Below are 461,373 nucleotides of genomic sequence, written 5' to 3'. Positions count from 1 at the left end.
CTCCGCGCTGGCAGCAATCCGCATTTGGCAAAACGGCGGAATTCCCTTTTATTTTTCCACGCCAGTCCTCTGCGACGGGACAGCCCAAAGCAATTACGGGATGAGTTATTCCCTGCAAAGCCGGAATGCCGTGGCGCAAATGGTGGTGAATCAACTGGAAGCCCACAGCTATCACGGAGCTTTTGTGATTCAGGGATGCGACAAACAGCCGCTCGGTGTCGTCAGCGCCCTGGCCCATATCGACCGCCTCCGTCGTAATCGCGGGGAAGCGCCGTTTTTTGCCACTTTTGCTCCGGCCCATGTCTTGAAAGGCGGGACGATTCCGGACGATTTGCGGACGGAGCTGGAGCGGTTGACAGAAGATGCCGAGAAAGCGGGGGCCCGGGATATTGCCGATGATTTGCGCGATACGATGGCTTATATATTGCAATGTACCACCAATACGGCGTTTCAGGGGATTTTTTTGCGAGCGAGGGAGAAGGGGATCATCTCGGAAGCGAAGCATAAGGAGTTTGAGAAACGACTCGCTGTGAACACCTGTGACAGCAAAGGGGGCATCTGTGCCTTCAACGGTACGGGAAACAGTTCACGCCACCTCGTCGCCGGGCTGGGACTAGTCCATCCGGCGGTCGAGCAATTGACGGGACCGCCCGGGCAGGACAAGATCAATCAGGCGATTGACGCGTTGGCTCTCATGATCAATCAGCCGGCTTTCGGGGTGGCTAACCTCGTGGGAGCCAATATCCGCAATGCGATTCGTATTCACAGCGCCTCCGGAGGTTCAACCAACCTGATGATGCATTTGGTTGCGGCCATGCTTTACGGAGGCTATCGTTTCAGTTTATGGGATCTCAATCACATTCACCAGGAAGTGCCGGTTCCCGATTTATTCGACTACAGCCTGACCGAAGGCAGAGACATTTTCGCGCTGGCGATGCAGTGTTGCAGCGGACGCATCCGCGGGATGGAAACGCTGTTTTATGAACTGGTGCAAAACGGGGTTCCGATGGATCTGGACGCCCCCACGGTTACCGGAACAAGCTGGAGAGAGCGTTTGAAAGACAATGATCGCCTCCCCGCGGCAAATGTCAGCGACAATCCCGTCATCCTTTCCAAACCGCGCCGTTCTTTCAGCGGGGTCGATGTTCTGAAAGGAAACTTTTTTGAAAGCGCTGTAGTGAAAATCAGCGGGATGACCGGCAGCCAATTGGATGAATTTGACTGCAAAGCGGCCTTTGTTCTCTATTATGAAAATGAAGACGATGCCAACCGCAGTTTGCTCGACCCCCGGTTGCTGGAGCGGATTTGCGAGGGACGGCTGTTTTCCCGTGAGCGGCTGCTGGCGGTATTGAAACAGAATGCACCGGGCGAGTACGATGGCTGCGCGGAGCTTGACTATGATCAGCTGTTTGCGCGCATGGTTGATAAAGCGATTCTGAAAATCGCCATCGTCATAGCCGGGCAGGGTCCGGTCGCCTTTGGTATGCCGGAGATGTTTACCCCGATGCAGCACATAAACGCCAACCGCCGGTTGAAAAAGCTGGTCACGCTGATCAGCGACGGCCGGTACTCCGGGGTTACCTATGGTGCAGCCATCGGTCACATGACACCGGAAGCGCTTGAAGGAGGTGGGATTCTTTACCTGCAAACCGGCGACCTTCTCTACCTTGATTTACGTGGAAGGCAGATTCAATTTATCGATCCGGACGCGTTGATGGAGGGACGAATTTCGTTCGCTTTCGATTCTGTTCCAAAGGAGCGCCGGCAATTGGGGGAAGAAAGACGGGTGAGACTCAGGCAACGACAGCGTTTGGTGGCCACCAGCAACCGGATGTCCGCGCATACCGATGCCGCGTATGGAGTCGTCCCCGTCTCCGTAGCAGAAGAAGCTGAACACGACTACCGGACGGATGTCCTGTTTCTTTCAAAAAAACTGAACAATTGATTTGGATGTGAATGTGCTTATGCCCATCATTCAGGCTGTGGATCGCGCATTGCAAATTTTGGATCTCTTTGATGAATACGAAACCGAATTGAAAATCACTGAAATCAGCAGGCGCCTCGGTCTTCATAAAAGCACGGTTCATTCTTTGCTCAAAACGCTTCAGTCGCGCGGATACATCATTCAAGACCCGGACAGCGGAAAATACAGGCTTGGCCTTAAATTGATGGAGCGGGGAAATCTCGTTTCGCAAGGGATGGATCTCCGCAATATCGCCAAGAAATTTCTGATGGAATTATCGCTGAAAACGGGACTCACCGTTCATCTGGTCATTCTGGACGGGAAGGAAGGGGTTTATATTGACAAAGTCGAAGGGGCATCGGGAGTGATCATGTACTCCCGCATCGGCCGCCGCGTTCCCATTCATTCCAGCGCGGTCGGGAAGGTTCTGGTCGCCTTCAAGCAAGAGCAGGAATTGGCGGAAATTCTCAACGGCTATGTTTATACCCGGCAAACGCCCAATACCATTACCTGTGAAGCGGAATTTCTGAATGAGCTGGCCGCTGTCCGCAAAAAAGGGTACGCCGTGGATGATCAGGAAAATGAGCGCGGGGTAAGATGCATGGCCGTGCCCGTCCGGGATCACACCAGACAGGTGATCGCGGCAATCAGCGTCTCCACTCCGGTTTCGGCCCACGATGACGGAACGGACGAACAAATCGTGGATTGCTTGAAAAGCGCAGCCGGCAAGATTTCCGAACAAATGGGTTACGGATTTTGCTGAACGGAAAATTTCATGTCTTATTGTCATACCCCCGGAATGAAAGTGTGAAGCAAAACAGGAGGGAGTGGAGTCCCTCAGAGGGGAAAAGGGGCTCCGCGGCCCGTCCTGTGACGACCATTGACAGCAATGCCATCACCTGTCCAAGGAGTTGTGCACCATGAGAGTGATTCGATTTTTGGAGAATTCCCTTCCTGTCCTCGCTGCAGTAACCGAGGAAGACAGCGTTTATCCGCTTCCCTTTGCCGGATTTCTCGAGCTGGTCAATCAAGCGGAAGCAAAGCAAACCACTCCGCTGCGTCTGATTTTGAACTCGATTGAAAAAGCTGCTCCCTTGCCCCGGGATCTGGAAAGCCTCCAGTTGATCACGCCGCTGGATGCGCCGGAAGTCTGGGCGGCAGGGGTAACCTATGAGCGGAGCAAAGAAGCCCGCAACTATGAAGCAACCGGCGGAAAAATGGATCAGACCACCTTTTACGATAAAGTGTACGATGCAGTCCGGCCGGAAATCTTCTTCAAGTCGACCGCCAGGCGCACGGTGGGGCCGAATCAGCCGGTTTATCTGCGGGGAGATTCCAACTGGCAAATTCCTGAACCGGAACTGGGTCTCGTCCTTAACCATAAAGGAGAGATTCTTGGCTATACAATCGGCAACGATATGAGCTGCCGGGATATTGAAGGCGAAAATCCGCTCTATCTCCCTCAGGCGAAGATCTGGCGCCATTCCTGTTCCCTGGGCCCCGCTGTTTTGTTGGCTGAAGCGGTTGAGGATCCTTACCGGATGGAAATTACCTGCCGCATTTACCGGAACGGGCAAAAAGTGGTCGAAGGGTCAGCCAATACGAGCCAATTGAAACGGAAATTTGCCGAGCTGGTCGATTATTTGAAAAGGGATAATGAAATCTTTGACGGAACGGTTCTGCTGACGGGAACCAGCATTGTCCCGCCCGATGATTTTACCTTGGCGGACGGGGACCGGATTGAGATTGAAATCTCCGGGATCGGCGTACTTTCCAATCCGGTGAAGAGATCAGCCGGTTAAAAAGGAGGCGTGGCGATGGGAACGGCTTACAAAACCGTCATGATGAAGCCTCAGGATAATGTTGCCGTTGCATTGAGCAACATTCCCAAAGGAACGGTGATTCAGGTGCAATGCTGGGATTGGAGCGTCACGGTAAAGCTCGTGAGCGATATCGAGTTTGGCCACAAATTTGCCGTCAGGGCGATTCCGGCCGGCGGAGATGTGATCAAATACGGCGAAGTGATCGGAGCGGCCGTAACGGAGATTGCCGTCGGGGAGCATGTGCATGTTCACAATGTGGAAGGAAAAAGAGGGAGAGGGGATCGGATGGGCCATGCAAACTGAATTTTGGGGCTATCGGCGTCCGGACGGAAAAGCAGGCGTGCGCAATCATGTGTTGATCCTCCCGACGATTACATGTGCCACCCAGACGGCTTACCGGATCACGGAGCTGGTTCAGGGAACGGTGACGTTTATCCACCAGCACGGTTGTGCCCAGGTGGGAGCCGATTATGAACAAACCTTTCGCACTTATGCTGGTTTGGGAAAAAATCCAAATGTCTACGGAGTGGTCGTGTTGGGGCTCGGCTGTGAAACCCATCAGGCACGGAAAATTGCCCAGGATATCGCCAAAAGCGGAAAACCGGTTGAAGTCGTTTCTATCCAGGATCACGGCAGCACTTTGGATGCAATCGCGCAGGGAGCAAAAATCGCCGCAAAAATGGTGCAGGATGCGTCTGCTTTGCATCGGGAACCCCTCCGATTAAGTGAATTGATTGTCGGGACGGAGTGCGGGGGATCGGATGCCTGTTCCGGAATTTCGGCCAACCCGGCGGTGGGCGTTGTCAGCGATTTGATCGCCGATCACGGGGGAACGGCCATTTTGGCGGAAACGACGGAGTTGATCGGGGCCGAACACCTGCTGGCGGAGCGGGCCGCTGACGACAAAGTGAAGAAACGCGTTTACGAAGTGATCCAGGCGATGGAAAGCCGTGCTTTTGCGATGGGGGTGGACATTCGGACGGGAAACCCCAGCCCGGGCAATATCAGGGGAGGACTTACCACCCTGGAGGAAAAATCGCTCGGGGCCGCTGCCAAAGCAGGTTCGAGAACATTGCAGCAACTGGTTGATTATGCGGAGATTCCAAGCAAAAAAGGGTTGGTCTGGATGGATACACCGGGCCATGATATTGAGCAGCTGACCGGGATGGTGGCCGGCGGCGCACAAATCGTCCTGTTCACCAGCGGCAGGGGCACACCCACCGGCTCCCCGATTGCGCCCGTGATCAAAATCGCCACCAACACCCCGATATTTGAACAGATGAGCGACAACATGGACCTGAACGCCGGAACGATCATCGATGGCACGGAAACGATTGAATCCGTGGGAAATCGCATCTTTGACGAAATGATCCGAGTCGCTTCCGGAAAATTGACGAAAGCGGAAATTTTGAAACAACACGACTTTGGAATTTGGCGGATCGGACCCACATTCTGAAAACGGATGCCCGCAGGGAGGAAAGAAAACATGGTGGATCAAAAAAACGCACGCACGTACCTAAACTATGTAAACGGAGAATGGCGGTCTGCGTCGACCGGTGAGGTGGAAAAAAGCATTAATCCGGCCAATATTGAAGAAGTTGTCGGCTATGTGCAAAAATCGGGGATTGAAGATTTGAACCGGGCGGTGGCCGCGGCCAGATCGGCGCAGAAAACCTGGCGCAAATTGTCCGGGGCCACCCGGGGAAACTATCTGTACAAAACGGCGGACATATTGGAAAAACGCCTGGATGAGATCGCGGAAACGATGACGCGGGAGATGGGCAAAACACTGCCGGAAGCCAAGGGAGAAACCACCAGAGGTGTAGCCATCCTGCGCTATTATGCCGGGGAGGGAATGAGAAAAACGGGGGATGTGATTCCATCTTCCGAAGCAAATGCCTTCATGTTTACAAAGCGGTTCCCGCTCGGGGTAGTCGGTGTGATCACGCCGTGGAACTTTCCGGTTGCCATCCCGATCTGGAAGATAGCGCCGGCGCTGATTTACGGCAATACTGTGGTCTTTAAGCCGGCTCCGGAAACAGCGGTCACGGCGGCTAAAGTGGTCGAGTGTTTTGCTGAAGCGGGCCTGCCGGCAGGCGTGGTGAATCTCGTGATTGGCGACGGAACGGTTGGACAGGGGATCGCCGAACATCCGCAGGTCGACGGAGTTACTTTTACCGGTTCGGGACAGGTGGGAAAACTGGTCGGTCAGATTGCTCTGGCGCGCGGGGCGAAGTACCAGCTGGAGATGGGCGGCAAAAATCCGGTGATTGTCCTGAAAGATGCCGATCTCGATCTGGCGGTTGAAGCGACGGTCAGCGGAGGCTTGCGTTCGACCGGTCAAAAATGCACGGCCACCAGCCGGGTGATTGTTGAAAGCGCCGTTTACGACCAGTTCAAGGAGAAACTGCTGGCGAGAGTGAGCGAGTTAAAGGTGGGAAACGGCCTGGAGGATGGCACATGGATGGGGCCGTGCGCCAATAAAAAGCAACAGGAGAAATTCCAATATTATGTGCAAAAAGGGCTGGAAGAAGGAGCTGTTTTGCTCTGCGGAGGGAAAGTGCCGCAGGGAGACCGTTTCCGCAAAGGCTTTTACGTGGAACCGACTGTTTTTGAAAATGTGAACCCCCATTCGCTTCTGGCTCAGGAAGAAATTTTCGGTCCGGTTTTGGCCCTGATGAAAGTGGACAGTTTGGAAGAAGCGATTGAGATCGCCAATAACTCCGACTATGGCCTGAGCGCTTCGATCTTTACCAAGGACGTATCCAATGCCTTCACCTTTATCGAGGAGATGGAAGCCGGTCTGGTGCGGGTGAACGCGGAGTCGGCCGGTGTTGAACTCCAGGCGCCGTTTGGCGGCATGAAGCAGTCGAGCTCCCACTCCAGAGAGCAGGGAGAGGCGGCAAAAGAATTTTTTACCGCAGTGAAAACGGTGTTTATTAAACCGTAAAAAATCAACCTTGGAGGCAGACACAGCGTGAGTATGACCCTCACGCTCCGTCTTTGCCTCGTGAGCGGGGGAGAGGGATGAACATTCGGGAAAAAAATCAAAAGTTGGGAGAGATCTTGCGCGGGATGGATCAGGTGATCGTCGCTTTTTCGGCGGGCATCGATTCCACCTTTGTCCTGGCAAGGGCGGTCGAGGAACTGGGGGAGCGGGTGCTGGCAGTCACCGCCGCTTCGGAAACGTTTCCGGAGAGGGAAATGCAGGAAGCGGTTGCCCTGGCGAAACTGCTCGGCGTAAAACATGAAATCATTCAGATCGCCGAAATGGAAAACCCTCACTTTGTCGCCAACAATCCCGATCGCTGCTACCATTGCAAGGCGGGGTTGTACGGGAGTTTGACCCGTCTGGCCAAAGAGCGCAATATTCCCTGGATACTCGACGGGGCCAATATGGATGATCTGGGGGATTACCGGCCGGGAAGAAAAGCGGCGAAAGAATATGAAGTGCGCAGTGTGCTGCAAGAAGCGGAAATCTATAAAAAAGAGCTGCGCGAACTGGCGCGGGAAATGGGCTTGCCAAACTGGGACAAACCATCTTTTGCCTGTCTGTCCTCCCGCATTCCCTACGGTGATCCGATTACGCTGGAAAAGGTGCGGCAGCTGGACCGGGGGGAACAAGCCCTGCGCGAGATGGGTTTTCGCACCTTGCGGCTTCGCCATCATGATACGATCGCCCGGATCGAGGTTCCGCCCGGGGAATTCGCCAAAGTTCTGGCCCTTTCCGAGCGGATTACCGCGGTTTTGAAAGCGGAGGGGTTCACTTACGTAACCCTGGATTTGCAAGGATACCGCTCCGGCTCAATGAATGAAACCCTGAAAACGGCAAAATGATCCTTGGGGGACAGGTCATGGACACTTTTAAGGATATCGGTTTTTGCAAGCTCGATATTGACCGTGAAAAGAGAACGGGTTATCCGGAAGTGATCTTCGGGCAAGGAAAAACGGAGAAGCAGGTTGCCGCGATCTTTGCCGAGTTGATGAAGGCACACAACCGGGCGATGGCCACACGGGCGACGAAAGCGATGGCAGCGCTTGTCAAAGATCAGTTTCCCGAGGCGGTGTATGATCCTGTTTCACGCCTGCTGACATGCGGGGAGTCGCCTCGGCGTTATGCAGGCACGGTGGCCGTAGTCTGCGCGGGGACGTCGGATTTGCCGGTCGCGGAAGAAGCGGCGGGAACAGCACAATGGATGGGGTGCGAAGTGGAGCGGATCTATGATGTGGGAGTAGCCGGCATCGACCGTTTGCTCGCCTTCAGGGAACAACTGAGAGAGGCCCGGGTCGTTATTGTGGTCGCCGGAATGGAAGGGGCACTGGCAAGCGTCGTCGGCGGGCTGACCAGACGCCCGGTCATTGCCGTTCCCACCTCGGTAGGCTACGGGGCGCATTTTTCCGGGTTGACCCCGCTGTTCTCCATGCTGACTTCCTGCACCGCCGGAGTAACAGTGGTGAATATCGATAATGGATTCGGTGCGGGTTATGCCGCGGTGATGATTCAACAATTGGTGCAGGAGGCTGTCGGCAAATGAGCACATTATATCTCGATTGTATATCCGGCATTGCGGGTGATATGACATTGGCCGCCCTGATCGATTTGGGGGCCGACCCCGGTTATATCGAAAAACATTTGAAAAAACTTCCGCTCGATCCTTTTTTCATGCAGATCAAACAGGTGGTAAAACGGGGCATTTCAGCCAAACAACTCTGCCTCCACGTTGAACCGCAACCTCATCATTCCCGTCATCACGCCCATCGCCATGCTGCCGATATTCTGGCGATGATCGAGCAAAGTGAGCTGCCGTCCCGCGTTAAAGAAAGGAGCCGCTCGATTTTTTCGCTGATCGCTGAAGCCGAAGGGAAAATTCACGGGATTTCGCCGGAGAAAGTGCATTTTCACGAAGTAGGGGCGATGGATTCGATCATCGATATCATCGGAACTTGTTTAGCTTTGGAAAACCTGGGGATTGAACAAATTTTCGCCTCTGAAGTGCCGGTCGGAAGCGGAAAAGTGCAGATGGCCCATGGTTTGTATCCGATTCCGGCACCGGCCACAGCGGAGCTTTTGACAGGGATCCCGCTGGCTTCTCTCCATGTGAATGGAGAATTGACGACCCCGACGGGCGCCGGGATTTTGAAAGCGCTCGTCAGCGAGTTCAGGCCGATTGGAGGCTTTACCATAGAGAAGATCGGGTACGGTGCAGGGGAGAAGGATTTCGATCATCCGAATGTGTTACGGGCGCTTCTCATAAAAGATGGTGAAGAAAAAAAGGAGTATGACAGGCAAAGGGAAACGATCGCCGTTCTGGAAACCCAAGTGGATGACATGAGCGGTGAAGCCCTTGGTTATGCGATGGACCAACTGTTTCGCGCCGGGGCGCTCGATGTGTTTTATACGCCGGTTTATATGAAAAAAAATCGTCCAGGAACGTTGATTACTGTTTTGGCGCCGGAGCATTTGGCCGAACGTTGTGAAGACGTCCTGCTCAGGGAAACGACAACTCTCGGCGTGCGGCGAACGAGGTGGACGAGATCGATTCTCAGGCGGGAGACCGACAGGGTGGAGACCCCCTATGGAACGATTGCCGTCAAGCGGGCATACCGGGATGGAACGGCCATTCGGCAGATGCCGGAATACGAAGAGGTGGCCCGAATCGCGCGGGAAAAAGGGGTTCCGTTCCAGGAGGTGTACGAAACGGTGATCCGCTGCGTGCACGAAAAGGAGCGGACATAGCGGAATATAAATGGGAGAGCTTTGCAAGAGCCGCAGGATTTCAATGATCGGAGGAAACCTGTGGCTCTTTACATGAAGCTTGACATTAAAGTGTATAATTTAAGGTAACTATAAAAAAATTAGTATGTCCACCGCCATCTTCAGGGATGACGGATGATTAGAGGTGAACTTCGTTGATTAAACTGAGCGTGTTGGACCAATCCCCGATTCCGGAAGGAAAAACGGCAGAAGAGGCCTTGGCGGACACGGCCCGTTTGGCGCAGGAAACAGAAAAGCTGGGATTTCACCGTTTTTGGGTATCCGAGCATCATTTCACCCGCAGCCTGGCAGGTTCCAGTCCGGAAGTGCTCATCAGCCATCTTGCGGCCAAAACGGAGAAAATGAGGATCGGCTCCGGCGGTGTGATGCTCCCCCACTACAGCGCTTATAAAGTGGCTGAAAACTTTAAGGTGCTGGAAGCATTGTACCCGAACCGGATCGACCTGGGCCTGGGAAGGGCACCGGGAGGAATGCCGCTGGCGACCAAAGCGCTCCAAGAAGGAAAAATCTCTTATGCAGACCATTATCCGCAGCAAATAGCGGATCTGATTTCCTTTCTCCATGATCATGAGCACCCTGAGTACCCGGGATTGCGTGCGACTCCGCTGATCGGAACTGCACCGGAGATCTGGTTGCTCGGTTCCAGCGGCGGCAGTGCCTTGCTCGCTGCCCAACAGGGAGCGGGGTATGCATTTGCGCAATTTATCAACGGAGAAGGCGGAGCCGATGTGGTTCGGTTTTATCGGGAACATTTTCGCCCGTCGCAATTGAATCAGCAGCCGCAAACCATTCTCGCTATTTTCGTCGTCTGCGCGGAAACGGATGATGAGGCGGAGCATTTGGCCGCGAGCCTGGATTTATCCCTGCTCTTGATTGAAAAGGGGGGTGCAGCCAACGGGATTCCTTCCGTTGAAACGGCGCTCCGTTATCCTTATTCTGCCTATGACCGCTATCGCATAAAAGAGAACCGCAAACGGATGATCGTCGGGTCAAAAGAACGGGTGAAAGAGCGAATTCTTCAACTCGGCGAAGAATATGGTACAGAAGAATTTATGATAGTAACCCTGATGCATGACTTTGCCTCCAAACTGAAATCATACCGCCTGTTGGCGGAGGCGTTTGCTTTGAAAAAAGACTGCTGACCAACGCATGGTCGGCAGTTTCCATCCCGTCATCCCTGAATTCCGAACAGATCGAATTTTTTGTCCGAATGCTGAAAGGGGGAAAGAAATGAAAGCAAAATGTTTACAACCGGGCGACACGATTGGCATTATCGCCCCGGCGAGCCCGACTGATCCGGTGGAACTGGAAATGTCACTTGAAATTTTGGCGGGCTTTGGTTATCGGGTGAAGCCCGGTCGTTCGCTGGGAGAGCGCTACGGTTATCTGGCTGGAAGGGATGAGATTCGGGCGGAGGATATCAACCGGATGTTTGCCGATCCCGAAGTGGATGCTGTTTTTTGTCTGAGAGGAGGGTACGGAACCCCTCGTCTGCTGGATCTGATCGATTATGAAATCATCCGGGCCAATCCGAAAATTTTTGCCGGCTATAGCGATATTACCGCATTGCATGTGGCGATTTATCAGCGGACGGGATTGGTTACCTTTCACGGCCCGATGGTGTTTGAACTGGCAAAGCGCTTCGATGCCCTTTCCTGGCATACGCTTTTTACGCACCTGTCCCGGCCTTGTCCAGTTGGCGGATACCTCTCCTCAGCGGAAAGCTGTCCGTTCACCATTGTCCAAGGTGAAGCGGAAGGGAAGTTGGTCGGCGGAAATTTGTCCCTCCTGGCGGCTTTGCTCGGTACGCCGTATGAAGTGGATACCAGGGGACACATTCTCTTCATCGAAGAGATTGAGGAAGAGCCATACCGGATTGACCGCATGCTCACCCAGCTGAGACTGGCCGGAAAGTTGCAGCAGGCAAGCGGGATTGTTATAACGGAATGTACCGACTGTGAAGCAGCGGATGATGCGAAGAGTTTAACCGTGAGACAGGTTTTGGAAGATATTTTGAAGCCCCTTGGCATCCCCGCTTTTTATGGATTGAAAGCGGGACATACCAATGTCAACTTGACACTGCCGGTCGGGGTCCGGGCAAAAATGGATGCAGGCGGGCGATGGCTGCAATTTCAGGAAGCCGGCGTAACCTGCTGAAAAAAAACTGCCCCAGTTCCCTGAGGCAGTTTGCTCTAACCTTTATCTTCCAGATCCCAAACAGGCACGATCATGACATTATCCTTGTTGACTTCTTCATGCACCTGAGCTTTTTCAGCGTGTTCATCGACCATTTCAATCCAGACCGGGCGTCCCCGGTAGGTGACTTCGATGTGTTCCGGAGACTTTAAAATCTCTTTTGCACGTTCCAGATCCATGCGCAATCCCTCCTCATCTATCCATAGGGTTACGTATTGTGGCCGGAGTTATACGTTGTACGCAGCGCACCGAACCCGTTTTTTCCGAAGAAACCCGGGCCCTTTCCCTGATTGGGGCTGTTGGCAAAATTCAACGAGAGGGACGGCGAAGGAACTGGAGCAAAAAAGCACCCGGTCCGACGGACATTTCCGTTTCGGGAGTTTGCCGTAAGCGGAAAACCCGGGGCCATTCCCGTCCTATCCGCTTTTTCATCAAAATTTGAAATGATCGGGATGCTGGCCGAAACGGTGGTTCTGGTTCATTGCATCGATCTGGTCCATTTCTGCGGGGGAGAGTTCAAAATCAAAGATATCTGCATTTTCCTTGATGCGGTGTTCGCGCACGGATTTGGGAATCGTGACGACTCCGTGCTGCAAGTCCCAGCGCAAAATGATTTGAGCCGGAGTCTTGCCGTGTTTTTCGGCAAGGGCTGTCAGTGTCGGGTGATCGAGGTTATTTCCTCTCATAAGCGGACTCCAGGCTTCCAGCTGGATCCCTTCCTGTTTGCAGTATTGAAGCAGTTCCTTTTGCGTCAGCAGGGGATGGTATTCCACTTGATTTACCATCGGCAGCAGATCACTGTGTTTTTTCAATTCCTCGATATGATGGATTTGAAAGTTGCTGACACCGATCGCCCGAACCTGTCCTTCCCGGTATAATGTTTCGAGTGCTTTCCATGTGTCGATAAATTTCTCTTTTACCGGCCAATGGATAAGATAGAGGTCAATATAATCCACCCCCAATTTTCGGCGGCTCTCGTTAAATGCCTTCAGGGTGGTGTCATAACCTTGATCGGTATTCCATACTTTGGTGGTCAGGAAGATCTCTTCCCGGGGAATCCCGGATTCTTTGATTGCCCGGCCGACACCTTCTTCATTTTCATAGAGCGCGGCGGTATCGATGCTTCGATATCCCGTGTTCAGCGCCGCCTTGACTGCGTTGATGACTTCAGTTCCCTCCCGGGCTTTGTAAACGCCGAGACCGAGCCAAGGCATCTTCACACCATTACGTAACGTGGTCGTGCTGGTAAGATCCAGAGCCATGTGATCGCTCCCTTTTTGTGAAAATATGTTTCTGGGCAAGACATGTTGCCGTCGGGCAGTGGTGTCCCTAAATTTCCCGATGGCCGTTCAGGGGAGAGCCACTTCCCTCCCCGGTTTGTTTCCCGGGGTAAAAGAAAAGTTGTTTTTGTTGGATAACGTTCTCCTTTTCATAGTAGTACGTAACCGGGGCGGCTTCAAGGCAGAGCCAACGTTGACCGCCATCTCCCGGCAAAGCCGAAACCGAGGCTCGCATGCTCTGTTGGTAGGGAGAACAACTCGGTTGACGTATATGATTTTTTTCGAACTGTCACCTGTCACTCCGTGCAAAGAGATACACGTTTATGATTATTTGATATATTATAAATTCGATAAATATAGTGTATACTTCTGCATAAACTCATTTAAAATGAAATTATTAACGAACAAGGAGGCCGTTCACATGAAAAACATGACAAATCAAACCGTACAAACATATAAGGGTGTGACATCCTCTTATCTGTAAATGATGTACCCCTTATATGTGTTTATTTAAATAACACAAAAAGGGGTAAATCATGCGTTTTCCGGTAAAAAAATTTTTCTCATATTACAAACCGTATTTAATGCCGTTTCTTTCGGTATTGGCATGCGACTTGATCGTTTCTGCTGTGAGTTTGGTGTTTCCATTGCTCGTTCGGTATATAACGAAAGATGTTCTGGAAGGAGACTTATCCACTGCGTTAGATGAAGTGTACCAGATCGGCGGGCTGATGCTTGTTTTGGTCGTGATCCAGAATGTCGGAAACTATTTTGTAGACTACAAAGGTCATGAGATTGGTGCCCGTATGGAAAGGGATATGCGCGGTGAGTTGTTCGCGCATATGCAGAAGCTTTCCTTAAGCTTTTACGCAAGGAAAAGACAGGTCAGCTCATGTCTCGGATAACGAACGACCTGCTACTGCTTTCCGAGCTCTGCCATCACGGCCCGGAAGACTACGCCAAATATCTCGCCCGTTTTATTGGAGCATTTGTCATTTTGTTCTTCATTAACGCCCCTTTAACAATCGCTGTGTTCTGCTTTTTGCCATTCTTTGGTGTCTTCACATTGTATTTTAATAAGAAGTTGAACAAGGCATTAAGAAGAAACAAAGAGCGAATCGGGGACGTAAACGCACAGGTGGAGGACAGTCTGTCGGGAATCCGCGTGGTAAAATCGTTTGCCAACGAGCACGTGGAGATTGAGAAGTTTAACCGGGAAAATAATTGTTTCCTCGATAGCCGGAAAAAAACTTACAAGGCGGAAGCGTATTTTTTCAATGGTGTTGAAGCGTTTATCCAACTGATTATGATCACGGTGATTATCTTTGGCAGTGTCAGTATTGTGAATAATACTTTAGAGTTAGCTGATTTAATTACTTTCCTACTGTATATCGGCTTTATGATTGAACCCATTCAACAGTTGACTCATATGAGCACGCAGTTTCAAGAAGGGATCACGGGCTTCCAGCGCTTTATGGAAATCATGAATCTGAAGCCGGCAATCGAAAACAAACCGAATGCCATAACCTTGCCACAGGTACATGGAGAGATTGAGTTCAAGAAGGTTTCCTTCCGTTACGAAGACCATTTGGACAATGTATTGGTAAATCTGTCGCTTCGTATACAACCCGGGGAGTACGTTGCGTTGGTTGGTCCGTCCGGTGCGGGAAAAACTACATTATGCTCGCTCATCCCCCGTTCATCCCCCGTTTTTATGACGTGACAGAGGGGGAGGTGTTGCTGGACGGAATCAACGTCCGCGATCTTGACCTGCGATCATTAAGAAATAACATCGGTATTGTACAGCAAGATGTTTACCTTTTTGCGGGAACAGTGTTGGAAAATATCCGCTACGGAAATCCAGCGGCGAGCGATGCAGAAATTATCAGGGCAGCCAAGCATGCCAATGCACATGACTTTATTATGAGCTTGCCAAACGGCTATCACTCCAAGATCGGACAAAGAGGTGTCAAATTGTCTGGTGGGCAAAAGCAGCGGCTGAGTATTGCCCGCGTATTCTTGAAAAATCCACCCGTTCTGATTTTGGATGAGGCAACGAGCGCGCTGGATAACGAGAGTGAATGTCAAGGAATCACTGGAATCATTGGCCCAAGGACGTACAACCCTCGTGATTGCCCATCGCCTTTCCACAATCCGCAATGCCCGACGAATTATTGTACTGACGGAGGGTGGTATTGTGGAACAAGGTACGCACGATGAGTTACTTGCACGAGATGGGGTATATGCACACCTGTATTCCAAGCAGTTTGATTAGAGTTGGAAACCGCTTCAGAAAAGGGACCCCGCGCTCTTTATTCGCCCTTTCTGTCATGCATCAGCCAAAGCGCGAGACAAAAAACATGCAGCCCGCCGTGAGCTGCATGTTTTCAAATAACCGTTTATTTTCCGATGAATTCTTGTACCCAGTAATTTCCGTCTTTTACATAACCGACACCGATGTAATTGAAATCTTTATTCAAGATATTTTCACGGTGTCCTTTGCTGTTCATCCAGTCTATCACAACCTCTTGCGGAGTGGGTTGCCCCATGGCAATATTTTCTCCGGCGCTGTTGTATTGGATGCCATACTTATTCATCATGTCAAATGGGGAGCCGTAAGTCGGGCTGTTGTGGTCAAAATAGTGTTTGTCATGCATGTCTTGTGCTTTGTCCCGTGCCATCCGGCTCAATTTCGAATCGATTTTCAGGGCAGGCAACCCGTATTTGGCCCGTTCCTGATTGACAAGGTCAACCACTTGTTTCTCGTATTCGCTCAGCGTATAGCCGGTTTGTTGTTGTCCGGAAGAAGACGGTGGGGTCGATGCCGGTTTTGTCGTCTGGTTGGTTGCAGGTTGCTTTTTGACCGGAGCCGGTTGCTGTTGGATCTGCTTGGGCTGTACCGGAACGGATTGCGGCCGGTTTTGGATGATTTCCAGCGAGTCCACTTTGATGCCGTATTGTTTGAGAAGCTGATCGAGATGCAACTCTTTCAAGGTTTCTTGAATATAGTGACAATAAGAGGAATTGGCGGAATCAGCTTCTGTACCGGGATCTTGTTTGCCGGCAGCAAAAGTTGTAAGCGGGCTGGTGACAGCCAATGCTCCTGCAATTGCCAATGAAGTCAAAATACGACGATTTTTCACAGAATAACCCTCCTGTTCATTTCCTGGCTCAACAGTGAAGCTGAGCGTTTCTCTATTAGAGGATAACATAGGTTTTGACGATATTTAGTAGAAATAGTTGGAAGTGGGATTGGTTTCCTTTCAAAGGTGGGGGTTAAAGCAAATGGAGAGAAAAGGCATCCGCCGACCGGATGTTAGCCAGCAGGTGAGGGGGGACACCGTGGCATTAGCCGGTAACGAACTTTCACAGAAAAACACCTTCCCCCCATGGCTATTGCCGGAGAAAGGTGTTTTGCCTTCAATTGAGTGAACTTGCTTGTGTATTTACTGTTGGCTTTTCTGCAAAGCCTGATCGAGATCTTCAAGAATATCGTCGATCGACTCAATGCCTACGGACAGGCGGACGAGTTCAGGCGTTACACCGGCACTGCGCTGTTCCGCTTCCGACAGTTGCTGGTGGGTCGTGCTCGCCGGATGGATGACCAATGATTTGGCATCACCGACATTGGCGAGATGAGAAAAGAGCTTCACATTTTGGATAAATTTCTTGCCGGCTTCCAAACCTCCCTTAATGCCGAAGGTGAAAACGGCTCCCTGGCCTTTGGGGAGGTATTTTTGCGCCAGCTCATAGGTGCGGTGGGTTGGCAAGCCGGGATGGTTTACCCATTCCACTGCTTCATGCTCTGCCAGATATTTCGCTGTTTTCAGGGCATTTTCACTGTGCCGTTCCATTCTCAGATGCAAGGTTTCCAGTCCCTGCAAGAGAAGGAAAGCATTAAAGGGAGAAATGGCGGCGCCGGTGTCGCGCAGCAGTTGAACGCGGGCTTTGATTATGTAGGCCAATGGGCCGACCGCTTCGGTATATCGGACGCCATGGTAGCTGGGATCAGGCTCGGTAAGATCCGGGAATTTCCCGTTCGTCCAGTCAAAACGGCCGGAGTCGACGATTACCCCGCCAATGCTGTTGCCATGACCGCCGATAAATTTCGTTGCGGAGTGGACGACGATATCAGCCCCGAATTCAAAGGGACGGCATAAATATGGCGTGGCAAACGTATTGTCGACGATGAGAGGAACACCGTGATCATGGGCAACGTTCGCGACTGCCTCGATGTCCAGGATATCGGTTTGCGGATTGCCGATGGTTTCGGCGAAGACTGCTTTGGTTTTATCAGTGAAGGCTTTGCGGAAATTTTCCGGATCGGACTGATCGACGAAAATCACTGTGATCCCCAGTTTGGCCAGTGTATGCCTGAAGAGGTTGAACGTGCCGCCGTAAAGATGGCTTGAAGCGACAATTTCATCTCCGGAATTGGCGATATTAAGAATGGAATAAGTGATCGCTGCCTGTCCGGAACTGGTCGCCAGCGCCCCGACGCCTCCTTCCAGTTCGGCCACCCTTTTTTCAAATACGTCCTGGGTCGGGTTCATAATGCGGGTATAGATATTGCCGAATTCCTTTAACGCAAACAAATCCGCCGCATGCTGGGGATCATTGAACACATAGGAAGTCGTTTGGTAAATCGGTACGGCCCGGGCATTGGTTGTCGGATCAGGTACCTGTCCGCCGTGGACGGCAATCGTTTCAAGCTGGTGCTTTTTTTGTTCGCTCATGTTTTTCCTCCTTCTCAGTAAAAAGCCTCTTCCCTGATCCAGAGAAGAGGCTTTGTGATCCATTTTCCTCTCCTATCTCTTAGAAACTGATGCTCAGTCTCTACAGGAATTGGCACCTTCCGGTTCGTCTCACCGGGGTTGCCGGGCTTCATCGGGCCAGTCCCTCCGCCGCTCTGGATAAGAGTATAAAACGTGAAAATATATGTTTTTTTATCGATTTACTACATTATAATAAATTGTGATTTTTTTTGCAATGTATTTTGCAAGGGAATTTGTTTGGGATCCAAAAACGATGAAGGAGATTTTTGCGTTCCGGACTCTGGTGAAAAGTCATGATCTTTTCCGAAGGGTCCCGCAGCGATGGTGAGCCTTGGGAAAATTTATTTTAAAATAAAAAACAAACAGAGAGACAGGTGAATAAATATTGTCTGTTTTTTTAAAATTGGTATAATAAGCAGGAGAAGTGGAATATAAGCATTGAGGTGGACGCCGATGAACGGAATCCCGCGCCCGCTGGTACGTGCCAACCAATGGTTTCAGGTACTGTCGGTTGTTTTTGCCCTGATCACAGGTCAATACTGGATTTTGCTGCTCCCGTTGCTCACCGGGCTGTACAGTCTGATCGTGGGCCAAAATCCGGTATTTTGGGTTGTTCGCCCGTTTTTAAGAAAACCGCATTCGCACTATGCGATGGAAGATCCTGACCAGCAGAGATTTAACCAGATGATCGCAGCTGTCTGCCTGGTACTCAGCCTGATCGGATTTTATGCCGGAGTGCCGGCGGTTGGGTATGTATTTGCCATTCTGTTGGGAATCGCGGCCTTTGTGGCCATTCTCGGTTTTTGCATCGGATGCTTTATCCGTTACCAATATCTCCGCTACAAGCAGCGGAAAGCTTGAACCCGCCTCGTTGCGGGTTTTTTTTGCGGTTCATTCGGTGTAGAATAAGGGGAGGTTTTGCAAGAACGTTAAATGAGGTAGGTTTATATGAAAATCGTACTATCGACGTTAAACGCCAAATATATTCACACCTCGCTTGCTTTGCGCTATTTGAAAGCATTTTGTGAGCGTGAATTTGCTGTGGAAATCGCGGAGTACACCATTAAGGATCCGGAGATGAACATCGTTTCCGACCTGTTTAACCGCGCTCCCGACGTGGTCGGTTTCTCTTGTTATATCTGGAATATCGAAGAGACGATCACCGTGATTGACATGCTGAAGAAAGTAAAACCGGATGTGAAAATCGTCCTGGGAGGGCCGGAGGTGTCCTATGACACAAAAGAATGGATGGAGCGGTTGCCCCAAGTCGATTTTATTGTGATGGGTGAAGGGGAAGAGACATTTCATCACTTGCTGACCGAGTTGAGCGGTGAACAAAAGTTCCATTTTGTGTTTGGACTTGCTTGGCGCAAAGGTGATGAAATCATCATCAATCCGCCGCGCCCCAAATTGGATCTGAACAAAATTCCCTCACCGCACCGGTTTGAGGAAGACCTTCCCCATCTGCCCAATCGCGTTGTTTACTTTGAGACCAGCCGCGGCTGCCCGTTCAGCTGCCAGTTTTGTTTATCCAGCATCGAAGTGGGGGTCCGTTATTTTGACATCGAGCGGACGAAGCAGGATTTGCTCTACCTCATCCGCAACGGTGCAAAGCTGATCAAATTTGTCGATCGCACCTTCAACATTAAGCGGGATTATGCACTGGAGATTTTTCAGTTTTTGATTGATCACCATGGGGGCTGTACATTTCAGTTCGAGATTACTGCGGATATTATGCGCCCGGAAGTGCTGGATTTTCTGGCGGAAAAGGCCCCGCCCGGCATTTTCCGCTTTGAGATCGGCGTGCAATCGACCAACGACCCGACAAACGAAGCGGTCAAACGGCGGCAGAACTTTGCCAAGCTGAGCCGCACCGTGACCAAAATCAAGGAGTCCGGAAAAATCGCGCAGCATCTCGACTTGATTGCCGGGTTGCCGCTGGAGGATTACAACACTTTCAAGAAAACATTCAATGATGTGTTTGCATTGAGGCCGGAAGAGTTGCAGCTCGGCTTTCTGAAAATGCTGCGGGGAACCGGGATGCGGCTGGAAGCGGAGAAGTACGGCTATGTATTTATGGAGAAAGCGCCTTATGAAATCCTGGGGAACGAGATTCTCCCGTTTTCCGACATTGTCCGCATCAAGCGCGTCGAGGATGTTTTGGAAAAGTACTGGAATGCCCATCGCATGGATCATACCATTTCCTATCTGGTGGAGCGGGAGTTTCCGTCTCCCTTTGATTTCTTCCAGGATTTCGGGAATTTTTGGGAACGCAAGGGCTGGCAAAAGATCGGTCATCAGCTGGAAGATTTGTTCACCCGCTTGCATGCTTTTTTGTTGGAACGGGCTACCAGGCATCTTGACCTGATTCTCGGCTTGATGAAATACGACTACTACCTCGGACACAAACACCGCCCGCGCAAGGTTTGGTGGGAGCTGAGTTTGAGCAAGGAAGAGCAGGCTGCTCTGTTGCGACAGGCTGCGGAACAACCGGAACTTCTTTCAGGCGATTTCGCAAACCTTGAGCTTTCCGAGCGCGATCTGTTCAAACATGCGGTTGTCGATATGTTGCCTTTCGATTTGGACGTTTATCTGCGAACAGGCGAAATTCTTCGGCGGGACGTCGCTCTGTTTGCCGTTTACCGGCCTGATCAAGGAATGTCGGCCAGATGTTACACGATGCCGGTGAACGACCGCCAAGTTCCGCCGCCCGATGTGCGTAAAGTCGTTTGAACGTTCGTTCCGGGGCAAGCGAAAAAGCGGAAAGGCTTTGTTTTCACATTCGCATTAAGACGAAACCTCCTCCGGATGGGGGAGGTTTTCTCGTAATATTGATCGTTTTCCGGATCATGGAGCCTCCTCCCTTCCATTTCTGCCACACATGTCAACGAAATGAGTGAACGGGGAATGGAGCGGGAAAACATTGACAATGAATGGTGTTTTTCAATACGATTAAATTATTAGATAATAGGAATATTTTTGTATATGGAGAATTGTCTTTGTTGCCCGCGGTCAGTGAACCAGCTCAAGAAGGGGGTTGACCAGTTTGTCTGCATCACAAAATCAAGCTGTGAAAGAGAATCATGGTGCGAAAAAAGTGAGACAAATGAATTTTCGCTGGTGGTTTGCCGTTTGCTTATGGGTTTTGCTCTTAATCTCCTACATCGACCGGACCAATATTTCCATCGCCGGTCCCGAGATGGTCAAGGACGGAGTGGTCACGGAGAGTGCACTCGCTCTTGCCAATAGCCTGTTTCTCTTTATGTACGGATTGTCCAATCTGTTCGGCGGTTACCTGGGTGATCGCTTCGGGCCGAGAAAAGTCGCCTTGTTCGCGCTGATCTGGTGGTCGCTCATGACCTTGTTCACCGGTTTTGTCTGGAGTTCATTGGCGCTCGTTTTTTCACGGGTTCTCCTGGGGTTGGGGGAAGGGATGCACTGGCCGCTCAACTCAAAGTGGGTCAAAGAGTGGTTCCCGTCCCATGAACGGGCTCGCGCAAACATGTTCTGGGAATTCGGGCTGACGATGGGGCCGATTATCACCGGGCCGTTTGTGACCTGGCTCATCCTGTCAACTGGCACATGGAAAACCCCGTTTATCGTGATGGCTGTCATCGGGATCATCATCATGGCCCCGATTCTTTGGAGTATTGCGAAGGACCGGCCGGAGGAAAGCCGTTTTGTTTCCGCGGAGGAGCTCGCCTATATTCAAAAGGGGCGCAAGGATGAAAGCACCTCCAGCGTGGGTGTCGGCGATGTTTTAAGAAAAGCGGATTTTTGGCTGCTTTTGATCAACTGGTCGGGGATGGCGACGGTCTTTTACGGAATTTTATTCTGGCTTCCCTCCTATCTGATGAAGGTGCGCCATCTTTCCCTTCATATGACCGGATTTTGGTACATGCTGCCCTATATCTTGATGACAATTGCCATTATTTTGACCGCTGTTGCCAGCGACCGCCTGATGAAACGTTCCATCTTTGCCGGGATTGGAACCATCATTGCCGGTGTGGGGCTCTTTTTGGGAACGCATACGGATAATCTCGTGCTGGCGATGCTGCTCATCTCCGTATCGGCCGCGATGAACGGCGTGGTTTTACCCACGATTTGGAGTTCGCTGCAACGCATGTTTCCCAGCCAAAATGTCGGAATCGGCGCAGGGCTGTTAAACGGGTTGGAAAACATCATCGCTGCGGTGGGGACGTATATTCTCGGCCTTTCGTTTAATGTCGGTTTTTCCTACCTGATCATCTTCGCCCTGATCGGCGGCATCAGCGGGCTGATTCTGGCGAAACGCGGGTATTGAGAAAAAATCGTTGACAGGCATGGTCTTTTCGGTTATAAACAATTCTATATAATGGATCGGTTGACGCAATGATGGAGTGAGTAAGCTTGGTTCCGGCGCCCAGAGAGCAGATTTCAGAGGCTGGAAGAATCTGCCGCCGCCCGGGCTGAACCCCGCCTCCTGAGCTTCCCGTGAAAAGCGGGACGGTTACCGCCGTTATCGGTTCGAGTGGGCGATCCGCTGCTGCTGGGCGGATTTGCCAATGAAGGTGGTACCGCGAAAGAACCTTTCGTCCTTCTGGGGATGAGGGGTTCTTTTCTTTTTTACTGTGAAAGTTTCCGATTTGACTGAGTTTCATCCGGGGTTTGCCGCAAAAGAGAGGAATATTTTCGATAAAAATGGTTGAAGGTGGTGGTATCCTTGCAGGGAAAACGCATGGTCATAAAGGTGGGATCGAGCAGCATAACGGAAGCCGGCGGAAAAATATCACAAGAGAAAATGAAAAGCTTGACAGCGCAAATGGCAAGTCTGATCCGGCAGGGGATGGAATTGATCCTGGTTTCATCCGGAGCCGTCGCTGCCGGATTGGAAAGACTGGGCTGGTCGCGTGCACAGATTACCATTCCCGAAAAACAAGCCGCTGCTGCAGTGGGACAAGGCATTTTAATCGGGATGTACCAGCAGCTCTTCGCGGCCGAACAGATTCAGATCGCCCAGCTTTTGCTGACACGTGCGGATGTGGAGGATCGCAAGCGGTACATCCATATTCGGAATACGGTTGAAACCTTGCTGCGCCGGGGCATTTTGCCCATTGTCAATGAGAATGACACCGTGGCAGTGGATGAAATCCGCTTTGGCGATAACGATACGCTGGGCAGCCTTGTTGCGTTGGTGGCGGAGGCGGATGCGCTTGTGATGCTGACAGACATCGACGGATTGTATACATCCAATCCGGCCCGGGACCCGAATGCGCGGCGGATTTCTGAAGTGACGGAGATTACGCCCGGTTTAAAAGCGATGGCGGGTCAAAGCATCAGCCGGGTTGGAACCGGCGGCATGCAGACCAAGCTGGCAGCAGCCGAAATTGCCACGCAGTCGGGGATTGAGACCTTTATCGCATCAAGTCAGGAGCCGGACGTATTAACGAAAATCGTTTCCCGGCAACAGGTGGGGACGCGGTTTTTTCCCCACCACCGTCTCTCGGGAAAAAAGTCCTGGCTCGCCTACGGCACGAGAGTGGAAGGAAGTGTCACCGTCGATGCAGGTGCTGCTGAGGCTTTGATCGATGGTTATGGCAGCCTCCTCCTCGCGGGGGTGGAAAAGGTGAGTGGGGAGTTTTTGGAAGGTGCGGCTGTTGCGATCAGGAAAGCAGACGGAGAGGAGATCGGCAAGGGAATCGTCCATTTCTCCAGCTTTGATTTGCGGTTGCTTCTGGAGAGAAAAAAAGTGGAGAAAAAGCAAAGCCACTATCCGGTCGTCATCCATCGGGATGCACTGGTGATTCTTGTGAAAGAGGGGAATCAGTGATGACACAAAATGAATTGCAGCGTTATGTGATTGAAAAGACGGAGAGAGCTAAACAGGCCTCCCGAAAGCTGGTTCTTTGCACCACCGAGGAGAAAAATGAGGCACTCCTTGAGATGGCAGATACACTGTGGCGGGAACGGGAGAGAATCCTTATGGCAAACCAAAAAGATATCCAGGCGGCCAGAGCAGCAGGAACGCCGGAGGGTAAGCTGGATCGGTTACGCTTGAACGAATCCCGTTTGCTGGAGATGATCGAAGGTCTCAGGCAGATTGTCGAACTGGATGATCCGGTGGGAGAGGTGCTGGAAACCTTCCAGCGGCCAAACGGGCTGAAAGTGGAGAAGGTGCGCGTTCCTTTCGGGGTCATTGCCATGGTGTATGAATCGAGGCCCAACGTTACCGTCGATGCGGCCGGGCTGGCCCTGAAAACGGGAAATGCCGTGGTTTTGCGCGGGGGAAAAGAAGCGCTTCGCTCCAATCATGCCCTGATCGAAGCATTGACAAAAGGGTTGCGCCAGTCGAACGTGCCCCCGGAGGCGATTCAGTTTATTGACCGCCCGGAACGGGAGACGGTCGATTTTCTCATTCGCGCCAAAAATACGGTCGACTTGGCCATTCCGCGCGGGGGAGCCGGATTGATTCAGCGCGTCATCCAAAATGCGCTGGTTCCCGTGATTGAGACGGGAGTGGGCAACTGCCACGTCTATGTCCATCAGGCGGCTGATCCGGAGCGGGCCACCCGAATTGTTGTCAATGCCAAAACCGGAAGGCCATCGGTGTGCAACAGCATCGAGACCGTATTGGTCGACGAAGCGATCGCTCCTGTCTGGCTCCCGCAAGCAAGCAGGGATCTGGCTGAAAAAGGCGTTGAACTGCGTGGATGCGAAAAGACATGCGAAATTCTGCGCCACACTCCGGGATTAAAACTGGTGCCCGCTTCGGAGGCGGATTATGCGACCGAATTTCTCGATCTGACGCTGGCGGTGAAAGTGGTATCCGGACTGGAAGAAGCAGTTGCGCACATAGAAAAGTTTGGCACCCGCCATTCGGAAGCGATTGTGACCGAAGACAACGAAGCGGCGAAAGCGTTTCTGGCACAGGTGGATGCTGCTGCGGTGTACCATAATGCATCCACCCGCTTTACCGACGGCTTTGAGTTTGGCTATGGAGCGGAAATCGGCATTTCCACGCAAAAGTTGCATGCGCGGGGACCGATGGGACTGAAGGAATTAACCAGTTATAAATACCGGATCCGCGGAACCGGGCAAGTGAGAGAGTAGCTGAGCAGCGGAATTCCGTCGCAAAGAAGCGGCGGAATTTTTTCTGTGACACATACGGCCGGACTGAGACCGGATTGTGAACATCAAGTGTGATTGTTTTTAAAATAAATATATAATAGGATTAGTCTGTCGATTTTTCCGGGAATGTTGATGAGACAAATACCGGGCTGATCTCCGATGACGCGCTTGTACTTTCTCCGTTAAAACCAAAGATGAGGGGAATCCTCTTCTATGAAAATCGCTTTTGTCAGCTGCTCGAAAATGAAAAGGGAGATTCGCTGCCCCGCCTGCGAAATGTTTACTTCCGCGCTGTTTCGCAAAGCTTTTTCCTATTGCAAAGATCATTATGACCAAGTCTATATTCTTTCCGCCCACTACGGGTTGTTGCATGAAAAGCAGATGATTGCCCCTTTTGACCGGGCGATGCGCCAGTTAAGTGCGTCACAGCGCCGGGATTGGGCAGTGCGCGTTCATATTCAACTGCTCGATCAACTGCGCAAACAGTCGATCGCCTGGGAAGAGATCGAGTTGGTTGCTTTTTATGCCGGGGAGGATTATCGCACTTTTTTAATTGAGTTGTTTCCTGAAACGATTCCTGTGGTGGTTCCGCTCGCAGGATTGCCCATCGGAAAGCAGCTGCGGTTTTTTAAGGAGCAGGGTTATTGAGTAGTGTTTTTCCGCCGTGTTGTAAACATGACAAAGGGAGTCTCCCGAAGCGCGGGAGACCCCCTTTTTTCTGTGTCAGTGTTTTCCTTTTGGATAACTGACCATGTTGACAAACATCCGGTAAGCACCGGGTACCTGATTCTGGATTTCCCGATACCAGACCATGGAGGTGTACAGATAGGTGCCTTTCCCGTAATCGGCCACTAACAGCCCGCTGTCGAACGGTTTTTCCCCGGGATCGGCCATCGAGAAGAGGGGAACATAGTGCTGCCGGTCCCAGTCAGAGGGAAAATAGACTGCCCTCTCTTGCACCCAGCCGTCAAAATCGGCGGAAGTGATGGGATTGGGCCATTGCAACAAGGGATGATCCGGTTTTAAAAAGGTGACCGGTGCCGTTTCATCGGTGACCCGCCAGTTGATTGGCGGATCGCCGGGTGTGAGCGGATAGGGAGCGAGCTCCGGTTTCCAGCGGTCGGTCGGCTTATGGTATTGCATGACCACATGGCCGCCGTTTTTTACGTAATCGAGAAGACGCTGATTGTTGGCCAGCAGGTCATCCCGCGACAGATAAGCGCGAATCCCGACGACGATTGTATCATATACGCTTAAATCCCCGTTTTTCAGGTCATCCTCAGTCAGCATTGTCACGTGCAACCCGGCTTGCCGCAAATGTTCGGCAACATCGTCAAAGCCGCTGTCCACATAGCCGATGTTTAAGGACGGGTCAAGTTTGAGAGGAAAGGCATTCAACTTGATGGCTGCATCGGTGATGTAGTAGCTGGTGCCGATGTGAGGGTAGGAGATGCGTTCCACCTGGGCATGGAACTTGTGGTTGCCGACGGCGGCGGTGACCGGAATCTGGTATTGCTGAGCTTTTAACGGCCCGGTGGCCTGAATGCGGACGGTAAAGTTTTTGGTTTCATCCGCTTTGGCAAATTGCACGTTCCATTTTGCCGGAGTTGCCTTGAAGCCTTTTGGCAAGTCCAGAGAGATCGTTCCCTGGCTGGGGCCGTTTTTATAATTGGTCACTTTAATCGCAATCGTTTGCTCAGGTTGTGTCGCTTCCGTATTCAGAATGCTCGCTTCGGGGGTGAGTGTGATCCCCCAATCCGGCAGCAGGGCGGGTGTAAAGGTCAGCGGATCGGCGGTAATTTGCTCGGTCACTTTTTGTCCTCCGATCAGGTAAGACAGATCCACTTGCAGAACCGGAGGATGATAGGGATGGAAATACGATTCGGGATTGGCGGGAGCGGTCATCGCAAAGGAAACAGTCATTTCTCCTTTGGAAGGGAGAAAGGTTCGATAAGGCTTCATTGCGAATTTCCATCCGCCTGCGGGTTGCAGGGGGTGGATCCGGACCTGATGAATGGCGTTGTTTCCGGTATTGTTCAGCTGTAGTTTGACAGTGGAGGTGGAGCCTGGGGTCCAGACGTCGCGGTCGAGGGTCACACGGGTTTGGATGCCTGCGGCGATGGTGATCACATGTTGCAGTTGCTGTTCTTTGATGTTCAGGCGGTACAAGAGGTCATCTTTTTGTTCGTGATTTAACGGGGCGTGGGCAGCCAATTCCTTGGCCATTCGCGTCATGCTTAATGCCTTGACAGCGGCGGCAGTCACCTCAGGCCTGTTCGGATAGGCGTTCTGGGTTCGTTCGTACTGGGTTTGCAGATGAGTTAACGTCGTTTTCAGGGCCGGGTCTTTTACCTGGCTGGCGTAACTTTTAAAATCATAGGGCAGTGAATCGAACAGGGACGTCTCCGGTCCGGTTGCGCTGACGGAAGAACGGATCAATTCCAGGGAGATATACTGGTCAGCCACGGGCAGGTCGCGCCCCATCCCCTGGCTTTTGTGTTTTTTGCGTGATTCCTCTCCCAATTGGGGATAGGTGAGTCCGTATACCGGATCGACTTTTCCGCCGACATTAAAGCGCAGCGTTTCGTGCCCGTCTGTTCCCGGCAGATAAAGTTTTTTCACTTGCCAGGGTTTCAGCCCGGCTTTGATCTGTTCGGGAAAAACACTGGGATCGGCGGCATCTTTAAAGGCGCGCACCGTCAGTTCGCTGATCGCCCGATGATGGCCGTGTTCGGTCGGGACATCGCGGAAAGAGGGCATGATAATATCCGGGCGCTCTTGGCGGATCCGGCGGATCAACCGTTCGTACGTCAGGGTTTCACCCCATTTTTTCAAGGTTTCTTCGGGTGATTTGGAAAAACCGAAGTCATAGATCGGGTCATTTAAGTCTTCACTCAGCATGAACAGATGAACATCCAGCACTTTGGCGGCTTCCTGCAATTCGCGGCTGCGAATAATTCCCAGTGCATTTCCGAGTTCGGGTCCGATCTCGTTTTGACCGCCTTCGCCGCGGTTGGCCAGGACACTGATCGTCCGTACCCCTTTACCCAATGACAGATAAGCGAGCAGAGCGCTGTTCTCATCATCGGGGTGAGCGCCGGTGTTCATAAAGTTGACGATGGTGTCGAGCGGACGCAGTGCTTTCCACAGTTCCTGATCCGGTTCGGATGCAGTGGAAAACGCGACGGAGCGTGAGGGGGAGGCCAAGGGGAATAACAGAACGAAAACGAGCAGCAGAGCGATCAAAACCCGCTTGCGTGACATTTTCATGCTTTTTCCTCCTCGGATTAAAATTGGTTGCCTGACCCGGGATGTTGTGAAAGCAGTTTTCTTGATCTTTATTTTGTGAAATGGAATGAAAGTTTATTTTTATCTGTATATTTATTTAACCAGAAGCCGGTTTTCGTTTTCAAATTCGGGAATCGAAGAAATGAAGAGAAAGAAAGAGAATGGAAATCGATCATAAAGGCGATTGAGCCAACACGACAATTGATTGACTAGTATTTTATTTCATAATTATCGTATTTTTGTGTAATATAAGTAGAGAGGAAGTTTTTGGCGGATGATGAAGGAGGAAAAAGGAGGGGTTTGATGAAGAAAAGATGGCGCTGTTGGCTGAGCGGTGCCCTCGTTTTTCTGTTTGTGACCGGTTGTTTGGCCACCACGCCTCCGTCCGCCGACAAAGGCGGTTTGGAAGAAAAGGTTGTCGTCTACTCTCCCCACGGCAAAGAGATCTTGCAGGAGTTTGAAAAACGGTTTGAACAAGCGCATCCCCATGTCGATGTAGAGTGGCTGGATATCGGTTCGCAGGAGATTTTGGACCGCGTTCGGTCGGAAAGGGAAAATCCACAAGCGGACGTGTGGTGGGGAGCGCCGTCGGTCATGTTTGAAAAGGCAAGGGAGGAAGGATTGCTTCAACCCTATCATCCCTCTTACAGCAAGGCGTTGCCCAGGCAATTCCGTGCTGTGGATGACAGTTGGACAGGAACCAGTCAAACCCCGGAAGTGATCATGTACAATTCACAGAAGGTTTCTCCTTCCGAAGCTCCGAAGGACTGGGATGACCTGCTCGACCCCAAGTGGAAAGGGAAAATCATTATCCGCTATCCGCTTGCCTCAGGGACGATGCGCACCATTTTCAGTGCGATGATTTATCGTTTCGAGCAACAGGATCACAGCCCGCAAAAGGGCTATGAATGGCTGAGAAAACTCGATGCCAATACCCATTCCTATGCGGCCAATCCGGAAATTATGTACAACCAGATCGCACGCGGTGAGGGAGTCATTACGGTGTGGGATATGCCGGATACCGTGATGCTGAAGGAAAAGAAACATTACCCGTTTGATTACGTGATTCCCAAAAGCGGAACCCCTGTTCTGACTGAAGGAATCGCCATTATAAAGGGAGCAAAACATCCAAAGGCCGCTGAGGCTTTTTATGAATTTGTCAATACGCAGGAGTCGATGAGATACTTGGCGGAACAATATTATCGCATTCCGACACGCACGGACGTGACCGGATTGCCGGAGTGGATCAAGGATAGCAAGATTACGCCGATGGATCTTGATTTCAAACTTGTGCAGGCAAAAGAACAAGAGTGGATGAATTACTGGGAACAGAATATCAAAAACAAATCAAAATAACAGTGCCGAAATCCGGATGGGAGGCAGCCATGAGCAGTGTTCGCTTTGAAGCGATTACCAAGCGCTTTCAGGATGTCATCGGAGTGGCAAACTTGAATCTGGAGATCAGGAACGGAGAATTTTTTACTTTGCTCGGTCCCAGTGGCTGCGGGAAAACAACGACCCTGCGCATGATTGCCGGTTTTACCTTCCCGAGTGAAGGGAGGATTTTTCTGGGAGAACGGGAGATCACTTCCGTCCCGCCGCATAAGCGCAATACGGGAATGGTTTTTCAAAATTACGCTTTGTTTCCACATATGACGGTGATGGAAAATGTGGCCTTTGGGCTTACTGTCCGCAAACTTTCCAAACCGGAACGAACAAAACGGGTGAAAGACATTTTGCAGCGCGTACGCTTGGAGGGTTTTGAAGATCGCAAAATATCCGAACTCAGCGGCGGGCAGCAGCAACGGGTGGCGCTGGCCCGTGCCCTGGTGATTCGGCCGAGCATCCTGCTGCTGGATGAACCCTTGAGCAATTTGGATGCACGTTTGCGGGAGGAGATGCGGTCGGAGATTTTGGCGCTGCACCGCTCGTTCGGCATCACGACCGTCTATGTGACTCATGATCAGACAGAAGCGCTCACGATGAGCGACCGCATTGCCGTTTTTCAGAGAGGAACATGTCAACAGGTAGGAACCCCGGAGGAAATTTACCAATCCCCGAAGAATGCGTTTGTCGCTTCTTTCGTCGGTGAGACCAATCTCTTGCCTGCGACTGTGCTCAAACGGGAAGGTGATTCGGTTTTGGTTTGCGCTGCCTCCGCCCTGTTTGAAGTGCCCGTAACGGCGGTGGAAGGGGAGGCGGCGGTCGGGGAAACCATGTGGCTGTCGATTCGCCCGGAAGCGGTGGAAATCGTAACCGGGCCCGGGAGCAATACGATTTCCGTAACGACGGAGCTGATTCAGTTTATGGGTTTTTCCATTCACTGCACGGCGAAAGCGGAGGATGGAACCCGCTTGCGTTCGTTGATCCTCAATCACCGCTTTCAGGGAATGAAAGAAGGGGAGGCGCTGTTCTTTCACTTTCCCGCAGAACGATTGCGACTGTTTGCCCAAAGGGGAGAGGAGGAATGAGGAGAAAAGCGGAGATTGTGCTGCGGCATGTTTGGCGGAATCGAACCACCTGGATTTTATTGCTGCCGGTTCTGTTTGTGCTGATCGGTTATGTACTCTATCCGACATGGCAAACTTTTGTGAACAGCATCCGGTTTAACGGTCACTGGGGATTTGAGTTATACCGCCGTTTTTTCACCGGCGACAGCCTGTCCAATTTGGAAGCGTTGTGGAACAGCGTCTATCTGTCTCTGCTAAGCGTGATTTTCAGCGCATTGATCGGGGTTCCTCTGGCGCTGATCTTCCACCGGTACGATTTTCCCGGGAGGCGCCTGTTTCAGATGGCGGCCGTGATGCCCATGGTTTTGCCGTCTTTGGTGGGGGTAATGTCTTTTCTTTTTCTGTATGGGGAATCAGGTCTGGTGACACGGACCGTGCAGCATTTGCTCGGGCTCAGCACACCGCCGTTTACGCTGTCGGGTGTGCCGGGAATCTTGCTTGTTCACACTTACACCATGTATGTTTATTTTTATCTGACGGTTTCATCGGCGCTTCAGGGGTTGAATCCGTCTGTTGAAGAGGCTGCCGTCAATCTGGGGGCCGGGCCGTGGACCGTGTTTCGCAAGATCACCCTGCCGCTGCTCACCCCGTCGCTGATTGCCGCGTCCCTGCTCGTGTTTATGACCTCGATGGCTTCCTTTTCCGCCCCTTTTCTGCTGGCTGGTGGATACCGCGTGCTCAGCCTGCAGATCTATTTTTCCAAATTGAACGGGGATATGCAGATGGCGGCTGTCCAGTCGGTGATCTTGTCCGTCGTCTCGATTTCCTTTTTGCTGTTTATGCGGTGGCATCAGGGACGGCGGGATTATCATATATCGGAAAAAGGGGTGAGCGGGCGGCGGAGGGAAGTGCGCAATCCTTATGTCAAATGGCTGCTGGTCTTTTTGGGCATCCTCATGGTGGCGGTGCTGTTGCTGCCGCATTTCACCCTGATCCTGCTGTCATTTGTGCCGGAAGGGACGTGGACATATCAGACATATCCGACGGAATTCAGCTTGGAAAATTACATTCTGCTCATGAAAGATCCCTCGATTTGGGAACCGATCCGCAACAGTTTGTGGATGGCCGCTCTGGCCACGGCCGGCAATCTCCTGTTCGGCGTTTTGACGGCGTACCTGTTGGTGAAACGGAAATTTCGCGGCAAAAACCTGCTGGATATTCTCGTGATGCTGCCTTGGGCATTGCCGGCGACGGTCGTGGCGATGAACCTGATTTTTGCCTTTAATGTCCCTGCTTTTTTCGGATTTGGCCATGTTTTGGTCGGGACTTTTTGGATTTTGCCGCTCGCTTATTTTATCCGTCATATTCCCTTGGTCGTGCGGCCGACCAGTGCGGCGTTTGCCCAACTGGACGACTCGCTGGAGGAGGCGGCCCGAAATCTCGGGGCTGGATGGTTTACCGCTTTTCGCCGCGTGATCTTGCCGCTGGTGCTTCCCGGGATGATGGCCGGTGCATTGCTGGCTTTTGTGACGGCTGTCGGTGAATTTGTTTCTTCCGTTCTTCTCTATACCATCGATAATCGGCCGATCTCGATCGAGATCATGAATCAGTTGCGCATGTTTAACCTGGGTCAGGCTTCCGCTTATGCGGTATATCAGATTTTGTTGATCGCGCTGGTCATGTTTGTCTCCAATCGGTTCTTAGGCGTCAAGAGCGTTTGTCGCTGCCAAGGCATCTTCGTCCCAACTCGGGCTCGCTCAGGTTCCGGTGGGGTGGGTGAACGATGCAGCGCTTAAGGTGACGGGGAAAGCACTGCATTTGGATGAGAAAATGTGGGGCAAAATCGCCGATCCTGAGTATTTTGTCAATAGGAGAGATCGCACTGGCGGGCCTGCACCCCAAGTGGTGACGGAAATGATCAGGAAGCGCGAGCGGATTTGGGAGTCGGAGAAAGCGAAATTGATGCAGGAGCGGCAGAGGCTGGCGAAAGCCGAAGCGGATCTCGACGCCAAGGTGAAGGAGTGCTGTCAGGGGGAATCGTAGAAAAAACTCTTGTCATTTCGGTTGCCCCCGGAAGCGGGAAGGTGAGGGAAACCTCGGGAGCCTGGTCCGGGGTTTTCTGTATTTTTCGGTTTCAAATGAAGGAAATGTGAAAGAACAAGCGAAAAGAAAACAGGGCAATATGACAGAAGGAGACGAAAAAGATGTTTGGGAAGATATTAGCCAGTTTGAACATCGGCGGAACCATTGTCGACACCATATTGGAGAAAAAAGAATTGCGCCAGGGGGAAAAGGTAGGCGGACAACTCCGTCTCGTCGGCGGGAAAAGCGAGCAGAAAATCAATAATGCCACATTAACCCTGGTGTGCGAATATCGCTATGACCATAAAAAATCGGTTAAACATACATGGAAACAGGTGAAAATCGGACCGATCGGAACGATCCGGCCGCAGGAAGAAAAAGTGATCCCCTTTCAGCTTGAAGTGCCGGAGACGATGCCTTGTACTTTTCACGATTATCTCCGGGAAGGATTTTGTACCAATTTAATCACCGATTTGGACATTCCCTTTGCCATCAATCCGCACGATAATGACGAGGTCACGATTCTGCCCCATCGCGATTTGCAATTATTGCTCGATATTCTGGAATCCTTGGGCATGAAAGTGGTCAAAATGAGCGGGCCGATGGTTCCCTTTGGTTCGACTGCGCCCGCTTTTCCATATTACCAATCGATTTCGCTTGAATCAGGCGGGCTGGTTTCGGCCACGGTGTCACTCCTGTGGAAAGGGAACGGTGAAATCAAATGCTTCCTCGGCCGGAACAGCCGGATGCTTAACATCTCAGCGAGTGATCACGAGGAAGGCGGAGAAAGGATGAAAGCGCTTTTTGAGAAGGAACTGGGGGTGGCAGAGAGGAAATTGGTGAACGAGGTTCTGGAACGCCTGGGCATTGATCGCGACCCGGCCCGTTTTTACCGTTTGCGCATTCCGGAACGTTACCGCCCTTATTGCACCGAATTTTCGCTCGAATATTTGCATAAAAACCTTTTTGAACTTGAATTGGATCAGAAAAGGAAGGGACTTAAAAGTATGGTCGACGATATGCTCGACCTGGATGAGCGCAAGATCCGCTTCCGGGTAAATGAAGAGGATTTGCGCGATCGGGGAAAACGAATTGAAGCACTCATCATCGACTCTTTTGAACAGTTGAAACCAAACGGGACAGAAAAAAATACCTAATAATGAAAAACCGCTTCTGGATCCGCATTTTCAGAAGCGGTTTTTCATTTCCTTCCTGAACAGCTTCACAAGCCGGGAGAAGGGTCTTTTTGGTTGTTCAGGGCCCCGTTCCCCTGCAAACCTCGCAATTTTTCCAAAGGCATCTTTACTGAAGCATGTGGTTTAGCTTGTGTACATATTCCGGGCTTCCGCTGATGATCAAGCGGTCCCCGACCTGCAGCAAAGTGTCCCCGTGAGGGATGATCGCCTCATTTCCGCGAAAGATGCGGATGATGAGGGTGTCTCCGAGAAAGGGCAGATCGCGGACGCGCGTCAGATGGTATCGCTGGTTGGCCAGGGGGATTTCCATCAAATATCCCGCATCATCCGTTACCAGGCGGAACAGGGACGGATACTCGATCATCGCTTTGACCAGGGTTGTGTTGGAGAAGAAGGCGGAGGTGAACTGAATGCGCGAATCCTTCGCCGGCTGTTGCAATTTCGGGTCTTCCACGCGTGCGATCACTTGTTTGACGCCCTTTTTCTCCGCTGCCATCGCAATATCGACGTTTCGCCGGTCATCTGAAGTAAAAGCGATCACAATGTCTTTATCAAACACTTTTTGCTCATCGAGATGCTCGGGATCGGCAACCGGCATTTCGCAGATTTTAAACGGCCGGTCATTCATATGTTCCAAATTGGATTTGTCTGGTCCGTACAGCGTCACATCATAACCGTCTTCATGAAGATCGTGGGACAGTTTCAGGGTGACGGCATTAATGCCGACCAATGCGACCGAGGCTGTCTGTTTCTCTTCTGCATCCGGGATGATCCGCTGAAAGAGAATGGGGGACAAAATCGCTGTGACGACCGCGGCCAGAACCAATGCCGTATTCATGGTATTGGTGATGATCTGGAGGTCCATCCCGACTGCCGCTCCGGCGATAACCAGGCTTAAGGTGGATGTCAGCAAAAAGCCGGAGCCGATGGAGCTGTGCCAATCAAACCAGCGGCGGAAGATAAACACGACCAGCACTTTGGACAGGTAAAAGGATAACAGAAGAAGCGGAAACGTAATCAGGGCTTTCGGATCTTTAATCAGACTGATTAAATCGAGTTTGGCCCCTACCATCACAAAAAAGATGGGAATTAAAAAACCAAATCCAAAGGCCGTTAATTGGTTGACAAAAGATTTTTTGGGAGATAACAGGGAGACGATCATCCCGGCCAAAAAAGCGCCGAGAATGTTTTCGGCTCCAACGGTTTCCGAAAGAGCGACAAAAAACAGAATGAGGGCAAAAACGCCCCGCGTTCCGATGGAAATCGTTTCTTTTGAGATTTTTTCTGTCAGGTTGGCCGGTTTCAAGGTGTGGATCAAACGGTAGACCACAAAAAAGATGACGAAGAGCGACATCAGCAACAGGATGCTTTTAAATCCGGACGGAGATCGAAGCGATACATAAACAGCCAGCAAGATCATCGTTAAAAAATCAGCGATCACGGCAGTGACCAGAATGGATTGCCCCAGGGTGTTGCGGGCAATTCCCTTATCTTTGATGACCGGCAGGGTTACGCTGAGCGAAATGGTGGAGATGATGAGAGTCATAAAAAAGGGTGCCTTGACCAGCCCGAACACGTAAAAACTGATCGATAACCCAAATGCCAGCAGCATGATGCTCAAAAAACTGATGAATCCGATTGCCAGCGGATTGGGTGCTCCTTTTTCCTTTTTTCTTGACTGGAAGATCATATTGAAATCGATCTCCAGGCCGCTGAGAAACATCAGATAAATAATCCCCAGCATTGATAATAATTCCAGCCAGTTATCCTGATTGATTATGGAAAATCCGCTTTTGCCCAAAACGAGACCGACCACGATTTCCGCGACAACCACAGGGATAAAATTCCATTTGAGGCGGTGCAACACGATCGGGACGATAAAGGCGGCGATGACTACAATCATGAGGGAAATAAGTGAATGATGACCTTCCATAAATGCCTCCACAGCCAATTTTTATCCTGACACGAGGAAAGGTTTGAACAAAGTATTCCACAAGTTTGAAGGAAATAAGCGCAAAACAACCGATCTCAATGATAAAATAAATAAGGGGGAAAATCCCCTTTTTTAAGGGACGAAAAAGGAAGCGCAAAAGTTGCAGCATCCTTTTTTTGTGAAATGGTCATGGGATGTCGGGTTATGCCCCGCCAACAAATCAGGATGGTTTTGTGTTTCGATGGCGAAAGGATGTAAATTGAACGGTGAACGGAGGTTAAAAAAATGGCTCTGGATCCGCAGGTAAAGCAATTGCTTGAGCAATTGGGAAAGATGGAAGGGCCTGCCATTCATGAACTGGCTCCTGAAGAAAGCCGAAATTTGTTTCGCAACAGCGTGAAGCATTTTGCTGCACCTCCGGAAGCGGTCGCCAAGGTGGAGGATCGCCGGATTCCGGTAAAGGGCGGCGAAATCGACATCCGCATCTATACCCCCTCGGGTGAGGGACCTTTTCCGGTTTTTGTCTATTTCCACGGAGGGGGATGGGTATTGGGGGATCTGGACACGCTTGATTCTCCCCTTCGCACCATTACCAACCGGGCGAACTGCGTGGTCGTCTCTGTCGATTATCGACTCGCTCCGGAACATAAATTTCCGACGGCGGTGGAAGATGGTTACCTTGCGACCAAGTGGGTTGCCGAAAATGCTGCCTCTTTCAGCGGGGACCCGCGGAGAATCGCGGTTGGCGGAGACAGTGCCGGGGGCAATATCGCGGCTGTCGTCGCGCTCATGGCCCGCGAAAAGAAAGAACCGGCGTTGTGTTTTCAGGTTTTGATCTATCCGGTCACCGATGTGTCGAAAAACTATCCGTCCTATTATGAGTTTGGAAAAGGCCTTTTCCTTACGGAAGAAGATATGTTGTATTTTGGCCGTCAATATCTGCGGACAGAGGCAGATCGATTCGATATCCATGTCTCACCCATGCTGGCCGAAGATTTAAGCGGCCTGCCTCCAGCCCTGGTGGTGACTGCGGAATACGATCCGCTTCGCGACGAAGGAGAAGCGTATGCCAGCCGGTTGGAGGAAGCCGGGGTACCTGTGGAGCTTTGCCGGTACGAAGGGATGATTCACGGATTTTTCAACATGACGAAAGTGCTTGATCAGGCCAATCATTTGGTGCAAAAAGTGGCTGACGTATTGAAGCGGGCATTTTGATCCCGCCAAACCCGGTGTGCCTTCCCTGTCAGTTGCCTTCCATCCGAATACTTATGCGATCAACCGGCCATAACTAGCCAAAAAAGAGAAAGGTGATGGGGAAGGACAATGAAAGATACGATCGAAGGCACGATGATCCCGGCAACGTCCATCAGAAGCGGAGTGAGTCAGGAGGTGGCTCCTAGTCTGTACTGTCAGACTCTGCAAATGGTAAATGTTTGTTTGATCGGCTCCGATGATCAACCGGGGAAATGGATTCTGGCAGATGCAGGGATGCCGGGGTCGGCGGATGAGATTGTTTCTGCCGCGAAGAAGTGGTTTGGCGACGATTGCAAGCCTGAAGCAATTGTGCTGACACACGGGCATTTCGACCATGTCGGGGCTGTTGTCGATCTGGTGGAAAAATGGGATGTACCGGTTTATGCGCATGAATTGGAATTGCCCTATTTAACGGGAAAGTCCAAATACCCCAAACCTGACCCCGCGGTGGAGGGAGGAATGGTGGCCAAACTATCCGCGCTCTTTCCGGTCGACCCTGTTGATTTGGGAAATCATGTGCGGAAACTCCCGTCAGACGGCAGGATACCGGGACTGTCCGGTTGGAAGTGGATTCATACACCGGGGCATACCCCCGGACATGTTTCCCTCTTCCGCGAAGCAGACCGCTCCCTTATTGCCGGTGATGCATTTTTGACGGTGAAACAGGATTCGCTGTTTAAAATGATCATGCAGGAGCCGGAAATCTGCGGACCACCGCGATACTGGACCACGGATTGGCAGGCCGCCCGTGAATCTGTCAGGCGTCTTGAAGCATTGAAGCCGTTACGGGTCGTGGCCGGACATGGCATGCCGATGAAAGGAGAGGCGCTCCGGCAAGGACTGGAGAAGCTGGCGAAAGAGTTTGACCGCATCGCCATCCCTGACTACGGCCGTTATGTGGATGGAGAGAACGGAGGAGGATAATCAGTGAATATATCCGGCAATACCATTTTGATTACCGGCGGGGCATCGGGAATCGGCCTCGCCTTTGCTGAACGGTTCTTGCAGGCCGGAAATGAAGTGATCATCGTCGGCCGCCGGGAAGCAAAGCTGAAAGAAGCAAAAGAAAAGTTTCCAAAGCTGCATACAAGGGTTTGTGATGTTGCCAATGTGGAGGATCGCCTTTCCTTGTTTCAATGGGTCAAGAGCGAATTTCCCGAACTGAATGTCCTGGTGAATAATGCGGGGATTCAGCAGCGGGTCAATCTTTTGCGGGCGGACAAAGAGTGGGATTATTACCGCCAAGAAATCGCGATCAATCTGGATGGCCCCATTCATCTCTGTATGCTGTTCATCCCGCATCTGGTGAAAAAACAGAACGCAGCCATAATCAATGTCTCTTCCGGGCTGTCGCTGGCACCGGGAGTCTGGGTTCCCGTTTACAGTGCGACCAAAGCAGCCCTTCACTCCTTCACGATCTCGCTGCGGCATCAATTGGCCGACACGGATGTAAAAGTAATTGAAGTCCTGCCCCCGGCAGTAAATACGGACTTGGGCGGCGTCGGCTTACATACTTTCGGGGCACCGGTGGATCAATTCGCGGATGCGATCTTTCAAGGGCTTTCCAACGGGGATCTTGAAATCGGCTACGGGGATGCGGAAAAGAGACTCCACGCTTCAAGGGATGAACTCAACCAGAGCACAAAACGGGCATGGGAGAATTTCCTGCAAAACAATCCCGGGTTTCTTGAGTAGGATAAGTTCTTAAAACATGAGAAAAAGCCAAGCCTGGACCTTTTCCGTTTTTCGGAATCGATCCAGGCTTTTTTTACCAGTGACCGTTGCTCACCGGCACAGGCCAGCCTCTGGGATAGATCAGATATGCCGTGCCATTGGAGTGTTTCAGAAAGACGCTTTCAAACTGGGTGCGGTCATAGGTGATGCGGACCTGATCATCACTCGGAGCCGCCGGGTCATTGGTGAGGACATTGCCGTTTTGGTCAAACCCGCGAATGACGAGAAGGTGACCGTTTGAGCTGGGGATCGGGGTATGATCCAACTCACCCGGTTTGTAGGCGATACTGACGATGACCGGAACGCCGGCAGTTGTCCAGCGCTCCAGCTCAGCCAGACTGCTCACCCGGATCACTTTTCCCTCCAGGCCGAGTGAAGCGGCATAAGCGGTGTTAAATGGCCAGTTGCCGGCCCCGTCGTAAACATAGTCCCATACGCCGTTCACTACGTCAGGGACGGTCCGGTTCCATTCAGGACGGTTCATCACCCTGGCCCAGTAAGCCATGACCATGGATGTGGAGGTTGGCGAACACCAGGCTTCACCGCCGTCGGGAAAAACCATCTGCGACCGCAACGGTACATCGAGATCGCTGACCAGGCCGGTGCCAGGCACGATTCCGGGACGGTCCGATCCGTTGGCAAAGGTGATGCCGAGAGAGCGAAAGTCAGGTGTAAGCATCGGATCGGTCGTAAACAGCGTGATGCGCGCTTGGACGGCCGTAGCTGTTTTCTTAAGGATGAGCGTGTCGGTGGCCACAGTGCCGTTTGCATCTCCCTGCCCGTTGACGGAGTGGCGTTTAAAAGGGGTGTCTCCTTGCAGCCATACGCCCATGCTGTACCATTTCGTCCATTTTCCGTCGACCCGGCTGCGCAACTCCACTTCGCTCCATGTGCCGGTCGGGGTGTTGGCCTGCCATGAGGCGATCGCCTCGAGAAATGTTTTCTTTATCACGGGTGAGGTCCATTGCCCGTAATAATAGGAGCTTTGGTTATATTTTCCGGCAGTGTCGGTGCCGGATTTTAATGCGAGCGGGTTCAGCCGGAGAGCTTTGCCGGAAAATCGGGTTCCTGCATGAGCGCCGATGCCAAAATTGCGAAATTCGCTGTAAGCCTTTGTGCGGGTTATTTTGTCTTTCATCTGCTCCTTTGCGCTTGCGGCAGGGATTGTGAAACTGAAGGATAAAACCAGAACCAACAATACACGCCAAACAGGCAAGCGCATAAACAAGCTCCTTTCTTTTTTGGGCTTTCTTCTCTTCCTAATTCGATAATACTACAAAAACCTTTATATTCTGAATTTATATTTCTGTTGAAATAAAATAAAAGAGATGTTATGATACCGACACAAATTTACAGATAGAAAACGGATTCACATATGTGAATAAGGAGGTCCCATGTCCGTTAAATCGGCTGTTCGTGTACTGGAGATTTTTGAATTATTGCGGGATCACCCGCAAGGTTTGAATATAAAGGAAATTGCAAGCGCTTTATCCTTTCCGCAAAGCAGCACGTTTAATCTGGTGAAAACCCTTTATGAACACGGATATCTGTCGGCGACGGAAACAAAAAAGTACCGGCTCGGGCCGAAGTTGATCCAGCTGGGAACGAGCAGCATGGAATCGATGGATGTGTACCGGGAGGCAAAATGGCCGCTGGAACGGCTGGCCGAGCAAGTGGAGGAAACTGTTTTTATGGCGATTTTGTCGGGCGATGAAATGGTTTATGTCGCCAAAGAAGACAGCAACCGCTCCATTAAGACCAGTGCGCAGATCGGATCGCGCAAGCCGATGTATTGCACCGGTCTGGGCAAAGTGCTGTTGGCATATTTGCCGGAGGAAGAGCGAAACCGGATCCTGGACAAATCCGCGCTTCACCCCATTACGGAGAACACGGTGACCGACCGGGATGAACTGGACCGGCTGTTGATTCAGTATCGGGAGCAGGGTTACGCCGTTGACAATGAGGAGAATGAAGAGGGATTGTATTGCATCGCGGCCCCGGTTTTTGATGTCGCCGGACTGGTTTTTGCCGCAGTCAGTGTGGCCGGGCCGAAAGATCGCATTCGGAAGCGACATGATTTTATCGTGTTTCATTTGCTGAGCACGACCAGGGTGATTTCAAGAAATATGGGATATATCCCTTAAAGGGAGGTTGTGCAGTGGATGTTGTCACGATTGGGGAGACGATGGTTTTGTTCACTCCCCAAAATACCGGTTTGCTCCGTTATGCCAAGGATTTTTCGCTCAGTTTTGCCGGCGCGGAAAGCAATCTGGCCGTAGGGTTGGCCCGGCTCGGTCACCGGGTCGGCTGGATGAGCCAGGTCGGTCAGGATGAGTTTGGGGAGGCGATCCTTTCCTTTCTGCGCGGCGAGGGGGTGGATACCACACAGGTGAAAAAGCATCCGGCGGCACCCACGGGCCTGATGGTGAAGGAACCTCTGCACAGAAGGGAGTTGCGGGTCTATTATTACCGCAGCAACAGTGCAGCCAGCAAGATGGATGAATCGTTTTTAAACGAAGATTATCTCGCCGGAGCCAAATATCTGCACCTGACCGGCATCACGCCGGCGCTGAGCGGGAGTTGCCGGGCCATGGCGTTAAAAGCGGTTGAACTGGCGAAAAAACATGGTGTCAAGGTCGTGTTTGACCCCAATTACCGTTCCAAGTTGTGGGGAGAAGCAGAGGCGAAGGCCGCGTTGGGAGAGATCGCGGCTCAGGCGGATATCGTGTTGCCGGGGATAGAAGAAGGCGTCCTGCTGACCGGTGAATCCGGGCCGGAACGGATGGCCAGCCGCTTGCTGGAACGGGGAGCCGGGCTGGTGGTGGTAAAACTGGGGGCCAAAGGTGCGTTTTACGCATCCGCGGCCAATTCCGGTTATGTTGAGGGTTTTCCTGTCAAAGAAGTGGCCGATCCGGTTGGGGCGGGTGATGCCTTTGCTGCCGGTTTGCTGTCGGGTTTATTGGACGGTCTTTCTCTCGCGGAGGCGGTTCGCCGAGCTTGTGCGGTTGCGGCGCTGGCCGTTGAGGTAAGAGGGGATTTCGAGGGATTGCCACTGCGGGAGACGCTGATGCGGTTCATGAACCAATCCGGTCAGGATGTGCTGAGATAGGGGGGAGAATATGATTCTGAAGCAAATTGAGGAAAGCGGCATTATCGCCATTGTGCGCGGCCACCAACCGCAGGATGTTGAGTTGATCATCGGGGCATTGCGGGACGGCGGCATTCGCACGATTGAAATTACCATGGATACGCCGGGCGTATGTGAAGTGATCGAACGGGCGGCGAAGAAGTTTGCCGGTGAAATGCTGATTGGTGCCGGAACAGTGTTGGATCCCGAGTCGGCCCGGATGGCGCTTGCTGCGGGGGCCAGGTTTATCTTTTCCCCGTCCCTCAACCTGGAAACCATTCGCATGACAAAACGCTACGGGGCCATCAGCATCCCCGGGGTTTTCACCCCGACGGAAATGCTGACCGCGTTTGAACACGGGGCAGATGCTGTCAAAATTTTCCCTGCCAATGTGCTGGGACCGGCATACATCAAAGCAGTGCGTGATCCGCTGCCGCAAATTCCCGTCATTCCGACAGGCGGGGTGAATGAAGAAAATCTGTCTGCTTACATCAAAAGCGGTGCAATCGCTGTGGGGATTGGTGGCGCCTTGGTGAGGAAGACGCAAAAAGTGGATCGGGAGTACTTGGAAGAACTGACGCAAAAAGCGGCTCGTCTGGTTGAAAAGGGAAGAAGCGCGAGAGGGTAAAGCGGGGAGATGGAGGAGTGGGAATTTGAGAATTACCGGATATCAAACGTATTTGGTTCCGCCGCGCTGGCTTTTTTTAAAAATTGTAACCGATGAGGGAATCAGCGGATGGGGAGAGCCCGTGATCGAAGGGCGGGCCAGGACCGTCAAAGCGGCTGTCGACGAGCTTATGGGGTATTTGCTCGGCAAGGATCCCCTGAAAATCGAGGATCATTGGAACGTGATGTACCGCGGCGGATTTTATCGCGGAGGCCCGATTCTCATGAGTGCCATTGCCGGCATTGATCAAGCGTTATGGGATATCAAAGGCAAGTTTTACAATGCTCCGATCCATGAACTGATGGGCGGAGCCTGCCGGGAATCGATCCGTGTCTATTCCTGGATTGGCGGAGACCGCCCTGCCGATGTGGCCCGCGCTGCAAAGAAAGTGGTTGAGCGCGGTTTTACAGCCGTCAAGATGAACGCGACCGAGGAATTGCACTATATCGATTCATACGCGAAGGTGGAGCAAGTGATTGAACGGGTGGCCGGGGTTCGTGAAGAGGTGGGCAACGAAATCGGTATCGGGATCGATTTTCACGGTCGGGTGCACAAACCGATGGCCAAGCTTTTGGCCAAGGAACTGGAGCCGTTTCATCCGATGTTTATCGAGGAACCGGTTCTGCCAGAGAACAATGAGGCATTGAGGGAGATCACAGCCATTACCTCGATCCCGATTGCCACGGGCGAGCGGATGTTTTCCCGTTGGGATTTTAAAACAGTGCTGGCGAATGGTTATTGTGACATCATCCAGCCGGATCTCTCCCATGCCGGCGGAATCACTGAATGCAAAAAAATCGCCGCAATGGCCGAAGCATACGATGTGGCGCTTGCCCCCCATTGCCCGCTCGGCCCGATTGCACTGTCCGCTTGTCTGCAAGTGGACGCAACATCACATAATGCTTTTATTCAGGAACAAAGCCTGGGCATTCACTACAATCAAGGGAGTGACCTGTTGGATTATCTTGTTGACCAATCTGTTTTCGACTATAAAAACGGGTATGTCAAAATTCCGACAGGGGCTGGACTCGGCATTGAGATTAATGAGGAACAAGTGCGGAAAATGGCTGAAACCGGACATGATTGGAAAAATCCGGTTTGGCGCCACGATGATGGCAGTGTGGCCGAGTGGTAAAATTTTCGGGCAAACCAAAACAACATGTTCCATCCGGGGAAACATAACCTTATGGCGAGGAAAACCATAAGGTTTTTTTGTTTGCATGATTTTATTTAAAAATGAGATTGACAGAGTTGATTTATGTGATTAATATTTATCTGTGCTAATATTTAATGCACTTAAATAACGGCATCGGGGGAGTGAGTATGAAAATATCCGATGAGGAAACAATCACCCGTTTACAAATGCTGTTCCAATCGATCTTTAAGAAAATAGGAGCCGATGTCGCAGAGCAGTTATCCAAGACCGGATTGACCAAACCTCAGTTTATGATAATGAAATTTATCGGTCAACGGGAACATTGCCGGGTAACCGATATTGCCAACATCATGGAGGTGAAACCGAGCGCAATCACCCTGATGATCGACCGGTTGGTCTCGGCCGGCTGGGTGAACCGGAGAGAAGATCCGTCTGACAGGCGCGCGGTCGTAATTGAACTGACTGATGAAGGTAAAGACATTTTAGCGGAAGCGAAACAGAAATGCGATCGGTTAACCGCCGACTATCTGGCTTGTTTCAGCCGAGAGGAACTGGATTTGCTCATTCGGCTTTATGAGAAATTGGAACAAAGCGTATATGGAAGAGAAAGAAAGGATGTGAACGATGATGGAACATAAGCAAACGGAAAAACGAAAGACCTTGATCACCGGCCTGATCATTGCCATGTTGTTTGCTGCGTTGGATGGTACGATCGTGGGTACGGCAATGCCCCGGATCGTGGGTGAACTGGGCGGGCTTGATAAAATGGCCTGGCTGACGACCGCTTACTTGCTTACTTCGACCACGATTGTCCCGATTGCCGGAAAACTGGCCGATTTGATCGGGCGCAAAATCATCTACGTGACAGGATTGGTCATTTTTATCATCGGATCGGCGCTTTGCGGAACTGCAAATGATATGACCGGTCTGATCATCTACCGCGCCGTGCAGGGAATCGGCGGCGGTATTATGATGCCGATGGCGATGATTATTATCGGGGATTTGTTTACCGGAAAAGAGCGGGCCAAATGGCAGGGGGTTTTCGGTGCCCTGTACGGTTTGTCCTCTGTGATCGGACCTCAGGTGGGCGGATGGATTGTCGATTCGCTCAACTGGCGCTGGGTATTCTACATTAATCTGCCGGTGGGTTTGCTGGCCGTCCTGTTTATCTGGATGGGCTTGAAAGGGAAAAAAGTTTCCGGTCCGGTTCGGATTGACATCTGGGGGATGTTTACGATGGTCGTGGGCATCGTCAGCCTGTTGCTGGCTTTGTCCATCGGAGGAAAAAACTACGCCTGGGATTCGTGGCAAATTATCGGTCTCTTTGTCCTGGCGGTTGTAGCGCTTGGTGCTTTTGTATTGGTTGAGCGAAAAGCGGAGGAGCCGATCGTCCCCCTCTATCTGTTCAAAAACCGTACCTTTACCTTGCTGAATGCAGTTGGTTTCTTTATGGCAGTGGGGATGTTTGGCGCACTCACATTCATTCCCTTCTTCATGCAAGGGGTGATCGGTGTCAGTGCAACCACATCGGGAACAATCATGACTCCGATGATGATCACCATGATTATCTCCAGCATTATCGGCGGACGCCTTGTGCTGAAAATCGGGGTAAAACCGCAGTTGATCATCGGCATGGCCGTTATGGCTGCCGGATTTGTGATGATGACCTTCTTTGACCAGCATACGACAAAATTGTATGTAACGGGAGTGATGCTGGTTTCCGGTCTGGGACTGGGGCTTGTGATGCCGACGCTGACGCTGGCTTTGCAAGAGAGTTTCAGTAAGGAAGAGCTCGGAGTGGTGACCTCATCCAGCCAGTTCTTCCGTCAGATCGGAGGAACGATCGGGATTACCGTTCTCAATGCGGTCATGATCCAACGGGCCGGCGGGTTGCTCACAGACCGGTTGCTGCCTGCGATGCAAAAAATGCCTCAGCAGCTGGGACCGGTGCTGGGAAAATTTAAGGATATGATTGAGAACGATCCGAATGCGCTGCTTTCGATGCTGTTGAATCCGGATGCGTTGAAAAAATTGCCCGCATTTTTAACGGAATCCATGGTGCCGGTACTGAGAAGCACTCTGGTGGATTCCCTGCACAGCACGTTTGTCTGGGGATTGGTTCTGGTTCTTGCCGGTGGGCTGTTTGCCCTCTTTTTGAAACCGATTCGCCTGAGTGACCGTTCAAAAAAAGAGATCAAAAACGAACAAGTCGCTTGAGGAACGAATACGGCCCTGCCTGTGGAAAAAGGCAGGGCCGTTTTGTCATGTCCGGTTTAGCCATCTGTGCAAAAGTTTTACCACTTGGCAAAGGAGAGGATGTTTTTACGAATCCAAAAGCATAAATATCAACAAAACCATCAAATTGCACAACGCAATCAAAACAGCCGGAAACAATTCCGATTGAGAATCTAGATATCAATATTTGGAATGTTTTTGGAAATGGTCCGGTTTTTCTTTTTCTTCTTTATCCTGTCGGGAATTTCACCTAATTCCTGTTTATTCCAAAGTCGTGTCGAAGCTGAAAAGAAAAAAGCACAACTTTTTGTTTTTCCTCCTTTTTCATAGCAGCTTAATCTTCCGGTGATTTATAATTTTGCTAAATAAACTGATTTATAGCCAAATGTTAAAATCGATTATTTATAACGAATACATAGTGGAAAAGGATGATTTCCATGAATTTATTACCTAAGTGGCTGCAGGAATGGATTCATGATGTACGCTGGCATAAAACGGGATTTAGGTTATTGGATGAAACAACGTTGGATATGGAAATAGAGCGCTTTATCAATCGCGAAACAGATACGATTGCCTTTGCGCGTGCCGATGGATTCGTGGCGGGAGGAAACATCACCATTGCCTATAAGCCGTTGGATGAACACTGGATTTATGCCTCGTTTGATCTTTACCGGCCTGTGGCGATCCCGATTGAAGCACGATTGGAGCAGCTTCTCCTTTTTTCCGAATTTTATGTGAAGCCGGGCCTGCTCCTCAAACAATCCCATGTATACCAGGACGTGATGACACGGGTTTTCGCCATGCGCCACAAACGGAAAATGACCGAGCTGCGTGAAGAACGGGCCAAAGTTTTTTCCTTGTTTGTCGGCTCCGGCCATTATGACGAGACCATGGTTTCATTGGAAAATTCATCGGTGTTTAATCCGTTTTTAGACCCGGAACTCATTACGATGGCTTCCGCGAGCGGCGGGGAAATTTCCCAATTTTATACCAAATACTCCGCATCCATCTTTTCTTTTTACCGCGTTCCGGCAGGGGAAAATAAAGGGAAGTTTTACGTGGTGATCAACTACCTTCCCTGTCCGTATACGGAAAATAAACAGTCTTATTTGGATGATTTGTATATTGAATCGAATCCTGCCTGCATATGCCCGACAGATGTGCCGGTCGACTGTCTCGCTGCTTTGGCTCACTTTCAATTCGGACGGTTAATGAGGCTGGAGGATTTGAAAAAAGAGGCGTTGCGTGGAGATTATCCTTTATTTATCGACTTTTTGCATTATTTAAGTTGTCCGTTTGCGCGAAAGGATTATCCTGATTTGGAAGAAGTGTTTCTCGATTTTGCCGGCTGCGGCCATCCGATGATCGAACAGGAAGTCCTGGAGTTGGCCAGGGTGAATGGATGGCGAAAATTGCTGAAAGCCAGCGGCAAGAGTTAAGTTGGCGAAATTGGCGAAATCCCCGGGCAGGCTCGTTGGCGCCGGGGATTATTGTTTATTTTGTGCGCAGAAACTCCGGCAAGTCAAAACAGGAGCGTAAAATCGATTCGTTGACGTACTTGGTCTCTTTATCAAAGTTCTTCACGACGAGATCCTTGTATTTCTTTGAACCGATGGTAAAGCTCCAAAAACCGCCGGGATAGGTTGGCACGGTTGCGATGTAGATTTTGCTGATCGGGAAAAGCTCTTCAATATGATGAACGGTCTGCTTCATCACTTCGCGGTGAAAGAGCGGGGACTGGCTTTGGCAGACCATGAGTCCGTCTTCCTTGAGTGCTTCACGGATATTTTCGTAAAAGCTGCGCTCAAATAATTGCTTGGCCGGGCCGATTGGGTCGGACGAGTCGACGATAATCACATCGTACGCGTTTTTGTGTTGTTTAATGTATTCAATCCCGTCGTTGTAGATAAAATGAACACGGGGATCAGAAAGATTTCCGGATACGTCCTGGAGGTGTTCTTTGCAGACGCGGACCACCATTTCATCGATTTCGACCATATCAATTCGTTCCACTCCGCTGTATTTAGCCGCTTCACGTGCCGCTCCGCAATCTCCGCCGCCGATAATCAGTACGCGTTTGGGATCGGGATGAATGGAGAGCGGCACATGGGTAATCATTTCATTGTAAATATGACCGTCAAGCGAGGTGGTTTGAACCACACCGTCCAGGACGAGCATTCGTCCAAAATCGTATGAGTCCAGAATCATCACGTGTTGGAAATCGGATGGTGCTGCAAATATAATATCTTTGATCCGGTAACTGATTTTCATGTTTTCCCGTTCATCTTCAACCAGCCACCAGTCTTGCCCGATCTTTTGCAAGAATTTCGGCATCTCGTTCATGTGGAGACCTCCTTTATCACATAGAAGTGGGTGGTACCCTGCTACGAGAAACCATTTTATCAAAAGAGAAAGTCTGCTGACAAATCAGATGAACGGAAACACCTCTTTGAAAAGGGTTTATTTTCTATCGGCCTCGTGATTTGCTATAATGTAACGTAGCGATGTCTATGCAGGAAGGACTCAGTCGTCGAGGAAGAACTCATTTTTTCCCATCGTGATTCTTAATGTAAAGGTTAAAGGAGAGCTTCATGAATAAACATCAGTCCTTATCACCCGAGATTGTGAGTGAAATCGAATACCTTTTGCGTGAAATCAGTCAAATTGTCAAAAGAAAAGGCCGGGATATCCTGAATCATTTTCCCATCACCCCTCCTCAATTCACGGCGTTGATTTGGCTGAAAGATGAAGGAGACTTGACGATCGGTGAATTGAGCCAAAAGATGTTTCTGGCGTGCAGCACCATGACCGATTTGATCGACCGGATGGAGAAAAACGGCATGGTGGAACGGGTGCGGGATGACCGGGATCGCCGGGTCGTACGTATTCATCTCCTCGACAAAGGGCGGAAGATCATCGAGGAGGTGCTGGAAACGCGCCGCCAGTATCTGTCTGAAATTTTGTCGCATTTGAGTGATGACGAGGCGCTTGAAATTCAAAAACATTTATCCATTCTGCATGAGGAAATGAAAAAAGCTTAATCTTCCCCCCTCTCCTTGACTGGGAGAGGGGAGTCTTCGTTTTGTCCAGTGCATGGATGATTTTTTTACATATGATATGATGTTGAAGTTGATGCCATTTAAACAGAGAGGATGGCCGGAATTGATGAGAAGTGGAGAGGGAGAAACCATGAGCCGAGAGACAGAGGGGCGGGTAATCGGGATTCTGGATTCGGGTGTGGGCGGATTGACCGTGGCCCGGGAAGTGATGCGCCAGTTGCCCAGAGAAACGGTTTATTACCTCGGGGATACGAAGCGTTGTCCTTATGGCCCGCGTTCGGAGGACGAAGTGCGCCAGTTCACCATGGAAATCATCCAATTTTTGCTGCAGTTTCCGCTGAAAGCAATCTTAATCGCCTGCAATACGGCGACCGCCGCGGCATTGCGGATGGTTAAACAACATGTGAGCCTTCCCGTGCTGGGGGTGATCGAACCGGGAGCGCGCGCGGCCATCAAAGCGACCAAGACGGGGCGAATCGGAGTGATCGGAACCCAGGGGACGATTCAAAGCGGCGCTTACGAACAGACCCTGAAACGGATTCACCCGGGTTTGGAGGTTCACAGTTTGGCCTGTCCAACCCTGGCTCCGCTGGTGGAAAGCGGGTTGCACCAATCTGAAATGGCGGAACAGATTGTCGGTGAATCTTTGAAGCCCCTCAAAGGAACGGGGATTGACACCTTGATCTTGGGATGTACGCATTATCCCTTATTGACCGATGCGATTGGCAAAGTGATGGGGGATCAGGTGGAAATCATCAGTTCGGCGGAAGAGACTGCCGCGGAGCTGAGCACCATATTGCACCATCAGCAGTTGTTGTCGGAGAGGGAACATCCTTCCCATCGTTTTTTTACCACCGGGTCGCCGGAGACATTTGCTGAAATCGCCGCGGGTTGGTTCGGTTTTCCGGTTCCGGTGGAAACGGCGGAACTGGTACCGGTGGCCAACCCGTAATACCATCACACACCCGGAAGAGAATGACAAAAAAGATGTGCTAAATCCCTCCAATGCTCGTATACATGATAGTAGATGACTTGTCCTTGGAGGGATTTGCATGTTGAACAAGATGTTTCGCGCATCCGTCGTCTTGTTGCTGTTGCCGCTGGCCGTTACCGGTTGCACGTTCGGACCGGAAAAACACACATCCAGGCCGATCGACCCTCCGCCCGCAAACGCGAACCCCGTTGCGGCAAAACAAGCGGAAAGCCCGAAGGAAACGAGCAAGACCGAACTCTATTTTTTATCTGATTCCGGTTATGTCGTCCCTTATGCCTTAAATATTCCTTTATCGAAGGGGAGGGCGATCGCCCGGGATGCCTTGAGCCTCATGGTCAAGGGAGGGGCCGGGGAATCGATGATCCCGGACGGTTTTTCCCCGATCCTGCCAAAGGGGACACAGCTGAAAGGATTAAATATCCAGGATGGAACGGCGACCGTCGATTTTTCCAAAGAGTTTTTAAACTATGATCCCGGTCAGGAAGAAAAAATGTTGGAGGCGGTTACTTGGACGTTGACCGGTTTTCCGCAAGTAAAAGAAGTAAATATCTGGGTCGAGGGCAAACCCATCGCGGTAATGCCGAAGAAAAAGACACCGGCCCAGGGATTGACCAGGGAAAATCTTGGGATCAATCTGGAAGTGGCGGAAGGAACCGAGATGAATCGAAGCATGCCGGTCACCCTTTATTTCCTCGGCCAAACCCCTGATAACAAGGTTTATTACGTCCCGGTCACAAGAATGGTCAATGAGACGTCAAATGCAGCGGAGGTCACCATCAAAGAACTGATCAAGGGACCGCGGCAGGATGCCGATTTGAGCGGAGCTTTGGACTCCGATACCGAGGTAAACAAAATACAGGTAAAAGGGGACACGGTCTTTGCCGATTTTGGCGAGCAATTGCTCGAATATGGGAACCGGTCGGCTTCTAAAGACGCGCTGCAAACCATTGTTCTTTCATTAACGGAAAATACCGGTTATAAAAAGGTAAAACTGAGTGTAAACGGAAAGCAAAACATCATGGCGGCCGGTGAAAAAGATTTGCTTGATCAGCCGGTCACACGTCCGAAATTCGTAAACCCTCAGTCACTTTAAATAAGAAAAAACGGCAAACGATAAGTGTTGAGGGACGGATGCAATTCATCTCTTGACGGTTCGTTTGCGGGCAACTCCGGGATGATCACGTAATCATCCTTTTTTCTTTTCTTTATTCGGAAATTGAACCAAGGGTATGCTATACTTAAGGGACTTGGCACAGGAGGGTGACATCATTGAGAGTAGATGGTCGCGCATATGATGAATTGAGAAAAGTATCGATGGAAAAAGATTTTATTAAAACAGCGGAAGGTTCTGTTTACATAACTGTGGGGGACACGCGCGTCATTTGTACTGCCACTTTGGAAGACCGGGTTCCCCCGTTTTTGCGAAACTCCGGCAAGGGCTGGATCACGGCCGAGTATTCGATGTTGCCCCGCGCGACGCAGACACGGACCATTCGTGAAGCGAGCAAGGGGAAATTGAGCGGGCGCACGATGGAGATTCAACGTTTAATCGGGCGCGCTCTTCGTTCGGTCGTCGATCTTGAAGCACTCGGCGAACGGACGTTGTGGCTGGATTGCGATGTGATTCAAGCCGATGGAGGGACGCGGACTGCTTCGATCACCGGCGCTTTTGTCGCCATGGTTTCGGCCCTTGCCCCACTGGTGAGAAACGGGACGTTGAAATCCCTGCCGGTCAAAGACTTTTTGGCTGCTACAAGCGTCGGCGTGATCGGGGAACATGCCTGCCTCGACTTGTGCTATGAGGAAGATTCGTCTGCGATTGTCGATATGAATATCGTGATGACGGGCTCCGGTCAGTATGTGGAAATTCAGGGAACAGGTGAAGAAACGCCGTTTTCCGCCGAGCAGCTTGCCGAATTGCTCTCCCTCGGCCAAAAAGGAACGTCGGAACTGATCCGCCTGCAAAAAGAGATTTTGGGAGAAGATGCCGAGCTGGTCGGAGCAGCCCAAGTCAAAAAAGAGGCTTCGGAAAAAGCGTAAAAATGGCGTACAGCAACTGCCGCTTGCCCATGACGAACCCGTTCATGGGCATTTCCATGTTTGATGCGGGAGGAAACAACATGAAAAAACGCTGGGTTTATCCTCACATTACCATCGCCACCGGAAATAAAAATAAGCTGAAACAATTTGCCGAACTGTTTGCCAAACATCTCGGGCTTGAGGTTAAAGGTTTGGCCGATTATCCTGATATGCCGGAGATTGTGGAAGATTGCGACACGTTTGAAGGAAACGCGATCAAAAAAGCGGAGACCATATCCCGAATGTTAAATATTCCGGTAGTGTCCGATGATTCCGGGCTGGTCGTTCCCGCCTTGGGAGGGGAGCCGGGTGTTTACTCGGCACGTTACTCCGGACCGGGAGCGACGGATGAACAGAACAACCTCAAGCTCCTGGGCAAGATCCAAGCCATACCGCCCGAGCGAAGAGAAGGGTTTTATGTCTGCGCGATGGCCCTGGCCGTTCCGGGAGAAAAGACCGAAGTGGTCCGCGGGGAATGCCGGGGAATAATCACAGACCAACCGCGCGGAGAATGGGGTTTCGGTTATGATCCTCTGTTTTACTTCCCCGAAAAAGGGAAAACGATGGCGGAACTGACAAATGAAGAGAAATTTGCATTCAGCCACAGGGCCAGGGCGACTGAAAAATTGATCGCCTTATTGAAAGAGCGTTATCTTTTTTCATGAACATTGCCGACAGGAGGTTGATGTCCGGATGAAAGTCCTCATTGTCAGCGACTCCCACGGGAAAGGAAAATTGCTGAATCAGATTGTGGAGCGCGTCAAGGCGGATCATGTGATCCATTGCGGCGATTTTTGCACAGACGAGAAACAGCTGCCCGCTTGCTCGTTAACCGTGGTTCGTGGAAATTGCGATTGGGAACAGGTTCCCATGGAACAGATCTGGAAGCGGGACAGCCTCACGTTTTTTGTGACACACGGGCATCGTTATCAGGTGAAAACCACTCCGCTGCCTGTTCGCTACCGGGCACAAGAGCTTGGAGCGCAGATCGCCTGTTTTGGTCATTCTCACTTTCCCTTTTGCGAAAAGGTGGGAGACGTATTGCTGATTAACCCGGGAAGCATTACCCTTCCGCGCGGTTTTCCCTTTCCGACCTATGCTGTGCTCACAAAAGAAAAAGATCTGTTGACTGTCACTTATTACAAGACGGACGGCACACCGACCCGCCAGCGCGGCTTTAAGGGACGTCTGGACTGAATAAAAACGAGGAGCAGGGCAAATCCTGCTCCGCCTCTCTAACGGTAATGACTTCGTTTCGATTTTTTGCAATAACTGGTTTGATTGCCTGTAAAAATTAAAAAATGGGTCTTGACGAAATGTATTGGTTTGGTATATGATAATTTTGCTATCGCAATCAACAAGTTGTGTCCCAGTAGCTCAGCTGGATAGAGCAGCGGCCTTCTAAGCCGTCGGTCGGGAGTTCGAATCTCTCCTGGGACGCCAACCAGTATTTAAGCGGTATTACAACGTTATAGACCGTTATTTTACACGTAGGAAACACGGTAAATTAACGGATGAACGTGTGACCCACACAAGGGACACGCAGGAAAGACGCTAGCCTTTACCGTCTGCAATGGACGGAAAGGATGGCGTCTTTTTCTTATGTCTGAAAAACCTCGTAAAGCCCCCGTAAGAGAACGAAAAGGAAAAAGCCTTATCAAATCGCGAAATGCGGCTACCTCCTCTGCCGCTAATATTTTCATCAAATTAACGTTTAAAGAAGCGTTAGAGCTGTTTGTAAACGCTAAGAAAGCCGAAGGAATGCGGCCACGCACGATTAGCGACTATTACAAACATATGGAGTGGTTTCAGCGGTTCCTCTCGGAATTTTACCCGGATGTAAAAACAATTCAGCAGTTAACCGCCGATATTATCCGGCGCTATATCAACTATTTGAGGGATGAGCGCAACCCTTACGCGGGCAATCAAGCCCGTGAGAAAGACACGAAAGGGCTGGCCATCAACACAATTAATATCCGACTTCGCACCTTACGCGCTATGTGTCGGTTTTGGACGGAAGAAGATTATTTAGTCGAGAACCCAATGGCGAAGATTAAACCGCTACGCAAGGACACTATCGACGACATGACCGGATTTACGGAAAAGGAATTAAAAGCGCTTTTTAGCGTGCTGGACACCCGACAATACAGCAATTTTCGCGACAAAGTAATCATGCTGCTGCTCCTTGATACCGGAATTCGCATTAACGAGCTAGTAAACGTGCAAATCTCGCATTTGGACGTTAAGCGCTTGACGCTGACTATTCCGGCTGAGATAGCGAAGAATCGCAAGAGCCGGACTATACCCGTTAGTCGTAAGGTTATGAAATTACTTTTAGAACTGCATGAGGAGAACAAACAGTACTTCGAGCCTACGGAGTTCCTGTTTCTTACCGCTTACGGTGACCAAATGTTAGCCGATACATTCCGCCGCCGACTGTGGAAGTACGCGGAAGAGGCTGGTATAGAACGAGCTACACCGCACATGTTCCGGCACACGTTCGCACGCGACTATTTGCTTGCAGGCGGTGACGTTTTCACACTTCAACTGATACTCGACCACGCGGATATAGCTACCACGCGCCGCTACGTGCAAATGGACGAGAACCACGTAAAGGAACAGCACCAGCGTTTTAGTCCCGCTTCTAAATACCTGAAATAAGCAGACAACGGTTTTTAGGCATAAAAAGAGCGTCCCGGAAAGGTGGGACGCACGCCAATAAAGCGAATATGAAAAAGAAACTGTACGACTAGTCTAGTACATATTCGCGGCGTGTGTCATTTCCTTTCCGGCGTTCACCGGGGAGAGAACAGCATGAGCATTAACGTAGAATATGTACGACTTGCGAAACGATTCGCTAACTTTAAGGATATAGATTCTTTGAACGGCGCAATTAGAGCGCACCTATATAACAAGAAACACCTGCTGACGCCTTCCGCAGTCGCGGTATTCAAGCTATTGGCTCGCTATGGCGCTAAATACTGCGGTTGCGCGTTTCTCAAAATCGATAATATCGCAGAGTTAACAGGATATTCCCGCCGTACCGTTTGCCGCGCGTTGAAACTACTGGAAGATTTGAAGATGGTTTTACGTCGTCATATGATGCGCCCCGTAAGCGGGGGTAACGGTGCGAATTTATACGTTATTCAGAAGTACCGCAAAGATGCGGACGTCACCCCGGAAGAGGCACCCCGCACAGAACCGGAAAAGCTGCAAGAGACAAGCTCGGAGCCGGACAAACCGGGGGCCGAAACTGAGATTATTCAAAGCAGTATTAATAAAAGAGTATTAAAACGTATTGGGAGCGTTTATGACAACTTTAAGTCTGTTGTTTACTCCTATATACCGGAAAAGAAACTGCTATACCGATTGTACGGCGTCTATTTACACCAAACACGCTATTTAAAGAACGCATACAGCGAACAGGAACTGTTAGACACGGCTATTTATGCGCTTAGAACGGCATTTAACCGATATAAGAAGGGTGGATTACGGAACCTGCCCGGATATTTTAACGGCGTTCTATCAAAATGCTTAGACCGTCTTTACTACTCGTACTTGAACGAGGCCGAATATCATCAATACGCCTAAGAGCGGCATACAGGAGGAGATAAATACATGCGCGGACTCAATGTATTCTCAGCCTTGTTAGTTCTCGGATGCGCTGTTTATATCAGTGTTGGACATACCCACAACCTTTTTATGAGCGTCGGTTTTAATTCGGAGGACGCGTGGGTAGCGACGCTACTATCTGAAACAATGTTTATGACCGGAGGCCTAAACCTAGCAAAAGCCCGTCTCAGCGGATATAAACCGTCGGTACCGTCATACCTAGGCTTCATCCAAGGCGTCGCGCTCGTGGGATGGAGTAATATAGCCGCCACCTTTAAATACGGTATTTCGGGCTGGCTGTTAGGCGGTTCTATCGTAACAGCAGTTCTTATAATGGAAAGCATCATGACGGCAGAAACAGGTAAGAAGAAACCGAAACAGGAGACAGAGGAGCGGGAAAGCATCGACCGTCAACCAGAACGATTCACCCACCGTTTCGCCCACGTCACCCACTCGGAGGAGATTCAACCGGATGACTTCGACCGTTTCAACCAGTTCACCCAGTCTTTCAACCAATCTTTCGCCCAGCCGGTTGAAAAAGCGGATGAAACGGATGAATTCGCCCAACCCTTCGCCCACTTCGACCAACCAATCACCCAACCGGATGAATTCGACCAACCAAATGAAACGGATTCAACCGACCGCATCAACCAACCAGCAGGCGGGATGGACGATGTAGCGGGTGAAGCGGATGACGTAGCGGATGAAACGGGCGACCAGCCGACCGCCCACGTCACCCAAGAAGCCAACCAGTCAGATGAATCAACCACCCAACCGGATGAAATCACCCAACTAGCCGACCAACCGACCAACCAGCCGGACGAGTCAACCGCCCAACTGGATGAACAAACGGATGAAGTGGATGAAATCGCCCAGCAGGATGAAGAAGTGGGCGAACAAGTGGATGAAATGGGTGATGAAACGGTCGAACCGGAACCGAAGACACCGCGTGAATGGGCGATGATGGAATACGAGAAAAACGGTGACCTCCCAAGCCGGCGCGGTTTGGCGAGGTTAGCGGGTTGTTCCGAGTATAAAGCCGGCAACGTGTTGAAGGAGCTAAGAGCGGAATTAGGGTTAGCGAGCTAAAGGCAGGCGCACATTGCGCCTCCTATAAATTCATTCCCTTTACAGAAAGGACGATTTAAATGTTAACGGAGAAGCAATCGGAGATTTTCCGTAACGCACAAGATGATATTAAAAAGGTTGCCCGCGCAGTGTATCTGATGTGCCCAGAACTAAGCATAGAAGATTTAGAAACGTACTTTTACGTAAAACTGCGCAAGTCATGTGCGATGTTAAATACGGATATACTCGACGATGACGGGACAGCAGAACGGTTTGTAAATCTATCGCTAAAAATAGATGCACGTAACCTTACCGTCTGCCGCGACCCGAAAATACTGATTAATAGCGCTAAGGACGAATATAACCGCTTAATTACAGTCTAACGGAGTCATTAACGGGCAGGGCTGGGAGGGTATTTTACGGTATTCCGATGACAACACGGAATAAATTTAACTTTTTTCGTTTTACCCCTTATAAAACCCCTTTTTTTGTGTATGTGAGGGTGAAGGGGTTTTTCTCCGGCGAGCTAAACCCGGAAAAAGGCGCAACGCTGACCGTCGAAACGGTGATTACACTAACGGCGCAAATGTCTTTTGTATTAGTGAAGAGGGTTTTTTAGGTGAGCGGGTATTAACCCGTATCACAAATAATCTTTTATTATGCGCATTAGCACAATCTTTTTCTTTAATCCAGCGTTCCATTTACGGATTCTTGCTTGAGTATGAACACGAAATGACGGCAGGGTAACCGTTTGGGAAGTGTCAATAAGGTATTTCATACGTTATGAAGGCGTAGGCTACGCGGCCTGCGTCTTTTATTTTTGCCAGTTTATTAAAGTAAATTGCTGTTTTATCTAAAAAAAAAATTTCGCTCAGAGTGTGCGACGGGGGTTTCTCGCCGGTACTGTATAGTAGATAGTTTTTTTAAATCCGATTACATGACGAAGGAGCGATAAATCATGAGTAAATTCAAAGTGAAAACAACGTATTATAACTGTCCATATTGCGAGCGCCCGCACGACGTATTACAGACGGTAGACCGTTCCGGCGAAGCTAAGGCGCTGTTTTGCCCGCACAAAAAAGACATTATTAAGGTTTTAAGCTACGAATGGAACGGCCTTAACATTGAAAAGTTAGTCCGCAACTATATTATGATTTGCATCGACTTAAACGGAATCGAAGATATGAGTCTACGAAACATCGGACGGCTCGCGTTTAAGATAGCTAAGAGCCTACAGCGGGAAAGCCCCGTTATCAAAAAGGCAAGCGTTAATCTCTTTTACGTTAAGCGTATAGCCGAAATGCTACTGCTTTCATTTCAGAATAACAGTTTAGAGCGCACATATAAGTAACGGCGTAGCTAGCGCCGCTTAAATCCCGAGTAACTATAAATCCCGGAGGTATCGAATATGAGCAAATATGATGTTATATTCGGCGCGGAACCGAAAGCAACCAACGAAGCAGTAAGTGAAGCCTTTAAGGAGTACAACAAGCGAAAGTCATACGCGCAAGAAATCGAAGAGGAAATAGACCGTTGCATGGGCGCGCCTGCCGATTGGTACGAATACGAGTTGAAAAAGCTAATCTATCCACTCGACATGCGGGACAATGTTAATTTTGAAACCGGTAAGACTAAGACGAAGCTAGCGGCGGCGATTATGTCGAAAGTCCGGACATTCGTTAAAGAGAACACAGATTTATATTACGGTAACTCTCTAGGTTCCGATATGTACCACTTAGCAGTCGAAGACGTGGGAAGCCGCGTAGCCGCGAAAGTCGGTATGATTATCCACAACATTTATGAAGGTAAATTTAGCCCCGACGCATACCGGAAAGGCTTAACTTATTTCTATCTGGAAAGAGCGATTAGAAACGAATTCACCGAGATAACCCGTGAGATTATCCGCAAGAACGGCGGCAAAGTGGAGCGGGGTATTAAATCCGAGGAATTGACCGAGGGAGAGCGGGAAGAGTTAACGCGCATCCGCCGGGAACGGAAAGAGAAACGCAGACACGCCGAGGAAGTGTATAAGGAGCAGGAAAGAGCGCGGCGTGAGCGGGAAAACGATGTCGAAACACAAGTTATTAATAAGATTACCGTCGAAAACATGATAGCCGACCAGGTATTAACAGATGAGGAACGCGCGGTATTGGTTTATATGTACCGTAACCCCGGTGCTAGTCACCAAGAAATAGGCGACGAGTTAGGAATTAACCGCCGAACGGTTAGCAGAATTATCCAACGGTTAGGTAAAAAGTTAGCTCACCATATAGAAGAATAAAAACAGAGTGTAAGGGGCATAGCCCCTGCAAGCAAAGCTTGCTATCTCTCTATCTCTATTACTAGTTATTACTGTTATTAAGGTATACACGGTATTAAGCGGAGGGGGCGGTATATACGGTATTAATCGTTACCTTCCGGGGCGCGTTGCACCCCGTAAGAGACGGTCAAAATAAAAATTTGGGACACCTTTTCGGAAAAAAATCGAAAAAATTTTTGGAGGTGCTTATGATGTATCGTAAACCGACTATCCGACTGACTAAACGTGATTTAGACGTTTTATGTAGCTTAAAAGGCATTACCCGGCGAGAACTAGCAAAACAGCTAGGATATAGCGAAAGTTACTTATCCCACGCTAGGAGGAACGAAATACCGTTCCGCATGTCGCAGAAGATTTGTATGCAATTAGGGATTGACGATGATTTCGTATTGGAACTGCGGGAGCTACAACGGCTTTACGACAGCATTACCGGTAACAGCGATACAACGATTAGTGATTAGTTAAACGCCACGGCAAATAACACGTATAGCCACGGCGTTTTTAATTTGCATAAATACACGAATACACCGCAGGAGGTGGCCGAGCGGTGAACACGCATCCGGAACCGGAAGAAAAGCTATTCACGCAAGCCGAGCTAGACGAAATAATCAAGCGACGTCTTAAGCGGGAGCGCAGAAAGCGGGCAGACCTGCTTAATTACATTGCTTGGCTGGAAGAGAAGGTAAAAGAGAATAAAGAGGCGATGAGCGATGAGTAAATACGTTATAGACCTACGACTCGTTAAGGATAAAGAACTACACGCCGTCGCGCTAATCGAAGCGCCTAACGGTGAAGAAATTGACGTGATAGATTTTAGTTCACCCTACATGACGAAATCAGGCGTAGCCCACAGCACGCTAGACAAGGCGGCGAAGGTTGTAGCGGAACACGGCGGAAAACACATTCACCTTCGCACAAATTTCCTGCCACTACACCGCGATTTTGCGCGAAGGCGGAATAACTTTCCGTTAACCCGCGTTACGTTGGGACGCTTGAAAGAGTACGGCGTAAAAATTGACAGCGTAGAACTGATTGAAGATAGCGAAAGCGATATTATTCTTTAACCAATCAGGAGGATGATAACATGAAAAGCACGATTATTCACGTTAACCCGGAAACCGGAGAGAAAATGGTTGAGCAATCCGTTTTCGTAACGGAAAGCACGACGGCACAAGATGGAAGCAGATACGAAAAAGGGAACATTTACACGGTTCCGCAAAACCGAGCCGAAGCGCTGATTAAGGAAGGCAAAGCGTCTAGCGTTTCCTTCCCTGCACTCGAGGCAATCTCGGTGACAATAGATAACCGCCTTAACCAGTTCAAGAAACAGTATGACGAAGTAAAACACCATGAACGGTACAACGATAACGAATCGGAAAGACGCTTTCAGCTTCAAATGCTGGAAATGAATCTTGAGGCGGATATGCAGGCGCTGAAACAGAAGTACGCGGAAGAACTAGAGAATTTGCAACGCGAAATCGCGCGGGAGAGTCTCTCCGTAGAATTCACCACGTCCGAAACCGTTAACGCATACGCCGATAACCTCATCGCGGAAGCGGAATATACCGACGACAAAGAAGGATTAGCGGATTTGCTCGCTATTAAGGTATCCGCAATGGACGACAACGAGCGGTTAACCCTTCTGCGCCGCTTAGGTCAGATTGCCGCCGCATTGTCGGAAGGTGCGCAAGGGAGCGGAAAGACACGGATTAAAGAGAAGCTCGGTAAAATCCATGCGGCATTGAAATCCGCGCATAAGCAAAATGAATACGATTTGAAATTACGGCAATTGGCGGCGATTAAACAGAATGACCCGCTTACCAACTACCGCTTATATAAGATGGCCGTAAGACGTAACGACGCAAGCCGCTTTAACTTCTAATCGGAGGTGCTAACGGATGGAAAACCGGAATAATAACGCGGAGCGCGGCGGGTTTGTTGACGCGGAACAGTATGCCGCATTGCGGAAAGAGCATATGAACGCGCAGATAGAAATTGAGAAGCTACGGGGCGAGTTAGAGCGGCTCGCTCCGTATAAAACGAAATGGCTAGACAAGGTAAAGACCGATTTATTATCCGAGTATCAAATACCGGACGAACAACGGGAATATTGGGCGGAACGAATCACGGGAGACAGCGAAGATGAGTTAAAAGCGTCGGTAGAGCGGTTACACAACGAATTAAAGCTATCGGCCAAACCGCCTTACGTCGACCCCTCGCTTATTAATCCACGGTCTAACCGTCCTACTAGCAACGTTAAGAAGGCATTGTACGAGACAGGGCGGAAAGCGGCAGAGAAGGTATTAGGCGTTAATAACGGCGCTACTCGTGTAATAGACCGCAACTATGGTATTGGCGCTAAGCGTTCAGCGGCTCCGGTACCGAAACCGCAGTATAGACACGGTAGCACCCCGAGCCGGAGCGAAAAACACCGCAGGGAAAGCATCTTACAACAGTTTAGACGGTTCCTAGCGGGCAAGTAACGACATTAACAGGCGCAAATACAAGAGGCGCAGGAGAGATGATAAATGGAGGTTATCTTAACGTCGGGCGGTATTATGCTGTTCGGTACATTAACGATTACTACTGGAGGCGTTAAGCGTGGAAGAAAAACAACTGCGCGAAAGTACTGTCTTAAACGGTATTCCTACAAACACCGATTTATTAAATAGAATAACGATTCCAGAGAAGGGTTTACACCCAAATAGTAAACCCGTATCATTCGACGTTATGGAATACGGATGTTGGCGCCCAACCTGTCATATACCAGCACACGGACTAGCACAGGTGCGGCGGAACGGAAAGCCCGTATATGTGCGTCGGTTGGTATACGAACACTTTAACGGGAGTGTTCCAGACGGCCATAGACTTGTTAATACGTGTGAAAACCGTTGGTGCTGTAATCCCGAGCATTTAGAGGCGAAATTACCTGTAGACATTTCGGATGTGCTAGGGAAAGTGTTTACACGGCAGAATTGCGAAGATTAAAGCGCCAAACCATTAAGGGGCGGCGCTGATTTAAATATAAAACATCAAATCATATGGAGGTAATGCTTTATGAAATTTACTGTTATTAACAAAATCGAGAAACTTGGTGCTGGTGTGTTGTTCGTCAAATCCGATATCTTCGACGATGCGGGCGTATTCGTTTCTACCGTCGATAACAAAGTAGTATCCGACAATGAGAAGGCGGCAGTATTGGCACACTTGGACGCGGTTAAAACGGCGCTTGTTACCGCTACTGCAACGGAGTGCCACTTCGCGACTAATTCGGGTATCGTATTCAACAAGTTGCAAGCTGTTTACTCTCAATTGTCGACTAAGGATGCGGACTATGCCGCTAAATGGGACGAATTCGAGGCGGCGGGCGTTCCGATTACGGGACTGAGTAAAGTTAGCGCTTATTAATGTGGGGGGATTAACGGCGGGGCTATCGTAATAACCCCGCTTTTTCTATTTTGATAAACACGACAAAGGATGCGGTATTATGGTGGTTTATCTCGCTAGGAACAAAAAGAATAACATGGTATACGTTGGGGCGACTATCCGGACACTTGTGGAGAGGAAGCGGGAACACGAGCGAAAAGCGCGGAACGGTAGTTTCAGCGCATTCCATAACGCTATTAGAGAGTACGGAGCGGATAACTTCGATTGGTCGATTATTGATACCGCTAGTACTGCAACGGAACTAAACGAAAAAGAAAAACGCTGGATTGCGCACTATAGCGCTACAGACGGAGTTTATAACAAGTTAGAAGGCGGGAATGCCGCGTATGATGAAGAAACGCGGCAAAGAATCAGTAATTCACTTAAAGGAAAATTCGCAGGGGAGAATAACCCTATGTACGGAAGAGTAGGAGAAATGAACCCTTTCTACGGAAAAACGCACACGGAAGAAGCTAGACGCAAGATGGCAGAAGCAAATACAGGCGCAAATAATCCTAGTGCGAAAATAAACGATATGCAAGCGGCTTTTATACGAATGCTAACCCCGGCGATAAAGACGAGGGAAAATCGCGATGCGGATTTTTCGCAAGGTGAAATAAGCGAATGGTTCGGGGTATCTAGCAGGCAAGTGCGCGGCATCTTAAACGGCAAATCATGGCTGCATCTCGGTAAATTCGAAGAACTACGCGATGAATTCCGCAGGTTATACGAAGAAAGCAGGCGGGGACGTTAATACCCCCTCTTCTCTACTGTTATCATTCGTTATCAGACCGGAAGAGAGAGGAAGATATCGGTAGGGGATGACTATAAACGGTTTGTATTGCAAACTAACATAACACCAATTATTTGACCCGTCGGCCAGTTATTACCGTTAAAGCAAACACAGTAACGATACGGTAAACTGTAAGTTATTAGAAAACGCTATATTTCGGTATCTTTCGTGAGCTAACGTTATGTTTTCGTGAATTCTAGGGGTTTACGGTTGTATTCCGTCTTATTGTTCGGGTTTAAAGCATTGGGCAATGGGTGCTTGGCTAAAAATCGTTCGGGTTATCGGTAAGCTATCAGTAAGATACGGCTATGATACCGATATAGACAGCGATAAACAACGTTAGGATACCGTCAGATGATACCGACTAACGACGTAAATACCAGCCTCGGGCACCCGGCGGATGGACGGCCGGAAATCCTAGGGGTTTGTAAATTTCGGATGTCCAGCGCTATATAAACTCGAATATACGCCTTTCTAAGCGTTGTTTATATGCGGGGATACCTACGGTACCTACCCGGAAAATAAGACGGCTTAGAAGCGAAATTAGAAGGGTTAATAAAATAGCGGTGTCGAAACCCCGCGTAAAATAAGGTTTCTACACCGCCTAATAACTGGTGATTTTAAAGGGTATATGGTTGCTCAACCGAATACTTTAGCAACGGCGTTTTCTAAATCGTTCATATCCGGTTTAGCGTACCGTCTAGTAACGTTAATGTCAGTGTGCCCCATTAATTCCGCTACCGTGGCGATATCGGTACCGGCTTCTACTAACCGTCTGGCATAGGTGTGCCTTATTGCGTGGGGATGTGTGCCTAATTTGTCTATTACACGTTGAATAGAGCGTACAGACATACGGCGCTTATAGTTAGATACGAATAATGCCGGCTCATCATCGGTTCTAGTCGCTAAATATTGCCGGATATGATGCCGCGCTTCTGCCGGCAGGGGAACAGTGCGCGCTACTTGTCCTTTACCGTTTCTAACGGTGACGGAACCGGAGCGCTCGCCTAATTTAACATCATCAATGTTTAGCGCTACAAGCTCGCTAACCCTTAACCCGGTATAGAGCAACGTATAAACGATAGCGGCGGTTCTAGCTCCTTCCCGTTCCGCTTCTCTTAATAACCGGTTATATTCGTTCCTAGCTAACGATTTAGGCGCAATGTTGCGGTTTTGTCTGGCTTCAGGACGGCGGATATTTTCGATAATATCCGAGCGATTGATATACCGTGCATAAGTGGTGATAGCGATATACTTCACCTTGATAGTAGCCGCTTTGTTCCCGATATTCTCTAAGTATTTCATGTATTGCTGTACGTCGTGACGTGTTAGGGTGTCGATATCTCCGCCTTGCTCGGTTAGCCACGCCGCAAAGTTATTCACATGACGTTTATAATCAGCGATAGTCTTCGCGCTTTTACCTTGTTCTTCTAAGTAACGAGTAAAGCCGTTGAGTTCTACGACACTTTTTTTCACCGTTAAACAACGTCCTTTCGCTATGTGTTTAGCTTCATTATAGCGGAAAGTGACGTATAACACAAGTTATATGACGTTTTTTGATAAACGATTTTTAGACCGGGGGGCGTCCCTCCGTGGATATACGGCGCCTGACCCGCCCGAAATTCCGGCAAATTTTTCAAACCGAGTGTTTGTTTTCTTCGATTTCCCTGTGGTTCGGAACCGAAACCTCCGTATCCTCATCCTCCGTATCCTCATCCTCTCTCCAATCCTCTTCCAGACTAATTTCGAATTTAAGTATATTCTCAAAGTAACTTTCAAAATCCGTTAACGATAATAGTTCTTCATTTATTGTGTCAATTTCTAATTCTGCTAGTAATAGTTGTTTTATACGAAATAGATTTTTGTATAAATTGACGTCTACTTCTGTAAAGTTTATTCGGTCATTATAAGTAATTTTTTTTAGTTGTTTTTGTAAATCAAGCATTGCTTTCTTAAGAAGAGGAGTATACAAGTAAAAGTTTCTTATGAAAAATATATCAAGCTTTTTACTATAATTGTTTATTTGGTTTGTAATTTCTTTCTCATTCGTTGGCTCATTTTTTAATCTCTTTTCAGCCACATAATTTATTTTTTCAACTATGAAATCATACATTTCATCAAACAATTCGTATAGTTCAGGGTATATTTCAATCTTTTTTTCAAATAATTTATCTCTAAGGCTGCTATTTGTCTGTTTTAATGCGGCTTGTACCGTTTTATTGCTGAAATAAACGGTTACCCCAACAGTTAAAAACACAAAAAAGCCGTTTATTATTGCGGCATCGACTTCGGGGCTTGTTAAGTTATGTGGCCAAAACGGTTTCCAGACATAAAGTAAAAACCATTTAACAAGCGGAAAAAACATAAATAGGCCTATTAATCCAATGAGAAAAAGAAACAACCATTTAGTTATATTCCAGAATCGTTTTAACTTTAGTATCATGGTATCGTCACCTTATATAGTATTTTTTAGATAAAAAATGCGTTTGAGCCTAGAATCTCAACAATTAATATAATTTTATATTCTCTTTATCTATCCTTCTAGACTAGTATTACGGTTAAAAACTTGCCGAAAATTTTCTAAAGTCGGGAGTTATCGTTGCTTTAACGTTCACTTTTACCGGTTGTTAGCGCCGTGGGAATCGTGGTATAATAAACAAGCATCACTCAATAATCTTAAACGTTTGCGGACGGTAAAGGTGCCGGATATTTTACCGTTAGGAAAACGTAGTAAATTAGCGTGTTTATAGCGCTTTACATACCGTTAAATGGCGTCTAAACGGCCTTCTAAGCCGTCGGTCGGGAGTTCGAATCTCTCCTGGGACGCCAAAACATGTCGCTTAAAAACGCCTGTCTTGATCGATTCGGTTAAGGGAGGCGTTTTTTCGTGCTGGTGTTATTTCCGGTTTTCACTCAAAGATCCGGGTTACTGGCCTGCGATGCATTCTTTCAGCTGATTTGGGCAAACGTTATATTATTTATGGTCTGAAAATAAAATCAAATCGAATGAGGGTGAATCGTGTGGCGGTGATTGCCGCGATGTTGGTGCTTGGTTCCGGTTTGGTCCATTCTCTGTGGAATCTCTTTGCGAAAAAGAGTATCAATAAGAATGCTTTTCTGTGGTACTGTCAGTGGGTGGCGATCGTTCTCTTTTTTCCATGGGCGATTTTGGACAACGGCGGTTTGCCGGACCAGAAGACGGCGTATCTCTTTCTTTTGATGTCCATGTTATTGCACGGGCTGTATGTCGTATTGCTGGCAAAAACCTATACCATCGGGGATTTGTCCCTGGCTTACCCTGTTATGAGGGGAACAAGCCCTTTATTGGTCCCCGTCATCGGTACTCTTTTTTTGCATGAAAGCCTCTCTGCCGGGAGCTGGATCGGTTTGGGGTTTATTCTGTTTGGGATCATGTTCCTCGGTGGCAGAGGAGGGAAAAAGAATTCGGATCATCCGCTGAAGGCAATATTGCTGTCTTTGGGAGTCGGTGTCTGCATTGCTGCTTACATCATTGTCGACAAGCTGACTTTAACTTATCTTTCACCTGTATTTTTAAATATGGCGACGAATGTCGGGAATATGCTTGCGCTGTCCCCGGTGATCATCAGACCTGACGAACTGAAAAAGGAATGGGTTTTCAACCGGAAGACGATTTTGCTGGGAGGAATCTTGGCTCCGGGAGGATATCTCCTGTTTTTGTTTGCCTTGTCCCTGGCGGAGGTGGCACAACTGGCCCCGATGAGAGAAATCGGCACGGTTTTCGGCACGGTTCTCGGGATCCTCGTTCTCCGTGAACGGCATGGTTTGCGGCGGATGGCAGGGTCGGCCATGATTACCCTGGGAGTGATCATGCTCGGGGTCTGGGGATAAATCTGATTTTGGGAGTTGTTGGTGCTTTACACCTGGGTGTGCATGGTTTAACATAGAAGCAGTTGCTTTCATACATAGTGAGTGAAGCATGGTCCCCCGGGCGGGATTTTTTCCTGTGGCAGGGCTCTTTCTTGCAAAGTGTTATCGCTGTGTTATAATGAAAGGGTTATTGCGGGAATAGCTTAGAATCGGACTGATTCATCTTAATTTATAGATTGACGCAGGAGGTTACCGTTGATGAAGGCAAGTTGGGAAAAAACTGAAAAAAATCAGGGTGTTTTGACTGTAGAAACCGATGAAAAAACAGTTGCGGAAGCATTGGATCAGGCATTTAAAAAAGTAGTGAAAAAAGTAAGTGTGCCAGGATTCCGGAAAGGAAAAGTTCCCCGTCCCATTTTCGAAAAGCGTTTCGGTGTGGAAGCTCTTTACCAGGATGCGCTCGACATCCTGCTCCCGGAAGCTTATGAAGCTGCGGTAAAAGAAACGGGAATCGAGCCGGTGGATCGTCCGGAAATCGACATTGAGCAATTGGAAAAAGGGAAATCTTTGATTTTCAAGGCGACCGTTACGGTAAAACCCGAAGTCAAACTGGGTGAATACAAAGGATTGGAAGTCGAAGAAAAAGACTTCTCCGTAAAACCGGAAGATGTGGATGCCGAACTGGAACGCATGCAAAAACAGCAAGGCCAGCTTGAAGCGATTGAAGACGGTGCGGTGGAAAAAGGCGACCGGGTGATCATCGATTTCGAAGGCTTTGTTGACGGAGAAGCTTTTGAAGGCGGAAAAGCGGAAAAATACACGCTCGAAGTGGGTTCCGGCACGTTTATCCCCGGTTTCGAAGATCAGCTGATCGGCATGAAGCCCGGTGAAGAAAAAGATGTGGAAGTAACATTCCCGGAAGATTACCACGCCAAAGAACTGGCCGGCAAACCGGCGGTATTCAAAGTGAAACTGCATGAGATCAAACGCCTTAACCTTCCGGAACTGGATGATGAATTCGCACAGGATGTAAGCGAATTTGATACATTGGCAGAATTGAAAGCCGATATCGAGAAAAACCTGAACGAAAAAGCGCAACAAGAGAAAGAAAATTACATTCGCAACGAACTCGTGGAATTGGCGGCCAAAAATGCCGAAATCGAGATTCCGCAAGTGATGATTGACCATGAAGTGGAGCATATGCTTCGCGACTTTGAGCAACGTTTGATGTACCAAGGTCTCAATCTGGAAATGTACGCCCAATTCACCGGACAGGATCAGGATGCCTTAAAAGAACAGTTCAAGGAAGATGCTGAAAAACGGGTTCGTGCCAACCTCGTGCTGGAAGCGATTGCCGCAGCTGAAAAAATCGAAGTGACGGAAGATGAGATCGAACAGGAAATCAAAACGATGGCCGAGCAAATGGGTCGCGAGTTGGAAGAGGTTCGCAAACTCGTCGAACAACAAGGCGTCATTGATTCCGTGAAAGAACAACTTCGCGTGAAGAAAACGATCGATCTACTTGTATCTAACAGTAAAAATAAGGCATAATGGTTATAGGAGAGCAAAAAACGGGGCACGTGAAAAACGTGCCTTGTTTTTAAAATAAGAAGCTCCGAAATGAGGTGTTTTCGATGCCTTTGGTGCCAATGGTCGTGGAACAAACGAACCGTGGAGAACGGGCATATGATATCTATTCCCGTTTGCTGAAAGACCGGATCATCTTTCTGGGAGGCCCGATTGACGACAACATTGCCAATTTGGTAGTTGCGCAAATGCTCTTTTTGAGTGCGGAAGACCCAGAGAAAGACATTCATTTGTACATAAATTCTCCCGGCGGATCTGTAACGGCTGGAATGGCGATTTTTGACACGATGAACCATATCGGCCCCGATGTTTCCACCATTTGTGTCGGGCTTGCCGCCAGCATGGGCGCTTTTCTTCTCGCCGCCGGTACGAAAGGGAAACGTTTTGCCCTGCCCAACAGCGAAGTGATGATTCACCAGCCGCTGGGTGGTGCGCGCGGGCAGGCATCGGACATAAAAATCCACGCTGACTGGATTTTGCGGACCAAAGATCAGATCAACCGCATTTTGGCGGAGCGCACAGGACAACCACTGGAAAAGATCGCCCGGGATACCGATCGCGATTTCTTCATGACCGCACAGCAAGCAAAGGAGTACGGGATTGTCGACAAGGTGATGACGACCAGTGGAAAGGGGTGAGAGAGTTGTTCAAATTTAACGAAGAAAAAGGACAACTAAAATGCTCGTTTTGCGGAAAATCTCAGGACCAGGTGAGAAAATTGGTCGCCGGTCCGGGTGTATATATCTGCGATGAATGTATTGAACTGTGCAATGAGATCGTGGAGGAAGAATTGGGCAACGAAGAGGAAATCGATCTGCAAAATCTGCCCAAGCCACAAGAAATCTGCAACATTCTCGATCAGTATGTGATCGGGCAGGATAAGGCCAAAAAGGCGCTTTCCGTAGCCGTTTACAATCATTACAAACGGATTAACTCTTCTCAGAAGGCCGATGATGTGGAACTTTCCAAAAGCAACATCCTGATGGTCGGTCCGACGGGGAGCGGGAAAACTCTATTGGCGCAAACCCTTGCCCGCATCTTGAATGTTCCGTTTGCGATTGCCGATGCCACTTCGCTTACCGAAGCGGGTTATGTCGGTGAAGATGTGGAGAATATCCTGCTCAAGCTGATCCAAGCTGCCGACTATGACATCGAAAAAGCGGAGCGCGGGATCATCTACATCGACGAGATTGACAAAGTGGCCCGCAAGTCGGAGAATCCGTCAATCACCCGTGACGTTTCCGGCGAAGGAGTTCAACAGGCTCTGCTCAAAATTCTGGAAGGCACGGTGGCCAGCGTTCCCCCGCAAGGCGGGCGCAAACATCCGCATCAGGAATTTATCCAAATCGACACCAGCAACATTTTGTTTATCTGTGGCGGAGCATTTGATGGTCTGGAAACGATCATCAAGCGCCGGATCGGCAAAAAGGTAATCGGCTTTGGCATGGATCATCAGAGCGTCAACATGAAACCGGGCGAATTCTTGAAATTGGTATTGCCTGAAGACTTGCTGAAGTTCGGTTTGATTCCGGAGTTCGTCGGACGGCTGCCGGTGATCTCCGCACTGGAACCGCTTGATGAGACGGCGTTGGTTCGCATTTTGACCGAACCGAAAAACGCGCTTGTGAAACAGTACCAAAAACTTCTCGAAATGGACAACGTCGAGTTGAAATTTGAGACGGAAGCGCTGGAAGCAATCGCTCAGGAAGCGATCAAAAGGAAAACAGGTGCGCGCGGATTGCGGGCCATCATCGAGACCATTATGCTTGATGTCATGTTTGAGCTTCCTTCCCGCGAAGATGTTCTTCAGTGCCAAATTACCAAAGATACCGTCTTGCATGGTGTGCCGCCCAAATTGATGACAAAGGAAGGCCGCGTCATCAACAGCAAAAAAGAAGAGACGGCGTAACGAAATTGTTGGCATCTGCCGGGATTGGGCGGATGCTTTTTTCTTTCGTTCATGGTATGTTAAAATGTAGTGGTTTCAGGTCAAATCATGAGCAGTTCTCCGGCAAAGCGGCAGAGCTGCTCTTTCGGTTAACAAAGAGGTGGAATTTTGCATGCTACAAGTATCGGTTATTGATCGAGACCATTATTTAAATTTTGTGGAGACAGAGCCTTATAGAAACTTTCTGCAATATCCCTCATGGGCCGATTTGAAGGCAGAATGGAAATGGGCCAGCGAGTTGTTGGGATGGTTTACCGGGGACGGACAGATGGTTGGCGGAGCGCTTGTCCTTTATCGGAAAGTGCCGGGATTAAACAAATATTTGGCATACATACCGCGGGGACCGATGATCGATTGGTTCTCCAATCGCAAATTGAGCGAATGGTTTGAGCCTCTTCTCAGCCATTTAAAACAGCGCCATGTTTTTACTGTGAAGATGGACCCGCCGCTCGTGCGAAAGAAGTGGTCCAGCCAAACGATCATGCAAGCGATTCAGGAGTTTCAGTCACATGGATTAAAAAACCGAAAATTGACCGATATTCGACCTGATCAGATCTTTAATGATGTGGAATATGTACAGCAGGAATTGGCCGAACTCGGCTGGAGAAAAAATGAAGGACAGGACAGTTTTGATACGGTTCAGCCGCAATTTGTCTTTCGTTTAAACATGAGGGGAAAATCCTTGGAACAAGTCTATTCCGGATTTTATCCCGCATGGCAAAACAAGATTCATCAAGCGGAACAGGAAGGAATTCATGTTTACCTGGGAACCGAAGAGGATTTGCCGCAATTTCACCATTTGCTGCGAATCACAGCAGAGCGGGAAAAATCTCAGGTGCGGGGTCTTTCCTATTTCGAAAGAATGTTTGAAACCCTGATTATGGAGAATCCTTACCGCGTGCGCCTGTACTTGGCCCGCTTGGGTGAGAGAATCTTGAGTGCCTCCCTCGCGGTCAGGGTAAACGGGCACACTTGGGACCTCTATAATGCCCGTCACGGCGAATCGCTCGCGGATCCGGCCAGTGTTTATCTGCGCTGGAAGATGATTCAGGATGCTTATCAGCAGGGGGATCGCCTCTTTGATTTCCGTGGAGTCAGCACCGTTTTGGATGAAAATAACCCCTTGTTTGAATTATTGCATTTCAAGTTGGGTTTCGGCGGGGAAGCTTGTGAATTGGTCGGAGAATGGGATTATCCGGTTATTCCGATGTTGTATTGGGCTTTTGATATGTATATGAAAAAAAGATAAAGCCGCTGGTTCATTTTGGCTTGGCCCGAACGGATGATTATCCCCCTTTCCTGACGGTCATAATACAAGATAAAGTATTGGACTTTGCAGGAACAGGAAAGGGATGGGCTAGATGAGTTGGACTGCATTACTCATGTTTTTACAGGTTTTCTTTTCCATCATTATCGGCATTTATTTTTGGAACCTCTTAAAAAGCCAACAAACCAATCGAAGTGCATTGGATAAAGAAGCACGCAAAGAAATGGAAAAGTTAAAGTCCATGCGCCAGATTTCTTTGTCTGAGCCTCTTGCCGAAAAGACGCGTCCGGCAAAAGTGGACGAGATCATCGGACAGGAGGAAGGAATTCGCGCCTTAAAAGCAGCACTGTGCGGCCCGAATCCCCAGCATGTATTGATTTACGGCCCGCCGGGAGTGGGAAAGACAGCGGCCGCCCGGGTGATCTTGGAGGAGGCGAAAAAAAGCAGCGTATCGCCGTTTAACAGCGACTCCAAATTTATTGAGATCGATGCCACCACCGCCAGGTTCGATGAACGGGGCATCGCCGATCCCCTGATCGGTTCCGTGCACGATCCGATTTACCAGGGAGCGGGGGCGATGGGGATGGCCGGTATTCCCCAGCCCAAACCCGGAGCCGTAACCAAAGCGCATGGCGGCATTCTGTTTATTGACGAAATCGGGGAGCTGCATCCCATTCAGATGAACAAGCTGCTCAAAGTGTTGGAAGACCGGAAAGTGTTTTTGGAAAGCGCGTATTACAGTTCGGAAGACAGTAATACCCCCACCCACATCCATGATATTTTTCAAAACGGATTGCCGGCCGATTTCCGCCTGATCGGGGCGACAACCCGCACACCGGAAGAAATTCCGCCGGCGATTCGTTCCCGTTGCATGGAAATATTTTTCCGGCCGCTTCTGGCGACGGAAATCGAAAAAATCGCCACCCAGGCGCTCGAGCGCATCCGGTTTGGTTATACACCCGAAGCGATTTCCGTTATCACCAAATATGCGATGAATGGCCGGGATGCGGTGAACATTGTGCAAACCTCAGTGGGACTTGCCATGTCGGAAAACCGTTCGCGGGTGGAAGCGGATGATGTGGAATGGGTGGTGAACAGCAGCCAGCTGAACCCCCGTCCAAATCAAAAAATGCCTCCGACCGCCCAAGTGGGGCTGGCAACGGGACTGGCCGTGTACGGCCCGCATCTGGGCACGGTTTTGGAAATTGAGGTTTCAGCTTCTCCCGCATCTCCCGGGAAAGGAACGATTCGAATCACGGGTGTTGTGGAAGAAGAGGAAATGTCCAGCCAGCAGCGGACATTGCGTCGCAAAAGCATGGCTCGCGGGTCGGTGGAAAATGTGATCACTGTGTTGCGGACCACAGGCGTACGTCCGGAAGATTATCATTTGCATATCAATTTTCCGGGTGGAATCCCATTGGACGGGCCGTCTGCGGGGATTACCATGGCGACCGCGATTTATTCCGCGATCAAAGGAGTCCCCGTTGACAATCAATTAGCGATGACCGGTGAACTCAGCATTCACGGATATGTGAAACCGGTCGGCGGAATTATTGCCAAGGTGGAAGCGGCCAAACAAGCCGGGGCGAAACGGGTGCTGATCCCGGCGGAAAATATGCAGGCCATCTTTAAGAAGATGGAAGGGATTGAAGTGATTCCTGTCGAACGCATTGAGTCGGTAATGAAGTTGGCTTGCGTTCAGAAAGAGGAGACAGAAGTGACAGACGCGGGTGAGGAAGAGAGTATGGGAGAAACATCAAGCCTGTTTACTCCTACGTCTGCGCCTGTATAAAAAGGAACTGATGACGGAGTCACCTTTTGCCCTGTTTCCCTGCCGATCTTGAGGGAATCCGGCATGAGCAGGATGTCATAGACAAAAGAAAACGAATAGGATAAAATCGAACAAAGCTGCAATCAGTTCCTTGTTGACAGCAACGGAGGTGCATATATGGCTGTAAAAGAAGAGGAACGTACATTGCCTTTACTCCCGTTACGGGGACTTATCGTTTTCCCTACTATGGTATTGCATTTGGATGTAGGAAGGGAACGTTCGGTTCGGGCTTTGGAAAAGGCGATGGTGGACGATCATAATCTCATATTGCTCGCGACGCAAAAAGAAGTTCATATAGAAGAGCCAACCCCAGAAGATATATATCAAATAGGAACGGTTGCAAAAGTTCGCCAAATGCTTAAACTTCCCAACGGAACGATTCGCGTGCTCGTCGAAGGCTTAAAGCGGGCGCGTATCGAAGAATTTGTCGGCGATGATGAGTGTTACATTGTTCGCTACCTCGAGCTTGAAGGTGAGGATGAGGGCGGACAGGATATCAAAGCGCTGATGCGCGCGGTATTGGACCATTTTGAACAATACCTTCGTTTGTCCAAAAAGCTCTCGCCGGAGATCTATTCCGTTGTCGTCGATATCGAGGAACCCGGCCGCCTGGCTGATGTGATCACTTCCCATCTTCCTCTCAAGATTGCCGATAAGCAGACGATTCTGGAGGAGACGAACATCCAGGCCAGGTTGGAAAAGCTTCTTTCCATCATCCACAACGAAAAAGAAGTGCTGGAACTGGAGAAAAAAATCAGTTCCCGTGTCAAAAAACAGATGGAAAAAACGCAAAAAGAGTATTACTTGCGTGAACAGATGAAGGCCATTCAAAAGGAACTCGGAGAAAAAGAAGGACGCACCGGCGAAGTGGAGGAACTTCGCGAGAAACTGGCCGAATTGAAAGCAGACGACTCAGTAAAAGAGAAGATCGAAAAGGAAATCGACCGCCTGGAAAAAATTCCGACCAACTCAGCAGAAGGCGGTGTGGTTCGCAATTATATCGATTGGTTGCTGGATTTGCCCTGGCAAAAAGAGACAGTGGATGATCTGAGCCTGGACAAGGCGGAAAGAATCCTGGACGAAGATCATTACGGTCTGGAAAAGGTAAAAGAGCGGGTATTGGAGTATTTGGCGGTTCAACAGATGGTGAAAAAATTGAAGGGGCCGATTCTCTGTCTGGCCGGACCTCCCGGTGTGGGAAAAACCTCGCTGGCCCGGTCGATTGCCCGGGCGCTGAACAGGAATTTCGTTCGCATTTCTCTCGGAGGAGTGCGCGATGAAGCGGAGATTCGGGGGCATCGCCGTACCTATGTCGGTGCAATGCCGGGCCGGATCATTCAGGGAATGAAACAGGCAGGAAGCAGCAACCCCGTTTTTTTGCTCGATGAAATCGACAAAATGTCGATGGATTTTCGCGGAGATCCTTCGGCAGCCCTTTTGGAAGTGCTCGATCCCAATCAAAACCATACATTTAGCGATCATTATATCGAAATTCCGTTTGATCTATCCAAAGTGATGTTTATTACGACGGCCAATGCGATTCATAACATCCCCCGTCCGCTGCTGGACCGGATGGAGGTGCTGTATATCTCCGGCTATACCGAAATCGAAAAGGAAGAGATCGCGAAAAAATACTTGCTTCCGAAACAACTGGAGGAACATGGTTTATCCAAAGAACAGTTGCAAATCCAGTCCGGCGCCGTATTAAAACTGATCCGTAACTATACGAGAGAAGCCGGTGTCCGCAATCTCGAACGGGCCATCGGAACGCTTTGCCGCAAAGCAGCGAAGCACATCGTCGCTGGCGAGAAGAAGAAAGTGGTCGTGACAGCGCGAAATATCGAGTCCTACCTGGGACCGGAAAAATTTCGCTACGGCCGGGCGGAAGAAACGGATCAGGTCGGTGTGGTTACCGGATTGGCCTGGACGGAAGCGGGAGGTGACACCTTGTCTGTCGAGGTGACCCTTTTCCCGGGAAAAGGAAAGCTGACTTTGACCGGTCAGCTGGGCGATGTGATGAAGGAATCCGCACAGGCGGCGTTCAGCTTTATCCGGAGCAGAGCTGAAGAGCTCGGAATCGACCCGGAATTCCATGAAAAAAATGATATTCATATCCATATCCCTGAAGGTGCGATTCCTAAAGACGGCCCTTCCGCCGGCATCACGATGGCTACCGCATTGGTCTCTGCTTTGACGGGCATCCCCGTTTCGCGCGATGTGGCGATGACGGGAGAGATTACCCTGCGGGGAAGGGTTCTCCCCATTGGCGGCTTAAAAGAAAAATCATTAAGTGCTCACCGCGCCGGCATCAAACATGTGATTTGTCCGCAGGATAATGAAAAAGATCTGCAAGATATACCAAAAAGTGTCCGCAAGGACCTCAAATTCACGACGGTCAGTCACATGGATGAAGTGCTGAAGTTGGCGTTAGTGAGGGATCCTTATGCTGGTAAAAAAAGCTGAGTTTGTGATCAGCGCCGTCAAACCGGCGCAATATCCCGAAGACGCCCTGCCGGAAATCGCTCTGGCCGGGCGTTCCAATGTGGGAAAATCTTCGTTGATCAATTGTTTGATCCAACGAAAAAATCTGGCGCGTACCAGTTCCAAACCGGGAAAGACGCAAACGATCAATTTTTATCGCATTAATGATCAATTGTACTTTGCCGATGTACCGGGATACGGCTTTGCCCGGGTGCCGAAAAGCGTTCGCCAGTCGTGGGGAAAAATGATGGAGACCTACCTGACGGGGCGCGAAACCTTAAAAGGCGTGATTCAGGTGGTCGATTTGCGTCATCCGCCGACAGCAGATGATCAGAATATGTATCAATATTTGAAGCATTTTGGCATTCCGGTTATCGTTGTGGCCACCAAAGCAGATAAAATTTCCAGAGGAAAATGGCAAAAGCATTTAAAAGCAGTGAGAGAAGGACTGGAGTTGCATCAGGGCGACCCGTTGCTTCTGTTTTCATCCGAAACTGCATATGGTAAAGAACAGTTATGGAAAGAAATAGAGAAATGCACAACAGGAAACAGCGAAGGCTCATGATAACAGGATGCTGTGCACAGGAAAGGGTGGGAGTGGATGGGAAAGAAAATCCGTGTGGCCGTACTGTTTGGGGGAAAATCAGGAGAGCATGACGTCTCTTTGTCTTCTGCCGCATCGGTGATTAAAGCCATCGATCCGGAAAAATATGAGGTGATCCCCATTGGAATCACCCGGGAAGGCCATTTTAATCCGGGAAAAAGGTCTCTTCCCATGTTGCAGGGAAAATTGGAGCCGGAAAAAATTGAACAGATCGGCAGCAACCTTCCACAGGTGGTTGAAGATGCCGGGACTGACCTCGACTTTTTCGGCCCGGGAAAAATTGATGTGGTTTTTCCGGTTCTTCACGGTACATTTGGAGAGGATGGAACGATTCAGGGGATGATGGAAATCGCCCAAATCCCGTATGTTGGTGCAGGTGTGCTTGCCTCCGCCGTCGGGATGGATAAGGAATTTTCCAAAAAAGTGTTTGCCGTCGAAGGTCTTCCCCAAGCCAAATATCTGGCCTTCCTGAAATCCGGATGGGCAAAGCGGAAAGAGGAATGGATCGCGAAAATCGAAGAAGAACTGGGGTACCCCTGTTTTGTGAAACCGGCAAACCTCGGTTCCAGTGTCGGCATTTCCAAGGTGAAAAAACGGGATGAACTGATTGAGGCTGTTGAACTGGCCGGACAATTTGACCGAAAAATCATTGTGGAAGAGTTTATCCCTGCCCATGAAGTGGAAGTGGCCGTGTTGGGAAATGACGAGCCGAAAGCCTCGGTTCCGGGGGAAATCGTCTCTTCCAATGAATTTTATGATTACCGGGCAAAATATGTGGACGGGAAATCGGTGATGCGCATTCCCGCCGATTTGCCCGGGGAGGTTGCCGAAAAGCTTCGCGATTTGGCCATCCGTGCTTTCAGGGCGATTGATTGCAGCGGGTTGGCACGAGTTGATTTCTTCATCCGCAAAGATAACGGAGAAGTATTAATCAACGAAATCAACACTATGCCCGGTTTCACCCCTTTCAGCATGTATGCCAAGCTGTGGGAGCATTCCGGCATCAGCTACAGTGAACTGATTTCCCGCTTGATTGAACTGGCGCTGGAACGGTTTGAAGAGAAGAAGAATTTAATCACTTCCTTTGAGGTGAAGTGAACGAAAAGGCTGTTGGCAAAGAAGGTCAACAGCCTTTTTTTGTCGAAAAATATTTGTATATTTGTATAATTTAATTCGGTTTAGACAACAAGAAGGGAGCATCAAAATGTTTGGAACAATGAGGCTGGCAAGATCCTTGGCGATGATGGCTCTTGCGGTTTTATTCTCTTTTTTGGTCATGCATGGATCGGCCCAAGCCTACACCGGGAAAATTCTGTTTGATCAAGGGCATGGTGAAACGGCGGGAAATGCGGATTGGACCATTAACGGGGCCTATTCGGAATTGGCGGATGCCTTGCGGAGCGATGGTTATACCGTGGCCTCAACCGCTTCCTCACTGACGGATACCTTGCTCAGCCAGTATGATGTATTGGTTTTGCCGGAGCCGAATATAAACTTCAGTTCATCAGAAAAATCGGCCATCATCCGTTTTATCCAAAACGGAGGCGGGGTCTACTTCATCGCCGATCACAATAACTCCGACCGGAACAATGACGGTGTCGATTCGGTCGATATCTACAACAGCTTTGTCAATACGCTCGGTTTCACATTTAACTATGCTTCGCTGTCAAAGGATCCCATTACCGATATACGCAATTCTCCCGTCACTTCCGGCGTCTCTGCAGTCGGGTGCTGGGGTGGTACGACAATCAAAGTCGGGACAAGCAACAGCAGCATCGTAAAAGATATCTATCTGAACGCTGATCCGTTTCATATCCACGGTTCCTATGGCAATGGCCGTTTTGCGGCTCTTGGTGACTCCTCCTTGTATGATGATGGCACAGGGAATCCCGGTGACAGCTTACACCCGAACTGGTACGATTATGACGATTCCATCCTGGCTGTAAATACGATTGAGTGGCTGGCAGGGGATCGCTGAGACAAAGAGCAATAACGAGTAAAAGCCCGGTGATCCGGGCTTTTACTCGTCTTGTGCGGTTAAGATGAGGGGGCCTTCCGGCATGATGGCAATGGTGTGTTCATATTGTGCGGACAGGCTGCCATCCACCGTTTTGGCCGTCCAGCCGTCCGGCATCAGCCTGACATGATGGGAACCGAGGTTCAGCATCGGCTCGATCGTGAACACCATGCCTTCCTGAATGAGCGGTCCTTGTCCGGGAGGGCCGTAATGGGGAACTTCGGGTTCTTCGTGTATATGTTTGCCGATTCCGTGGCCGATGAAAGGGCGCACCACGGAAAGTCCCTGAGATTCGGCATATGTCTGAATCGCGTGGGAAATGTCGCCGATGCGATTGCCTGAACGCGCTTTGGCAATTCCACGGTAAAGCGCTTCTTTTGTTGCCTTTAACAGCCTCTGCGCCTCAGGGGAGATTTTTCCGACAGCATAGGACCATGCTGAATCGGCCAGCCAGCCATTTAAGTTGACGACCAAGTCGATGGTGACGATATCTCCTTCAGCAAGCGGGGTTTTGCGCGGAAATCCGTGGCACACCTCATCATTGACCGAGGCGCAGGTAGCGTATGGGTAACCCATATAGTCTTTTTGTTCGGGAGTGGCTCCATGCTGCATCAAGTAATTTTCCACCCATTGGTCGATCTCCCAGGTGGTCACCCCCGGACGGATCCGCTTGCGCAGTTCCCGATGGCAGGCAGCAAGAAGTTTGCCTGCTTTGTGCATGAGCGCAATTTCTTCCGGTGTTCGTATGGATATCATTTGCTTCGCTCCGATGAGAAATTTTGAGTATCTAGTATCTATATACTATGCCCCAATTATTTTCTGGTGACAAGGAACAAGCCGAGAATAACGACAAAAACCGGCCAGATTCCGTGCAGAATCGAGGTGATGGGTGAGATGACCGGAAGATTGGCAATGCCAGGATAGGCAAAAATCCCGGTAATCACCATAATGCCCCCGACAATGCCCGTAATGTGGTTTTTGGAAATGGAGAAGGAAAACAGTACCGCAATCCCAAATAACACAAGCAACAGGCTCCAATGTTTAGGCCATCCGTCGACATATTTTATTCCCCAGATGGAGAGGCCCAGAGCGGTGATCAGGCCGGTCCACAGGGTAAGAACATGATTTCGCTTGGACAAAGCAAAAAACATGAGAATGGCGCCGAGCAAAAAGAGAATAAAAGGCCAGGTGAGAAGAGATGTGATCGAAGCCAGATCCGATTTGATCAACATGAGCAATATCCCTGCAAGAATGAGGATAAGTCCGGTCAGCTTCACTTTCATCAGTTGTTCGCTCCTTGAATGAAAGAAGTAGATTTTTCCTTTTTAATCTTAACACAATTTGCATAAAATGGAGCGACAATGTTTAAACGGATCAGCTGTGGCGGCGTCCCCATTTTTGCTCGACCCAGGCGATCAGCTGGTACATAATCGTCGCAATAATCGCCACGATCACAAGGCTCAGCATGACCAAATTGAGATTGAATACCTGAAAGCCGTAGATAATCAAATAACCTAGTCCTTCTTTGGAGACCAGAAATTCACCGACGATGACGCCGACCCAGGACAAGCCGACATTTACTTTTAAAGCGGCGATGATGTCCGGTATACTGGCGGGGAAGATAATGGTGCGGAAAATCTGAGCGCGAGTGGCGCCAAAAGACCGCGCCAGGATCAGATAGCTCTCATCGACGCTCTGAAAGCTGGTATGGATTACCAAAGTGGTGATGATGATCGTGATGGCGATCGCCATGGCGAGAATCGAGGGAAACCCGGCTCCCATTGTCACGATAAAAAGGGGACCGAGGGCTACTTTGGGCATGCTGTTGATCACGACCAGATAAGGATCGAGCACGCGGGACAGGAAAGAAGAGGACCAGATGAGCGTTGCCAGAGCGACGCCGCTGGCCGTGCCCAGGATAAAACCGGCGATCGTTTCCGCTGATGTCATAAAGATGTGATGAAAAAGCGCACCGGACTGGACCAGCTGGTTTGCCTGTTCCCAGATGCGGGACGGACTGCTGAAGAGGAAAGGATCAATCCAGCCGTTGTTCGCTCCCCATTCCCATCCCCAGATCAAGCCGAGCAACAGAAGAAGGCGAATCAGCCAAATCCAGACAGTGCGAATGTAGAGGCGACGAAGATAGGCGGCGTGTTCCGGACTGGCTGCGCCTTTTTTTATCCATTTCACGGTTTTTCCACTTCCCTCCAAAGTTCTTCAAAGATCACCCGGAAGGCGGGATGGCTGCGCGCTTTGAGCGGCGGCAAACTTCTCAGTTCTTCGGGGACATGGATCTGGTGCCGGATCTCGCCCGGTTGCCCGCCCATTACGAGAATCCGGTCACCTACGGCAATCGCTTCTTCCAGATCGTGTGTGACGAGTAGCGCCGTTTTGTTTTCTTCCTTTAACGCCCGGGCGAGCAGATCTTCGAGCAGGATTTTGTTTTGGATATCCAACGCGGAAAAAGGTTCATCCAGCAATAATATATCTGGTTCGACGGCCAAGGTTCGCACCAGAGCGACACGTTGTCTCATTCCACCGGATAATTGGGACGGATAGTGATGACTGACATGCTTTAGCCCCATTTTTTCCAGCAGATCCCTCGCCTTGGCGATTTTGTCCGGGGTGGCCTGACCCTGAATTTGCAGTCCGAACAGCATATTTTGTTCCACAGTTCTCCACTCGAGCAGTCCGTCTTTTTGCAACATGTAGCTGGTGCGAAAAGAAGGGCCGTCAATTTTTTTGCCGAACAGCCGGATTATGCCTTTGGTCGCGGGGAAGATCCCGGCGATCAGTGAAAGGATGGTGCTTTTTCCGCAACCGCTGGGGCCGACGAGAGCGACAAATTCGCCTTCATCCACTGAAAAGGAAACGGAACGGATCGCCGTCACTTCTTCTTTTTTCGTAAAATAGGCATGGGTTAAATTTTCAATCTGCACAGCCGGTGGCGAATTCATCTTCGATCCCCCCTTTTTATTGTTTTTGTTTGGTTGAAACCTCTTTGGCAAAGGAAGTGTCCACCAGCTTTTGATAGGGGATTTTAGCCGGAAGTTCGCCTGCTTGGGACATGACCGTCAATAAGCGGTTATACTCTTCTTCATCGATGATGGTGTTTTTGGCATAGGAATCCTGCTCTTTGTAGCGCTGAATGACGCGCACCAGAATGTCGCGGTCGGTGTCGGGGAATTGCGGGGCGATCACGTCGGCAATTTCCCCGGGGGTATGGGTGGCGACCCAGTCTTGTCCTTTTTGGACGGCGCGGGTAAAACGCCGGATTATGTCAGGGTTCTGTTTGATATAGGATTGATTGGTCATGTAGCAGGTATAGGGAACATGGCCGCTGTCCTTGCCGAAGGAGGCAACGATGTAGCCTTTTTTTTCTTTTTCGATTTTGGAGGCCATTGGTTCAAACAGTTGAACGAAATCGCCGGTTCCGGCGACAAAGGCGTTTGCCAGATTCTGATAATCGACATTCTGGATGATTTGGACATCTTTGTGCGGGGTGAGACCGTGTTTCCGTTGTACGTATTCACTGATCATTTCCGGCATTCCTCCGCGCCGCTGCCCGAGCAGGGATTTACCCTTGAGCATCGACCAGTCAAAGTGGGGAATCGGCTGGCGGGAAACGAGAAAGGAACCGTCCGTTTGGGTCAATTGTGCGAAGGCGGTGATCGGATGTGCAGAGGACCGGGCTGTCACATAAATGGCCGCTTCAGCTCCGACCAGGACGATATCGGATTGGCCTGCGACCAGTGTTGTCATGGTTTTATCGCCCCCGTTGCCATTGGACAGCTGAATGTCCAGGCCTTGTTCCTTGAAAAAACCTTTTTCCAAGGCAACATATTGAGGAGCATAGAAGAGTGAATGGGTGACTTCCACCAGTCGGATTTGCCGCAGTCCGGACCGGGAAGAGGAGGAAGAGCAAGCGGTTAAAAGGAGAACGATGACGAGCGCCAACACGAAACCAAACGATCGAGTCAAGCGGTTCATGGGCGTCACCTCTCAAAGTGGTCTCAGTAACCGGAAGGTGGTGTCGAACCGGTAAACAAAAGGGATTTTCGCAAACTTCTGCCATTTCTTATTATTATTATACACAATCTGGGCTTCAAAATGTGTTCACAGGGCGAAACTTGGGATTTGAAATCTCTGTGATATAATGGATATTGAATTTTATTCACTTTTGCCCGGATTGCCGAGTCAAGAGGAAGGCTGTTCCGGGATTCGAGGTGAAACGAAGTTGCATATTTTAACAGTCGGATTAAACCATAAAACAGCACCAGTTGAACTGCGTGAACGATTTTCTTTTGCTGAAGACCGACTTGAACTTGCCTTGAGAAGTTTACGTGATATGAAAAGCATCATGGAATGCGTGATCGTCAGCACGTGTAACCGCATGGAACTTTATGTGGTCTGTGATCAATTGCATACAGGAGATTATTATACCAAAACCTTTCTGGAAAGCTGGTTTCGCATTCCCCGCCAGGAGTTTGCCGACCATCTTTATGTAAAAGCGAATCAGGAAGCGGTGCGGCATCTCTACCATGTAGTTTGCGGCCTCGATTCTCTTGTGATCGGGGAAACACAAATTTTGGGTCAGGTGAAACACGCCTTTTTGACCGCTCAGTCGACGGGGACGACGGGAACCATCTTCAATATGTTGTTTAAACAAGCGGTGACCTTCGGAAAACGCGTTCACTCGGAGACGGAAATCGGGCAAAATGCCGTGTCTGTCAGTTATGCTGCCGTTGAGCTTGGGAAAAAAATGTTCGATTCCTTTGCCGATAAAACGATTTTGCTCATCGGTGCGGGGGAAATGAGCGAGCTGACGGCGAAGCATTTTTATTCGACCGGGGCGGCGCGCGTCCTGGTGGTGAACCGCACCCTGGACAAAGCAGAGGAGTTGGCTGCCAGGTTTCACGGTGAAGCCCGGGCATGGGATCAATTGCTTTCCGCGCTGGCTGAAGCTGATATCGTGGTCAGCTCAACCGGGTCCCGGGAACCTGTTTTGACAAGGGATATGGTCGCTCCGATTGCTGCTCGGCGGCGCTCTCCGCTGTTCATGATCGATATTGCGGTACCGCGCGACATAGAGCCCTCCATCCATGAATTGGATCAAGTTTTCTTGTATGATATAGACGATTTGCATGGAATTGTGGATTCCAATCTCGCGCTCAGGGAGCAGGAAGCGAAAAAAATCGCCGTCTGGATTGAACAAAAACAAAAAGAATTTGATGAGTGGATGGAAACTTTGGGTGTGGTGCCGCTCATTACGGCGTTGCGCGAAAAGGCGCTGGCGATTCAGGAGGAAGCCGTCCTGCGCATTGAACGGAAGCTGCCGGACCTGACGGAAAAACAGCGCAGAGTGATTCGCAAACACACAAAGAGCATTGTGAATCAGTTGATGCACGAGCCGATCGTCCGTGTCAAGGAACTGGCGACCACACCGAAGAAAGAAGCGGCGCAGGAGATGTTTGTCACCTTGTTCGCTTTGGAAAAACTACTGGATGACAACGGGGACAAGACATCTGAAAAAGTGAAACACCCGGCGTTTACGAGCGGGAAACTGATCCGCACTTAAAGGGGGAGCAGCCCGTGTTCGCCGAACGTTGGTTCTATGATTTCATGATTTATGCCTATGCGCTCAGCTTGCTGTTTGCGCTGGCTGATTTCTTTCATCCAACCAGGAAGTCCGGGTGGATTTCCTATCTGTTTCTGGCGGGCGTTTGGGTGATGCAGACGTTCGTATTTGTAATGGGGCTCGGGCATTATGTTGCCTTGTCAATTCCGCTTGATGCCCTGTTTATCTATTCATGGATTTTGATCGGATTTACGCTTTTGATGCATTTGATCTATCGCATGAACATCTTTTACTTCATCGCCAACTTGATCGGATTTATCGTTTTTGCGATCAATCTGTTCATTCCCCGGCAGGGTTCTGAAGAATTGACGCATCTCCTGCTGAAGGAATTGGTCTTGATCCATGTTGCCATGGCGATGATGGCTTATGCCGCCTTTTCACTGGCGAGTATCGGTTCCGGATTGTACCTGGTCAACAACCACTTGTTGAAGCAGAAAAAATGGAACCTTCTTTTGCGCCAGCTGCCGAGTCTGGGCTGGTTGGAGTGGTTCTCCATCTGGCTGGTGGTCGGAGGAACCGGATTTTTCATTGCCGCGATGGTTTTGGGCGTGATCTACAGTTACCAGGCGATTGGGCACATGTTTTGGACAGACCCGAAAGTTTGGGGATCGTTTTTGGTGACGCTCCTTTATGGCTGGATCTTGTACCGCTGGGGGAGAAAACAGATGATGGGCCGCCGGTTGGCCTGGTGGAATACGCTTGCGATTTTGGCTGTGTTGATCAACTATGTGACCATGCGATCCAGTGACTCGGTTCATCACTGGTTTTAGACAAAGGAGCTAGAATACGATGAAACCGTTATACGCCATGATGGTGGATATAACCGGCCGGCGCTGCCTGGTTGTGGGGGGAGGTTCGGTGGCGGAACGCAAGGCGGCCGCGCTTCTGGAAGCCGGAGCGCTGGTCAAAGTCGTCAGCCCGTCAGCCACCCCCCTCATTCAAAAGTGGGCCCTGCTCGGCAGAGTCGAGTGGAAAAATCGATCGTACGCACCGACGGACGGAATTGGCTGCTTTCTCGTCATCGCCGCTACTGATGACAACCAAACCAATGAGGCGATCTATCGCGATGCCAAGGAGCGGGGGCAGTGGATCAATGTCGTTGATCAGCCTGAACTGTGCAATTTCACCGTTCCCTCCACAGTGAAGCGGGGACCGTTGCAGATCGCCATTTCCACCGGTGGAGCCAGCCCGTCGCTCGCGAAAAAGATCCGCCAGGACCTGGAAAAATCGTTTGGTGAAGAGTACGAACGCTACCTCGGTTTATTGCAGGAGATGAGAGAAAAAGTCCGCGCAGAAGTAAAAGATCCGAGACTTCGGTACAGCTTGATGAAAGAATTGGTGTCGGATGAATGGCTGATCGAGTGCCGGCGTGATCCGGAGGGAGTCAGGGGGAAAATGCTTGGCTTCATTCAGTCTCATTTATCCGTACAAGCCTAGAAAGGAGGGAGAAGATGCGATCACTCATCGTGGGAACAAGAAAGAGCCAGTTGGCAATGACCCAGACTAGCTGGGTTGTCGACCGCTTGAAAGAAGTGAAGCCGGGACTCGAGGTGAGAATGGAGAAAATTGTCACCAAGGGCGATCGGATTCTCAATGTCACGTTGTCCAAAGTGGGCGGCAAAGGATTGTTTGTCAAAGAGATTGAACAAGCATTATTGGACGGGCGCATTGATTTTGCCGTACACAGCATGAAAGATTTGCCGGGTGAGATGCCGGAAGGGCTTGTGATCGGAGCCATTCCCCGTCGTGAAAATCCACGGGATGTGCTGTTGTCGCGCGATGGAAAGATGCTGGCTGAATTGCCGCCCGGCTCCGTGGTGGGGACGAGCAGTCTGCGGCGCCAAGCGCAGATATTGGCCTCCCGCCCTGATTTGAGGGTGGAGCCGGTTCGTGGCAACCTGGATACGCGCATCCGGAAAATGAGGGAAGGACAGTTTGATGCGATCGTACTTGCGGCGGCGGGCCTTTACCGCATGGATTGGCAAAGCGAGATTTGTGAAGAATTGCCGATCAACGTGATGTTACCCGCGGTTGGCCAGGGAGCGCTCGCCATCCAGTGTCGTGAAGATGACCATGAGCTGCTCTCTCTCCTCGCCGGGATCAACCATGAGCAGACGGCGCGGGCAGTCCGGGCGGAAAGGGCTTTTTTGGTCGCCTTTGAAGGAAGTTGCCATATGCCCCTGGCTGCTTACGCCGAAGTCGATGGAGAGGAAGTGCACTTGACCGGTTTGGTGGCGCAACCGGACGGTAAAGAGGTCATCAAGAAAAGCATGCGAGGCAAAGACGAATGGGCGGTTGGCAAACAGCTTGCCAAAGAGATGAGAGAGCTTGGAGCAGGTCAACTGCTGGCACTCAGTGAGAGGAGTTAGTCGGATGACGAAACTTGTTTATTTGGTAGGAGCTGGACCGGGGGATCCCGGATTAATTACAGTAAAAGGATTGGAAGCGATTAAAAAGGCAGACTGCATTGTTTACGACCGTTTAGCGAGCCCTTTGCTGTTAAAGCACGCGAAACCGAAGGCCGAATTGATTTACTGCGGCAAGCTGCCGGACCGGCATACGCTGACCCAGGAGGAGATCAATGACTTACTGGTGGCTAAAGCGAAAGAGGGGAAGGTCGTAACCCGGCTCAAAGGGGGAGATCCTTTCATTTTCGGCCGCGGGGGTGAAGAGGCGGAACGCCTTGTGGAAGAAGGGATTCCGTTTGAAGTCGTACCGGGGATTACCTCGGCAATCGCCGTTCCCGCTTATGCCGGCATTCCCGTCACACACCGTGACTTTAATTCCTCCTTTGCGATCGTCACAGGGCATGAACGGCCGGAAAAAACCGAATCATCCATCCGTTGGAACCACTTGGCTACGGCAGTGGAAACTCTGATCTTTTTGATGGGGGTCGGAAATCTGCCGTTTATTGTCGAACAGCTCATCAAATACGGCCGTTCAAAAGAAACGCCGGTTGCACTTATTCGCTGGGGCACCCGGGTTGAACAGGAAACGCTGACGGGAACCTTGGAGGATATCGTGCAAAAAGTGGAGGAGGCCCGTTTCCGTTCCCCGGCCATTATCGTGGTGGGGGAAGTTGTAAAACTGCGGGAAAAATTGTCGTGGTTTGAAAAGAAACCGCTGTTTGGCAAAAGGGTTCTGGTCACAAGGGCTCGAAGCCAGAGCAGCGTTTTGACGGAGAAAATTCAGGCGCTTGGTGGAGAAGCGGTAGAATTTCCTGTGATCCGCATCACCCGTCCTGAGCGCCAAGACCTGTTGGATGCGGCGTTGCATCAGCTTGAGCGGTTTGACTGGGTGATTTTTACCAGTGCCAATGGAGTGAAGCACTTTTTTAAACGCCTGATCGAATTAAATCTCGATATTCGCCGGATGGCCAAGGCGCGGATTGCGGCGATCGGTCCCAAAACGGCAGAGGTGCTAATCGAAAAAGGATTGCGGGTGGAAGTGTTGCCGGAAGAGTATAAGGCAGAAGCGCTTGTGGAAGCACTCAAACCGATGATCAAGCAGGGAGAAGAGATTCTGCTTCCCCGTGCCGATATCGCCCGCGAAGTTTTGGCTGTTGAATTGGAGAAACTGGGATGCCATGTCACGGAAGTGGATGCATACGATACAAAAATCGGCACCGAAGATGCGGGCGAAGTAGTAGAAATGCTGAAACGGGGCGCTATTCATGTGATTACCTTCACAAGCTCCTCTACGGTTCGCAATTTTGTCAAAGCAGTGAAAACAGTCGAACCGGAGGTTCCCGCTTTGCTCTCCGAGAGCAGGATCGCCTGCATCGGTCCCATCACGGCACAAACCGCTGCCGAACTGGGGCTGAAGGTAGATGTGGTTGCTGATTCATATACGATTGACGGTCTGGTGGAGGCATTAAAAACACTATAGGCCCGGCATGATAAAGGAGGAGTTTTCTATGCAATCATATATCCGACACCGTCGTTTGCGAGCAAGCGAGCAGATCCGCCGCATGGTTCGTGAACATCACGTTCATGTTGAGGATCTGATTTATCCGATTTTCGTGGTGGAAGGGGAAAATATCAAACAAGAAGTTCCTTCGATGCCTGAGGTTTACCATTATTCCCTGGACCGGCTGCATGAGGAGATGGACGAGCTGGTCCGGCTGGGCATTTCTTCTGTCATCATTTTTGGGGTGCCGGCTGAAAAGGATGAACGGGGGAGCTCTGCAGATGATGAACAGGGAATCGTGCAAAAAGCGATTCGCTATATCAAAGAAAAGTATCCTTCCATTTACGTGATCGCCGACACCTGTCTGTGCCAGTACACTTCGCATGGTCATTGCGGTATCGTAGAAAACGGAGTGATCGTCAATGACGCTTCATTGACGCGGCTCGTCTCAACCGCTGTTTCCCAGGCCCGGGCGGGTGCTGATATGATCGCTCCGTCCAACATGATGGACGGTTTTGTTTACGAGATTCGTAAAGGATTGGATGAAGCCGGGTTTTCCCATATTCCAATCATGTCTTATGCCGTCAAGTACGCCTCAAGCTTTTACGGACCTTTCCGGGATGCGGCTCATTCCACACCGCAGTTTGGCGACCGCCGGACCTATCAGATGGACCCGGCCAATGTACGAGAGGCGATGCGGGAAGCGGCCTCTGATGTGGCCGAAGGTGCGGACATGCTGATTGTCAAACCGGGGCTTCCTTATCTCGATGTCATGGTGCGTGTGCGGGAGCGTTTTGACTTGCCAGTTGTCGCTTACAACGTGAGCGGTGAGTATTCCATGGTCAAAGCGGCTGCACTCAATGGCTGGATTGATGAAAAGCAGGTAGTGACCGAATCGATGCTGGCATTCAAACGGGCCGGGGCAGATCTGATTATCACGTACCATGCCAAAGATCTGGCCCGCTGGCTAAAAGGGGGAGAATAAGATGCCCGTCAAAACGATGGATGAACTGGATAAAGAGATCCTGAACCAACTCCAGGAAGGTGTGGAACTGGTTCCTGAGCCGTTTAAAGCAGTGGCCGAAACCTTGGGGACAGACGAAGAAACGGTTTTGTCGCGTGTCCGTGAGTTGAAAAAGGATACCATACGCCAAATTTCCGCCATTTTTGACACCCGTACACTCGGCTACAAGTCCAGCTTGGTTGCTGCAAAAGTACGGGAGGAACACCTGGATGAAGCGGCCCGCATCATTAATCAGCATCCCGGGGTTACCCATAACTATAAGCGAAACCACGAGTATAATCTCTGGTTTACCATTGCTGTACCTCCGAACAGCCGCATCGGTCTCGAAAAAACAGTGGAACTGTTGGGCAAGTTGGCCGGCGTTGAGGTGATTCGCCTGATGCCAACGCTGAAATTGTTCAAGATCGGGGTTCAGCTCGACATGACCGGCAAACAGGATGGAACGAAAGCAAAAGCAAAACCGAGCTATAATGAGGAAGACCGGAAAAAAGCGGATAAAGTGATCACCGATTTTGACATTGCCGTGATTCGCGAATTGCAAAAAGATCTCCCTGTTCAATCACGCCCCTTTGATCTTTACGCACAAAATTTGGGACTTTCAACGGAAGAACTGTTGGACGCGGCTAAAAAAATGCTTGAACGGAAGCAGATGCGCCGCTTCGCCGCCATTCTCAATCATCGCAAGGCCGGGTTTCGCTTTAACGGCATGGGGGTTTGGGCGGTTCCGGAAGACCGTGCCGATGAAATTGGCCCGGTGATGGCTTCCTTTAAAGCCGTCAGCCATTGCTATCTGCGTCCGACTTATCCGGATTGGCCGTATTCGATTTTCACCATGGTGCATGGCCGGACCTTGGAAGAATGCGAAAAAATCTTGCAGGCGATTGAGGACGAAACCGGAATTACCGAACGTGCGACGCTCTATTCGACCAAAGAATACAAAAAGACCCGGCTTCAGTATTTCACACCGGATATGGATGAGTGGGAAGAGCGTGTGATTCGGGAACAAAAAATAGAGGCTTAACCCGGCCTCAACAGATTGGTGTCAGCAGCCCCGCAGCGATTGCACGGGGCTCTTTTTTTACGCTGAAATCTCCACCACGCCCAGAAAAGCTGCACTTCCGGTGGCCTCGATGCGATTGATCTCTCTGGACGTCAGCCTTCGTGGCACGAAAATGAACGAAGACGTCAGATCATTAAAAATGGGCCCGACAAAAGGAACCGATCTTGATCCAAAAAATACTTGTCTTCTGCCCGAGTAGTTTACGTCTTCCCACAGAACTAGGGTTAAGCTGCCCGGATTATTCGGGTTGGACATGCGAAAGCTGGACAGGAGATCGTTAAAGGCAAATGCATTCATATTGCGGACCGCGACTCCGCGCCGCCGGAAGCGGATTCGCCTTCCGGAAAAATTGGCATCTTGAAACAGTTCAAGTGAAAGGCGGGCCTGTTGGATGTTCAAAGGTTTTTTCGGAGAAGCCGGCTTTGCGGTTGGTAATTCGCCGGATGGCTTTTTGCTGATCCTCATTCTTTTTGCTCCTTTTCTATAAAAATGTTTTTCTTTGTTAAAATATGAAATAGAATGATCAATTGTATGGTTCATCATAATACTTGATAGAAAACATTTTCCGGAATCAGCTGATTCCATCCGGTATTTGTTAGAAAAAATTTGCTTCCGTTTCATGTGGAAATCAACAGTATGCGTTAAAATAAGGAATGAATGATTCGGTACATATTTTTGAAGAAGGTTGTGATGGTGGATGCAGAAGCGTTTTGACCGTTCCATCGCCGATTATCGCGAAGCGGTGCAGGTCATCCCCGGTGGGGTGAACAGCCCGGTGCGGGCATTTCGGTCGGTGGAGATGAACCCGATTTTTATAGAGCGTGCGTTCGGTTCCCGCATGGTGGACGTGGACGGCAATGAATATATTGATTACATCGCCTCGTGGGGTCCGTTGATTCTGGGACATGCACATCCCAAAGTGATTCAGGCCATCAAGGATACGGCGGAAAAAGGAACCAGTTTCGGTGCGCCGACCGAATTGGAAACGGCGATGGCCAAACTGGTGACAGAGCGGATGCCCTCTGTCGATATCGTGCGCATGGTAAACTCGGGAACAGAGGCAACGATGAGCGCAATCCGCCTGGCTCGTGCCTATACCGGGCGGAATAAAATTCTCAAATTTGAAGGAAGCTATCATGGTCATTCGGACAGCTTATTGATCAAGGCGGGTTCAGGGGTGGCCACGCTCGGCTTGCCTGACAGTCCCGGCGTGCCGGAAAATACGGCGCAACACACCCTGACTGTTCCCTACAACGATTTAAACAGTGTCAAGCTGGCTTTTGAAAAGTTTGGCGAGGAAGTGGCTGCGGTCATAATGGAACCGGTTGCCGGAAATATGGGGGTTGTTCCTCCTCTCCCCGGCTTTTTGGAAGGAGTGCGGGAGATTACCGAGCAATATGGAGCCCTCCTCATTTTCGACGAAGTGATGACCGGTTTTCGCGTCGATTACCATTCGGCACAAGGAAGATTCAACATCCTGCCTGATCTGACCACGATGGGAAAAGTGATCGGCGGAGGATTACCTGTGGGCGCTTACGGCGGAAAAAGGGAGATCATGGAACAAATCGCTCCGACCGGCCCTGTTTATCAAGCGGGAACGCTTTCCGGCAATCCGCTGGCGATGGCGGCCGGCTATGCCACGTTGACAGAGATGACGCCGGATGCTTATCAGGAACTGGAGCGAAAAGGGCGGATTTTGGAAGAAGGGTTGCGCAAAAATGCAGAAGAAGCGGGAATCCCTGCCCATATCAACCGAGTTGGATCGATGGTCTGCCTCTTTTTCACAGGGGAAAAGGTGGTTAACTACGAAACTGCAAAAACGGCTGATACGAAGCGTTTTGCCGAGTATTTCCGCCATATGGTGGATGAAGGGGTGCTGATCCCCCCGTCCCAGTTTGAAGGGATGTTTATCTCGACGGCCCACACCGAAGAGGATTTGAACCGGACACTGGAAGCGAATCGCAATGCCTTGAAAAAGCTGAAAAAGTAAAGAGAAACTTTGGTTCAACAACCCTGGCGGCAAACAGCTGCCGGGGTCTTCTTTATTTCGGAGTTTGCGGCCGGATGCAGTGGATCTTCTGTTTTTTGATCATCTTGTTCTTTTTTTGGCCCTTTAAAAGTGATAACCTTCGTTCCCATGCATATAGTTAAGTAACGTCCAAAACCTATGACTATCCCGAATAGAAAGGGAACAGCTTTTGTTAAGGAGGGATTTGCCGTGGAAAACCGCTTTACCCAACTTCGCTTTGATATCTCCGAAAAAGTGAGATTGCAACCGCAGCAACCGGGAATGAATACCCTCCTGGAACTGGACCTGTACCCTGATGTCGAGATCAAAGATGAGGGCCAACATTTAAAAATTCAAGGGTATCTGCGTCTTAACGGAATGTATATCCCGCAGCAGGAGGGGGAAGTGGAAGGACCTGATCACACCGGGTTACATACAGAAGCGTTTTTGTACGAAGAGGAACATCGCAGTGAACTCGCCTACGTGATTCCTGTTGAGATCACATTGCCGGCGGATCGGGCTGAACAGGCTCACATCTCGGCGGAGGTCGAATCGTTTGATTATCAAGTTCTGTCCCCGTTTGAATTGCAAATTGAAGCTATCCTCATGATAGACGGTTTGCTGCCGGATCCAAATGAGGAGGCAGAAAAAGCCGGTTCCCATGAGGAGCGCGAGATGGATGACACTGTCCCGGAATTTTCCGGCGCTCCCGTACGGCCGATCAGTATCCAAAGTGAGGAAGAAGGGGATGTGGAGCCTGAACCGGAAGTCGTGTCACGAGCCAGGGAGCAGGACGAAGAAAATACTTCCGGAAAGAGGGTGAACAGGGAACAGGGAGAGGAAGCCGAAGAGGAACCCGAAGCCAAAGTCCTTCCGCATGAAGTTCCCGAAACGGAGGAAAAGCGAGCACAACGGGAACCGGAGCCGGCGGGAAAAGAAAGTGGGAAAAAGAAGACAGCGGAAGAGAAAGAAACAGCTTTCCCGAAGGAGACGGTTGGCCGAAAAGAAACGGTTCCCGAACAAAAAGAAGTTTCAACGGAGGAGAAAACGAAGGAAAAACAACGGACGGAACCGGAACGACAGACAATTTTTGCGCAATCGCCGCGGGAATTTTGGGAAGAGCGGCAAAAGGAAAACCAGTTTGAGGAAGTCTTTGAAACGGAAGTCGAAGAAGAGCTGAATTCAGGCGGGGAAGCGCCGGAAACCGATCAGGAAAACAAAAAGCAGACTGATTGGATTCGCTGGTTGGTCGGCAATAAAGAAGAACAATTTGTCGGCCTGAAGATCGTGATCGTGCAAAGAGATGAGACAATTGACCATGTGGCGGCCCGGTATGATGTGGCTGTGAGCCAATTGATGAAACTGAATCAATTGCAGACGGACCGCCTGGAAGAAGGGCAAATCCTCTATGTGCCCGATTATGCGAAAAAACAAACGACTTAAGGAGGAGGACAGGTGATGAACCGGGCACCGCTTGCAAGAGAAAATGCGTTAGCCGAGGTATTAAGCAAGTATGGATGGGAACCCGCCTATGTTCAATATACCGGACGGGTGTGGAAAGTGGTGATGCCCGAGGGGGAGTATGCTTTAAAAAATTCGCGGGCGCCGCGTGAAAAACTGCTGCTTCTCCATCAAATGCTGGAACAGGTACGGGAAGAGGGATTCCCCCATCTGCTGCCCTGGGTGAAGAACAGGGATAATGAGCCGGTTGTGCGGGTGGGGAACGAAGTTTGGTATGCAACCCCCTGGAAAGATGGAGGAGAAGCCGGACCGCCCTCACCGACAGAAACCGTTCAGGCGTTGGCACAGTTGCACAGCCTGACCGAACCGCTCATCGAACGCTATCCGGAACTGCCGAAGCGGATCAGCCGGGATTTTATCCAAAAATGGAAGGAAAAGAAGAACCAGTTGTCGGAATATCTCGAAACGGTGGAAAAAAGGGAATTTGCTTCTCCGTTTGACCAGTCGTTCCGGAACCTGAAAGAGCGGCTGGACGATACCTTTTCTTTTGCCATTCGCGGCCTGGAGCGGTTTGTGGAGACGGATGACGGCGCTCTGCCCCGCTATGCCCTGTGTCACCGCCGGATGCATGACAGTAACCTGGTTTGGGATGATGAACAGTTTTATTTTATCGATTTTGACCATGCCCAGGTGGAATCGCCGGTACGGGATCTGGCTTTGGCAATCCAGCGCTTTACTTCCGACAGGGATGTGAGCGAAACACCGCATGACCTGCTCCAAGCGTATGAAAATTCCTATTTGTTAAAACCAAAGGAGAAGCGCCTGTTGGCTTTATATTTGTCGTACCCGGAACGGATGATGAAAACACTCAAATTGTATTATGAAACTCCCCGTCTGTCACAAACCGAAGCGCAAACCGTACAGAGACTGGAGGCGGAAGTCAGGCAAATGGAACAGCTCCAGGATCTGGTCAGACAATTGTGGCCGGGGCAAAAGAAGAATGAAGAAAACAAATCGGCAACGGCTGCCGTACCTGTGCGCACCGGCAAAAAGAAAGGAAAAGGAAAACGCAAGTCTTAATCCGGGAACTCCCGGTTTTTTATTTTTTGTAATAGTTTGCGCAATGCTTTTAATGGTAAACTAAGTGCGAGTACCCAGAACAGGACTTCCAACATAAAGACCGCTCCTCACCCGTCAAGTGATCAGAAATGGAATGAACTTGGATTTGCCTGGGATTTTGCCCGGAAGCAGAAGTTGATTATGGAAAAAAGTGTTTCCTTTATGCAAATGTTATGCGCAATAAGTGGCGTTTGCTTGTTTTTTTGGCTTATTTTGAAGAAATACTGGACAGATGTGTACGAAAAGTAGAGAATAAGAATATGCTGAAGGGTAAATATATTGGATACTGACAGGAAGGGGTTTAGTCTCTTGAGTTTGGTTAAAACTGTGGTAAGAAAAGCATACCGGGGAGTAATATTTTTATCATTTCTCAGTATCCTTTTGCTATGCACTGTATTGCTATTGGCGTTTTTGGCTGATCCGGCAGCCATGTATGACTTCATCAAGCATACATTCGGGTTGAAAAATTAACCTCCCTTGGCCGTGCGGGTGCGGTTTCTGACTGGCCTCATCTTTTATTCGGCGACACGTTCGCCGTTTTTTACTTGGGTTTGACTTGGATCAAAAAAACGGTGTAATATAATAAAACAAATCATGCGATTCAAAGCTGTGAAAGGGAAGAGTAGATGGATCTGACCCGTTCAGAGAAAGAAACCCTCCGGCTGAAAGGTTTCTTCGGGAAAACCGTCGAATGTCGCCCTCGAGCTGGCCTTCTGAAGGATTGATCTGTGTAGGAAGGTCCGGAACCGGCCGTTATCCGGTCAAAGTGCACTGTTCAGAGCGAATTTGATCAGTGAACAAAGGTGGTACCGCGAAAATTCCTTTCGTCCTTTGCCGGGCGAAAGGTTTTTTTATTTTACAGAAGAATGGAGGAAATGGTATGAGTGAAACGGTGACCAGTAACTTGCCTTCCGCGTATGATCCGAAACAGACGGAAGCGAAATGGTACGATTACTGGCTGAAGGGAGAGTATTTCAAAGCGGGGAGCGATCAGGGGAAAAAACCCTTTACCATTGTGATTCCCCCGCCAAATGTGACGGGAAACCTGCACATCGGCCATGCGCTCAACAACACTCTCCAGGATATCTTGATCCGTTTTAAGCGCATGCAGGGATTTGATGCCTTGTGGCTGCCGGGCATGGATCATGCCGGAATCGCCACCCAGGCGCGGGTTGAAGCGAAACTGCGCGAACAAGGAATCAGTCGTCACGATTTGGGGCGGGAAAAATTTTTGGATGTGGTTTGGAAATGGAAAGAAGAGTATGCGGACAATATCGCCCGCCAATGGAGAAAAATGGGGATCTCCGTCGATTACAGCCGGGAACGGTTCACGCTTGACGAGGGATTGTCCGTGGCGGTTAAGGAAGTGTTTGTCCGCCTGTATGAAAAGGGCCTGATCTACCGGGGCAAGTACATCATCAACTGGGATCCGGTCGCACGCACGGCTTTGTCGGATATTGAGGTGATCTACAAAGAAGTCAAAGGTGCTTTGTATCATCTCAAATATCCGCTGAAGGACGGTTCCGGCTATATCCGCGTGGCGACCACCCGCCCGGAAACAATGCTCGGTGATACGGCGGTCGCAGTTCACCCCGAGGATGAACGCTATCAACACCTTATCGGAAAAACCGTCCTGCTTCCGATCACCGGCCGCGAAATTCCGATTATCGCCGACGAATATGTTGATCCGGAATTCGGCAGCGGGGCAGTAAAAATTACGCCGGCCCATGACCCGAATGACTTTGAAGTAGGAAACCGGCACAAACTTCCGCAAATTCTCGTCATGGATGAAACAGGCAAAATGAATGAGCTGGCAGGAAAATATCAAGGGATGGACCGCTTTGACTGCCGCAAGCAAATTGTCGAAGATCTCAAACAGTCCGGCCATCTGATCGAGATTGAAGAACATGTGCACTCGGTCGGCCACAGCGAGCGTTCGGGAGCCGTAGTCGAGCCTTACCTCTCGACGCAATGGTTTGTGGCGATGAAGCCGCTTGCCAAACGGGCGATTGAAGTGCAAAAAAGCGGCCGGGGGGTTCGCTTTGTACCGGAGCGTTTTGAAAAAATTTACCTGCACTGGATCGAAAATGTACGCGACTGGTGCATTTCCCGGCAATTGTGGTGGGGACATCGCATTCCGGCCTGGTATTGCGATTCCTGCGGCGAAATGACCGTCGCCCGGGATGAGCCAAAAGCATGTCCCAAGTGCCAGGGCACGAGCCTGAGACAGGATGAGGATGTGCTCGACACCTGGTTCAGCTCCGCCCTGTGGCCGTTTTCCACGCTGGGTTGGCCGCAGGAAACAGAGGATTTGAAACGGTATTACCCGACGGATGTGCTGGTGACCGGGTATGATATTATCTATTTCTGGGTTGCGCGCATGATCTTTTCAGCGTTGGAGTTTACGAACCGGATTCCGTTCCGCGATGTGCTGATAACCGGTTTGGTCCGGGATGCTGAAGGTCGCAAAATGTCCAAATCGCTGGGCAACGGCGTTGATCCGATGGATGTAATTGAAAAGTACGGCGCCGATGCGATGCGCTACATGCTCTCCACCGGCTGCACCCCGGGAAATGATCAACGCTTCCGCTGGGAGCGCGTGGAAGCGGCACGTAACTTTGCCAATAAAATTTGGAACGCGTCTCGCTTTGCGCTGATGCATCTGGAAGGAATCAAAGCGGAGGACTTAAAGCTGACGGGTCCTTTCTCCACTGCCGATCAATGGATCATGCACCGCTTGAACGAAACGATCGCTGAAGTGACGCGTTTGTTGGATCGTTACGATTTTGGTGAGGCGGGCCGCGCCCTGTATAATTTCATTTGGGATGAATTCTGCGATTGGTATATTGAATTTGCCAAACTTCCGCTTTACGGAGAGGATGAGGAGGCAAAACGGGTTACCCGTTCGGTGCTGGTTTATGTGCTTGATCAGGCGCTCCGTCTGCTTCATCCGATGATGCCGTTTATTACGGAAGAGATCTGGCAGCATCTGCCGGTCAAAGGTGAAAGCATTACTGTGGCCGATTGGCCGAAAGCGGATGATTCTTATGCCAATGCTGAAGCGGTGAAGGAGATGCAGGTGCTGATCGAAGCGATCCGGGCTGTGCGCAATATTCGCGCGGAGATGGAAGTGGCGCCCAAACACCAAGTGGAGCTGCTGGTGCGCCCCGATGCTGATGTGATGCCCGCTTTTGAACGGAATGAAGCTGCGATCAAGCGCTTGTGCGGAGTAAGCCATTTGACGGTCGATCCGGCTTTGCCCCGACCGGAAAAAACGATGACGGCCGTGATTACCGGTGCGGAATTGTTCCTGCCGCTGGCCGGCTTGGTTGATGTCGGGCAAACCATCGAACGCTTGAATGCCGAGCTGAAGAAATTGAATGCTGAAGTGGAACGGGTGGAGAAAAAATTGGCAAACCCCGGCTTCGTCAATAAAGCGCCGGCTCATGTGGTGGAAGGTGAGCGTAAAAAAGGCGAAGAATACAGGGAAAAACGTGAAAAGGTATTGGCCAGGTTAAGGGAACTCCAAGGATGAGATTCGGCGGGGCAGGCGTTTTCCTGCCCTCGCTTCCTTTGTTTGTTGACGGCAGCCTGATTAATAGGCAAAATGGACACAGTGAGCAGTTTTCTTACATAATCCATCAAAAACCAAAACGAAAGGGGAGAAAAACATGCAGGTAAATGAGGGATTTGTCACAGCAGCCGATGTCTTTGCCTGGATGGACCAACATTGCACCCAGGCGATCCAACCGGGACTCGGGCGGATGGAATGGATGCTCGAACGGCTCGGATCACCGGAAAAACGCTGCAAATTCATTCACATTGCTGGAACGAACGGCAAAGGCTCCGTCGCAGCGATGGTCGATTCGGTTCTGCGGGAAGCAGGTTATCCGGTCGGATTATTTATCTCCCCCTATGTCACATCGTGGAATGAACGGATCCAGTTTAACGGAGAACCGATCCCGGAAGCTTCCTTTGTCCATTGGGCCAACCAACTGAAACCACTTGTTGAAGAAATGGGCAAAACGGGACCCGGTGCGCCATCCCCTTTTGAATTCTGGACTGTGCTGGCGATTTGTTTCTTTGCCAAAGAGGCGTTTCCGTGGTTTATCGTGTGGGAAACCGGACTCGGCGGCCGCCTTGATTCGACCAATGTCGTTTATCCATTGGTTTCCGTCATCACGCGAATCGGAATGGATCACAAGGAATGGCTGGGTGACACTTTGACCGCAATCGCACGGGAAAAAGCAGGAATCATCAAACCGGGGGTTCCCGTCGTCTGCAGTCCTCAGGTTGAAGAAGCTCTCGCCGTGATCCGGGAAGAGGCGAAACGGAAAAAAAGCCGCCTGTATGAATGGGGGCCAGATTACCGGGTGATCCCGGGAAAATGGAGCTCAAGCGAACAATCCTTTGATTTTCAAGGGATTTACCGGACACTTTCCAACTTGTCCATCCCTCTGCTCGGAGAGCATCAGCTTTATAACGCCGCGACGGCATTAATGACGCTGGAAGTGCTCAGACAGGCTTATGCGACGGTGATCGATCCCGAGCATTTTGTGACCGGGTTGCAACGTGTCCGCTGGCCGGGCCGGTTTGAAAAAGTGGCCGATTCGCCCGCTGTCATTCTCGACGGTGCGCATAACCTGGACGGAGTCAAAGCACTGGTGCAGGCGGTAAAAAGACACGAACCTGGCAACGGCCGTTTGTTTTTGCTCCTGGCGATGATGAAGGACAAGCAAGTAACTGAAATGTTGGAAGTTTTGGCAGAGGAAGCAGATGTGGTGGTCGCAACGGAGGTAAAGGGACAGGCGCGGTCGCTCGCTGCCGGTGAATTGGCCGGGCTGCTCAAGAAAGTGAAGCCGGAGCTGACTGTTCATGCAGAGGATGACGCGCTGGCCGGGTTGCGCCTTGTGAAAGAGCAGATGAATGAAAATGATGTTTGTGTGATCACGGGATCGCTCTTTTTGGTCTCCCAATTGCGTCCTCTTCTGAACTGAAATGACACTGAATAAAGATCTAAATAAAGGTTGGTGGTTGACGTGGAAAAAAAGCAGAAGGTGCACTTTGTGGGAATCGGCGGCTATGGCATGAGTGCGATTGCCAGGGTGTTGCTCGATTTGGGATATGAAGTATCCGGTTCGGATGTGGCTGAAAATGCGTTGGTGCAAAAATTGATCGAACGGGGAGCGCGGGTGACGATCGGTCATCATGAGGATTTGGTTGAGGGGGCAGACCTCGTCGTCTATTCATCGAGTATTTCGGAAGATAATGTAGAGCGCATCGCAGCCAAAAAGCGGGGAATTGAAGTGATTCACCGCTCGCAGATGCTGGCGCGCCTTCTGAATGATAAAAAGGGGATCGCGGTTGCGGGGGCTCACGGAAAAACGACCACTTCCTCCATGATCGCCCAAACGTTGGAACTGCTCCAAGTGGACCCGACCTATATCATCGGCGGGGAAATCGTCAGTTTAAAAGGAAATGCCAAGGCGGGGAGAAGCGATTACGTGGTGGCGGAAGCGGATGAAAGCGACGGCTCGTTTCTGGAATATTATCCGCATCTGGCGATCGTCACCAATATCGAACCCGATCATTTGGAAAACTACGGCGGGGATTTTGCCAATCTGAAAAAGGCATACCGCTCGTTTTTAAAGCAAGTCCGTCCGGAAGGCGCGGCGATTTTGTGCTATGATGATCCCCATCTCAGGGAAATGGCGGAAGATGTGGGAGGCCGTTTGCTCAGCTATGCCATCGATCATCCGGCCGACTTCACCGCGCGAAATATTCGGGAAAACTTGCGGGAGATCAGTTTTACGGTAGTCAAAGGGGAAGAAGAGTTAGGGGAAGTCACCTTGCGCATCCCGGGGCGCCACAATGTTTCCAATGCATTGGCCGCCATTATCGCCTGCCTGGAAGCCGGCTGTGAGTTTTCTTCAATTGCTAAAGCGCTTTACCAATTTCAAGGGGCAAAAAGACGTTTCCAAGTAATCGGTGAAGTGGACGATATTTTGGTTGTCGACGATTATGCGCACCATCCGACCGAAATCGAGGCGACATTAAAAGGGGTAAAAGCGCTGGGCCGCCGTGTGATCGCCGTTTTCCAGCCGCAGCGTTACTCCCGGACTCACCTCTTGTTCAATGAGTTCAGCCGTGCCTTTGCTCATGCCGATGAAGTGATCATTAACACCATTTATGCTCCTCCGGGGGAAAAACCGATCCCGGGTGTTTCGGCAGAGAGATTGGCGGCGCTGATTAAACAAAACAGCAATCCCAATACACAGTTTATCGCTACCAAAGAAGAGGTTGTTTCATATCTGCTGCAGCATGCGAAACCCGGAGACCTGGTGATGACGATGGGGGCCGGTGACATTTGGCGTGTTTCGCATGCACTTGTACCGGAACTTGAAAAGCAAAGCGTAAAATAGGGATGAACTTATCGATATTTTATTTCTTTACGGGCGAGAAAACCTCTGGCTTCAGCTGGGGATGGGAGTGAGCGTCAGGCAGGAGGGGTTTTCACCCCTCTCGCAAGCCTGACCATCTCTTGCCCTCACTTTTGCCGCCGATTTCTTGACTTGACTGTTTCGTTAACCGATGAGCAGGCATTTTCATTTCCGGAAAAGTGCGAAGTCTCATGAAGTGGAAAGGCGGGATTTTTCTGCCGCCACCGGTCGAAATACATCGGGGGAAAAGCTTGGTTTAACCCCTTTGTGAACTGAATGGCTGTCCCTTTTATGCGAACTCAAGATTTAGATTTATTAGTGAATTTACGGCTGGAGGCGATTTGGATGGAGAAATGGAAACGGGTTGGCTTTGCGCTCATCGTTTTTCTTGTGCTCACCGTAACCGGTTGCTCGGAAGCTGCTCAGGAACAGCCGGAACCGGAAACATCGGCGCAGGCCTCATCGTCAAATGACGTGTCCGCACTCCATTGGCAAGTTCATGACTTTTCCTTTACTGACCAATCGGGCAAACCATTTGGCTTAAAGGATTTAAAAGGCAAAATCTGGTTGGCTGATTTTGTTTTTACCAACTGCCCCAATGTTTGTCCGCCGATGACAGCCAATATGGCCAAAGTGCAAGACGCGTTTAAAAAGGCCGGCGTTCCGATCGAACTGGTTTCATTCAGTGTCGATCCTGAGCATGATCAGCCAAAAGTGTTGCAAACGTATGCCGAAAAATATGATGCGGATTTAAGCCATTGGCATTTTTTGACCGGCTATTCATTCAGTCAGATCGCGAAAATGGCCAAGGATACATTTAAGGGACCGGTAGCCCGGCAAAAAGGACCTTCGCCGGATATGCCGGTTTTGGTCACCCATCCGACCCAATTTTACCTGATTGATGAATCCGGCACGGTCGTAAGGTATTATAATGGATTGCAGCCTGATCTGCAGCAAATGATCAAGGATGTACAAGCTTTGACAAAGAAATAGGCCGCCGCCGAGAACGCCCCTTTGCCTGTCGCTTGACCGCGGCAGTTTTTTTGTATGAAGCGCACCGCGGCCCGGAATGTGGGAGGGTAGGGAGTTACACAGCCCTCCCTGGCTCATTTCGGCATTCATTTCCGGGACGGTCCCAAAAGAAAAGAATGTTTATTTTTGCGGCGGCACACTCCGTTTTTTCAGCCCGGCCATGATCATTGACAGAATCAGGCCATAAGCGAGAAACAAAAGGGTTCCGGCGAACGAAAGCCAATGGAAACCGGCAATCACCATGGTTAAAATCAGCGCTTGCATCCCCGAAAGAACGGTGCCGATTCGTGCCAGACTGTTCTTAAAAGCAGCCTTCGGTAAGGGATACAGTTTCAGTGCAGCCGGATAGCTGTTTGCATCTATCAGCGCAGGCAATTGGGAAAAAAGCATCAGGCTCGCTGCCAGGTAGATGCCGAAGATCACCCAGGGATTGGGGAAGAGCGCCATCATGATGATCGCCCAGAGAAGCAGCCGGAAAAAGACAGCGTACAATTCGCTTTTGCGGAAGAAATGACGCCAGTAGAGATAGAGAAGCGGGTTTTTCCGATAATTGGTGAAACGGTCTGCTATCCGCACCCAGATATGGCGGCGCCTGATCGGTTGCTGGACAGCAGGAAGGTCCACAAACCAGCCGGCCCAATGATAATATCTCGCCAATAAACGCTGTTCCTGTTTTTTCAGTTCATCCCAAGGTAAAGGAAACGCTGGGGTGACGGCCACCTGTCCGAGCCAGACCCCGGCCATGATGCAGAAAAGAACAAGCAGCCCGACCCACTGGCGATCCATGGACGCTTCAGTCCATAAAAAATTGAGAAGAAAGCGCAGAAAGGCGATTCCCCTGATTTTACGGCGGCTCCATTTGCACAAAAGGCGCATGCTTTGCCATTCGATGAGCACATTGAGGATTTGTGCTAGGCTCAGCAAAGCAAAAAGGAGCCAGAGCGGTGAGCGATCTTCTGGTGCTCCCGCCGCCAGAAGCGGAGAGAGGAGCAGTAGGGCAAGTGCCAGATGAATGATGTGAACAAGCGAACTGTAGCATAAGCTGGCGCGAAAGTATCCGTTCATCTTTGTTTCTGCCGGAAGCAAAAAAACGGGATCGGCCGGTTTGATCCAAGTGCGGATGCGGCTGGATGTCAAGAGCAGGGAAAGAACCAGTCCGGTGAGCAAACCGGCGGGAAAGGAGGAGGGCATCCATTCCAAAAAACGCTTGTACCCGAAATACAACCCGATGAGGACGACTCCGGCAAACAAGGGGGTTCCTCCTCCCCCTGCCACGAGCCGGATGATGCCGATCGCTTTCAGCCATGACTGCTGCATGCGCTGATAAAACAGTGCTGTGCTGTCCAGATTCATGTGCGTTCTGCCACCTCTATAAACAGATCTGCCAGTGAGGCAGATGGTCTCTGTGTTTGTTTCTGCCATTCGGCAAGGGTTCCGGTAAAGTGAATGCGTCCGTGATGAAGGATGACAAAACGGTCGCATGTTTTTTCTGCGGTCTCCAAAATGTGAGTCGACATCAAGATGCCCATCCCTTCCTTCCTCCCTTGCCTCAAAAGATCGAGCAAGGCATGAATTGCCAATGGGTCGAGACCGATAAACGGCTCATCGACGATCAGATATCGCGGATGGATGAGAAAAGCGCTGAGCAGCATGATTTTTTGCTGCATCCCTTTGGAAAATGTGTTCGGAAACCAGTTTTTCGCTTTCTGCATGCGAAAACGTTCCAGCAATTCTTCAGCGCGTTCCTTGAACAAAGCCCGGTCAAGCTGATAAACCTTCGCCGTCAGTTCCAGGTGCTCCCATAATGTGAGTTCATCGTAAAACTGCGGAGTTTCAGGAATCCAGGCGATTTTCGAGCGGAAAGAGACCGGGTCCTCGTTTAATGTCTTCCGGTCCAAGGTCACTTTTCCCGACACAGGGGTGAGCAAACCCAAAATATGCTTGATCGTCGTACTTTTGCCGGCACCGTTTAAACCGATCAACCCGACAATTTCTCCGGGGGAAACAGAAAAGCTTAGATCGTGAATCACGGGAAAGGATTTGGCGTAGCCTCCGGTTAAATTTTGAATGGATAGCATGTTGAACTCCTTTGTGATCTTTTTACTTGTACTTTACTGTTGTCTTCAGGCGGAATCAAACTATTTTTTGTCCGGCTTTTCATACAGGGAAATTTATCATAAAATAGTGAAAAATGGGAGAAGAGGGGATTGCTTTGTTTATTGCGGAATGGGTTCAACTGGGAATCGACCTGGCTGCATCCGATCTGCACTTTGCCGCCGGGGAGCGGCCTCGCGCCAAAATAAACGGCAGTTGGGAATGGTTGAGCGACAGGGAATGTCCCCCCGACCAACTGTACGCTTTTGTGCAGGCAACTGCAAATCTGCCCGGGCCGGAATCGTTGGCGGAACATAAGGAATATGACTTTTCCTTTTCCGTCGGAGCCGTCCGGGTGCGCGCCCATTTTTACCAGCAGAGGGGAACGGCGGCATTGGCGCTGCGCCTTTTGCCCGAGAGGATACCGGTACCCGAAGAATTGGGACTTCCCCCTGTTCTGACAGAGCTGATTCATAAAAAGAGGGGGCTTTTGCTGGTTACCGGGCCGACCGGAAGCGGAAAGTCAACGACGATCGCTTCGCTCGTACAGTATCTGAATCAGGAGGAATCGCTCCATATCGTCACCCTGGAGGATCCGATCGAATTTGAGCATCATTCCCTGCGGTCGCTTGTCGTGCAACGGGAGATTGGAGTGGATGTACATACTTTTTCCAGCGGGATGGTTTCTTCCCTGCGGCAAAACCCCGATTTGATCGTCATTGGGGAAATGCGGGAGCGCATGGCGATGGAAGCGGCCCTCCACGCAGCGGAAGCGGGCAGTATGGTGTTTGCTTCCCTCCATGCCGCCGATGCGATTGGTGCCGTGCATCGCCTGGTGAACAGCTTTTCACCGGAGCGTCATTCTCTGATTCGGGCGCAGCTGTCGGCCTGTTTGCTGGCCATTCTCGCCCAGCGGTTAATTCCGGGCCGTGGCTGGCGCGACCATGTGGTTGCCTGTGAACTGTTAATCAATAACCGGGCAGTTGCCCATCTGCTGCGCTCCGGGCAGGAGCACCAGCTTGATTCCGTCATGCAGTCGGGACAAGCCTGTGGAATGCAGACGATGGAGATGGCTTTGACCCACTTGGTGCAAAAGGGATTGACTGAAGCGGAGTGGGTGTTAAACGTGGGACAGATCCCCCATGTTTGATTGGAAAATCGGCGCGATGCTTGTGGTCAGCGCACTCATTTCCATGATTCTCCCTCCGTTGGCCAGCTGGTCGATCAGGCGGAAGCGCGAAGGAGGAACCCTTTTTCGCTATTCCAAAACGGTATGGGGTCTGCAAGCAGGTTTTAGTCTCTTTTTTACGTGGCTGGTGGGAATGCGTGAGGGAACGTCAGCGGAGGGATGGGTCAGCTTGGTGCTGATGTGGTTGTTGATCCTGCTTTCCCTGACCGATTTGCAAGCGATGGTGCTCCCCAATTTGTTCACTTACAGCGGAACCGTTCTCTTTGCCGCGGTTCGGATTTGGGTGCATCCCATGCCCTATGGCAACTATCTTTGTGCCTCAGCTCTCGCCTATCTCTGTTGCCTGATCATCAGCAAATGCACTGGCGGGATGGGGATGGGTGATGCCAAATTGCTGGCGATGTCGGGCTGGGTTGTCGGGTGGCCTGAGATTTTTCTCGCTTTTTGGCTCGCGACGTGGAGCGCGCTTTTTTGCGCCGTTTGCCATGCGCTGCTCTTCAAGCGGAGGAGTTGGGGTGATCCGCTGCCGTTTGCTCCCCACCTGGCCATCGGTGTCATCATTGCCCTGTTGTGGGGCGACGGCTGGATCCATTTTTTGCTCTCCTTCAGGATACTAGAATAGTAGAGCGCACATGAACGGGAAGATTGTTCTTTTTTGACGGTTCTATCCCCTCTATGAACTCATAAGCTATATTAACAGAATAGAAAAAAGGGGCGGATTGATATGGGGACAAGCAAATCTTCCCGCCATGTGCACGGTACGGGAATCAAGGTAAAAGTCCAGGGAAAACCAATTTCACCGGCAAAAAAGGATCATGCCTTGCCGGCACAGCCCAGTGATGAAATCTTGAGCAAATCTGGAAGGGGAGTGGTGCCGCTCTCACCGGCCATCAGGCATGCGGGGAGGTCAGGGGAGACATCACGACCCGGATGGCAGGGCAATTTCACACAAACAGAAAAAGAAACGAAAAAGAGCATATTCCGATTGCACGGAAGAGCCGAAACGGGGCATTCGGAACCCGGTCAGGGGCCGATCCGGCAAAATCAAAAGGAGAAGGCGGATCAGTGGCGTCGCTGGTGGGAAAAGGCCGAAGCGGTTGCCTGGAATAATTGGCTTTTGGAAGGGCATAAACCAGGCAACGTAATTGACTGGGGAGCACCGGGAAAACCTTTTGCGCGCCGACAGACGGGGCAGGGCCGGTTTTCCGCGCATATCGGACAGATTTTGCTTTCCATCGGCGGAGCGGTCTTGATCGGGACGGCCATGGGCATTTCCGTCATGCACCTGTTTTTTTCGGAAAATCCCGTGCATTCAACGCGTTCGATTGATGACCATTTGACGGTGCCGGCAAAACAACAAAGCGAGTCAGGTCAGAAGGAATCGGCAGTCAAGGAAATGACGGCCCTTCCAGGATTGCGGGCGGTCATGCTCCAGGCCGGGAACTACAGCGCGAAAAACGGGGCGATGAAAACCGTTCAAAACTACCGTGCGGAAGGGCTGGCCGCAGTGATGTCGGAGAGTTCGCCCTACCGGATTTTTATGGGGGTGGCCCCCAACCGGGATGATGCTCTGAAGCTTTCCGCCATCTATCAAAAACAGGATGTACCCGTTTATTTAAAAGAGATGAATGTACAGGGGAACATGGAGAAATCAGACACGGCAGAGACGCTTTCAAAGGCGTTAAATAAAGGGAATCGTTTGTTTCAGCAGCTGAACGCGGTCACGATTCGCGATATCCGGGCTGATCCAGGTGCCCAAACACCTGCTATTGCTTTTAACAGCGACTGGATCGACCAGTACCGTCAATTTGTTCTTGAGTGCCAAACGGTGCAAAAGGGATTGCCGCAGCCGGCCCGCGAGTCGCTTGGCAAAATGTTTCAGGCTTTGGATCAAGCCATGCAGAGCGCCGAGCAAGCGGAAAAAAATCCTAATCAAGCTTTGCTGTGGCAGGTTCAGGAAGGTTTGGTCCGCTATATGGTGAACTATGAACAATTGATTAAAGATTTAAATTGAACAAAAATTTTGCCGGGGCAAATAGCCTAAATTTGTGACAAACGCATGTCAATTGCTTGTTGATCGGACCCTCATTTGATAAACTGTAAGTGATCTTCTCATGGTTGGCACCTTAAACCGAAGGTGCTTTTTTCCTTATCAGGAAAGCTCCCCATTGAACGGGGGATTCTCACCCTCCTGATTTTTAATTTCCCTTTTGTTGTTTTAGGTAGGTGGCGAAGAAATGCAACCAGAGTTGGTGCTGGCCTCCGGCTCTCCGCGCAGAAGAGAGCTGCTGGCCTTGTTTGGAGTCGATTTTCGTGTGCAAACAAGCCATGTGGATGAAACAGTTGATCACCGTCTTCCCCCTGGCACAATCGTTGAAGAATTAGCTCTGCGCAAGGCGAGAGCAGTGGCCGCTGAGTGTGATGATGCACTGGTGATCGGCGGAGATACGATTGTCGTTCATAACGGGGAGATCCTGGGCAAACCATGCGATGAAGATGAGGCAAAAAAGATGCTTTCCCGTTTGCAGGGAACCGATCATCAAGTTTATTCGGGGATTGCCCTCGTCCGCGTTCGGGCGGGTGCGCAAGTGGAAGAAAAAACGGCTCACCGTATGACAAGAGTGTGGATGCGGCCGTTATCTCCCGAAAAAATAGCTTGGTATGTAGGCACAAAAGAGCCTTTGGATAAAGCGGGAGCATACGGGATTCAAGGACGGGGAGCCCGCCTTGTCGATAAGATCGAAGGTTGTTATTTCAATGTGGTGGGATTGTCCATCCCCCTGTTGGATCAAATGCTGGAAGAAATGGGTTTTCACTCTGTGTAATTGATGGTCTGATCAGCTGACACCTCTGCCGTTTTGCTACTTTGTCGGATCCGGCCATTCACCAGGGTGAAATAGCAGGCAGAGGAGGAATGGAACGTTAATGGAGAAAATGGAACGTGCCTACGTTTTGCTGAGCGACGTGCCGGAGGAAGAGCGGCCGCGTGAGCGGATGTTGCGTTTGGGGCCTCAGCATTTGTCCAATGCCGAGCTGATCGCGCTGTTGTTGCGGACAGGCAGCACAGGTGAGTCTGTGGTGGCCCTGGCGCACAGGGTATTGGTCAAAACAGACGGTTTGAAAGGGCTTGCGCAAACTTCGCTCCAGGAGTTGATGAAAATCCACGGCATCGGTCTGGCAAAGGCGGTTCAGCTGATGGCAGGCGTAGAGCTTGGCCAGCGCATCTCGCGTTTATCGCCTGAAGAGCGCTATGTCATACGTTCCCCTGAAGATGTTGCGCAATATGTGATGGATGAATTGCGCTTTGCCAAACAAGAGCATTTTGTTTGCCTGTTTTTGGATACAAAACATCAAGTGATATGCAAAAAATGCGTTTTTAAAGGAAGTCTGAACGCCTCGCTTGTTCATCCGCGCGAAATTTTTCTTGAGGCGATTCGCTCCAGCTCCGCAGCTGTCATCTGTATACATAATCATCCGAGCGGGGATCCGACTCCGAGCACGGAGGATATTCATGTGACTGAGCGACTGATCGAGGCGGGGCAGCTTCTGGGAATCGAGGTACTGGATCACGTGATCATCGGAGATCAACGATTTTTCAGTCTGCGTGAACATGGGCTGATTTCCTAGCATATCCTTGTGACGACAATAGAAATGTGACAAATGGGAAGGAGGGCCGGACGTGTTTGGAAGTTTTGTGAAAGATATGGGAATTGACCTTGGGACGGCCAATACGCTGGTATATGTGAAAGGACAGGGAATTGTGGTGAGGGAGCCTTCAGTTGTGGCCATTGAGCTGGGAACTGAAGAGATCAAAGCGGTCGGGAATGCAGCCAAATCGATGATCGGGCGCACCCCGGGAAACATCGTTGCCATCCGTCCCATGAAAGACGGGGTCATTGCCGATTACAATACGACTGCGACGATGCTCGAGTATTTTATCAAACAAGCGATCGACCAAAAGATGATTTTGCCGAGAAAACCCAATGTGATGGTTTGCATTCCATCCGGAGTCACGCCGGTAGAGAAGCGGGCGGTGGAGCAAGCGACGATCCGGGCGGGGGCAAAAGAGGCTTATACGATCGAAGAGCCTTTTGCCGCAGCGATCGGAGCGGGCTTGCCCGTATGGGAACCGACCGGCAGCATGGTCGTGGACATCGGTGGAGGAACGACGGAAGTTGCCGTCATCTCGCTCGGCGGCATTGTCACCAGCCATTCCTTGCGCGTGGCGGGGGATAAGATGGATGAAGCGATCATCCAGTACATCAGGAGAAAACATAATCTGCTGATCGGTGAAAGAACGGCGGAGACGCTGAAAATGGAAATCGGGGCAGCGATTCCGCCGGAGGAAGATCTCACCCGGGAGATCAAGGGCAGGGACCTGATTACGGGCTTGCCGAGAATGATTGAGATTACCTCTCGGGAGATTGCAGAGGCTCTGTCTGAAACGGTTAACGATATTATCAACGCCGTGAAACAAACCCTTGAAGAGACTCCGCCGGAACTGTCCGCCGACATTTTGGACCGGGGGATCATGTTGACCGGAGGCGGAGCATTGTTGCGCCGGCTGGATGAACGGCTGAGACAGGAGACGCACATGCCGGTGACGGTGGCGGAGAATGCCCTGGATTGCGTCGTCATCGGTACGGGAGCGGCATTGGACCATATCGACATGTTTAAACCGAGATCCAATTCATCGTACCGCTCCCGTCGCAGACCGTTCTGATGGAGGCGTTCTCTTCATGAAACGAAATATGACCCAGCGCATATTTATCATCGTGATTTCGGTTGTCCTTTTGTTTATTTCCGCGGGCATGACCAAAGGGGACGGCGATATTCTCGCGGGACCGGAAGGTTGGATCCAAAATGGCGCCGGATGGATTGAAGGGGTATTTTACACTCCGTTCAGCGGGCTGTTCGCCGATGGAAAAGGAACGAAAAGCGCCTCTTCCCCGTCGGTTGAAGAATTGAAGTTAAGGGCGCGTGTCAATGAACTGACGAAGGAAAATCAAGAATTAAAAGAGATGCTGGATTATAAAACTGAGAATCGTCTGGAATCGATCCAGGCCCGTGTCGTTTACCGCAGCCCGGACCGTTTCAGTAACCGGGTGGTGATTAACCGGGGGACTGATGATGGGGTGCGTCCCAAAATGCCGGTGGTCACCCCGCAAGGACTCATCGGCCGGGTTCAAACCGCAACCAGCCACATGGCGAACATTCAGTTGTTGACCGATTCGGGAGACGGGCCGGGCATTGCGGCGGTGGTTCAAACGGATAAAGGAGAAGTTCTGGGGATTATCGAAGGATACGATGAACAAAAACGCCGTCTGATCATGAAGAAAGTACCCGTGACGGCTGCTCCCAAAAAGGGGCAAATCATCGTTACCTCCCGTTTGTCGGACATTTATCCGGGCGGCATTTTGATCGGCACGGTGGATGCAGTGACGATGAATGAGAGCCAGGTGGAACAGGTTGTCTACATCAAACCGTCCGCATCCTTTGAACAATTGGATTATGTTGCGGTTGTAAAAGATCCGGAAAAACTGCAACTCAAATCGATGCAAAAATAAACAATGCATTTTATGGAGGGGAATGCCATGAAAAAGCTGTTCGCCGGTTTCCTCTTCCTCCTTTTCATTTTGGAAGGTTCCGTTTTCCAATGGTTGCTCCCCCAAGCCTGGGGGAGCACTTTTATCGTTATCCCTCAATTGGTTGTCAGTGGGATGATTGCCATTTCTTTGTATTTGCCGCGGCGGTATGTACTGTTGCTCAGCTTTTTTTTCGGGTTGCTTCATGATGTCGTTTACGGGCCCGCACTTGGCATTTCCGCGATAACCCTTCCGCTCGTCGCGTATGGAACCTACAGGATGGCAGCCCATGTGCCTCCTTTTCAGTGGGTTGCCGGGGTGCTGACCGCATGGGGGCAACTCATCTATCTCATCCTGATTTACGGGTGGGATCGCCTCTTCGATTTTACGGATGTGCCTGTTGTGTTGGCGATGTGGAATTACATTATTCCGTCGACACTGTTTAATGTGATCATCGGCTATCCCATATTCAAGGTGATTCACCTGATTTATCAAAAGAAACGCAATCGGTCGATTATATTTGACACCATTCTCCGTTAATCAAGGCAAATCATCTGTGGCAAGCTGGGGGATGAAGGAAAATGAAGGAGAAGAGCGAAATCATATGTGAGGCGGGGTGACGTTGGATATGGGGAAAACGCTAAAACCGGGCGTAACGATCAAAGGAACCAAAGACGGGTTGTTTTTCTTTCTGGATGATTCGCGCCCCTTTTCTGATGTATTGGCAGATCTTAAAGAAAAGCTGGAAAACTCCCATGCCGCACACATTTGGGACGGCCCGGATTTGAATGTGATCATCAAGTTGGGAAAGAGACAGATTACAAAAGCGGAGGAAATTGCTGTCAGGGAACTGTTTTCCGTCCGCAAAAATTTGATCATACAGGAGTTTGAGTCCGACGACATCCCCTATCTCCTTGGTGGTGAGCAGGATCTTGTCATCAAGTCGGGAACGGTTCGATCAGGTCAGGTATTGATACATAAAGGAAATCTTTTGTTTTTGGGCGATGTCAATCCCGGCGGAACCATTCAGTGTACGGGGAGCATCTATGTTTTGGGAGCCTTGCGCGGATTGGCGCACGCGGGGTGCGAAGGGGATACCAATGCAATCATCGTCGCTTCCGTTTTGCGGCCGACCCAGCTCCGCATCGCTGATGTGATCTCGCGCCCGCCGGACAAATGGGATGAGTCCGAGATTGGCATGCGCTTTGCTTATATGATTGATAACCAGATCGTCGTGGAACGGATTCACCATCTGGGGCAATTGAAACCGGAACTTGAATGGAAAGAAGGGCGCCGTCATTTTTAATAAAATTGGTCTGAAGCAGGATTGAATTTTCAGGGGAAGGAGGGGAGAATGTGGGAGAGAGCATCGTGATTACATCCGGAAAAGGAGGCGTCGGGAAATCGACGTCCTCAGCCAATATCGGCACGGCTTTGGCATTGGCCGGGAAAAAAGTTTGTCTGGTGGATGCCGATATCGGGCTGAGAAATTTGGATGTGCTTTTGGGATTGGAAAATCGAATTATTTATGATCTGGTCGATGCCATCGAAAAAAGATGCCGTATCGATCAGGCGTTAATCCGGGATAAACGTTGTGATGAGCTGTATTTGTTGCCGGCGGCGCAAACAAGAGACAAGAGTTCGATCTCCGGCAACCAATTGCGATGGTTGATTGCGGAGTTAAAGGAGAAGTTCGATTATGTGATTATCGATTGTCCTGCAGGGATTGATCTCGGCTTTCAAAACGCGATTGTCGGGGCGGATCAGGCCATTGTGGTCACAACTCCGGAAAATACGGCGATTCGCGATGCCGACCGCGTCATCGGGCTTTTGGAGAAAGAACAGGTGGCCCCTCCCAAGCTCGTGGTCAACCGTCTTCGCAAGCAGATGGTGAAAGACGGCGGAATGATGGATGTGGACGAAGTTGTGTCTGTGCTGGCGATCGACCTGCTGGGAGTCGTGCCGGATGATGAGCAGGTGATTCGCGCGGGGAATACCGGAGAGCCGATCGTCTATGAAAACCGAAATGCGGCAGGCAAAGCTTATCGAGACATTGCCCGTCGCATCCAGGGGGAAATGGTTCCCCTGATGGTATTGGATAAAGAATCGAATGTGATTACAAAAGTAAAGCGATGGCTCGGTTTTGCCTGAGGCCAAACAGGCGGGCCGATTCCTGCCAAGGTAACCTGGTTCCTTCAAAGCCCGAAGGGACCGGGTTTTTTGCTTTTTGCATATCCCCCCCTTGTCCATCATATCTTGATACAAATGTGAACAATAGGGGTTGGGCAGGATGTACGACTGGGCGCAGAAACACAAAAAGCGCAGAGAAGTTAAATGGCAGGCAATCAGACAAGGACGGGCCCCGCGCTCTTGGGCTGCGAAAAGAAAAGAATGGGATCCGGGTCAGGATTTACTTTCCTATGATGCTTCCCCTTGGAATCAAACAAGCGGCAAAGGACAAGCAAGGGGAAAAAAGGGAGGCCGACTGCGTACACAAATGCTGTTAACCGCAGCTCTCTTTATTTTGACATTGCTCGTTTTCCGTTCACAGTCCCCGGTGCTGAAGCCTGCGGAACAATGGATTTCCGGCGTCATGACGCACGATTTTCAGTTTGCGGGAATGGAAAACTGGTTCAAACGATATTTAGGAGGATCTCCGTCCATTCTTCCGGCGTTTTCCCGTTCTGAGACTGATGAGAAGCCCCGGGAACATCGCTGGCATTCTCCCGTCTTTGGAAAAGTGGTGCTCCCGTTTGATGAACAGCGCAAGGGGATCGTGATCCGAACGGTTGCCCATGCGCGGGTTGCGGCTGCGGATGAAGGATGGGTCATATTTGCCGGGGAGAAACCGGGATTGGGCAAAACAGTGATCATTCAGCATGAGGGAGGGAGCGAGACATGGTATGGCCAATTGGCCGGTATCGACGTCAAACCAAAAGACTGGGTGAAAAAAGGGCAGACTATCGGGAGCATAAGTGAAACAAAAGGACAACCGCTCTTGTATTTTGCCGTGAAACAAAATGATCGATTTATTGATCCGGCGAGCGTGATCGTATTTGATTGACCGCATGAGGCAGAAAATTCGCCTGCGCATTCATCCGCTTTTATGGCTCGTCGCTTGTTCGGCTGTTTGGACAGGCTATTTTATTGAATTTTTCACCTTGTTTGTCCTGGTTCTGATCCATGAAATGGGGCATGTCGCGGCAGCAAGGAGTTATGGCTGGCGCATCCGCGCCGTGGAACTTCTTCCTTTTGGCGGTGTGGCGCAGACGGAGGAGTGGGGAACCGTTCCGGCGAAGGAAGAAGTAGTCGTCGCATTGGCCGGGCCCTTTCAGCATGTGGCGATGATTTTAATCAGCCTGCTTTTTTACGGGACGGGCTGGTGGACGAGGGAATGGACTGAATACTTCATCCACGGCAATGTCATGATCGCCTGTTTTAATCTGTTGCCCATTTATCCGCTGGATGGGGGACGGGTGATGCAAGCGGGGCTGAGTTTTTTGTTCCCTTTTCGGATCTGCATCGATCTTACGCTGTGGGTCAGCAGTTTTCTCTCTCTCGTGCTGGCTGCGGCCGCCCTGTTTTGGTTTAAACAAGGAATTCTCATCCATCTTTTCCTGATCGCCCTCTTTTTGTTATACTCCAACTTGCGGGCACTAAAACAGAGACATTACCAATTCCTGCGTTTTTTGCTTTCCCGTACGCGTTCCCGCATTTCCTCAAAACCCGTTAAAAAAATGACTGTCCATGGCAAGGCCGAGTTGAAAGAAGTCGTACAGATGTTATATAAAGAGCGCTATCATATTTTGGAAGTGACGGATCGCACGGGAAAGGTGATCGGGTTTTTGCCCGAGGAGACGCTGCTCAGCCGGTTTTTGCATCCGCGGTTTTACACCTGTACGGTGGAAGAGCTCTTTTAGGATTAAAGGAAATATTTTACTTGCAACTCGCTTTTGACAATCATCGGCGGATGTGCTAAGATAAGGCTTGTTGTCGATACCGCTCGTGACAGGATCTGCAAGAGACTTCAGTCTCTCCTGTTCATGGCGAGTCCTTTAAGAGGAGGATTAAAGTTCATGTACGCTATTATTCAAACAGGCGGCAAACAGTACCGCGTAGAAAAAGACAGCGTTCTTTTCATCGAAAAATTAAACGCACAAGAAGGTGACACAGTTACCTTCGACCAAGTATTGCTCGTAAACAAAGATGATGAAACCAAAGTTGGTGCTCCGGTTGTAGAAGGCGCCAAAGTAATCGGTAAAGTAGTTAAGCACGGAAAAGGCAAAAAAATTACCGTGTTTAAATATAAACCGAAAAAGAATTATAAACGCAAAAAAGGTCATCGTCAGCCATTCACCAAGGTTGTAATCGAAAGCATCGAAGCATAATGATTCGCATTTTGGTGGAGCGAAACGACCGGGAGCAGGTGGAGCGCGTTCTGATCACGGGGCACGCCAATTACAGCGAGCACGGTACGGATATTGTTTGTGCCGCAGTTTCCGGCATTTCCATCGGATTGGTTAATGCCATTGAAAAGATGTTCGGCTGCAAGGTGCATGCCGATGATGACAGGGAAGGAAAGCTGGATTGCCGTTTCCCGGGGGAATTGTCTGATCCTGCAAAGCGGGAACAGGTTCGCCTGCTCATGGAAGCCATGGTCGTTTCCCTGAAAAATGTGGCTGATGAATTTCCTTCCTATGTTAAAATGAAAGAACGGATTCAATAATGAATGAAAAGAGGTGGAAACCATGTTGAAACTCAATCTGCAATATTTCGCATCGAAAAAAGGTGTAGGTTCCACGAAAAACGGCCGTGACAGCATCTCCAAACGTCTGGGCGTTAAACGCGGAGACGGTCAATTCGTCTTGGCTGGAAACATCTTGGTTCGCCAGCGCGGAACCAAAATTTACCCGGGTGTAAATGTTGGTCGTGGAGGAGACGACACCTTGTTTGCAAAAGCAGACGGTATTGTTCGTTTTGAGCGTATGGGACGCAACAAAAAACGCGTAAGCATTTACCCTGTAGCTGCACAAGAAGCTGCAGCAGCACAAGCCTGAGTGAATTAGGCTGAAGAAACCCCGGCCAAACGGCCGGGGTTTTTCTTTTGTGGAAAAATACTGTAAAATAAGGTCTGACATACATACAAAAGATAGGGGAGATCAAGGTGAGGCGGAGCGGTTTTCAATGGGTGTTACCCTTTGTTCCCACGATTGTTTTGCTTGTGGGCTGGCTCGTCCAACCGTTTGGTCGGACAGGCACAATCCTTTTTTTTCTCGGTTCCTTGCTTTCCCTGGGATTCGGCATCGCCTGTGCCCATCTGCTGAGAAACCGGATGGAGTCCATCGCCGCAGCGGAACGGATCAGACGAATTTCCAGCATCAAGCGGCATGATTGGATGAATCATATCCAAGTTTTAATGGGATATTTGATGATGAAAAAGGAAGACCGCCTCAAAGCGTACATGCAAAAACTGGTGGAACGGGCGGGTCATGAGCGAAACCTGTCTGAGTCCAGGTATGCTCCGCTTTCCGCATCACTTCTCATTCTTGACGACCGGTTTAAAGACTGGGAAATCGAGTGGAATGTGCCCAAGGCTATTCGGTTTTCGGAAGTTGCCGCCGAGAAAAAGTTGTTTCAACTTCTGGAGACGCTGTTTCAGTTCCTCGAAGCAAAAGGGGAAGCGGAAAAAGGATACGGAAAACTTCAGATCTCTCTGGTTCAAAATGACCCTTGGGTCCATGTGAAAATCAACTGGCAGCTTGATGAACTCCCTTTTCGAATTGCGGAAACGGATGAAAAGACCTTAAAGAATAAACTGCAACGGTGGCAAGCGAAAATGGAGACCCTGTCCGGACGAAACGGGATGGAGGTCGCGTGTTGTTTGAGCCGGCAAGAGTAGGAAGGTGACTGGGACATGTTTGTGGATAAAGTAAAAGTTTATGTAAAAGGCGGAGACGGCGGCAACGGGATGGTTGCCTTTCGGCGCGAGAAATACGTGCCGTACGGGGGCCCCGCGGGTGGAGACGGCGGCGCTGGCGGCGATGTCATTTTTGAAGTGGATGAGGGTTTGCGTACCCTGATGGATTTTCGCTTTCAACGTCACTTCAAAGCAAAACGCGGGGAGAACGGGCGTTCCAAATCCCAACACGGTGCATCGGCGGAAGATCTTGTCGTGAAAGTGCCGCCCGGAACGGTTGTAAAAGATGCGGAAACAGGAGAATGGATTGCTGACCTGACGACAGATGGACAAAGAGCGGTGATCGCCAAAGGAGGACGCGGAGGGCGGGGCAATATCCGTTTTGCCACACCGGCCAATCCGGCACCGGAAATCGCGGAAAACGGAGATCCCGGCCAGGAACGCTGGGTTGAGCTTGAACTGAAACTGTTGGCTGATGTCGGGTTGGTGGGTTACCCGAGCGTGGGGAAATCGACGCTGTTATCGGTCGTTTCTGCGGCAAAGCCCAAAATCGGGGCTTATCATTTTACCACATTGGTTCCCAACCTCGGCATGGTTCAGGTGGGAGAGCGCAGTTTTGTCATGGCCGATCTGCCAGGCCTGATTGAAGGGGCACATGAAGGTGTCGGCTTGGGGCATCAATTTTTGCGTCACGTTGAACGAACCAAAGTGATTGTTCACGTGATTGACATGGCTGGTTCGGAAGGGCGCGACCCTTATGAGGATTATTTGAAAATCAATGAGGAAATCAGACAGTATCGCGCGGACTTGATCAATCGCCCGCAGATTGTCGCTGCCAACAAAATGGATCTCCCGGAGGCGGAGGAGCATCTTGAACGGTTCAGAGAAAAAATCGGCGATGTGCCGGTTTACCCGATCTCGGCTGCGACGGGACAAGGAGTAAAGGAACTGTTGTTTGCCGTCAGCCGGTTGCTGGATCAGGTGGAACAGGAAGAGTCTGCCCGGCCGGTGTCGGAAGCGCCTGTGGAACGAAAAGTGTATCGCAGTACCGAAGAGGAACCCGCCTTCACCATCCGCCGCGAAAATGAAGTTTATGTCGTGGAAGGAGAGCGGGTGGAAAAATTGGTTCAGCGCACCAACTTCCAATACCATGACAGTGTGCTTCGCTTTGCGCGCACGATCCGCAAAATGGGGATTGAAGATGCGTTGAGAGCGCGTGGTGCCAAAGAAGGGGATACGATTCGCATCGGAGAGATGGAATTTGAATTAAGCGATGGTGCGGATTACTGAGCAAGAAAAAAGCAAGCGGCTCCCAAATGAAATTGGAGCTCCGCTTGCTTTTTTTATTCCAGGTGATGTTCACGCTTGATTTTGTCAAGTAAATGGCGGCATCCGGCCGATACCAGCTCATACGTTTCATCGAAATTACCGGTATACCATGGATCGGGCACTTCAGTGTAGGTCGTGTTCGGAATGAAGTCGACAAAACGATACACGTTGTCCCCGGAATTGCCGGAAAGCTTGTGCAAGTTTTCAACGTTGCGGTTATCCATCCCGATGATGTATGTAAAGTTGGAAAAATCCTCTTTTTTCACCTGCCGGGCTCGTATGCCTTCATAGGAAATTCCGTATTGATCCAGTTTTTTTCGCGTCCCGTGATGCGGAGGTTCACCGGTGTGCCAGTCGCCGGTGCCTGCGGAGTCGACGCGAATCTGGTCATCCAGGCCTTCCTCCCGGACGTAATGGCGGAAAACCGCCTCAGCCATCGGTGAACGGCAGATATTTCCCAAACAGACAAAAAGAACGGAAATCACGATACCAACTCCTTATCTCGATGGTGTATGTGTGGCGTTCCGGCCATTTATTATACCATAAGCAAATGCAGACAATCCTTTTTGTAAAAGAATGGAAGCGGATCGATGAAAATTGCCGGCCCAATCATGAGACAGATATCTGAACAAAATCGGGAGGTCCTTGTGCCACCAGGTTGATCAGCGATCTCGCATAGAAAAAGTTTTACAAAGGGTCTTGCCTAACAGTACCAGTCCACGTTAAAATGTCCGTAATGGGAAAACATATGTATTTTATTGGAGGACACATATAATGCCGCAAGATCCTTATGCTTTGGTTCGAATCGATATGCTGCCTGAGGCGATCCAGAAAACACTGGAAGCGAAAAAGCTGCTGGAGACAGGAAAAGTATCCAAAGTTCAAGAAGCTGTGGAGAAAGTGGGAATCAGCCGCAGCTCATTTTACAAATACAAGGATGGTGTTTTCCCGTTCCATGCGATGGTCAAGGAAAAAATTGTGACCATCTCCATGATCCTGGAGCATCGGGCCGGCATTCTGTCCAGGGTTTTAAGCTTTTTGGCATCAGCAAGTGCCAGTGTGTTAACCATTCACCAAACGATCCCGCTGCAGGGGGAAGCCAATGTTTCGATGTCTGTCGATACGGCACAGGTAGGGATGGAGATCAATGAACTCTTACAGGGGCTCGTTGATTTACCGGGCGTCAGACGGGCTATTGTCGTAGGAACAGGTGAGTGAGAAGAGAGAGTCAGCAAAGGAGAGGAATAATGAGAAGAGGAATCTTGGAACGCTATCGCGCCTATTTGCCCGTAACGGAGCATACGCCGCATCTGACCCTGTTTGAGGGAGAAACACCGCTTTATCATGCACAAAGGCTGTCCGCTGAGATCGGTGTAAACGTCTATCTCAAACACGAAGGAGCCAATCCCACCGGATCGTTTAAAGACCGCGGGATGGTAATGGCCATCGCCAAAGCGAAGGAAGAAGGAAGCACCGCAGTCATCTGTGCTTCGACTGGCAATACATCCGCATCAGCGGCAGCCTATGCGGCCAGGCTCGGTTTGAAGTGTTACGTCGTGGTGCCCCACGGGCGGATCGCGATGGGGAAATTGGCGCAAGCAGTCATCTATGGAGCAGAAGTATTGGCAATTGAAGGGAATTTTGACCAGGCGCTGGCCATGGTGAGGGAAATCGCGGACCGGTATCCGGTTACGCTGGTCAATTCCTTAAACCCCTACCGGATTGAGGGGCAGAAGACGGCCGCCTTCGAGATTTGTGAACAATTGGGCGAAGCACCGGATATCCTGGCGATTCCGGTGGGGAATGCCGGAAACATCACCGCGTACTGGAAAGGGTTTAAGGAGTATGTTCAGGCGGGGAAGGCTCGCAAACTGCCGAAAATGTGGGGATTTGAGGCAGAAGGAGCCGCAGCCATCGTCCGCGGTGAACCAATTAGTGAACCGGAAACGATTGCGACGGCCATTCGCATCGGCAATCCGGCCAGTTGGAAAAAGGCGGAAGCGGCGGCGGATGAGTCAGGAGGATGCATCGACTTTGTCACTGATGAGCAAATTTTGGAGGCTTACCGGAAAATAGCCGAGTGGGAAGGGGTTTTCTGTGAACCCGCTTCAGCCGCTTCGGTAGCCGGTCTGATCAAAATGGCGCAGCTTGGGAAATGCAAACCGGGGAGCAAAGCCGTCTGCGTATTGACGGGAAACGGATTAAAAGATCCGCAAACGGCGCTTCATGCCACCGAAGTGAAACCCAAGGTGATTCCCGGAGAAATGAAGGCGGTTTTGGAATGGATCAATGTGGAAATGGATTCGGCCGTATGAGAGAGTTTGCGCCGTTTGAGGTGGTTGTGCCTTGCAGTACGGCGAATTTGGGCCCCGGTTTTGATTCGATCGGTATGGCATTAAACCGGTATCTGCGCTTGCGTTTTTCACCGGCGAAGGAGTTGAGCCTTTCCGTCAGCGGGCCGTATGGAGCCGGAATTGAACTGGATCAGGATAACCTGATTGTTTCCGTCATGAAGCAGGCTTGCGCTGAAATGGGACTTTCTCTTATTCCATTTCAACTGGAGATCGAAAATGAGATCCCGCTTGCCCGCGGACTGGGCAGCAGCGCGGCCGCCATCGTTGGAGCCTGTATGGCGGTTAACCATTTGTATCAGTTTGGATGGGACCGGGAGGAGATACTTAAGCGGGCTACAAAGTACGAAGGGCATCCGGACAATGTCGGGGCATCGATCTTTGGCGGGGTGGTGATCGGATCGTGGGATGGGCGGAAGGCGCACCTGCTTTCCAGCGAAGCGCCTAATCTGCCGATCGTCGTTGCCATACCCAAACGCCCTCTTTCCACCAAACTGGCCCGGCATGTTTTACCCAGTTTTTATGACAAGGAAACGACCGTTTTATCCAGCAGCAGGGCCAACCTGCTGGTAGCCGCCCTGTTGCAAAAACGGTGGGATTTGCTCCAAGTTGCCATGCAGGATTTATTTCATCAGCCATATCGGGAAACGCTGGTTCCCGGATTGTGGGAAATTCTGAAAAATGCGGTTAAAAACGGTGCGTACGGAGCTGCTTTGAGCGGAGCGGGGCCGACGATCCTTGCGTTTGCCCGGGATGGGGAACGTTTGACAAGATATTTTAAAAGCGTTTTTTCGGAAATGAATATCCCGGCGGACATCACTGACCTGAAAGCGTCACAAACGGGGGCATTTGTCCAGTTGACAGCAGAGCAAAAACGTAGTAGAGTCTTGGGAAAAATATAAGGAGCAGGGTTATGAAAGAAGTCGTAGCCTATTTGGGACCAGCTGGAACCTTTACCCATGCGGCTGCAGAGTGGTTATTTCCGGAGAAACACGCGGTTTTGCAGCCGTATTCCACGATCCCCGACTGTTTGCAAGCAGTTGCGGACAGAGAAGTTCAGTTTGCCGTCGTTCCGGTGGAGAATGCCATCGAAGGATCGGTCAATTCAACATTGGATTGGCTGATTCATTATATTGATGTCCCGATCGTTGCCGAACTGGTTTATCCGATTGCGCAATGCCTGATGGTTCATCCGTCGCAAAAGCACCGTCCGCTGCGGGAATTCAGAAAAATTTTGTCCCATCCCCAAGCGATTGCGCAGTGCCAACGGACGCTTCGGCAAAAAGCGCCCATGGCTGAATTTGTCTTTACCGACAGTACGGCCAAAGCGGCCGGACTCATAAAGGAACAGCCTGATCAACCATGGATGGCCGTCGGTCCGGCCAAAGCGGCGGAATTTAACGGATTGTCGATCCTGATGGAAAATATGCAGGATCATCAAAATAATTTTACGCGTTTCCTCGCAGTCGGGTGGAAAGAGAAGGAAAACCGTCAATCTGCCGATTTTTGCAAAACGAGTTTGCAGATTACGCTTCCCTCAGATTACCCGGGAGCGTTGTATCAGGTTTTGGCCGCTTTTTCATGGCGCAAGATCAATTTGTGCCGGATAGAATCACGGCCGACGAAGACGGGGCTGGGAAATTATTATTTTATCATCGATGCTGAGTTGCCTGTTGACCATCTGTTGATGCAGGGGGCCATTTCTGAAATTGAAGTGTTGGGGTGCCAAGTGCGGATACTGGGTTCCTTCCCCTGTTTTTATAAAAAAAGTTATGAAAAAATAGCGTCGAAATCAAATTTTGCACAAAATGATTGACAGTTTTATAGCATGGGGATATAATGATTTACAAATTTATTAAGAGGAAATTTTCAGTCTTATCAGAAGGGTACCTAGGGTTCCGTCCATTTGATTCAAGGGAGTCTGGACCAAGCGGTATCGGCACCGGGATATGGTGTACACCGTGGGGATAAAAGCCTCCAGCGGCAGGTTCTGATGCAAGGGATCAAACTGTGCCGTCGGAGGCTTTTTCTAATTTCTGATGTTGGGGAATATCCGCTGCATCGTGTCATTGAGTAAACAAAAATCACCAAAACGAGGAGGAAGGCAACATGACGGCTGACGAGCGCTGGGTATTTATCAATGGGGAGTACAAGAGGAAAGAAGAAGCTGTGGTCTCCGTTTTTGATCATGGCTTCCTTTATGGAGACGGTATTTTTGAAGGAATTCGCGTTTATGACGGAAATATTTTCAGATTGAAGGAACATATCGAGCGTCTGTACGACTCTGCCAAATCGATTTTGCTCCATTTGCCGTATACCCGGGAAGAGATGGAGGATCTGGTCTGCGAGGCGGTTCGCAAAAATGGGTTGCGCGATGCTTACATTCGTCTGGTCGTTTCCCGTGGCCCCGGAGATCTCGGGCTTGATCCCTCCAAGTGTAAGTCGCCGAATGTGATCATCATTGTTGATCAAGTCCGCTTGTTTGCTCGTGAGATGTATGAAAAGGGGATTTCCGTGATCACGGTGCCGACGCGGAGAAATATCCCGGATGCTCTCGATCCAAAAATCAAATCCTTAAATTATCTCAATAATATTCTTGTTCGTATAGAAGCCAACAAGGCCGGTGTTGCCGAAGCGTTGATGCTGGGAATGAACGGGTATGTGGCTGAAGGTTCGGGAGACAACGTTTTTATCGTGAAACGAGGCGTTCTTTATACTCCTCCCTGCTATATCGGTGCGCTGGAGGGAGTGACGCGCAACGCGATCATGGAACTGGCGGAAAAATTGGGGTATGTCGTCAAAGAACAGCCTTTTACCCGCCACGATGTCTATGTGGCTGATGAGGTGTTCCTCACCGGAACGGCAGCGGAAGTGATTCCGGTGGTCGAAGTTGACGGACGTTCCATTGGAACCGGAGTACCGGGGGTTATTGCCAAACAGTTAATGGAGGAATTTGCCAAAGTCGTCAAGGTGGACGGAATTCATGCCTACGGCGGGCATCAGGCTCAAGTGAGATGAGCCAAAAGAGGCTGTATTGCCAATCCGGCGATACAGCCTCTTTTTATTTCAATACCATCAAGCGAGGATGTCGCGGCGGGTAAAGACGACAAAGGCTACCAGAAGGGAAAGAAGCGACCATATGCTTAAAACGGCGAGAGAGAAAGGAAGACTCATTCCTTCGACCAGGGTCGGATGCCCTGAGAGATAATCGGTTAAGCCCAGATTGGTAAAGGCAAGGTATTTCAGCGCTTCCCAGGACGGGGCCAACTGGCTGAGCAAGCCTCCCGAGATCACGGCTGCCAGCATGATCCCCATGCTTGAAGCCGTGCTCCTGACCAAAACGGAGACCATAAATGAGATGGTGCCGATCGCGCAGCAGGAAAACCAGGCCAATCCGTAAGCCATTAAGTCATATTTCCATTGCGGCAAAAGATGGACATGGGTGGTGACCAGATTGTTTCCGTTTTGCGAAAAGCCTGTTAAAACCGGCATGGTCCATCCTTCATAGCCGAAAACCGCGCCAGAGATGACATAACCGAGAACGGCCGTCATAAGAATGAGGAAAGAAGTTCCCAGCAACAAGGCGATATATTTGCTGAGCAAGATTTTGAAACGGGGCACGGGCCGGGTTAGCAACAGCTTGATCGTCCCAGCCGAATGTTCGGATGAAACAATATCCGCAGCCAGGATGACGACAAGCAGCGGCAAAAAGAGTTCGACCGCCTGTTCCACAAATTTGCGGATAAAGGTCGGTCCTCCCGGCGCGGTCGGATTGATGTCATGGTCCAAATAGTATTGTTGCTGCTCAATGTTCAATTTCAGATATTTTTTCCATTCATCCGGGATCTGATTGGATGACAGGCGGTTTTGCGCATCAACGATTTGTTGCGTCAGAAGCGCATGCCAATCGGAAGTGCCCAATCGTTCCATGGTCTCTTTTGTCGTCCGGTACTGGGCATATGTAAAAATGGGAATCAAAATAAGCAAAATCAGGGCGATGACCCAGATCCGCTTTTTGCGAATCAGCTTCATCATTTCGTTATAGATCAGATGCTGCACTTTCCACTCCTCCTGTCATTTGCAAAAAGATATCCTCAAGGGTCGGGCGGTGTGTGCGGATCTCATGGACCAGAATCTGCTTATCAACCAAGGAGCGATTGGTTTCCGCTATTTTTTCAGCCGGCATATGAACGAGAATTCGCCCGTCATCCGGCTGTTCCCATCGGGTGACATAAGGCAGGGATTGCAGCACTTTCAGCCCGCGGTCGGCCGGTTCGATTTTCCATTCGACCATGGATTGGTCTCCGACGAGTTCGCCGATGGGGCCGGTTTGAACCAGCTTTCCCTGGTGAATGATGGCCACACGGTCGCACATCAACTGCACCTCATGTAAAATATGGCTGGAGACAAAAACACTGATTCCATCCTTGCGGGCAAGTTTGCGAATGAAGGCGCGCAATTCGCGAATTCCGGCCGGATCCAGGCCGTTAGTCGGTTCATCAAGAATGAGGAGTTTCGGTTTTCCCAACAATGCCTGCGCAATGCCGAGACGTTGTCTCATGCCGAGTGAATAGGTTTTGACAGGATCATCGATGCGTTCCGTCAGTTCGACTTGTTCCACCACCTCACGGATACGGGCATGATCGATGCGGGCCATCCGGGCAAACAATTCCAAATTTTCCCTTCCGGTTAGGTACGGGTATAATTCCGGGTTTTCGACAATACAGCCCACATGGGAAATCGCTTTTAAAAAGTCGGTTTGCAAATCATAGCCGCCGATTTTTACCTTTCCTTTGCTGGGGCGGATCAGTCCGACCAACATGCGGATCGTCGTCGTTTTTCCCGCTCCGTTGGGCCCGAGAAAACCAAAAATCTCCCCTTCGCCTACTTCAAAGGAGATATCCTGAACAATTGTTCTCCTGCGAATCGTTTTGCTTAAACCTTCGACGTACAACACCGGTTTATTTTGTTTGGCCATCAGTCGTTTCCTCCTTCGGCGGGTCTTGGATCACTTGCCACAAGCGTTCCACCATGCGCTCATAGCCCAGATGGTTCGGATGGAAATGGTCACTGTACAAATATTTCCCCGGATCCATGGCGAACAGGTCAAACGTGGGGATGACGATCACGCGATCAAATTGCACCGCTGTTTGCGAAATTGTGTTGTTCCAGGCAGTCACGAGACGCGAAGCGAGGTTTGCTTCCGGCAAGTCGCCGAATGGATTGTAGATGCCAAACAGATAGACCGTTGCCTTGGGATTGCATGTTCGTATTTCCGTCAGGATATCGGTCAGGTTTTGCTGATATTGAAGCCGGCTTTTCTCGGCGGCAGCCACATCGATCTTTTTCAGACTGCCGCTGCTTTGAAACAAATCATTGCTTCCGATGGTCATGACAATCCACTTCGCGTTTTTGAGCAGATTTTGTATGTGCGGCTGTTTGATCTGCCGGCGCAACTCATCGGACGTCAGCCCGCTGACAGCCAGGTTTACGCTGCTCATCGGTTCCTTTTCCCTTAAGGTTAATTGCGTTTTGACAATGCCAAAATACCCCTGCCCGCCGGGGTCGCCAATTCCCCGCGTCAGTGAATCGCCCAGCCCGAGCAGCAATCCGCCGGCCGGGACGGGAAGAGTTTCATTTGGCTTTGATGAGGCCTTCACGCTTTCGGAACCGGACGGCTGAAGAATATCCCGGATGCCCCAGGCACATCCCAGCGCCAAAAACAGAAAGGAACAGACAGACAGGAAATAGATTGTGTTCCAGAGCGATTTTTTTACCATAAGCGATCCTTCTTTCCGTCGAGTTGATCTGAGCAGGATTTTTTGAGTACCTTCTTATTTTAAAGCAATTTTTAAACAAAAATTTCTGTAAGGCAAAAAAATGCTTAATTGTGCATAGGATGATAATGATCAGCATTTGTTAAGGGGGTTGTTTCATGAAGATTCATATTGTAAGACCCGGGGATACGCTTTGGGTACTCGCTCAAAAGTATAACACACCGATTGAACGGCTGCGCGAAGTGAATCCGGAATTGACTGAAGGAAATGAATTGGAACCGGGCATGAAAATACGGGTGCCGACAGGGAAATTTCTCCTCTCTTCTTCGAAAAATAAGGAAATGGAGACGAAGATCGGGGATGTCCCCGCTGAGGAAGAAAAACGGAAAACAATAAAAGCGGAAAAGGATCGTAAGCAACAGATGGATTTTTTGCCAAAACCTCCGCATATTCCGGAAATGCCGTTTTATTATCAGGGATTTTCTTCATCGTTTGATTCACCGGAATCTTCGTTTTTTGATGAAGGGGGTTACCGCAAGACCCCGGTTCCGCCAGTGAGCCCTTATCCTTATCATATATCCCATTTTTGGCCGCAGCCAGTATACGGGCCGACACCGTTTGTTTCCGCTTTTCCCTATCCCTATGGGTCAGGATATGGTTATCATGTTCCCTATTTTCCGTCTGTGTCAAACTACAGTCCCGAGGCTTATCAGCCAGATCCCTACGGTGGGCAAGAGCAGGCAACTCCGGCATTCAGCAGTCCGGTTTCAGCAAACTGGCCAGTAAAAGAAAGCTCTTCAAGCGAAGGGTAACACGGGAAGGGGAAGAAAATGAAACGACCCCGGCGGGAGTTATTGGAGCGGATATTACATACTGAGGTACGTAATATTACTCCTTATCGAAGGAATTGGTATATAGAAACGGCGCAGATGCACTGGATTGCCAAGCGTATGCACACAGGCCGCCTCCAGTGGTGGTGCAGGGTGGACAATGAATTGAGGCAACGGGGATTTCAGGCCATGTTGCCAATTTGCTCTGATGGGCAAAATTGGCTGCTCACTCCTTTTATTAAGGGAAAGTCAGGGAAATATTCACGGCTTGAAGATGTAAAAAGCATGGTTAAAATACTCGCCGCTTTCCATCAGACAGGACGGGAACTATGGACGCCTCCCCGAAAAGAGGCGGCTTTTCTTCTTTATCAGCGCGTGGCAGAACGCCTCGCGCGTTTTTATCAGGTGCTGAGGCGCGTCAACAAGGTGGAGGGGGATCTGGGAAAACTGCTGGTGAAAGTCGGAAAAGATTTCTATCTGGAAGGATTGCGTTGCTGGGAAAAGTTGGAGCGGCTACCGTTAAAAGAATTTTGCTATCAGGAATATGAAAGAAGATGTCTGGCTCATCGTGATCTGGCAAGCCATAACTGGTTAATCGGAGAAGACCGGACCATCTGGCTCATTGATTTTGAGACGGCAGATTATGATTGCCAAGCCGGTGATGTCTGGCAAATGGCCTCCCGGATGTTAACGGAAAACGACTGGAATGAAGATTGCGGCGAGATGTTTTTGAATGCATACGAATCCGTGCGTCCTCTCTCATGGCTTGAGAAAAAAATCATTGCAACTCTGTTTCAATTTCCGAATGATTTCTTTCGGGAAGTAGTGGGCTTGGCTGAAAAAAAACGTAATTTTTATACTCAACATTCCCTCCCTTATTTGGTTAAAATAATAGAACACCGGGATAAGTGGAAAGAGTTTTGCAAAGGAATCGCCTATTGGTAGTCCGTATGGGCTTATGGTATGATTTAGATTGGTTTTATTAAGCCTTGTTCTTGCCTGAGGAGGCCAAAGCATGAGAGTAGGACTTGCACAAATCAGACCACACTTGGGCCGAGTGGATATCAATGTGGAATTGCACAGGGAAATGATCCACCGGGCCCGTGAAGAACAAGTGGATCTTCTTATTTTTCCCGAGCTCAGTTTAACGGGATATAACTTGTTGGATTTGACGTATGAGATGGCGATGGATCCGTTTAGCCCGGAAATCCAAAGGCTGGCCCAGGAAGCAGGCGAAATGGATCTCGTCATCGGTTTCATCGAACACAGCCCTGAGCATATTCTTTATAATTCGGCGGCCTATCTTACCGCCGGGAATCTTCATTATTTGCATAGGAAGGTATATCTGCCTACATATGGAATGTTTGACGAAGGGCGTTACGTTGGACAAGGCCAGGTGATCCGCAGTTTCCCGACGCGGTTTGGCCAGTTTGGCATGCTGATTTGCGAGGATTTCTGGCATCTGTCCGCTCCTTATCTCCTGGCACAGGATGGAGCCCATCTGATCATCGTTCCGTCAAACTCACCCGGACAGGATCTGACCGGGCCGGAATTGAGAGCGCAGGAATCATGGTATTCCCTGCTGAAAAATTATGCCTTGCTCAGCGGCACTTACCTGTTGTTTGCCAACCGTGTCGGGACAGAAGATGGCATTACCTTCTATGGCGGATCAGCCGTCGTCGACCCGTTCGGCAAAATCGAGAAGAAGGCAGGCTTGTTCAAAGAAGAATTGCTTGTGGTTGACATCGACATGGAAAAAGTGAAAAAGGCCCGATTCCAAATGCCGCTGCTGCGGGATGAAAATTTGGATCTCACCATTCGCGAATTGAATCGGATCAAGCGTAAACGGACAGGGGAGGGAACATGGTAATGCAGATGATCGAAGAAATGCTGGAACAAGCGCCGTATTTGCGGCTGAATGAAGAACTGGCCACGACCCTCCTGACGACCGCTTTGCGCGAAGAGGTGAACAAAGCCGGTTTTAACAAGGTGATTATCGGATTGTCCGGCGGGATTGATTCAGCTCTGTCTCTGTATCTGGCTGTGAAGGCGTTCGGGCCGGAAAATGTCGTGGCGGTGCGGATGCCGTACAAAACGAGCAGCCCGGCCAGCCTCGAAGATGCTCAGGCGGCGATTGATGGAACCGGGGTGGAGTCGATCACGATTGATATCACGCCGCAAATCGATGCCTATTTTGAGCAGTTTCCCGAAGCGACACCGTTGAGACGCGGAAACAAGATGGCACGTGAACGCATGACCATTCTGTATGATTTGTCGGCGGCGTACGATGCCCTGGTTGTTGGGACGAGCAACCGCACGGAGATTTTGCTCGGCTACGGAACACAATACGGGGATACTGCTTCTGCGATCAACCCGATCGGCGATTTGTATAAAACGCAGGTACGTCAACTGTCGGCGTATCTGAACGTGCCCGAGCAAATTATTACCAAAGCCCCGAGCGCTGACCTGTGGGAGGCCCAAACTGACGAAAGCGAACTGGGATTCAGCTATTTCGATGTCGACCGGTTGCTCTATTTCATGATTGATCAGCGTTATACGCTTGATCAGCTGCGTGCGCTCGGTTTTGAAGATGATTTTATTGAACGGGTGAGCAAACGGATCATCCGCAATCAATACAAACGGACCATGCCGATCATTTTGAAAACAGGTACGCGGACCGTGGGAATGGATTTTCGCTATTTGCGCGATTGGGGCTTATGACAGAAGGGAGAGTCGTTTGGTAAAATGGCAGGTCATTCCAAGTGGAAAAATATCCAGCACCGAAAAGGGCGTCAGGATGCGCTTCGTGGAAAGATTTTCGCCAAATTGTCACGGGAAATTTATGTTGCTGCTCGCGCCGGGGATAAAGATCCCGCGAACAATCATCAGTTGCGTTTGGCCATTGCCAAGGCGAGGGCACAAAACATGCCGAGCGACAACATTGAACGGGCCATCAAAAAAGCTGCGGGTGCAGGAGAAGGCCGGGACTTTGAAGCAATCACTTACGAGGGCTACGGCCCCGGCGGTACTGCGATTATGGTCGAAGCGTTGACGGACAATCGCAACCGCACGGCCGCCGACATCCGCCATATTTTTTCCAAACGCGGCGGAAATATGGGAGAATCGGGCTGTGTTGCCTGGATGTTTGAACGGAAGGGGATATTGGTCATCGAACGCGACTCGACGGATCTGGATGAAGAAGAGATCATGATGTTGGCAATCGAGAGCGGGGCAGATGATTTTGAAGCGAATCCGCAAACTTATGAAATTATCACTTCCCCGGAATCCTTTGAAGAGGTAAAACAGGCTCTGGAAGCTGAAAATCTCACCTTCTCCACCGCTGAAGTCACATTCGTCCCCTCCAATAAGGTGGAGCTTCACGGCGAAGTGATCAAAGATGTGATCGGCTTGATCGAAGCGCTGGAAGACCATGACGATGTGCAAAACGTTTATGCCAACATCGAAGTGGATGAAGACGAGTTGGCCAAGTATGCGGACTAAAAAAAGCGGACAGAGGAAGATCTCCCTCAGATCTTGCGGGTTTGAGGGAGGTTTTTTAGTATGAAAGCATGCTGTTGACCGGATTGAGTCTGAGATAAGAAAAGAATATTTGTCAGGGAAGAGATTGTTTTTTCTGAATGATATGATATCATTTTGCGTAGTGGCAACCCGATGGCGAGGAGGAAGCACATGGGATTGGCAACCGAATACCTTGCAGTTGTGATCAAGCAATTTCGCATAATGAAGCAAACCGGTGAAAGTGCGATGGCGCAATGCAGTTTCGCTGATCTCCAAAAAAAGATCGGGTTGGAAAGCAACAGCATTGCCGTCATCGTGAAGCATTTACATGGAAATATGCTGTCGCGCTGGACGGATTTTTTAAGAACGGATGGGGAAAAACCATGGCGCAACCGCGATGAGGAATTCACGGATGGATATCAAAGCTTGGAAGCGATGATGGCTGATTGGGACAAAGGCTGGGAAACCGTCTTTGACGCACTCACTTCGCTGACGGAAGAAGATCTGGCAAAAACGGTGACCATTCGTGGTGAAAAACACAGTGTGATCCAGGCGATCGAGCGTCAGATGTACCACTATTCCTATCATATCGGGCAAATCGTTTTTATCGCCAAAGCCCTGAAAGATCGGGATTGGGCCAGCTTGACGATTCCCAAGGGAAAATCAGAGGAATTTAACCGGCAAAAACAAAAAGAGGCGCGGGATTGATGCGCCGTCCGTTTGAAAACAAAGGATTGTTGGAGGACGCGCATATCATTTGCGGTTCGGGCTGCGCAACGTCGATTTTCAGCGGTCAGCATCTGTAAAAACATTCCTGTTTTCATTTTTGCATATCCTTGTTCCTTTTGCCCCCATTCTGTAATAGGGGTGGGTTGAAGGCTTGCTGATGCAAACCGGCTGCCCCTGCTTTTCCCGATTACTGCGTTTCATCACATTGATTCATGACATGCCAGGAGAGTGAACCAATGTTTAAAGAGATATTAGCCAGCATGAAAATCGGCTCGGCCAAAGTAAATGCCGTTCTGGACAAAACCACCTTTCGCCAGGAGGAGGAGATTGAAGGCCTGATCGAGATCGAAGGGGGCGATGTCGAACAAGAGATCAAGGAGATCAATCTGCAGCTGTTGGTCGATATTGTGGGTGACCAGCATTTTCCTTTCATCTGGCAGGAGCAAAAAATCAATCCGATCGGCGTGATTGCCCCATATGAAAAAAGATCCATCCCGTTTGCTTTTGCACTGGCCGAAAATGTGCCAATCACTACGCCAAACTACAAAATTTTATTGCGTACCGAATTGGCCATCGATTATGCCATCGACCCGAAAGATCGCGATGTTATCGCAGTGGAAGCGCATCCCTTTTTGAATTTGGCCATCGAATCGCTGAAGCGCCTCGATCTGGATCTGAGCTATGTCGGACATACGACTGAATTTGCCGGCGACAAAGTGCGCGGCTGTCCCTTCCATCAGGAGTTTGTCTTTTCGCTGCCGTCGCAATATGATTACCTGTCCGATGTGCGGCTGGTCAACTTTGGAGGAGGCATAATGGCATTGGAATTACATAAGCAAAAAGATGAAGAAAATCATGCGGTCGATGATCGTAGAAGGGTTAACTTCACCGTGGATGAAGAGGATTTGCAGGATAACGGAGCCCGATTGACTGCGTTCTTCCAAAAACAGTTGGAGCAAAAATAAGGCGGCGTGAGGGGAAGAATGTCCTTCTCCTGCTTTTTTAATCCCGTCATGTTCCCATGCGCTGGCGCATATGATCCTGAATAGGTGTAACAGGAACAGGAGAGACGGGTTATGGGCAGGTTGATCAAAAACTTTCAGTTGGAAAAAGCCCTGCAGGAGGTATTGGAGATCCAGGAAGGAAAAGGGGACTGGGAAGAGTGGGAGAAACGATGGTCCGATGAGGTTAGAGAGAAAGCGGAAAAAGAGATGAAAATATTTGCCCTGCTCGGTTGGTTAAAACGCTGATCCTGGGTCTTCACTTGTGAAGCGGGTGACCTTACATTTGGAGGTCACCCGTTTTTTTTGAGATTCTTCCCCGCTTTTCTTTTTAAAAAACTGAATGACGAGGCAGGAAGTTCGGACAAAATCATCCCGGCCAAAATAAACAGACACCCGAGGAAGGAGCGTCCGGTCAATGCGATTCCGTTCCAGAAGTAATCTCCCAACGCCGCAAAGACGGGTTCCAGGGAGAAGATGAGCGCTACTTTTGTCGGACTCGTTTGTTTTTGTACATGAGTTTGGGCGATAAAGGCGAGTGAAGTGCAAAACAAAGAGGTAACCACAAGCGCAATGATCACCCCTGGCGTGAACAGGTGCCCGAGCCCTGCGAAAATGGTCCGCCGCTCAGTGAACAGTGCGCAAATTCCGCTTAGCACGGCCACCGTGGCCAGTTGGATCGTGACCAGGTGCATCATCGAAGTGGAATTTGTATATTTCCCGGTATAAATAATTTGCAAAGCGAAAAAAATAGCACAGAGAAAGGCGAGCACATCTCCGTAGTTAACAGAACTGAAATCAGTAAAGGCGAGGAGATACAAGCCGCAAAGAGCAAGCAATGCTCCAATGGCGGACGAAAATTTCATTTTTTCTCTCAGAATGAAAAGGGCAAAAACCGGAACCAGAGCCACGGAAGTGCCAGTGAGAAATCCCGATTTGCCTGAAGTGGTATAGAGCAGGCTGAAGGTTTGCAAGGCGTAGCCCAAAAACAGAAACAAGCCCAACAGGGCTCCGGCAGTCCAATTTCGTTTACGGTCGCTTTTTGATAAATTTTCCGGTTTTCGACAAAGCAGGTAGATGAAAAGAAAAAAGGCCGCCAAGGCAAAGCGGATCATCAAGAAATGAAACGGAGGAAGGGTGGCAATTGCATCTTGCACCAGCACAAAGGTAATTCCCCAGACAAAGGCAATCCCTGTCAACGTTAAATCGGCAACCCAGCGTTTTTGCATGGTTTTCTCTCCTTTCGATTCCATTTTCCCGGAAAGATCCGCTTCATTCAAGAAACTTTTTCCGGGATTTTGCCCTGTGTTGGGGATGAATGGAATTTCCTTTTTGAGGAAAACATTTAAAAAAAGGCTTTTTTGGACAGATTTAAGGGTTTTAAGGATATTTTTTAACAATTATTCGTGTTATTATATACTCATAAATCCAATAAAAATACTATGATTTATAGTGGCCGGAAAGGTGTTTTTCATGTTGCAGCTCATGGATCATGCGATTGCAGATCGCCTTCGTTTTTTCTATTCATTTCTCCGTTCTCCAAGAACAGTTGGAAGCGTCACTCCCAGTTCCCGATTTTTGGCCCGGGCGATGTTAAAGGAAGTCGATTGGGCCCGCACGGAGATAGTGGTGGAATTGGGAGCGGGAACAGGGGTTTTTACTGAAGGCATAAAAAAATTGGCCCGATCAGGCGCCAAAAAGATGATTTTTGAAAAAGATCTCCATTTGCGTGAACGATTAATCCGTCGTTTTCCGGATTTTATCATTGGTGACAACGCCTGTGAACTGATTCCGTCGTTGGCGGATAACGGGATTGAACCCGGGCAGGTGGACGTAATTCTGTCGGGATTGCCTTTTGCTGTTTTGCCGCAGCCATTGCGGGACCAGATTTTGACGGGTGTGTACCGGGCCTTAAAACCGGATGGCATCTTTATCACATTCCAATATTCGTTGCAGATGAGAAAACAATTGCTGGATCGTTTCCATACGGTGGATCTGTCCTTTGTCCCCTTCAATCTTCCGCCAGCCTTTGTCTACCATTGCCGGAAAAAGGGTTGACAACAGGTTTATCCTGAGGCTTTCGACCAAAAAGAAAGCCTTTTTTATTTGTTGTTAAAAGAATGCTGCAACAGACCGGATCATTAGGAAATAAAAATAGTGCTGTCGAAAAGAAACGGATGTGTTAGAATAAACCCGTATATGAAAGGAATTTGTTATCATAGAAGGGATTTTGTCTCTTTTAAAGTGCGTGACTAGCCGCACTTTCTTTTTCTTTGGGAGTGGTTTATAACATGACCGGTTTTAAGAGAGTGGCAGGGGTAACGGGGGCTATGCTCGCCATGGTTTTGTTTGTGTCGGCTTGTGCCAAGAAGGAGAGTTCCCTGCCGAAAGACCGCGGACCATCTGAAGTTTCGCGGAAGTCTTCGCAAGAGGCGGGTCAGATGGCAGAGGAAAGCCGGCAAAATCAAGCGAAGGGATTTCCGCCGCCCGAACATCAGGTAAGTGAGGCACAACCGGCCGTCGCCAAACCCGAGGAGGCGATGACCAAAGATCAGATGGCGGAATTGGATCGGATCAAAGAAAAGACCATGGTTTTTAAAGGCCCGAAATTCAAAAAACAGATTGCCCTGACTTTTGATGACGGACCGGATCGGGAATTTACACCGCAAATCTTGAAGATTCTTAAACAGAAGCAGGTTCCGGCCACATTTTTTGTCGTCGGGAATATGGTGAAGAAATATCCGGATATGTTGAGGGAAATCGATCGCGACGGGCACACGATCGGGAATCATTCTTTTAATCATCCCCAATTGACGAAGTTAAAACACCCGGAAACCGACAGGCAAATCGGCCAAACCAATCAGTTGATTTATCAAACGATCCATAAATCGCCATTATTGTTGCGCCCGCCTTACGGAGCCATTAATGATCAGCTGGAACAGCACTTCGGGCAGAAAAACTTTAAAATTATCCAGTGGAGTGTTGATACGCGCGATTGGGCCGGACAGTCTCCGGAGCAAATCATGGCCACCGTGAAACGGGAAGCGGACCCTGGCGGAATCATCCTGCAGCATTGCGCCGGGGGCAAGCAGCTGCAATCCACGGTTCAGGTGCTTCCCGGTTTGATCGATTACTTTCGGGGGCAGGGATATGAATTTGTGACAGTGGACAAATTGTTGAATATCCCTGCTTATGAAGAGTATACGAACAAGGTGAGTCAATGAGAACGACAAGTGAACATAAGAGAAATGGTTTGGTTCGCCAAAAGAGCGCCTGCCATTTCGAAGCGAATGATCGGAACATACCGGGCAGATGCGGACGGCAGGAGAGTGATCTTCTGCCGTCCGCTTTTTTTCCGTCAAAGCGCGTTGCTGGCCGGCTTTTGATCTGCCAAGGTTCTTAAGTCGGCCAGTGGTGGCCGGTCGAAATCAATAAACGATCGGGTCCGATCTTCAGTCCGGCCGATGCTTTGCCCGGCTTTATTCCATTTCATCCCCCGGCGCTCCCTGTTTTATGGTATAATCGTCCGAAGAGAATGAGTGTTCGCTTCAGGAGAGGGGAGAAACATGCGTATAATGGGGATCGACCCGGGGATTGCCATCGTCGGCTTCGGTATTCTCGATCAGAAGGGAAATCAGTTAAAACCGGTCGAATACGGAAGCATTCAAACAGAGGCGGGTTTAAGCACTGCCACACGGCTGAAGCAGATTTACGACGCCTGTACGAAGTTGTTTGCGGAGCATCGTCCTGACGTGGTGGCCATTGAAAAGCTGTTTTTCAACCGGAATGTCACCACCGCTTTTACAGTCGGCCAGGCGCGCGGGGTGATGATGCTGGCCGCGGAAGAAGCGAACATCCCGATTACCGAGTACACGCCGCTTCAGGTGAAAATGGCTGTCGTTGGCTACGGCCAGGCCGAGAAAAAGCAAGTGCAGGAAATGGTGAAGGTGCTGCTTGGACTTCCAAGAGTGCCGAAACCGGATGATGTGGCGGATGCATTGGCCATTGCCATCTGCGAAGCCCATTCGTCGTCTGTTATACATAAATGGAGCAAATGGGGAGCGAAACGATGATTGAGTTTGTCAAAGGAACGGTCGAATACCGGGAATCGGATTATGTCGCTATCAACGTGAACGGCCTGGGTTATCAGGTGTTTGTGCCCAACCCTTTCCGGTTTGAGGAAGGGGAGGAGGTTTATTTGTCGACGCATTTTGTCGTGCGTGAAGATGCCCAGTTGCTGTACGGTTTTCCAACGCGAAGCGAGCGGGATTTGTTCCGGCTGTTGCTGGAAGTGTCAGGCGTGGGCCCCAAGGCTGCGCTGGCGATGTTATCGGGGATGACACCGAAACAATTGATCAGCGCCATTCAACTGGAGGATCTTAAAACATTGACGAAGCTGCCCGGTGTCGGCAAAAAAACGGCGCAACGCCTGATATTGGACCTGAAGGATAAACTGAAAAAGCTGGCATGGGGGTATTCCGAAAGCACACTGCCCCTGCAAGAAAACAGTGAACCACCAAGTGACTTCAGCGCCCGTCTCGATGTGATTGCCGCCTTGTTGGCTCTCGGCTATAATGAGGAAGAAGCGGATTGGGCAGCGCAAGAAGCAGAAAAATCAGCGGAGTCAAGCCTGAGCACCGAAGAGTGGATTAAAAAAGCACTGCAGTTGATGATGAAAAAATGAGGAGGGTGAGACATGGAGGAACGGATCATCTCCGCGAAGATGACGGGTGAAGATGAGATGGTCGAATACAGCCTGCGCCCTCGTTATTTCAGCGAATACATAGGACAGTCCCGGGTGAAGGAAAATTTGAAGATCTATATTGAAGCAGCGAAAATGCGCGGGGAAGCCCTCGATCATGTGCTTTTATACGGCCCGCCCGGACTGGGGAAGACCACGTTGTCCAATATTATCGCCAATGAATTGGGCGTGTCCATTCGCATCACCTCGGGGCCCGCAATTGAACGGCCGGGGGATTTGGCGGCGATCCTGACCAATTTGGGTCCCCATGATCTGTTGTTTATCGATGAAATCCACCGGTTAAACCGGTCCGTGGAGGAAGTGTTATATGCGGCCATGGAGGATTTTGCCCTGGATATCATGATCGGCAAGGGACCGAGTGCACGCTCCGTCCGTCTGGATTTGCCGCCGTTTACGCTCGTCGGGGCGACCACGCGCGCCGGTTCGCTATCTTCTCCGTTGCGAGACCGGTTTGGAGTCGTCGCCCGATTGGAATACTATACGATAGATGAGCTGACGCTGATTGTGGAACGGGCAGCAGATCTGTTACAAGTAAAGATCATGGAAGACGGAGCGGTGGAAATCGCTTCCCGGGCCAGGGGGACACCGCGCATTGCCAACCGGCTGCTCAAGCGGGTGCGCGATTTTGTGCAGGTGGCCGGTGACGGAGTCATTACCGGTGACAGCGCCCGTGATGCTCTTGACCGGATTCAGGTTGACCGGATGGGGCTTGACCATGTGGACCATCGCCTGTTGATGTCCATCATTGAAAAGTTTCGCGGCGGCCCTGTCGGTCTGGATACGTTGGCGGCGACCATCGGAGAAGAAGCGCACACGATTGAAGATGTGTACGAGCCTTATCTGATGCAGATCGGCTTTTTGCAGCGAACGCCGCGCGGGCGGATGGTAACAGAGCGTTGCCTGAAGCATTTTGGAATGGAGTGGCCAAAATGAATTCGGTGGCAAAAATGTTGATGCTGGCCGGCGTTATTTTGTTTTTGCTCGGTCTTCTCTGGCAGACCGGAGGCAAATTTTTTCCGTTGGGCCGCTTGCCAGGCGATATTGTGATTGAAAAGGAAAATGTGAAATTTTACTTTCCGATTGTCACTTGTATCGTCATCAGTGTGATCTTAACGTTGATCAGCTATTTTTTTCGCCTGTTTCGCTAAGCAAACGGGCGATTTCTTTTTGAGGCTCGGAAGGATGGGGATTTGACATGGATGTATCAATGTATGACTTTAAACTGCCGAAAGAAATGATTGCCCAAAAGCCTGCTCCCGAACGCACCGGCTCCCGCCTGATGGTAGTCAACCGGGCGACGGGAACATGGACGCATGCCCGTTTTCCCGATATCATCAACTATTTGCATCCTGGCGATGTTTTGGTGTTAAACGACAGCCGGGTGCGTCCCTCCCGCCTGATCGGGGAAAAAGAGGAGACCGGAGCCAAAATCGAATTGCTTCTTTTAAAACCGTTGGGGAATGACCGGTGGGAAGCATTGGTTCGGCCGAGCAAACGGGTGAAAGAAGGGACCCGGATCCGTTTTGGAAACGGCCGGTTGCAGGCCATCGCCGAAGAACAGACGGAAGTGGCAGGCGGCCGCATTTTCCGGTTGCAATATGAGGCGGAAGATGTGGAAAAATTGTTTGAGGAATTGGGGCAAATGCCGTTGCCTCCCTATATCCACGAGCAGTTGGATGACCCGGAACGCTACCAAACGGTGTTTTCAAAAGTGGTCGGTTCAGCCGCCGCGCCGACAGCCGGGCTTCATTTTACCGAAAGCTTGTTGGATGAAATTCGTGCCATGGGGGTCAAGGTGGTCTTTATCACCCTGCACGTCGGCCTGGGAACATTCCGCCCGGTTACGGTGGAGCGCATCGAGGATCACCACATGCACGCCGAGTATTATGAGATCAGCGAGGAAGCAGCCGGGGTGATCCGGGAAGCGAAGCAGCGGGGAAACAAAGTGGTGGCGGTCGGAACCACTTCCGTCCGCACGCTCGAAACGGTGGCGCGACGATTTGACGGAGAAGTGCGTGCTGACAGCGGCTGGACGGATATTTTTATTTATCCGGGATTTACATACAAAGTTGTGGATGCGCTGTTGACCAACTTTCACCTGCCCCAGTCCACTTTGTTGATGCTTGTCAGCGCTTTTGCTTCACGCGAACTGATTCTGGCCGCTTACGAGGAGGCCGTGAAGGAGCGTTATCGTTTCTTCAGTTTTGGGGATGCCATGTTGATCATTTAGCCTGCATTCCGGGTTGAAGCAATTTTTAAAGAAGCGAACTTGTTATTTGGGATCAGTCTTTTCTATAATGGGTAGCAGGAGAATGTGAATTAAGTTAGAATGGGATTTGTAACAGGAGGAAGCATCTTGGCCGTTCGATATGAATTAATCAAAGAATGTAAGCAGTCCGGTGCCCGGCTGGGACGTTTACATACTCCGCACGGGGTGATTGATACCCCGATTTTTATGCCGGTGGGAACGTTGGCGACGGTGAAGACAATGAGCCCGGAAGAATTGAAAGAGATGGGAGCGGGCATTATTTTGAGCAATACCTATCATCTCTTTTTGCGGCCGGGGCACGAGATCGTGAAAGAAGCAGGCGGGCTGCACTCGTTTATGAACTGGGATCGTGCCATTTTGACCGACAGCGGCGGTTTCCAAGTGTTCAGCCTGAGCAAATTGCGCGATATCACCGAAGAAGGCGTCACGTTCCGATCACACTTAAACGGCGAGAAACTGTTTATCGGGCCGGAAAAAGCAATGGAGATTCAAAATGCATTGGGTGCCGATATCATTATGGCATTTGACGAGTGTCCGCCTTATCCGGCCGACAGGGAGTACGTGAAAGCTTCGACCGAGCGGACTTACCGCTGGTTGAAACGCTGCATCAAGGCCCATCGCCGACCGGAGGAGCAAGCGCTGTTCGGGATCATCCAAGGGGGAATGCATCAGGATTTGCGCGAAGAGAGCGCACAGCAGCTGGCCGAACTCGATTTGCCCGGTTACGCGGTCGGTGGCCTTAGCGTAGGGGAGTCCAAGGAATTAATGTATGAAGTGCTGTCTTATACCACGCCGCTCATGCCAAAGGATAAACCGCGTTACCTGATGGGAGTCGGTTCTCCTGACGCGCTGATTCAGGGAGCTGTTTATGGAATTGACATGTTCGACTGCGTTTTGCCAACGCGAATTGCCCGCAACGGGACGGCGATGACCAGTCAGGGACGAGTCGTTGTGCGCAATGCCAAATATGCTCGCGATTTTACCCCGCTTGATCCCGAATGCGATTGCTATACCTGCCGCAACTACTCGCGCGCGTATCTACGGCATTTGATTAAAGCGGATGAGACGTTTGGACTGAGGCTTACCACCTATCACAACTTGTATTTCCTCCTGAGGCTGATGGAGAAAGTGCGACAGGCCATCAGGGAAGACCGGCTTCTCGATTTCCGTGATTCGTTTATGATGAAATATTATGGTTCACTCACTCCGGAGAGAGCCTTTTGATTCCAGCAAATGATTTGATGGAAGGAGTTTTGTAAATGAATATGCTCACTCAATTGGCCCCGCTCGTTTTGTTTCTGCTCATTTTCTATTTCCTGATCATCCGTCCCAACAACCGCCAGCGAAAAGCGAAGATGGAAATGCTGAACAATTTGCGCAAAGGGGACAAGGTGATCACGGCAGGCGGCATTCACGGCACCGTCGTGGATCTGAACGAAGAGAAAGTCACATTGAAAGTGAGCGACAATACACGCATTACCTTTGAACGTCACGCGATCGACCGTGTCACCAATGTCGAGGAGAAGCAGGAAACAAAGAAAGCGGAGGCAAAACCGCAAGAAGTGAAAGAAAGTTAAGCGTGAAAGAAAAAGCTCCGGCCCAAAACTGGGTCAGGAGCTTTTGCTGTTATTTACCCCCAAAATTCCCCCGAGCGAACTGAGGCCGATTGCGAAGGCGCTGAACATAAAAGGATGAAACGTTGTCAGGGAATCAAAGGCGAGAAATCCGATCAACAAAAGGATGGCTACATAGATGATGCCTTGGGCAGCGCCATAGTACAGCCCTCTTTTTCCCGACTTTTTGCCGGCGACAAAACCTCCGGCAAATAAGGCCAGCCCGTTTAATATGTAAGAGAGTATGGGGATGTCAGCGGATTCGAGCGAAGAGTAGCGCAAAAAGATGGCGACGATAAAGGAACCGATAAAGATGATGCCCCAAATGAACAATTGTCCGATAATCCACGGGGATTGCCACCCTTTTTTGGCGGAATCGAACCAGGCTTCTTTCATACAAGTTCACCTGCCGTCACTGTGGGTCCGGCCCTTTTGTGCCGAGAATTCCACGCAGCAGGCTGCACCTCCTTTTCCGCGAAAAGATCTTCCGCACTGGTACATGTTATGAAGGCTTGGATTAAAATATCACCTTTTGCGTCATTCATAAAACGGTTTTCGTTGGTGAAACCTATGGGGGAAAGGAGGTGCCGGGGTGATTGGTTCTATATTGCTGAGAACGGTTTTTATCTATCTGTTTCTTCTCATTATCATGCGTTTAATGGGGAAACGGGAAATCGGAAAATTAACCATTATCGATTTGATTGTTTCCTTCATGATTGCCGATATTTCAGCCATGGCGATTGAGCGATCCCATGAACCGCTGATCAATGGCATGATTGCCATCGTCACCTTGGCCGCTTTGCAAATCGTTCTTTCCTATTTGTCGCTCAAGAGCAGGAAAGTGAGACAGCTCGTTGACGGGAAGCCGCTCGTCTTGGTGAAAAACGGGAAAATCCTGGATGCCGAGATGGCCAAAGCCCGTTATAACATTGATGATTTGTTATTGCAGTTGCGTGAAAAGAATATCGCGGATGTTTCAGATGTAGAGTTTGCAATATTGGAAACTACAGGAAGATTAAGCGTTTTCCCCCGGGAGGAAAAGCGGCCGGTGATGAAGGAAGATGTTCTTCCGTTACTGCGGCCGTTTCAAATGCCGATCACATTGATTTTGGACGGAAAAGTGCAGGAACAGGGGCTCAGACAGATCGGGAAAACGCGGTTTTGGCTGAAAAACGAGATTCAAAAACAAGGGTACAGGGATTTTAAAGAAATCTATTATGCCAGCATCAACTATGAAGGGAAATTATTCATTGATGGAAAAGATAATCAAACCAGATAAAAAACGGGCGGTCATGAAAAACCGGCCCGTTTTGCTTATTGTGGCAGCAGGAACGCCATCCATTTTCCGATGACGGGAATCCGAAGCACATCTTCTTTGCGAATGAGGGATAAAAAGATTAAGCAGCAGAGGTAAACTCCCATGCTCATAGCCATGATGAGCAAAGTGCTTGAAAGCAAGGACATTTGCTTGGTTAATGCCATTCCCTGATAGGCGGCGAAACCCGTCACCACGACGGCCAGAATGAGTTTTCCGTACTCTTTGACGCGGATGCTGAAAGGGATGAGCCGGACGATATCAATAAAATGAAGAGAAGTCACAATCACGATGCCGCAGTTGATCGCCAGTGCCACTCCGTCGATCCCGAGTTCAGGTCTGGAAGCCAGCAATAAGATGAGAACGGTTTTGATCAAGGCCCCGATAATCGAGTTTCGCATGGGTAAGTTCGCCCGGTCCAATCCTTGCAGAACGGAGGCGAACGGGCCTTGCAAGGCGTGAATGATGGTAAAGGGGGCCATGATTTGAATCAGACGGGCGACATCGGCTTGACGAAAGAGTAAAACAGATAAGGGTTCGGCCAAGAGAAACAAGAGAAGGGCGCAGGGAGCCGTCACAATTAAGGAGAGCCGGATCGCCTGTTGCAGCCGGTGTTCCACCAGACATTGATTGTTTTGCGCCTCTGCTTCACTGATCGCCGGAACGAGTGAAACGGACAAGGCATAAGTGATAAACGCCGGAAAAAAGGTAATCGGAATGGCCATTCCTTCCAGTTGTCCATAGAGAGCAGTCGCCGTGGCGGTTACATATCCGGCCAAAGCCAAACTCTGGGAGACGACAATCGGCTCAATGGCATAAGAAAACGAACCAACCAGGCGGCTGGCCGTGACGGGAATGGCCAAGCGCAAGAGAGCGCGAACAGTCCGGCCAAAAGCACTGAGATAAGAGCCCTTTTTCCCGCGTGTGCTGACCGAAGGCTGTCTGGAAAAGATCAGGCGCAACCGGGGGCGCGTCGGATCTTTCTTAAACGAGTAAAGAAGATAAACCATACCGGTAAACTCTCCGATCACCATCCCGATCATCGCACCGGCTGCGGCGAATTCGATTCCGTAGGGAAGCAGATATTTTGCCAGCAGGAGCACAGTGAAAATCCGAACCGATTGCTCCACGATGGTGGAAAAAGCATAAGGGCTCATATTTTGCCTGCCCTGAAAATACCCGCGAAATATGGACGAGACGGCGATGATCGGGATAATCGGCGCGATGCCCAGGAGCGCATAGATGGCCCGCTCATCCGTGAGCAATGTTTTGGCGATCCATGGGGCGCCCAGCAGGACAGAAGCGGTGATCACGGTACTGGTGATGATCACAATAAAGACCGATACGATTAAAATGGAGCGAATCCGTTCTTCTTCCCCTTTGGCTTCCGCTTCGGAAACCAGTTTAGAAATGGCCACGGGCAATCCTGCGGTGGTGACGACGATGGTAAAGACCAGAATCGGAAAGGCCATTTGAAACAGTCCCATTCCTTCGTCACCGATGATCCGGGAAAGAGCGATCCGGTAGACGAAACCGAGAACTTTGGTTATCAGACCTGCTCCGACGAGAATGAGTGTACCGCGTAGGAAACCCTTGTTCACCCTTCTGGCCCCTCCTTCACAAAAGGTTACTAAAATCTATGACTTGTCCGGGCCGCTCATACCTAAAAAATCAGGTAGAATGGAAAGTAGGATTTTTAATAGTCCAAAACGAAAACGATGTAAGAAAGAGAAGTCATAACAGGTGAGGAGGAACGCTATGGCCAAATATGGTGCACTAAAACCGGTAAGCCACCAAAAAACCCACTCGGTCGAGCTTCTGAGCGAAAAGGAACTGATGAGATGTATTGAAGATCTTTGTAACATCAAAGCGGAAGAGTTTCGAATGTACGGGTATGAAAATGTGACGGGTGAGCAAATCTGGGCCTGTGTGTCGGAAAACTACCGCAGGGGTTGGCCGCGCTTAAACCGTTTGGTTAACGATATCATGTCATTGAAAGCAAATCGGTTTATGAACTGGTTAATGCTCTCCGTATATAAAGACTGATCCGACTTGAATAAAGCGGCGCCCTATGGTTCGTTAGGGGAGCCGCTTCTTTTGATTTGAAATGGAATTAAGTCATCTCGGTCTTCTAAATTGACATTGCCCAGGCTAGAAAGGATAATTAGAATTATGGTGTTTTACATAAAGGAGGAGCTTTAAATGAGTGTGCGAAAGGGAAAATTGACCATTTTCATCCTCCTAGTGGTTGCGATTCTCGCTCTGGTCGCAACAACCACTAGCTACATATGGAACCATATTACCAAAGGGCTGGATCTGCAAGGCGGGTTTGAGGTGCTTTATCAAACTGAACAGAAAAACCCGGGCACGGAAGCGCTTAAAGATACTGCCGCTGCGCTTAACAATCGGGTAAACGTCCTGGGTGTGTCCGAGCCGGATATCACGGTTGAACCTCCGAACCGGATTCGGGTGCAACTGGCCGGGGTGAAAGACCAGGCCAAAGCGCGGGAGCTTCTGGGCAGACAAGCCAAACTGACATTCCGTTCTCCCGATGGGAAAGTGCTCTTGTCCGGCACCGATATCAAGCCGGGCAGCGCCAAATTGGAGTATGACCAGGCGGGTGCCCCCGTCGTCTCCATTCGATTCAAAAATCCGAGCAAGTTTGAGAATGTGACGCGCACTTACCTTGGGCAACCGGTCGGGATCTATCTGGATGACCAGAAGATCAGCGATCCGGTCGTGCAACAGGTGATCACCGCCGGAGAAGCGCAGATTACCGGCCAGAAGACGGTGAAAGAGGCGCAAACACTGGCCGACCTTTTGAATGCCGGTGCGATTCCGCTCAAACTGAAGGAAATTTCCAGTTATGCGGTCGACGCCAGTCTGGGTGCCGATTCGCTGAAGCAGAGTTTAATTGCCGGATTGTTGGCTGTGCTGGCGATCTTCATCTTCGTAATCGGTTTTTACCGTTTACCGGGGTTCATCGCGGTTATTACGCTCATCGCTTACAGCTACCTCGTTCTGCTGGCATTCATGCTGCTCCATGTTACATTGACACTGCCGGGAGTTGCCGCGTTTATCCTGGGAATCGGGATGGCCGTCGATGCCAACATCATCATGAATGAACGGATTCGCGAAGAACTCCGTGCGGGCAAGAGCATCGCGGCTTCGGTTCGCTCCGGATCAAAGCGTTCGTTCCTCACTATTTTCGACTCCAACATCACGACGGTGATTGCCGGCGCCGTTTTGTTTATCTACGGTACGGCAGGAGTCAAAGGTTTTTCCGTTTCACTCATCACCGGCATTGTGGTCAGCTTTATCACGGCCGTTGCCTTGTCCCGGATCTTGATTAACCTGCTCGTCCGTTCCAATGTGCTGAAAAGCCCGGGCCTGTTCAGGGTAAGAGAGGATGAGATCAGTGACCTATAAGTTGGATATCGTGAAACACCGGAACAAGTATTTCATCGTTACGATTGCGATCGTGCTGGTGTCGGTGCTATCTCTTCTCGTGCAAGGGTTAAACCTCGGGGTTGATTTTAAGAGCGGTACGCGGATTGATATTACTATCGCACCAAATGTCAGTTTGGAAAAATCGCGGACCGTTCTTGAAGATTTAGGGTATCAAAAGCCCAATATCCGCGTGGGCGGACCGCAAAAAGAGATTTTGATCTTCCGCACGGATAAGGTTTTGTCACCGGATGAAGTGAAAAAAATCCGCGATAATTTCAGTAAGGCCTTTAACAAAAATGTCAGCGTCCAGGAGCAAAAAGTCGATCCGATCATCGGATTGGAGACGGCCCGCAATGCGATGATTGCCGTTTTGATCGCTGCGGTTTGCATCATCATTTATGTTTCTTTACGATTTGAATATCGCTTTGCCGTGGCGGCCGTATTGTCCCTGTTATACGATGCACTCTTTATCATGGGGATGTTTTCACTGTTCCGCATCGAAGTGGATCTCGTCTTCGTGGCGGCCGTGTTGACCATCGTCGGTTATTCGATTAACGATACCATCGTAATTTTCGACCGTATCCGCGAAAACATGGATTTACACAAACCCAAAACGTGGGACGAGCTGGCGGAAGTGGTCAATACCAGTATCAATCAGACACTGGTGCGCTCGATCAACACCGTTTTGACTGTCGTCTTCGCCGCATTTGCACTCTGGCTCCTCGGTGGGGAAAGCATCAGCAATTTCTCGCTCGCTCTCTTGTTTGGATTGATCTCCGGCGCTTATTCTTCGATTTTTGTCGCCAGCCCGATCTGGATCGTGTGGAAATGGCATTCGCTGCAAAAGCAGAAACAGAAGCGTTTGGCAACCGAATAAAAATGTCAGGCCGTGGGAAACCACGGTTTTTTTTGTGATGGGAGAAAACTTCTTTGTGCTATAATTGAGTACGCAAAGTGAGGTGAACGGAACCGTGCTGTATGCAAAGGGGCGTTGGAAGGCAGAACAGGTGGATGATGCCCTGGCTGATAAAATGGCCCGTGATTGCCAAATTCATCCCCTGCTGGCCCGGATTTTGCTTCGACGGGGAATCCGGGATCATGATCAGGCAAAACGATTTTTGCAGCCCCGGCTGGAAGATTTGCACGATCCTTTTGCTCTTGACGGGATGAAAACCGCAGTGGAGGAAATCAGGCATGCGCTGGAACGGAAACAAAAAATTTTGATCTATGGTGATTATGATGCCGACGGAGTGAGCAGCACCAGTCTGATGATGCATGTTTTTCGAAAACTGGGGGCCAATGTCGATTATTATATTCCCAATCGCTTTCGAGAAGGATATGGATTAAACAAAGAAGCGTTACAATCGGCTAAAGAACAGGGGTTTGAACTGGTGGTTTCGGTGGATACGGGCATCAGTGCCGTTGAAGAGGCAGATTATGCCAAAGAACTCGGCCTTGGTTTAATCATTACCGATCATCATGAACCGCCGGAAATATTGCCTGATGCCCTGGCCGTGATCAATCCCAAAAAACCGGGATGTTCCTACCCGTTTAAAATGCTGGCCGGTGTCGGTGTTGCTTTTAAACTGGCTACTGCTTTGCTGAACCGGGTACCGGTGGAATGGCTCGATCTTGTCGCCCTGGGGACAATTGCCGATCTCGTCCCGCTGATCGAAGAAAATCGCATCCTTGCTTATCATGGTTTGCGGAAAATGAATGAAGAGACATCGGTGGGCCTTCGCGCTTTAATCGAAGCGGCAGATATCGGGCGCGAAGTGACAGCCGGGCATGTCGGATTTGCTCTGGGCCCGCGTATCAATGCCAGCGGCCGGCTGGATTCGGCGGATACAGCCGTTCGTTTGCTCATTTCCGGGGATGTGCGGGAAGCGGAAAGCCTGGCAAGGGAATTGGATGCGATGAACCGGGAGCGGCAACAGCTGGTGGAAGAGATGACGCTCGAAGCGATCAGCGAAGTCGAAAAAAATCCGGAACGCCATCGCCATGTGATTGTGGTTGCGAAACCGGGCTGGAATGTGGGCGTTGTGGGAATCGTGGCCTCCCGTTTGGTGGAGAAATATTACCGGCCGGTGCTCGTGCTGGGCATCGATGAGGAAAAGCAGACGGCAAAGGGCTCCGCGCGCAGCATCAAAGGTTTTCACCTGTTTCAGGCCCTGAGCGCTTGCCGGGATTTGCTGCCCCATTTTGGCGGACATGAGATGGCGGCCGGGATGACCTTGGCCGTTAAAGATTTGGATTTGCTTCACGAGCGGCTGTCGGAGCTGGCACAGGAATGGCTGACTCCGGAAGATTACATCCCGCTTTTGCACGCTGAGGGAGAGCTTGAACTGGAGCGGATCGAGCCGGCCCTGATCGAACAGATGGAAGCATTGGCTCCCTATGGAGTGGGAAATCCCACACCGCTGTTTATTCTCAAAGATGCTCCTGTCGCCCGGGTTCAATTGATGGGGAAAGATAAAGAACATATGAAGATTTATTTGCAAACGGACGGGGGAACCGTGGAAGCGGTCGGTTTTCGGATTGGTGAGGCAGCCAGGGAAATCGCACCCTTGTCCCGGATTCGCCTGCTCGGAGAATTGCAGATGAACGAATGGAACGGACAACGTTCGCCCCAATTTATTATCCGGGATTTAATGATTCCCCATTTGCAGGTTTTTGACTGGCGCAGCAACCGTCGCGATTGGGAAAGGCTGAAGGGATTGGATCATGACGGTGTCTGTTATGTTTGTTCCGGTATGATCAAACAGCCCTTGCAGGCGGTGGATTTGAAAGGGACCGTTGTCTATTGGGATCAGCTTGCGGAAAGGGATTGGCCCGCGGAGGTTCGTGCTGCCAAATTTGTAGTTTTGGTGGATGCGCCGCCTGATTTGGAAGTGTTCACAAAAGGGTTGAATCAGGTAAAAGAAGCAGAGCGGCTCTATTTTTTGTTTGGCGATAAAGAATTTGACGATTTGCTGGCCAAAGTTCCCACCCGGGATGATTTTAAACGTTTGTACCGCTTGCTTGCCGGCCGGGAGAAAATCTCCCTGTCCAAACATTTTTCCGCACTTATGCGCCATACGGGATTGCAAAAACGATCGCTTTCCTTTATCATTCAAGTGTTTGAGGAATTGGGCTTTTTAAGGGTTGAGCATGGAGAAATACGCATTCATCCAAACCCGGCTAAAAAACCGTTAACAGATTCCAAATTATACCAAAGGCAGCTCGCCGGACAACAAGTTCTGCAAACATTGATCTACTCTTCATACACGGAATTGTGCAGGTATTTGTTTTCAACGATCGCTTTCAAACATTTAGGAGGACATGAACATGAACTTCAAAGAGAAAATTCGAGTGATCAACGATTTTCCGCAACCGGGGATTCGATTTAAAGATATTACCACCTTGCTCAAAGAGGGAAAAGCCTTCAAAGCAGCAATCGATGAGCTCGCTGCCAGGTTAAACGGCAAATCGATCGATTTGGTCGTCGGCCCGGAGGCGCGCGGGTTTGTGGTTGGAGCCCCGCTGGCCTATGCGCTTGGTGTGGGGTTTGTTCCCGTTCGCAAAGCGGGAAAACTTCCGGCCGAAACCGTTCAGGCCAATTACAGCCTCGAGTATGGAAAAGATTCATTGGCCATGCATAAGGATGCCATTAAGCCCGGACAAAAAGTGTTGATTGCCGATGACCTGCTGGCAACCGGCGGCACGATTTCCGCGACACTTGACCTTGTCAAACAGTTGGGAGGGGAGCCGGTCGGTGCGGCATTCCTGATTGAACTGGCTTATCTTCAAGGCAGGGAGAAGCTGAATGGACTTGAAGTTGTGTCCCTGGTGAAATACGAATAATGCAGGCTGAATGTCCACCCGTTACCTCCCGGGAGGCGGGTGGTATTCTTAAACCATTTTGTGATTGAATATTCATTCAATTTTGATTTGGAGGATGGTATGAGTCTTTTGATCGAGACAGAAAGATTGCGGTTCCGGCCGTATAAGGAAAAGGATTTGCCGTTTTTGATCTCGTTGTGCAGTGATCCGCAGGTGATGCGTTATATCGGAAAAGTAAAGACGCCGGAGGAAACGGAAGAGATGCTTCAGAAGTGGCTGAATGCGCAAAAAGGCGGAATGGGCATTTGCCTGGCCATTGACCGGAAAAGCGGGGAAAAGGTGGGGCATTCCGGTGTAATAGAACAGATTGTTGACGGACGGATCGAAGCGGAAATCGGTTATTGGCTGTTGCCGAAATATTGGGGCAAGGGATTGGGCACAGAGATGGCGGCAGCTTTTCGCGACTACGCATTTGAAACATTGAAATTGCAGAGGCTGATATCCATTATTCAGCCCGGGAATAAAGCGTCAATCAAGGTGGCACGTAAAATAGGAATGGAGAAAGAAAAGGAGACGGTGTTTCGTATGACCCTGGTTCATATTTATGCGATCAAAAGGTGAAATCCCTCCCTTTTCCAGCTTGTGCAATCCGGCTCCCGCCTTTTATATGAAAAGCAAGAGTTGTACTAATACAAACTGTTGCATAACAGGTGTTGTTATAATATAATGGTATTATAATAAAGAGGATGGGGTGGAGAGCGATGGATGGGCAGGTAAAGGAACATGAACCGAAATATTGTGAAATTTGCGGTGCCGAAGTAGGGAAAAAGTTGTCCGAAGTGGAGGAAAACCAGGAAATGAATGAAGTACGCGCGTGCATATTGAAATATTATGAATAAAGAGCGCTGCATGTGCGGGGACCAAATCGGGCCGGTTTTATCGCCGGTCTTTTTTTTTATGAGTGGAAAGGGACAGATCGTGACATATTGAAAAATAAGAAGGGGGAAAACAGGAAAGGTTGGTTGAACGGAAGTGTCGACAATTCGGGTATCACGCAGATGGTTTAGCAGGTATCGAACCATACAATCCGCTCTTGATCAGGCGCCTTCCGGCAGCGTGATTGAGGTTGAACCTGGAGTCTACCATGAAGATTTGTGGATCGACCGGATGATCGAAATCATTGGGACAGGAGCCAAAGAAGAAGTGGTCATCGTGGGAAAAAAATATGCCACCATCGAAATGAGCGCAGGTTATGCGGTACTTAAAAATCTCACTTTAAGCCAGGCGCGCACCAATGATTCACCGGTTGTGGCCGTTCACAGGGGAGCGCTGGTGCTGGACGGGTGCGATGTGCGGGCCGAAAAGGGGCCGGGAATTTCCATTGCCGTGGATGAAGCGGAACCGATCTTGCGCCGCTGTCGGATCAGCAGTCAAAAAAACGCCGCCATATTAAGCCGGAGCCGCGGCAAGGTATTATTTGAGGAATGCAGTCTGCACAGCGAAAGCGAGATGACGACCATTCTGGTATCCTCAGGAGACCCTGTATTTCGTCAGTGTACGATAACCGGCACGAAGGGTTACGGTGTGTTTGTGGAAGAAAATGGAAAAGGGCTTTTTGAGGAATGCAATTTGTTTGGTTTTGATCACAGTCCGGCGATCGGGATTGATGGAGGCAGTCCGGCGTTTATCCGCACCCTGATTCATGACGGAAAAACAAGCGGGATGGTGATGTCGGGGGGAAAGGCGAAATTTGAGGAATGCAAAATCTTTTCGGTAGGCGAAATCGAGCCGGCCATCCGGGTGCTGGCTCAGGCCGAACCCCGCTTTTTTGCCTGTACGATCAAAAATTGTCCGCAAGGTGCCTTTTTCTTTACCAATGGTGCTGGTGGCATGATAGACCAGTGTGACTTATACGGTTTCAGCCGTCAACCGGCCATTTGGATTCTGAACGAAGCTGCCCCACACATCTTGCAGACGCGAATTCATGATGGAAACAAAGAAGCGGTCTTCTGCGAAAAGGGCGGCAGGGGAATCATGGAGAATTGCGAGTTGTTCGGGTTTAACGGGGATCTCGTTTCCATTCGCTCGGAAGCCAATCTCGATCTGCTACGTTGCCGGATTTATCGCGGGCAACGACATGGAGTTTCACTGTCGTTAAAGGCGACGGGAACCATCCGGGATACAGAGATTTACGACTTTATGAATGCCGCCGCAGTACATGTTTCAAAAGCAGCGGATCCGGAGTTTATTCAGTGTTCGATTCATGACAGCCTCAACGGGGTCGAAGTGGTGGAAAACGGTCGCGGTTCCTTTGACAGGTGCCGTTTTGACAAGATCAGGGAAAGCAACTGGAATGTGGTGGAGAGCCGGCCGGTGATTCTTGATATCGAACACGGGACTTCCGCTGACCCCGACCATCGGCCTGATCCGTTATCGCTCCTCTGGCAAAATTGGAGCGCGGGGATGATCGGACAAACGGAAATGAAGCGGAAGCTGCTGGATCTCATCCGATATTATGATTATTTGTCCGATCGAAAGCGCCTGGGAATCGAAAAACTGGAACCCGCTCCGCCACATGCCGTCTTTTGCGGTCCGCCGGGCATCGGTAAGCGGAAATGGGCAGAGTTTTACGGGTTGGCCATGAATCATCTTCATTTTTTGAGCAAAGGCCATCTGGTGTCCGTCGATGCGGCGGAATTGCTGGAAAGTCCGCCGGAGGAAGCGGAGGAGAGAAGGCGGGAAGTGACAGCCCGGACCGAGGGAGGGGTGTTGTATTTGCGCAACCCGCAATCCTGGGCAGCGGATGCCGTTTCTGCCGGCAAATGGCAATCATGGGTTGATTGGTTGATTCGATTGGTCAATGAAGAAGACGCCGACCGGATTGTGATTTTGTCAGGGCCTGAGCACCCACTGAAGGAGTGGTTGAATCATGTTCCCGAGTTGGCTCGAAAGTTTCAGCATTGGTTTGAATTTCGCGATTATACTCCGGAAGAACTGGTTCAATTGTTTGAGCGGATGGCGGAAGAAGAAAATTACAGGATTGATGAGTCGGCCCGGCGTCGGCTGTGGCAGGAGATGAACCGGATTTGCCGGGAAAATGCGGAAGCAGGCCGGGCGGAACGGGTTCGCCATTTTTTTCAAATGGTGAAATACCGTCACGGTCAGCGATGTGCAAAAATCGCGAAAGAAGAGCGCACCAGGGAACTGCTGACCCTCTTGCTGCCCGAAGATCTCGCCGTGAAGAAGGAAGAAGAAGTTTTGCCTCATGATCCGGAGTGGATTGAGACTTTGATGAAGGAGGAGAAACAAAGCCATCGGTCAAGGGAAGGGAAGACAAATTGACATTTGAAGTGATCCGGCCTTGGGGTCGGATTTTTTGTGGCGTGGTAATGCTTATTAATAAAAATTATTTTATTCTTGACAAATATAAAAATATCATCATATGATGCAGTCAGTCTATAAAGATGGATATAATCGGGGTGTTGCTTTTTTCCTGTGAGAGATCTGCTTTCATCCCCGGGTTGAGCCAGGTGATGAGCGATCTCTGTTTCATGCGGTGGCAGCCGTTCTTATGACAGGAGGTCTCCGCAACCCAGGGTTGTGGCTTTGGATTGAGACAATGACGAAAACTGGAGGTGTAAACATGGCAGCTGTCCTCTATGTAACCGCCAACCCCAAACCGGAGCATGAATCTGTTAGTTTGCAAGTAGGCCGGGCTTTTTTAAATGCATACGAATTAACCAATCCGCTTGATGAAATCATTGAATTAAATTTATATCGCGAATCAATCCCCTTATTGGATTATGATGTTTTTAACGGATGGAACAAAATGGTGGAGCACGTGCCGCTGACGATGGAGGAAAGAAAAAAATTGAACCGCATCAATGAAGTGGTTGAGCAGTTTGTTTCAGCCGATAAATATGTATTTGTCACCCCGATGTGGAATTTCGGTCTGCCGCCGATGTTTAAAGCTTATATCGATCTCGTCTGCATGGCGGGAAAAACGTTTCGATACACAAGCCGGGGGCCGGTGGGACTGTTGATCAACAAAAAAGCGATACATATTCAGGCCCGTGGCGGTATTTTTTCACAAGGACAGGGTCAGGCGATGGAGTTTGCTGACAGTTATGTCAAAATGATTCTTGGTTTCATGGGAATTACGGATGTGAAATCAATTATTGCCGAAGGAACGTCCAACGAAGAACAGTACGATCAGATTTTGCAGCAGGCGATTCATCTGGCGAAGCGAACCGCAGTGGAGTTTGCGAAAAATTAATGGTGGATAATCGGGAAAGAAGCAGTACAAACTAGGGATGATTGGCAGAATAGTTTTTCCAGGACACTGGGGTGTCATGAATTTCCAAACCGGTGCAATGGCTCCGGCTCAATGGTTTTTCTTGACTTTCGCAGTTCTTTATCATATTATACTTACGTATTTAAAGTTAGTTACTAAACTTGAGCAGAGGAGGATCATTTCATGGCCAAAGTCCTGTATATTACGGCGAATCCCAAACCGGTTGATGAATCTTTCAGTTTGCGGGTGGGCAAGGCTTTTTTGGAGCGTTATAAAGAGATTCGCCCGGAAGATGAAATTGTGGAATTGGATCTGTACAAAACAGAAATTCCTTACATTGATGAAGAAGTTTTCAGCGGATGGGGAAAATTGGCAAAAGGGGCGGATTTGACCCCCGAAGAAAAGAAAAAAGTGGATCGCATCAATGAATTGACCGAACAATTTGTGTCCGCGGATAAATATGTATTTGTGACTCCGTTTTGGAACTTTTTATTTCCGCCAAAGCTGAAAGCCTATATCGACACGATTTGTATTGCCGGTAAAACCTTTAAATACACCGAAAACGGCCCGGTGGGGCTTCTCAAAGGAAAAAAAGCGGTTCACATTCAGGCGCGCGGCGGCGTTTACTCGGAAGGTCCCGCCCGGGAAGTGGAATTCAGTGACCGCTACCTGCGCACCGTTTTGCAATTCATCGGCATTACGGACGTTGAATCGGTTATTGCTGAAGGAATGGCAGCATTTCCGGAGCAGGCCGATGCCATTTTGGAAAAAGCGATTGCACACGGCCAGGACGTTGCTGCTTCCTTCGCAAAATAAAAGAGCAAGACATTCTCTCTCCCATGGACAAAAGGCGCCGATTCCCAAAGGTCGGCGCTTTTTTTATGGCGCATTCTCCTGGATTGAAAATTGGCAGGTCGTTTCAACATCATCTTTAATGGATTGCCGGTTGATCCGTAAACCAGATCACGCAGCACGTGATAAAAAAGAGAAAAAAGAGTGACAAACCGGAAACGACGAGATCCTTATCCAATCATGACCCATCCTTTTGCCTGAAAAGTTGTTTGCTATATTAGACTCATCTTCGGTTGTCCAGGTTGCATAAAAAGAAAAAAATTCTCCGGCATGAATCAGAATATTTTTACCCCGAGCACGTGATCGATCGGAACGCAGCCGATTTCCCGGCTGTCCATGCTGTAATTGCGATTGTCGCCCATGACGAAGATGCAATTATCGGGAACCGTGATCTTCATGTCAGGCGTATTGTTCATCTCTTCCTTGATATAGCTTTCCTTCAGCAACTGGTTGTTGCGATAGACCCGGTTATTTTTGATTTCAATGACATCCCGCGGGACTCCGATCACGCGTTTCACCCAAATATTATGGGGTGAAGTCCCGGTGATCCAGACGTAGAGGGGACTGTCCATCAAATCGTCGACCCAGGTGCGCTGATGGTGAATCCGGCTATCTATGATGACAATATCCCCGTGATGAGGGTGGTATTGCAGGACACAGGGGAGTTTGGACACAAAAATATGATGATCCGGCATGAGTGTCGGTTCCATGGAATGGCCGAGAACTTTGGTCGGTTGCAGAATAAAAATACTGATGATGAGCGCGATTGCCATCCCGGTAAACAAAGAACTGAACCAAGCCACTCCTTCTTTTAATAACCTCATTGAAAACTCGATCTCCTTTGTAGGATTTGGAAAATGGTTGGACAGATACCTATTAATTAGACTTTTTTCTCCTTTTTCCTGTCAACTGGGCCTTATGGTCATGTAGTTGTGCATTTCCGCGTTAAAGCAGCTATTGGCGCGAAAAATGATTATTTTGCTAAAATACAAAGAGAATCTGTTTTGGTTATTTAGAATGGAGGGGAAGGGCATGCCTTTTTATCATCGCTTGGGACAGATCCCCGCTAAAAGGCATATTCAGTTTTATCAGGAAGACGGGACGCTCTATCGGGAACAAGTGATGGGAACAAAAGGATTCTCCGGCATCCAGTCGATTTTATACCATATGAACCCCCCGACCGCCGTAAGCAAAGCAGAGTGGATTCGTGATTGGGAAATCCCTTTGGAAGAGGAAGGAGCCAACCGCCATCGGCACCTCCTCACATTTGCCGCCGGAAAGGGCGGTGATCCGATTGACGGGCGGATCCATTGGCTGGCCAATGAGGATGTCGCCTTGGCCACCGTGTGTCCGACCGAAGAGATGTCTTATTTTTTCCGCAACAGCGATGGCGATGAAATTATTTTTGTCCATGAAGGAGAAGGCGTGCTGGAGACCATTTTTGGCGATCTTCCGTACCGGGCGGGCGATTATCTGGTCATTCCGGTCGGAACCACTTACCGGATTTCATTGAAGACGAAGAATACGAGATTTTTTGTGATTGAATCAAGCGGTGAAATTACCGTTCCGCGAAAATACCGAAATGAATACGGTCAATTGATGGAGCACAGCCCGTTTTGCGAGCGGGATATCCGTGTGCCGCAAACCCTTCATCCGCATCGGGAGACAGGGGAGTTCGAGGTGCGGGTAAAGGCGCGCAACCGACTCCATCGCTATACGTATGCCTTCCATCCATTCGATGTCGTCGGCTGGGACGGGTACCTTTATCCATGGGCGTTTAACATCCATGATTTTGAACCGATAACGGGTTCGATCCATCAGCCCCCGCCCGTTCACCAAACTTTTGCCGGCCCCAATTTCGTCGTGTGTTCGTTCGTTCCGCGGATGTACGATTACCATCCACTGGCGATCCCTGCCCCTTACTATCACAGCAATGTCAACAGCGATGAGGTTCTTTATTATGTGAGGGGGAACTTCATGAGCCGCAAAGGGGTAAAAGAAGGTTCGATCACGCTGCACCCCAGCGGTTTGCCCCACGGCCCCCATCCGGGAAAAGCAGAGGGGAGCATCGGGAAAAAGAGGACGGAGGAACTGGCGGTGATGGTGGATACATTCCGCCCCCTGAAGGTGGCCAAGGCGGCATTGAATATTGAAGATTCAGCTTATATGTACAGCTGGTTGGAAAATGAAAAAAGGTGATGCCTTATGCGTACAATTGATCCTGGCAAACAAAGCAAGAAAGAGAATTACAAGCTGTTGATTGGAAGCATTTTACCCCGGCCGATCGCGTTTGTCACTTCATTATCCCCGGAAGGAATCGTCAATGCTGCTCCGTTCAGTTTTTTTAATGTGATCGCCACCGACCCTCCTCTGATCGGGTTCAGTGTGTCGAGAAAACCGAACGGCGACCGGAAAGATACTGCCCGTAATATCGCTTGGAAAAAAGAATTTGTCGTCCATGTGGTGGATGAGGATAATGTATCGATGGTCAATGAGACGTCAGTCGATTTTCCGCCCGATGTGAGTGAAGCGGAAAAGATCGGTTTTCATGTCCTGCCGGGGAAGATTGTGCAGGTACCGCGTCTGGCAGAGGGGAAAATTCAAATGGAATGCCGTTTGCAGCAAATATTGGAACTGGGTGGAAGAGATACTCCGAACGCGGATTTTATCATCGGGGAAATCGTCCGGTTTCACGTGGATGATTCGCTTTATTTCGAAGGCAAGATTGATACCGATCGCCTGAGGCCGGTGGGACGGATGGCGGGAACGGAGTACGGAAAGATCGGCGAAACGTTTTCGCTGCCGCGTCTCACTTATGAAGAATGGCGGGCGCGGAACACATAAAGCAATGCAAAAAAAGAGGCAAGTGTTGATGCTTGCCTCCGAAATTTTTTATGTGAAAGCCTTTATCCACCCGGGTTGTGCCGGTCAGGACGCGAAGGTTTTATTTCTTTTGTTTCGCGTGGCGGGCTCGTTCATTTTTGGAAAGATATTTTTTGCGCAGACGGAATGTTTTCGGCGTTACTTCCAAAAGTTCATCGTCTTTCATCAATTCAAGGGCATCATCAATGGAGAGGCGGCGCGGAGCATCGAGGCGCAGCGCTTCTTCCGCGGTCGCCCTGCGAATGCTGGTCAAATGTTTTTTCTTGCAGACATTTACCTCAAGGTCATTTTCCCGGATATGCTGGCCGACGACCATTCCTTCATATACTTCGGTTCCAGGCGTGATATACAGCTGTCCGCGTTCCTGGGCCGAATGCAGGGCGTAAGTGGTGGCCGTGCCTGATTCCCAGGCGATCAGCGAGCCGAATTCATGTGTTTCAATCTCTCCGGCATAGGGTTCATATCCGGCAAATAACGTGTTCATGATCGCTTCTCCACGGGTCGCGGTAAGCAGTTGCAGTCGAAATCCGAGTAATCCGCGCGACGGCACCTGATAGGTGAAACGGATATTGCCGCTGTCCAGAACGGTCATGTCCAGCAACCGGCCTTTCCGTTTCCCCAAGAGTTCAACTACGGTTCCCTGCTGCTCGCTGCTCACTTCAATTTCCACCTGCTCCACCGGCTCCATCAGTTGGCCGTCGACTTCCTTAAAGATTACTTCAGGTTTGCTCACCTGAAATTCATATCCTTCGCGCCGCATGTTTTCAATCAGGATGCCAAGGTGCAGCTCACCGCGCCCGGAAACCAGGAAATTGTCGGCTGAATCCGTATCTTCGACCCGAAGGGCGACATCTTTTTCAGATTCACGCATCAGCCGTTCCCGGATTTTACGGGAGGTGAGAAATTTTCCGTCCTGCCCTGCGAAGGGGCTGGTATTGATTCCGATCATCATCCGCAACGTAGGTTCTTCCACCTTGATCGGCGGCAGGCTTTCCGGGTGCGCGGGATCGGTGATCGTGTCGCCGATGCCCACTTTGCCAAGCCCGGTCAACGCGATGATATCCCCGGCATGCGCCTCTTCGACTTCCACCCTTTTTAAGCCTTCGTGGGTGAAGACCTGCCCGGCTTTGACTGCTTTTGGTTCACCCTCGGCAGGGATGAGGAGCAGGGATTGATTGCGACGGATTGTGCCGCGGTTCAGGCGGCCGATGACGATCTGACCTTTGTACTCGTCGTATCCCAGCAATGTGGCTTGCATCTGGGTATACCCCTGATCGTCCACATCCGGCGAAGGAAGGTAAGAGAGAATCGTTTCAAACAAAGGCTCCATCGTCGGTGTCAACTGATCCGGTTCAAAGCCGGAGGCACCGGTCAAGCCGCTCGCATATAAAATCGGAAAATCGCACTGCTCATCCGTGGCGCCCAAATCGACGAAGAGATCGAACGTTTTATTCACCACTTCTTCCGGGCGGGCATTTTCGCGGTCGATCTTGTTTACGACGACGATCGCCTTATGTCCGCGCTCCAGCGCTTGGCGGAGGACGAATTTCGTTTGCGGCATCGGCCCTTCCACTGCGTCAACCAGGAGCAGGACACCGTCCACCATGTTCATCACTCGTTCCACTTCGCCGCCAAAGTCCGCGTGTCCCGGAGTGTCAACAATATTGATTTTGACCCCTTTATATTGAATCGCCGTGTTTTTGGACAGGATCGTGATTCCCCGCTCGCGCTCCAAATCATTGGAATCCAGGATCCGTTCCTCCACTTGCTGGTTTTCGCGGAAGATCCGGCTCTGTTTTAACATCGCATCGACTAATGTTGTTTTACCGTGGTCTACGTGAGCGATAATCGCGATATTTCGTATGTTTTCTGGTGTGTACATCTCTGGTGAGGAGGTCTTTGACCCCCAACCTCCCTTTTCGTAATCTGATTCCAAATCGAATCGTACCATACCGAGATGGGGGAGCGCTAGAGGATGGAATCAGAATCACCCGGAAAAATCCCATGTTTGACCGGGGCGGTATGTTTTTTCCGCCACAGGAGGTAAAAAGTGACCAGAAAGGCGATGAAGAGCGGATAGAGCAGTGCCCAACCGACAAAAGGCAGGATGCATACTGTCAGCAGAAAGGAGAGCAAGCTGATCAGCTGCCGCCACTTGGAATCCTTCAATAATTTGATGGCCGCAGCGCATCCCCCGGCATAAGTCAGAATAAACGAAGCATTTGGGAGCAGGAGCAGATGGGCCAAGGAGATTACTCCCGTGGAGTAAAAAGTGAAAGAAAGCGTAAAGCCGACAGCCATCAGTGCCAGTCCGCCTGTCGGTGTCTGCCGTTTGGATAACCGGCTTAAAAAAACAGGTGCATTACCCGCCCGTGCCAAAGCAAAAGCCAAGCGCGACGCCGCACCCGTATAGGCGATGACGGTGGCGCTGCAGATGAGAAAACACAAGATGGCCGTCAGCAATTGTCCGCTTTTCCCAAACGTAAAGCGCATGAGAAAAGAGATGGCGGTATCCGCATGGGTGTAACTCCCGGTTCCGACGGTGACAAAAGCGGTGAAAAAGTAGATGGTGCCAACAATGATTGCCGCGCAGATCACCCCGATGATCGAATCGCGCTGCGGATTGGCAAACTCCTCCGATAGATGCGAGACGGCTTCCCATCCGATAAAACACCAGAACAGGATGGTGGTCGCCACTCCGACGGGAATCCATCCGTGTGGCAAAAACGGGCTAAAATTCGATGCCTGCACAAAAGGGACTGCCCCGAAGATGGCAAGAAGCAGGACGATTAAAATACTGCTGACGATCGCCACCTGTATTTTTCCTCCCAATTCCATCCCACGGCAGTTGAGAATTAAAGCTCCCAAAACCATTGCCACTCCTGCCAGGATTCGTCCGCTTTCCCCCCAGCCCATCGCGGAACTCAGATAGCCTGCCCCGGTGAGGGCGGCAACCGGAGCCCCGATCATGACAGACATGATAAAAAACCATCCGATGTAAATGCCGGCTTGTTTTCCGTAAGCAAGGGTGACAAAATGAGAGACCCCGCCGGCATGAGGGTATTTGGCGGATAACCATCCCATGGTAATGGCCATGGGCAAAGTAAAGACGGCCATGACTGCCCAGGCGATCAGGCAGGAAGGGCCGGCGATCTGGGCGGATAACCCGGGGACGATAAGAATTCCGGAGCCCAAAACAGCTGCCGTGTATAAGGCGATGATCTGTGGCAAACTGATTGTTTTCTTCAGTTGTTTCAAATTTCTTCACTCTCCTGTGTTCGGTTGCTTTTATTTTAAAAAGGATGTTACTATCAGTAAAATAGATAAATTCTATAGAGATGATCGATCAAAACGATATAAAAGGGGAGGAAGATTGTTTGGAGTTCCGTCATTTAAAAACATTGAAAACGGTGGTGGAGGCAGGGGGCATCACCCGGGCCGCCGAACAGCTCGGCTATGCGCAATCCAGTGTGACGATGCAGATCCATGCGTTGGAAGGAGAGCTGGGAATCCCTTTATTTGACCGCCTGGGCAAAAAGCTCGTTTTGACGGCGGCGGGCGAAAAACTTTTGCATTATGCCGTCCGGTTATTGAACATCCATGATGAAGCTTTGGCGGAGATCCGTGCCCAGACGGAACCGGCGGGAACGCTGACAATTGGGACACCGGAATCGTTAGCCGCTTTTCGGCTGCCGGCGTTGCTCCAGGAATACAAACAGAGATTTCCGAAGGTGAAGTTAATCATCAATCCCGGATTGTGCACGGAGATGCGAAACCTTTTGCGACGGGGCGAACTGGATCTCGCATTTTTGCTGGAAGCGGAACATGAGGAAGAGGAAGATCTTGCGGTCGAGACGCTGGTATTTGAAGAGATGGCACTTGTGGCGGCCCCGGATCATCCGTTGGCAAGGGCAGAAGAAGTGAAGCCGAAGGATATTCAGAATGAAATTATTCTGCAAACAGAAAAAGGGTGCAGCTACCGAACTTTGTTTGAGCAATATTTGATGCGCAACGGGATTAACACAACCCAGGGGGAAGAATTCTGGAGTATCGAAGCGATCAAAAATTGCGTACAGGTCGGTCTGGGTTTGGCTTTTTTGCCGATGATCACAGTGAGGAAAGAGTTGCAGGAAGGACGATTGTCGAGACTGAACTGGCGGGATGAAACTTGCGGTGTGTTTACGAAAATGGCCTATCACAAGAAGAAATGGCTTTCTCCGGCCGTAAAAGAATGGATTGAGCTTGTCCGGAACCGGGCGGAACACTGGCGGAGCAATTGAAAGGAAGATTCGGGAACGAATGTTCTTGTTTTTGTTTTTTCAGCCTGTTATGATTGAAACAGGAGGCGATTGCACATGATGGGGCATCGGTCGGATCGAAGATTTTACGCGCCGGCCGGTGCCCTTCTCCGCGTTGATGCAATCATCTTTACGAGCATTTTACCACTTTGGTTTTGCGAGAATTTCCCCCATTCACGCGGAATCCCCCAGCAGTAAGAAATGAATAAGGTGAAATGAGAATGGAATGGATTTTACTTACTGAAGATCATGAAATTCCTGAGGAAGAAAACCCGAGTTGGAAAAGGATCTGTCAATGCATTTGTAGTTTGGATGGAAAAGAAGCGACAAATTTCACGTTGGAATTGGTTGATGCAGGGACGCTGTATTGTGGAGGCGGTAATTTAATTAAAGGGGAAAAAAGATATATTGTGAATTATGTTTCAGAAGACGGAGAAGTGAATTGCAGTCTGATTGATCCCGCTGAAAGTGAAGAAGAATATTATGAGTTGACGATACAAACCAGTGAACTGTATCCTGCCAAATGGTGTGTTACACAAGATAAGGCAGTCGAAGCAATCAGGTATTTTTATGAGAATGGATCACGGTGTCAAGATCATTCTTGGGAGTACCTTGCGGGTGGTCCTGACTTATAAAGCAAGGCTCAGGGATCTTGTTGAAATACATCAAGGACAAAATCTAATGCAGTTTAAATGTAGTTTCAACTTCCTTACATCGCCAAATCGGGCATGTGGGGGAAGAGATATATGGGAGGAGGCAACGTCGCACGGACAAGTGGAAGAGTTGGAGACGATCGTTACAGACCCTTTCATTTTTGAGCAGAAAACGGAAAAGATTTACCATACGTGGCATGGACAAAGGAGTGTAAATTTAAGAAAAATTGCGCCTGATCTTGAAGGTTTTATTGAAACTTTGACTGTGCTTGGTGAGATTTGTCATTTAAAATACGGAGGTCATTTTCTGAACGATGAATGGGAGTTTGATAAAAAGATTTTGCAAGAAATCGGGATGAAGTTAGGTACGGTTCTGCCTGATGAGTGCGTGAAAAGCTGGATATTGATTTTAGAGTAACTTTTCAATTGAATGATGAGTTGGGGTCTTCCCGTCATAAGAGGAATTAACGCTAAATGAAGCAAGGTAAAAATGATTTTGCAAAACGGCCGCTTTTTACAGTATCGGAACAGTGAAGCATTTTAAGGTGATCCCAATGTATCAAAGTAAATTATTCTAATTGGAAAGGGTTCAGTTTGATGAACATCAAAGTTCCTGATTTTCACCATTTTTACCGGGGAAATGTAAAGTTCAAGACATATAATGGAGAAGCGGTTACAAGAAATATTTATGCTGGTAATATAAGTTTACCTTCTAGCCAAATTGTCGCATGTGATCCTTTCGTTTACGAAAGTACCGAACCGTTTATAAATAAAGTAAATCCGGGAGAGTATCCAGTAGTATTAAACGTTGTTCATTATCTCGATGATGACGACGAACGCATTGGTGCGGCGATGATCAGGTTTAAAGAAAGTCAGGCAGTACGCTGGGAAATGGCTTTGAAGGAAGGTCAGGATTTAAGTGAATTGGAAGAGGGTGAGGCTTTTGGCTACCCTGTTGACTGTGGTGTTGGCTGTTTTATGGATGATGAAATTTACAAAAAATACAAAAGTATATTGGATGAAAATCCTGAATACGATGATTTCATAATAGAGGAAATGGAGAAAAATTACGTGGATACCAGAGATTGGGCCAATCTAAAAATAGACCCGTTAGGTAACATTGTAATTTTTTCAAGCGGATTAGGTGATGGATATTATGTATCGTATTGGGGTTATGATGAGAAAGATGAAATCTGCTGTTTAGTGACTGATTTCGGTCTGTATGAAGGGAATAAAAATCGAAAGGCTGCTTTGTTAAACCAAAACGCCGAACTGCTTGACCCGAAATAAGCGCGTTCGGCGTTTTTGTATTGCCGGCGGGGACATCACTTACCTTGACGCAAGGTGTGAACGTTTTTGTTGTCGTATCCAAATTCCGGTACAATGGGGTTAGAGGTGGAGCAAAATGATCATATATCGTCCCAAGCAAAATCGTTTATATGGCCCGGCTGACACGGAACGAAGAAAACCGTCTGCCGGACGATCCGCTAGCGACGCCCGTGATCCGTTTGAAAAGGATTATGGGCGGATTATTCACAGTGCCGCTTTTCGCCGGTTGCAGTCAAAGACACAAGTGATCGGCGGCTATGCGGGCGATATTCACCGCACGAGACTTACCCATTCAATGGAAGTGGCCCAGATTGCAAGGGGGATTGCCATTCATCTTAACACCAACCATCCCTTTTTTCATGAGCATGCGCTTCTTGACGGCTCATTGGTGGAAGCGGCTGCTCTGGCCCATGATCTGGGGCATCCACCCTTCGGGCATCGGGGAGAGGTGGCGTTGAATCAATGCATGCGCGCTTTTGGCGGATTTGAAGGAAACGCCCATACTTTCCGGATTTTGACCCGGCTGGAGGGGGAGAAAGGGGAGTACGGCCTCAATTTGACGCGCGGGTTGCTGCTCTCCATCCTCAAGTACCCGATCCTGTTGGACGAAGCAGTGAACGAAAAGCAGTATGACCGCGAAAAGAAGGCCATTCCCCCAAAAGCGAGTGTTTTCAGCTGTGATCAGGAAGCATTTGCCTGGGTTCTCGCTTCATTTACCGATGAGGAAAAAGCGTACCTGACAAAAGTTGCGCCTGACCCGGAACGTCACACGCAAACACTGCACAAAACACTGGAGTGTTCGATTATCGAATTGGCCGACGACATCGCCTACGGTACCCATGATGTCGAAGATGCGCTCAATTTGCGGCTGATTCGCTTAAACCACCTCAAAGAATTGCTCTATCCATTCAAAAAACGGCTGGAATACCCCGAACTGATGGAGGCATGGTGCGAATTGGACGGGCTTGACCCGGAGCATGATCAGCTGAAGTATCGGCTGAAAAAAGTGATCGCTGCTGTCATTTCCACTTTCATCACCCAGATCCGGGCAGAGAAGACGTATGATACTTTTTCTTCGCCACGCCTCTTATACCGTGTCGAACTGCCGAAGGAGCTGCGCGATCTTCTGGACAGCCTCAAACGCTGGGTATCCGATGAAGTGATCGAATCACAACGGGTGCAAACGATTGCCTGGCGCGGGGCTTATGTGATTGAAAAACTGTTTTCCGCCTTTATGAACGATGACCGGCTCCTGACCGAACACGACCGTCACATGTGGAAACAGGTGGAGACAGAGGTTGAAAGAGCGCGAATAGTCTGTGACTATATCGCCGGAATGACGGATTCTTTCGCCATGAAAATGTTTGCGCGCCTGTACGGACAAAGCCGAAACTTCTTTGATTATTAAATTCTTGCTCGGCAGACCCTGGGGTGATATAGTAATTGTAAATATATAGAAATATTGTGTTTTTTTGAACAGCAGCAAAAGCTGATCAGGGACTTGGCATCAACCGGGATTTCGTCCCGGAAAGTCCCCAGGCTTTCATAGTCTTAATCTTTCGTTTATTACGGCAACGTTTGCAAGTTTTCTTCCGGGGTGGTGTGTTCATGATTTGGGGAATGAACAATTGTTCCAACGAGTTGGGGGAGATTTTAAACGTGCTGGATGAGAGTGTGCAACTGTTGAATCATGTCTCCAAAGAAAATGAACTGGCCATGGCGCGGGCGGTAAGGCAAAAAGTGGAGTGGACCCTGGAAAAAGTGATTGGCCGTGAATGGGTCGAAATCCACTCCGAGTTGCGTGAACTGATTTACTACCTGGATTTGACCTGTTTCAGCCTGTTGAACATGCGTGGTGAATCTTTTCCTGTCTATTTGCAGGAAGTAAATCAGCGGTACAGTTCATTGTTGCGTTCACTCTACGAGCTTTACCAGCACCGGATGGAACGGTGTCGAACCAATTCAATGATGTGATTGCTTAAACTGCATTCTCTTATTGGATGTAGTTTTTTTATATTTTTGCGAGCGAGATATTCACCTGGCTTCGGCTGTGGAGATGAGAGCCGGCGTCAGGTGAGGGTGTGAGTTGACTTTCACCTCTTTCGCATGCTTGACCACCTTTTGCTCTCTTCTTTTGCACCAAAAGGATGGAGGAAACCTTTGTTTCCCTGCTGTGTGAATGGTGTGTTTCCGCCATAGACTTGCATGTCAGGTACATGGTGAAGAACCACAAGATGGAAAGATTCATCGCGGATGCGCCCTGATTTGAGCTTGCCGTCATGTTGGAGCAGCACAATCGGGACATCAGCATCGCCCAAAAACATTCTGCGAGGAAAGTTAAGACTGATCGCCGTGGAGCTCGCGGTTTGACTTGGTTTCCCGGTTGCAGGAGATGAAGAAAGGTTTTCCCTCCACTGAGACTGGGGAATGGTCAATGTAAAAATGAGCATGCTAGAAGATGAATGACAGCGATCAAGGAAAAAAGGGCCTACGTTGGACACCATGTCCTAAGTGAGTCAGAGACAGGTTTTTAAGCCGGATAATGAAAAAATTTCCAGATTAATGAAAATCAATTCATTTGATATTGACAAGATTAACCGGCAAACTGTACCATAAATAATACTGCAAAAACATAAAAATAACCCTATTAACTAGGGATTGAATCGGGGTGAAATAGATGAAGAGAGCAAAAGCGCTGCTATCCATACTGATCGGTTTGGTTCTCGTTTTCTCATTTGCGACAGGTTGCAGTGTGCAAAATGGTGACCTGCTCACACAAATTAAAAAGCGCGGGACGATCCGAATCGGTACGGAGGGGACATATAAACCTTTCAGTTTTCACGATGAAAAAACGGAAAAACTGACGGGGTTTGATGTAGATGTCGCCACGGAAGTGGCCAAGCGCATGGGGGTGAAGGCCCAGTTTGTCGAAATCCCCTGGGATGGTATGCTGACCAGCTTAAAAACGGGGAAAATCGATATGGTTGCCAACCAGGTCGGCATTAAGCCGGAGCGCAAAACAAAATTCGATTTCTCCGAGCCGTATACCGTTTCTTACGCCCAGATCGTCGTCCGCAAGGATAATGATTCGATCAAGAGCGTAAAAGATCTCAAAGGAAAAAAAGCAGGGCAAACGCCTACCAGTAACTACGGGAAAATGGCGAAAGATGCCGGGGCGACCATCGTCGCTTATGAAGACATGATGAGCGCGATGAAAGATGTGGCTGCCGGACGCATCGATTTCAGCATGAACGATCGCCTGGCAGTGGCCGAAATGATGAAAACGACGAATTTGCCCTTGAAAACGGTCGGCGAACAGATGGAACGCTCTGAAAGTGCCTTCCCGGTGCCGAAAGGAAATCCTGAGCTTGTGAAAGCGATTAACCAAGCGTTAGACAGTATGAAAAAAGATGGTACGTTGAAGAAGATTTCAGAAAAATGGTTTGGTGTGGACGTAACTCAATAGAATTGCACTAAGATCTTGTTGTTGTCCTCTCTTATGGAAAGGAAGAACAAGATCTTATTTTTCTTCCATAATAAACTATTTTCTCTTTCCTTTTGTTACTATATTCTATGAGCATGGCTGGAATGAGCTAGTGCATCTGGATGCATATTAAGCAAAGAAATGTCGGTATGATTGAAGGAGTGTAACTAATGACTCAGTCTGCAATGGCAAAACCGTTTACGATGGTTTTATTTGGCGCGACGGGGGATTTGGCGAAACGGAAATTGTTCCCCGCCCTGTTCAGCTTATACAAAAATAAATTCCTTCCCGAACACTTTCGTTTGATCGGGGTTGGCCGCTCTACACGAGATCATGAAGCCTTTCGCCAGTCAGTCAGGGAATCGATCGATTCGTTCGGACGCCTGAAAGTGGCGGATGAAAATGAATGGCAGCAATTTATCCAGCATTTCTATTACGCCGTGGCGGATGTGACGAATCCGGAAGGATATAAGGGGATCAAGGACCTTGTCGAGGAATATGAAAACAAATATCAAGTGCCGCCGAACCGCCTGTTTTATTTATCACTTGCCCCGGATTTGTTTGCGACTGTTTCCACCAACCTGAGATTGTCCGGTTTAACGGAAACGGGAGGCTGGAAACGCCTGATCATCGAGAAGCCGATTGGCCATGATTATGACTCGGCCAAAAAACTGAATGAACAAATCAAGCAGACGTTTACGGAGCAAGAGATTTACCGGATCGACCATTATCTCGGCAAAGAAATGGTGCAAAATATTGAGGTTATGCGCTTTGCCAACTCGCTGTTCGAGCCGATTTGGAACAATCATTACATCGAAAGCGTACAGATTACGGCCAGTGAAACGGTCGGTGTCGAAGATCGGGCCAGTTATTATGATCATGCGGGAGCATTGCGGGACATGGTGCAAAACCATATGTTGCAAATGCTGATGATGGTTTGCATGGAACCGCCGAGCCGCCTGAAAACCGAAGCGATTCATGACGAAAAAATCAAGGTTCTTCGTTCGCTTCGCAGGTATACGGAGGAAGAGGCGGGAAAATATATGATACGGGGCCAATACGTTGACGGGGAAATCAATGGAAAACCAGTTCCGGCATATCGGAATGAGAAAAATGTCGATCCCGGGTCCATGACGGAAACCTTTGTCGCCGGCAAGTTGTTCGTAGACAATTTGCGATGGGCCGGAGTACCGTTTTATATCCGCACAGGAAAACGCATGCCGGAAAAAATGACACAGATCATCATTGAATTCAAGGAAATGCCTAAAAATCTCTATTTCAACAAAGATAACAATCTCGGCCCCAATCTGTTGGTCATCAGCATTCAGCCGCAGGAAGGCGTCAATCTGATCCTCAACGCCAAAAAACCGGGTTCCGACAACCAGGTGATGCCGATTTCGATGGAATTCTGCAACAACTGTGAGCAAGGTTCGCCGGAAGCGTATGAATCGTTAATCTATGATGCGATTGTTGGTGATCAAACATTCTTCACGCATTGGGAGGAGGTCTCGCTCGCCTGGAAGTTTATCGATCCGATTCGCAGAGCCTGGGATGAAAATAGGCATCCGCTGACTTTCTACCGGAGCGGTTCGTGGGGACCGCAAGAAGCACATGATCTGTTGGCGGCGAATGGACATGTCTGGCGGCCTGCCATCGCCAAAGATATTTCCCGGATTGTCAAAGCCAATGAGGTTGTAACCAGATAAAAAGGGAGAGTTGAGTTGACCATGAAAATTTATGACGTTTCCATGCCGATCACAGAGGAGATGCCCGTATATAAAAATAAGGAAACAAAGAAACCAAGCATTCGCGTCGTTCAGGACTTTGATACGGCCACCGCGCGCGAATCCCGCATCGAAATGGATGTGCACTGCGGAACTCACGTCGATTCCCCGCTCCATATGCTTCCGGAAGGCGGGACCATGTCAACCATTCCAATTGAGCGATTGGTTGGGCAATGCCGGGTGCTTGACTTGACGGATGTCAAAGAAAGCATTACTCGTGCTGATTTGGAAAAACATGAAATCAAAGAAGGCGAGTTTCTTCTCTTTAAAACGCGGAATTCCTGGGAAGATGTATTTGATTTTGAATTTGTGTTTTTAGCCGAAGACGGAGCCAAGTACTTAATTGAAAAAGGGGTCAGAGGGGTTGGAACCGATGCGCTGGGTATCGAACGGGCCCAGCCTGGTCATCCGACGCATAAAAGCCTGTTCCGTGCTGATATTTTAATCATGGAAGGGCTTCGGTTGAAAGAGGTTCCAGCCGGAACCTATTTTATGGTTGCTGCCCCGATCAAGTTGGTTCATACAGAAGCAGCACCGGCACGCGTTTTGCTTTTTGAAGGAATCGGTGCATAAGAATGTTGGCGGCCCTATTCACCATAGTGGCCGCCATTTTTATTGACAAGAACATGTTTTGAATTTAAGATGATAACATTATTAAATAGAAGAAAACCGATTAAAAAAGATTGAATTAGGTGAAACCAACATGGACTTTTTGGGAACGATACAGTGGCAGAATTTGTTTGATATTGATTTGGCTGAGCGAAATGCTTCGTTTATTTTAAATGGCATCGTGGCAACGGTTTGGATCAGCATCACTGCGATGGCAATCGGCTTGTTGATCGGTCTCTTCACCGCCATGGCCAGGATGTCAAAACGATGGATTTTGCAAGGAATTGCCCGTATTTATATTTCGATCATCCGCGGAACACCGTTGTTGGTTCAACTCTTTATTCTTTATTTTGGCCTTCCGGTCATCGGAGTTACCCTGACACCGACAGCAGCGGGGCTGATTGGCCTTTCTGTGAACGTGGGGGCTTATGCGGCCGAAACGATTCGCGGTTCGCTTGCTTCCATTCCCAAAGGGCAGTGGGAAGCGGCTGCTTCGCTGAACATGACCTATTGGCAGACGATGCGCCGCGTCATTATTCCGCAAGCGGCACGCGTCGCCTTGCCCTCGTTGATGAACAGTTTTTTGAGCCTGGTGAAAGATACCTCGCTGTTGGCGATGATTACAGTGAACGAGATGTTTTATCGCGCCAAAATCGTGGGTGGACGGGAATTTGATTATATGACGCCTTATATTCTCGTCGCCGTCTATTATTGGATCGTCTGCACGGTGTTAAATTATGCACAGCAAAAATTGGAAAAACGTTATGGCCGATATGCGGGATAGAAGGGAGGTACGGCGATGATTCAAGTGAAGAATCTGCAAAAATCATTTGGCAACCTTCAAGTTTTGACCGGGATTGACCTGGAGATCGAAAAAGGTTCAGTGGTCTGCATCATCGGGCCCAGCGGTTCGGGGAAGTCGACCTTCTTGCGCTGCCTCAATCTGCTTGAGATTCCCGATCAGGGTGAACTCTCCATCGGCGGGGAAACGATCTCGATTGCCGGCGGAAAAGTATCGCCGAAAGAGATTAAAAAACTGCGCGCCAAAACGGGAATGGTGTTTCAAAGTTTTAACCTCTTTCCACACCGTACCGTTTTGGAAAACGTGGTGGAAGGCCCGGTTGTTGTAAAAGGGGAGGACAAGGCCGAAGCCCGCAAAAAGGCGGAACGACTTTTGGAAAAAGTGGGATTGGCAGAGAAAAAAGATGTATTTCCGGGACAGCTTTCCGGCGGCCAGCAGCAACGTGTGGCCATTGCCCGCGCTCTGGCGATGGAGCCGGAAGTGTTGCTTTTTGATGAGCCTACCTCTGCGCTTGATCCCGAATTGGTGGGCGAAGTGTTGAAGACGATGAAAGAACTGGCCAAGGAGAAACAGACGATGGTGATTGTGACGCATGAGATGTCCTTTGCACGTGATGTCGCCGATCTTGTCGTCTTTATGGATCACGGGAAAATTGTGGAGATGGGCAGGCCGGAAGAAGTGTTTACCTCTCCGCGGGAACAGCGGACCCGGCAATTTCTGGCCAAACTCCTGGAACGTTGAAGATAACGATTGGTTTGCACAGCCCAAGTGGAGATTACTTTTCCGAGAGCGATTCAGGAAAAGGTTAAAAAAGGGGGTGCTTGCCAATCGTTTTTTATTTCGGATTTGAGAGAGCGGTGAGCCCTCTCCCGTCCGAATATCGCTTTCATTCCGGCTTGAGAAACTGGCGGCGTTTTCAGCAAAAAGTCCCTTTTATTTGTCCGGTATGTTAACATATAAGTAAAGGTGTGCAGGAGAGTTTTCCTTGATTCATGAATAAGATAGACAACAGGAGGATACCCTTACGGATGAGGTTTAATGAATACGGGTTATTGGATCCAGGGGATTATGTTATGACATTCGACAAGCTCCGGCAATCGATTCTGGTGAAAGGGGAAGAAAATTCGCTTTTGCCATGGGATGCATATTGGCGAAACCGGCTGGTTGATAATTTGGAGTTTTGTGTCCGTCAGCTGTGGGCATGCGGAATTGAAGAGATTTACATTGACGGTTCCTTTGTCACGGATAAGTATCAGCCGGAAGACATTGACGGTTATTTTGTCCCGCGAAATGAACAGGAAATTTTTGACGGAACGCTGCTCGCAAAGTTAAACCAGCTTGATCCTTACAAATGCTGGGGATGGAATCGCCACCGGTTTGATGAATACGGCAACTTGCAACTGGAGATGTGGTATCGCTACCGGGTGGAACTGTTTCCGCACTGTACGGGGGTATATTCCGGGATTACCAATGAAGAGGGGAAAAACATGAAGTTTGACGAGTTTTTTCGCAAGGACAGGGATTTTGGAATTGAAAAGGGCATTGTAAAATTGATGAAAGGATGAAGACTGTGATTAAGACGGAAATGGAATACAAGCGTAGTTTGGAGAGGATTCGCGAACAGGAGCGGCTGTTGGAAGAACAGAGGCGGGAATTGGAACAGATGGGGTTGAGCGAGGAACAGATCGAAAGAGGGTTGGCCCCGTCCCGCTTTTTTGGCGAACGGCTGAAACAGGAGATCAGGGAATACGAACGGCATAAGGCGGGCGATTTCGATATGACTTGCACCTTTGACAATATCGGGCGCAAGCTGATCGCTTTTCGGATCTACAAGGGATTGTCACAGGCGGAACTGGCCAAGCGCCTGGGGGTCACGCCGCCGCAGGTTTCGCGGGATGAGCGGAATGAGTATGGCGGAGCCAGCATGGAAAAGATCAAGCAGGTGTTGAAGGCCTTGGAGATGGATGTTTTGATTGTGCCAAACAATTATGAACGCGCTCTGGGGTAAATATGAATAAAGAAAACGCGGCTGCAGGCAAGCTGTTTGGGTTGTTTTTCTATCGGCGTGGAGGGTGCAATTCTCAAGGGGGAAGCACCCGAACCGGACGAAACCTGTTCGGGAATGTTGTCAACAATCTGAGCGGCTCTGGCAAGCCGTTTTTTTATTCGTTATAACCAGATTTTTTGATTCGTGAGGTTTTGCTGCGGGGTGTCGACATAAAAGAGTCCCGCATTGATTACGCTGATTTCAACCCGGGGATGAAACTGCCAGACGATTTCTTCCCGACGTCGTTTCTTCTCTTTCTGGATTTCATCCGGCATGGAAGGTTCATCAGGGTAAAAAACGTCCAGCCGCTCAAGCTCGGATTGCAGCCGTTTTTCAGCTTCTTCCGCCCAGGTCAGGTCTTCGCACCGGATCGTTTCCTCCAGATAATATTCCAGTTCACCGACCGCCTCAACCACCTGCAGTCGCGGTTCAACCGTATAGCGTTTGGCGGGGAGTCTGTTCGACCAGCGCCGGTCTTTGATCACCTCATAAAAGCCTTCCCGGATGGTTCCGTCATTCAAATTGATTCCCAGAGAGCAGAGCCGGTCCCGTTTTTGATCACAAACATAAGAAACCTTATAGTTGACGGCGAGCCATGGGCTGTAGGGTTTGGTCAAATCGGTATAAGCCGGTTCATATCGCGGTTCCTCATACAACCGCACAAATTTGCCGTGCTTTTGCGCGGATTGGAGAATCTTCGCAAAGCGCGGAGTGCCGTAAAAAAGATGTTCACCGCGAATTTCTTCAGGATGGTTCTCGGGATCAAAGACGAACGAGAGCCGAACTGGCTGTGGCGGCAGGTTCATCCGTTCCACATACATCCAGTAAAAGGGGCGATTGAGCAAATCCTTGTCGGCATGAATGGACAGCTGCGTGAGCAGATAGGTTGGGCCGGATTCAAGGATGTGGCAATCATTCAATTTCAGATACCGTTCCGTAAATTCCCTAACCTTCTTCTGATCCATAGAGAAGCAGTTCCTCCTCTTCTTTCTGCTTTTCCACCTCTTGTTTCTTCTGATGGAATTGATCTCCCCATTTGCTCAATTCCTGCCTGATGCGGTCATCGTCGGCAGATTCCAACACCAGCTTCATCAGATTTTGTTCAATGGTTGACGCTCCGTCCACTTTTTCCAGAATGGTTTCCAACTCTCCGATCACCGATTCAAACAGCCGGATTTTTTCATGCAACAGCCAGATAATATGTTCTTCGATCGTATTGATGGTGGAGAAATTGTAAATGTGTACATCTTTCGTTTGCCCCAGGCGGTGGATCCTCCCGATTCGCTGTTCGACGCGCATTGGGTTCCAGGGCATGTCAAAATTGATCATGTGATGGCAAAATTGCAGGTTAATCCCTTCCCCGCCTGCTTCCGTGGCAATCATGACCTGAGCCCGTTTTTGAAAAATCTCCATCATCCAGTCTTTTTTGTTGCGATTAAAACCGCCGCGAAACGGAACGGCATGAATTCCCGCTTTGGCCAGTTCGCGGATCAGCATCTCTTGGGTGGCGCGATACTCGGTAAATAAAATCACTTTTTCCGGAGCGATCTGTTTGATCAGTTCCACTGCGGCATTCACTTTGGAGGAACGGGTCACTTTTCGTAACAGTTCAATGAGATGGGCCACTTCCGGGGACAGATTCTCTTTTCCCTGCTCCCCTTTTTGAAATAGCTTGAATAAAGTATGAAAAACAGCGTCCCGGCTTGAGCAGACCTCTTTTTGCAGAACGAACAGCGCCAGCATGCTTTTCAAGTCGGTTCCGCGACGGTAGCGATCGCGCACGAACTCGGTGATGCCTTCATAAAGAAGGCGTTCTTCTTCTGAGAGTTCGATGGGGATCGTCTGCACCAGACGCCGCGTCAGGTGAAGGTTGCTGTCGCGGCGGCGGTTGCGAATCAGAACGCGCCTGATTTCTTCACGCAACTGTGCTTCATTTTTCGCTTTCCGTTTGCCGGCGACGTAATCACTTTGGAATTGGGACTGTTTCCCCAGTTGTCCCGGTTTTAGCAGGGTGACGAGATTATAAAGCTCTTCTATTTCGTTTTGCACCGGGGTGGCGGTGAGAAGCAGGCAATATTTTTTTTTCAGGTCATTGATGAATTGCCAGTTTTTCGTGCGGCGATTTTTTAATTTGTGGGCTTCGTCAACGATCACCATATCATAGTGCTGATTCAGCACATAGTCGCGGTGAGGTTCTCTCTTGGCCGTATCGAGGGAAGCGACGATAATCTCGTATTTGTCCCACATCCAGGCTTTTTTCTGGGCGACGGCGGGAATTTGAAATTTTTGATTTAATTCCCTCGTCCACTGCAGGACAAGCGAAGAGGGAACAAGGATTAATGCCCGTTTCACCAGGCCGCGCAGCAGATATTCTTTCAGGATGAGACCGGCCTCGATTGTTTTGCCCAGTCCCACTTCATCTGCGAGGATCGCGCGTCCGCGCATCTCATTGATCACGCGTTCCACCACATCGATTTGATGAGGGAGTGGACGAAACCCTTGTATTTGTTTTAAACTTTGGATAGATTCAAACGAGGGAATCATTTCAGTTTCGGCCGCTTCCAGCGCCAATTGAAAACGTTCCCAAGTTGCCCAGTCACTGTCTGTCTCGATTCTTTTCAGGAATTGGTGAAGCCACTCTCGATCCATCCGTATCGGGAGTGTATACATGAGATTCTCCACCTTTCTTTTACGATCAATGGAAGTTCCGTAATAGTATGTCTCAGTTTAAAAAAATGCATACGGAACAAAAACGAACAATATCATCATTTTTTCTCGTATTTGATCGTATTTTCTGGTACAATACAAATATCATAATGGGATATTGTTCAGCGGTTGAAGGCGGGAGGAGAGACCACATCTTGTGGCGCCGAAGGAGCAAACCGATGAGGTGAATCTCTCAGGCAAAAGGAGGCCCGCTGGACGCATCTCTGGAGAGCGCTCGCTTTGATGCCGAGCCACCTACGGGGCAACTCTGCTTAATGCAGCAGGGAAACTCTCTGGTAATAAGGACAGAGGAATCACCAACCAACAGCGGTGGTGAATCTCTCTGTCTTTTTTATATATGGAAACAAGTGAGGTGCATGGTATGGCAGAACTGAAAAAGACACCGCTTCATTCGGTTTACTGCGAAGAAGCCAAAATGGTACCTTTTGGCGGATGGGAAATGCCGGTTCAATTTTCGGGAATCAAGCAGGAACACGAAACCGTCCGCACGCGCGCCGGTTTGTTCGACGTGTCCCATATGGGGGAAGTACTGGTGAAGGGACCGGACGCGCTCGAGCTGATCCAGCGTCTGACGACGAACGATGCGGCGAAATTGAACGTGGGCGATGCCCAGTACTCGATCATGTGTTACGAAAACGGGGGAACGGTGGACGATTTGCTGGTTTACCGTATCGGAGAGCAGGAGTACTGGCTGGTCATCAATGCGGCCAATATCGAAAAAGATGTCAAGTGGATTTTGAAACACCGTCAGGGCGATGTAACGGTGGAAAACATTTCGGATCAGATTGCCCAATTGGCTTTGCAGGGGCCGTCGGCAGAGACCGTATTGCAAAAGCTGACCGATACGGATTTGTCGGAGATCAAGTTTTTTAAATTTAAAAATGACGTCGCACTGGCCGGGGTAAAAGGGCTTGTATCCCGTACCGGATACACCGGGGAAGATGGATTTGAAATCTATTTGCCGGCAAGCGACGCCCCTAAACTGTGGCAGGCTATTCTCGAAGCAGGAAAGGAAGCGGGAGTTCTGCCGTGTGGCCTGGGTGCGCGCGATACACTGCGGTTTGAAGCGCGGCTCCCCCTGTACGGACAGGAATTGAGCGAAACGATTACCCCGATCGAAGCGGGACTCGGTTTTGCCGTAAAACCGGAAAAAGGAGATTTTATCGGCCGTGAGGTGCTGGCCGTGCAAAAAGCGGAAGGAGCTCCGCGCAAGCTGGTCGGTTTGGAAATGATCGACCGCGGCATTCCGCGAACCCATTATCCCGTCTATCACGGTGAGGAAAAAATCGGCGAAGTGACGACGGGAACACAATCACCGACCTTAAAGAAAAACGTGGGACTTGCGTTGATCAATGCGGAATATGCCAATCCCGGTGAAGAGGTTGAGGTGGAAATCCGCGGCAAACGCCTGAAAGCAATCGTGGTGAAAACCCCTTTCTATAAGCGCGCCAAATAACCGAAGTGGTGGTAGGAGGATGAACTTGCATGAAATTTCGTTACTTGCCCGCAACTGAACAGGATAAACAGGAAATGCTTCGTACCATCGGCGTGGAATCGGTCGAGGAACTGTTTGCGGAAATACCGGAAAGTGTTCGTTACCGGGGGAAGCTCAAGTTGCCCGAACCGATGTCAGAGATGACGCTTGTCAAGCATATGAGCCGCCTCGCCGAGAAAAATGCATCCTTTGATCACTATGTTTCCTTTTTGGGTGCCGGTGTCTATGAACATTATATTCCCAGTGTCGTCAATCACGTGATTTCCCGTTCGGAGTTTTATACGGCTTATACCCCTTATCAGCCGGAAATCAGCCAGGGTGAATTGCAGGCGATTTTCGAGTTCCAAACGATGATTTGCGAATTGACAGGGATGGATGTGGCCAACTCGTCCATGTATGACGGGCCGACAGCACTGGCGGAAGCCGCTGCGATGGCCGCCGGCGTGACACGCAAGCAGAAGATTGTCATCTCCCGTGCCGTTCATCCCGAAGCGCGGCAAATTTTGAAAACAAGCGCAAAAGGGCAGGGGTATCAAATCGTGGAAGTTCCCCTGGCCGACGGGGTGACGGATCTGAATCAGTTAAAAGAGCTGGCAGATGAAGAGACAGCAGCAGTGATTGTCCAGTCCCCCAACTTTTTGGGCAATCTTGAAAATTTGGCGGAAATCGAGAAAATTGCCCATGCCCATAAAGGGCTGCTGGTGGTCAGCAGCAATCCGCTGTCGCTGGGGCTGTTGAAACCGCCGGGCGAATACGGTGCCGATATCGTGGTCGGGGATGCGCAGCCGTTTGGAATTCCCGCCTCTTATGGCGGTCCGCATTGCGGTTATCTGGCCACCAAAAAAGCATTGATGCGCCGCGTGCCGGGAAGAATCGTCGGCCAGACCGTTGACGAAAACGGCACACGCGGATTTGTGCTCACATTGCAGGCGCGTGAACAGCATATCCGCCGCGACAAAGCGACTTCAAACATTTGCTCCAACCAGGCACTTCTGGCCCTGGCGGCATCTGTATACATGTCCGCGCTCGGCAAGCAGGGAATTCAGGATGTGGCCCGCCTCAATCTCCAAAAAGCGCATTATGCCAGCAAACGCCTGAGCGAAATTAACGGGATTGAGCTTGCTTTCTCCGGGCATTTCTTCAATGAATTTGTCATCCGGCTGCGGCGTCCGGTCGGAGAAATCAATCAGGAATTATTGAAGAAAGGAATCATCGGCGGTTTTGATCTCGGCCGCTTCTATCCTGAACTGGACAATCATATGCTCGTTGCCGTCACCGAAGTTCGGACCAAAGAAGAAATCGATCAGTTGGCTGAGAGTTTGGAGGGGCTGTTGTCATGAATAACAAGGAAAAAGAACTCATTTTTGAGATGAGCAAACCAGGTCGCACCGCTTACAGCTTGCCCGAATCCGATGTGCCGGAAACGGACGTTTTGCCGGAGGAATATCTTCGCGAAAAACCGGCCGAACTCCCTGAGGTATCCGAGCTGGATCTCATGCGGCACTACACGGAATTGTCCCGTCGTAACCACGGGGTGGACAACGGTTTTTATCCGCTGGGTTCCTGCACCATGAAATACAACCCCAAAGTGCATGAAGATGTGGCTCGATTGCCCGGATTTGCCAAAATTCATCCCTATCAGCCCGAAGAAACCGTACAAGGGGCTTTGGAGCTTTTATATGAATTGCAGCAGTATTTGGCAGAAATCACCGGAATGGATCAGGTGACGCTTCAATCAGCGGCCGGCGCGCAAGGCGAGTGGACCGGATTGATGATGATCCGCGCTTATCATGAAGCCAAAGGGCAAACCGGGCGGGACAAAGTGATTGTGCCGGATTCCGCACACGGGACAAACCCGGCCAGCGCCACCGTTGCCGGATTCAAGACGATCACCATTCCCTCCAATGAGAAGGGATTGGTCGATGTGGAGGCCTTGAAGCAGATGCTCGGAGACGATACCGCCGCCCTGATGCTGACCAACCCGAACACGCTGGGGCTGTTTGAAGAAGAGATCAGAGTGATTGCCGATCTCGTGCACGAAGCGGGCGGTCTTCTCTATTATGACGGAGCCAATGCCAACGCCATTCTGGGAATTGCCCGTCCAGGAGACATGGGCTTTGATGTGGTTCATCTGAATCTGCACAAAACCTTTACTACTCCCCATGGCGGCGGCGGACCCGGAGCCGGACCGGTTGGAGTGAAAAAGGAGCTTGTGCCGTTCCTGCCTGCGCCGATGGTGGCAAAAGATGCATCCGGCCGTTATTATCTCGATCATGACATTCCCAATTCCATCGGCCGGGTCAAAGGGTTTTACGGAAACTTCGGCATTTTGGTTCGCGCCTATGCTTATATTCGGACGATGGGACCGGAAGGTCTGCGCCTGGTTTCCGAAAATGCGGTGTTAAATGCCAACTACATGATGCGCCGGTTGGAGCCGTATTATGAACTGCCGTACAAACAGCATTGCAAACACGAATTTGTCCTGTCCGGCAAACGTCAGAAACAACAGGGCGTGCGTACGCTGGACATCGCCAAACGCCTGCTCGACTTCGGTTTCCATCCGCCGACCATCTATTTCCCGCTCATCGTCGATGAATGCCTGATGATTGAGCCGACGGAAACGGAAAGCAAGGAGACGCTCGACAGCTTTATCGACGCGATGATTCAAATTGCCAAAGAAGCGGAAGAAAATCCGGAAATCGTGCAGGATGCGCCCCATCATACCGTAATCAAACGTTTGGACGAAGTGACGGCGGCGCGCAAACCAATCTTGCGCTGGGAAAAAAGCGAGTAAAAACCATCGTGAGTTACTGACTGGAAACCCGGCCAGCAACAACTTTCCCAGAATAGGAATGGCGGGCAAGGGATGCATCCTTGTCCGCTTTTTTGATCTGTTTCACGTTTGCGTGGCGGCGCTGGGGATGATTTCCGTTCCCTGGATTGGCTTACGATGGAATACGTCGGATCACGACCGGTCAGATGCTGTACGACGGACTTTGAAGGGGAGTTCCATCTCCATGCGGTCAGTTTATTGGCGTCCGGCTCTGGTCATTTTTTTGTCCGGTGTGATTGGTATCTGGTTTTAGCGTTGAACCCCCATCTTTCAGCCGAAAAGAAGTAAAGGATTTAAGAAGTAAAGGATTTTTTTGTTGCGAAGTTTTTATATATTTATTGACAGAATCCTATTTTAAGAGATAATTTTTTGAGGAAACACTAAAATCAAAAAAAGAGAGGGAGCATATCATTGCAAGGACAAACAGTGATTGTGACAGGCGGGTCGAGCGGCATTGGAAAAGCGATTGCCAGGCGGTTGTGCCAGGAAGGGGCCAATGTGGTCATCACCGGACGCAATGCAGATCGGCTTGAAGCGGCCAAAGCGGAATTGGAGGAATTGCCGGGCAAAGTATTTCCTTTTCAAATGGATGTCCGCGAAGTTGATCAGGTCAAGGCGATGGTTCAAAAGACGGTGGAACAGTTTGGCGGAATCGATCATCTCGTCAACAATGCGGCAGGCAATTTTGTTGTGCCGGCGGAAGATTTAACGTATAATGGTTGGCATTCGGTGATTAACATCGTTTTAAACGGAACCTGGTATTGCTCACAGGCCGTGGCCAAAGAATGGATTGAGAAAAAACGGAAAGGATCGATCCTCAATATCGTGGCCACCTATGCCTGGACAGGGGCGCCGGGTGTGGTTCATTCCGCTGCGGCCAAAGCTGGTGTACTGGCGATGAGCCGGACACTGGCCGTTGAATGGGGGGACAAATACGGCATCCGAGTCAATTGCATTGCACCCGGACCGATTGAAGAAACAGGCGGGGCGGCAAAACTGGTCGCCAATGAAAAAATGGCGAAAAAGGTCGCCAATATGGTTCCGCTGAAGCGTTATGGCCGCCCGGAGGAGATCGCGGCATTGGCGAAGTTTCTGCTGTCAGCGGAAGCGGAATATGTCAATGGCGAGTGCGTTACCATGGATGGCGGTTTATGGATGGCGAATTTTCGGTTTCTCTGATAAGTCGCCCCGTTCCGATCAGGGATGGGGCTGTTCATTTTTTGGAATCGATTTGCAGGGGACGATGTAGAAAAAACGAGTGGAATTTTGTATACTGTGATCGGTTTTGCTGTTTCTGTAAAACGAACGGGGGCAAGGAGGTTGATATTTGAGATGAACCGGACATTTACCATAAAAAAAATACTGAATAACAATGTAGTCATCGCTGAGCATCCATCCTATGGGGAAGTTGTTTTGATCGGAAAAGGAATCGGTTTCAAGAAGAAAGCAGGAGAACTGATTTCCGAGCCCGCGGTCGAAAAGTTTTTTGTATTGGAGAATAAAAAGGAGCAGGAGCAGTATCGGCAGTTGCTCTCGCAAGTGGACGAATCGCTCGTGGAACTGATGAATGATATTATTTACCATATTCAAAAGCGGTTTGATGTTCCGCTGAATGAACATATTCATGTAGCTTTGACCGATCATATCAGCTTTGCGATCAAACGCTTGGAGCAAGGGCTGGAGTTTAATAATCCTTTCCTGATCGAAACGAGAGCGCTTTATGAAAGAGAGTATGCAGTGGCAGAAGAAATTGTGGCAATGATTAATGAAAAAAAGGGGATCCAGTTGCCCGAAAGCGAAGCCGGATTTATCGCCATGCATATCCACAGTGCGCTGACACAGCGCCATCTGACGGAGATTCGTCAACATTCCGAACTCATCATGAAATTGATCCAGCTCGTCGAGGCGGTCACCGGTTTGAAAATCGATCGCAAAAGCATTTCATACATGCGGCTGATTACGCATCTTCGGTATGCGATTGAACGCACAATCCGCCAGGAAGAAATTTCTGAGCCGGATGGTTTTGCAGACATGTTGCGCAAACAATTCCCGATATGTTACAATATCGCTTGGAAAATGGCAAAAGTGATGGAACGGACACTGCAGAAACCGGTTCATCCTGCCGAAGTCAGTTATCTGACATTGCATTTGCAACGCATTATTCCCAACTGAACAGATCCTTTACCTTTCACGTGTTACTGATTCGATCAGGCATGAGTGAAAAAAGGCGAAGTGGACGTTTGATTCAAAAGGGATTTTCCTTTTGCAAACGGTTCCATTTGTCTTTTTTTGCTCATGCCTTTTTGTTCGAAGAAGAAGCATGAGTGAAAGGTTTTGGATCCTGTTGGGCATGATAAGACAGCACAGGAGGTTCAGCAATGTTCAAAAATATCTTTGGCGTCTTGCAACGAATCGGAAGAGCGTTGATGCTCCCGGTTGCGATCTTGCCGGCAGCCGGTTTGTTGCTCGCATTTGGTAACAAGTTGCATATCCCGATCCTCGAACAATCGGGACAAATTGTTTTCTCCAACCTGGCCTTAATCTTTGCGATCGGTGTTGCCATTGGTCTGGCAGAAGGAGAGGGAACAGCCGGATTGGCTGCTGTCATCGGGTATCTCGTGATGAATACCGCCCTCGGACAAATGGCTATACATTACCATGTGCAAACGATTGAGGTATTGGGGATTCCCACTTTGGAAATGGGCGTTTTCGGGGGAATCATCATCGGTATTGTTGCCGCCCTGCTGTATAAGCGCTTTTATAATATCGAACTTCCTTCTTTTCTCGGCTTCTTTGGCGGGAAACGGTTTGTTCCGATTGTGATGGCGGTTACTTCTTTCCTGTTGGGACTGATCTTTTTCTACATCTGGCCGCCGATCCAACACGGGATTGATGCCTTTTCCCATATCATTACGACGAAAAATGTTGCCTTGTCTGCCTTTATTTTCGGTTTGGTCGAGCGTTCCTTGATTCCGTTCGGTCTCCATCATATCTGGTATTCACCATTCTGGTTTGAATTCGGATCATACAATGCGCATGGACATATTGTTCATGGGGACCTCAATCGCTTCTTTGCTGGTGACCCGACGGCCGGTACGTTTATGACCGGGAAATTCCCGTTCATGATTTTCGGTCTGCCGGCAGCAGCCTTGGCGATGTATCAGGAGGCGCGGCCGGAGAAAAAGAAAGTGGTCGGCGGTATTATGCTGTCAGCTGCGCTTACCTCGTTCCTGACCGGTATTACCGAACCGATCGAGTTTTCGTTCCTGTTTGTCGCACCGGTTCTTTATGCGATTCACTGTGTTTTTGCCGGTTTGTCGTTTATGGTCATGGCGATTCTCGGAGTGAAAGCGGGCATGACATTCTCCGGTGGAATTATCGACCTGGCGATGTTCTGGGATCAAGACACCAAGCCGTGGCTGATTATTCCGGTTGGATTGGTCTTCTCCGTCATCTATTATTTCGGTTTCCGCTTCGCGATTCGTAAGTTTAACCTGAAAACACCGGGCCGCGAAGACGAAACGGAAGAGGAGAATGCCGTCGAAACCACTTCGGACGATCTGGCGGCAAACGTGTTGGAAGCCCTTGGCGGCAAAGAAAACCTGACTCATTTGGATGCATGCATTACCCGCTTGCGCCTGTCGGTCAAAGATGTCGACCAAGTGAACAAAGATCGTTTGAAACAGCTCGGCGCATCCGGCGTATTGGAAATGGGCAATAACTTGCAAGTGATCTTTGGGCCGAAATCCGATCTGATCAAAGAACAAATGAAACAGATCATGATGGGCAAAAAGGTGACTGCTGCAAAACAGGAGCCGGAAAAAGAGGCGCCGAAAACGGTGGAAACAGGTGACGCGGTGTCGGACGGCAAAGCGTTCTCCGCTCCTTTGACCGGGAAGTTGCTTCCGATTTCCGAAGTGCCTGATCAAGTGTTCTCGCAAAAAATGATGGGAGACGGATTTGCCATTGAACCGTCAGAAGGAATTGTTGTCGCTCCTGTTGACGGAGAGATTGTGAACCTCTTCCCGACGAAGCACGCAATCGGCATTCGTTCCACGACGGGGCAGGAACTGCTGATCCATGTGGGCATCGATACAGTCAACCTGGAAGGAAACGGATTTGAAACGTTTGTCAGCGAAGGAGATCAAGTGAAAAAAGGGCAAAAACTGCTCGAATTTGATCTGAGCTTCATCAAGGAAAAAGCAACTTCCACGATTACGCCTGTAGTCTTTACCAATTTGCCGGCGGGAACGACGGTAAAACTGGAGTCAGAAGAGGTTAAAGCCGGAGATTCGAACATCATTCGTTTTGAAAAATAATGGTTGATTAAAAGCCGTGCCTTGACAGGTGCGGCTTTTTTGTTCTGAGTTGTTGCGATCTTGCCGATTGCCGCTCCGCTGAGATGCAAGAACTTCATTTGACCAATACGGATATCGGGCTGATGGGACTCCTTTTCCGGACCTGTGCGATCATGCGGTTACCTTTCGATGCGGTTTAATCAAGTGGGCTGGTTGATGAGCCGGCTTGTCTTCTCTGCCATTATTTCCGGCAGGATAAAAAATTTCTCCCGTCACACATTAAAGATGAGACAGAATGTGAAGGTTGGGGTTGAGAACATGGATTCCTATTTGCAAGAATTGTCAACGGTTACAAGGGAGAAATTGCAGACCATCTTGGAGCAGATGAAGCAGGAGATCGGTCGCCTGCTGGACGAACTGGAACACAACCGCTGTTGTATCCTGAGTGATTTTTCCAGAGTAAGCGAGCAGTTTGCGAATATCCAAAAGGTGGCTTCGTCCTATTATTTTGAAACCTATTTGGCTCCATACACCTGCCGTTACCCGGCGCTGGCGATCGCTGCCCAACGCTTGTCCAAGAAGCGGCACGGAGCTTTGATTGTGGTGGAAAGGGAAGATCCGATTGAGAGCTGGATACAGGAAGGGATTCCGATTCGTGCACAATTATCGGCTCCCTTGCTGGAAACGATTTTCTATCCGGGGAATCCGCTGCATGATGGTGCAGTTGTGGTAAAAGAAGATTTTATCTTGTCTGCTGCCAATGTTTTGCCTCTTTCCCAAAAGACCTCCGGTCATAAGATGAAGATCGGCACCCGTCATCGTGCTGCATTGGGACTGACGGAAAAAACGGATGCATTTGTCCTTGTCGTGTCCGAGGAGACGGGGCGAATCTCTTTTGCCCTGGATGGAAAACTGTATCCGCTGACCCATGAGGGAATGCAGAGTCAGATGGGGCATTGATATTTTTGTTTTGCAACCGGCGGGATTTTCAATGATAATACAGGGAGAAAGGGAGTTTTGGGAAAAAGGAGTGGGTGAAAATGGAAACATGGCGCTTTCTGCCTTATCAGCGATATTCCGGTGCCGAAAACATGGCCATCGATGAAGCGGTCATGCATCTGCACAGAGAAGGAAAAGTGCCTCCCACTGTCCGTTTTTATGGTTGGAATCCTGCCACGCTGTCAATCGGGTATTTTCAAAAAGGGAGAAAAGAAATCCGGCTGGATGAATTGGAAAGACGCGGACTCGGGTTTGTCCGGCGCATGACCGGTGGCAGAGCGGTGCTGCATGATCAGGAATTAACATACAGTGTCATCATTTCGGAAGACCATCCGCTCATGCCGAAAACGGTGAGTGAGTCGTATCGGGTGATCAGTCAGGGATTGTTGCAAGGATTTCGCCGATTGGGATTAAACGCCCGTCTGTCCCCGCCGGTGCGCACGCACAAAGACCACTTGTCGGCGGCATGTTTTGATTCGCCTTCCGATTATGAGCTGGTAATCGAGGGGAAAAAAGCGGCAGGGAGTGCACAGATCCGTCAACGCGGTGTTATTTTGCAACATGGCTCCATCTTGTTGGATTTTGATGAAGAAACCTTATTTGCTGTTTTGGAATTTCCTTCTGAGCGGGTCAGGGAACGGCTGAAAGCGGCATTTTGTGAAAAAGCGGTTGCCATTAACCGGCTGCGGACACAACCGGTCACAATCGATGAAGTGATCACCGCCTTTTATGAAGGATTTCAGGAAGGGATGAACGTAAAGTTGGAGCAAGGGAGTCTCATCGATGAAGAGATCGAATTGGTACATTCTCTCGTCAGGGAGCGGTATGGCACAGAAGCGTGGAATTTGCGCCGCTGATGGGGGAACGACAGGAGACCGGGCCGGTTGCGGGTTTGGCTTGACTGTGTTTTATTAAATATGGATTGATTTATACAGACTTAGCGTTTAATATAGGGAACGTAGGGTATTTTCTGAATTTTTAAGAGTCCTATTTTATTGGGAAGGGGCATTTTATCAACAAATCGTCTTTAGGTGTTAAATATTATATAAATATCTAATTATAATTGATTTATTTAAATCGCACTTGATTTTTCAAGCGCTTATGATAGCATAATTTGTTGTGATGATATTATTTTCTTTTTATTTTATACTTATTCCATATAAGGTTAGGGGAAACGCCGTTGAAACAAGAACTACACACGAGGCGTCGTTATTATGAGAGGTTTCAGGTAGAAGATGTAATCAATTTCTTTTCCGGACAGCTTCTGCAGGCGAAATCTCCCGATGGGGCGCAAGTCTTTCTTCAGTCGATCAAAGTAACCCGCCGTCCTTTGCCTTCCGGGTACAAGGATGTTTTTCGCAGGATGCAGCACCCCCATCTGGCCCCGATTTTAGACGTGATGGAAGAAGATGAACAACTCATTTTAGTCCATCCTCCTTTTTCAGGAGACCCCTTGCCTTTAATTGTGAACAAAGAACGGGCAATGGATCCGGAAGCAGCTGTTCGCGTCGTTAGCAAATGCTTGAAAACATTGCGCGATTTGGATCGTTTACCGGTTTCGCTCAGCGCTACCCTTGATCCGAAGAATATTTTGTTGAATGGTCAGAAACCGCTGATCTTGTTTTATTATATGAAAGAGCCGGGAAAAAGCGGTCATGATGAAAAATGGCGCGAATTGCTCTTTTACCTCCTGACGGGACATGCACCAATGGGGGGGCTGAAGCAATCTGAACGTCAACTGGAAGCGAAAAAAATTCCGCCGAAAATTGTCAAGCTTGCCATGTTTGCCCTGGATCGAAAGAATGGGCTGGAAGATTTTTCGGTTCAGGTTGAGCGCCATGTAAATTCGGCTGAAGGCAGCCATTTGAGCCGAAGGGCAAGAAGAAGCCGAAAGAAAAAAGTGGTGACGACGGTTGTAGTTGCTGCAGCAGCGCTGGTGCTGGTCTCACTGACGGTGACGAAGTGGTACGCCGGCTACAGCGATGCGAAGGACAGCACGCTGGCGAATATGTTTGCTCCGATCACCCAGGACGATAAACAAAATGGAGCGGGGAATGGCCAACTGTTCCAGTCGATTACTTTCAATGATCAAAATAACTCTTTTAAGTACCCGTATCCGATCAAACCGAACAGTGCCATTCAGGGTTCATTTATTCTCAATCAGCTCAACGGGTTTACAGGTTATTTGGAAACCCCCGACAAATCCGATATTTTGGGGCTCGCCGTAGATAAAGAAGGGAAAATCAAGTTATATGACATCATGAAAGGACAGTATATTCCGATCGGCGATTCCGGTGACCAGTACCGCGTTGAGGCTGGCAAAAAATATAATTTTGAACTTTATTATTTCCCTAATGAACCGATTCGCCTTTCGATTGAAGAAGAAGGAAAATCGAAAAAATGGATGGCTGTTGGCGTGACCCGGCTGAGCGGGGATTATACGCTTCACTTCCGCGGTGGCAACGGGGTCAAGTTCTTTTATCCGGATGTGAACCAAGTGACAAATCAGAACATGTTTGAACAGATGTGGATGAACCAACAGCCCTGGCGAATCGATTTTGGCCAGGCACTTCTGGATGTGGATTCGCAAGGCCGCAACCAGCTGGGGGTTTATCCGCTGTCGCAAGTACGGTTGGATGCATCCGCTTCTTCTTCGTTCCTGTTTGTTCCGCCGCAGGAGAAAGGTTCGTACAGTGTGGAAATCGAAGCCGTGGATAACAGTCACTTCCGTCTCGTCTGGGACAAGAAGACGAACAAATTCGCTCTCTATAAAATCGGTGATCAGCCGCAAAAGGTTGCAGAGCAGGAAGTGCCCTGGAAGTCCATTGAGGATGGAGAACCACTCCAAGTTTCAATCACGTCCAACTTTAATCAATTGTCGGTAAACTTGACTTATGATTCTAATTCGGTTGCGTTGACCTATACGAATGATACACCCGTCATGATCAAGGATATTACTTTGCGGGATGCTGAAGGATTCCGGTTGGTCGAAAATAAAACAGAGCAGCAAGACGAAAAAGGAGACCGTGAAAGTTAACGGTCTCCTTTTTCATTGGCAAACGCGTTCAATCTCTTTTTCAAATGCTTTCTGCAACTGGCGGGTGATTGGTCCGGGTTTGCCATTTCCGACTGCTTTTCCGTCAATTTGCACAATCGGGCAAACTTCCATGGTCGTACTGGTCAAAAATACTTCATCCGCTTCGGCCAGATGTGACGGGGAGAATGGTTCAAGCTTTACAGATATACCCAAATCCTCCGCTAATTGTAAAGTGATCTTCCGGGTGATACCATGTAAAATAAAGTGGTTGGCGGGATGCGTCCACAAGGTTTGCCCTTTTACCATAAAGATGTTGGTGGAACTGCCCTCCGTGACCGTGCCATTACGGACGAGAATCGCTTCTTTTGCGCCATGATCAACCGCTTTTTGCTTAGCCAATACGGCTCCCAGCAGGTTGAGGCTTTTAATGTCACAGCGCAACCAGCGGATGTCTTCATCGGTAATGGCAGTGACACCGTTTTGCAAAGCGGTGAGCGGGCGGCTGTCCGGTTGTGTGTACCCGATGATCAGAGGTTTGGCATCTGAGGGAAAGGCGTGGGAGCGTGGAGAGGTTCCGCGGCTGAGTTGCAGATAGAGGTTTCCTTCCTCCAGTTGATTTTCGCGTGCCAGATCCAGCAGTTTCTGCGCGAGGGTTTCCACCGGATAGGGAAGGGAGAGACGAATCGCATCGGCGCTTTTTTGGAAACGTTCAAGATGCTCATTTAAGTAGAAAGGTATTCCGTGGTAGACGCGAATCACTTCGTAAATTCCGTCTCCAAACTGATATGCACGGTCTTCGATGTCGATATTCGCTTCTTCACGTTTGATCAGGCGGTCATCATAGAGAATGATCATTTGATTCATCCTTTCTTCCTATATTAAATATAGTTTGCCTGAAGTGAATGAAAACAACAAGTCTTGTTTTTTTTCTGTGAAAGTGTTGCAGAGCGGGTCAGTGGTGCAACATTTTTGCCCGATTTTGCTTCACTTTCATCCCCTGGTGCGCCGAAAAAGACATGAGATGCCTTCAGGAAAAAGGATGCTTCTTCTCCGATCGCCAATGGATCTTCCCAAAAATAACACTTGTATCAACATATAGTAGTGTTATACTGTTATTATCTCTATATATAGTATTTCTGACACATACTTATGCACCGGAGGAATGGCTTCATGAAGATACAGCGCTTTTTTACCCAACCTGGACAAGACCCGTTTGAAACAGTCCGCTATACAAAAAGGGATTGCCGCATTACCAATCCGGACGGTTCCGTCGTCTTTGAGATGACAGGGGCAGAGGTTCCCGAAGATTGGTCTCAAGTGGCGTCGGATATTTTAATCTCCAAATACTTCCGTAAAGCGGGGGTTCCACAATACGATGAAGCCGGGAACCCGCTTATGGATGATAACGGACAGCCCGTGACGGGGGCGGAAACGAGCGTCAAACAGGTGATCCACCGTCTGGCCGGTTGCTGGAAAGCATGGGGAGAAGAAAACGGATACTTTGATAGTAAAGAGGACGCCGAGGCGTTTTATGATGAATTGGTGTACATGCTCCTTCATCAGATGGCGGCTCCGAACTCTCCGCAATGGTTTAACACCGGACTTCATTTTGCCTATGGGATTACGGGCAAATCGCAGGGGCACTATTACGTCGATCCGAAAACGGAAGAAGTGAAAAAATCAAACAGCGCTTATGAACGGCCGCAGCCCCACGCTTGTTTTATTTTGTCAGTGGAAGACGATCTGGTAAATGAAAACGGCATTATGGATTTGTGGGTGAGAGAAGCCCGTCTGTTCAAATACGGGAGCGGAACGGGCAGCAACTTTTCCCTGATCCGCGGGAAGGGGGAATCGCTTTCCGGCGGTGGAACTTCGTCGGGGCTCCTTTCCTTCCTCAAGATCGGTGATCGGGCGGCAGGAGCAATCAAATCAGGAGGAACGACCCGCCGGGCGGCCAAAATGGTCTGCCTTGATCTGGATCACCCGGACATCGAGGAATTTATCAATTGGAAATCGGTTGAAGAGAAAAAAGTGAGGGCGCTGATTGCTGCCGGTTATGATCCGTCATTTAACGGCGAAGCATATGAAACCGTATCGGGTCAGAATTCCAACAACTCTGTGCGGGTTCCGCATTCTTTCTTTAAAAAATTGCAGGAAGGCGGAGACTGGGAACTGAAATACCGCACGACCGGCGAAGTCTGCAAACGGCTGCCCGCAAAGGAGCTGTGGCGGCAGATCGGAGAAGCTGCATGGGAATGTGCTGATCCCGGTGTGCAATATGACGGAACCATCAATGAATGGCATACTGTTCCCGCAGGAATGGACGGGAAACTGGGAGCACGGCATAACCGGATTAACGCCTCCAATCCGTGTTCTGAATACATGTTTCTAGATAATACGGCTTGCAACTTGGCCTCCCTCAACCTGGCGAAGTTTTTCGATGCGGAAACTTGCCATTTTGATATCGCAGCTTTCCGCCATGCCTGCCGTCTGTGGACAATGGTTCTGGAAATCTCGGTATTGATGGCGCAATATCCTTCAAAAGAGATTGCCGAGTTGTCCTATCAGTACCGGACACTGGGATTGGGGTATGCCAACATCGGAACGTTGCTGATGCTGTCGGGCATCCCTTATGACTCTGATGAAGCGCTGGCCATCACGGGGGCGATTACGGCGATCATGACCGGAACCGCCTATGCCACATCGGCAGAAATGGCGAAAGAACTGGGCCCGTTCAAGGCTTTTCCCATCAATCGCGAACATATGCTGCGCGTGATCCGCAATCATCGCCGGGCGGCATATGGGGCGCCGGAAGAGGAATATGAAGGTTTGCAAATCAAGCCCATGGGCATCAATCCGGATCATTGCCCCGATTTTCTGTTGAAAGCTGCGCGCGCGGCCTGGGATGAAGCGCTGGAGCTGGGAGAGAAATACGGTTACCGCAATGCGCAGACAACATTGCTCGCCCCGACGGGAACGATCGGTTTGCTGATGGATTGCGATACAACGGGGATCGAACCCGATTTCGCCCTGGTCAAATTTAAAAAGCTGGCTGGCGGGGGATATTTCAAGATCGCCAACCAGTCGATCCGTCCGGCTTTGCAAAATCTCGGTTACAGCAAAGAAGAGCAGGATGCCATTTTGCGATATGTGACCGGTACACTGTCGCTTTCCGGTGCTCCGCATATCAACCGGGACAGCCTGAAAGAAAAAGGGTTTAACGATGAAGACCTCGCAAAAATCGAAGCTGTGCTACCGACTGTATTTGAGTTGCCTTTTGCTTTCAACCGCCACACGCTCGGAGATGAATGTCTGAAACGGCTCGGGTTTACCGAGGAGCAGTATGCCAAAGCCGATTTCGATGTGCTTCGCAGTCTCGGATTCAGCCAAAAGCAGATTGATGAAGCGAACGATGTCATTTGCGGGATGATGACGATTGAAGGGGCACCTCATCTACGGGAAGAACATTATCCGGTCTTCGATACGGCAAATCCATGCGGAAAACACGGCACCCGCTTTATCCACTACATGGGGCATCTGCGGATGATGGCAGCCGCCCAGCCGTTTTTGAGCGGGGCGATTTCCAAAACGATCAACATGCCCCATGAAGCGACGGTTGAAGATATTTTGCATGCTTATGAACAAGGATGGAAGCTGGGCCTTAAAGCCGTTGCCCTGTACCGGGACGGTTCCAAGAGTTCGCAGCCGCTAAACAGTCGCGGAGATAAAAAAGAAGAGGATGAAAAAAATGAGGTGAAACCGTCCGCGGCAGAAACGGGGCAAACGCTGAAAGAAGTGGTTGCCACCGGGCATGTGCCCAGCATCCGCCGCCGCCTTCCGCGCAAACGGGAAGGATTTACCCAGGAAGCGAGAATTTCCGGACAAAAAATCTTTGTCCGCACCGGTGAATATGAAGACGGATCGCTGGGTGAAATCTTCATCGATATGCACAAGGCGGGGAGCACGATGCGCGGAATGCTGGATGCTTTTGCCGTGGCCGTATCGCTTGGTCTGCAGCATGGCGTTCCGCTGGAGAAATATGTGAATTCCCTTACTTTCACCCGTTTTGAACCGGCGGGGATCGTGGAGCATCCAAATATCAAAATGGCGACGTCTGTCATTGATTATGTGTTCCGGTTGCTCGGAATGGAATATCTGGGGAGAACCGATTTCGTTCAGGTACCGCCGGCAAAAGAAGAGCTTCGATATTATGCGAACAAGGATAAGAAAAAGAATGCAGAGAAGGAGCCGGATGGCGGCGGACAGCACACCAGCCGGGAGAATAACAGCCACAGCCATGAGGCTGCTTTATCCACCGGCAATCTCGATGCGATCCGTGCCAGCAGCGGGGCACCACTTTGCATCGAGTGCGGCGGGATGACAAAGCGAAACGGTTCCTGTTATGTGTGTCTCGATTGCGGCTCCACCACCGGCTGCTCTTGATTCCCATGAAAAGCACCCTTTTGCCGGGGTGCTTTTTTTCGGTTTTCGTCCCGGTCTATTGACTTTGCCAATCCTTTCCCTTCATGATTGAATAAGGGCTGTTTGCAAAGATTAATGGTAACGATCACAATGGATGCGGTCCGAGACGAATACATAAGGGTGTGAAGCATTTTGGCTATTTATGCGCTAAGCGATCTTCATTTATCATTTAAAAGGGCGGTCACGCTGTATGATATAGATCCGGTGCAGGACATTGAAAAACCGATGGATCTCTTCGGTTGGGACCGACATTATGAGAAGGTCCGTGATCATTGGCTAAGGGTGGTCAGCCAGGATGATACCGTCCTCATTCCCGGAGATATCAGCTGGGCGATGAAATTGGAAGTGGCCCGCTTTGATTTCGGCTGGATCAGCCAGTTGCCGGGAAAAAAAGTGTTGTCCCCGGGCAATCATTGTTATTATGTGAGCAGCAAAAAGAAAGTGCGCGCTGCCTTGCCGGAGAGAATGGAATGGATCGATGCCGACTATACCCTGGTCGAGGGCAAGGTGGTGGCAGGAACACGCGGCTGGACATTGCCGGGGGACCGCTTTTTTAAGGAAGACGAAGACAGAAAGATTTATGAGCGGCAGGTGGGACGGCTGAGAATTGCTCTGGAAGCAGCGCAAAAAGATCATCCGGACAAAGAAAAGATCGTGATGCTGCATTTTCCTCCGATTACCAAAACATCGACGGAATCGGGGTTTTTGGATGTGATGAAGGAATTTGGTGTTCGGATGTGCATCTATGGGCATCTTCACGGCAAAGCGGGGGAAGATGCGATTCAGGGAGAAGTGGATGGCATTACCCTGCGGCTGGTCGCCTGCGATGCGGTCGATTTCTGTCCCGTCAAAATCCGGGATTGATCTGTGTATAAGGGAGGGTGAAATGCTCTCCTTTATTTTTTGCCTATGAATTCAGAATTAGTATAAAATTTTGTTTGGGCAGAGATCTTTCCTGTTTTGAAAGCTACTTGTCACAGGCAGAGGAGGAAGGTTTGATGCACTTTGGCAATCGGGTGCAGTTTGAGGTGTATCGCCGGTTTAAAAAAGCAAAATATCCTGTCCGTTATGAAGAACTTGTGGATAAAGCGAGAGACGTGCTGGAGGAGGGGCCGTTTTATTACGTGGAGGGAGGAGCCGGGGCAGAGGATACGGCACGTGCCAATCGCCGTGCTTTTCAAAAGTGGCAAATCGTGCCGCGAATGCTTCGGGATGTATCCAAACGCGATTTTCGCGTACAGCTGTTTGGACAAACTTATGATTATCCTTTGCTCTTGGCGCCGGTCGGGGTGCAGTCGATCATCCATCCCGAAGGAGAGCTGGGTGCGGCCAAGGCGGCAGCTGAACTGTGCGTTCCATTTGTCGCCAGCACTGCTTCCACTCATTCGCTGGAAAAGATTGCCCGGGTGATGGGCGATGCCCCCAGATGGTTTCAGTTATATTGGAGCAGGGATCAGGATGTGGCCGCGAGTCTTCTGGAACGGGCGGAAAGGGCGGGGTATGCGGCTATTGTCGTGACATTGGACACACCGATGATGGCATGGCGCGAAAATGACATCAATCAGGGTTATTTGCCTTTTTTGCTGGGAGAAGGAATCGGCAATTATTTGTCCGACCCCGCTTTTCGGGCGAAGCTTTCCAAGCCGCCCGAAACAGACCTTGAAGAGGCGATCCTTTATTGGGCACAGATTTTCGGAAATGAGAGCTTAACGTGGGATGATCTCCCTTTTTTGCGCAAACATACGCGATTGCCGATCTTGTTAAAAGGAATTTTGCATCCCGGGGACGCGGAACTCGCGCTCAAACACGGAATCGATGGCATTATCGTCTCCAATCACGGGGGACGGCAAGTGGACGGGGCGATCGCCGCCCTGGATGCGCTGGGGCCGGTTGTCGATGCGGTAAAAGGGAGAATTCCGGTTCTCATGGACAGCGGGATCCGTCGTGGCGCGGATATGATCAAAGCGCTGGCTCTGGGGGCGAGTGCAGTTCTGGTCGGACGTCCTTATGTGTTCGGCCTGGCGTTGGGCGGACAGGACGGAGTGCGGCATGTGGTCCGCAATTTGTTGGCTGATTTTGATCTGACCATGGCGTTGGCGGGCTTTTCCTCTCTGGCGGATCTCAACCGCTCCATTTTGGTGAAAGCGGATCAGCTGTTCCTTTGAACCTTTATTGCTCTGCCGGATTAAATCGAAAACCGCGATGAAGAACGGATTTCCTCTAAGAAATCCGTTCTTTTTCGCTTGTGGCCGATCCGATTCCATCAGCGATAATAGGGAGGGGCCGGGTAATCCGGGTTGATAGCAAGAGCTGAGAGCTGCTCACGCAAAAGGCGGTTTTCTTCTTTTAACTGCTGCACTTCATACAGCAATTGTTCCATCCATTCTTCCATCCGGAGGAAAAATTCCTGGTGATGAACCGACTCCTCATTTTGTTCAAATTCCAAATAATCTTTGATAATTTCGTCGAGAAATTCGTTTACATCATCGATATCATAACCGCGTTTCGCTCGTTTGAATTCTTTTCCGTGAATCTCTTCGGCCGTCAAGCGGGGCATACGGGAACCTCCTTAAACATTCTATTAAATTCATTATAGTATTTATATTCAAAACGGTAAATATTCTATTCGGCCCTGTTAGATCTGGAGATCCAGTCTTTCCGCAACCGCTTTAACCAGAGAACCGCTTTTGATCAGGTGAGCGGCGATGTTGATCTCTGCATGTCCTTCACGGTCATCGTCAAGCGGAGGAACGTGTCGGCGCAAAAGCTCCCGTGCAATCAGTGTTCCCCTTCCGCATGATTTGCTGGAAAATTCCAGTGCCTGTGCGGCACACAGGTATTCGATCGCCAAGACGTTGGTTACATTTTCTATGATTTTCAGGCACTTTCGCGCACTGATCGAACCCATGCTGACATGATCTTCCTGGTTGGCCGATGACGGAATTGAATCAACTGAAGCCGGATGGGCCAAGGTTTTGTTTTCCGAGACAAGTGATGCCGCCACATACTGCATGATCATATAACCGGAATGAAGCCCGCTCCTGGCCGATAAGAAGGGGGGCAGTCCGCTCAACTGCGGGTTGACGAGGCGTTCCGTCCGCCGTTCGGAGATATTGGCGATCTCCGCAAGGGCGATGGCGAGAAAATCGGTGGTGAGGGCCAATGGTTGTCCGTGAAAATTTCCGCCGGAGATCACTTCTCCTTCACTGGCAAAAATGAGCGGATTGTCCGTTGCCGCATTCATTTCCTGTACAATTGTCTTCGCTGCATAGTGATAGGCATCTTTGGAAGCTCCATGCACTTGAGGGATGCAACGTAAACTGTAGGCATCCTGCACTCTTTTCTCTCCCGGCCGGGTGGTTCGTCCGCTTTCCGCGAGCAAGGCCAGCATGTTTTTCGCTGTGACGATTTGTCCGTAATGACCCCGAACCTGCTGAATGAGCGGGTGAAAAGCATCGGGGATTCCTTCCAGCGCTTCCACGGTCATCGCGGCGATGATATCGGCTGCTTTCAGTAAGTTTTCCGCATAGAGTACAGCCAGGGCACCGATGCTGCACATCATTTGCGTACCATTGATCAGCGCCAGTCCTTCTTTCGCTTCCAGACGGATCGGTTTCATCCCCAGCCGGGCCAGCGCTTCTTTGGCAGGGATTCGATGCCCGTCGTGAATCACATCACCCAGGCCGATGAGAGGAAGACACATATGGGAAAGAGGCGCCAGGTCACCACTTGCACCGAGAGAACCCTGGGACGGGATCACCGGATGAACTTCGTGATTTAAAAGCGAGATGAGCATTTGCACAACGGACGGACGGATTCCGGAGAAACCTTTGGCCAGCGCGTTGATGCGGAGCAACATCGTCCCGCGCACCACTTCTTCCGGCAAAGGTTCACCGACACCGCAGGCATGGCTTTTCAGCAGATTGTGCTGCAAATTGTGCACTTCTTCCGGGGCGATCAAAACGTCACACAACTTTCCGAATCCGGTGGAGATTCCGTAAACTGCCCTTTCGTCGGAAAGTAATTTCGCCACATATTTCTGCGATGCCTCCATCCGTTCAATCGCGCAGTCGGAGAGTTCCACTGGTGCTTTGTTGAAAACAACTTCCGCAAATTGCTGGAAAGTTAAGCGGTCCCCGTAAATGAAAATGGCCGGTTTCTTCGTCATATTATCACTTTCCCTTTTTATTTAATTAGAGAATACAAGAGAAAGGAGGGTTAGGCGTTGGCCCGACCCTCCTTTCTTCAGAGCATCCTCTATAAACTTGTTTGCCTATTATTATAGGCAATCAAACGGGGGCACGTCTATCTTGCCGGATCACTTTTCACCGCAACAGAAAAAGATGCATAAGTTAAGAAAACGGGTTTAGTTGGGAGGTGTAGGAAAGCATGCCTTGCACCAACCGCAATCTTCTTAAAAACGGCAACTTTCGGAGTGGAATTTTCCCTTGGACGGGAACGGGAATCAAGTGGGTCAAGAACCCGTTTCAAGAAGGGGACGTTTCCGTTCTGATGAAAGGCAGTGCGACCAACCACGCAGTGTTAAAACAGACCATCCCGGGTGAGTTTGAAGAAGAATGTTCCTATTATTTGAATTTCCGCGTTCTCAATGTCACGTCCGGTGGTGGCGAAGCCATATTGTATGCCGCGGTATCCTATTTGGACGGGAGAAAAAATCTGATTCGCACAACACCGCTGTTGATAGAACCGCCGGCCGGCTCTTCCAGCTGGTATTCTTATTTTTCGATCGTTCCGCCTCCTCCTGCGAAAACGCGATTCGCCACTGTGGTCTTTTTGCTTGCGAAGGGAGAATTGCTGGTTGATTATATCCGTTTCGCTTCTCATTCCATTTCATGATTTTTTTCATTTTAAAAGCTGCCTGGCGGGTGGCTTTTTCTGTATGACTTCTCTTTTCATCCCCGGACTGCGCGGGGAAGTGATTGATCGTTTTTGTTTTTTTGTAGAAATGAGGAGACAAATTCGATATACTGTAACGTGCAAAACCATATTGATGTTTATGGGTATTTTATAAAAAAGACGATAAATACATATTTCCTGAAAAGAGGAGTGTGGACGGAATGAAAATATTAGCTGTTCCGGGGAGTTTGAGCACCAATTCGACAACCCATCTGGCTGTAGGCATCGTGGCGGAAGCGGCACGTAAGGCCGGAGCCGAGGTCGAGGTATTTGATCTGCGGAAAAACCCGTTGCCGATTTATGACGCTCGTTCGGATGAATCCACTTATCCCGACAATGTTCACTTGTTTAAGAAAAAAATGTTGGAAGCAGATGGATTTATCCTAGGTTCGCCCGAATACCACGGCAGCATCTCCGGGGTTTTGAAAAATGCCCTTGATTTTATCGGTGCACGCGAACTTGAAGGGAAATTTGTCGCTTTGGTGGGCACTGCCGGCGGGGCAATGGGGGCAACCAACACAGTCAACACTTTAAATATCATCTGCCGTACACTGCATGCCTGGCCTCTGCCCTCGATGCCGTCGGTTCCCCAATCTTATATGGCCTTTAATCCGGACGGAACCCTCAAGGATGAAAAATTGCAAAAGCGATTGGAAGAACTGGGGCAAAATCTGGTGGCCACAATCACACGCCATGGCGTTTTGACGCGATAAACCGCTTGAGACGGGAGGCATGGCATGGAGAATCAATTTTGGACGGATAGGGGGACCTCTTAAATGACGACACCGAGTATGGAAGATTACTTGGAGAACATTTACAAGTTAATTGAACAAAAGGGATACGCAAGAGTCTCCGATATTGCCGAAGCGTTGGAGGTACACCCCTCATCTGTCACGAAAATGGTGCAAAAACTGGATCAGAGTAATTATCTTGTTTACGAAAAATATCGTGGTTTGGTTCTGACCCCCAAAGGGAAAAAAATAGGAAAACGGCTGGTTGACCGCCATCATTTGCTGGAGGAATTTTTGCGGTTGATCGGCGTCAGCGAGGAACAGATTTACCATGATGTTGAAGGCATCGAACACCATTTGAGCTGGGATTCAATCACCTGTATCGAAAATTTGGTTCGGTTATTGGAAAATAATCCGGATTTGGTAAAACATTTGCATACAATAAAAGAAGCAGACGCTGATGATGAATCACGCTAACCCATGGACTCGTCCTTGGGTTTTTTCATTCATTTTTTGCTAGGAGGATGGGGATGGAAGGAAATGAGGTTTGGGCCGATGCTGTCTTTGAAGGCGGGGGAGTGAAGGGGATCGGGCTTGTCGGTGCCCTGTCTGTGGCCGAAGATCATGGATACAGATGGAAAAAGGTGGCCGGCACTTCCGCAGGGGCCATGATTGCGACGTTATCGGCAGCCGGATACACGGCGAAGGAATTGTATGAGATCTTGCTTCAAAAGGATTTTTCTGAATTTTTAATCCGGACTTGGTATGGGCGTATTCCCTATCTGGGACCGGCACTCAGCTTATGGATTAAGAAAGGATTTTATTCCGGCGATGCCCTGGAAAAATGGGTGGAGAAACTCCTTTTGCAGAAGGGGATTGCCACCTTCGATGATTTCGGGGAAGAGGTGCCTGTTCACCTGATCGCATCGGATATCACGCGCGGGCGTTTGCTCGTATTGCCACATGATTTGACGGAATATGGGTATGATCCCGGAGCATTTTCCGTGGCGAGAGTGGTTCGCATGAGTTGCAGCATTCCTTATTTTTTTGATCCGGTGAAACTGTTGCACAAACCGAGTGGAAAACCATGCTATATCGTGGATGGTGCAGTCCTGAGCAATTTCCCTGTCTGGATCTTTGACCGGGAAAATCCACGCTGGCCCACTCTCGGTTTTCGGCTTTTTTCACCGGATGAAAAAGCTTTTCACGAAATCGAGGGGCCGTTCAGCATGTTTATTTCCATTTTTTTGACCATGATGGATGCGCATGATAACCGCTACATTAAGGAACACGATGGGGTGCGGACGATTCAAGTGCCCACTTTGGGGATTAAATTAACTGATTTTTCATTATCGGCAGAAAAAAAGAGGGAGCTGTTTCAGGCGGGGGCCCGGGCAGCAGAGAGTTTCTTCAGTACATGGGATTACCGCAAACATTTGGCCGACCGCGCGAAAAAACAGGGGATTTCCTACAATCTGCGCCCTGGTGACAAGGCCGGAAACGGGTAAAAAACAGCCCTTATTCCGCAAGTCCTAGGCGGTATAAGGGCTGGGGAGTTTAATATTTTTTGTTTCCGTCAATCACCTGAAACGGCCTTTTCTTTTTGCGGGCTTTTTTGCCTTTGTTTTTTTTCGCGAGCGGTGGATGGGCAGAAGTGAATCTGAGCAACCACTGTGGGGGTGTCTTAAACAGGAAATAGATCAGCGCAATAATGATCACAGGCAGCAAAATCGAGAAGGGTGCCCTGATCAGCTGAACCACAAAACCGAGACCTGCCAAGCCGAGAATGAGGTAATGCCAAGCTTTGGCTGATTTCATTATCAACCCCACCCCTTTTTAATTAAATGCTGGCGTGGTGCGCTGAACGCCGTTGGCCAGGCGTGCTTCTGCTTGGGCGTCCAGTTCCCGCATGCGGTTAAACGCAGCAATTGCCACTTCCACCTGATCGTCGGTCGGCTCTTTTGTTGTCAATTTTTGCAACCAAAGTCCCGGATATCCGAGCCAGGCTAGAATCGGGATATCTTTAACGGCGTTTGTCATCCGTAAAAGCTCGTAGGAAAGGCCGATTACGAGCGGAATCAGCGCCAGGCGAATCAGGATGCGATCCCATACGCTATGGTAAGTGAAAAATGAGTAGAGGATGACACCGACGATGATCGAGAGAATGATAAAACTGCTTCCGCAGCGGTAATGAAGCGTGGAATGTTTTTGCACATTCGTTACGGTTAATTCTTCCCCTCGTTCAAAGGCGGTAATCACTTTATGCTCGGCACCGTGGTATTGAAAAACGCGCTTGATCAAGGGGGTAAATGAGATGCCCCAAAGGTAGGCAAGCAGAAGGATGGTTTTAATGGCTCCTTCAATTAAACTCTGCAAAAACATACTATGCACGAAACGGTCAAACAGGATGCTGGCGAGAAAGGCGGGCAGGGCTGTAAAGACCATTTTTCCGATGAGCAGGGACAAAATGCCGACCATGGCGACACCGAGAATCATCCCCCATTTGGAACTTGATTGATTCTCCTGTACGCTCTCATCGGCTGATTCCGCTTCCTCATCATGATCGCGTTCGAACATGTCAGATGCAAACTGCAAATGCTTTGCCCCGGAGGCACTGGCCAATACCAGAGCAACAATTCCACGCACAAGCGGAATTTTGCTTAACCACTTCAAGCCGGGTTGTCCTTGTTTTTTCACCTCAAAAAACTCGATTTCCCCAGTTTTTCGCCTCACGGCGGTCACTTGTGCATAACGGCCGCCAAACATCACGCCCTCAACGACCGCTTGCCCGCCATATGCTACAGGTTTGTCAGCCAATTTCTGGTTGCACCACCTTCATTTTATCTGGAAGGAACAAACATTTGGTGGTTTTATTCTAACATAAGGTGAAACTAAAACAAATGCAAAAACTCCTTGGCTGATCTGGATAAATAGCTGTTGGCTCTCCAAATGACAGCCGGTTCCATCACCAAAGGATCATTCTTGAAACGGAGAATTTTAAAATTGCCGAAAGGATTGAGTGAAAGCATGGACAAAGGGAGGATTGTTGCACCGAATCCGGCTGAGACCAGACTGAGCAGCATGGCGGAGTCATGGCATTCGCACAGAATATTCGGTTCTCGTTCCAAACGTTGAAACTCATTGATGATCTGATCATACAACCCTTTGCCGTGCAGGGGACGAAGCAGAATCAGGGGCAAGTCGGAGATATTGGCCAGTTCCGTATATGTGTCGTACGGAACCGTCCATTTTTCCGGCAAAACAAGAACACAGGGATCCGCTGGCAAAACGCGCTTTTCGATATTGCGCCCGGAAACCGAACTGGTGGCAATCGCGATTTCAATCTGCCGGCTTTCCAATAGCTCAAGCAAACGGGGAGACTCCCCTTCCCAAATGTTGAAGGTGAGAGCGGGATTGCGTTTCCGAAGGAGCATCACTTTTTCCAGCATCAAGGAAGCGCAATATATGGTGGACCCGACCGCCAGGGTTCCGCTGACCCTTTCCCTTAACTCCCGGACTTCCACAATGGCCGTTTCCAGATGATTGAGCGTTTCTTTTGCTCTTTTCAGAAACAGTTCGCCCTCATGGGTAAGCGTCAAGCATTTCTTTTTATTCCGTTCAAACAGAGTAACCCCCAGCTCCTCTTCCATTCTCTTCAGCTGCCTGCTCAGCGGAGGCTGTGCCATATGAAGCCGTCTCGCCGCACCTGTAATCGTTTTTTCTTCGGCGATGGCAACAAAATATTTTAACTGGCGAATATCCATTCGTTCTCCTTCTCTCCGTTCAGATGTCAGGATGGAGGTTGCCAACGTTCAAAAATCACTCCATCCCATTCTTGTATTTAATTAATCAACAGACCTCTTAGTATATACTTTAAAAGTATTATATGTATGTTTTTTAGATATTTCAAATATGGCAAAAAGAGGAGTATACTTTAAATTTGTAAAGGCTACTTTAAAAAAGCGTTGATTGATAGAAAGGAGGGGCGGGATGAGGATTATATTGGGGATGTCCGGTGCCACGGGGGCGATTTTCGGGGTGCGCACCCTTCAGTTGCTGAAAGAAGCTGGAGTGGAAACCCATTTGGTTCTCTCTCCGTGGGCCGCAGCGACCATCCGGTTGGAAACACCTTACTCGGTTAAAGATGTGGAAAAACTTGCGGACTATACTTATTCTTACAAGGATCAGGCAGCCAAAATATCGAGCGGATCTTTTCAGGTTGACGGGATGATTGTTGCTCCATGCAGCATGAAGACCCTGGCTTCCATCCGCATCGGGTTGGCAGATAATCTCCTGACCCGTGCCGCCGATGTCATTCTGAAAGAAAGAAAAAAGCTTTTGTTGATGACGCGGGAAACCCCTCTCAGTACCATTCATCTTGAAAATATGTTGGAACTGTCGCGAATGGGAGCCGTTATTTTCCCGCCGATGCCTGCTTTTTATAATCTTCCCAAAAAATTGGATGACCTGGTTGACCATATCGCTTTTCGGGCGCTTGATCAGTTTGGAATTCATCTGCCGGGAGCAAAGAGATGGGAAGGAATGCATTCGCAATCAAAGGGAGGGAATGAAGATGGCATATAAAGATTTGCGCGACTTTCTGGCGACATTGGAAAAAGAAGGGCAACTGCTGACGATCAGTGATGAGGTGAAACCCGAGCCTGATCTCGGGGCGGCAGCCCGTGCGATCAGCAATCTGGGAGATCAGACCCCCGCACTTTTGTTCAATAATATATACGGATACAAAAATGCCCGCGTGGTCATGAATCTCCATGGTTCTTGGCCGAATCATGCTCTGATGATGGGACTGCCCAAAAATACGCCGCTAAAAGAACAGTTTTTTGAGTTCGCCCGTCGCTACAGCCAATTTCCGGTTCCCGTCCAGCGGGAAGAAACCGCTCCTTTTCATGAAGTTGAAATTACGGAAAACATCAACCTGTTCGAGATTCTTCCTGTGTTTCGTCTAAACCAGGGCGACGGGGGTTTTTATATTGACAAAGCCTGTGTCATCTCGCGCGATGTGAATGATCCTGAGCATTTCGGCAAGCAAAACGTGGGGATTTACAGAATGCAGGTAAAAGGAAAAGACCGTCTGGGAATTCAACCGGTTCCGCAACACGATATTGGCATTCATTTGCGGCAGGCGGAAGAGCGGGGCGAAAATTTGCCGGTTGCGATTGCGCTCGGTTGTGAACCGGTGATTTCCACTGTTGCCGCCACACCGCTCTTATACGATCAATCCGAATATGAAATGGCCGGTGCCATTCAAGGAGAACCGTATAAGGTCGTCAAAGCGAAACTTTCCGATCTCGATATCCCCTGGGGTGCAGAAGTGGTATTGGAAGGGGAAATCCTGGCCGGAGTGCGTGAATTCGAAGGTCCGTTTGGAGAATTTACCGGCCATTATTCCGGCGGGAGAAGCATGCCTGTGATCCAGATCAAACGCGTGTACCACCGTAAAAATCCCATCTTTGAACATCTGTATTTAGGCATGCCCTGGACGGAAGTCGATTATATGATCGGCATCAACACGTGCGTTCCTCTTTATCAACAACTGAAAGAAGCGTTCCCGGAAGAAATTGTCGCAGTCAATGCCATGTATACCCATGGCCTCGTTGCCATTATTTCCACCAAACGCCGTTACGGCGGTTTTGCCAAAGCGGTGGGGATGCGGGCGTTGACGACACCGCACGGTTTGGGATATTGCAAGCTTGTCATCGTCGTCGACGAAGATGTCGATCCGTTTAATCTTCCGCAGGTGATGTGGGCTTTATCGACGAAGATGCACCCGAAACACGATGCCGTCATCATTCCGGATCTGTCGGTTCTTCCGCTTGACCCCGGCTCCAATCCGGCCGGCATTACGCATAAAATGATTCTTGATGCAACAACACCGGTGGCTCCGGAAACGAGAGGGCATTATTCCCAGCCGCTCGATTCTCCTTTGGGTACGGAGAAATGGGAGAAGATCCTGGGTGATATGCTTAGAAAGTAAAAAGGAGTGTGTAGCCATGCATACGTGTCCGCGATGTGAGTCGAAGAAAGCGGAAGTGGTGACCAAATCACCGGTTGAAGGGGCCTGGGAAGTATATCAGTGCCCGGTTTGCCTGTTTACCTGGCGTTCGTCCGAACCTGAAACGATCACGGATCCGAAAAAATACAACAAGGCGTTTAAAGTTGATCCTGCCGATGTTCCGCGTGCGACCAAGGTGCCGGCTGTACCGGAGCGGATCGTCAAATGATCTCCACTGGCGTGACAGCACCTTTGCGAAGAAGGTGACAGCCGGTGCAATGAAACGGGAAGCTCGCTGTTTCAAAAGCGATGCTGTTCAAGGAAAGAGTGAGAAAGATGGAAAATCAGAGGATTTCCGAAGAATTATGCCAGCTCTTCAATGGCCGGTCGCTTGAGGAGAAGCAGCATGAGGCCATGATGTTGCTGACTGTGACGGAAGATCTGTGGCCGCATATTGCCATGGTGAGTGTGGGGGAAATTCTGGCGCTTGACCGGACGCATCTGCGCCTGGCGCTCTGGCCTGGAACGACTACAACAGCGAATATCCTCCGCACAGGGAAAGCAACGCTTGTTGTTTTCTTTGCAGGAAAAGCGCACTATGTCCGGCTCTCTTTGAAAAGATTGCCCGAATTGCCGGGGGCCAGACACAAGCGGGAACGTTTTGCGGCGTCCGTTGTTTCCGCACGCGAAGATGTGGCGAAATACGCGGAGATCCGTTCAGGCGTCACAATCGATTTGAAAGATCCGGATGCGGTTCTCACCCGTTGGAGTGAAACGCTGGAGGAATTGGCCAAATAATAAAGGAATCAGGTTCGCCGAGAGTTGTTCTGTGACGAGACAGAGCAACTCTTTTTTCATGTACACGTCTTTGGGATATATCGCTTTACAATGGGATATCACTATATTAGGCTGAACATGAGGAAAGTAAGTACTTACCTTATTAAAGTTCGGGCTGGAAGGGGATATGTCGGGTGGATTCATATATTTTGTTTTTCGATCAGGTGGATCGATCCAGCCTTTCCGTTGTCGGAGGGAAAGGGGCAAACCTGGGTGAATTGACCAAGGCCGGTTTTCCGGTGCCGGACGGTTTTTGTGTGACAACATTCGCTTATCAGGATTTTATGGCCACAAGCCCGGAAATGGATGCAATGCTTGATGAACTGAATGCCGTAAACCCGAATGATTTACCACGGCTGCGGAAGTTGGGAGAGCGCATCCGCGCACATATCCGGCAATTGGACATCCCTGTCCGGTTGGCGGAGCAAATTGTTCAAGCCTGGGAAAAGGTCGGAAAAGAGTATGCTTATGCGGTTCGTTCCAGTGCGACGGCGGAGGATCTGCCTGCCGCTTCCTTCGCCGGCCAGCAGGATACTTTCCTGAACATCAGGGGACAGGATGAATTGTTGCGTCATGTCCGGAAATGCTGGGCATCTCTGTTTACCGACCGCGCAATTTCATATAGGTCCAAAAACGGCTTTGATCACCGCCAGGTTTATCTTTCGGTCGTGGTGCAGCGAATGGTGAATCCGGAAATATCGGGGATTATGTTCACGGCTGATCCGGCTTCCGGGAACCGCCAAATCATTTCCATCGATGCCGGTTTCGGCTTGGGGGGAAGCGATTGTATCGGGAATCGTCTCACCGGATTTATACAGGGTGAGAGCGGGACGGATCATCGATAAAAAATCGCCGAAAAGAAAATCGCGATTTTTTCCCTGCCGGAAGGGGGAACGGTGAAAAAGGAGTTGCCCCTTGACCAACAAAGACAGCAAGCGCTGACAGACGAACAGATCGTGCAGCTGGCTGACCTGGGAAAAAGAATCGAGGCCCATTTTGGTTCCCCGCAGGATATCGAGTTTTGTCTGGAAGACGGACGGATTTTTGTGGTGCAGAGCCGTCCGGTCACATCACTGTATCCCTTGCCGGAACTTCCGCAAGAGCCTCTGCATGTCCTGGTCTCATTCGGCTATATGCAAATGATGACCGATGCCATGAAACCGCTTGGGATCTCCGTAATGCGAACGGTTTTTCCGAAATCCGTTCTTTTGGAAGCAGGAGGACGTCTTTTTATTGATCCGACCGAATTGCTTCGCACCAAGCCGGGAAGAAGAATAGTGCCCAAAGCGTATGAGCAGTTATTCGATGAAGGACTCGCCCGGGCGATTGATGAAGTGATTCGGCGGCCCGAGTTTGAACGGGTTTCTCCCAGGCCGGGATTGATCAGACTCATGGTCCGGATGATGGTTCCCATCGTGAAAGATATATGGAAAAACTTGTGGAAGCGCGATCCGAAATCGGCAAAAAGCAAAGTTGAAAGCTTTATGGAGAAAAAGCAATCGGAAATCCGTGCAGAGTTGCAGGGGAAAAGCGGGGCAAGCCGGCTGGAAGCAGTGCAACATCAATTGGGCGTTTTGGGGAAGGAGATTGCCCCGAAACTCTTGCCATACGTCGCCTGTTATCCGATCGCCTTTCTTCTGTTGAAGAAAATGCTGGGGGATGTCAAAGAATTGCATCAATTAAATAAATCCCTCCCTGGCAATATCACGAGCAGAATGGGGCTGGAGATCGGCGATTTGGCTGATCTGGTGCGGGAATTGCCTGAGGTAGAAGCATATTTGCAAAAAGCAAACGACGCGACTTTTTATGAAGGGCTTTTACAAGTTCGCGGAGGAGAGCGATTCAAGGCAGCCTTTGCAGCTTTTATCGCCAAATACGGAATGAGATGCCCGGGGGAAATCGATTTGACAAGGCCCCGCTGGCGTGAAGCACCGACCCGGCTGGTTCCCGCCATCCTGGGACACATGCGCAGCGTGAAGCCGGGAGAACATCGGCATAAATTTATCCGTGGCGAACAGGAAGCCCGGGAAGCGGCACAGCGGATAATGGATCAGGTAAAGCAAAGCGGTTTTAAGTCCAAACGGGTTCGGCGTCTCATTGAGGTGTACCGCTATATGGGCGAACTGCGGGAGCACCCCAAATATCTGTTTGTTTCCATTCTGGATGAATGCAAAAAAGCGATCCTGGCCGAAGCGGAAGAACTGGTGAAGAAAGGAATTCTCAACGAGAAGGAAGATGCGTTTTTCTTTACTCTTGACGAGTTGATTCAACTGACAAAGGGAGAGTTTTATCGGGATATCTTCGCTTGTCTGGCCGATCGCAAAGAAAAATACGAATGGCATCAGACGTTAAAGCCGCCAAAGGTTATGACGAGCGAAGGAGAGGTGGTTACCCCTTCCCCGAGAAAAGGAGAGTTTCCCGGCGGCGCGCTGATCGGAACTCCCGCTTCTGCCGGAGTGGCAGAAGGAATCGCCCGGGTTGTCCTCAAACCGGAAGAAGCTCATCTGAACGAAGGAGAGATTCTGGTTGCCCCTCATACTGATCCCGGCTGGACTCCGTTATTCCAGTCAGCCAAAGCGCTGGTCACCGAAGTGGGCGGGTTGATGACACACGGTTCCGTCGTGGCCCGGGAATACGGAATCCCGGCTGTGGTCGGAGTCGACGGGGCGACCGGAAAGATCAAGGACGGGCAGAGGATTCGGGTGGACGGAAATCAAGGATTTGTGGAAATCTTAGCGTAAACGGCCGGTTGAATAGAAATCAATAGCGGGGTTAAACTATTATCTGAATCGAAGGTTCATACCCCTTTATTTTTCCTGTTCCCTCGTTGATCGGGGGAATTTTTCTGTGAAAGCGGGAATACCTCTCGACTGGCCGCTTCCGGAAGGCATGAATGTTTCCCGTCAAAAGAAGAGATTCTTCCTCCTGCTCTCCTTTCCCGTAATTTTGTGGTACAATGACGGGAGGAAGCGGGGAGGTGATAGGGTGGCGAAGGTGCTTGTTTTGCACGGTCCCAACTTGAACTTGCTGGGTAAAAGGGAGAAGCAGGTTTATGGTCAGACCAGTTTGACGGAGATTAATCGCCGATTGATCTCCATGGGGAGAGAGTGGGGACTGGATGTCGAATGTTTCCAAAGCAACATCGAAGGGGAACTGATCAATCAAATTCACGGTGCAGAGAGCCGATTCGACTACATAATTTTCAACCCGGGTGCCTATACCCATTACAGTTATGCTCTGCGCGATGCGATCACTTCCGTCGATGTTCCCGTAATTGAAGTGCACTTATCCAATATCCATGCCCGGGAGGCATTTCGGCATACTTCTGTCACTGCGCCCGTTTGCCGTGGACAAATTGTCGGCTTTGGCCCCTTGAGTTATGAATTGGCCCTGTCGGCAGTCCGGCAGTGGAGCCAGACCTAATCTGATAAAGAACGGGGTGAAACCAATGGAACAGAGGATTGACCGCTTGCGCACAAAAATGGCTGAAGCCGGTTTGGACAGCTTTTTGATCAGCAATCCGTATAACCGTCGCTACATATCCGGGTTTACGGGTTCGGCGGGCCTGGTGTTGATCACCGCTTCAGAAGCGATCTTGATCACCGATTTTCGCTATTTGACGCAGGTGAAAGAGCAGGCCCCCCATATGACATTGGTTCAGCACACGGGGGCGATTTTCGGGACGGTTGCCAAAGAATGTCAGAAACTTGGTGTGAAAAAACTGGCCTTTGAGCAGGATCATCTGACTTTTGCCGAGGCGATGAAGCTCAAAGCCACATTGGACGGAATCGAAACGGAACCGGTCAGCGGGATTGTTGAAGAAATGCGCATGATCAAAGATGCGGAAGAACTGAAGATCATCCGGGATGCCGCGAAAATCGTCGACCGCACCTTTGAAACCCTCATCGGGGAGCTGAAACCGGGGATGAAAGAAAAGGAGGTCGCTTTGCGCATTGAAGTGCTGATGCGGGAAATGGGAGCCTCTTCATCCTCATTTGAGACGATCGTTGCTTCCGGAAAACGTTCGGCGCTGCCGCATGGAACGGCAAGTGAGAAAAAACTGGAGAAAGGTGACCTGGTAACGCTCGACTTTGGCGCCTATTATCAAGGATACGCTTCCGATATCACGCGCACGGTGGTGCTCGGCAAACCGGACGGGAAACAAAAAGAGATTTATGATATTGTATTAGAGGCTAACAAACAAACCGTATCCGCGGTTCGTTCCGGAATGACCGGGCGCGAGGCTGATCGCGTCGCCCGTGATTACATCAGCAAACACGGGTATGGCGATTATTTCGGCCATGGAACCGGCCATGGGCTGGGCCTGGAAGTTCACGAAGCGCCGAGGCTTTCCACCATGGGTGACACGGTGCTCACCCCGGGAATGGTTGTTACCGTGGAACCGGGAATTTATCTCCCTGATTTTGGCGGGGTGCGCATTGAGGACGATGTCGTTGTTACGGAATCCGGCAATGAAGTGATCACCCATGCCAATAAAGAATTGATTATCATCGATTAGAGTTGGAGGATGCAAGCATGATCAGTGTAAACGATTTTCGTACCGGCCTTACCATCGAATTGGATGGTGATGTTTGGCAAGTATTGGAGTTTCAACATGTAAAACCGGGGAAAGGGGCAGCCTTTGTCCGTTCCAAACTGCGCAACTTGCGCAACGGAAATATTCAGGAACGCACATTCCGCGCCGGTGAAAAAGTGCAGCGCGCGATGGTGGAAACCCGCCAAATGCAATATCTGTATGAAAGCGGCGGAGAGTACACGTTTATGGATAATGAAACTTACGATCAGATCACCCTTCCGGCAGAACGCCTGGAATATGAGCTCAATTTCCTGCAAGAAAACATGAATGTGAACATCGTCTCATACAAGGGTGAAACAATCGGGATTCAATTGCCCAACACCGTGGAACTGGAAGTGGTGGAAACCGATCCCGGCATCCGTGGGGATACAGCGACCGGCGGCAGCAAACCGGCAAAGCTTTCCACCGGATTCGTCGTTCAGGTTCCGTTGTTTATCAACGTGGGGGATCGTCTCGTGGTTGATACCCGCAGCGGAGAATATGTGTCCCGCGCGTAAGTCCGTCCTCAAAAACCTCTGTGGCTCAAAGGCTATGGAGGTTTTGTATTATTTCCGTGAAGAGGAGGAGAAGAATGAAAATTGTCTCAGTTGAACCGACACCCAGCCCGAATGTGATGAAACTGAATCTGGATGAATCGCTTGAACCGGGCAAGAGCTATAATGTCAGCAGAGAAAATCAGGAAGGGGCCCCCGATTATCTGCGGAAACTGGTCGCCATCGACGGGGTGACGGGAGTGTTCCAGGTTCTTGATTTTATTTCTCTTGAGCGCCATCCCAAAGCCGATTGGGAAGCGGTGTTGGCGGCAGCCCGGGCCGTTTTGGGAGAAACTGCGCCGACAAAAGGAACGGAAACGGGAAATCTTGTGACCGATACTTCGGAGGATGCGTCGTTTGGTGAAGTGGAAGTGCAGATTCAGCAGATTAAAGATATCCCTGTGCAGGTCAAAATCATAAAAAATGGGGAGGAAACGCGGTTTGGACTGCCGGAGCGGTTTAAAGAGGCCGTGATGCAGGCGCAAAAGGCGACGACCAATCTCATTTTTGAGCGGAAATGGGTGCAGCAGAAGCCGCGCTATGGTGATGTTCAGGAAGTGGGGACCCAGGTGGTCGAGGAGATATCGGCCGCGTATGATGAAGAGCGCCTCAAGCGCCTGGTGGAACTCGCCTTTATTTCCGATCAGGAGAAAGAGAAGCAAAAACAGGCCATCAGCAGGGAAGAGGTGCTCGCCGCTTTTCGCGAGGAGGATTGGAAAAAGCGGTATGCAGCCCTGGAACAGTTTGAACCCAGTCTGGATGATACCGACATTTTGGATCTGGCCCTGTCCGATTCCAACGCTGCAATTCGCCGCTTGGCGGTGGTTTACCTGGGGTTATTGGAAAACAAAGAGGTGCTTCCCTTTCTTTATCGCGCTTTGAAAGATGCGTCGCCGATTGTGCGCCGGACAGCAGGCGATACGTTGTCGGATCTGGGGTATGCAGAAGCGATTCCGGCGATGTGCGAAGCGTTGACGGACCCGAACAAATTGGTGCGGTGGCGCGCGGCGAGATTTTTATATGAAATCGGCGATGAAACGGCTCTGCCGGCACTCCGACATGCGGCAAACGACCGGGAATTTGAAGTGCGTTTGCAGGCCAGAATGGCGCTGGAACGGATTGAGCGGGGAGAAGAAGCCAGCGGAACCGTGTGGCAGCAGATGATGAGGAAAATAGAGGAAGACCGCGGAAATCAGTGAATGAGAAAAGCCCTTCGCCCAAAAGTGAAGGGCTTGCAATCGATTCAGTTCAGCCACCATTTAAACAGTTTTAATAAAAAGGCGGTGATTCCTGCGGCCATCAGCGGTCCGACTGGAATGCCCCTTAAAAATAAAATGCCGAAAATGGAGCCGAGAACCATGCCGACGATCAACTGTGGATCGACTTTCAGGAGATCAAGCCCTTTTCCGTTCATGTATGTCGCCAGTGCCCCTCCGAGGAGCGCCAGGATCCCGGGGAGAGTTAAGAAGACCTGAGCGATATCTTTCGATTGAATGCGTCCGCTGGCGAAAGGGACAAGAACGGCGATCGTTAGAAACAGAAGGCCAAACTCCATGCCGCGGCGCTCCAGCGCAAGAAAGTAACGTTCCAGGTGAATAAATTTCAACATAAGCAAAAGGCTTGCCGCAGTTGAGATAATGGGCGATCTTCCTAACATACCAATAATAATGAGACCGACGAGCAAAAGATCGGGATTCATGAAATTTACCCCTATTTTGTGGTGTTTGTACCACTTTATGAGGGGCTTGGTTATTTTATTAACGAAATTCACCGATCATACCGCAATAGTCGGTAAACGTATCCGCCCGGAGTCCCCGCCGCAGGCATTCGAGCGCCAAAATATCGTAATGCGGAATATTTCCGAAATTGGCATTGCTTCCAAGGATCTTTAAAAGCGTGATTTGCTGATCTTTGCAGGGAGCCTCCCAGATCAGGCGGTCGGGGTTTGTTTGTTCAATCAGCTGGTAGAGAACGGGTAACCTGATTTTTCCCTCATGGTCAAAGATGCCGATTTCCTTGCCATTTTCCCTTCCTTCCACAATCACGTAGGAGGCTCCGCTCTCCAGATCTTCCTCATAGGTTTTGACAAACGAAGAAACAGGATAGAGGTAACCGGATTGCTTTTTTCCGATTTCCGTTACTACATGGAGTCCGCTCTCTCGGCAGCGCCTGATGATTTGTTTCCGGTCGTGGGAGGGAAGATCGATCGTCCCTGCCGAGACCTCCATCCACTCCATCCCCAGTTCGGCGACTGTCTCGATGAAGAGCTCCCATTTATTTTTGCTGTAAGCAATCTCAAAAAAGGTTCCCCCGGGGTAAAGGAAGACGCCGTGCTGCTTGGCCAGTGCGGCTTTTTCCCGCAAAATGTCTGCCGGAGTGACCGCGGCGGTACCAAAACCGATCTTGATAAAATCAAGATGGCTGCCGGCAAGTTCCAGCAGATCGCGAAACGCCGTTAACCCCAGCCCTTTGTCCATTACCATGGTAATGCCGGTCTGCCGGGGTTTTTCAGCTCGTTGCAGGCTGAGATCGGTGAGCTCCTCATGCCAAATACATTGTTTTTTCTTCAAGCCATTCGCCTCCTCTAAATGGGCTTCAATTCCAGTTTATGCATAGGCGAATGACCTTGTGCCTTTTCATTTGCTTAAACAGGGGAAAGGCGTTTTTTTCGCAGCAACAGGCGTGATTGCCCATCTTTCCCTTTCAGGCGCTGGGGCCGCCGGATAAAGATGAGCGCCAGGAAAAAGGTAATGATCAGCATGATCCCAAGCCCGATAAATAAGGGGAAAGGCCGGTTGGATAAACTGCTGAAAACGGGTGGCCCCAATGCGACACCAAAAAAGCGGACGCTGTTGTATAAGGCGGTGATGATTCCGCGTTCCTGAAGTCCGATCGCCGATGTGATCAGGGTATTGAGACAGGGGAGGATCAACCCGCTGCCAATCCCGATGAAGAAGGAACAGCCCACCAGCCAATACACATTTTTAAACCAGGGCACTGCGGCGACGGATAAAGTGGCCAAAACGAGGCCGATCAGGATAAATTTTTTCATTTTGTTCGTTTTTTCTTTCACATGGGAACCGCTTAGATAGGCGGTCATACATAACGCAAGAAGCGGAATGGCCAATATGACCCCTTTGAACATACCGTCAATTTTATAAATTTTTTCCAGGAAATCGGACAGATAAAAGAGAACGCCGAACATCGTAAACATGATGATTGCACCGGCCAGGAAAGCGACGGACATCCACTTCCCCTGGCGGCGAAAAATCTTTATGACATGTTGTTTGTACTCGGAAAGAGGCTGCGGTTTTTCTTTTGCTGCCGGTTCGTCAACCAGTTTCCACAGGGCGACCGCAGCCGGCACACAAAGCAGGGGAAAGGCGAAAAACATGGCATACCAGGTGATCATGGCGATCAAGGAACCGAGGATCGGACTCAATACCTTTCCCATCGCGTTGGAAGCTTCGATGATGCCCAGGGCTTTGCTGCGGTTTTGCTTTTTGTAGAGGTCACCGACCAAAACCATCGCGATGGGGGCTGTTCCGGCTGCACCAATGCCCTGGATGATCCGGGATGCGAGCAGCAACGTAAAAGAACCGCCTTTCCATATTGAAGAAAATCCAGCCAACAGGCCCCCGAGACCGTACAGCAGGAGGCACAGGATGACCACCTTTTTTCGCCCGACCCGGTCGGATAAAATGCCGGCCAAGGGAATGACGATGGCAGCAGGAATGGAAAATAACGTAATCAACAAGCTGACCTGAAAAGACGTTACGTTCAGCACTTTGCCGACTGTGGGCAAAACGGGTATGAGCATGGAATTGCCAAGAACCATGATAAACGGGATGAAACTTAAAGTGATGAGAGCCCAAAGAGTCGGCGCACGGTCTTTGCTCTCCACAGTTGAGGCTTGAGCCATGAAGTTCACCTCTCGTGCAAATCAGATTGATCTTAGCTTTCCCTGTCAAATCATTTTCTATCTGCCAGTTATTGAATGATTTTTGTCCCGGAAACGTGGAACAATAACGATAACGCTCAAGTGGATGAGGTGAAATGACATGTACGAAAGTTTAAGACGGGAAATTTCTTATATCCAGGGCCTTCTGGAGGGGGATTCCAGCCACCAACACCATGTTGAATATAAAGGATTAAACCGCTTGCTCGATATCATCGATCAGTTGATCGAGGCCAATGAGCAAATTGCCCGCCGTCTGACGGAACTGGAAGAGTATGTGGAAGCAATTGACGAGGACTTGAATGATGTGGAGCTTCTCACTTATGGTGAGGAGGATGATGAAGGGATGGTTGAGGTCGTCTGCCCGGAATGCGGCGAAGAAGTGCTGCTGGATGAAGAGGATTTGGAAGATGATTCCGTCGAACTCCTCTGCCCCAAATGCCATACGCTGCTTGAAGTGGAAGATGTGAACGAAGAGGAAGTGGATGATTTAATTACCGCCACTGAATAGATGGATCCCTTTTTGATCTGGATGGAGCGGAAAAGGCCGCTCTTTTTTTATGCTTGTCATAATACGAACAAGCTTACATAAGAATGGGAATAAAAGATTTTTCTGGGACAGGAGGTGCTCCATGTCGATCAAACCCGTTTTGCGCATTCTTCCCCTGGCTCTTCGGGAATTGATCCAATCCCTTCCCCGGACGATTTTGGAGTCTCTTGAGGAAATCAGAATTCGGCAAGATCGGCCGTTGGAGATCATCACTTCGGAGCAATCCTGGTTTGTCAATCATTTGGCCCAGTTGACACATGCTCCGCGCGGTTCGTTTCTTCCCGGCAAAGAAGATTGCCTGAAAATACTGAACCTGATCAGCAATCATTCATTATATGCCATGGATGAAGAACTGAGAAAAGGTTTTGTGACCATCGAAGGAGGCCATCGGGTGGGACTGGTGGGCAGGGTTGTGATGGAGCAAGGAAAAGTAAAGCTACTGCGCGATGTCACCGGATTTAATGTGCGGATTGCCAGGCAGATCAAGGGGGTGGGGGAATCACTGATTCCGTTCGTTTTCCCGCATGGGCGTGCGGAAAATGTCCTGATCGTCTCACCGCCACAATGCGGCAAAACCACGCTGATTCGCGATCTGGCACGGTTGGCGAGCCTGGGCGGAGATCATCACCGGTCGCATAAAGTGGGAATTGTGGATGAGCGATCTGAAATCGCCGGCAGCGTGGGCGGGGTGCCGCAACACGATCTGGGGCCGCGAACCGATGTTTTGGATGCGTGTCCGAAAGCAGAAGGCATGATGATGATGATCCGCTCGATGTCCCCCGACATTCTGGTTGTGGATGAAATCGGCAGCAAAGAAGACAGCCAGGCCGTCCATGAAGCGGTCTATGCCGGGATCCGCCTCTTTGTTACCGTTCACGGCCAATCGGTGGATGAGATTCGGCGGCGGCCCATCTTGTCCGAGCTGATGGAGGAGGAAGTTTTTTCCCGCGTGATCGTCCTGAGCCGTTCCAAAGGACCGGGTACGGTGGAAGCGATATATAACCACATGTTTGAACCGCTTGACTTGTCCGTGTCCCGTTCGCGGAAGGTGCATCCCCTGTGATTAAATGGGCGGGCGCGATTTTCATTCTGATCGCTTCCACATGGGCGGGGTTTTTGCTCGCCGGAAATCTCCGGGAAAGGCCGCGGCAAATAAGGGAATTGCGCTCGTGTCTCGCCTTGTTGCAGACGGAAATCAATTATGGAGTCCGGCCATTGGCCGACGCTCTGTCCCGGATCGCTGAAACAGCCGGCGGCGCCCTTGCGCGAATTCTCGAAAAAGGCAGCAAAAATCTGCTCAGCATGGATGGTGAATCTACATACCAGTGTTTGCACCGGGCGATCGAGGAGGAGTGGCGTCATACTGCCCTGTCCAAAACAGAGAAAGAAATTCTGTTGAAATTGTGCCATGTGCTGGGCAATTCAAGTCGCGCGGATCAACTTCATCATTTGCAGCTGGCCGCCACCCGGCTGGAAATGGAAGAGAGCAAAGCAAGATCCGAACAGGAACGGTATGAAAAAATGTATAAAACGATGGGGATTTTGACCGGTGCGCTATTGGTAATTTTGTTGATTTAACGTGGCGGATGGAGGGTGACTATGCCGTACCATTTGGATTCAGTCTTCCAGATCGCAGGGATCGGGATCATCGTCGCGATGATTCACACGGTGCTAAAGCAGATGGGAAAAGAAGATTTCGCCCATTGGGTGACATTGTTCGGATTTGTGGTGGTGTTGTTTATGGTGGCGATGTTGGTTCAGGATTTGTTTCAAACAATCAAAAATGTGTTTCTTTTTCGCGCATGATGGGAGGCGATCCGCTTGGAAATTATCCAGGTGGTGGGTCTGGGCCTCGTCACGACGTTTCTGATCTTGGTCATTAAAGAGCAAAAACCGGTTTTCGCCTTTTTGCTGGCGACCTTTGTCGGGATTATCATTTTTATTTCCCTTGTCGGAAAAATCAGCGAAGTGATCGGCGTACTGGAAAATCTGGCCCATCAGGCGCACGTGAACAACTTGTTCCTTGAGACGATCCTCAAGATTATCGGCATTGCCTATATCGCTGAATTTGGCGCCCAGGTGACGCGCGATGCGGGACAAGGAGCCATCGCATCCAAGATTGAACTCGCCGGCAAGATTCTCATCATGGTTATGGCAATTCCGATCATCACTGTGATCATCGAAACGATTATGCAAATTTTACCTTCGTAAGGATGAACCCGTATGAGATGGAAAAGGCGATTTTTCTGGATGCTTCCGGTGATCCTGGCCCTTTGGTTTACCCCGCTCATCGCCGGGGCGCAAGAAGGCGGGGAAGGACAGGATGCTTCGATCACCAATCAGCTCGTACGATCCCAGCTTAACCAGTTGCAGACAAAGCAGGTAGAGTCGTTTTGGAGCCAGCTCAGCGATGATTACGGCCAGTTTTTCGACCGGGGAAACTTTCCGAACCTGTTTGACATGCTGTTGTCCGGCAAAAAGGAATGGAGCATCAAAGATGTTGCCCTGGCTTTTCTGCGCTATTTTTTTCATGAAATTCTTTATAACGGGAAATTGCTTGGCAGCATTCTCATCCTGACTGTTTTCAGCATGATTCTGCAGACCCTGCAGACGGCCTTTGAACGAAATCAAGTTAGCAAAGTCGCTTATGCGATTGCGTTTTTGGTTTTGATTATTTTGATGGTGAACAGCTTTCATGTGGCCGTCGAAGCCGCGAGAACCGCGATCGGACGCATGATCGATTTCATGCTCGCCCTGGTTCCGCTCATGTTGACACTGATGATGACGATGGGAAATATCGGATCGGCCACGTTGTTTCACCCGTTTATCGTCTTTATGATTCATACGATTGGGACCTTTATCTATACCCTGGTCTTTCCGCTCCTTTTTTTCTCGGCGATCCTCAGCATCGTCAGCAGCTTGTCGGATAAATACAAGGTAAATCAGCTGGCGGGGCTGATGCGGAAAATCAGCATCTCGTTGCTTGGCGGATTGCTGACCATATTTCTCGGTGTCCTGTCCATTCAGGGAACGGCTTCGGCAGTGACGGACGGCATTACTTTGCGCACGGCCAAGTATATTACCGGCAATTTCGTTCCGGTCATCGGCCGCACGATCTCGGAAGCGGCTGACACGGTGGTGGGCGCTTCGCTGTTGGTGAAAAACACCATCGGTCTGGCGGGTGTCATTATTTTACTGATGATTTGCGCCTTTCCGGCGGTTAAAATTCTTTCGCTCGCGCTGATTTACAACTTCTCTGCGGCGGTGATGCAACCTTTGGGCAACAGCCCGATCATCGAAAGCCTTGAGACCATCGGCCGGACTTTGATCTACATTTTTGCCGCGCTGGCGACGGTCGGGCTGATGTTTTTTCTGGCAATTACGATTATCGTCGCTTCCGGGAACATCGCGGCGATGGTCAGGTAGGTGGTTACATTGATCGAGTGGCTCGGCGATTGGTTAAAACAAGTGATACTGCTGATTCTCATCGCCGCTTTTATCGATTTGCTGCTGCCCAATCATTCATTGGACCGGTATGTGAAGCTGGTGATGGGGCTGTTGATTATCATGGCGATCTTGTCGCCGATTTTCCATCTGCTTTCCAAGGATCTGGATTTGTCCCGGATCGCCTTTGGAACAATGAATCCGACGGGAAAAGGCATGGAGCCGATTTCGCAAATCCGGGAGGACAGCGCAAAAGTGAAACATTCCCAGACGGAGCAGATCCGCGACCGGTCGGAGCAGGCGATGGCTCAGGAAATCAAGGATCAGATAAACCGTCACTTTCACATCACGGTAGCCGATGCCGATGTGACGTTGGCGCAAAAGGAGAATCAATGGGAAATCAGACAGGTTCGGATTCTGCTGGAAGAAGGGAAAGTGGATGAAAATCCGGCCAATCCGGCAATGAAGCCGATCGAACCGGTACACATCCAAGTCGGGGATGAAAGTCCGCAACGGGCCAAAAACGACGAACAACAGCGGATCGGCGAGCGCATCTCCCGTTTTATCGCCGACAGCTGGGATCTGGCTCCCGATCAGATCATCGTCACCTTTACACAGCCGGATGGGTAGGAGGTGAAAGCATGTTTAAGAAATGGCTGGATCAAATCATCGGGAAAATGGGGGGGAGTGAAAAGCATAAAAACCGCTTTGGCCTGATCATCATTATGGGCGGAGTCGGGCTGATGATCATGATTTTATCCTCATTTTTCAACGTCAGGGAAAATGACGGGCCTGAACTTTCCACGGGCAATCCTCCTTCGCTGGAGACCGGGGCAAAACCCCTGCAAAGCCGGGGTGACAGTGGAAGCATGCAGGAGTATGAGCGGATGTATGAAACGGAATTGAAAGAAGTGCTCAGCGAGATCGTCGGGGTTGATGATGTTTCGGTCATCGTGAATTTGGATTCCACCGAAGAAGAAGTGGTACAGACCGATGAGCGCGAATCCGAGCAGGTGACCACCGAACGCGATAAAAATGGCGGCAACCGTTCCATCACCCAAAACACCATTGATCGCAAAACCGCGTATTACCGCGGAGAGAACGGGGAGGTGCCCGTGATTGTCAAACGGTTGAAGCCAAAAGTGAGAGGGGTGCTCGTCGTTGCCAGGGGCGTGGAAAATCTGAAAGTGAAAGCGCTGGTCATTGAAGCGATCCAGCGTACACTCGATGTTCCGCTGCATCGAATTTCAGTTTTGCCAAGAGGATAAAAGGAGGGTAAAAAATGTCCATCAACAAACAAACAGTTTGGTTAATTACCATGCTTTCGATTATGGTGGTTTTGTCAGCCTATTATATTGTCACCGGTCCGGTTGAGCCGGTGGGGCAGGAAGCGAGCCGGTCCGAAAAAGCGGCCAAAGGGATCAATGTGGATATCAAACCGGTCGATCAGCCGGCAGCATCGGAAAAGGATATCCTCAAACAGCAAAACGACGATGATTATTTTGTCGGCTATCAGTTGGAACGCAGTACACTGAGGCAAAAGATGGTGGAAGATTACATGAAAGTACTGACCAATCCCGATGCTTCGGATCAGGATTTAAAGGAAGCAAACAGCAAAATTCAGCAGTTGATGAAAGTGGACAATCAGGAAACCGTTCTGGAAGATCTGATTCGCAAGCAAGGGTACAGTGACGCGGTTGTCGTTACAAACAATCCGCATGTCGATGTCGTTGTGCAGAGTGACAAATTAACCCCGCAGCAAGTGGTGAAGCTGATCAGCCTTGTCCGTCAGCATCTCAATGTTTCTCCGCAACACGTCTCTGTCGCTTACCGGCAGTAATATACGCATTTTGCGTTGGCCAGTTTCCGCAAAGGAACTGGTTTTTATTTTATCAAAACCGGTTTTTTCATCTCTGGCATGGAAAAAATAGTAAGACCTGTGTTTGTCTCGAATCTGGGGGTGGTCAAAGCCTTAAAAAAAAGTTATGCTATTAGCGGTGTCGGTAAAAAAACTGATTTTTATGAGAAGCGGGCGGAGGTTTCTGACTTTCCCCCGGGGAGCGGGCTCCCCCTTGTGGGTGTGCTGAGGGCACAAGTATAATAGGCCATGGAGTGCGGAAACACTCAAAACGGTTATAAGGACTTATGAAACTACATTTTTTCCGAAAACCAGGAGGGGCTGGAAATGGCATTCAAAATGCATGAAATTCGCGAACTCATTCGTTTAATTGATGAATCGCAAATCGAGGAATTTGAACTTGACAACGAAGGGGCAAAAGTAATCATCAAAAAAGCGACCGGACGTGCGGAAGCGATTTTGCCGCAACCGGGAATTGCCGGAGAGGCAAAGCCCGCAGCGGTACCGGCGGCTGCGGTAAAACCGGTTGAAACCCAAGCTGCCTCAGTGACTGCCGAAGCACCGGCCGAACCGAAAAAGCCGGCAGATGAACTGGATGACGCAAACTTACATAAAATTGTATCCCCGATGGTTGGAACGTTTTATCGCGCTCCTTCGCCGGATGCAGACCCCTATGTCAAAGAAGGGGATGAAATTCAGGAGAATACGGTTGTCTGCATCGTAGAAGCGATGAAGCTGATGAACGAGATCGAGGCGGAAGTGCGCGGCACTGTTGTCAAAGTGCTGGTTGAAAACGGTCAACTGGTTGAATACGGTCAGCCGCTGTTCCTGGTAAAACGTTCGTAAGGCCGTGGAAGGGGAGACACTGAATGTTTAAGAAAGTATTGATCGCAAACCGCGGCGAAATTGCGGTCCGGATCATTCGGGCCTGCCGGGAACTCGGTATCAGCACGGTCGCGGTTTTCTCCGAAGCCGATCGCGATGCGCTTCATGTAACATTGGCGGATGAAGCCTATTGCATCGGTCCGGCACCGGGAAAAGAGAGTTATCTCAATATGACCAACCTGCTGAGTACTGCGACGCTCGTCGGAGTGGATGCCATCCATCCGGGGTATGGTTTTTTAGCGGAAAACGCGGATTTTGCCGAACTCTGCGCCGAATGTAATATTACCTTTATCGGACCATCGCCGGAAGCGATTACGAGGATGGGCGATAAAACCACAGCAAAAGAAACGATGAAGGAGGCCGGGGTACCGACGGTTCCGGGAACGGAGGGCATTATCGAGGATCTGGATGAAGCCGCCAAAACAGCGAAAGAAATCGGCTACCCCGTCATTGTCAAAGCGACTGCGGGCGGTGGCGGCAAAGGAATGCGCATCGTTCATAACGAAGAAGAATTAAAACGCGCCATCAATCTCGCACAGAAAGAGGCGGAAGCCAATTTTGGCAATCCGGGTGTTTATCTGGAAAAATTTTTGGTGCAACCAAGACATATCGAGATCCAGATTTTGGCCGACAACTACGGGAATTGCATCCATTTGGGAGAACGGGATTGTTCCATTCAGCGCCGTTATCAAAAGCTGATCGAAGAAGCCCCTTCGCCGGCCTTAAATCCCGAGCTGCGGGAGCGAATGGGGGAGGCGGCTGTTCGGGCGGCGAAATCGGTAAATTATTCCGGAGCGGGAACAGTCGAATTTTTGCTTGACCGCGAAGGCAATTTTTACTTTATGGAGATGAACACACGCATTCAGGTGGAGCATCCGGTGACGGAACTGATTACGGGTGTCGATCTCGTGAAAGAGCAAATTCTCATCGCCGCCGGAAAGAAATTGGAAATCAGCCAGAAAGATGTCCGGTTTGACGGTTGGGCCATCGAGTGCCGCATCAATGCGGAACGGCCGGATAAAAACTTTATGCCTTCTCCGGGAACGGTTGAATTTTACCTGCCGCCCGGCGGAAACGGTGTGCGCGTGGACAGCGCCTGCTATCAGGGATATCGGATTACTCCGTATTACGATTCGATGATCGCCAAGCTGATCGTATGGGGAAAAGACCGCCAGGAAGCGATCGATCGCATGAATCGCGCCCTGCGGGAATTTGCTGTCGATGGGGTTTACACCACCATCCCGTTCCATTTACAAGTCATTAACCATTCAAAATTCATCTCCGGTGATTTCCATATCCAGTTTTTGGAAACGACTAATTTAGATGAGGAGCGTTAGGATCAAATGAACGAAGTATATCGCTACGACGAAAACCAATTGGGGAAAGTGGAGATTGCTCCCGAGGTGATTCAGATCATTTCCGGCATTGCCGCTTCCCGTGTTGAAGGTGTGGTCGGTCTCAGCGGTGGCGTTGCCAGCAACCTGAACCAGCTGTTGGGGAGAAAAAATGTTAAAAAAGGGATTCGCGTAGAGCTGGATGATCAATTGGTGATTGAACTGGCTGTAGTCGTACAGTACGGATATAACATCCCCGAAGTGGGTCAGGAAATTCAGGAGCAGGTAAAATCGGCTGTGGAAAGCATGACCGGATTGATTGTCGATCAGGTGGTAGTCCGGGTTGACGGCATCAAATTCCCTCAGGAAAAAAATACCGAACAGGAATCTTCCGGGAGGGTAAGATAGAGAATGATCAGCCCTTCAGGGGCGTATATTTGAACCGGGCTTTACGGCTCGGGCTTCTTTTTGGAGGAAAGTTGGAATGAGCAGAAGAACGGTAAGAGAAAAAGTGGTTCAAGCACTTTATGAGTGCGATTTTCACCCGGACAATGTAGAAGAGGTAATCGCGAGCCGCGGCGGAAAGCTGAACGAAGAGGATCGGTCGTTTTATTTGCGCCTGGCTCACGGGATCAGGCAACATGCCGCCGGCGCTGATGCGATTATCACCCGGTTTTTGAAAAAAGGTTGGTCAGTTGGCCGGCTCTCTTCGGTTGACCGTACCATCCTGCGTATGGCCGTCTATGAATTGCTTTTTGAAGATACGCCAAAAGCGGCTGTCTTAAACGAAGCGGTTGAACTTGGCAAGGCGTTCGGCGGGCCCGAGTCGGGAAGATTTATCAATGGAGTGCTCGGTAGTGTCGTCGCCAATTTGGAACAAATCAAGCAAGAACAAAAGCAGATACAAGAGAGTTGACGCAGAGAGGGGAAGTACACCCTCTCATATTTTTTAAATCACGAACATTACCTGAAACTTTACAGTCAAAAAATAACGATATAAACTGAACATTAACGAGGTTTACATCAATTAATGTTAAGGAGTTGGGATAATGACTGCAAAGTTGATCAATGGGAAAGAGGTTGCACAAACGGTAAGAAATGAGTTAAAACAAGAAGTGATCCGGTTAAAAGAACAGGGGATTGAACCTGGACTTACCGTTATCTTGGTAGGAAACAATCCTGCCTCGGAAACATATGTACGAGGAAAAATACGCGCATCCGAAGAGGTGGGAATCCGTTCCAATCTGGTGCGCATGAGTGAAGAAGCTTCGGAAGAAGAGCTGCTTGCCGTTGTGAAACAGTTAAATGAGGACCCGGCTGTTCACGGGATTTTGGTGCAATTGCCGCTGCCGGCCCACATGGATCCGAACAAGGTGATCGCGACCATTTCACCGAATAAGGATGTCGACGGCTTTACCCCGATCAATATGGGGAACCTTTTGGTCGGGTTGGAGGGAATCATCCCTTGCACACCTTACGGAATCATGGAACTCCTGAAGCGTTCCGGCATCGAGACAGAAGGCAAACATGCCGTGGTGGTGGGCCGCAGCAATATCGTCGGCAAACCGATTTCTCTCTTGTTGCAGCAAGCGAATGCAACGGTTACGATGTGTCATTCGCGTACGCGTGATCTGCCTTCTTTTACAAAGCAGGCTGACATTCTTGTGGTCGCAGTCGGTATGGCGGAGATGATTACCGCTGATCATGTGAAACCGGGTGCTGTCGTGATCGATGTGGGCATGAACCGCAATCGCGAAGGGAAATTGGTCGGCGATGTCGATTTTGGCGGGGTGGCTCCGCTCGCATCGGCCATCACTCCCGTGCCGGGCGGCGTCGGGCCGATGACGGTGGCCATGCTGATGAAAAACACCGTCATCGCAGCCAAACAGATTCACGGCATCAGTTAATCCCTTCACTTCAAAGGGGGAGTCGCATGATTCGCGAACCGGAACGCGAGGTCTGGTCTGTCACCGAATTGGTTCAGTATCTTTACGATATATTGGATTTGGATGAGAATCTGAAAAAAATCTGGGTTGAAGGTGAGATCACCAACTTCTCCCAGCACAGCAAAAGCCGGCATATGTATTTCACGTTAAAGGATGAACAAACCGCCATCGATGCGGTCATGTTTGCCGGGAATAACCGCCGCTTGCGCTTTACACCCAAAAATGGCGACCGGGTTTTGGTTCGCGGCTACGTCTCCATCTACATGAAGGACGGGCATTTGCAGTTATATGTGCAGGATATGCGCCTGAGCGGAATCGGCGATTTGTATGTTGCGTTTCAACGCTTGAAAGAACAATTGCAGGCTGAGGGGTTGTTTGATGTCCCCAAAAAGAAATTGCCTTCCTTCCCCAGGAGGGTGGGCGTGATCACTTCAGCCAGCGGGGCAGCCGTTCGTGATATTATTGTCACGATGCGGCGCCGCCTCCCCATGACGCCGATTTTGCTCTATCCCGTCTCGGTGCAGGGAGAAAAAGCGGCGAAGGAGATTGCTGAGGCGATCGATCATATGAACAGGTTGATGGAGGTTGATGTCCTGATCGTCGGCCGTGGCGGAGGTTCATTGGAAGAGCTGTGGGCATTTAACGAGGAGATCGTTGCCCGCAGCATTTTTCGCTCCGTGATCCCCGTTGTATCCGCAGTCGGACATGAAACCGATGTGACGATCAGCGATTTTGTCGCCGATGCGCGCGCGGCCACCCCGACAGCGGCGGCAGAAATGGTGGTTCCGCACATCGCCGAGCTTCATGACCGCCTCACCCATCTTTACAAGAGGTTGCTCTACGCCCAAACGAGCCTGATGAACCGCTTAAAGGAGCGCTTGCACAAAAATGTGGATCGTCCGATCTTCACTAATCCCAATGCCCGTCTGTATCAATATGCCCAGCATGTCGATTCGCTTGAGATCCGTCTGCAAAATGCAATGGGCAAACTGATTGAAAAAAAGGACAGGCAGTTGGAACAAAGGGTGTACCGGTTAACAGCCTTTCATCCGCAGAGAAGAGTGGAGAAAGAAGCGGAGCGTCTTGAACTGCTCAAGCGGGATGCCAACTGGCATTTGCGAAATTTGCTCAAAGACAAGGCAAAACAGTACCAGCATCTGCTTGCCAAACTGGATAGCTTAAGCCCGCTGAAGGTTATGCTCCGGGGATATTCGCTCGTTTATCGCCATGATGGAAAAACCCTGGTAAAATCATATCGGCAGGCTGCCCCGGGGGACCTGATTCGCGTTCGTCTGGCTGAAGGCCAACTCAAATGCCAGGTGTGGAAATCGGAGGAGACAGAGAATGAGTGAACCGCAAAAAAATTCTTCCTTGGAATCGCTGCCTTTTGAAGAGGCGCTGAAGCGGCTGGAGGAAGTGGTGGAGATTTTGGAAAAAGGAGATACGCCGCTGGAACAGGCGATTCAACTTTTTGATGAAGGCATGAAGCTGGCCCACATCTGTGGCAAAAAGCTGGAGTGGGCAGAACAGCAGGTGGAGATGCTGGTGCAGGAGAACGGGGAATGGGTGAAAAAATCGTTTAAGGTTGAGGAGGATTCGGAGTAGGTGCAAACGATCAAATCCTATATTGAGGAAAAAGCGGAGCGGGTGCATGAGGCGCTCGACGAGTATACGGCCCGGATGCAAGGGATTCCGCCTCTTTTAAAAGAAGCGATGCGGTACTCGCTCCTGGCAGGCGGGAAACGCTTGCGCCCTGTCCTGGTGCTGGCGACCGTGGAAGCGCTGGGAGGAGAAGAAACGGCTGCTCTTCCCTTTGCTTGCGCCATCGAGATGATCCACACGTATTCTTTGATCCATGACGATTTGCCGAGCATGGATGATGATGATTACCGCCGGGGAAAATTGACCAATCACAAGGTATTTGGCGAGGCTTATGCCATTTTGGCCGGGGATGCGCTTTTAACCGAAGCGTTTGGTCTGATGGCAAAAGGGGGCAAAGAGGCTGCGCTCGCGCCGGAGATTCTGCTCACCATTATTGAGGAAGGAGCTCGTTTTGCCGGAGCACGAGGGATGGTCGGCGGCCAGGTTGATGATTTGCTGGGGGAAAACGGTGCGGTTTCCCTCGAGCAGCTGGAAAGCATTCATCGCCGCAAAACGGGTGATTTGATGGCCTACTCGGTCAGGACGGGAGCTTATCTCGGAGGAGCTTCTCCGGAGGTCCTTGAATCCTTGACCCGATTTGCCTATGATTTGGGGCTTGCTTTTCAAATTCAGGATGATATTCTGGACGTGATCGGAGATCAGCAAGTGATCGGCAAACCGGTGGGGAGTGATGAAGAAAAGCATAAAGCTACCTATCCCGCTCTCCTGGGACTGGAGGAATCGAAAAGGAAACTGACAGAGATCACAAACCGGGCCAAACGCCATGTCGAAGGTTATGAAGAATTGAATCCCGCCAGTTTGATGGGAATCGCCGATTATCTGTTACAGCGCGATCGGTAAGTTCTGCATGATGCCAACATATCCGGCTTATGTTATAATAAAATTTACTTAAGGAAGAGTGGTGCAGTATTCTAGTCAGCTCACCCCCTCTGAAGGCGGGGCTAAAAATCCGCTAAAGGGCACAGCGATGAAGTTCTTGGTGTTGGCTTGTGGCGCCCAGCTGCGGGCTGATGCTGGGAGTTAAGGGAGAAGGGCGATCCGCAAGGGCATGCGGGCGTTGACCCTCCTCCCGCGGAGGCCCAAGTTCGTCGCTTTGAGACTTCGTTTCAGCGATGGCTTGGGGGATGAACCTGCATTCGGGTCAACCCTGGGTGCAGCGTAGCCTGCCTTGAGTGGCAAAGTGGGGATATTCGGAGTTGTTCCGAATTGAAAGCTCTGTTGCAAAAGAGGCTAGGAGGGGAGCTCGGGCTGTTGAGGAAAACTCCTAGACTGTTTGCCGGTGATGGCAAGGCTGTTCAGGGATTAAAGTACGGACTAAGTGGCAATCCAGTCCGGTGACCGGTGACGGCGCCGAGAGGGGTTGTAAAGGGAAACCGCCTGATCGGCGACGATCGGGATACCCCTTTGGGAAATCCTACTGGACCTAAGCCGTAGAATTTACCTGGATAGCTTCCACTCGCTCCCACATATAAGGTTTGAAACCGGGGAAATTACATACTAACTATTGGGGAACCGGTCTATTTCAAGACCGGCGTTTTTCTGATACTGGCCTTTGGAGAAGGAGAATCGGCGCTTTATGACTTCATTACTCCATAAATCGTTGCGCTTTGCGATCACTGTCAGTTTGATTACTGCACTTATAGCTGTATTTTTCTCTCTGTTCTCCACCACTTTGATGGCCGGGCTCACCTGGGGTGGAGGGATTGTGGTTCTATTCGCGATCGTAGTGCTCGGCATTTTGTTCGATATGTTGGGGATCGCAGCAGCGGCGGCTAAAGAAAAGCCATTTCACGCGATGGCGGCCAAAAAGATTCCGGGAGCGAAGGAATCGATTGGCATTGTTCGCCGGGCAGATCAATTTTCCAGTTTTTGCAACGATGTGGTTGGAGATATCAGCGGGGTCATTAGCGGATCAGCCAGTTTTGCCGTGGCGGCTTCGCTTATTGCCACCTTTCCCCAATGGGGGAAGCAGAAATGGCTGATTGATGTGGTTTTGGTCTCGGTTATTTCCGCCCTGACAGTAGGGGGGAAAGCGTTGGCCAAAACCGTTGCCATTCATTATGCAAACGAAATCATTTATCGAGTGGGAATTGTATTTTACTGGGTAAACCGAAAACTTCATCTCTCCTTGTTTCATGTGAAATCGAACAAGAAAAGAAAGCGAAAGCGAGGCGTTTTACGTGCTCCTCGAACGAGTTAATTCGCCGGATCAACTGAAACAACTGCCTGTGGAAGAACTCCCGAAGCTGGCGGAGGAAATTCGCAGGTTTCTGATCGAGAGTTTATCGAAAACAGGCGGACATTTGGCGTCCAATCTGGGGGTGGTCGAACTGACGATCGCTCTTCACTATTTGTTTGACAGTCCCCGTGACAAACTGTTGTGGGATGTGGGCCATCAAGCTTACGTTCACAAAATTTTAACCGGACGCCGGGAGTTGTTTCCCACACTCAGGCAATACAAAGGGTTGTGCGGCTTTCCGAAAATGAGAGAAAGCGCACATGATTGCTGGGAGACCGGTCACAGCAGCACGTCGTTATCCGGTGCGATGGGAATGGCGGCCGCACGTGATCTGAAAGGGGAAGATTACAAGGTGATCGCCGTGATCGGCGACGGTGCCCTGACCGGCGGGATGGCATTGGAAGCGCTCAATCATATCGGTGAAACGAAAAAAGACCTGATGATCGTCCTGAATGATAATGAGATGTCGATCAGTCCCAATGTCGGCGCGCTTCACAATCACCTGGGGCGGCTTAGGACCAATAAGAGTTACAACAAAATGAAGGCAGAAGTGGAACAACTCCTGAAAAAAATCCCGACTGTCGGCGTTCCGTTTGCCAAGACCCTGGAACGGATAAAGGACAGTTTCAAATATCTGCTGGTTTCCGGTGTTTTTTTTGAAACGTTGGGCTTCACTTATTTGGGGCCGGTGGATGGCCACAAGCTGGATGAACTGATGGAAAGCCTGCGCATGGCCGGGCAAACCAAAGGACCGGTGGTGGTTCATGTCGTAACGCGCAAAGGTTACGGGTATGAACCGGCTGAAAACGATTCGGTCGTTTACCACGGCGTGGGGACTTACAAGATTGAATCGGGTGCATTCCAAAAGAAAGCAGGCGGTGCTCCGGCTTATCCCGCCGTCTTCGGAGACACCTTGGTTCGCCTGGCCGAAGAGGATGAGCGAATCGTTGCCATTACGCCCGCCATGTTGACGGGTTCAAAACTGGAGAAATTCTGTGAAAAATTCCCGGAACGCTGTTTTGACGTGGGTATTGCCGAACAGCATGCGGTCACGTTTGCAGCCGGATTGGCTACACAGGGATTGAAGCCGGTGCTGGCGATATATTCCACGTTTTTGCAGCGGGGGTACGACCAGTTCATCCACGACGTGTGCCGGCAGAAGTTGCCCGTCGTGTTCGCCGTCGACCGTGCCGGTTTTGTCGGGGAAGACGGGGAAACGCACCAGGGCGTCTACGATATCAGCTATTTGCGCAACCAGCCGGGCATGGTGATCATGATGCCGAAAGATGAAAATGAGCTGCAACACATGCTCTATACGGCAGTTCAGTATGATAAAGGGCCGGTTGCCGTGCGTTATTCCAAAGCGGCGGGCGTCGGGGTTCCGATGGATGAAGAATTTAAGCTGATCCCCATCGGAAAATCGGAAGAAGTCCGCCCGGGTACTGATGTGGCGCTCCTGGCTTTTGGCACCATGGTGCAAACCGCTCTGGAAGCGGCCGGGCTCCTTGAGGAAAAAGGGATCAATGCCCGTGTCATCAATGCCCGTTTTGCCAAGCCGCTGGACAGGGAATTGCTCGACCGGCTGGCTGATGAGAAAATCCCGATCATCACGCTGGAAGAAGCGTGCATCGAAGGCGGTTTCGGCAGCGCGGTGCTCGAGTATTTCGCGGCGCGGGAAATCAGTGATATCCGGATAAAAATCCTCGGTGTTCCCGATTATTATGTGGAGCACGGAAGCATTCGCGAGCAGCTGGAGGAAGTCGGATTAACTCCGGAGCAAATTGCCGATACTGTTAATACGTTCTTATCGCAAAAAATACAGAAAGCTTGAGGGTTACCAGTGGAGAAAGAACGGATCGATCTTTTATTGGTGGAAAAAGGGTATTATCCGAGCCGGGAACAAGCGCGACGTTCCATTATGGCCGGTCTGGTCTATGTGAATAACGAACGGGTCGAAAAAGCGGGGACGAAAGTCCCCGTAGATGCTATTATTGAGGTGAAAGGCAGGTTGCATTCCTACGTGAGCCGCGGCGGGTTGAAATTGGAAGAAGCGCTCCGAGTCTTTCCCATCCGCTTGCAAAATCGCGTCATGCTGGATATCGGGGCTTCTACCGGCGGGTTTACCGACTGTGCCCTGCAGCACGATGCGAAACAGGTGTATGCGATCGATGTGGGATACGGCCAGCTCGCCTGGAAATTGCGCCAAGACCCGCGTGTCATCGTGATGGAACGCACCAATTTCCGTTATTTAAATCCGGAAGACCTGAAGGGAGAACAGCCGGATTTTGCCGTCATCGATGTCTCATTTATCTCTCTTTCCCACATTTTGCCCAACTTAAAGCGGCTTTTGTCACCCGGTGGGGAAGTAGTTGCTTTAGTCAAGCCGCAGTTTGAAGCTGGAAAAGAGCAAGTGGGAAAAAAAGGGGTGATCAAGGACCCCAAAGTTCACCGGCAAGTGCTGCGCCGCTTTGTTGAAATGGCTCACATGCTCGGTTATCATGTGATGGGACTCACCTTCTCTCCGATCAAGGGCGGGGAAGGGAATATTGAGTTTTTGGCTTATCTGCGTCTGGAAAAAGCGGAGACTCCGGATCCGTGGGATGAGCGAATTGCGGAAGTGGTCGAAGAGGCGCACCGCCGCTTATCATCCGCTCAAGGGTAACCGGTCCGGATTCCCTGCCTCAAGTTTGGCATCAGGGCAGGTTTCATCTGAAGGAACTTCGAATTAGTAGAGAAAGGGGGAGGAAAAGTGGCTAAGCCAGGTGACACCCTTGTGCTTTTTCTGCTAATCGGAGTCATCCTTTATTTTATCATCAGACAGATTCCGCTTTCCGGCGCAAAGTGGGGAAAGAAAGAGGAGGAACCCGTTCAGATCAAAGGAGAAGTTCCGGATCTTTTACGCGCTCACGGATTTGAGGTCATGCATTCCAAAGAGCGGGTTCCGCTTGTGTTCGGGGTGGATGATGCGGTTTATGAAAGCCGGATTTTCATCGATTACATCGCGCGGCGCGAAGATGAACTGTATGTGGTTGTGGTCGCACGGGACAGAAAGCCGCTGAGGATGTCCGGCGCCGGACTTCGCGATTTTTTTCTCCCGTATTATCTGCTGGTTCAGCCTGATGGCATTCTCTATGTGGACAAGGAGAAAAAGACGGTCAAAGTGGTTCATCTTGAGATCCCCGAATTGACATTTTCCAAGAAAAGCCGTAGGAAATGGCCCTTGTATGCCACAGCGGTCGTCTTGCTCTTATTCATTATCTGGCTGGTTCAATAAATGATTGTTTGATGAGGTGGAATTGCTTGAAGACCATCGGGATTACCATAAACAAAAGCAAGCCCAAGGCTCTCCAAGTAGCGGAAGAACTGATCTCTCTCCTGGAACAAAAGGGAGTGGTCGTCTATTTGGAACCGGAGATGGCCGTTGAACTGAAACGGCCCGAATGGGGGCTTCCGCTGAATCAGTTTTGCACAAAGGTCGAACTGGTGTTTGTGCTCGGGGGAGATGGCACCCTGCTGGGGGTGGCCAGGCAGTTTGCGCAACACCGATTGCCCATTCTCGGCTTTAATGTGGGACAGTTGGGTTTTTTGTCGGAAGCGGAACCGGAAGATCTGTCAATGGCTGTGGATCGGGTGCTGGCGGGGGATTATTTCGTTGAGGAAAGACTGATGTTGGAAGCGGAAGTGGTTCGCGACGGCCGTGTCGTTGAAAAAGGGATTGCTTTAAACGATGTGGGTGTCGCCAAAGGCTCGTTTGGCCGGATGATTACCTGTACCGCTTATATGGATGGCATGGTACTGGGAACATATTCCGGAGACGGGCTGATTATATCGACTCCCACGGGATCAACCGCTTATTCGCTTTCGTGCGGAGGGCCGATTGTCCATCCCAGCATTCAACAAGTATTGCTGTTGACACCGATCTGTCCGCATACCCTTACCTCGCGTCCGATGGTTTTGCCGGCGGAGGGGGTTCTGGAAATCGTCGTTTCCGCCGTACATCAGGAGATGGGAATGACGATCGACGGACAGGTGGGTTATTGTTTGCAACAAGGGGATATGGTAAGAGTGAGGCGTTCCCCTTTCCCCACTTTGCTCATCAAATGGCAGGATCGCTCGTTTTTTGAGGTGGTTCGCCAAAAATTGCAAGGTGAAAGCGCGATGGATGACAGCAGAGCAGGAGGAAGATGATGAAGGCACAGCGTCACATAAAAATTCGTGAAATCATTACCAATCAGGAAATCGAGACCCAGGATGAATTGGTGGAAGAATTGAAAAAAGCAGGGTATAACGTAACACAGGCCACCGTTTCCAGGGATATAAAAGAATTGCAACTGATCAAGGTGCCGACCAATAACGGAACTTATAAATATTCGCTTCCAACCGATGAAAAACGGTTTAATCCGCTGAAAAAATTAAAAAGAGCGCTACAGGAGTCGTTTGTCAGCATTGATTACAGCGAAAATCTGATCGTGTTGAAAACATTGCCGGGAAATGCCGATGCGGTCGCAGCCCTGATGGATCATCTAGATTGGGATGAACTTTTGGGAACGATCGCCGGTGACGACACAGTGCTTCTCATCTGCCGCGGCAAAGAAAACGCACCGGTTGTGGTCGGACGCTTCCTTGAACTGTTGTAGGGGGCGATGGGATGCTCAAAGAACTCGTTATTCGCCATTTGGCCATCATTGAAGAAGTGCATATCCAATTTTCCGGGGGTTTTCATGTTCTCACAGGCGAAACGGGCGCGGGCAAATCCATTTTGATTGATGCGTTGGGGTTGATTGCCGGCGGGAGGGCTTCGGTTGATTTCGTGCGGCATGGCAAAGAGAAAGCGGAAATTGAAGCCGTTTTTGAGTTGGCTGAATCCCACCCGGTGCGCCCGCTGCTGGAAGAATGGGGATTTGCGTCCGACGAATTGGACGTGCTCATCATTCGGCGGGAGATCACCTCGGGTGGGAAGAGCACTTGCCGCGTGAACGGCCGGGTGGTGACGCTGGCCCTGTTAAAGCAGATTGGCTCAAAACTGCTGGACATTTCGGGGCAGCATGAACACCAATCCTTGCTTTCCGCCGAAGAGCATTTGTCTTTGCTGGATCAATTCGGCGGTGCTGAGATTATTCACCTGCGCAGCCAATATCAGTCGCTTTACCGGGAATTTAAAGAAATTGACCAAGAATTGAACCGGTTGAAAATCGACCAACAGGAGCTGGCCCATCGCATCGATCTCTTGGAGTTTCAACGAGAGGAAATAGAGGGGGCCGGATTGGTTCCGGGAGAAGATGAAGAGCTGGAACAAGAGCGGAACCGGCTGGCCCATATGGAAAAGTTAATGCAGCATACCGCCAAGGCATATCAAGCGCTTTTTGGCGAGCGGGGGGCTTTGGAGCTGCTTCAGGAATCCCTTTCGCATGCCGAAGAAATGGCCGAGGTGGATCACAGTTTGAAGCCCGCCTGGGATAACATGCAATCGGCTTATTACCAACTGGAAGAGGCTGCCCGGGAGATTTCGCGCTACGGTGATGGGCTTGAGTTTGATCCCGAACGCTTGTATGAGGTGGAAGAACGCCTTCATCTGATCAAGCAATTAAAGCGAAAGTACGGCGAAAGCATTGACGAGATCCTGGCTTACGGAGAAAAGATCAAACAGGAACTGTCCTCCCTGAACCACCGGGAGGAAACGGAAGCGGAATTGACGGCAAGGCGGAATGAATTGCAAGAGGAGTTGCTCGCCTTGGCGAAGGAACTGACCGCCAAACGCAAAAAAGCGGCAACTCTTTTGGAGACACGCGTGGAGAAAGAGCTGGCTGATCTGAATATGGGTTCGACTGTCTTTCATGTGGCCTTTTATCGCGAGCGCGCAGTGCAACTCCTTCCGCACGGGCAGGATCTGATCGAATTCCAGATTGCCCCCAACCCGGGCGAACCGTTGAAACCGTTGGCAAAAATCGCGTCGGGCGGGGAGCTGTCACGGATTATGCTCGCCCTTAAGACTATTTTCGCCTCAAGTGACCAGAGTCATACGCTCATCTTCGACGAGATTGATACAGGGGTCAGTGGACGTGCGGCGCAGGCGATTGCGGAAAAAATGGCCGCATTGGGCCGGAAACATCAGGTGCTGAGCGTAACCCACCTGCCCCAGGTCGCATGTATGGCCGACCATCATTTTTGCATTGCCAAAGAAGCCTTGGATAATGAAACGCGCACGAAAGTGGAGCGGCTTGACCTCAATCGTCGCATCCGGGAACTGGCCCGCATGCTCGGCGGAGCTCAGGTGACCCACACGACAACAGAACATGCGCAGGAAATGATCCGCTTAGCGGAAGAGGTCAAGCAAGCCATGGCTGAAGAAAAGCAAATGTCTCGCGGACAGTGCCTTTGAAATTGTTCAAAGGCCTTTTTTTGTATAAGTGCGAAAGTGCTTGGCGAAAGCCAGGTTGGTCGGATCACCGTTTCAGTCACCAAATCATGATCGCGTTTGTTTTGCACCGGAAGGAAGGGGACAGTGGGAAGCTGTCAATAGTGGAAGCATTTGAAGAACATAAAAGGGAAGGCCCTGGGTTAACTTATTTTTAGAGACGGCAAGGGATAGGCGGGAAGCTCAGGAGAGTGGTGAGGTTGCACAAACAGAGTAAGCAAAAGTGGCTGGGTTTTCTCCTGGTGCTTCTCCTCGTGTTGGGAAGTACTACACCGACATTTCGTCAATTCACCGAATTTCCCCATGAGCTCAGGCTCTTTATGGGGCAATGGAGCAAATTGCATTTAACGATGCCGGTCTCTGCTACTGCTAGTATTTCCAATCCGGATATTATTGAGGTGAATGGTTCCACCGGGGCGCGGGTACCCGTTGATCTGCACAGGCCGCTTCAACTGAAGCCTCATGCCGTCGGCCACGCGCTGATCACCCTGAAATTATTTGGAACGGTGCCGATTCGGAGCCTTGCTGTCCATGTCTATCCGAATCTCAAGGTGATTCCGGGTGGTCAGTCGATCGGGGTCAAATTGCATTCAAAAGGGGTCATGGTGGTTGGACATCATCTTGTACAATCAAAGCAGTCTGACGCAAAGTCGCCTGCGGAAAAAGCGGATATCCGGGTTGGGGATTATCTCCTCAAGATTAACGGACAACCGGTGCAAAGAGTGGTCGATGTCGCCAGATGGGTAAAGCTGGCCGGAAAAGATAAAAAGAGTCTGCATATTACGCTGCTCCGCGATGGCAAAGAGAAGACCGTGGAGATCCAGCCAGTGTATGACGAAAAAGAGCGTGTATACCGGTTGGGGATGTATATACGCGATTCGGCGGCCGGTGTGGGAACACTTACGTTCTATGATCCGGAACATAAAGTGTATGGTGCCCTCGGACATGTTATTACGGATATGGATACAGGAAAGCCGATCCGGGTAGGGGATGGAAAAGTCGTTAAATCCAATGTCACTTCGATTCAAAAAGGGGAGTCGGGTGAACCTGGCGAAAAAAGGGCGATATTCTTCCAGGAAGACCAGGTGATCGGGAATATCCAAAAAAACACGCCTTTCGGTATTTTTGGAAAAATGGATCGCTTGCCGGAAAAGGGATTGCTCAACCAGGAAATTCCAGTGGCCTTGGCAGAACAGGTCAAGGAAGGGCCGGCTAAAATTCTGACCGTTGTTGACGGACAAAAAGTGGAGCAGTTTGACATTGAAATCGTCCATGTGCTGAGGCAGAAGTTTCCCGCTACAAAGGGATTGATCATTAAGGTGACCGATCCACGGCTTCTGGAAAAAACAGGAGGGATTGTCCAGGGGATGAGCGGCAGCCCGATTATCCAAAACGGAAAATTGGCAGGGGCGGTCACGCATGTTTTTGTCAACGATCCGACGTCAGGCTACGGTACTTTTATTGAATGGATGTTGCAAGATGCAGGAGTGTTACACTCGCAAGCGGGCGCTATGAACAGCCCGCTTTTTTTAATTGAGAATGATTATCGACATTCACAAACGTGTTAATTTTTTTTTGCTTTTGAGATGGCATCGTGCATCGGAAAAGTTTAAAATAAAACTCGTTTTAAAGAAAAACAGACTGCGCGTGGTTGCAGTCTGTTGGAATGGATAACCTTAAGCCGCTTGTTTCAGTTCTTCGAGGTATTCTTTGGCCCGGTTTTGGTCGTATTGTTTTTCCCATTTGGACATGACAATGGCGGCAAGAGAGTTGCCGATGACGTTGACGACTGTGCGCGCCATATCCATCAAGCGGTCAACCCCGGCGATAAAGGCGAGTCCTTCCACCGGAATCCCAACCGAACCGAGCGTTGCCAAAAGGACGACGAAGGAAACTCCGGGTACGCCGGCAATTCCTTTGGAGGTTACCATCAAGGTTAACAGCAATGTGATCTGCTGAGACCAGGAAAGATGGATACCGTACATCTGCGCGATAAAAATGGCGGCGATTGCCTGATATAAGGTGGAACCATCCAGATTGAACGAATAGCCGGTTGGAATGACGAAAGAAGTAATTGCTTTGGGACAGCCGAATCTTTCCATTTTCTCCATGATTTTAGGCAGAACCGTTTCCGAGCTGGAAGTGGAATAAGCCAAAATCAGTTCTTCTTTCAGGATCCGGAGAATGTGGAAAATATTCACTCCCATGAGACGGGCAACCAACCCAAGGATGACGATAATAAAGAAAATCATCGTCAGATAAACAAGGACGACCAATTTGCTGAGCGGGATCAGCGATTGGATGCCGAATTTGGAAACCGTCACCCCGATCAGGGCAAACACGCCAAACGGGGCAAAACGCATAATGACATTGGTCATATAGAACATGGCATCCGCCGTTCCCTGGAAAAACTTCAGAACCGGTTTTCCTTTTTCGCCGACAGCGGCAATGCTGAGGCCGAACATGACCGAGAAGAAAATGATGGCCAACATATCCCCGTTTGCCAGCGAGGTAAACAGGTTGGTCGGAACAATGTTGACAAAAGTATCGATAAAGCTGTGCTTTTCAACATCCTGTGTCGTTTGTACATATTGTTCGATATCGGTTTTGTGCAAGGTATTTATATTAACGCCCGTTCCGGGATGAAATGCGTTGGCGACGAATAACCCGACGATAATGGCAAGTGTGGTGATGATCTCAAAATAAAGGATCGTTTTACCGCCCAGTTTCCCCAGTTTTTTTATGTCGCCGACGCCGGCCACCCCGACAATCAGGCTGGAGATCACAATCGGGATCACGATCATTTTGATCAGATGAAGGAAAATGTCACCGATGGGTTGAAGCCATGTGGCGACCGAAGGATTACCGTAAAAAACTGCACCGACAACAATCCCTAAGATAAGGCCGATTAAGATTTGCCATGCCAAGGCGATTTTTTTCCTCTTCATTTAACCACCTCACATATGAATAATATTAGTAAAAATTTTAATAATAAATATTTAACTAAGTAAATAAACTCAGCATATACCATAATAAAACATTTGATTAAATGAATCAATCTTTATAACAACAATAATATAAATGGGAATATTTTTACATTTTGAAGCAAAAAAGGAGACATGTATGCCTGTTCGCACACTGTCGGCAAAACTCTTTTTCAAATTTGGAGAGGAAATTGTGGATTCGGAACACCTTTATGGGCGCTTTGTCATCAAGCTGATGCACGGGTATGCCTGTCCGCGCTTTTTTATGTTGAAGGGCGATTCGGGCCTTCCATTTTTTTATCGCCAAACCCCGCAGCCGTTTCCTCTTGGTATGGCTGTTTTTTTGCGGGTTTGTCATTCGCCTTTTTTTCCTGCTCAAGACTTCGGCTTTCTTTTGGCATGCTTGTCCCCCCTTTTAAGTAAAGTATGGATCAAAAGGGGCGGGGTTATAACAATAACTGGAATTTTTTCGATGACCGCCCGGCTGTCAGTTGCAGGAAGTTTCGATTGTTTGTCGAAAGGAAAAAAGTAGATTGGATAAGCGGCGATTAGGAGGGTCTCAATTGAGCAAGATCCGTGTCATATTGGCAGATGATAATCGGGAATTTGCTGAACTGTTAAAAGAACATTTGACAAATCAGGAAGATATTGAGGTCATCGGGGTTGCACACCATGGCGGGGAAGTGGTTGACTTGCTTCAGCGAAGTACCCCCGATGTTCTCGTATTGGATATTATTATGCCTCACCTGGACGGTTTGGGTGTGTTGGAGAAAATCCAGCAGCTTCATCTCGAACCGTCTCCCAAAATCATTATGCTGACGGCTTTCGGCCAAGAAAATATCACCCAGCGGGCAGTTGAGCTGGGAGCATCCTACTACATACTGAAACCGTTCGATTTGGATGTGCTGACCCATCGCATCCGGCAGATGAAAGGGATCGGTGGGACAGAATCCGCGTTTGTCAAAAGCGCAGCCGGAGCGAAATCCAACGCACCAAAAGCGAATAACCTTGACGCCAATATCACCAATGTGATCCATGAGATCGGTGTCCCGGCTCATATTAAGGGTTATTTGTACTTGAGAGAAGCGATCTCAATGGTCTATAACGAGGTCGATTTGTTAGGGGCGATCACCAAATCGCTGTATCCGCGGATCGCCGAAAAGTACAATACGACGCCGAGCCGGGTGGAACGGGCGATTCGCCATGCGATTGAGGTGGCCTGGAGTCGCGGAAACATGGAATCGATTCGCAACCTGTTCGGATACACGATCAATGTGAGCAAAGCGAAGCCGACCAATAGTGAGTTTATCGCCATGGTGGCTGATAAATTGCGGATTGAGCACCGGGCAGGTTAAGCAAATCGCTGCAAAACCCCCTTTTTTCTGGATCGTCTGGCATTCAGAAAAAAGGGGGTTTTTATGGACTGAGCATCTATTTGATTCTTACTTTTTCTTTGCGGTGAAGCCAGAGGCGGTGTTCTTCCTGCGCCTTGGTCAGTTCCCGTAACAATGTATCCGCCACTTCGTAATTTTTGGCGTTTAGTGCCTGCCGGTACTTCTTTTCCAGCGGAGCGATCTCTTTTTGGTGATAAACATTGGACATGCAGGTGTATCTCGGCTTTGCGGGGCGATTGACACCTTTTTCCCGGGTTCTTTTTTTGCCCATGTACACGCACCTCCCGTGGTTTAAAAGGGCTGCCAGATAACCTGGCGGGCCACCTTGAAGCGTTGCTGCACCTGTGGCCAGTAAACGACGTGCCACCAGGCTTCGATGTACTCCTTGCGTCGGTTGGGATATTTCAAATAGTAGGCGTGTTCCCAGACATCCAGCGGCAAGAGCGGAATCACGTCCTGCTGAGAGAGGTTTTGATGTTTTTCCGCTTGCAGGATTTCTAGGCGATGGGCGCGGGGACTCCAAACCAAGAGAGCCCACCCGCCCCCTTCAACCTTTTCCGCCGCCAAAGAAAAATGTTTTTTAAAGGCTTCAAAACTGCCAAAATCCTGTTCGATCTGCTTGAGCAAGGGGCCGCTCGGGCTTCCGCCGCCATGGGGATTCATCGTTTCCCAAAAGATCGTGTGCAGATAATGGCCGGCCCCGTGAAAAGCCGCTTCCCGCTCCCAATGTTTAATCAGTTCAAAATTTCCTGACTGTCGGGCGAGTTCCATCATTTTTTCCGCCTGGTTCAAACCGTTGACATAGCTTTGGTGATGTTCGTCATGATGCAGACGCATCGTTTGTTCGTCGATGTAGGGTTCCAGGGCATCATAGGGATAAGGGAGAGGCGGCAATTTATGTTTGCCGATCGGAACGCGCGGTTCGGCAAAACGGTGGGTGGAACGGGCGGGTTCGAGGTTCAGCATCTCTTCATGTGAGGAGGTGCTCAGTTTATGCTGGGCCGGCAAAAGATCAAGCCAATGGGCGCATTGCTTCAGTGCAGCTGCCACGCGGTCAAACCATTCATCCAGGGCAAAGGGATGAAGGTGATATGCCTTTTTTTCGCTGTGCTCCAGCTGGTTGAGCAGACGTCGCATGGCGGAGGAGATTTCAGGATCGTTTGTGGTTTGCAATTGTTTTTCCAGCCATTTTTTACAGAAACGAATGCTTGACAAAAGAGGGCGTTGGATCCAATTGATCAGCCAAGTTTGCTCGAAATGGTGCATATGGTTTTTGTTCCCTCCCCTGTGATGGGCTCTTTTTTTCACAGGATATGTGAACCATGGGCAAAGGGTGAAAATGGAATCCAAATCGGGAATGACAGATTTCCGGGAAAAAGAAAAACCACCCGCCATGGATGACGAGTGGTTAAAAGCCGGGTTTGTTCTTGTAGTGGAGATCTTTCTCCTTACCCAGTAATTTGGCCTGAATCTTGTTACGTTTTTTATCGCGATAAAAAATAAAACTGCCGAGGACAAAGATTCCTGCGAGAAAGGCAATCAATCCGCCGAGAAAGGGGAACCATGCAAAAGGTTTGCCGGCAAAGGAATCAAACAGGATATCGCGCATCAAAGTCCAGCCATAGATCGCCAAGACCCCGGGCAGGCACATGATCATGATGGCGATAATGCGCTGGTAGACTGGTTTCATGGCCGTGTAACCGTCCTTTCTGTTTCTCAAGGCTATAGTACCTCATTTTTACCAATATTACCACCCTTCCAGGCGTAAAGGGGTATGTTAACATAATGGATGGAAAAAGGAGGGGGCTTCATTGCAATCGATTCTAATCGTAGGCGGGGGAAAAGGAGGACAAGCAATTTTAAGAACCTTTTCCGCAGTTGAGTTCGTCCGGGTCATCGGAGTGATCGATCATCGTTCCGACGCCCCGGCCATGATCGAAGCGAAGAAGCTCGGGATTCCCACAGGCTCAGAGCTGGAACCGTTTTTACATAAAAAGCCGGACGTGATTCTCGAAGTAACGGGTGACCCCGACGTGTTCCGGGAGCTGGCGGAACGCGATCTGCCGGGAACCACGCTCATCTCCGGGGCTGTCGCCCACCTGATGGTTCGCCTCGTTGAGGAGAAAGACCGTTGGTTTGATGCATGGCGGCGCAGACAAAAAGAGCTGGAAGCCATTTTGAATTCGACTCATGACGGTATGATCGCTTTGAACCAGCGGGGAGAGATCACGCTTATGAATGCTTCCGCGGAACGCATGACCGGAGTAAAAACCGGGAATGCTTTGGGACGGCATATTAAGGAGATCATTCCAAATTCGAGATTGGATCATGTACTGCAAACAGGAGTGCCCGAGCTGAATCGCAAGCACATTTTGCCCAGCGGTATGGAGGTGGTGACCAATCGCGTTCCGGTCAAAGGAGCGGATGGCCGGGTGATGGGGGCAGTTTCAGTTTTTCGCGATATCAGCGAGCTTAAAAATCTGACCCAGCAAGTGACGGACCTGAAAAGCATGAAGAGTTTGCTCCAGGCGATCATCGACTCCTCCGATGATGCCATTTCCGTGGTGGATGCCAACGGATTGGGGATTTTGATCAATCCTGCCTACACGAGATTGACCGGTCTTGAACCTGATCAGGTGATCGGCAAACCGGCTGAAACCGATATCTCCGAAGGGGAGAGCATGCATATGAAGGTGCTGACCACCAAGCAACCGGTGCGCGGAGTACACATGAAAGTGGGGCCTCATAATAAAGAGGTGGTCGTCAATGTGGCACCGATCATTATTGGCGGGGAATTGAAAGGGAGTGTCGGAATTCTCCACGACGTATCGGAGATCAAACAATTGAACCGGGATCTGGAACGGGCCAGACGCATTATCCGCACGCTGGAGGCCAAGTATACTTTTGCGGATATTATCGGGAGCAGTGAAGCGATGAAAGTCTCCCTTGACCAGGCAAAACAGGCTGCCAAGACGCGGGCAACCGTTTTGCTGCGCGGGGAATCGGGGACGGGAAAAGAGTTGTTCGCCCATGCCATCCATAATGCGAGCGACCGGAAATACAGCCAGTTTGTGCGCGTCAATTGTGCTGCCCTTTCGGAAAGCTTGTTGGAAAGCGAATTGTTCGGTTATGAAGAAGGAGCATTTACCGGAGCGAAGCGGGGCGGAAAAAAAGGGTTGTTTGAAGAAGCGAGCGGGGGAACCATTTTTTTGGATGAAATCGGTGAGCTGAAGCCAAATACCCAGGCGAAATTGCTTCGCGTTCTTCAGGAAAAAGAAGTGACCCGCGTCGGCGGAACCAAATCCATTCCGATTGATGTCCGGGTGATTGCCGCTACCAATATGTCCCTGGAGAAGGCGATCCAGGAGAAACGCTTTCGGGAAGATTTGTACTATCGGTTAAATGTGCTGCCCATTCATATCGCTCCATTGCGCATGCGGAAAGAAGATTTATATGAACTTTCCCTTCATCTGATTAAAAAGTTTAACCAAGAGTACGGGCGGAATGTTGAGTCAATCGACCAGGAGGCGATTCAGACGCTTTCGGATTATTCCTGGCCGGGCAATGTGCGGGAGTTGGAAAATGTTTTGGGAAGGGCCATGATTAATATGGCTTTTAATGAGAAAGTGATGAAAAAACGGCATCTCCCCCCCTTGAATCTGACGAAGCTGACATTCCCCGATCATCCGGAGAAACATCAGGAGAGCGAAGGAATCCAAACTTTGAAAGAGCGGTTGAGTGAGGTGGAGAAGGAGTATATCGGGAGCATTTACCTCGCCTGCGGGCGAAACAAAACAGAAGCAGCGCGCAAATTGGGCATTTCCGTGCGAAGTTTGTACTACAAATTGGAGCGATACGGTTTATTGTAGAAATGAATTCTTTTGCCTGCAATATTTTGCATACAGTCTGCAATTGTCTGCAAAACGAAAAAAATCTCATTCAGCCAGTTACATGCTGATTTTCAAGGCTTATCCGTTTTTTTAATCGCTTGGCATTACTTTTGCATATAGGGTATCGTGACTGATCAGTCTGCGAAAACTAGTGCTAGTTAAAAAAATAACTTGGTCGGAATAACGAGGTGTGTAGGATGATTAGAACATTTGCTGAAGTAGTAAAAAAAGCAGAAGCTTTGCCACCTGTCACTGTCGCCGTGGCCGCAGCGGCGGATGAAGACGTTCTCGAAGCAGTTCGGAATGCCATCGAACATGGAATCGCCGATTTCCTCTTGTTTGGGGATCAGGAAAAAATTGAGGCTCTGAGCAAAAAAATCGGCCTTAACATTGACTCTTCGAAAATCGGCCATGCTAATACCGTGCAGGAAGCGGCACAGCTTGCTGTGGCCGCAGTCCGCGATGGGAAAGCGGATGTGGTGATGAAGGGGATGATTCAAACGGCCGACTTTTTGCGTGCCATCCTCAACAAGGAAAAAGGATTGCGGACGGGAAGAGTGTTGAGCCATGTTGCCACTTTTGAAGTACCGGGGTATGACCGGCTTATCCACGTGACCGATCCCGCCTTGAATGTGGCACCGGCATTGCCGGAGAAAGCACAAATCGCGCAAAACATCATCGCCTATTGTCATTCGCTTGAAAATATGGAGCCCAAAATCGCTGTCCTTGGTGCGGTTGAGGTCGTGAACCCCAATATGCCGCCGACGCTTGATGCAGCAGCGCTGGCGCAGATGAATCGGCGCGGTCAGCTGAAAGGTGCGGTAATCGATGGCCCCTTCGCCCTGGACAACGCGGTTTCCGTGGAGGCAGCCGAGCACAAAGGGATTGTGAGCCCGGTAGCCGGCAAGGCCGATGTGTTGTTTGTGCCGGATATTGAAGCTGGAAACATCCTCTACAAATCAATGGTCTATTTTGCCAAAGCCAAAATCGGCGCGCTTGTGCTTGGAGCCGCAGCACCGGTTGTTTTGACATCCCGTGCGGATTCTCCTGAAGCAAAGCTGTATTCCATCGCATTGGCGGTGTTGCAAGCGGCAAACCAAAAGTGAGGTTAGGAGGAACTCTCGATGAAAATTTTTGAGTACATGGGCAAATACGATTATGAACAACTCGTATTATGTCATGATGAAGCTTCCGGACTGAAAGCCATCATCTGCATCCACGACACGACTCTGGGTCCTGCGCTGGGCGGGACCCGGATGTGGACCTACGACTCTGAGGATGATGCGATTGAAGACGCCCTGCGCCTTGCCCGTGGAATGACCTATAAAAACGCGGCTGCCGGGCTCAACCTCGGCGGCGGGAAAACCGTGGTGATCGGTGATCCGAAAAAAGATAAAAGCGAAGCGTTGTTCCGCGCCCTGGGACGTTACATTCAAGGGCTGAACGGACGTTACATCACGGCGGAAGATGTGGGGACGACGGTTGAGGATATGGATACCATCCGGATGGAAACCCGGTTTGTTACAGGTATTTCGCCTGCGTTCGGCTCGAGCGGAAATCCGTCTCCGGTAACGGCATATGGGGTATATCGCGGAATGAAAGCGGCTTCAAAAGAGGCTTTCGGAGACGATTCGCTCAAAGGCAAAGTGGTGGCTGTTCAGGGTGTGGGCCACGTTGCTTACAGCTTGTGCAAACATCTGCACGAAGAAGGTGCAAAATTAATTGTAACCGATATCAACAAGGCGAACGTCGACCGTGCCGTTCAGGAGTTCGGCGCTGAAGCGGTTAGCCCGGACAAAATCTACGACGTGGAATGCGATATCTTTGCCCCGTGCGCGCTCGGTGCGATCATCAACGATGAAACGATTGAACGCCTGAAATGCAAAGTGGTGGCCGGTTCGGCGAATAACCAGTTGAAGGAAGAGCGCCATGGCGACATGCTGGAGCAAAAAGGCATTGTCTATGCACCGGATTATGTGATCAATGCCGGCGGTGTCATCAACGTGGCCGATGAACTTCTGGGGTACAATCGTGACCGGGCCATGAAAAAAGTGGAAACGATTTATGACAACATTCTGAAGGTGTTTGAGATTGCCCGCCGGGATGGAATTCCGAGCTATCAGGCGGCAGACCGCATGGCGGAAGAGCGCATCGAAACCATGCGCAAAACACGCAGTACATTTTTGCAAAACGAGTACAGCATCCTCAACTTGAACGGACGTTAATCCGGAGTGAAAGCCTGAGCAAAACTGAGAGGGGATGGTGCCTTACGGCCATGGAGGTTGCGAGGTGCCACCCCCGACCAACACACTTTCACAGAAAATGGTGTAAACAGAAACGGAGTGTTTAAGGTGGAACCGAAACGGGTTCTTGCAATCAACCCGGGATCGACATCAACCAAAATCGGTGTTTTCGTTGACGAGAAACCGATTCTCGTAGAGACGCTCAGACATGACCCGAAACAAATAGCAGGATTTAAGGAGTTATTTGACCAATACCCTTTTCGCAAGCAAGTGATTTTGGATACGCTTGATCGGGAAGGCATGAACCTCAACCGTCTGGATGCCGTTGTCGCCCGGGGTGGGTTATTGCGACCCATTCCAGGGGGGACTTATCGTGTTAATCAAGCGATGATTGATGATCTTCGATCCGGGGAATATGGAGTTCATGCCTCCAATCTCGGTGCGATCATCGCCGAGGAAATCGCGGGTCGGTTGGGCATACCCGCCTTTATCGTCGATCCGGTTGTCGTCGACGAGATGGAACCGATCGCCCGGATCTCCGGCATTCCGCAAATTGAGCGCAAAAGCATTTTCCATGCGCTGAATCAGAAAGCGGTTGCTCGCCGGATCGCCAAAAAAATGGGCAAACGTTACGAAGATGTCAATGTAATCGTCGTTCATATGGGAGGCGGGATTACGGTTGGCGCTCACAGGCACGGTCGTGTGATTGATGTGAATAATGGATTGAACGGAGAAGGACCTTTTTCTCCGGAACGGGCCGGAACCATTCCGGTGGGCGACTTGGTTGCGCTCAGTTTTTCGGGCAAATATTTTTCCGGTGAAATCATGCGGATGATCGTGGGCCGCGGCGGACTGATGGGGTACCTGGGTACATCCGACGCCCGTGAGGTTGAAAAAATGATCGCCGAGGGAGATGAGAAAGCAAAGCTCATTTATGAGGCAATGGCTTATCAGGTTGCCAAAGAGATCGGTTCCTGTTCAACCGTCTTATACGGAAAACTGGATGGCATTATTTTGACAGGTGGACTTGCCTACAGCGAATACTTTATCCATTTGATCAGAGAGCGGATTGATTGGATCGCGCCGGTCTATGTGGTTCCTGGTGAGAATGAATTGCAGGCACTGGTTGAAGGAGCGCTTCGAGTTATACGCGGAGAAGAAGAAGCCAAAATCTACCCATTTGTGGAAAAAGGAGCGGAGATGGTCCATGGCGGAAAATTATGATCTGGTGATCTTGGGAGCAGGGCCCGGCGGTTATGTCGCCGCAGTTCGCGCTGCCCAATTGGGGATGAAAGTGGCCGTTGTCGAAAAGGAAAAGGTGGGCGGGGTGTGCTTACATAAAGGATGCATACCCAGCAAAACTCTTTTGCGAAGCGCTGAATTGTACCACAATATGAACAACAGCAAAGAGTTCGGCATTCATGTTGCCGGCGTCGAACTGGACTTCGGGCTTGTGCAGAAACGGAAACAAAAGGTGATCGATCAGCTCCATAAAGGGGTACAGGGTCTGTTAAAGAAAAATAAAGTGGACGTGTATGAAGGAACCGGGCGCATTTTGGGACCGTCGATCTTTTCGCCACTGCCCGGGACGATTTCCGTGGAGAAAAAAGACGGCAGCGAACCGGACATGCTTGTGCCGCAATATGTACTGATTGCCACCGGGTCCCGGCCGCGTTCGCTCCCCGGGCTCGAAGTGGATGGAAAAGCGATCATGAATTCCGACCATGCTTTGGCCATGGAAGAGCTTCCGCAATCGATTCTCATCATCGGCGGGGGTGTCATCGGCATTGAATGGGCCTCGATGCTGAGCGATTTCGGCGTGGAAGTGACCGTTGTCGAATACGCCGACCGGATTTTGCCCTTTGAAGATGAAGATGTCAGCAAAGAGATGACACGCATTTTGAAAAAGAGAAAAGTCAAAGTTCTAACAGGGGTCAAAGTGCTCGGTGAAACCGCGGATATCGCTGACGGCCGGGTAACCTTGCAGGCAGAACAAGGATCGGAAACGATTTCTCTTTCTGCCGAACGCGTCCTGGTATCCGTGGGCAGACAGGCGAATATCGACGATATCGGCCTTGCCAATACATCGATCCAGGTGGAAAAAGGCGTCATTGCCGTTAACGAATTCATGCAGACGGCGGAAAAACATATTTATGCCATCGGGGATGTGGTGGGTGGTTATCAGTTGGCCCATGTGGCTTCCCATGAAGGGATTTTGGCCGTGGAACACATGGCCGGACTGGACGTGCATCCGATTGATCCCACTCAGGTGCCGCGGTGTACCTACAGCCGTCCGGAAGTCGGCAGCATCGGCTTGACGGAAGCGCAGGCGAAGGAAAAAGGATATGAGTTGAAAGTGGGGAAATTCCCCTTCCGCGCAATCGGCAAATCCCTCGTCCAGGGCGAAGTGGATGGATTTATCAAAATCATTTCCGACCGGGAGACGGATGATTTGTTGGGAGTTCATATTATCGGTCCCCATGCGACAGAACTCATCTCCGAAGCGGGACTGGCCAAAGTGTTGGATGCCACTGCCTGGGAAATCTCTCATGCGATCCATGCACACCCGACTTTGTCGGAAGTGTACGGAGAGGCCGCTTTGGCGGTGGATGGCAAACCAATTCACGGTTAACTGAAAGGAGCGAAAAACGGATGAGCGAGTTAAACCATCGGGAACTGGGTTTGACGGATGAACAGGTCTTGGAAATGTACCGCTATATGTTGTTGGCGCGCAAAATAGACGAACGGATGTGGCTTTTGAACCGCGCGGGAAAAATCCCCTTTGTGATCTCCTGTCAGGGGCAGGAAGCGATTCAGGTGGGAGCGGCCTTTGCCCTGGACCGGAACAAAGACTGGCTGTGCCCGTACTATCGCGATTTGGGAATGGTACTGGTATTTGGCCAAACAGCAAAAGATCAGATGCTGTCCGCATTTGCCAAAGCGGGAGACCCGAACAGCGGCGGACGCCAGATGCCCGGGCATTACGGGGATAAACGATATCGCATTTTGACAGGTTCCAGTCCGGTAACGACCCAAGTTCTCCATGCGGTCGGAATTGCCTATGCAGGAAGGCTGGACGGAGCGGATCACGTGGTCTTAACCTCATGCGGTGAAGGTTCCAGCAACCAGGGTGACTGGCATGAAGCATGCAACTTCGCCGGTGTCCACAAGCTTCCGGTGATTTTTATGGTGGAGAACAACAAATATGCGATTTCCGTGCCTCTGGCCAAACAAGTTGCCGGCGGGGAAGTCTGGAAGCGCGCCCAAGGTTATGGGTTCCCCGGAGTCAAAGTGGACGGAAACAACCCGCTCGCTGTATACCAAGCGGTAAAAGAAGCGGTCGAGCGCGGACGGAAAGGCGAAGGGCCGACACTGATCGAAGCGGTTTCCTACCGGCTTGTTCCCCACTCCAGCGATGATGATGACCGCAGTTATCGCACGCGGGAAGAGGTGGAAGAGGAGAAAAAGAAAGACTCGATTCTCGTTTTCAGAAACTATTTGGCCGAACACGGAATTTTGACCGAAGAAAGTGAGCAAGAGCTCACCAAGTCGATTGCCAAAGAAGTGGACGAGGCGACCGAATATGCCGAAAAAGCGGCTTACCCTGATCCGAAAGATACTTACAAGCATGTGTATGCTTAAGACGGGAGGAGAGAGTTCAAGATGCCAGTCATTTCGTATATCGATGCGGTAACCCAGGCGTTGCAGGAAGAAATGAAACGGGATTCCCGCGTGTTTGTGCTGGGTGAGGATGTAGGTGTTCGCGGCGGCGTATTCAGGGCGACTGCCGGCCTTTATGAAGAGTTTGGTCCGGAGCGGGTTCTGGATACTCCTCTGACTGAATCGGCCATTGTCGGCGTCTCTATCGGTGCCGCAGCTTACGGAAAACGTCCGGTGGCGGAGATTCAGTTTGCCGATTTTATTATGCCGGCAGTTAACCAGATTGTCAGCGAAGCGGCGAAAATACGTTACCGTTCCAATGGTGATTGGACCTGTCCGCTGGTCATTCGCGCACCATACGGAGGCGGCGTGCACGGGGCCTTGTACCATTCGCAAAGTGTGGAAAAAATGTTCAACGGAGTTCCCGGCCTGAAAATCGTCATGCCGTCGACTCCCTATGATGTAAAAGGTCTGCTTAAAGCAGCGATTCGCGATGAAGACCCGGTCCTCTTTTTTGAACATAAGCGCTGTTACCGACTGATTAAGGGCGAGGTTCCCGTCGAGGATTATACGCTGCCGATCGGCAAGGCAGATGTGAAGCGCGAAGGGGATGATGTCACGGTCATCTCCTATGGACTGACGCTCCATTTCGCGCTCCAGGCAGCAGAAATGCTGGAAAAAGAGGGAATCAGTGTTCACGTCCTTGACTTGCGCACCATTTTGCCTTTGGACAAAGAAGCGATTATTGAAGCAGCAGCCAAAACGGGCAAAGTGCTGATCGTGCATGAAGACAATCTGACCGGCGGCGTCGGTGGGGAAGTGGCGGCACTGATTGCTCAGGAAGCTTTCTTTGAACTGGATGCACCCGTTCAGCGTCTGTGCGGTCCCGATGTGCCGGCGATGCCTTACAGCCCGACGATGGAAAAGGAATTTATGCTCAATCCTGAAAAAATCGCCAATGCGATTCGCGAACTGGCGGAATTTTAGAATGAGACGAGGAGGTTCCTTATGGCAACCGATATTTTGATGCCGCAGCTCGGAGAAAGTGTGACAGAGGGTACCATCGCAAAATGGCTAAAAAAACCGGGAGATCCGGTGTCCAAATATGAACCGATTTGTGAAGTTTCCACGGACAAGGTAAATGCAGAAGTTCCGTCCACGATTGAAGGGACGATCGTGGAGCTCGTGGTTGAGGAAGGAACGACGGTTTCCGTCGGGGATCTGATTTGCCGCATTCAGGAAGCCGGTACCGCCGCCGCTGAGGAAGAGCCAAAAGCGGAAGCGGCAAAAGAAGAAAAAGCATCGGCCAAAGCAGAAGTGCCGGCTCAGGAAGAAACATCGATGAAACAGCGCTATTCTCCTGCCGTCTTGAAGCTGGCGAACGAACATAATATCGATCTGACCCGGATCTCGGGAACCGGACGGGGCGGACGGATTACCCGCAAAGACATTCTGCGCGCGATCGAACAGGGAGTTCCCGCCGCTGCCGAGCAACCGGTTGCTGCCGAAAAATCGGCTGCTCCAAGAGAAGAGACAAAACAGGAACCTGCACAACCCAAACAGCCGGCACCTGTTGCTGAAGCCGCCGGCGTTCCGCTGGAAAACGGAGATATCGAAATCCCCGTGACCGCAGTAAGGCGGACCATCGCCCAGCGGATGGTGCAGAGCAAACACGAAGCGCCGCACGCCTGGACGATGATGGAAGTGGACGTAACCGGCCTGGTGGAATTGCGTAACCGCCTCAAAGAGGATTTCAAAAAACGGGAAGGGGTCAACCTTACCTTTATGCCGTTCTTCATCAAGGCGGTGGTTGATTCGCTCAAGGAATTCCCTTATCTCAACTCAGTTTGGGGCGGAGATAAAATTATCTTGAAGAAGCGGATCAATATCTCCATCGCCGTGGCCACTGATGATGCCTTGTATGTACCCGTCATTCATGATGCCGATGAGAAAAGCATCCTCGGCTTGGCACGGGCCGTCAGCCAGCTCGCGGAAAAAACGCGTGCGGGTAAACTGGATTTGAAAGATATGCAGGGTGGAACGTTTACCGTAAACAACACCGGTTCATTCGGCTCGGTATTATCCGCACCGATCATCAATCACCCGCAAGCGGCGATCCTTTCCTTTGAATCCATTGTCAAACGACCGGTTGTCACCAATCAAATGATTGCCGTTCGCGATATGATGAATATCTGCCTGTCGCTGGACCATCGTATTCTCGACGGGTTGATGGCCGGCCGCTTCCTGAAACGGGTCAAAGAGCGTCTGGAAGCTTACGGGCCCAATTCAGAAATTTAATACGCCGCTGCTCTGGTAGAATAGAAGAAGATTGCAACAATCATATGGAGGCACCCGACGCGGTGCCTTTTCCGCTTGGAAAGGTGGATGTCTATGTTTCAAGTACAGCGTCTCGGTCTGGTTCCTTATATGGAAACCTGGGACAAACAAAAGGAATGGGTTCGGAAAATCGATCAAGGGCAGGCGGAGAATCAGCTCTTGTTGCTTGAGCATCCCCATACATTTACGTTGGGACGCGGTTTTCACCAGGAAAATCTGCTCTTTTCAAAAGAATATTATGAAGCACAGGGGATTCAGGTTGTGGAGATTGACCGCGGCGGTGACGTAACCTATCATGGTCCCGGCCAATTGGTCGGCTATCCCATTTTTCACTTGGGAGAGCGCGGCAACGACTCCCACGGTTATTTGCGGGATTTGGAAGAGGTTATCATTCGTGCGCTGAAACACTTTGATATTCAGGGCGGACGAAAAGCCCCCTACACAGGTGTCTGGGTGGGAGACGTAAAAATTGCCGCGATCGGGGTGAAGTTTAACCGTGGACGGCAAAAACGGGGATATATCACCAATCACGGCTTTGCCCTGAATGTGAACACCGATTTGCGCTATTTTAATCTGATCGTTCCGTGCGGAATCCAGGAATACGGGGTTACTTCGATGAAAGAGCTGTTAGGCAGAGAAGTGGATATGGAAGAAGTGATGGAGCAAATCGTGAAAAGCACGGAGGAAGTCTTCGGATGGAAGGCGGGGCAGCCGGTTTAATCAAAAAAGAGTGGAGCGGATCTCTCATGATCCCCTCCACTTGTTTTATGGAATGGCTGGCAGGAGAGCGGGGCCACCTTTTACCTCGCCTTTTCCGGATCAGGGATCTTGAGCGGGGGTTGGCTCAGTCTTCCTTCGGCTCCGTTTCTCACTGGTGCTGTTTTCCATTATTATGCTCATCCCCTGCAGAGAGGCAAAGGTGGTTCGCTTTCAAAATCCCCTTCTTTCCAGCATCGGCCGGATCTGCTGGAGAAATGTTTCCTTGAGGAACTCTTTGGTGACCGTGTTTGTGCATTTTTCCCAGTCCTTCTGATCCGGGGAGCGCTTTCCATAGTAACGCTGGAACCTGCTGCCCAAGCGTTTGGGGAAGAGGAGATAGGAAAAAAACATTTTCCATTCATCAGGATCGAGCGGTTTGGAAGCTCTTTTTTCATAGGCGGAAAGAAAACGCCAAATGGCGGAAGGGGGCCAGTTGTAGGCATATCCGTGGTATTGGACAAATTGGGCCAGGTCAGCCACCCGTTCCATGTAGGTGAGCGTTTCAAAATCAATCAGCCAGATCTGCCGCTTGCGGTCGATCATGATGTTGCGGTGCTGCAGACCGCCGTGACACCAGACGGCATGCTCCGGCATCACCCTTTCCGGAACATCTTGGATGAGATGGTATGCCAGTTTCGCGCGGGTTAAAGCAAAATCGAGCAGGGCCGCCTGCCGGTGATCGCGGCATGACTGGCGCCAGTTTCGCAATTTTTCGAGCATCTTTCGCAGGTATTGATGTCTTCTTCCTAGATATTCCCGTTCGTTGTGGTCACCGTGGGGGATTCCCCGCGATGCTTCATGAAATTCAGCCAGTGTGCCTGCGATTTTTATCCAATACGGATAACTGTCTGGGGGGACTTCGGTTAAATCGTGCCACTCCTCCATGAAATAAGTTTCGCCGTGATCATCGACGAGCCAATCACCTTCGATGGAAGGAAGAAAGCTGGGCATGCGCCGAAAGCCATTTTTCCTGATGCAATTTAAACAAGAAATAATAAAGGGGAGGTCGGGCAATTCCTCGGCATTTTTAAAACCGTAGACGCCATGGGACGTTTTGGCTTTGTACACGGCACGCACTTTGGTTAACGAATGGACTTTGAGTCCGTATCGGGTTTCAATGATTCTGGTTACCTCTTCGGGACTGATATGAACATCGGCTTTTACTCGCATCGAAGACACCTCTTTTGCCAAACATGACCCGAAATTGTGCATGGTGGGTCGGATGGTATCGAAAAGGATATGAATGTTTTCCTGAGAAAGAATATGCTTCTATATACCTACGGATGAGCGGAGGCAATTATGCCCCGGTGCCGGATTGTCGCGAAAACAATTTTTTAATTGTTTAGAAGGAAATGATTTAGTAGAAATGGAAGCAAATATAGTAGATAAATCTTTTTTTATCAATTTAAAAATGTGAGGAGGGGCAAAGTGAGTGTGAGTAAAACGATTGCAGTCATCGGTGCGTTTGATACCAAGGGAGATGACTATGCTTTTATCAAGGCGGAAATTGAAAAAAAGGGACACCGGGCGCTGATGGTCAATACCGGAGTGCTTGGGGATCCTTTATTTGAACCTGACATTTCGGCGGAAAGAGTGGCCAAAGCAGGCGGTGTCGCTTTGAGCGAGCTTCGCCGAATCGCCGATAAATCGCTCGCGATGACGATTATGACGAAAGGGATTGCCATCGTGATGCAGGAGCTTTATCAGGAAGGACTGGTTGATGCCGGTTTTTCCATGGGAGGTTCCAATGGAACGATGATCGGAACGTCTGGACTGCGGGCATTGCCGATCGGAGTTCCCAAAGTCATGGTGAGTACGGTGGCGTCAGGGGATACCCAGCCTTATGTGGGGATCAGTGATATCGTCATGATTCCTTCCATCTTGGATGTATCGGGTGTGAATCGCATCAGTGCGCGCATTTACGCCAATGCTGTCGGCGCCATTGTCGGCATGTTGGAAGCTCAAGTCCCGCCTATAGAATCAAAACCGTTGATTACGGCTTCCATGTTTGGCAATACGACAACCTTGGTCAATCAATGCAAAAAATATTTGGATGAAAAAGATTATGAAGTGTTGGTGTTTCATGCCACTGGCACCGGGGGCAAAACGATGGAATCCTTGATTGAAAGAGGCTATATTTCCGGGGTGCTTGAAGTAACGCCAACCGAGCTGGCCGATGAACTGGCGGGTGGTGTTTTGTCAGCCGGTCCCAATCGCATGAGTGCAGCCGCGAAATGGGGATTGCCGCAGGTGATTGCCCCGGGATGTCTGGATATGGTCAATTTTTGGGGGATGTCCACCGTACCCGACAAGTATAAAAACCGGTTACTCTATGCCTGGAATGAGAATGTCACGCTGATGAGAACCACTCCGGAAGAGAATGAAGAACTGGGCCGGATTCTGGCCGAGAAGGCAAACCAGTCCAAAGGGCCTGTCGCCATTTTCCTTCCGCTTCAGGGCATATCCGAATTGGATGCCCCGGATAGAGACTTTTGGTGGCCGGAAGCTGATCAGGCTCTGTTTGATGCGATCAAGAAGAATACAAAGAGCGAAATCCCGATTATCGAACTTGACTGCAATATTAACGATCCCTTATTCGCCCGGGCCGTGACGGATAAACTGCTTGAATTTCTGCAAAATGAAGAAAAATAAGAGGGGGTTTTTTTATGCCTTTTATCACTCGTGATGATGCACTGAAGCGCTTGAAACAGACGATCGAAGACGGATCGGTGATTATCGGCTGCGGTGCGGGGACAGGCATTTCCGCCAAATTCGCCGAACAGGGTGGCGCAGATCTCATCATTATTTATAATTCGGGTCGGTACCGCATGGCCGGCCGCGGTTCACTTGCCGGGCTGATGCCTTATGGAGACGCGAACGGGATTGTGGTGGAAATGGCAGCGGAGGTATTGCCGATTGTCAAAAACACTCCTGTCTTGGCCGGAGTGTGCGGAACAGATCCCTTCCGTCAGATGCCCGTGTTTCTCAAACAATTGAAAGAGATGGGCTTTGACGGAGTACAAAATTTCCCCACTGTCGGCCTGATCGACGGGGTGTTTCGCCAAAATCTCGAAGAAACGGGAATGGGGTTCAACCTGGAAGTCGAAATGATCCGAATCGCCCATGAATTGGATCTGCTTACCTGTCCCTATGTATTTAACCAACGGGAAGCGATTGCGATGGCAGAAGCAGGAGCGGATGTGCTGGTTGCCCATATGGGTCTGACCACCAAAGGATCAATCGGCGCGGAGACAGCGCTCACGCTGGAAGAATCAGCTGAACGGATTCAAGCCATACATGATGCGGCAAAAGAGGTGAATCCGGACATCATCGTCTTGTGCCATGGCGGACCGATTGCCGAACCGGCCGATGTGCAAAAAATCCTCGCATCCACCAAAGGGGTGGCCGGATTCTTCGGAGCATCCAGCATAGAGAGACTGCCTACGGAAAAGGCAATCCGGTCTCAGGTGGAACAGTTTAAATCGCTGTGACAAACTGGTGAAGCCGGGAACGCACAGCGATCCCTTCGCTATGATCCGATGCGTTAAAAAAATGAGGAGACTCCGTGCCTGGTGGAGTCTCCTCACTCTTATTGCAGACCGACAAAGAAATCATACAAAGCGAGTACAGTGACACCGACGAGACCCAATGTGAAGATTCCGCCGATGATGAAACCCGGCTTGTTGCCGGTCTTTTTGTTGTAATAGGTGCCGCGAATCGCGAAAATGCTGATCAAGACCAGTAATGGAACCATAAAGTATTGCACGTTTCACACCCGCTTTCCTCTTTCATCCGCGCTTTGCTACAGCGTTTTCACTAATCAGTATAAATCAACTTCCAGTGAAAAAAACATGAAAATAGACGGCCTCAATCATTTATTTTAATCGACTGTTCTGATGATGTCTATCTATCGGCCAATAATTAAGAATCCAAACAGGATAAATATTTGTTATATTAAGAAGTGAAAGCGTTTTATTTCAGATGGAGAGGAGATTGTCCGCGTGGAGAAAGAGAGATGGAACGAACGGATCCAAAAGTGGGAAGAGAAAACGGAGACTTTATTGGCCAAATCTCCTGAACGCAAAAACCCGTTTACTACGCTTTCCGGCATCGAAGTGAAGCGTTTATATACCAAAGAGGACAGGGCACGGGAAGATGAGGAACTGCCGGGAGAATTTCCGTACACCAGAGGAATTCGGCCGACGATGTACCGAAGCCGCTTGTGGACCATGCGTCAATATGCCGGTTTCGGAACTGCGGAGGAGACAAACCAGCGCTTTCACTATCTGTTGAAGCAGGGGCAAACCGGGCTGAGCGTCGCATTTGATTTACCCACGCAGATCGGTTATGACTCCGATGATCCGATGGCAACGGGCGAAGTGGGCAAGGTCGGAGTGGCGATTGACAGTTTGCAGGACATGGAAGCCTTGTTTGCCGGAATTCCCCTGGATAAAGTGAGCACATCGATGACGATTAATGCGCCGGCCGCCATTTTGCTGGCAATGTACATTGCCGTCGGAGAAAAACAAGGAGTGAAGCCACACCAGCTGCGCGGGACGATTCAAAACGATATTTTGAAGGAATATGTGGCGCGCGGCACTTATATTTTTCCACCCAAACCGTCGATGCGGCTGATCACGGATATTTTTGCGTATTGTGCGAAAGAAGTGCCCAAATGGAATACGATCAGCATCAGCGGTTATCACATTCGGGAAGCTGGTTCCACCGCGGTTCAGGAAGTCGCGTTTACGCTGGCAAACGGGATCGCCTATGTCGAAGCGGCGCTGAAGGCCGGCCTCGAAGTAGATCAATTCGCTCCGCGTTTATCTTTTTTCTTCAACGCGCACAATCACTTTTTTGAGGAGATCGCCAAATTCCGGGCAGCGAGGCGGTTATGGGCGAAAATCATGCGGGAGCGTTTCCATGCCTCGAACGAGCGCTCGTTACAATTGCGTTTTCACACGCAGACCGGGGGTTCCACCCTCACCGCGCAACAGCCGGATAACAATATTGTCCGGGTTACGCTGCAGGCATTGGCCGCGGTGCTGGGGGGAACGCAAAGCCTGCATACGAACTCGCGCGATGAGGCGCTGGCTTTGCCCACGGAGGAATCAGCCCGTATCGCCCTGAGGACGCAACAGATCATCGCTTACGAAAGCGGAGTCGCCGACACGGTTGATCCGTTGGGAGGATCGTATTTCATTGAGGCGCTCACAGATCAGATTGAACAGGCGGCACTTGAATATATTGAAAAGATCGATGCGATGGGCGGGGCTGTCCAAGCGATTGAACAAGGGTTCATGCAAGGGGAGATCCGGCGTACCGCCCTTAATACCCAGCGGAAGATTGAATCCGGTGAAGAAGTGGTGGTCGGCGTCAATCGTTTCCGGCTGGAGCAGGAGGAACAGCCCGGACTGATGCGGGTAGATCCGCAAATCGCCACACAGCAGATTGAAAAATTGAAACGCGTCCGTTCACAGCGGGATGCCGGGAAGGTGAAAGCATGTCTGGACCGGCTGAAACAGGCGGCACAGACATCGGAAAACTTGATGCCACGAATTCTGGAAGCGGTAAAAGCGTATGCGACGGTTGGTGAAATTTGCCATACACTCCGTGGTGTTTTCGGCGAATATCAATCGGTATAGAGGGAGGAAGCAAAATGAACAGACCAATTCGCGTCTTGGTGGCAAAGCCGGGGCTCGACGGGCATGATCGCGGAGCGTTAATCATTGCCCAAGCACTGCGCGATGAAGGGATGGAAGTGATTTATACCGGTTTGCGGCAGTCTCCGGCACAAATTGTGGCTACAGCCATTCAGGAGGATGTGGATGTGATCGGATTATCCTGCCTGTCCGGAGCCCATAATGAGCTGTTTCCGGAGGTGGTGCGCCTGCTCAGGGAACAGGGAGCGGAGGATATCATTGTTGTGGGCGGCGGTGTGATTCCGCAAGCCGACATCCCTTTTTTAAAAGAGCAGGGAATCGCGGAGATTTTCACCTCCGGAACTACGACCAAGGAGACAGCGGATTTTATTCGCCAAGCCGTTTTGGACAGGGAGGGGATGAAAAATGGCTAAAAAGATCAGCCACATCGGCATCGCCGTGAAAAATCTCGACACTTCCTGTTCCTGGTATCAAGATGTGCTGGAATTGCCGCTGGAGGGGATCGAAACCGTCGAGAGCGAGCAGGTACGGGTGGCCTTTTTTAAAGTGGGGGAGAGCCGGATTGAATTGCTGGAACCGCTTTCGGAAAACAGTGCCATCGCCAAATATATTGCCAGGTTTGGAGAAGGAATTCACCATATTGCCCTCGAGGTGGAGGAATTGGAGGAGCGCCTCAAAGCCCTGCGCGAAAAAGGGGTTCGCCTCATCAATGAAAGGCCCAAGCCCGGCGCGCATCAGATGAATATCGCCTTCTTACATCCCAAACAGGCGGGCGGCGTTCTGGTGGAACTGTGCGAACCGAATCATTTGGTTGAAGATTGAACGCTTTTGCCAATCTTGTGGAAAGGATATCCAGGATAAAACTTGATGGGGAGCGACAGAGAGATGGATATGTATCAAAAGATTGAGGAACTGAATCAAAAACGGGCCAAAGTTGAGCAGGGCGGCGGGGAATTGCGGATCCGCTCCCAGCACAAACGCGGAAAGCTGACCGCAAGGGAACGCATTGACCTGTTGGTGGATGAAGGCTCTTTTGTGGAACTCAATCCGTTTATCGAGCATCGCGCCACCCATTTTGGCATGGATCAAACAGAAGCGCCGGGGGAAGGCGTGGTGACCGGTTACGGAAAGATCCACGGACGGGATGTGTATGTGTTTGCCCAAGATTTTACCGTGTTTGGCGGTGCGCTGGGAGAGATGCATGCTTTAAAGATCGCCCGCCTGATGGATTTGGCCGCAAAAAATGGAGCTCCGGTCATCGGACTCAATGACTCGGGGGGAGCGCGCATTCAGGAGGGGGTTGTCTCTCTGGACGGATACGGCCACATTTTTTACCGGAATTCGATCTACTCCGGGGTGATTCCGCAGATTTCCGTCATCATGGGTCCGTGTGCCGGGGGAGCGGTTTATTCTCCGGCGATTACCGATTTTGTCTTTATGGTGCAAAATACAAGCCAGATGTTCATCACCGGCCCAAAAGTAATCGAAGCGGTGACCAAGGAGAAAATTTCCGCAGAAGAGCTGGGGGGAGCCGAAGTCCATGCCAGCCTGAGCGGCAACGTCCATTTCACGGCTGCCACCGAACCGGAGGTGCTGGAACAAGTCCGCCGTTTAATGAGTTATTTGCCGCAAAACAATATGGAAGACCCGCCGCGAGTCTATGAAAAAGAGGATGATGGCTGGATCGAAGAGCTGGCCGGGGCCGTTCCCGTTGACGGCAGCCGGGTCTACGATGTAAAACAAGTGATCCAACTGATTGTCGATCAAGGGGATTTCATGGAAGTTCATCCCGATTTTGCCCGCAATATCGTCGTCGGATTTGCCAGAATCGGCGGACGGACGGTGGGAATTGCCGCCAATCAGCCGAAAGTGATGGCAGGAAGCCTGGATATTGATGCATCGGATAAATTGAGCCGCTTTATTCGCTTCTGTGACAGTTTCAACATTCCCATCATTACTTTCGTGGATGTCACCGGCTTTTTCCCGGGAGTCAACCAGGAACATCACGGGATCATCCGCCATGGCGCCAAAATCCTGTACGCTTATTCGGAAGCGACCGTGCCGAAAATTACGATCATTTTGCGCAAAGCATTCGGCGGGGCGTATGTGGCGCTCAACAGCAAAGCGATCGGCGCAGATCTTGTCTACGCGTGGCCCAGTGCGGAAATTGCCGTCATGGGGGCGGAAGGCGCGGCCAATATCATTTTCAGCAGGGAGATTGAGGAGAGCGAGCATCCGGAGGAAACGAGAAAACGCAGAATCGAAGAATACAAAGAGAAGTTTTCCAACCCGTATATCGCAGCAGCCCATGGAATGGTTGACGATGTCATTGATCCGCGGGAAACGAGACAAAAATTAAAAACCGCCTTGGAGATCCTGCGAAACAAACGGGAGACACGCCCGCCGAAAAAGCACGGCAATATTCCGTTATAATGGAGGGATAAAGTGAATAAGGAGATTTTCTTTATCCGGGGTTCCGTGGATCGTTCACGTTGGAAAACGATGGGCCGGGTGGCGCGATTGTATGCAGGGCATACCATTCGGTCAAGGCCAAACTGGCCGTCAGGGGCAAGCCCTGTTTGGCCAAGGCACTTCGCCGGCAGACGGGACGGAGGATGGTTGCGGCGGAGATTCACGGATGAGGGTCATCGGTGAATAAAACGATGGTGATCGGGGAAAATGTATAAAAAAGAAGATTTCGGAAATTTGATCCGCGCCAGGGACACAAAATTTCATTCGATTTCTTCCAAGGGCGTGCTGATTTTCGTCAATTTCTCAGCAATGTTGGGTTTATTTGGTTAAAACTAGGTATTTTTGGCGGATACCCGGTATTTTGGCCGTTTATCGCCTTGATTATTCCCATGACAAACGGCTTGAACGTGGTAAAATAGGAAGAAATTTAAATAGCGATTGGAGGCGCACCCCGTTGATAAACAAACAACGCCTAATCGATGAATTTATTGAGCTAGTGACAACGGATAGTGAAACTGGTGATGAGAGAGCGATCTGTGATCTTCTCAAAGAAAAATTGACCTCGCTGGGGTTGCAGGTGATCGAGGATGACTCGGCCAAGCTGACGGGACACGGAGCCGGAAACTTAATTGCCACGATGCCGAGGACGATACAAGGCGCGCCGAAGATCTATTTTACATGCCATATGGATACGGTTGCTCCCGGTAAGGGGATCAAACCGTCGATTCAGGGAGATTACATCGTTTCCGATGGCACGACCATTCTCGGAAGCGATGATAAAGCCGGACTTGCCGCTCTTTTGGAAGGCTTGCGTGTGATGCAGGAACAAAAACTGCCTCACGGTCAGATTCAATTGATCATTACGGCCGGAGAAGAATCGGGGTTGATTGGCTCGCGTCATTTGGAGATGAAGCTGGTTGATGCCGATTTTGGTTTTGCCTTTGATTCGGACGGGCCGGTTGGAACGATTATCACCTCAGCCCCATCGCAGGTGAAAATTTTGGCCACCATTCATGGAAAGTCCGCTCATGCCGGTGTCGATCCCGAAAATGGGATCAGCGCCATTCAGGTGGCGAGCCGGGCGATCTCAAAAATGCGTCTGGGGCGCATTGATGCCGAGACCACAGCCAACATAGGAAAATTTCAGGGCGGCATCGCCAGCAATGTCGTTCCGGACCGGGTGGAGATCGTAGCCGAAGCACGCAGCCGCAATGAAGTGAAGCTGCGCGCACAGGTTAAACATATGGTACAAGCGTTTGAAGAGGCGGCGGAGCAATTTGGCGCACGTGCCGAAGTGGAAACCAAGGTGCTGTATCCCGGTTTTAAATTTACGGAAGAAGACGTTGTCGTGAAAAAAGCGAAAGCTGCCGTGGAAAAAGTGGGCCGCACGCCTAAAATTGCTGCAAGCGGCGGAGGCAGCGATGCCAACGTGATTGCCGGCCATGGCATTCCAACGGTCAATCTGGGGATCGGGTATGAAAATATCCATACAACCAAAGAGAGAATGCCGATCGCCGAATTGGAAAAAGCGGCAGAACTGGTTGTCGAGCTGGTCGGTGAATGCGCAAAAGTTCCCGTACACAGTACGACATCAAAATAAGGAGCCAAATTGGGAGGAGCGTCCTCATCGTGAGGATGCTCCTCTGTTTTAAACGACATGATTAAGTGTGCATTGAAAGCGTGCCATCTATTCATCCATCCGCGGTGAAACAGGTTCAATGCGTGGTTTCCAGGCCAATCGGCAGAATATAGAGAACCATCATCGCAAAGTGAAAAGCGGTTCCCGCCATGATAAACAGATGAAAAATCTCATGGAAACCGAATTTGTTCGGGAAAAAATTAAAACACTTGGTCGCATAGATGATGGCGCCGATCGTGTAAAAAACGCCGCCTGCGACCATCAGGGTAATCGCTCCCGCAGGCAAATTATGAATCAGTTGTACGAAGGGAATCAAGGCAATCCAGCCCAGTGTCACATAGAATGCCGTGGAAATATAGCGGGGGACGTGGATAAAAAACACCTTTAAAACGATCCCGATCAGCGCCAGGCTCCAGACACTGGACAGCATGATCCATTTCCAATTGCCATCCAAGCCATAATAAAAGACCGGGGTATAGGATCCGGCAATTAAGAGATAAATCGCACAGTGATCCATCTTTCGCAGGAAAAGCTCTTTTTTCGGAGTCGTGGATACCCAATGATAGAGGGAACTGGCGCCATATAATAAAATGACACTCACACCGTAGACGGTCATCGTTACGAGTGCGGAGGGGTGAAACCAGCTGAGTTTGATCAGAAACACCAAACCGGCAATAGCTGCAAGGAATGTGACGAAATGGGTCCAGGTATTAACAGGTTCTTTCATTTTCAATCGCTTCATTTCATAACCTCCGGTGGGTTCAGGATCATATGCGGACTTTCACAAAAGGAGCAGCAGGAGTGATTTCGTTATTTTAAGACAATTTTGTTTAAAGCCTCCCACACCTTTCCAGCTTGTTGTTAGCTATTCTAGCATTTATGTTTGCTGACTGTACAGGGCAAATCCGGAACTGGTCGGATGGGGAGGAGCTTGTTTTGAGTCAACATTCGTTTAAAATCGGCTGAAATGGGGAGAATGCACTTCCACCTTTCACATATGGGAATAGGATGAAGCGAATCCTGTTTGCCGGGGGTGTATAATGGCCATTATTCGGTGGATTTGGCGGATTTGGTGGTTCAGGAAAGTATGGTTCTGGTTGCGGAGATTTAAATGGCCTTCACTGCATCGCTGGATATTTGGATTGCTCAGATAACGGTTTCAAATGCAAAATCAAAAAACGGGCCATCCGCCGCAACAGCGGATCGCGGCCCGTTTTTTATTACTCTAGCGGTTCGGATGCCGTTCAGCGTTGAGACTCTCAAGTTTTTCCAGAATCCGACGCTTGCGGTACAGCATCATTCCCGCCTCTGCAACATCTTCTACCGTGGAACGGTTCAGAAACGCGCCAAAGATGATTCCGATGACGGGAACCATTTGGAACAGCTTCTTCCATCCGAAATTTTCGCCATAGGTGGCGACCACTTCACGCCATCCCTGTAATTCCGAAATCGATTCCCGCTGGATTTCCCCCTTCTGAAAACGGGTTAAATACGAAATGACCGCCTGTTTCCCCACATAATCGGCTGAAGCGAACTGGAGACACTTGACGATAAAGATCCGTTCCCTTTTTTCCAGGGGATTATAGCCATAAACCAAAGCCATCTCCTGAAGCACTTTCAAGGAGAGACCGAGCAGAGCCGGGATGTCGATCGCCAGTGTGAAAATGCCGCCGATTCCGGTTGTGGCTCCTTGGATCATGGCCCATTCGCTCCGGGATTCCTTCAGTTTTTCTGCCGCTTTATTCATTGTACCGAGAGGAAGTGACGCCACCTGATCGAGCGTGAGCCCGCCGGACGGGAGACCTGCGTGCTTTTCCAAATCGTTGATGATCTCTTTTTCGGAAATTAAGTATTTGCCGCCTGTCTGGATAAAGCCTCCCAACTCATCCAGCACCTTTCCCAAGAAGTCCTGAACGGCTTTGGGTGTGATGCGGTCCAAAAGCACAAAGGGAAGACGACCGAGTTTTTCCCAAAACCATAAATCTTTTTGATCCTTTTCCCATTTTTGAATCAGGCTGAGTTCCCTCAGCAATCGCTCTTTGCTGTCAGTCGGGAAGGAGGTGTGCAAGTTTGATCCTCTCCTTGGATAAGCTTGAATAATATTTCCTGTCTTGTGAGTCAGAAATTTTTTCACTATAATGTTAGAAATCATTCATGTCTTGTCATATATAACCGCATCAAAGTTAAGCAAAATTGGGAGTGAAGAAACGCGAACCGGCCTGAGACCACGTTGGGGATTTTTAAAGATAATAATCCAAAATTCGGTCCACGGCCGGGCCATAGGTTTCCCCAAAGATATTTAAGTGCACGAGCAGATAGTAAAGCTGATATAAAGGCTTCCGTTCTTCATATCCGGGATCAAGCGGATTCATCTCCGTGTATGCGCGGTAAAAACGCTGCGAAAAACCGCCGAACAGCTCGGTAAATGCCAGCTCCATCTCGGAATGGGCATACTGGACAGCCGGGTCGATCAAATAGGGACGTCCGCCGGGACCAGCCATCCAGTTGCCGCTCCACAAATCTCCGTGGATCAGGGATGGGGTGACATCAGCCGGTAAGAAGGAATCGAGACGGGCCATCAATCTCTCCAGTTTTTGAGAGCGCAGAGGGGAGATGGCGCCTTTTTTCTGTCCGAGTTTCAATTGAACTCCGAGGCGACGGTCACGGTAAAAAGCGGGCCAATCATCTGACCAGCCGTTTTTTTGCGGCAACATGCCAAGATAATTGTCCATTTCCAATCCGAAATGCGTTCCCCTGTGGCGGTGCAGCCCGGCCACCCCCCGCCCGAGCTCCTCCTCGGTCCGGAAGCTCTCCTCCCCGTCAATCCATTCCAACACGAGAAACGGCGATTGTCCCGTTTCTTCCCGGCTGATGCCGATTACGTCAGGAACGGCGATGGTGTTTGTTTTTTTCAGCAACTTCAATCCGTGAGCTTCCGCTTGAAAAAAACGGTGATCCATTTGTTCATTCACCTTGACAAAATAGGCACGGGTCCGGGTTTGTACATAAAATGACCGATTGATGCATCCGCCGGATACGGGGCGGTAACGGATGATTTCAGCTTCCTTCTCAATTCCCTGCAAAAGTGCCTGAAGAGTTGCCAGCAAGAAGGATCATCTCCCTGTTCTCTGTCTGATTTTTGCAGCCGCATGGTCAGAACTGTGCCCTGCTCGTCAATTTTATCTGTTTCTATTATAGTGGAAAACGGCTGATCGCTTTCGGATATATTGTTTGACGGTGAGGTTGCTTTGGGCCAGATGGTGAAGATAAAGACGGATTTGCCATGCTTTTCCGCTGATCCAGACAGAACGTTCGTCCCATCTTTTTTTCATGTTTTTTCACTCGCTTCCATTTTGAGGATTATCTTTCTGATACGCATTCTGCCCGCAAGATATGTATAATGAAGAGGATGTGAACAGGAGTGACTGTGATGAAACGGGATTTGGAAGAAAAGACCATTTCGAGCCGGACGGTGTTTGAGGGAAAGGTCATCCGTCTGCAAGTGGACGAGGTACGGTTGCCAAACGGCAATACCTCCAAGCGCGAAATCGTGAAACATCCTGGGGCTGTCGCGGTAATGGCAGTAACGGATGAAAACAAAATGGTGTTTGTCCGTCAGTTCAGAAAACCGCTGGAGAAGACGATTTTGGAGATTCCGGCCGGAAAGCTGGAGCCGGGGGAGGATCCGCTGGATTGTGCCAAGCGGGAATTGGAGGAAGAAACGGGATACAAAGCGGGCGAGGTAAAACACGTTGTTTCTTTTTATACTTCCCCGGGTTTTGCCGATGAATATTTGCACCTGTACGAGGCGAGAAATCTGGCTGCCGGCAGGGTGAATCTGGATCAGGACGAATTTGTGGAGAGAATGGAGCTGTCGCTGGTGGAGTGTTTTGAACGGATCAGATCAGGAGAGATTTGCGATGCCAAAACGGTGGCCGCCGTTTATCTGTGGCAAAATCGGGTGCTGACTGAAAAATGAGTTTAACACCTTTTTTTGCTGATCTGCATATTCACATCGGACGGACCAGCCGCAATCTTCCCGTCAAAATCACAGCGGCGCGAAATCTGACATTTGAAAGTATCGTGAAGGAAGCGGAACACCGCAAAGGAATCCGCATGATCGGAGTGATTGATGCCCAGTCACCGCCGGTGCAGGAAGATATTGAAGCCGGTCTTTCCTCCGGTTTGTACAAGGAACATCCTGACGGAGGGATTTTGTACCATAACACGATCTGTATCCTTGGGGCGGAGATTGAGGTTAAAGATCCGGGCATGGGTGCAGCACACATTCTCGCTTACTTGCCGACGCTAGCTCACATGCGTGAGTTTACGAAGTGGTGCCGCAACTACATGAAAAATGTCCAGTTGAGCACCCAGCGACTGTACAGGCCTGCCCAAGCTTTGCAGGAAAAGGTGTATGAACTTGACGGGATCATCGTTCCCGCTCATGTTTTTACCCCGTTCAAAAGCGTGTACGGCAACGCGACTGACCGCATGAGCAAGCTGCTCAATCCTGATCTTGTCGCGGGAGTGGAGCTCGGACTCAGCTCGGATTCCAGCCTGGCCGATCAGTTGTCCGAACTTTCCCCGTTAACTTTTGTGACCAATTCCGACGCTCATTCATTGCCGAAAATCGGGCGGGAGTATAACGAATTTCTGATCAAGGAACCGAGTTTTGCCGAATTGAAGCTGGCACTGTCAAGAAGAGAAGGGCGAAAAGTGTGCGCCAACTACGGATTGGATCCGAGACTGGGGAAATATTACCGAACCCGTTGTCTCAATTGTGAGGAACTGTGGCCGGCTTATCCGGAAGCAGACCGGTGCCCGGAATGCGGAAGTGCGAAAAAGGTACGAGGCGTACGGGACCGAATCATGGAAATCGCCGACCAGGAAAGCGTCCATCCTGATCACCGCCCTCCTTATATTTATCAGGTTCCTCTCGAATTTATCCCGGGACTCGGCAAACGAACCCTGGAGAAATTGTTGGCGGTATTTGGTACGGAAATGAATGTGTTGCATCATGCCGGGATGGAGGAAATCGCCGCAGTCGCCGGAGAGAAAATTGCCTGGCAGATCCGGTTGGCCAGGGAGCAGAGGCTCGAGCTGGAAGAAGGCGGCGGCGGGAAATACGGAAAAGTGAAAATCACCTAGATGAAAGAAAAAGGGCCTGGCTTTGTGCCAAGGTCCTTTTCTGTTAGTCACGGGCGCCAAACTGTTCCAGGATTTGTTGCGCTTGCGCCGATCGTTCCGGCTCCGTAAAAACGGTGACGCAAACATCTTCCATTGAATCAAAGGGTTGCCCGCCGGACAGGCCGCTGGCATCGGGATGGACAGCTTTTAAAATATCCCGGTCCGAGCGGTCACCGCCCAGCGTGCTCGCCTGCAGCGACATGGTCGGGTCAGTAAAGGGATTTTTCAAATCATCGTCCCGATCATGCAAATTTCCTCCGCCAAGAGGGGAAAAACGGTCGATATAAGCCTCGAAGCCATTTTCTTTCAAAGCCTGTGCAGCTTGTTTGGCCGCTTCCATGGTTCGGAAGTAACCGAAAAGATATTTTTGCTCCAACAGGGAATCCCTCCTTTTTCATCTATATAATTTCGTTTTTTTCAGAGAAATTATTCATCTGGCAAACGAAAAAAAGGCTTCCCCTTAAGCGGTAAAGGATGTGGAATAATGTGGACAATTGTGCTTGCGGAGGGTTGGCATGCGCGGCGGAAAGGGCATATGGGCTGGTGTTGGGAAAAGCTTGGCAATGGACAGAGAATGAAAAGGGATAATCCCTTTTCAAACGGCTTAAGGATTATCCCCTGAAGGCTAGGCGGAAGGAAGCGGTTTTTTCCTTTTTTCTTTGCGGTTTACCAGGAGAATGCTCAAAATGATAAAGAGAAGGCCCAGCGCCAAATGGAACGACAGCGGCTCCTTCAGGAAGATGGCGCCAAACCAGACGGAGAGGAGAGGGACGAAAAAAGTATAGGAAGCAATGCGGCTGGCTTCTCCGGTTCTCACCAGTTTGAAGTAAACAACCCAGGCAGCCGCGATTCCGAGGAAAGCGCCAAATAACAGCCCCGAGACATAAGGCAGGTTCCATACAATTTGCCCTGCATCTTCAACGGCCAGACCGGCAACTGTCATGACGGCGCCGCCGATGACGCATTGGAGGGAGACCAGCCAGAGGGTGTCCACATTTGTTCCTTCTTTTTTCATATATACAGTGCCGATCGCCCAGCTGATAGCAGTGATCAACGCCAGAATGATTCCGGTTGCCGACAAATGACCGGCCATCCCGTCCCAGCTTACGACCCCCACTCCGATCACGCCTAAAATCAAACCGGTTACCTTGAACAGGTTAAGCGATTCGCGAAGCCAATACCATGCGAGAAATCCGACCAGCACCGGTTGCAGATAGACAATGACCGAAAACAGGCCCGAGGGTAAATACTTTAACCCGACGGTTTGGATTCCATAGAAAAGAACCGCGTTGAACAGAGCAGACACCAGGTAGACTTTCCAATGGGTGCGGAATTGAATTTGCCGGTATCGGGACAGAGCCAGGATGGAGAGACCGATCCCGCCCAAAAGGGTCCTCATTCCGGCAAAAAGAATCGGCGGGGTATATTGTAAGGTCATTTTATAAATAGGCCAGCACAGGCCCCATACGATGACAAGAAATGCGATGAAACCAATTGTTCGAAATCGTTCTTTTGCCAATGGGTACACCTCTGTTATATCAAGCTGAAAATCTTATATTAGTATATCAAAAATAACGAGAATCGAAATAAAACAGGATAATGGATCTATTCTTTTAATAATTTTGAGAAGAACCAAGGCATGACGGATTCCTGTGTTTTGTCAACACAAGCTGACTACAGATTCATTGTCTTTTGCTGGCGGGCCGTTTTGTCACAAGACCATGGAATTGCCAGCATGATGAAAATAGATTAACATAAATCGAAATTGATCCGCTTATTTTGATATGATAAGAGTAGCAGAATTCTGCCTATGCAAGAAAAAGGCAGCGAAAATACCATGATCACATCGGAGTTGGAGTTTACTTTTGCAATGGAGTGATTTCATGATCTTCCCTTTTTCCTCTCAGGAATTTGTGCTCGAGTGGCTATTGATCGCGGTGCTGGTTAGTATCGGCCTGATCATCCTCTGCAAGTTTGCCATTTTTATGCTGCGGCGTCGGCGAATCGCTTCTTTTCTTTTGATTTATAAAAGCTGTTGGGTTTTATTTTTTGTTTGCTATTTTTCCTTGATCGGATTTTTTATTTATCAAATTCTCAACTTTTCAGACTTGCGGAATTTGCGTAACCTGATCATCTCCATTATCATTTTGGGATTGGCTATCCTTTTTTGGATTGGTCCCGCCCGCGGCATATTGGGATTAAAAGCGCGCAAATTGACAATTCGGGCCGATGAAACCAAGGCGGAAAAGATCGTTTCCAAAGATGGCTGGGTGATTGACAGCTGGCTGGGAGAGGGAGGAGTCGCGGAAGTTTCCGAAAATGAAGCCAAAAAAGAAAATCAGCCGGCGAAAACCCGTTTCGGCAAGAATCTGTAAATCTAGGAATGCCGGGCTGTATATTTCTCCTTGTGCTGTCATAGAGTAGAGTGACAGGATAAGGAGGATCGCGAAATGAAGAGGAAAAATCAACTCGGGTCTACCATCGGGCTTCATGTTAAACAGCAAAAATCGCTCTATCTGTTTGTCACTGTTTTGTTTATGATGGGAGTCATTTTCGGTTCCCTGATTGTCAATGCCCTTGACCCAACTCAAAAAGAAGGCTTGATTCATTATCTGGGGTATTTTTTTCAGGGCCTGAAACAGGATTCGATTGCCGATTCCTCCATCGCTTTGCAACATTCGGCGGGTGATCATCTGAAAACAATCGGATTGATGTGGATTTTGGGCCTCTCGGTAATCGGGATTCCGCTTTTGTTGATTTTTATCTTCATCAAGGGACTGGTGATCGGCTTTACCGTCGGTTTTTTGGTAAATCAACTGTCCTGGCAGGGATTGTGGTTTGCCTTTGTCTCCGTCGTGCCGCAAAATCTGCTGATTATTCCGGCATTGATCATCGTAACCGTCGCCGGGATCAACTTTTCGAAAGATTTGGTGCGCAATCGCCTGATTCACCATCGCGGCCGGATCTATCCGCAATTTGTTTCCTTTTGCATTCTGGTGACCGGAATGGCAGCGGTTCTGATGATTTCTTCGCTATTTGAAGCATTTCTTTCGCCGCAGATCATGAAAGAATTAATCCCTACACTTAACTAACTAAATACTGAAATGGATTGTTTTTAAAATGATTCTCATCTGATATTTTTTCTTGATTGGTTTGACTTCCCTTGTTGCTCTCCAATATAATGGAGTCAGATAGGCAGGGGGGTGTCTCTGTGGAAAAACGGGTAAATCAAATTAAACAACAATTATCCGCCCATAATTATAAATTAACCCCCCAACGGGAAGCGACTGTCCGCGTCCTTCTGGAAAATGAGGAGGATCATTTAAGCGCGGAGGATGTTTACCTGTTGGTTAAAGAAAAAGCACCGGAAATCGGATTAGCGACGGTTTACAGGACGTTGGAGCTCCTCAGTGAATTGCAAATCATTCATAAACTGAACTTTGGCGATGGCGTAACCCGCTATGAATTTCGGGCGGAAGGGGCGGAACACCATCACCATCACCTCATCTGTCTCAATTGCGGGTCAGTTGATGAAATCATGGAAGACTTGTTGGAACCGATTGAAGTACAGGTTGAAAAAGAATATGATTTTCAGATCATTGATCACCGGTTAACATTTCACGGAATTTGTCATCGTTGTAAAGGGAAGGTTTCCGATCCAAAAAAGCTTGTTGGTTCAAAGGTAACGTGAGATCTTGGAAAAAAAGATCTCACGTTTTTGTTTAAAAAAGGTGAGCTGTTGCATCCTAGAAATAAATAATTCAGCAACAGAAGGAGGGGAAGTTTGATGAGAATTGGTGTGCCCAAAGAAGTGAAGAACAATGAATATCGTGTAGCCATCACCCCGGGGGGCGTTGATGCCCTGGTACAGGCTGGTCATGAGGTGATCATCGAAAAAGGCGCCGGAGAAGGAAGCGGTTTCAAAGATGAGGAATTTGCAGAACACGGGGCCAAGATCGCACCATCTGCTTCGGACACATGGAACAACGCGGAGATGATCTTAAAAGTCAAGGAACCGCAACCCGAAGAGTATGAATACTTCCGTGAGGATCTGATTTTGTTCACCTATCTCCATCTCGCTCCCGAACCGGAACTGACGAGGGCGCTGATGGATAAAAATGTGGCCGCTATCGCCTATGAAACCGTGCAATTGGACAACGGTTCGCTTCCGCTGCTCACCCCGATGAGCGAAGTGGCCGGGCGGATGTCGGTGCAGATCGGTGCCAGATTTCTGGAAAAGCCTCAAGGAGGGCGTGGAGTTCTTCTCGGTGGTGTTCCGGGGGTTGTTCCGGGAAATGTTGTCATTATCGGCGGGGGAACAGTGGGAACAAATGCTGCCAAAATCGCCTTGGGAATGGGAGCCAATGTTACCATCCTCGACATTAATGCCGACCGTTTGCGCCAGCTGGATGATTTGTTTGCCGGCCGATTGCACACACTCATGTCCAATCGCTATAATATTGCCGAAATGGTGAAACAGGCGGATCTGCTGATTGGTGCGGTACTGATTCCCGGACGCCGGGCCCCGCATCTGGTCACCGAGGAGATGGTGAAAGAAATGCAGGAAGGGGCAGTCATCGTCGATGTGGCAATCGACCAGGGCGGTTCGATCGAAACGATTGACCATGTCACCACTCACAGCGATCCGACTTATGTCAAATACGGAGTCGTTCACTACGCTGTTGCGAACATGCCGGGCGCCGTTCCCCGGACATCTACTTTTGCCTTGACCAATGTGACGATTCCGTATGCCGTGCAAATCGCCAGCAAAGGCCTGGAAAAGGCTATTTCCGAAAACCGCCCGTTAGCCCGGGGAGTCAATGTGTACAAAGGGCAGGTTACATACCAGGCCGTTGCAGAGAGTCTGAACTTGCCGTATGTATCGCTGAATGAGATAATGGGGCGCCAAGTGGTTTAAATGCCCCGGAGATTTTCTCATAAAAGATCGTCCTTTTCCATAGGTTATACCAATATGAGGAAAGGACGATCTTTATGGTAATCTCGCTTCGCAAGCTGAAAGATTGGTGTCAATTCATCCTGTTGTTCATCCTGTTCACTTTGTTGTTGTACCAGTTGATTTCTTTTTTGACTCCTCTCTTCAAGCCGGATTTTATGTATAAACAACCGGCGGGCGGGGCAGTCAAAGTGTTTGCTTATGCCGACAGAAGCAGTCCTTCATCCTTTCTGGAGGAAGTGAAAGAGCGATTGCTAGAATTTTATTGGATCGGGGAATGAAACGTTCGGAAAATGTTGCACTTTTTGTCGATCAGTGACAAACTATGAAAGGGAGCTTTGCTCCCAACTCACTGATAAGGCCGAGACGATGTGAGCAAAAAGCGTCGTCGGTTCTTTTTTTTCAGTGCAGGTATGAAGGAGTGAATGGAATGAATCGTTTTTCTCGAATCGCGCTGATCGTTCTTGACAGTGTCGGAATCGGCGCTTTGCCCGATGCAGCTGCCTTTGACGATGAGGGGGCCAATACGCTCGGACATATAGCTGATTACAAAAAAGGTCTTCATCTGCCCAATCTGGCAAAAATGGGGCTTGGCAATATCGCTCCGATCCAAGGGGTGAATCCGGTGGAAAAGCCGGCCGCCTATTATGCCAAAATGGCTGAAATCTCAAAGGGGAAAGATACGACAACAGGCCATTGGGAATTTATGGGCATTTATACGGACAAACCTTTCAAAACTTACCCGAACGGATTTCCCGAAGAGCTGATCAAGACTTTTGAAGAGCGGACAGGCCGTAAAGTACTTGGAAATAAGCCCGCTTCCGGCACTGAAATCATCAAGGAGTTGGGCGAGGAACATATGAAAACCGGCGCGCTTATCGTCTATACGTCGGCTGACAGCGTTTTCCAAATCGCCGCACATGAAGAAGTGGTTCCGCTTGATGAATTGTATCGGATTTGCGAGATTGCACGGGAGCTGACACTGGATGACCGCTACTCGGTGATCCGCGTCATTGCCCGTCCGTTTGTCGGGGAACCGGGCAATTTTACGCGGACGGCAAACCGGCGTGACTATTCGGTAAAACCGCCGGCTCCGACGGTTCTCAACTATCTCAAGGACGCCGGCAAAAATGTGATTGCTATCGGAAAAATTTCCGATATCTATGCAGGGGAAGGTGTAACCGAGGCCATACATACCAAATCGAATATGGATGGCGTCGATCAATTGCTCCGTACGTTGGAAAAAGATTTTGACGGGCTGGCCTTTGTCAATCTTGTCGATTTTGACGCCAAGTACGGACATCGCCGTGATCCGGAAGGGTATGCGGCAGCACTTGAAGAATTTGATGGGCGTCTACCGGAAATATTGGCTGCGTTGCGCGAAGATGATTTGCTGATTATTACAGCTGATCACGGAAATGACCCCACTCATCATGGGACGGACCATACACGGGAATACACACCGCTCCTGGTTTACGGAAAAAAACTGGCTGATGTCGGAAAATCCCTGGGAGTGAGGGAAACCTTCGCCGATGTCGGGGCGACCATTGCCCACAATTTTGCCGTCCAGGCACCGCCGATCGGCCGGAGCTTTTTGAATGAACTGGAATAACGACGGTCACGTCAACTCGCGTAACCTGAGGATGAAAGCCTTCACAAACTCGTAAGCGGAGTGAGGCCCTTCTGACCGGCCATTGGAAATGAGATAAGGGGCGGTCAGGGGGCAATACCACCAAGCTGCAATAAACGGATACAGAGAAAAGAGGAGGAACACGATCATGCGTTACTCTCGTGTACATATCAAAGAGGCCGCCGAATTTATTCAAGGCAAAATCTCGATTCAACCTGCTGTCGGTTTAATTCTTGGTTCGGGTTTGGGAGTGATCGCGGAAGAGATTCAGAACGCTGTTTCCATCGATTATGAAAACATTCCGCACTTTCCGGTTTCCACCGTGGAGGGACATGCCGGCAAGCTGATTATCGGCGTTTTGAATGAAAAGCCCGTTGTTGTGATGGCCGGCCGCTTTCATCTCTATGAAGGGCATGAGCCGGAAAAGGTGTCGTTCCCCATTCGGGTTATGAAAGAATTGGGGGTTGGAACGATCCTGGTTACCAACGCTGCCGGAGGTGTAAACGAATCATATGATCCCGGTGATTTAATGGTGATTAAGGATCATATCAATCTCATGTTTAAAAATCCGCTGGTTGGCCCGAATGATCCGGAACTGGGGCTGCGCTTCCCGGATATGTCAACCGCATATGATCCGGAATTGCGCGATTTGGCGAAGCAAGTGGCAAGAGAACAAGGTTTTTCCCTGCGGGAAGGGGTTTATGCCGCCGTTTTGGGCCCTTCTTATGAAACTCCGGCCGAGATTCGCATGATCCGGACGCTTGGTGGAGATGCGGTAGGCATGTCAACCGTGCCGGAAGTGATTGTTGCACGGCATGCCGGGATTCGCGTGCTGGGAATTTCCTGCATTTCCAACATGGCCGCCGGAATTCTGCCCCAGCCTCTCAGCCACGAGGAGGTCATGGAAACGGCCGAACGGGTCAAGGAAAAATTTATTGGCCTGGTCAAAGGGATTCTCGATCGATTGTAATAAGGAAGGGAATGCTTTCCCGCCGAAGTTGTCAGCAACGCGTCAGGCGTGATTAACGAAGGATGGACGAGGGATCAAAAGATGAGTACCGTGGAAATCATTCGCAAAAAAAGAGATGGAAAAACGTTGGAAACCAATGAAATTCGGGAGTTGATCCAAGGTTATACCTCCGGAAGGATTCCCGACTACCAGATGTCGGCCTGGGCGATGGCCGTGTTTTACCAAGGCATGACTGAAAAAGAAACCGCCGATCTGACGATGGCGATGGTGGAATCCGGCGACCAGGTCGATCTTTCCGCAATCCAAGGCATCAAGGTGGATAAACACAGCACGGGCGGTGTCGGTGATACGACGACATTGGTATTGGCACCGCTGGTGGCTGCTGCCGGGGTTCCGGTGGCCAAACTTTCCGGCCGGGGCCTGGGACATACAGGCGGTACCATTGACAAACTGGAATCGATTCGCGGTTTTTCAACCGAATTGGCCACGTCAGAGTTCGTCGAGCTCGTCAATCGCAACAAAGTGGCGGTGATGGGACAGACAGCCAATTTGACACCGGCTGACAAGAAGCTGTATGCTTTGCGCGATGTCACTGCAACAGTCGATTCAATTCCGCTGATCGCCAGCTCTATTATGAGCAAAAAGATCGCAGCCGGTGCCGATGCGATCGTGCTGGATGTAAAAACAGGGGAAGGCGCTTTCATGAAAGATGAAGCAGATGCTGTCCGCCTGGCCCAGGCGATGGTGGCGATCGGCAAACATGTAGGACGCAAGACGATCGCGGTTGTCAGTGACATGAGCCAGCCGCTTGGGTACGCCGTCGGAAATGCCGTCGAGGTAAAAGAAGCGATTGATACGTTGAAAGGGAACGGACCGGCCGACTTGACCGAGCTTTGCTTGGTGCTGGGAACGCAGATGCTGGTTCTCTCGGGTGAATACCCTGATAGCAAAGCCGCCCGGCAAACGCTGGAAGAACTGATCCGCAGCGGAAAAGCCCTGGCCAAACTGAAAGAATTTATCGTCGGCCAACACGGGGATCCGGTACAAATTGATCAACCGGAGACGTTGCCGCAGCCCGGGAAAATCATTCCGCTCGAAGCGGAGCAGGATGGGATTGTCCAGACAATTCATGCTGAAGAAGTAGGGCTTTGTGCCATGAAATTGGGGGCAGGACGGGCCACAAAAGAAGATCAAATCGACCATGCAGTGGGCATCCTGTTGCATAAAAAAGTCGGAGACAGCGTGCAAAAGGGAGAACCGCTGGCTTCCCTTTATGTAAACAGAACCGAAGCGCTGGAGGAGGTGAAGCAGCGGATGCGCCAGGCGATCCCGATCGGTACCACTCCGGTTTCGGCTCCGAAATTAATTCGTTCGATTGTAACGGAAGATGGCGTCATCCCGCTGTAAATAAAGATAAATCCGGCCCTCTGAAGAGGGCTGGATTTTTTTATGAGAAAAAATGCAATTATTTTTAGCAATCACTATGCTTTTTTCCCGTTAAAAAAGGCAAAAGAGGGAAGAAGGAAGATTTGCCGAAATATACATAAAGGGAACAAATTTGCCTGCCTGACTCGAAGTCGTTTTTTGAAAATTCAGCCCGTGCAGCAGAGGCAAAGGAGGGATCTCCATGGATTACTGGGTAGAGTTGGGTCTGGAGGAAAAAGTATTGAAGATCCTGGAGGCAGCAAGACAATCGGGGGGAGAAGCTGCGCTGGACGGCCATGAACTGGCGATTGAACTGTTGAAAAGGGAACCATCCCTGCTTCAGGGAACCTCCCTGCGTTTGCGCGGATCGTCGACGGAATCATTCGGCCTTTATCTTGCCAAGCAATTATCCACTCGCATTCTGCATCATCAACTGCCGCTCCTGATGCGAAAAGTGAACAAAAGCATGAAGGTATATACGGCGCCGGACGGGTCGGCTTTTACTGCGAATATGACTGAAAAATTTTATCTCCCATAAAAATGAAAGCGCTTTAATTTTAATGGTTTCGGCCACAAGGGGGGGAGATCGCTCCTTGTGGCTTTTTCTTAACGTTTGCCGGAAGCAGGGCACCAGGCCAGGTCATTGGAAACGAAGGAAGAAGAGGGACCTTGATCCTCATCCGATTCTTTTCATCCCCGAATTTGGACGAAAAGAGGTTTCAGTATATGATGTAAGCCTTTTCAATCAGTTGCAGTCGATTGCTTTTTTTGCAACAAGGCAGTATAGTGGATCAATTCTTCTGTGACTGATGCCAAGCGTTCCTTGACGGCTTCATGAACAGCACCCGTGTCGTCAAGATCGGTTTTATCCACGACGCATTGGCCTGGCAGCACCAGTCCCCCGACGCCGCGAATCACCAGGCGCAGATTATTGAGGGCGTTAATCCCCCCTTTGCCCCCGCCGCTGATCGCCGTGAGCGAGACCGGCTTTTGATCAAAATGGCTTCGGTTCAAAAAATCAAGCGCGTTTTTTAAGGCGCCGCTGATCCCGTTGTGATATTCGGGTGTGCAAAAGAAAAAGCCGTCCGCCTGCTCCGCGATTTTTTGCAGATGCTTTACTTCCGGATGGGCAAAGGTCTCTTCTTCTCCGTTGAATATGGGCAATACGTGAGCGCTCAAATCATACAACAGCACATCGATGCCTCTGGATTTAAAAAAATGGAAGGCGGTCTCGGCCACTTTCTGCGAATTGGAGTTTTTGCGGGGACTGCCGCTGAATATTAATATTTTCATGCGATTCGCCCCTTCATTGACTATTATTTCAAATTTGATATAATAAATTTTGTGATAATTATATAATTTGCGGCTATGTTTTGTCAAATTACAACAACTCGTTTTAAAGGATGTGGTCTTGATCAAGAACGGAGAAATTGAACAATCTATGCATTTATTGCGTGTTTTGGCGCGTTCCTATTCAAGTGTTTCCACCCATTCCTTCGGTTCTTGCAAAAAGTTTGGCTTTAACCCGACGGAATTCGCCGTATTGGAACTTTTATACCATAAAGGGCCGCAGAAGCTGAATGAAATCGGGAGCCGCCTGCTTCTGGTCAGCGGGGGAGTCACCTATGTCGTTGATAAAATGGTGGCAGCTGGATTGGTGATTCGGGAACCTTGCCAGACCGACCGCCGCGTCATCTATGCAAAACTGACGGAGAAAGGGAGAAGGACCATAGAGGAAATCGCCCCAAAGCATGCGGAAAATCTGCACGAAGCCGTCAGCGGACTTACTCCGGCAGAAAAGGAAAAGCTGATTGACCTGTTGAAAAAGATGGGAAAAGAGGCAGAGCGGAAATGGAAGGAGAAAAGCAGCAGGATATAAACGGATCAGTTTGTTTACAGGAGCCTGTCGGGGATTGAGTCCCTGCCGGCTTCCCAAAATCCTTCCATGAATACATACAGTATGGGGCTTATTAACAGGTCTAAAAAATATATATTGAAAAAATACTAAATTCATTTATAATTGTATTGTCTTTTCTATTTGTTTAGAGAAGGGGGAGCGGTATGAAGTTCAATAAGTCAGTCATCGCCCTGCTCTGTTCATCCCTGATCCTCGGGACGATGACGACAGCGCCGATGGTGGGTTTTGCCCAGTCGTCCGAACCTTCGTCCGGGCTGAAACGGAGCAATGCTGACACGGATTGGGCCGTTGTCAATGAAGAAGCATTGATCAAGTCGCTCAAGGATCGCGGGAAATTAAGCAAAGACGCTTCGCCGGAGGAAATTGAAAAAGCGGTTCAAAACTATGTTTCTCGTGGAAAGACCCCGTTCAGCAAAACAGACGGAATCGATACGTCATCTTCTTTTGGTAAGCGGGCGTTCAAAAACAGAAGAGCTTTCCAGAAGAAAATGGACAAGAAAGTTGCCGGATTCAAAGAGGAGTCGACGAAAAAGACAGGTAAGAATCATTTTTCCGATAATGCCGTGGTCGCTCTGATCGAGTTTCCGGATCTCAAACATAATCAGATTCCGCCGAACGATGACGGCACATCCCTCTGGACCAAGGATTTCAGCCCTGAGCATTATCAAAAACTGCTCTTCAGCAAAGACGGCTATACCACGGACGATGGCAAGAAACTGATTTCTTTCACCCAGTATTACCAGCAACAGTCGGCAGGCTACTGGTCGATTTCCGGGAAGATCACCCCGTGGATTGAAGCGCAGCACAATGCCGCATACTACGGGGAACACATAAAAGTCGGGGATTACGAAGATAACGACGCCCGTCCGCGGGATCTGGTCAAGGAAACACTGACGGAAGTGGGCAAGCTGATTGCCGGCCATGAGTCAGAGTACGATCAACGTGATCCCTACGACCTCGACGGTGACGGAAATGTAATGGAACCAGATGGTTTGCTGGACAACCTCATGATCGTCCACTCCGGCATGGGTGAAGAAGCGGGCGGCGGTCAGTTGGGCCCCGATGCGATCTGGTCCCACCGTTCGGTGATCGGACAGGCACCTGTACCAATCCCCGGAACAAAACTAAAAGCGTATGATTACATCATTCAACCCGAAGACGGGGCAGCAGGTGTTTTTGCCCACGAATACGGCCATAACCTGGGTTTGCCCGATGAATACGACACGGGTTACACCGGTTCGGGCTCTCCTGTGGAAGCCTGGTCCATCATGTCTTACGGCAGTTGGGCGGGCAAGGTTCCCGGAACGGAGCCGACGGGGTTCAGCCCTTACGACAAACTGTTCTTCCATGAAACCTACGGTGGCAATTGGCCGGTTCCAACCGTGATTGACTTTAAGAATTTCCACGGTCACCGGACATTCCCCCTGAAAGAAGCCGTGGCGAATACCAAGCGCGGAAAAATGCTGAAAATCGACCTGCCTGATCGTCTGGTCGATCCGCCAACCCAGCCGCTGGGCAAAAAATCGTATTTCTCCACCAAAGGAAATTCGCTTGATACCAGTATGACTTCTCCGGTGATTGACCTGACCAATGCCAAATCACCCAAACTTTCCTTTGATTCCTGGAGAGATATTGAGGCAAATTATGATTACCTGTATCTGAAGGTGAAAGCAGATGGTGCGGACCAGCCAGTCACAGTCAAGGAATACACCGATTCAACCGATGGAAAATGGGTGAATGACCAAATTGATCTGACCCCTTTTGCCGGCAAAAAGATTCAATTGACGTTTGAGTATGTGACGGACATCGGTCTGGCCAAAGAAGGATTCTATGTGGATAATATCGACGTGTCGGACAACGGCCAAACGCTGTTCCACGATGATGCCGAAGGCACGCCGCAATTTACCTTGGACGGGTTTAAAGTGTTTGACGGTTCCAAAATCCCATTCCCGAACTATTATCTTGTGGAATGGCGGAACCACAACGGTGTGGATCAGGGATTGGCCCATATCCGCCGCAACAACAGCTTCCTGGTTTATAATCCCGGAATGCTCGTCTGGTATTACGACGGGCGTTGGGGAGATGACAACATGACCGGACTCCATCCGGGCGAAGGCTTCCTCGGACTTGTCGACGCCCATCAGTTCGGATTTTATTGGAACGACGGAACGGTCGGCTCGACTCGCTACCAGCTGGCGGATGCCGCATTTGGCTGGAAGTCGACGGTGCCAATTGATATTACGTATCCGGATTCATACATGAAATACGATTCCCTGCCGGGTGTGCCCGTATTTTTTGACGGGAATGATTACAGCAGCCCGTACAACCCCGACGGAGGAAAAATTTTGCCTTACAACGGAGTAAAACTTGTTGTGAAAAAGGCAAACCGAAATGACTCAGAAGCATGGGTCGAACTGTCGAAAGTCAAATAATCTCAATCAGAAAAAGGCCTTCCCTGCCGAGTGGGGAAGGCTTTTTTCCGTCCCCGGGTTATCCAAAAAGACTTGGGATATTTTTTGGGAATAATTTTCCAAACGCCTGCTCACACTAAGAACACTGCTGCATAGGAGGGAATGTGGAATGCTGAAAAAGTTCAGCAGGTTCATCTTGTCCATCAGTGTAACATTGCCATTGATGTTTGCGCATACGACCGCCTTTGCCGAAGGGGCGGAAACGGATCTGGCGCCAAACAGCTTATCTGCGGTGTTGATCGATGCATCCACGGGTAAGGTGCTGTTTGAGAAGAATAGCCACAAACCGTTGCCCCCTGCCAGCATCACGAAATTGATGACGATGTTGTTGGTGATGGAAGCGGTGGATGAAGGAAAGATATCCCTGAAGGACCAGGTTCGGGTGAGCGAATACGCCGCCTCCATGGGCGGAACGCAAATCTTCCTGGAACCGGGCGAACAGATGAGTGTGCATGATCTGTTAAAAGGAGTGGCGATCGCTTCGGCAAATGATGCTTCAGTCGCTTTGGCTGAATATATCGGCGGGACGGAAGAAAATTTTGTCGCGATGATGAATAAAAGAGCGAGTGAATTGGGGTTGAAAAATACCCATTTTCAAAACTCGAACGGCCTGCCGGCAGACAATCATTATTCCTCCGCTTATGACATCGCGATCATCTCGCGCGAATTGTTGAAACATCCGCGCATTACCCAGTATACCGGGGTTTATCAGGATTACCTCAGACAAAACAGCAAAAAACCGTTCTGGCTGGTAAACACCAATAAATTGGTTCGTTTTTATCCCGGACTCGACGGGCTGAAAACAGGATTTACCTCCGAGGCGAGATTTTGCCTGTCGGCAACCGCCCAGCGGAAACATCTTCGCGTCATCGCCGTAGTGATGGGCGAACCGGATGCAAAAACGCGCAACAAGGAAGTCTCGGATATGCTGGACTATGCTTTCAACCGCTATACAAGTCACTTGTTGTATAAAAAAGGAGCTGTCATTGCCGAAAAAGCGATCGAAAAAGGAGACCCGGGAGTGGTTCGCATCCGCGCCAACCAGCCGTTCAGCCTGTTGATGGAAAAGGGAGAAAAGATCAGCGACTATCAGCAAAAATGGGAATGGAGAAAATTAAAGGCTCCCATTTCCAAAGGAGACGTTCTGGGAAAAGTCCAATTTCTCAAGGACGGGAAGGTAGAGGCGGAATTGGAACTGGTCAGTGCGGTCGATGTACAAAAGGCGAATCTTTGGTCCTCGCTGAAACAAGTATTGAAAGACGTATTCTATCTGCCGGGCAATATCAGGGAACAAGATTAACAACGCGGATCGGGGAGTTCCGTTTGATGTCGGAGATCCTCGATTTTTTTGTTATTTTCTGCCGGGGAGGAAGAGCAAAGAAGGGTGTAGAAATAGGGGATTAAAACAGAGAGAGGAGTACGGTTATGAGCCTGAATATTCAAGTAAAGCATTTTAAAAGTGTGTTGATTGTCCGGCTTCAGGGAGAATTGGACCATCATTCGGCGGAAAAAGTGCGAAATACCATCGAGCGCGAATTGGCACAGGAGTCGATTTCCCATCTGGTGCTCAATTTGGCCGATCTCGATTTTATGGACAGCTCCGGTCTCGGGGTGATTCTCGGCCGTTATAAAAAAGTATCGCAACTGGGAGGGAAAATGTTGCTCTGCTCGATTCAACCGTCCGTGCACCGCCTGATGGAAATGTCGGGATTATTCAAGATTGTACCTACATACGAAGATGAACATAGCGCGATTCTCGCTTGTGGGGTGGCGTCATGAAAGAGTCGGGAAAAAACGTGATGGAGCTCAAGTTTTCCAGTCGATCGGAAAATGAAGCATTTGCCCGCGTGGCCGTGGCATCCTTTGTTTCGCAATTGGACCCGACGGTGGAGGAATTGACCGATATCAAGACGGTGGTATCCGAAGCGGTCACAAATGCCGTGATTCACGGGTATGAAGAGCGGGATGGAATCATCTGCATCCGCACGGAAATCGATGGGGAGCGCGTCAGCATTACCATTTCCGATCAAGGTGTGGGGATTTCCGATGTCAATTTGGCCAGGCAGCCCCTTTATACTTCCAAGCCTGAGCTGGAGCGGTCAGGGATGGGTTTCACCATCATGGAAAATTTTATGGATGAAGTGATCATCCATTCCAAGCCGGGACACGGCACGACGGTTCATATGGTTAAATATCTGAAAAGCCGGCAAAAGTCGTTGGCGAATTGAGGGATGTCCATGGAAGCAGACATTCGCAACCATAAGTTGAGCCATCTCTCTGACGATGAAGTGAAACAACTGATCCTCGACAGTCAAAAAGGGGACATGGAGTCGAGAAACCGTCTGATCAGCCACAACATCCGTCTGGTGTGGTCCGTTGTCCAGCGTTTTCTGAATCGCGGCTACGAGGCCGAGGATCTCTTCCAAATCGGCTGTATCGGTTTGCTGAAAGCCGTCGATAAATTTGACCTGAGCTATGATGTGAAATTTTCCACGTATGCCGTCCCGATGATTATCGGTGAGATTCAGCGTTTTTTACGCGATGACGGGATGGTGAAAGTGAGCCGTTCGCTCAAGGAGATGGCCAATAAAGTGCGCAAGGCGAAAGATGAGCTTTCCAAGAAGCTGAACCGGCTTCCGACCATCCAGGAAATTGCCGCGGAAATCGGGGTGGAGCCGGAAGAGATCGTCTTCGCGCAGGAAGCGAATCGCGCTCCAGCCTCTATTCATGAAACGGTTTATGAAAATGACGGCGACCCGATTACGCTGATGGATCAGATTGCCGATGAACCGGTTACGTCATGGTTTGACAAGCTGGCCATTAAAGAGGCCATTCACCGTTTGTCCGAAAGGGAACAGCTCATTGTCTACCTGCGCTTTTTCAAGGACCAAACCCAATCGGAGGTGGCCGAGAGGCTTGGAATCTCCCAGGTTCAGGTTTCCCGTCTGGAGAAGAAGATCATCGCCCGGATGCGGGAAGAACTTGATCTGAGCAGAGAAACATGAGAACGTGTGGAAAATGCACGGGAAGGTCAGGGAAACGCATATTTTCACAGAAGTCAATGAAAGCGCCGAGAACGGTGCTTTTTTATATTCTTGTCAAAAAGAAGCATACTATTAAAGGATCATCCTTGGTGGAAAGGAGGTTTCCCGTGAAGCCGACTGTATATGTGAGATTGAGGAAAAAGATCGAAGTTGATCCGGAGCAAGTCATCCGGTTAAAGGATATCTGTCAATTGGTGGCGGATGAACCATACCGGTATCTGGGAAACCTGCCTGTTCATACGGCTTCATTGAAGAATGGAAATTACGCTTTGGTTGATGCTGTTCACATCATGCGTTTGATCAAAGAGAGGCAACCGGAGCTGGATGTGTGGCACATAGGGCCGACACAAACCCTGATCGAGATCAAAACCCCGGATCCGATGCCGAAACGGTTGCCGGTGGCAATTGTGATGCTCATTCTGTTTATCGGTTCCGGACTGGCGATCATGAACTTCCATGCCGATGTGAGCATGAAAGAGGTGCACGCCCGGATCTATTATATGTTGACAGGAATTCATGACAAACATCCGTTGCTTTTGCAAATTCCCTATTCGATCGGCATCGGGGCAGGCATGATTCTGTTTTTTAACCGCTTGTTCAAACGCCGTTTCAATGAAGAACCCAGTCCGATGGAACTGGAAGTGTTTTTGTATCAGGAAGCAATGGAACAATACATTATCCATGATGAAAAACAAAAAATGGGGCGAACGACCCATGCAAATCCTGATTGATTTGATTCTGATGGTGATTGGCCTGTCCGGCGGAATTGCCGTCGGCGGAGGTTTCGTCGCCTTTATCACCGTGTTGGATATTGTTCCGCGGCTCGTTCAAATGACGCGGACGTTCCGTAAGATTATGCTGTACGAGTATGCGATTGTGTTCGGCGTCGTTTTTTTTACCTGGGTGGATTTTCGCGACTATTCTTTTTCCTTGCCACGCGTAATTGCAGGTGTGGTGGGGGTGTTTATGGGGATCTTCATCGGTATGCTGGCTGCCGCCTTGACCGAGGTGGTCAATGTGATTCCCATTATGGCCAAACGGCTGAAGATGCAGGTGCACCTCGTTTACCTGATTATGGCCATGACGATGGGGAAAGTGGCTGGTTCTTTGTTTGAATGGCTGTTTTTTGAGTTTTAAATGAAAGGATGTGAATTGCTAATGGGTTCATTTTGGGCGGCTTTTCTCGTCGGCGGATTGATCTGTGTCGTCGGGCAGCTGTTGATTGACGGAACAAATATGACGCCGGCTCATGCTCTGAGTTTGCTTGTGGTGGCAGGAGCGGTATTGGATGGCTTGGGTTTATATGAGCCTTTGATTCAATTTGCCGGGGCCGGGGCCACTGTCCCGATCACAAGTTTTGGCAACGCGCTGGTGCACGGGGCATTGATGGAAGCAAAAAAGCACGGACTTATCGGGGTATTGTCAGGCATTTTTGAGATCACCAGCGCCGGGATCTCCGCAGCGATTATCTTTGGTTTTTTAACGGCTGTGATCTTTAAACCCAAAGGTTGATATTATGGAAAGAAGGCAAGTAATCCTGGTGACGGACGGAGATCAGGCAGCCAAGACAAGCCTGGAGGTGGCGGCACGGCGGGTCGGAGGCCGCTGCATTTCATTGTCGGCGGGAAATCCGAGCCATTTGAGCGGCCCGGAACTGGTGGAATTGATTAAACAGGCTGCGAATGATCCTGTATTGGTCATGTTTGATGATTGCGGTTTGGCAAGAGAAGGGGTGGGCGAACAGGCGCTGAAATATGTGGCGACACATCCGGACATTGAAGTGCTGGGGGCGATCGCCGTAGCTTCAAACTGCAAAAACAGCAAAGGAACCCCTGTCCATGTCACGGTGAACCGCTGGGGACAACTCACAGCGAACAGCGTGGATAAATTCGGCCGGCCCCAATACCGCCACCCTCTCAGGATTTTCGGCGATACGGTTGAAGTGTTGAATGAAGTTGCCGTTCCCTTTGTTGTGGGAATCGGGGATATAGGGAAGATGGGACGCAAGGACGGCGTGGAACTGGGGGCTCCGGTTACCACCAAGGCGGTGCAACTGATTCTGGATCACTATCGGCGCGCTCCGAAGACCCCGTCCCGTCCATAAGCGAAGGAACCGGTCTGTATCGGCATTCTTACCGGCTCTTTAATTAATTAAAGCGGCAAAAAGTTTCTGTTTATTTCTGCTTCAATTTGTCGTATAGTAGTGGATAAACATAAATTAAGGAGTCGGTAGCATGTACCTGCACGGAACAAGCAGAATCAATGAAGCTGGGCATTTGGAAATCGGCGGCTGCGATGCGGTGGAACTGGCCAAACGGTTTGGCACGCCGCTTTACGTGATGGACGAGGCCTGGATTCGCAGCCGGATGCGTAATTTCGTCAAAGCGGCAAAAGAGACGATGATTCCCTTTCGGGTCGCATATGCGAGCAAAGCTTTCAACACACTTGCCATGTGCCGGCTGGTCGATGAAGAGGGATTGCTGCTCGACGTCGTCTCGGGAGGAGAATTGTTTACCGCACTGCGGGCCGGAATGCCGGCAGAGAGAATCTATTTCCATGGAAACAATAAATCCCCGGCAGAGATCGAACTGGCGCTGGACGCCGGGATTCGACTCTTTGTGGCAGACAATTTCACTGAATTGGAGATGCTGGAGGCCATTGCCGCGCACAAGGGCAAAGTGGCCCGCGTCATTCTCCGGGTGAGCCCGGGAGTGGAGGCGCATACACATGCGTATATCCAAACGGGTCAGGCCGATTCCAAGTTCGGATTCGATCTGGAAAGCGGCCAGGCCCTCCAAGGTGTTCGGATGGCGGAAGAGGCTGGACATCTCTGTCTGGAAGGGTTTCATTGCCATATCGGTTCACAAATCTTTGAGACGGAAGCATTTGAACTGGCAGCCGAAAAGATGGCCGGGTTGTGCAAGGACAGCTACGGACAGTTTGGCTTTGAAACGAAAGTGCTCAATATGGGCGGCGGGTTTGGCATCCGCTATGATGAGAATGACCATCCCCAACCGGTCGAACGGTATGTAAACATAATTGCGGACGCGATGAAAAAGCAATTTGCCGGTCTCCCCTTCCTGCCGGAGATCTGGATTGAACCGGGCAGGGCGATTGTAGGAACGGCGGGAACGACGCTGTATACGCTGGGCACGGTGAAAGAAGTTCCCGGGGTGCGCAAATACGTGGCTGTCGACGGGGGGATGACGGACAACCCTCGTCCGGCTTTATATCAGGCGAAGTATGAGGCGTTTTTGGCCAACCGGGCGCTAGAAGAGGCGGAAGAAGTGGTCTCGATTGCCGGAAAATGCTGTGAAAGCGGAGATATGTTGATTTGGGATCTGCCTCTTCCTGCGGTGAGACAAGGCGATTTGCTGGCGGTTCCCTGTACGGGTGCCTATAACTACTCCATGTCGAGCAACTATAACCGTTTCCCACGGCCGGCTGTCGTGTTTGTGCAAAACGGGCAGGCGGAATTGGTTGTGAAGAGGGAAACGTATGAAGATCTGATCTCCCATGATGTGATTCCGAAGCGTCTTTTAAAAAACGCTCCGGCAGCGGAGCTTGAAATGATCAGGAGTTGAAGGGAAGTTCGATGATGCTGCGGCAATGGAACGCGAAGCAGCTTTTTCCGTGGTATCCCTCCCAGGGCATTGAGGCATCATCCTCCCCATTTGTGAGAAGTTTGTGCCTGTTTCCTGAAAATTAAACGACCAGGTTCAGACTGTGGTAAGATGGTAGAGGCGAATCGCCTCTTGATTAGGGGGGAGTTATCTTGAACGAACAACGTTTGCTGCGCATTTTGGCGGTTTTCACGTCAATTGGTGCATATTTGATGGTATTGATGGGAGCGATCGTGAGCGCGACTGAATCGGGCCGGGGGTGCGGCGGTTCCTGGCCTTTTTGCCATGGACAACTCATCCCGCAGTCGATGCCGGTCGATACTGTGATTGAATATAGTCACCGGATTATTTCGGGAATTGATGGGTTTTTTATCCTGCTGCTGACGGTGTGGATCTGGTTCCGGTTTAAAAAGGATCAGCGGGCGAAAATCTTAAGCGGGATGAGCCTGTTTTTTGTCGTTTTGCAAGGTGCCTTGGGAGCGTTGACAGTTGTGTTTGAGGAAACCTTTTCCAAAAACTTCGCGCTGGCGCTCCATTTCGGTTTTTCTCTCATTACTTTTGCCAGTGTGGTTCTGTTGACCGTCCACTTCTTCCAGAACAGGCAGGGAACAGTCGGGAAGAAAGTCTCCCCGGTTTCACAGCGGATGAAAACGGCCGTTTGGGCACTTTCCGCTTATACGTATGTCATTGTTTATACCGGGGCATTGGTTCGGCATACCGATGCGACCATGGCTTGTGGGTATTCATTCCCGTTTTGCGGTGGCCTTTATCTTCCCAATCTCAGTTCACTTGCGGGGATTCAGATGTTGCACCGATTTGGGGCGTTTTCCCTCTGGATTCTCGTTCTCCTGTTCATGATCTTGGTCCTGCGGAGTTATCGGGCGCGAACAGACCTGGTGCGTGCAAGCATCATGGCGCTGATTTTGATTACCTTGCAGGCGGTGAGTGGTGTCATCATCATTTTGACAGGAGGGAAGCTGGTGCCGGAAATGGTTCACAGCACGATTATTTCGGTCTTTTTCTGCGTTCTCTCCTATCTCTGCATGCAAGTTGGCACCCCTTGGGGAAAAAAGCGGCCGGTATTGATTCCTGAAGAGGGGATCACCCATTAAAGATGGAATGGAATAATAGACGGGAAGGATGATTCCTTCCCGTTTTTTAATGGCAACATGAACACGCGCTCGACATTTTTTTCTTGTTGGGCTATACTCATTCATAGAAGGTGAACAATTGAATGATTGTATCTTGCATCCTTCGGGGCAGGGTGAAATTCCCGACCGGCGGTGATGATGGCGATTCGTTGCGATCTCAGCCCGTGACCCGCTTTTGCGGTGGATTCGGTGAAACTCCGAAGCCGACAGTATAGTCTGGATGGGAGAAGGATGAATGGGACTGGTGTACCCTTTGATCGCTGTTTTTTAAAAGCGGAGGTTAAAGGTTTATTTCTGCATGCCTTGATATTGAACGGTACACCGCCTGCTTCTTCCGATTTCTGCCTCGAATTTCAAGCGAATTCGAGGTTTTTTATTTTCTCAAGGTAAGGAGAGACCCATGGAAACACATGAGCATTGGATGAAGTTGGCCGTCAATCTGGCAAGATCGGCGGAAGGGCAGACCTCTCCAAATCCAATGGTGGGAGCTGTGGCGGTAAAAAATGGCCGGATGGTTGGTGTCGGGACCCATTTGCGGGCTGGGACGCCACATGCCGAGGTGCACGCCCTGAACATGGCAGGGGAGGAAGCGAAAGGGGCTACTTTGTATGTTACGCTGGAGCCCTGCAACCATTTCGGGAGAACCCCGCCATGTACGGAAAAAATAATTGAGTACGGGATCAGCAAGGTTGTGATCGGATCGCTTGATCCTGATCCCAGGGTTTCAGGCCAAGGAATCGCCCGGTTGCGCGAAGCCGGGATCGAGGTGGTTTCAGGCGTTCTCGAACAGGAGTGCCTGCGCATGAATGAAGCTTATTTTCACCATCGGCGCACGGGCAAACCTTTTGTTGCCTTGAAAATGGCAACCACCCTGGATGGAAAGATTGCCACCGAAAACGGGGACAGCCGATGGGTCACGGGAGAAAAAGCACGAGCCCGTGTTCACGATTTGCGCCGCAGGTATGATGCCATTCTTGTCGGGAGCGGAACCGTGCTGGCGGATAATCCCCGGTTGACTGTAAGGCTGGGTGGCGAAGCGGCCAATCATCCTTTGCGTGTCATTGTGGACAGCACGCTTCGCACTCCGCCCGATGCGCTGGTGACGGATGTGGCCGAGGCACCGACCTGGATTTTTACCACCGAGCGCAAAGATCCCAAGGCTGAAAAGCGTCTGAGCGAGAAGGGGGTGCGTGTGATCACGGCAGGTCGCGGTCCGCGTGTGGATTTGGATGCCATGCTGGCCTTTCTCGGTGAACAGGGAATCTTGTCCTTGCTTGTGGAGGGCGGGGGTGAAATCAATGCCTCCTTTCTTTCCGGGGGACATGTGCAGAAAGTGATTACTTTTCTGGCTCCCAAGTTGCTCGGGGGAAAAGACAGCCGTTCCGCCATCGCCGGATCCAATCCGCAGCGGATGGCCGATGCCGTCCGGTTGCGCGACCTCGATATTGAACGGATCGGCGAGGATTTTCTCATCATGGGATATGTAGACCAAGAGACAGGAAGGGATGGGTGACATGTTTACTGGAATCGTTGAAGAAGTGGGCCGGGTGCGAAACATAAAGAAAACGCCCCTCACGATGACGATCGCCATCACTTGTCAAAAAGTGTTGGAAGGGACGAAACTGGGAGACAGTATTGCCGTAAACGGCGTTTGTCTGACGGTTACGGAGTTGGGGGCGGATTATTTTACCGCCGATGTGATGCCGGAGACCGTGAAACGGACCAATCTGCATGAATTAACCCTTTCATCTCCCGTTAATCTGGAGCGGGCGGTTGCCGCCGGACAGCGCATGGGAGGCCATTTTGTGCAGGGGCATGTCGACGGAGTCGGGACGATTGTCGCCCGGACACCGTATGAAAATGCGGTTCTGTTTCGCATTCAAGTCGATCCGCATCTGACGGAATATATGGTTGAAAAGGGATCGGTTGCCATGAACGGCATCAGTTTGACCATCGTTGAAACGGGAGATGATTTCTTTACCGTTTCCGTGATTCCCCACACGATTCAGGAGACGATGCTGAGTGAGGCCCACCCTGGAACCAAGGTGAATGTGGAAGTGGATATGATCGGCAAGTACATTGTTAACCATCTGAACAAACGATCCGGTTCCCCGTCAACTTCTTTGAGTGTGGAGAAATTACAAGAGACAGGGTTTATCGGTTAAGGGGGGAGAGTACATGTCATTTCATACGATTGAAGAAGCGCTTGCGGATTTGAAACAAGGAAAAATCATTATTGTTGTCGATGACGAGGACCGGGAAAATGAAGGGGACCTGGTGGCACTCGCGGAAAAAGCAACGCCCGAAGTGATTAACTTCATGATCACTCATGGGCGGGGACTGGTTTGTGTTCCACTTGAAGAGAAAAGAGCGAAAGAACTGGACTTGCCGATGATGGTAAGCCACAATACCGACCGGCACGGTACGGCCTTTACGGTTTCGGTGGACGCCATGAATACCTCTACGGGTATTTCCGCATTTGAACGGGCCGATACCATTGGACAACTCATCGATGAGAAAAAAGGGCCGAATGATTTCCGCCGTCCTGGTCATATCTTTCCGTTGATTGCCAGAGAAGGCGGCGTGCTGAGAAGAGCGGGGCATACGGAAGCCGCTGTCGATTTGGCCCGGCTTTGCGGAGCTTATCCGGCCGGAGTCATCTGTGAAGTGATCAAGGAGGACGGCACGATGGCCCGCGTCCCCGATTTAATCGAGCTGGCGCGCACGTTTGACCTGAAGTTGATCACGATTCAGGATCTGATTCAGTACAGACGTCAGAAAGAAACATTGATCCATCGCGAAGTGTCGGTTCGCATGCCGACGGAATTCGGCGAATTCACGATGGTGGGCTATTCCAATGATGTGGATTACAAAGAGCACGTCGCCCTGGTCAAAGGCGAGATCGATCCGGACCGGCCGGTTTTGGTCCGCGTTCACTCGGAGTGTCTGACGGGCGATGTCTTCGGATCAATGCGCTGCGACTGCGGTCCCCAGTTGCACGCGGCTCTGCAGAAGATCGAAGAAGAGGGATCGGGCATTCTTTTATATATGCGGCAGGAAGGGCGCGGCATCGGCCTGTTAAACAAACTGCGAGCGTATAAATTGCAGGAAGAAGGTCTGGATACTGTTGAAGCCAATTTGCGCCTCGGATTTCGCGATGACCTCAGGGAATATGGAATCGGGGCTCAAATCCTGCGTGATCTTGGGGTTCGCAAAATACGACTGATGACCAATAATCCGCGCAAGATTACAGGACTTAAAGGGTATGGACTCGAAGTGGTAGAGGTTGTCCCGATTGAACTGCCGCCAAACAAAGTGAACCGCAAATATATGGAAACCAAAAAAACAAAGCTGGGGCATCTGTTGCACCTGTAAAGTGGGAGGATACTGTTATGGCAAACATTTTTGAAGGAAATCTGGTTGCAGAAGGAAAACGATTTGCGATTGTGGTGAGCCGATTCAACGAATTTATTACCGGGAAACTGCTGGAAGGCGCATTGGATGCCTTAAAACGCCATGGAGCAGAAGAGCGGAACATCGATGTCGCCTGGGTTCCAGGGGCTTTTGAAATTCCGTTGGCAGCCGATCGAATGGCCGCATCGAAGAAATATGACGCCGTCATCACTTTGGGCTGCGTCATTCGCGGGGCGACCAGCCATTACGATTATGTTTGCAACGAAGTTTCCAAAGGGGTGGCAGCGGCAAGCCTGCGTCACCATTTGCCTGTCATTTTTGGGGTTGTAACCACGGAAAACATCGAACAGGCAATTGAGCGCGCAGGAACAAAAGCGGGCAACAAAGGCTGGGAAGCGGCAGTAAGCGCAATCGAAATGGCAAATTTGCTGCATCAGTTAAACCGATAAGAAAGACGGGATTGAGCGGTGGATGTAAAAATCAAACTCGATATGTTTGAAGGGCCGCTTGACCTTCTGCTGCACTTGATTGAAAAAGCGGAAGTCGATATTTATCAGATTCCGATCGCACGAATCACGGATCAGTATGTGCAGGTGATTACGGCTGCCCAGGAGCGGGAGCTGGAAGTAGCGAGCGAATTTTTGGTGATGGCCGCCACACTTTTGGCCATCAAGAGCAAAATGCTTTTACCCAAACAGGAGCTGATCGAAGAAGATTTTTCGATGACGGAAGAAGAGGATTGGTTTGACGATCCCCGGACAGAGCTTGTGGAAAGACTGCTGGAATATAAGCGCTACAAGCGTTTGGGGGAAGTGCTCAGGCAGAAGGAAGCGGAGCGGAGCAAAGTATTTTCACGACCTCCGCTCGATCTCACCCCCTATACGCCTGAAGTGAACCCGGTCGAAGGACTGACTCCCGATGATCTGTTGCAAGCGTTTGTCGAGGCGCTGAAAAACAGGCAGCCACAGGAGCCGATGGCCAAAGTCGCGCGGGAGGAGATTTCCGTCAGCGAGCGAATGGAGGAGATTCATCAGGAATTGCTGCAAAAAGGGCAACTGTTTTTCACCCACCTTCTGCATTGGGGAACGGTCAGCAAAGAACGGGTGATAACGACGTTTCTGGCTTTGCTTGAGCTGATGAAATTGAAGAAAATCGTTTGCAGGCAACAAACCTTGTTCGGTGAAATATTGATAGAACCACTGGAGATCGGGGTGAGCTAGGATGAAGCCGGAAATGAAACCAGTGATCGAAGGCTTGCTCTTTGCGGCAGGAGACGAGGGACTGAGCCTGAAAGAACTGTCCGAAGCAACGGGATTGTCTAAACATGAGGCGGAACTTCTGATTCATGAACTGCGTGTTGACCTGAAAGAAGCGGGACGGGGCATCCAGATTGTCAAAGTGGCTCAAGTCTACCAGATGACTACGCTTCCCGAACACGCTCCGTACTTTGAGAAATTGGCTCAAGCGCCCAGCCGCAGCGGTTTATCCCGGGCTGCTCTGGAAACATTGGCGATTGTGGCCTACCGTCAGCCGCTGACGAGAATGGAGATTGAGGAAATTCGCGGCGTCAAGAGCGAACGTGTCATCCAGGTGTTGCAGCGCAAAGGGCTGATCAAAGATGTCGGCAGGGCGGAAGGGGCGGGACGTCCCATCCTGTATGGCACTACAAAAGAATTCCTGGAATACTTCGGGCTTAATCGCCTCGATGAATTGCCGCCGGCCGATTCCATTTTCGATTGGCAGGAATGGGAACAAGACCGCCGCGATTTGTTTGCGCGTCTGGGAATGGAAGTCGACCAAGAGACCGCCGGGCCGGATGAATGGGATGAAGAGCCGACTTCGGTCGAAATTTAAAAAAGTTGTTTTAGCGGGCCATCATCGGCCCCTTTTTTCTGTAAAATGCATAGCTGGCAGGGCATCTTCTTCCTCTTTGAGTTCCTGATAACCAGTCAGGGAACCCCGCTTCCTTTCCGGGGTTTGCTCGGTTTTCGGTTTCGTGCAACCGTTTTCTTTTTTAATTGAAAATGGGGAAGGATTGAAGGCAAAAAAAGAGAATCAGGTCAAACAGAGCCTTTGGTTGTTGCCCGTTTTTTGGTGCAAACGATGGGCGCAGATATGAAATTTTTGTTCATCCGGGTTTTCCGGGGGTTCTTTTTTAAGGAGGAGAACGTCGCTTGTTACATCATTTGATCACCCGAGAGACGATTGTATTGAAAGATTTTGTGAGCAATTGGAAGGAAGCCATAAAATCGGCAGCGGAACCGCTTCTGAAGCTAGGTTTGATCCGCGAAGAATATGTGTCGGCGATGATTGAAATCATAGAAAAACTGGGGCCTTATGTTGTACTTACTCCTCATGTGGCAATTGCCCATGCGAGACCGGAAGCGGGTGTGAACCGACTGTCGATGAGTTTGTTGCGTCTGAAAGAGAGCGTTTTCTTTGGCATGGGGAAAGAGGTTCATCTGGTTATCGTGCTGGCTGCTGAAGATAACCAACTCCATCTCAAAGCTTTGGCGGAGCTTGCCAGCCTGCTCCGTGAAGAGGAAAACGTGGATAAAATCATTCATGCGGAGAATCCGGATGAGATTTTGACGATCATTCGCCGCTATTCCGCAGAAGATTAAAATTTCTTGTATAGATCCCGGTCATCTTGCCAAAAATACGGAATATGGTAGGTGATGGGGTTGGTTCTGTTTCTCATCATGGCAGGAATTCTGGTTCTTCTTGTTGTTCTTATCTGGTTTACCAGCGTACGAATCGAAATTTTATATAAGCGCGAAAACAAAAATGACAGAGGTGAAATAAAGATTTCTGCCTTGGGGGGATTGGTGCGTTTCCGCGTGAATCTTCCGGAAGTGAAATGGACAGGCATGGATGAAGGGATGCAGGTGGAAGGAACGGTCAAAGGGCAGACGACCGCGGCCAAAATGGCGAAGGAAAAAGGAAAAGTGAAGCTGAACAGGCGGACGTTTCAACGGTTGCGTTTTTACTATCACGAATTTGTCGAGCGTTTTGACCAGTTTCATAAAACGATCCGCTGGTTTTTAAGCAAAGTCACCTTTGAAAAGCTGACATGGGTGACGAAAATCGGCACGGGTGATGCAGCGGAATCGGGCATTTTAACGGGGGTCGCATGGGGAATCAAAACCACGTTGATCGGTTTTTTCAGCCAGTATACCCGTTGGAGGGAAGCCCCGCAGTTAACGATTCACCCCGAATTTAATCGTGAGGTCTTGGAAACCTATTTTCACAGTATAATCCGATTCCGGGTTGGGCATGCTATCCTTGGTGCCAAACGTTTATTACTCCATATGCGGACAGGGAGGGAACGGACAACATGGCAGAACATCCAATTCAAAGCTTAATGCAGACAGCGATGGAAAACATCCGGGAAATGGTTGATGTGAATACGATTATCGGCGATCCGGTGGAGACGCAGGACGGCCATGTGATCATTCCCGTTTCAAAAGTGGGCTTTGGTTTTGCCGCCGGAGGCAGCGAGTTTAAAGGAGTCGAAGAAGACCGGGATGGCCGGGGGCACGGAGGCGGACAGGGAAAAGGCCAAAATGAGGATGACGCCGGCGTCAAATTCCCCTTTGGAGGCGGCAGCGGTGGAGGCGTTTCCATTACTCCGGTCGCTTTTATCGTCGTTGGTGAAAAAGGAGTCCGCCTGCTCAACATGGACGGTACCACCCATTTATATGACCGGATTATCGATTTGGCTCCATCCGTGTTTGAACAGATTAAAAATCTCGGGCGCAAGAAGAACCAGGGGCAAGAAAACGGGTATTCCCCGATGCAATAGGATTGGAAGAACGACACAGTCTTTTCAGGCAGTGTCGTTTTTTATTTGTATATTCTTGTCCCCCTTTTCATATATATGGGTACAAACCCAGACTGAAAGCGGGGTGAGTCATGTTGCTGAAACGGGTCGGATGCGGAATACTCCTCTTTATGTTGCTTTTAAACGGATCACCCGGGATCAAGCAAGCATGGGCTGAACAGGATTTAGCCCCCGGTGCCCAGGCAGCGATATTGTACGATGCCACTTCAGGGAGGATTCTTTATCAAAAAAATGCGGATAAAGAGATGCTGATCGCCAGTCTGACCAAAATCATGACAGCGATTATTGCCATCGAGAACGGGAAAATGAATGAACTCGTGACCGTCGGCCCCGATGCGGCGGGAGTGGAAGGCTCATCCATCTATCTGAAACAGGGGGAAAAAATCCCATTAAGCACCCTGCTTTACGGTCTCATGCTGCGATCGGGCAATGATGCCGCTGTAGCAATCGCCGAACATATTGGCGGTTCTCTTGAAGGGTTTGTTTATATGATGAATGAGAAAGCTGCTTATTTGGGGATGGTACACACTCATTTCGTCAATCCGCACGGTTTGGATATGCCGGGACATTACTCATCCGCCCGGGACTTGGCAATTTTAACCGCTTATGCTTTGAAAAACCCCATTTTTCAGGAGATTGTGAAGACAGAGGTCAAAACGGTTCCCTGGCCGGGTGAAAAATGGCATCGCAAGTTTTATAACAAAAACAAAATGCTCCGCTTTTACAAATGGGCTGATGGAGTGAAAACCGGTTATACCAAGAAAGCGCGCAGGACACTCGTTTCATCGGCAACGAAGGACGGACATCAGTTGATCACCGTCACCCTGAATGACGGGGATGATTGGAAAGATTCAATGAACATGCTGGAATACGGCTTTAACCATTACGATTTGCTGCCTGTGCTTGTCAAGGGACAGGATTTGCTCCGGAAGGAATATATGACAGAAGATGATCAGAAATTTCGCGTCGTCTCGGAAATTACATACCGATATCCGCTTACCGTGGATGAACGGAAAAAGATTACCGTGGAACCTGTGATCACGTATCCGCTCCATCTGGTGGAGCAAAATCGGATGCAGGTGGGAACTGCCCGTATATTCCTCGATGATCAGCTGATTGGTTCGGCTCCGTTAGTTGTTCAGTATATGAACGAGCCGTCAGTCTGGAATCGCTGGAAGGAAATGATGGGATATGTGTTTTTTCAGAGGTGGATTTGACCGATGATCAATTATATCTGGTTTTTCATGATTTTGAGCGGGGCGGTTGCGGCTGCGGTTCAAGGAAAACTCAATCTGGTTACGACTGCCGCATTAAAGGGGGCGGAAGAAGCGGTGGCCGTTTGTATCGGTTTGATCAGTATCCTTGTCTTCTGGATGGGCATGATGCGAATCGCCCAGGATGCCGGGCTGCTGGAGAAGTTGGCCAAGCTGTTAAAGCCGGTGGCATCGTTTTTGTTTCCCGGCGTTCCTCATAACCATCCGGCAATGGGGTACATCTTGTCCAACATGAGCGCCAATTTGTTCGGCCTTGGGAACGCGGCGACGCCGATGGGATTGAAAGCGATGGAGGAGCTGCAAAAGTTGAACCCTGATTCCAAGACTGCAACGCCGGCCATGTGCACGCTGCTCGCTCTGAATACATCGGGACTTACCTTAATTCCGACTACGGTGATCGGCATCCGGCTTAAATACGGGTCGGCTAATCCGACAGAGATCATCGGGCCCACGTTATTGGCCACCATCATTGCCACCACCATTGCCATTCTGCTGGATCGATATTATCGTAGCCGCACTTTTGATCAATACGGAAATTTAAAGAAATAAACGTTCATATCTTTTCGGCACATTCAACCAATGAGGGTTTGAGGGGGGGACAAACATGCTTCTGGATCTTATCAATTTTATTTCCAAAATGATGTTGCCGGCAATTCTGGTCTTTGTCCCCCTGTATGCCATTTTTCGCAAAGTTCCCATTTATGAAAGTTTCATCGAGGGGGCGAAGGAAGGATTTCCAACAGCCATTTCCATTATCCCGCATCTGGTGGGGATGATGGTGGCTGTGGCTGTTTTTCGCGATACGGGGGCGTTGCAATTTTATTTGCAATTCCTCACTCCTCTATTGGATTTCTTTCACATTCCGCATGAAGTGGTGCCGATTGGCATTTTGCGCCCCATTTCCGGAACCGGTTCGCTTGCCTTTGTCGAAAGTATTTTGCGAATCTACGGGCCTGATTCCTTTCTCGGAAAACTGGCTTCGACGATTCAGGGCAGTACGGATACCACCCTCTATGTGCTGACAGTGTATTTTGGAGCGGTTGGCATTAAGCGTACGCTGTATGCGTTAAAAGTGGGACTGTGGGCTGACCTGGCCGGGTTCTTGGCTTCCTGGATCATCTGCACCATCGTTTTCGCCCATTGACCGATTCGTTTTCCCGCTTTTCTTCGGTGGCCATGCCGCCGTTTTTTTTTGCCTTTGCAACAGAGAATGATGTGAAAAACTTGTGAAAACATGGATAAACGGTTAAGATGTCATAGAGGTGACTGGATGCATGGAACGATTGCAAAAAGTGATGGCCCATGCCGGCGTGGCATCAAGGCGTCGCTGTGAAGAACTGATCACAGCGGGGCGGGTGAAAGTGAACGGCCGGATTGTGAAAGAACTCGGGATGAAAGTCGACCCGGAAACTGATCAAATCGAAGTGGACGGCCGGCCGCTCAGAAGGGAACAAAAAAGGACATTTCTTTTTTACAAACCGCTGCGGGTGATTACAAGTATGTATGATCCGCAGGGCAGGAAAACGATTGCCGATTTTTTCCGGGACATCAAGGAGCGGGTTTATCCCGTGGGCCGATTGGACTACGATACAGAAGGATTGCTTTTGGTCACAAATGACGGAACTCTCGCCAATCACTTGCTTCATCCCCGGTATGAAGTGGAAAAGGTGTATATTGCCACCGTTCAGGGGAAGCCGAGTCACTCCAAACTCGAGCTTTTGCGCCATGGGGTGGAATTGGAAGATGGGTTGACGGCACCTGCCAAGGTTCGTTTGCTGGAATCGGATGAGAAAAGTTCCAGGCTGGAGCTGGTGATCCATGAAGGCCGAAATCGCCAGGTGCGCCGGATGTGCGCGGCCATCGGACACCCGGTGGAAAAACTGATTCGCACGCGCATTGGATTTTTGGGGATCAACGGCCTTAAAAGGGGAGAATACCGGGAATTAAAGCCGTCAGAGATTCAGCGTTTGAAGAAAATGTTACAAATATGAGACGATATTTCAAACAATCTTCAAATTGACGGCCTGAGAGAATAAGAGGCAGCGTTATAATGAAGAATGGGGGGATAGAACCACAACCGTTATTGCGCTCACGGGTTCCGGGAGGAGAAATAAAAGATGATCGAGAACAGCAAATGTGAATGTGGACACAATAACCCCGTTGGTACCATTCTCTGTGAGTACTGCGGGAAACCGCTGGATGAGGAGTTAAAAGAGAAACAGACCATTGCCAAAGAGATGCGCTATGAAGGCAAAGCGCGCCGTTCTCAGACGCTCCCTGCTTCGCCTTTCGATATGGTCTGGAATTTTTTCTCCTCCGTAAAAGTAGCGGTGATTCTTATTTTGATCACGTTGGTGACGGCAGGAATCGGTTCCATCTATCCGCAGGAAAATCTGATTCCGGAGACAGACAGGTTGGGATATTATGAACAGCATTACGGATTTACCGGCAAGCTGTTTTATGTAACGGGTTTTTCCCATGTGTATGAAACATGGTGGTTTTTCCTTCTTGTGGCAATGATCGGAATATCCCTTGTCGTCTGCAGCCTGGACCGGGTTGTTCCTCTTTTTAAAGCGCTTAACAACCAACAAACGGTAAAAAGTACCGAATTTATTTCCAAACAGCGCATCAGGGACCAAAAAAACGTTCCGGCTGAAGAAAAAGAGGAGAAATTGCAACAAATCAGTGCTGCTCTGGAGAAAAAATTTTATCGCGTCCATCGGGATGGCGATTCCCTGCTGGCGGAAAAAGGCAGAATCAGCCGTTGGGGTCCCTACATCAATCATATTGGGTTAATCCTTTTTTTATTGGGGATTTTGCTGAGATACATACCGGGATGGTACCTCGATGAAACCATGTGGGTGCGTGAGGGCGAGATTAAACGAGTCCCCGAAACTCCCTACTATGTAAAGAATGAGCGTTTTTCCATTCAGTTTTACAATGGTACCCAGTCAGAGAATGAGGGGCCGATTGTAAAAAAATATGAAACGGATGCCGTCCTTTATAAGAAGAATGAAAAAAACGGGAAATTGATTCCCGTTAAAAAATCGCCGATTCTGGTAAACCATCCGTTGAAGTACGACGATCTGATGCTGTATCAGGCTGATTTCCAGATGGGGCTTCTCGACTCGATCAAGCTGAAGGTGACGGAGAAAAAAACAGGGAAACAGATGGGCACGTTTACGGTCGATTTATACAATCTCGATCCCAACCATGTCTACCATGTCGGCAATCTGGATGTAAGGGCGCTGGAATATTATCCTGACTTCGCCATGAAGGATAACCGGCCGATCACGAAATCCCAGGATCCAAACCGCCCTGCCTTTATTTTTGAAGTGAAGGAGAAAGGGCAACAAGAGGGAGAGAAATCATGGGTGATCGCCGGGGAAAATCTGGACAGCCTTACCAAACAAAACAAATATGCGATAGACCTGGCAGGACTTAATATGGTTAACCAAAGCGGCCTGTTGGTCCGTGTGGACAAGTGCCTTCCATTCCTGTTTGTTGGCGGATTTTTTACCATGATCGGGTTGGTGATGGGATTTTACTGGCAACACCGCCGCGTCTGGATTCGCTGGAAGGACGGAATCCTGTATGTTGGCGCCCATACCAACAAAAACTGGTACAGCCTGTTTCGGGAACTGAAGCAAATCGAGTCACTTTCGGAGTTTAGCTTGCAGCCTGTGAAGAAATAGGGGGAAGCGGCACATGGAAAAGCTGATGGAATATCTCCTGCTTTGCACATTTTTTCTTTATCTTCTTTCATCTGTTACGTTTGTCATGGGAATAGCTAAGGATAAAGATCAACAAAATGAAAAAAAGTTGCGCCGCTTTAGCAATCTGGCCGTCGGGATGGCGATCGTCGGCGTGATTTTTCAAACGCTGTTCATCATTACCCGTATCATTATCGGCGGGCATTTTCCCACCAGCAACATGTTTGAATTTACGGCCTTTTTATGTTACACCATAGTTATCGCCTTTGTCATTTTGTATTTTATCTACCGTTCTGCAGTGCTGGGAGCATTTGTCATGCCGCTGGCGGTGATTTTGCTCGCATATGCTTCCGTTTATCCGCGCGATGTACAGCCTCTCATTCCCGCGCTCCAAAGTTATTGGCTCTATATCCACGTTACTACAGCTGCCTTGGGGCAAGGGGCATTTGGTGTCGGTTTTGTGGCCGGACTGATTTACTTGATTAATAAAGTAGGTTTTAATAGAAAAGGGGCCAATGCGCTTTGGCTCGAAATCACATTAACCGTTGTGCTCATGTTTGTCTCGTTTAGTGTGACCAGCTTTGCTTTCGCTGCTGTTCATTATGATGCCAAACTGAGTCACATTGTCGACGGACAGCCGACGGTGGAAGAATATACGTTACCGCCTTTGGTCGGTCCGCACGACGGGAAAGTGATGAACATGGATTCTTTCCTGGGCCTGAAAAAACCTTTGTTTGAAGCGCCGGTCTGGATGAAAGGAAACAAGGCAGCGAGTAAGTTTAATTCCGTGATTTGGTCTGTGCTCAGCGGTTTGATTTTGTACGCGCTCATTCGCCTGTTTGCGCGTAAAAGCTTGCGGGAAATCCTGCATCCGCTTGTAAAAAACCTGAATCTCGATTTGGTCGACGAAATCAGTTATCGTTCAATTGCGATCGGGTTTCCCATCTTTACATTGGGAGCGCTCATTTTCGCCATGATCTGGGCACAGGAGGCCTGGGGCCATTTTTGGAGTTGGGATCCGAAAGAAGTATGGGCTCTGATTACATGGCTGTTCTACAGCGCCTACCTGCACTTGCGGCTCTCCAGAGGATGGCACGGGCTGAAATCCGCCTGGCTTGCAGTAGGCGGTTTTGTGATTATCATGATCAACCTGATCGCAATTAATTTGGTCATCTCGGGATTACATTCTTATGCGTAAATTTTTGGTGACAGCAGAGGTGAACAAGGAATATGGAAAAGCAATATCACATTCTGGTGGTGGATGATGAAGATCGCATCCGCCGCCTGCTAAGAATGTATCTGGAGAGGGAAGGATACCACATCGAAGAGGCGGAAAATGGGGAAAAGGCGCTGGAACTGGCTTTTGAGAACAACTATGATCTCATTCTGCTCGATTTGATGCTTCCGGGGATGGATGGATTGGAGGTTTGTGCGGAAATTCGGAAGAAGAAAGCCACCCCGATCATCATGTTGACGGCGAGAGGGGAGGAGACCAACCGGGTCGAAGGGTTTGAGGCAGGGACCGATGATTATGTGGTGAAACCGTTCAGCCCGCGCGAATTGGTGCACCGGGTCAAGGCGGTGTTGCGCCGGACGTCGGCTACGGCGTTTTTGACGACGGATACGGAAACCCATAATGTGATTGTTTTCCCTGAACTCACGATTGACCACGATGCCCATGAAGTAAAAGCAGGCGGCCGGAAAATCCAATTGACGCCCAAAGAATATGAGCTGCTGTACTATCTGGCCAAATCGCCGGATAAAGTATTCACCAGGGAACAACTTCTTCGTGATGTGTGGCATTATGAGTTTTTCGGCGATTTGCGCACAGTTGATACCCATGTGAAACGTCTGCGCGAAAAACTCAACCGGGCTTCCGCCAAGGCTGCGAAAATGATCACAACAGTCTGGGGAGTCGGGTATAAGTTAGAGGTGCCAAAAGAGTGATTTTACGAAGTGTTGTGGGAAAGCTTTGGCTGACCATCATCGTGTTGGTATCCATGGTATTGGTGCTTCTCAGTTTGTTTTTGAGCGAGCAGGTGGAAAATACGTATGGGAAGGATCAGTTAAAGAGCCTGGAAAACCTGGCGACGGAAATTCAGTCCAATCTGACAAAAACGGTTCCTGACCATACCCAGTATTTGAATAACGTTTTAAAAGTGTCCGAACTGTTCCATACATATATCGTATTGCTGGACCCGAGCGGAGCGGTGAGTCCGGTTGGCGTTTCGCCAAAGGTGCCGGATGTTCCATGGCAAGAGGTTTTGAAAAAAGAGGACATTCAAAAAGTGCTTCACGGCGAGCGTGTTTTCAAAAGGGGAAAAATCACGCTAGAGAAAGATCCGACGGACTTCAGTCTGTTTAAAAATGATATCCTGCTGGTCGCTGTTCCCTATATCAAGGATGGCAAAACGACGGGTGCGATTGTCCTGTATCAAACGCAGGAGCAATTGAGCGAAACGGATATCAAACGCTGGATTTTTTACTCGGCTCTGATCGGCATCGCCCTGACCACTGTTTTTGCATTCTTCTTGTCCACGCGCATTTCCCAGCCGCTGATCCAGATTAAAAAAGCGGCGGAAAAAATGGCTCGCGGGGAATTCTCCATCAGGGTGCCGGTGCGGTATCACGAACGGGATGAAGTGGCGGAACTGGCCTTGACATTTAATCGCATGGCATCGCAACTGGAAGATTCGATTCATCAGCTGTCCCAGGAAAAAGAGCAATTGTTCAGTATTCTCCGCAGCATGACGGACGGTGTCTTGACCATTAACCGTTATGGAAAAATTATTTTGAGCAACCCGGTTGCCGGACGTTTTCTGTCCACGTGGAAGGGACAGATTAAAGAGAACACACTTCCTCCTCCCATGCAAGTGTTTTTTGACAAGGTGATCGAAGACAACAAAGAGCATACAGGGGATATAACCGAGCAGGGGAGAACCTGGGTCGTGGTCATGTCCCCTCTCTATGACCGGGATCAGGTGCGCGGAGTGGTCGCAGTGCTGCGCGATGTGACGGAAGAGCGCCGGCTGGAGAAAATGCGCAAGGATTTTGTTGCAAATGTGTCGCACGAACTCCGCACACCGCTGGCGATGTTGCAGGGCTACAGCGAAGCACTGATGGATGACATCGCGGAAACACCGGAAGAGCGCCGCGAGATCGCTCAGGTGATTAACGAGGAGTCCCAGCGGATGGGACGGCTGGTGCGGGAATTGCTTGATTTGGCGCGCATGGAGGCCGGCCATATTCAAATCGTGCCAACCGAACGTTCCCTGTATGATTTTGTGCAGCGGATCATTCGCAAATTCCAGGCACTTGCCAGGGAGAAACAGGTTCATCTCTCCGCGAAGATTGAAGAGAATTTGCCTTGCATCTATTGGGATGGGGATAAAATTGAACAGGTGTTGACGAACCTGATTGACAATGCGATCCGCCATACCCCGCCGGAAGGATCTGTCTGTGTCCATGTCTATGAGCAGGACGGGATGATCCATTTGGATGTGGAGGATACGGGTTCCGGAATTCCCGAGGAAGATTTGCCGTTTGTCTTTGAACGTTTTTACAAAGCGGATAAAGCACGCACCCGCGGACAATCGGGCGGCACTGGATTGGGCTTGTCGATTGTCAAGCATTTGGTCAATGCTCATGGAGGGAATGTTTCCGTTAAAAGCCAATTGGGCGTAGGAACGGTCTTCATGGTGGAATTGCCGGTGCGGGTGAAGGTGGAGGAAGAAGTAAGCCTGGCATAGCGCCAGGCATTTTTTTATTTCTGGTATTCGCGTGGAACAAGGGGTCTCATTCTCACCTGATTGATGATCACCCCTTTTGGAGCGGAAACGATCGTCCAAACCGTTTCAGCCACTTGTTCGGCTTCAAGCGCATAATCTTTGTGGCGGCCGAACTCCGTTTTGATGGATCCGGGACATACTGTGGATACCTTTACCTGGTGCGGCTTTAGTTCCAAGGTGAGTGCATCGGACAGTGCCATCAACCCGAATTTGGAAGCGCAATATCCAGCCCCGCCCGCAAAGCTCTCCGTTCCGGCAATACTGGAAATATTAACGATATGGCCTTCAGTTTCCTTTAAATGGGGGATGGCATATTTACAAGCCAGAAAGGCTCCCTTCAGATTGACGGCCATCATTTGATCCCAATCGTCTTCCGATAGATCTTCCACTTTGCCGAAGCGGCCGATGCCGGCGTTGTTGACCAAAATGTCCAGGCGTCCAAAGCGTTCTCGGGTAAAATCGATCAATGCTTTGACCTCTGTCGCCCGGGTCACGTCACATGGAAAGGAGACGATTTTCTGCGACTCTTCTTGTTGAAGTTGCTCCAGTTTTTCCTTGCTGCGCGCAGCGGCGACAACCAGAGCTCCGCCTCGGGCCAGACGTGTGGCAATCGCCCTGCCCAACCCTTTGCTCGCTCCGGTTACAATTGCGACTTTTCCACTTAAACTGCTCAAATGGATACCCTCCTTTTATCTGTGAAAGTGCTTTGCAGGTTGAGCGTGATGCCCCCTGCTTTCTCGCGTTCCTGCTGGTGCGCTTTCGATTTTTCATACAGGTTGTGCGGGAAAGACGGAAGCTTTCCGCACAGGAAGAAGCAGAGGAACGGGGTTCCCCTGCTTTTACACTTATATTATAGATCAATTTCGATCAGAGACTGAATTTCTTTTAATTCCTGAAGAGATGCAATCAGCGATTGGGGCAGTGGTTTATCAATTCGCAAGACCATGATTGCCTGGCCGCCGATCGCCTGACGTCCCACCTGCATGGTGGCAATGTTGATATCATGGCTGCCGAGGAGTGTGCCGACACGGCCGATTGCCCCGGGCTGATCACGATGCTGGACATAGACCAGGTGACCCTGCGGTGTCACATCAACCGGATAGTCGTCGATCTTGGTGATTCGCGACCCGAAGCCGTTCAGCAGGGTACCCGCAACGCTGCGAATATCCGTTGCCGTCACTACTTCCACTTTGATCAATTGGGTAAAGCCGTGGGTGTTTGCCGTTTTTTGCTCGACGACTTGAATGCCGCGCTGTTTGGCCAGGTGAGGTGCATTGACGTAGTTTACATCGGTTAAGTGGTGTGACAGAACCCCTTTTAAAATGGTACGGGTAAGGGGGGCCACTTCCAATTCGGCCACTTCTCCGGAATATGTAACCGTAATTTTCGTCAATGCCCCGCTGGCCACTTGGGAAATAAATTTGCCGAGTTTTTCGGCCAATTCCTGGTACGGCGCCAGCTTTTGTTGCAGTTCGGCCGGGATGGAAGGAAGATTCACCGCATTTTTAAACGGTTCGCCGCGCAGGATATGCAAAACTTCCTCGCACACGTCTACCGCCACGTTTTCTTGTGCTTCCAGAGTGGATGCTCCCAGGTGGGGAGTCGCAATCACTTGCGGAAGGGAAAAGAGAGGGTGCTCACCCGGTGGTTCGTTTTCAAATACATCCAGCGCCGCTCCGGCCACTTTCCCCGATTGAATGGCGTCGTAAAGCGCTTCTTCGTCGATGATTCCTCCGCGTGCACAGTTAAGGATGCGAACGCCGTCCTTCATCAGAGAGAAGGTTTCTTTATTGATCAAATGCCGGGTTTCCTTGGTCAGAGGGGTGTGCACCGTAATGAAATCCCCCGCTGCAATCGCTTCTTCAAATGTAGCTTTTTTTACCCCGATTTTGGCGGCGCGCTCGTCTGACAGATAAGGATCGAAGGCGACGACATTCATGCGGAACGCTTTGGCCCGTTTGGCCAGTTCTGTGCCGATCCGGCCCAGTCCGATGATGCTTAACGTTTTTTGGTTCAGTTCCACGCCGACAAAATTTTTCCGGTTCCATTCTCCGCTGATCACAGAGCGATAAGCCTGCGGGATATTGCGCGCCAAGGCAATCAGCATGGCAAAGGTGTGTTCGGCTGTGGAGATGGTGTTGCCGTCGGGGGCATTGACGACGATAATCCCCTTTTTGGTGGCAGCCGGAACGTCGATATTATCGACACCGACCCCTGCACGGGCGATCACTTTCAACCTGCTTGCTTTTTCGATCAGCTCTGCCGTCACTTTGGTTTGGCTTCGCACCAATAAGGCATCAGCGGTTTCGATGGCAGAAAACAGTTCTTCACCGGTCAGACCCGGTTTTCTTTTCACTTCCACATCTTCTGCTTCCAGCAGTTGATAAATTCCCTGTTCGCTGAGCGGATCCGTTATCAAAACTTTATACATGAAGCATCACCTCTTGTGCCGCTTTTACACCGCTGCCGAGCTCAACCGGGACGCCTGTTTTGATGAGGGCGATCTCCAGAGCTGACAGCACGGTCAAGATATCCAGTTCATCACAATATCCCATGTGGCCGATGCGAAAGATTTTTCCCTTAAGATGCTGTTGTCCGCCGGCGACGCCGACCCCGAGTGCCCGCAATTCTTTTCGGAGCGTTTCTGCTTCCCACTTCTCACGGCCGCCGTAAACGGATGTGACGGTGGGAGAAGCGTCGGCATCGGAGGTCATCAGTTCAAGACCGAGGGCTTTGATTCCCGCCCGGGTCATGGTTTTCAATCGCTCGTGGCGGGCAAAGACCCGGGGCAATCCCTCTTCTTCCAGCATGGCAAGAGCCTCTGCCAAACCGTAGAGAAGGGAAAGCGCCGGCGTATAGGGAGTAGTTTCTTTTTCCAAATTCTTACGGTAGGCGAGCAGATCCAAATAAAAGCGCGGGGTCGGATTTTGTTCAATCTGTTTCCATGCGCGTTGGCTGACTGCCGCAAAGGCGAGGCCGGGCGGGAGCATCAGTGCTTTTTGCGAACCGGTGACCATGATATCGATGCCCCATTCGTCCATCTTGCAGGGAACGGCGCCGAGGCAGCTGACACCGTCGGCAATCACCAGCGCATCAGAGTGTTCACGAACGGATTGGGCCAACTCCCGGACCGGATTTAAGACGCCGGTAGATGTTTCGCAATAGGTGAAAAAGACAGCTTTGGCCGCAGGATGTTGCCGGAGGAACGAGGCCAACAGATCCGGATCGCAGGCTTTCCCCCAAGGCAGATCCAAGCGGTGCAAGGCAATTCCATACTTTTGCACGATTTTGGCAAACCGGTCTCCGAAAGCGCCGGTCACCACGACAACCGCTTCTTCTCCCGGTGAGACGGTATTCACAACGGCGGCTTCCAAAGCGCCGGTTCCGCTGCTGCTGAGGAGAAGAGGATCAGTCTTGGTGCCGAAAACCAGTTTTAATTTGGCAGAGCATTCCAAATAGAGTGAAGAAGCTTCACCGCTTCGATGACCGATCATCGGTTTTTGCATCGCCTGCATCACACGCGCCGGAACCGGTGTCGGGCCGGGAATGCGCAAATGGAATTTGTCGGAAAAGGACATGATTCTTACCCCCTTCAATGAGATCAAAATAAAAAGAACCTCACGCCCATACCAATCCCAATGGATCGGAGGGACGAGAGGTTCGTGGTGCCACCCTCATTTGTTGCCGGTTCACACCGACAACCTTGGCAAGTCCAGGATCAGGACTCATGGATAACGGGTCTGCCGTGCCAGCCTACTTCAAATTCAACCAGCCGCTCCGGAGTGCTCCACATCCGAAAACTTGCCGATTCGCAGCAACCATCGGCTCTCTGGGAAGTTTTCCGTGATGTTTGGCTCCATCATCGTTTTTCTACTCTGAAATTTGATAATTAATTTAGCACGGTAATGTATTTGTGTCAACCTGAAATTTTGAAAAAGAAGGGCAAGATTCGCTTCCTTGCAGAGGGGCCACCGGTTGAAAATTTTGTGTTAAGATATAGGTTGCCTTCAATTGAAAAAACGGAACGGAACACCTGAGGGAAAGGAGGGATTTGTTGCAATGATGAATGCGACAGTGAAAGAGATGATTTTAAGCGGGCTTAACGAAGAGCAATGCCGGGCGGTTACGGCTCCGGAAGGGCCGGTTGCCGTTTTTGCCGGGCCCGGGAGCGGAAAAACCACGGTATTGACGCGCAGGATTTTGTATTTGCTGGAACAGGGGAATTCAGCAAACCAATTGATGGTGGTCACATTTACCCGTGCAGCCGCGCGGGAGATGAAAGCGAGATTGGAGCAGATTGCGCCCGGACAGAGTAAAGAGATGTACATCGGGACTTTTCACTCGCTTTTTTTCCGTATGTTGCGGGAGAGCGGGGAGTTTCCGCCGCCATTGCTTGGCGCGAAGGAACAAGCGGGATGGATTCGGGAGATTTTGGGGCAGAAGGAGCAGCCTGCGGATGAAGAGACCATTGGTACATATCTCAATCAGATCGGCCTTTGCAAAGGGAACGCGATATTGCCGGGGCAATTAAAGGTGCAAAAGCAGAAAAATGTTTTATTTCGCGATGTTTTTTCCGCTTATGAAGAGAGGAAGCAAGCAGAGGGGGTATGGGATTACGACGATATTCTGCTCGCCGTTTACAGCCGGTTGAAGCGCCCCGGTTTCAGGGACTACTGGCAAAATCGCTTTCGCCATCTTCTGGTGGATGAATTTCAAGACATCAATCGTGTGCAATACGACGTTCTCATCCAGCTGGCTGCCGGGCACCGCTGCCTTTTTGCCGTCGGGGATGATGACCAGGCCATTTACGGATTTCGGGGAAGCGATCCCCGGTTTATGTTGAAGATCAGTGAGGATTTTCCGGAAGCGAGGCGAATTATCCTTACGGTCAATTATCGTTCAACAGAGGAGATTATTGGGCTCAGCGAGCGACTGATCAGGAAAAACCGTTTGCGGCAACCCAAAACGCGAATCGGGACGGGAAAAACGGGAACCCGCATCAACTGGTGGGAGCCGGAGGATGAAAACGATGAAGCCCGGCGCATTCTTCTCTGTTTGCGCGATGGAAAGGAATCGGCCATCCTGTTCCGCACCCTGACACAGGCAAGAGCGATTATCGATGAGTTGGTTCGCCGGAATATCCCTTTTTTTGTGAATGATGGTTCATACTCTTTTTACCGCCGCTTTCAGGTGCAGGATATGTTTGCCTATTTGAAATTGGCTTCCGACCCGAATGATCTCGATGCATTGGCGCGAATCATCAACAAACCGAAGCGATACCTGTTCGGCGAAGAATGGCTGGATGCTCTGTGGAATTTGGCGCGCAAGCGGAATTTGTCGTTGCTGGAGGCGTTGCCGCATCTGCCGGGTTTGGAGCCGTACCAGATCCGTTATTTCAAGGAGATGCGTGAACATGTGTTTTCGCTGAAAAACATGTCCGCTGCGGCAGCGATTCGCGCCATCCGTGAAACGATCGGGTATGATCGATACTTAAAAGCTTTTGCGCAGGAGACCGGTTCGGATCTCACCAGTTTGATGGAGCCGGCAGATGAGCTCTTGCTCGCCGCCGAGCCGTTTTCCGACGGACAAGCATTGATGGAGCATGCAAAAAAAGTGGAAGCCCGCCTGAAAATACCGGATGAGCAGGCCAAAGTGAAGCTGATGACGTTTCACCGTTCCAAGGGGTTGGAATTTGACCGGGTCTTTCTGATCGGTTTGCACGCCATGGTTCTTCCTCATTACCGGAGTCTCCAGGTTCCGGAACAGCGGAAAAACGCAGCCTGGGAGGAGGAACGCCGCCTTTTTTACGTCGGCATCACCAGGGCCCGGAAAGAATTGTATCTGTCCGCCAGCAAGACGAGGCAGGGAAAACGGAGTGGAATCTCCCCTTTTCTAAAGGAAATGGGCTTTGCCGGCGGGGAGGAATCAGATCGCGATCCGGTGCTGCAACCCAAACGGCTGCCGGAAGCGGCGGCATGGCGGCAAAGGAGCAGGGAGCAGCCGCAACTTCGCTTCAGCCATGAAGAGGTCGCACAGGGAATGAGGGTGAATCATATCAAATTCGGTGAAGGAGTCGTCACCGAGGTGGCGAGATTGGAAGGAGTTGCTCCCGGACGAAAAATCATGGTCCGGTTTGCGGATGGATTGCAGAGTCTTCATTATGAATTGTCAAGACAGCTGGGACTCATTGAACTGCATGCAAAAAAACCCTGACTTCCGTGGAGGCGAAGCCAGGGTTTTCTTGTTTTTTTATTTGTTTTGCTGATAGCGGTTTTGGCACTCGGCATACAGTTTGGCCGCAAAATCGGCATCTCTCCAACCAACGATGTTGGTTTCTTTTTTTTCCAGGTCTTTGTACACTTTAAAGAAATGCTCGATTTCGCTCAGAATGTGGGGCGGCACGTCATCGAGGCTGTTCACTCCGTTAAAGCGTGGATCATCCTCCGGAACGGCCAGCAATTTCTCGTCCGGACCTTTGTCATCGGACATGAGCAATACCCCGATGACACGGCTGGAGATCGCGCAGCCCGGGAAAGTGGGGAACGTGGTGAGTACCAGAATGTCCAACGGATCTCCGTCTTCGGCAAGGGTGTTTTCCAGATAACCGTATTCGGTCGGATAATGCATCGGGGAATAAAGAACGCGATCGAGGCGGAATACCCCTTTTTCCTTGTCAAATTCATATTTGTTTTGGCTTCCTGTGGGAATTTCGATGAATGCATCAACTACGAGGTTGTTTGCCATTCCACATCCTCCTAACTATGTATCCTTTAAGGGATAAAAATTACCTAACCCCCATTGTAGTCGGTTTTAGGCGAAGACGCAAATAAAATGACTCCGGAAAGTGCCGGGGGGACGGATTGTGTTAAAATGAAGGAAAAAAAGGTGAGAATGAGTAATGGCTAACCAAAATCCATCCCATATTTCTGCGGAAGAATTTGCCCGAAAGTACAAAAGCGGAGCCCTTCATCCCGATGAAGTGATTGATGTCCGCGAGCCGGAAGAATGGAGGATGGCCCGGTTGGAGAACTGCAAGTTTATCCCAATGGGATCCATTTCCGAGCGCATTCATGAACTGGATCCGGAGCAAAAAATATACGTGATGTGCGCACATGGGATTCGCAGCCTGCATGTCGTCCGTTTTTTGTCAGATCATGGCTTTGCCGATGTCGTCAATGTGGATGGCGGATTGGCGGAAGTGAGTTTGTATTTGGAAGAAGGGGATCTGCGTCAAGGATAGTGCGGTTTCTTTTGTGACAAAGGAGGGCGGGCTCGGGGAGGGAGGAAGCTCGCTTTCTTTTGCGACAAAAGCGAAAAAGCCACTCAGGGAACTGAGCAGCTTTTAGGCCATGGTTACTCTTCCGTGCTTTTTACTCTTCAACTTTAATGGAGTCAGTCGGGCAACCTTCTTGCGCATCGCGGACATCGTCCCACAGGTCTTCAGGGACATCGGCCGTTCCTGTGTTATCATCAAGAATTACATATGCGATTCCATCTTCATCATAATCATAGACATCCGGAGCAGTTGCACCGCAAGCTCCACATGCAATGCAAGTATCTTTGTCTACCCAAGTGCGCATAAGAATAATTCTCCTCCCATGAATATTCCGAATGAGCTAAGTCCACTTCCAACATCCCCATTTTAGAATGATTTGGTTAGAATTGCAAGGAGCAAACCATCCACAGAACCGAAAGTCAAGAGAATGGATGCATACCCTGAGGACATGAACGCATGATCATTTTTTCCTTCGTTTTCTTCCAGGCAAATCAGGATCAATGCGGCGATCACGGGAGCAGAGTGCTGCTTGACTTTCCCGGAAAGTTGATGCCTCTTGCGGGAGTGGCCAAGCATCAGTAAAATATTGACATGGAATGCGGGGAGATTTTCATTCAAGCAAATGAATTGAATGAAAACGGATCTTGTGCGTGGCCCCGGCATCATGATATGCTGTTTGCCATGCTTGGACTATGCAAGTACCCGCTTCTTTGTGTATGATATTCATAAAGAAAAATAGGAGACTTGACCTCGTAACAGAGCGTTTATTTTTCACATATCTTAGTATTGGGAGGTCTCCAGCGAGGGAGGGTAGGCCATGCGTGTCGAGCGTCTTGGGGGAGATAAAATTCGCTTCTTCTTGACCTTGGATGATCTCGCTGACCGTGGGATTGAGAGGGAAGATATGTGGCGTGATATCCCCAAAGTTCACGAGTTGTTCAATGACATGATGGAACATGCCTATCAGGAATTGGGCTTTGAAGTGGCCGGTCCGGTCGCGGTGGAAGTATTTGCCTTACCCGCACAGGGAATGGTAGTGGTAGTCACCCGTGGGCGTACATCGAAAGCGGAGGATGATTTTGAACATGATGAAGAACTGTATGAACTCGAAGTAACCATGGAAGAGACAGAAGATATCATCTTCCGTTTTGCCGACTTCGAAGACGTCATTCAGGCTGCGATGCGCATGAGTTCTCTCGTGAAGCAGGGCGGACGTCTGTACGCATATCAGAACAGATACTATTTGGTGTTTGGCCGTGATTTGGAAATCGATGATCTCCAAACCCTGGTGGCGATCCTTTCCGAATTTGGCGAGCCTTCTACCGTAACAGAACCCCTGCTGATCGAGTATGGTAAAACCGTGTGCGATCAAGATGCGATTAACCAAATCATTCGATATTTTGGATGAGATAAAAAACGCACCCAAAACAGGGTGCGTTTTCCTATTCATTCATCATGCTTGCAGGTGAATAAAAAAATTTATTTTTGTATAACTAATTGATAATATTCTTCGGAGCGCAACCGGGTCCAGTCACCTTCCAGGACGCCGGGAAAGGCGCGCTCGACGGAAAGATGTTGTGTTTTATGGGCTTTGAGCGCCTGGGCGATTTTGTCGCGATAAGCAGTAACGTCAATTTTCCTGGATACATATGCATCCGGAACTGTATGAACCGCTCTTGCATGCAACTTAGCAATTGATTCCGGAATGACAATATAGTAAAGTTTGGTAGGGAATGATATTTGCTCAACAGCGGCGAGTGTGGCTTTTTGAATCACTTTGTGATCTTGATGGCCGGAGATGCCGGACGGTGGAAAGGTAATCACGAGTTCCGGTCGAATCTGTTCGAGTACCGATCGTATATCCTCAACCAACCGTGAAAAGGGCTGATCTTTCAGCCGACCGTCTCCGAAATCACGCAGGATCAGGTTGTCGATTCCTAAGATTTGCGCCGCTTCTTGCAGTTCCTGAGTTCGCACGTGACCCAGTTCTTCTTTGCTGCAAACAGGAGGATTTCCCGTTTTTCCGGCGTCGCCGTGGGTTGCGCAGTACAGTGTTTGCTTTGCCCCCAGGGAGTGGAAACGAGCAATCGTTCCTCCGCAGGTAAAGGTTTCATCATCGGGGTGAGCAAAACAATAAAGAATGTTTTTTTCTGACATTTCCATACTTCCTCCTTGGGAAACGATCGAGCGGTTTGGGAACCCGGACTTATTTTCTCATATTTCTCGCTGTGGAGAAAGTAGCAGGTATCATTCGTGACTAGTCCGGCGAAATTTCGGTGTGGACTTAAGCAAAATCGGGAGGGGAGTGGTGTCCGTCTGACCGACCACGGGGAACGTGGGAAGGGAAGTGGAATACACGATCCGACCAGCAAACTTTTACAGAAAAGAGTTTAGATATTTTGAGGATTATTGTATACTGATAAATGTTTAACAGGCTTAGTAGTAATTTTTCTGAGGTGGTCAGGATGGAACAACAGTCAGTTGCAACAGGTCATCAACCGGATGAACAGGAAAATCTGGATGTCCTTGTTTCAACTCAAACGGTGATTAAAGAGGCGTTGGAAAAATTAGGATATCCTGAATCGGTTTACGAACTTTTGAAAGAGCCATTGCGTGTGTTAACGGTACGAATTCCCGTCCGGATGGATGATGGAACGGTTACCGTATTTACAGGTTATCGCGCTCAACACAATGACGCTGTTGGCCCGACCAAGGGAGGAGTGCGTTTCCACCCGGATGTAACAGAATCCGAAGTGAAAGCGTTATCAATCTGGATGAGTTTAAAAGCGGGGATTGTCGATCTGCCTTATGGCGGCGGAAAAGGAGGCATTATCTGTGACCCGCGCAAAATGTCCTTTCGCGAACTGGAGCGCCTTTCACGCGGGTATGTCCGTGCAATCAGCCAGCTCGTAGGGCCGACCAAAGATATCCCGGCACCCGATGTCTTTACCAATTCGCAAATCATGGCGTGGATGATGGACGAATACAGCCGTATCCGCGAGTTTGATTCTCCGGGGTTTATTACGGGCAAACCGCTTGTGCTGGGCGGATCCCGCGGGCGTGAAACGGCGACTGCCAAGGGCGTGACGCTCATGATCCGCGAAGCTGCGAAAAAACGTGGTTTAAACATCAAAGGAGCCCGCGTCGTGATTCAGGGTTTTGGCAATGCCGGAAGTTTCCTGGCCAAATTTATGCATGATGCGGGGGCGAAGGTGATCGGCATTTCCGATGCATACGGTGCCCTTCACGATCCCGACGGACTTGATATCGATTATTTATTGGATCGTCGCGATTCATTCGGTACGGTAACCAAATTGTTTAAGGATACGATTTCAAACCAAGAGCTGTTGGAACTTGACTGTGATATTCTGGTGCCTGCTGCTGTGGAAAACCAGATTACAGCCAAAAACGCCCATCGTATCAAAGCGGACATTGTCGTGGAAGCCGCCAACGGTCCGACGACTCTCGAAGCCACCAAAATTTTGTACGAACGGGGCATTTTGCTTGTTCCGGATGTATTGGCAAGTGCCGGCGGTGTGACTGTATCTTACTTTGAGTGGGTACAAAACAACCAGGGTTATTATTGGTCTGAAGAAGAAGTTGAACAAAAATTGGAAGACATTATGGTAAGGGCTTTCGAAAACGTCTACAATACAGCCAACAACCGGAAAGTGGATATGCGTCTGGCCGCGTATATGGTCGGCGTGCGAAAAATGGCAGAAGCATCTCGCTTTCGTGGCTGGGTATAGTATAATAAGAAGCAGTGTGAGAAGGACACCCTGTTTTTTCCGGGTGTTCTTCTTTTGTATCGCAGGAGGTGGCTGGATTGACAGATGTGATTATTGTAGGAGCAGGGCCTTGTGGCATTTCTGCTGCGATTGAGCTAAAAAAAGAGGGTTTCGAGCCACTGATTATTGAAAAAGGTTGTTTGGTGAATTCCATTTATCATTATCCTTTATCCATGACTTTTTTCAGTTCGGCTGATAAATTGGAGATCGGTGGCATTCCTTTTATTACGATCAATGAAAAACCGACCCGGCAGGAAGCGCTCGCCTATTTTCGCACCGTTTGCCGGGTGCATGAGCTGAACGTCCATACTTATGAAAAAGTGGTGCAAATGGACCGGACGGACTCCGGGTTCCGGGTGGTTACGGCAAAAAGGGATGAAAAGCGGGTTTATGAAGTGCCGGCGGTTGTGTTGGCAACAGGATATTATGACAATCCCCATCTTATGAATATACCCGGGGAAGAATCAGACCATGTCCATCATTATTTCCATGATGCCCATCCCTATGCCGATCAGAACGTTGTCGTCATCGGCGGGCGCAACTCGGCCATCGATGTGGCGCTTGATCTTCATCATGTCGGGGCAAACGTGACCATGGTTTACCGAAGAGAACAATTCAGCCCAAGTGTCAAAGCATGGGTAAAACCCGTGATTGAAGCAGCGATTGAAAAAGGAAGGGTCAAGATGTACTGGGGTTCTGAAGTGAAAGAGATCAAACCGAACAGCGTGGTCATCGAGCAGAACGAAAAGCAAATTGAGATCCCCGCGGATACCGTGTTTGCCATGACCGGTTATCGCCCCAACCTTGAACCGGTTCGGCGCCTGGGCGGAAAAATTGATGAGGATACCGGTGTTCCTTATTTAACGGAAGCGATGGAGACCACGATTCCCGGTCTGTATCTGGCTGGCGTGGTGGCAACCGGCCATGACTCGACCAAAATCTTTATCGAAAACGGCCGCCACCATGGGCGAATGATTGCTAGGGACTTGCGCAGAAAGCGTTCCTGAATGGCCGGGACAATCCGGGGATGTGTCTTTAAGCACCTTGCAAGAAAAGCCGGAAAACGCTGATGACCGACCACCAACATATTTTCACGGAATCAAGGCTCGGGAGAAACTGCATCTGCCGCGGGTAGGTGCAGTTTCTCTTTTTGTAGGGATAAATCATATTTTGAAGTAAGTTTCCAATTCGGTGCGATCATTGGTTACTTCAAGTGCCAGCATCAGTTTTATGCGGGCTTTCGGGCCGTTCAGCCCGTTGGCGAAGATCAGGCCCATCTGCTTTAATTGCCGGCCGCCGCCAATGTAATCATACGTATCCTGTACATAGCCATGATAGCAGCGGGAGACGAGGACGATCGGAATCTGTTTCTCCAAGGCCTGCTCTATTCCCGGAAGCATGGCGGGCGGCAGGTTTCCTTGGCCAAGCGCTTCAATGACGATCCCCTGATAGCCGCTGTCCACGGCCCAACGGATCATGGTGTCATCCATTCCGGCTGCGGCCTTGATCAATGCCACTTTCGCTTTTGGGGAGCAGAGGGGCAAGATTTTTTCGCGCGTCAGTTCGCGATGAAAGAGGATGTTCCTTTTTGTAATCAATCCTGCCGGCCCCAGCCCGGGAGATTGAAATGTGGCGACATTGCTAGTATGAGTTTTGGTCACCGTCTTGGCCGAATGGATCTCATCATTGAAGACGACAAGGGTGCCAAAGCCTTTCGCCTCTTCCTCTGCGGCGACGCGGACTGAATTTACCAGGTTATAGGGACCGTCGGCCCCCAGTTCATTTTGGCTGCGCATGGCTCCCGTAATGACGACAGGCTTATCGTTTGAGATGACCAGGTTCAAAAAGTATGCCGTCTCTTCAAGGGTATCGGTGCCGTGAGTGACGACCACTCCGTCAGCATCGTGTTGGAGCAGCGATTGAACCCGTTTGGCGAGGACATACATTTCGTGCGGGGTGATATGCGGACTGGGCAGGTTGAACAGGTGTTCCATTTCCACATCGGCAAATTGGTTAAGGAAGGGAAGCGTTTTTTGCAGCGCTTTCGGATCCTGCGGTTTGACACCTTCGGATTCGTCACTTTGCGACATTGCAATCGTTCCTCCCGTTGTGAGAACGATGATTTTCTTCATCTGTTGCGCCAACCTTTCTTGCTTCATAGTAAACCCGCCTCTATCGTATGGGACAGGGCATTCGCTGTCAATAATACGAAAAGAGGGAAAGGGGGAAAAGCGGATGAATGACAATGAAAAATACGTTGTCAATATTCATTGTAACCAGTGTGGAGAGCATTTTATCTTAAAAGGACGGATGCGCAAAGGAAAACTTGAGACGGGATTTAAGCGTTGCCTGTGCGACAATACCGGAGATTTTGAAATCCATAAAGAACCTTATCTCCCTTGAGGAAAGTCAGTCTCGGCTGCCGGGGTCAACCGACCCGGGCTTTTCTTTTTGCATAATCTGTGTTTTCCCCGCTCAAACTAGCAAAAGAATACGAAAGACGGAGGAAATGACAGTGAGAAATTGGATAAAGAGAGGAGTTATGACGGCCCTTTTCCTGGTGGTTGTTTTCGTCAGCGGAAGCGGGGGCGATTTTGTGAAAGCGGCAAATGCGGGAAATAGCAGCGGCGGCTTTTCCAAAAATGAAATTGACTTGCTGTCGCGCGCGGTTTACGGTGAGGCGCGCGGAGAGCCTTATATCGGTCAAGTCGCAATCGCAGCTGTTATTTTAAATCGGATGGAAAGTGAAAAATTTCCCCATACGGTAGCGGGGGTTGTATACCAACCGGGGGCATTTACCGCTGTAAGCGACGGGCAAGTTTGGCTGGAGCCGAATGAAACAGCACGAAAAGCGGTGATGGACGCGATCAATGGATGGGATCCGACCGGTGGTTGCATTTACTATTTTAATCCGGCCACGGCCACATCGAAATGGATTTGGTCCAGACCGCAGAAACTGAAGATTGGAAAACACATTTTTTGTGAATAAGGAGGCGTGTTGCCATGTACCGCAGGGTGGCGGCCATTCTTTTCCCTATTACATTAATTGCCTTCGTAGCCGTAGCGGCATGGGGGTATCAGGAACATCAGGATAAAAACTCCATCCTCATCAAAGCGGAAAATACGTATCAAAGAGCGTTTCATGACCTGAACAACCATATGGACAAGTTGCAGGGGGAGTTGGGCAAATCATTGGCGCTCAACACCCAAAAACAGGTTTCCAATTCGATGACCAACGTCTGGCGTCTGGCATATGACGCACAGAGCGATATCGGTCAATTGCCGCTTACTCTGATGCCGTTTGATCAGGCGGAAAAGTTCTTGTCCCGCGTCGGCCGGTTTGCGTACAGTGTCGGGATTCGTGATCTGAACAAACACCCCTTAAACGACAAAGAGTGGAAAACATTGCATACCTTGTATAATCAGTCCAAACAGGTGCGGGACGATTTGGCAACGGTTCAAGAAAAGGTTCTTGACAAAAACCTGCGCTGGATGGATGTCGAATTGGCGGTTGCCACAGAAGACAAAAAAATGGATAACACCATTATCGACGGTTTTAAATTGGTAAACCAGAAAGTGAAAGAATTTCCGGAGGTCGACTGGGGACCGAGCGTCAGCAACATGGAGGCGCATGAGCGGCAACGGGCCAAAAATATTTCCGGTGCCAAAATTACCCCGCAACAGGCGAAACAGATCGTGGCCAGAGCCTTTGGAAAACACTCAACCAAAGGGATTTCCGTTACCCTGAACAAGAACGGGGATTATGAGAGTTACAGCGTTTTCTACAGAGGTGCAAAAAATACAGATGTTCATACCGAACTGACAGCCAAAGGCGGCCACATGGTCTGGATGATCTACGACCGCCCGGTAAAACGGCAGAATCTAAGCATGAAGCAGGCACTTCGCCATGCCCAAAACTTCCTGAACCGCATCGGTTATGTTCATATGGTTCCGATTTCTCATGATGAAACGGGGAATATTGTGTCCTTCAATTTTGTTCACCGGGAAAACGGGGTTTACATTTATCCGGAAACCCTGGTGGTAAAAGTGGCGTTGGACAATGGGGAAATCATGGGATTGCAAGCTGAACAATATGTTTTCAACAAGATCAAACGTCCTGAAATAAAGCCGAAACTGACCAAAGCGGAGGCGAAGAAAAAATTAAACTCCCATTTGAAAGTGAGAAAAAGCAATCTCGCTCTTATTTACAATGACAAGGGACAAGAGGTTTTGTGCTACGAATTTTTGGGGCAAATTGATCAAATTCAATACCGCATCTTCATCAATGCGTTGGACGGAAGCGAAGAGATGGTCGATCGCATTGAAAAGGCCGACGCGGATCAAATTTAAACTTTTAAGTGGGCCGATATAATAAAATCGGCTCATTTAATTGTTTTCATTGCAACTGTGACAAAATTATGTTATTCTTTAAACAGGTTTTCCTTGCTCTTGAGATACAGGGCTAGTTCTAATTTCCTATATCTCCGTGTAAAAAAGGAATACATAGCGCGAGATTGGCTGAAAAACAGGGTCGAGTTTTTCGATAGGGATTGTACTTGAGATCGATGGAATCGAATAAAGTAAACCCAATCGAGCAGGCACGGCCTGCTCTCGCCATTTTTTATCCCGTTTTAGGAAGGACTTACGGGCTTTATGAAACGTTTTTTGGTAGCAATCGACGGACCGGCTGGCGCCGGAAAAAGCACAGTGGCTCGTCAGGTAGCCAAACGTTTGGGGCTCGTCTACATCGATACTGGAGCGATGTACCGGGCACTGGCATGGAAAGCGCTTCGGGATAATATCCCGTTGCAGGATGAAGAATCCGTCACCCGGTTGGCGGAATCGCTCACGTTTACCCTTCATCCAAAAGGAATTTCCATAAATGGGCAGTATCTTTCCCATGAAATCCGGACACCGGAAATTTCGGCTGCGGCCTCCACCATTGCCCGCATGTTAGGGGTACGAAGGGTGCTGGTGAATAAACAGAGGGAGATTGCCGAAAAACAAAATGTAGTGATGGACGGACGTGACATCGGCACAAACGTGTTGCCGCACGCCGACTTGAAAATTTTCCTTACGGCTTCCATCGAAGAGCGGGCAAAGAGACGCTATAACGAGATGAAAGCCAAAGGATTGCCTGCAGATCTTGAGCAGTTGAAAAAAGAGATACGCGAGCGCGATGACCAAGACCGTACACGGGAGCATGCCCCCTTGAAACAGGCGGATGATGCGCTGCTCCTCGATACGACCCATCGCAGTATTGCGGAAATTGTTGAAAACATTCTGCAACTTTGTCGTAACAAATTGAGCAACAGGGAGTAAGATAATGTTATATGCTTCATTGCGTATAGCGGTTCGCAGCTTCTTTTCCTTTTTCTATCGTTGGAAAGTGGAAGGAGTTCATCATATTCCCAAAGAAGGGCCTGTGGTTATTTGTGCCAACCACATAAGCAATCTTGATCCACCGCTGTTGGGAGCTGCCATGGATCGGAGAATCCATTTCATGGCCAAACAGGAATTGTTTCGCATTCCCCTCTTCTCTATGTTGATCCGAGTGCTGGGCGCATTTCCGGTCAAGCGGGGCAGCGGGGACCTGCAAGCTCTTAAACAGGCGCTTCGTCTCTTGCAGGAAGAGAAGGTGCTGGGGATTTTTCCTGAAGGAACCAGATCAAGGGACGGAAAGCTTGGTAGAGCGCATACCGGTGCGGCCCTGATTGCCCTCAGAGCAGGAGCACCTGTCGTTCCGGCAGCGATTATCGGGCCTTATCGCTTATTTCGACCCGTGAGGATCATATTTGGACAGCCAATTGAAGTGACTTCCCCGGCCCGGGAGAAAATCGGGATGAAAGAAGCTGCTGCACTTACTGATCGCATCATGAATGAGATTAAACAAATGATTGATCAACATCGGTAATTAGATCATCAGAAAAAGGAACAATCATGAACCTTTTTCACTCTGATCTTATATCATAAAGGATTTTAGATTGTTTGGAGATTGAGGAGGGGCTCGTTTATGACCGAAGAAATGAAATCTGAATTAACGGAAGTTACCACTTTGCAAGTGGGCGATGTATTGAAAGGGAAAGTCGTCCAAGTGGAAAACAATCAGGCTCTGGTTGATGTGGGATACAAGTTTGAAGCTGTATTGCCCATTTCCGAACTGTCCAGCTTGCATGTTGATCAGGTGTCTGACGTTTTAAGCGTCGGTGACGAAGTGGAAGTGAAAGTGCTGCGCATCCGCGAAGACGAAGACAAACTGATCGTCTCCAAAAAAGCGGTCGACGCTGAGGCTGCCTGGAGCGAACTGCAACGCAAATATGAAACAGGCGAAACACTGACAGCAACCGTGGCGGACATCGTCAAAGGCGGTCTGGTCGTCGATGTGGGTGTGCGCGGATTTATCCCGGCTTCCCATGTTGAACGCCATTTCGTCGAAGATTTTACGGATTACAAAGGCAGGGAACTCACTCTGAAAGTGATTGAAATCGATCCGGAGAAAAATAAGCTGATCCTCTCCCACAAAGCGGTTTTGGAAGATGAGTTGAACCGTAAAAAAGAGGAAACGCTTGCCTCGCTGGAAGAAGGGCAAGTGCTGGAGGGAACGGTTCAGCGCTTGACCGATTTTGGTGCATTTGTGGATATTGGCGGCGTTGACGGACTGGTTCACGTTTCCGAACTGGCTTGGCATCGAGTGGAACATCCGGCGGATGTGCTCAAAGAAGGCGACCGGGTAAAAGTGAAAGTACTGAAAGTAAACCGCGAGCAGGAACGGATCAGCCTGAGCATCAAAGAAACGCAGGAAGGTCCGTGGGAGCAGGTGCAAAAACATATTCAAATCGGCGATGTCGTAACCGGGAAAGTGAAACGCCTCGCATCTTTCGGCGCATTTGTTGAGGTATATCCGGGTGTGGAAGGTCTGGTTCACGTATCGCAAATCTCCCGGCGCCATGTGGCCACTCCGGCTGAAGTGCTGGAAGAAGGTCAAGAAGTGCAAGTGAAAGTGCTCGACATGCAGCCCGAACAAAAACGGATCAGCCTGAGCATGAAGGAAGTTGAACCGGAAGAGTTACGCGAAGAGGCTGAGCAATTCGAGAATCTTCAATCCTCCGGTCTCAATGTAACCTTGGGCGATGTTTATCCCGAGCTTCGCAAATTGAAATAATCGGAAATTCTTTGCAACGGACAGAGGATAAGGCGGAGAAGAGCCTTTTCTCTGTCCTTTTTTGCAGTGATGTTGGTTGCTGTTCGGGTGTGGCGCCAGGACTTTCGCAATTTTCAGTAGACTGCACGACTTCACATCCATCGCTCCAGATCGGGAGAACGGAACATGAAAGTTTCTGTCCCAATATTTTACTCCTCCACCATTTGCAAAAACGGCTGAAGGCAAGGGGAAACTATAAAAAATCATTCGGACAGAAAGGGGGAAGAAAGTGGAAGCCGGGATATTGGCACTTTTATGCCTGGCCGTCTTGTCGATTCTCGTTTGTACAGGTTGGTTGCCGGGTTTGGAACAGGAATTATCCCTCGGCAAGCGCGATCTTTTCATTTTTTTGGCGCTTTCTTTCTGGTTTGCCATCCGACTTCCCCTGAGCATGGATCCGGCCCTTTTTATTCATCCGGGAATCTTTTCTTTATTTCTTCTCTTTTTTATATTGTTAAAACAAATTTCCCCGAATCGTCTGCTGAGCTTGGTCAGTTTCTCCATCTGCACGAGCTCGATTCTGTTTATTTGGCATGAAATGTTCAGAATGAGCGGGGATTGGTCTGATTCTCTCTTTCGCACAGTCACATCAACGGTGATTCCATTGGGGGCCTTAGCCGTTTCCAATGTTCTGGGAGAGAAAATGTTTTATCTGGCGTTCACCTTCCTTTCCTTGCATTTGATTGTGCTCTATTTTCACAGGGAAGCGTTAAGTCCCGTTGTCATCGGGGAAGAGGCTTTTTTGGACGCGTTTTGGTTGGCTTTGACGATCTTTGTTCTGCTGCTCGAGCCAATTCCTTCCCTTGTGCGGTGGATCAGGGAAGGAGGTTTTCCGGGGATCAGAAAGCGTTGACGGTTGCCTCAGCGAACATTTATGGATAAGATTAGGTATGACTTTACTCTATTACTTGAAATATTGGTTAAAAAGCGAGGATTATGTATGAGTCTACCAGTTGTAGCGATTGTCGGAAGACCCAATGTGGGGAAATCAACCATCTTCAATCGATTGGCAGGTGAACGGATCGCGATTGTAGAGGATCAGCCGGGGATCACCAGAGATCGCATTTATTCGCGGAGCGAATGGAACGGCCGGGAGTTTCACCTGATTGATACCGGTGGATTGGAATTCGGCGAACAGGATGAAATGATGGATCACATTCGCAACCAGGCGGAATTGGCAATTGAAGAAGCCGATGTGATTGTGTTTGTCGTCGACGGCCGGCAGGGGATTACAGGGACGGATGAAGAAGTCGCCCGCATGTTGCATCGCACCAACAAACCGGTAATCGTGATGGCCAACAAGATCGATGACATCAAATACGCCGACAATGTATATGAATTTTACCAATTGGGCTTTGAGCATGTGATTGCCGTATCGTCCATTCACGGGACGGGGACCGGGGATCTGTTGGATGAAGTCGTCCGGCATTTTCCGGAACCAAGTGAAGAAGAGTATGATGAGGATACCATCCGTGTCTGTCTGATCGGGCGGCCCAATGCCGGGAAATCTTCTTTGGTCAACGCCCTGCTCGGGGAAGAACGGGTGATCGTCAGCCCGGTTGCCGGCACCACGCGCGATGCGGTGGACACACCGTTTGAATTTGAGGGCCAATCCTATGTTTTGATTGACACGGCGGGCATCCGCAAACGCGGAAAGGTGTATGAATCGGTCGAAAAATACAGTGTCTTAAGAGCGATGAAAGCGATTGAGCGCTCAGATGTTTGCCTGATTGTCATCGACGGGGAGCGGGGGATTGCCGAACAGGATAAACGGATCGCCGGCTATGCGCATGAAGCGGGAAAAGCGTCGGTTTTTGTGATAAACAAATGGGACGCGGTGGAAAAGGACGAAAAAACAATGGATCGCTTTAAGCGCAAGATTCGCGATGAATTTCAGTTTATGCACTATGCCCCGATTCTCTTTGTTTCCGCCAAGACCAAAAAACGGGTACATCAGATTTTGCCGATGGTTTCCGAAGTGGCGGAACAGCATGCGATGCGTGTGCCGACATCGGTTTTGAATCAGGTTATTCAGGATGCGATGGTCACCACGCCGCCCCCTTCGGAAAAAGGGCGCCGTTTTCGTGTGCAATATGTGACGCAAGTGGCGGTAAAACCCCCGGCGTTTGTGTTGTTCGTCAATGATCCGGAGCTGTCGCATTTCAGTTATTTGCGTTTTTTGGAAAACCAATTGCGCCAGGCATTTCCGTTTCAGGGAACACCGCTTCGAATCATCATGAGAAAGAAAAACAAATCGTAAGCAGAAAGCAAAATGAAATGGGGAGAGGTTTTTCGTGTTTTCATTGTCATGGTTGATTCCCGTTCTTATCTCTTACTTACTCGGTTCAATCAGCTTTAGCTTTATTCTGACGAAATTGTTGAAGGGAGTCGATATTCGCGAGTACGGCAGCGGAAACGCCGGGGCGACCAACACGCTCAGGGTTTTGGGGAAAGGGCCCGCAGCAGCGGTGTTTCTGCTCGATGCCTTAAAAGGAATGGCTGCGGTTGGGACGGGCTATTTGGCTGACCACCAGAATCAGATCTTGATGATGGTATGCGGGATCGCCGCGATTATCGGACACAACTGGCCCGTGTTCTTGCGGTTTCGCGGCGGGAAAGGGATTGCCACTACGGTGGGGGTCACCGTATTGCTCGTTTTCTATGCTGCTTTGATCGCAGGTGTTCTCGCCATTTTGTTCATTGTCATTACCCGTTATGTATCTTTGGGATCGCTCATTTTTACCGTGATGATCCCGCTTGTGATGCTTGTGCTTCACTTTCCTTATTCATTGACGCTGCTCACGTTGCTGATTACCGCCATGGCCGTCTGGCGGCACCGGCAAAATATTGTCAACTTGATCAAAGGGCAGGAACGGAAGATTTAAAATGAGGGAGAAACAAATGAAACGGAAAATCGCGGTACTTGGAGCTGGCAGTTGGGGAACCGTTTTGGCAAAAGTGTTGGCGGATAACGGCCATCAGGTGGAGCTGTGGGCCCGGCGGGAAGAGCTGGCGGCGGAGATCACCCTGAAGCATACCAATGAAAAATATCTGCCCGGAATCAAGCTGCCTGCTGAGCTTACGGCTACTTCTTCGCTCGCAGAAGCGCTTTCCGGCAAAGAAGTGGTCGTTTTTGTTGTTCCTTCCCATTCCATGAGGGAGATTGCCCGCGAGGTTGGCGGATTGATCGCTCCCGGCGCCTTGGTTGTTCATGCCGTCAAAGGATTTGAGATCGATACTTGGAAACGGATGTCGGAGGTTTTGCTGGAAGAGCTGGGGGAATCATTTGCGGAGCGGATCACGGTTTTGTCCGGGCCCAGTCATGCGGAGGAAGTGATCAAAAAGTGCCCGACGACCGTTGTGGTCGCCTCTCCCGGCCAAGAAACGGCGGAGCAAGTGCAGATGATGTTTATGAACCGGTATTTTCGCGTCTACACCAATCCCGATGTGATCGGGGTTGAGGTTGGCGGGGCGCTCAAAAATATTATTGCTCTGGCTTCGGGTCTGGTGGATGGTTTGGGTTTTGGGGATAATGCCAAAGCAGCGCTGATGACCCGGGGATTGGCGGAAATCGCCCGCCTGGGGTCCGCGATGGGAGCGAAGCCGATCACGTTTGTCGGATTGGCAGGCGTCGGCGATTTGGTTGTGACTTGTACAAGCAGGCACAGCCGTAACTGGCGGGCCGGCCATAAAATCAGCCAGGGAAAAAAATTGCCGGAAGTTTTGGCCGAGATGGGGATGGTCGTTGAGGGCATCAAAACCACCAAGGCTGCTCATGCTCTGGCCCGGCGCTATGATGTGGAGATGCCGATCGCGGCACAGTTATATGAGGTTCTGTTTGCCGGAAAGGAACCGGCATTGGCGGTGAAAGAGCTGATGGGGCGGGGACGGACAAAAGAGTTGGAAGAGATCGTGCAAGGTTGGTAGCGTTTGGGCTTTTTTGCCTGTTGCAAGCCGTTTGTCAGCTTCATACTCTATAATAGCTTCAATCATTATCCATAAACTTGAGCACTGAAAACAAGGACAGGGGAATCAGTTGTGGCTTAAGTAAAGGATAATGACCCAGCCTTTCCTCCGCCTGAAAGGGCGGGGGTTTCTTAACGGATTTTCGGGAGCAGCCAGGACGTCCCTGAGCAAACGTTCCGGCGGTTCCCATTTGCCAAAAATAAAGGTAATGCCCAAAACGAGGCATTACCTTTATTTTTTTGACCGAAACAAGTTGGACATCATTTTTTGGAAAAGGGGCGAACGAATGATATTCATGATCTGCCCGATACTCATGTTTTGCAATAAAGGGGCAAACGGGATTCCCGGCGCTTCCTGTGACCGCCGGTTCTCATCAAATGGCGGCTGGATGACGGGAATGTTTTCATCAGGGTCGGCCGGGAAAGGACTGCTTTGATTTGTCTGCCACCCAGGAGGGGGATCGGGATTTCTTCTAAACGGTGGTAACATTCCCCGCCGGCCGGTCGGTGCGCCCGGATTCCTGCCGAAGGGCGGCAACAGGGGGAAGCGGCCTCCTCCCCTTCTTCCGGGGGCCATCATCCGGGAAGTCATCGCTAAGATCTGATAAGCTGAATCCATCATATTCTCCATCTTTTGTAACGATGTATTCAACTCCTTGATGGTGGAGCGAAAGGTCATAAACCCGTTCAATATTTTGGCGATGTTGATGGACGAAAGCTGGGATAAAAGAGAGGGTGATGTTGTGGCAGAGGATTTTGTTTTGCCCGGAGTGCCCGGGGATTTCGCCGGTAATTTTGAGCCGGTTCCTTTCTTTATGCTGCTCGGTTTTTTCCGGGAAGCGGTTTTTGGTATTTTCGTGCTCACTTGGCTTCCTCCATTCAGGCATTAGTCCATTTATCCTATGCATGAATAACGCCCCCGAACTGAGTCAGGTGTCCCGGCTCTTGGGTAGGCGATTGTGGATTTGCTATACTGATGGAGATGAGAAGGAGGGATGCCCGTTGGATCTGATGATCATTTTGTTTCTGCTCGTCCTGATCAATCTGTTGATTGCCATCGCCAGGACATCGTCAAAAAAATGGCTCAGGGTCAGTTTGAATTCCGTGTCCTTTGTATTGCTGTTTGTATCTCTCTTGTTTGTTCTTCGCATGTTTTTGTGATCCAAGAAGCAGGAGGAGATGGATGTGGACGTTTTGTTGCGCAGGCTAAAATGGATCAGTCTGCTGATGATGACTTTTTTGCTTTCCGGGTGTATGTATCCGCAAGAGCGCCAACAGCAGCTCGATAAACTGGGGGAGCAGATTGCCACTGTCCAGTCGGCAGTATTGGCGTATCAACGGGAGCATCGCTGGTTGCCTTATCGTTATACAGAGGATGAATACAAACTGACAACAAAATATAAAGTGAATTTTCAGGAGTTGCAGGGCGGGTATTTGGCGGCGATCCCCCCGTCGGCATTTGAAGAGGGAGGACCTTTTATCTATGTACTGATCGATGTGGAAAAGAAACCGACGGTTCGGCTGTTTGATCTGCGCGTCAATGATGAAGTGGAAAAAGTTCAGCCCTATGTGACCGGCTATCATTCCAAGTACAAAAAGTGGCCGCTGGGACAAAAGATTTCTCCTCACTTTTTTACGATTGATTATGAAAAGTTGGGCATCAGCCCGGTGATGGTTCCCAGTCCCTATTCCAGCACGACACTGCCGCTCATCATGGATGATCAGGGCAAAGTTTATGTCGATTACCGGACAGATGTGATGCAAAAATGGCAAATGTCGAAAAATAAACCGGATGCAAACCAGGATCTGCGCCTGTGGATCGCGGAGGATTCATTCTATGTTCCTGCTTTTTCACCAGTGATGAAGATGAGAAATAATGAACCGGTATTTGTTCGGCAATCCTCCTAGCATACAAGGAAAAGTACTTACATAAAATGAAGAGACGGGAACGGGCTTCATGATCCAGGTCACGTGGAGAAGAAGCCCGGTTTGCTCTCTCCCGAACTGGAAAAGGGGTGAAATCGATGCTGCAAAGTATTTGGTTTCATCTCGTGGTAATCCCCGGGATTTTTTTGCTGGGCAGATTGTCTGCCACTGTGAAAATCGCCGGGTTTCGTGCGAAAAAGGTGCCCTCCCGCATGAAAAACGTGACAACTAACGAAAAAGAGACTGTGTAGGGTGGTTTTCACCCTGTTTTTTTTCATAAAGACTCATATTGGGAAGGTGCATTCATATATTAGTAGTGTCCAAGGTAAGGTCCGGGAGGGAGGGGTAGCCTTCGCACCGGCGACAGATCCAGCTGAGGGAGATCTTGAAGGAGGGAATTTCGTGGAGAAAGTAGATATCTTGCGAGATATTGCAGAGCGAACAGGAGGAGACATCTATCTGGGTGTGGTCGGTGCGGTGCGCACCGGTAAATCAACATTTATCAAGCGCTTCATGGAACAGGTTGTGATACCCAATATCGAAAATGAAGCGGATCGGACCCGGGCTGTCGATGAACTTCCGCACAGTGGTGCTGGGAAGACGATTACCACCATCGAACCGAAATTCGTCCCCAACCAGGCAGTGAAAATCCATGTGGACGAAGGGCTGGAGGTAAATATCCGCCTCGTTGATTGTGTCGGTTACGCGATTGAGGGGGCAAAGGGATATGAAGATGAAAACGGCCCGCGCATGATCACCACACCCTGGTTTGAAGAGCCGATCCCGTTTCAGGAAGCGGCTGAAGTGGGAACGAGAAAAGTGATTCAGGAGCATTCCACCGTCGGAATTGTGATCACCACTGATGGAAGCATTACCGACATCCCGCGGGCATCTTATGAGGAGATTGAAGAGCGGGTTGTCAATGAGCTGAAAGAAGTGGGAAAACCGTTTATTCTGCTGCTCAATACTACCCAGCCCTACAGTGATTCCGTACGGGAATTGCAAAGTGAGCTGATCGAGAAATACGATATCCCGGTTCTTCCGGTCAGCGTCGCCAGCATGACCGAAGAAGAAATCCTGGGCATTATGAAAGAAGTCCTGTATGAATTCCCGGTTCACGAGGTGAATGTGAATCTGCCGAGCTGGGTAATGGTGCTGAACGAAGATCACTGGCTGCGTCAGGAATTTGAAAATTCCGTCCGGGAAACGGTGAAAGACATCAAGCGATTGCGCGATGTTGACCGGGTTGTCGGGCAATTTTATCAATATGATTTTATTGAAAAAGCAGCTTTGGCCGGGATGGATATGGGGCAGGGAATTGCGGAGATCGACCTGTATGCGCCGGATGAACTGTATGATCAGGTGCTGACAGAAGTCGTCGGGGTCGAAATTCGGGGAAAAGATCACTTGCTCGAGTTGATGCAGGAGTTCAGCATTGCGAAGCGGGAATATGACAAAGTGTCCGAAGCGCTGAAAATGGTGCGTACGACCGGCTACGGTGTTGCTGCTCCGGCATTGGAGGAAATGTCGTTGGACGAACCGGAATTGATCAAACAGGGAAGCCGGTTTGGTGTGCGTTTGAAGGCGACGGCCCCTTCCATTCACATGATCAAAGTAAATGTGACCTCCGAATTTGCACCGATCATCGGTTCTGAAAAACAGAGCGAAGAACTCGTTAATTATCTGATGCGTGACTTTGAAGTGAATCCGCTGAAAATTTGGGAATCCGATATTTTTGGCCGTTCGTTGAATCAAATCGTGCGTGAGGGAATTCAGGCCAAATTGTCGATGATGCCGGAAAATGCGCGATATAAGCTGCAAGAAACATTGGAGAGAATCATCAATGAGGGGTCTGGAGGATTAATCGCGATTATATTGTAAAGATTTGCAAAAGCGCGTCCCCGGCGCTTTTTTTATTTGAAATGCGGAAAATCGCAAAGATTCACTTGAACTTCCCATAAGTCTATATTAGTATAGGAGTGTCCCACGCATTGAAACCTGCTTTCTCCCCTTTTATAATAGGGAAAGAGCCGTGGATTTGTTTACGGAGGTGTGATGATGAACAAAACGGAACTGATCAATAAAGTAGCGGAAGCTACTCAAATGACCAAAAAAGACGCTGCAAAATCCGTTGAAGCAGTTTTAGATGCGATTACCGCAGCTCTTCGTGAGGGTGACAAAGTCCAACTCATCGGCTTTGGCAATTTTGAAGTGAAAGAGCGTGCCGAGCGTAAAGGCCGCAATCCGCAAACGGGTGAAGAAATCACGATTCCTGCATCCAAAGTACCTTCTTTCAAAGCCGGTAAACAACTTAAAGAAGAAGTAAACAAGTAAGCAGGATTGAATGGATCTCGGGACTACATAAATACCTGCAGAAAAAGGCCTCTTTACGAAGGGGTCTTTTTCGTTTTTGCGATTGAGCCGTGATTATTTGTGGTATAATGATTCGAGATAAAAATTGATTTCTTGCTTTACTGCAGATGAGGATGGAGGAACAATGATGGTTGATCATCGAAAAATTGAAGAAGCAGTGCGCATGATTTTGGAAGCGATTGGCGAAGATCCGAACCGCGAAGGTCTAATCGATACACCGGCACGTGTAGCCCGTATGTATGAAGAAATTTTTTCCGGACTGAAAGAGGACCCGAAGAAACATTTTTCTGTCATTTTCAGTGAAGATCATGAAGAGCTTGTCCTGGTGAAGGATATCCCGTTCTTCTCCACCTGCGAACACCATTTGGTTCCTTTCTTTGGCAAGGCGCATGTTGGATACATTCCCCGTGGAGGCCGTGTAACCGGATTGAGCAAACTGGCCCGTGCCGTTGAAACCGTCACCAGGCGTCCGCAACTTCAAGAACGCATCACCTCGACTGTGGCTGACTGCATCGTGGAGAAGTTGGATCCGCATGGTGTAATTGTCGTGGTGGAAGCTGAACATATGTGCATGACGATGCGCGGGGTGAAAAAACCGGGCTCCAAAACAATCACCTCCGCTGTCAGAGGTGTATTTGCCGAAGACGCGGCTGCTCGGGCGGAAGCGCTTAGCCTTATCGGATTAAAATAAAATTTTTAATAAACCTCTTGACACTTTCCCTTACCCGTTATATACTCATAATTGTCATCAGGCGATGGCAAAAAGTTGATACTTGACGGGCTATGGCGCAGCTTGGTAGCGCGCTTGCATGGGGCGCAAGAGGTCGTCAGTTCAAATCTGGCTAGCCCGACCAAAGGAAAGACTCTTCCTCATGGAAGGGTCTTTTTCTATGCATCTGTGTATTTATTCTATGTTAAACTATGTCTGAATTGAATTTGGGAGGGATTTCTTTGCAAGGATCTCATGCTGATTATATTGTGATTAAAGCCAAGGAAAATGGCGTCAATGTAATCGGATTGACCAGGGGGAAGGATACGCGCTTCCACCATTCCGAAAAACTGGACAAGGGTGAGGTCATGGTCGCGCAGTTTACAGAGCACACCTCAGCCATCAAGATTCGGGGCAAAGCGGTGATTATCACTCCTTTTGGCCAAGTGGAAACAGACAATTGAAAAAATGTCCCCGCCGGTCGTGCATGTTTTCCGGCTCGCACCGATACAATGGTGACAAGAGATCGGTGTAAGGGGAGATATGCGTGAAAACGTTCGCAATCCGGATGATGATGGCTGTCTTTGCCGCCGCTTTTCTGGCCGCCAGCGTGTCCGTTTTCCCGCTCTTCTACCAGAAGAAAGAGAATAAAAAGAGGGAAATTCCTGTTTTCAAATCCTCAAGTAAGCAGCTGCGAGCCGAGAATCTGGTTGATTTTATTAGGGACAGGCATTTTCAATTAACAGTGAAGAAAGTTGATTTGCAAAGGAATTTCCTCTTTTTGGAGCTTTCTCAGGAAAGAGTGAAAGAACCATTGATGTACCAGGAGATTTTGGCGTTGCTGAAGGCGGCGTTTACAGAAACAGAAAATATTGATCAAGTCCGCTTGTTCGTGCATCGGAATGACGGGGCGGACTTTTTGCTAACCGCCACCAGGGAAGAATTTAACAGAGATCCGGGACAGAAAAGAGCTGAAAAACAGCCGCCGGAGAAATATCTCAAATCGATGTTTCACGTGATCACATCCCCTGAGTGATGGAAAACAGCGGAAGAATGCCTATCTCCCCCAAAAGTATGATATACTAATCGCAGTGTTTGATCTTAAGTCCTCATGGGGGAACGTTTTTATGGCATGCGTACATAAAAAAGAGCTGAGAGAAATATTAGAGCAAATTGAAAAACATGCAGAAAATTCATATGTTCGGCAACAAATCGGGAGGCCAGATATCCCTGTTTTTTTTGTGCGCGTTTTGTATTTGATGTTGCATGCGTACCAGCTGGAAAAAGAGAAAATTGCCCTGTACACGATTGCGACGACTTTGCTAAAAATGGGAATCGACTTGCACGAAACGGTGGAGACCAGTGCTCCCGAAGCGCTGCCCGGACAGCGAAAACAGCAGGTGACGGTATTGGCGGGGGATTATTACAGCAGCTTGTTTTACTATTTGCTGGCCAAAGAGAAGGAAACGGATGTGATCCATTGTTTGGCCGGGGCCATCTGTCGCATCAATGAGTGGAAAATGTCATTGCATCAGATGCGAAAAGCAGGGGCTCCCCTTACCGCGGAAATGGTCAAGCGGATCAAATCGATTTCGAGTGAACTGATTGCGGCATTGGCCGATTTTTTTCATGTTCGGAAAGGGTTTGCCTTTTCATGGCGGCCGGTTGCAGAAGAACTGCTCCTGTATGAAGAACTCCTGCGCTTTCCCGGACTCAGCTCAACGGAAAAACTTTTTTACTTGGAACAGAGCCGTTCGTCCTTGACCAACCTGTTGAACGGCTGGCCGGATTCGGAAAGCAAAGGCCAATTGGAAGAACTGGCCAAAGAGGTGTACGATAGCGTCGACAGGGGAGCCTGTCTGAAAGAGAGTGGTCAAGCATGAATGTTCGCGGGGAAGAAAAGACGAAATTTGTTCATGAGGTTTTCGAAAGCATCGCCAAAAATTATGACTGGATGAATACATTGCTAAGCTTCCGCATGCATAAGCTTTGGCGAAGATTTGCGATGAAAAAAATGGCGGTGAAGCCAGGGGATACCGCATTGGATGTTTGTTGCGGCACCTGCGACTGGACCATCTCCCTGGCGAAGTCATCCGGAACCGGACGAATCGTCGGCCTTGACTTCAGCGCAAACATGCTGAAGGTCGGGAAAGGGAAAGTGGAAAAGGCCGGATTGGACGGACAGGTGGAACTGATTCAGGGCGATGCGATGCAACTTCCTTTTCCCGATCATACCTTTGATCATGCCACGATCGGGTTTGCCCTTCGCAATGTTCCCGACATCGTCCAGGTATTGAACGAGATGAAACGGGTGGTAAAACCGGGAGGGCAAGTGGTTTCCCTGGAGCTTTCCAAACCGTCCTGGCCTCCTTTTCGCGCCGTATATTACCTGTATTTTGAGCGGATTTTGCCGCTGCTCGGAAAATGGTTTGCGGGCAGCTATGAACAGTATCGCTGGCTGCCGGAATCGCTGATGCAATTTCCCGGATATCATGAGCTGGCCAGGATCATGGCTGAGGATGTAGGATTGCAGGATGTTCAGGTCTATCCCCTCTCCGGCGGAATTGCGGCGCTTCACATCGGGCGCAAACCAGAGGTGGAATAGAAGGAAAGCAAGGTGGTTAAGGTGCTGAAAAAAATTAGGATCGTACTTGAAATGATTAAGTTTGAACACACCATTTTTGCACTGCCGTTTGCCTACATGGGGGCGGTTCTGGGCAGTCTCGAAGTGCGCGGTCATCTTCCGACCTGGGCGGAGATCGGCTGGGTTACATTGGCGATGGCAGGAGCAAGAAGTGCGGCGATGGCTTTGAACCGCTTGATCGACCGCCATATTGATGCCAAAAATCCGCGCACCGCAAACCGGGCCATTCCGGCCGGACTGGTTTCGGTTCCGTTTGTGTGGGGGTTTGTCATCGTTTCGTTTGCACTCTTGTTTCTGGCTGCATTCCAGTTGAATATGCTTGCGGTGGAATTGTTGCCGGTTGCTGTCTTTTTCCTGGTTTTTTACTCCTACACCAAGCGTTTTACCTGGACATGCCATTTTTTCTGCGGAATTTCGTCGGCGTTGGGGTCGCTCGGCGGATGGGTGGCGACCACGGGAGAAATCGATATGCTCTCACTTATTCTGTTTGCCTCCGTGGCATTATGGATCGGTGGCTTTGATGTGATCTATGCCTGCCAGGATTTGGAGTTTGACAGACAGGAGCGGCTTTACTCGCTTCCTGCCCGGTTTGGAATCAAGCGGTCGCTTTTTATTTCCGCATTGATGCATGTCGGTACCGCTGCCGGACTGATTGCCCTTTTGCTGCTGGGTGATTTGGGCTTGTGGTATGGCATCGGTGTGGTGATTGCCCTGATTATCCTCTTTTATGAGCATTCCATTGTTTCCGCTGATGATTTGTCCCGATTGAATACTGCCTTTTTCACGATGAACGGGGTTCTCAGCGTGATTGTTTTCGTCTTTACCATGCTCGATGTGTTAATCAGATAAGGCATCTGGTGTTTGGAGCCGGTTATTTCAAGAACGTTGCTGAGCAATTGCGATTACCGTAATGTTAAGGGATGCAGGGGTTGGTCTTGTCAGTTTTTGAATGGTGATTGTCCTTTAGCATGCGTTAACAGGGTGAAACGGATGAACTTGCAAGAAATTTATCTCAATCTGAAGAATGACTTAGAGCTGATCGAAAAAACGCTGACTGAGGCCATTCAGACCAGCGAGCAAATGTTATATGATTCGTCAAGCCATTTGCTTACAGCGGGCGGAAAGAGGATGCGCCCTGTTTTTGTTCTGCTGGCCGGTCATTTCGGGCGATATGACATTGAGAGATTGACAAAAGTGGCCGTGGCCTTGGAACTGATTCATATGGCCACACTGGTACATGATGATGTGATCGATGATGCCGATACCCGCAGGGGGAGACGAACGGTCAAAGCGGAATGGGATAATCGCGTCGCCATGTATACCGGTGATTATATCTTCGCCCGCGCTTTGCAGAAAATTACGGAGTGCAGGCCGCATGAAGTGCAGGCAATTTTGGCGACGGCGATCAACCGCATGTGCCTGGGGGAGATTGACCAAATGGCCGATTTGTTCAGCGAGTCGCTCTCTTTCAGGCGTTACCTGCGCCGGATCAAAAGAAAAACGGCGCTCCTGATGGCCACCAGCTGTTACTTGGGCGCGTATGTGAGCGGAGCGGAGCCGCGCTATATTCGTTCCCTTCAGGCGTATGGCTATTACGTGGGGATGGCGTTTCAGTTAACCGACGATGTGCTCGATTTTGTCGGAAACGAAAAAGTCCTGGGCAAACCGGCCGGAAGCGATTTGCGCCAGGGCAATGTGACCCTCCCGGTTATTTATGCGCTGGCCAAAGCAGGAACTTCAGATAAGCAAAAAATCACGGATTATCTCCGTTCCGGCGGGGGAGAAGGCAACTTGCCCGCGATTTTGGATCTGATCAAACGGCTGGGCGGAATTGAGTATACGCTGGATTTGTCCCGGCGGTATATGAAGAAAGCGATGCAATGTCTGTCGCTTTTGCCCGAATCGCATGAGCGTGAATCATTGCGACTGATCGGGGAATTTATCGTCAGCCGCTCATACTGAAAAGTGATATTCGGGTGCTGCCCGAGGGTGAAAGTTTTGGCAGAACCGGGAGGGGTGATGCCCCACTGACCATCCGTTTGAAATAGCAGGGAGGTTTAGGGGCATCAGACACCACCTGCAACATATTTTCACAAAAATAAGGGAATTGGTTGCGTTTTCATTTCGATCTCTGTTACAATTTGGTGTGGTTACCTGGATTCAGGTGCATGCATCGATACATAGCAGTATGGGGGATTCATTTATGGAAAAAACGTTTATCATGGTTAAACCGGATGGAGTTCAACGCGGGCTGATCGGGGAAGTGGTTGCCCGTTTTGAAAAAAAAGGATTCCAGCTGGTGGCAGCAAAGTTGATGTCCGTATCAAGCGAATTGGCGGAACAGCATTATGCTGAACACAAAGAAAAGCCGTTTTTTGGAGAATTGGTTGATTTTATTACCCTGGGTCCTGTCTTTGCCATGGTGTGGCAAGGACCGAATGTGATCGCCACCGCCCGTCAAATGATGGGCAAAACCAATCCGTCTGAGGCACTGCCTGGGACGATTCGCGGCGACTTCGGGGTCAATGTGGGCATGAATATTATCCATGGGTCGGATTCCCAGGCGAGTGCAGAAAGGGAAATCGCCCTTTGGTTTGACGAAGCAGAACTCCTGTCCTACGAAAAAACGATTAACCGCTGGATTTGAAAATAAAAAGCACGGTTCACACGAATCGTGCTTTTTTTGATTGGCAGGATTATTTTTTGATTTCTTTGACCATATTGGTAACAGAAAAAAGGATCGTTGCTTAAGAAGGAGGTGGACATCCTCTGCCTGCTGTCAGCCTGCAAGTGTGCGAGTGATTTTTCGGTTCAAGCAGGTGGAAGGCAATATGGATATTCCGATGAGCCCCGACGAAGTGACCAAGCGAATCAAACATTTAAAACAGCAGGGAGTTTCCCTCAGCAAGAAAAAAGTAAAACAAATGGACCCGGAATTGATGCAAAGCGCCCTGTATTATTATCCCAGCTGGGACCACGCCGTCACCAGCAGTTTAAATATCAAACAGTAAGACCTGTAATCTCCTTCAGCCGGCTTTTTTGCCGGTTTTTTATTATTGACCGCGAACTTTTTTCAATTTCATCTCCCATCCCCTTTTTTTCTGTGTTATGATAACTATCAAATTTCAGGTCAAAAGAGTTGAGACAGAGAGGAAGATTTGAGATGAGATATTTGACCGCTGGAGAATCACACGGGCCACAGCTGACCGTGATCATTGAGGGATTGCCGAGCCATTTGCCTTTTGCCAAGGAAAAAATCGATTTTGAACTGGCCAGAAGACAAAAGGGGTATGGCCGGGGACGGCGGATGCAGATTGAAAAAGACCAGGTGAAAATCATGTCGGGCGTGCGTTTTCAGCAAACGACAGGCGCTCCGGTTACCCTGGTGATTGAGAATCGCGATTTTACGCATTGGCAAAAAGTGATGGGGGTTGATCCGATTCCGGAAGAAGCGGAAAAAAGGCGGATTTCGCGGCCTCGTCCCGGGCATGCCGATCTCAATGGCGCGATCAAATACGGCCACCGCGATCTGCGGGATGTTCTGGAGCGTTCCAGCGCGAGGGAAACGGCGGCGCGTGTGGCTGTCGGTGCGGTTGCCCGCCTGATTTTGGAGGAATGCGGCATCAAACTTGCCGGTCATGTTCTGCGGATCGGGGATGTTGCGGCGGAACCGGTCGATCTGCCGCTGGAGGAAATGAGACGGGTGGCTGAGGATTCGCCGGTGCGTTGCCTTGATAAAAAAGGGGAGCAGGCGATGATGGAAGCGATTGACCGTGCCAAAAAAGAAGGAGATTCCCTGGGAGGGATCGTTGAAGTGGTGGTCGAGGGGGCTCCGGTCGGTTTGGGCAGTCATGTCCACTGGGATCGCAAGCTCGATGCCCGCATCGCTCAGGCGGTTGTCAGCATTAATGCGTTTAAAGGCGTCGAATTTGGGCTCGGATTCTCCATGGCTTCCCTTCCGGGATCAGAAGTTCATGACGAAATTATGTGGGAGGAGGGGAAAGGTTTTTACCGCGCAACGAATCGCCTCGGCGGATTTGAAGGCGGGATGACGACCGGCGAACCGATTATCGTGCGCGGGGTGATGAAGCCGATTCCCACCCTGTACAAACCGCTGAAAAGTGTGGATATCGATTCCAAAGAACCATTTGAGGCCAGCATTGAGCGCTCTGACAGCTGCGCCGTTCCCGCAGCCTGTGTCGTGATGGAAAATGTGGTCGCATGGGAAATCGCCAATGCCCTTTTGGAAAAGTTCCCGGCTGACACGATGATGGAATTGACAGAACAGGTGAAGCGCTATCGGGAAAGGACGGCCCAATTCTGATGAAAACGTTGACGGTTTCCTTGGAACGGACATCTTATCCCATCTACATTGGCTCGGGCACGTACCAGCAATTGCCTGCTTTGCTCAAGAAACATGGCGTGAGCCGGGATCGCACCATCATGCTGGTCAGCGACACCCATGTTGGTCCGCTTTATGCCGGGAAAATCCAGGAAATATTGCAGCAGGCTGGTTACCGGGTCGGTCTCAGTCTGATTCCCGCGGGAGAAGAGAACAAAAACCTGAAAGAATTTGAACGGGTGATTGGAGATTGCCTTCGATTCGGGTTGACCCGGCGAAGCGTGATCTTGGCTTTGGGCGGCGGTGTGGTCGGCGATTTGGCGGGATTCGTCGCGGCCAGCTATATGCGCGGGATTCCCTTCGTTCAGCTCCCCACTTCGCTGTTGGCTCATGACAGCAGTGTCGGAGGAAAAGTGGCGGTAAACCATCCATTGGGAAAAAATTATATCGGTGCTTTTCATCAGCCGCTCATGGTCGTCTTTGATGTGGATACATTAAAAACCTTGCCCCAAAAAGAGGTCGTTTCCGGCTTCGCGGAGGTGCTAAAACACGGCCTGATCTGGGATGAATCTTTTGTTTCCTGGCTGGAAGATCGTGCCGGGGAACTGCTTGGCTTGGAAACCGAACCGTTGATCGAAGCGATTTACCGCGGCTGTCAGGTGAAAACGGCGGTTGTGTCCCAGGATGAGCGGGAGGCAGGAATCCGGGCGATTTTAAATTACGGGCATACAATCGGCCATGCACTCGAAGCGGTATCCGGTTATCGCACCTTCACGCACGGAGAAGCGGTCGCCATCGGAATAGCCGGTGCGGCGCGCCTGAGTGTAAAGGTCGTCGGAGCCTCTCCCGCGCTGGTGGAACGCACGGAAGCGCTGCTCCAGGCATTTTCCCTGCCGGTGCGCATGGAAACCACCTGGCCGGCAGAAGATTTGCTTGAAGCGATGAAACGCGATAAAAAAGTGCAGAGCGGAGAATATACATTTGTGCTTTCCCCGCAGATCGGACGTGTCGAATTGGTGCGCGGAGTCGCCGAAGAACCGATTCGCGAGGTGTTGAAGGAGCTTCGCCGGGCATAAGGATGATTATCCGGACGGCAGTGAAATTGGGTTATTGACAGAAAAACACAAGTTCGATACAGTTTTAGATGAGACGAGAAAAAGAAAATCATTCAGTTTGTGAGAGAGTGTTTTTATTTTACCTTGTTTTGTACATTTCAGAGGGTTTAGTTTAGCTGAGCAGAGAATGGATATAGCGTAGTTTGAGCTGAGTGGAGGCTGTTCACATATATTTTCGCCAGAACCAAAGCAGCTCTGCTTTGGTTTTTATTTTTCCTCCATTCTTCCCCTATATCCTTTCTCTCTTCTTGCCGACAGAAGAGGAGGGAGTTCATTGATTTACCCCGATTTGCAGGAGGCCGTGAAACTTGCCAGAGATTTTTCGGTCATCCCTGTTTGCAAAACGGTTCTTGCCGATACGGAAACCCCGATTCGATTATATGATCGTGTAAAAGATCAGCCGTACTCTTTTTTGCTTGAAAGTGTTGAAGGTGGAGAAAGATGGTCGCGCTATTCGTTTGTCGGCTCATCCCCGTGCCGGGTGATTAAGAGCCGGGAAGGGCGAATGGCGATTCGCGACCAGAGAGGGGAACGAACAGCGGTCACTTCCGATCCGCTTTCCGACTTGAACGAACAACTGGCCGCGTATCGTTCCCCGGTATATGACGGGTATCCGCCGTTTTTGGGAGGGGCGGTCGGATATTTCGGCTATGAAATCGTCCGCTTTTTTGAACCGGCCCGTCCAGTGGCAAAGCAGGCCGGTCTGGAGAATTCCGCTTATGATCTTCATTTTATGGTGATGGATCGCTTGCTGGTGTTTGATCATCTCAAACAAGAAGTGATTTTTATCCAGCACTTGCAGGTGCCAAAGAACGGCTCGCAGGCCGAATTAAGGGAGCGATACGAAGAGACGGTCAAAGACTTGGAACGCTGGGCAAACGAGCTTCTCAGTAAGCCCGTTTCCGCCACCTTCAGCGGTGTCACCATCGACCGTGAACCGGTGGATTTAAGCAGCGTCACGGCCAATCTCAGTAAAGAAGCGTATGTGAAGATGGTGGAAAAAGCGAAGGAATATATTCGCGCCGGGGATTTGTTTCAAGTGGTTTTATCGCGGAAACTGACGTGGGCGCCGGCTCCCGACCCGTTTGAAGTATACCGTGTATTGCGGGTGCTCAATCCTTCTCCGTACATGTATTATTTGCGGCTTGGCGAGGAAACGATTGTCGGGACCTCTCCGGAATTGCTGGTGCGGGTAACCGGCGGGCGCGCAGAGACCCGACCGATCGCCGGCTCAAGGCCCCGGGGCAAAACGGCGGAGGAAGAGAATCGATTGTTGGAAAATTTGCTGGCCGATGAGAAGGAACGGGCGGAACACGTGATGCTGGTCGACCTGGGACGGAATGATTTGGGCCGGGTTGCTGACATCGGCAGTGTGACGGTAACGGATTTTATGACAATCGAAAAGTATTCTCACATTATGCACTTGGTCTCCCATGTGGAGGCAAAGCTGAAGGAAGGGAAAGTCCCTGCCGACGCGTTTCGCGCCTGCTTTCCGGCCGGAACCTTATCCGGGGCTCCCAAGATCCGGGCTATGGAGATAATCAGCGAGTTGGAACCCGATTTGCGGGGGGTTTACGGCGGAGCCATCGGTTATCTCAGTTTCACCGGAAATTTGGACACATGCATCGCCATTCGTACGATTTATTTTCACAAGGGACAGGCGACGGTGCAATCCGGAGGCGGCATCGTGGCGGATTCCGATCCGGAGCTGGAATTGCAGGAATCGGTAAATAAAGCGATGGGGATGCTCAAAGCACTGGAACTTGCCGCAAAAAGGACGGTGGGGCTGTCGTGTTGAGGGATTTGCTCAGAAAGATGGTGGAAGGAAAGCATTTAAGCAGACAAGAAGCCCGTCAGGCGATGGAGGAAATGATGAACGGAGAGGCTACTCCCGCTCAGATGGGCAGCTTTTTAACCTCCCTGCGCATGAAAGGGGAAACGGCAGAAGAAATCATCGGGTTTGCCCAGGGACTGAGGGCCCGGATGACCGGATTTGAAGGGGAAATTTCCCATGCGGTCGATACGTGCGGAACCGGCGGGGACGGAGGACAGACATTTAATATCTCCACCGCAGTCGCTTTTGTTGCCGCTGCGGCCGGCGTTCCGATCGTGAAACACGGAAATCGCGCTGTTTCCAGCAAGAGCGGAAGTGCCGATGTATTGGAAGCGCTGGGGATCGAGATTCATCACAGTGCTAAAGAAGCGGAGTTGATGTTGCAGGAAACGGGAGTTTGCTTCCTGTTTGCCCCGCTGTACCATCAGGCGATGAAAAATGTGATGCCCACTCGTACGGAACTGGGATTTCGCACGATTTTTAATCTGCTCGGTCCCCTTGCCAATCCGGCTGGTGTGCAATATCAGCTGCTCGGTGTGTACGATCCGGAATTAACGGAGAAAGTGGCCTGTGTCCTGCAGGAACTGGGGACGAAAAAGGCGCTTGTCGTGGCCGGACTGGACAGATTGGATGAAATTTCTGTTTCGGCTCCCACCCGAATCAGCGCTCTTGACGGAGACAAGGTGGTGACTTTTGAAGTAATTCCGGAAGACTTCGGGATATCCAGGTCGCCGATCACCGCAGTCAAGGGGGGGACGGCACAGCAGAACGCGGCGCTGATTGCGGATATTTTCAGCGGGAGACGGGGAGCTCCGCGCGATATCGTCCTCTTGAATGCGGGTGCGGCCCTGGTCGTGGGCGGCAAGGTGTCCACTTTGACAGAAGGGGTTCAGATGGCCCGGGAAACCATCGATTCAGGTATGGCGGCAAAAAAACTGCAACAAGTGATTCGGATGTCACGGGAGGTACGCTATGTTTCTTGAAAAAATCGAAGAGTGTAAAAGGGCGGAAATCGCCAAACTGCGGGAACGATTCGGCAAAGAGGATTGGGATCGTGCGCGGCGGATGCCGCCAGGTCGTTCTTTGCAGGCGGCCCTGAGCAAGCAAACCGGACTTTCCCTGATTGCCGAGGTGAAACCGGCTTCTCCTTCAAAAGGAGTGATCCGGTCGGAGGTGAATCCGGTTCAGGTGGCCAAAGGGTATGAAAATGGAGGAGCGGCCGCTGTTTCCGTGTTGACGGACGTTTCCTTTTTTTACGGAAATCCGGAATCGCTCCGAGCGGTAAAAGAAGCAGTGCAAATTCCGGTGCTTCGCAAAGATTTTATTCTCGATCCGCTTCAGGTGCTGGAGAGTAAATTGCTGGGAGCCGATGCGATTTTATTGATCGTGGCTCTGCTGGAGGAAGACCGGTTGCAGGAATTAAGCTCGATTGCTCACCGTCTGGAGATGGAAGTGCTGGTCGAGGTGCACGCAGAAAAGGAGATCCCGGCTGCGACCCGGTGCGGGGCGGATGTGATCGGCATTAATAACCGCAATTTGCATACGTTTGTCACTGACCTTGCCACCACTGAACGTTTGCGGCCGCTGATATCCGCTTCGGTTCCGGTGATCGGGGAAAGCGGCGTTTTCTCCATCGGAGACGCGAAGCGCATGCTGGCCGCCGGCGTGGACGGATTGCTCATCGGTGAATATTTGATGCGGCAAACTGATCCGGGGGCAGCAGTTAAGGAATTGATCGAGGGTACACGGTATGAATAAAAACATTTCTCTTAAATTTTGCGGTTTTTTTGCTGAACCGGATGTGGAAAAGGCCGTTCAATTTGACATTGATGCGATCGGATTCATCCTTGTCCGCGGCCGAAAGCGTTCGGTTGAACGGGAAATGCTGCCGAAACTGGTGCGCAAGGTTCCGGCCGGAATCTGGACGGTTGGTGTGCTGCAAAACCCGTCTCTCAGGGAGATGGAAGAATGGCTTTCCGTGGCTCCCTTAAGCGCCATTCAACTGCACGGTGAAGAAACACCGGAGTTTTGCCGCACGGTGAAAAAAGCATTTGGCGTGCGGGTGATTAAAACGTTTCATGTTACCGGCCGCATTGCCGGCGAAGAGCGAATTGCCCAATATGCGCCGTGGATCGATGCGGCGCTCCTTGATACCGGAACGTCGGGAGGAAGCGGTCAGGCTTTTGACTGGAATCAGATTCCGCCTTTTTATGAGGAGTGCCGGAGGGCGGGAGTCCCGCTGTGGGTGGCAGGCGGTTTGAATGTTCGGAATGTCAGGTCGCTCATCACGCGTTATCCGTTGGATGGCGTTGATGTTTCCAGCGGGATCGAAGCAGATGGAGGAAAAAAGGCCGAATTGATGGCAAAGTTTGCGGAAAGGGTGAAGCGGAATGAAGACAGATGAAAAACTGGGCGGTCAGGGGAAGGCGACGACGTGGAGATTTGGCCCTTTCGGCGGCCGTTTTGTGCCGGAAACGACGATGAATGCGCTGATCGAACTGGAGCAGGGATTTCGCGAAGCCTTGGCAGATCGCGAGTTTATGAACAATTGGAGAGAGAGGCTTGAGGAATATTCCGGCCGCCCCACCCCGCTCACATTTGCAGAGCGGCTGACCGATTATGCCGGAGGAGCCCGCATCTACCTGAAACGCGAAGACCTGAACCATACGGGCGCCCATAAGATTAATAATGCCCTGGGCCAGGCGTTATTGGCCAAACGGATGGGCAAAAAGAAACTGATTGCGGAAACCGGTGCCGGGCAGCACGGGGTGGCTACAGCGACCGTCGCTGCCCTGCTCGGACTTGATTGCGAAATCTATATGGGCGAAGAAGATGTGAAAAGGCAGCAGTTAAACGTGTTTCGCATGGAATTGCTGGGGGCCAGGGTGGTTCCGGTAACTTCCGGTACCCGGACATTAAAGGATGCGACCAATGAGGCGCTAAGGCAATGGGTTGCCCAGGTGGATCGCGCCTACTATCTGATCGGTTCTTCCGTTGGACCCCATCCTTATCCGTTGCTGGTCAAAACGTTTCAGCGGGTGATCGGGGATGAGACGCGGGCGCAACTTTTGGCTGCCGAAGGAAGGCTGCCCGATGATGTAGTCGCTTGTGTCGGGGGTGGAAGCAATGCGATTGGGATGTTTACCGCATTTGTGGAGGACGAGACGGTTCGCCTGCACGGAGTCGAAGCGGCGGGAAAAGGTGTTGATACTTCCTTCCATGCTGCTTCTTTAAGTAAAGGCCGCCCCGGAGTTTTGCACGGGATGTACAGCTATTTCCTCCAGGATCAGCACGGACAAGTGACACCGGCCCACTCGATATCCGCCGGTCTCGATTATCCCGGTGTGGGTCCTGAACATGCTTTTTTGAAGGAAACGGGCCGCGTTCGCTATACCTATGCCACCGATGAAGAGGCGCTTGATGCCGTGGGGCTTCTCTGCCGGACGGAAGGAATCCTGCCTGCGCTCGAATCGGCGCATGCCGTGGCGGAAGCGGTCAAAATCGCCCGTAAGCGGAGCAAAAATGAAATAGTGGTCATCTGTTTATCCGGCCGCGGCGATAAAGATGTGGAAACCATCAGCAGCGCAGGAAGGAGGAGCGGAGAATGAATCGCCTGACAGAAGCATTTCAGCGCAAAGAAGAAGTCCTCATTCCATTTATCTCTTGCGGGGATCCGAGTTTGGACGTTACCCGTGAACTGATTCACTGCCTGGCTGAAGAAGGCGTGCTGGCGATTGAACTGGGGGTTCCTTTCTCAGATCCGATAGCGGATGGCCCGGTGATTCAAGCGGCTTCCGAACGGGCGCTCGAAAATGGGGTAACGCTGGTCGATGCCCTGGAAATGGGCAAAAAAGTAAGAGAAGACGGAGTGGAAGTTCCGCTTATTCTCTTTACTTATGCAAATCCCGTTTTTCAATACGGGCTGGCAGCGTTGGTTCGCGATGCGGTCGCTGCCGGATTTGACGGGATCATCGTACCTGATCTTCCGTTTGAGGAAAGTGAGGAATTAAGGCAGTACGGGCAAAAAGCGGGACTGGCTGTCATCCCGTTGGTCGCTCCGACTTCCAGACAGCGGATTGCCGATATTGTCGCTTCGGCACAAGGGTTTGTTTATTGTGTGTCGTCGCTCGGCACAACCGGGATGCGACACGGATTTTCCGGGGAAGTCGATGAATTTTTGCAGACGGTGCGCTCATTGAGCCCGGTTCCGATCGCGATTGGGTTTGGGATTTCGGAATCGAAGCACGTGGCTCATTTCCGGAAACGGACCGATGGCGTTGTCGTGGGAAGCGCTTTGGTTAAACGGATTGGAGAGCTTCAATCGTCACTTGTTTCCGAGAACAGCCGAAAGCGGGCACTAAGCGAAGTGAAAGCATTTGTCAGACAGCTGAAAACGGAGTAAGATAGAGGGAAAAAAAGAGAGGGATCATGAGATGCAACCGAAGGCGACCGTCCGGGGATTGCCTGTTTACCAACCGGGTAAGCCCCTGGAAGAAGTAAAGAGAGAATTGGGATTGGAGGAAGTGATCAAACTGGCCTCCAATGAAAACCCGTTTGGTTGTTCACCAAAAGTTTGGCCTGCGCTGGCCGGTGAGCAAGGACGCTTTCACCTTTATCCCGAGGGCCTGGCTCCGGAACTGCGGGAGAAGCTGGCCGAGCATCTGGAAACGGACCCCCGCAGGATTATCTTCGGGAATGGTTCGGATGAAGTAGTGCAAATGATTGCCCGCGCTTATCTGGAACCGGGAACGGAGTCGGTGATGGCCGACCGCACATTCCCGCGCTATGAGACGGTGGTGCGGATCGAAGGGGCGACTCCGGTGAAAGTGCCGCTTAAAAACGGGGTGCATGACCTGGAGGGAATGTTGGAGGCGATCACTGAGAAAACGCGGGTCGTCTGGATTTGCAATCCCAACAATCCGACGGGGACCATTGTCTCCGGTGATGATCTGAGCGATTTTCTAGACCGGGTCCCGGAGCACGTGCTGGTTGTCATTGATGAAGCTTATTATGAGTACGTGACTGATCCGTCCTATCCTGATTCCTTATCCTTGCTTGATTACAATCCGCAGATCGTGGTCTTGCGCACGTTCTCCAAAATTTATGGGTTGGCGGCATTTCGCATCGGCTACGGTGTGGGCCATCCCGATGTGATTACCGAGCTCAACCGCGTTCGCGAGCCGTTTAATGTCAGCCGTCTGGCACAAACTGCAGCGATCGCCGCACTGGAAGATCAGTCGTTTGTCGTTTACTGCCGCAACCAGAACAGGCTCGGACTGAAAAAAATAACGGAGAAACTGGAGGAATGGGGGCTGGGCTATTACCCGGCACACGGGAACTTCCTGTTGATCGATACCGGTTTCCCGGCGGGCGAAGTGTTTGAGGCTCTCCTGCGTCAAGGGGTGATCGTGCGGTCGGGAGAAGCGCTTGACTTCCCGACACACATTCGGGTAAGCATCGGAACACAGGAAGAGAACGAACGCTTTTTGCACAGCTTGGCCGAATTTCTGAAAAAGAAAGGAACGATTCCAAGCAATGCCTGAAAAAATAGCCGTACTCGGAATCGGGCTGATTGGCGGTTCATTGGCGTTGGGACTGAAAGAGCGAACAAATGTCACTGTGATTGGCTTTGACAGAAACGAGCAGGATTTGCAGTTTGCCAAAGCCATCGGGGCCATCGATGAAGGCACCACGAAGTTGGACGAAGCTGTCCGGGATGCGGATGTGGTCATCATCGCCCTTCCTGTCGGGAAAATCAAACAGACAATTGAAGAGCTGAACTTGTTGCCTTTGAAAGAAAACTGCATCGTGACCGATGTCGGCAGTACAAAAGCGGAAATAGTGCGCAGCGGCCGGAAGCTGAGCGGCCGCGGAATCACTTTTATCGGCGGCCATCCGATGGCAGGTTCACATCAATCGGGCATCAAGGCCGCCCGATCTTTATTGTTTGAAAATGCCTATTACGTCTTGACTCCGGAACCGCACACATCCCTCGCCGCCGTCCAGAAATTGAGCCGTTTGCTCGCGCTTGCGACGAAAGCGGAACTGGTGATTATGGATCCTGTGCACCATGACCGCATTGTCGGTGCAATCAGCCATTTGCCTCATATTATCGCCGCCGGGCTGGTCAATATGGTGGGGGATTACAATGAGGATAACGAATGGTTTCATCGTCTGGCGGCGGGCGGGTTTCGCGATTTGACCCGGATTGGGGCCAGCCATCCGATCATGTGGCGGGATGTGCTGCTCACCAACCGTGAAGAACTGATCAAATTGATGGATGACTGGATCGAGAGAATGGCAAGGGTGCGTTCAGCGATCATGGAAACGGATCCGGAGTGCATCGAACATTTTTTCACCCGTTCCCGGGCCATTCGCAGCAAGCTTCCCGACCGGAAAAAAGGAATACTGGAACGTCGTTACACCCTCTATGTCGACGTTCCCGACCGGCCGGGGATCATCGGAAAGGTGGCTACCCTGCTCGGTGAAAAAGAGATCAATATCAGCAACCTGGAAGTGATGGAAAACCGCGAAGAGATCCCCGGTGTGCTGAAATTGACCTTTAAACAGGAAAAACATTATCAAAACGCGATCATGGCATTGCGCGAGGCAAACTATGTCGTATTTGCAGAGGAAGAACGATTGGAGGAAGTCAGCGTATGATTCGTACATCGCGTCTTGGGCCGTTTCGATTGACGACGAAGGTTCCCGGCGATAAATCGATTTCCCACCGTTCCGTCATGTTTGGCTCGATCGCCGAAGGAGTCACGGAAATCGAAGGATTTTTACCGGGTGCGGATTGCTTGAGTACCATTCACTGTTTCCGTCAGATGGGGGTGGAGATTGAGCGGACATCTCCCACTTCCGTACGAGTCAAAGGAAAAGGTTTTGCAGGTCTGGCCGAGCCTCGTGTGCCGCTGGATGTCGGGAATTCAGGAACCACGATCCGGCTTCTGCTCGGCATTCTCGCCGGCAGTTCGATTTTTGCCACGCTGGTCGGGGACGAATCAATTGGCCGCCGTCCGATGGGACGAGTGGTAAAACCATTGCGCCGGATGGGAGCCGTGATTGACGGACGGAGAGATGGAAGCTATACACCGCTGGCAGTCCGGGGAAGCAAACTGACGGGGATTCGTTATGAAAGTCCGGTGGCCAGCGCACAGGTGAAATCGTGTCTGTTGCTGGCCGGTTTAAAAGCAGAAGGGATGACAACCGTCATCGAGCCAAGCCGTTCGCGTGACCATACGGAACGGATGTTGCCGGCGTTCGGTTGCCAGGTGGAGGTGCGCGACCGGGAAGTCTCCCTCGCCGGCGGACAGCATTTGTCCGCAGCAAGGGTACAAGTTCCCGGTGATATTTCTTCAGCCGCTTTTCTGCTGGCTGCAGCGCTGGTCGTTCCCGGGGCGGAGGTGACGATTGAGGATGTGGGACTCAATCCGACGCGGACGGGAATTTTAGATGCCCTGGCCATGATGGGGGCTAAAATTCAAATTGAAGAAACGGGCAGCTGGTGCAATGAGCCGGTGGGACGCGTGACGGTGACCGCCGGTGAGTTACAAGGTGCGACGATCGGTGGCGAACTGATTCCACGGCTCATCGATGAAATCCCGATCTTGGCCGTGGTCGCCACCCAGGCGAAGGGAACCACCGTCATTAAGGACGCTGAAGAACTGAAAGTGAAGGAAACCAATCGGATTGCGACGACGGTGAACGAACTCCGAAAATTGGGGGCCAAAATCGAGGAGACAGAAGACGGAATGATCATTGAAGGGCCGGTCGTTTTATCCGGGGGAAGATGTGACAGCCACGGCGACCACCGGATTGGCATGGCGATGGCTATTGCCGGGCTGGCGGCAGAACAGGAAGTGATTGTCGAGCATACGGAGGCCATCGATGTATCGTTTCCCGGATTTGTCAATAAAATCCATGAGATGGAATTAAATCAAATCAGAAAATTAGGAAAAACATATTGACCTTGTCCGACCTGCTTCGTATAATGGGAAATACAGTATGGTTTCTCTCCACTCCTATCCAATATTGTACGTCCTGTGCACACCGCCCTTGATCAGGGGCGGTTCTTTTTTTATGCGTTTTGTCATAATGGTGTGATGAGGTGGTGGTTGTCTATGATGAAGCGCTATCGGCGCATCGGGGCAGAAATTTTTTTGACTGTGGCGGTGGTGATCAGCTTAAAGCAATGGTTTTTTCCTTTTCTGATATCCTTGTGGTTTCATGATTCCCTTATTGCTGATATGGTCACAGAATGGACGGTTCTGATCGTCGGAGCGTTTACTTTTTTTATCTATCTGGGGCTTGGATCTTCCGCAAAACACGTCCATCATTTGCCGATGCGACAGTCGATTTTGGGATTCGTCATCTTCCATTTACCCTTATTGTTGGAAAATGCGCCGCTTGTTCAATCCTTTTGTCGCGATTGGAAAAATTTGCTCGGAGACCTGCTCGTATTATTTTTTCCTTGGCATTTTTTTAGTTCTCTCGAGATTTTTATGGTTTACCTGCTCCTCTTTCTGTTTGGCCGCGTGATTAAAATTACCGATTTGGACGAGGAGAGAGCAGGAATGAAAGAGGAACGGCTTCATCAATCGACTTTTTGACTTCCACCTGAGTCTATCTTCCTTTCGTTTCGTCCACAATAAGGATAACTAGCGACAGAAGGGAAGATCAGACTATGCGGATGGCGGACTGGCTTACATATACCGACATTGAACATTTGAAACAAATGAACCGCTATTACGGCTGCCAAAGCCGTGGGTCTCATTCCAAACGGGATTTAATCTGTTCGCTGCTGCAGATGATGGGAAAAAAGAACTACATAAAGGAAATGATTTTGAAGCTCACGACGGCGGAAAAGCTTTTTTTGGAACAGGTGGTTCTGGATCAAAGTCCCAGTTTTACAATGGAGGAATTGCTTGCCAAAGGGAGGGCGGCCCTGAGGGGAGAAGAGGGAGAACCGCGGAAGCTCATCGTAAGCGCATTGAAACGAGGTTGGTTGTTTCCCGGTTATTCACACCAAACGCAATATCTCTATCATGTGCCTTCCGACATGAGAGACCGGGTGTTGGATATTTTGGCTGAACCTTACAGAAACAGCAGGGATGTGCGGAAAACGCCTCCTTCCTTTTACCGGGACGAGAGCGGGCAAATCGTTGCAGATCTGTATCATTTTCTTGATTTTTTGGCGAAAGAGATCGTGCGGGTTACTGCCAGTGGTTCAATGTATAAACAACAGCAAAAACAGTTATTCAAAACTTTTTATATTGAAGAAAAACCTTTGGAACATAAAGGCCCCCGCTTCGGTTTCGGCAGATGTTATCACCTCTATCCTGATCGCTTCGCCTTTCTGTACGATTATGCCTTTTATCAGGGGTATTTTATCGAAAGTGAAGAAGGATATTTATGTTTAACAGATGCTGGTTCCGGGAAATTAAGAAGCAAAGAAGACCAAGGAAAACAAATGTTGCGTTTTTGGCTTCGGCTCTATCGCAAACCGATTCCGCATCTGCCCATGGTGGTCCGCTGGATCACTCTGCTCGGTTACCCGGGCTGGATTCGCACTGAAGCGGTTTATCAGGCGGTGGAGCCTTGGTTATCCCCTTATTTCTACGAGACGAAAGAGAGCCTGTTTCAGAAAATAGTGCAGATGCTGGTTCATCTCGGTGTTCTCGCGCTGGGATGGGATGAGGAAACTTCCTATGTTTCCTTGACTGCTTCGGGAATCAAATGGTTGAGGGGAATCGTTGCGTTTCGCGAACAGGCGATCGAGGACGGATTCATAAAAGAGGGTTCCGAAGCAGGAAATCAGTAAAAATGGGTCGAATCAATTATTACGGAAACAGAAACTTCACCCTTCTGGGAACATACAGTGAATCAACTTCAACTTTGCTTGTGTCTTAAGGGGTTGGGAAGGATGAAGAGCAAGGTCTCGGTGGCTGAGAAAAAGGAATTCATCCACTGGTTTTTGCAGAAATACGAACTGCAAAAAAAAGAAGCAGCATGGCTTCTCAGCTACCTGTCCTCAAGCGACGAACTTCTCAAACGCGTTCATTTTGTTGACCATGTTCGCCATCTGCCGAAATCGATGATGATTTCGACCAAGTGCAGCAAGATGGTTTCTTTTCGGTTTACGAAGAACAAGCGAGTAGGCGCTGATGTGGAAACCGCCTTTTACGATATTCGGACCTATCCGCATGAAGATTTATATATCGGCCTCTATTTTAAAGATCGGGCGAAATCACCCGAATATGCCGCGGTATTGGAGGTTAATCCCATGGAGAAACATGACTTGGTGCAAGATCACTTGCTAAGTCTGTTCGCGGAGATGCTTCTTGACCAGGCGGTAAAAGATTTCCAGCGGCGTGAATTGTATAAAAAGATTGATCATGCCCTTGAAGAACGGGACGAACAAGCGTTTTTACAGCTCAGCGAACAATGGATTAAAATACTGGAGTCCTGATGTCAGATTCGATATAATGCTCAGCAGAAGTTGCTGGGCATTTTTATTTTTCCGGAAAAGAGGGCAAAATATGAGATGGAAACGAATGAATGAGAACGAGTGGAAAGAAGTTGCAGCTTTTGTTGATACGCTCCTGATCCCGGTTCATTCCCTGACCCTAAGGGAGAAGGCGGTCGAAGCGGGGGACAGCCGTCTGGTCGAAGCGGTGGCGGAAGAGCTGGAAAAAAGTTTGACGGGGCGGATTCTGCTGCTCCCTTCAATTTCATATATTGGTCAAAATCCTGATGTATTTAAAGCCTACATCAGTGAAATAATAAGAGAGATGAATCAATCAGGATTCTATTATCTGGTGCTGATCGCCGGCCCGAATCAGGGTTTTTTGACCGACTGGCTGGAAGATGAACCGCCGGGCGGCTTCATTTCCACCGTCTGTCATGTCGTAAACCGTTCCGAAGGACAGCCCGCTGAAGAGGCATTGGAGTCGGAACACGGGGAACTCTTTGAAAAAGTACTAAATATGTGGCAAAATCATTCATAAATTTTCAAAAAAAAGTATTAATATTGTCGGCTTAAAGTCATGACAGTTTCTTGACTTTTAAGGAATTAATTCGCTATCATGGTATATGTCCTAGTAAAAGATAGGTGTTCTAGCATAATAAGATTCCGGTCCGAGTGGACGGTTCGAAAGCCGTATAGAAGGAGGTCGGACACGTGAGCAAAAAAGTTTCCCGCCGTCAGTTTTTGACCTACACGCTGGGTGGGACAGCCGGGTTTCTGGCTTCGGGAATGCTCTTTCCGATGGTTCGCTTCGCCATTGACCCAATTCTTAGAAAAGGGGAAAAAGGCAATTTTCATGACGTGAACCTGAAAGAGTCAGAAGTGACTGACATACCCAAACAAGTCAAGTTTACGGAGCATCGGAAAGATGGCTGGTATAATCCGCCAAAAGGGGAAACGTTGACGGCATGGGTGGTTCGGGTCAAGGGTGAGATCATCGCCCTGTCACCGATTTGCAAACATTTGGGCTGTACCGTCAACTGGAACAGCAACCCGATGTACAAAAATGAATTTTTCTGTCCATGCCACTTTGGCCGGTACTACAAGGATGGGACGAACGTACCCGGTACTCCTCCGCCAAAGCCGTTAGACCGCTATGAAGTAAAAGTGGAAAATGGAAGAGTGTTGATTGGACCACTGCAAAAAACTTAATCGCTCTGTGAAACGGAGGTGTAGCGAATGCTGCGCGCCATTTACGACTGGGTGGATGAACGATTGGATATTACGCCGCTATGGCGCGATGTCGCTGACCACGAAGTACCGGAACACGTCAACCCTGCCCATCATTTTTCAGCATTTATCTACTGCTTCGGGGGTTTGACTTTTTTTGTCGTCGTCATCCAGATCCTTTCCGGTATGTTCTTGGCCATGTACTATGTACCTGACATTGTAAACGCTCACGCCAGTGTCGCTTATTTGCAAAGTGAAGTGGCGATGGGGGCGATTGTAAGGGGAATGCACCACTGGGGAGCGAGTGTGGCGATCGTCATGCTTTTCTTACATACCCTGCGCGTGTTTTTTACCGGATCGTACAAACATCCCCGCGAATTCAACTGGCTTGTGGGCATGTTGATTTTTGGCGTGATGTTGGGGCTTGGTTTCACCGGTTACCTGCTGCCTTGGGACAATAAAGCTTATTTTGCGACCAAGGTAGGGGTGCAGATCGCCGCATCCGTTCCGGTGCTTGGTCCCTATATCGCTTCTTTTCTGCAAGGGGGCGATATCGTTGGTGCGCAAACGCTGGCACGTTTCTTCGCATTGCACGTGTTTTTCCTGCCGGCCGCATTGCTCGCACTGTTGGGCGTTCACTTTATCCTGATTCGTCGTCAGGGCATATCCGGACCACTATAAGGTCTACGCGTGAGGAGGGATCCACTTGGCACACCATTCCAATGGAAATGATAAACAAGTCCACTATGTGGGAGACTCGCGCGTTCGTGCAGACCGCAAGAAATTGTATCCAAAGGATTATGCTGAGTTTCCAGGTAAAACGGAAGCCTTCTTTCCTGACTTCCTTCTGAAAGAGTGGATGGTGGCGGCTGTTTTCCTCGTCGGGTTTATGACGTTGGTCATGTCGGAAGAACCTCCGCTCGGAGAACTGGCCGATCCCACCAATACCAGCTTTTTGCCGGTGCCTGACTGGTACTTCTTGTTTTTATACCAGTTGCTCAAGTATAAATGGGCATCGGGTCCGTTTGTCGTCATCGGTACCGTGCTCTTGCCTGGCATTGCTTTTTTGGCATTGATGCTGGTACCGTGGCTTGACCGCAGCAAAGAGCGGCGACCACTCAAACGGCCAATGGCTACAGGGATCATGATCGTCACCCTGATCGCTATTTGTGCTCTTACCTGGGCGGCCGAATACCAGCACGAACTGCAGTCGGAATCCGTACCGGGTCGCAAACCAAATGATACCACGGTTATAGGTTTAAATGAACAGGGATACAGGATTTACCAGAAAAATGCTTGTATCAAATGTCACGGGGATCATCTGCAGGGGTTAAACGGTCCCAGCTTGCTCGGAGTGGGCAATCGGCTTACCCATGATCAGATTAACCACATTATCGATCATGGCCGCGGTGCCATGCCTGCTGGGATGTTCCAAGGATCTCCGGCAGAAAAACAAGTATTGATCAATTGGCTGTTGCAGCAAAAACAGAAATAGTGGAGAGCAAACCTGGCCTATTCCTTTCCTGTGGCCAGGTTTTTTCTTCTCAGCTTACAACATGGGTCGGAAGCAGAAAGGTGGCAGCAGGATGAAAAACTGGATCATACGTCTTTTGGAACAGAGATGGGTGTTGTGGAGTTTATTCATTGTCAACTTTCTGGGGACGATTTACGGTTTTTATTGGTACAAAAATCAACTGATGGATACGAGTCCCCGGATTTTGGATATATTTGTGCCGGACAGTCCGACAGCGAGCGGTTTTTTTACCCTGGTGCTGTTGGGATATTTATGTTCGCGGCGAAGTCCCCTGCTGGAGGCATTCGCTTCAATTACGTTGTTTAAATACGGAATTTGGGCGGTTGTGATGATCATCTGGGAAGGATGGCTCGATCCGCTGCCGTTTACAGAGGCGCTGTCCTGGCAGCATTGGATGTTGATGTTCTCCCACTTCGGAATGGCGATGGAAGGGTTGCTGTTTGTTCCGTTTTATACCTATAGGAGGCGGGAAATTCAAATTGTGGCAGCCTGGACATTGCTCAACGACCTGATGGATTATGGTTTGGATCTTCATCCGTGGTTGACCGCAGCCCTCGAAGTATATGATGACTGGGTCGGTCTGTTTACCGTACTTCTCAGTTTCACCTCGATATTGCTGTTTTCCGCGTTGTCGATGCTGGAAAGCAGCCGGCGCCGTAAAAACGAATCCCTTTTGTCTTCAGCCGGGAAATAACCGGCTTTTTTATTTTTGCGGGCATAACGGAATGAACAAGCTGAATAGGATGAGGTAAGGTGATCGGTGATTCAGAAAGGAGTGGGACCTTTGCGAACATTTTGGCTGACAGTGATCTTTGCCTGCCTGTTTCAAATGATGGTCCCTGCCGTTCATGCAACCGGCATGCGTTCTTTGGAGACTGAGGAGTGGTCGCGCCTTGCTAATCAAGTGGCCAAATGGGCCGGTGCCGGTGAATACATAAAGGCGAGAGACCAACTGTTGAAGTTGTCGGGCCGTTTTTCCAAAGCGGATTTTACCAAACTGAATTTGCGGATTGAGTCAATTCATGCTTTGGCGGAAGTGATCATGGAGATGGAGGGGGCGTTAAACCGGGTACAGCCAAACAGCAAGGAAATCGCGGATGCGGCTGCCCGCCTACAGCTGGCTTTTGATGCACTCACCCATCCCAATCAACCGATGTGGCAGCAATATTATCAGCCATTGAAAAAAGATCTGGATATGATTGACGAAGCGATCAGGATGAACGATCGTCATGCCGTGCAAGAGGGGGTCGACCAGTTTTATGAACATTATCAGATCATCCGGCCGGCGTTGATCGTGGCCAAAAGCCCTTTTACGATCAGCAAAGTCGATTCATTGGTCACTTTTTTGCGCAATCAAACGGAAATGGACAAACTGAAAATCGGGGTGACACAGCTTAAGAGTTTGCTCAATCCCCTTTTTTTCGGATCGGAACGGGATGTGATGGCGACCGTATATCGCTGGAATGAAGGTGATTTTTTCAAAGTGATTTTGTGGGTGAGCGGGTTGATCGCCAGTGTGCTCGGATTTGTCAGTTGGCGAAAGTACAGGGAAAACAGGGAGGCTTCTCCGTATGCGTGAGAAGAGCATGGAACTGCGCTTCTCTTAACGGTCTTGTTTTCGTTTGAGTATTTTGCACAGATTTTTTTCTCCCACCATGACTTCGTTGATTAAATCGATAAACAGTCCGTGTTCGACAATCCCGGGGATTCCGTTTAGCCAATCCGCCAATTCCGTCGGAGACTCAATCCGTCCGAGACGGAGGTCAAGAATCATGTTTTTTTCATCCGTGAGATACGGCTTTTTATCTTCGTTCAGACGGAGGGTTGCTTCGAGTCCATTCTTTGCCAATTTTTTAAGAACGTGTTTATAGGCAAAAGGTACTACTTCCACCGGGAGGGGAAAGCGGCCGATCTGGTTTGTCAGCTTGGTTGAATCGACGACGCAAATTACTTTCCGGGAGATCGTTGCGACAATTTTTTCATACAGAAGGGCTCCGCCACCCCCTTTAATGGCGTAAAAACGGGGATCGATTTCGTCGGCTCCGTCTATCGTGACATCGATCCGGGAGACATCATTGGCCGAAACCAGGGGAATGCCCAGAGATTTGGCCAGTTTTGTTGTGGCGGAAGAAGTGGAGACCGCTTCAATCTTCAGTCCTTTCTTCACCAGGGTACCCAGCCGTTTAATGGTGTAATACACAGTGGAGCCGGTTCCGAGCCCGACCACCATTCCGTCTTTTATGTAATCCGTCGCTTTTTCCCCGGCAATCTGTTTTTCCGATTTGCTGTGCTTCATTCTCCTTCCCTCCAATCCCTGAAAAATATGATGATCTTATTATGTGGCGGGGGAGATGGATTTATTTAGTGTATTGTTTCAGGCCAGACAAGGTGCAGGATTTTGGTCGGAGCGGATTTGAAGTGATGATGCAGTGGTAAAAACAAAAGACGGGCGGATGGAATAGTCTTAATTTTCTTTGGATGGAGGAGGAGTGATCCAAGATGGCCGGAGTTGTGATGCACTTGCATGAGATTGATCGTAGAAATCTCCCTGAAGTCGGAGGCAAAGCTGCCAACTTGGGTGAGTTGCTCAGAGCGGGGTTTCCGGTGCCTGAGGGATTTTGCATTACGACTGAAGCATACCGCCGCTTTATTGAAACTAGCGAGGATATGAAGCGGTTTTTTGATTCGCTTGATCGACTTCGGCCCGGTCAGCTTGAAGATGTGCGGATTATGGGCCGGCAGATTCGTGATCACTTGCAATCGCTTCCCATCCCTGCCGATCTTGAGGCAGAAATCATCGGGGCATGGGAACAATCGGGACAGGAGCATGCTTATGCGGTTCGCTCCAGTGCTACGGCTGAGGATCTTCCGACAGCCTCATTTGCCGGACAACAGGATACGATATTAAATGTGCAAGGCGCTGCCCGACTGCTCGAAGCTGTAAAAAGGTGCTGGGCATCGCTGTTTACAGACAGGGCCATCCTCTATCGGATTAAGAACGGTTTTGCTCACCGCACTGTCTTTTTGTCTGTAATGGTGCAAAAGATGGTCATGTCTGAGGTCTCCGGCATTTTATTTACTGCTGATCCGGTTTCCGGTCATCGTGGGACGATCTCCATCGATGCCGGTTTTGGACTCGGTGAAGCGTTGGTCTCCGGTATTGTCTCAGCCGATCTTTATCAGGTCCGAAACGGAGAAATTGTGAAAAAGCAAATCAGTGAAAAGAACAAGGTGATTCTTCCCGCGCGAAATGGAGGGATGGAGGTCGTCGAACTCTCTCCCGAGCTGGGCAGGAAACAGGCTCTTTCCGATGAGCAAATTTTGAAACTGGCCGAGCTGGGCAAAAAGATTGAATGTCACTGCGGGGCAGCCCAGGATATCGAATGGGGATTGTCCGGTGACCGCTTTTTTGTCCTGCAAAGCCGGCCGATCACCACTCTTTTTCCTCTTCCTCCCCATCTTGACGGGCGCTTGCGTGTGTTTTGCTCGTTTGGCCACACCCAGATGATGACGGACGCGATGAAACCGCTGGCGCTTTCGGTTTGGCGGACGTTGATGCCATTAGGCAGGAGATCCGGGGATTCGCGTGGCAGGATGTTGGTGGAAGCAGGAGGCAGGCTTTATTTTGATCCAACGGAACTGATGTACTGGAAAGTATTTCGGAAAGGTTTGCCCCGGTCGCTCAAGAGCAATGATGAATTGATGAGCGATGCGCTCTCCCGTTTCCTTGCCCGTGAAGATTTTTTAAAGGAGGCCGCATTGTACCGTGCTTCCAAATGCAAGATGATTCCCCTGATCGGGATTTTTTATTTCAGCATGCTTAAAGGATATCCGAGGCTGATAAAAACGATGTTCAGCAAAAATCTGCAGGATGTGGCACGGAGGGCGGAAGCAGCAGTCGAGAAAGCCGTCGCCCGGTGCCAAAACGAGATTTTTTCCGTCAACGGACCGGAACGGATCAAGCGGATTCGAGCCAGGATCGCAAACTGGATATCGTTTTATGGACGTGAATTGGCTCCCGGACTGCTGGCGGCGTTCGTTGCGCAAAGAATGCTTTTGCATCTCGGCAAAAAGTGGCTGGGAGAGGATCAAGCAGAAAAGATCGCCGCTTTGAACAAATCGCTGCCCGGCAATGTGACGAGCGAAATGGGATTGATGATCGGTGATCTGGCTGATCTCCTGCGGCCGTATCCCCAGCTGGCCGCTTATCTTGACAGAGCGGAGGATCGCACGTTTTATGAAGGGCTGGTTCTGTTTCCGGGAGGTTCCGAATTTAAGAAAGAGTTGCACCGGTTTATGGAACGGTACGGTATGCGCTGTCCGGGGGAAATCGATCTGACGAGGAAGAGGTGGCGCGAATCGCCGACGATGCTCGTTCCCTCTATTTTAAGCCATATGCGCAGCAATGAACCGGGGGAACATCGAAAGAAATTCAACCGTGGCAAAAAGGAAGCGGAGGAGGCGGCACAGGAGATTCTGGCCTGCTTAAGGAAAAAACGGGGCGGATATTTGAAACGGAAGTGGATTTCCCGCCTGATCGCGGTCTATCGCAATCTGATGGGGCTTCGTGAACTTCCCAAGTATATGATCATCCGATGTTTTGATCATTACCGGCAAGCGATTCTGGAAGAGGGGCGGTTTTTGCGTGAAAGGGGAACAATCGAGCATGAAGAAGATCTTTTTTATCTGACCTTGGATGAAATCATCGCTCTGCTGGAAAACCGGTTGGAGGATGTCGCCCGGTTGATCGCCATGCGCAAACAGGAGTTTGCCCGATATGAAAAAATGACACCGCCGCGGGTGATGACCAGCGAAGGCGAAGTGATCACCGGCAGGAGAAGCGGTGTGCAGGTTCCTCCCGGCGCTTTGTCCGGAATTCCGGTATCCCCCGGCCTTGCTGAAGGCTATGTCAAGGTGGTGCGTAACCTGGAAGAAGGGAATCTGGAAAAAGGGGATATTCTCGTTGCTCCCTATACCGATCCGGGCTGGACCCCTTTGTTCCACTCCGCCAGAGCGCTGATCATGGAGGCCGGGGGATTGATGACTCATGGTTCCGTCGTGGCCAGGGAGTACGGGATTCCGGCTGTTGTCGGTATTGATCGTGCGACGGAGCGATTGAAAGACGGCCAGTTTGTTCGTGTGGATGGTACACAGGGGGTAGTGGAGATATTGGAGCAGCCGGCAAAAATATAATCCAGCTGAAAAAACCCGTTCCTGGACAGAAGGATCGGGTTTTTTCTTAACCGTTGTTGTTTTTTATGCCGCCGTTGCCAAAGGTAAATCCTTCCCCCAGAACATCCCGGGCATCATGGACAACCACAAAGGCTTGCGGATCGATTTTGTCGACAATCTGCTTTAATTTGGGAAGTTCATTCGGGGCGACGACGACATACAAAACCTCCCGGGTTTTGCCGGTATAACCGCCGCGGCCTTCGAGGATCGTAACTCCGCGGTTCATTTTTTTGGTGATAAACCCGGCCAATTCCTGGGGTTTGTTGGAGATGATGGTGGCCGCTTTTGAGGCGCTCAAGCCTTCGATGACAAAGTCGATCACACGGGCGCTGATAAACACCGCGACCAGGGTGTACATCGCTTTTTCCCGACCGATGATGAAGATGGAGATAAAAATGACGGTAAAGTCAAACAGGAACATGGTGCGGCCGACACTCCATCCCAGATACTTGTTGCCGAGCCGGGCGATGATATCCGCCCCGCCGGTGGTACCGCCAATCCGGAAGATCAGCCCCAGCCCGATTCCCGACAAAACTCCGGTATAAAGGGCGCACAGAAGTGTATCATGCGGCGGGGGACCCCAGATTTTCGGGAGATCCGTCGTCACTTCCAACATCAAGGAGACAGCCGCAATGCCGATGATCGTATAGATAAAGGTCTGTTTGCCAAACACTTTATAACCGATGAGCAAGAGGGGAATATTGAGGACGAAAATGACGATTCCGGGTGACCAACGGAACAAATAATAGGTGAGCAGGCCGATTCCCGTAAAACCACCTTCGGATAAATGGCTGGGAATGGTAAAGTAATTGATGGCGAATGAAAAGATGAGCGAACCGAGAAAAATGAGCAAAACGTTTCTGAAATGGTAAGTCAGCTTGTGTTTCATGGTTGACCCGCCCTTAACTGGAATCATGATTCTGCTATATTATACATTTCCAAAAATGCTTCATCAATGCACGATTTGGCATGATCCCGGGTGAAAGCATTGAGTTTATCCGAGGACTTCGGTAACATGATAGAATCGGGAGGGTGATGGCCGATGGAGAGTAAAACGCTGAAAGAAGTTCAGCAAGAAGTACATGAATATATCAGTCAGTTTAAAGAGGGATATTTCAAACCTCTGTCGATGTTGGCACGTATGACCGAAGAAGTGGGGGAATTGGCCCGGGAGGTAAACCACCTTTACGGGGAAAAGCCAAAAAAACCGGGGGAAGAGGAAAATACGATTGCCAATGAATTGGGAGATATCATCTTTATTGTGACCTGTTTTGCCAATTCGCTTGGAATTGATCTGGAACAGGCTTTTAATGAAGTGATGGAAAAATATCGGGTTCGCGATGCCAATCGGTGGACGCGGATCGAAGAATAACAGCATGAAGAGAGGTTCAGACATCATGGGAATTCGAGTCATCGTTGCGGGCGCAAATGGCCGGATGGGCCGGGAAGTCGTAAAAATGCTGTCCCAGCATGAGCATTTGCAACTGGTTGGTGCCGTATCCCGTTCCGAAGCGGGAAAAGATGTGGGGGAAACATTGGGGCTGGGCCGCTATGGCCTTTCGTTTACCTCTTCTGTTGCTGAGGTGCTGAATCAGACGAAAGCGGATGTGCTCGTTGATTTCACCACTCCCCATGTGGTGGCGGAGAATATGGAGCTGGCCATTCAGGCGGGTGTCCGTCCTGTCGTGGGCACTAGCGGCCTGCCGGAAAAAGAAATAGAGCGCCTGTCGTCCCTGTGCCAAAACAAGGGGATCGGTGCGATTATTGCTCCCAACTTTGCGATTGGTGCAGTTTTGATGATGATTTTCGCCAAGCAGGCGGCCAAATACATGCCGCATGTGGAGATTATCGAATCGCACCATGACCGCAAACTGGATGCCCCGTCGGGAACGGCCGTGAAAACGGCGGAGATGATTGTGCAGACGCGGGAAGAGATGAAGCAGGGACATCCGGAGGAAAAAGAGATCCTTGACGGAGCCCGCGGTGCATATTATCAGGGATTCCGCATTCACAGCGTCCGCCTGCCCGGCTTGGTCGCCCACCAGGAAGTGCTGTTCGGAGGAAACGGGCAATTGCTCACCCTGCGCCATGATTCATTAAACCGCGAATCCTTCATGCCGGGGGTTAAGCTGGCGATAGAAAAAGTGATCGAACTGGACAAGCTGGTTTATGGACTGGAAAATATTCTGGACTGATAAAGGAGAATAGCCGTGGTTGATTTTCCGCGATTTCCGATTCTGTGGGGAGAAACGCCGCTGATGCCTCTCCCCCGCTTTGCCCGGGCGATCGGGGCGAAAAGCGTTTGGATAAAACGGGATGATCTCACCGGCTTCGCCTTTGGCGGCAACAAGTTGCGGAAGCTGGAGTTTTTGCTTGGCGAAGCGTTGGAGCAGGGATGCGATCTGATCATTACTGGGGGCAGCCTGCAATCCAACCATGCCCGGCTGACTATTGCCGCGGCCAATCGGGCAGGGCTGGACACCTGGCTTTGTTTTGCCGGAAGCCGATGGGGAAGCATTCAAGGGAATTTGCTGCTTGATCATCTGCTCGGAGCCACCTGCTTTTTAACCGGGGCGTACGGCTCGGAAGGACTGCTTCAGGCGATGGAAGAAAAGGCGGAAGAAGCGAGAGAACAAGGGAGAAAGCCTTATGTGATCCCTGTCGGCGGATCGACGGCAGTGGGGGATTACGGCTACGTCCTGGCATGGGACGAGCTTGAGCGTCAACGCAAGCAACAAAACCTGCCGCCGTTTGATGAAATCTATTTGCCGGCAGGAACCGGGGGAACGCTTGCCGGTCTTGCCTGCGGACAGGAACGTGATCCGGCCGGAACCCTTCTGGTGGGAATCAGCGTTTGGCTGTCAAAGGAGAAAGCTGAACAGGAAGTCAGGCACCTGGGTGACAATCTGATGCGGGAAATCGGGGAAGCAGGTGAGTTTTCCCTTCAGTCGGTTCGGATTTTGGATGACTATATCGGACGAAAATATGGAGTCCCTTCAGAGGAGGGAAATGAAGCGATACGCCTTCTGGCACAAACGGAGGGGGTGTGTCTCGACCCGGTCTATACGGGTAAAGCATTGGCAGGATTGATTGACCAGGTAAAAAACAGAGACGCCTCGGATAAAAATTTGTTGTTCTGGCATACAGGCGGCACACCCGCTCTCTTTACGCACGCATCTTCTTTGCAGGGGGGAAGATCAGTTGAACATCGCCTTGATTGCCCATGATAAGAAAAAAGAAGATATGATCCGGTTTTGCATCGCTTATGAAACGTTTTTGAAGCCGCACCGGCTGTATGCGACAGGCACCACCGGAACGAAGATTATGGAAGCGACGGAACTGAAAGTGCATCGTTTTTTGTCCGGTCCCTTGGGCGGTGATCAGCAGATCGGGGCGTTGGTGGCGCAAAATGAGATGGATTTTATTGTTTTTTTTCGCGACCCATTGACAGCGCAGCCGCATGAACCGGATATCCTGGCGCTTTTGCGATTGGCCGATGTTCATGACATTCCTGTCGCGACCAATCTGGCGACGGCGGAAATCATGATTCGGGCGATTGAACAAGGGGAATTAAACTGGCGCAACTACGTGAGAAAGAATCAGAGTTGATGAAGAAAAGAGGAGTCGAAATGAACGAGAGCATAGATATCTTGGCATTTGGAGCTCATCCGGATGATGCGGAGATCGGGATTGGCGGAATCCTGGCCAAGCACGCGGAAAACGGGTTCTCGGTGGCAGTTTGCCATCTGACCGAGGCGGAGCTTTCTTCCAACGGCACAGTGGAAAGACGGAGGGAAGAAGCGAAAGCTGCAGCGGAGATTCTGGGGATTTCCCGGTCGATCCAGTTGGGTTTTCCCGATCGGGGTCTCCGTGGAAGTGAGGAGCAGATTTTAAAAATGACCCAGGTGATCCGGCAATTAAAGCCCCGGGTGGTCCTGGCTCCGTACTGGGAAGACCGGCATCCCGATCATGTCGCTTGCAGCCGGATGGTGAAAGAGGCGGTTTTTGATGCGGCCATTCGGATGAAACAGACACCGGGTGGAGAATCGGCTCACCGGGTTGACCAGGTTTTTTATTATTTTATCAACAATGTACATAAGGCTGATCTGATTGTTGATGTAACCGATGTTTACGAACGCAAACAGCAAGCGCTTTTGGCTTATAAAAGCCAGTTTGACCCCAATGAGGGTGAGGTGAAGACACCGCTGAACAGCCCTACTTATCTGGCCATGATCCGCGGCCGCGATCAGTTGTGGGGACATCAGATCGGCGCATTGTATGGGGAAGCATTGGTGAGTGCCGGCCCGCTCAAACAAACATTGTTGATTCCTCAGGAAAAATGATGAAGGAGGGGGGTTCCCCATGCGTATTGGAATTACCTGTTATCCTTCCCACGGCGGTTCCGGAGTGGTCGCTACGGAGCTGGGAAAATTGCTGGCCGAAAGGGGACATGATATCCACTTTATCACGTATGACATGCCGTTCCGGTTGGGAAAGTTCATGCAGAATATCCGATATCACGGCGTAGAAGCAAACCGCTATGCGGTGTTTAAATATCCTCCTTATGATTTGGCACTTGCCAGCCGGATGGCACAAGTGGCGAAAACATACGAGCTTGATTTGTTGCACGTCCATTATGCGGTTCCCCATGCCATTGCGGCCGTATTGGCCAAGCAGATGGTGGGAGAGCATCTCAAAGTTGTGACGACATTGCATGGTACGGATATTACTGTCCTGGGAGAAGATCCCTCTCTCAGGGATGTGATTTGTTTCGGCATCAATAAAAGTGATGCGGTGACGGCGGTATCGCAAAGTTTGGTCAAACAGACTTATGAGCTGTTTTGTTCCGACCGGCCCATCGATTGCATATACAATTTTGTCGATACCCGGATTTACTATCCGCGCGATGTCGCTCATATTTGCGAAAAGTACGGGGCACCGCACGAAAAAATCTTGCTCCATATTTCCAACTTTCGCCCCGTTAAGCGCCCTCTCGATGTCATAGAGGTGTTTTACAAGGTGCAGCAAGTGATTCCCGCACGGCTGCTGTTGGTCGGAGAAGGACCCGAATTGCCGAAAGTGATTCAAAAAGTGGAGGATCTCGGGCTGACGGATCGTGTCATCTTTCTGGGGAAACAGGATGAAGTGGCCGCATTGATTTCATTGGCGGATTTGCTGTTGCTTCCGTCGGAGAAAGAAAGCTTTGGCCTGGTTGCACTGGAAGCGATGGCCTGCGGTGTCCCGACGGTCGCATCCAACGCGGGCGGGATTCCCGAAGTGGTGGAACATGAAGTGACCGGTTTTCTGGCTGATCCGGGGGACACCGACAGCATGTCGCGTTTTGCCATCAGGCTGCTTCGCGATGAACGGTTGTATCAATCGTTTTCGGAAGCGGGCCTGGCCCGGGTGCGGGAGAAATTTTGCGGTTTGAAGATCGTTGAGCAATATGAACAGATTTATTACCGCCTCCTGGAGAAATAAGCGGGAGGATCGAGGATGGACACAAGAAAAGCGGCAGCGTTAAGCGTGATGGAACAATTGGAGAAATCCGGATTTCAGGCATACCTGGTGGGCGGATGCGTAAGGGATGAAATGCTGGGTATTTCCCCGCAGGATTATGATATTGCGACCGATGCCGTTCCCGATCAGGTGCAAAACCTGTTTCCGCGAACCATTCCCACCGGTTTGAAACATGGAACGGTCACCGTGGTTGAACAGGGAATCCCGCTGGAAGTCACCACGTTCCGGATTGAAGAAGCATACCTGGATCGGCGGCGCCCCAGCCAGGTGCGTTTCGTTTCCTCGTTGAAACAAGATTTGGCCCGTCGCGATTTTACCATAAACGCGATGGCGAAAAACCGTCGGGGACAGGTGATTGATTATTTTTCCGGAAAAGAAGATCTCCTGGCCGGAAGGATCCGCACCGTGGGCAATCCGCGTGATCGCTTTCGGGAAGATGCGCTGCGCATGCTTCGGGCCGTGCGGTTTGTCGCGCAATTCGGGTTTGCGTTGGAAGAGGAAACCCGGCGGGCGCTGATCGCGTTACGGTCGGAGTGCTTTCATCTCTCAGTGGAACGCGTGGTGCAGGAACTGGAGAAGATGTGGAAAGCCGTCTCTCCTTCCGCCGGGGTAAGAGAATTGTTTTCGACTGACCTGCTTCGCGCTTTGCCCCCGTTTTGCCGGTGGGATCTGCAATCTTTCCCGCCGGATCAAGCGGCATCTTTTGACCAAACATCCGATCGGATCGTTCGCTGGGCTTATCTTCTTTGGTTGTGCCAGACAGATGAAGCCTGCTTGGGAAGACGGCTGAAAGCGTTGAAGTTGTCCGCCCGTGATCAGAAACAGATATCGGTTTGTTTCAGGTTGATGTTGGCGGGAGAATGGACGGCAACCGATCCGGTCTATTGGAAACGGCAGCTTCTGCGCCATGGGCTGGATTCCGTCCGACGATCCGGCCAATTGAGGAGACTCGTCGGGAAAATCATGGACAAAGATCTGACAGAGACCAGGTTTCAGGACTGGTGGAACGAAATGCCGGTGAAGGAGCGAAGGGAGTTGGACTTGGGCGGGGAGGAGCTCATTCGTTATTCGGGGAAAAAGGCGGGGCCATGGGTCGGACAGGTCTTAAACAATCTTTATGAACAGGTGGCACTTGGCTTGTTGCCAAATGATAAAAATGCTTTGCTGGAGGAAGGGTACAAAATTGGAAAAGTCGATTCGCAATGAATTGATTTCACTGTTGATCAACAATTACGATCAATTTATCTCGGGTGAGGAGATCAGCCGCCGGGTGGGTTGCAGCCGTGCGGCCATCTGGAAGCATATTGAGGAGCTCAGGCATGAAGGGTATGAGATTGAAGCCCGCCCGCGCAGCGGTTACCGGCTCATTTACCGACCGGATCGGATTGCGCCGGAAGAGATCCTGCCTTATTTGCATACAGATCGATTCGGCCGGGAAATGCGCTATGAGCCGACCACTCCTTCCACGCAAGTCATCGCTCATCAATGGGCGCGCGAAGGGGCGCCGGAAGGAGCGCTCGTGATCGCCGAAGAGCAAAAACAAGGAAGGGGGAGATTGGGACGGACCTGGCACTCCCCCCCGCAGACAGGAATTTGGATGAGCTTGATTTTGCGCCCGCCCATTCCCTTGACGGATGCTTCCCATCTCACCCTGCTCGCTTCCGTCGGAGTACGGGAAGGGATGTACCGCGTCACCGGCCTGCCGATCCGCATTAAGTGGCCCAACGATTTGCTGATTGACGGGAAAAAGGTGTGCGGGATCTTGACCGAACTCAGGGGAGAGCAGGACAGGATTCACTATGTGATTTTGGGAATCGGCATCAATGTGAACGCTGATGTGAATCAGTGGCCGGATGACATTAAGGATGTTGCCACATCCCTGGCGAAAGAAAAGGGAACAAAAATACACCGTCCTCCGTTGGTCGCTGCCATTTTGGAGGAATTGGAGCAAATTTATGACCGCTATTTGCGCGAAGGATTTTCCTTTATTCGGGAGAAATGGGAAGAAACAGCCGGAATGCTGGGCCAAACCATCACCGCCAGAACGACACAGGGATCCGTAACCGGCGTCGCGATGCGGTTAAATGAACAAGGAGCTTTACTGATCCGCACCGCTACGGGAATCACGCCCGTTTACTCAGCAGAGGTCGAATGGGACGCAGGAGGGAATCGTTCGTAAAAAGAAGCTGGGAGCGATGCCACTCCAGAAAGAAAGTATCGGCAAGCGGACAGGGGACGCCACCGCCCTGCCAACAACGCATGTTCACATGAAAAAAGAGCCCTTAGGGATGATCTCCAGGGCTCTTTTTTTCATTCTGCTTGCATCTTTTCCGGACATAAGGCGTACCGCTTCTTTACTTCCAAATACGAATATAAAGATTAATATTATGAATGATTTGATTTTTTATTATAATTATAGCATATAAAGATTGTGACTGTCCGAAACAGGGGGGCAACCAATTATTCACTTCAACAAGGTTAAAAAATGAAAGATGATTTGCTTGCTCTGTTGAGGGATATCAAAAAATTCATCGATTCTTTAACAGAAAAATGGTGTGTTTCTCAAAATGGGTCAGACGGGGGGATTCATGGTGCTGAATGCCCGGATGATCGGGATTTTGCGGGAGCTGATGGCGGCCAAGACAGCTTTAACCAGCGAATATTTGGCCAATGTGATTCAAGTTACCTCCAGGACCATTCGAAATGACATGAAGGAATTGGATGCTTTACTGACCGAAAACGGTGCTGCGATCCGGGCTGTAAGAGGGACCGGATATGAATTGATCATTCATGATCATGAGCTTTTTCGGACACTTCTCAAAGAGATTTTTCAGACTGATTCGCCGAAAAGCAAAGGGATTCCGACTCTGCCGGAAGAGAGGGCCGACTATTTAATCAAACGGCTTCTTCTCTCTGAAGGGTATGTCAAACTCGAAGATTTGGCAGAGGAATTATACATCAGCAAATCAACTATCCAAAATGATCTGCGTACCGTAAAAAAACGATTGAAAGCGTATGGGCTCGAATTGGAAAAGCGGCCTAATTATGGATTGAAATTAAAAGGGGATGAGATGAAATGGCGTTTTTGCATGTCCGAATATCTCTTTAACCGAAAAGAAACGGAACGGAGCCTGATTCAGGACGGTGTTCCGCTTCTCCCTGAAGAAGAGATGAAAGTGATTCAAACCATTACGCTGGAACAGATAAAGGAAGAAGAAATTACCCTTTCGGACATTGGCTTGAACAATCTTATCATTCATATTGCGATCGCATGTAAGCGGATACAAAGCGGGAACTATGTATCTTGGTACAAAGAAGAATTAAAGGACATCATTAAGCAAAAAGAATTTGAGGTGGCAACCAATATATTGAAAAAAATCGGGGAGAGATTGAAAATAAAATTTCCATTTGCGGAGATTGCGTATGTTGCCATTCATTTACTGGGAACCAAAATTACCGTAGACCCTGCTCTCTGCGAAACCGAAGTCCAGACGTTTATTGATCCGGACATCTATGCTTTAACAATGGAGATTCTGGAAACCATTGAGAATAAACTCAGGCTGGGAATTCAGCATGATAAGGAACTTGTCGTTGGAATCAGTCTTCATTTAAAACCCGCGATAAACCGCTATCGGTTTCGAATGAACATACGAAACCCAATGCTTGAGACCATTAAATCAAATTATACGATCGCCTTTGAGGCAGCGATTCTTGCAGGGATGGTTCTAAAAGAGAAAATGGGCATCGAAATTGATGAAAATGAAATGGGATACCTTGCTCTTCATATCGCTGCAGCAATGGAAAGAAGCAGGATGAATGATCAGCGCAAAAAGCGCTGCATGATTGTATGTGCCTCAGGCGTTGGCAGTGCCCGGCTCTTATACTACAAATTGCGCTCCAGGTTTGGTTCCAGACTTGAGATCCTGGGAACGACCGAATATTACAAACTGGATCAAATCCCTATGCAATCTCTTGATTTTCTCATCAGCACCGTTCCGATCCCTCATCCTTTGCCGATCCCGGTAATTGAGGTGAATACGATTCTCGAAGGGATGGATCTGGAAAAAATTGAACGGGCCATCTTTGAAAATGCGGGGCGAATATTGGAATATGCCAGAGAAGAATTGGTATTTCTTCAGCAGACGTTTAAATCAAGAGAAGAAGTGTTGCATTTTTTGGGGGATCAATTGCAACAGGCAGGCCTTGTCGATGAAACGTTTTTGGCTTCCGTTTTCGAGAGGGAAGCCTTATCCCCGACATCTTTCGGTAATCTCGTAGCGATCCCACATCCCATCGTACCGCAAACAGAAACTACGTTTTGGGCGGTATGTACCTTGCAAAAGCCGATCGAGTGGGGGGATAAGCGTGTCCAATTTGTTTGTTTATTAAGTGTGAAAAAAAACAGCAGGGAAGATTTACAAAAAATGTATGATCTGCTGGGCAAGGTTGTAAACGATGGCCAAATGGTTCAACAGCTACTTAAATGCAAAACCTACCGGGAGTTTGTTGATGTACTGTTCAAGCAATCCTGACGCAAATCCTGGCACCTCTTGCTGTCGCTCCTTACAGGGCTGAACAAGCGGGAGGTTTTTTATTTGGGTCGAATAAAAAACATTTTCCCTATAATGCATTTTTTAAAATGTTGGACAAACATTTTCCGTTGCTTAACGGAAAAAGGATGCGTGTAAATGTAAGTATTTTTAAAATACAATCAAACTGTAAACATCGTTTTTGATCTTTTGCTGGGTTGGATTTGGCATAACAGAGGAGATTTTGCGTTTTGGTTTCCAACCGTCCTGATCTGTCCGATCAATAAGGAGGGGTTATGAATGAATATTTTGTTATGTTGTTCAGCGGGGATGTCAACAAGTCTGTTGGTAACAAAAATGCTCAAAAGCGCAGAGGAACAAGGGATTGAATGCAAAATTTGGGCTGTTCCGGCTGATGCAGTACGCAATCACATTGATGAGGCAGATGTGTTGCTCCTGGGGCCTCAAGTTCGATACCTGCTTAAGCAATTGAAAAAATTGGGGGAAGAAAAAGGGATTCCGGTTGATGTTATCAACACCGTCCATTATGGCACATGTAATGGTGCGGAAGTGCTGAAATTCGCACAACAGTTGCTTGCAAACAGGAGGTGAATTTATGGGAAAATTAAATGATTTTTTGGAAAACAGCGTGATGCCGCTTGCCGGGCGGATCGCCGCTCAACGCCACTTGCAGGCTTTGCGGGATGGAATCGTCTTAACCATGCCTTTGATTATTATCGGCTCCGTTTTTTTGATTTTATCCAACCTACCGATTCCGGGATATGATGCTTTTATGGCTGAACACTTCGGTGGACAGTGGGCTGAGAAGTTGTCTTATCCGGTCGGGGTTACTTTTGATATTATGGCGCTCATTGCCGCTTTTGGAATCGCCTATCGGCTCGCTGAAAAATATGCGGTTGATGCGTTATCGGCCGGCGTCATTTCCGTTGCCGCCTTCTTATTGGCAACCCCATTTAAAGTGCCATTTACTCCTCAAGGGGCAAAAGAAGCGATTCTCGTCGATGGCGGGATTCCGACATCACTGTTGGGAAGCAAAGGATTGTTCGTGGCGATGCTGGTTGCCATCCTGTCCACCGAAATTTATCGTTGGATTATTCAAAAGGAGATTTTCATTAAACTGCCCGATGGAGTCCCGCCTTCTGTGAGCAAGTCATTTGTTGCCCTTATTCCGGGCTTTGCAGTGATTACGGTGATCTGGCTGGCCCGCTTGCTCGTCGAACAGACCCATTTCGAAAGTTTGCATAATATCGTGGGAGATTTGTTAGGAAAGCCTCTCGGGATTTTGGGGGGCAGTCTGGGAGGAAGCCTTGTTGCCGAACTGATAAAACTGTTGCTCTGGGTTTGCGGGCTGCATGGAGCTAGTATCGTAGGAGGCGTGATGGCTCCGATCTGGTACGGGGCCATGGATGCCAACCGGGTGGCTTTTCAGCATCATGAGGCATTACCCAACATTTTTACCCAGCAATTTTTTGATAACTTTATCAATGTTGGCGGGAGCGGGGCAACATTTGCCCTGGCACTGGCCATGCTGCTGCGTTCGAGAAGCAAGCAAATGAAACAGTTGGGGCGCTTGGCGATCGGCCCGGCCATCTTTAACATCAATGAACCAATCATCTTCGGGATGCCGATTGTATTGAACCCGGCGATGTTGATTCCGTTTATTGTTGCACCCATTCTTACCGTCATATCCACATATATTGGAATGAAGACCGGATTGGTGGCCAGACCTGCCGGGATCGCGGTTCCCTGGACAATGCCCCCCATCATTTCCGGATATCTGGCCACGGGTGGAAAAATATCCGGTGCCGTCATGCAGTTGGTCAATATCGTGATTACCTTTTGTGTGTATTACCCATTTTTCAGAATGTGGGATAAGCAAAAACGATTGGAAGAAGAGGGGGATGAAACGGCCAACTCTCAGGAGGAAAAGGTGGTTTAGGTCCGGGACAATGTCTGACGTGCTTTTTGTTCAAACTCAAAGGGGAATCGGAGAATGGAAAATGCAGAGAAAGTGATCTTTCAGATCATCATTCATGGGGGAAACGGGAGAAGCTGTGCGATGGAAGCCATAGCAGCAGCGAAACAGGGCAGATTTTCCGAGGCGAGGGAAAAATTGCAACAGGCCGGTGAAGAGCTGAATCAGGCTCATCACATACAAACATCCCTGATTCAAGAGGAGGTGAAAGGAGTAAAGAGGGAAATTTCGTTGTTAATGGTTCATGCGCAGGATCATTTGATGAATGCCATTACGGTGAAAGACTTGGCAACCGAATTGGTCGATCTGTATGAATATTTGAAAATATGATGGGTGATGGAGGTAGATGATCATGAGCAACGGGCTGAAAATCGTTACCATTGGCGGAGGATCAAGCTATACACCTGAACTGGTGGAAGGATTTATCAAGAGATATGATAAACTCCCGGTTAAAGAGCTGTGGTTGGTGGATATTCCGGAAGGAAAGGAAAAATTGAATATCGTCGGAGGCCTGGCCAAGCGTATGGTGGATAAAGCCGGGATTCCCATGCAGATTCATCTCAGTTTGGATCGGCGTGAAGCGATGAAAGATGCCGATTTTGTCACTACCCAGTTCCGTGTTGGATTGCTGGATGCGAGAGCTTTGGATGAAAGAATTCCCTTGAAATACGGGGTGATCGGTCAGGAAACCAACGGTCCGGGTGGTTTATTTAAAGGATTGAGAACCATCCCTGTCATCCTGGACATTTGCAAAGATATGGAAGAGTTGTGTCCCGATGCCTGGCTGATCAACTTTACTAATCCGGCCGGTATGGTGACGGAGGCTGTTCTTCGTTACAGCAACATTAAAAAAGTGGTCGGTCTTTGCAACGTACCTGTCGGAATGAAAATGAGCGTCGCCGAAATGCTCGGTGTGGAGGGAGAACGTGTTCACATTGATTTTGCAGGTTTAAATCATATGGTTTTCGGATTGGATGTATATATGGACGGCAAAAAGGTGACCGAACAGGTAATCGATCTGCTGACCGGCGGAGAGCAGTCCGGCATGACGATGAAAAATATTAAGGATTTGGGCTGGGAGAAAGAATTTATTCAAGCTTTGGGAATCCTTCCCTGTCCATATCACCGTTACTATTATCAAACGAGCAAAATGCTTGAGCAGGAATTGGAGGCCGCAAGAACGGTGGGAACCCGGGCGGAAGTCGTCAAGAAGATCGAAGCCGAACTTTTTGAGCTGTACCAGGACCCCGAATTGGACATTAAACCGCCTCAGTTGGAACAGCGCGGAGGTGCTTATTACAGTGATGCAGCCTGCAACTTGATTGATTCGATTTACAATGACAAACGCGACATCCAGCCCGTCAATGTGAAGAATAACGGAGCGATCGCAAGTATTCCCGCCGAATCCGCCGTGGAAATCAACTGCGTTATCACCAAAGAAGGTCCTGTGCCCATTGCGATGGGAGATCTTCCCGTCGCTGTCAGGGGTCTCGTCCAACAAATCAAATCGTTTGAACGGGTGGCGGCAGAAGCTGCTGTCACAGGAGATTACAAAACAGCCTTACTGGCGATGACGATAAACCCGTTGGTTCCGTCTGATTCTGTCGCCAAACAGATTTTGGATGAGATGCTGGAGGCACATAAAAAATATTTACCGCAATTTTTTAAAGATGCGTCGAAAGATGCGTCTCCATTGCAGAATTGAATTTGCAAAATGTACCGACGGGGACAGAAAACCGGGCGTTATACGGTCAGCAATGTGTCAGTCATGGAGAGATTTCCGGCACAGCTCCGGGGAGGAATCGCATTGGCCGGAAGAAAGAATGAGAGAGGGGATGAGTGCCCCTCTCTCATTTTGCTGTACGGCGATCGGGTCAATTTTCCTGATCGGATAGATATACCCGATGATCCGCGAAGAATCCGGAGAGATCACGTCCGCTTGTCTGCTCCATGATCCGGATGAAATCCGCAGTCGTTGTCACCCCGAACTTTTTCTCTTTGAAATAAGCCTGCATGGAGCGGTAGAATTGTTCATCGCCCAGTTCTTTTCGCAGGTCATTTAACGTGCGGGCACCGTAGGAGTAAATCATGTAATAATAAGCATCCACTCCTTCATCCCCGCGGGCCGTGAAATCGGAAACTTTGGATGACAGGTGATAGGAAGGATCTTCCAAAGGTTCTGCGGTCAGGCTGTCCAAGGTTCCGTCGTACAAAGCGGCCGAGAATGTGGCAAACGACTCGTCCAGCCAAGGTTCATCATATTCGTTGTCGCCGATGATCCCGTAGAACCATTGATGGCCGTTTTCATGGGCGACTACCGATTTCACCCTGTCCACGGTGCTGTTGTCCGTAATGGAAATCATCACAAGCTGTGGATATTCCATCCCTCCGAACCAGCCTTCCATACTGACTACATCCAGTTCCGGCCACGGGTATTTCCCGAATTTTTCGCTGTAGAGTTTGAGGCTGTCAATGCCTGATTTCAACATCGCATCGGCAAATTTGGCCTGTTTGTCCGTGAAGTACACGTTTACTTTGGTATTTCCGGCCATCCCTGACTTGACATGATAGGTTGGGTCCATTTCCATCGCAAAATCGCGGACATTTTTGGCCACATAATGGTGGACAGCCTGGTTTCCGACGATTTTCGGCCGGCCTTTTTCCGTCCCTGTGGCAGCGATCACCTGTGACTTGTCGGTGGTTACAGTCACATCAAAATCACCGGTCAAAGAATAGAAACTTTCACCATATGGGAAATAGGGATCGACATTCCACCCTTCATCGTCATAAACAGCGAGGATCGGAAACCAGTTGCCAAGGGAGACGGTGGTCCCGGACCAGCCGAAACGATCCTGTCCTTCCGGAACAGAGACTGTAAAATCCATTTCAACGGAAGCTTTTTTGTTTGCTTTCAAAGAAAACCCCTGCAGATGTAAGGAGGTATCTCTTACCTCGTACCTGGCTTTTTTGCCGTTCACTTTCACATTTTGAACATCGATGCCACCGCCGTTTTCTTTAAAAACTGCGGCATTTCCCCAGAGGTTGAAATACAGCTCGGTCAGATCTTGTTTGAGATTGTTGGTAAATTGGACTTTCATGGTTCCGTTGATTTGATGTGCCTTTGAATCATAATTGACATTCATCTCGTAGCGTGGATGAATTGGGCCCAATACGCCTTTTTTCTCAGGTTTTTTGGTGGTTGCCGGGTCCTTTGCTTGCAGCAGGGATTGCGACAGCGGCTGATTCGGCGTTTGATAAGCTCCCGGCACCCGGTTTGGCACAACTGATTCGGCATGGGCAAAAGTCGGACTTACAGCGGTTCCAAGCAAAATCGTCAGCACACTCGCCCATTGCACAGATCGGCGAATCGATTTTTTCCAGCTCATAACCCGCCTCCTGATGTAAGTTTTCTTTAATTATTTTGACATAAAATAAAATTTTCCTTTCGAAATAATTATAAATTTTATAATATATCTGTATTAATTTCTGTAACAATGCTGAGTTTTCAGGAATCGCTGTTTAAATACTCCACCGATGCAAAAATTTTACGGATAACTTGTTGACTTATCACGCACAATCCCGTACCTGCCGATGCATTTTCAAAGAAAAAATCCTCGCTCTTTAGCGGAGGAAATTGCAATTTGCCTTGTTTTTCGTTAATTTATAAGTGGGGAGAGGCGGCATCCGGAGAGGAGCTGCACTTCATCTCCTTGCGTACATTTTTTTATCTGTATGGATCTGCTTCGAGCCGTTGGGACGGAGACAGAGGGAACCCGATTTAGCAACCTCACGTCTGTTTTGGTCCCGTGAATGCCAAAACGGGCGTTTTCTTTTTCTTCTCCCAAGGGCCCTGAGAAAAGGGAGGATACCTGCATGAGCGATAAGCCAAAAAAAGTGACGACCAGAGCGCTCGTGAAGATGAAGCGCGAGAAAGAGCCGATTGCCATGATTACGGCCTATGATTATCCTTCGGCCAAACTTGCCGAACAAGCCGGGGCTGACGTGATTTTGGTCGGAGATTCCCTGGGGATGGTCGTGTTGGGATATGATTCGACCATTCCGGTCACCCTCGCCGATATGTTACACCATACAAAAGCCGTGACGCGAGCGACAAAACGGACGATGGTGATTGCCGATCTCCCGTTTGCCTTGGCCCATCTGTCCAAAGATGAGGTAATCAAAGCTGCGGCCAAATTAATGCAAGAAGGCGGGGCTTATGGTGTCAAAATGGAAGGCGGCTCTGAGATTTTGGAGAATGTGCGGGCGTTGACGGCAGCAGGCATTCCGGTGATGGGGCATTTGGGCTTAACCCCGCAGACGGTCAACCAGTTGGGAGGATATGTGATTCAGGGAAAAACGCTGCAAGCCGCCGAGCAGCTTGTCGAGGAAGCCAAGCGGCTGGAAGAGGCGGGGGCATTTGCGCTGGTGCTCGAATGTGTGCCGGAAGAGCTCGGGCAATGCATCACGGAACAATTATCCATTCCGACCATCGGAATTGGAGCCGGCCGCTACTGCGACGGTCAGGTTCTTGTCTGGCATGATGTCCTTGCTATGTCCGGCGATTGGCATCCATCCTTCGTAAAAGTGTATCAGCAAACCGGGCAATTGATGCTCAAAGGGGTCAGCGATTATGTTCATGAGGTAAAAACCCGCCGTTTCCCCGAAGAGAAGCATGCGACGCATCTGGGGGCGGAGTTGGCTGGACAATTGTATGGCAATCAAAAAGGAGTTTATGGCAAATGAAAATCGTAGAAACAGCTGCAGAATTACGACAGTACTTGAAGCCGCTCAGAATCAATAGGGAAATCGGTTTCGTTCCGACCATGGGCTATTTGCATGAAGGGCATCTCAGTCTTGTGCGACGGGCAAAGCAGGAGTGCCAAACGGTCGTAATGTCGATCTTTGTCAATCCTTTACAATTCGGACCCGGTGAAGATTTTGACCGGTATCCGCGCGATCTGGAACGCGATGCCGCATTGGCCCGCCAGGCGGGGGTTGATGTTCTCTTTTATCCCTCGGTAGATGAAATGTATGGGGAGGGAACCCTGACTACCGTTCAGGTAAGGAAAGTGAGTGAACCGCTGTGCGGTGCTTCCCGACCGGGCCATTTTGACGGGGTGGCAACCGTCGTGGCCAAATTGTTCAATATCGTCGGGCCGGATCGCGCCTATTTCGGGTTAAAAGATGCCCAACAAGTGGCCGTGATTGAACGAATGGTGCAAGATTTGCACTTTCCGGTCACCATCGTTCCATGCCCGATTGTGCGCGAAGCGGATGGCTTGGCGCTCAGTTCGCGCAATGTTTATTTGTCTGAGACGGAAAGAGAACAGGCGCTGATTCTGAGCCGGTCCCTGCGTGAAGCGGAGGAGAAATTGAAACACGGGGAACTGGAACACGCGGAAGAGATTAAGGAATACGTGCGCCGGCGCATTTCCACCATGCCGCTGGCGGAGATCGATTATGTCGAAGCCTTAACCTACCCGGATCTGGAACCTTTTTTCCGCTGGGAAGGGCAACGCGTGATCGTGGCCGTGGCGGTGAAGTTTGGGGCGACGCGATTGATCGATAACTTGTTGATTGGTGGCAGGGAGGATTAAGATGATGTTGCGTACGTTGATGAAGGCAAAAATCCACCGGGCGACGGTAACAGAAGCCAATCTCAATTATGTCGGAAGCATTACGATTGATGAGGAGATTTTGGAACGAGTGGATATTTTGCCGAACGAGAAAGTGCAGGTCGTCAATAACAACAACGGTGAACGGCTGGAAACATACGTCATTCCCGGGGAGCGCGGCAGCGGAGTGATTTGTTTGAACGGGGCGGCCGCGCGGCTGGTGCAGCCGGGTGATGTGGTGATCATCATGTCCTATGCCATGATGGATGAGCAGACGGCACGCACCCACAAGCCGAAAATCGCTTTGCTGGATGAGCAAAACCGGATTGTGGAAATGCTTGGTGAAGAAGTTCACGGGGCGATCCTCTGAGAGTCATTCCCGTGAAGTTTAATAGAAGCGACCGATGGACACCGGAACCATCGGCCGCTTTTTTATTTTTTGCATGGAAACCGTGCCGCAGAGATACGCTATGACATAGGGAATATCCGGCTGGAGGGAAGAACGATGTTTCACCAACAATGGCAAGATTTAGTGCACAATGCTTTGGAAGAGATCAAGTTAAAGTATCCAAACTGTTCATTGGCCGAAAAAACGAAATGGCGGCAGAGGTTTTTGCAAATCAAACAATCTTGTGATCAACTGCTGGAAACATGGGCGCTTGTTGAGGAGGAGATCAGACAACTGCTGCATGACCACCCTGATCTGGGGAGTGACGAAACAGAGATTGATGAAGAGATTTGGCTCGATGAATCCGCTGTTCGCCAATTTCGCCAGGGGCAGGGTTACTACGGCCTGACGATGTACGCGAAAGCCAAGCGGTTGTTTCAGGAAGTGATCGAACTCGAACCTGATTTCCTTTTAGGCCGGCTTTATCTGGGGCTTACCCATTTTCAGGAGGAGAATTTGGATGAAGCGCGCCGTCAGTTTGAATTGGTGGCCAAAACCGCTGCGCATGAGACATTTATCGGGTTTGCCAGGCACATGCTGGGCTGCATTTTGGTGAAAGAAGGAAATGATCGTCAGGCGATTCGCGAATTTTCCAAGGTGGTTTCCATGCTTCCGGATCACGCGGATGCCTGGTTTAATCTTGGAGCCTGTCATTACCGGCTTGAGGAATACCATGAAGCGATCCCTTATTTTTATCATGCTCTGTCGCTCAATGAGGATGATTGGGAATCGATGTATTATTTATCCAGCTGTTACCGCCACCATCAGGAGTGGGGGAGTGTTTCCTTCTGGCGGCTGGCTTCCTATGAAAAAGCGAAACTTCCCCGAATCATGGAATCGATCGCCCATGATTATGAGGAGATGGGGCAGCCGGCCCAGGCGATGGAGTGGTATAAAAGGTTATTGTCATCCGACCCGAAAAAACCGGAAGCCTATTACGGGATTGCTTGGAATTTGTGGACGCTTAAACGGGAAAGCGAATCCCTGTTATGGTTAAAAAAAGGGTTGAGTTTGTTCCCGGACCATCCGGATCTGCTTTTTGCCTATGTATGGATCTCCATCAGCCAGGGAGAGTTGAAGCAGGCGAGATCGGCGGTGAGCCGTTTGCCGGCAAAGGTGGCGGAACAGCCCAAGTGGTTGGCGGTTCGTTCCCATCTGTCGACGCATACCGGTGACTTCCGGCAAGCCGCCAGCATCGCAGACCAGCTGATTACGCATGAACAAACGGCTCTGCAAGCGATGGGCTATTATCAGAAAGGGCGGGCGACACTGGAGATGGGACATTCCGGCGAAGCGATCAGCCATTTTAAAACGGCACAGAAGCTTGCTCCGAACTGGAAAGATCCCCTCTTTTATGAAGGAGTATGCCACTTGATGGAGGGAAGGCCTGATTTGACTCGATCTTGTTGGGGGCAGCTGATTTCCAAAAGCTGAGGTGATAAACGATGCACACGATATGGAAAGGATCGATCAGTTTTGGCCTGGTGAATATTCCGGTGAAGATGTATGCGGCGACGGAGGACAAGGATATTCGCTTTCGCTATTTGCATAAAGAGTGCCAGACGCCGGTCAAGATGGTGCGCACCTGTCCGCACTGCAAGCGGGAAGTTTCGTGGGATGAAGTTGTCAAAGGGGTGGAGTATTCCAAAGGGAAATATGTCATCCTGGAAGATGATGACTTGAAGGCGCTGGCGCCCGATGCCAACCGGGCCATTGAGATTATCGATTTTGTGGAGTTAAAAGAGATTGACCCGATTTATTTTGCCAAATCGTACTATCTCGGAGCGCAGGATGAAAATAACCGGGCATATGCCCTTCTCAGGCAGGCTTTAAAGGAGTCAGGCAAAATCGGGGTGGCCAAAGTGACAATTCGCTCGAAACAATCGATGGCTGTCATTCGCGTTTACGGGGAGAGCCTGGTGATGGAAACCATTTTTTATCCGGATGAAGTGCGTGATTATAAGCAAATCCCTTACATTCCGGCTGAAAGCGAGCTGCCGGAAAAGGAATTGAAGATGGCTGTACAATTGATCGAGCAACTGTCTACGCCATTTGATCCCGAAAAATACAAAGACGATTACCGGACCGCGCTGGAGGAAATGATCGAAAAGAAAATCGGGGAGGAGGATACAGTGGAAGCGCCGGCCGGAAGACCGGAGAAAGTGGTCGATTTGATGGAAGCGCTGCAAGCCAGTCTGGCTGCCGCTTCGGGGAAAGGAAAAGGAAAGAGAAAGGGAACCCGGGCGAAAAAGAAGGCGACCTCCTGAATTACTTGGCCGGTTGCCAGTAACGAAGATAGGTGTCGTTATTCGTCGGGCTTTTATAAAGCAAGTGTCCGTTTTTTCTGTCATAGTGACATTCAAATTGGCGGTAGTGTTCGACAATCCAGTATCCTTTGCCGGTATCTGAGGCAGCGGGAACTTTGCGCGACCCGATTTTTTCCATTTCGTAACTGATCGTGATCGCCTGTTTTGACGCCGGGGCAAGTGACGGAACCGCTTCCTGAATGATAACGGATTTTTTGCCGATGACAAGAGCAAGCAGCATCAAATTGATTGCCACAACCGTGCCGAAGATGATTGGCCTGAAAGAAATCCGTTTATCCATTTCCATTCCTCCAATATCCGGTATGGTTCATTTTATGCGGAAAAAAAGAGGTTAGTCCAAAAAGGTGAGAAATGCCAAGCTCCCCGACGAAGAGGGGAACTTGGCATTTGCCGGAAATCGGAGGGGAAACGATGAGATTTCCCTGATACGTCCCGCTGTGAGAGGTACTCATTGCGGATGGGGGATATGGTCAGCGGTGGCCGTTCAGTGTAATGGTCCGCTGCTCCTGGGCACTTTGCATCGCATATTCGATCATGCGAATCACATCGCGTGCTTCCTCTGCCGCCACGGGCGGTTTTGTGTCGTTGCGGACGGCTTCGGCCAATTGTTCATAAAAGGAAACATAACGCCCGGGTATGGTTTGGATTCGTCCTTTTGTCTGAAGAGAGCCGATTGTTGTGTGAATCTGCCCGTAAGATTTCGCTTCATCTTCACCAAAACCGAGTTCATCCGGCAGCAAACCGGCTTTAAGCTGCTCTTCCTGCGGGTCGAGCCCGTATTTTATGAAACTTCCTTTGTCCCCGTGCAGGATAAACCGGGGTCCCGCTTCGCGAACGAGAGAACCGGAGTGCAAAATGACGCGCAGTTCGGGATATCCCAGCACCAGATGAAAATAATCGACAGACTCCGTTCCTTCCCGCTCAGCACGTAAATCGGCCCAAATCGTTTGCGGTTTTCCAAACAAGAGAAGGGCCTGGTCAATGAGATGTGAGCCCAGGTCATATAGCACACCGGATCCGGGCAGGTTTTGCTCTTTCCAGCGACGGCGGACGGACGGGCGATAGCGGTCGTAATGGGATTCAAAAGTGGACAAACGACCGAGTAATTGTTGATCGAGGATTTTTTTGATGGTCAGGAAATCGTTATCCCAGCGGCGATTATGGTAGACGGTCAGGATCACGCCCTTTTCTTCGGCTAACTGAATAAGTTGGTCCGCTTCACTTGATGTGACGGTAAACGGCTTTTCGACCACGACGTGTTTGCCCGCTTCAATCGCCTTCTTCGCGTAATCAAAGTGAGTGAGATTGGGGCTGGAGATAACCACGATGTCAATCTCTTTCATCTTCAAAAGTGCTTCTGTATCCGGAACGACTTTTACATCGGGATAACGCGCGTGCACCTTGGCGGGATCGGAAGAAACGACGGCTGCCAATTCGAGATTTTCCACGTGTCCGATTAACGGGGCGTGAAAGGTGGAGCCGGATAAACCAAAGCCGATCAGTCCGACACGAATTTGCATCAGATGTTCCTCCGTTTCTGTATCAGCGTTAACTGTTTTCAAAAAAGAAAAAGCCGATGATGGCCAGCACGAGAAGGCCACCCAAAAAACCGAGGACCAGCAGGCCAAGTCCCTCGACGAGAAAAAGGTGACCAGGGGAAAGGACCAGTACGATCAATCCAAGTATGAGCAACCAGAAAGCGGTTTTCAAGGTTACTTTTAACAGTTTCCAGATGAGAAAGGCCAAGACAATGCCAACCATGATTTTGATAAGCATAAAAGATACCTTCCTCCGCAACAAATGACAATTACCCTTTAATTTAAGACTAAGATTTATTTTAAGTCAAATGAAAATCCATAAGAAAAAGGCGAACATCTCGTTCGCCTCAACGTCCTTTGAAGGAAGGAGCGCGTTTGCTGAAGAAGGCGGCCACTCCTTCAATGGCATCTTCCGTTTGCGCCACTTTCAGCATATTTTCCTTTTCGATCTCAAGCCCTTGCTTCAGTAATACTTCCTCTCCGCGAATCGTGGAATCCAAGATTGCTTTGAGCGCAATCGGGGGGCCGGCTGCCAACTGTTTGGCCTGAGAGAAAGCTTCCTCGTAAACCCGTTCTGCCGGCACCACCCGGTTGATCAACCCGTACTCTGCCGCCATTTGTGCGGAAATCCTCCGTCCGCTCAGCAAGAGTTCCAAAGCACGCCGTCGTCCGATCAAGCGGGGAAGGCGCTGGGTTCCCCCATAGCCCGGGATCAGGCCCAGGCGGACTTCGGGCAATCCCAGTTCGGCCGTGTCGGCGGCGATGGCCAAATGACAGGCCATTTGCAATTCATTTCCGCCGCCCAAGGCATTGCCGTTGATGCAAGCGATGACCGGTTTGGGGAACCGTTCGATCCGATGAAACAGCTCATGGGCGCGGCGCAGCGTTTCTGCTGCGGTTTCCGGATGCCCGATGTCACCGAACTCGGAAATATCCGCGCCGGCGGAAAACATCTTGTTTCCGGCGCCGGTTATGATGAGACATCCGACCGATTCATCCGTTTCCATCCGGTTCAAGATTTCTTCCAATTCCCTTAATGTTTCCCGGTTTAAGGTGTTCATCGGGGGACGGTTTATTTTCAGGGTGCAGACGCGATCCTTAATCTGAACCAGCCAATTTTTGTTCCCCATCATTCGCCCTCCCGCTCGATGATGATCGCGGACGCCATGCCAAAGCCGATGCACATGGCAATCAGGCCGAAGCGTTTTTCCTGCCGTTCCAGCTCGTTCAGCAACGTTGCGACGATTCGGGCTCCGCTGGCTCCAAGCGGATGGCCCAGGGCGATTGCACCGCCGTTGGGATTAATTTTATGGGATGGAACCCCCAATTCGCGCTGCCAGGCCAGAACCACGGAAGCAAATGCTTCATTCACTTCAAACAGGTCAATATCATCCAGGGTTAACCCCGCCCGTTTCAGCACTTTTTGTGTGGCCGGAATAATGCCGGTTAACATGATTTCCGGGTCTACACCGGCAATGGCGGTGGCTCGGACTTTTGCCCGGGGTTTCAATCCCAGCTCTTCCGCTTTTCTCCGCGAGGCGAGCAAAACGGCGGCAACGCCGTCACTGATTTGGCTCGAATTGCCCGCAGTGATTTTCCCGTCGGGGAGAAAGGAGGGAGGCAGGGATAACAAGGCTTCAAGATTCGTGTCCGGTCTTGGCGTTTCATCAGTCTGAAGCTGTATGGTTTCTCCGGAGGGGGTTTGTGCCTTTACCGGAATAATTTCATTTTGAAAACGGTTTTCGGACTGGGCTTTCAGCGCTTTTTGATGGCTGCTGAGGGAAAACTGATCGAGTTCTTCCCGGGAGAGCTGCCATTTTTCCGCGATCAGTTCAGCTGAGATGCCTTGCGGGACAATGTTGAAACGGTTTAACAGTTGGTCGCTGAAGCTGCCTCCGTCGCTGCCCATCGGAACCCGGTTCATGCTTTCGACACCGGCGGCAATGACGCAATCGGACATACCGGCCATAATCGCATGGGCCCCCTGAGCCAATGTTTCCAGGCTGGAGGCACACATGCGGTTGACGCTCACTCCGCATACTTCCACGGGAAATCCGGCAATCAGGCCGGCCAGCCGCCCGATGTTATACCCTTGTTCACCTGTTTGTGTCACACAGCCCATTTTGATATCCTCAATTTCCGCAGGATCGAGTTGATTTCGTTCAACCAGTTTTTGAAGCAGGAAGGCGGCCAGCTCGTCCGGCCTTATTCCGGAGAGGGAACCTTTCTTGCGTCCGATCGGCGTCCGGGCGGCATCAATGATAACCGCATCCTGTTCGTTCATCGGCTTCCCTCCCTTTCAGAAAGTGAATAAATCGAGGCCGCCCGTGACGGGAAGGCCGATCCCCGTGATGTAGCTCGCATAATCGGAGGCCAAGAATACGACAGCGTGAGCGATATCTTCCGGCTTACCGGGTCTTTTCAGTGCTGTTCGCCCAATCATGCGTTCACGGAGGTCGGGCTTGGTCATTTGAAACGATTCAGTATTGATGATGCCCGGAACAATCGCGTTAACGGTGATCTCATAGCGTGCTCCCTCCAGGGCAAGGGTCCGCGTAAGCCCCAAAATGCCCGCCTTGGTCGTGGCATAGCTCGATTGCCCAAAGCCCCCCATGATGCCGGTGATCGAAGCCATGTTGATGATCCGGCCCCCTTTTTGTTCCTGCATGTAAGGCCACACAGCCTTGCAGCAGTTATAGGTGCCGGTCAAATTGATCTGCAGATCCCGCTCCCAAAATGCATCGTTTTGATGTTCGAGACGCGCTGTATGATCGACCGTTGCCGCATTGTTTACCAAAATATCGATTCGCCCGAACTGTTCGATGACTTTGGCCATGACGGATTTGACTTCTTCCCGGTCGGTCACATCCATGCGAAACGCGGCGGACCGGCGTCCCATCGCACAAATTTCCTTAGCTGTCGACCGGGTGTAGATCTGCTTCGATTGTGCCATGATCTGCGCCAATGGTCCCATTTTCTCCGTTGTCTCTTCCAGATTGCCGTCTTCCTCCAACAGAATGTCGGTCACGATCACATCGGCACCGGCTTTGGCCAGCATCAAGGCATCCATCCGGCCCAAGCCGCGGGAAGCCCCTGTGACAAGGGCCACTTTTCCGGCCAGGGGTAAATTCATCTTTTTTCCTCCCCCTTTTTTTGAATTTCGATGGCAACAGCTGCTTCATCCTTGTCCAGGTTCCATTCGCTTACCCCGGTATCCCCGTAAAGCTGATCGAGCAGCGCTTCATACTTTTCTTCAACCCGTTTGGCCCGCACTTTCAAGGTGGGGGTGAGTTCTTCCGCTTCAATGGTCCATTCCCGGGAAAGAATGATTGCTTTTTTCGGCTGTTCATGAGGAGGGAAGGGGGAAATGGCTTGCTTGATCTCGCTCCGGATCAGGTTTTTGACGGGGGGTTGCCGGATCAGACGGGATGCAGGACCCGCCGGTAAGCGATTTTGCCCGGCCCATTCCGATAATACTTGGAAATCCGGGACGATAAGAGCGGTTACATATTTGCGCCGGTGGCCGACCAGAACAGATTGTTCGATATACCGGCTTTGGTTGATGGCGTTTTCAACAGGTTGCGGAGCCACATTTTTTCCGGTGGTTAAAATGAGAAGGCGTTTTTTTCGATCGATGACACGCAGATAGCCCTCTTCATCAAGTTCACCCAGATCGCCTGTGTGCAGCCACTCCCCGCTTAATTGGGCTGCGGTGGCTCCTTCATTCTGATAATACCCTTGCATCACATTGGGTCCGCGGACTAGAATTTCACCGTCCGCAGCGATTTTGACTTCGAGATTGGGGAGCGGTTTGCCCACGGTGCCAATTTTGACCCGCGCCATCGGGTTGGCGGAAATGACCGGAGAAGTTTCTGTCAATCCGTACCCTTCCAGAACTGGGATATTCACAGCCCAGAAGAAGCGTGCGATTTCGGGATTAAGAGGGGCTCCGCCGGAAATCAGACCGCGAAGCCGGCCGCCAAACGCAGCTTTGATTTTCCGAAATACCAGCCGTTCGGCGATGTTCCATTGCCAGCGGAGTTTGAGTGGCCATTGATGAAGGAGCAGTTGATCCAGCGGCATCTGTGAATAGTAGTCATAGCGTTTTAAGCCAACGTTGACGGCCCAGTTTGCAATCTTTCTCCTTAAGGAGGTACCTGCAAGGATTTGGCTTTGAATGCGGGCATACACTTTTTCAAACAGCAGAGGGACACTGGTCATGACTGTCGGTTTGATTTCCAATAAATTTTCCGGAATTTTCTCGATGCTCTCGGCATAAGCGATCGTGGCTCCGACGGATAATGGCATGAAGTGTCCGGCCATCCGCTCAAACACATGGGAGAGCGGAAGATAGGAAAGCAGGCGGTCATCGGCGCGGGCTTCCAAACACCAGAATTGAACGCCTTCGATATTGGACAAAAAGTTTCCGTGGGTCAGCATGACGCCTTTCGGTTCACCGGTCGTTCCCGATGTGTGGATAATGGTGGCGAGATCGCTGCGCTTCAGCTGCCGCCATGTCTGTTCCCAATCAGGGAGAGGGTGTTCCCGGCCGAGATTGGTCAGTTTTTTCAGGGTCAGGCTCATCCCCGATTTTTCATCTGTTTCATCGGGTTGCATGATTATCGCGAGGATGTCTGCGCCGGCTTCCGTTACTTTGGCAAGCTGTTTTCCATTTTGCACGGCGATTGCTTTACAGTCGCTTTGGCGCAAAATCCAACCCACCTGTCCGGCGGGAAGGGTGGGGTAGATGGGAACGGTAACCGCTCCCAGACTGCAAATGGCGAAATCGAAAACCGCCCACTTCGGATTGTTTTCAGAGAGGATGGCCACTTTATCATCGCGGCCGATCCCCAGATGTGCCAGACCGGAGGCAACCAGTCGGATTTCCTCCCAAAACTGGCGGTAGGTGATTGGTTCATAACAATCGGTTTTTTTCCATAAGAAAGCAGCTTTATCCGGGTAACGCTCAACGGATTGACACAGCATTTCCACCAAATTATTTGGTTTCATCGCGATCACCCCGGAAGAATTACTGTTGGGCCCGGACGGATTATGACAGGTATTGGCTCGGATCATACTGGCGCAAAATGTTTTCCAATTTCAGCGCCAGTCCGATATTTCCCTTCACTTTCAATTTGCCGGTCATGAAAGCGGCTGTTCCGCTGAGATTTCCCAACAGCAGTTCTTTGAAATTGTCGACGCTCATCTGCAAAATGCAATCAGCCTTGGCTGAAGCTCCTTTTTCGACTTTGGCTGTACCGTTGTTCAGATGAAGCTGGTAGGTTCCGCCATCATCCCCTGACAGATCAAACTGGTAAACCACGTTCAGATCCTGCACGGGCTTGGGATTGTCTTTTAAAGCCTTTTCGACCAATTGGAAAATTTCATCCACAGAAATCGCTTTTGTCATATGGATTCTCCTTTCATTTTTGGAAAATGCAGCGCTTTCCGTTTACAAACCGGCTGCAATCGTTCTTTTTTGGATTTGCGTCGTCCCTTCGTAGATCGATAAAATTTTGGCGTCCCGCATCCATTTTTCGACGGGATGATCCCGCATGTAGCCGTATCCGCCGAGGATCTGGACAGCATTGGTGGTCACTTCCATTGCAACCTCTGCCGCAAATGCTTTGGCCATGCTTCCTTCCACCACACATGACTCTCCCAGATCGGCCAATTCCGCTGCTCTCCAAGTTAACAGGCGCGCTGCGTCGATTTTGGTTTTCATATCAGCCAGCATGAATGAAATGGCCTGGTTTTTGATGATGGGACGACCGAATTGCACACGTTGTTTCGCGTAATCAAGCGCATACTCGTAGGCGGCGCGGGCAACGCCGACCGCAGCTGCGGCAACAGCCGGGCGGGAGTACTCCAGCATCTTAAGAGCGCCAAAATATGCCATGTTTTCCTCGCCGAGCAAGTGGTCAAGCGGGACGCGCACATCTTCCAGAATGACATCGCCCGTATGGGAGGCCCGGATGCCCATTTTGCGTTCTTTTTTGCCTCCCGAAAGGCCCGGTGTGTCTCCCGGAACGATAAATGCAGATACGCCTTGAAATCCTGCCGCGGGGTCGGTTTTCGCGAACACGACATAGAGATCGGCAATCCCGCCGTTGGTGATAAAACATTTGCGCCCATTGATCACCCAATGATCTCCGTCGCGGACCGCTTTTGTCTGAATCGCTTTCACATCCGATCCGGCGTTTGGTTCTGTCAATGCCATTGCTCCGAGGCGGGGGTGATCCGGATCACACAGGTAGGAGATCCATTTCCGTTTTTGCTCTTCATTTCCCATATAGTAGATCGGCAACCCGGCCAGGCCGACGGCGGAAAGGGAAGTGGCGATACCGGCGCAACCCCAGAACAGCTCTTCGCCGATCAGGCAGGCGGCCATGACGCTGGTAAGACCGCCTCCGCCGTATTCCTCCGGGGCGGCATAACTGGTCAGGCCCACTTTTGCTGCTTTTTTAAGGACTTCCATCGGAAATTCCTCTTTTTCGTCGTATTCTGCGGCTACGGGACGAATCTCTTTTTCAGCAAACCCGTGGGCCCATTTGCGCAATGCTTCCTGTTCGTCGGAAAGCCTGAAGCATAATCCTGATGTCGAGGGGGGGTTTTCCGGCATATCGATCCCTCCTTAATACTAATACGTATCGGTACTCTGCGTTAAGCCTTCAACAGGGACAGATTGACAAAAGAGCCGACTACGATCCGATTGAGCAAGCGGGCGAGCGCATCGATTTCCACGCTCTTTTCGGAGGAAAACAGGTTTTGCACAACCACTTCGTTAATCGCTCCGACCATCGCTTGGGATATGATGCGGATTTCCTCTTTGGAGAGAGATTCCGTGACCACGCCTTGCACCGTTTGAAAAATCTGCCCGGCAAAGATCTGGTGAGCTTCGCGCCGCACCTTTTCCACCGTCCGGCTGATTCCCACGGATTCCACCAGCAGCAATTTGGCGGCCCGGGATTGGCTGATGCAGATTTCGAGATAACGGCGGATTCCGGCGTACGCTTTATAAGTGATTTTTTCTTCCCGCTCTACCGCGTCTGCAATTTCTGCGATGATTTCTTCGGCCAGTTGTTTAAAGAGGTGGACGAGCAGTTCTTCTTTACTGTTAAAATGCTGGTAAAACGTCGTTTTTGAAACGCGGGCCAGTTCGACCACTTCAAGAATCGTCGTGTTTTTGTACCCTTGTGAAGTGAACAGTTCAAGAGCGGCAAACAAGATTTTGTCCCGTGCTTCAAGCGGCATTTCCTGCAAAAATAACAAGTTCATCATTCCATTCAGATCAGTATGAGTACCAATTGGTACTCTGGAACAATTATATTTTACAACATAATAGAATGCTAATTCAATATTTTTTGTCAATTTTATTTAAAATGAATTGCTTTCTTTGCGCTGGTATTCTACATATAAAAGATTGATTTTTTTAGAATTAAACGAATACAATACAAAATAGAGGGAGTATTCCATCATTTTGGCTTTAACGAATCCGTAGGAGGATGATACATGAAATTAATCCCTCGCATCGACAGCATTTTGATGAGAAGGCGTGAAGAAGGATGGAAGATCGCGGGGAAGAAACCGAGTCAGACTTCATTGGCGAGGGCGCTGGGAGTGCGCAAGCAACAAGTCTCTTTATGGGCTCGTGGAGGGGCGATCCCAAGGCCGGAGACGATTTTTCATATGGCCTTGCTCTTGGGGGTAAAGCCGGACGAGCTTTATGAGTTTGTTGCGCCGACCGAAGCAGAGCAAAAACGCCTGATTGAAGAATTTGATAAAAAGGAAAAGGAAGATATTTTGCGCCGTAAGGAAAATAAAATCAAGGAATTGCGGGAAAAAGGATTTACTGAGGAAGCCATTTACGAACAGATCCGGATTATGGGATTGACGAAATATGACCGGGGATAATGGATCCTGTTTCTTTCATCTGTGCAAAACCAACCACCTTCCTGATGCGGGGTGGTTGGTTTTGCTTTGTTGTTCCATTCTTAAAATAAGATGCTTGCTCCGACGGCAAGGAGATAAATTCCGGTGGCTGCGGCCAGCCCCAACAGCCAGGGCAGGATGGGCCGATCAAGCAGGACGGCGCGAATGGCCAGCACGGTAAAAATGAGAATAGAGAGGAGAACCAGGAGATAGAGTACGCTAAAAAACATGAAAATACCCCTCTGCTAATGACTTTTTCTGTGAAAGTGCCGTAGGACGGGGCGATGGGCATCCTTCGCTCTTTGCGTTTCGGATGGTTGCCCGGTGCTCCCGCACGACCCTCACCATTTTGCTGAGTTTCACCCCCAGATCGTGCCGACATGATGTCAGGGCAGCAGACTCAGTAGCAGCAGCTTTTCATTCAGCTCGTGCAATTCAGCGATCGAGGTGGTTGTTAATTTGCCAATGGCGTTGATGGTTCTGTTTTCCTGGTCAGTCTGGCTGGCCATCGACTGGGTGAGCGGGTCCAATTCCTGATTGGCCGAGGAAATTGACCGGAGCCGTTCAAGAACTTCGGAGGTATCTTTGTTTAACTGGTCCAGCCCGGAGATGATTTTCTGCTCGCTGTTGTTGATACTGGCAACGCTTTGATTCATCCGGATCAGCAAATGATGGGTGGTTTCCAGTTTATGATTCATCTCACCGATGGTGGAGGCGCTTTCTTCCAACGGTTTTAGCTGTTCATTTGTTTGCTGTGTCAGCCGGTGAGAGACGGTGATGTTTTGGGACACCTCTTCCATCAACCGGTTTGTTTCCTTCTGATTGTCAATCTGCTGCCAAGTGCCGTATCCGAAGAGGGCAAACAAGGTCAAATTGACGATGAGCCAGGTGATTTTCACTTGTGATTTCCCCCCTTATGGCAACAAAAAGTCCAAGAGACCTTTCTTGTCTTTTTCTTCAGTTTGCCCCTGTTTCGATCGCTCCGTGCCGGAAATGATTTGTTTCGGCAGCCCGGTGACACCATTGACGATTTTCTTCACGGGTGATGGCTCCCCGCCGGTGGGAGGTTCCTGTTGCGTGCCCCTTGGAAATGGAAGATGAATTCCGATGAGCCGTTGCAAGCTGTCAAGCAAGCTGGTGATATGGCCCAGGAAGCGAAAGTTTTTCTCCGATTGGCTGAGTTCGGCCAGAAGCTGGTCCAACAGGCCATTTACCTGATTGCTGTTTTCACCGATCTGACCGGTGGTGTTCGCTACATCCTGAAGATGGGAGATGGTGGAATTCATTTGGCCTGAGATGGCGGAAGCCGTGGAAGCGACATTGCTCGTTATTTGATAGGTATCGGCCTGACGGGACAAAATTTGTTCCATTTTCTCACGGGCGGAGATGTTCCCGTCCAATTGTTTGCCCAATTCTGTTTGAATGGATCCGCTGGTTGCGATTTGCGCGTCCAGCAAGCGCTTTTGATCATCCAGAGCGGACAGTGATTGGCCTGCTTTCTCCACCTGTCCCTTCAACTTGTCTGTTTCGCTGATCATATCGTCAGTCAAAGTAACCAATTGGCTGGTGATGGAAAAAATATTCATATTGGATAAAGCCGGCAGAACGATTCGGTCGCTCCAGGAGGCCAAGGTGGGAATGAACAGGATAAAGATGAGCAATCCGAATGCAACCAGCAAGAGCCGCCATTTCAGCAAGAGGTTTTTCCAAAAGCCTTGCACTGGTGTTTCCCTCCCAGCCGCGGAATCAGTTTGGTTTTTTCATTGATCTCGTGTAGCTGATCGTTAATCTCACGTTGAATATCCTCCATCATTGAAAGGGAAGAGATGACTTGACGATTGCTGTTTTGCATGGATTGAAGCGCCTTTGTACTAAGATTGACCGAATTGAGGATGCTTTCCAGCGATTTTGTCGTCGCTGCCGTGTTGCGGTCGATGGAGGCCACATGGCTGGCAATCGAGGCAACCACGTAATCTAACCGGGCAAGTTGCGCCTTCAGCCCGTTGGTATTGGATTCCACTTGAGAGATTTTAAGATTTAACGCCGCTGTTTTCTTGTTGATCGTCCGGATTTGAGCAAGCTGTTGATTCATGGTCTTTGATTTGGCCGCTGATTGTTCCAGTTTTTCCTTCAGTTGGTTCGATTTTGCGGCGATTCTGTCCTGAATGGCCAGTTGCAGCCAGGTATTCCCGACCAGAACAATGAGAAGCATGCAAATGATGGCAGAGAAACTGGAGGCGATTTTGGTCACGGCAATTTCACCCCCGGCGTTTTTTGGTTCAGTTCTCTTGTTGAATGATAGATATCGTTCAAATGCTGCTCATCTTTTTTGGCGGTGGCCGCCAATTGTTTCAAAAGTTGATCGAGATCGGACAGATATGGGGCTAACGCCGACATTGACGAATCGACGGCGGAAATTTGAGTCCCGGCGTTTTTTGATGACTTTTCCATCTGTTCATTAAGGGCTAAACTGCCGCTGTTGTACCGGACGACTTCGGTTAAAAGGGCAAGGGTTTCTCCGGTCTTGCCGATCACTTGATCCAGATTTTGATCCAGCTTGTTCAGGGTGTTGCTCATTTGTCCCAGTTCTTCATTTTTTCGGATGATGCTGGCCTGAACCTGATTCAGTTTTTGAATTGATTCCAGATTGTCTTCCAGACTTGCTTCGATTTTTTTCATTTGCTGGGTCATCGTGATGGAATTGATTAAAAGACCGCTTAACACCAAAATAGCCAAAATTTTGAGAAACTTCAAAGTTCACCCTCCTTTACGGCATAGAACGGTTGACCTTCTCGGCTTTATCGGCAGCCTGTTTTAATTTTTGTTCCAACAGGTCGTTCTGTTTGAGGACTTCCGCCAATTTGGATCGGGTGGAGGTGGTGACCGATTTCAAGTCTGCCGCTTGATCCACTTGCTTTTGTCCTGAATTGGAGATCAGCTCCATCTGTGTGGACAACTGTTTGCTCAAACGGTTCAGGTTTTGGCTTAAAGTCACTTGTTGGCCGGTAACCCGGCGGATCTCCTCCAGCGTGGTTCCCTGCTTTCGGACGCCTTGGTTCACTTCAATCAACTCCTGACTGACTGTTTGGGTTTTGCCCGATTGTGCGTCCAGCTGAAGCAGTCCGTTGTAAATATCCTTGTTGAGCAGCCCCAGTGTTTTTGTCTTTTCATTGATCTCCTTCAACATTCCGTTCAGGTCAAACTTTTTCAACTGCCCGGGGGTGAAACTTTCCGGATGGGTGAAGATGTAAATTCCCGGTACAGCAACCAACAAGATCGGGACGAGTGCCGTCACCGCTTTGCGCTTTAGACTCACAAGATCACCGCCTTTTTTACGTTCAACTGTCAAACTCGGATTTTTCGCGCAGAAGTTTGCTCATCATTTTTTCCAGGACGCCGGCGAGTTCGACCGGGGATGGAAGTTCTTCTTCCAAAAGGGAGCGGATCACGATTTGGTTGATCGCTCCCACCATGGCATGGGAGAGAATCCATTGTTCTTTTGTCAGCCGATGGCAAGTGAGGGAAGATAACTCCCTTTGGAAGATGGAAGCGAATTGATCAATTACCGCTTGCCTCTTTTTTTCAAGTGAAGGAACCAATCCCACAGTATCCACCATTAACAATTTTGCCGCATCCCGGTGAGTAAAACAGGTATCGATATAGGTTTTGATGGCTTGAAAGGTGCGTTTGGAAGTGGGAGGAACTGAGCGGAGAACATCTTCCACTTTTCGGATGAGTGCAGTTGACAGCAAGTCGAACAGATGGATTAAAATGGATTCTTTGTTTTTGTAATGTTTGTAAAAGGTCGACTTCGAAGTGCGGGCGTTTGCCACGATCATGCTGACGGAGGTGGACGGGTAACCGCTCTTTGAAAACGCTGCCAAAGAGGCGGACAAAAGACGGTATTGCTGATTGGACAATGGAAAATCCTCTTGCAAAAGAGAGAAGAGCGGTAACATGGCTTGCATAATCACCCCTCCATCATTTGGTACGCTGACGTACTCTCTTTAATTATAATGGAAAGTATGAATAATATAAATAATATTAAGAATAATATTACGAAATGTTGGGCGGAAGAATATTTTAACTTTCGATGAATCCATGTGAAGATAGTCGGAAAACGCAAGGTAAAGAAAAAACGGGATCTTCCGTTGCCGCCAGCAAAGAAAGAACCCCGTTTGTTTCAGCCGCATCATCTTATGCATTTATTGATTTTGAAGCCGGTTATTCCGTTTTCGGACAAACTGGTAACTGATGGCCAGAATGCCGAACCAGACCGGTGCGACATACAAAGCAATCCGCGTATCCGGACTAAATGCCAGCAGGACGGCCACCATCACGAGGAACAGGATGGCAATCCAGTTGGTGACGGGATAACCCGGCATTTTGAAGGAATCGTTCTTTGTTTGTTTGCTTTTCCGGTATTTGAGATGCGCATAAACGATTACTCCCCAAACCCACAGGGCCCCGATCGTTGCCACACTCGTGATGTAGGTGAAGGCCTGCTTGGGAATGAAATAGTTAAGCAAAACGCCGATCAACAGAACGATAAATGAGGCGGTAATCCCGCGGGCGGGAACTTTTCGCTTGCTCACTTCCTTAAAGGTGCCGGGAGCCTGGTTTTGATGGGCCAGCGTATAGAGCATGCGCCCGGTGCTGAACATGCCGCTGTTGCATGACGACAAAGCCGCCGTCAGCACGACAAAGTTGATGATCCCGGCAGCTGCGGGAATTCCGATTTTCGCGAAGGTGAGGACGAACGGGCTTGTCTTTCCGTCAAGCTGATCCCACGGATACAGGGACATGATGATGACCAATGCTCCGATATAGAAAATCAGAATTCTCCATAAGATCTTATTGATGGCCGAAGGCAAGGTTTTCTCCGGATCGCTGGCTTCACCGGCCGTCACTCCGACCAGCTCCACACCCAGAAAGGCAAACATCACCATCTGGAGGGCAAACATGACTCCACTGAATCCATGCGGCATAAATCCGCCGTGGGTCCAGAGATTTGAAAATCCGACCGCTTGCCCCTGGTTGCCCCAGCCGGTTGTGATGATCACGAGGCCGATGACGATCAGTGCGATGATCGTCACGATTTTGATAAGGGCAAACCAGAACTCGATTTCACCGAACAGCTTGACCGCTATGAGATTGACGAGGTAAACGGCGATCAGCGCGATCAGAGCCGGCAGCCATTGGGGAACAGACGGGAACCAGTAGCGCACATAAACACCCACGGCCGTGATTTCCGCCATACCGGTAACCACCCACATGAACCAATAGGTCCAGCCGGTGATAAAACCGGCCCAAGGCCCGATATATTGCGTTGCATAAGTGCTGAATGAACCTGTGACAGGCTGATCCAAAGCAAGCTCTCCCAATGCGCGCATTATGAGAAAAATGATGATTCCTCCCAATACATAGGAGAGGATCAAGGCAGGTCCCGCGGCTTGAATTGCTTGAGCCGAACCCAAAAACAAACCTACTCCGATCGCTCCTCCGATGGCGATCAATTGAATATGCCGATCGCTTAATCCCCTCGACAGGTGTTCTTTTTGATTTGTTGACTTCATATTTGGCCCCCTTGCAATTATTCGCCTAGACGCATTTTCATTAAATCAATAATAAAGAACCAACTCTATATTACTGAAGAGGTGATAGCGTTTTCAAGTTCAAGAATGTTCTTATTAATGAAAATGATGTCGAAAATCCCCTTTTGAACAGGGGACAAGCGGCCGGGACGAAGCCGCTCTCCCGGTTTATTTAACTGCATACATGCCATTAATCGAATAATGGATTGCGCAATGCACCTGATTTAACGGGATGAAGTTGCTTTTTTCAGCATTTCGATTTCTTCATCCGATAATTCCCTGTATTCGCCCGGTTCCAGATCCGGATCGAGGCTTAAGGGGCCCATTGCAATCCGTTTGAGGAACTTGACCCGTTTGCCTACAGCTTCAAACATGCGCTTAACCTGATGATATTTCCCTTCATAAATGGTTACTTCCACTTCGGAGACCGGACCGGAATTGAGAATGCGGAGTTGGCCGGGCAAGGTTTCATATCCATCGTCAAGCGTAATTCCGCTTGCAAATGCTTCGCGATCCGCCTCGGTAACTGCTCCCTCAACCAAAGCATAGTAGACTTTGGGAACGTGTTTCTTCGGAGACAGAAGCTGGTGCGAAAGTTTTCCGTCATTGGTCAAAAGGATTAACCCTTCTGTGTCCTTATCCAGCCTGCCGACCGGGAAAGGATCGAAAACGCGATGTTCGGGCTCGAGCAGATCGCTGATCACCTCATTGAAGCGGTCTTCGGTGGCGGAAATGACTCCCTGCGGCTTATTCATCATTAAATAGATATGTTCCCGATAGAGAATCGGGATCCCGTCCACAGTCAGTTCATCCTGGTCAGGATAGACATGGATGCCCGGGTCGTTTGCAGTGATTCCGTTGAGGCGGACCCGTCCGGCCCTGACCAGTTTTTTGATCTCTTTGCGTGTTCCGATGCCCATATGAGCCAATATTTTATCCAAACGTTGGCTTTTTTGTGTTCCCATCTTTTGTTACACTCACTTTCCGTTAAGTTCAAATGACATCATAGCACAAGAGAGGGAAAAAGATAATGAAAATGCCTGATTTTATCAATAAGAAAAACTAGTTTGCAACACAAACGAGAAGTTTTCAGATCGGGAAGCCACAGGCGGAGTTGATGGATGAACAGAATGGCGGGTGCGAATAAGATCAGAAAACACCGATGTATTTTCAGTCAAACCCGGAGATGAAAAGAAAGGCGGAAGAGAGGGGATGGAAAAAAGTTTGATTTCATATTTGAAGGGGAATGATAAAATTCGTCATTACCCTCAAGTTTTATCCACTTGTCTGTTTTCTATTCTGGGTATATAAAATATAAAGACAGAACTGGTTATTTTTTATTTACATAGACCGGTATCGTCTTAACTTAATGGAGGTGTCAACATGGAGAAAGTGATTGTATTGGGAACGGGACCTGCTGGTCTGACCGCGGCGATTTATCTGGCACGGGCCAATATGGAACCTTTGGTGGTGGAAGGTCCGGAGCCTGGCGGACAGTTGACGACCACAACAGAAGTTGAAAACTTTCCGGGATTCCCGGATGGCATCATGGGACCGGAACTGATGGACAACATGCGCAAACAGGCGGAGCGTTTCGGGGCCAAATTCAAGCGCGGATGGGTACAAAAAGTTGATTTGTCCGGTCGCCCGTTTAAGCTTTATATCGGGGAATCCGAGGTTCTGGAAACGGAAGCCCTCATCATTTCCACAGGTGCTTCGGCGAAATTGCTGGGGATCCCGGGAGAAAAAGAGAATATCGGCATGGGTGTGAGCACTTGTGCCACATGCGACGGATTCTTCTTCCGCGGAAAGAAAATCGTCGTGGTAGGCGGCGGGGATTCGGCGATGGAAGAAGCAACATTCCTGACGAGGTTTGCCACCGAGGTGACGATTGTCCATCGTCGCAATGAGTTGCGCGCATCGAAAATCATGCAGGAACGTGCACGTGAAAACGAAAAAATCAAATGGTGCCTGAATCGCACACCGGTTGAAGTGATCCGAGGGGAAAACGGCGTAACCGGCCTTAAAGTGAAGAATAATGAAACCAACGAGGAAGAGATTCTGGAAACGGACGGTATTTTTGTTGCCATCGGCCATAAGCCGAACACCGACTTTTTAAGCGGACAATTGGAAATGGATGAATTGGGCTATATCAAGGTACAGCCGGGTTCCACCCGAACAAGTGTCGAAGGGGTATTCGCTTGCGGGGATGTACAGGATCGTGTTTACCGTCAAGCAATTACAGCAGCGGGAAGCGGATGTATGGCTGCCCTTGATTGCGAACGTTTCCTCGAAGGAAGCACGACACAGGATTGGAGCAAAACATTGTAATACAGAATGAGGCAACCCCGGAGAGCAACCGGGGTTGTTTTTTATTCGGGGCGAACGGCGATCCAGACTGACCAGCGATCCCTGTCCGTGACAGGGGTTTCGGTACCGACTTTTGCCGCGATATACCGGATGAGTTCCTCTATCTCCCCGTCAGTCAATTCATGCAAAATCGACCGGCCTGAACGGTTTCGCATTTCATCGGCAAACTGCTCAAATGTTGCATAGGTTTTTCGGGTTTCCCATAATGACTTGGAAACAATCCCGGTAAAACCGGTTTGCAGCAAAGCCTGAACCACTTTGTCATGGTTATGTCTCCTGTCTTTTTCAATTTGCTGCAAGCGGGGAAATTTTTTGAAAAAATAGCCGCGGAGATGATCGGGACTTCCCGGAAGATGGCAATCTGCGACTGTGCGGTTTTGCGTAATGATGATTCCACCGGGTTTGAGAATCCGATAAACTTCCCGGAAATATGCCGGCAAATCGCGGAGATGATGGATTAAAGCGCGTGAAAAGACAAGATCAAACGAGCAATCTTGCAATCCGGTTGCATAGGCATCTCCTTTGCGAAATTCAATTTCCTTATGTTCCGATTTCGCCACTGACAGCATTGCCTCTGAAAAGTCAATACCGACAACACTTTTGGCGCCGAGATTTAATAATTCGCTGGTGTAGATTCCTCCGCCGCAACCGATATCCACTACCCGTTTTCCATGCCAGGAGATCTCTTGCTCCATAAAGCGGATCCAGGCCGGATCGATGTTCCGGTTGGCATACGTAAAACGGTTCGCGCGATCGTGAAAATTGATCGGCATCCGATATGCTCCTCTCTGGTTTCATATAGTGAAACTTTGTTTCTTTTTTTATTATAACATACCAAAACGATGGTTGTAAGATGCATGAAGCGTAATTTTACAGGCGGATGATGAGCGGGGGATTTTGGAGCTTGTTCACCTGTTTTGGCCAAAGAAGCATTCGCGGGAATGTCGATGTCCCTTGATCGAAGCGCACGGGGGAGAGACCGGGGGGGCAGCGTTCCGGTGAAAGGGATGACCATTCGCCTGACATTTCCACTGGCAGGGGATCAACGGGTTTTCGGGTTCTTAATATTCAGTCTGAAACTCCGAGCAGATGTTTTTTCTTGAGCGGTGGTAAGGGAGGAAAGGATGGAATACAAAACATGAAGGCGGAAGAGGGAGGTTCAATGGTTCCCCTTCCGCCTTCCCGAGAGATTACGCGGGAGCATGCCGGTTGCTCTTTTTATGTTTTTATTGCCATAAAACGAAATTTCACAAATCGAATTCTGGAGATCAGGTGACTGTTTCGCTGGAAATATTGATGATCACGCTTCCGATCAATATCAAAATAATGCCGGCCAGTTGGTGAGGTTGAATTTTTTCATCCCAGATATAGTAACCGATCAGAATCATTCCGACGGTTCCGAGCCCGGACCAGACGGCATAGGCCACACCCAAAGGAATGTGGCGCAGACTGAGAGTAAAAAGATAACTTGCGGCAACATATCCGATTATGACAATCAGTGTCGGGAGCAAACGCCTGAACCCGTTTGACTCCTTGAGGGCGGTTGTCGCGATGATTTCAAGAAGGATTGCAGAGATGAGTAATATAAACGGTTTCATTATCCCACCCCAAAACGAATTGAAAAACCAGTGACGACAAATACGATCAAAAAGAAGATTATTTATTATAATTATACAATAAATTCCAATTAGAATAAAGGCCTGCAAGAAAAGATTCGTGTCTTGCCGGCGGAGCCCGGGGATGAAAAAATCTGGAGACGAGGAAGAATGCTGCTTCCCGGTCGGTTATCACACTTTTACAGAAAATAAAGCGAAAAGTGAGTCAACACTTGCTAGCAAAAATTTAAACGGAATGCTTGGCAGCGGATTTGGGTTATGCGAGAATATCGTCTGGGTTTCTTCTTTTTAATCTATTTGGTTTTATTTCATAAGAACTGAAGAGGAACACGGAGAATAAGGCTTTCTATCCAAGCGTTTCTATTAATCTATTTGTTCCCCCGTCAAATACAAGAATAAGGCGATTGAAAGAGAAAAAAAACAAAATCGGATGGTAACCTCCTCTTGAATAGCTGAATCTGCCCATAGCCCTTTTTTTTGTATTTGGCACAATATGTTGTATTAGCTATACTACAAAAGCAACTATATATTGAGAACGGACGTGATAAGATGTTAAGTGTACTGCCAGAGAAAATGGCACCCTATGGGGCATTAATCGATGACATCTGCGGTCGTTTTCCCCACCTGGACAAAAATGAATGGCTTGGGGATGCAGCGGCCCAGATGAGAGAAAACATGTCAGAGGATGAAATGTTGCAAACCTTTATCCAGGCTGCTGTTGAAAAGACCAGCGTCGAAGAGCCGGATTGGCAATTTGTTGCGTCGCATCTGCTCGCTCATTACCTGTACAAAAAAGCGGCAGAGAACCGCAATTACGACGCTGACCGGAAATACGGGGATTTGTATGTGCTCATACATACGCTTACGGAAAAAGGGTTGTATGGAAAATATCTATTGCAACATTACAGCAAAAGTGAGATCGATGAGTTGGGAGCTTATCTGATTCCGGAACGGGATTATCTTTTTAACTACATCGGTCTCAAAGTGTTGTCTGATCGCTACATCGTCCGGGATTACGATGGCAAGGTCATGGAGTTGCCGCAAGAGCGCTTCATGATCATCGCCATGCACCTGGCGCAAAAAGAAGAAGACAGGCTTGGCTGGGCGAAGAAATTTTATGATGTGTTGTCCAAGCTGGAAATGACGGTGGCAACCCCGACATTGAGCAATGCCGGAAAGCCGCTTCACCAGTTGTCCTCCTGCTTTATCGACACCGTGGATGATTCGCTTTGGTCGATCTACAATACCAACTCGGCCACGGCGCAAGTGTCGAAGCACGGAGGCGGCGTGGGCATCTACCTTGGAAAAGTGCGCTCCAAAGGCTCGAAGATTCGTGGCCATAAAGGAGCTTCCGGAGGTGTGATCCCATGGATCCGCAACTATAATAACACAGCGGTCGCGGTTGATCAGTTGGGAGTTCGCCGCGGTGCCTTTGCCATTTATCTGGATGTATGGCATGCCGACATTTTGGATTTTCTCAACCTGAAAACAAATAACGGGGATGACCGGCTCAAGGCACATGATATTTTCCCCGGGGTCTGCATTCCGGACATTTTTATGAAACGCGTGAAAGAGCGGGGAATGTGGTATCTGTTCGATCCGCATGAGGTGCGGGAAGTGATGGGTTATTCCATCGAAGATTACTGGGGCGAAGAGTTTGAACGCCGCTATCTGGAATGCGTCAACCATCCGGAACTGAACAAAACGGAGATCCCGGCCATCGAGATCATGAAGCGGATGATGGTCAGCGCATTTGAAACCGGAACCCCGTTCATGTTCTTCCGGGATACGGTAAACCGGGCAAACCCCAACAAACACAAAGGCATGATCTATTCTTCCAATCTGTGTACCGAGATCTGCCAGAACATGTCGCCCACGGAATTGATCAGTGAAGAGCTGGAAGACGGCGTCATCGTGACCAGGCAAAAGCCGGGGGATTTCGTCGTTTGCAACCTGTCTTCGATCAATCTGGGACGGGTCAAAACGATGGATGATATTGAGCGCGTTGTTTCCGTGCAAATGCGCATGCTGGACAATGTGATCGACCTGAACATGTATCCGGTGAAGCAGGCGGAGGTCACCAACAAGAAGTATCGTGCCGTCGGCCTGGGAACAAGCGGGTATCACCAGTACCTGGCCGAACGGAAAATCGCCTGGGAATCGGAAGAGCATGTGGAAGAAGCTGACCGTTTATTTGAGGAACTGGCTTATCAGGCGATTCGCGCCTCGATGGAAATCGCCAAGGAAAAAGGTGCTTATCCGCTGTTCGCGGGAAGTGAATGGGAATCCGGCGAATATTTCGAGCAACGCGGCTATACGAGCGAACGCTGGCAGAGATTGAAAGAAGACGTGAAAAAATACGGCTTGCGAAATGCCTGGGTGTTTGCCGTGGCTCCGACCGGTTCCACCTCCCTCATCGCCGGTTCGACCGCGGGGATTGATCCGGTGTACGCCAAATTCTTTGTCGAGGAGAAGCGGGGAGCTGTCATTCCGCAGACGGCGCCGAATCTTTCGCCGGAGACAACCTGGTATTACAAGGAGGCGCACCTGATCGACCAGCATTGGAGCATCCGTGCTGCCGGGAAGCGCCAGCGGCACATTGATCAGTCGCAATCGTTCAACCTCTACATTACGCCGAATACAACGGCCAGGGAATTCCTGGATCTCTATCTGGCGGCTTGGGAAAACGGATTAAAAACCATCTATTATATTCGCAATCAGTCGCTCGAAGTGGAAGAGTGCGTCAGCTGTTCTTCCTAATCAGTCGGAAAGGTGATGAAAAGTGGCAGAATTAAAGCGGAAAAAGATTTTTAACGAACACGGACAGCGCGGAACCCAGCGCCTGATCAACGGGAATACAACCAATCTGCGCGAGTGGAACCGGATCAAATACGATTGGGCGCATAAACTTTACCGGGCCATGTTGAACAACTTTTGGATTCCGGAAGAGATTCCGCTGGCCGGCGATGCGAAACAGTTTATGGAGCTGTCGCCGGAAGAGCGCCGCGCATTTGACAAGACGATTTCTTTCCTTAACTTTCTGGATTCGATTCAGGGAGAAAACCTGCCGAATATCAATGAATACACAACGGCCCCGGAGGTTTGCTCACTGCTGAATATCCAGGCGTTTCAAGAGGAAATTCATGCGCAATCCTACAGCTATATCCTTGACAGTGTCTGCTCTCCGGAAACGCGCGAAAACATTTACGATGAATGGGTGCGCCCGTAAGAGGATCTGGGGAATCTGCCCTGACAAGGCAGTAGGCGAAGGACGCTGGCAAAGCCTATCACCGACGAACTGATCCCGAAGGGAAACCGGAGGGGGAGTGCAGCATGTTCGGAAAGCCACAAGTTGGTCAACTGCCGGATCACGACTGAGTGGCGAGGTGAAAGGATACGGACGAGGATGAAGGCTAAACTGCTTGAATGACAGTCCGAGCGGGCGAATCGTAGCCGGTGACGAAAGGCAGTTGGTACGTTGCCGAGTCTTATGGGAGATGGGAGTGCCATTCGCCAATCTCCGGAGCGTCCCAAGACTCCGCATCTTCAATCAGAAGAAAAGGACGAACGTCACATCCGACACCGTATCATGTCAAGTCTCCAGATTCGTTAAACGGGGATCACCTAAAGCGGAATGCCTCCTGCAGGCTATGGCTGATCGAGCCTGAATATCCGCCAGGGTGACGGAGTTCCCGTAGTAGTCCGAGGCAGGGAAAGCCTGCTGCATGGCGAAGGGGAACAGCTTATCTTGTTTAATACAGCGAGGGAAGGAGCGCGAGGCTCTGTGAGAAATCCTGAGAACGTATTAAACAGTCTGGCCTCCAAAGCGCAGCATGACGGGTACAAATACCGCAGATTGTACCGTAACCTGTATAACAAGGAGTTTTTTCTTCTGGCGTACAAGAGAATCAAGGGGCATCCGCCCGATGATCGGAGCTTGGAGCGGATTGATTGTTTAATCGAGAGCATGAAGGACGAAAGCTATCAACCCAATCCGGTGAACAGTGTTTCCTCTCCTGGGGCCAACGGAACGAAACGGCCTCTTGGAGTTCCGTCATTGACCGATAAACTCGTTCAGGAAATCCTGAGGATGATGCTGGAAGCGATCTACGACCGGTCATTCTCTGATCACTCGCACGGCTTTCGTCCACGAAGGAGCTGCCACACGGCGTTAACGGAAGTCCGGAAGACCTTTACTTGGGTAAAATGGTTTGTCGAAGGAGATATCAAGCGTTTTTTTGGACAGATGGATCACCATGTTCTGGTCAACATCCTCGGAAACAGAATCGATGATGAAAAGTTCCTCCGGCTGATCCGGAAATTTCTGAGGGCAGGGTACCTGAATGATTGGAAGTACCATCGTACATACAGCGGTACTCCGCAAGGCGGCATTATTAGTCCTGTTTTATCGAATATATATCTGAATGAACTGGATCAATACATCGACAAGTTGAAAGAAAATTTTACCCAAGACGACAGGAACATTCCGGACTCAAGATACAAAAGGCTTTACTATGTAAGGTATGCGGGTGATTTTCTGATCGGGATCATCGGAAGCAAAGATGATGCCAGGGGAGTGAAAGAGGAGCTGGCGGAGTTTCTAAAAGAAAAGCTGAATCTCCAACTCTCCGGGGAGGAGATGAAGATCACCCACTCGGAAAAGCCGGCAAGGTTCCTCGGATATGATATTCGCGTATCAAGGAAACACAAGGGGCCGGCCGGTTCAGGGGGCGGTTCATCGGGCAGCCCGTTAAAATGCAAACTTTATGTACCGCATGAAGTATGGAAGAAGAAACTCCTTGAGAGCGGTTCGCTTGAAATTGCAAAAAACGGAAAATGGAAATCAAAACACAGATCATCTCTCATCAGGCTTGATGATTGTGCGATTCTCGACACGTACAATGCAGAGATCAGGGGACTCTACCATTACTACCGATTGGCGTCAAATGTGAGTGTACTCAACAAGTATTACCACATCATGAAGTACAGCTTGTACAAAACCTTAGCCGGCAAATACCGGACGACGACCAGGAAGATCATCAAAAAATACGAAGTGAACAAGGTCTTTACGGTTACCTGCGAAACGGGAAACGGAACAAGAACGCGAACGTTGTACCATGAAGGTTTTGCCAGGCAAGCTGATCCGTCGGAAGACAACAGGGTGGATTACCTCCCGAAGGCTGCAAAGTACATCAATAAGTAAACATTCATCTCTTGACTTGGAAAGATGATTTTACGGAGGCTGGATTCGGATAAGTGGAGAGCCGGATACATGGAGACATGTACGTCCGGTTCGGAGGGGAGTTCTTGGAAACCTCCCGCTGCAAGGCGGCAAGGCGCCGGGTTCTTACCCTACCGCAACGATGAGCATCTGCTCCGCCGGAATCGGTTTATCGCCGATTTGTACCAGCGGTTTGTCGATGACAGAAATGATGAAAACTATGTCCGAACCTGCATGGCCAACTTCTTGCTGGAGTCGCTTTACTTTTACAGCGGATTCTCCTTTTTCTACGCTTTGGCGCGGCAGGGAAAAATGACGGCAACCGCGACACTGATCAAATATATTCAGCGTGATGAATTAACCCATGTGGTCTTGTTCCAAAACATGATCAAGGAATTGCGCCGGGAAAATCCCGATCTCTTCACACCGGAATTTATCGAGGAATTGCGGGAAATGGCCCGTACGGCGGTTGAACATGAGATTCGCTGGGGTCAATATATCACCAACAACAACATTCAAGGACTGACCAATGATATTATCGACCGCTATATCAAATATTTGGCCAATGAACGCATGACCCGTCTCGGCTTTGATATTTTGTATCCGGAGATTACGACGCATCCGATGAAATGGGTTGAGAGTTTCTCCAACCTGAATGCGACGAAAACGGATTTCTTTGAACAGAAAGTGACCAATTACACCAAAGCGAGCACACTCGATTTTGGCGATCTTTAATCAAAACACCTCCCTGAATCGGGGAGGTGTTTTAATCGCTATAACTGTTGTAACAGAAACCAGAGGGCGGCAACGGCAATTGCAAGTTGGTAGACAAATTCAAACCAGTTTTGTTTCGGTGCTTGCAGGATTTGAATAGCTGTGACGACTGCATGAACAAGAATGAGAACGAGCGCGATCGAAAAAAGTAAGACTGGCATATTTTTCACCTCCTACAGTTGAAAAATATTCAAATTAAGCTAGTACTACCCCAAAAATGGGCCCGGACTTTTTAATCATTTTGCTAATGCGAACGGGGGAAAGTTGATGGATCAGGCTTGGGAAAAAGTAAAAGAGTTTCATCGCTGCTTTGGGGTTCCCCATAAGGAAAAACCCGAAAAACTGGCGATGGAGCGGGTGCAAAAGCGGGCGAAATGGATGGAGGAAGAAATCGGGGAATTCAAACAGGCAAGGACGATTGAAGAGCAAGCGGATGCGATGATCGACACGATTTATCTGGCCTTGGGAACTTTGGTTGAAATGGGAGTTCGCCCGCAAGCCCTGTTTGATATTGTCCACACGGCCAATATGGATAAACTCTGGGAAGACGGAAAACCCCGGTACCGGGAGTCTGACGGAAAAGTGATCAAGCCTTCTTCTTGGCAGGATCCCGGGCCGCTTCTCAGAGAGGAAATTAATCGGCAAACTGATACGCATGAATAATATTTTTTCACGGATGGGAGAGGCGTTTTACGCCTCTTTTTTTCGGGCAGTGATTCAACATCGCAAAGGAATCCGTGCTCAGTTCTTAATCGAGGATTGGTATAGACCATTATAAATAGGAATGCTAAACTAAATACAATGGAGAAATTTTGCAAAAAGGGGCGCAACAAATATGAATAAGCCGTCAGTTTTATTGACCAACGCACAGATCTGCACAGCAAATGGTACGGTTGATCCGGGCTATGTATTTATTGAGAATGGGAAAATCGCTGCGCTCGGGTCGATGGAACAACTTTCAGGCATTGAGGCCGGTGAGGTGATTGATCTCAGCGGAAAAAAGGTGATTCCGGGCATGGTGGACGTCCATATTCACGGAGTAGCCGGAGCGGATACGATGGATGCAACGCCGGAAGCCTTAAAAACGATGGCCGAAAATCTGCCGAAGGAGGGGACGACGAGTTTTTTGGCCACTACGATCACGCAATCGCACGAAAAAATTGAGAAAGCGTTGGTCAATGCCGCCGACTTCATTGAAAATCATCAAGTTGCGGGGCAGGCTGAATGCATTGGGATCCATCTGGAAGGGCCATTTATCAATGTGAAACGCGCGGGAGCGCAACCTCCGGAATACATCGTTCCTCCGGATGTGGATCTCTTTCGCCGCTGGCAGGAGCTGGCGCGGGGGCATATTAAATTGGTGACACTTGCACCCGAGCAGCCGGGCGGGCCGGAGTTGGTCCGCTATCTGAAGGAAACAGGAGTCATCGCTTCGATTGGCCATTCGGACGCCACCTATGATGAAGTGGTCGAAGCGATTGGGAACGGAGCGAGCCATGTGACGCATCTGTTCAACGGGATGCGCGGCTTTCATCACCGTGAGCCGGGGGTGGCCGGAGCGGCCTTTTTGCGCGATGAACTCAATGTGGAAATCATTGCTGACGGGATTCACATCAATCCTCACAGCGTGCGTGTTGCCTATAACCAGATCGGCAGCGGGAGGATTATCCTGATCACGGATGCGATGAGAGCCAAATGCCTCAAACGGGGAGTTTATGACCTCGGCGGTCAGGAAGTGATCGTGAGCGAACGGGATGCAAGGCTCGTAGACGGAACGTTGGCGGGAAGCATTTTGAAGATGAAAGACGCTTTGGCCAATATGGAGCGGTTTGCAGGTTGCTCAATGGAGCAACTGGTTGAAATGACATCGTTAAATGCGGTGCAGGAATTGGGATTTGCCAATCGCAAGGGCGCACTCGCTCCGGGAAAAGACGCTGATATCGTCGTGCTTGATGACCAGCTTGAGATCTTTATGACTTTTTGCCGGGGTGTACTGGCATACCAAAGATAAGAAAGGTTGTACCTGCTTTCCGGGTACAGCCTTCGGCGCTGCGGACAATCCCGCCCCGGAATCAGGCTCTTTGCGGAAAAATTCCAAGGGAAAGGAAATCAAGTTGAACGATGAAAAAGGTATCCAAAAAAAGTCCAGTTCCCCTATACTACCAACTGAAAGAGATCTTGCAGGAAATGATCGAAAATGAGGAATTAAAACCTGGAGATGCAGTCCCGCCCGAGCGTGAATTGTGCGAAGTTCATGGAATCAGCCGGATGACTGCGCGCAAAGCGGTGATGGCTCTGGTGAATGAAGGCGTGTTGTTCCGGGAGCAGGGAAAGGGAACATTCGTGGCCGAGCCAAAGCCCAAGCATCTGCTCACCCGCCTGCGAAGTTTTACCGAAGAGATGGAAGAACAAGGTTTTTCCGTGCGTTCGGAAATTTTGTCATTTTCCATTGTCGAAGCGACTCTGCAATTGAAAAAAAATTTAAAAATGCTGCCCGATCAGTCAAAAGTGGTGGAAATCAAGCGGCTTCGCTATGTGGATGAGTTGCCGTACGCGCTGGAAACAGTCTGGCTCAACCATGACAAAGTTCCCGGTCTTACCCGGGAAAAGCTAGAAGGCGAATCATTGTATACGGTTTTAAAAAATCAATACCAATACCATCCCGCCTATGCCCGGCAAACGATTGAGCCGATCAGCCTGAATGATTATGAAAGCAAACTCCTGGGTGTTCCCAATCATTCGCTGGCCATCCTGTTCAGCAGAACCACCTATCTGGAAAAAGGGGAAATCATGGAGTTTACGAAGTGCATTTATCGTACGGACCGGTACAAATACGAGATTGTGTTGCAGCCTTAAAATTGGTTCGGGTGGACGGTTGAAATTTTTTATTTGCATATGGATGAATTATTTGATTAGATTTAATTATTATGAATAAAAATGAAAGAGTGAGGCCGGATGTTGGAATATGACAAATTGGAAAAATACGCGGAACTGGCAGTCCGGATTGGGGTAAACATTCAAAAAGGGCAGACCTTGTACATTTCAGCTGCGCTGGAAGCCGCTCCTTTCGTACGAAAGATCACGGAAGTCGCTTATAATGATGGAGCAAAAAATGTTGTCGTTGACTGGTTTGACGATGAAGTAAACCGCATCCGCCTGTTGCATGCACCGGAGGAGTCGCTCTCCAACATCAGGAAGGGCAAACTGGAAGATCTCCGCAAGGATCTGGAAAATGGAGCCGCGATGTTGACAATCCATTCCCCCAAGCCTGATTACTTCCACGGGGTTGAAACCAAACGAATTACCGCGGTCAGCAGGGCGAACAATGAAGCGATGCATTTTGCCCGGGAACTGATTCGGCAAAATAAGATCAGCTGGTTGATTGTCGCTTATCCCACGACAGAGTGGGCTAAAAAAGTCTTCCCGCATCTGCCTGAAGAAGAAGCGATGCAAAAGTTATGGGAATGCATTGAAAAGGCGACGCGGCTGGATGCGACTGATCCGGTGGAGCGCTGGCAGGAACATCTGAAAAAGATCGAGGATCGGGTGCAGTTGTTGAATAACCTTCACCTGAAAAAACTTTCTTATCGTGCGCCGGGTACCGCGCTGACGATCGAATTGCCAAAAGACCATCTCTGGGTGGGAGCGGGCCAGCAGAATGAACAGGGCGTGTTGTTTGTCCCCAACTTGCCCACTGAAGAGGTGTTTACCGTTCCGTTGAAGACCGGAGTCAACGGGGTGGTGAGCAGCACACGGCCGCTGAGCTATAACGGGCAAATGATCGATCGCTTCTCCTTGACCTTCAGGGAGGGAAAAGTGACCGAAGTAAGGGCGGAAACAGGTGAAGAGCTGTTAAAATCGCTGGTCGGGTTGGATGAAGGGGCCGCTTATCTCGGTGAAGTGGCACTGGTTCCCCATACATCTCCCATTTCGCAATTGGGTGCGATTTTCCACCAGACCTTGTTTGATGAAAATGCTTCGTGCCATCTGGCTTTGGGCTTTGCTCTGCCGTTCTGCCTGAGGGGGGGAACCGGATTGACAAGAGAGGAGCTGGCCGAGCGGGGCATTAATCAAAGTATGGTTCATGTCGATTTTATGATCGGTTCATCCGAACTGGATATTGACGGCGAGAATTGGGAGGGAAAAACGATCCCCATTTTCCGCAACGGAGATTGGGTAATCTGAGTCAGTTTCATTTGCCCCGATAAAAATGTCCGGCGATCGCTCCCGTGGCCAATCCGGGAACGATCGCCGGCAATTTTGCTGGTTTTATCAATTAAACCCAGTTATCGTCGTCACCGCCGCCAAAAAATCCCCCATCATCCCCATCGTCAAAAAATCCGCCGTTGTCATTGTTGCCGAACAGACCGGCATCGTGATTCTGATTATCATCTCCGTCCAGCAGTTCATCAAGCAGAACGCCTCCGATCAGCCCCGCTGCAAAACCGCCGATCGCCCCTGTCATTCCGGACAAATGGGAGTGGTGATGGTGATCATGCCCGTGGTGATGGTGACCATGCCCGTAATGACTTTGACCATGGTGATAGGAATGAGGGATATGGTAGTGACCATGTCCGTAATGGGGAGTTGACATCGATTCGGTGATCAGATTTTGCCAAAGCATCATCAGTGCATCCGGATCCGAAATTTGATCCTGCGGGATGAATACTTCCCGTTTTACCTCATGATGATGTCCGAATGAATAATACTCCACTTCGAGCAGTAAGCGAACCCCGTTTGGCTCAATTGCCGCTGCAAATTCCACTTCTTTTACCTGCTCGCGGAACAATTCCGTCGGAACCAGTTCAAATTCTTGCACATATCCGTTAAACTTGCGTGAATGATGTGTTTCCCGGAAACCGAGACGGCTCAGGGCTGCCAGGATATTGCTGAGCGGAACCGGCGGAACGATCTCGATATAGTCCCGGTCGGATTGATCGACGGCACCGGCAAGATCGAGTTGTGTATCAAAGTAGTAAGAAACCGATTGTCCGGTAACCAGCAGGTTTCCCGGCAACTGAAAATGAAAAGGAAGTTCCTTTTGTTCGCCGGGCCGGATGACGAACGACTGGTAAAAAGGCACGGATGCGACCGGATGCGTGTGCACGTGTCCTTTTGCATAGATACTGAGCATGAAACGGACATCGATTTTATTGATGCGTTGCTCCACACTTCCACCTTTGATCAACACTTTTCCCGCAACGGGATCACCGGGAGCAAATCGGTTTTGTTCCAGAATCAGATCCACTTTTGCGGCTCCATGACCAAGTCTCGCCATGAAATCTTTAAACATTCAATGCTTCTCCTTTCAACTGACAAAACGATCTTCCCTTTAATTTCACTATATCGGAAAATTGAAACCTGTTTTTTTCAGTTTTGTGTGCAATTTGTTAACAATGGATTTTAGATGACAGAATAGAAATGTAATTTATTATAGATGAAATGATTACATTATTAACAGGAATTGAATATGCATAAAAGTTGCATGGGACGAAAAACAGCGGATAGGTAAAGGAGGCCGGAATCAATGCTGACTCCTGCCCATTGGCTTTATGGTGCGTTTACTCTGCTGGTGATTCTCGCTGTGCTTTTTCGCCGCGGGGTCGTTTTGCTCTCCCTGGTTGGCACCCTTTTGGTTGCCTGGGTGTACAAGGGGAGTTTTGTAGACGGATTGCAGGCGATTTTTAATGCCAACCTGGTAGCCGCCAATGAGCTGTTCAGCATTTTCCTGATTATTACCTTTATGGTGGCCCTGCTGCGGGCCTTGAAGGATTTGGGGGCTGACCGGCAGATGATCGCACCGATTCAACGACTCATGGTTAACGGACACGTTTCTTTTTTTATTCTTGTCGTAATTACTTATGTCATTTCCCTTTTTTTCTGGCCTACACCAGCCGTGCCGCTGATCGGTGCCCTGTTGATCCCGCCTGCGGTCCGGGCCGGTCTTCCGGCGATGGGGGCGGCGATGGCCGTCGCTGTGGCCGGACAGGGAATGGCTCTCTCATCTGATTATGTCATGCAAGTGGCGCCGATGCTGAGTGCCAAGTCAGCCGGAATCAATACGGCGGCGGTAGCGGACAAAGCTCTGATCCTGTCGCTGGTCACGGGGGTGATTGCCAGTGGTTCCGCGTATTTGTACCTGTTCAGGAAAGTGAGAAATCCGGATTTGTACGAGGATGACGCCTTGAACCAGATGGCGGTCATGTCGGCGGAAGAAGATATATCCCGGTGCAGCGGAGCAGAAGAGAAGTGGGGAAGAGTCTTCGCCGTATTGGTTCCGTTCTCCTTGCTTGGGGTAATGCTGTATATGGTTTACACCAAAATCCACGGTCACGGCAGGCTGGAAGGAGCGAACGGAGCCGCCTTTATCGGGGGTGTGGCTGCCGTCCTGTTGATTATGGCTACTTTTGTTCATGGCCGGTTTCGAGCTTTGGAACGGATCAGCGAGCATATCGTGGAGGGATTTTTGTTCTCCTTTAAAGCGATGGGGCCTGTTGTTCCAATCGCCGGATTCTTCTTCCTTGGCAATGGGGATTTTGCCGGAGCCATCCTCTCTGTGCATAAAGGTGCCCCCGCCTTTCTGTTTGACATTGTCAAAACGATGCAAGCCTTTATTCCGGCCAATCGCATCGTGACCTCTTTCGGTATTTTACTGGTCGGCATGGTAACCGGGCTGGAAGGATCGGGTTTTTCCGGATTGCCTTTAACCGGAGCCTTGTCCGGAGCTTTGGCAAATTCTTCCGGATTTGACCCGTCCACGCTGGCTGCCATTGGGCAGATGGGGTCGGTTTGGACGGGAGGAGGGACTCTGATCGCCTGGTCATCGCTTGTGGCGGTCGCCGGTTTTGCAGGTGTTCCCGTCATGGAGTTGGCCCGGAAAAACGCCATCCCCGTCATCATGGGATTAGTCGTTTCCACTCTGGTCGCCGTTTTCCTGTGGTAGACATCTTTAACATTTCATGTGCGGAAGTGGGGTAAACTGTAGCAAACAGGAGTCATCGAAGAGGGGTTTTCAGGATGCCGCTGACACCGATCATTCCATTTGAGCCAACGAGCACTGACATCATTCCGGATGAGGATAACTGGGTTGCCCAAGTGAAATGGGATGGTGTAAGGGTTTTAACCTATTGGGACGGGAATCAGGTGAAACTCTACAACCGCAAAAAAAACGAGCGTACTTTTCATTATCCGGAGTTACTTCCGATTCAAACGTACTGTAAGGCAAAATCCGTAATTTTGGATGGTGAAATCATTTCGTTGGGTTCTGATGGAAAACCATCGTTTCACGAAGTGATGCGCCGTGATGGAGTTCGGCGTCTGGAACGGGTTAAACAGGTGCGGAAAGATGTGCCGATCTGCTACATGATCTTTGACGTGATTTACTGCGATGGCCAATGGCTGACTGAGCGCAGTTTGCTGGAGAGAAGTGAGATACTCTCTAGGATTATCGTTCCCGGGGAGCATGTGCAACTGGTCACTTCACACGAAGATGCGGAAGCGCTGTTTCAGGTGATAAAAGAACATGAGATGGAAGGAATCGTAATCAAGGACCTTTCCAGTACATATTTGATCAACGGAAAAGACCCGCGCTGGCGCAAGAAAAAATTTTACAGAGACTTAATCGCTGTGGTGGGCGGTGTCACACTAAGAGATACGATTGTGAATTCACTTTTGCTCGGTCTTTTCGATCGTGACGGCCGGTTATGGTATATTGGTCACGCCGGTACGGGACGTTTAACCCGGAAGGACTGGCTTGAACTAACCCGGGGGATCAAGCCGCTTATTATCTCAACCATGCCATTTGCAAACAAACCGTCAAGATGGAAAGAAACCATCTGGCTGAAACCTGAAATCACGGTGAAAGTGAATTTTGCGGAATGGAGCGTTGGCCATACCTTAAGACAACCAAGCATTCAGGCTTTTGTTGATGTTCCGCCTCACGAATGCCTGCTTCCATAAGCGGTCGGAATGTGAAAACGCGACCATCCAGTCAAAAATCTGGCAGGCCCAAGCTCTTCCTCATGCCTAAAGAGGCAGCGTTGGACGGAACCAAATCACTGCCTGTGAATGCGTGAAAAGGCCGACTGACCATTCTGGTTATGGATGAACTTTTCTGGCGATCATGATATTCATCGCGTGTTTGTGCGGAACACCACTGGAATTGCAATCGAAGATGATTTCTTCAAATGAAATGATTTCCCAATCCCAATAGTAGTTGAGCAAATCCCCGGAACGATAAAAATATTCGTTCGTTCCCCAGTCCGGAGCGGTTTCAATAAACGGCTTTTCAACAAATACATTGAAGACGTTTAATCCGCCGATGTTGGTATGTTCCTTATAGTTTTTGAATTTTTCTTCCCGAAGAGAGGGAGACAGATAAGTCAGGGTTCCGCTTGAATATACAATATCAAACATTTCCGTCAGGTTAAATTCATTAAGATTGGCTTGAACGGTTTTGATTGTCAGTCCTTCTTGGTCAGCTCATTTCTGTGCCTTTTGCAAACCGGGTTGGGAAACATCAACGCCAACCGTATCAAATCCGTTTCGGGCAAAATGGATAATGTCCTTCCCTTCTCCACAGCTAAGTTCGATGATTTTTCCTTTATTTTCAGACGTAACCAACTCTACTGCGCGTTTGCAGAGTTGGTTGGGTTCGCGTCTCCAGTAAAACTCGTCCTTGCTGTATACTTCATCGTAACTCTTCATTGCCACTTAACCACCTTCTCTCAAAACAGTTTGAATGAATCTATTTTATCAAGGGAACATTTTGAATTACAATTTTTTTCATTATCTATTGGTGAAGCCTTGACTCAACTTTTCCGATTCATGGATGACAGTCCGACTGGTATCCGGTCACGAGAAAAGGGGGTGGGAGGCGTATGGAGCAAACGGGTCTGTCTGGAAGACTTAGGCGGTTGAAAGCTCTGTGTCGCATGTTTCATGGGAATGCCGGGGATAATTTAATTGCAAACAACGAAAGGAGGATAAGGATGGAAGATCAGTCCCGGCAATACGAAATTCCTGATCTCCGGAATCATCGACAGGTGATGAACAAAATAACGGAACTGGAAAAGGAAATAGCAGACTTAATAAATAAAGAAGTTTCGCTTGTTGTGTATGCAAAAGAAACGTAGGCAGCAAAAGCTGGTGTCCGGCAGTACGGAACCAGCTTTTGGATGTTGCCGGTCAATTCGCGCCGCAAGCCTGTTTTCCGAGCAAGAGCGAGCCGATAATCCCGGAATCTTCTCCCAAGCCCGGAGGAACAATATACCGGTTCAGTGGAGATGGAAAAGATAAATATTGGTTCAGCATTTTCTCCAGCTTTGCATAAATGGAAGGAAAGAGCTGTTTCTGATTCATCACGCCTCCGCCTAAAATGATTTTTTGCGGTGCCAGAATCAGGATATAATGCATCAGTGCCTGTGCGATGTAGTAGGCCTCAAGTTCCCACACTTCGGGGTTGCCCGTGAGTTCGCTCCCTTTTTTGCCCCAGCGCTCCTCAATCGCTGGTCCGGAAGCCAAACCTTCAAAACAGTCTGCATGATACGGGCACTTCCCGGTGTACGGGTCATCCGGATGCCGCCTGAGCAAGAGATGGCCCATTTCCGGATGTGAAAATCCTTGAAGAAGTTTTCCGGATATGACGGCTCCTGCTCCGATTCCAGTTCCCACGGTGATATACAAACAGCTGTCAAGCCCTTTAGCGGCGCCAAAGGTTGATTCGCCCAGAGCTGCTGCATTCACGTCCGTATGAAAACCGACAGGAACGGACAATGCTTCTTGCAGCGTCCGAACCATCGGAAAATTCCTCCACTTCTTTTTGGGTGAGGTTGTGATGTAACCATAGGTCGGACTGGCCGGATTGATATCGATCGGTCCAAACGAACCGACGCCGATTGCTTTTAACGTGAATTTTTTGAAAAAGTCAATCACTTGCTTCATCGTTTCCCCCGGTGTTGTGGTGGGGAATTGAATTCGTTCCGTCACATTTCCATGTTCGTCTCCGACAGCGCAGATAAATTTGGTGCCGCCTGCTTCTATTCCCCCGATGACCATAATGTTACCCTCGCTTATAAAGAATATTGATGATATTGAATTTATTTTCTATTATAAACTTCTTCGCGGTTCCGGGCGAACCGAAACCGAAATAAACTGAAATAGATCACTTGAATGACTCTGCGAAAAAGGGAGATAGGCTCATGTATTGGTGCTGGTGTATCATTCCGGTGGTTTATTACATCGCGGTTCCGTTTGTTTATCCGTACCCGGAAACAGACCCGCCGAATCCGAGGCCACCGCGGCCGACAAGACCGCCGACGCCACCGCGGCCCATCCGGCCGATCAGACCTGTCCGCCCGCCAACTCCTCTGACTCCCGGGCCGGGAAGACCCGTCCGCATGCCGCCGGAGCGAAGACGTCCGCGCAGGGGATTTTACGGATAGATCTCTTAAGAAGGCAGATAATAAACAGAGTGATTCCTTCAGCCGAAAGGTGTGAAGAAACGGTGGCAGACGAACGATATGTGCAAGTGGAAGGAGTCGAACTGAAAATTTCCAATCCGGATAAAATGCTGTTTCCGCAGGCGAGAATTCGCAAATGGGATTTCATCATGGCGTGCGCCCGGCTGGCTCCTTATTTGCTCAAGTATTGCCGCAATCGGCTGCTTACGACGATTCGTTTTCCCGACGGGGTGGGCGGAGAATCTTTTTTTCAAAAAAACGCCCCGTCTTTTCGGCCTTCCTGGATTGAAACATATCGTTCCGGTGAGATTGATTATATCCTGCTGAACCAGGTTCCGTCCTTGATTTGGTTGGCTAATCTTGCCGCCCTGGAGTTCCATGTCTCTTTTCATACTGCCGCGGAAGAATCCTTTCCAACGGAGTTGGTGTTTGACATTGATCCGTCCATCCCTGACTTTTCCAAAGTGGTGGAAGTGGCACTGCTGACACGTCAGGTTCTGAACAAGTTGAATCTGGATGGCATTGCGAAAACATCGGGAGCGACGGGATTGCAGATCTACGTACCGATTGAACCGGTTTATACATATGAACAAACGAGAAGAATCGGGGAGATGATCGCCCGTTATTTAACCGAGCAGCATCCGGCTTTGGTGACGATTGAGCGCAGAGTGGAGAAGCGCGGGGACAAAGTCTATTTTGATTACTTGCAACACTGGCATAATAAAACCTTAATCGCTCCCTATTCACCGAGGGCGGTTCCCGAAGCGACGGTGTCCACCCCGTTGCAATGGGATGAGGTCACGGAAAAGTTAAGTCCGAAAACGTGGACTCTCCATACGATTTTCTCCCGGCTGGAGGAAAAGGGGGATTTGTTTGCCCCGATCTATGGTGGTGAGCGTTACCGCCTGGATGAAATTTTGCGCTTTTTGGAGCAACACAGGCTATGAAGATTGAATTTGTTCATGTTATGCTTAACTGGTAAAAGGAAAGAGAATGGAGGAAGCTCCTTTGAAACGCATTTTTATCCATGCAGCTTTACTGCCGATGGTGGAAGGGCAGGAAGATGTGATCCGGGACGGTGCCCTGGGAATCGAAGGAGATACGATTTCTTATCTCGGTCCCGTACCAGAAGAGTCTGTACTTGCACAGTATGATGAAGTAATCGATATGAGCGGGAAAGCGATATTGCCGGGATTGATCAATACGCACGGTCATGCGGCAATGTCGCTTCTGCGGGGATATGCGGATGATCTTCCGCTGCAAACATGGCTTCAGGAGAAAATTTGGCCCCTTGAAGCGAAATTTACGGCAAAACAGGTCTTCGACGGGACGGCATTGTCTGTTCTGGAAATGATCAAATCGGGTACAACCTGTTTTCTCGATATGTATGATCACATGGATCAGGTAGGGAAAGTTGTGGAGGAATCGGGCATCCGTGCACGCCTGTGCCGCGGGGCCATCGGGTTGTGCAGCGAAGCCGAGCAAGAAGCGAAACTGCAGGAAGCAGTTCAATTTGCCATCGATTGGAACGGACAGGCGGATGGTCGCATTACGACGATGTTGGCGCCGCACTCGCCCTATACCTGTTCGCCGTCGTACATTGAAAAGTTTGTCGAAAAGGCTGCTGAACTGAATTTACCCATTCATACCCATATGTCGGAAACCAGAGCCGAAGTGGAGCAAAACGTAAGAGATTACGGATTGCGCCCGGTTGAACATCTTCGCCGCCTCGGCTTTTTTGATTTGCCGGCATTGGTGGCGCACGCCGTGCATTTGACGGATGAGGAAATCGATATTTTGGCAGAATATAACGTGAAGGTAGCCCACAATCCCGGGAGCAACTTAAAGCTGGGGAGCGGAATCGCGCCGATCCCGAAAATGCTGGAAAGAGGGATTCGACCGGGCTTGGCGACTGACGGGGCAGCCAGCAACAACAACCTTGATATGTTGGAAGAGATTCACCTGGCTGCGATGATCCACAAGGGAGCCAATCAGGACCCGATCGCCGTTCCGGCCTTGACCGCTTTGAGGATGGGAACCAGTTACGGAGCTGAATCCCTTTTTCTCGATCAGCAGATCGGTACCCTCGAGACGGGAAAAAAAGCCGATTTTATCACGATTGATTTAAGCGGTCCCCATATGCAGCCGCTCCACGATATCGTCTCGCATCTTGTTTATTCGGCCTCGCGGGGAGATGTATGCGATATGTACGTTGATGGCCGGCCGATCATGCGAAACCGTGAAGTATTGACGCTCGATGAAGAAAAAATTTGTCATGAAGCGATGAAGTCATTTGAAGCGATGACCCGCTGAAAATCATCATACCTGCCCTGCGACAGACAGAGAACAGCCATCTTTTGGCATAAACGGCTGCCCCGCAGAAAAAAAGCTGCCAACATATGGCAGCGACAGTGGGACGGTATAAGGAATAGGCAGGAGTTTCTAAGTCATACTAAAGGCAGGTTATATTTTCATATCAATATCCAAATGAAAGCGAAGGGGAATATCGGTGTTTTCCTGAAGCCAATAACGTTTTTGGGCAGATGGGGATGCCCATGTTTCGGCATGGATAAAGGGAGAAAGTTGCCGAAGTTCTTCTTCGCTCAAATGAGTTTGGAGAAACTCATGTACCCACCCCGGGTAAAGGTAAGAGGTTGACATTTGCCATCACCTCCCTTGTTGCTTTTAGTATCACCTAAGCTGTACCCAATATGATTTACACTTTTTTCACGTATGAGGGTTTGAACCAGGCTGTGTTGCGCAGTCTGGTTTTATCATTGGGTGCTAAAATCCGGTGAGGCGACGTAAATATGGGAAAAGGGGAGTGAAGGTACATGTACTGGGTATTATCTTTGCTTCTTTTTATTTTTCTGGGTGTTTGTTCCGGGGATTACCTGGATCATACGGGTCGTTCGGATCACCAGGCCGTACAGGAGCGGGAGGATCAACGGGTGATCAGCGCAATTAACTGCAAATTAAAGGAATCCGCCTACTCCTATCGCCTCACCGTCAAACAGTCGGGACAGGTTCGGGCGTTTACCGGTCAACAGCAGGGTGAGAACTGGATGATCCAGGAAAGCGAAAAAAAGCTGAAGATGGAGAGAAAAGGAAATCATATCCTGATTCATGTTGCCGGGAAAGAAGAGGAAATGACTGCCAAACAAGCGGGTGTCATCTCTCCGCGGGATCATTTGCAGTTGATCAAAGAGATCGCCAAATCGTATCATCCGGTAAATGGCGGTGCGTTCAATGTGGAAATCGACCAGCACAAATGGTTGGAAAAATTAAAAGAGCGGCTCTACCTAGAAGAGGAGACACCACTTTTCGCCCTTTCGGAAAAAATGCAGGTCAATTACCGGCTCCTGCTTGCCCAAAATGGGACGAAATTAAAAAAGATTACCCTGACCATCAAAGGATATGATCCTGATCAGGAACAAGTGCTGACTTATTCGTTTTAAAGGGAACGGATTCGTTCCCTTTTTTTGTTTTTAATTGCGGAATAATGACAACGAACTTGTAAATTCATAAAATTTTATAAAATATCAGCCTGATCCAAGCGGACGATGTCGGGATTTACCTTTATATTTAAGCATTGTTTGTACATTTTATTAAAGAAAGAAGTAAAATCAAGAGGAGATTTTCGGAAAATGTTAAAGAAATATGATCAAGAACCTGTTAAAATATACAAGGTTAATGGAGTGAAAGGAGTTTGAACGGAAGTGGCAAATATTCAACGTATTGCGGTCATCGGTGGCGGCACCATGGGCCAGGGGATTGCCGAACTGATCGCTTCCAAAGGATTTGAAACCACCGTAATTGAACAATCAGACGAATTGGCGAAAAGCGCCTATCAACACATAGAGATGAGTCTGGATAAAAAGCTGGCCAAATGGGGAATTACACCGGCGGAGAAAAAATTAACCCTTTCCCGAATCAAGGTGACGTCTGATTTCTCTGCCCTTAAAGACGCAGACTTGGTGATCGAATCGGTCTATGAAGATCTCAACACCAAGATCGAAGTATTTAAGCGCTGTGACGAATTATGCCGGCCGGATGTCATCATCGCCAGCAATACTTCTACGCTCAGTTTGACGGAGATCGCTGCGTCTACAAACCGCACGGACAAGGTGATCGGCCTTCATTTTGTCCACCCGGTTCCCAAAATTCCATTGGTTGAAGTGGTGCGCGGCTTGAAAACTTCGCAAACGACTGTGGAAACGGTACTCAAATTGCTTTCGGATCTCGATATCAAGGGAATTGAAGTATATGAGTCACCGGGGTTTGTGACGACCCGACTCATTATCCTGTTGATAAACGAAGCTCTTTATACACTGATGGAAGGGGTTGCCACCGCGGAGGATATTGACCGGGCGATGAAGATCGGTTATCAATTTCAAGCGGGCCCCTTGGAGATGGCGGATCATTTCGGATTGGATTCGGTTCTCGCGGCGATGGAACGGCTTTATCGCGAATTCGGGGATACCAAATATCGTCCGGCACCTTTGTTGAAAAAAATGGTGCGCGCAGGGCATCTTGGCGTAAAAACCGGCGAAGGGTTTTACCGTTACAATGAAGATGGTGAACGGGTGGATCGCAAGGAGGAACAGTCATTATGAAAATTCTCGTTATTAACTGCGGAAGTTCATCGATTAAATACCAATTGTTTGATATGACTGACGAGTCAGTTTTGGCATCGGGGCTGGTCGAAAAGATCGGGACGGAAAGTGCCATTATCAAACATGAGCCTGCAGGAAGGGAAAAGAAGGTTATTATCAGTGAAATCCTCGATCATCGGGTGGGGCTGAAAAAAGTACTCGATCTGCTGATGGATGAAAAAGAAGGCGTAATCAAAAGCGCCGACGAAGTGTCGGCTGTCGGCCATCGCGTCGTTCATGGCGGCGAAACTTTTGCCCGCTCCGTCGTGGTTGACAGCGAGGTGCGCCGGGCGATTCGTGAAACATTTGACCTGGCACCCCTGCACAATCCCCCGAACTTGATCGGGATTGATGCGGCACAAGCCAACTTGCCGCACGCTGTTCACGTGGCGGTATTTGATACGGCATTTCACCAAACGATGCCGGACTATGCCTATATGTATCCCTTGCCGCGGATTTTGTATCATAAATACAAAGTTCGCCGCTACGGATTTCACGGCACGTCCCATAAATATGTGTCCCAGCGCGCTGCCGAATTTTTGGGCAAACCGCTGGAAGAGCTTAAAATCATCTCCTGCCATATCGGGAACGGTGCCAGCATCACGGCTGTACAAGGCGGAAAATCGGTTGACACCAGTATGGGGATGACGCCGCTTGAAGGTTTGATGATGGGAACGCGCTGCGGGGATATTGACCCGGCCATCGTGCCGTTTGTTATTGCCAAAGAAGAACTTACCTTAAGTGAAGTAAATTCGATGATGAACAAGCATAGCGGACTTCTGGGCGTTTCCGGCATTTCCAGCGACATGCGCGAAGTGATGGAAGCAATGTTCGACGGAAATGCTAATGCCCGACTGGCCATTGATATGTACGTATACAAAATCAAAAAGACGATCGGCGCTTATGTGGCAGCAATGGATGGAGTTGATGCCATCATCTTCACGGCCGGGGTTGGCGAAAATGCAGCCCAGATTCGTGAAAAAGTGTGTGAAGGATTAACATTCTTCGGCGTCGATCTCGACAGGGATAAAAACGGGATGCGCAGTAAAGAGATTCATCGCATCAGCACAGAAAAATCCAAGGTGGAAGTGCTGGTCATCCCGACCAATGAAGAGTTGATGATTGCCCGGGAGACACTGGCACTGGTCTAACCCGGCAGGGGCGTGTTAAGATAAAAAGGAAATGGCTAGAAAATGTGGGGGAGGGGCTCGATGTTTAAGTTATCGAAACGAGTTCAACAATTGTCACCATCACCGACCCTGGCTATCACAGCAAAAGCAAAAGCGCTCAAACAGGAAGGATACGATGTGATTGGGCTCGGTGCCGGGGAACCCGATTTTAACACGCCTGAACATATTCTGGATGCCGCCAAGCAGGCGATGGACAGCGGTAAAACCAAATATACGCCTTCCAGTGGTGTTCCGGAGCTGAAACAAGCGATTATCGCTAAACTGAAACAGGATAACGGGCTGGAGTATACACCCGGTCAGATTATCGTGACGGTCGGAGCGAAACACGCTTTGTACAACCTGTTTCAAGTTCTTCTCGACGATGGGGATGAAGTGGTTGTACCAGCGCCTTATTGGGTAAGCTATCTGGAGCAAGTCAAGCTGGCCGGCGGCAACCCGGTCGTAATCGAAGGAAAAGAGGAAAACCAATTTAAGATTACGGCCGAACAATTGCAAAATGCGATTACGAAGCGAACCAAGGCCTTGATTCTCAACAGCCCATCCAACCCGACGGGTATGCTCTACTCAGAGGAAGAATTAAGAGCCATCGGGGAAGTCTGTGTGAAAAACGGGATCTTAATCGTGTCCGATGAGATCTATGAACATCTTATTTATGATGAAGAGAAGCATCATGTGAGCATGGCCAGTCTTGGCCCTGAATTTTATCAACATACCGTCATCATCAACGGTGTATCCAAAACCTATTCCATGACCGGATGGCGAATTGGTTTTGCTGCCGGGCCGGAGCCGATTATCAAGGCCATGTCCGGTTTATCTGATCACAGCACTTCCAACCCCACTTCGATTGCTCAATATGCTGCAATTGCCGCACTTACCGGAACGCAGCAACCCGTCGAAGAGATGAAAAAAGCATTTAAAAAACGCCGCGATTATGTGGTTGAAAGGGTAAATGAAATCCCGGGATTCTCCTGTCAAAAACCCGATGGCGCTTTTTATGCCTTTATCAACATTCGGGAAGCGCTGAATCAATCGGGCAAATACCGCACACCGGAGGAATGGGCGGCCGCTCTCCTCGAAAAAGAGCTGGTTGCTGTTGTTCCGGGGGGCGGTTTTGGCTCAAGCGATCACATTCGCATCTCCTATGCCACTTCACTGGAGCAATTGGAGCAGGCACTTGACCGGATTGAACGATTCGTCAAGGAAAATCGCTGAGCAAAAAAGCAGCAGCCAGGGTCATTGGTTGCTGCTTTTCCTTTTCATGTGAATTTGACTGGGACAAAGATCGGTGCTGCTGTTCCGCCGAAGGGTTGAACGGTGACGGCGATCATTTTGAAAGTGGCAGCAGTCCGGACCGGAAAAGACTGAATTACGGAATTTGATATATTCTAAAAACAAGGAATTTAAAGATAATTACCGAAGCTGAAGGATAGGGCGGTTGTTGAAAAAACCCTCACCGGATTGTGAGGGTTTTGAGTGTACGGGTGAGTCCTTCTGAAAAAAACGGGGTGCCTCTATATCACTTCGCGTATTAAACTGATCACTTTTCCCAGAATGGTTACCTCAGGGAGACGGATCGGTTCCAAACGATCATTTTCCGGTTGCAGGCGAATATGGTCTGCTTCTTTGAAAAAGCGTTTTACCGTCGCTTCTCCGTCAGGAGTCATGGCGACCACGATATCCCCGTTTTCTGCTACTCGCTGCTGACGGACGACGACATAATCCCCGTCGAGGATTCCTGCGTTGATCATGCTGTCGCCCCGGACGGATAACAGAAAGACGGTTTGATCCGGACCGACGAGACGCAACGGAAGCGGATAGTAATCTTCTATGTTTTCGATCGCCGTAATCGGTTCGCCGGCCGTCACTTTCCCCACCAGGGGAACCATGACCGTTTCTACCTGATTTTTAACGGATAGATCAGGGCGATTTAAAAGTTCGATCGCGCGTGGTTTGGTTGGATCCCGGCGTATGTACCCCTTTTTTTCCAGGCGGGCCAGGTGACCATGAACCGTTGAGCTTGAAGCCAGCCCCACCGCTTCCCCGATTTCGCGAACCGATGGCGGATATCCTTTTTCCAGTACCTCTTTTTGTATGTATTCCAAGATCGCTTTCTGTCGCGGCGAGAGTTTTTTCATGGTTTTCTCATCCCCCTATATGTACTGAGACACGTTCCCTCTTTTTTCTATTTTAAGTATACATGAAAACAGAAAAAAGAACAAACATTTGCCAGAATGTTTGTTCTCGAAACGGGAAGGCGATCAAATATTCAATCGGTCTAATGCGTCATCTTTTTCGGAATTGATGACGTGGGTATAGATCTGGGTGGTCTGAATGCTGGAATGGCCGAGGATCTCCTGAACCACGCGCAAATTTTCCCCGTTGGACAGGAGCAGTGTCGCCAGCGTGTGCCGCAGCTTGTGCGGGGAAATGTTGGCGGCTTTTGGGGGGAGATTGGCTTCGGCGACATATTTTTTGATGATTTCAGAAACCCCTTTACGGCTTAAGCGCTGAAGATTTTTATTTAAAAACAAGGCCTCACGGTCAGAGTGCGGAACCCCTTCTTCCGGCCTGAGCGCAAGATAATCATTCAGGGCGGACACCGCTGATTGATTCAATTTAAGCATCCGTTCTTTGCCGCCTTTACCGATAATGATGACGCGAATCAGATCCCCGTCGGCCTGAATGCTGTTGCGGTTGAGTCCGATCAATTCGGAGACCCGCATCCCGGTGTTGAGAAACATGAGAATAATCGCCAAATCCCTCACTTCCATCCAGTCGCGGCTTTTTCTGTTTTTTTTCTGATGATAGGAATGAACCGCTTCGATCAGCCGCAAGGCTTCTTCACGGGTCAAAAAGACCGGTACCTTCTGTCGGGAACGTGATTTTAAAGTGGCATCCTCATATTCTTCCATCGGGTCCCGTTCCAGGACATGCGTTTTCACCAGATAGCGGAACAGCGAGCGTAAAGAGGCCCGTTTCCTTTGTTTACCGCTGCGTGAGTTTTCGCGAAAATGCTTCCGCTTGACCCATTCTTCATTTATTTCCCCTGTTTTGGGGTCCTTTTTCTTCAATTTGACATAGACCGTTCGTTCATAACCGTTTTCAATATGGCGAAAGAATCGCTTGATAGTCATCGGATCCGTTTGGTATATCGTTTTGTTCCGCGACTTGAGAAAATCGAAGAACAGGGAGAAGTCATAAGCATAGTTGGCGATCGTTTGTTTGGAACGGTCCGCACTGATCATTTCCAAAAAAAACTCCTGCACTTCTTCGGGAAATTGGGCGACAATCCGGTTGATATTTTCCGGCAGGCGCCGTGAGACAATGACGGGTTCCAAATTGGCACCTCCTTCGGCAAGTGGAATTCGGAACTTGGTCTATTCATTACTAAATCACTTATGTAGAAAACGGGATGAAATGTCATATAAAAAGCCCGCCAAGGTCATGAGAGACGGGTTATGTCCATTTTAACACGGATTGCAAAAAGCGAAACGCCTCGCAAAGTCGAAAAATTTTTTTTCATCCACTGTATTTTGCGTCTTTATCTTCGGCGTGTACGAACATATTTTCGTCTTGTCGCCTCCCTGGCAGGAAATTATAACCAATACCGAGAAATAAAATTAAATACAAAAAAAGGAGGGAAGCAGATGAATCGGGTATCAAAAGAAGAATTGAATGAATTTGATTGTTTCTATGTCGAGACAAGGTTAAGAGAGCAATATAAAATAGAAAAAATTGAAACGGGTTTCCGTTTATGCCGGGTGGCCCCCTCCTCATTTACAGTGCCGATCACGGATTACGGCAGTCGGAAAGCGAACGGAAAGCATCTTTCCCAATCCGGGGAATCTTTGATCGACGGGATTGTGAAAGGAGCTTTTTTCGCTTTTAGGTCATCTTCGGATTCACGAAGCGGCTGGACGGAATCAAAAGGGAAAATCGAACGTTGCTTTGTTAAACAACGGATCGGAAAACTGGAGATGATCGTTCATCTGCTCCGGGTTCCGGGACGAAAAGTGCCGCTTGCCGACTATATGGGAGATGATTTTACCATTCATACAAAAAACGGATCATATCCTTTCAAAATCAAAGGAGAAGAATGCTTCTTTGAAGGCTTAAAAGTTCACTCCATTTTAACCATTCTTCGTCCCATGAAACTGGAGATGGATCCGCTGGAACTGATATTGGGAGAGAAGAAATTGGAGAGGGCATTGGAAGTCGTGATGCCGACTCATCTTTACTATAACCGTCCTTTTTTGGTGATTGCAGAAAAGGCAGATGGGAAAGCCGATTTCCGCTTTGTGTTTGAGGAGATCAAGGAGATTCGCGTCAATCAGCCGGAAAAAGCGTTCATATAACTTTGTTTTGTCCGCTTTCATCTTTTTTTGAAGCGGACCATTTTCTGCTGAAGGCATAAAATATGATAAGCAATCCATGCTAATAAAAAAGAGACTGTCGGGTTGGAAATAGTCGGATTTTGTCCGTTACATAAAGACATTTTGCGGAAGATGTGTTAGAATGTCTTTAAAATCCTTTACATATCAATATTTTCGCTCTGGCTGATTGTCTTTCTATCGCGGACAGATGTACATTTCCTTAAAAAGGGGGATCTGCTTGTGGCAAGCAAAAAATTAGCTGCTTTTTTACAGGAGAATTTGGAGGATCTCAAGAGCAGGGGGCTTTACAATGTGATCGACCCGCTGGAAAGCCCTAACGGCCCCGTGATCAAGATTGGCGGCCGTGAGTTGATCAACTTGTCTTCAAACAACTATCTGGGGTTGGCGACTGATGAACGGCTGAAAAAAGCGGCCATTGAAGCCGTCAAAGAATACGGGGTGGGTGCTGGCGCTGTTCGCACCATCAACGGAACATTGGAAATCCATGTGAACCTGGAGAAAAAGATTGCCGAATTTAAACACACAGAAGCTGCGATCGCCTTTCAATCTGGATTTAACTGCAATATGGCAGCGATTTCAGCAGTGATGGATAAAAACGATGCCATTCTGTCCGATGAGTTAAACCATGCTTCGATCATTGACGGCTGTCGCCTTTCCAAAGCGAAAATCATCCGCTTTAACCATTCCGATATGGATGATTTGCGGGCAAAGGCCAAAGAAGCGAAAGAATCAGGCCAATTCAACAAAATCATGGTCATCACTGACGGTGTGTTTTCCATGGACGGCGATATCGCCAAACTCCCTGAGATTGTCGAGATTGCCGAAGAATTCGATTTGATCACCTACGTTGATGATGCACATGGTTCCGGCGTGCTCGGGAACGGTGCCGGCACGGTGAAGCATTTTGGCTTATCCGATAAAATCGATTTCCAGATCGGTACTTTATCCAAAGCCATCGGGGTCATTGGCGGTTATGTGGCCGGAAAACAGGATCTGATTGATTGGCTGAAAGTGAGAAGCAGACCGTTCTTGTTCTCCACCGCGTTAACGCCGGCGGATGTGGCTGCCTGCACGAAAGCGATTGAAATTTTGATGGACAGCACGGAGTTGCAGGAAAAGCTGTGGAATAACGGCGATTATTTGAAAAAAGGATTGAAGGAACTGGGCTTTGACATCGGCCACAGCGAAACGCCGATTACACCGTGCATTATCGGAGACGAAGTATTGGCACAGCAGTTCAGCAAACGTTTAAACGAAGAAGGAGTTTACGCCAAGGCGATTGTTTTCCCGACGGTACCGAGGGGAACGGGCCGGGTGCGCAACATGCCGACGGCGGCACACACCAGGGAAATGCTGGATCAAGCGATCTCCATCTATGAAAAAGTGGGGAAAGAGCTGGGAATTATTTAAATCGAATTCGCAGGTTGGGTTGGTGGAAGTGTTATGAAGAGAATTCTTGTTACAGGTGCATTGGGGCAAATCGGATCTGAACTCGTCCTGAAGTTGCGCAAGTTGTACGGGGCGGACAATGTGATCGCGACCGATATCAGAAAAAACGATACGGAGATTGTCCATTCCGGTCCGTTTGAACTTCTGGATGTGACCGATGCCGACGCCATGTATCAGATTGCGAAAAAAAATCAAGTGGATACGATTATTCATCTGGCCGCCTTGTTATCGGCCACGGCTGAGTCCAAACCGCTGATCGCCTGGAACTTGAACATGGGCGGACTCGTGAATGCGCTTGAAGTGGCCAGGGAACTGAAGTGTCAGTTCTTTACCCCCAGTTCGATCGGGGCATTCGGGCCGACCACGCCAAAAGATCATACTCCGCAGGATACGATCCAAAGACCGACGACAATGTACGGGGTAAACAAGGTGGCGGGCGAGTTATTGTGCGACTACTATTACCATAAGTTCGGCGTCGATACGAGAGGGCTTCGCTTCCCGGGGCTGATCTCCTACATGACCCCGCCGGGAGGGGGAACCACGGACTATGCAGTGGAGATCTATTATGAAGCGCTTCGTTCCGGGAAATATACTTCTTATATTGCCAAAGGGACTTATATGGATATGATGTACATGCCGGATGCACTCAATGCAATCGTTGCGCTGATGGAGGCCGATTCTGCAAAGTTGAAACACCGCAATTCGTTTAATGTGACGGCGATGAGTTTTGAACCTGAGGAGATTGCTGCCGAAATCAGAAAACATCTTCCGCACTTTCAATTGGATTATGATGTTGACCCTGTTCGGCAGGCGATTGCAGACAGCTGGCCTAATTCGATTGATGCCACTGCGGCAAAAGAAGAGTGGGGATTTAAGGCGGAGTACGATTTGCAGAAGATGACGGAAGACATGCTCGCCCGGCTTGAACAAAAAATCAGTCCGGTGGGCACGTGAAAGAAATGAAAACCACAGGTGAAGGGTTAAGAGGCAAATCTCTTAACCCTTTTTCTGTTGCCGTGAAAGAGAAGCCGCTTTCACTTGCGAAGAAAGCCACCTTCTGAATGAATCGTTTGTCCGGTGATCCACCCGGCCTGATCGCTGGCCAGAAATCCGATGAGCCGGGCCGCATCTTCGGGAAGGCCGATTCGTCCCATCAGAAATTGGGGGCGCAACTGTTCTTTTATTTCTTCTGTCATCCACCCGGTATCTGTTGGGCCGGGATTGACTGCGTTCACGGTGATGCCAAGCGGAGCAAGTTCAGCGGAGAGAGTAAGGGTGAAGGCCTCGATGGCTCCTTTGCTGGCGACATAGGCCAATTCGCCGGGCATCGGCCCCTGTCCTTGTCCAGAAATGAGGTTGATAATTCGTCCCCAGTTTTGCTTCGCCTGCTGCAAGCGGCGTGCAAACTCCACAGAAAGCAGACAGGTGGCCCGCACATTTACATAGTAATGGTCATCCAGTGTTTTTGCATCCAGTGCCATAAAACCGTCCCGGGTGGAATGAGCGGCATTGTTTACCAAAATGGACGGAAGGCCTAAATTTTCTACCACAGCATCCAGAAGGCGGTCCGGTGCATTGGGATCAGCCAAATCCAGTTCCAAATGGCGGCATTTGACTCCGAGGGATTGAATCTCGCTGCACAAGCGATCGGGCCATTTTTCAGACTCCATACCATCATGATCCTGCCAGTAAGTGAAAAAGATATCTGCTCCCTGACCGGCCAATTGGCGGCATATCGCGGTTCCGATGCTTTTCTTACGTCCCGCACCGGTGACGAGGGCAATTTTTCCATTTAACTTAAGATTCATGATTTTCACCTCATTAACCTAGGAACCGGCTATCCACATTATAATCGATTGATGCAGATAAAAACGAGAGACGGAACAAAAGAACCTGCTTCGCCGGGAAGCAGGCTCTCGCTTTATCCTTCGTATTTGACCAAATCTTTTTCCTCGCACTCTTTGGAACAGTAACCTTGATATTTTTCTTCGCAGTCGGGGCAGCAGATGTGCTGCTTATGGCACATGTCATATTCACAGTTGATATAGCGGTCAGCCGGTTGGCCGCAGTGATAGCATTTGCCGACCACCACTTGTTCCGTTTGGTTGATCGGTACGGAAATCCGTTCGTCAAAGACATAGCATTTTCCGTCCCACAACTTTCCTTTGACTTCGGGATCCTTACCGTAGGTTACAATGCCCCCGTCCAGCTGGTAAACATCCTGAAAGCCTTCTTTCAGCATAAAGGCAGTCAGTTTTTCGCAGCGAATTCCACCCGTGCAATACGTGATAATCGGTTTATCCTTGTACTGGCTCATGTTCTGGCGAATCCATTCCGGAAATTCGCGGGTGGTTTTTACTCCGGGACGAATGGCCCCGCGGAAGTGCCCGATATCATATTCATAATCATTGCGCCCGTCCAGTACGATCACATCATCCCGTTGCAGCATTTCATAAAACTCTTTGGGCGACAGCTTTTTGCCCGTTAATTGATTGGGATCAACGTTGTCCTCAGGATTGAGTCTCCAGGTAACCAGCTCTTTCTTGGGGCGGACAAATAATTTTTTGAAAGCATGTTTTTCATGCTCGTCCACCTTAAAAGGCATGTCGTGGAACAGGGGATGCTGTTTCATATAGTCCATATATTTTTGCGTCTGTTCGACCGTGCCGGAAAGCGTGCCATTAATCCCTTCCTTGGCGACGAGGATCCGCCCCCGTACCCCCAATTCCCGGCAAAAAGCCCGATGTTCATCGGCAAATTTTTCCGGGTCTTCAATTGGAACATATTTATAATATAAGAGGATGCGATATGGTTTTGTGTTTGGTGTGGTCATCAGATCCACCTGCTTTCTTATCTGATCTCAAGTTTTGGAAAAAGTCCTGCCTTATAGTATAACAACATCGCAAGTGGAAAGCAAAGCAGAATGGAAGGAAGAGGCAGGAACATGCATAAAGAGAATGAACATTTATGCAAACGATCTTTGCCGTCGTCTCTATCATGGGAATTTCATGCATGAACGTTAAAAAGACCGGACCAACAGGGAGAAAGACAGAACATCGTGGGACTTCTATCCGGGGGGTTAGACTGAATGGTTATAACAGTAACAATTGCAGTTGTGGCAGGGAAAATTCAGCCCGGTTGCGAATGCTAATCCCTGTCATAAAGATTATTATTTATTAAAATATAAGAATTCGTTAAAATAGGGGTGAAAACGTTTTCCTGTTCCTGTTTGAATATTCATAAGGAAATCTGAATCATGGTCAGGGAGGGAAGATTTTGGCAAAGATCAAAACAGGAATCATTGGCACAGGTTTTTCGGCACAGTCCCATATGGAAGCATTGAGCCGGGTTTCGGATGCAGAGGTAATTGCCATTGCTTCACGCAACCGGGAGAAGGCGGAAGCGCTTGCTGAACGTTACGGCATAAAGAAAGCGTATGGCCGGTATGAGGATTTAATTCATGATCCGGAAGTGGAGGTGATTCATAATTGCACCGCAAACCACCTTCATTTTTCGTTGAACAAAATGATTTTGGAAGCGGGAAAACATCTGTTGTCTGAAAAGCCGCTGGCCATTTCCAGCGAAGAATCAGCCGAATTGGCACAGTTGGCGGAGCAAAAAAAGAAGGTTCACGGTGTTTGCTTCAATTACCGTCATTACCCGATGGTGGAGGAAGCAAGACAGGCGATCCAAAGTGGACACCTCGGGGAAATCCAGCTTGTTTTCGGAGGTTACTTACAAGATTGGCTTTTATATCCGACTGATTATAATTGGCGTCTGGATCCGGAAAAAAACGGGCCTTCCCGGGCCATGGCAGATATCGGGTCACATTGGTGCGATACCGTGCAACACGTATTGGGCCACAAAGTGACTGAAGTGTTTGCTGATCTGAAAACCGTACATCCGATCCGGAAAAAACCGAAACGGGATGTGGAGACTTTCCATCAGCCAGCAGAAGCGGATGTGGAGGATGTCCGCGTAACAACCGAGGACTGCGGAGTCGTACTGGTTCATTTTGCCAATGGAGCCTTGGGATCTTTTACGATCTCCCAAGTAAATGCCGGGCGGAAGAACAAATTATTTTTTGAAATAGCCGGAACAAAATCGGCGCTCGCCTGGGATCAGGAAAAACCAAACGAATTGTGGCAGGGTTTCCGCAATGAAGCCAACCGGCACTTGCTGAGGGATCCTGCACTGCTCTCCGGCTCCGCCGCGTCTTTGGCTCATTATCCGGGCGGACATCAGGAAGGGTGGCCGGACGGTTTGAAAAATTTATTGATCCGGTTTTATCAGTCTGTGCAGATGGCGAACAGGGGAGAAGATTGGAAACGGAGCCGAACTTTTGCCGATTTCCATGATGGTCATCAAATCATGAAGATCATTGATGCCATCCTGAAAAGCGATCGGGAAAAACGTTGGGTTACCGTAAGTGAATAGAAATATGCATTTTATCAGCCATGAGCCGAGGAATTTCAGCCTCATTAAACGCTCATGGCTTTCTGGCAAATTTGCAATCTGTTGTGTTACCGGTTTCATAGAGGTATAATCAGAGAAGTGAATGATGGTGTGATTTGTATTTAGCAAGGAGTTGTTTTTATGTCATATGTATTAGGGGTAGACATCGGTACAACCAGTACAAAGGCGGTCTTGTTCGATCTGAACGGGCGGGTGATCGCCAGTCATTCTGTGTCTTATCCGCTCAATCAACCGCACCCTTCCTGGGCAGAACAAGATCCCGAAGAAATTCTCCACGCCTTTGTTCAATCCGTCAAAACGGCGATTCTTAAAGCGGGTGTTTCTTCTGACGCTATTATTGGAATCGGTTTCAGTACCGCGATGCATTCCCTGATGGTGATGGATCAGGATCATCGGCCGCTCACCCCGGTGATCACCTGGGCAGACAGCCGCAGCGTCGAACAGGCGGAACGATTAAAACAAATGACAGAGGGAACCCTTTTTTACCGCCGCACGGGTACGCCGATTCATCCAATGTCGCCGCTCACCAAGATTATGTGGCTGAGGGAGCAACAGCCCGATTTATTTCAGCGCGCGGCAAAATTTATCTCTATTAAGGAATATGTGCTGCATCGTTTGTTCGGAGAGTATGTGGTTGACCATTCCATCGCTTCAGCCACAGGGATGTTTCACTTGGAGCGGAAAGAGTGGGATGAGGAGATCATTGACTTTTTGGGCATCCGAGATGATCAATTGTCCCGCCTGGTTCCCACCACTACCGTATTAAAAGGCATGGATCAAAGCCTTGCTGCGGAAATGAATTTGCATCCGGACATACCGTTTGTCATCGGTGCGAGCGATGGCGTTTTGGCCAATGTCGGAGTTGGAGCAACCCGGCCCGGTGAGGTGGCCCTGACCATTGGGACGAGCGGAGCGGTTCGCACAAGTACTGATCGGCCGGTAACCGATGAAAAGGGACGGATCTTCTGCTATGCCCTGACCGAGGAAAAATGGGTGATCGGTGGAGCTACCAATAACGGTGGAATCCTGATGAATTGGTTCCGGGATCAATTTGCCAAAGAAGACTGGGAGAAAGTGAAGCAGCAAGTCGGAAATCCTTTTGACCTCATCCTGAAAGAGGTGCAAGGAATTCCGGCCGGAGCGGAGGGCCTTCTCTGTCTGCCGTTCTTTACAGGGGAACGCGCTCCATATTGGGATGCGGACATGCGCGGCAGTTTCTTCGGAGTAAATTTGCGACACGGCAAAGCCCATTTTTTACGCGCGATTCTCGAAGGAATCTGTTTCAGCCTGCATTCCGTCACCTCCGTTTTGGAAGAACTGGCGGGTTCCATTCATGAAGTGAGGGCATCCGGCGGGTTTGTCCGCTCTTCTGTCTGGTTGCAAATCCTGTCCGATGTTTTGGGCAAAACGGTATTTGTCCCGCAAAGTCCGGAAGCCTCGGCGCTGGGGGCGGCGGCTTTGGTTCAATTGAGTTTGGGTGAAATCTCTGATCTTGAAGAAGTGAAGAAAAGGATATCCGTATCGAGCGAGCTTTTGCCGGACCAGAACAATCACGAGGTTTATCGGTCTCTTTACGCCATTTACGATCAGCTGGCTCACAAAATGAAGGATGAGTTCCGCCAAATTGCCGATTTTCAACGCAGTCATGAGAAGAGAGGTTGATTTTAACAATGTTGTTAGTCGTCGTATTCGTAGCAATCGTTGCCCTTTTATTGATGATCACATGGCTTAAGCTCAACCCGTTCATCAGCTTGATCATCACCGCGGTCGGTGTCGGTCTGGCTGCGGGTATGCCGTTAGATAAAGTGATTGATTCGATCAAGACCGGATTGGGGAATACCCTCGGTTTTATCGCCATCGTTTTGGCCTTTGGCACGATGCTGGGAAAAATGATGGCGGAATCAGGTGGAGCCGAGCGGATCGCCCAAACGCTGATTAAGCGCTTTGGACAAAAAAATATTCATTGGGCTATGATGTTTGTTGCTTTTATTGTAGGTATTCCTGTATTTTTTCAAGTTGGATTTGTCCTGTTAATTCCGCTTGTTTTTACCATTGCCGTTGAAACCGGAATGTCTCTCGTTCCCATCGGACTTTCGCTTGTTGCAGGACTTTCGATCGTCCATGGGATCGTCCCTCCCCATCCGGCTGCGATGGCAACGGTGGGAATCTTCAAGGCAGATACGGGTCTGACCATTTTGTACGCTTTGATCGTCGGTTTGCCGGCTGCGATGATCGCAGGGCCCCTTTATGGTAAATGGATTGGGAAGCGCATTCATAAAACGGTTCCGGAATCGATGGCCAAACAATTGGTGACGCGTGAGCAAAAAGAATTGCCCGGATTTGGCAATACGATTTTCACCATTATCCTTCCGGTTATCCTGATGCTCTTATCCACTTTTGCCGATCTTTGGATCTCTGCCGGCAGTCAGCTCCATCGAATTTTGAAATTTATCGGGGACCCGGTGGTCGCCCTCCTGCTCGCCACGCTTTATTCCTTTGTCAGCTTGGGTAAACTGCGAGGATTTAATCGCGATCTGATTTTGAAGTTTTCCAATGATTGTCTGGCCCCGACAGCAAGCATTCTCCTGGTGATCGGTGGAGGGGGAGCCTTTAACAAGGTCCTGCTCGATTCGGGCGTGGGTGATTCGATTGCCGATGTGGCCAAACACTCCCATCTGTCCCCGATCCTGCTCGCCTGGCTGGTTGCGGCTCTTATTCGAGTCTCTACGGGATCCGCGACCGTTGCCATGCTGACCTCGGCGGGAATTGTCGCACCAATCGCAGCGGCCATTCCGGGAACCAGTCCGGAGCTGCTGGTGTTGGCGACAGGGGCCGGATCATTGATTCTGTCTCATGTAAACGATTCCGGCTTCTGGATGATTAAAGAGTACTTTGGCATGTCGGTAAAAGAAACCTTATTGACCTGGACGGTGATGGAAACGATCCTCTCCGTCGTCGGCCTGATTATAACTTTGTTGCTTTCCCTGGTTGTATAAATTTTTGCTCCCCCATCTTCCTCGGTGAAGATGGGGATTTTTTCTTGGAAAAATATTTGTCTATCGAAATATCTCTCTATATAATAGTCGTAACCATACAGAAAAGAGGTTGAGGAGGGGGGTTTTGTGAAAAAAGAATGGTCTTGCGTCATCCGGGAGGGAAGGGCAGACGATGCCGGCCGGATTCTTTCCTACATCCGGAAAATGGCGGGTGAAAGTGATTTTATTACATTTTCCCCGGACGAGTTTTGCATGAGCATGGAGGAAGAGCGTGCGTTTATCGAGGAATGTGCCAACAGCAGGAATCATTTGTTTTTGATTGCGGAAGTTGAGGGAGAAATTGCAGGCAACCTCGTATTCCGCGGAGGAAAATATTCACGTACTGCACACGCGGGTGAATTTGGGATCAGTGTCTTGAAAAAGTATTGGGGATGTTCGATTGGCAGGCGTTTGCTCCAGTATTTGATCGATTGGGCGAAGAAATCACATGTAGTCCGGAAAATCAATCTGAGGGTACGGGTCGACAATGAGCGGGCCATCCGCCTGTATGAACGAATGGGATTTGCCATAGAGGGACGATTGAAACGGGATTTTTACATAGGGGGAAAATGGTTCGATTCTTATCTCATGGGAATGAGCATCGACCCGGATGATGGTTGTGCAGAATTAAAGGAGCTGAAGTAAATGGATTCAATTGCCAAAACTCCTGAGCCTCCATACTATGCCGTGATTTTTGTTTCGGAGCGAACCGGAGAGGAGCGCAGGTATCAGGCCATGGCTGCCAAGATGGCAGAGCTGGCTCAGGAAATGCCGTGATTTTTGGGGATCGAGAGTGCACGTGATGCCGAGGGTTTCGGAATAACGGTCTCTTATTGGGAATCGGAAGAAGCGATCCGCAGATGGAGGGAACATTCTTACCACCGAATCGCCCAGGAACGGGGGCGGATGGAATGGTATCTTCGCTATAAGACACGGGTTTGCAAAGTGGAAAGAGAAATGGATTGTCAACGGCAGAAATAATCAGGAAAAGTAAAATCTGGATCGATCTGAATAAAGGAGAGGAGATGGACAGGAGTGGAATCGGTTGGGCAAGGAAAGCGCATCAGCGCCCTCACCTTGCAAAAAGCGAAGGTATGGACGTTCAGTTTTACCCATATGATCAATGATCTGGTTACGACCGGAATCGTGCCGGCCCTGTTGCCGATGTATCGTGACGCTTTCTCCCTGAGTTATACGCAGACTGGATTAATTGTGCTGTTTTCGTATATTACCTCTTCCGTGATGCAGCCTCTGTTCGGAGCGTGGACGGATCGAAAGCCGAAGGTGTGGATGTTGCCGTTCGGTGTCTTTTTATCCGTTCTCGGTCTTGCCTTGACCGGCATTGCTCCTTCCTACGGATGGGTATTATTTTTGATTGCCTTGTCGGGTTTGGGTTCAGGAGCTTTTCACCCCGAGGCTTCCCGGGGAACGCATTATGCATCGGGGAATGCAAAAGGATTGGCGCAAGCGATTTTTCAAGTCGGCGGCAATGCCGGGCAAGCGCTGGGCCCGCTCATGATTCCTCTGTTTTTGATTTCAACCGGGCGCAGCGGCCTGCTTTGGTTTGTGCTCATCGGTCTGATCGCGTTTTTGTTGGCAGCCCGCCAAGTTCCGTGGTATCGGGAGCGCCTGGAAGATCATGGGCGAAAGCAACAGCAGATGACCGGAAAAAACCATTGGTGGGGCGTATTTTTGCTCGTTTGTGTGATTATTCTGCGGTCTTGGTGCCAAATCGGTGTATCCGCCTTTTTGCCTTTTTTCTTTTTGCATCAAATGAACATGTCTTACGGCCATGCTGAATTATTAAATTTTCTGTTCCTCGGTGCCGGTGCTCTGGGGACGTTTATCGGCGGAGCGATCTCGGACAAAATCGGGATGAAACGGTTATTGGTCGGTTCCATGCTCTTTTCCATTCCTTTCGCTCTGCTGCTCCCTTATGCAAAAGGGGGCTATGCGTGGCTGATCCTGTTATTGTTCGGTTTTTTTGTTTTGTCCTCATTTGCCGTCACCGTCGTCTACATGCAGAGATTGCTGCCCCGCAACATCGCGATGGCTTCCGGATTGGCGATCGGGTTTGGTGTCGGTGCGGGCGGAATTGGTGCGACCCTGATGGGGTATTTAACCGACCTGTACGGGATCATGAGCATCATGTCGGTGATCTCGGTTTTGCCCATTGTTGCATCAGTGCTGGCCTTTCTGTTGCCAAGTGATCGAAAAGCTGTATGATGAACATGAAAAAGAGCAGGTTCCGAATGCGGAAGGCCTGCTCTTTTTTTACTTCGTTGTTCAAACGTCTCTCTCCATTTTCCTACGGAGGTTTATCGAATATCGGGGGTTTTGTCGTTCAGCATGGAGGAGAGCATTTCATTTGTCAACCTGCATCCGACATAAAAAGAGCCAAATTCTCCAAAACGGGCACTTACTTCATCAAACCTCATTTCCGTAATCAATTTCTTAAAGTACAATGGATCGTCGGAAAACAGGGAAACCCCCCATTCCCAGTCATCCAGGCCGATTGATCCCGTAATGATTTGCCGAACTTTTCCTGAGTAAGAACGTCCAATAACCCCATGGCTTTTCATCATTTTCTTCCGTTCATCAACGGAGATCCTGTACCAATTGTCTTCTCCAAGCCTTCTCTTGTTCATGGGATAGAAACAGGTATATTGGGTTTTTGGCAAGATTGGCTGGAGACGTTCCCGGAAAGCGGGGTCACTTAGGGGGTCCGTATCTGGATCGATCGTGTAAGAGCTGAGTTCCACGACAGAAAGATAGGAATACGGATTGGAAGTGATACCGGCAAAGCCCAGTTTATTAAACTTCGTTTTGATATCATTTAATTCGTCGATATTCGGGCGAAGGTGGAGAAACAACAGATCCGCTTTATGACCAAGAATGGCGTATTGCCCAAAACTGCCCTCATTATTGTTTTCCACCGATGAAAACTCCGCGATCGCATCAAGCAACTCCAGAATGATTTCCTGCCTCCCGGAAGGGGAGATTGATTTCCATTTGTTCCAGTCTATTTTGCGAAAATCGTGATAGGCAAACCATCCTTCGTAAGTTTTTACAGCTTGGCTCATTTTTTTCACTTCCTCTTCAACGATTGATTTTCCCTTAACCCCTTTAAAGGTTATATTCCTTCATCCTCTCTTTTTCTTGAAAGAAGGATGTTTTTAATCCCAGCAAACCTAAAGAACCCACCATTAAGGTTGCGATCGATACATGGAGAAGAAAGGCAACCAGGTTTAACTTCGTCATAATGAGCAGCGCACCGCTCAACATCTGAAAAATCACGAGAATGAGGGTTTGAAGGCTTACTGCCCGTAAATCCTTTCTTTGCCCGCGCAACCGGGAGGTGAAGAGATACAGCTTCAGAATCAAAACAAACAACACCAAAGCCATGAACCTGTGTGTCAAATCAATCAATAAAGCAGACCCGGCCTGAGTGTAAGCTTCGGTTGGAAAGGGCCATCCCTGGAAATAGCCTCCTGCCCCGGTGAACGTAACATAGGATCCAAAATAAACAACCAAAAAACTGTAAATGAGTGTTCCCCATGTCCATCTTTTCATCTGTTTGACAGGGGCGGCATCTTGGAGGTCAAATCGCCGGTATTTGCCGGTTTCGATTTGCCGGAGTGTGGCTGTCCACAAATACAGCGAGGTAAACGCGATGAGTGACATTCCCATATGGAGAGCCAGCACCGAAGGGGGATTGTCAGTCAAGACACTGATTGCCCCCAGAAACCCTTCCCCGGCAAAGGCCAAAAAGCTGATGCCCATCAAAATCCGGATATCTTTTCTTCCCCGATATCTCCGGTATGTGGCTGCGATCAGGAAGAGCAGCAAAAGAAGATCAGCGAGTACAACCAATCGATGGATAAACTCGATCGCGATATGAGTGTTCCACACTTCCGGAATGATCTTCCCGTTGCAAAGAGGCCAATCCCTCCCGCAGCCAAATGCGGAACCGGTTTGGGTATCAATAAAACCCAGGAGATTGACCAAAAACAACCCCAAGAGTGTGGCAAAAGCGAGCGGATAAATGTTTGTTCTCCTTATGTCGGGCTTTGCCATATCTTAACACCTCTCCTTCTTTGAGGAGAAAACCAATACTAAATAAGAGAATCAACGGCCATAGAGGCAAATAAAACAGTCAAGTACATAAGGGAAGCATAAAATGCTCGTCCTGCCCACTCCGTGCGATCGTCGTTTTCACGCCACATGCGTAACTGATAGTACAAAAAGTACAAGCCGGAAAGAATGGCGATTGTCAGATAGATCCCGCCTGTATAACCGGTGAAATACAGTCCGCAGGAAGCGAGCAACAGAATGAAAGTGTAAACCAGGCATTGTTTTTTCGTCGTTCTAAAGCCCCGGACCGCCGGCATCATCGGTATGCCTGCACGCACATATTCATCATTTTTCACGATCGCCAGCGGCCAGAAATGGGGAGGGGTCCACAAGAAAATAATCGCAAACATGATCACGGCGGGCCAACCGATATCTCCGGTCACTGCCGCCCAGCCGATCACTGGAGGAATCGCACCTGCTCCTCCCCCGATTACAATATTTTGCGGTGTTTTTCTTTTCAACAACATGGTGTAAAGCACGGTGTAATACAAAAAACCGGTCAGTGACAGAATGGCGGTAAGAGCGTTCACAAACACTAGAAACCAAATCAAGGACAACAATCCCAAACCCAGCCCGAGAAATAAAGCTGTTTGCGGACGAAGCTGCCCGGCGGGAAGCGGCCTGTTCATCGTTCGTTCCATGATTTTGTCGATATCCTGGTCATACCACATGTTGATCGCAGCAGACCCGCCGGTGGAAAATGCCAAGCCTGTTGCCAGCGCAAACATGGTCCACATATCAGGCCAGCCTTGCTTGGCGACGATAGCCGCGCAGATTGCCGAAAAGATCATAAGGACGGCTATTCGTGGCTTGGTAAGCGACAAACAGGCTTTGAGTTTTTCCAAATCGGCCGACAAAAAGGTTCGTTTGGTTGATTGAACAGAATTTAACAATGGGTCAGGCATTTTTTCCCTCTCCCCTCAAACTTTCATCATTGAACTTGAGAGCCAAATGTCATCACCCAGATCGATCCGGCAACGACGGCAAACGTAAACAAAAACCCCAGCGCAATCGCAATCGAATGATAAGCCGGCCCGTTTTTTTCCGTGATATGCATGAAGAAGATTAATTGAATCAGGATTTGAAGGATGGCAAATCCCAATAAGATGGTGATGAGGCTCCCTTGTGAAAAGGGAGCTTTCACCGTAAACAGCAGTGCCAAAACCGTCAATACAATCGATCCGACATAACCGGTCACATGCGACCAAGGAAAAGTCCTTTTTGCTGGTTGCCCTATATTTTTCATTTCATCACCCCCATGAGATAAACGACCGTATAGATCATCACCCATACTACATCCAGAAAGTGCCAATATAATCCGGCGTTGAACAATTTTCGGGCTGTTGTGGGATGAATTCGGTCACGCAGCAACTGAATGCCTACGGAGATCATCCAAACAATCCCCAAAGAGACGTGAAGACCGTGTGTTCCCACCAGTGTGAAGAAACCGGACAGGAACGCGCTGCGTTGCATGGTGGCTCCTTCCGATGAGTAGGAAAGAAATTCACTCGCTTCGATCCCGACAAATATGAGACCGAGCAAAACGGTAACCGCAAGCCATCCGAGCAGTCTCCGCAGATTGTTGTAACGCATTTCACGAACGGCCAGCCCGCAGGTAAAACTGCTGGTTAACAGAATGAAGGTTTCAAGCGTAAACATGGGAATGTCAAACAGCTGTGCCGTTGTGGGCCCTCCATCCGTATGCGTGCGCAGAACGAGATAGGTGGCAAACAGGCAAGCGAACAGCACAAGGTCTGTAGAAAGGAAAATCCAAAAACCGAGAATGTTTTTTTCTTCTTCTTCCGTGCCGTGCAGGTGTTTGGATGACTTTGGATCTGGGATCGGGCGTCCGGTTGTTTCAACCATGTTACAACCCCCTTACTGCCGCTTCATTTTTCTTGATTTCTTCTACCGAAATATAATAGCCCGTGTCTTTTTCAAGCGATCGCCAGAGCATGCAAATCACTACACCGATCAGCCCGATCGTGGCTATGGTGAATTGGTTAAAGACCAAACCGAATCCGCAGATGAAAAACGCCAATCCCATGAAGAAAGGCAGGGATGAAGGGCTTGGCATGTGAATCGGCTTCAATGGTTCCTTCTGTGGCTGAATGCCTTCTTTTTGCTGCTGTTTCATTTTCCACCAGGCATCCATGTCATCGACCACAGGAATTTGGGCGAAATTGTAATGAGGGACGGGAGACGGAAGAGACCATTCCAACGTACGACCGTCCCATGGATCTCCGGTCGTGTCGCGTTCTCCATGGCGAATGCTGTAAAGGATTTGTGCCACGATAAAGAGGAATCCGATCCCCATCATAAACGCGCCGATGGTGGAGACGAAATTGAGCGTTCCCCAGCCTGATTCAGCCGGATAAGTGTACACACGCCGGGTCATGCCCATGAATCCCAACGCGTATTGCGGCATAAAGCAGACATAAAATCCAAGGTTAAAGAACCAAAACGCCCATTTGCCGAGAGTTTCATTCAGTTTAAATCCTAAAATCTTGGGCCACCAGAAATACATTCCTGCAAGCAGCCCGTACACAACCCCACCGATCAAGACCTGATGGAAGTGAGCGATGAGGAAGTAACTGTTGTGAAACTGGTAATCTGCTGGAGCCACTGCGAGCATGATCCCGGTTGCTCCGCCGACGGCAAAGCAAGGGATAAATGCAAGCGTCCAAAGCATCGGCAAGGTGATTCGGATCCGGCCCCTGAACATCGTAAACAGCCAGTTGAATACCTTCACGCCTGTGGGAATCCCAACGGCCATTGATGCCACGGCAAAGAAGCTGTTTACTCCCGGACCGGCACCCATCGTGAAGAAATGGTGCACCCAGACGAAATAGCTGATAATACTAATCATCATGAGTGAAACCACCATGGACTTGTAACCGAAAATATATTTCCGACAGAAGGTGCTGACCACTTCAGAGAAAATACCGTATGCCGGCAGGATGACAATGTAAACCTCAGGATGTCCCCAAACCCAGAAGAGATTGATGTACATCATCGGGTTCCCGCCATGCAGCATCGTAAAGAAGTGGGTTCCAAAAATCCGGTCCATCCCCAAAAGGGCAAGCGCAACGGTCAAAGCAGGGAAAGCAAAGATAATCACAATACAGGATGCAAGAACAGACCAGGTAAAGAGCGGCATCCGCATCAGGGTCATGCCGGGAGCGCGCATTTTCAGGATTGTGACGATAAAGTTGATTCCCGTCGCAATGCTTCCGATCCCGGATATTTGAATGCCCAGAACATAATAGTTGACACCCGGTCCCGGGCTATACGGCAGTTCAGACAGCGGCGGATAGCCCACCCAACCGGCATCGGGGGAACCCCCCAGCACGAAGGACAGGTTAAACAGCATTGCACCGAAGAAAAACAGCCAAAAACTTACGGCGTTTAAGAAGGGAAAAGCAACATCGCGTGCGCCGATTTGAAGAGGAACCACCAGGTTAAACATGGCAAAGATAAAAGGCATGGCCATGAACAGAATCATGATGGTTCCGTGAGTGGTAAAGATTTCATCGTAGTGTTGTGCGTTTAAAAAATGCAGATTCGGGAAAGCCAGTTGCGTTCTCATCAACAGGGCGTCGACGCCGCCGCGAAAGAACATCAACAGCGCGCAAACCAGATACATGATCCCGATCTTTTTATGATCGACGGTTGTGATCCATTCGCGCCACAACCATCCCCATTTTTTGAAATACGTCAAAGCGAACACGATCCCGACCAATGTCAAGATGATCGCAACTGCTGAGATCTGTATCATGAGATTCGCGTTCTGCAAGTACGAAATCAGACTCTTTAACATCCGCCATTCCCACCTTTCTTGTCAGTTTTCCATTGGCATTTGATGAGGCTCATTCATTGGCATTGGATGGTGCCAATATATCCCGCCGTTTTTATTTACGGTATTTTGATAAAGTGCAGGCGGGTAAGATGAATAAGACTGTTTGTTGACAACGCTCGGCTTGGCAAGTAGATCGTATTTCTCCTGGGTTAAAGAGGGAGCAGATCCCTTGACCTTTTTGACCCATGACGCAAATTCAGACTGCGGTTTGGCAACCACCTGAAAGTTCATGTGGGCAAATCCTTTTCCGGTAAAGTTTGCGCCGCGCCCTTCAAACACTCCCTCGCGGTCTGCCTGCAGCCAGAGTCGCATCTCCATTCCCGGCATGGTGTATTCTTGCCCGCCCAACTGCGGAACCCAGAAGGAGTTCATGGGGGCATCTGCGGTTAACACAAATTGAACCGGTACCCCTGTGGGAATTTCACAGTAGTTGACAGTGGCAATATTCGAATCAGGATAGAGAAACAACCATTTCCAATCCAGCGAGACAACCTGTATGGTGATGGGTTTTTGCTCACTGGGAGGACGGGTCAACGCGAACGTGTCGCGAACAGTGGCGAACCCCAATATGGCAACGATCAGAATGGGGATTCCCCACCAAATAACCTCCAAAATTTTGCTGTCTGTCCAATTTGGCTGATAAGGCGCCTGATTTCCCGGACGTTCTCGGTAACGAATCACGATAAAGACAAGAAGAACGATGACAGGAATCACGACGATCGCAACCAAAATGGCGGAAAGTAAGATGAGTCTGTGCTCTGTCTGTGCTACCGGGCCGGCAGGATTGAGCAGGATATATTTGTCGCTGCATCCGGTCAATAAGAATAAAAGAGGGGAACACAAAAGAAGTTTTTTCAGCCGGCTTGAGATCCCCGTTTTCTTCACTGGTTTCACACCCCCATGGTCAGATTGAAATTTTCTCTGCGTAAAAGAATGTAAGCGGAAACGGACAAAGAAAATGTGATTAATTTCACAAAAAGGGGCGAGTTCACGGAAAGTTGACATTAACGTCGATGTTTTGTCACTTGACTTTCCGTGACTGCTCCGAAAGTGATGTTGGAGTTCCTGTCCGAGCGGTTGTTATCGAGGTGCTACCGGTGTCGGCTTGATTTTGCTGTCGGAGAACGGCTGTTTCAATTGCTCTTTCATGCTGGTTTCCCACAACTCTTCAAGCTTCTTCATTTCCTCTTCCGTAAGCGGAGTTTTGTCAGGCGCCTCGGCAAATTCACGCAAGTTTTCTTCAGTGGTGATATTGGGGAGCACTGATTTGATCGATGGATTGGCTAACGAGAAGAGAATGGACGCTTGGCCAATCGTCCGGTCAGTTCCTTCGTACAGGAATTTCAATTGTTGAACTGCGGCCAGACCAGCTTTCATCCACTTGACCGGCCGGTGATTGCGATGGTCATGTTTGTTGAAATGTTTGTCCGGGTCATAGGTGCCGTCAAGGAGCCCCGATGCATGCGGGACACGGACAATCAAGGCTTTGTTCCGCTTTTCCGCCTCCCGGATCAGTTCTCTGGCGGGATCCTGTTCCAGCATGTTGTTGATGATTTGCGCCATGTCATACCGCTCATCGCGGAGGGTGGCCAATCCTTCATCCTTCCAGCCGATGTCCGGCCCCAATGCGACACCGTAGGAGCGGATTTTTCCTTCCCCTTTCAATCGTTCCAGCGTCTCAAGCACTTCATCGCTTTGAATTGCTTCCATTCTTGGATTATGAAGTTGGTAGAGGTCGATCACATCCGTTTTCAATCGGCGCAAGCTTTCTTCGCAGGACTGGCGGATTGAGGCTGCATCCCACCGTTGGGGCAATTCGGAGTGTCTGCCGTGACGGTCGCCCCGCTTGGCATAGATGTCGTAGCCGAATTTGGTGGCAATCACCACGTTGTCACGAAGTCCTTCCAGTGCTTCTGACAAGAGTGTTTCTCCTTTGCCTTGGCCGTACACATCGCCGGTATCAAAAAATGTAATGCCGTAATCTTCGTATGCCATGCGCAGCAGGCGTTTGCCGAGCTTGTCGTCATTTACGCCCCACCACGGAGTGGCAACGGACCAAACACCGAAGCCAACTTCGGAAACCGGCTTGTCAATACCGGGCATGTTGCGGTATTTCATTGGATAACCTCCATTCGTATAACAAGAGCGATTTAATTTATCCGTGCTTACAACCAGTGTATGAGGTGTTGAACGAAATGAATGTGATTTATTTCACAAAATGAGTTGTGTCACAAAAAATCCACAGAATGATTGTCTTTTGACACTTGGCTGCGCAAAGCGATCTCGTGTAAAAAGAAGTTAGTTACAAAAAACGGATGAAGTTGTTTTCGGGCGATAAGGGTTCTGTCCGTTTCGTGCGAGACAGAGCCGGAGCGGGATCGGTTACAACATCTTAAGGCCTGATTTTTTGGTGATTCTGCTTAAGCTTGCGAACGATTTAACAATGTGGGGGCGGTTTGGATGGATCATAAATTTGAGGTTGTTAAACGTGTTCCCGTGTTTAGCGGGTTGAACGAGGAAGAATTGAAAAAGGTTTCCGGAATAGCGTTTTTGCGTCATTATCGAAAGCATTCAACCGTTTTTACAGAAGGTCAGGAACGGAGCGCCGTTTATTTCATTCATTCGGGAATCATTAAGGTTACGAAGGTTGACAATAACGGAAACGAACAGGTTATCTGCCTTTTGCCAAAGGGGGAAATGTTTCCTCACGTGGGATTTTTCGATGACATCCCGTATCCAGGAACAGCGCAAACTGTCACGGATTGTGAATTGCTGGCAATCCCGCTGGGAAGTTTTAATCAGTTGCTGAGTTCAAACCCGCAAATAGCCAAGTCAGTCATGAAAATGATGGATAAAAGGCTCCTTCAGATGCAAAGGCGTTTACACGGGGTGATCTCGGGCGATATTCATCGAAAAATGATCGTGTCATTATTGCAGTTGGTGGAGGAGTACGGAAATGAAAAGGATGGTGGCGTTTATATCTCAATCCCATTAACAAACCAGGATTTTGCAAATATGTTGGGAATGTCAAGGGAATCGGTCAACCGGGTGTTAAATCAGCTTAAAAAGGATCAACTGCTCGAGATCAGCCGGAAAGGCATCTTTATTTACAATCTGGATGCACTGAAAAGTTTGCTTTCCTCCAGTTGAGAATGATACAAATGCAGCCCTGTTTGTGAAACAAATCACATGATTGTTTACGTTTGCTCATCTTCAAATTTGTCTTGTTGTATTTTGTGAAAATTATGTGACAGAGGGGAAGGAGTGATATCGCTCACAGCGGAATGTTAAGTCACCAAAGTATAATTGGGCATGAAAAAGTAAGAGTTTGGATGTTGCATCTCTTTGGCTTTTTCGCGTGGGAGCAACTTGGGATGGGTTGCATCTTTCTTGAAACCTGCATCGTGGAAATGGAGGGAAAAAGAACGATGAATGAGATGCCTTTTCATTGCGGTCACATGATGGGGGGAGATGTTCCTTTGTGCCCTGCCCTGCAGCAATTCAAGCAAGAACATGTGACATTGAGGGAGCAAATGGAGCAGCTGTTTCAGTTGGCCGAAGCAGCAAGGGAACATCCAATTGACTGGCCCGGTTTAAAGGAGAAAGCCATTCGCTTCGAGCAGGAGCTGACTGCACATTCAGAACGGGAAGAAGAGTTTCTCTTCACATTGATGGCTCAGTACATCGGCAGAGAAACGGGTCCGATCGCAGTGATGGAATATGAGCATCAGCAAGGGAAGAAAAATCTGCAAACTTTTATCGAAAAGCTCAATCAGGCGGACGCATCTGTTCATATTGAAAAGGCAAAGGAAATCACCGCGTTTATGATTGAAGCTTATCATGTTTTGTCCCAGCATTTTATGAAAGAAGAAAATGTTCTTTTTCCCATGGCGGAACGGTTGCTTTCGTCCGAGGAAAAAGATTTTCTCGCAAAAAAACTGAAGCTTGCTTAAGCATTGGTACACAAGCTTTGGAAAAATCCGCAATAAGGAGCAGATCAGGATGTCAAGACCAAAGTATCAACCAAAACTGGATTTAACAGATTGGCAAAAAACGAATGTGAGTGAATCGGAAAAAATTTTGGGGATCGTCGCGCCTGAACTGCATTCTTTCATCGAAGAACACGCTTCATTAAGCCAATGGATGGATCGGGTAAGAGAAGGATATAACACCGAACTTTATGACAAAGTTTTAGGTGAAATCGGCCATGAATTGGATCACCACTTTTTATATGAAGAAAAATATATTCTTTCGCGTTTGGTAAAACACATTCCGGAAACCGAAGTGGGCCCGATTTACAAATTGAAGAGTGAGCATGAGATCATTCGCAAACATTATGAAGAAGCCAAGATAATGTTTAAAAATCATGATCCCGAAAATCCTTCGCATGAGCTGATCCAGAAGATGGGATTGCTTGCATATCTGTTGAAAAAACATATTGAAAAAGAGGATCATTATCTATTTCCGCTGTTCAGTCTCGTTTTGTCCAAGGATGAAAAAGAGGAAATTGCCAGAGACGTGAAAGCAGAGGAGATGCGAAGAGGAATGGAATCTGAGTAAAATCATCGTTCAGAATTGAAGGGGGATGATCTTATGTCAGTAGTGGAGATCAAAAACCAATTAAGCGGGGAGAAAGGGGTTGCCCGGTCCAAGTTGCTCGATTTTGAAGAAGGAGCGGTCATGAACCTGCAGTTAAAGGCTGGCAAAAAGATTCCCCGTCATCATGCAAACTGCCATGTGATCGTTTATGTTATAGAAGGGGAAGTCTTGTTCGGCGTGTCCGAACAGAAATTTCATATGAAATCGGGTTCATTGCTGCATATGAATCCTTTTCAGGAACATGACATCGCGGCAATAGAAGATGCGAATTTACTGTTGATTAAAGTGGGTTCACATTAGGGGCGGAATTCGCAGCAAGTATTTCTCGGGAACTTGAAGGATGAAGGATGGTTTCGCCGCTGTCTATTTGTGATCTGTTTCACAATTTGCTGTCTCCGCTTTGATATAACGATAAAGCAAGGAGCCTGAATATCGGAAGCACAGAATAAGCAACATATCAAACAGAGGAGGTATTACGATGAACAGCAGAACGATTCAGATCGTCAAAGCGACGGCACCGATCCTTCAAAAGCACAGTGAAGCCATTGGGAAACGGTTTTATCAGTTGCTTTTCGGAAGTCATCCCGAACTGTACAATTTGTTTAACCAAACGAATCAACGGCGGGGGATTCAGCAGAAAGCGCTGGCCCATTCCGTTTACGCGGCCGGAGAACATATCGACAATCTGGACGCGATCCGGCCCATCATCACACGGATTGCCCATAAACATCGGGCGATCGGAGTGGTTCCTGAGCAATATCCGATTGTGGGAGAAAATTTGATCCAAGCAGTGCATGATGTGTTGGGGAACCAGGTAAACGCGGAAATCCTCGAGGCATGGAGTGAAGCGTATCAGTACCTCTCCGATCTTTTCATGAAAATAGAACGGGAGTTGTATGAACAGGCAGAATCCCAACCAGGAGGATGGAGTGGATTCAGGGATTTCGTGGTGGATCGCAAAGTGAAAGAAAGTGACGTCATTACATCTTTTTACTTAAAGCCTGCGGATGGGAAGGAGATTGCAAGCTATTTGCCCGGACAATATCTGACCTTGAGAGCAAGGATTCCGGGTGAGAAGTACGAACATATCCGGCATTACAGCCTGTCTGATGTACCGGACAAAGATTACTACCGGATTACGGTGAAAAGAGAAGATGCGCACCATGGAAATCCGCCGGGGATTGTGTCCAATTACCTTCATCACCAGATAAATGAAGGGGATCTTCTGGCTTTCAGCGCACCGGCCGGAGACTTTGTTTTGAATACGGATGATCCGGCCCCGCTTGTTCTGATCAGTGGCGGTGTGGGATTGACGCCATTGATGAGTATGCTGAAAACAACAGCGGAACGGCAGCCAGAACGAAAGGTGACTTTCATTCACGCAGCCATCAACGGAAACGTACACGCCATGAAAGATGAAGTCTCCCGATTGGCAAACGAAAACCCCAATATCAAGTCTTATGTCTGTTATGAAAAACCGACGGAAAAAGATCGTCAGGCAGGAAACTTTGACAAGGAAGGATTTATCGATCGCAGTTGGTTGGAATCCATTCTCCCCCATGCGGATGGAATGTTTTATTTTTGCGGACCCCTTCCATTCATGAAGGCGATTTACCGGGGATTATTGGAAATGGAAATTCCGAAAAAACGAATTCACTTTGAGGCGTTTAGCCCGATCAGTGTATTGGATGAGAAGCCGGCTGAAGTGATTCCTGCACGATAAATCGCTAATGATACTTCATATTGTGATTGGCAGTGAGGCACAAGTCAGTTGCTTCTTTCCTCACTCCCAATCACCCCAAATATTTCATGGGTCAGCCGACAAAACCATTCCGCTGCAAGAGAATCAAGCTGAAAGCGGGGATGGTGGTGCGGATAGACTGGTTTATTTGAATCTCCTGCTCCAACAAAGCAAAAAAGCGCCCGGAGCTTTTTTGAGATAATAAGAAAAATCCTCGCCGACCATGTTCGGCTTTGTCATCCCTGTATTTTCGGAGCCGAACACCTCTCTTGCCACATCCATGATCACGTCCACTTCCCGATTGTGGTTTACCACTGCAGGATCCCCCCGCTGATCATCAATCTTAATCGTTGCATCATGAATTTTTGCCAGCCCGTCTGTTAACTCCCTCAGTTTCTTTTGCGGTGTTTCCCTTACTTCTGGAGTGAAACTTCGTGTTGTTTCTTCCAAAACAGCCTTGTCGGCAATAATGATGAAAGCTGTTCCCGGTTTTTGATCCAGTAATTTTTCTATCTCCTTTATTTCTTGGCTAGATATCATGGAATCTACATGTCTTTCAATTGAAGTTCTTGTTCCACGATCAATCGAGCACGTATACTCAAAATTATTAAAATATTTAATTAAGTAAACGTCAAGTGATGAGACAGAAATCTTAAACTTGAACCGAATAAATTAATAGACAAGCAATAAGGAGGTATCCTATTATCAGAAAATTATGGGTTCTTATTGGTGGAATTGCTTTGGCGTCAGCTTTGTTTAGTCCTTCCCCGAGCTTTGCAAAAGAAAAAGAATTGATCTACTTTGAAAGTGCCCGATGGCTTCCTGACGACGATCGGATGGATACTGGAGTTTACAGAATGAACCCGGACGGTACTAACATTAAGCGAATCACCGACGGTCGAACTCCGGATCTTTCACCAGATGGAAAGAAATTGCTCTATAGCACCAATAATGGCGATATTATGGTTTCCGATCCTAATGGAAAAAATCCTGTAAAGATCGGAACTGGTTCGTACGCCAGATGGTCAAAGGATGGAAGTAAAATTGTGTTTGAAAGACATTTCGATATATGGCTGATGAATGCAGATGGCAGCGATCCGGTGCAACTCACACAAACTGAGCCTTTCTATAATTCCTCTCCGGATATCTCTCCCGATGGCACGAAAATTGTGTTTCACTCCGACCGGGATGGAAGAAACCATATCTACGTTATGAACATTGATGGATCTGATGTGAAGCAATTAACCGGAGACGCAAGTAATGAAACGGCTGAGTTTGATGCCCGTTGGTCTCCCGATGGTTCCAAGATTCTTTACACTCGTTATGCCTTTGATGGAACCGATGTGTATGTCATGGACGCAGATGGAAGTAATCCAACGAATCTTACATCTCAAATCAACGAGGATTTAGATGGTCCCGTCTGGTCCCCTGATGGAACCCGTATCACTTTCTCGGGGCCAAATGTTTTTGATGGAAACGAAAACCAGGTATGGACGATGAATGCAGACGGTTCCAATGTCCAGACCTTTGAGACATATCTGCCGAATGTTGTACTCACCGATTGGGCAGCGAAGAAAAAAGATTGAAACCAAACACTACAATAAATAACTTGAACCCTCTATGGGTTCAAGTTATTTATTTGTAAATGGGCAGCTAATTGCTGTTTGTTCATCAAAAAAATGTTTCTATATTTTTAAATCAGAATTCTATTGCTATAATGAACAGGGGGTGGATCAATGAAAATAGGAATTATCCAAACCATCATTAAATGGGTGTATCAGCTTTTTACAGGTCGAAAGAAGACTTCCAGGAAGACAAGAAAGCCCAAAAAGGGACGTCTGGTCGTAAAGCAAGCGGAAGCCATTGATGGAGATACCATTCGGGGGATCGTGAGAGGTGAAAAGGTAAAAATCCGCCTGATTTTAGTAGATTGCCCGGAGACCCGTCACGCCCAAAAGGGGAAACAGCCGTATGGAGAAGAAGCCAAACAATTTACGAAGCGGAGAATCTCTCGGGCGAAACTTGTTGAAGTTGAATTACACGGTACAGGTGCAAAAGACAAATATGGCCGTCTGATTGGTCATGTGTTTGTGAACGGCCAAAATTTAAACCGCTTATTATTAAAGAATGGATACGCCCGGGTGGCTTATGCCTACGGAAAATATGCTTATGAAGATATATACCGGAAAGCAGAAGCTGATGCGAGAGAGAAACGTCTGAGAATTTGGTCGGTGAAGGGATATGTTCAAGAGGATGGATTTCATCCAGAAGTCATGCCCAAGAAAGATATTGTAAGCTGATACATAAGGAAATCAGGTTGTGACGTTCGTTTATCCGTGATTTGTAAAAACGATGGATAGCAGGAAACGAATTTCACCAGGCTTGTCTATGTTGATGAGTAGAAATTAAAAAAGATTTGTCTCTAAACAGGGAAACTGAAAACCAACAACACCACGACGGATTGATATACTTACCACCGCCCGCTGAGGCGGTTTTTTTATTCAAAAAACCTCAAAACAACAAAAAAGAGGCGTCTAGAAGCCTCATAGAGCGACTAGGTACCCCGATCCTGCGGAGACGATAAAGGAGAGATTGCCGGTGGTGTTTTGGATGCTGCTGATTACACCTGGTTCCGTTTGGCATTGTTTCCATCGGTATCGGTCCAATGGTATTAAATCGGTGCCGGTTTAACGTTTTTGGGATTTCTGATCTCAGTTGATCAGGCCAAATCGTTAACAGGGGGAGTCGATTGCAGGCAAATAGGCCCAATCCGTTTGACCACATCCAGACGGTTTTTTTTGACCATATTTTCCTCCGAAAACCATAAACATTAATGAAGCCTTCTTCTTAAGCGGAAGAAAAGGAGGGAGAGGATGGTCGCTCTAAATCCGGATCAGATGCTTTCCATCGTTCGCAGTGGTTTGGGTCGAACTGAAAAACCGAAAAAGGTTTTGATTGTCGGCGCCGGCATGGCAGGGTTGGTAGCCGGTCTCTTGCTGAGGGAAGCAGGGCATCTGGTAAAGATTCTGGAAGCTTCGGAGAAGGTAGGTGGAAGGGTTCTCACATTTCGTTCTCCGTTTACCCCCGGTTTGTATTTTAATGCCGGGGCGATGCGGATTCCCAGTACGCATCGCCTCATTTTTGAATATATACGGAGATTTAATCTGTCTGTAATTCCGTTCATTAATTCGACTCCGGAAGACTGGATCTACGTAAACGGCGTTCAGATTCGACGCAGGCAGTATCAAGAAAATCCGGATCTCCTCGGAATCCCGGTGGCCCCGAAAGAGCGGGGGAAAACCGCCGAGCAATTGGTAAGAGGAATTTTGCGCTCCGTTGAGTCGGTTTTACGGCGGTCTCCTCAAAAAGACGGGCGGAATATAACCAAACAAATGGGAATGTTTCCATTCGATACATTTTTGAAGATAAACCCTTATGGGATCACATTGTCTTCCGAAGCCGTCGAAATGATCCGAATCATTTTGGATGTGCAGGGTTTGTCTGAGCACTCTTTTCTGGATGTTATCCGGATTTTGAATGATTTTTTGGATCCACGCATCCGGTATTTGCATATTGAAGGCGGAATGGATCGACTTCCTTATATGTTTTATCAACAGTTGAAGAACCACATTCATTTTCATCGGAAAATGACCCGGATTGTGTATAGTGAGAACAAGATCACCATCCATACCCAACATACAAAAACGTTTAAACCATCCAAATACACAGCCGATTATGCGATCATCGCGATCCCGTTTTCTACGCTGCGCATGGTGGAGGTCGAACCTTTTCACGCTTTTTCATACTTCAAAAGGAAGGCGATTCGCGAATTACACTATGCTCCGGCGACCAAGATCGGAATCGAATTTCAATCCCGTTTCTGGGAATATGAAGGGATATGCGGTGGGCAAACCATTACGGATCTTCCGATTCGTTTCACATATTATCCAAGTGACAGAATGGGACATTCGGAACCGGGTGTCTTATTGTCCAGCTATACATAGGAAGATGATACGTTGGTGTGGGACAGTTTGCCTGAAGAGGAGAGAATAAGCCAAACGCTGGAAAATTTGTCGGTTATTCATGGGAATCTGGTTTACCAGGAGTTTGTAACGGGTATATCCAAAAGCTGGACTCAGGATCCCTATCTCGCCGGTGGATTTGTTCTCTTTAAACCGGGGCAGGAATCCGAGATCGAGCCATATATCTCCTCGCCGGAAGGAAGAGTGCATTTCGCGGGTGAGCACACTTCCGGGACGCGCGCCTGGATCGAAGGGGCGATTGAATCAGGAGTCAGGGCCGCTTATGAAGTTCATCACGCGAGGGAGTAAAGGCGATGGAGAGCTTTGCCTATTGACAGAGTGACAATGACAACTCGTTGGTTCGGAACGAAGTCATTTAAATTAAATTCGGGATGGAACAATGATATGATAGAAAAAAGGGGAGGTTTGAAATGGAAGAGGTCGCTTTAACTTTTAAACCAACCATGTCCATTGAGGAAATTGGCGGCGTCATCGAGGGCTATGTGACTGTTCGGTGGAAGAAAGTACTCGAGGAAAATTACGATGTGTTTTTGCAGTCCTTTGAAAAAATAGGGGAACCCACATACGGCCTTTATGTCAAAAAACTGATGACCCCGGTGTTTGAAAAATTGAAAAAATCGGGTTTTGTGGTCAAAGGAACCCTTAATCTGCATGATTCCCTGGAAGAATGGGGAACGATGGAAAAACGCGAGCGCATGCTTTGGAGTGTTGTCAAGGATCAGCATCAAGCCCCGATCGGCACTTTTATCCTCGATCTGTTTCACAACCATACCCAATTTGAGATTCCATCCATGCCACGAATTTTGGTTACGGAAGAAACCGGCAGGGAAAAGATTATTGAAGTGATACGGAAGATGAAAGAAAAGAGGCAAGGAGACTGACTTTGGTTGAACTTGAACATGTGTGAAAAGACAGCGGCAGAAACTGTGTGATTATAGCGGTTTTTGCCGCCGTTTTTGTTTCCATGTATGATGCTGCCCCTGAACGGGAAGGCGATCCGAAATGGTGGAGAAATATTCGATGGAATCGGCTTTTTTCATTGCATTGACCTTTGTTGCGGTTTATCATGAAGAGGGCTTGAACAGGAAAATCAGGGAAATCTTACATTTTGGAATGAGGAGTTTTCCGGTTACTCCGTAAACGTATATCTTAATACCAAGTTGTCGACGCGCCTCCCGGCATCAGGATTCAAGCTGGAAGGCGAACAAGCACAGATTGCCGGTACAGCTGAAAGATTCTGCTGTTTACTGATCCGAAACAGGGGAATATAGTAAAAGAAATTAATAAAAGGAGAAATGCTCTTTGAAAGCAGGATTAAAAATTTTGATCCATGCGAGTACTTGGTTTGCTCCGGTTCTTGTGCCGATTATTACCTGGCTTGTGGTCAAGGAACATGAGATTCGCAAACTTTCCTTGCAGGCGCTCGTGTTTCACATTGCTATGGTGGTGCTGATCGGACTTTCTGCTGTCTTATCCTTCCTTTTGATCGGGATTCCATTTTTGATCATTTTTGGCTTGATGGCCCTGATTGCCCCGATCATTGGAATTATTCGGGCTCTTACTGATGAACGGTTTGATTATCCGATTGCCAAATGGTTTATCCGCTAGTTTTTGCCAATTATATTGACAAATGTTTGCCCCGTGTTAAGATAAATGTCGAAAAAACTTCTGCAACTGAATAATTGACCAATCCACTGGGGGAGCCTTGTTGGAGGCTGAGATTAAAGCGTGACTTTAAGACCCTTGGAACCTGATCTGGTTAAGACCAGCGTAGGGAAGTGGAGTATTGGTACGGTATGCCTTTGGACTGATACGACCGCTTTCTCCGCTGTGGGAAGCGGTCTTTTTATTATCTGTCCAGGCTGGACCCGTGACCCCCGGGAGTCAATGACGTTCATGGGTGCAGGACGATTGGAAAGGAGTAAGAACAGCATGAAAAAAGGTCTGAAATTGACCGATATTTTGGTCACAATCGTGATTTCCATTGTATTCGGCATCATCTACAAGGTTTGGGGTCCGTTGTATTATGCCATCAAACCGCTTGGCCTCCATCTGGATCAGTTTATTTACGGGATGTGGTTCATCGCTGCAAACGTGGCCTATCTCATCATCCGCAAGCCCGGTGTGGCGCTGTTGGCTGAAATTGCGGCTTCCTCCGGAGAATTTATCATGGGGTCCGAGTGGGGGCTGGAAGTGCTTCTGTACGGGGGGGTTCAAGGATTGTTTGCTGAGTTGGTTTTTGCCGCATTCCGATACAAGCGGTTTGGTTTGATCGTGCTCTCCTTGGCAGCAGCAGCCGCTGCGGTGGGTTCGCTGATCATGGATCAGTACAAAGGATACATCGGGGATTTGGCTTTATGGAATCTGGTTCTGTATATCGTGGTTCGCCTGATCGGGGCGATTGTCATTTCGGGCGTATTTGGCCATTATCTGGTGAAAGCGCTCGAAGCGACGGGAGTGACCAACCTGGTCCGGCCGGCCTCGCAAAAAGATTATGATGCATTGCAATAGAGGAGGGATTCCCATGAATCCGGCGGCACAGGTGGAACGGTTGCGCTTGAAGTTCCCGGGAAGCGAATCCCTTTTGTTCAAGGATGTGTCCGTTTCATTTCAACAGGGGGAAAAAGTTCTTCTGCTCGGACCGTCCGGGTGTGGCAAATCGACATTGCTCCAGGTTTTATGCGGACTGATCCCCCATTCGATCGAAGTTCCGATGAAGGCGGACAAAGTGGTGATACCCCGTTCATGGGGGTATGTTTTTCAGGATCCGGATTCGCAATTTTGCATGCCCTATGCGGATGAAGAAATCGCCTTTGTTTTGGAAAACCTGCAAGTGCCCAGGAAGAAGATGCAGGAAAAAATACAAAAACTGCTGCAAGCGGTCGGTTTGGAGTTCTCCGATCCGCATGTCCCGATTCAAACTTTGTCCGGGGGAATGAAACAACGGCTGGCTCTTGCTTCCGCACTGGCTTTGGAGCCGGATGTGCTGTTTCTGGACGAGCCGACGGCGATGCTGGATCCCGCTGGCACAAAAGAGATTTGGGAGTTGGTGAAAAAGGTCGGGCACGAGAAAACGTTGATCATTGTGGAGCACAAAATCGACCACGTCCTCGATTTTGTCGGGCGCATCTGCTTGTTTGACGACAAGGGCAACATCATCGCTGACGGGCCGAAAGAACATATCTTTTCTCAGTATCGTGATATGCTTGAAAAAGACGGGATCTGGTATCCCGGTGTATGGGAAATGTATTTGCGGGATCATCAGGATCAGTTTCAATCGCCTTATCCCGCTGCTCGCGAAGTGCTGAAACTGGAGAATTTCAGAGGTTACCGGAAAAGAGAAGCCAAAATTGAAATCAGTCAAGCGCACGTGAACCAAGGCGAATGGATTGCCATCACGGGTAAAAACGGTGCGGGAAAAAGCACATTCTTGCAGGCGCTCATGCAATTGCTCAAGACATCGGGAACCTGCCATCTGAATGGGCGGCCGGTCGCAAAAATCAAAAATCTCACGGATCTGTTGACATTTGTTTTCCAAAATCCTGAGTTTCAATTTGTGACCCATTCCGTTTATGACGAGATTGCCTATTCGCTGCGCCTGAAACGGATGTCTGAAGAAGAGATCCGTGAAAAAGTGGAGGAAATGTTGCGGTTGTTTCATCTGAAGGGACAGGAAATGCAGCATCCTTATCAGCTGTCAATGGGGCAAAAAAGAAGATTGAGCGTCGCCGCGTCCATCGTCAATAAACAACCTGTTTTGCTTCTGGATGAACCGACGTTTGGCCAGGATGCAAAAAATACCTTTCGGTTGCTGGAACTCCTGGAGCATTACCGGAAGCAGGGGACGGCCATTTTGATGGTCACGCATGATGAGCGGATCGCCAGACAGATTGCGACGAGAAGATGGGTGATCGAAGACGGCAGGTTGGTGAAAGATATTGTGAATTCCCCCCGGAGTTTGGAGGCGGTCGATCATGCCGTTTGAGTTGGAAGTAAAAGAGACATGGCTGCACAAAGCCAATCCCAGCGTGAAGCTTGTTACGATGCTGGTCTTGTTTGTGGTCGTGTTGCTGACTCACGATCTCAACTTTTTGATCAACGGAACCATTGCCGCTTTTGTATTGTTCGCCTTTTTTACCGGACATAAGGTCAAGCGGTTGCTGCTGTTCATACTTCCCTTTCTGCTCATCTTTCTTTCCACCTCAACCTCGATGATTTTTTTCGGTGATGGTAAGACGACCTGGTTTGCATGGGGATGGATTCACATCACGAAAGAGAGCTTCTACCGCGGATTGCACCTGGGGTTTCGGGCATTGGATTTTGCCTTTCTCGGGTTGGTTTTTTCCCTGACGACCCGACCGGTCTTTTTGTTTTACTCCCTGATGCAACAGCTCCGTTTAAAACCGAAATACGCATACAGTTTCATGGCCGGCGTCCGTTTGATTCCGATCATGATGGAAGAACTCCAGACAATTGGCCAGGCCATGGCTGTCAGGGGAATGGTGCGGGAAAAGGGATTGGCTTCTTTTTTTCGCAAACTGAAAGCCTACTCCATTCCGCTCCTGTCGCAAAGCATCCGCCGGGCTCACCGGATTGCGGTCTCCATGGAGGCAAAAAGATTTTCCGAAAGCGGAGAACGGACTTATTATTATGAGCTGGGGTTTTCCCGGTTTGATTTGTTGCTGGTTGCCTACTTTTCTGTTTCTCTCCTGCTCGGCGACTATTTGGCGCACATCTTTCCCTATTTCTCCGTGACAGATGTGCGCGGATCTTGAGCAGAAAGGGATTTTATGTGGAATCCGATTTTTTCATGTGATTAATTTCTATAATACAAATTGGTTTGCAGAACAAACGAAATGGCAGTCAGAGAAACATCAGCATATAACGGGTTCTTAAGACTTGGCTCAACCCGTGATCAGGATCTTTTGTTAGGGGCAGAAGGAGCATCCATTCTAAGGGATTAAAATGAGACGGATGCTCCTTCTGCTTTGATCGGTCGATGACTTTGATTCCATATCGGTTTCTTCCCCAAAGCGTTTATCCCGATGAAGAGGTTCGGTGTCAGTACCGCGTGTATCAAAATGTCCAATTCGACATCTTTGAGGGCGTTCTTTTTTACTATCCAAAGGACGACAACTGGTCGAACGGGGGAGGGGCGTTGCCCATATTCATAAACCCAAAAAATACGAATAAATGAACCAAGCGCCAGAAACAAAAATGTTCCCCCGGAACAGTTAAAGCTGCCCTTTTTTTGAGGCAGCTCTTTTTCTTTTCCGGCTTTAACAAGTGCTTCATTTATTAAATGTTCTCAAACCGTTTCATCATTTTTTTGACTTAAAAGCCAGGACATTTTTTAACGGCTTTTGAAGTGCATCCACAATGGCTGCGATGATACTTGTTGCTAAAATTCCCATCAGACTTATTGATATGGGACCTGCTGCGTCGTCTCCTGTGGTTTTGGCAAGCACCATTAAGCTTACTATTCCCAACAGAATGAAAAAAATGACTGTAAAAGCACATTTTTTTATAACATTCAAAGATTGAAGGGATGATTCAGAGAAGGCATTGTTTTTTTCGATATTAGTCAGTAGTTTAAATGCTTGATACAACGCAACAGAAAAAGCAATACAGAATCCGTATGCACATATTAAAAAGGGGATCAGAAAATAAGCCGTATCCGGATGTACCTTTGCATCTTTAATGGCCATCTCAGGCAACCAATAGATACTTAAAGCAAGGATTGCAATTCCAATCAGAAAAATCATTACCTTTAAGAAAGTGGTTGAACCATGTGTAATTTTCATTTAAAGCACCTCACTGATTTAATAACAAAATTACTTTAACACATGATTTATCGTTTTACAATAAACTAATATCGTTTTTCGTTATATTATTATTGTTACAGCTTGTCGACCTGTCGGCGATCACAGACATTGTCCCTTGTCTTTTTAGCAGAAACCAAATGGAAAGCAAATCGGAAATCCGCATGCCAGTGTTCCTGTTCCTCCTTTCGCGGGTTAAGCAGGAATCGGATGCAAGTCGGTATCCATTGAACTTGCTCCGGAATTCTCATGACATCTTTATCGTTTATCCCATCGTTTCTATATTCAAGCAACCTCACTTTTGACCGGCCATCTGATCTCCCTCTGGTTCACCATCGTGGTAAAATAGGAGAAAAGCAAACCAAGAGGACTATTCGTGGAGGAAAATGAGCTAATTGATGCTTTAATCCTGGCAGAGAAACAAAGAATTGGGAGGAAGTTTAGTTGATTTTTGATAAAAATCAGCTGAGGGCCATTCTGGTCGATGAAGAACAAGTTGCTGATTATGAAGCCGATCTTATCATTGAACGTTTGGAAAAGGTGGATCATCCTCACTTGCAACAGTGTTTGGACCAGTGGTTGCAGAACCGGATAGTTTTGGATGCTACCCTTGAGAATATTATGGAAAAGAAAAAGCGTAACTTTTGTAGTGCATTGCTTACTTTGTCTGTGTTTATGGATCATCAGGAGAAGATGGAAGAAATTCTCTCAGTTCCCACGATAAAAAGAAAAAAACACCCATTTGGAAGAGGAGGATGAAGTTCGGGTTTATTTTTACATAACGAGTTGGGAAAAAGCTACATATGATAAAAAGCTAGCCGCCTGCAAGACTTGGGAAATGATTATGAGGCCGGACTAGGGAGAGCGCATTGTACGATTCAATCTGAAGAGTCAGATCCTGAAAGTAAGTGGGTACATGTCAGTAATAACATGTGTGTCAACATTATTTTGGTGATGATAGGGCATTATGCCATGAGCCATGACATCATCATGACAAAGAAGAATAATGTATTTCAATAAGGGATGTGCCTAATGTTACATTTTGATGAGGAGAAGCTGAAGCGGATCTTTATGGATGAATTAAAATATTTGGAGCAGAGAGCGGAACATGCGGTAAAAACATTAAAAACACTGGATGAAAAGATGCAACCGATTTTGGATCAATGGATAAAAGATCGTACCTTGTCCGATCATGCAGTGAATGGAGTTACCATCGGCATGGTATTAAAGGATTTTAATGTCATTGATATTTTTGTAGCCTTTATTTATTTGAATGACTTTGCATGTGATCGAGAATACGCCGAAGATTACTTGAAAAATCCTGCGCAGTATACATGGTTAAGATAAAGAGAAATGAGGATTGATGATGATTTTCTTTTGGGGGATCTCCGTGTTTCCAGGTGGAACACGTCACAGCATGAAAGATGAACGGCTCTTAAACAACTAGCTTATTATTATGCCGATCTTGATGGATGAGGGTCATGTGATGTAGAAATAACACAGAAATCGGGTTCTACCCCCGTGATTGCCTGGAGATCACAACAAATATTAGAACCTAATCTGTTTACCTATTATAATCAAAGCTGCCTAGTGTCAGTAGGCAGCTTCTTTTTGGTAGCAACTTAAGCTTTTCATCTGTTTCACATTGATACCAATACAGAACCAAAGTACTATGTTGGTATAAAGAAAAGGAGGTTCTGTAATGGAGCAAAATTTATTAGTCTATTTAAATGACTTAACAAAAATTACTGAATCACTAAAAGCCGGAGCCAAAATCACACCAGAACTACTAGGGCGTGTCTGGTGAATATTCTAAGATTCCATGATAAAATGAAAATTAACATAACATTTCGTAAGGGGACATCTATGATGAGACGGCGATACGAAATTACGGATGAAGC

466 protein-coding genes, 2 tRNA genes, 5 pseudogenes, 4 riboswitches and 2 other annotated features (1 of these 479 only partly in view) are annotated in these 461,373 nt (G+C 49.6%); of the genes and pseudogenes, 365 read left to right on the top strand and 108 right to left on the bottom strand.

All coding sequences use genetic code 11. The features are described 5' to 3' along the window. From I8U18_RS05745 to I8U18_RS05695, 11 genes are all read left to right on the top strand, one after another. Positions 1 to 1,945 carry the 3' portion of a dihydroxy-acid dehydratase domain-containing protein gene (locus I8U18_RS05745; RefSeq protein ID WP_198064571.1) on the top strand. It extends 275 nt beyond the left edge of the window, so 1,945 of the gene's 2,220 nt are visible here — the last part of the coding sequence; its start codon lies beyond the left edge, outside the window; the stop codon is at positions 1,943 to 1,945. A 19-nt stretch (positions 1,946 to 1,964) separates the two neighbouring features. Then, the gene (locus I8U18_RS05740; protein ID WP_033099284.1) at positions 1,965 to 2,726 is read left to right on the top strand and encodes an IclR family transcriptional regulator; all 762 of its coding nucleotides are present in this window, start codon (positions 1,965 to 1,967) and stop codon (positions 2,724 to 2,726) included. A 157-nt stretch (positions 2,727 to 2,883) separates the two neighbouring features. Next, entirely contained in the window at positions 2,884 to 3,765 is an 882-nt protein-coding gene (locus I8U18_RS05735) for a fumarylacetoacetate hydrolase family protein (protein ID WP_033099283.1), read from the top strand. Positions 3,766 to 3,780: 15 nt separating this feature from the next. Then, positions 3,781 to 4,089, top strand: a complete 309-nt coding sequence (locus I8U18_RS05730; RefSeq protein WP_198064570.1) for a UxaA family hydrolase — start codon at positions 3,781 to 3,783, stop codon at positions 4,087 to 4,089. Further along, entirely contained in the window at positions 4,040 to 5,242 is a 1,203-nt protein-coding gene (locus I8U18_RS05725) for a UxaA family hydrolase (protein WP_370589377.1), read from the top strand. The genes I8U18_RS05730 and I8U18_RS05725 overlap by 50 nt, the downstream gene beginning before the upstream one ends. Positions 5,243 to 5,272: 30 nt before the next feature. Next, a complete protein-coding gene (gene gucD, locus I8U18_RS05720; RefSeq protein WP_198064569.1) occupies positions 5,273 to 6,736 on the top strand; it encodes an alpha-ketoglutaric semialdehyde dehydrogenase GucD in 1,464 nt (487 codons plus the stop codon). A 77-nt stretch (positions 6,737 to 6,813) separates the two neighbouring features. Further along, positions 6,814 to 7,623, top strand: a complete 810-nt coding sequence (larE, locus tag I8U18_RS05715; RefSeq protein ID WP_198064568.1) for an ATP-dependent sacrificial sulfur transferase LarE — start codon at positions 6,814 to 6,816, stop codon at positions 7,621 to 7,623. Between the two features lie 17 nt (positions 7,624 to 7,640). Next, positions 7,641 to 8,321, top strand: a complete 681-nt coding sequence (gene larB, locus I8U18_RS05710) for a nickel pincer cofactor biosynthesis protein LarB (protein ID WP_033099280.1) — start codon at positions 7,641 to 7,643, stop codon at positions 8,319 to 8,321. After that, positions 8,318 to 9,523 carry a nickel pincer cofactor biosynthesis protein LarC gene (larC, locus tag I8U18_RS05705; protein WP_198064567.1) on the top strand — a complete coding sequence of 402 codons (1,206 nt, stop codon included), beginning with the start codon at positions 8,318 to 8,320 and terminating at the stop codon, positions 9,521 to 9,523. The genes larB and larC overlap by 4 nt, the downstream gene beginning before the upstream one ends. 173 nt (positions 9,524 to 9,696) lie before the next feature. Next, positions 9,697 to 10,704 carry an LLM class flavin-dependent oxidoreductase gene (locus I8U18_RS05700; protein ID WP_198055066.1) on the top strand — a complete coding sequence of 336 codons (1,008 nt, stop codon included), beginning with the start codon at positions 9,697 to 9,699 and terminating at the stop codon, positions 10,702 to 10,704. An 88-nt stretch (positions 10,705 to 10,792) separates the two neighbouring features. Further along, on the top strand, positions 10,793 to 11,719 hold the full coding sequence (locus tag I8U18_RS05695) for a S66 peptidase family protein (RefSeq protein WP_033099375.1): 927 nt from the start codon (positions 10,793 to 10,795) through the stop codon (positions 11,717 to 11,719). Between the two features lie 35 nt (positions 11,720 to 11,754). On the opposite strand, the gene I8U18_RS05690 is transcribed toward I8U18_RS05695, so the two are convergent. Both I8U18_RS05690 and I8U18_RS05685 read right to left on the bottom strand, forming a co-directional pair. Continuing rightward, entirely contained in the window at positions 11,755 to 11,937 is a 183-nt protein-coding gene (locus I8U18_RS05690; protein ID WP_033099277.1) for an H-type small acid-soluble spore protein, read from the bottom strand. Between the two features lie 252 nt (positions 11,938 to 12,189). Then, entirely contained in the window at positions 12,190 to 13,020 is an 831-nt protein-coding gene (locus tag I8U18_RS05685; protein ID WP_198064566.1) for an aldo/keto reductase, read from the bottom strand. Between the two features lie 554 nt (positions 13,021 to 13,574). On the opposite strand from I8U18_RS05685, the pseudogene I8U18_RS05680 reads away from it, so the two are divergent. After that, positions 13,575 to 15,313, top strand: a pseudogene (locus I8U18_RS05680) (ABC transporter ATP-binding protein). A gap of 124 nt (positions 15,314 to 15,437) precedes the next feature. Here I8U18_RS05680 and I8U18_RS05675 read toward each other — a convergent pair. Next, positions 15,438 to 16,181 carry a CAP domain-containing protein gene (locus tag I8U18_RS05675; protein WP_370589231.1) on the bottom strand — a complete coding sequence of 248 codons (744 nt, stop codon included), beginning with the start codon at positions 16,179 to 16,181 and terminating at the stop codon, positions 15,438 to 15,440. Positions 16,182 to 16,484: 303 nt separating this feature from the next. Next, positions 16,485 to 17,774 carry a homocysteine synthase gene (locus I8U18_RS05670; protein ID WP_198055065.1) on the bottom strand — a complete coding sequence of 430 codons (1,290 nt, stop codon included), beginning with the start codon at positions 17,772 to 17,774 and terminating at the stop codon, positions 16,485 to 16,487. A gap of 69 nt (positions 17,775 to 17,843) precedes the next feature. Further along, positions 17,844 to 17,958: riboswitch (SAM riboswitch) on the bottom strand. Between the two features lie 308 nt (positions 17,959 to 18,266). Between I8U18_RS05670 and I8U18_RS05665 the strand changes: the two genes are divergently transcribed. The 6 genes from I8U18_RS05665 (at position 18,267) to I8U18_RS05640 (ending at position 25,568) form a co-directional block, all read left to right on the top strand. After that, entirely contained in the window at positions 18,267 to 18,674 is a 408-nt protein-coding gene (locus tag I8U18_RS05665; RefSeq protein ID WP_033099272.1) for a DUF4395 domain-containing protein, read from the top strand. A gap of 87 nt (positions 18,675 to 18,761) precedes the next feature. Beyond that, the gene (locus I8U18_RS05660) at positions 18,762 to 20,546 is read left to right on the top strand and encodes a B12-binding domain-containing radical SAM protein (RefSeq protein WP_198064565.1); all 1,785 of its coding nucleotides are present in this window, start codon (positions 18,762 to 18,764) and stop codon (positions 20,544 to 20,546) included. Positions 20,547 to 20,859: 313 nt separating this feature from the next. Further along, positions 20,860 to 22,116 (top strand): MFS transporter, encoded by a 1,257-nt coding sequence (locus I8U18_RS05655; RefSeq protein WP_232336302.1) that lies wholly within the window; start codon positions 20,860 to 20,862, stop codon positions 22,114 to 22,116. Between the two features lie 399 nt (positions 22,117 to 22,515). Then, the gene (proB, locus tag I8U18_RS05650) at positions 22,516 to 23,622 is read left to right on the top strand and encodes a glutamate 5-kinase (RefSeq protein ID WP_198059280.1); all 1,107 of its coding nucleotides are present in this window, start codon (positions 22,516 to 22,518) and stop codon (positions 23,620 to 23,622) included. Beyond that, complete coding sequence (locus tag I8U18_RS05645) at positions 23,622 to 24,902, top strand: glutamate-5-semialdehyde dehydrogenase (protein ID WP_198064564.1); 1,281 nt, start codon at positions 23,622 to 23,624, stop codon at positions 24,900 to 24,902. Before proB ends, I8U18_RS05645 begins: the two co-directional genes overlap by 1 nt. A 231-nt stretch (positions 24,903 to 25,133) precedes the next feature. Beyond that, positions 25,134 to 25,568: a DUF6884 domain-containing protein gene (locus I8U18_RS05640; RefSeq protein WP_033099271.1), complete on the top strand. Its 435-nt coding sequence runs from the start codon at positions 25,134 to 25,136 to the stop codon at positions 25,566 to 25,568. Between the two features lie 75 nt (positions 25,569 to 25,643). Here the strand turns inward: I8U18_RS05640 and I8U18_RS05635 are convergent, their stop codons facing one another. Then, entirely contained in the window at positions 25,644 to 28,190 is a 2,547-nt protein-coding gene (locus tag I8U18_RS05635; RefSeq protein WP_198055060.1) for a PIG-L family deacetylase, read from the bottom strand. A 321-nt stretch (positions 28,191 to 28,511) separates the two neighbouring features. Here I8U18_RS05635 and I8U18_RS05630 point away from each other — a divergent pair, with 321 nt between their 5' ends. From I8U18_RS05630 to I8U18_RS05610, 5 genes are all read left to right on the top strand, one after another. Then, positions 28,512 to 29,564: an extracellular solute-binding protein gene (locus I8U18_RS05630; protein ID WP_198055059.1), complete on the top strand. Its 1,053-nt coding sequence runs from the start codon at positions 28,512 to 28,514 to the stop codon at positions 29,562 to 29,564. A gap of 29 nt (positions 29,565 to 29,593) precedes the next feature. Then, positions 29,594 to 30,679 carry an ABC transporter ATP-binding protein gene (locus tag I8U18_RS05625; protein WP_033099269.1) on the top strand — a complete coding sequence of 362 codons (1,086 nt, stop codon included), beginning with the start codon at positions 29,594 to 29,596 and terminating at the stop codon, positions 30,677 to 30,679. After that, complete coding sequence (locus I8U18_RS05620) at positions 30,676 to 32,454, top strand: ABC transporter permease (RefSeq protein ID WP_198064563.1); 1,779 nt, start codon at positions 30,676 to 30,678, stop codon at positions 32,452 to 32,454. Before I8U18_RS05625 ends, I8U18_RS05620 begins: the two co-directional genes overlap by 4 nt. Beyond that, complete coding sequence (locus I8U18_RS05615; RefSeq protein ID WP_198064562.1) at positions 32,435 to 32,701, top strand: hypothetical protein; 267 nt, start codon at positions 32,435 to 32,437, stop codon at positions 32,699 to 32,701. Before I8U18_RS05620 ends, I8U18_RS05615 begins: the two co-directional genes overlap by 20 nt. Positions 32,702 to 32,862: 161 nt before the next feature. After that, complete coding sequence (locus tag I8U18_RS05610) at positions 32,863 to 33,897, top strand: sporulation protein (protein ID WP_198055056.1); 1,035 nt, start codon at positions 32,863 to 32,865, stop codon at positions 33,895 to 33,897. A 145-nt stretch (positions 33,898 to 34,042) separates the two neighbouring features. Here I8U18_RS05610 and I8U18_RS05605 read toward each other — a convergent pair whose 3' ends face one another. Continuing rightward, on the bottom strand, positions 34,043 to 35,869 hold the full coding sequence (locus I8U18_RS05605; protein WP_198055055.1) for a monovalent cation:proton antiporter family protein: 1,827 nt from the start codon (positions 35,867 to 35,869) through the stop codon (positions 34,043 to 34,045). Positions 35,870 to 36,154: 285 nt separating this feature from the next. Here I8U18_RS05605 and I8U18_RS05600 point away from each other — a divergent pair, with 285 nt between their 5' ends. From I8U18_RS05600 to I8U18_RS05590, 3 genes are all read left to right on the top strand, one after another. Next, positions 36,155 to 37,084, top strand: coding sequence for an alpha/beta hydrolase (locus I8U18_RS05600; RefSeq protein WP_198064561.1), 930 nt, complete (start codon positions 36,155 to 36,157; stop codon positions 37,082 to 37,084). 108 nt (positions 37,085 to 37,192) lie between these two features. Further along, positions 37,193 to 38,047, top strand: a complete 855-nt coding sequence (locus I8U18_RS05595; RefSeq protein WP_198055053.1) for an MBL fold metallo-hydrolase — start codon at positions 37,193 to 37,195, stop codon at positions 38,045 to 38,047. Between the two features lie 3 nt (positions 38,048 to 38,050). Next, positions 38,051 to 38,818, top strand: coding sequence for an SDR family oxidoreductase (locus tag I8U18_RS05590; RefSeq protein ID WP_033099262.1), 768 nt, complete (start codon positions 38,051 to 38,053; stop codon positions 38,816 to 38,818). Positions 38,819 to 38,891: 73 nt separating this feature from the next. Here I8U18_RS05590 and I8U18_RS05585 read toward each other — a convergent pair whose 3' ends face one another. Beyond that, entirely contained in the window at positions 38,892 to 40,079 is a 1,188-nt protein-coding gene (locus tag I8U18_RS05585) for a C39 family peptidase (protein ID WP_052153869.1), read from the bottom strand. A 172-nt stretch (positions 40,080 to 40,251) separates the two neighbouring features. Between I8U18_RS05585 and I8U18_RS05580 the strand changes: the two genes are divergently transcribed. From I8U18_RS05580 to I8U18_RS05550, 7 genes are all read left to right on the top strand, one after another. Further along, positions 40,252 to 41,001, top strand: a complete 750-nt coding sequence (locus I8U18_RS05580) for an IclR family transcriptional regulator (RefSeq protein WP_033099261.1) — start codon at positions 40,252 to 40,254, stop codon at positions 40,999 to 41,001. Positions 41,002 to 41,015: 14 nt separating this feature from the next. Next, entirely contained in the window at positions 41,016 to 41,966 is a 951-nt protein-coding gene (locus I8U18_RS05575) for a sugar kinase (protein ID WP_198055052.1), read from the top strand. 10 nt (positions 41,967 to 41,976) lie between these two features. Further along, positions 41,977 to 42,612, top strand: a complete 636-nt coding sequence (locus I8U18_RS05570; RefSeq protein ID WP_033099259.1) for a bifunctional 4-hydroxy-2-oxoglutarate aldolase/2-dehydro-3-deoxy-phosphogluconate aldolase — start codon at positions 41,977 to 41,979, stop codon at positions 42,610 to 42,612. 25 nt (positions 42,613 to 42,637) lie between these two features. Continuing rightward, on the top strand, positions 42,638 to 43,786 hold the full coding sequence (gene dgoD / locus I8U18_RS05565; RefSeq protein ID WP_033099258.1) for a galactonate dehydratase: 1,149 nt from the start codon (positions 42,638 to 42,640) through the stop codon (positions 43,784 to 43,786). Between the two features lie 188 nt (positions 43,787 to 43,974). Then, a complete protein-coding gene (locus tag I8U18_RS05560) occupies positions 43,975 to 44,445 on the top strand; it encodes a MarR family winged helix-turn-helix transcriptional regulator (RefSeq protein ID WP_198064560.1) in 471 nt (156 codons plus the stop codon). Continuing rightward, complete coding sequence (locus I8U18_RS05555; RefSeq protein ID WP_198064592.1) at positions 44,435 to 46,024, top strand: MDR family MFS transporter; 1,590 nt, start codon at positions 44,435 to 44,437, stop codon at positions 46,022 to 46,024. The genes I8U18_RS05560 and I8U18_RS05555 overlap by 11 nt, the downstream gene beginning before the upstream one ends. Positions 46,025 to 46,479: 455 nt before the next feature. Continuing rightward, a complete protein-coding gene (locus I8U18_RS05550; RefSeq protein ID WP_198064559.1) occupies positions 46,480 to 47,481 on the top strand; it encodes a hypothetical protein in 1,002 nt (333 codons plus the stop codon). Between the two features lie 55 nt (positions 47,482 to 47,536). Here I8U18_RS05550 and speE read toward each other — a convergent pair whose 3' ends face one another. After that, the gene (gene speE / locus I8U18_RS05545) at positions 47,537 to 48,385 is read right to left on the bottom strand and encodes a polyamine aminopropyltransferase (protein ID WP_198055049.1); all 849 of its coding nucleotides are present in this window, start codon (positions 48,383 to 48,385) and stop codon (positions 47,537 to 47,539) included. A gap of 248 nt (positions 48,386 to 48,633) precedes the next feature. Here speE and I8U18_RS05540 point away from each other — a divergent pair, with 248 nt between their 5' ends. The 21 genes from I8U18_RS05540 to I8U18_RS05440 all read left to right on the top strand — a co-directional run bounded on the left by I8U18_RS05540 (position 48,634) and on the right by I8U18_RS05440 (position 63,354). Continuing rightward, a complete protein-coding gene (locus I8U18_RS05540; RefSeq protein ID WP_033099254.1) occupies positions 48,634 to 49,083 on the top strand; it encodes a MarR family winged helix-turn-helix transcriptional regulator in 450 nt (149 codons plus the stop codon). 148 nt (positions 49,084 to 49,231) lie between these two features. Further along, on the top strand, positions 49,232 to 50,053 hold the full coding sequence (racE, locus tag I8U18_RS05535) for a glutamate racemase (RefSeq protein WP_198055048.1): 822 nt from the start codon (positions 49,232 to 49,234) through the stop codon (positions 50,051 to 50,053). 100 nt (positions 50,054 to 50,153) lie between these two features. Continuing rightward, positions 50,154 to 51,188 carry a GerMN domain-containing protein gene (locus I8U18_RS05530; protein WP_033099253.1) on the top strand — a complete coding sequence of 345 codons (1,035 nt, stop codon included), beginning with the start codon at positions 50,154 to 50,156 and terminating at the stop codon, positions 51,186 to 51,188. Between the two features lie 176 nt (positions 51,189 to 51,364). After that, the gene (gene rph / locus I8U18_RS05525) at positions 51,365 to 52,135 is read left to right on the top strand and encodes a ribonuclease PH (RefSeq protein WP_033099252.1); all 771 of its coding nucleotides are present in this window, start codon (positions 51,365 to 51,367) and stop codon (positions 52,133 to 52,135) included. Between the two features lie 80 nt (positions 52,136 to 52,215). Further along, positions 52,216 to 52,839, top strand: coding sequence for an XTP/dITP diphosphatase (locus I8U18_RS05520; protein ID WP_198064558.1), 624 nt, complete (start codon positions 52,216 to 52,218; stop codon positions 52,837 to 52,839). Positions 52,840 to 52,867: 28 nt separating this feature from the next. Next, positions 52,868 to 53,371, top strand: coding sequence for a metallophosphoesterase family protein (locus I8U18_RS05515; protein ID WP_033099251.1), 504 nt, complete (start codon positions 52,868 to 52,870; stop codon positions 53,369 to 53,371). Positions 53,372 to 53,540: 169 nt separating this feature from the next. Beyond that, positions 53,541 to 53,617 (top strand) — tRNA-Arg (locus tag I8U18_RS05510). Positions 53,618 to 53,776: 159 nt separating this feature from the next. Next, positions 53,777 to 54,835 (top strand): tyrosine-type recombinase/integrase, encoded by a 1,059-nt coding sequence (locus tag I8U18_RS05505; RefSeq protein WP_198064557.1) that lies wholly within the window; start codon positions 53,777 to 53,779, stop codon positions 54,833 to 54,835. 153 nt (positions 54,836 to 54,988) lie between these two features. Then, positions 54,989 to 55,765, top strand: a complete 777-nt coding sequence (locus I8U18_RS05500; protein ID WP_198064556.1) for a helix-turn-helix domain-containing protein — start codon at positions 54,989 to 54,991, stop codon at positions 55,763 to 55,765. A 267-nt stretch (positions 55,766 to 56,032) separates the two neighbouring features. Continuing rightward, the gene (locus I8U18_RS05495; protein ID WP_198064555.1) at positions 56,033 to 56,875 is read left to right on the top strand and encodes a hypothetical protein; all 843 of its coding nucleotides are present in this window, start codon (positions 56,033 to 56,035) and stop codon (positions 56,873 to 56,875) included. 59 nt (positions 56,876 to 56,934) lie between these two features. Continuing rightward, positions 56,935 to 57,237, top strand: a complete 303-nt coding sequence (locus tag I8U18_RS05490) for a hypothetical protein (protein ID WP_198064554.1) — start codon at positions 56,935 to 56,937, stop codon at positions 57,235 to 57,237. Between the two features lie 575 nt (positions 57,238 to 57,812). Further along, positions 57,813 to 58,205, top strand: coding sequence for a hypothetical protein (locus I8U18_RS05485; protein WP_198064553.1), 393 nt, complete (start codon positions 57,813 to 57,815; stop codon positions 58,203 to 58,205). Between the two features lie 57 nt (positions 58,206 to 58,262). Beyond that, on the top strand, positions 58,263 to 59,135 hold the full coding sequence (locus I8U18_RS05480) for a sigma factor-like helix-turn-helix DNA-binding protein (RefSeq protein ID WP_198064552.1): 873 nt from the start codon (positions 58,263 to 58,265) through the stop codon (positions 59,133 to 59,135). A 230-nt stretch (positions 59,136 to 59,365) separates the two neighbouring features. Beyond that, on the top strand, positions 59,366 to 59,635 hold the full coding sequence (locus I8U18_RS05475) for a helix-turn-helix domain-containing protein (RefSeq protein WP_198064551.1): 270 nt from the start codon (positions 59,366 to 59,368) through the stop codon (positions 59,633 to 59,635). A gap of 86 nt (positions 59,636 to 59,721) precedes the next feature. Then, positions 59,722 to 59,892: a hypothetical protein gene (locus I8U18_RS05470; RefSeq protein WP_198064550.1), complete on the top strand. Its 171-nt coding sequence runs from the start codon at positions 59,722 to 59,724 to the stop codon at positions 59,890 to 59,892. Further along, positions 59,885 to 60,238 carry a hypothetical protein gene (locus I8U18_RS05465; RefSeq protein WP_198064549.1) on the top strand — a complete coding sequence of 118 codons (354 nt, stop codon included), beginning with the start codon at positions 59,885 to 59,887 and terminating at the stop codon, positions 60,236 to 60,238. The genes I8U18_RS05470 and I8U18_RS05465 overlap by 8 nt, the downstream gene beginning before the upstream one ends. A 20-nt stretch (positions 60,239 to 60,258) precedes the next feature. Continuing rightward, positions 60,259 to 61,056, top strand: coding sequence for a hypothetical protein (locus I8U18_RS05460; RefSeq protein ID WP_198064548.1), 798 nt, complete (start codon positions 60,259 to 60,261; stop codon positions 61,054 to 61,056). A 16-nt stretch (positions 61,057 to 61,072) separates the two neighbouring features. Continuing rightward, entirely contained in the window at positions 61,073 to 61,657 is a 585-nt protein-coding gene (locus I8U18_RS05455; RefSeq protein WP_198064547.1) for a hypothetical protein, read from the top strand. Positions 61,658 to 61,904: 247 nt separating this feature from the next. Further along, positions 61,905 to 62,162, top strand: a complete 258-nt coding sequence (locus I8U18_RS18155; protein ID WP_370589376.1) for an HNH endonuclease — start codon at positions 61,905 to 61,907, stop codon at positions 62,160 to 62,162. A gap of 69 nt (positions 62,163 to 62,231) precedes the next feature. Next, complete coding sequence (locus tag I8U18_RS05445; protein WP_198064545.1) at positions 62,232 to 62,582, top strand: hypothetical protein; 351 nt, start codon at positions 62,232 to 62,234, stop codon at positions 62,580 to 62,582. 79 nt (positions 62,583 to 62,661) lie between these two features. After that, positions 62,662 to 63,354, top strand: coding sequence for an NUMOD3 domain-containing DNA-binding protein (locus I8U18_RS05440; RefSeq protein ID WP_198064544.1), 693 nt, complete (start codon positions 62,662 to 62,664; stop codon positions 63,352 to 63,354). Between the two features lie 678 nt (positions 63,355 to 64,032). On the opposite strand, the gene I8U18_RS05435 is transcribed toward I8U18_RS05440, so the two are convergent. Further along, positions 64,033 to 64,869 (bottom strand): tyrosine-type recombinase/integrase, encoded by an 837-nt coding sequence (locus I8U18_RS05435; RefSeq protein WP_198064543.1) that lies wholly within the window; start codon positions 64,867 to 64,869, stop codon positions 64,033 to 64,035. 160 nt (positions 64,870 to 65,029) lie between these two features. After that, positions 65,030 to 65,836, bottom strand: a complete 807-nt coding sequence (locus tag I8U18_RS05430) for a hypothetical protein (protein ID WP_198064542.1) — start codon at positions 65,834 to 65,836, stop codon at positions 65,030 to 65,032. Between the two features lie 569 nt (positions 65,837 to 66,405). Here I8U18_RS05430 and I8U18_RS05425 point away from each other — a divergent pair. The 10 genes from I8U18_RS05425 to I8U18_RS05380 all read left to right on the top strand — a co-directional run bounded on the left by I8U18_RS05425 (position 66,406) and on the right by I8U18_RS05380 (position 78,938). Continuing rightward, positions 66,406 to 67,263 carry a DMT family transporter gene (locus I8U18_RS05425; protein WP_198064541.1) on the top strand — a complete coding sequence of 286 codons (858 nt, stop codon included), beginning with the start codon at positions 66,406 to 66,408 and terminating at the stop codon, positions 67,261 to 67,263. A 237-nt stretch (positions 67,264 to 67,500) separates the two neighbouring features. Then, the gene (gene tig / locus I8U18_RS05420; protein WP_033099250.1) at positions 67,501 to 68,793 is read left to right on the top strand and encodes a trigger factor; all 1,293 of its coding nucleotides are present in this window, start codon (positions 67,501 to 67,503) and stop codon (positions 68,791 to 68,793) included. Positions 68,794 to 68,876: 83 nt separating this feature from the next. Further along, entirely contained in the window at positions 68,877 to 69,467 is a 591-nt protein-coding gene (gene clpP, locus I8U18_RS05415; protein WP_033099249.1) for an ATP-dependent Clp endopeptidase proteolytic subunit ClpP, read from the top strand. 5 nt (positions 69,468 to 69,472) lie between these two features. Beyond that, complete coding sequence (clpX, locus tag I8U18_RS05410) at positions 69,473 to 70,738, top strand: ATP-dependent protease ATP-binding subunit ClpX (protein WP_198055044.1); 1,266 nt, start codon at positions 69,473 to 69,475, stop codon at positions 70,736 to 70,738. A gap of 151 nt (positions 70,739 to 70,889) precedes the next feature. Next, the gene (locus tag I8U18_RS05405; protein WP_198064540.1) at positions 70,890 to 72,026 is read left to right on the top strand and encodes a lipid II:glycine glycyltransferase FemX; all 1,137 of its coding nucleotides are present in this window, start codon (positions 70,890 to 70,892) and stop codon (positions 72,024 to 72,026) included. A gap of 112 nt (positions 72,027 to 72,138) precedes the next feature. After that, a complete protein-coding gene (lonB, locus tag I8U18_RS05400; RefSeq protein ID WP_198064539.1) occupies positions 72,139 to 73,836 on the top strand; it encodes an ATP-dependent protease LonB in 1,698 nt (565 codons plus the stop codon). Between the two features lie 156 nt (positions 73,837 to 73,992). Then, positions 73,993 to 76,338, top strand: coding sequence for an endopeptidase La (gene lon, locus I8U18_RS05395; RefSeq protein ID WP_033099245.1), 2,346 nt, complete (start codon positions 73,993 to 73,995; stop codon positions 76,336 to 76,338). After that, on the top strand, positions 76,319 to 76,921 hold the full coding sequence (gene yihA, locus I8U18_RS05390; protein WP_198064538.1) for a ribosome biogenesis GTP-binding protein YihA/YsxC: 603 nt from the start codon (positions 76,319 to 76,321) through the stop codon (positions 76,919 to 76,921). The genes lon and yihA overlap by 20 nt, the downstream gene beginning before the upstream one ends. Positions 76,922 to 76,957: 36 nt before the next feature. Continuing rightward, positions 76,958 to 78,058, top strand: a complete 1,101-nt coding sequence (locus I8U18_RS05385) for a D-alanine--D-alanine ligase (RefSeq protein ID WP_198064537.1) — start codon at positions 76,958 to 76,960, stop codon at positions 78,056 to 78,058. A gap of 106 nt (positions 78,059 to 78,164) precedes the next feature. Then, positions 78,165 to 78,938: a Gldg family protein gene (locus tag I8U18_RS05380; RefSeq protein WP_052153866.1), complete on the top strand. Its 774-nt coding sequence runs from the start codon at positions 78,165 to 78,167 to the stop codon at positions 78,936 to 78,938. 42 nt (positions 78,939 to 78,980) lie between these two features. On the opposite strand, the gene map is transcribed toward I8U18_RS05380, so the two are convergent. The 5 genes from map to I8U18_RS05355 form a co-directional block, all read right to left on the bottom strand. Then, positions 78,981 to 79,733 carry a type I methionyl aminopeptidase gene (map, locus tag I8U18_RS05375; RefSeq protein ID WP_033099242.1) on the bottom strand — a complete coding sequence of 251 codons (753 nt, stop codon included), beginning with the start codon at positions 79,731 to 79,733 and terminating at the stop codon, positions 78,981 to 78,983. Between the two features lie 56 nt (positions 79,734 to 79,789). Then, complete coding sequence (locus tag I8U18_RS05370) at positions 79,790 to 80,260, bottom strand: hypothetical protein (RefSeq protein ID WP_033099241.1); 471 nt, start codon at positions 80,258 to 80,260, stop codon at positions 79,790 to 79,792. Between the two features lie 91 nt (positions 80,261 to 80,351). Next, entirely contained in the window at positions 80,352 to 81,167 is an 816-nt protein-coding gene (locus I8U18_RS05365) for an ABC transporter permease (RefSeq protein ID WP_370589211.1), read from the bottom strand. Further along, complete coding sequence (locus I8U18_RS05360) at positions 81,164 to 81,934, bottom strand: ABC transporter ATP-binding protein (protein WP_033099240.1); 771 nt, start codon at positions 81,932 to 81,934, stop codon at positions 81,164 to 81,166. The genes I8U18_RS05365 and I8U18_RS05360 overlap by 4 nt, the downstream gene beginning before the upstream one ends. 16 nt (positions 81,935 to 81,950) lie before the next feature. Beyond that, positions 81,951 to 82,967: an ABC transporter substrate-binding protein gene (locus I8U18_RS05355; protein WP_198055039.1), complete on the bottom strand. Its 1,017-nt coding sequence runs from the start codon at positions 82,965 to 82,967 to the stop codon at positions 81,951 to 81,953. 247 nt (positions 82,968 to 83,214) lie between these two features. On the opposite strand from I8U18_RS05355, the gene hemA reads away from it, so the two are divergent. Genes hemA through ahbA form a run of 7 tightly spaced genes read left to right on the top strand, consistent with a single transcriptional unit; the run spans position 83,215 to position 90,569 of the window. Beyond that, complete coding sequence (gene hemA / locus I8U18_RS05350) at positions 83,215 to 84,555, top strand: glutamyl-tRNA reductase (RefSeq protein ID WP_033099364.1); 1,341 nt, start codon at positions 83,215 to 83,217, stop codon at positions 84,553 to 84,555. A gap of 14 nt (positions 84,556 to 84,569) precedes the next feature. Then, positions 84,570 to 85,385 (top strand): cytochrome c biogenesis protein CcsA, encoded by an 816-nt coding sequence (ccsA, locus tag I8U18_RS05345; protein ID WP_052153865.1) that lies wholly within the window; start codon positions 84,570 to 84,572, stop codon positions 85,383 to 85,385. A 19-nt stretch (positions 85,386 to 85,404) separates the two neighbouring features. Next, the gene (locus tag I8U18_RS05340) at positions 85,405 to 86,052 is read left to right on the top strand and encodes a precorrin-2 dehydrogenase/sirohydrochlorin ferrochelatase family protein (RefSeq protein ID WP_198064536.1); all 648 of its coding nucleotides are present in this window, start codon (positions 85,405 to 85,407) and stop codon (positions 86,050 to 86,052) included. A gap of 14 nt (positions 86,053 to 86,066) precedes the next feature. Continuing rightward, complete coding sequence (hemC, locus tag I8U18_RS05335; RefSeq protein ID WP_033099238.1) at positions 86,067 to 86,984, top strand: hydroxymethylbilane synthase; 918 nt, start codon at positions 86,067 to 86,069, stop codon at positions 86,982 to 86,984. Between the two features lie 4 nt (positions 86,985 to 86,988). After that, complete coding sequence (gene cobA / locus I8U18_RS05330) at positions 86,989 to 88,503, top strand: uroporphyrinogen-III C-methyltransferase (protein WP_198064535.1); 1,515 nt, start codon at positions 86,989 to 86,991, stop codon at positions 88,501 to 88,503. A gap of 28 nt (positions 88,504 to 88,531) precedes the next feature. Continuing rightward, on the top strand, positions 88,532 to 89,509 hold the full coding sequence (hemB, locus tag I8U18_RS05325) for a porphobilinogen synthase (protein WP_033099236.1): 978 nt from the start codon (positions 88,532 to 88,534) through the stop codon (positions 89,507 to 89,509). Between the two features lies 1 nt (position 89,510). Next, the gene (gene ahbA, locus I8U18_RS05320) at positions 89,511 to 90,569 is read left to right on the top strand and encodes a siroheme decarboxylase subunit alpha (protein ID WP_033099235.1); all 1,059 of its coding nucleotides are present in this window, start codon (positions 89,511 to 89,513) and stop codon (positions 90,567 to 90,569) included. A gap of 57 nt (positions 90,570 to 90,626) precedes the next feature. Here ahbA and I8U18_RS05315 read toward each other — a convergent pair whose 3' ends face one another. Beyond that, complete coding sequence (locus tag I8U18_RS05315) at positions 90,627 to 91,073, bottom strand: hypothetical protein (RefSeq protein ID WP_232330886.1); 447 nt, start codon at positions 91,071 to 91,073, stop codon at positions 90,627 to 90,629. Positions 91,074 to 91,305: 232 nt separating this feature from the next. Between I8U18_RS05315 and hemL the strand changes: the two genes are divergently transcribed. The 7 genes from hemL to I8U18_RS05280 all read left to right on the top strand — a co-directional run bounded on the left by hemL (position 91,306) and on the right by I8U18_RS05280 (position 102,629). After that, a complete protein-coding gene (gene hemL, locus I8U18_RS05310) occupies positions 91,306 to 92,598 on the top strand; it encodes a glutamate-1-semialdehyde 2,1-aminomutase (RefSeq protein ID WP_033099234.1) in 1,293 nt (430 codons plus the stop codon). Between the two features lie 228 nt (positions 92,599 to 92,826). Then, positions 92,827 to 94,059 (top strand): LysM peptidoglycan-binding domain-containing protein, encoded by a 1,233-nt coding sequence (locus tag I8U18_RS18150; protein ID WP_033099233.1) that lies wholly within the window; start codon positions 92,827 to 92,829, stop codon positions 94,057 to 94,059. Positions 94,060 to 94,074: 15 nt separating this feature from the next. Beyond that, positions 94,075 to 95,157, top strand: a complete 1,083-nt coding sequence (locus tag I8U18_RS05300) for a phosphotransferase (protein WP_198064534.1) — start codon at positions 94,075 to 94,077, stop codon at positions 95,155 to 95,157. A gap of 639 nt (positions 95,158 to 95,796) precedes the next feature. Further along, positions 95,797 to 96,031: a binding site (T-box leader), on the top strand. A 45-nt stretch (positions 96,032 to 96,076) separates the two neighbouring features. Next, positions 96,077 to 98,731 (top strand): valine--tRNA ligase, encoded by a 2,655-nt coding sequence (locus tag I8U18_RS05295; RefSeq protein ID WP_198059066.1) that lies wholly within the window; start codon positions 96,077 to 96,079, stop codon positions 98,729 to 98,731. A gap of 136 nt (positions 98,732 to 98,867) precedes the next feature. Next, positions 98,868 to 100,193, top strand: coding sequence for a bifunctional folylpolyglutamate synthase/dihydrofolate synthase (locus I8U18_RS05290; RefSeq protein WP_033099229.1), 1,326 nt, complete (start codon positions 98,868 to 98,870; stop codon positions 100,191 to 100,193). Between the two features lie 42 nt (positions 100,194 to 100,235). Then, positions 100,236 to 101,618 carry a UDP-N-acetylmuramate--L-alanine ligase gene (murC, locus tag I8U18_RS05285; protein WP_033099228.1) on the top strand — a complete coding sequence of 461 codons (1,383 nt, stop codon included), beginning with the start codon at positions 100,236 to 100,238 and terminating at the stop codon, positions 101,616 to 101,618. Between the two features lie 363 nt (positions 101,619 to 101,981). Further along, positions 101,982 to 102,629 carry an SCO family protein gene (locus I8U18_RS05280; protein WP_198064533.1) on the top strand — a complete coding sequence of 216 codons (648 nt, stop codon included), beginning with the start codon at positions 101,982 to 101,984 and terminating at the stop codon, positions 102,627 to 102,629. 159 nt (positions 102,630 to 102,788) lie between these two features. Here the strand turns inward: I8U18_RS05280 and I8U18_RS05275 are convergent, their stop codons facing one another. Together I8U18_RS05275 and I8U18_RS05270 are read right to left on the bottom strand one after the other, a co-directional pair. Then, positions 102,789 to 104,021 (bottom strand): ABC transporter permease, encoded by a 1,233-nt coding sequence (locus I8U18_RS05275; RefSeq protein ID WP_033099226.1) that lies wholly within the window; start codon positions 104,019 to 104,021, stop codon positions 102,789 to 102,791. Continuing rightward, a complete protein-coding gene (locus I8U18_RS05270) occupies positions 104,018 to 104,746 on the bottom strand; it encodes an ABC transporter ATP-binding protein (protein ID WP_198064532.1) in 729 nt (242 codons plus the stop codon). The genes I8U18_RS05275 and I8U18_RS05270 overlap by 4 nt, the downstream gene beginning before the upstream one ends. Before the next feature lie 134 nt (positions 104,747 to 104,880). Between I8U18_RS05270 and I8U18_RS05265 the strand changes: the two genes are divergently transcribed. The 17 genes from I8U18_RS05265 (at position 104,881) to obgE (ending at position 118,743) form a co-directional block, all read left to right on the top strand. After that, positions 104,881 to 105,912 carry a type IV pilus twitching motility protein PilT gene (locus I8U18_RS05265; protein ID WP_198055030.1) on the top strand — a complete coding sequence of 344 codons (1,032 nt, stop codon included), beginning with the start codon at positions 104,881 to 104,883 and terminating at the stop codon, positions 105,910 to 105,912. Then, positions 105,905 to 106,573: a prepilin peptidase gene (locus I8U18_RS05260; protein WP_033099224.1), complete on the top strand. Its 669-nt coding sequence runs from the start codon at positions 105,905 to 105,907 to the stop codon at positions 106,571 to 106,573. The genes I8U18_RS05265 and I8U18_RS05260 overlap by 8 nt, the downstream gene beginning before the upstream one ends. A 102-nt stretch (positions 106,574 to 106,675) precedes the next feature. After that, positions 106,676 to 107,965, top strand: a complete 1,290-nt coding sequence (locus I8U18_RS05255) for an SPOR domain-containing protein (protein WP_033099223.1) — start codon at positions 106,676 to 106,678, stop codon at positions 107,963 to 107,965. A gap of 223 nt (positions 107,966 to 108,188) precedes the next feature. Continuing rightward, positions 108,189 to 108,776: a Maf family protein gene (locus I8U18_RS05250; RefSeq protein WP_033099222.1), complete on the top strand. Its 588-nt coding sequence runs from the start codon at positions 108,189 to 108,191 to the stop codon at positions 108,774 to 108,776. Between the two features lie 109 nt (positions 108,777 to 108,885). Then, positions 108,886 to 109,578, top strand: coding sequence for a RadC family protein (gene radC / locus I8U18_RS05245; RefSeq protein WP_198055140.1), 693 nt, complete (start codon positions 108,886 to 108,888; stop codon positions 109,576 to 109,578). A 52-nt stretch (positions 109,579 to 109,630) separates the two neighbouring features. Further along, positions 109,631 to 110,674 (top strand): rod shape-determining protein, encoded by a 1,044-nt coding sequence (locus I8U18_RS05240; RefSeq protein WP_033099221.1) that lies wholly within the window; start codon positions 109,631 to 109,633, stop codon positions 110,672 to 110,674. A 16-nt stretch (positions 110,675 to 110,690) separates the two neighbouring features. Next, positions 110,691 to 111,518 (top strand): rod shape-determining protein MreC, encoded by an 828-nt coding sequence (gene mreC / locus I8U18_RS05235; RefSeq protein WP_033099220.1) that lies wholly within the window; start codon positions 110,691 to 110,693, stop codon positions 111,516 to 111,518. A gap of 27 nt (positions 111,519 to 111,545) precedes the next feature. Beyond that, positions 111,546 to 112,076 (top strand): rod shape-determining protein MreD, encoded by a 531-nt coding sequence (gene mreD, locus I8U18_RS05230; RefSeq protein ID WP_052153863.1) that lies wholly within the window; start codon positions 111,546 to 111,548, stop codon positions 112,074 to 112,076. Between the two features lie 88 nt (positions 112,077 to 112,164). Further along, entirely contained in the window at positions 112,165 to 112,842 is a 678-nt protein-coding gene (locus tag I8U18_RS05225; RefSeq protein ID WP_033099219.1) for a septum site-determining protein MinC, read from the top strand. Positions 112,843 to 112,892: 50 nt separating this feature from the next. After that, positions 112,893 to 113,687, top strand: coding sequence for a septum site-determining protein MinD (gene minD / locus I8U18_RS05220; RefSeq protein ID WP_033099218.1), 795 nt, complete (start codon positions 112,893 to 112,895; stop codon positions 113,685 to 113,687). Between the two features lie 139 nt (positions 113,688 to 113,826). Continuing rightward, positions 113,827 to 114,600, top strand: a complete 774-nt coding sequence (locus I8U18_RS05215; protein WP_052153862.1) for a M23 family metallopeptidase — start codon at positions 113,827 to 113,829, stop codon at positions 114,598 to 114,600. Beyond that, the gene (locus I8U18_RS05210) at positions 114,593 to 115,456 is read left to right on the top strand and encodes a site-2 protease family protein (RefSeq protein WP_198055026.1); all 864 of its coding nucleotides are present in this window, start codon (positions 114,593 to 114,595) and stop codon (positions 115,454 to 115,456) included. Before I8U18_RS05215 ends, I8U18_RS05210 begins: the two co-directional genes overlap by 8 nt. 156 nt (positions 115,457 to 115,612) lie before the next feature. Beyond that, a complete protein-coding gene (gene rplU / locus I8U18_RS05205) occupies positions 115,613 to 115,924 on the top strand; it encodes a 50S ribosomal protein L21 (protein WP_033099217.1) in 312 nt (103 codons plus the stop codon). Further along, on the top strand, positions 115,924 to 116,262 hold the full coding sequence (locus I8U18_RS05200; protein WP_033099216.1) for a ribosomal-processing cysteine protease Prp: 339 nt from the start codon (positions 115,924 to 115,926) through the stop codon (positions 116,260 to 116,262). The genes rplU and I8U18_RS05200 overlap by 1 nt, the downstream gene beginning before the upstream one ends. Before the next feature lie 22 nt (positions 116,263 to 116,284). Further along, positions 116,285 to 116,593: a 50S ribosomal protein L27 gene (rpmA, locus tag I8U18_RS05195; RefSeq protein WP_033099215.1), complete on the top strand. Its 309-nt coding sequence runs from the start codon at positions 116,285 to 116,287 to the stop codon at positions 116,591 to 116,593. A gap of 107 nt (positions 116,594 to 116,700) precedes the next feature. After that, complete coding sequence (locus I8U18_RS05190) at positions 116,701 to 117,435, top strand: Spo0B domain-containing protein (protein ID WP_198055024.1); 735 nt, start codon at positions 116,701 to 116,703, stop codon at positions 117,433 to 117,435. Between the two features lie 15 nt (positions 117,436 to 117,450). After that, positions 117,451 to 118,743 (top strand): GTPase ObgE, encoded by a 1,293-nt coding sequence (obgE, locus tag I8U18_RS05185; RefSeq protein WP_198055023.1) that lies wholly within the window; start codon positions 117,451 to 117,453, stop codon positions 118,741 to 118,743. Between the two features lie 53 nt (positions 118,744 to 118,796). Here the strand turns inward: obgE and I8U18_RS05180 are convergent, their stop codons facing one another. Next, complete coding sequence (locus tag I8U18_RS05180) at positions 118,797 to 119,267, bottom strand: low molecular weight protein-tyrosine-phosphatase (protein ID WP_033099212.1); 471 nt, start codon at positions 119,265 to 119,267, stop codon at positions 118,797 to 118,799. A 289-nt stretch (positions 119,268 to 119,556) separates the two neighbouring features. Between I8U18_RS05180 and I8U18_RS05175 the strand changes: the two genes are divergently transcribed. The 5 genes from I8U18_RS05175 to ilvE all read left to right on the top strand — a co-directional run bounded on the left by I8U18_RS05175 (position 119,557) and on the right by ilvE (position 124,151). Continuing rightward, positions 119,557 to 120,000, top strand: a complete 444-nt coding sequence (locus I8U18_RS05175) for an ACT domain-containing protein (protein WP_198055021.1) — start codon at positions 119,557 to 119,559, stop codon at positions 119,998 to 120,000. A gap of 29 nt (positions 120,001 to 120,029) precedes the next feature. Next, positions 120,030 to 121,097: a threonine synthase gene (gene thrC / locus I8U18_RS05170; protein WP_033099210.1), complete on the top strand. Its 1,068-nt coding sequence runs from the start codon at positions 120,030 to 120,032 to the stop codon at positions 121,095 to 121,097. Further along, entirely contained in the window at positions 121,064 to 122,035 is a 972-nt protein-coding gene (gene thrB / locus I8U18_RS05165) for a homoserine kinase (RefSeq protein ID WP_198064531.1), read from the top strand. Before thrC ends, thrB begins: the two co-directional genes overlap by 34 nt. 11 nt (positions 122,036 to 122,046) lie before the next feature. After that, complete coding sequence (pheA, locus tag I8U18_RS05160) at positions 122,047 to 122,949, top strand: prephenate dehydratase (RefSeq protein ID WP_198064530.1); 903 nt, start codon at positions 122,047 to 122,049, stop codon at positions 122,947 to 122,949. A 293-nt stretch (positions 122,950 to 123,242) separates the two neighbouring features. Beyond that, on the top strand, positions 123,243 to 124,151 hold the full coding sequence (ilvE, locus tag I8U18_RS05155) for a branched-chain-amino-acid transaminase (RefSeq protein ID WP_033099208.1): 909 nt from the start codon (positions 123,243 to 123,245) through the stop codon (positions 124,149 to 124,151). Between the two features lie 57 nt (positions 124,152 to 124,208). Here the strand turns inward: ilvE and I8U18_RS05150 are convergent, their stop codons facing one another. From I8U18_RS05150 to I8U18_RS05140, 3 genes are read right to left on the bottom strand one after another with little or no spacing between them, the layout of a single operon-like run. Further along, complete coding sequence (locus I8U18_RS05150; protein WP_198055019.1) at positions 124,209 to 125,192, bottom strand: ABC transporter permease; 984 nt, start codon at positions 125,190 to 125,192, stop codon at positions 124,209 to 124,211. Then, positions 125,173 to 126,111, bottom strand: coding sequence for an ABC transporter ATP-binding protein (locus I8U18_RS05145; protein WP_033099206.1), 939 nt, complete (start codon positions 126,109 to 126,111; stop codon positions 125,173 to 125,175). Before I8U18_RS05145 ends, I8U18_RS05150 begins: the two co-directional genes overlap by 20 nt. Beyond that, positions 126,095 to 126,913 (bottom strand): GDSL-type esterase/lipase family protein, encoded by an 819-nt coding sequence (locus I8U18_RS05140; RefSeq protein ID WP_198064529.1) that lies wholly within the window; start codon positions 126,911 to 126,913, stop codon positions 126,095 to 126,097. The genes I8U18_RS05145 and I8U18_RS05140 overlap by 17 nt, the downstream gene beginning before the upstream one ends. 155 nt (positions 126,914 to 127,068) lie before the next feature. Between I8U18_RS05140 and I8U18_RS05135 the strand changes: the two genes are divergently transcribed. From I8U18_RS05135 to I8U18_RS05100, 8 genes are all read left to right on the top strand, one after another. After that, complete coding sequence (locus I8U18_RS05135) at positions 127,069 to 127,722, top strand: LysM peptidoglycan-binding domain-containing protein (protein ID WP_033099205.1); 654 nt, start codon at positions 127,069 to 127,071, stop codon at positions 127,720 to 127,722. A gap of 18 nt (positions 127,723 to 127,740) precedes the next feature. Then, positions 127,741 to 128,685: a phosphotransferase gene (locus I8U18_RS05130; protein ID WP_198055017.1), complete on the top strand. Its 945-nt coding sequence runs from the start codon at positions 127,741 to 127,743 to the stop codon at positions 128,683 to 128,685. Between the two features lie 70 nt (positions 128,686 to 128,755). Continuing rightward, positions 128,756 to 129,610 (top strand): nitrilase-related carbon-nitrogen hydrolase, encoded by an 855-nt coding sequence (locus I8U18_RS05125; protein ID WP_198055016.1) that lies wholly within the window; start codon positions 128,756 to 128,758, stop codon positions 129,608 to 129,610. Continuing rightward, positions 129,610 to 130,461 carry an NAD+ synthase gene (locus I8U18_RS05120; RefSeq protein ID WP_081943630.1) on the top strand — a complete coding sequence of 284 codons (852 nt, stop codon included), beginning with the start codon at positions 129,610 to 129,612 and terminating at the stop codon, positions 130,459 to 130,461. Before I8U18_RS05125 ends, I8U18_RS05120 begins: the two co-directional genes overlap by 1 nt. Positions 130,462 to 130,485: 24 nt before the next feature. Beyond that, entirely contained in the window at positions 130,486 to 131,241 is a 756-nt protein-coding gene (locus I8U18_RS05115; RefSeq protein ID WP_033099202.1) for a YebC/PmpR family DNA-binding transcriptional regulator, read from the top strand. 189 nt (positions 131,242 to 131,430) lie between these two features. Continuing rightward, positions 131,431 to 131,967 carry a DUF1572 family protein gene (locus I8U18_RS05110; protein WP_033099201.1) on the top strand — a complete coding sequence of 179 codons (537 nt, stop codon included), beginning with the start codon at positions 131,431 to 131,433 and terminating at the stop codon, positions 131,965 to 131,967. 257 nt (positions 131,968 to 132,224) lie between these two features. After that, positions 132,225 to 132,953: a sporulation protein gene (locus I8U18_RS05105; RefSeq protein WP_033099200.1), complete on the top strand. Its 729-nt coding sequence runs from the start codon at positions 132,225 to 132,227 to the stop codon at positions 132,951 to 132,953. Between the two features lie 111 nt (positions 132,954 to 133,064). Further along, the gene (locus tag I8U18_RS05100) at positions 133,065 to 133,238 is read left to right on the top strand and encodes a hypothetical protein (RefSeq protein WP_160173775.1); all 174 of its coding nucleotides are present in this window, start codon (positions 133,065 to 133,067) and stop codon (positions 133,236 to 133,238) included. Positions 133,239 to 133,282: 44 nt separating this feature from the next. Here I8U18_RS05100 and I8U18_RS05095 read toward each other — a convergent pair whose 3' ends face one another. Then, positions 133,283 to 134,218, bottom strand: a complete 936-nt coding sequence (locus I8U18_RS05095) for a DMT family transporter (RefSeq protein WP_033099353.1) — start codon at positions 134,216 to 134,218, stop codon at positions 133,283 to 133,285. A gap of 244 nt (positions 134,219 to 134,462) precedes the next feature. Here I8U18_RS05095 and I8U18_RS05090 point away from each other — a divergent pair, with 244 nt between their 5' ends. Further along, positions 134,463 to 135,047 carry a class I SAM-dependent methyltransferase gene (locus I8U18_RS05090; RefSeq protein ID WP_033099352.1) on the top strand — a complete coding sequence of 195 codons (585 nt, stop codon included), beginning with the start codon at positions 134,463 to 134,465 and terminating at the stop codon, positions 135,045 to 135,047. A gap of 233 nt (positions 135,048 to 135,280) precedes the next feature. Next, positions 135,281 to 136,213 carry a polysaccharide deacetylase family protein gene (locus I8U18_RS05085; RefSeq protein WP_232336301.1) on the top strand — a complete coding sequence of 311 codons (933 nt, stop codon included), beginning with the start codon at positions 135,281 to 135,283 and terminating at the stop codon, positions 136,211 to 136,213. A 134-nt stretch (positions 136,214 to 136,347) separates the two neighbouring features. Here I8U18_RS05085 and I8U18_RS17975 read toward each other — a convergent pair whose 3' ends face one another. Continuing rightward, entirely contained in the window at positions 136,348 to 136,482 is a 135-nt protein-coding gene (locus I8U18_RS17975; RefSeq protein WP_255517781.1) for a hypothetical protein, read from the bottom strand. A gap of 73 nt (positions 136,483 to 136,555) precedes the next feature. On the opposite strand from I8U18_RS17975, the gene ruvC reads away from it, so the two are divergent. From ruvC to yajC, 7 genes are all read left to right on the top strand, one after another. After that, a complete protein-coding gene (ruvC, locus tag I8U18_RS05080; protein WP_033099199.1) occupies positions 136,556 to 137,062 on the top strand; it encodes a crossover junction endodeoxyribonuclease RuvC in 507 nt (168 codons plus the stop codon). After that, positions 137,059 to 137,673: a Holliday junction branch migration protein RuvA gene (gene ruvA, locus I8U18_RS05075; RefSeq protein WP_198055013.1), complete on the top strand. Its 615-nt coding sequence runs from the start codon at positions 137,059 to 137,061 to the stop codon at positions 137,671 to 137,673. The genes ruvC and ruvA overlap by 4 nt, the downstream gene beginning before the upstream one ends. Before the next feature lie 12 nt (positions 137,674 to 137,685). Beyond that, entirely contained in the window at positions 137,686 to 138,684 is a 999-nt protein-coding gene (gene ruvB, locus I8U18_RS05070) for a Holliday junction branch migration DNA helicase RuvB (protein ID WP_033099197.1), read from the top strand. Further along, complete coding sequence (locus I8U18_RS05065) at positions 138,681 to 138,899, top strand: DUF2905 domain-containing protein (protein ID WP_033099196.1); 219 nt, start codon at positions 138,681 to 138,683, stop codon at positions 138,897 to 138,899. Before ruvB ends, I8U18_RS05065 begins: the two co-directional genes overlap by 4 nt. Before the next feature lie 47 nt (positions 138,900 to 138,946). Continuing rightward, complete coding sequence (queA, locus tag I8U18_RS05060; RefSeq protein ID WP_198055012.1) at positions 138,947 to 139,981, top strand: tRNA preQ1(34) S-adenosylmethionine ribosyltransferase-isomerase QueA; 1,035 nt, start codon at positions 138,947 to 138,949, stop codon at positions 139,979 to 139,981. A 126-nt stretch (positions 139,982 to 140,107) separates the two neighbouring features. Further along, a complete protein-coding gene (gene tgt / locus I8U18_RS05055; protein WP_198055011.1) occupies positions 140,108 to 141,244 on the top strand; it encodes a tRNA guanosine(34) transglycosylase Tgt in 1,137 nt (378 codons plus the stop codon). A 35-nt stretch (positions 141,245 to 141,279) separates the two neighbouring features. After that, complete coding sequence (gene yajC, locus I8U18_RS05050) at positions 141,280 to 141,597, top strand: preprotein translocase subunit YajC (protein WP_033099193.1); 318 nt, start codon at positions 141,280 to 141,282, stop codon at positions 141,595 to 141,597. A gap of 33 nt (positions 141,598 to 141,630) precedes the next feature. Here yajC and I8U18_RS05045 read toward each other — a convergent pair whose 3' ends face one another. Continuing rightward, on the bottom strand, positions 141,631 to 142,029 hold the full coding sequence (locus tag I8U18_RS05045) for a TIGR04086 family membrane protein (protein ID WP_033099192.1): 399 nt from the start codon (positions 142,027 to 142,029) through the stop codon (positions 141,631 to 141,633). Positions 142,030 to 142,225: 196 nt separating this feature from the next. Between I8U18_RS05045 and I8U18_RS05040 the strand changes: the two genes are divergently transcribed. Then, positions 142,226 to 142,912, top strand: a complete 687-nt coding sequence (locus tag I8U18_RS05040) for a DUF421 domain-containing protein (protein ID WP_033099191.1) — start codon at positions 142,226 to 142,228, stop codon at positions 142,910 to 142,912. Between the two features lie 35 nt (positions 142,913 to 142,947). On the opposite strand, the gene spoVB is transcribed toward I8U18_RS05040, so the two are convergent. Continuing rightward, the gene (gene spoVB / locus I8U18_RS05035) at positions 142,948 to 144,549 is read right to left on the bottom strand and encodes a stage V sporulation protein B (protein ID WP_198064528.1); all 1,602 of its coding nucleotides are present in this window, start codon (positions 144,547 to 144,549) and stop codon (positions 142,948 to 142,950) included. A gap of 157 nt (positions 144,550 to 144,706) precedes the next feature. On the opposite strand from spoVB, the gene I8U18_RS05030 reads away from it, so the two are divergent. From I8U18_RS05030 to I8U18_RS04990, 10 genes are all read left to right on the top strand, one after another. Then, positions 144,707 to 144,994, top strand: a complete 288-nt coding sequence (locus I8U18_RS05030; protein WP_309485150.1) for a post-transcriptional regulator — start codon at positions 144,707 to 144,709, stop codon at positions 144,992 to 144,994. A 156-nt stretch (positions 144,995 to 145,150) separates the two neighbouring features. Further along, the gene (gene secD / locus I8U18_RS17715; protein ID WP_232336300.1) at positions 145,151 to 146,377 is read left to right on the top strand and encodes a protein translocase subunit SecD; all 1,227 of its coding nucleotides are present in this window, start codon (positions 145,151 to 145,153) and stop codon (positions 146,375 to 146,377) included. After that, complete coding sequence (gene secF / locus I8U18_RS17710) at positions 146,367 to 147,275, top strand: protein translocase subunit SecF (protein WP_370589371.1); 909 nt, start codon at positions 146,367 to 146,369, stop codon at positions 147,273 to 147,275. The genes secD and secF overlap by 11 nt, the downstream gene beginning before the upstream one ends. Before the next feature lie 94 nt (positions 147,276 to 147,369). After that, positions 147,370 to 149,787: a single-stranded-DNA-specific exonuclease RecJ gene (gene recJ / locus I8U18_RS05020; protein ID WP_198064527.1), complete on the top strand. Its 2,418-nt coding sequence runs from the start codon at positions 147,370 to 147,372 to the stop codon at positions 149,785 to 149,787. Next, on the top strand, positions 149,726 to 150,241 hold the full coding sequence (locus I8U18_RS05015) for an adenine phosphoribosyltransferase (RefSeq protein WP_033099189.1): 516 nt from the start codon (positions 149,726 to 149,728) through the stop codon (positions 150,239 to 150,241). Before recJ ends, I8U18_RS05015 begins: the two co-directional genes overlap by 62 nt. Positions 150,242 to 150,340: 99 nt before the next feature. Next, positions 150,341 to 150,841, top strand: a complete 501-nt coding sequence (locus tag I8U18_RS05010; protein ID WP_033099348.1) for a GNAT family N-acetyltransferase — start codon at positions 150,341 to 150,343, stop codon at positions 150,839 to 150,841. A gap of 140 nt (positions 150,842 to 150,981) precedes the next feature. Beyond that, positions 150,982 to 151,119 carry a hypothetical protein gene (locus I8U18_RS05005; RefSeq protein WP_160173774.1) on the top strand — a complete coding sequence of 46 codons (138 nt, stop codon included), beginning with the start codon at positions 150,982 to 150,984 and terminating at the stop codon, positions 151,117 to 151,119. Positions 151,120 to 151,252: 133 nt separating this feature from the next. Beyond that, on the top strand, positions 151,253 to 153,562 hold the full coding sequence (locus tag I8U18_RS05000; protein ID WP_198064526.1) for a right-handed parallel beta-helix repeat-containing protein: 2,310 nt from the start codon (positions 151,253 to 151,255) through the stop codon (positions 153,560 to 153,562). 301 nt (positions 153,563 to 153,863) lie between these two features. Beyond that, complete coding sequence (locus tag I8U18_RS04995) at positions 153,864 to 154,496, top strand: FMN-dependent NADH-azoreductase (protein ID WP_033099187.1); 633 nt, start codon at positions 153,864 to 153,866, stop codon at positions 154,494 to 154,496. 201 nt (positions 154,497 to 154,697) lie between these two features. Further along, the gene (locus I8U18_RS04990; protein WP_198055008.1) at positions 154,698 to 155,330 is read left to right on the top strand and encodes an FMN-dependent NADH-azoreductase; all 633 of its coding nucleotides are present in this window, start codon (positions 154,698 to 154,700) and stop codon (positions 155,328 to 155,330) included. A 311-nt stretch (positions 155,331 to 155,641) separates the two neighbouring features. Here the strand turns inward: I8U18_RS04990 and lepB are convergent, their stop codons facing one another. Then, positions 155,642 to 156,190, bottom strand: a complete 549-nt coding sequence (gene lepB, locus I8U18_RS04985) for a signal peptidase I (RefSeq protein ID WP_198055007.1) — start codon at positions 156,188 to 156,190, stop codon at positions 155,642 to 155,644. Positions 156,191 to 156,398: 208 nt separating this feature from the next. Between lepB and I8U18_RS04980 the strand changes: the two genes are divergently transcribed. Together I8U18_RS04980 and I8U18_RS04975 are read left to right on the top strand one after the other, a co-directional pair. Then, positions 156,399 to 157,565, top strand: a complete 1,167-nt coding sequence (locus I8U18_RS04980; RefSeq protein WP_033099184.1) for a homogentisate 1,2-dioxygenase — start codon at positions 156,399 to 156,401, stop codon at positions 157,563 to 157,565. Between the two features lie 6 nt (positions 157,566 to 157,571). After that, positions 157,572 to 158,210 carry a flavin reductase family protein gene (locus I8U18_RS04975; protein ID WP_198064525.1) on the top strand — a complete coding sequence of 213 codons (639 nt, stop codon included), beginning with the start codon at positions 157,572 to 157,574 and terminating at the stop codon, positions 158,208 to 158,210. A 100-nt stretch (positions 158,211 to 158,310) separates the two neighbouring features. Here the strand turns inward: I8U18_RS04975 and typA are convergent, their stop codons facing one another. Next, on the bottom strand, positions 158,311 to 160,131 hold the full coding sequence (typA, locus tag I8U18_RS04970; protein ID WP_198055005.1) for a translational GTPase TypA: 1,821 nt from the start codon (positions 160,129 to 160,131) through the stop codon (positions 158,311 to 158,313). 86 nt (positions 160,132 to 160,217) lie between these two features. Next, positions 160,218 to 161,507, bottom strand: coding sequence for an amino acid permease (locus I8U18_RS04965; protein ID WP_198064524.1), 1,290 nt, complete (start codon positions 161,505 to 161,507; stop codon positions 160,218 to 160,220). Between the two features lie 119 nt (positions 161,508 to 161,626). Here I8U18_RS04965 and I8U18_RS04960 point away from each other — a divergent pair, with 119 nt between their 5' ends. The 13 genes from I8U18_RS04960 (at position 161,627) to I8U18_RS04900 (ending at position 173,216) form a co-directional block, all read left to right on the top strand. After that, entirely contained in the window at positions 161,627 to 162,529 is a 903-nt protein-coding gene (locus tag I8U18_RS04960; protein WP_198064523.1) for a LysR family transcriptional regulator, read from the top strand. A 239-nt stretch (positions 162,530 to 162,768) separates the two neighbouring features. Next, entirely contained in the window at positions 162,769 to 163,182 is a 414-nt protein-coding gene (locus I8U18_RS04955; RefSeq protein ID WP_033099181.1) for an Imm1 family immunity protein, read from the top strand. Next, complete coding sequence (locus I8U18_RS04950; protein WP_198064522.1) at positions 163,166 to 163,618, top strand: hypothetical protein; 453 nt, start codon at positions 163,166 to 163,168, stop codon at positions 163,616 to 163,618. The genes I8U18_RS04955 and I8U18_RS04950 overlap by 17 nt, the downstream gene beginning before the upstream one ends. Before the next feature lie 179 nt (positions 163,619 to 163,797). Next, entirely contained in the window at positions 163,798 to 164,490 is a 693-nt protein-coding gene (locus I8U18_RS04945; protein WP_198064521.1) for a DUF4241 domain-containing protein, read from the top strand. 115 nt (positions 164,491 to 164,605) lie between these two features. Further along, positions 164,606 to 165,937: an anti-phage deoxyguanosine triphosphatase gene (locus tag I8U18_RS04940; protein ID WP_052153854.1), complete on the top strand. Its 1,332-nt coding sequence runs from the start codon at positions 164,606 to 164,608 to the stop codon at positions 165,935 to 165,937. Positions 165,938 to 166,137: 200 nt separating this feature from the next. Continuing rightward, complete coding sequence (locus I8U18_RS04935) at positions 166,138 to 166,503, top strand: hypothetical protein (protein WP_033099177.1); 366 nt, start codon at positions 166,138 to 166,140, stop codon at positions 166,501 to 166,503. Positions 166,504 to 167,206: 703 nt separating this feature from the next. Further along, positions 167,207 to 167,995 carry a transporter substrate-binding domain-containing protein gene (locus I8U18_RS04930; RefSeq protein ID WP_033099176.1) on the top strand — a complete coding sequence of 263 codons (789 nt, stop codon included), beginning with the start codon at positions 167,207 to 167,209 and terminating at the stop codon, positions 167,993 to 167,995. Positions 167,996 to 168,183: 188 nt separating this feature from the next. After that, positions 168,184 to 169,719, top strand: a complete 1,536-nt coding sequence (gene zwf, locus I8U18_RS04925) for a glucose-6-phosphate dehydrogenase (protein ID WP_081943627.1) — start codon at positions 168,184 to 168,186, stop codon at positions 169,717 to 169,719. Between the two features lie 21 nt (positions 169,720 to 169,740). Continuing rightward, entirely contained in the window at positions 169,741 to 170,370 is a 630-nt protein-coding gene (locus I8U18_RS04920; RefSeq protein WP_033099342.1) for a cyclase family protein, read from the top strand. Between the two features lie 139 nt (positions 170,371 to 170,509). Continuing rightward, on the top strand, positions 170,510 to 171,190 hold the full coding sequence (locus tag I8U18_RS04915) for an amino acid ABC transporter permease (RefSeq protein ID WP_198055139.1): 681 nt from the start codon (positions 170,510 to 170,512) through the stop codon (positions 171,188 to 171,190). 15 nt (positions 171,191 to 171,205) lie between these two features. Then, positions 171,206 to 171,949 (top strand): amino acid ABC transporter ATP-binding protein, encoded by a 744-nt coding sequence (locus I8U18_RS04910; protein ID WP_198055000.1) that lies wholly within the window; start codon positions 171,206 to 171,208, stop codon positions 171,947 to 171,949. Positions 171,950 to 172,200: 251 nt separating this feature from the next. Then, positions 172,201 to 172,773, top strand: coding sequence for a DUF6932 family protein (locus I8U18_RS04905; protein WP_374057975.1), 573 nt, complete (start codon positions 172,201 to 172,203; stop codon positions 172,771 to 172,773). Positions 172,774 to 172,778: 5 nt separating this feature from the next. Next, positions 172,779 to 173,216 carry a helix-turn-helix domain-containing protein gene (locus I8U18_RS04900; RefSeq protein ID WP_052153853.1) on the top strand — a complete coding sequence of 146 codons (438 nt, stop codon included), beginning with the start codon at positions 172,779 to 172,781 and terminating at the stop codon, positions 173,214 to 173,216. A 161-nt stretch (positions 173,217 to 173,377) separates the two neighbouring features. Here I8U18_RS04900 and I8U18_RS04895 read toward each other — a convergent pair whose 3' ends face one another. Both I8U18_RS04895 and I8U18_RS04890 read right to left on the bottom strand, forming a co-directional pair. Beyond that, complete coding sequence (locus tag I8U18_RS04895; RefSeq protein WP_033099173.1) at positions 173,378 to 174,220, bottom strand: YqhG family protein; 843 nt, start codon at positions 174,218 to 174,220, stop codon at positions 173,378 to 173,380. Beyond that, the gene (locus tag I8U18_RS04890) at positions 174,201 to 175,925 is read right to left on the bottom strand and encodes a DEAD/DEAH box helicase (protein WP_052153852.1); all 1,725 of its coding nucleotides are present in this window, start codon (positions 175,923 to 175,925) and stop codon (positions 174,201 to 174,203) included. Before I8U18_RS04890 ends, I8U18_RS04895 begins: the two co-directional genes overlap by 20 nt. 165 nt (positions 175,926 to 176,090) lie before the next feature. After that, a riboswitch (glycine riboswitch) is annotated at positions 176,091 to 176,180 on the top strand. A 163-nt stretch (positions 176,181 to 176,343) separates the two neighbouring features. Between I8U18_RS04890 and gcvT the strand changes: the two genes are divergently transcribed. From gcvT to I8U18_RS04845, 9 genes are all read left to right on the top strand, one after another. Then, positions 176,344 to 177,438, top strand: a complete 1,095-nt coding sequence (gcvT, locus tag I8U18_RS04885) for a glycine cleavage system aminomethyltransferase GcvT (protein ID WP_033099172.1) — start codon at positions 176,344 to 176,346, stop codon at positions 177,436 to 177,438. 29 nt (positions 177,439 to 177,467) lie between these two features. Next, a complete protein-coding gene (gcvPA, locus tag I8U18_RS04880) occupies positions 177,468 to 178,817 on the top strand; it encodes an aminomethyl-transferring glycine dehydrogenase subunit GcvPA (protein WP_033099171.1) in 1,350 nt (449 codons plus the stop codon). Then, on the top strand, positions 178,814 to 180,271 hold the full coding sequence (gene gcvPB / locus I8U18_RS04875; RefSeq protein ID WP_033099170.1) for an aminomethyl-transferring glycine dehydrogenase subunit GcvPB: 1,458 nt from the start codon (positions 178,814 to 178,816) through the stop codon (positions 180,269 to 180,271). Before gcvPA ends, gcvPB begins: the two co-directional genes overlap by 4 nt. Positions 180,272 to 180,715: 444 nt before the next feature. Then, entirely contained in the window at positions 180,716 to 181,489 is a 774-nt protein-coding gene (gene fadH, locus I8U18_RS04870) for a 2,4-dienoyl-CoA reductase (protein WP_198064591.1), read from the top strand. Positions 181,490 to 181,642: 153 nt separating this feature from the next. Then, the gene (glcT, locus tag I8U18_RS04865; protein ID WP_198054998.1) at positions 181,643 to 182,482 is read left to right on the top strand and encodes a glucose PTS transporter transcription antiterminator GlcT; all 840 of its coding nucleotides are present in this window, start codon (positions 181,643 to 181,645) and stop codon (positions 182,480 to 182,482) included. Between the two features lie 206 nt (positions 182,483 to 182,688). After that, positions 182,689 to 184,629, top strand: a complete 1,941-nt coding sequence (gene ptsG, locus I8U18_RS04860) for a glucose-specific PTS transporter subunit IIBC (RefSeq protein WP_198054997.1) — start codon at positions 182,689 to 182,691, stop codon at positions 184,627 to 184,629. A gap of 297 nt (positions 184,630 to 184,926) precedes the next feature. After that, positions 184,927 to 185,568, top strand: a complete 642-nt coding sequence (gene cdaS, locus I8U18_RS04855; protein WP_198054996.1) for a sporulation-specific diadenylate cyclase CdaS — start codon at positions 184,927 to 184,929, stop codon at positions 185,566 to 185,568. A gap of 80 nt (positions 185,569 to 185,648) precedes the next feature. Then, complete coding sequence (locus I8U18_RS04850; RefSeq protein ID WP_198054995.1) at positions 185,649 to 186,464, top strand: lipoate--protein ligase family protein; 816 nt, start codon at positions 185,649 to 185,651, stop codon at positions 186,462 to 186,464. 323 nt (positions 186,465 to 186,787) lie between these two features. Then, entirely contained in the window at positions 186,788 to 188,644 is a 1,857-nt protein-coding gene (locus tag I8U18_RS04845; protein ID WP_198054994.1) for a hypothetical protein, read from the top strand. Positions 188,645 to 188,656: 12 nt separating this feature from the next. On the opposite strand, the gene dat is transcribed toward I8U18_RS04845, so the two are convergent. Together dat and I8U18_RS04835 are read right to left on the bottom strand one after the other, a co-directional pair. Beyond that, entirely contained in the window at positions 188,657 to 189,499 is an 843-nt protein-coding gene (gene dat, locus I8U18_RS04840) for a D-amino-acid transaminase (RefSeq protein WP_198055137.1), read from the bottom strand. 23 nt (positions 189,500 to 189,522) lie between these two features. Then, the gene (locus I8U18_RS04835; protein ID WP_033099163.1) at positions 189,523 to 189,705 is read right to left on the bottom strand and encodes a hypothetical protein; all 183 of its coding nucleotides are present in this window, start codon (positions 189,703 to 189,705) and stop codon (positions 189,523 to 189,525) included. 109 nt (positions 189,706 to 189,814) lie between these two features. Between I8U18_RS04835 and I8U18_RS04830 the strand changes: the two genes are divergently transcribed. The 3 genes from I8U18_RS04830 to I8U18_RS04820 all read left to right on the top strand — a co-directional run bounded on the left by I8U18_RS04830 (position 189,815) and on the right by I8U18_RS04820 (position 195,291). Next, positions 189,815 to 193,087 (top strand): vitamin B12-dependent ribonucleotide reductase, encoded by a 3,273-nt coding sequence (locus tag I8U18_RS04830; RefSeq protein ID WP_232336297.1) that lies wholly within the window; start codon positions 189,815 to 189,817, stop codon positions 193,085 to 193,087. A gap of 171 nt (positions 193,088 to 193,258) precedes the next feature. Beyond that, positions 193,259 to 193,990, top strand: a complete 732-nt coding sequence (locus I8U18_RS04825; protein ID WP_198064519.1) for a metallophosphoesterase — start codon at positions 193,259 to 193,261, stop codon at positions 193,988 to 193,990. A gap of 134 nt (positions 193,991 to 194,124) precedes the next feature. Continuing rightward, positions 194,125 to 195,291, top strand: coding sequence for a lactate 2-monooxygenase (locus I8U18_RS04820; protein ID WP_198054991.1), 1,167 nt, complete (start codon positions 194,125 to 194,127; stop codon positions 195,289 to 195,291). 98 nt (positions 195,292 to 195,389) lie between these two features. Here I8U18_RS04820 and I8U18_RS18145 read toward each other — a convergent pair whose 3' ends face one another. Next, positions 195,390 to 195,683: a DivIVA domain-containing protein gene (locus I8U18_RS18145; protein ID WP_052153851.1), complete on the bottom strand. Its 294-nt coding sequence runs from the start codon at positions 195,681 to 195,683 to the stop codon at positions 195,390 to 195,392. A 78-nt stretch (positions 195,684 to 195,761) separates the two neighbouring features. After that, positions 195,762 to 197,294 (bottom strand): histidine ammonia-lyase, encoded by a 1,533-nt coding sequence (gene hutH / locus I8U18_RS04810; protein WP_198054990.1) that lies wholly within the window; start codon positions 197,292 to 197,294, stop codon positions 195,762 to 195,764. Between the two features lie 221 nt (positions 197,295 to 197,515). On the opposite strand from hutH, the gene I8U18_RS04805 reads away from it, so the two are divergent. From I8U18_RS04805 to I8U18_RS04790, 4 genes are all read left to right on the top strand, one after another. Continuing rightward, positions 197,516 to 197,983 (top strand): hypothetical protein, encoded by a 468-nt coding sequence (locus I8U18_RS04805; RefSeq protein ID WP_033099159.1) that lies wholly within the window; start codon positions 197,516 to 197,518, stop codon positions 197,981 to 197,983. Between the two features lie 221 nt (positions 197,984 to 198,204). Beyond that, entirely contained in the window at positions 198,205 to 198,756 is a 552-nt protein-coding gene (locus I8U18_RS04800; protein WP_033099158.1) for an NADPH-dependent FMN reductase, read from the top strand. 63 nt (positions 198,757 to 198,819) lie between these two features. After that, entirely contained in the window at positions 198,820 to 199,251 is a 432-nt protein-coding gene (mntR, locus tag I8U18_RS04795; RefSeq protein ID WP_033099157.1) for a transcriptional regulator MntR, read from the top strand. Positions 199,252 to 199,304: 53 nt separating this feature from the next. Continuing rightward, positions 199,305 to 200,282 carry a patatin-like phospholipase family protein gene (locus I8U18_RS04790; protein WP_081943625.1) on the top strand — a complete coding sequence of 326 codons (978 nt, stop codon included), beginning with the start codon at positions 199,305 to 199,307 and terminating at the stop codon, positions 200,280 to 200,282. 49 nt (positions 200,283 to 200,331) lie between these two features. Here the strand turns inward: I8U18_RS04790 and I8U18_RS04785 are convergent, their stop codons facing one another. From I8U18_RS04785 to I8U18_RS04775, 3 genes are all read right to left on the bottom strand, one after another. Then, positions 200,332 to 200,592, bottom strand: coding sequence for a hypothetical protein (locus I8U18_RS04785; protein WP_033099156.1), 261 nt, complete (start codon positions 200,590 to 200,592; stop codon positions 200,332 to 200,334). Positions 200,593 to 200,610: 18 nt separating this feature from the next. Then, on the bottom strand, positions 200,611 to 201,540 hold the full coding sequence (locus I8U18_RS04780) for a DUF1385 domain-containing protein (protein WP_198055136.1): 930 nt from the start codon (positions 201,538 to 201,540) through the stop codon (positions 200,611 to 200,613). A gap of 125 nt (positions 201,541 to 201,665) precedes the next feature. Beyond that, the gene (locus I8U18_RS04775; protein ID WP_198055135.1) at positions 201,666 to 202,538 is read right to left on the bottom strand and encodes a LysR family transcriptional regulator; all 873 of its coding nucleotides are present in this window, start codon (positions 202,536 to 202,538) and stop codon (positions 201,666 to 201,668) included. A gap of 226 nt (positions 202,539 to 202,764) precedes the next feature. Here I8U18_RS04775 and I8U18_RS04770 point away from each other — a divergent pair, with 226 nt between their 5' ends. From I8U18_RS04770 to I8U18_RS04730, 10 genes and pseudogenes are all read left to right on the top strand, one after another. Beyond that, positions 202,765 to 203,358 carry a non-oxidative hydroxyarylic acid decarboxylases subunit B gene (locus I8U18_RS04770; protein WP_198054988.1) on the top strand — a complete coding sequence of 198 codons (594 nt, stop codon included), beginning with the start codon at positions 202,765 to 202,767 and terminating at the stop codon, positions 203,356 to 203,358. Continuing rightward, positions 203,348 to 204,769: a non-oxidative hydroxyarylic acid decarboxylases subunit C gene (locus I8U18_RS04765; RefSeq protein WP_033099152.1), complete on the top strand. Its 1,422-nt coding sequence runs from the start codon at positions 203,348 to 203,350 to the stop codon at positions 204,767 to 204,769. The genes I8U18_RS04770 and I8U18_RS04765 overlap by 11 nt, the downstream gene beginning before the upstream one ends. A gap of 16 nt (positions 204,770 to 204,785) precedes the next feature. Further along, positions 204,786 to 205,016, top strand: a complete 231-nt coding sequence (locus I8U18_RS04760) for a non-oxidative hydroxyarylic acid decarboxylases subunit D (protein WP_033102370.1) — start codon at positions 204,786 to 204,788, stop codon at positions 205,014 to 205,016. A gap of 107 nt (positions 205,017 to 205,123) precedes the next feature. Next, the gene (locus tag I8U18_RS04755) at positions 205,124 to 205,585 is read left to right on the top strand and encodes a pyridoxamine 5'-phosphate oxidase family protein (protein WP_033102369.1); all 462 of its coding nucleotides are present in this window, start codon (positions 205,124 to 205,126) and stop codon (positions 205,583 to 205,585) included. A 173-nt stretch (positions 205,586 to 205,758) separates the two neighbouring features. Further along, positions 205,759 to 206,685: pseudogene (locus I8U18_RS17700) on the top strand (PEP/pyruvate-binding domain-containing protein); the annotation flags it as partial. Positions 206,686 to 206,757: 72 nt separating this feature from the next. Beyond that, positions 206,758 to 208,365 (top strand): PEP-utilizing enzyme, encoded by a 1,608-nt coding sequence (locus I8U18_RS18140; RefSeq protein ID WP_370589375.1) that lies wholly within the window; start codon positions 206,758 to 206,760, stop codon positions 208,363 to 208,365. Positions 208,366 to 208,609: 244 nt separating this feature from the next. After that, positions 208,610 to 209,047, top strand: coding sequence for a type II 3-dehydroquinate dehydratase (gene aroQ, locus I8U18_RS04745; RefSeq protein ID WP_198064518.1), 438 nt, complete (start codon positions 208,610 to 208,612; stop codon positions 209,045 to 209,047). A 25-nt stretch (positions 209,048 to 209,072) separates the two neighbouring features. Further along, positions 209,073 to 210,143, top strand: a complete 1,071-nt coding sequence (locus tag I8U18_RS04740) for a M24 family metallopeptidase (RefSeq protein ID WP_198064517.1) — start codon at positions 209,073 to 209,075, stop codon at positions 210,141 to 210,143. A 17-nt stretch (positions 210,144 to 210,160) separates the two neighbouring features. Continuing rightward, positions 210,161 to 210,718, top strand: coding sequence for an elongation factor P (gene efp, locus I8U18_RS04735; protein ID WP_033102366.1), 558 nt, complete (start codon positions 210,161 to 210,163; stop codon positions 210,716 to 210,718). Positions 210,719 to 210,792: 74 nt separating this feature from the next. Then, complete coding sequence (locus tag I8U18_RS04730; RefSeq protein ID WP_198064516.1) at positions 210,793 to 211,953, top strand: conserved virulence factor C family protein; 1,161 nt, start codon at positions 210,793 to 210,795, stop codon at positions 211,951 to 211,953. Between the two features lie 44 nt (positions 211,954 to 211,997). Here the strand turns inward: I8U18_RS04730 and I8U18_RS04725 are convergent, their stop codons facing one another. The 3 genes from I8U18_RS04725 to I8U18_RS04715 all read right to left on the bottom strand — a co-directional run bounded on the left by I8U18_RS04725 (position 211,998) and on the right by I8U18_RS04715 (position 214,676). Next, positions 211,998 to 212,453 (bottom strand): DUF441 domain-containing protein, encoded by a 456-nt coding sequence (locus I8U18_RS04725; RefSeq protein WP_033102364.1) that lies wholly within the window; start codon positions 212,451 to 212,453, stop codon positions 211,998 to 212,000. A gap of 58 nt (positions 212,454 to 212,511) precedes the next feature. Continuing rightward, entirely contained in the window at positions 212,512 to 213,324 is an 813-nt protein-coding gene (gene comA / locus I8U18_RS04720; RefSeq protein WP_198054983.1) for a phosphosulfolactate synthase, read from the bottom strand. 74 nt (positions 213,325 to 213,398) lie between these two features. Continuing rightward, positions 213,399 to 214,676 carry an MFS transporter gene (locus I8U18_RS04715; protein ID WP_198064515.1) on the bottom strand — a complete coding sequence of 426 codons (1,278 nt, stop codon included), beginning with the start codon at positions 214,674 to 214,676 and terminating at the stop codon, positions 213,399 to 213,401. Between the two features lie 139 nt (positions 214,677 to 214,815). Between I8U18_RS04715 and I8U18_RS04710 the strand changes: the two genes are divergently transcribed. The 25 genes from I8U18_RS04710 to spoIVB all read left to right on the top strand — a co-directional run bounded on the left by I8U18_RS04710 (position 214,816) and on the right by spoIVB (position 236,613). Then, positions 214,816 to 215,223 carry a CD1247 N-terminal domain-containing protein gene (locus I8U18_RS04710; protein ID WP_052154457.1) on the top strand — a complete coding sequence of 136 codons (408 nt, stop codon included), beginning with the start codon at positions 214,816 to 214,818 and terminating at the stop codon, positions 215,221 to 215,223. Between the two features lie 127 nt (positions 215,224 to 215,350). Beyond that, positions 215,351 to 216,325, top strand: coding sequence for a stage III sporulation protein AA (spoIIIAA, locus tag I8U18_RS04705; protein WP_198059074.1), 975 nt, complete (start codon positions 215,351 to 215,353; stop codon positions 216,323 to 216,325). Further along, the gene (gene spoIIIAB, locus I8U18_RS04700; protein WP_033102363.1) at positions 216,322 to 216,840 is read left to right on the top strand and encodes a stage III sporulation protein SpoIIIAB; all 519 of its coding nucleotides are present in this window, start codon (positions 216,322 to 216,324) and stop codon (positions 216,838 to 216,840) included. The genes spoIIIAA and spoIIIAB overlap by 4 nt, the downstream gene beginning before the upstream one ends. 21 nt (positions 216,841 to 216,861) lie before the next feature. Further along, the gene (gene spoIIIAC, locus I8U18_RS04695) at positions 216,862 to 217,068 is read left to right on the top strand and encodes a stage III sporulation protein AC (RefSeq protein ID WP_033102362.1); all 207 of its coding nucleotides are present in this window, start codon (positions 216,862 to 216,864) and stop codon (positions 217,066 to 217,068) included. Between the two features lie 15 nt (positions 217,069 to 217,083). Continuing rightward, entirely contained in the window at positions 217,084 to 217,473 is a 390-nt protein-coding gene (spoIIIAD, locus tag I8U18_RS04690; RefSeq protein ID WP_033102361.1) for a stage III sporulation protein AD, read from the top strand. A 12-nt stretch (positions 217,474 to 217,485) separates the two neighbouring features. After that, the gene (gene spoIIIAE, locus I8U18_RS04685; protein ID WP_033102360.1) at positions 217,486 to 218,688 is read left to right on the top strand and encodes a stage III sporulation protein AE; all 1,203 of its coding nucleotides are present in this window, start codon (positions 217,486 to 217,488) and stop codon (positions 218,686 to 218,688) included. 9 nt (positions 218,689 to 218,697) lie between these two features. Further along, complete coding sequence (gene spoIIIAF, locus I8U18_RS04680; RefSeq protein WP_198064514.1) at positions 218,698 to 219,336, top strand: stage III sporulation protein AF; 639 nt, start codon at positions 218,698 to 218,700, stop codon at positions 219,334 to 219,336. An 11-nt stretch (positions 219,337 to 219,347) separates the two neighbouring features. Further along, complete coding sequence (gene spoIIIAG, locus I8U18_RS04675) at positions 219,348 to 219,974, top strand: stage III sporulation protein AG (protein ID WP_198064513.1); 627 nt, start codon at positions 219,348 to 219,350, stop codon at positions 219,972 to 219,974. A gap of 14 nt (positions 219,975 to 219,988) precedes the next feature. After that, on the top strand, positions 219,989 to 220,546 hold the full coding sequence (locus tag I8U18_RS04670) for a SpoIIIAH-like family protein (RefSeq protein ID WP_033101935.1): 558 nt from the start codon (positions 219,989 to 219,991) through the stop codon (positions 220,544 to 220,546). Between the two features lie 345 nt (positions 220,547 to 220,891). Continuing rightward, positions 220,892 to 221,410: an acetyl-CoA carboxylase biotin carboxyl carrier protein gene (gene accB, locus I8U18_RS04665; RefSeq protein ID WP_198059040.1), complete on the top strand. Its 519-nt coding sequence runs from the start codon at positions 220,892 to 220,894 to the stop codon at positions 221,408 to 221,410. A gap of 23 nt (positions 221,411 to 221,433) precedes the next feature. Next, positions 221,434 to 222,786 (top strand): acetyl-CoA carboxylase biotin carboxylase subunit, encoded by a 1,353-nt coding sequence (gene accC / locus I8U18_RS04660; RefSeq protein WP_033101932.1) that lies wholly within the window; start codon positions 221,434 to 221,436, stop codon positions 222,784 to 222,786. Positions 222,787 to 222,792: 6 nt separating this feature from the next. Continuing rightward, positions 222,793 to 223,191, top strand: a complete 399-nt coding sequence (locus tag I8U18_RS04655) for an Asp23/Gls24 family envelope stress response protein (RefSeq protein ID WP_033101931.1) — start codon at positions 222,793 to 222,795, stop codon at positions 223,189 to 223,191. Positions 223,192 to 223,267: 76 nt separating this feature from the next. Next, a complete protein-coding gene (gene nusB / locus I8U18_RS04650) occupies positions 223,268 to 223,699 on the top strand; it encodes a transcription antitermination factor NusB (protein WP_033101930.1) in 432 nt (143 codons plus the stop codon). Between the two features lie 133 nt (positions 223,700 to 223,832). Further along, positions 223,833 to 224,690 carry a bifunctional methylenetetrahydrofolate dehydrogenase/methenyltetrahydrofolate cyclohydrolase FolD gene (folD, locus tag I8U18_RS04645; protein WP_033101929.1) on the top strand — a complete coding sequence of 286 codons (858 nt, stop codon included), beginning with the start codon at positions 223,833 to 223,835 and terminating at the stop codon, positions 224,688 to 224,690. A gap of 26 nt (positions 224,691 to 224,716) precedes the next feature. Continuing rightward, complete coding sequence (gene xseA / locus I8U18_RS04640) at positions 224,717 to 226,081, top strand: exodeoxyribonuclease VII large subunit (RefSeq protein ID WP_198054976.1); 1,365 nt, start codon at positions 224,717 to 224,719, stop codon at positions 226,079 to 226,081. After that, entirely contained in the window at positions 226,074 to 226,334 is a 261-nt protein-coding gene (gene xseB, locus I8U18_RS04635) for an exodeoxyribonuclease VII small subunit (protein WP_198054975.1), read from the top strand. The genes xseA and xseB overlap by 8 nt, the downstream gene beginning before the upstream one ends. Continuing rightward, positions 226,335 to 227,231: a polyprenyl synthetase family protein gene (locus I8U18_RS04630; protein ID WP_370589208.1), complete on the top strand. Its 897-nt coding sequence runs from the start codon at positions 226,335 to 226,337 to the stop codon at positions 227,229 to 227,231. It abuts the gene before it with no gap. Positions 227,232 to 227,967: 736 nt separating this feature from the next. Continuing rightward, positions 227,968 to 228,591, top strand: a complete 624-nt coding sequence (locus I8U18_RS04625; RefSeq protein WP_198054974.1) for a hypothetical protein — start codon at positions 227,968 to 227,970, stop codon at positions 228,589 to 228,591. Then, positions 228,572 to 230,461: a 1-deoxy-D-xylulose-5-phosphate synthase gene (gene dxs / locus I8U18_RS04620; protein ID WP_198054973.1), complete on the top strand. Its 1,890-nt coding sequence runs from the start codon at positions 228,572 to 228,574 to the stop codon at positions 230,459 to 230,461. The genes I8U18_RS04625 and dxs overlap by 20 nt, the downstream gene beginning before the upstream one ends. Before the next feature lie 9 nt (positions 230,462 to 230,470). Then, positions 230,471 to 231,292, top strand: coding sequence for a TlyA family RNA methyltransferase (locus I8U18_RS04615; protein ID WP_198059039.1), 822 nt, complete (start codon positions 230,471 to 230,473; stop codon positions 231,290 to 231,292). An 87-nt stretch (positions 231,293 to 231,379) separates the two neighbouring features. Then, positions 231,380 to 231,904, top strand: a complete 525-nt coding sequence (locus tag I8U18_RS04610) for a hypothetical protein (protein WP_198054971.1) — start codon at positions 231,380 to 231,382, stop codon at positions 231,902 to 231,904. A 26-nt stretch (positions 231,905 to 231,930) separates the two neighbouring features. Beyond that, positions 231,931 to 232,818 (top strand): NAD(+)/NADH kinase, encoded by an 888-nt coding sequence (locus I8U18_RS04605; protein ID WP_033101923.1) that lies wholly within the window; start codon positions 231,931 to 231,933, stop codon positions 232,816 to 232,818. After that, on the top strand, positions 232,815 to 233,267 hold the full coding sequence (gene ahrC, locus I8U18_RS04600; RefSeq protein WP_033101922.1) for a transcriptional regulator AhrC/ArgR: 453 nt from the start codon (positions 232,815 to 232,817) through the stop codon (positions 233,265 to 233,267). Before I8U18_RS04605 ends, ahrC begins: the two co-directional genes overlap by 4 nt. 11 nt (positions 233,268 to 233,278) lie before the next feature. Next, entirely contained in the window at positions 233,279 to 235,009 is a 1,731-nt protein-coding gene (gene recN, locus I8U18_RS04595; RefSeq protein WP_033101921.1) for a DNA repair protein RecN, read from the top strand. Between the two features lie 236 nt (positions 235,010 to 235,245). After that, positions 235,246 to 236,613 carry a SpoIVB peptidase gene (spoIVB, locus tag I8U18_RS04590; protein WP_198054970.1) on the top strand — a complete coding sequence of 456 codons (1,368 nt, stop codon included), beginning with the start codon at positions 235,246 to 235,248 and terminating at the stop codon, positions 236,611 to 236,613. 108 nt (positions 236,614 to 236,721) lie between these two features. Here the strand turns inward: spoIVB and gltP are convergent, their stop codons facing one another. Together gltP and I8U18_RS04580 are read right to left on the bottom strand one after the other, a co-directional pair. Further along, complete coding sequence (gene gltP, locus I8U18_RS04585) at positions 236,722 to 237,993, bottom strand: glutamate/aspartate:proton symporter GltP (protein ID WP_033101920.1); 1,272 nt, start codon at positions 237,991 to 237,993, stop codon at positions 236,722 to 236,724. Between the two features lie 299 nt (positions 237,994 to 238,292). Beyond that, a complete protein-coding gene (locus I8U18_RS04580; protein WP_198064512.1) occupies positions 238,293 to 238,430 on the bottom strand; it encodes a hypothetical protein in 138 nt (45 codons plus the stop codon). Between the two features lie 162 nt (positions 238,431 to 238,592). On the opposite strand from I8U18_RS04580, the gene spo0A reads away from it, so the two are divergent. Next, positions 238,593 to 239,384, top strand: coding sequence for a sporulation transcription factor Spo0A (gene spo0A, locus I8U18_RS04575; RefSeq protein WP_033101918.1), 792 nt, complete (start codon positions 238,593 to 238,595; stop codon positions 239,382 to 239,384). 76 nt (positions 239,385 to 239,460) lie between these two features. On the opposite strand, the gene I8U18_RS04570 is transcribed toward spo0A, so the two are convergent. The 3 genes from I8U18_RS04570 to I8U18_RS04560 all read right to left on the bottom strand — a co-directional run bounded on the left by I8U18_RS04570 (position 239,461) and on the right by I8U18_RS04560 (position 241,143). After that, positions 239,461 to 239,694 carry a hypothetical protein gene (locus I8U18_RS04570; RefSeq protein WP_198054969.1) on the bottom strand — a complete coding sequence of 78 codons (234 nt, stop codon included), beginning with the start codon at positions 239,692 to 239,694 and terminating at the stop codon, positions 239,461 to 239,463. 20 nt (positions 239,695 to 239,714) lie between these two features. Further along, positions 239,715 to 240,689, bottom strand: a complete 975-nt coding sequence (locus I8U18_RS04565) for a superoxide dismutase (protein ID WP_232330878.1) — start codon at positions 240,687 to 240,689, stop codon at positions 239,715 to 239,717. Positions 240,690 to 240,831: 142 nt separating this feature from the next. Further along, positions 240,832 to 241,143, bottom strand: a complete 312-nt coding sequence (locus I8U18_RS04560; protein WP_232330877.1) for a DUF2627 domain-containing protein — start codon at positions 241,141 to 241,143, stop codon at positions 240,832 to 240,834. Positions 241,144 to 241,234: 91 nt separating this feature from the next. On the opposite strand from I8U18_RS04560, the gene I8U18_RS04555 reads away from it, so the two are divergent. The 9 genes from I8U18_RS04555 (at position 241,235) to lipB (ending at position 252,273) form a co-directional block, all read left to right on the top strand. Then, positions 241,235 to 243,292, top strand: a complete 2,058-nt coding sequence (locus I8U18_RS04555; protein WP_198054967.1) for a sigma-54 interaction domain-containing protein — start codon at positions 241,235 to 241,237, stop codon at positions 243,290 to 243,292. A 218-nt stretch (positions 243,293 to 243,510) separates the two neighbouring features. Continuing rightward, positions 243,511 to 244,419 (top strand): phosphate butyryltransferase, encoded by a 909-nt coding sequence (gene yqiS, locus I8U18_RS04550; protein WP_033101915.1) that lies wholly within the window; start codon positions 243,511 to 243,513, stop codon positions 244,417 to 244,419. Between the two features lie 18 nt (positions 244,420 to 244,437). Continuing rightward, positions 244,438 to 245,538, top strand: coding sequence for a Leu/Phe/Val dehydrogenase (locus I8U18_RS04545; RefSeq protein ID WP_033101914.1), 1,101 nt, complete (start codon positions 244,438 to 244,440; stop codon positions 245,536 to 245,538). Positions 245,539 to 245,664: 126 nt separating this feature from the next. Further along, a complete protein-coding gene (gene buk / locus I8U18_RS04540) occupies positions 245,665 to 246,780 on the top strand; it encodes a butyrate kinase (RefSeq protein ID WP_152568601.1) in 1,116 nt (371 codons plus the stop codon). Next, positions 246,764 to 248,188, top strand: a complete 1,425-nt coding sequence (gene lpdA / locus I8U18_RS04535) for a dihydrolipoyl dehydrogenase (protein ID WP_198054966.1) — start codon at positions 246,764 to 246,766, stop codon at positions 248,186 to 248,188. Before buk ends, lpdA begins: the two co-directional genes overlap by 17 nt. 20 nt (positions 248,189 to 248,208) lie before the next feature. Continuing rightward, positions 248,209 to 249,198 carry a thiamine pyrophosphate-dependent dehydrogenase E1 component subunit alpha gene (locus I8U18_RS04530; protein ID WP_033101912.1) on the top strand — a complete coding sequence of 330 codons (990 nt, stop codon included), beginning with the start codon at positions 248,209 to 248,211 and terminating at the stop codon, positions 249,196 to 249,198. 21 nt (positions 249,199 to 249,219) lie between these two features. After that, on the top strand, positions 249,220 to 250,203 hold the full coding sequence (locus tag I8U18_RS04525) for an alpha-ketoacid dehydrogenase subunit beta (protein ID WP_033101911.1): 984 nt from the start codon (positions 249,220 to 249,222) through the stop codon (positions 250,201 to 250,203). A gap of 21 nt (positions 250,204 to 250,224) precedes the next feature. Next, complete coding sequence (locus tag I8U18_RS04520; protein ID WP_198064511.1) at positions 250,225 to 251,514, top strand: dihydrolipoamide acetyltransferase family protein; 1,290 nt, start codon at positions 250,225 to 250,227, stop codon at positions 251,512 to 251,514. A gap of 93 nt (positions 251,515 to 251,607) precedes the next feature. Next, positions 251,608 to 252,273 carry a lipoyl(octanoyl) transferase LipB gene (gene lipB, locus I8U18_RS04515; protein ID WP_232330876.1) on the top strand — a complete coding sequence of 222 codons (666 nt, stop codon included), beginning with the start codon at positions 251,608 to 251,610 and terminating at the stop codon, positions 252,271 to 252,273. A gap of 210 nt (positions 252,274 to 252,483) precedes the next feature. On the opposite strand, the gene I8U18_RS04510 is transcribed toward lipB, so the two are convergent. Beyond that, positions 252,484 to 253,482: a phosphotransferase gene (locus I8U18_RS04510; RefSeq protein ID WP_033101908.1), complete on the bottom strand. Its 999-nt coding sequence runs from the start codon at positions 253,480 to 253,482 to the stop codon at positions 252,484 to 252,486. Between the two features lie 258 nt (positions 253,483 to 253,740). On the opposite strand from I8U18_RS04510, the gene I8U18_RS04505 reads away from it, so the two are divergent. Together I8U18_RS04505 and I8U18_RS04500 are read left to right on the top strand one after the other, a co-directional pair. After that, the gene (locus I8U18_RS04505) at positions 253,741 to 254,964 is read left to right on the top strand and encodes a Tm-1-like ATP-binding domain-containing protein (protein WP_370589207.1); all 1,224 of its coding nucleotides are present in this window, start codon (positions 253,741 to 253,743) and stop codon (positions 254,962 to 254,964) included. 14 nt (positions 254,965 to 254,978) lie between these two features. Beyond that, entirely contained in the window at positions 254,979 to 255,803 is an 825-nt protein-coding gene (locus I8U18_RS04500; RefSeq protein WP_033101851.1) for a phosphoenolpyruvate hydrolase family protein, read from the top strand. Between the two features lie 98 nt (positions 255,804 to 255,901). On the opposite strand, the gene I8U18_RS04495 is transcribed toward I8U18_RS04500, so the two are convergent. After that, on the bottom strand, positions 255,902 to 256,078 hold the full coding sequence (locus I8U18_RS04495) for a hypothetical protein (protein WP_160173891.1): 177 nt from the start codon (positions 256,076 to 256,078) through the stop codon (positions 255,902 to 255,904). 235 nt (positions 256,079 to 256,313) lie between these two features. Between I8U18_RS04495 and I8U18_RS04490 the strand changes: the two genes are divergently transcribed. From I8U18_RS04490 to I8U18_RS04465, 6 genes are all read left to right on the top strand, one after another. After that, the gene (locus I8U18_RS04490) at positions 256,314 to 257,957 is read left to right on the top strand and encodes an acyl-CoA mutase large subunit family protein (protein WP_198054963.1); all 1,644 of its coding nucleotides are present in this window, start codon (positions 256,314 to 256,316) and stop codon (positions 257,955 to 257,957) included. A gap of 14 nt (positions 257,958 to 257,971) precedes the next feature. Then, positions 257,972 to 258,388, top strand: a complete 417-nt coding sequence (locus I8U18_RS18135; protein WP_052154364.1) for a cobalamin B12-binding domain-containing protein — start codon at positions 257,972 to 257,974, stop codon at positions 258,386 to 258,388. Continuing rightward, positions 258,381 to 258,797, top strand: a complete 417-nt coding sequence (mce, locus tag I8U18_RS18130) for a methylmalonyl-CoA epimerase (protein ID WP_033101849.1) — start codon at positions 258,381 to 258,383, stop codon at positions 258,795 to 258,797. The genes I8U18_RS18135 and mce overlap by 8 nt, the downstream gene beginning before the upstream one ends. A 69-nt stretch (positions 258,798 to 258,866) precedes the next feature. After that, on the top strand, positions 258,867 to 260,408 hold the full coding sequence (locus I8U18_RS04475; protein WP_152568604.1) for an acyl-CoA carboxylase subunit beta: 1,542 nt from the start codon (positions 258,867 to 258,869) through the stop codon (positions 260,406 to 260,408). Between the two features lie 59 nt (positions 260,409 to 260,467). Continuing rightward, positions 260,468 to 260,617, top strand: a complete 150-nt coding sequence (locus I8U18_RS04470) for a hypothetical protein (protein WP_160173890.1) — start codon at positions 260,468 to 260,470, stop codon at positions 260,615 to 260,617. 284 nt (positions 260,618 to 260,901) lie between these two features. After that, on the top strand, positions 260,902 to 262,047 hold the full coding sequence (locus I8U18_RS04465; protein WP_033101847.1) for a M20/M25/M40 family metallo-hydrolase: 1,146 nt from the start codon (positions 260,902 to 260,904) through the stop codon (positions 262,045 to 262,047). A 115-nt stretch (positions 262,048 to 262,162) separates the two neighbouring features. On the opposite strand, the gene trhA is transcribed toward I8U18_RS04465, so the two are convergent. The 4 genes from trhA to mciZ all read right to left on the bottom strand — a co-directional run bounded on the left by trhA (position 262,163) and on the right by mciZ (position 265,418). Then, positions 262,163 to 262,828: a PAQR family membrane homeostasis protein TrhA gene (gene trhA, locus I8U18_RS04460; RefSeq protein WP_033101846.1), complete on the bottom strand. Its 666-nt coding sequence runs from the start codon at positions 262,826 to 262,828 to the stop codon at positions 262,163 to 262,165. A gap of 483 nt (positions 262,829 to 263,311) precedes the next feature. Then, complete coding sequence (locus I8U18_RS04455; RefSeq protein WP_232336296.1) at positions 263,312 to 264,154, bottom strand: EcsC family protein; 843 nt, start codon at positions 264,152 to 264,154, stop codon at positions 263,312 to 263,314. Between the two features lie 172 nt (positions 264,155 to 264,326). Continuing rightward, a complete protein-coding gene (locus I8U18_RS04450) occupies positions 264,327 to 265,193 on the bottom strand; it encodes a fructosamine kinase family protein (protein ID WP_198054959.1) in 867 nt (288 codons plus the stop codon). 72 nt (positions 265,194 to 265,265) lie between these two features. Then, positions 265,266 to 265,418, bottom strand: coding sequence for a Z-ring formation inhibitor MciZ (gene mciZ / locus I8U18_RS04445; RefSeq protein ID WP_081943959.1), 153 nt, complete (start codon positions 265,416 to 265,418; stop codon positions 265,266 to 265,268). Positions 265,419 to 265,516: 98 nt separating this feature from the next. Between mciZ and I8U18_RS04440 the strand changes: the two genes are divergently transcribed. Beyond that, positions 265,517 to 266,065 carry an NUDIX domain-containing protein gene (locus I8U18_RS04440; RefSeq protein ID WP_033101844.1) on the top strand — a complete coding sequence of 183 codons (549 nt, stop codon included), beginning with the start codon at positions 265,517 to 265,519 and terminating at the stop codon, positions 266,063 to 266,065. Continuing rightward, positions 266,062 to 267,237, top strand: coding sequence for an endonuclease Q family protein (locus I8U18_RS04435; protein WP_033101843.1), 1,176 nt, complete (start codon positions 266,062 to 266,064; stop codon positions 267,235 to 267,237). Before I8U18_RS04440 ends, I8U18_RS04435 begins: the two co-directional genes overlap by 4 nt. Positions 267,238 to 267,280: 43 nt before the next feature. Here I8U18_RS04435 and I8U18_RS04430 read toward each other — a convergent pair whose 3' ends face one another. Beyond that, a complete protein-coding gene (locus I8U18_RS04430; RefSeq protein WP_052154363.1) occupies positions 267,281 to 267,652 on the bottom strand; it encodes a hypothetical protein in 372 nt (123 codons plus the stop codon). 249 nt (positions 267,653 to 267,901) lie between these two features. Then, on the bottom strand, positions 267,902 to 268,795 hold the full coding sequence (locus I8U18_RS04425) for a DMT family transporter (RefSeq protein ID WP_033101842.1): 894 nt from the start codon (positions 268,793 to 268,795) through the stop codon (positions 267,902 to 267,904). Positions 268,796 to 269,159: 364 nt separating this feature from the next. On the opposite strand from I8U18_RS04425, the gene I8U18_RS04420 reads away from it, so the two are divergent. The 9 genes from I8U18_RS04420 (at position 269,160) to I8U18_RS04380 (ending at position 276,793) form a co-directional block, all read left to right on the top strand. Further along, complete coding sequence (locus tag I8U18_RS04420) at positions 269,160 to 269,651, top strand: hypothetical protein (protein ID WP_033101841.1); 492 nt, start codon at positions 269,160 to 269,162, stop codon at positions 269,649 to 269,651. A gap of 75 nt (positions 269,652 to 269,726) precedes the next feature. Further along, positions 269,727 to 270,368 (top strand): stage II sporulation protein M, encoded by a 642-nt coding sequence (gene spoIIM, locus I8U18_RS04415; RefSeq protein ID WP_033101840.1) that lies wholly within the window; start codon positions 269,727 to 269,729, stop codon positions 270,366 to 270,368. Positions 270,369 to 270,487: 119 nt separating this feature from the next. Beyond that, a complete protein-coding gene (gene fur / locus I8U18_RS04410; RefSeq protein WP_033101839.1) occupies positions 270,488 to 270,967 on the top strand; it encodes a ferric iron uptake transcriptional regulator in 480 nt (159 codons plus the stop codon). A gap of 96 nt (positions 270,968 to 271,063) precedes the next feature. Next, a complete protein-coding gene (gene ald / locus I8U18_RS04405) occupies positions 271,064 to 272,194 on the top strand; it encodes an alanine dehydrogenase (protein ID WP_033101838.1) in 1,131 nt (376 codons plus the stop codon). Positions 272,195 to 272,268: 74 nt separating this feature from the next. After that, positions 272,269 to 272,511, top strand: coding sequence for a DUF4227 family protein (locus I8U18_RS04400; RefSeq protein ID WP_033101837.1), 243 nt, complete (start codon positions 272,269 to 272,271; stop codon positions 272,509 to 272,511). 149 nt (positions 272,512 to 272,660) lie between these two features. Beyond that, positions 272,661 to 273,842, top strand: coding sequence for a phosphopentomutase (deoB, locus tag I8U18_RS04395; RefSeq protein WP_198054957.1), 1,182 nt, complete (start codon positions 272,661 to 272,663; stop codon positions 273,840 to 273,842). 166 nt (positions 273,843 to 274,008) lie between these two features. After that, the gene (locus I8U18_RS04390; protein ID WP_033101835.1) at positions 274,009 to 274,830 is read left to right on the top strand and encodes a purine-nucleoside phosphorylase; all 822 of its coding nucleotides are present in this window, start codon (positions 274,009 to 274,011) and stop codon (positions 274,828 to 274,830) included. Positions 274,831 to 274,911: 81 nt separating this feature from the next. Continuing rightward, positions 274,912 to 276,237 carry a pyrimidine-nucleoside phosphorylase gene (locus I8U18_RS04385; RefSeq protein ID WP_033101834.1) on the top strand — a complete coding sequence of 442 codons (1,326 nt, stop codon included), beginning with the start codon at positions 274,912 to 274,914 and terminating at the stop codon, positions 276,235 to 276,237. A 220-nt stretch (positions 276,238 to 276,457) separates the two neighbouring features. Further along, a complete protein-coding gene (locus tag I8U18_RS04380; protein ID WP_033101479.1) occupies positions 276,458 to 276,793 on the top strand; it encodes a hypothetical protein in 336 nt (111 codons plus the stop codon). A gap of 203 nt (positions 276,794 to 276,996) precedes the next feature. Here the strand turns inward: I8U18_RS04380 and I8U18_RS04375 are convergent, their stop codons facing one another. Beyond that, entirely contained in the window at positions 276,997 to 277,548 is a 552-nt protein-coding gene (locus tag I8U18_RS04375) for an NADPH-dependent FMN reductase (protein WP_033101478.1), read from the bottom strand. A gap of 118 nt (positions 277,549 to 277,666) precedes the next feature. On the opposite strand from I8U18_RS04375, the gene I8U18_RS04370 reads away from it, so the two are divergent. The 29 genes from I8U18_RS04370 to I8U18_RS04230 all read left to right on the top strand — a co-directional run bounded on the left by I8U18_RS04370 (position 277,667) and on the right by I8U18_RS04230 (position 304,456). Then, positions 277,667 to 278,134, top strand: coding sequence for a MarR family winged helix-turn-helix transcriptional regulator (locus I8U18_RS04370; protein ID WP_033101477.1), 468 nt, complete (start codon positions 277,667 to 277,669; stop codon positions 278,132 to 278,134). Positions 278,135 to 278,316: 182 nt separating this feature from the next. Then, a complete protein-coding gene (locus I8U18_RS04365; protein WP_198064509.1) occupies positions 278,317 to 280,605 on the top strand; it encodes an immune inhibitor A domain-containing protein in 2,289 nt (762 codons plus the stop codon). 148 nt (positions 280,606 to 280,753) lie between these two features. After that, the gene (locus I8U18_RS04360) at positions 280,754 to 281,944 is read left to right on the top strand and encodes a D-alanyl-D-alanine carboxypeptidase family protein (RefSeq protein WP_033101476.1); all 1,191 of its coding nucleotides are present in this window, start codon (positions 280,754 to 280,756) and stop codon (positions 281,942 to 281,944) included. A 125-nt stretch (positions 281,945 to 282,069) separates the two neighbouring features. Continuing rightward, positions 282,070 to 282,423, top strand: a complete 354-nt coding sequence (gene spoIIAA, locus I8U18_RS04355) for an anti-sigma F factor antagonist (protein ID WP_033101475.1) — start codon at positions 282,070 to 282,072, stop codon at positions 282,421 to 282,423. Then, the gene (gene spoIIAB, locus I8U18_RS04350) at positions 282,420 to 282,872 is read left to right on the top strand and encodes an anti-sigma F factor (protein WP_033101474.1); all 453 of its coding nucleotides are present in this window, start codon (positions 282,420 to 282,422) and stop codon (positions 282,870 to 282,872) included. Before spoIIAA ends, spoIIAB begins: the two co-directional genes overlap by 4 nt. Positions 282,873 to 282,881: 9 nt before the next feature. After that, positions 282,882 to 283,649, top strand: a complete 768-nt coding sequence (sigF, locus tag I8U18_RS04345) for an RNA polymerase sporulation sigma factor SigF (RefSeq protein WP_033101499.1) — start codon at positions 282,882 to 282,884, stop codon at positions 283,647 to 283,649. Positions 283,650 to 283,795: 146 nt separating this feature from the next. Beyond that, positions 283,796 to 284,419: a stage V sporulation protein AA gene (locus tag I8U18_RS04340; RefSeq protein WP_033101473.1), complete on the top strand. Its 624-nt coding sequence runs from the start codon at positions 283,796 to 283,798 to the stop codon at positions 284,417 to 284,419. Next, positions 284,403 to 284,825, top strand: a complete 423-nt coding sequence (locus I8U18_RS04335) for a stage V sporulation protein AB (RefSeq protein WP_198054954.1) — start codon at positions 284,403 to 284,405, stop codon at positions 284,823 to 284,825. The genes I8U18_RS04340 and I8U18_RS04335 overlap by 17 nt, the downstream gene beginning before the upstream one ends. A 21-nt stretch (positions 284,826 to 284,846) precedes the next feature. Then, positions 284,847 to 285,200, top strand: a complete 354-nt coding sequence (gene spoVAE, locus I8U18_RS04330; protein WP_033101471.1) for a stage V sporulation protein AE — start codon at positions 284,847 to 284,849, stop codon at positions 285,198 to 285,200. Positions 285,201 to 285,204: 4 nt separating this feature from the next. Continuing rightward, positions 285,205 to 285,792: a stage V sporulation protein SpoVABEA gene (spoVAEA, locus tag I8U18_RS04325; RefSeq protein WP_081943913.1), complete on the top strand. Its 588-nt coding sequence runs from the start codon at positions 285,205 to 285,207 to the stop codon at positions 285,790 to 285,792. A gap of 130 nt (positions 285,793 to 285,922) precedes the next feature. Next, positions 285,923 to 287,272: a diaminopimelate decarboxylase gene (gene lysA, locus I8U18_RS04320; RefSeq protein ID WP_033101470.1), complete on the top strand. Its 1,350-nt coding sequence runs from the start codon at positions 285,923 to 285,925 to the stop codon at positions 287,270 to 287,272. 191 nt (positions 287,273 to 287,463) lie between these two features. Beyond that, complete coding sequence (locus I8U18_RS04315; protein WP_198059031.1) at positions 287,464 to 288,423, top strand: COX15/CtaA family protein; 960 nt, start codon at positions 287,464 to 287,466, stop codon at positions 288,421 to 288,423. A 134-nt stretch (positions 288,424 to 288,557) separates the two neighbouring features. After that, positions 288,558 to 288,698: riboswitch (FMN riboswitch) on the top strand. 164 nt (positions 288,699 to 288,862) lie between these two features. Then, positions 288,863 to 289,975, top strand: a complete 1,113-nt coding sequence (ribD, locus tag I8U18_RS04310) for a bifunctional diaminohydroxyphosphoribosylaminopyrimidine deaminase/5-amino-6-(5-phosphoribosylamino)uracil reductase RibD (RefSeq protein ID WP_198054951.1) — start codon at positions 288,863 to 288,865, stop codon at positions 289,973 to 289,975. A gap of 1 nt (position 289,976) precedes the next feature. Continuing rightward, on the top strand, positions 289,977 to 290,627 hold the full coding sequence (ribE, locus tag I8U18_RS04305) for a riboflavin synthase (protein ID WP_033101468.1): 651 nt from the start codon (positions 289,977 to 289,979) through the stop codon (positions 290,625 to 290,627). 13 nt (positions 290,628 to 290,640) lie between these two features. Beyond that, positions 290,641 to 291,837, top strand: a complete 1,197-nt coding sequence (locus I8U18_RS04300; RefSeq protein ID WP_033101467.1) for a bifunctional 3,4-dihydroxy-2-butanone-4-phosphate synthase/GTP cyclohydrolase II — start codon at positions 290,641 to 290,643, stop codon at positions 291,835 to 291,837. A 17-nt stretch (positions 291,838 to 291,854) separates the two neighbouring features. Beyond that, positions 291,855 to 292,325, top strand: a complete 471-nt coding sequence (gene ribH, locus I8U18_RS04295; protein WP_033101466.1) for a 6,7-dimethyl-8-ribityllumazine synthase — start codon at positions 291,855 to 291,857, stop codon at positions 292,323 to 292,325. Positions 292,326 to 292,343: 18 nt separating this feature from the next. Next, the gene (locus tag I8U18_RS04290; protein WP_033101465.1) at positions 292,344 to 293,096 is read left to right on the top strand and encodes a segregation and condensation protein A; all 753 of its coding nucleotides are present in this window, start codon (positions 292,344 to 292,346) and stop codon (positions 293,094 to 293,096) included. A gap of 13 nt (positions 293,097 to 293,109) precedes the next feature. Continuing rightward, positions 293,110 to 293,730: an SMC-Scp complex subunit ScpB gene (gene scpB / locus I8U18_RS04285; protein ID WP_081943917.1), complete on the top strand. Its 621-nt coding sequence runs from the start codon at positions 293,110 to 293,112 to the stop codon at positions 293,728 to 293,730. Positions 293,731 to 294,050: 320 nt separating this feature from the next. Then, positions 294,051 to 294,500: a PTS sugar transporter subunit IIA gene (locus I8U18_RS04280; RefSeq protein WP_033101463.1), complete on the top strand. Its 450-nt coding sequence runs from the start codon at positions 294,051 to 294,053 to the stop codon at positions 294,498 to 294,500. A gap of 54 nt (positions 294,501 to 294,554) precedes the next feature. After that, positions 294,555 to 295,241 (top strand): DUF2953 domain-containing protein, encoded by a 687-nt coding sequence (locus I8U18_RS04275; RefSeq protein ID WP_232331169.1) that lies wholly within the window; start codon positions 294,555 to 294,557, stop codon positions 295,239 to 295,241. Then, a complete protein-coding gene (ytfJ, locus tag I8U18_RS04270) occupies positions 295,214 to 295,681 on the top strand; it encodes a GerW family sporulation protein (protein ID WP_033101462.1) in 468 nt (155 codons plus the stop codon). The genes I8U18_RS04275 and ytfJ overlap by 28 nt, the downstream gene beginning before the upstream one ends. A 110-nt stretch (positions 295,682 to 295,791) precedes the next feature. Further along, complete coding sequence (locus I8U18_RS04265) at positions 295,792 to 296,937, top strand: D-alanyl-D-alanine carboxypeptidase family protein (RefSeq protein WP_198054949.1); 1,146 nt, start codon at positions 295,792 to 295,794, stop codon at positions 296,935 to 296,937. 3 nt (positions 296,938 to 296,940) lie between these two features. Beyond that, on the top strand, positions 296,941 to 297,543 hold the full coding sequence (locus tag I8U18_RS04260; RefSeq protein WP_033101461.1) for a nucleoside recognition domain-containing protein: 603 nt from the start codon (positions 296,941 to 296,943) through the stop codon (positions 297,541 to 297,543). A gap of 55 nt (positions 297,544 to 297,598) precedes the next feature. Then, on the top strand, positions 297,599 to 298,138 hold the full coding sequence (locus I8U18_RS04255; protein WP_033101460.1) for a spore maturation protein: 540 nt from the start codon (positions 297,599 to 297,601) through the stop codon (positions 298,136 to 298,138). Between the two features lie 130 nt (positions 298,139 to 298,268). Then, positions 298,269 to 298,985, top strand: a complete 717-nt coding sequence (locus I8U18_RS04250) for a pseudouridine synthase (protein WP_198054948.1) — start codon at positions 298,269 to 298,271, stop codon at positions 298,983 to 298,985. A 126-nt stretch (positions 298,986 to 299,111) separates the two neighbouring features. Then, positions 299,112 to 300,689 (top strand): cytochrome c biogenesis protein ResB, encoded by a 1,578-nt coding sequence (locus I8U18_RS04245; protein ID WP_081943911.1) that lies wholly within the window; start codon positions 299,112 to 299,114, stop codon positions 300,687 to 300,689. Between the two features lie 13 nt (positions 300,690 to 300,702). After that, the gene (ccsB, locus tag I8U18_RS04240) at positions 300,703 to 301,905 is read left to right on the top strand and encodes a c-type cytochrome biogenesis protein CcsB (protein WP_033101458.1); all 1,203 of its coding nucleotides are present in this window, start codon (positions 300,703 to 300,705) and stop codon (positions 301,903 to 301,905) included. A gap of 32 nt (positions 301,906 to 301,937) precedes the next feature. Continuing rightward, entirely contained in the window at positions 301,938 to 302,654 is a 717-nt protein-coding gene (locus tag I8U18_RS04235; RefSeq protein WP_033101457.1) for a response regulator transcription factor, read from the top strand. Further along, on the top strand, positions 302,651 to 304,456 hold the full coding sequence (locus I8U18_RS04230; protein ID WP_370589370.1) for an ATP-binding protein: 1,806 nt from the start codon (positions 302,651 to 302,653) through the stop codon (positions 304,454 to 304,456). Before I8U18_RS04235 ends, I8U18_RS04230 begins: the two co-directional genes overlap by 4 nt. A gap of 14 nt (positions 304,457 to 304,470) precedes the next feature. Here the strand turns inward: I8U18_RS04230 and I8U18_RS04225 are convergent, their stop codons facing one another. From I8U18_RS04225 to I8U18_RS04215, 3 genes are all read right to left on the bottom strand, one after another. Continuing rightward, on the bottom strand, positions 304,471 to 305,169 hold the full coding sequence (locus I8U18_RS04225) for an SDR family oxidoreductase (protein ID WP_033101455.1): 699 nt from the start codon (positions 305,167 to 305,169) through the stop codon (positions 304,471 to 304,473). A gap of 176 nt (positions 305,170 to 305,345) precedes the next feature. Beyond that, entirely contained in the window at positions 305,346 to 306,926 is a 1,581-nt protein-coding gene (gene serA, locus I8U18_RS04220) for a phosphoglycerate dehydrogenase (protein ID WP_198064508.1), read from the bottom strand. Continuing rightward, on the bottom strand, positions 306,919 to 308,073 hold the full coding sequence (locus tag I8U18_RS04215; protein ID WP_198064507.1) for a pyridoxal-phosphate-dependent aminotransferase family protein: 1,155 nt from the start codon (positions 308,071 to 308,073) through the stop codon (positions 306,919 to 306,921). Before I8U18_RS04215 ends, serA begins: the two co-directional genes overlap by 8 nt. Positions 308,074 to 308,139: 66 nt before the next feature. Further along, positions 308,140 to 308,367: a binding site (T-box leader), on the bottom strand. Positions 308,368 to 308,554: 187 nt separating this feature from the next. Here I8U18_RS04215 and I8U18_RS04210 point away from each other — a divergent pair. Beyond that, positions 308,555 to 310,708 (top strand): ATP-dependent helicase, encoded by a 2,154-nt coding sequence (locus tag I8U18_RS04210; protein WP_198054947.1) that lies wholly within the window; start codon positions 308,555 to 308,557, stop codon positions 310,706 to 310,708. Between the two features lie 36 nt (positions 310,709 to 310,744). Here the strand turns inward: I8U18_RS04210 and I8U18_RS04205 are convergent, their stop codons facing one another. Beyond that, a complete protein-coding gene (locus tag I8U18_RS04205; protein WP_198064506.1) occupies positions 310,745 to 311,239 on the bottom strand; it encodes an inorganic diphosphatase in 495 nt (164 codons plus the stop codon). A gap of 154 nt (positions 311,240 to 311,393) precedes the next feature. Between I8U18_RS04205 and I8U18_RS04200 the strand changes: the two genes are divergently transcribed. Next, complete coding sequence (locus I8U18_RS04200) at positions 311,394 to 311,735, top strand: rhodanese-like domain-containing protein (protein WP_198054946.1); 342 nt, start codon at positions 311,394 to 311,396, stop codon at positions 311,733 to 311,735. A gap of 130 nt (positions 311,736 to 311,865) precedes the next feature. Here the strand turns inward: I8U18_RS04200 and I8U18_RS04195 are convergent, their stop codons facing one another. Next, positions 311,866 to 312,075, bottom strand: coding sequence for a ferredoxin (locus I8U18_RS04195; protein WP_033101450.1), 210 nt, complete (start codon positions 312,073 to 312,075; stop codon positions 311,866 to 311,868). 513 nt (positions 312,076 to 312,588) lie between these two features. Between I8U18_RS04195 and I8U18_RS04190 the strand changes: the two genes are divergently transcribed. After that, the gene (locus I8U18_RS04190) at positions 312,589 to 313,179 is read left to right on the top strand and encodes a genetic competence negative regulator (protein ID WP_198054945.1); all 591 of its coding nucleotides are present in this window, start codon (positions 312,589 to 312,591) and stop codon (positions 313,177 to 313,179) included. A 71-nt stretch (positions 313,180 to 313,250) separates the two neighbouring features. Here I8U18_RS04190 and I8U18_RS04185 read toward each other — a convergent pair whose 3' ends face one another. Further along, a complete protein-coding gene (locus I8U18_RS04185; RefSeq protein ID WP_198054944.1) occupies positions 313,251 to 313,928 on the bottom strand; it encodes a PIG-L deacetylase family protein in 678 nt (225 codons plus the stop codon). Positions 313,929 to 314,236: 308 nt separating this feature from the next. Here I8U18_RS04185 and I8U18_RS04180 point away from each other — a divergent pair, with 308 nt between their 5' ends. Both I8U18_RS04180 and I8U18_RS04175 read left to right on the top strand, forming a co-directional pair. After that, complete coding sequence (locus I8U18_RS04180; RefSeq protein WP_198064505.1) at positions 314,237 to 315,520, top strand: Glu/Leu/Phe/Val family dehydrogenase; 1,284 nt, start codon at positions 314,237 to 314,239, stop codon at positions 315,518 to 315,520. Between the two features lie 86 nt (positions 315,521 to 315,606). After that, positions 315,607 to 316,566, top strand: coding sequence for a YpdA family putative bacillithiol disulfide reductase (locus I8U18_RS04175; protein ID WP_309485173.1), 960 nt, complete (start codon positions 315,607 to 315,609; stop codon positions 316,564 to 316,566). Positions 316,567 to 316,722: 156 nt separating this feature from the next. On the opposite strand, the gene I8U18_RS04170 is transcribed toward I8U18_RS04175, so the two are convergent. Further along, the gene (locus I8U18_RS04170) at positions 316,723 to 317,718 is read right to left on the bottom strand and encodes an asparaginase (protein WP_304650700.1); all 996 of its coding nucleotides are present in this window, start codon (positions 317,716 to 317,718) and stop codon (positions 316,723 to 316,725) included. A gap of 76 nt (positions 317,719 to 317,794) precedes the next feature. On the opposite strand from I8U18_RS04170, the gene I8U18_RS04165 reads away from it, so the two are divergent. From I8U18_RS04165 to I8U18_RS04120, 10 genes and pseudogenes are all read left to right on the top strand, one after another. After that, complete coding sequence (locus I8U18_RS04165; protein WP_181735418.1) at positions 317,795 to 317,962, top strand: hypothetical protein; 168 nt, start codon at positions 317,795 to 317,797, stop codon at positions 317,960 to 317,962. 181 nt (positions 317,963 to 318,143) lie between these two features. Then, positions 318,144 to 318,548: pseudogene (locus I8U18_RS04160) on the top strand (cell wall hydrolase); the annotation flags it as partial. Positions 318,549 to 318,562: 14 nt separating this feature from the next. Beyond that, on the top strand, positions 318,563 to 319,909 hold the full coding sequence (gene ypeB, locus I8U18_RS04155) for a germination protein YpeB (RefSeq protein ID WP_198064504.1): 1,347 nt from the start codon (positions 318,563 to 318,565) through the stop codon (positions 319,907 to 319,909). Positions 319,910 to 320,212: 303 nt separating this feature from the next. Further along, positions 320,213 to 320,881 carry a (d)CMP kinase gene (cmk, locus tag I8U18_RS04150; protein ID WP_033101443.1) on the top strand — a complete coding sequence of 223 codons (669 nt, stop codon included), beginning with the start codon at positions 320,213 to 320,215 and terminating at the stop codon, positions 320,879 to 320,881. Between the two features lie 4 nt (positions 320,882 to 320,885). Beyond that, on the top strand, positions 320,886 to 321,473 hold the full coding sequence (locus I8U18_RS04145; RefSeq protein WP_052154285.1) for a lysophospholipid acyltransferase family protein: 588 nt from the start codon (positions 320,886 to 320,888) through the stop codon (positions 321,471 to 321,473). Positions 321,474 to 321,572: 99 nt separating this feature from the next. Then, positions 321,573 to 322,721, top strand: coding sequence for a 30S ribosomal protein S1 (rpsA, locus tag I8U18_RS04140; protein WP_033101442.1), 1,149 nt, complete (start codon positions 321,573 to 321,575; stop codon positions 322,719 to 322,721). 268 nt (positions 322,722 to 322,989) lie between these two features. Next, positions 322,990 to 323,613, top strand: a complete 624-nt coding sequence (locus I8U18_RS04135) for a hypothetical protein (protein ID WP_033101441.1) — start codon at positions 322,990 to 322,992, stop codon at positions 323,611 to 323,613. Positions 323,614 to 323,700: 87 nt separating this feature from the next. After that, positions 323,701 to 325,020 (top strand): ribosome biogenesis GTPase Der, encoded by a 1,320-nt coding sequence (gene der / locus I8U18_RS04130; protein ID WP_033101440.1) that lies wholly within the window; start codon positions 323,701 to 323,703, stop codon positions 325,018 to 325,020. Positions 325,021 to 325,054: 34 nt separating this feature from the next. Next, on the top strand, positions 325,055 to 325,645 hold the full coding sequence (gene plsY / locus I8U18_RS04125) for a glycerol-3-phosphate 1-O-acyltransferase PlsY (RefSeq protein ID WP_081943908.1): 591 nt from the start codon (positions 325,055 to 325,057) through the stop codon (positions 325,643 to 325,645). Between the two features lie 16 nt (positions 325,646 to 325,661). Continuing rightward, the gene (locus I8U18_RS04120; protein ID WP_033101488.1) at positions 325,662 to 326,687 is read left to right on the top strand and encodes an NAD(P)H-dependent glycerol-3-phosphate dehydrogenase; all 1,026 of its coding nucleotides are present in this window, start codon (positions 325,662 to 325,664) and stop codon (positions 326,685 to 326,687) included. Between the two features lie 270 nt (positions 326,688 to 326,957). On the opposite strand, the gene I8U18_RS04115 is transcribed toward I8U18_RS04120, so the two are convergent. Next, positions 326,958 to 327,590, bottom strand: a complete 633-nt coding sequence (locus I8U18_RS04115; protein WP_198064503.1) for a hypothetical protein — start codon at positions 327,588 to 327,590, stop codon at positions 326,958 to 326,960. 137 nt (positions 327,591 to 327,727) lie between these two features. Between I8U18_RS04115 and I8U18_RS04110 the strand changes: the two genes are divergently transcribed. The 35 genes from I8U18_RS04110 to I8U18_RS03940 all read left to right on the top strand — a co-directional run bounded on the left by I8U18_RS04110 (position 327,728) and on the right by I8U18_RS03940 (position 356,482). Further along, entirely contained in the window at positions 327,728 to 327,886 is a 159-nt protein-coding gene (locus tag I8U18_RS04110) for a hypothetical protein (protein ID WP_160173868.1), read from the top strand. 24 nt (positions 327,887 to 327,910) lie between these two features. Next, positions 327,911 to 328,633, top strand: coding sequence for a hypothetical protein (locus I8U18_RS04105; protein WP_033101437.1), 723 nt, complete (start codon positions 327,911 to 327,913; stop codon positions 328,631 to 328,633). A gap of 116 nt (positions 328,634 to 328,749) precedes the next feature. Beyond that, positions 328,750 to 328,902, top strand: a complete 153-nt coding sequence (locus tag I8U18_RS04100) for a hypothetical protein (RefSeq protein ID WP_160173867.1) — start codon at positions 328,750 to 328,752, stop codon at positions 328,900 to 328,902. 151 nt (positions 328,903 to 329,053) lie between these two features. Next, the gene (spoIVA, locus tag I8U18_RS04095) at positions 329,054 to 330,532 is read left to right on the top strand and encodes a stage IV sporulation protein A (protein WP_033101436.1); all 1,479 of its coding nucleotides are present in this window, start codon (positions 329,054 to 329,056) and stop codon (positions 330,530 to 330,532) included. A 177-nt stretch (positions 330,533 to 330,709) separates the two neighbouring features. After that, positions 330,710 to 330,985 carry an HU family DNA-binding protein gene (locus tag I8U18_RS04090; protein WP_033101435.1) on the top strand — a complete coding sequence of 92 codons (276 nt, stop codon included), beginning with the start codon at positions 330,710 to 330,712 and terminating at the stop codon, positions 330,983 to 330,985. 163 nt (positions 330,986 to 331,148) lie between these two features. Next, on the top strand, positions 331,149 to 331,715 hold the full coding sequence (gene folE / locus I8U18_RS04085; protein WP_033101434.1) for a GTP cyclohydrolase I FolE: 567 nt from the start codon (positions 331,149 to 331,151) through the stop codon (positions 331,713 to 331,715). An 86-nt stretch (positions 331,716 to 331,801) separates the two neighbouring features. Then, positions 331,802 to 331,878, top strand: a tRNA-Pro gene (locus I8U18_RS04080). A gap of 97 nt (positions 331,879 to 331,975) precedes the next feature. Next, positions 331,976 to 332,197, top strand: a complete 222-nt coding sequence (gene mtrB / locus I8U18_RS04075; RefSeq protein WP_033101433.1) for a trp RNA-binding attenuation protein MtrB — start codon at positions 331,976 to 331,978, stop codon at positions 332,195 to 332,197. Positions 332,198 to 332,280: 83 nt separating this feature from the next. Next, a complete protein-coding gene (locus I8U18_RS04070; RefSeq protein WP_033101432.1) occupies positions 332,281 to 332,769 on the top strand; it encodes a hypothetical protein in 489 nt (162 codons plus the stop codon). A gap of 91 nt (positions 332,770 to 332,860) precedes the next feature. Beyond that, on the top strand, positions 332,861 to 333,616 hold the full coding sequence (locus I8U18_RS04065; protein ID WP_052154284.1) for a heptaprenyl diphosphate synthase component 1: 756 nt from the start codon (positions 332,861 to 332,863) through the stop codon (positions 333,614 to 333,616). Then, positions 333,613 to 334,338: a demethylmenaquinone methyltransferase gene (locus I8U18_RS04060; RefSeq protein WP_033101431.1), complete on the top strand. Its 726-nt coding sequence runs from the start codon at positions 333,613 to 333,615 to the stop codon at positions 334,336 to 334,338. Before I8U18_RS04065 ends, I8U18_RS04060 begins: the two co-directional genes overlap by 4 nt. Positions 334,339 to 334,359: 21 nt before the next feature. Further along, on the top strand, positions 334,360 to 335,226 hold the full coding sequence (locus I8U18_RS04055; RefSeq protein WP_198054939.1) for a UbiA-like polyprenyltransferase: 867 nt from the start codon (positions 334,360 to 334,362) through the stop codon (positions 335,224 to 335,226). Between the two features lie 141 nt (positions 335,227 to 335,367). Next, positions 335,368 to 336,339 (top strand): polyprenyl synthetase family protein, encoded by a 972-nt coding sequence (locus I8U18_RS04050; protein WP_198054938.1) that lies wholly within the window; start codon positions 335,368 to 335,370, stop codon positions 336,337 to 336,339. Positions 336,340 to 336,580: 241 nt separating this feature from the next. After that, complete coding sequence (gene ndk, locus I8U18_RS04045; RefSeq protein ID WP_033101428.1) at positions 336,581 to 337,024, top strand: nucleoside-diphosphate kinase; 444 nt, start codon at positions 336,581 to 336,583, stop codon at positions 337,022 to 337,024. 184 nt (positions 337,025 to 337,208) lie between these two features. Further along, complete coding sequence (locus I8U18_RS04040; RefSeq protein WP_033101486.1) at positions 337,209 to 337,388, top strand: hypothetical protein; 180 nt, start codon at positions 337,209 to 337,211, stop codon at positions 337,386 to 337,388. Positions 337,389 to 337,540: 152 nt separating this feature from the next. Beyond that, positions 337,541 to 338,701, top strand: a complete 1,161-nt coding sequence (aroC, locus tag I8U18_RS04035) for a chorismate synthase (protein ID WP_033101427.1) — start codon at positions 337,541 to 337,543, stop codon at positions 338,699 to 338,701. Beyond that, positions 338,701 to 339,795 (top strand): 3-dehydroquinate synthase, encoded by a 1,095-nt coding sequence (gene aroB / locus I8U18_RS04030; RefSeq protein ID WP_033101426.1) that lies wholly within the window; start codon positions 338,701 to 338,703, stop codon positions 339,793 to 339,795. The genes aroC and aroB overlap by 1 nt, the downstream gene beginning before the upstream one ends. A 313-nt stretch (positions 339,796 to 340,108) precedes the next feature. Then, positions 340,109 to 341,632, top strand: coding sequence for an anthranilate synthase component I (trpE, locus tag I8U18_RS04025; RefSeq protein WP_198059327.1), 1,524 nt, complete (start codon positions 340,109 to 340,111; stop codon positions 341,630 to 341,632). After that, positions 341,626 to 342,651 (top strand): anthranilate phosphoribosyltransferase, encoded by a 1,026-nt coding sequence (gene trpD / locus I8U18_RS04020; RefSeq protein WP_033101424.1) that lies wholly within the window; start codon positions 341,626 to 341,628, stop codon positions 342,649 to 342,651. Before trpE ends, trpD begins: the two co-directional genes overlap by 7 nt. Then, positions 342,641 to 343,426, top strand: a complete 786-nt coding sequence (gene trpC / locus I8U18_RS04015; protein WP_198054935.1) for an indole-3-glycerol phosphate synthase TrpC — start codon at positions 342,641 to 342,643, stop codon at positions 343,424 to 343,426. Before trpD ends, trpC begins: the two co-directional genes overlap by 11 nt. Next, positions 343,419 to 344,072: a phosphoribosylanthranilate isomerase gene (locus I8U18_RS04010; protein ID WP_033101422.1), complete on the top strand. Its 654-nt coding sequence runs from the start codon at positions 343,419 to 343,421 to the stop codon at positions 344,070 to 344,072. The genes trpC and I8U18_RS04010 overlap by 8 nt, the downstream gene beginning before the upstream one ends. Next, a complete protein-coding gene (gene trpB, locus I8U18_RS04005; RefSeq protein WP_198054934.1) occupies positions 344,059 to 345,276 on the top strand; it encodes a tryptophan synthase subunit beta in 1,218 nt (405 codons plus the stop codon). The genes I8U18_RS04010 and trpB overlap by 14 nt, the downstream gene beginning before the upstream one ends. Beyond that, on the top strand, positions 345,273 to 346,070 hold the full coding sequence (trpA, locus tag I8U18_RS04000; RefSeq protein ID WP_033101421.1) for a tryptophan synthase subunit alpha: 798 nt from the start codon (positions 345,273 to 345,275) through the stop codon (positions 346,068 to 346,070). The genes trpB and trpA overlap by 4 nt, the downstream gene beginning before the upstream one ends. Before the next feature lie 31 nt (positions 346,071 to 346,101). Then, a complete protein-coding gene (gene hisC, locus I8U18_RS03995) occupies positions 346,102 to 347,211 on the top strand; it encodes a histidinol-phosphate transaminase (protein ID WP_198064502.1) in 1,110 nt (369 codons plus the stop codon). Next, positions 347,204 to 348,331 (top strand): prephenate dehydrogenase, encoded by a 1,128-nt coding sequence (locus I8U18_RS03990; RefSeq protein ID WP_198054932.1) that lies wholly within the window; start codon positions 347,204 to 347,206, stop codon positions 348,329 to 348,331. Before hisC ends, I8U18_RS03990 begins: the two co-directional genes overlap by 8 nt. Then, positions 348,328 to 349,641, top strand: coding sequence for a 3-phosphoshikimate 1-carboxyvinyltransferase (gene aroA / locus I8U18_RS03985; RefSeq protein WP_198054931.1), 1,314 nt, complete (start codon positions 348,328 to 348,330; stop codon positions 349,639 to 349,641). The genes I8U18_RS03990 and aroA overlap by 4 nt, the downstream gene beginning before the upstream one ends. Before the next feature lie 153 nt (positions 349,642 to 349,794). Next, positions 349,795 to 350,283 carry a hypothetical protein gene (locus I8U18_RS03980; RefSeq protein ID WP_033101419.1) on the top strand — a complete coding sequence of 163 codons (489 nt, stop codon included), beginning with the start codon at positions 349,795 to 349,797 and terminating at the stop codon, positions 350,281 to 350,283. 74 nt (positions 350,284 to 350,357) lie between these two features. After that, a complete protein-coding gene (locus tag I8U18_RS03975) occupies positions 350,358 to 351,494 on the top strand; it encodes a hypothetical protein (protein WP_033101418.1) in 1,137 nt (378 codons plus the stop codon). 102 nt (positions 351,495 to 351,596) lie between these two features. After that, positions 351,597 to 352,142: a ReoY family proteolytic degradation factor gene (locus tag I8U18_RS03970; RefSeq protein ID WP_033101417.1), complete on the top strand. Its 546-nt coding sequence runs from the start codon at positions 351,597 to 351,599 to the stop codon at positions 352,140 to 352,142. 70 nt (positions 352,143 to 352,212) lie between these two features. Next, positions 352,213 to 352,680, top strand: coding sequence for a DUF2487 family protein (locus I8U18_RS03965; RefSeq protein ID WP_198054930.1), 468 nt, complete (start codon positions 352,213 to 352,215; stop codon positions 352,678 to 352,680). 173 nt (positions 352,681 to 352,853) lie between these two features. Next, positions 352,854 to 353,351, top strand: coding sequence for a Rieske (2Fe-2S) protein (locus tag I8U18_RS03960; RefSeq protein WP_033101415.1), 498 nt, complete (start codon positions 352,854 to 352,856; stop codon positions 353,349 to 353,351). 27 nt (positions 353,352 to 353,378) lie between these two features. Continuing rightward, positions 353,379 to 354,050, top strand: a complete 672-nt coding sequence (gene qcrB / locus I8U18_RS03955) for a menaquinol-cytochrome c reductase cytochrome b subunit (RefSeq protein WP_033101414.1) — start codon at positions 353,379 to 353,381, stop codon at positions 354,048 to 354,050. Between the two features lie 25 nt (positions 354,051 to 354,075). Beyond that, positions 354,076 to 354,864: a menaquinol-cytochrome c reductase cytochrome b/c subunit gene (locus tag I8U18_RS03950; protein ID WP_033101413.1), complete on the top strand. Its 789-nt coding sequence runs from the start codon at positions 354,076 to 354,078 to the stop codon at positions 354,862 to 354,864. Positions 354,865 to 354,955: 91 nt separating this feature from the next. Then, entirely contained in the window at positions 354,956 to 355,597 is a 642-nt protein-coding gene (locus tag I8U18_RS03945) for a DUF1405 domain-containing protein (protein WP_033101412.1), read from the top strand. A 90-nt stretch (positions 355,598 to 355,687) separates the two neighbouring features. Then, positions 355,688 to 356,482, top strand: coding sequence for a sporulation protein YpjB (locus I8U18_RS03940; protein WP_033101411.1), 795 nt, complete (start codon positions 355,688 to 355,690; stop codon positions 356,480 to 356,482). 24 nt (positions 356,483 to 356,506) lie between these two features. On the opposite strand, the gene rpiA is transcribed toward I8U18_RS03940, so the two are convergent. Then, the gene (rpiA, locus tag I8U18_RS03935; RefSeq protein ID WP_033101410.1) at positions 356,507 to 357,199 is read right to left on the bottom strand and encodes a ribose-5-phosphate isomerase RpiA; all 693 of its coding nucleotides are present in this window, start codon (positions 357,197 to 357,199) and stop codon (positions 356,507 to 356,509) included. Positions 357,200 to 357,402: 203 nt separating this feature from the next. On the opposite strand from rpiA, the gene I8U18_RS03930 reads away from it, so the two are divergent. Next, complete coding sequence (locus tag I8U18_RS03930; protein WP_198064501.1) at positions 357,403 to 360,096, top strand: phosphoenolpyruvate synthase; 2,694 nt, start codon at positions 357,403 to 357,405, stop codon at positions 360,094 to 360,096. Positions 360,097 to 360,142: 46 nt separating this feature from the next. Here the strand turns inward: I8U18_RS03930 and I8U18_RS03925 are convergent, their stop codons facing one another. Next, a complete protein-coding gene (locus tag I8U18_RS03925; RefSeq protein ID WP_198054927.1) occupies positions 360,143 to 361,024 on the bottom strand; it encodes a YitT family protein in 882 nt (293 codons plus the stop codon). Between the two features lie 153 nt (positions 361,025 to 361,177). Between I8U18_RS03925 and I8U18_RS03920 the strand changes: the two genes are divergently transcribed. From I8U18_RS03920 to I8U18_RS03860, 13 genes are all read left to right on the top strand, one after another. Beyond that, entirely contained in the window at positions 361,178 to 361,507 is a 330-nt protein-coding gene (locus I8U18_RS03920; protein ID WP_033101407.1) for a nucleotide pyrophosphohydrolase, read from the top strand. A gap of 25 nt (positions 361,508 to 361,532) precedes the next feature. Then, entirely contained in the window at positions 361,533 to 362,330 is a 798-nt protein-coding gene (gene dapB / locus I8U18_RS03915; protein WP_033101406.1) for a 4-hydroxy-tetrahydrodipicolinate reductase, read from the top strand. Positions 362,331 to 362,345: 15 nt separating this feature from the next. Then, positions 362,346 to 363,362: a 1-aminocyclopropane-1-carboxylate deaminase/D-cysteine desulfhydrase gene (locus I8U18_RS03910; RefSeq protein ID WP_052154281.1), complete on the top strand. Its 1,017-nt coding sequence runs from the start codon at positions 362,346 to 362,348 to the stop codon at positions 363,360 to 363,362. Next, positions 363,337 to 363,744, top strand: coding sequence for a methylglyoxal synthase (locus I8U18_RS03905; RefSeq protein WP_033101405.1), 408 nt, complete (start codon positions 363,337 to 363,339; stop codon positions 363,742 to 363,744). The genes I8U18_RS03910 and I8U18_RS03905 overlap by 26 nt, the downstream gene beginning before the upstream one ends. A 20-nt stretch (positions 363,745 to 363,764) precedes the next feature. After that, the gene (gene bshB1, locus I8U18_RS03900; protein ID WP_033101404.1) at positions 363,765 to 364,478 is read left to right on the top strand and encodes a bacillithiol biosynthesis deacetylase BshB1; all 714 of its coding nucleotides are present in this window, start codon (positions 363,765 to 363,767) and stop codon (positions 364,476 to 364,478) included. Between the two features lie 19 nt (positions 364,479 to 364,497). Continuing rightward, on the top strand, positions 364,498 to 365,616 hold the full coding sequence (gene bshA / locus I8U18_RS03895; protein WP_198054924.1) for an N-acetyl-alpha-D-glucosaminyl L-malate synthase BshA: 1,119 nt from the start codon (positions 364,498 to 364,500) through the stop codon (positions 365,614 to 365,616). Between the two features lie 15 nt (positions 365,617 to 365,631). Then, on the top strand, positions 365,632 to 366,861 hold the full coding sequence (locus I8U18_RS03890; protein ID WP_198054923.1) for a CCA tRNA nucleotidyltransferase: 1,230 nt from the start codon (positions 365,632 to 365,634) through the stop codon (positions 366,859 to 366,861). Then, entirely contained in the window at positions 366,839 to 367,834 is a 996-nt protein-coding gene (locus I8U18_RS03885; RefSeq protein WP_232331007.1) for a biotin--[acetyl-CoA-carboxylase] ligase, read from the top strand. Before I8U18_RS03890 ends, I8U18_RS03885 begins: the two co-directional genes overlap by 23 nt. 412 nt (positions 367,835 to 368,246) lie before the next feature. Next, a complete protein-coding gene (locus I8U18_RS03880; RefSeq protein WP_198055129.1) occupies positions 368,247 to 370,187 on the top strand; it encodes a BglG family transcription antiterminator in 1,941 nt (646 codons plus the stop codon). A gap of 297 nt (positions 370,188 to 370,484) precedes the next feature. Beyond that, positions 370,485 to 370,796 (top strand): PTS sugar transporter subunit IIB, encoded by a 312-nt coding sequence (locus tag I8U18_RS03875; protein ID WP_198054921.1) that lies wholly within the window; start codon positions 370,485 to 370,487, stop codon positions 370,794 to 370,796. Positions 370,797 to 370,800: 4 nt separating this feature from the next. After that, on the top strand, positions 370,801 to 372,144 hold the full coding sequence (gene celB, locus I8U18_RS03870) for a PTS cellobiose transporter subunit IIC (protein WP_198054920.1): 1,344 nt from the start codon (positions 370,801 to 370,803) through the stop codon (positions 372,142 to 372,144). Between the two features lie 54 nt (positions 372,145 to 372,198). Then, the gene (locus tag I8U18_RS03865; protein WP_033101399.1) at positions 372,199 to 372,510 is read left to right on the top strand and encodes a PTS sugar transporter subunit IIA; all 312 of its coding nucleotides are present in this window, start codon (positions 372,199 to 372,201) and stop codon (positions 372,508 to 372,510) included. Positions 372,511 to 372,532: 22 nt separating this feature from the next. Continuing rightward, a complete protein-coding gene (locus I8U18_RS03860) occupies positions 372,533 to 373,885 on the top strand; it encodes a 6-phospho-beta-glucosidase (RefSeq protein ID WP_033101398.1) in 1,353 nt (450 codons plus the stop codon). A gap of 169 nt (positions 373,886 to 374,054) precedes the next feature. Here I8U18_RS03860 and I8U18_RS03855 read toward each other — a convergent pair whose 3' ends face one another. Beyond that, positions 374,055 to 375,566: a M1 family metallopeptidase gene (locus tag I8U18_RS03855; protein WP_198064500.1), complete on the bottom strand. Its 1,512-nt coding sequence runs from the start codon at positions 375,564 to 375,566 to the stop codon at positions 374,055 to 374,057. A gap of 487 nt (positions 375,567 to 376,053) precedes the next feature. Between I8U18_RS03855 and panB the strand changes: the two genes are divergently transcribed. The 5 genes from panB (at position 376,054) to ku (ending at position 380,510) form a co-directional block, all read left to right on the top strand. Then, positions 376,054 to 376,923 (top strand): 3-methyl-2-oxobutanoate hydroxymethyltransferase, encoded by an 870-nt coding sequence (gene panB, locus I8U18_RS03850; protein WP_198054917.1) that lies wholly within the window; start codon positions 376,054 to 376,056, stop codon positions 376,921 to 376,923. Further along, positions 376,920 to 377,777 carry a pantoate--beta-alanine ligase gene (gene panC / locus I8U18_RS03845; protein ID WP_033101395.1) on the top strand — a complete coding sequence of 286 codons (858 nt, stop codon included), beginning with the start codon at positions 376,920 to 376,922 and terminating at the stop codon, positions 377,775 to 377,777. Before panB ends, panC begins: the two co-directional genes overlap by 4 nt. Positions 377,778 to 377,781: 4 nt before the next feature. Then, entirely contained in the window at positions 377,782 to 378,165 is a 384-nt protein-coding gene (gene panD / locus I8U18_RS03840) for an aspartate 1-decarboxylase (protein WP_033101480.1), read from the top strand. Positions 378,166 to 378,300: 135 nt separating this feature from the next. Continuing rightward, positions 378,301 to 379,677 carry a tetratricopeptide repeat protein gene (locus tag I8U18_RS03835; RefSeq protein WP_033101394.1) on the top strand — a complete coding sequence of 459 codons (1,377 nt, stop codon included), beginning with the start codon at positions 378,301 to 378,303 and terminating at the stop codon, positions 379,675 to 379,677. 11 nt (positions 379,678 to 379,688) lie between these two features. After that, on the top strand, positions 379,689 to 380,510 hold the full coding sequence (ku, locus tag I8U18_RS03830) for a non-homologous end joining protein Ku (protein ID WP_033101393.1): 822 nt from the start codon (positions 379,689 to 379,691) through the stop codon (positions 380,508 to 380,510). Between the two features lies 1 nt (position 380,511). Here the strand turns inward: ku and I8U18_RS03825 are convergent, their stop codons facing one another. From I8U18_RS03825 to I8U18_RS03780, 10 genes are all read right to left on the bottom strand, one after another. Then, entirely contained in the window at positions 380,512 to 380,850 is a 339-nt protein-coding gene (locus I8U18_RS03825) for a hypothetical protein (RefSeq protein WP_033101392.1), read from the bottom strand. A 190-nt stretch (positions 380,851 to 381,040) separates the two neighbouring features. Continuing rightward, positions 381,041 to 382,090: an oxidoreductase gene (locus I8U18_RS03820; protein WP_198054916.1), complete on the bottom strand. Its 1,050-nt coding sequence runs from the start codon at positions 382,088 to 382,090 to the stop codon at positions 381,041 to 381,043. Between the two features lie 28 nt (positions 382,091 to 382,118). Next, complete coding sequence (locus tag I8U18_RS03815; protein WP_033101390.1) at positions 382,119 to 382,346, bottom strand: hypothetical protein; 228 nt, start codon at positions 382,344 to 382,346, stop codon at positions 382,119 to 382,121. A gap of 109 nt (positions 382,347 to 382,455) precedes the next feature. Then, a complete protein-coding gene (locus I8U18_RS03810) occupies positions 382,456 to 383,238 on the bottom strand; it encodes an enoyl-CoA hydratase/isomerase family protein (protein WP_255517776.1) in 783 nt (260 codons plus the stop codon). After that, positions 383,238 to 384,392 carry a thiolase family protein gene (locus I8U18_RS03805; protein ID WP_033101535.1) on the bottom strand — a complete coding sequence of 385 codons (1,155 nt, stop codon included), beginning with the start codon at positions 384,390 to 384,392 and terminating at the stop codon, positions 383,238 to 383,240. The genes I8U18_RS03810 and I8U18_RS03805 overlap by 1 nt, the downstream gene beginning before the upstream one ends. A 15-nt stretch (positions 384,393 to 384,407) precedes the next feature. Continuing rightward, the gene (locus I8U18_RS03800; protein ID WP_198064499.1) at positions 384,408 to 385,241 is read right to left on the bottom strand and encodes an SDR family NAD(P)-dependent oxidoreductase; all 834 of its coding nucleotides are present in this window, start codon (positions 385,239 to 385,241) and stop codon (positions 384,408 to 384,410) included. After that, positions 385,238 to 387,118 carry an AMP-dependent synthetase/ligase gene (locus tag I8U18_RS03795; RefSeq protein ID WP_198054913.1) on the bottom strand — a complete coding sequence of 627 codons (1,881 nt, stop codon included), beginning with the start codon at positions 387,116 to 387,118 and terminating at the stop codon, positions 385,238 to 385,240. The genes I8U18_RS03800 and I8U18_RS03795 overlap by 4 nt, the downstream gene beginning before the upstream one ends. A 40-nt stretch (positions 387,119 to 387,158) precedes the next feature. After that, complete coding sequence (locus tag I8U18_RS03790) at positions 387,159 to 387,518, bottom strand: SCP2 sterol-binding domain-containing protein (protein WP_033101537.1); 360 nt, start codon at positions 387,516 to 387,518, stop codon at positions 387,159 to 387,161. A 42-nt stretch (positions 387,519 to 387,560) separates the two neighbouring features. After that, positions 387,561 to 388,730 (bottom strand): acyl-CoA dehydrogenase family protein, encoded by a 1,170-nt coding sequence (locus I8U18_RS03785; RefSeq protein WP_198054912.1) that lies wholly within the window; start codon positions 388,728 to 388,730, stop codon positions 387,561 to 387,563. 41 nt (positions 388,731 to 388,771) lie between these two features. Then, on the bottom strand, positions 388,772 to 389,386 hold the full coding sequence (locus I8U18_RS03780) for a TetR/AcrR family transcriptional regulator (RefSeq protein ID WP_160173872.1): 615 nt from the start codon (positions 389,384 to 389,386) through the stop codon (positions 388,772 to 388,774). Between the two features lie 234 nt (positions 389,387 to 389,620). Between I8U18_RS03780 and I8U18_RS03775 the strand changes: the two genes are divergently transcribed. Continuing rightward, complete coding sequence (locus I8U18_RS03775) at positions 389,621 to 390,022, top strand: helix-turn-helix transcriptional regulator (protein WP_198054911.1); 402 nt, start codon at positions 389,621 to 389,623, stop codon at positions 390,020 to 390,022. Positions 390,023 to 390,102: 80 nt separating this feature from the next. On the opposite strand, the gene I8U18_RS03770 is transcribed toward I8U18_RS03775, so the two are convergent. The 9 genes from I8U18_RS03770 to I8U18_RS03730 form a co-directional block, all read right to left on the bottom strand. Next, positions 390,103 to 390,270 (bottom strand): hypothetical protein, encoded by a 168-nt coding sequence (locus I8U18_RS03770; protein WP_160173873.1) that lies wholly within the window; start codon positions 390,268 to 390,270, stop codon positions 390,103 to 390,105. A gap of 156 nt (positions 390,271 to 390,426) precedes the next feature. Next, positions 390,427 to 390,939, bottom strand: a complete 513-nt coding sequence (locus I8U18_RS03765; protein WP_198054910.1) for a hypothetical protein — start codon at positions 390,937 to 390,939, stop codon at positions 390,427 to 390,429. A gap of 15 nt (positions 390,940 to 390,954) precedes the next feature. Next, on the bottom strand, positions 390,955 to 391,761 hold the full coding sequence (locus tag I8U18_RS03760; protein WP_198054909.1) for a hypothetical protein: 807 nt from the start codon (positions 391,759 to 391,761) through the stop codon (positions 390,955 to 390,957). Continuing rightward, the gene (locus I8U18_RS03755) at positions 391,731 to 392,291 is read right to left on the bottom strand and encodes a hypothetical protein (RefSeq protein WP_198054908.1); all 561 of its coding nucleotides are present in this window, start codon (positions 392,289 to 392,291) and stop codon (positions 391,731 to 391,733) included. The genes I8U18_RS03760 and I8U18_RS03755 overlap by 31 nt, the downstream gene beginning before the upstream one ends. Continuing rightward, on the bottom strand, positions 392,288 to 392,794 hold the full coding sequence (locus tag I8U18_RS03750) for a hypothetical protein (RefSeq protein ID WP_033101544.1): 507 nt from the start codon (positions 392,792 to 392,794) through the stop codon (positions 392,288 to 392,290). The genes I8U18_RS03755 and I8U18_RS03750 overlap by 4 nt, the downstream gene beginning before the upstream one ends. 13 nt (positions 392,795 to 392,807) lie before the next feature. Beyond that, the gene (locus I8U18_RS03745; protein WP_198059336.1) at positions 392,808 to 393,356 is read right to left on the bottom strand and encodes a hypothetical protein; all 549 of its coding nucleotides are present in this window, start codon (positions 393,354 to 393,356) and stop codon (positions 392,808 to 392,810) included. Between the two features lie 22 nt (positions 393,357 to 393,378). Further along, positions 393,379 to 394,008: a TetR/AcrR family transcriptional regulator gene (locus I8U18_RS03740; protein ID WP_033101546.1), complete on the bottom strand. Its 630-nt coding sequence runs from the start codon at positions 394,006 to 394,008 to the stop codon at positions 393,379 to 393,381. Between the two features lie 237 nt (positions 394,009 to 394,245). After that, positions 394,246 to 395,616, bottom strand: a complete 1,371-nt coding sequence (locus tag I8U18_RS03735) for an amino acid permease (RefSeq protein WP_198054906.1) — start codon at positions 395,614 to 395,616, stop codon at positions 394,246 to 394,248. A 242-nt stretch (positions 395,617 to 395,858) separates the two neighbouring features. Then, the gene (locus I8U18_RS03730; protein ID WP_198064498.1) at positions 395,859 to 396,599 is read right to left on the bottom strand and encodes a pseudouridine synthase; all 741 of its coding nucleotides are present in this window, start codon (positions 396,597 to 396,599) and stop codon (positions 395,859 to 395,861) included. A 418-nt stretch (positions 396,600 to 397,017) separates the two neighbouring features. Here I8U18_RS03730 and trxB point away from each other — a divergent pair, with 418 nt between their 5' ends. Beyond that, positions 397,018 to 397,965: a thioredoxin-disulfide reductase gene (gene trxB, locus I8U18_RS03725; protein WP_198054904.1), complete on the top strand. Its 948-nt coding sequence runs from the start codon at positions 397,018 to 397,020 to the stop codon at positions 397,963 to 397,965. A 41-nt stretch (positions 397,966 to 398,006) separates the two neighbouring features. Here trxB and I8U18_RS03720 read toward each other — a convergent pair whose 3' ends face one another. Continuing rightward, positions 398,007 to 398,777: a class I SAM-dependent methyltransferase gene (locus tag I8U18_RS03720; protein WP_198064497.1), complete on the bottom strand. Its 771-nt coding sequence runs from the start codon at positions 398,775 to 398,777 to the stop codon at positions 398,007 to 398,009. Between the two features lie 495 nt (positions 398,778 to 399,272). Beyond that, a complete protein-coding gene (locus I8U18_RS03715) occupies positions 399,273 to 399,602 on the bottom strand; it encodes a DMT family transporter (RefSeq protein ID WP_033101551.1) in 330 nt (109 codons plus the stop codon). Between the two features lie 142 nt (positions 399,603 to 399,744). On the opposite strand from I8U18_RS03715, the gene I8U18_RS03710 reads away from it, so the two are divergent. The 5 genes from I8U18_RS03710 (at position 399,745) to I8U18_RS03690 (ending at position 405,576) form a co-directional block, all read left to right on the top strand. Continuing rightward, positions 399,745 to 399,912: a hypothetical protein gene (locus I8U18_RS03710; RefSeq protein ID WP_160173874.1), complete on the top strand. Its 168-nt coding sequence runs from the start codon at positions 399,745 to 399,747 to the stop codon at positions 399,910 to 399,912. Positions 399,913 to 400,169: 257 nt separating this feature from the next. Beyond that, positions 400,170 to 402,380 carry a ribonucleoside-diphosphate reductase subunit alpha gene (locus I8U18_RS03705; protein ID WP_052154300.1) on the top strand — a complete coding sequence of 737 codons (2,211 nt, stop codon included), beginning with the start codon at positions 400,170 to 400,172 and terminating at the stop codon, positions 402,378 to 402,380. Positions 402,381 to 402,402: 22 nt separating this feature from the next. Continuing rightward, positions 402,403 to 402,849, top strand: a complete 447-nt coding sequence (locus tag I8U18_RS03700; RefSeq protein ID WP_309485176.1) for a ribonucleotide-diphosphate reductase subunit beta — start codon at positions 402,403 to 402,405, stop codon at positions 402,847 to 402,849. A gap of 555 nt (positions 402,850 to 403,404) precedes the next feature. Beyond that, the gene (locus I8U18_RS03695; RefSeq protein WP_198054902.1) at positions 403,405 to 404,823 is read left to right on the top strand and encodes a reverse transcriptase/maturase family protein; all 1,419 of its coding nucleotides are present in this window, start codon (positions 403,405 to 403,407) and stop codon (positions 404,821 to 404,823) included. 69 nt (positions 404,824 to 404,892) lie between these two features. Further along, positions 404,893 to 405,576, top strand: coding sequence for a ribonucleotide-diphosphate reductase subunit beta (locus I8U18_RS03690; RefSeq protein WP_232331008.1), 684 nt, complete (start codon positions 404,893 to 404,895; stop codon positions 405,574 to 405,576). Positions 405,577 to 405,614: 38 nt separating this feature from the next. Here the strand turns inward: I8U18_RS03690 and I8U18_RS03685 are convergent, their stop codons facing one another. Next, positions 405,615 to 405,776 carry a hypothetical protein gene (locus tag I8U18_RS03685; protein WP_160173875.1) on the bottom strand — a complete coding sequence of 54 codons (162 nt, stop codon included), beginning with the start codon at positions 405,774 to 405,776 and terminating at the stop codon, positions 405,615 to 405,617. Positions 405,777 to 405,882: 106 nt separating this feature from the next. Here I8U18_RS03685 and I8U18_RS03680 point away from each other — a divergent pair, with 106 nt between their 5' ends. The 4 genes from I8U18_RS03680 to I8U18_RS03665 all read left to right on the top strand — a co-directional run bounded on the left by I8U18_RS03680 (position 405,883) and on the right by I8U18_RS03665 (position 409,800). After that, positions 405,883 to 406,278 carry a pyrophosphohydrolase domain-containing protein gene (locus tag I8U18_RS03680; RefSeq protein WP_033101552.1) on the top strand — a complete coding sequence of 132 codons (396 nt, stop codon included), beginning with the start codon at positions 405,883 to 405,885 and terminating at the stop codon, positions 406,276 to 406,278. Positions 406,279 to 406,450: 172 nt separating this feature from the next. Then, positions 406,451 to 407,626, top strand: coding sequence for an N-acetylglucosamine-6-phosphate deacetylase (gene nagA / locus I8U18_RS03675; protein ID WP_198054901.1), 1,176 nt, complete (start codon positions 406,451 to 406,453; stop codon positions 407,624 to 407,626). A 110-nt stretch (positions 407,627 to 407,736) separates the two neighbouring features. Next, on the top strand, positions 407,737 to 408,471 hold the full coding sequence (locus I8U18_RS03670) for a GntR family transcriptional regulator (protein ID WP_198054900.1): 735 nt from the start codon (positions 407,737 to 407,739) through the stop codon (positions 408,469 to 408,471). Positions 408,472 to 408,570: 99 nt separating this feature from the next. Then, positions 408,571 to 409,800, top strand: a complete 1,230-nt coding sequence (locus I8U18_RS03665) for an aminopeptidase (RefSeq protein ID WP_198054899.1) — start codon at positions 408,571 to 408,573, stop codon at positions 409,798 to 409,800. A gap of 91 nt (positions 409,801 to 409,891) precedes the next feature. Here I8U18_RS03665 and I8U18_RS03660 read toward each other — a convergent pair whose 3' ends face one another. Next, entirely contained in the window at positions 409,892 to 410,908 is a 1,017-nt protein-coding gene (locus I8U18_RS03660) for a sporulation protein (protein ID WP_198059340.1), read from the bottom strand. A 234-nt stretch (positions 410,909 to 411,142) separates the two neighbouring features. On the opposite strand from I8U18_RS03660, the gene I8U18_RS03655 reads away from it, so the two are divergent. Both I8U18_RS03655 and I8U18_RS03650 read left to right on the top strand, forming a co-directional pair. After that, the gene (locus I8U18_RS03655; protein ID WP_198064496.1) at positions 411,143 to 412,558 is read left to right on the top strand and encodes a hypothetical protein; all 1,416 of its coding nucleotides are present in this window, start codon (positions 411,143 to 411,145) and stop codon (positions 412,556 to 412,558) included. Between the two features lie 74 nt (positions 412,559 to 412,632). Next, entirely contained in the window at positions 412,633 to 413,574 is a 942-nt protein-coding gene (locus tag I8U18_RS03650; RefSeq protein WP_033101557.1) for an ATP-dependent DNA ligase, read from the top strand. Positions 413,575 to 413,712: 138 nt separating this feature from the next. On the opposite strand, the gene I8U18_RS03645 is transcribed toward I8U18_RS03650, so the two are convergent. Beyond that, complete coding sequence (locus tag I8U18_RS03645; protein ID WP_255518403.1) at positions 413,713 to 414,081, bottom strand: class I SAM-dependent methyltransferase; 369 nt, start codon at positions 414,079 to 414,081, stop codon at positions 413,713 to 413,715. 15 nt (positions 414,082 to 414,096) lie between these two features. Beyond that, positions 414,097 to 414,321 (bottom strand): methyltransferase domain-containing protein, encoded by a 225-nt coding sequence (locus I8U18_RS03640; RefSeq protein WP_198064495.1) that lies wholly within the window; start codon positions 414,319 to 414,321, stop codon positions 414,097 to 414,099. A gap of 173 nt (positions 414,322 to 414,494) precedes the next feature. Here I8U18_RS03640 and I8U18_RS03635 point away from each other — a divergent pair, with 173 nt between their 5' ends. Beyond that, positions 414,495 to 414,749: a hypothetical protein gene (locus I8U18_RS03635; protein ID WP_152568581.1), complete on the top strand. Its 255-nt coding sequence runs from the start codon at positions 414,495 to 414,497 to the stop codon at positions 414,747 to 414,749. Positions 414,750 to 414,801: 52 nt separating this feature from the next. On the opposite strand, the gene I8U18_RS03630 is transcribed toward I8U18_RS03635, so the two are convergent. Together I8U18_RS03630 and I8U18_RS03625 are read right to left on the bottom strand one after the other, a co-directional pair. Beyond that, positions 414,802 to 415,671 (bottom strand): ROK family protein, encoded by an 870-nt coding sequence (locus tag I8U18_RS03630; protein WP_198064494.1) that lies wholly within the window; start codon positions 415,669 to 415,671, stop codon positions 414,802 to 414,804. A 199-nt stretch (positions 415,672 to 415,870) separates the two neighbouring features. Further along, positions 415,871 to 416,014: a hypothetical protein gene (locus I8U18_RS03625; protein WP_160173876.1), complete on the bottom strand. Its 144-nt coding sequence runs from the start codon at positions 416,012 to 416,014 to the stop codon at positions 415,871 to 415,873. A gap of 105 nt (positions 416,015 to 416,119) precedes the next feature. Here I8U18_RS03625 and ligD point away from each other — a divergent pair, with 105 nt between their 5' ends. From ligD to I8U18_RS03595, 6 genes are all read left to right on the top strand, one after another. Then, a complete protein-coding gene (gene ligD / locus I8U18_RS03620) occupies positions 416,120 to 417,022 on the top strand; it encodes a non-homologous end-joining DNA ligase (protein WP_033101561.1) in 903 nt (300 codons plus the stop codon). A 97-nt stretch (positions 417,023 to 417,119) separates the two neighbouring features. Continuing rightward, positions 417,120 to 418,388 carry an amidohydrolase gene (locus I8U18_RS03615; protein WP_198055128.1) on the top strand — a complete coding sequence of 423 codons (1,269 nt, stop codon included), beginning with the start codon at positions 417,120 to 417,122 and terminating at the stop codon, positions 418,386 to 418,388. Between the two features lie 521 nt (positions 418,389 to 418,909). Further along, entirely contained in the window at positions 418,910 to 419,533 is a 624-nt protein-coding gene (locus I8U18_RS03610) for a hypothetical protein (protein ID WP_198064493.1), read from the top strand. A 261-nt stretch (positions 419,534 to 419,794) separates the two neighbouring features. Continuing rightward, a complete protein-coding gene (locus tag I8U18_RS03605; protein ID WP_370589367.1) occupies positions 419,795 to 420,691 on the top strand; it encodes a 3-hydroxyacyl-CoA dehydrogenase family protein in 897 nt (298 codons plus the stop codon). Continuing rightward, positions 420,688 to 421,881, top strand: coding sequence for an acetate/propionate family kinase (locus I8U18_RS03600; protein WP_232336293.1), 1,194 nt, complete (start codon positions 420,688 to 420,690; stop codon positions 421,879 to 421,881). The genes I8U18_RS03605 and I8U18_RS03600 overlap by 4 nt, the downstream gene beginning before the upstream one ends. Before the next feature lie 60 nt (positions 421,882 to 421,941). After that, positions 421,942 to 423,132, top strand: a complete 1,191-nt coding sequence (locus I8U18_RS03595; protein ID WP_033101566.1) for a pyridoxal phosphate-dependent aminotransferase — start codon at positions 421,942 to 421,944, stop codon at positions 423,130 to 423,132. A 299-nt stretch (positions 423,133 to 423,431) separates the two neighbouring features. Here I8U18_RS03595 and lexA read toward each other — a convergent pair whose 3' ends face one another. Together lexA and I8U18_RS03585 are read right to left on the bottom strand one after the other, a co-directional pair. Further along, positions 423,432 to 424,055, bottom strand: coding sequence for a transcriptional repressor LexA (gene lexA, locus I8U18_RS03590; protein ID WP_033101567.1), 624 nt, complete (start codon positions 424,053 to 424,055; stop codon positions 423,432 to 423,434). Positions 424,056 to 424,178: 123 nt separating this feature from the next. After that, positions 424,179 to 425,258 (bottom strand): tyrosine-type recombinase/integrase, encoded by a 1,080-nt coding sequence (locus I8U18_RS03585; protein ID WP_198064492.1) that lies wholly within the window; start codon positions 425,256 to 425,258, stop codon positions 424,179 to 424,181. Positions 425,259 to 425,567: 309 nt separating this feature from the next. On the opposite strand from I8U18_RS03585, the gene I8U18_RS03580 reads away from it, so the two are divergent. The 3 genes from I8U18_RS03580 (at position 425,568) to I8U18_RS03570 (ending at position 428,717) form a co-directional block, all read left to right on the top strand. Next, entirely contained in the window at positions 425,568 to 426,275 is a 708-nt protein-coding gene (locus tag I8U18_RS03580; RefSeq protein ID WP_033101569.1) for a hypothetical protein, read from the top strand. A gap of 258 nt (positions 426,276 to 426,533) precedes the next feature. Further along, entirely contained in the window at positions 426,534 to 427,724 is a 1,191-nt protein-coding gene (locus I8U18_RS03575) for a glycine C-acetyltransferase (protein ID WP_198054895.1), read from the top strand. Positions 427,725 to 427,757: 33 nt separating this feature from the next. Next, positions 427,758 to 428,717, top strand: coding sequence for an L-threonine 3-dehydrogenase (locus I8U18_RS03570; RefSeq protein WP_198064491.1), 960 nt, complete (start codon positions 427,758 to 427,760; stop codon positions 428,715 to 428,717). A gap of 80 nt (positions 428,718 to 428,797) precedes the next feature. Here I8U18_RS03570 and I8U18_RS03565 read toward each other — a convergent pair whose 3' ends face one another. Together I8U18_RS03565 and trhO are read right to left on the bottom strand one after the other, a co-directional pair. Next, positions 428,798 to 429,571, bottom strand: coding sequence for an SDR family oxidoreductase (locus I8U18_RS03565; protein WP_033101572.1), 774 nt, complete (start codon positions 429,569 to 429,571; stop codon positions 428,798 to 428,800). Between the two features lie 113 nt (positions 429,572 to 429,684). Further along, positions 429,685 to 430,596, bottom strand: a complete 912-nt coding sequence (gene trhO, locus I8U18_RS03560) for an oxygen-dependent tRNA uridine(34) hydroxylase TrhO (protein ID WP_033101573.1) — start codon at positions 430,594 to 430,596, stop codon at positions 429,685 to 429,687. A 443-nt stretch (positions 430,597 to 431,039) separates the two neighbouring features. Between trhO and I8U18_RS03555 the strand changes: the two genes are divergently transcribed. The 6 genes and pseudogenes from I8U18_RS03555 (at position 431,040) to I8U18_RS03530 (ending at position 437,500) form a co-directional block, all read left to right on the top strand. Then, on the top strand, positions 431,040 to 432,200 hold the full coding sequence (locus I8U18_RS03555; RefSeq protein ID WP_033101574.1) for a Gfo/Idh/MocA family protein: 1,161 nt from the start codon (positions 431,040 to 431,042) through the stop codon (positions 432,198 to 432,200). A gap of 159 nt (positions 432,201 to 432,359) precedes the next feature. Next, the gene (locus I8U18_RS03550) at positions 432,360 to 433,901 is read left to right on the top strand and encodes a gluconokinase (protein WP_198054894.1); all 1,542 of its coding nucleotides are present in this window, start codon (positions 432,360 to 432,362) and stop codon (positions 433,899 to 433,901) included. 8 nt (positions 433,902 to 433,909) lie between these two features. Beyond that, a complete protein-coding gene (locus tag I8U18_RS03545) occupies positions 433,910 to 435,235 on the top strand; it encodes a GntP family permease (RefSeq protein ID WP_033101576.1) in 1,326 nt (441 codons plus the stop codon). 126 nt (positions 435,236 to 435,361) lie between these two features. Further along, positions 435,362 to 435,919: a GNAT family N-acetyltransferase gene (locus tag I8U18_RS03540; protein ID WP_052154303.1), complete on the top strand. Its 558-nt coding sequence runs from the start codon at positions 435,362 to 435,364 to the stop codon at positions 435,917 to 435,919. Then, positions 435,920 to 436,255 (top strand): annotated as a pseudogene (locus I8U18_RS03535) (antibiotic biosynthesis monooxygenase family protein). A gap of 54 nt (positions 436,256 to 436,309) precedes the next feature. Beyond that, the gene (locus tag I8U18_RS03530) at positions 436,310 to 437,500 is read left to right on the top strand and encodes an MFS transporter (RefSeq protein WP_370589274.1); all 1,191 of its coding nucleotides are present in this window, start codon (positions 436,310 to 436,312) and stop codon (positions 437,498 to 437,500) included. Positions 437,501 to 437,592: 92 nt separating this feature from the next. On the opposite strand, the gene hemQ is transcribed toward I8U18_RS03530, so the two are convergent. The 8 genes from hemQ to I8U18_RS03490 form a co-directional block, all read right to left on the bottom strand. Further along, positions 437,593 to 438,357, bottom strand: coding sequence for a hydrogen peroxide-dependent heme synthase (gene hemQ / locus I8U18_RS03525; RefSeq protein ID WP_033101592.1), 765 nt, complete (start codon positions 438,355 to 438,357; stop codon positions 437,593 to 437,595). Between the two features lie 43 nt (positions 438,358 to 438,400). Continuing rightward, positions 438,401 to 439,351: a COX15/CtaA family protein gene (locus tag I8U18_RS03520; RefSeq protein ID WP_033101577.1), complete on the bottom strand. Its 951-nt coding sequence runs from the start codon at positions 439,349 to 439,351 to the stop codon at positions 438,401 to 438,403. Between the two features lie 38 nt (positions 439,352 to 439,389). Next, a complete protein-coding gene (locus tag I8U18_RS03515) occupies positions 439,390 to 440,313 on the bottom strand; it encodes a heme o synthase (protein WP_081943923.1) in 924 nt (307 codons plus the stop codon). Between the two features lie 26 nt (positions 440,314 to 440,339). Continuing rightward, positions 440,340 to 440,654, bottom strand: coding sequence for a cytochrome o ubiquinol oxidase subunit IV (locus tag I8U18_RS03510; RefSeq protein WP_033101578.1), 315 nt, complete (start codon positions 440,652 to 440,654; stop codon positions 440,340 to 440,342). Then, on the bottom strand, positions 440,651 to 441,274 hold the full coding sequence (gene qoxC / locus I8U18_RS03505) for a cytochrome aa3 quinol oxidase subunit III (RefSeq protein ID WP_033101579.1): 624 nt from the start codon (positions 441,272 to 441,274) through the stop codon (positions 440,651 to 440,653). The genes I8U18_RS03510 and qoxC overlap by 4 nt, the downstream gene beginning before the upstream one ends. 1 nt (position 441,275) lies before the next feature. After that, positions 441,276 to 443,228 (bottom strand): cytochrome aa3 quinol oxidase subunit I, encoded by a 1,953-nt coding sequence (gene qoxB / locus I8U18_RS03500; RefSeq protein ID WP_052154305.1) that lies wholly within the window; start codon positions 443,226 to 443,228, stop codon positions 441,276 to 441,278. A gap of 21 nt (positions 443,229 to 443,249) precedes the next feature. Continuing rightward, entirely contained in the window at positions 443,250 to 444,152 is a 903-nt protein-coding gene (locus tag I8U18_RS03495; RefSeq protein WP_235281685.1) for a ubiquinol oxidase subunit II, read from the bottom strand. Between the two features lie 195 nt (positions 444,153 to 444,347). Continuing rightward, positions 444,348 to 445,385, bottom strand: a complete 1,038-nt coding sequence (locus tag I8U18_RS03490) for an aldo/keto reductase (protein WP_033101580.1) — start codon at positions 445,383 to 445,385, stop codon at positions 444,348 to 444,350. 342 nt (positions 445,386 to 445,727) lie between these two features. On the opposite strand from I8U18_RS03490, the gene I8U18_RS03485 reads away from it, so the two are divergent. From I8U18_RS03485 to hmpA, 5 genes are all read left to right on the top strand, one after another. Continuing rightward, positions 445,728 to 446,417 (top strand): Crp/Fnr family transcriptional regulator, encoded by a 690-nt coding sequence (locus I8U18_RS03485; protein WP_033101581.1) that lies wholly within the window; start codon positions 445,728 to 445,730, stop codon positions 446,415 to 446,417. 224 nt (positions 446,418 to 446,641) lie between these two features. Next, positions 446,642 to 447,220 carry a hemerythrin domain-containing protein gene (locus I8U18_RS03480; RefSeq protein ID WP_309485177.1) on the top strand — a complete coding sequence of 193 codons (579 nt, stop codon included), beginning with the start codon at positions 446,642 to 446,644 and terminating at the stop codon, positions 447,218 to 447,220. A gap of 49 nt (positions 447,221 to 447,269) precedes the next feature. Continuing rightward, complete coding sequence (locus I8U18_RS03475) at positions 447,270 to 447,827, top strand: hemerythrin domain-containing protein (RefSeq protein WP_033101582.1); 558 nt, start codon at positions 447,270 to 447,272, stop codon at positions 447,825 to 447,827. A 33-nt stretch (positions 447,828 to 447,860) separates the two neighbouring features. Then, positions 447,861 to 448,166 (top strand): AraC family ligand binding domain-containing protein, encoded by a 306-nt coding sequence (locus I8U18_RS03470; RefSeq protein WP_198054888.1) that lies wholly within the window; start codon positions 447,861 to 447,863, stop codon positions 448,164 to 448,166. Positions 448,167 to 448,344: 178 nt separating this feature from the next. After that, on the top strand, positions 448,345 to 449,589 hold the full coding sequence (hmpA, locus tag I8U18_RS03465; protein WP_198064490.1) for an NO-inducible flavohemoprotein: 1,245 nt from the start codon (positions 448,345 to 448,347) through the stop codon (positions 449,587 to 449,589). Positions 449,590 to 449,751: 162 nt separating this feature from the next. Here the strand turns inward: hmpA and I8U18_RS03460 are convergent, their stop codons facing one another. Beyond that, on the bottom strand, positions 449,752 to 450,147 hold the full coding sequence (locus I8U18_RS03460) for a M20/M25/M40 family metallo-hydrolase (protein ID WP_232331142.1): 396 nt from the start codon (positions 450,145 to 450,147) through the stop codon (positions 449,752 to 449,754). A 200-nt stretch (positions 450,148 to 450,347) separates the two neighbouring features. On the opposite strand from I8U18_RS03460, the gene I8U18_RS03455 reads away from it, so the two are divergent. From I8U18_RS03455 to I8U18_RS03420, 8 genes and pseudogenes are all read left to right on the top strand, one after another. Then, positions 450,348 to 451,193, top strand: coding sequence for a TolB family protein (locus tag I8U18_RS03455; protein WP_198054886.1), 846 nt, complete (start codon positions 450,348 to 450,350; stop codon positions 451,191 to 451,193). A gap of 150 nt (positions 451,194 to 451,343) precedes the next feature. Continuing rightward, positions 451,344 to 451,907, top strand: coding sequence for a thermonuclease family protein (locus tag I8U18_RS03450; RefSeq protein ID WP_198059968.1), 564 nt, complete (start codon positions 451,344 to 451,346; stop codon positions 451,905 to 451,907). Between the two features lie 573 nt (positions 451,908 to 452,480). Further along, positions 452,481 to 453,938 (top strand): annotated as a pseudogene (locus I8U18_RS03445) (flavin monoamine oxidase family protein). A 122-nt stretch (positions 453,939 to 454,060) separates the two neighbouring features. Next, the gene (locus I8U18_RS03440; RefSeq protein ID WP_198064489.1) at positions 454,061 to 454,531 is read left to right on the top strand and encodes a DUF6022 family protein; all 471 of its coding nucleotides are present in this window, start codon (positions 454,061 to 454,063) and stop codon (positions 454,529 to 454,531) included. A 421-nt stretch (positions 454,532 to 454,952) separates the two neighbouring features. Further along, entirely contained in the window at positions 454,953 to 455,258 is a 306-nt protein-coding gene (locus I8U18_RS03435) for a DUF4870 domain-containing protein (RefSeq protein WP_198054872.1), read from the top strand. A gap of 78 nt (positions 455,259 to 455,336) precedes the next feature. Then, positions 455,337 to 455,444: riboswitch (TPP riboswitch) on the top strand. A gap of 138 nt (positions 455,445 to 455,582) precedes the next feature. Then, positions 455,583 to 456,161, top strand: a complete 579-nt coding sequence (locus tag I8U18_RS03430; RefSeq protein WP_198064488.1) for an ECF transporter S component — start codon at positions 455,583 to 455,585, stop codon at positions 456,159 to 456,161. A gap of 13 nt (positions 456,162 to 456,174) precedes the next feature. Then, positions 456,175 to 457,635 (top strand): ABC transporter ATP-binding protein, encoded by a 1,461-nt coding sequence (locus I8U18_RS03425; RefSeq protein WP_198064487.1) that lies wholly within the window; start codon positions 456,175 to 456,177, stop codon positions 457,633 to 457,635. Then, positions 457,625 to 458,425: an energy-coupling factor transporter transmembrane component T family protein gene (locus I8U18_RS03420; RefSeq protein ID WP_198054869.1), complete on the top strand. Its 801-nt coding sequence runs from the start codon at positions 457,625 to 457,627 to the stop codon at positions 458,423 to 458,425. Before I8U18_RS03425 ends, I8U18_RS03420 begins: the two co-directional genes overlap by 11 nt. A gap of 185 nt (positions 458,426 to 458,610) precedes the next feature. Here the strand turns inward: I8U18_RS03420 and I8U18_RS03415 are convergent, their stop codons facing one another. Both I8U18_RS03415 and I8U18_RS03410 read right to left on the bottom strand, forming a co-directional pair. Then, positions 458,611 to 458,865, bottom strand: coding sequence for a hypothetical protein (locus I8U18_RS03415; RefSeq protein WP_198064486.1), 255 nt, complete (start codon positions 458,863 to 458,865; stop codon positions 458,611 to 458,613). Positions 458,866 to 458,971: 106 nt separating this feature from the next. Continuing rightward, positions 458,972 to 459,454 carry a DUF2975 domain-containing protein gene (locus I8U18_RS03410; RefSeq protein WP_198064485.1) on the bottom strand — a complete coding sequence of 161 codons (483 nt, stop codon included), beginning with the start codon at positions 459,452 to 459,454 and terminating at the stop codon, positions 458,972 to 458,974. Positions 459,455 to 459,916: 462 nt separating this feature from the next. Here I8U18_RS03410 and I8U18_RS03405 point away from each other — a divergent pair, with 462 nt between their 5' ends. Continuing rightward, positions 459,917 to 460,231 (top strand): hypothetical protein, encoded by a 315-nt coding sequence (locus I8U18_RS03405; RefSeq protein WP_198054866.1) that lies wholly within the window; start codon positions 459,917 to 459,919, stop codon positions 460,229 to 460,231. Between the two features lie 273 nt (positions 460,232 to 460,504). Then, positions 460,505 to 460,819, top strand: coding sequence for a hypothetical protein (locus I8U18_RS03400; protein WP_198054865.1), 315 nt, complete (start codon positions 460,505 to 460,507; stop codon positions 460,817 to 460,819). Positions 460,820 to 461,373: the final 554 nt, after the last annotated feature.

Source organism: Thermoactinomyces sp. CICC 10522, assembly GCF_016055075.1.
In the GTDB taxonomy this organism is placed as follows: Bacteria; Bacillota; Bacilli; order Thermoactinomycetales; family Thermoactinomycetaceae; genus Thermoactinomyces_A; species Thermoactinomyces_A daqus.
The sequence above is the reverse complement of the archived record's forward strand: the minus strand, read 5'-3'. Positions and strand labels throughout refer to the sequence as shown.

Coding starts and splice junctions, on each gene's coding strand:
- I8U18_RS05740 (WP_033099284.1), top strand. CDS start 1,965: ATGCCCATCATTCAGGCTGTGGATCGCGCATTGCAAATTTTGGATCTC.
- I8U18_RS05735 (WP_033099283.1), top strand. CDS start 2,884: ATGAGAGTGATTCGATTTTTGGAGAATTCCCTTCCTGTCCTCGCTGCA.
- I8U18_RS05730 (WP_198064570.1), top strand. CDS start 3,781: ATGGGAACGGCTTACAAAACCGTCATGATGAAGCCTCAGGATAATGTT.
- I8U18_RS05725 (WP_370589377.1), top strand. CDS start 4,040: ATGTGGAAGGAAAAAGAGGGAGAGGGGATCGGATGGGCCATGCAAACT.
- gucD (WP_198064569.1), top strand. CDS start 5,273: ATGGTGGATCAAAAAAACGCACGCACGTACCTAAACTATGTAAACGGA.
- larE (WP_198064568.1), top strand. CDS start 6,814: ATGAACATTCGGGAAAAAAATCAAAAGTTGGGAGAGATCTTGCGCGGG.
- larB (WP_033099280.1), top strand. CDS start 7,641: ATGGACACTTTTAAGGATATCGGTTTTTGCAAGCTCGATATTGACCGT.
- larC (WP_198064567.1), top strand. CDS start 8,318: ATGAGCACATTATATCTCGATTGTATATCCGGCATTGCGGGTGATATG.
- I8U18_RS05695 (WP_033099375.1), top strand. CDS start 10,793: ATGAAAGCAAAATGTTTACAACCGGGCGACACGATTGGCATTATCGCC.
- I8U18_RS05690 (WP_033099277.1), bottom strand. CDS start 11,937: ATGGATCTGGAACGTGCAAAAGAGATTTTAAAGTCTCCGGAACACATC.
- I8U18_RS05685 (WP_198064566.1), bottom strand. CDS start 13,020: ATGGCTCTGGATCTTACCAGCACGACCACGTTACGTAATGGTGTGAAG.
- I8U18_RS05670 (WP_198055065.1), bottom strand. CDS start 17,774: ATGAGCGAACAAAAAAAGCACCAGCTTGAAACGATTGCCGTCCACGGC.
- I8U18_RS05665 (WP_033099272.1), top strand. CDS start 18,267: ATGAACGGAATCCCGCGCCCGCTGGTACGTGCCAACCAATGGTTTCAG.
- I8U18_RS05660 (WP_198064565.1), top strand. CDS start 18,762: ATGAAAATCGTACTATCGACGTTAAACGCCAAATATATTCACACCTCG.
- I8U18_RS05645 (WP_198064564.1), top strand. CDS start 23,622: ATGACACAAAATGAATTGCAGCGTTATGTGATTGAAAAGACGGAGAGA.
- I8U18_RS05640 (WP_033099271.1), top strand. CDS start 25,134: ATGAAAATCGCTTTTGTCAGCTGCTCGAAAATGAAAAGGGAGATTCGC.
- I8U18_RS05635 (WP_198055060.1), bottom strand. CDS start 28,190: ATGAAAATGTCACGCAAGCGGGTTTTGATCGCTCTGCTGCTCGTTTTC.
- I8U18_RS05630 (WP_198055059.1), top strand. CDS start 28,512: ATGAAGAAAAGATGGCGCTGTTGGCTGAGCGGTGCCCTCGTTTTTCTG.
- I8U18_RS05625 (WP_033099269.1), top strand. CDS start 29,594: ATGAGCAGTGTTCGCTTTGAAGCGATTACCAAGCGCTTTCAGGATGTC.
- I8U18_RS05620 (WP_198064563.1), top strand. CDS start 30,676: ATGAGGAGAAAAGCGGAGATTGTGCTGCGGCATGTTTGGCGGAATCGA.
- I8U18_RS05610 (WP_198055056.1), top strand. CDS start 32,863: ATGTTTGGGAAGATATTAGCCAGTTTGAACATCGGCGGAACCATTGTC.
- I8U18_RS05605 (WP_198055055.1), bottom strand. CDS start 35,869: ATGGAAGGTCATCATTCACTTATTTCCCTCATGATTGTAGTCATCGCC.
- I8U18_RS05600 (WP_198064561.1), top strand. CDS start 36,155: ATGGCTCTGGATCCGCAGGTAAAGCAATTGCTTGAGCAATTGGGAAAG.
- I8U18_RS05595 (WP_198055053.1), top strand. CDS start 37,193: ATGAAAGATACGATCGAAGGCACGATGATCCCGGCAACGTCCATCAGA.
- I8U18_RS05585 (WP_052153869.1), bottom strand. CDS start 40,079: ATGCGCTTGCCTGTTTGGCGTGTATTGTTGGTTCTGGTTTTATCCTTC.
- I8U18_RS05580 (WP_033099261.1), top strand. CDS start 40,252: ATGTCCGTTAAATCGGCTGTTCGTGTACTGGAGATTTTTGAATTATTG.
- I8U18_RS05570 (WP_033099259.1), top strand. CDS start 41,977: ATGATTCTGAAGCAAATTGAGGAAAGCGGCATTATCGCCATTGTGCGC.
- I8U18_RS05560 (WP_198064560.1), top strand. CDS start 43,975: ATGAAAATATCCGATGAGGAAACAATCACCCGTTTACAAATGCTGTTC.
- I8U18_RS05555 (WP_198064592.1), top strand. CDS start 44,435: ATGGAACATAAGCAAACGGAAAAACGAAAGACCTTGATCACCGGCCTG.
- I8U18_RS05550 (WP_198064559.1), top strand. CDS start 46,480: ATGAATTTATTACCTAAGTGGCTGCAGGAATGGATTCATGATGTACGC.
- speE (WP_198055049.1), bottom strand. CDS start 48,385: ATGAACGAGATGCCGAAATTCTTGCAAAAGATCGGGCAAGACTGGTGG.
- I8U18_RS05540 (WP_033099254.1), top strand. CDS start 48,634: ATGAATAAACATCAGTCCTTATCACCCGAGATTGTGAGTGAAATCGAA.
- racE (WP_198055048.1), top strand. CDS start 49,232: ATGAGCCGAGAGACAGAGGGGCGGGTAATCGGGATTCTGGATTCGGGT.
- I8U18_RS05530 (WP_033099253.1), top strand. CDS start 50,154: ATGTTGAACAAGATGTTTCGCGCATCCGTCGTCTTGTTGCTGTTGCCG.
- I8U18_RS05520 (WP_198064558.1), top strand. CDS start 52,216: ATGAAAAAACGCTGGGTTTATCCTCACATTACCATCGCCACCGGAAAT.
- I8U18_RS05515 (WP_033099251.1), top strand. CDS start 52,868: ATGAAAGTCCTCATTGTCAGCGACTCCCACGGGAAAGGAAAATTGCTG.
- I8U18_RS05505 (WP_198064557.1), top strand. CDS start 53,777: ATGTCTGAAAAACCTCGTAAAGCCCCCGTAAGAGAACGAAAAGGAAAA.
- I8U18_RS05500 (WP_198064556.1), top strand. CDS start 54,989: ATGAGCATTAACGTAGAATATGTACGACTTGCGAAACGATTCGCTAAC.
- I8U18_RS05490 (WP_198064554.1), top strand. CDS start 56,935: ATGTTAACGGAGAAGCAATCGGAGATTTTCCGTAACGCACAAGATGAT.
- I8U18_RS05485 (WP_198064553.1), top strand. CDS start 57,813: ATGAGTAAATTCAAAGTGAAAACAACGTATTATAACTGTCCATATTGC.
- I8U18_RS05480 (WP_198064552.1), top strand. CDS start 58,263: ATGAGCAAATATGATGTTATATTCGGCGCGGAACCGAAAGCAACCAAC.
- I8U18_RS05475 (WP_198064551.1), top strand. CDS start 59,366: ATGTATCGTAAACCGACTATCCGACTGACTAAACGTGATTTAGACGTT.
- I8U18_RS05465 (WP_198064549.1), top strand. CDS start 59,885: ATGAGTAAATACGTTATAGACCTACGACTCGTTAAGGATAAAGAACTA.
- I8U18_RS05460 (WP_198064548.1), top strand. CDS start 60,259: ATGAAAAGCACGATTATTCACGTTAACCCGGAAACCGGAGAGAAAATG.
- I8U18_RS05455 (WP_198064547.1), top strand. CDS start 61,073: ATGGAAAACCGGAATAATAACGCGGAGCGCGGCGGGTTTGTTGACGCG.
- I8U18_RS18155 (WP_370589376.1), top strand. CDS start 61,905: ATGGAATACGGATGTTGGCGCCCAACCTGTCATATACCAGCACACGGA.
- I8U18_RS05445 (WP_198064545.1), top strand. CDS start 62,232: ATGAAATTTACTGTTATTAACAAAATCGAGAAACTTGGTGCTGGTGTG.
- I8U18_RS05440 (WP_198064544.1), top strand. CDS start 62,662: ATGGTGGTTTATCTCGCTAGGAACAAAAAGAATAACATGGTATACGTT.
- I8U18_RS05430 (WP_198064542.1), bottom strand. CDS start 65,836: ATGATACTAAAGTTAAAACGATTCTGGAATATAACTAAATGGTTGTTT.
- tig (WP_033099250.1), top strand. CDS start 67,501: ATGAAGGCAAGTTGGGAAAAAACTGAAAAAAATCAGGGTGTTTTGACT.
- clpP (WP_033099249.1), top strand. CDS start 68,877: ATGCCTTTGGTGCCAATGGTCGTGGAACAAACGAACCGTGGAGAACGG.
- I8U18_RS05405 (WP_198064540.1), top strand. CDS start 70,890: ATGCTACAAGTATCGGTTATTGATCGAGACCATTATTTAAATTTTGTG.
- lonB (WP_198064539.1), top strand. CDS start 72,139: ATGAGTTGGACTGCATTACTCATGTTTTTACAGGTTTTCTTTTCCATC.
- lon (WP_033099245.1), top strand. CDS start 73,993: ATGGCTGTAAAAGAAGAGGAACGTACATTGCCTTTACTCCCGTTACGG.
- yihA (WP_198064538.1), top strand. CDS start 76,319: ATGCTGGTAAAAAAAGCTGAGTTTGTGATCAGCGCCGTCAAACCGGCG.
- I8U18_RS05385 (WP_198064537.1), top strand. CDS start 76,958: ATGGGAAAGAAAATCCGTGTGGCCGTACTGTTTGGGGGAAAATCAGGA.
- I8U18_RS05380 (WP_052153866.1), top strand. CDS start 78,165: ATGTTTGGAACAATGAGGCTGGCAAGATCCTTGGCGATGATGGCTCTT.
- map (WP_033099242.1), bottom strand. CDS start 79,733: ATGATATCCATACGAACACCGGAAGAAATTGCGCTCATGCACAAAGCA.
- I8U18_RS05370 (WP_033099241.1), bottom strand. CDS start 80,260: ATGAAAGTGAAGCTGACCGGACTTATCCTCATTCTTGCAGGGATATTG.
- I8U18_RS05360 (WP_033099240.1), bottom strand. CDS start 81,934: ATGAATTCGCCACCGGCTGTGCAGATTGAAAATTTAACCCATGCCTAT.
- I8U18_RS05355 (WP_198055039.1), bottom strand. CDS start 82,967: ATGAACCGCTTGACTCGATCGTTTGGTTTCGTGTTGGCGCTCGTCATC.
- I8U18_RS05340 (WP_198064536.1), top strand. CDS start 85,405: ATGAAACCGTTATACGCCATGATGGTGGATATAACCGGCCGGCGCTGC.
- hemC (WP_033099238.1), top strand. CDS start 86,067: ATGCGATCACTCATCGTGGGAACAAGAAAGAGCCAGTTGGCAATGACC.
- cobA (WP_198064535.1), top strand. CDS start 86,989: ATGACGAAACTTGTTTATTTGGTAGGAGCTGGACCGGGGGATCCCGGA.
- hemB (WP_033099236.1), top strand. CDS start 88,532: ATGCAATCATATATCCGACACCGTCGTTTGCGAGCAAGCGAGCAGATC.
- ahbA (WP_033099235.1), top strand. CDS start 89,511: ATGCCCGTCAAAACGATGGATGAACTGGATAAAGAGATCCTGAACCAA.
- I8U18_RS05315 (WP_232330886.1), bottom strand. CDS start 91,073: ATGAGGATCAGCAAAAAGCCATCCGGCGAATTACCAACCGCAAAGCCG.
- hemL (WP_033099234.1), top strand. CDS start 91,306: ATGCAGAAGCGTTTTGACCGTTCCATCGCCGATTATCGCGAAGCGGTG.
- I8U18_RS05300 (WP_198064534.1), top strand. CDS start 94,075: ATGAACCGGGCACCGCTTGCAAGAGAAAATGCGTTAGCCGAGGTATTA.
- I8U18_RS05295 (WP_198059066.1), top strand. CDS start 96,077: ATGAGTGAAACGGTGACCAGTAACTTGCCTTCCGCGTATGATCCGAAA.
- I8U18_RS05290 (WP_033099229.1), top strand. CDS start 98,868: ATGCAGGTAAATGAGGGATTTGTCACAGCAGCCGATGTCTTTGCCTGG.
- I8U18_RS05280 (WP_198064533.1), top strand. CDS start 101,982: ATGGAGAAATGGAAACGGGTTGGCTTTGCGCTCATCGTTTTTCTTGTG.
- I8U18_RS05275 (WP_033099226.1), bottom strand. CDS start 104,021: ATGAATCTGGACAGCACAGCACTGTTTTATCAGCGCATGCAGCAGTCA.
- I8U18_RS05270 (WP_198064532.1), bottom strand. CDS start 104,746: ATGCTATCCATTCAAAATTTAACCGGAGGCTACGCCAAATCCTTTCCC.
- I8U18_RS05260 (WP_033099224.1), top strand. CDS start 105,905: ATGTTTGATTGGAAAATCGGCGCGATGCTTGTGGTCAGCGCACTCATT.
- I8U18_RS05255 (WP_033099223.1), top strand. CDS start 106,676: ATGGGGACAAGCAAATCTTCCCGCCATGTGCACGGTACGGGAATCAAG.
- I8U18_RS05250 (WP_033099222.1), top strand. CDS start 108,189: ATGCAACCAGAGTTGGTGCTGGCCTCCGGCTCTCCGCGCAGAAGAGAG.
- radC (WP_198055140.1), top strand. CDS start 108,886: ATGGAACGTGCCTACGTTTTGCTGAGCGACGTGCCGGAGGAAGAGCGG.
- mreC (WP_033099220.1), top strand. CDS start 110,691: ATGAAACGAAATATGACCCAGCGCATATTTATCATCGTGATTTCGGTT.
- mreD (WP_052153863.1), top strand. CDS start 111,546: ATGAAAAAGCTGTTCGCCGGTTTCCTCTTCCTCCTTTTCATTTTGGAA.
- I8U18_RS05225 (WP_033099219.1), top strand. CDS start 112,165: ATGGGGAAAACGCTAAAACCGGGCGTAACGATCAAAGGAACCAAAGAC.
- I8U18_RS05215 (WP_052153862.1), top strand. CDS start 113,827: ATGTACGACTGGGCGCAGAAACACAAAAAGCGCAGAGAAGTTAAATGG.
- rplU (WP_033099217.1), top strand. CDS start 115,613: ATGTACGCTATTATTCAAACAGGCGGCAAACAGTACCGCGTAGAAAAA.
- I8U18_RS05200 (WP_033099216.1), top strand. CDS start 115,924: ATGATTCGCATTTTGGTGGAGCGAAACGACCGGGAGCAGGTGGAGCGC.
- rpmA (WP_033099215.1), top strand. CDS start 116,285: ATGTTGAAACTCAATCTGCAATATTTCGCATCGAAAAAAGGTGTAGGT.
- obgE (WP_198055023.1), top strand. CDS start 117,451: ATGTTTGTGGATAAAGTAAAAGTTTATGTAAAAGGCGGAGACGGCGGC.
- I8U18_RS05175 (WP_198055021.1), top strand. CDS start 119,557: ATGCCGCAAGATCCTTATGCTTTGGTTCGAATCGATATGCTGCCTGAG.
- thrC (WP_033099210.1), top strand. CDS start 120,030: ATGAGAAGAGGAATCTTGGAACGCTATCGCGCCTATTTGCCCGTAACG.
- thrB (WP_198064531.1), top strand. CDS start 121,064: ATGGATCAATGTGGAAATGGATTCGGCCGTATGAGAGAGTTTGCGCCG.
- pheA (WP_198064530.1), top strand. CDS start 122,047: ATGAAAGAAGTCGTAGCCTATTTGGGACCAGCTGGAACCTTTACCCAT.
- ilvE (WP_033099208.1), top strand. CDS start 123,243: ATGACGGCTGACGAGCGCTGGGTATTTATCAATGGGGAGTACAAGAGG.
- I8U18_RS05145 (WP_033099206.1), bottom strand. CDS start 126,111: ATGGCCAAACAAAATAAACCGGTGTTGTACGTCGAAGGTTTAAGCAAA.
- I8U18_RS05140 (WP_198064529.1), bottom strand. CDS start 126,913: ATGGTAAAAAAATCGCTCTGGAACACAATCTATTTCCTGTCTGTCTGT.
- I8U18_RS05135 (WP_033099205.1), top strand. CDS start 127,069: ATGAAGATTCATATTGTAAGACCCGGGGATACGCTTTGGGTACTCGCT.
- I8U18_RS05130 (WP_198055017.1), top strand. CDS start 127,741: ATGAAACGACCCCGGCGGGAGTTATTGGAGCGGATATTACATACTGAG.
- I8U18_RS05125 (WP_198055016.1), top strand. CDS start 128,756: ATGAGAGTAGGACTTGCACAAATCAGACCACACTTGGGCCGAGTGGAT.
- I8U18_RS05120 (WP_081943630.1), top strand. CDS start 129,610: ATGCAGATGATCGAAGAAATGCTGGAACAAGCGCCGTATTTGCGGCTG.
- I8U18_RS05115 (WP_033099202.1), top strand. CDS start 130,486: ATGGCAGGTCATTCCAAGTGGAAAAATATCCAGCACCGAAAAGGGCGT.
- I8U18_RS05110 (WP_033099201.1), top strand. CDS start 131,431: ATGGGATTGGCAACCGAATACCTTGCAGTTGTGATCAAGCAATTTCGC.
- I8U18_RS05105 (WP_033099200.1), top strand. CDS start 132,225: ATGTTTAAAGAGATATTAGCCAGCATGAAAATCGGCTCGGCCAAAGTA.
- I8U18_RS05100 (WP_160173775.1), top strand. CDS start 133,065: ATGGGCAGGTTGATCAAAAACTTTCAGTTGGAAAAAGCCCTGCAGGAG.
- I8U18_RS05095 (WP_033099353.1), bottom strand. CDS start 134,218: ATGCAAAAACGCTGGGTTGCCGATTTAACGTTGACAGGGATTGCCTTT.
- I8U18_RS05090 (WP_033099352.1), top strand. CDS start 134,463: ATGTTGCAGCTCATGGATCATGCGATTGCAGATCGCCTTCGTTTTTTC.
- I8U18_RS05085 (WP_232336301.1), top strand. CDS start 135,281: ATGACCGGTTTTAAGAGAGTGGCAGGGGTAACGGGGGCTATGCTCGCC.
- I8U18_RS17975 (WP_255517781.1), bottom strand. CDS start 136,482: ATGAAATGGAATAAAGCCGGGCAAAGCATCGGCCGGACTGAAGATCGG.
- ruvC (WP_033099199.1), top strand. CDS start 136,556: ATGCGTATAATGGGGATCGACCCGGGGATTGCCATCGTCGGCTTCGGT.
- ruvA (WP_198055013.1), top strand. CDS start 137,059: ATGATTGAGTTTGTCAAAGGAACGGTCGAATACCGGGAATCGGATTAT.
- ruvB (WP_033099197.1), top strand. CDS start 137,686: ATGGAGGAACGGATCATCTCCGCGAAGATGACGGGTGAAGATGAGATG.
- I8U18_RS05065 (WP_033099196.1), top strand. CDS start 138,681: ATGAATTCGGTGGCAAAAATGTTGATGCTGGCCGGCGTTATTTTGTTT.
- queA (WP_198055012.1), top strand. CDS start 138,947: ATGGATGTATCAATGTATGACTTTAAACTGCCGAAAGAAATGATTGCC.
- yajC (WP_033099193.1), top strand. CDS start 141,280: ATGAATATGCTCACTCAATTGGCCCCGCTCGTTTTGTTTCTGCTCATT.
- I8U18_RS05045 (WP_033099192.1), bottom strand. CDS start 142,029: ATGAAAGAAGCCTGGTTCGATTCCGCCAAAAAAGGGTGGCAATCCCCG.
- I8U18_RS05030 (WP_309485150.1), top strand. CDS start 144,707: ATGGCCAAATATGGTGCACTAAAACCGGTAAGCCACCAAAAAACCCAC.
- secD (WP_232336300.1), top strand. CDS start 145,151: ATGAGTGTGCGAAAGGGAAAATTGACCATTTTCATCCTCCTAGTGGTT.
- I8U18_RS05015 (WP_033099189.1), top strand. CDS start 149,726: ATGAACTTCAAAGAGAAAATTCGAGTGATCAACGATTTTCCGCAACCG.
- I8U18_RS05010 (WP_033099348.1), top strand. CDS start 150,341: ATGAGTCTTTTGATCGAGACAGAAAGATTGCGGTTCCGGCCGTATAAG.
- I8U18_RS05005 (WP_160173774.1), top strand. CDS start 150,982: ATGGATGGGCAGGTAAAGGAACATGAACCGAAATATTGTGAAATTTGC.
- I8U18_RS04995 (WP_033099187.1), top strand. CDS start 153,864: ATGGCAGCTGTCCTCTATGTAACCGCCAACCCCAAACCGGAGCATGAA.
- I8U18_RS04990 (WP_198055008.1), top strand. CDS start 154,698: ATGGCCAAAGTCCTGTATATTACGGCGAATCCCAAACCGGTTGATGAA.
- lepB (WP_198055007.1), bottom strand. CDS start 156,190: ATGAGGTTATTAAAAGAAGGAGTGGCTTGGTTCAGTTCTTTGTTTACC.
- I8U18_RS04980 (WP_033099184.1), top strand. CDS start 156,399: ATGCCTTTTTATCATCGCTTGGGACAGATCCCCGCTAAAAGGCATATT.
- I8U18_RS04975 (WP_198064525.1), top strand. CDS start 157,572: ATGCGTACAATTGATCCTGGCAAACAAAGCAAGAAAGAGAATTACAAG.
- typA (WP_198055005.1), bottom strand. CDS start 160,131: ATGTACACACCAGAAAACATACGAAATATCGCGATTATCGCTCACGTA.
- I8U18_RS04955 (WP_033099181.1), top strand. CDS start 162,769: ATGGAATGGATTTTACTTACTGAAGATCATGAAATTCCTGAGGAAGAA.
- I8U18_RS04945 (WP_198064521.1), top strand. CDS start 163,798: ATGAACATCAAAGTTCCTGATTTTCACCATTTTTACCGGGGAAATGTA.
- I8U18_RS04940 (WP_052153854.1), top strand. CDS start 164,606: ATGATCATATATCGTCCCAAGCAAAATCGTTTATATGGCCCGGCTGAC.
- I8U18_RS04935 (WP_033099177.1), top strand. CDS start 166,138: ATGATTTGGGGAATGAACAATTGTTCCAACGAGTTGGGGGAGATTTTA.
- I8U18_RS04930 (WP_033099176.1), top strand. CDS start 167,207: ATGAAGAGAGCAAAAGCGCTGCTATCCATACTGATCGGTTTGGTTCTC.
- zwf (WP_081943627.1), top strand. CDS start 168,184: ATGACTCAGTCTGCAATGGCAAAACCGTTTACGATGGTTTTATTTGGC.
- I8U18_RS04920 (WP_033099342.1), top strand. CDS start 169,741: ATGAAAATTTATGACGTTTCCATGCCGATCACAGAGGAGATGCCCGTA.
- I8U18_RS04910 (WP_198055000.1), top strand. CDS start 171,206: ATGATTCAAGTGAAGAATCTGCAAAAATCATTTGGCAACCTTCAAGTT.
- I8U18_RS04905 (WP_374057975.1), top strand. CDS start 172,201: ATGAATAAGATAGACAACAGGAGGATACCCTTACGGATGAGGTTTAAT.
- I8U18_RS04895 (WP_033099173.1), bottom strand. CDS start 174,220: ATGGATCAGAAGAAGGTTAGGGAATTTACGGAACGGTATCTGAAATTG.
- I8U18_RS04890 (WP_052153852.1), bottom strand. CDS start 175,925: ATGTATACACTCCCGATACGGATGGATCGAGAGTGGCTTCACCAATTC.
- gcvT (WP_033099172.1), top strand. CDS start 176,344: ATGGCAGAACTGAAAAAGACACCGCTTCATTCGGTTTACTGCGAAGAA.
- gcvPA (WP_033099171.1), top strand. CDS start 177,468: ATGAAATTTCGTTACTTGCCCGCAACTGAACAGGATAAACAGGAAATG.
- gcvPB (WP_033099170.1), top strand. CDS start 178,814: ATGAATAACAAGGAAAAAGAACTCATTTTTGAGATGAGCAAACCAGGT.
- glcT (WP_198054998.1), top strand. CDS start 181,643: ATGAACCGGACATTTACCATAAAAAAAATACTGAATAACAATGTAGTC.
- ptsG (WP_198054997.1), top strand. CDS start 182,689: ATGTTCAAAAATATCTTTGGCGTCTTGCAACGAATCGGAAGAGCGTTG.
- cdaS (WP_198054996.1), top strand. CDS start 184,927: ATGGATTCCTATTTGCAAGAATTGTCAACGGTTACAAGGGAGAAATTG.
- I8U18_RS04850 (WP_198054995.1), top strand. CDS start 185,649: ATGGAAACATGGCGCTTTCTGCCTTATCAGCGATATTCCGGTGCCGAA.
- dat (WP_198055137.1), bottom strand. CDS start 189,499: ATGATCATTCTCTATGATGACCGCCTGATCAAACGTGAAGAAGCGAAT.
- I8U18_RS04830 (WP_232336297.1), top strand. CDS start 189,815: ATGAAGATACAGCGCTTTTTTACCCAACCTGGACAAGACCCGTTTGAA.
- I8U18_RS04820 (WP_198054991.1), top strand. CDS start 194,125: ATGCACTTTGGCAATCGGGTGCAGTTTGAGGTGTATCGCCGGTTTAAA.
- I8U18_RS18145 (WP_052153851.1), bottom strand. CDS start 195,683: ATGCCCCGCTTGACGGCCGAAGAGATTCACGGAAAAGAATTCAAACGA.
- hutH (WP_198054990.1), bottom strand. CDS start 197,294: ATGACGAAGAAACCGGCCATTTTCATTTACGGGGACCGCTTAACTTTC.
- I8U18_RS04805 (WP_033099159.1), top strand. CDS start 197,516: ATGCCTTGCACCAACCGCAATCTTCTTAAAAACGGCAACTTTCGGAGT.
- I8U18_RS04800 (WP_033099158.1), top strand. CDS start 198,205: ATGAAAATATTAGCTGTTCCGGGGAGTTTGAGCACCAATTCGACAACC.
- mntR (WP_033099157.1), top strand. CDS start 198,820: ATGACGACACCGAGTATGGAAGATTACTTGGAGAACATTTACAAGTTA.
- I8U18_RS04790 (WP_081943625.1), top strand. CDS start 199,305: ATGGAAGGAAATGAGGTTTGGGCCGATGCTGTCTTTGAAGGCGGGGGA.
- I8U18_RS04785 (WP_033099156.1), bottom strand. CDS start 200,592: ATGAAATCAGCCAAAGCTTGGCATTACCTCATTCTCGGCTTGGCAGGT.
- I8U18_RS04780 (WP_198055136.1), bottom strand. CDS start 201,540: ATGTTTGGCGGCCGTTATGCACAAGTGACCGCCGTGAGGCGAAAAACT.
- I8U18_RS04775 (WP_198055135.1), bottom strand. CDS start 202,538: ATGGATATTCGCCAGTTAAAATATTTTGTTGCCATCGCCGAAGAAAAA.
- I8U18_RS04770 (WP_198054988.1), top strand. CDS start 202,765: ATGAGGATTATATTGGGGATGTCCGGTGCCACGGGGGCGATTTTCGGG.
- I8U18_RS04765 (WP_033099152.1), top strand. CDS start 203,348: ATGGCATATAAAGATTTGCGCGACTTTCTGGCGACATTGGAAAAAGAA.
- I8U18_RS04760 (WP_033102370.1), top strand. CDS start 204,786: ATGCATACGTGTCCGCGATGTGAGTCGAAGAAAGCGGAAGTGGTGACC.
- I8U18_RS04755 (WP_033102369.1), top strand. CDS start 205,124: ATGGAAAATCAGAGGATTTCCGAAGAATTATGCCAGCTCTTCAATGGC.
- I8U18_RS18140 (WP_370589375.1), top strand. CDS start 206,758: ATGCAAATGATGACCGATGCCATGAAACCGCTTGGGATCTCCGTAATG.
- I8U18_RS04740 (WP_198064517.1), top strand. CDS start 209,073: ATGGAACAGAGGATTGACCGCTTGCGCACAAAAATGGCTGAAGCCGGT.
- efp (WP_033102366.1), top strand. CDS start 210,161: ATGATCAGTGTAAACGATTTTCGTACCGGCCTTACCATCGAATTGGAT.
- I8U18_RS04730 (WP_198064516.1), top strand. CDS start 210,793: ATGAAAATTGTCTCAGTTGAACCGACACCCAGCCCGAATGTGATGAAA.
- I8U18_RS04725 (WP_033102364.1), bottom strand. CDS start 212,453: ATGAATCCCGATCTTTTGCTCGTCGGTCTCATTATTATTGGTATGTTA.
- I8U18_RS04715 (WP_198064515.1), bottom strand. CDS start 214,676: ATGGCTCAAGCCTCAACTGTGGAGAGCAAAGACCGTGCGCCGACTCTT.
- I8U18_RS04710 (WP_052154457.1), top strand. CDS start 214,816: ATGTACGAAAGTTTAAGACGGGAAATTTCTTATATCCAGGGCCTTCTG.
- spoIIIAC (WP_033102362.1), top strand. CDS start 216,862: ATGCCGTACCATTTGGATTCAGTCTTCCAGATCGCAGGGATCGGGATC.
- spoIIIAE (WP_033102360.1), top strand. CDS start 217,486: ATGAGATGGAAAAGGCGATTTTTCTGGATGCTTCCGGTGATCCTGGCC.
- spoIIIAG (WP_198064513.1), top strand. CDS start 219,348: ATGTTTAAGAAATGGCTGGATCAAATCATCGGGAAAATGGGGGGGAGT.
- I8U18_RS04670 (WP_033101935.1), top strand. CDS start 219,989: ATGTCCATCAACAAACAAACAGTTTGGTTAATTACCATGCTTTCGATT.
- accB (WP_198059040.1), top strand. CDS start 220,892: ATGGCATTCAAAATGCATGAAATTCGCGAACTCATTCGTTTAATTGAT.
- accC (WP_033101932.1), top strand. CDS start 221,434: ATGTTTAAGAAAGTATTGATCGCAAACCGCGGCGAAATTGCGGTCCGG.
- I8U18_RS04655 (WP_033101931.1), top strand. CDS start 222,793: ATGAACGAAGTATATCGCTACGACGAAAACCAATTGGGGAAAGTGGAG.
- nusB (WP_033101930.1), top strand. CDS start 223,268: ATGAGCAGAAGAACGGTAAGAGAAAAAGTGGTTCAAGCACTTTATGAG.
- folD (WP_033101929.1), top strand. CDS start 223,833: ATGACTGCAAAGTTGATCAATGGGAAAGAGGTTGCACAAACGGTAAGA.
- xseA (WP_198054976.1), top strand. CDS start 224,717: ATGATTCGCGAACCGGAACGCGAGGTCTGGTCTGTCACCGAATTGGTT.
- xseB (WP_198054975.1), top strand. CDS start 226,074: ATGAGTGAACCGCAAAAAAATTCTTCCTTGGAATCGCTGCCTTTTGAA.
- I8U18_RS04625 (WP_198054974.1), top strand. CDS start 227,968: ATGACTTCATTACTCCATAAATCGTTGCGCTTTGCGATCACTGTCAGT.
- ahrC (WP_033101922.1), top strand. CDS start 232,815: ATGATGAAGGCACAGCGTCACATAAAAATTCGTGAAATCATTACCAAT.
- recN (WP_033101921.1), top strand. CDS start 233,279: ATGCTCAAAGAACTCGTTATTCGCCATTTGGCCATCATTGAAGAAGTG.
- gltP (WP_033101920.1), bottom strand. CDS start 237,993: ATGAAGAGGAAAAAAATCGCCTTGGCATGGCAAATCTTAATCGGCCTT.
- I8U18_RS04580 (WP_198064512.1), bottom strand. CDS start 238,430: ATGCCAAAAGAAAGCCGAAGTCTTGAGCAGGAAAAAAAGGCGAATGAC.
- I8U18_RS04570 (WP_198054969.1), bottom strand. CDS start 239,694: ATGGGCAAAAAAAGAACCCGGGAAAAAGGTGTCAATCGCCCCGCAAAG.
- I8U18_RS04565 (WP_232330878.1), bottom strand. CDS start 240,689: ATGCACCATTTCGAGCAAACTTGGCTGATCAATTGGATCCAACGCCCT.
- yqiS (WP_033101915.1), top strand. CDS start 243,511: ATGATTAGAACATTTGCTGAAGTAGTAAAAAAAGCAGAAGCTTTGCCA.
- I8U18_RS04545 (WP_033101914.1), top strand. CDS start 244,438: ATGAAAATTTTTGAGTACATGGGCAAATACGATTATGAACAACTCGTA.
- lpdA (WP_198054966.1), top strand. CDS start 246,764: ATGGCGGAAAATTATGATCTGGTGATCTTGGGAGCAGGGCCCGGCGGT.
- I8U18_RS04530 (WP_033101912.1), top strand. CDS start 248,209: ATGAGCGAGTTAAACCATCGGGAACTGGGTTTGACGGATGAACAGGTC.
- I8U18_RS04525 (WP_033101911.1), top strand. CDS start 249,220: ATGCCAGTCATTTCGTATATCGATGCGGTAACCCAGGCGTTGCAGGAA.
- I8U18_RS04520 (WP_198064511.1), top strand. CDS start 250,225: ATGGCAACCGATATTTTGATGCCGCAGCTCGGAGAAAGTGTGACAGAG.
- lipB (WP_232330876.1), top strand. CDS start 251,608: ATGTTTCAAGTACAGCGTCTCGGTCTGGTTCCTTATATGGAAACCTGG.
- I8U18_RS04510 (WP_033101908.1), bottom strand. CDS start 253,482: ATGCGAGTAAAAGCCGATGTTCATATCAGTCCCGAAGAGGTAACCAGA.
- I8U18_RS04500 (WP_033101851.1), top strand. CDS start 254,979: ATGCCTTTTATCACTCGTGATGATGCACTGAAGCGCTTGAAACAGACG.
- I8U18_RS18135 (WP_052154364.1), top strand. CDS start 257,972: ATGAACAGACCAATTCGCGTCTTGGTGGCAAAGCCGGGGCTCGACGGG.
- mce (WP_033101849.1), top strand. CDS start 258,381: ATGGCTAAAAAGATCAGCCACATCGGCATCGCCGTGAAAAATCTCGAC.
- I8U18_RS04475 (WP_152568604.1), top strand. CDS start 258,867: ATGTATCAAAAGATTGAGGAACTGAATCAAAAACGGGCCAAAGTTGAG.
- trhA (WP_033101846.1), bottom strand. CDS start 262,828: ATGAAGCGATTGAAAATGAAAGAACCTGTTAATACCTGGACCCATTTC.
- mciZ (WP_081943959.1), bottom strand. CDS start 265,418: ATGAAAAAAAGATGGGACGAACGTTCTGTCTGGATCAGCGGAAAAGCA.
- I8U18_RS04440 (WP_033101844.1), top strand. CDS start 265,517: ATGAAACGGGATTTGGAAGAAAAGACCATTTCGAGCCGGACGGTGTTT.
- I8U18_RS04435 (WP_033101843.1), top strand. CDS start 266,062: ATGAGTTTAACACCTTTTTTTGCTGATCTGCATATTCACATCGGACGG.
- I8U18_RS04420 (WP_033101841.1), top strand. CDS start 269,160: ATGATCTTCCCTTTTTCCTCTCAGGAATTTGTGCTCGAGTGGCTATTG.
- spoIIM (WP_033101840.1), top strand. CDS start 269,727: ATGAAGAGGAAAAATCAACTCGGGTCTACCATCGGGCTTCATGTTAAA.
- ald (WP_033101838.1), top strand. CDS start 271,064: ATGAGAATTGGTGTGCCCAAAGAAGTGAAGAACAATGAATATCGTGTA.
- I8U18_RS04400 (WP_033101837.1), top strand. CDS start 272,269: ATGGTAATCTCGCTTCGCAAGCTGAAAGATTGGTGTCAATTCATCCTG.
- deoB (WP_198054957.1), top strand. CDS start 272,661: ATGAATCGTTTTTCTCGAATCGCGCTGATCGTTCTTGACAGTGTCGGA.
- I8U18_RS04390 (WP_033101835.1), top strand. CDS start 274,009: ATGCGTTACTCTCGTGTACATATCAAAGAGGCCGCCGAATTTATTCAA.
- I8U18_RS04385 (WP_033101834.1), top strand. CDS start 274,912: ATGAGTACCGTGGAAATCATTCGCAAAAAAAGAGATGGAAAAACGTTG.
- I8U18_RS04380 (WP_033101479.1), top strand. CDS start 276,458: ATGGATTACTGGGTAGAGTTGGGTCTGGAGGAAAAAGTATTGAAGATC.
- I8U18_RS04375 (WP_033101478.1), bottom strand. CDS start 277,548: ATGAAAATATTAATATTCAGCGGCAGTCCCCGCAAAAACTCCAATTCG.
- I8U18_RS04365 (WP_198064509.1), top strand. CDS start 278,317: ATGAAGTTCAATAAGTCAGTCATCGCCCTGCTCTGTTCATCCCTGATC.
- I8U18_RS04360 (WP_033101476.1), top strand. CDS start 280,754: ATGCTGAAAAAGTTCAGCAGGTTCATCTTGTCCATCAGTGTAACATTG.
- spoIIAA (WP_033101475.1), top strand. CDS start 282,070: ATGAGCCTGAATATTCAAGTAAAGCATTTTAAAAGTGTGTTGATTGTC.
- spoIIAB (WP_033101474.1), top strand. CDS start 282,420: ATGAAAGAGTCGGGAAAAAACGTGATGGAGCTCAAGTTTTCCAGTCGA.
- sigF (WP_033101499.1), top strand. CDS start 282,882: ATGGAAGCAGACATTCGCAACCATAAGTTGAGCCATCTCTCTGACGAT.
- I8U18_RS04335 (WP_198054954.1), top strand. CDS start 284,403: ATGCAAATCCTGATTGATTTGATTCTGATGGTGATTGGCCTGTCCGGC.
- spoVAE (WP_033101471.1), top strand. CDS start 284,847: ATGGGTTCATTTTGGGCGGCTTTTCTCGTCGGCGGATTGATCTGTGTC.
- spoVAEA (WP_081943913.1), top strand. CDS start 285,205: ATGGAAAGAAGGCAAGTAATCCTGGTGACGGACGGAGATCAGGCAGCC.
- lysA (WP_033101470.1), top strand. CDS start 285,923: ATGTACCTGCACGGAACAAGCAGAATCAATGAAGCTGGGCATTTGGAA.
- ribD (WP_198054951.1), top strand. CDS start 288,863: ATGGAAACACATGAGCATTGGATGAAGTTGGCCGTCAATCTGGCAAGA.
- ribE (WP_033101468.1), top strand. CDS start 289,977: ATGTTTACTGGAATCGTTGAAGAAGTGGGCCGGGTGCGAAACATAAAG.
- I8U18_RS04300 (WP_033101467.1), top strand. CDS start 290,641: ATGTCATTTCATACGATTGAAGAAGCGCTTGCGGATTTGAAACAAGGA.
- ribH (WP_033101466.1), top strand. CDS start 291,855: ATGGCAAACATTTTTGAAGGAAATCTGGTTGCAGAAGGAAAACGATTT.
- scpB (WP_081943917.1), top strand. CDS start 293,110: ATGAAACCAGTGATCGAAGGCTTGCTCTTTGCGGCAGGAGACGAGGGA.
- I8U18_RS04275 (WP_232331169.1), top strand. CDS start 294,555: ATGGGGTTGGTTCTGTTTCTCATCATGGCAGGAATTCTGGTTCTTCTT.
- ytfJ (WP_033101462.1), top strand. CDS start 295,214: ATGGCAGAACATCCAATTCAAAGCTTAATGCAGACAGCGATGGAAAAC.
- I8U18_RS04265 (WP_198054949.1), top strand. CDS start 295,792: ATGTTGCTGAAACGGGTCGGATGCGGAATACTCCTCTTTATGTTGCTT.
- I8U18_RS04260 (WP_033101461.1), top strand. CDS start 296,941: ATGATCAATTATATCTGGTTTTTCATGATTTTGAGCGGGGCGGTTGCG.
- I8U18_RS04255 (WP_033101460.1), top strand. CDS start 297,599: ATGCTTCTGGATCTTATCAATTTTATTTCCAAAATGATGTTGCCGGCA.
- I8U18_RS04250 (WP_198054948.1), top strand. CDS start 298,269: ATGGAACGATTGCAAAAAGTGATGGCCCATGCCGGCGTGGCATCAAGG.
- I8U18_RS04245 (WP_081943911.1), top strand. CDS start 299,112: ATGATCGAGAACAGCAAATGTGAATGTGGACACAATAACCCCGTTGGT.
- ccsB (WP_033101458.1), top strand. CDS start 300,703: ATGGAAAAGCTGATGGAATATCTCCTGCTTTGCACATTTTTTCTTTAT.
- I8U18_RS04235 (WP_033101457.1), top strand. CDS start 301,938: ATGGAAAAGCAATATCACATTCTGGTGGTGGATGATGAAGATCGCATC.
- serA (WP_198064508.1), bottom strand. CDS start 306,926: ATGTATAAAGTTTTGATAACGGATCCGCTCAGCGAACAGGGAATTTAT.
- I8U18_RS04215 (WP_198064507.1), bottom strand. CDS start 308,073: ATGTCCTTTTCCGACAAATTCCATTTGCGCATTCCCGGCCCGACACCG.
- I8U18_RS04210 (WP_198054947.1), top strand. CDS start 308,555: ATGATGAATGCGACAGTGAAAGAGATGATTTTAAGCGGGCTTAACGAA.
- I8U18_RS04205 (WP_198064506.1), bottom strand. CDS start 311,239: ATGGCAAACAACCTCGTAGTTGATGCATTCATCGAAATTCCCACAGGA.
- I8U18_RS04200 (WP_198054946.1), top strand. CDS start 311,394: ATGGCTAACCAAAATCCATCCCATATTTCTGCGGAAGAATTTGCCCGA.
- I8U18_RS04195 (WP_033101450.1), bottom strand. CDS start 312,075: ATGCGCACTTGGGTAGACAAAGATACTTGCATTGCATGTGGAGCTTGC.
- I8U18_RS04190 (WP_198054945.1), top strand. CDS start 312,589: ATGCGTGTCGAGCGTCTTGGGGGAGATAAAATTCGCTTCTTCTTGACC.
- I8U18_RS04185 (WP_198054944.1), bottom strand. CDS start 313,928: ATGTCAGAAAAAAACATTCTTTATTGTTTTGCTCACCCCGATGATGAA.
- I8U18_RS04180 (WP_198064505.1), top strand. CDS start 314,237: ATGGAACAACAGTCAGTTGCAACAGGTCATCAACCGGATGAACAGGAA.
- I8U18_RS04170 (WP_304650700.1), bottom strand. CDS start 317,718: ATGAAGCAAGAAAGGTTGGCGCAACAGATGAAGAAAATCATCGTTCTC.
- I8U18_RS04165 (WP_181735418.1), top strand. CDS start 317,795: ATGAATGACAATGAAAAATACGTTGTCAATATTCATTGTAACCAGTGT.
- ypeB (WP_198064504.1), top strand. CDS start 318,563: ATGTACCGCAGGGTGGCGGCCATTCTTTTCCCTATTACATTAATTGCC.
- cmk (WP_033101443.1), top strand. CDS start 320,213: ATGAAACGTTTTTTGGTAGCAATCGACGGACCGGCTGGCGCCGGAAAA.
- I8U18_RS04145 (WP_052154285.1), top strand. CDS start 320,886: ATGTTATATGCTTCATTGCGTATAGCGGTTCGCAGCTTCTTTTCCTTT.
- rpsA (WP_033101442.1), top strand. CDS start 321,573: ATGACCGAAGAAATGAAATCTGAATTAACGGAAGTTACCACTTTGCAA.
- der (WP_033101440.1), top strand. CDS start 323,701: ATGAGTCTACCAGTTGTAGCGATTGTCGGAAGACCCAATGTGGGGAAA.
- I8U18_RS04120 (WP_033101488.1), top strand. CDS start 325,662: ATGAAACGGAAAATCGCGGTACTTGGAGCTGGCAGTTGGGGAACCGTT.
- I8U18_RS04100 (WP_160173867.1), top strand. CDS start 328,750: ATGCTGCAAAGTATTTGGTTTCATCTCGTGGTAATCCCCGGGATTTTT.
- I8U18_RS04090 (WP_033101435.1), top strand. CDS start 330,710: ATGAACAAAACGGAACTGATCAATAAAGTAGCGGAAGCTACTCAAATG.
- folE (WP_033101434.1), top strand. CDS start 331,149: ATGATGGTTGATCATCGAAAAATTGAAGAAGCAGTGCGCATGATTTTG.
- I8U18_RS04065 (WP_052154284.1), top strand. CDS start 332,861: ATGGCATGCGTACATAAAAAAGAGCTGAGAGAAATATTAGAGCAAATT.
- I8U18_RS04060 (WP_033101431.1), top strand. CDS start 333,613: ATGAATGTTCGCGGGGAAGAAAAGACGAAATTTGTTCATGAGGTTTTC.
- I8U18_RS04050 (WP_198054938.1), top strand. CDS start 335,368: ATGAACTTGCAAGAAATTTATCTCAATCTGAAGAATGACTTAGAGCTG.
- ndk (WP_033101428.1), top strand. CDS start 336,581: ATGGAAAAAACGTTTATCATGGTTAAACCGGATGGAGTTCAACGCGGG.
- I8U18_RS04040 (WP_033101486.1), top strand. CDS start 337,209: ATGGATATTCCGATGAGCCCCGACGAAGTGACCAAGCGAATCAAACAT.
- aroC (WP_033101427.1), top strand. CDS start 337,541: ATGAGATATTTGACCGCTGGAGAATCACACGGGCCACAGCTGACCGTG.
- aroB (WP_033101426.1), top strand. CDS start 338,701: ATGAAAACGTTGACGGTTTCCTTGGAACGGACATCTTATCCCATCTAC.
- trpC (WP_198054935.1), top strand. CDS start 342,641: ATGTTTCTTGAAAAAATCGAAGAGTGTAAAAGGGCGGAAATCGCCAAA.
- I8U18_RS04010 (WP_033101422.1), top strand. CDS start 343,419: ATGAATAAAAACATTTCTCTTAAATTTTGCGGTTTTTTTGCTGAACCG.
- trpB (WP_198054934.1), top strand. CDS start 344,059: ATGAAGACAGATGAAAAACTGGGCGGTCAGGGGAAGGCGACGACGTGG.
- trpA (WP_033101421.1), top strand. CDS start 345,273: ATGAATCGCCTGACAGAAGCATTTCAGCGCAAAGAAGAAGTCCTCATT.
- hisC (WP_198064502.1), top strand. CDS start 346,102: ATGCAACCGAAGGCGACCGTCCGGGGATTGCCTGTTTACCAACCGGGT.
- I8U18_RS03990 (WP_198054932.1), top strand. CDS start 347,204: ATGCCTGAAAAAATAGCCGTACTCGGAATCGGGCTGATTGGCGGTTCA.
- aroA (WP_198054931.1), top strand. CDS start 348,328: ATGATTCGTACATCGCGTCTTGGGCCGTTTCGATTGACGACGAAGGTT.
- I8U18_RS03980 (WP_033101419.1), top strand. CDS start 349,795: ATGATGAAGCGCTATCGGCGCATCGGGGCAGAAATTTTTTTGACTGTG.
- I8U18_RS03975 (WP_033101418.1), top strand. CDS start 350,358: ATGCGGATGGCGGACTGGCTTACATATACCGACATTGAACATTTGAAA.
- I8U18_RS03970 (WP_033101417.1), top strand. CDS start 351,597: ATGAAGAGCAAGGTCTCGGTGGCTGAGAAAAAGGAATTCATCCACTGG.
- I8U18_RS03965 (WP_198054930.1), top strand. CDS start 352,213: ATGAGATGGAAACGAATGAATGAGAACGAGTGGAAAGAAGTTGCAGCT.
- qcrB (WP_033101414.1), top strand. CDS start 353,379: ATGCTGCGCGCCATTTACGACTGGGTGGATGAACGATTGGATATTACG.
- I8U18_RS03945 (WP_033101412.1), top strand. CDS start 354,956: ATGAAAAACTGGATCATACGTCTTTTGGAACAGAGATGGGTGTTGTGG.
- rpiA (WP_033101410.1), bottom strand. CDS start 357,199: ATGAAGCACAGCAAATCGGAAAAACAGATTGCCGGGGAAAAAGCGACG.
- I8U18_RS03930 (WP_198064501.1), top strand. CDS start 357,403: ATGGCCGGAGTTGTGATGCACTTGCATGAGATTGATCGTAGAAATCTC.
- I8U18_RS03925 (WP_198054927.1), bottom strand. CDS start 361,024: ATGAAACACAAGCTGACTTACCATTTCAGAAACGTTTTGCTCATTTTT.
- I8U18_RS03920 (WP_033101407.1), top strand. CDS start 361,178: ATGGAGAGTAAAACGCTGAAAGAAGTTCAGCAAGAAGTACATGAATAT.
- dapB (WP_033101406.1), top strand. CDS start 361,533: ATGGGAATTCGAGTCATCGTTGCGGGCGCAAATGGCCGGATGGGCCGG.
- bshB1 (WP_033101404.1), top strand. CDS start 363,765: ATGAACGAGAGCATAGATATCTTGGCATTTGGAGCTCATCCGGATGAT.
- bshA (WP_198054924.1), top strand. CDS start 364,498: ATGCGTATTGGAATTACCTGTTATCCTTCCCACGGCGGTTCCGGAGTG.
- I8U18_RS03890 (WP_198054923.1), top strand. CDS start 365,632: ATGGACACAAGAAAAGCGGCAGCGTTAAGCGTGATGGAACAATTGGAG.
- I8U18_RS03875 (WP_198054921.1), top strand. CDS start 370,485: ATGAATATTTTGTTATGTTGTTCAGCGGGGATGTCAACAAGTCTGTTG.
- celB (WP_198054920.1), top strand. CDS start 370,801: ATGGGAAAATTAAATGATTTTTTGGAAAACAGCGTGATGCCGCTTGCC.
- I8U18_RS03865 (WP_033101399.1), top strand. CDS start 372,199: ATGGAAAATGCAGAGAAAGTGATCTTTCAGATCATCATTCATGGGGGA.
- I8U18_RS03860 (WP_033101398.1), top strand. CDS start 372,533: ATGAGCAACGGGCTGAAAATCGTTACCATTGGCGGAGGATCAAGCTAT.
- I8U18_RS03855 (WP_198064500.1), bottom strand. CDS start 375,566: ATGAGCTGGAAAAAATCGATTCGCCGATCTGTGCAATGGGCGAGTGTG.
- panB (WP_198054917.1), top strand. CDS start 376,054: ATGAGCGATAAGCCAAAAAAAGTGACGACCAGAGCGCTCGTGAAGATG.
- panC (WP_033101395.1), top strand. CDS start 376,920: ATGAAAATCGTAGAAACAGCTGCAGAATTACGACAGTACTTGAAGCCG.
- panD (WP_033101480.1), top strand. CDS start 377,782: ATGTTGCGTACGTTGATGAAGGCAAAAATCCACCGGGCGACGGTAACA.
- I8U18_RS03835 (WP_033101394.1), top strand. CDS start 378,301: ATGTTTCACCAACAATGGCAAGATTTAGTGCACAATGCTTTGGAAGAG.
- ku (WP_033101393.1), top strand. CDS start 379,689: ATGCACACGATATGGAAAGGATCGATCAGTTTTGGCCTGGTGAATATT.
- I8U18_RS03825 (WP_033101392.1), bottom strand. CDS start 380,850: ATGGATAAACGGATTTCTTTCAGGCCAATCATCTTCGGCACGGTTGTG.
- I8U18_RS03820 (WP_198054916.1), bottom strand. CDS start 382,090: ATGCAAATTCGTGTCGGACTGATCGGCTTTGGTTTATCCGGCTCCACC.
- I8U18_RS03815 (WP_033101390.1), bottom strand. CDS start 382,346: ATGCTTATCAAAATCATGGTTGGCATTGTCTTGGCCTTTCTCATCTGG.
- I8U18_RS03810 (WP_255517776.1), bottom strand. CDS start 383,238: ATGGGGAACAAAAATTGGCTGGTTCAGATTAAGGATCGCGTCTGCACC.
- I8U18_RS03805 (WP_033101535.1), bottom strand. CDS start 384,392: ATGAACGAACAGGATGCGGTTATCATTGATGCCGCCCGGACGCCGATC.
- I8U18_RS03800 (WP_198064499.1), bottom strand. CDS start 385,241: ATGAATTTACCCCTGGCCGGAAAAGTGGCCCTTGTCACAGGGGCTTCC.
- I8U18_RS03795 (WP_198054913.1), bottom strand. CDS start 387,118: ATGAAACCAAATAATTTGGTGGAAATGCTGTGTCAATCCGTTGAGCGT.
- I8U18_RS03790 (WP_033101537.1), bottom strand. CDS start 387,518: ATGACAAAAGCGATTTCTGTGGATGAAATTTTCCAATTGGTCGAAAAG.
- I8U18_RS03785 (WP_198054912.1), bottom strand. CDS start 388,730: ATGCCGGAAAACCCCCCCTCGACATCAGGATTATGCTTCAGGCTTTCC.
- I8U18_RS03780 (WP_160173872.1), bottom strand. CDS start 389,386: ATGAACTTGTTATTTTTGCAGGAAATGCCGCTTGAAGCACGGGACAAA.
- I8U18_RS03775 (WP_198054911.1), top strand. CDS start 389,621: ATGAAATTAATCCCTCGCATCGACAGCATTTTGATGAGAAGGCGTGAA.
- I8U18_RS03770 (WP_160173873.1), bottom strand. CDS start 390,270: ATGTTTTTTAGCGTACTCTATCTCCTGGTTCTCCTCTCTATTCTCATT.
- I8U18_RS03740 (WP_033101546.1), bottom strand. CDS start 394,008: ATGCAAGCCATGTTACCGCTCTTCTCTCTTTTGCAAGAGGATTTTCCA.
- I8U18_RS03735 (WP_198054906.1), bottom strand. CDS start 395,616: ATGAAGTCAACAAATCAAAAAGAACACCTGTCGAGGGGATTAAGCGAT.
- I8U18_RS03730 (WP_198064498.1), bottom strand. CDS start 396,599: ATGGGAACACAAAAAAGCCAACGTTTGGATAAAATATTGGCTCATATG.
- trxB (WP_198054904.1), top strand. CDS start 397,018: ATGGAGAAAGTGATTGTATTGGGAACGGGACCTGCTGGTCTGACCGCG.
- I8U18_RS03720 (WP_198064497.1), bottom strand. CDS start 398,777: ATGCCGATCAATTTTCACGATCGCGCGAACCGTTTTACGTATGCCAAC.
- I8U18_RS03715 (WP_033101551.1), bottom strand. CDS start 399,602: ATGAAACCGTTTATATTACTCATCTCTGCAATCCTTCTTGAAATCATC.
- I8U18_RS03710 (WP_160173874.1), top strand. CDS start 399,745: ATGAAAAAATCTGGAGACGAGGAAGAATGCTGCTTCCCGGTCGGTTAT.
- I8U18_RS03705 (WP_052154300.1), top strand. CDS start 400,170: ATGTTAAGTGTACTGCCAGAGAAAATGGCACCCTATGGGGCATTAATC.
- I8U18_RS03690 (WP_232331008.1), top strand. CDS start 404,893: ATGGAGACATGTACGTCCGGTTCGGAGGGGAGTTCTTGGAAACCTCCC.
- I8U18_RS03685 (WP_160173875.1), bottom strand. CDS start 405,776: ATGCCAGTCTTACTTTTTTCGATCGCGCTCGTTCTCATTCTTGTTCAT.
- I8U18_RS03680 (WP_033101552.1), top strand. CDS start 405,883: ATGGATCAGGCTTGGGAAAAAGTAAAAGAGTTTCATCGCTGCTTTGGG.
- nagA (WP_198054901.1), top strand. CDS start 406,451: ATGAATAAGCCGTCAGTTTTATTGACCAACGCACAGATCTGCACAGCA.
- I8U18_RS03670 (WP_198054900.1), top strand. CDS start 407,737: ATGAAAAAGGTATCCAAAAAAAGTCCAGTTCCCCTATACTACCAACTG.
- I8U18_RS03665 (WP_198054899.1), top strand. CDS start 408,571: ATGTTGGAATATGACAAATTGGAAAAATACGCGGAACTGGCAGTCCGG.
- I8U18_RS03660 (WP_198059340.1), bottom strand. CDS start 410,908: ATGTTTAAAGATTTCATGGCGAGACTTGGTCATGGAGCCGCAAAAGTG.
- I8U18_RS03655 (WP_198064496.1), top strand. CDS start 411,143: ATGCTGACTCCTGCCCATTGGCTTTATGGTGCGTTTACTCTGCTGGTG.
- I8U18_RS03650 (WP_033101557.1), top strand. CDS start 412,633: ATGCCGCTGACACCGATCATTCCATTTGAGCCAACGAGCACTGACATC.
- I8U18_RS03640 (WP_198064495.1), bottom strand. CDS start 414,321: ATGAAGAGTTACGATGAAGTATACAGCAAGGACGAGTTTTACTGGAGA.
- I8U18_RS03635 (WP_152568581.1), top strand. CDS start 414,495: ATGGAGCAAACGGGTCTGTCTGGAAGACTTAGGCGGTTGAAAGCTCTG.
- I8U18_RS03630 (WP_198064494.1), bottom strand. CDS start 415,671: ATGGTCATCGGGGGAATAGAAGCAGGCGGCACCAAATTTATCTGCGCT.
- I8U18_RS03625 (WP_160173876.1), bottom strand. CDS start 416,014: ATGCGGACGGGTCTTCCCGGCCCGGGAGTCAGAGGAGTTGGCGGGCGG.
- I8U18_RS03615 (WP_198055128.1), top strand. CDS start 417,120: ATGGTGGAAGGGCAGGAAGATGTGATCCGGGACGGTGCCCTGGGAATC.
- I8U18_RS03610 (WP_198064493.1), top strand. CDS start 418,910: ATGTACTGGGTATTATCTTTGCTTCTTTTTATTTTTCTGGGTGTTTGT.
- I8U18_RS03600 (WP_232336293.1), top strand. CDS start 420,688: ATGAAAATTCTCGTTATTAACTGCGGAAGTTCATCGATTAAATACCAA.
- I8U18_RS03595 (WP_033101566.1), top strand. CDS start 421,942: ATGTTTAAGTTATCGAAACGAGTTCAACAATTGTCACCATCACCGACC.
- lexA (WP_033101567.1), bottom strand. CDS start 424,055: ATGAAAAAACTCTCGCCGCGACAGAAAGCGATCTTGGAATACATACAA.
- I8U18_RS03580 (WP_033101569.1), top strand. CDS start 425,568: ATGAATCGGGTATCAAAAGAAGAATTGAATGAATTTGATTGTTTCTAT.
- I8U18_RS03570 (WP_198064491.1), top strand. CDS start 427,758: ATGAAGAGAATTCTTGTTACAGGTGCATTGGGGCAAATCGGATCTGAA.
- I8U18_RS03565 (WP_033101572.1), bottom strand. CDS start 429,571: ATGAATCTTAAGTTAAATGGAAAAATTGCCCTCGTCACCGGTGCGGGA.
- trhO (WP_033101573.1), bottom strand. CDS start 430,596: ATGACCACACCAAACACAAAACCATATCGCATCCTCTTATATTATAAA.
- I8U18_RS03550 (WP_198054894.1), top strand. CDS start 432,360: ATGTCATATGTATTAGGGGTAGACATCGGTACAACCAGTACAAAGGCG.
- I8U18_RS03545 (WP_033101576.1), top strand. CDS start 433,910: ATGTTGTTAGTCGTCGTATTCGTAGCAATCGTTGCCCTTTTATTGATG.
- hemQ (WP_033101592.1), bottom strand. CDS start 438,357: ATGAGCCAAGCTGTAAAAACTTACGAAGGATGGTTTGCCTATCACGAT.
- I8U18_RS03520 (WP_033101577.1), bottom strand. CDS start 439,351: ATGGCAAAGCCCGACATAAGGAGAACAAACATTTATCCGCTCGCTTTT.
- I8U18_RS03515 (WP_081943923.1), bottom strand. CDS start 440,313: ATGCCTGACCCATTGTTAAATTCTGTTCAATCAACCAAACGAACCTTT.
- I8U18_RS03510 (WP_033101578.1), bottom strand. CDS start 440,654: ATGAAAAATATAGGGCAACCAGCAAAAAGGACTTTTCCTTGGTCGCAT.
- qoxC (WP_033101579.1), bottom strand. CDS start 441,274: ATGGTTGAAACAACCGGACGCCCGATCCCAGATCCAAAGTCATCCAAA.
- qoxB (WP_052154305.1), bottom strand. CDS start 443,228: ATGTTAAAGAGTCTGATTTCGTACTTGCAGAACGCGAATCTCATGATA.
- I8U18_RS03490 (WP_033101580.1), bottom strand. CDS start 445,385: ATGAAATACCGCAACATGCCCGGTATTGACAAGCCGGTTTCCGAAGTT.
- I8U18_RS03485 (WP_033101581.1), top strand. CDS start 445,728: ATGGATCATAAATTTGAGGTTGTTAAACGTGTTCCCGTGTTTAGCGGG.
- I8U18_RS03480 (WP_309485177.1), top strand. CDS start 446,642: ATGGGTTGCATCTTTCTTGAAACCTGCATCGTGGAAATGGAGGGAAAA.
- I8U18_RS03475 (WP_033101582.1), top strand. CDS start 447,270: ATGTCAAGACCAAAGTATCAACCAAAACTGGATTTAACAGATTGGCAA.
- I8U18_RS03470 (WP_198054888.1), top strand. CDS start 447,861: ATGTCAGTAGTGGAGATCAAAAACCAATTAAGCGGGGAGAAAGGGGTT.
- hmpA (WP_198064490.1), top strand. CDS start 448,345: ATGAACAGCAGAACGATTCAGATCGTCAAAGCGACGGCACCGATCCTT.
- I8U18_RS03460 (WP_232331142.1), bottom strand. CDS start 450,147: ATGATATCTAGCCAAGAAATAAAGGAGATAGAAAAATTACTGGATCAA.
- I8U18_RS03450 (WP_198059968.1), top strand. CDS start 451,344: ATGAAAATAGGAATTATCCAAACCATCATTAAATGGGTGTATCAGCTT.
- I8U18_RS03440 (WP_198064489.1), top strand. CDS start 454,061: ATGGAAGAGGTCGCTTTAACTTTTAAACCAACCATGTCCATTGAGGAA.
- I8U18_RS03430 (WP_198064488.1), top strand. CDS start 455,583: ATGAAAAAAGGTCTGAAATTGACCGATATTTTGGTCACAATCGTGATT.
- I8U18_RS03425 (WP_198064487.1), top strand. CDS start 456,175: ATGAATCCGGCGGCACAGGTGGAACGGTTGCGCTTGAAGTTCCCGGGA.
- I8U18_RS03420 (WP_198054869.1), top strand. CDS start 457,625: ATGCCGTTTGAGTTGGAAGTAAAAGAGACATGGCTGCACAAAGCCAAT.
- I8U18_RS03410 (WP_198064485.1), bottom strand. CDS start 459,454: ATGAAAATTACACATGGTTCAACCACTTTCTTAAAGGTAATGATTTTT.
- I8U18_RS03400 (WP_198054865.1), top strand. CDS start 460,505: ATGTTACATTTTGATGAGGAGAAGCTGAAGCGGATCTTTATGGATGAA.